A 453,165-nucleotide genomic window follows, 5' to 3' on the forward strand; every position below is an offset into this window, starting at 1 on the left:
CCGACGTTCTGACTTTGAGCGCCCTCGACGGTGCGCTTCAAGGCGTTCACCCCGGCGCGATGGCCCAGGACGCGCGGCATGCCCCGCTGCTTCGCCCAGCGGCCATTGCCATCCATGATAATGGCCACGTGCAGTCGCTGGTCGGGCGCGCCTACCCCGGCGCGCGCCGAAACGTCCTGCAAGCCGGTGGTCGGCGACATCCGCTTCAACCTTCCCTCGTCCTCTCCCCACACAACAGGAAGGGCGATCAGACCTGCATGATCTCTTGCTCTTTGGTTTTCAAGGCCTCGTCGATGCGCTTGATGGCCTCGTCGGTCAGCTTCTGGACCTCGGTTTCCATCTTCTTGCGCTCATCCTCGGCGATGGCGCCGTCCTTCTCGGCCTTCTTCAGGTCGTCGTTGGCGTCGCGACGCACGTTGCGAACCGCGATCTTCTGCTGCTCGGCGTACTTCCCGGCGATCTTCTGAAGATCCCTACGACGCTCTTCGGTGAGCGGCGGGATCGGGATCCGCAGGTTCTGACCTTCGACAACCGGGTTCAGGCCCAGGCCCGAAGCGCGGATCGCCTTCTCGACCGAGACGACGACGCCGCGATCCCAGACGCTGACGTTGATCTGGCGCGGTTCGGGCACGCTGACCGATGCCACGGCGTTCAGCGGCGTGGTCGAGCCGTAGGCCTCGACCATCACTTGATCCAGCAGGCTGGCGGACGCGCGGCCAGTGCGCAGGCTGCCAAACTCTTCTTTCAGAGCGGCGACGGCCTTGTCCATGCGATCGCGATAGCGCGACAGGACGGGTTTTTCGGCGGCGGCCATGACGGGCTCTCCTCGCTTTTTCTGGATTAGGCGGCGGCGCGGTCTTGAGCGACCACGGTGTGGGTCCCCTCGCCTCTCAGGACGCTGAGCAGATTGCCGCGTCCCTTGATCGAGAAGACAATGATGGGAATGTTGCTGTCACGCATGAGGGCGACGGCGGACGCGTCCATGACGCGCAGATCCTTGGCCAAGACATCCATGTAGCTCAGGCGATCATAGCGCTCGGCCTTCGGATCCTTCTTGGGATCGGCGGTATAGACGCCGTCGACGCTGGTGCCCTTGAACAGAGCGTCGCATTGCATCTCGGCGGCGCGCAGGGCGGCGGCCGTGTCCGTCGTGAAGAAGGGGTTGCCGGTGCCGGCCGCGAAGATCACGACGCGGCCCTTCTCCAGGTGGCGCTGGGCGCGGCGGCGGATATAGGGCTCGCAGACGGTCGCCATCGGGATGGCCGACTGGACACGCGTCTCGACGCCGATACGCTCAAGGGCGTCCTGCATGGCCAGGGCGTTCATCACCGTGGCCAGCATGCCCATGTAGTCGGCGCTGGAGCGCTCCATGCCCTTGGCGCGCGCCGGCCATGCCGCGGAAGATGTTGCCCCCGCCGATCACCAGGCAAAGCTCGACGCCCGACTTGACGATCTCGGCGACATCGTCGGCCACGGACTGGACCGTCTTGGTGTCGATGCCATAGGGCGTGTCGCCCATCAGGACCTCGCCCGACACTTTGAGCAGGATGCGGCGATATTTCTGGGGCGCGCTGGTATCGGACATGGACCGCTATTCCTGAGTCGTCGGCACGCACATTACGTGCGTTGTACAGAAGTGAGATGTGTTTTGCCAACCGCCGCGCACGCGCTGGTGGATGGGCGCAAAAAGGGCGCGGCGCGCGTCTAGACGCGCCGCGCCCTGAATGTCTGTCGGGCGCCAAGCGGCGTCCGACGGAAGGCCTTAGGCCTGGCCGGTCATCGAAGCGACTTCGGCGGCGAAGTCGTCTTGCTTCTTTTCCACGCCCTCGCCCAGGGCGAGACGGGTGAAGCCCTTCACGGCGATCGGCGCGCCAAGGGTCTTGGCGGTCTCGGCGACCAGCTGCTCAACCGTCTGGTCCGGGTTCATGACGAAGGCTTGCTTCAGCAGCACGACTTCTTCCAGGAACTTGCGGATGCGGCCTTCGATCATCTTCTCGACAACCGCCGGGGGCTTGCCCGATTCCAGGGCTTGCTCGGTGAACACGGCCTTTTCGCGCTCGATGGCGGCCGGGTCCAGATCGTCCGGCGACAGCGACAGCGGCGAGGTCGCGGCGACGTGCATGGCGATCTTGCGGCCCAGCTCGCGCAGGGCGGCCTTGTCGCCGGTCGACTCGAGGGCGACCAGCACGCCGATGCGGCCGAGGTCCGGCGCGGTGGCGTTGTGGATGTACGAAGCGACGACGCCGTTCGCGACCGTCCACTTGGCGGCGCGACGGACCATCATGTTCTCGCCGATCGTGGCGATCAGGTTGGTCAGGTGGTCCTGCACGGTCTCGCCGCCGGCCAGCTTGGCGGCGGTGATGGCGTCGACCGAACCGTCGGTGGCCAGGGCGGCGCCGGCGATCTGACGGGCCGCGCCTTGGAACAGGTCGTTACGCGACACGAAGTCGGTTTCGGCGTTCACTTCGACGGCCGTGGCGGTTTCGCCGGCGCCCTGGTCGGCGACGGCGATGGCCACCAGACCTTCGGCGGCGGCCCGGTCGGCCTTCTTGGCGGCCTTGGACAGGCCCTTGGCGCGCAGCCAGTCGATGGACGCTTCGATGTCGCCGTTGTTCTCAGCCAGCGCCTTCTTGCAGTCCATCATGCCGACGCCGGACTTTTCGCGCAGTTCCTTGACGAGGGCGGCGGTGATCTCAGCCATCGAAAATCTCCAGATTCAAACGGTTAGCGACCGAGCTTGTTAGCCCGGTCGCATGTCATGGTCGCGACGGTCCCCGCGCTAAGGCGGGGACGCGTGGGAAATCAGCCTTCGGCCGATTCCGGGGCCGCTTCGGCGGCCGGAGCAGCTTCGGCGGCCGGAGCTTCCGGCGCCAGTTCGCGGGCCAGGGCCGGCTCGACCGGAGCGACCGAGGCGCCCAGGTCCACGCCCGAGGCGGCTTGGCCGGCGGCCAGGCCGTCTAGGACGGCGTCGGCGATCAGGTCGCAATACAGCTGCAGGGCGCGGGCGGCGTCGTCGTTACCCGGGATCGGATAGGTGATGCCGTCCGGATCGCAGTTGGTGTCGAGGATGGCGACGACCGGGATGTTCAGCTTGCGGGCTTCCAGGATCGCGATCGCTTCCTTGTTGGTGTCGATCACGAACATGATGTCGGGGATGCCGCCCATGTCCTTGATGCCGCCCAGCGACAGTTCCAGCTTGTCGCGTTCGCGGGTCAGCTGCAGCAGTTCCTTCTTGGAACGGCCTTGAGCTTCGCCGGCCAGGACGCCTTCCAGCTCGCGCAGACGAGCGATCGAGCCCGAGACGGTGCGCCAGTTGGTCAGGGTGCCGCCGAGCCAGCGGTGGTTCACGTAGTACTGGGCGCAGCGCTTGGCGGCCGTGGCGACCGGGTCGCTGGCTTGGCGCTTGGTGCCGACGAACAGCACGCGGCCGCCGGCGGCGGCGACTTCACGGACCTTCACCAGGGCTTGGTGCAGCAGCGGGATCGTCTGCGACAGGTCGATGATGTGGATGTTCGAACGCGAACCGAAGATGTAGCGGTCCATCTTCGGGTTCCAGCGGTGCGTCTGGTGGCCGAAGTGGGCGCCGGCTTCCAGGAGCTGACGCATGGAGAATTCGGGAAGAGCCATCGGGCCTTTATCCTTTTTCCGGTTGAACCTCCGCGGACACCCCCGTTCCAGACCATTCTGGAGCGGGACCGGAACGGCGACGTCGGGATGTCTCCCCGGCGCAACCGAACGTCCACGTGTGGAATGGCCGCGCAGATAGTCGGTGTGGAGCGAAAAAGCAAGCCCGCGCATCGCCTCGGCTCCGGTGAAACATGATCGCGACGGCTTGAGGCGGTCGCTGGCCGACGTCGTCCTAGCAGGCAGGAGCCACCCGAGCGTGAGCGCATCGTCCACAGGAACCCGGGACGTTGTCGCAAATCTTCCACGCGACCGTGGCTCACTGAAGGAAGGCGAGACGAGGCATGACGATGCTCGCGGTGTTCGACATGGACGGCACGCTGCTGAACGGCGACTCCACGGCGCTATGGCTGTGGGCGCGCGTCAAACGCTCGCCGCTGCGCCTTCTGGCCACGCTGATGGTCGCCCCGGTCGCCGGACCGATGGTCGCTCTGCCCTTCACGCGCCGCGCCGGCGCCTCGATCCTCCTCTGGATCGCCACCGCCGGCCTTTCGGAGCAGCAGTTGCTCGCATCCTGCGACGCCTTCGCCCAGGCTTTCGTCGAAAAGCGATGCAAGCTCGCCTGGAAGGCTCAGGCCTTGGCCGCGCTGGACGGCCACGTCGAGGCGGGTGACCGCGTCGTGGTCGTCACCGCCGCGCCCACGTGCCTGGCGAACGCTTTGCTGCGAACGCTGGACCGCCGCGTAGACGTCCTGGGCACCTCGTTGAAACCCGGCTTCGGCGGCTGGATCGCGAACATCCACTGCCGCAACCAGCGCAAGTGCCAAGCCCTCGCCGAGGCCGGCCATGGCGCCCGCTGGGCCTACGCTTATACCGACAGCCTGGATGATCTTCCCATCCTGCGCGCCGCCGACAAGCCCGTCATCGTCAAGGGCGGCAAGGCGGCGGAGCGGCGGCTGTTCCGCGCGGGCCTGCTGAACGGTCGAGCCGCGGCGTGGTGATATCAGCGCCGTCAGACTGACCTGCGCACCGTGATCGTGATCCAGGGCCTTGTCCCGCCCTCGTAGTCGCCACCGACATGCTGCTCGACAGAGAGGAACTCCCAATCCGCAGCGGCGCGGTAGGCGTCCACCAGCGCTCCTGCGGAGAAATAGTTGAAGTAACGACCGAGACCGTCTCGCCCCTCTGCTTCGCCAGCCTTGTAGCTGGCGGCGTGAACTCCACCGGGCTTCAAGGCCTGGTAGATGCGCGCCACCACGCTGGGGAAGGCTGGACGGGGTATGTGGAGCAAGCTGGCGTTCGCCCAGACGCCGTCATAGATCGCCGTACAATCCAGTTCATCGAACCGCATTACCCGCACCGGCCGCCCGAGCCTTGCCTCGGCCTGTCTGGCCATGAGCGCGACGCCATCCGTGGGATCGACATCGAACCCTAGCGCCAGCATGGCTTCGCTATCCCGTCCGTCCCCGCATCCCAGTTCAAGGATGCGCGCCGCGGTAGAAAGGTGTTCCAGGAATGCGCCGAGACGCTGGCTTGGCCCATCGCGTGCGCGCTCGGCGTACGCCCTCGCCTGATCCGCGTAGAATCCAAGCGTCTCAAGATCATGAGCGACGGGTTCGAAAGCATTGTTCGCGGGCGCCGTCATGATCGCTTTCATGGCCCTTACAGCAGAACCTGTGCGTTCAACCCCGCCCGCCGCAACGTCAGCCTGGCGCGTCGTCGGAGCTAGAACGACTTTCCGTCGACCTGCTGCGGTTTCAGGCCGAACAGATCCACATCGTCCAGGCAGCGCACGTTCACCGCGATCATCTCACGACCATCCGGCGCCACACCGCGGCCGAACGCCTGGATGCCGCAGGTCTCGCAGAACAGATGCGAGATCTTGTCGGTGTTGAACTTGAACTCGGTCAAGGCGTCCTGCCCCTTTTCCAGAGCGAAGGCGTCGGCTCCGGTGAAGGCCAGGATCGATCCCAGCTTGCCGCATCGCGAACAGTTGCAGGTGATCAAACCGTCCAGTTCGACATCGACCGCGAACCGGACCCGCCCGCATTGGCAGCCACCTTCACGACGCGCCATGTTGACCTCTCAATGACCACTCAAGCGATTATACGACATCAAGCGAACAACCCCGGTCAGCCGCGACGCCGGCATAGGAATATTTTCCTACACATCCTCTAGAAGGGCCACGCCGGGCGCGGTCTTCAGCGCACCCCGCAGCGACGCGTCGAGGCTGTAGCGGCCCGGCAACCTCAGTTCGATCTCGCGTCCGCCGCTGATCGCGGCGACGAAGGTGACCTCGCCGCCCTTCTGGCTCTGGGCCGGCTCCAGTCGGCGCTTGAGCGCTTCGATCTCGGCCGCTGACGGCGACAGGTGCACGCGAAGGCCCGCCACGACATTCTCGATCGCCTTTTCGATCGGCTCGGCGTCGTCGCCGAAGAAGCGAACCTCGCCGTCCCGAGCCTTGGCGCGCACCTTGATGGCCACGGCCTTGCCGGGCTCCAGCACGTCACGGCATTTGCGCAGCGACTCTGGCGGAAACAGCACTTCGTACTCGCCGGTCGGGTCTGACAGCGAAACGAAGGCGAACTTCTCGCCGCTCTGCGAGGCGCGCTCCTGCCGGCGGCGGACCATGCCGCACATCCGGAAGGCTTCCATGCCGGCTTCCGCCTGGACCATGGCCTCGGCCAGCATGGCCGTGCGTCGACGACGCAGCATGCCGACCATGTCTTCCAGCGGGTGGCCGGTCAGGTAGAAGCCGACGGCCGAGAGCTCTTCGTCCAGCAGATCGACCTGGTTCCAGTTCTCGGTCTTGGCCAGGCGCGGGCGACCGGCGCCTGGGTCCGAGCCGAACAGGCCGCCCTGGCCGCCCTGGCGATCGGCGTGGCAGCTCTGGGCGTGGGCGATCAGGACATCGGCGGAGGCCACGATCTGGGCGCGGTTCTTGTGGAACGAGTCGAAAGCCCCGGCGCGCGCCAGGTTTTCGATCGCTCGCTTGTTGACCTGGCGAGGATCGATGCGCTCGACGAAGTCGAAGATGTCGCGGAACGGGCCGCCTTCCTCGCGCACCGCGACCAGATGCTTCATGGCGTCGAGGCCGACGTTGCGGATGGCGCCGAGAGCGTAAAGCACCTCGCCGTTCTCGACCTCGAAGTCGGCGCCGGAGCGGTTCACGTCCGGAGCGCGGACCGTGATCCCGAAGCGACGCGCGTCCTGATGGAAGACGGCCAGCTTGTCGGTGTTCGACAGGTCGAGGCTCATCGACGCGGCGAAGAACTCGACCGGCGTGTTCGCCTTCAACCAGGCGGTCTGGTACGAGATGAAGGCGTAGGCGGCGGCGTGCGACTTGTTGAAGCCGTAGCCGGCGAACTTAGCCACCAGTTCGAAGATCGAGCCCGATTGCTCCTCGGGAACGTTCTTTTCCTTGGCGCCGGAGACGAAACGGATCTTCTGGAGATCCATCTCCTCCTTCTTCTTCTTACCCATGGCGCGCCGCAGAAGGTCGGCTTCGCCCAGGCTGTAGCCCGCCAGGATCTGGGCGATCTGCATCACCTGCTCCTGGTAGACGATGACGCCGTAGGTCTCTTTCAGCACCCCTTCCAGCGACGGGTGCAGGGTGTCGACGGGTTTGCGGCCGAACTTGCAGTCGACGAAGGTGTCGATGTTGTCCATCGGACCCGGTCGATACAGCGAGATCAGCGCCGTGATCTCCTCGATCGAGCCGCAGCGCATCTTGCGCAGCGTGTCGCGCATGCCCTGGCTTTCAAGCTGGAACACGCCGACCGTCTGGCCGGAGGCGAGCAACTCGTAGGTCTTGGTGTCGTCGAAGGGCAGCTTGCCGAGATCGATCTCGAAGCCGCGCTTCTTCAGATGCTTCACCGCGCGGTCGAGCACCGTCAGGGTCTTCAGACCCAGGAAGTCGAACTTCACCAGCCCGGCGCTTTCGACCCACTTCATGTTGAACTGGGTGGCGGGCAGATCCGAGCGCGGATCCTTGTAGAGCGGCGTCAGTTGGGTCAGGGGCCGGTCGCCGATCACGACACCGGCGGCGTGGGTCGAGGCGTTGCGGAATAGGCCTTCCAGCTGCAGAGCGACGTTCAGACAGTTGGCCACGTTGGCGTCTTCGTCGCGCGCCTGCCGCAGGCGCGGTTCGATGTCGATCGCCTGGGCCAGGGTCACCGGCGCGGCCGGGTTGTTCGGCACCATCTTGCAGAGCCGGTCGACCAGACCCAGCGGCAACTGCATCACCCGGCCGACGTCGCGCAGAACGGCGCGGGCCTGAAGCGAGCCGAAGGTGATGATCTGGGCCACGCGGTCGCGGCCGTACTTCTCCTGCACGTAGGAGATCACCTCTTCGCGTCGCTCCTGGCAGAAGTCGACGTCGAAGTCGGGCATCGAGACCCGTTCGGGATTGAGGAAGCGCTCGAACAGCAGGCCAAAGCGCAGCGGATCCAGGTCGGTGATGGTCAGCACCCAGGCGACCAGCGAGCCGGCGCCGGAGCCCCGGCCAGGGCCTACTGGGATGCCATGCGCCTTACCCCACTTGATGAAGTCCGACACGATCAGGAAGTAGCCCGGGAAACCCATCTTCTCGATGATGTCGAGCTCGAACTCGAGGCGCTTCCAGTACTCCTCCTCGGGAGCCGACAAGGTCAGCCCGTCGAGGCGCATTTTCAGACCTTCGCGCGCCTGGTGGCGAAGCTCCTCGGCTTCGTTGCGACCGTCGCCGGTCGGGAAGCTGGGCAGGATCGGCGCGCGCTTGTGCACCATGAAGGCGCAACGACGGGCGATATCGAGCGTGTTGTCGCAGGCCTCGGGAAGATCCGCGAACAGCTTGCGCATGTCGGCCGGAGGCTTGAACCAGTGCTCGGACGTGACGCGCCGGCGTTCGTCCTGGCCAACGAAGGCGCCGTCGGCGATGCAGAGCAGCGCGTCATGGGCCTCGTAGAATTGCGACTTGGCGAAATAGACGTCGTTGGTGGCCACCAGCGGCACGTCGTTCTCGTAAGCCCAGTTGACGAGGCCCGGCTCGGCCGCCGCCTGCTTGGGCAGGCCATGACGCTGCAGCTCGACATAGAAGCGGTCGCCGAAGACGCGATGCATCTCGGCGAGCGCGGCGGACGCCTCGGCCGCCTTGCCGGCGGCGAACAGAGCGTCGACAGGACCATCGGTTCCGCCCGACAGCAGGATCAAGCCGTCGCTGTATTCAACGACCTTGGCCCAGGGCACGACCGGCTCGGGCAACTCGGCGCTATCGAGATAGGCGATCGACGAGAGTTCGGAGAGATTGAGATAGCCCTGCTCGTTCTGGGCCAGCAGCATCACGGTGGGCGCCCGGGCCCAGCGTTCCGTCGGACCGCCACCGATACCGACCACCGGAAGCGCGCAGCCAATGATCGGCTGAACGCCGGCGTCCTTGGCGTAGGAAGAATATTCCAGCGCCCCGAACAGATTGGCCCGATCCGCTAGGCCCGCCGCGGGCATGCCCGCGGCCGCCGCCAGCTTGCCGATCTGATCGGCCTTGATCGCGCCCTCGAGCAGCGAATAGGCCGATCGGACCCGCAGGTGGACAAAACCGTCTGCCTCCCCGTCCGCCATGACCGATCCTCCGCCTACACGACTCAGGCCACCAGTTGGGCGACCGAGCACATCATCCAGACGAAGCCGACGACGGAAACAAGGGCCAAAGACTCACGCGCCACACGGATCATCGGAACCTCCACAGATTTCTTGTTTTGTTCCATATTCCGGTTTTGTTCTGTTCACAAGATGTTCTTGTCGTGGGCGGCCTATTTTCTGGCGAGCGCCGAGCCCCTGCGCATGACCCTATGGCCAAGCCGCGCGGATCACGCCAAATCGTCGCCATGCGCCTGATCATCGACACCGACACCGCCGGCGACGACGTTTTCTCGCTGATGCTCGCCCTCACCCGCCCTCGCGTGGAGGTCGAGGCGATCACCATCGCCCACGGCAATGTCGGCTTCGTCCAGCACGCCGAGAACGCGCTGGTGACGCTGGAGCGCTGCGGCAAGGCTGGCGTGCCGGTCTATCTCGGCGCCGAGCGGCCGTTCACCCGCGCGCCGCTTGACGCCGCCTATGTGTTTGGCCACGACGGCATGAGCGACAGCCAGTTCGCCAAAGCCGTTCAGCGTCCGGCGGAAGGTCACGCGGTCGACGAGCTGGTCCGGCGGATCATGGCCGCGCCCGGGGAGATCACCCTGATCGCCCAAGCGCCGCTGACCAACATCGCCCTCGCCTATCTGCGCGAGCCGCGCATCGCCAAGGCGCTGAAGCATCTCTGGATCATGGGCGGAACCGACAATGGCGTCGGCAACGTCACGCCGGCCGCCGAATACAACCTCTATGTCGATCCGGAGGCCGCCAAGATCGTCGTCAACGCCGGCTTCGACATGTCGATCGTCACCTGGACCGAGACGCTGCGCGACGGCCTCTTCACCAGCGCGCAGCTCGCGGAGCTCGAAGCGCTGGGCACGCCGAAGGCCAAGTTCTTTACCGACGTGAACCGCGCCTCGCTCGCCTTCGCCAGGGAGACCGAGGGATTGGACGGCAGCTTGCATCCCGACGCCCTGACCTGCGCCGTCGCCCTGGACGAAAGCCTGATCCTGGAGAGCGAACAGTGCGTGGTCGACGTCGAGACCCTAGGCGAACTGACGCGGGGCTATCTCAGCGTCTCGCACTCCATCCTGCCCGACATCGAAGTCGCAGATCCGGCGCTGAAGCGTCGCCCGCCCAACGCGCGTGTGATCAAGCGCATCGATCAGGCGGGATTCTTCGCCGCGATGAAGCAGGCTCTGCTCTAGCCCGTTAGGAGAAGGTGCGGGCCTCGAGGTGCCCGTCCTTCAGCGCCAGGACGCGGTCCATGTAGCGAGCAAGCTCCATGTTGTGCGTGGCGATCAGGGCGGCGACGCCTTCCTGGCGCGCGATCTCGTACAGCGACTGGAACACCGCCGCGGACGTGGCGGGATCGAGGTTCCCCGTCGGCTCGTCGGCCAGCAGCAGCTTGGGCCGGTTGGCCAGCGCCCGGGCGATCGCCACGCGCTGCTGCTCGCCGCCCGACATCTGGGCCGGCTGGTGGTTCAGCCGATGGCCCAATCCGAGCCCTTCCAGCAGTTCCTTGGCCCGCGCATCAGCCTCGCGCTGGCTCTTGCCGGCGATCGAGAGCGGCAGGGCCACGTTCTCGAGCGCGGTGAACTCGGGCAGCAGGTGGTGGAACTGGTAGACGAAGCCGACCGTGCCCAGCCGAATGCGCGTACGGACGCGCTCTGAGAGCTTGGAGCACTCGCGGCCTTCGAGCGTCACCGCGCCGGCGTCGGGATGCTCCAGCAGCCCGGCCGAATGCAGCAGCGACGACTTGCCCGAACCCGAGGGACCGATCAGGCCGACCACTTCGCCGGGATAGACGTCCAGATCGACGCCGCGCAGCACGGGCAGCGCCCCGGCCTCGGTCTTGTAGACGCGCTCGACCCCGCGCAGGGCCAAGATTGGCGAAGACGGTATCGGATTACTCATAGCGGAGCGCCTCCACCGGATCGAGACGCGAGGCCCGCCAAGCGGGCGGCAGGGTCGCCAGCAGGCTCATCAGGGCCGACGCCGTGACGATGCCCGCGACCTCAACCCAGTCGATCTTCGCCGGGATGTGCGAGAGCATGTAGACGTCGGCGCTGAACACGGCCGTGCCGGTCGCCCATTCGACGAAGTTCTGGATCGGCGTGATGTAGGTGCAGAACAGCGCGCCCAACGCGAGGCCGCTCAAGGTGCCGGCGACGCCGATCGAGGCGCCGGCCATCAGGAAGATGCGCAGGATCGCCCCCTGCCCGGCGCCCATGGTGCGCAGGATGGCGATGTCCTTGCCCTTGTTCTTCACCAGCATGACGAGGCTGGAGATGATGTTCAGCGTGGCGATGGCCACGATGCAGAACAGGATCAGCCGCATCACCTTTCGCTCCACCTGCAGGGCGGTGAAGTAGCTGTGGTTTCGATCCTGCCAGTCGCTGACGAGAGCGCCTGGACCACTCGCCACCTCGACGGCGTGCTTGTAGTCCTTGGCCTTGTCGGGATCATCCACCTTGATCTCGACATAGTCGACCGAGGTGTCGCGACCGAAGAACAGTTGGGCCTGCTCCAGCGGCATATAGACGAAAGCCTCGTCGAACTGGCTCATGCCGACGCTGAAGACGCCGCCGACGATGTAGTTCTTTTCGCGCGTCGAGCTGCCGAACGCGGTCGCCGGTCCTGACGGCGAGATCAAGGTGATGGCGTCGCCGGGACGCACGCCCAGGTTCAGGGCCATGCGATCGCCGATCAGCACCATGTCACCGCCGTATTCGCCCTCGCCGAAGCCGGCCAGAGAGCCCTGCTTGATGTTCCCCGCGATCAGGGACATGTGGCGCAGATCCGCGGTCGTGACGCCCCGCACGATCGCGCCTGTGACCTGAGTCGGGCCGATGACCATGGCCTGGGCCTCGACCATCGGCGCGGCCTGGACGACGCCCGGCGCGGCCATGATCCGCCGTATCACCGTGTCGCGATCGGGGCCGTTGATGAGCGGCGACTGCGCATAGAGATGGCCGTTGAAGCCGACGATTCTGCCCAGAAGCTCGGCCCGGAAGCCGTTCATCACGCTCATCACGGTGATGAGGGCGAAGACCGCCAACATCACCGCGCAGAACGAGATGATCGAGATCAGCGCCACGCCGCCGTTCTTGCGCTTGGCGAACAGATACCGGCGAGCGACCGAGCGCTCCCAGCGGCTGAAGGGACCGGCGGCGCGGGTGTCTGGCATCAGGCGGTCTTGCTCTTGGTCAGGCCGTCGAGGACGGAATCCAGCGAGGCGGTGTGACGCTCGCCGGTCTTGCGGTTCTTGATCTCGACCACGCCCTCGGCGATGCCCTTCGGGCCCACGATCAGCTGCCAGGGCAGGCCGATCAGGTCCATGGTGGCGAACTTGGCGCCGCCGCGGGCGTCGGTGTCGTCATACAGCACGTCGCGGCCGGCGGCCTTGAGCGCGTTGTAGGCGGTCTCGCAGGCCGCGTCGCAAGCCGCGTCGCCCTGGCGCATGTTGACGATGCCGACATCGAACGGCGCGACGCTTTCCGGCCAGATGATGCCGCCTTCGTCGTGGCTGGCCTCGATGATCGCGCCCAGCAGGCGCGAGACGCCGACGCCGTAGCTGCCCATCTGCACCGGGACCTGCTGGCCGTCGGGCCCTTGGACCGTCGCCTTCATGGGCTCGGAGTACTTCGTGCCGAACGAGAAGATGTGACCGACCTCGATGCCGCGCGCCGACAGGCGATCGCCTTCCGGCAGGGCGTTGAAGGCCGCTTCGTCGTGCATTTCCTCGGTGGCCGCGTACAGCGCCGTGCGCTGGTTCACGATCGGCTGTAGGTCGCCATTGATCCAGTCGAGGTCCGGACCAGGGGCCGGCATTTCCACCAGGTCCTTGTGGCAGAAGACGGCGCTTTCGCCGGTCTCGGCCAGGACGATGAACTCATGGCTGAGATCGCCACCGATCGGACCTGTGTCGGCTCGCATCGGCACGGCTTTCAGACCCATCCGCGCGAACAGGTTCAGATAGGCCACGAACATGCGATTGTAGGACTTGCGCGCGCCGTCGGCGTCGAGATCGAAGCTGTAGGCGTCTTTCATGAAGAACTCGCGGCCGCGCATCACGCCAAAGCGCGGACGGCGCTCGTCCCGGAACTTCCACTGGATGTTGTAGAGGTTCTTGGGCAGGTCCTTGTAGCTCTTGATCGAGGCGCGGAAGATGTCGGTGACGACTTCCTCGGCCGTCGGGCCAAACAGCAGCTCGCGCTTGTGGCGGTCGGTGATGCGCAGCATCTCGTCGCCGTAGTCGTCGTAGCGACCGCTTTCGCGCCACAGGTCGGCCAGTTGGATGGTCGGCATCAACAGCTCGATGGCGCCGGCGCGATCCATTTCCTCACGGACGATCTGCTCGATCTTGTTCAGGACCCGCAAGCCCAGCGGCAGCCAGGCGTAGATGCCCGCCGCCTCCTGGCGGATCATGCCTGCGCGGAGCATCAGCTGGTGCGAAACGATCTGGGCGTCGGACGGCGCTTCCTTCAGCACCGGCAGGAAATAGCGCGATAAGCGCATCAGCTTGGAAACTCCGGGAATTCAAGAGGGGGTTGAGATACCCCCTCCCCCGACAGCTTGGCAACGCGGTAGAGCCTGTCCGGTTCAGATCTTTGATCTGAACCGGATCAACAGGCTCGTCCCTCCAAGCATGGAAGCGCGACTATCCCAGAAACCGGCTTCCACTTTCTGCGGTCGCGCTTCGGGCTAAAGTAAGGCTCCAGCGAGGCAAAAAGAGAGGCCGCGCGGATCGCCGCGCGGCCTTTCGAGTCATCGTCGGGGAAGACGCCACAGAGCGAGACCGGCAAGGCCGATCTCCTGAAGTCACCCTACCGCTCGAACATCTGTTGGGGCACAGCCATCCATAGGAAGTGCTCACAATGAGCCCATTCGCCCAAGGTTTGAGCGCTTGACGGCAAATTGCTCGCCGCTCGCCCAAGGCTTGTGCAACTGCACGTCACGCGGCCGCCGGCAGGTCCGGTAACGTCACCAGGTGAAAGTGCACGACGAGAAAGAACAGCGTGAAGACAACGGCCGACACCCAGGTCGTGGTGATGAACTTGCGCTTCAGGTTCGGATTGATCGGCGCGCCGGGATCGACGCCCGGCGGCGGCGCGACGCCCGCCTCGTGGAAGCTGCGCGAGCCTAGCGGCAGGACGGCGAACAGCACCGTCCACCAGATGGTCAGATAGATGGCGAACCAGGTGATCGGGCTCATCAGTGATGCGCGTCCTTCGGCGTCTCCATGAGTTCGACCAGCAGGCCGCCCATGTCCTTGGGATGAACGAAGATAATCAGCGTGCCATGCGCGCCGATGCGCGGCTCGCCGAGCACCGTCGCGCCCTTGGCGACCAGAGCGTCACGGGCTTCGTATATGTTCTCGACCTCGAAGCAGATGTGATGCTGACCGCCCTTGGGGTTCTTGGCCAGAAAGCCGTGGATCGGCGACGTCTCGCCATAGGGCTCGATCAGCTCGATCTGGCTGTTGGGCAGGTTGACGAAGCAGACCCAGACCCCCTGCTCCGGCATCGCCCACTTGTCGGTGACCGAGGTGGCGCCGAGCAACTCGCGATACATCTTCACCGACTCGTCGATGGAGGGGGTCGCGACGCCCACGTGGTTGAGCTTGCCGATCATCCTAGAGAACTCCCGCTGCTTTTCTGGTTGTTGGCGAATGGCCTAGCACCAGTGCTGCAGCGCGAAAAGAGCGCGCCGCCGCGACGTTTTCGCGGCGGCGCGTCTTATCAGATGCGCAGGACCGTCGTCTCGACAACGGGCTTGCGCTCCCAGATGCGGAACGCGGCCTTCTTCACCGCGCGCGAGATGGCGCTCTCGATCGTCTCGTCGATCTCGCGGGCGTCGCCGTCGAGCCGCTTGTAGGCGGTCTCGGCCTCTTCGGCGAGATCGTCCAGCGCGTCGTCCAGAGAGTATTCCTCGTCGCCCGTCAGACCGATGCCACGGACCTGCGGCCCCGAGACGATCTTGTTACGGCCGTCCAGGACGATCGAGACCGCCAGCATGCCGTTGAACGCCGCATGCCGACGCTCGCGCAGGGCCTCGCCGTTCTCCGGCGTAACCACACCGCCATCGACATAGAGGCGCCCAGCCGGCACCTCGTCGATGATCTCCGCCCGGCCGGGCGCCAAGCGAACCATGTCGCCGTTGCGCGGGCTGACGGCCTGCGGGACCTGCAGGTCCTTGGCGAAGGCCGCGTGCTCGATCAGGTGGCGACGTTCGCCGTGGGTCGGGACCGCGATCTCCGGACGCACCCACTGGTACATCTGGCGCAGTTCCTCACGGCAAGGGTGGCCCGAGACGTGGATGCCTGGCGTATCGCGCTCGGTGTGCAGGCGCACGCCCCGGTCGGCCAGCTTGTTCTGCAGGTTGCGGATCGGGATCTCGTTCCCCGGGATGACCCGCGAGCTGAAGATCACGTGGTCGCCAGCGCCCAGCTTGACGTGCGGATGGCTGCCGTCGGCGATCCGCGACAAGGCCGCGCGGGCCTCGCCCTGACTGCCGGTGCACAGGAACAGGATTTCGTTCTCGGGCAGATGCTTGGCCTGGTCGTCGTTGATGAAGGGCTCGATGCCCTCGAGCAGACCGACCGAGCGCGCCGCGGCCGCCATCCGGTGCATCGAGCGACCGGCCAGGCAGACCTTGCGGCCGCAAGCCTGGGCCGCGCGGATCACCGTATCCATGCGCGCCACGTTCGAGGCGAAGCAGGCGACGGCGATCTTGCCCTTCAGGCTCTTGATCAGATTGCCGAGCGCCTCGCGAACATCCGCCTCGGAGCCCGCCGTGCCTTCAACAAAAACGTTGGTGCTGTCGCAGACCATGGCCAGCACGCCCTCGTCGCCGAGGCGGCGCAGCGCGGCGTCATCGGTCGGCGCGCCTAGCTGAGGTTCGGGATCGATCTTCCAGTCGCCCGTGTGCAGGATGGTCCCCAGTGGCGTCTTGATCGCCAGGCCGTTCGGCTCGGGGATCGAGTGCGTCAGCGTGATCAGCTCCAGCGAGAACGGACCGAGTTCGAACGTCCCGCCCAAGGGGATCTCGGTGATCGGCACCTCGTCCAGCAGGCTCGCGTCGCGCAGCTTCTCGCGCAGCAGGAAAGCGGTGAACGGCGTTGCGAACACCGGAGCTTTCAGGCGCGGCCACAGCCAGTGCACGGCGCCCAGATGGTCTTCGTGCGCGTGAGTCAGGACGATGCCGAGGATGTCGTCGGCATAGGGCTCGATGAACTCGGGGTCGGGCAGGATGATCTCGACGCCCGGAGTCGTCTGGTCGCCGAACGTCACGCCCAGGTCGACCACGATCCATTTGCGATCGTGCGCCGGCCCGAAGCCGTACAGGTTGAAGTTCATGCCGATCTCGTTCGACCCGCCAAGCGGCAGGAAGACGAGTTCGTCGTCTTTGGATTTTTTCATCAGGTCTCGGAAATGGTGTTTCGGCGGTAGATTTCTAGGAGGCCCCGGATCGTCAGATCGGGGTCAAAGTGGTCGATGCTGTCGGTGGCGCCCTCGAACAGGGAGGCGACGCCACCGGTGGCGATAACGGTCATGGGCTCGCCGCGCTCGGCCTTGATGCGCGAGACAAGGCCCTCGATCAGAGAGATATAGCCCCAGAACACGCCCGATTGCATGGCGGACACAGTATCCGTGCCCACGATCCTGTTACCGGCCGGGCGCTGGATGGCGATCCGAGGCAGCTTCGCCGCCGCTTCGTGCAGCGCCTGCATCGAAAGATTGATGCCGGGCGAAATGATCCCACCCTCGAAGGCGCCGTCGGCGGCCACGATGTCGAAGGTGGTGGCCGTGCCGCTGTCGATCACAATCAGCGGGCCCGGATAGACCATGCCAGCCCCGATCGCGTTGACCAGGCGGTCGGCGCCGGCCTCGGAGGGTTTCTCGATACGGACATCGATTCCGAGGTTGGCGTTCTCGCCGATCACCAACGGCTCGACGTTGAAATAACGGCGCGAGAGGTTGCGCAGATTGAAGATCGACTGCGGCACCACGCTGGAGATGATCACCGCGTCGATGGCCCGGAAGCCCAATCCCTGCATGGACAGCAGTTGCGACAGCCACACGACGTATTCGTCGGCGGTGCGGGTGCTCTCGGTCGCCGAACGCCACTGCGCCACCCACGACTGGCCGTCGTGAATGGCGAACATGGTGTTGGTGTTGCCCTGTTCAATGGCGAGCAGCATCAGACGCCTCCGAAAAACACGTCGCCGGCGGTGATCCGGCGCAGATGGCCGTCGGGAAGACGGAGCCTCAGCGCGCCGTCGGCGTCTAGCCCCTCGGCGATACCTTCGACTGTCTCCGTCCCCAAACGGGCGACGCAGGGCTCGCCCAAGCCGTGCGCCAGAGCGGTCCACGCATCGGCGATAGCGGGGAAACCCAGTGTGCTCCAGACGCCGAACCAGCGCTCGAACGCTTCGGCCAGCACCTCGATGGCTTCGGTCGGGGACGGCGGCAGGGTCTCGCTGTAGGTCGCGATCGAGGTCCCCGGCCGCTCGGAATCAATGGGCTTGCGCCTCAGGTTCACGCCAATCCCGACGGCGAGCCAAAGCCCGCCCAGCGGCGAAGCGCCGGACTCGATCAGGATGCCGCTGACTTTCAGGCCGCCCAGCAGCGGATCATTGGGCCACTTCAAGCTAACCAGAGAGGCCGGCACATACCTGGCCAGCATGTCCGCCACGGCCAAGGCCGCGACGAAGGACACCTGGGCCGCCTCGCCAGGCGGCTTATCCGTTCGGAAGAGCAGAGTGGCGGCGAGGTTGCCCTCGCCCGTCTCCCAAGGGCGGCCGCGACGGCCGCGCCCGGCGGTCTGGCGCAGGCCTACCAGCCAGAAGGGGCCGGCCTCGCCCGCCTCGGCCCGACGACGGGCCTCGGCGTTGGTGGAGTCGATCTCGTCGAGGACGATGACGGGCGCGGCGCCCGTCACGTCACGCGTGACCAAAGGCGGCCGCGGCGGCCTTGGCGGCCGGATCCAGCCACACCAGGGCCACCAGCACGATCGGGAACGAGAAGATCGCGGCGGCGTAGCCGACGGCGCGGGCCGACGGCGACGGAGCGTCGACCGAGCCGGCCGGAGCGTCGAACCACATCGATTTGATCAGGCGCAGGTAGTAGAACGCCGCGACGACCGAGCCGACCAGGCCAAGAACCGCGGCCCACTGCATCATCACGTCGCCCGTGCCCAGGGCCGCCTTGAAGACATAGTACTTCGACCAGAAACCCGAGAACGGCGGCAGGCCCAACGCCGACAGCGAGAACGCGGTCATGGCGATGGCGACGCCCGGACGTTCCTTGATCAGGCCCGCCATGTCCTCGATCGTCTCCATGGGCTTGCCGTCGCGGTTCAAAGCCTGAAGACAAGCAAAGAAGCCCGTGACGTCGACCATGTAGAGGGTCATGAACAGCAGCATCGACTGCAGGCCGACCTCGCCGCCGGTCGCGACGCCCAGCAGGGCGTAGCCGACATTGGCGATCGACGAATAGGCCCACAGGCGCTTCAGGTTGGTCTGAGCCAGGCCCGCGAAGGCGCCGACGAAGACAGACAGCAGGGCCGCGATCACCAGGATCTGGCGCCACTGCTCGACCGCGCCCGGGAAGGCGTCGCCCAGTACGCGGGCGAACATCATCATGGCGGCGAGCTTCGGGGCGGCGGCGAAGAAGCCGACGACCGGGGTCGGCGCGCCTTCGTAGACGTCCGGCGTCCACATGTGGAACGGCGCGGCCGAAACCTTGAACGCCAGGCCGCAGATCAGGAACACCAGGCCGAACAGCAGGCCGACGCCGTGCGAACCGCCATGAGCGGCGGCCAGGGCGATCTGACTGAAGTGGGTCGAGCCGGTGAAGCCGTAGATCAGCGAGCTGCCGTACAGCAGCAGGCCCGACGACAGCGCGCCCAGCACGAAGTACTTGAGGCCCGCTTCCGAAGACTTGGCGTCGTCGCGGCGCATGGCGGCCAGCACGTACAGGGCCAGCGACTGCAGCTCGACGCCGACATAGAGGCTGATCAGGTCGCCGGCCGAGGCGGTGACGCCCATGCCGACGGCGGCCAGGATCACCAGCACGGCGAACTCGAACTTCTGGTCGCCGCGCTGGGCCAGCCAGCGGTCGCCGAGCACGACGGCGACGGCGCTCGACAGATAGATGGCGACCTTGGCGTAGGTCGCCGCGGCGTCGGCCGCGTAGACGCCGCCGAAGGCGCGGCCGTGCGGGCCAAGGACCGCCGTGGCGGCGGCCGCCACCAACGCGGCGACGGCCGCGAGGGTGAAGATCGCGCCGACCTTGCCCCGGAAGGCGCCGGCGACCAGCAGGACAAGCGCCGCGACCGCGAGAACGATCTCAGGCAGCACGAGCGAGAAGTTGGCGAAAAACGTCATAGGCCCCTCACCCGCCCAGGGCGGCGCGCCAGGCGCCGACCAACGCGTCGACGGAAGACGCGGTCAGGTTGAACACAAGATTGGGATAGATGCCCAGCACCAGGGTCATGATGATGAGCGGGACGAACAGCAGGATCTCGCGAGCGTCCAGGTCCGTGATGGTCTTCAGCTCGGGATTGGTGATCTCGCCGTACATCACTCGACGATAAAGCGTCAGGGCGTACATGGCCGACAGGATCACGCCGGTGGCCGCAACGATCGCCGTCCAAGTCGACGCCTTGTAGACGCCGGTCATGGTCAGGATTTCACCGACGAAGCCCGACGTGCCCGGCAGACCGACGTTGCCCATCGTGAACAGCAGGAACACGAAGGCGTAGTGCGGCATGCGGTTGGTCAGGCCGCCGTAGAAGGCGATCTCGCGGGTGTGCATGCGGTCGTAGACCACGCCGACGCAGAGGAAGAGCGCGCCGGAGATCACCCCGTGGCTCAGCATCTGGAACAACGCGCCCTGCTCGCCGGCGGCGTTGCCCGAGAAGATGCCCATGGTCACGAAGCCCATGTGGGCGACCGACGAATAGGCGATCAGCTTCTTGATGTCGGTCTGACGGAACGCGACCAGCGAGGTGTAGACGATAGCGATCGCCGACATCGCGAACACCAGCGGCTGGAACATCTCGGAGGCGTGCGGGAACATCGGCAGGCTGAAGCGCATGAAGCCATAGCCGCCCATCTTCAGCAGGATGCCCGCCAGGATGACCGAACCGGCCGTCGGCGCCTCGACGTGCGCGTCGGGCAGCCAGGTGTGCACCGGCCACATCGGCATTTTCACCGCGAACGAGGCGAAGAAGGCCAGCCAGAGCCAGGTCTGCAGCCACGGCGCGAACTTGAAGGTCATCAGCGCCGGGATCGACGAGGTGCCCGAGATGCTGATCATCGCCAGAATGGCGGCCAGCATCAGCACCGAGCCGAGCAGCGTGTAGAGGAAGAACTTGTAGGCCGCGTACACCCGACGCTTGCCGCCCCAGATGCCGATGATCAAGAACATCGGGACCAGGCCGAACTCGAAGAACAGGTAGAACAGCACTAGGTCCAGCGCGGCGAACACACCGATCACCAGGGTCTCGAGGACCAGGAAGGCGATCAGGTACTCGACGACGCGCTTCTCGACCGACTTCCAACTGGCGATGATGCAGATCGGCAGCAGGAACGCGGTCAGAAGGACGAACAGCACCGAGATGCCGTCGACGCCCATCCGGTAGTGCAGGCCGGCGAACCAGGCGAAGTCTTCCACGAACTGGAAGCCCGGGTTCTTCGGGTCGAACTGGACGGTCAGGACGATCGACAGGCCGAACGTGACCAAGGTGGTCACGAGCGCGATCCACTTGGCCAGGACGTCGGTCTTTTCCCCCGCGCCATGCAGGGCGCGCGCGGCGAGGATCACCGCGACGCCGACGATGGGCGCGAAGGTCGTAAGGCTGAGAAGGCCGCTCATTAGCTCCGTCCCCCTCAACGGAAGGCGTACAGGGCGAAGGTCAGCAGGCCGGCGACGCCGAGCAGCATGACAAACGCGTAGTGGTAGACGTAACCGGTCTGCAGCTTGCCGGTGCGCTTGCCGACCTCATACGAGACCGCGCTGACGCCATCCGGGCCGAGGCCGTCGATGATCTTCTGGTCGCCGCCCTTCCAGAACAGGTCGCCGAGGAACTTGGCCGCGCGCACGAAGGTGGCTTGGTACAGCTCGTCGAAGAACCACTTGTTGTAGAAGAAGACGTACAGCGGGCCCTTGCGCTCGGCCAGTTTCAGGCCCAGGCGCTCGTCGCCCTTGATCAGGTAGACGTAGACCGCGATCAGCAGGCCGACCAGCGAAGCGATCAGCGGGCTCCACTTCACCCAATCGGCGACTTCGTGCGCGTGGTGCAGCACTTGGTTGCTCGGGGCGGTGAAGATCGCGCCGCGCCAGAACTCTTCCTGGTGGTGGCCGACGAAGTAACCGTTGAACACGAAGCCGGCCGCGACGGCGCCGATCGACAGCACGACCAGCGGGAACAGCATCACCCACGGACTCTCGTGCGGCTTGTGGTCGTGACCGTGGCCGTGATCGTCGTGGGCGTGCGCATGGTCGTCATGACCATGAGCGTCGTGGCCGTGCGCGTCGTGAGCGTGGTGGTCGTCATGACCCCAGCGCGCCTTGCCGTTGAAGGTGAAGAAGGCCAGGCGCCACGAGTAGAACGAGGTTAGGCCCGCCACCAGGACGCCGATGACCCAGGCGAACATGGCGATCGAATTGTGACCACCCGCGGCGAACGCCGCCTCGATGATGGTGTCCTTCGAGTAGAAGCCGGCGAAGCCCAGATGCAGCGGCGGGAAGCCGAGGCCCGTGATGGCGATCGTGCCGATCGTCATGGCGATGAAGGTCACCGGCAGCAGCTTGGCCAGCGCGCCGTAGCGACGCATGTCCTGCTCGTGGTGCATGCCGTGGATCACCGAACCGGCGCCCAGGAACAGCAACGCCTTGAAGAAGGCGTGGGTGAACAGGTGGAACATGGCCGCCTGATAGGCGCCGACGCCGGCCGCGAAGAACATGTAGCCCAGCTGCGAACAGGTCGAGTAGGCGATCACGCGCTTGATGTCGTTCTGGGTCAGGCCGACCGTGGCGGCGAACAGGGCCGTCACCGCGCCGATGACCGTGACGATGTTCTTGGCGACGGGCGCGTATTCGAACATCGGCGACAGCAGGCACAGCATGTAGACGCCGGCGGTCACCATGGTGGCCGCGTGGATCAGGGCCGACACCGGGGTGGGGCCTTCCATGGCGTCCGGCAGCCAGGTGTGCAGGAAGAACTGCGCCGACTTGCCCATCGCGCCGATGAACAGCAGGAAGCAGGCGATATCCATCAGCGGCCAGACGTGACCGGCGAATTCCCAGGTCTTGCCGGCGTTGGCCTGGATCATCGGGAACAGCTCGGCGAACTGGATCGTGCCGAACGCCCAGTAGGTCGTCATGATGCCCAGGGCGAAGCCGAAGTCGCCGACGCGGTTGACCACGAAGGCCTTGATGGCGGCGGCGCTGGCCGAGGGCTTCTTGAACCAGAAGCCGATCAGCAGATACGAGGCCAGGCCCACGCCCTCCCAGCCGAAGAACAGCTGCATAAAGTCGGCGGCGGTGACCAGCGACAGCATGGCGAAGGTGAACAGCGACAGGTACGCGAAGAAGCGCGGCCGGCTGTCGTCCTCGGCCATGTAGCCCCAGGAATAGATGTGCACGAGGGCCGAGACCGTCGTGACCACGATCAGCATGGTCGCCGACAGGGCGTCGATGCGGATCGACCAGTTGGCCTGGAAGTCGCCGATGTGGATGAACGGCAGCAGGTTGACCGTGAAGGCCTCCATGTGCCCCCAGGTCCACTGGCTGAACGTGTACCAGGACAGCGCGCAGGACAGGATCAGCGCGCCGGTGGTGACCGACTGCGAAGCCACATCGCCGATGCGGCGGCCGAACAGGCCGGCGATGGCCGCGGCGATGATCGGCGCGAAAACGAGAATGGTGACAAGCGTCTGCATGACGTCGCTTAGCCCTTCATCATGCTGGCGTCGTCAACCGCGATATCGCCGCGGTTGCGGAAGAAGGTGACGAGGATCGCCAGACCCACGGCCGCCTCGGCGGCGGCCACGGTCAGCACGAACATGGCGAAGATCTGCCCCGCCACGTCGTGCAGGTAGGCAGAGAACGCCACGAGATTGATGTTCACCGCCAGCAGGATCAGCTCGATCGACATCAGGATGACGATGATGTTCTTGCGGTTCACGAAGATGCCGAAGACGCCGATCGTGAACAGGATCGCGGCGACGACGAGATAGTGCGGAAGGCCGATCATTCGGAGATCCCCTCACCCGGCTTGATCTGAACCAGCGTCATGCCGGTCTTGGGCGTGCGGGCGACCTGCTTGCCGATGTCCTGGCGCTTGACGCCCGGCTTGTGGCGCAGGGTCAGGACGATGGCGCCGATCATGGCGACCAGCAGCACCAGGCCCGCCAGTTGGAAGAAGAAGATGTAGTCGGTGTAGAGCACGCGACCGATCGCTTCGGTGTTCGGAACACCGCCGGGCGAGGCGTTCGGCAGACCGTTCTTGGCGGCCGCGCCGTTCGTGGCCACCGTCGCGGCGACGAAGATCATCTCCAGCGTCAGGATCCCACCGACCAGGCCGCCGATCGGCAGGTACTGAGCAAAGCCCTGACGAAGCTCGGCGAAGTCCACGTCCAGCATCATGACGACGAACAGGAACAGCACCGCGACCGCGCCCACATAGACGACGATCAGCAGCATCGCCAAGAACTCCGCGCCCAACAGGACGAAGAGGCCGGCGGCCGAAAAGAAGGCGGTGATCAGGAAGAGCACCGAGTGCACCGGGTTCCGGGCCGACACGACGAGAAGACCCGCCGCGATGGTCACGAAAGCCAGCAGATAGAAAGCGATCGCCTGCAAGGCCATTGGCCCAGGTGCTCCCCTGAAAACTTAAAGTCCAATGACGGCTCGCCGGACGACGCGCCGCCTCCTAGGATTCGGCCCCGTCTTTAGCGGTAGGGCGCGTCCAACTCCAGATTCTTCGCGATCAGGCGCTCCCAGCGGTCGCCGTTATCGAGAAGACGTTCCTTGTCGTAGTAGAGCTCTTCGCGGGTCTCGGTCGCGAACTCGATGTTCGGGCCTTCCACGATGGCGTCGACCGGGCAGGCCTCCTGGCACAGGCCGCAGTAGATGCACTTGACCATGTCGATGTCGTAGCGGGTCGTCCGGCGGCTGCCGTCCTCGCGCGGCTCGGCTTCGATCGTGATGGCCTGTGCCGGGCAAACCGCTTCACACAGCTTGCAGGCGATGCAGCGCTCTTCGCCCGACGGATAGCGACGCAGGGCGTGCTCGCCGCGGAAGCGAGGCGACTGCGGGTTGCGCTCGTTCGGATAGATCACGGTCTTCTTCGGCGCGACCATGTACTTCATGGCCAGGCCGAACGCGCCCGCGAAGTCCAAGAGGGCAGCGCCCTTGACCGCCTGAGTGATGCGCTGGAACACCAGAGCTCTCCTAACACTTTTCCTTAGGGAAGGGACGGACGTCCCTGCCCTGCTCTTTCTGCTGCCGCCTCACGGTCTGCTCGAGGACGCACTTCTTGGTCTTGGCGTCTTCCTTGCGACGCGCCTCGACCTTGTCCTCCAGCGTCCGCTGTGGCGGTCGCGGAATATTCGGCCCCCAGGTCGAACAACCGGCCAGAAGGCCGACCATCGCAATCCCGAGGAGACCCCGCGTCATTTCCCGGCCCGGGGAATGACGCAGGTGTAGTTCGACAGCTGGGCCGGATCACCGCCGTCCTGCTTGGACTGGATGATCCCACCGTCGGCCTTGCACTTGTCGCCCGCGCGCCGCAGGTCGTCGTAGCTGACGACCCCGTCGCCCAGGGAGTACGAGCGGTCCGGCGCCGTGACGGCCTGACAGGCCGCCAAGGTCAGGCCGCTCAGGCCCAGGGCGATCAGCGCGCTCCCGCGCATCAGGCGCCCGGACCGAACACGCGCCAGGCGGCGACCGCGGCGACCAGCACCAGCGACGTCGGCAGGAACACCTTCCAGCCCAGACGCATCAGTTGATCGTAGCGGTAGCGGGGCACGATGGCCTTCGCCATGGCGAACATGAAGAACCAGAAGACGATCTTGGCGTAGAACACCAAGGCCAGCAGCAGGTTGACCAGGAACGGCGGCGGCCAGCCGGCGGTGAAGCCGATCGGGAAGCCCGGGTTCCAGCCGCCGAAGAACAGCACGCTGATCATGGCGCACATCAGAACGATGTTCGAATACTCGGCCACCATGAACAGCAGGTACGGGGTCGAGCTGTACTCGACCTGGTAACCGGCCACGAGTTCGGATTCAGCTTCGGGAAGGTCGAACGGCGGACGGTTCGTCTCGGCGAGGCCCGAGATGTAGAACATGCCCATGGCCACGACCATGACCGGCAGCAGGATGATGTTCTGCAGGCCCGCGCCGCCAAAGACGTTCCAGTTCCAGAACCAGCCCGACTGCTTCTCGACGATGGTCGACAGGTTCATCGAACCGGCCAGCAGGATCACCGTGATGATGATCAGGCCGATCGAGACTTCGTACGACACCATCTGCGCCGCCGAGCGCAGCGCGCCCAGGAACGGGTACTTCGAGTTCGAAGCCCAGCCCCCCATGATGATGCCATAGACGCCCAGCGAGCTCATCGCCAGCAGGTAGAGGATGCCGACGTTGAGGTTCGAGACGACCCAGCCCGGCGCGAACGGCACCACGGCCCAACCGACGAAGCCCAGGATCAGGCTGATCAACGGGGCCAGGATGAAGACCACCTTGTCGGCGCCGGCCGGGATCACGATCTCCTTCAGCACAAACTTGAAGAAGTCGGCGAAGGACTGCAGCAGGCCGAAAGGACCAACGACGTTGGGGCCTTTGCGCATCTGGACGCCGGCCCAGATCTTGCGGTCGGCCAGCAGCAGGAAGGCCAGGCTCAGAAGAACCCAGATCACGACCAGCAGGATGCCGCCGGTCGTCAGGCCAAACCAGAGAAGCGGATTGGTCGAGTCCACGATTTACTCCGCGGCGATCTTGGCGGCGCCGGAAGCCACGGCCGCGCATTCGGCCATGGTCACGCTGGCGCGCGCGATGGGATTGGTCAGGTGGAAGGCCTTGATCGGGCTCTCGAACGGCGCGTCCGAGGCCTCGCCGGCGCCGCCCAGGGCCCCGACGTCGAACGACGTGGCGACCGAGCCCGGCGCGTAGTCGATCTGGCCGAAGGTCGGGTGGTCGGCGAAAAGCTTGGCGCGCAGTTGGTCCAGGCTGTCATAGGGCAGCTTGTGGCCGAGAACTTCGGACAGCGCCCGCAGGATCGACCAGTCTTCCTTGGCCTCGCCCTTCGGGAACACCGCGCGCTTGCCCATCTGAACGCGACCTTCGAGGTTCACGTAGAGGCCGTTCTTCTCGGTGTAGGCCGCACCCGGCAGGATCACGTCGGCCTTGTGCGCGCCGGCGTCGCCGTGCGTGCCGAGGTAGATCTTGAAGGCGCCGGTGGCGGCGGTCTCGCACTCGTCGGCGCCCAGCAGGAACAGGACGTCCAGAGCGCCCGGCTTCAGCATGTCGGCGGTCGATAGACCGCCCTCGGCCGGGACGAAGCCCATGTCGAGGCCAGCGACGCGCGCGGCGGCGGTGTGCAGGACGTTCCAGCCGTTCCAACCCTCGCGGACGACCTTCATCGTCTTGGCGAGACCCGCGGCGGCCTTGAGGATCGCCGCGCCGTCGGCGCGGGCGAGAGCGCCCTGGCCGATGATGATGGCGGGACGCTCGGCGGCCTTCAGCGCGGCGACGAAGTCGCTCTTGCTCTTGGCCAGGCCCGACAGCGTCTGAGCGCCGGCGCCCAGATAGTCGTAGCCGAAGGTCAGGTCGGCTTGCTCGCCGATCACGCCGAAGCGGGTCTTGCCGGCGATCCACTGCTTGCGGAAGCGGGCGTTCAGCACCGACGCTTCGACGCGCGGATTGGCGCCGACGAACAGCACCACGTCGGCGTTCTCGATGCCGGCGATCGTGGAGTTGAACAGCCAGCTCTCGCGCGGACCGTAACCCAGAGCCGCGCCGTCTTGGCGGCTGTCGAGGTTCTTCACGCCCAGGGCGGTGAAGAGGTCCTTGGTCGCCTTCAGGCTTTCGGCGTCTTGCAGGTCGCCAGCGATCACGCCGATGCGCTCGGGCTTGGCCGCCTTGATCTTGCCGGCGACGGCCGCGAAGGCCTCGGCCCAGGTGGCCGGCTTCAGCTTGCCGTCGGCGCTACGAACATACGGACGATCCAGGCGCTGGCGCTGCAGGCCATCGACCGCGTAGCGAGTCTTGTCCGAGATCCACTCTTCGTTGACGTCCTCGTTGACGCGCGGCAGCACGCGCAGCACGGCGGCGCCGCGGGCGTCGACCCGGATGGCCGAGCCCAGAGCGTCCATGACGTCGACGCTCTCGGTCTTCTTCAGCTCCCAGGGGCGCGCCTCGAACGCGTAGGGCTTCGAGGTCAGGGCGCCGACCGGGCAGAGGTCGATGACATTGGCGCTGAGCTCCGACGTCACCGCCGCGCCCAGATAGGTCGTGATTTCAACGTCTTCGCCGCGCGAGATCAGGCCGATTTCCGGCGAGCCGGCGACCTCGGTGATGAAGCGGACGCAGCGCGTGCATTGGATGCAGCGCGTCATCACGGTCTTGATCAGCGGGCCCATGGCCTTTTCTTCGACCGCGCGCTTGTTCTCTTCGTAGCGGCTGTCGTCGCGGCCATAGCCCATGGCTTGGTCCTGCAGGTCGCACTCGCCGCCCTGGTCGCAGATCGGGCAATCCAGCGGGTGGTTGATGAGCAGGAACTCCATCACCCCTTCGCGAGCCTTCTTGACCATCGGAGTCTTGGTGAAGATCTCCTGGCCCTCGGCGGCCGGAAGCGCGCAGGAAGCCTGGGGCTTCGGCGGGCCGGGCTTCACCTCGACGAGGCACATCCGGCAGTTGCCGGCGATGGACAGGCGTTCGTGGTAGCAGAAGCGCGGGATTTCCTCACCGGCCAGTTCCGCGACCTGCAGAACCGTCATGCCGGGTTCGAACTCGACTTCGACGCCATTGACCTTGGCGATAGCCATTCTTGTTACTCCGCCGCGATCAGCTTGGCGCCCTGCACGTGCAGGCGACCGCTACGATAGGAAGCGATCCGTTCCTCCACCTCATGGCGGAAGTGACGGAACAGGCCCTGGATCGGCCAGGCGGCCGCGTCGCCCAGGGCGCAGATGGTGTGACCCTCGACCTGGGTCGTGACGTCCAACAGGGTGTCGATCTCTTTCGGATCGGCCTCGCCGGTCGCCATGCGCTCCATGACCCGCCACATCCAGCCGGTGCCCTCGCGGCACGGCGTGCACTGGCCGCAGCTCTCGTGCTTGTAGAAGTACGACAGGCGGGCGATGGCGCGGACGAGGTCGGTCGACTTGTCCATGACGATGACGGCGGCGGTGCCGAGGCCCGAGCGCAGGTTGCGCAGGGCGTCAAAGTCCATGGGCAGGTCTTCGCACTGCTCGGCCGGGATCATCGGCACCGACGAGCCGCCCGGGATGACGGCCTTCAGGTTCCCCCAGCCGCCCCGGATGCCGCCGCAGTGATCCTCAATCAACTGGCGGAACGGGATGCTCATCGCTTCTTCGACGTTGCAGGGCAGGTTCACGTGGCCCGAGACGCAGAAGAGCTTGGTGCCGGCGTTGTTCGGACGGCCAAAGCCCGCAAACCAGGCCGCGCCGCGGCGCAGGATCGTGCCGGCGACGGCGATCGACTCGACGTTGTTGACCGTGGTCGGCATGCCGTAGAGGCCCGCGCCGGCCGGGAACGGCGGCTTCAGGCGCGGTTGGCCCTTCTTGCCTTCCAGGCTCTCCAGCAGGGCCGTCTCTTCGCCGCAGATGTACGCGCCGGCGCCGTGGTGGACGTAGAGATCGAAGTCCCAGCCGTGGACATTGTTCTTGCCGATCAGCTTTGCCTCGTAGGCCTGCTTGATCGCCGCTTCCAGGCGCTCGCGCTCGAAGACATATTCGCCGCGGATGTAGATGTAGCAGGCGTTGGCCAGCATGGCGCGCGAGGCGATCAGGCAGCCTTCGATCAGGAGGTGCGGGTCATGCCGCATGATCTCCCGGTCCTTGCAGGTGCCCGGCTCGGATTCGTCGGCGTTGACGACCAGGTAGTGAGGACGACCTTCCTTCACTTCCTTGGGCATGAACGACCACTTCAGGCCGGTCGAGAAACCGGCGCCGCCCCGGCCGCGCAGGCCGGAGTTTTTCATGTTGTCGATGATCCAGTCGCGCCCGGCGTCCAGGATGTCCTTGGTGCCATTCCAGCAGCCGCGCTTCTTCGCGCCCTCAAGGCCCCAGTCCTGGAGACCGTAGAGGTTCGTGAAGATGCGGTCCTTGTCTTCGAGGATACCGACCATGACTCAGCTTTGCGGATCGAATGGATGGGCGCGCACATAGCGCGTCCGACGAAGGATGACATAGGCGAAAAGCGACCAACCCACGCCAATCGTGACGAGGCCGGCCCAAGCCGCCCAAAACGGTGCGCCCTGAACGGAGCGGCCCCAGATCAAGAGCAGCGCGCCGACGAGGCAGGCCAGGAGACCCAGGCCGCGCTCGCGGCGGCCCACGCTCTTGACCGTGTTGAAATAGGCCGTCCGACGGGCGTCGAGAGCATTGTCGGTCACGACGCGCCCTCCTCGCCCTTGGCCGCGCGCATCCAGCCCAGGATGAACCAGACGTGCGAGCCCAGGCCGGCGACGATCGCGCCCAGGAAGACCAGCCGCAGCCAGTCGATCCGGAGCGACACCGCGCCGTAGATCGAGACGCCGGCCAGCACGAAGCACACCGCGTTGATGACGAGCATCGCGGTCAGGCGCTTCTTCTGGAGGGCGGCGTCAGCGGTCATGTCAGGCTGCCGGCTCCGACTTGGCCTTCGAGGCCTTGGGCTTCTCGGGCAGGTTCGGTATCTTGATCTTCTTGGCGGCCGAGCCGTCGTACAGCTTCGGGTCCGTCAGGGTTTGGATCTTGCCCTTCGGCTCCGAGGCCACGCGGCCGTCATAGCTGCCCGGCTTAGGCGACTTGCCGGCGGCAAAGTCGTCCAGGATCTGGGCTAGGCTCTCCGGCGTCAGGTCTTCGTAATAGTAGTCGTTGATCGCGGCCATCGGGGCGTTGCAGCACGCGCCCAGGCACTCGACCTCTTCCCAGCTGAACTTGCCGTCGGCCGAGACATGGTTGGCCTCGCCGATCTTGTCCTTCAGCACCGCCTTCAGATCCAGCGCGCCGCGCAGCTGGCAGGGCGTGGTGCCGCAAAGCTGCACGAAGGCGACCTTGCCGACCGGCTGCAGCTGGAACATCACGTAGAATGTGGCCACTTCCAGAACGCGGATGACCGGCATCTCGAGCTGCTTGGCGATCTCCTGGATCGCGGGCTCGGAGATCCAGCCTTCCTGCTTCTGGGCCAGCCACAGCATCGGGATCACCGCCGACTGCTTGCGGGCGGCGGGATACTTGGCTTTCCACCAGTCGGCCTTGGCCTGGCTTTCCTTCGAGAAGGTGAAGCTGGCGGGCTGTTCCTTGGCGAGACGACGTACGCTCATCGGGCGAAATCCACGCGGGCGATCTTGTCGCCGTTGAAGGTGTAGATGGCGGCGACCTCGAACACGGGGTCGCCATTGCCGCGGTCGACGCGCTCGTGATCGATCACGTTCGAGCCGACCACGATGCGGTTCAGCAGCTGGGCCTTATTGTTCGGAAAGTCTGAAAAGACCTTTTCGTACCAGGCCCGGTAAGCCTCGATGCCCGTGCGCGCGACGTCGCCGTTCAGGCCGCCCACGACCACGTCGTCGGCGAAGTGGGCGCAGTGCCCGTCCAGGTCCTGGGCGTTGTAGGCGTCGAGCTGCGCCTGGGCGATATCAGCCAGGCTCAACGGTCGATCTCCCCGAACACGATATCCAGCGAGCCCAGGATGGCCGAGACGTCAGCCAGCTGGTGGCCGCGGTTCATCCAGTCCATGGCCGCCAAGTGCGGGAAGCCCGGCGCGCGAATCTTGCAGCGGTATGGCTTGTTGGTGCCGTCCGACACCACGAACACGCCGAACTCGCCCTTCGGGGCCTCGACGCAGGCGTAGACCTCGCCTTCCGGCGTCTTGAAGCCCTCGGTGTAGAGCTTGAAGTGGTGGATCAGCGCTTCCATCGAGCGCTTCATCTCGGCGCGACGCGGCGGCGAGACCTTGTTGTCTTCCGACAGCACCGGACCGTGCGTCTTGCGCAACATCTCACAGGCCTGGCGGATGATCTTGGTCGACTCGCGCATCTCCTGCATCCGGCAGAGATAGCGATCGTAGCAGTCGCCGTTCTTGCCCAGCGGGATGTCGAACTCGAAGTCGTTGTAGTTCTCGTAGGGCTGGCTGCGGCGCAGGTCCCAGGCGATGCCCGAACCGCGCACCATCACGCCCGAGAAGCCCCAGTCGATCGCTTCTTCCTTGGTCACGACGCCGATATCGACGTTGCGCTGCTTGAAGATGCGGTTGTCGGTGATCAGGCCTTCGATGTCGTCGCAGATCTTGGGGAACGCCTTGGCCCAGGCGTCGATGTCCTCGATCAGTTCCGGCGGCAGGTCTTGGTGCACGCCGCCCGGACGGAAGTAGTTGGAGTGCAGGCGAGCGCCGCAGGCGCGCTCGTAGAACACCATCAGCTTCTCGCGCTCCTCGAAGCCCCAGAGCGGCGGCGTCAGGGCGCCGACGTCCATGGCCTGGGTCGTCACGTTCAGCAGGTGGTTCAGGATCCGGCCGATTTCCGAATAGAGCACGCGGATGATCTGGCCGCGGATCGGCACTTCGACGCCGAGCAGCTTCTCGATGGCCAGGCAGAAGGCGTGCTCCTGGTTCATCGGCGCCACGTAGTCGAGGCGGTCGAAGTACGGGATGTTCTGCAGGTAGGTGCGCGCTTCCATCAGCTTCTCGGTGCCGCGATGCAGCAGGCCGATGTGCGGATCGACGCGTTCGACGATTTCGCCGTCCAGCTCCAGCACCAGACGCAGCACGCCGTGCGCGGCCGGGTGTTGCGGGCCGAAGTTGATGTTGAACTTGCGGACAGGCGTCTCCGGAATGGCCGGAGCCGTCGCCTCGTCTCGGAAGTAGTCGGTCGCCGCGGCGGGCGAGTTCGTGCCGGTCATGGCTACGGACCTTCGTTACACTGTTCCATGCCAGAGCTGGCGATCGGCCAATCCCGGCAAGTGATCTTGGAGCCCGACGTCGTCGACGCCGGCTCCAGCCCTACGCGTCTCCCGCCCGCTTCTCGGCTTTCTCGTCGCCGGGCAGCGCATACTTGGCGCCTTCCCACGGGGAGAGGAAATCGAACGCACGGAACTCGGTGATCTTCACGGGCTCGTACACGACACGCTTAAGCTCGTCGTCGTAGCGCACTTCCACATAACCCGTCATGGGGAAGTCCTTCCGCAGCGGATGGCCGTGGAAGCCGTAGTCGGTCAAGATCCGACGCAGGTCCGGGTGTCCTTCGAAGAACACGCCGTACATGTCGAAGGCCTCGCGCTCGAACCAGTCGGCCACCGCGAAAACCGGCGTCACGCTGGGAACAGCGGTGTCCTCGTCGGTCTGCACCTTGAGGCGGATCCGATGGTTCTTCACCAGCGACAGCAGGTGATAGACCACGTCGAAGCGGCGCTCGCGCTGCGGATAGTCGACGGCCGTCAGGTCCACCAGCTGGTGGAAGCGGCAATCAGGGTGATCGCGCAGGAACTCCAGCGCCTGGATGACCCGGTTGGCCGGGCCCAGCACCGTCAGTTCGCCGAACGCCACGTGATAGGCGGTGATCGCGCCGGCGCTGTTGGCGACGATGGCCTGACCCAGCGTTTCCAGCGGCGAGATCGCTGTTTCGGTCGCAACCACGTCGGTCATCGCTCGATCGTCCCCGTGCGGCGGATCTTCTTCTGCAGCTGCAGAACGCCATACACCAGCGCCTCGGCCGTGGGCGGGCAGCCCGGGACATAGATGTCCACCGGCACGACGCGGTCGCAGCCGCGCACGACGCTGTAGCTGTAATAGTAGTAGCCGCCGCCGTTGGCGCAGCTGCCCATCGAGATGACGTAGCGCGGCTCCGGCATCTGGTCGTAGACCTTGCGCAGGGCCGGAGCCATCTTGTTGGTCAGGGTGCCGGCGACGATCATCACGTCAGACTGACGCGGGCTGGCGCGCGGTGCGAAGCCGTAGCGCTCCAGATCGTAGCGCGGCATCGACGCCTGCATCATCTCCACGGCGCAGCAGGCCAGACCGAACGTCATCCACATCAGCGAGCCCGTGCGGGCCCAGGTGATCAGGTCGTCGGCGGCGGCCGTGATGAAGCCCTTGTCGGCCAGTTGCTGCGACACGCCGTCGAAGAACGGGTCGTGCAGCTTGGGGTCATAACCCTCGACCGTGGAACGGCCGCCCGAAAGCGCCGGGACCGGCGAGGTGGCGGGAACGATCACTCCCATTCGAGGGCGCCCTTCTTCCATTCGTAGATAAAGCCGACGGTCAGGACGCCGAGGAAGGCCATCATCGACCAGAAGGCGAACTGGGCCACGTCATGCGGCAGCTTCATCAGCGTAACCGCCCACGGGAACAGGAACGCGACTTCCAGGTCGAAGATGATGAACAGGATCGACACCAGATAGAACCGGACGTCGAACTTCATGCGCGCATCGTCGAAGGCGTTGAAGCCGCATTCGTACGCGGACAGCTTTTCCGGATCCGGCGCCTTGGGCGCGAGCACGGCCGCGGCCAGGAGGAAGACGATCCCGATAGCCGCCGCGATCCCTAGGAAGATCACGATCGGCAGGTACTGAAGAAGGAAGGCGGTCATGACGGGCCTTGGCTTGAATCGAGCGGGTTGTAGCCCACTGTCGCTAACGCTTCAAACACCCCGGAACACATTGAGAAACGATCGCAACTAGAGCCGCTTTACCTAACGTTGGTTCACCAACGCTTTGACGCTCAATCCTTGCCCGCAAAGGCGCGCGCGGGACCGGCGCTCCTCATTTAAAGCAGCGAATGAACACGCTCTCCACACGCGTTTTGTCGCTTCTTTGATATGGCCGTTGACACGAGTCTTCGAGCGACATATCAGACGCGCCTCGCCGATTGGCGGGTCGCACTTTCGCTTCGGCGAAGGGATATGCGGATGTAGCTCAGTTGGTTAGAGCGCCGGCCTGTCACGCCGGAGGTCGCGGGTTCGAGCCCCGTCATTCGCGCCACCCCTTCACTTGGGGTATGCTTCCCTCCTCTCGGTCTACGGACGACCGTCGCGCCTTGGCGCACGACGCGGATGTAGCTCAGTTGGTTAGAGCGCCGGCCTGTCACGCCGGAGGTCGCGGGTTCGAGCCCCGTCATTCGCGCCACCGTCCAGTGGCTCTCAACATCAAGAACCCTTTCGCAACGCCTTGAGTTGCGGACGTGGCGCGCCATCTAGCATTGATGACCGCGTATCCCCCTTTCTCCGTCCTCGACCTTGCTCCCGTTCCGCAAGGAACAGAGGTCGGGCAAGCGCTCCACAACAGCCTCGACCTTGCTCAGCACGCCGAACGCCTCGGCTTTCATCGCTACTGGCTGGCCGAGCATCATAACATGCCGGGCATCGCCAGCGCCGCGACCGCCGTCGTCATCGGCCATGTGGCCGGCGGCACCTCGACGATTCGAGTCGGCTCTGGCGGCGTCATGCTGCCCAATCACGCGCCCCTGATGGTCGCCGAGCAGTTCGGAACGCTCAACGCGCTTTATCCTGGACGCATCGATCTGGGGCTTGGGCGCGCGCCCGGCACTGATCAGGCGACAATGCGGGCGCTGCGGCGCTATGCGGGCGCGGTCGATTCGTTCGCCCAGGACGTGGTGGAATTGCAGCGCTGGTTTCAGCCCGCGACGGCCGATCAGGCCGTACGCGCTGTTCCGGGCGAAGGTCAGGACGTCCCGATCTGGATCCTCGGCTCGTCGACCTGGGGCGCGCAACTCGCCGCGGCGCTCGGCCTCCCCTACGCCTTTGCCGCCCACTTCGCGCCCGACGCCCTTCTGGACGCCCTCCTCCTCTACCGTCGCCACTTCAAGCCGTCGGAGACGTTGGACAAGCCCTACGCCATGGTCTGCATTGGCGTGTGCGCCGCCGACACCGACCACGAGGCCGCGCGTCTGGCGACGTCGACTCAGCAACAGTTCCTGGCCCTGCGCCGCGGTCGACCCGGGTTGTTGCCGTCGCCCGTCGACGATATCCGCGAACATGCTTCGCCGGCGGAGCTGGCGGGCCTGGACCACACCTTCCAGTACTCGGCGATCGGCTCCCCGAAGACGGTGAAGCGCAAGATCGAGCGGATTCTGGAGATGACGGGCGCGGATGAGCTGATGGCCGCCTCGCAGATCTACGACCATGACGCGCGCAAGCGCAGCTACGAGATCCTTGCCAGCCTGCGCGGCTGAACGAAACTCAATGCTCGCGCGCCTGCGACACGCCGCCAAAGGCGGCGCGCCCCGTCAGGCCGCCATAGACGAAGCAGAGCTGCCGGAACACGGCGTCCCAGCCATGCCGCTCGACCGCTCGGCGGCGAGCCGCCGCGCCTACGGCCACGATGTCCCGGGCGAATAAGGCCTCGATCGCTTCGGCGAAGGCTTTGGGCTCGGATCGGGCGGCAAGCTCACCGACCTCGCCATCCACGGATTCGGCCACGCCACCGGCCGCGACGCCGACCACAGGAAGGCCGCAAGCCATCGCTTCCAGGACGATCAGGCCAAAGGGTTCATTGTCGTTGGCGTGCACGAAGGCGTCGCAGCTGGCCAGGATGCCCGCCAACTCCGCGGGATCCCGGACATAGTCCAGGCTGATCGCCCGCTCGCTGATGGGCGCGCCGCCGCCCGCGCCGACAAACAGCAGCTTGTAGGGCGCGCCCAGTCGCTCGACCGCGGCGACCAGGACATCGAGACGCTTTTCACGCGCCGGCCGCCCGGCGAAGACCAAGAGCTTTTCGTGGGAGGACACGCCCAGGCGTCGGCGCAGTCCCTCCCGATCCGCTCGGCCAGGATGGAAGAGCTCGGTATCGACGCCAAGCGGCAGGCCGATCGCGTTGTGCACGCCAGCTTCGATCAAGCGACTGGCGATGAACCGGCTCGGCGCGACGGCCTGATCGAACTGGCGGTAGACCGCCGCCCATCGCTTCTGAACCGGCTTCTCCGCCCATTCGCCGATGTGCAGGGCCGCCAACTTGCCAAGATCTGTGTGGCAGAAGCCGACCACGGGAACGCCCAACGCGTCGCCGGCTCTCAAGGCCGCCAAGCCGGGGGTGTAGGGGTCGCCGGCCTCGATGATATCGGGCCGTTGTCGGATCAACCGCTCCATCCACGCTGCCTTCACCACGGGCCAGCGATAGCCCGCGCCAAACGGGAGCGGCGCGGCGTAGATCGAGACCCGACCGTCGCCGTCGTAGGAGTCCCGCGCGCCAGGCACCACCAGGGTGTGACGCACGCCCGGGCGATTGGCCGCCAACCAGGCGCGTTTCGACGAGAGGTAACGGCGCACCCCGCCGCTTCGCGGCGCGTAGAGCATGGTGGTGTCTACGAGGCGGACTGTATCGAGCGGCGGGTCGATCTCGGCGGAGAAACTACTGAGACCGAACGGCCGATCCGTTCTCGTATCCGTCACGCCGAATCCTCATCGTTACGCCAGGCCTCCCCATTCGGCCTCGGATCGATAAAGCTTTTGCGACAGCTAGGGTTCCTCGCCGTCTCCGGACGATTTGGGGGAGACGCCGCGACGTCCTAGCGCTTCGCGTAGCAATACCTCGACTTGCGCGTTCACGCTACGCAACTCCGACGCAGCCAGCCGCTCGATCGCGGCCAGCACTTCGGGGCGGACGCGCATCAGAAACGCGCGTCTGCCGCCTTTGGCGTCGTTGTGACCGCCCGCCACGTCAGCCGTAGAGCGTGCCGGTGTTGACCACAGGCTGCGCCTCGCGGTCGGCGCACAGCACCACCAGCAGATTGGAGACCATCGACGCCCGGCGCTCGTCGTCGAGGGTGACGACGCCGCGCTGGCTCAACTGATCAAGGGCGCTCTCGACCATGTCGACAGCGCCGGCGACGATCGTCCGCCGGGCCGCCAGGACCGCCTCGGCCTGCTGGCGCTTCAGCATCGAGCCGGCGATCTCGGGCGCGTAGGCCAGGTGCATCAGGTGCGCCTCGTCGATGGCGACGCCAGCCACGGCCGTGCGCTGTTGCAGATCCTTGCGCAACCGATCGCCGACTTCCTCGGCGTCGGCGCGAAGCGTCGGCTCGCCCTCCTCGGCATGATCGTAAGCGTAATGCGAGGCGACCTCGCGAAGCCCCGTCTCGATCTGGATGTTCACGAAGGCGATGTAGTCGTCCACGTCGAACAGGGCTTGGGCGGAGTCCCTCACGCGCCAGACGATGTTCGCCGCGATCTCGATCGGGTTGCCGCGCTTGTCGTTCACCTTCAGCGTCTCGCTGGTCACGTTGCGGACGCGCAGGCTGATCTTCTTGCGACCGTACCAGGGCAGAATCCAGCGCAGCCCCGTCTTGCGGTCCGTGCCGACATACGAGCCGAACAGCGTGATGGCGTAGGCTTCGTTCGGCTGAAGCGCATAGAAGCCGCAACACACTAGCAAGGACAAGACAGTCAGCCCGAGTCCGGAGAAGGCGAAGGGCGCGCCGCCGCCGTTCTTGGCCAGGACGATCATCCAGACCCCAGCGATCAGGATCAGGGGCGCGGCCAGCAGCGCTATGCCCCCGCTCATTCCGGCGTGTGACCGCTCTACGGTCGGATTGATCGTTTGAGTCTCGGTCATGTGTTCCCTCCAACCTGATTTCAAAGTGATATCACTTTGATCGCAGGCTGCAAGGCCAGGCTTGCAGGCCCGTCGGCGGAGCCCGGGATGTAACGGACTCGTTTGTGAGGAGGTGGTGGGCAGTGAGGGGATCGAACCCCCGACCCTCTCGGTGTAAACGAGACGCTCTACCGCTGAGCTAACTGCCCTCTGAGGCCGCCGCTTCTAGCGGGCGGGCGCGTCCGGGCAAAGCCCGAAATACGAAAGGCGGAACGTCAGCCCCCGCGACGCCCCGCCTCCCCTTTAAGCGGAAACTGGATTAGCCGTTCAGCGACGACTTGAGGCCTTCGCCGACCTGGAAACGCGCGGTCTTCGACGCGGGACGGTTGACCGTCTCGCCCGTCCGCGGATTTCGCGCGGTGCCCGCGGCGCGGGTCACGGCCTTGAACGTGCCGAAACCGACCAGGCGCACATCCTGGCCCGACTTGAGAGAGTCGGTGACGGCGTCGATGAAGGCTTCCAGCGCGTCTTTGGCTTGGTTCTTGTTGATGCCCGCCTTCTCGGCGATCGCCGTGACGAGTTCGGCTTTTGTGGTCATGTTTTTCTCCCAGCCTGAGCGGCGACGTGTTTTCGCTTACGGCGCTGCGCTCGCCCGGGATTATGGCGGCATAAAATGCCTCGTCAAACGAGAGCGGCGCGGGAAACTCCCGCGCCGCATAAGTTATCATCAATAAGTTACGCTTAGTGCGTCAGAATGGCGTCGCTGTCGCCGTCATCCTTCTTCGCACCCGCAGCAATCGGCTCCTCGGCCTCGTTCCACTCGACCGGCGTCAGAGGGCCGGTCAGCGCGTGCTTGAGCACTTCGTCGACCGTCGAGACCGGAATGATCTCGAGGCCGTCCTTGACGCTCTGAGGCACGTCCACGAGGTCCTTCTCGTTCTCCTGCGGGATCAGCACGGTCTTCACGCCGGAGCGCAGAGCCGCGAGCAACTTCTCCTTCAGGCCGCCGATGGCGGTGACCCGGCCGCGCAAGGTGATCTCGCCGGTCATGGCGATGTCCTTGCGGATCGGAATGCCGGTCAGCACCGAGACCATGGCCAGGGCCATGGCGATGCCGGCCGACGGGCCGTCCTTGGGGGTGGCGCCGTCCGGCACGTGGATGTGCACGTCCGTCTTCTCGAAGACCGGCGGCTTGATCCCAAACTGCGTCGCCCGCGAGCGGACGTAGCTGTTGGCCGCCGAGATCGACTCCTTCATCACGTCCTTGAGGTTGCCGGTGATCTGCATGCGACCCTTACCCGGCATCTTCACGGCTTCGATGGTCAGGATGTCGCCGCCGAACTCCGTCCAGGCCAGACCGGTGACGATGCCGACCTGGTCGACCTCGTCGGTCTCGCCATAGCGGTACTTCTTGACGCCCGCGTACTTGGCCAGGCGCTCATCATCGATCGTGATCGAGGTCAGCTTCTCGCGGGCCAGGTCACGGACCGTCTTGCGCGCCAGGGCGCCCAGTTCCCGCTCCAGCGACCGCACGCCGGCTTCCCGGGTGTAGTAGCGGATCAGGTCGCGGATCGCCTTGTCCGGCACGATGAATTCGGCCGGCTTCAAGCCGTGATCCTTGGCCAGCTTGGGCAGGATGTGACGCTTGGCGATCTCCAGCTTCTCATCTTCGGTGTAGCCGGGGATCCGGATGATCTCCATGCGGTCCAGCAGCGGCTGGGGCATGTTCAGGCTGTTGGCCGTCGTCACGAACATCACCTGCGACAGGTCGTAGTCGACCTCCAGGTAGTGGTCGCCGAAAGTCGAGTTCTGCGACGGATCGAGCACTTCGAGGAGCGCCGAGGCGGGGTCGCCACGGTAGTCGCTGCCCATCTTGTCGATCTCGTCCAGCAGCACGAAGGCGTTCGTGGTCTTGGCCTTCTTCATCGACTGGATGACCTTGCCGGGCATCGAGCCGATGTAGGTGCGGCGGTGACCGCGGATCTCGGCCTCGTCACGCACGCCGCCGAGGCTCATGCGCACGAACTCGCGTCCCGTGGCCTTGGCCAGCGACTTGCCCAGCGAGGTCTTGCCGACGCCGGGAGGGCCAACGAGGCACAGGATCGGCCCCTTCAGCGAGTTGGTCCTCGCCTGAACAGCCAGGTACTCGAGGATGCGCTCCTTGACCTTCTCCAGGCCGTAGTGATCGGCGTCGAGGATGCCTTCGGCTTCGACCAGGTCGATCTTCTTGGTCTTGGCCTTGCCCCATGGGATCGACAGCAGCCAGTCCAGATAGTTTCGGACGACCGTGCTCTCGGCCGACATCGGGCTCATGTTGCGCAGCTTCTTCAGCTCGCCTTCGGCCTTGGCGCGCGCTTCCTTCGACAGCTTGGTCTTCTTGATGCGCTTTTCGAGGTCGATCAGTTCGTCGCGCGCATCATCCGGATCGCCCAGCTCGCGCTGGATCGCCTTCATCTGCTCGTTCAGATAATACTCGCGCTGCGTCTTCTCCATCTGGCGCTTCACGCGCGAGCGGATCTTCTTCTCGACCTGCAGCACCGAGATCTCGCCTTCCATGAGGGCGAAGACCTTTTCCAGGCGCTTCACGACGTCGAAGATCTCCAGCAGGTTCTGCTTGTCGCCGATCTTGACGGAGAGATGCGCGGCGATGCTGTCGGCCAGCTTGCCCGGCTCGGCGATCTGCGGGATCGACGCCAGGGCCTCCGGCGGTACTTTCTTGTTCAGCTTGACGTAGTTTTCGAACTGCTCGACGACCGCGCGCGACAGCGCCTCGGCCTCGGGGCCCGCGCCCTCGTCCTCGCTGACTTCGCCGATCTGGGCCTCGTAATAGGCCTCCTGATCGGTGAACTTCACTACGGCCGCGCGGCCCTTGCCCTCGACCAGCACCTTCACGGTGCCGTCGGGCAGTTTCAGCAGTTGCAGGACGGTGGCCAGCACGCCGACGTCGAAGATGTCGCCCGGCGCCGGATCATCATCCGCCGAGTTCTTCTGCGTCACGAGCAGGATCTGCTTGTCGCCGCGCATCACTTCCTCAAGGGCGCGCACGGACTTATCGCGGCCCACGAAGAGCGGGACCACCATGTGCGGGAAAACAACGATGTCCCGCAGCGGCAAGACAGGAAGCGTACGTAGTTCGGACATGTGCTCAATACTCCCGGCCGCGGCGAGGGAAGCGCCTTGGCCATGCGGGCCGCCGTCACGTCAGACGATGCGCCTGAGTCGATCGGCCCGTCCGCCCTGGACTGGGCGGAATGTCGTTATTTATGTGGACGTTTTACAACAGGGTTCAAGCGTACTCGCCTCACAGCGGCGAGAGGTCGCGCATGTCCGGTCAAGTTGAAACGCCCATGCCTCCTAGAAGCGTGCGCAAGGCGAGTTCTTCCAAGATCCAGACTTATAAGCGCTTTCACTCACCCGGGGCAGGCGTGGCGCCCAAGCCGCAGCCTTCGAACAAGGCGGCGCCCCAAACCGGGTTATCCACGAAAAAGGGCGCGCCTCCACATGGAAGACGCGCCCTGGATCTCAGGAAGGCGGCGATCAGGCCGAAGCCGCGCCGCCCTTCTTCTCCGCGTAGATGAGCAGCGGCTGCGCCCGGCCTTCGACGACCTCGGCGTTGACCACCACTTCCTCGACGCCCTCGTAGTTGGGCAACTCGAACATGGTCTCCAGCAGGATGCCTTCCATGATGGAGCGCAGACCGCGCGCGCCGGTCTTGCGGGCGATGGCCTTCTTGGCGACCTGGTGCAGGGCGTCGTCGGTGAAGGTCAGGCCGATGTTCTCCATCTCGAACAGGCGCTGGTACTGCTTGACGAAGGCGTTCTTCGGCTCGGTCAGGATCTTGACCAGGGCGGCCTCGTCGAGGTCCTCCAGGGTCGCGACCACCGGCAGGCGGCCGATGAACTCCGGGATCAGGCCGAAGCGCTGCAGATCGTCAGGCTCGACATTCCGCAGGATCTCGCCCGTACGACGCTCTTCCGGATCGGTCACCTTGGCGCCGAAGCCGATCGACTTGGCCGCGCCGCGCGCCGAGATGATCTTCTCGAGCCCGGCGAAAGCGCCGCCGCAGATGAACAGGATGTTCGTGGTGTCGACCTGCAGGAACTCCTGCTGCGGATGCTTGCGCCCGCCTTGCGGCGGCACGGAGGCGACGGTACCTTCCATGATCTTAAGCAGGGCCTGCTGCACGCCCTCGCCCGACACGTCGCGGGTGATCGACGGGTTGTCGGACTTGCGGCTGATCTTGTCGATTTCGTCGATGTAGACGATGCCACGCTGGGCGCGTTCGACATTGTAGTCGGCGGCTTGCAGCAGCTTCAGCACGATGTTCTCGACGTCCTCGCCGACATAACCGGCTTCGGTCAGCGTCGTGGCGTCCGCCATCGTGAACGGCACGTCGATGATTCGAGCCAGGGTCTGAGCCAACAGGGTCTTACCCGTACCGGTCGGACCGACCAGCAGGATGTTCGACTTGGCCAGTTCGACGTCGTTGTTCTTCGACGCGTGGTTGAGGCGCTTGTAGTGGTTGTGGACCGCCACCGCGAGAACCTTCTTCGCGTGGCCTTGCCCGATCACGTAATCGTCCAGGACTTCGCAGATTTCGCGCGGCGTGGGCACGCCGTCCTTGGACTTCACGAAGGCGATCTTGTGCTCTTCGCGGATGATGTCCATGCAGAGCTCGACGCATTCATCACAAATGAACACCGTCGGTCCCGCGATGAGCTTGCGCACCTCATGTTGGCTCTTTCCGCAGAAAGAACAGTAGAGAGTGCTTTTAGTGTCGCCGCTCGCGGCTTTCGTCATGATCGCTTCTCACACTATGGCGACATACGGCTTAACGCCGAGACGCCCCTCCGAGCGCATAAGCCGCCACCGAAGCAGCCAGGATATACGCCGGGAGTTGTCTAATCCTTGACATTCCCCGATCCGGGCGCGCTTCACAAGCCTTGCCGGCGCCTTTCCCGCCTCAAACGCTTCAACGCGCCAGATCGTGTCATGACCTCGCCATCTAAATTGGGCGATTGGCGCTCGGGCGCAAGCGTCGCGCGTGTTGGCCCTTACCGCCACCGGCCGAAGCCCTTATTACGGGAGGTGGAATCGTGTGGAACCGGAGCGCCCCGCGCGACGGCATGGAAGGTTGATGGCCAAGCGTTCGTTGATGTCGAAGGGGTTGAGCGCCTCGCGCCCGATGACCGGCGAAATGGGTCATGAGCGCGCGCTCGTGGCCTTCGATTTCGACGGCACCCTGACGGTCAAGGACAGCTTCAACGCCTTCCTGAAGTGGCGCGCCGGCCGTCGGCGCTGGACGCGCGGCGTGCTGCGCCTGACGCCCGCCTTGCTGACCTACGTGTTCGATCGCAATCGCGGAAAGCTCAAGGCCGCCGCGGTTCGCGAGTTCCTGAAAGGCGCGACCGTCGCCGAGATCGAGGCGGACGCGCGGGCGTTCGCGCAGGCCTTCGCCCCTTCCCTTTTGCGTCCCGACGCGGTGGCCGTCTGGCGCGCCTGGCGGGCCAAGGGCGCGCGGATCGCCATCGTCACGGCGTCGCCGGAAATCACCGTCGCGCCCTTTGCCCGCGGCCTCGGCGCGGACGTCCTGATCGGCACGCGACTGACGTGTTCGGAGGATGGCCGCATCCTCGGCGGGCTCGACGGGGCCAACTGCCGGGCCAAGGAGAAGGTCATCCGGTTGCGCGAGGTCTTTGGGCCGGACGTTCACCTGACCGCCGCCTATGGCGACACCTCCGGCGACACTGAGATGCTCGCGATCGCCGACGAGAAGGGCTACCGGATCTTCCGCGGCAAGCCCGTCACCTGAGCGGATTAGCCGCACCCTCCGGACAACAAAAAAGCCGCCGATCGCTGACCGGCGGCTCTTCTTTTGGCTGACGCCGCGCCCTATTCGGCGCCGGCCTCGGCGGCTTCGCGGCTGTCATAGACGTGATCCACGAGGCCCCAGGCCTTGGCTTCGTCCGCGCTCATGAAGTGGTCGCGGTCGAGGGTGCGCTCGACCTCTTCATAGGTGCGGCCGCAGTGCTTGACGTAGATTTCGTTCAGGCGACGCTTGGTCTTGATGATGTCCTCGGCGTGGCGCTCGATGTCCGAGGCCTGGCCGCGGAAACCGCCCGACGGCTGGTGAACCATGATGCGGGCGTTCGGCAGCGAGATGCGCTGGCCAGCCGCGCCGGCGGCGAGCAGCAGGCTGCCCATCGAGGCGGCCATGCCCATGCACACCGTCGAGACCGGGCTCTTGATATATTGCATGGTGTCGTAGATCGCGAGACCGGCCGTCACCACGCCGCCCGGCGAGTTGATGTACATGGCGATCTCCTTCTTGGGGTTTTCCGACTCCAGGAAGAGAAGCTGCGCGCAGATCAGGCTGGCCATGCCGTCCTCGACGGGGCCGGTCAGGAAGATGATCCGCTCCTTCAGCAGCCGCGAGAAGATGTCGAACGCGCGCTCGCCGCGGCTGGTCTGCTCGACCACCATCGGCACGAGGTTCATCGCCGTCGAAACCGGATCGTACATCATGGGGTATCACCCTTTTCGTGTGTCTTGGCCGCGCGGAACCGAATCAGCTCCCGCGCGCCGTCGACAACGCATATCGCGTGGCGCTTAACAGGTTGCAAGGCGCGGGCGGAAACCTGCGGACATGAAAAAGGCGCGGCCCTTTCGAGCCGCGCCTCGTTTCGTAGCCTCTGACGGCGCTTAGCCGCCGTAGCCTTCCGGCAGGTCGTCTTCTTCCAGGAGCTCGTCCTTGGAGACTTCCTTTTCCTCGACCTTGGCCTTGCCGAAGATCAGGTCCACGACCTTGTCTTCGTAGATCGGGGCGCGCAGGGCGGCCTGAAGGTCGGCGCGCTGACGGTACATGTCGAACACCTGCTGGGCTTGCGCGCCGTACTGGCGAGCTTCGCGCATGATGGCGTCGGTCAGTTCCTGGTCGGTGACAACCACGTCGTTCTTGCGGCCGATCTCGGCGAGCACAAGACCCAGGCGCACGCGGCGCTCGGCGATCTTGCGGTACTCCGATTGCAGTTGGTCTTCCGACTTCTCGGCGTCTTCCGGCGGCAGGCCGCCGCGGGCCTTGTCGGCCTCGACCTGTTGCCAGATGCCGGCGAACTCGGCGTCCACCATGCGCGGCGGCAGCGGGAAGTCGTGCTTGGTGTCGAGGACGTCCAGCAGGGCGCGCTTCAACTTGAAGCGCGAGGAGTTGTCGTAGCGGCCCGACAGGTTCGAGCGCAGCAGCTCCTTCAGGGCGGCCAGGTCCGACAGGCCCAGGCGCTTGGCCAGCTCGTCGTCGGCCTTGCCGTCGACCGGGGCGCGGACTTCCTGAACCTTGGTGGCGAACTCGGCGTCCTTACCGGCCAGTTCCTTGGCTTGGTATTCTTCCGGGAACTTCACCTTCACGACGACATCGTCGCCGGCCTTGGCGCCGACCAGTTGATCTTCGAAGCCCGGGATGAATTGGCCCGAACCCAGGACCAGCTCGGCGCCCTCGGCCTTGCCGCCGGCGAATTCGACACCGTCGATCGTGCCGACGAAGTCGATCAGCAGTTGATCGCCGTCCTTGGCCTTCACGCTCTTGCCAGTGCGCGGCTCGTAGGTGCGGGCCTGCTTGGCCAGCTCGTCCAAGGCCTCGTCGACCTCGGCGTCAGTGACCTTGTAGACCGGCTTCACCAGCTCGATCGAAGCCGGATCGATAGGGTCGAACTCCGGCATCACCTCGACGGCCAGTTCGAAGGCCAGGTCTTCACCGCCGGCGATGACCTTTTCCATGTCCGACGACGGGTTCAGCTCGGGCTGACCAGCCGGACGCAGCTTGTTCTCTTCGAGGACCTTTTGGGTGGTCTCGTTCAGCGCCTGCTCGACGACTTCGCCCATCAGGGCCTTGCCGTACATGCGGCGGACGTGCGCGGTCGGCACCTTACCGGGACGGAAGCCCTTCACGTTCATCTGCGGAGCGACTTCGGCGATCCGCGCATCCAGGCGCGTAGCCAGTTCACTCGCGGGCACCGTGACGCCAAAAACGCGGCTGAGGCCTTCGCCCGACTTTTCAACGATCTGCATCGACATTCTTAATTCTCGGGTCGAGGCGCCAAGCGCCCGATCTCCGCCCTGGGGTCCAAAAGATCGACGCCGCCCGCGAGGCCGGGGCGGCGAAAGAGCGCCCTTATGTCACGACGTGCGCGAGCATCCAAGAGCGCGATAGGTCAAAACTCGCGGGATGCAAGCAGCGTCCCGCAAGATGTCTGGTGCGGATGAGAGGACTCGAACCTCCACGCCTCTCGGCGCTGGAACCTAAATCCAGTGCGTCTACCAGTTTCGCCACATCCGCGTGCGACGGGGATTACGGACTTGGAGCGCGCCGCGCAAGTCCGCTCAACGTTTCGCGTGCAGCTCGGTCAGCACGGAGGGCGCGAGGCCCGGGAGATCCTCGGCGATCAGGCCCGGCCCATGGCGCGCGCCGCAAGCAGCATGGATCCACGCGCCTGCGCACGCGGCCTCGAAGCTCTCCATGCCTTGCGCGATCAGGCCGCCGATGAACCCCGCAAGCACGTCGCCGGAACCGGCGGTCGCCAGCCAAGGCGTCCCGTTCAGCAGCACCGAAGCCCTGCCGTCCGGCGCGGCGACGACGGTGTCGGGCCCCTTGAGCAGCACCACCGCTCCGGCCCGCCGGGCCGCCTCGCGCGCGGCCGTGATCCGCTCGGGGGATTTGGCCAGAAGTCCGGGAAAGACGCGCTCGAACTCGCCGGGATGCGGCGTCAGAACGTCGTCACGGTCGAGACAGGCGAACAGGGCCTCCAAGTCATGACGGAAGCTCGTCAGCGCGTCGGCGTCCACGATCAGGGCCGCGCCTGTGCGGGCCAGGGCCTGGAGGTTCCGCGCCGTCGCCTCGCCCACGCCCGCCGCGGGGCCGATGATCACCGCGTCCGCGTCTTCGGCGGCGATGGCGAGATCGGCGTCGGATTCGAACGGCGCCAGCATCACCGCCTCCAAATGGGCGGCGTTCACGGCCAGCGCGCCCGGGGGAGACAGCACGGTCACGGCCCCCGCGCCCAAGCGCAGGCCCCCCCGCGCCGCCAGCCGGGCGGCGCCGGTGGTCCAGGCTTCGCCGCTGACGACCTTCAACCGTCCACGGCTGTGCTTGTGCGCGTCGAAGGCGGGCCAGGGGAATCGTCCCAGCCAGAGCTCGGGGTCATTCTCGAACAAATCCGCCGCCCCGACCGGTCCAAGCCCAATGTCCGCCACCACCACCTCGCCGCATGCCCCCCGCCCTTCGGACAGGACATGGGCGAGCTTCCGGCGATGGAAGGTCACCGTCATCTCTGCGTGGAAGGCCACGTCCCCGAATGCGCGACCGGTGTCGCCGTGAACGCCGGAGGGCGTGTCGACCGCGACGATGCGCAAGGCGGCCGCCCGCGCGGTCCGCGCAAGCTCCGCGACCTCGGCCTCCAGTGGGCGTGACAGCCCAGCGCCGAACAGCGCGTCTATATAAAGGTGTCCTGGCGCGGGCCGCGAAGACAGAGGCCGAACCTCACCCTTCCAGCGCGAAGCGGCCCAGCGCGCGGCCTCCGTCGTTGGAGAATAGGCCGCTTCGACAACGACGGGCCAACCTCGGCGTTTGAGATGTCGCGCGGCGACATAACCGTCGCCGCCATTGTCGCCCGGACCGCACCAGATCACGACAGGCTGGCGGCCATATCGCGCGCGGACCGCGTTGGCGACCGCCTCGCCGGCCCGCTCCATCAGGACCTGGATCGGCGTCCCGTCAGCCACGGCGGCGCGGTCGGCCGCGGTCATCTGGGCGACAGTCAGGATCTCTCGCGCCACGGCGACTCCTTCAAAGCACTTGGCTCTGAGCTTCGCGCCCTTTCTCCACCAGGATCAAGCGGTCGCCCTCCGCCTGGAAGACCGTGCGCGAACAGTGGTCTGGACGAAAGACGACGACCTGCTCCTGGCCCGTCGCCGTCGCGACAGCGGCGTTCAAGGCGACGAAATGGCTGAACACGGCTGCGCCGTCGTAGCTCAAAAGTGCGTACGCCACGCCTCGCGCCCAAGCCGCATAGTCCAGATCGCCCCTGATCTCGGCCCATCGGCCCGAAAAAGCCCCCCGAAGCCATTCCGGACGTTCGTTGGCTGACAGCGCCTGGGGCGTCGGGATCTCGCCGACGCGGGGATCGATCTCGACCTCCACGCCGAGGGCCTCGGCCAACGGCGCGGCAGTCTCTCGGCAGCGCCGCAGCGGTGACGACACGACACGATCAGGTCTCGATGCGGCGGGCAGCGCCAAGATCTCGCAGGCGACCGCCCTCGCCTGCTCCAATCCGACCGCGTCGAGGCCAGGATCATCGTCGGCCCCGCCCCAGGTGGAGGCGGGCCGCCCGTGACGGATGACGTGAATGCTCTTCATGCGTCAGTCCGGCGTAAAGAGATTGCGGACGCCGTCGGGGTGAGCGCCGACCGTCCCCATGCGGCCGACCCCTTCTCGACTTTCCAGGTCGCGCAAGACCGCCGGATCGTCCGGCGTCTGGGCCACGAAGCGACGATCCTGGGCGTCGCGGCCGATGACGATCCCCAGCCGCACGCCCTCGCGTCCGTGCACGACGGTATAGGTCTCGATCCGCGCCTGGCCTTGCGGCTTTTCGACGATGTCGGGATGAGGCAAGGCGTCGATCTTGGCCTGGAGGACCGACGGCGACTGACGCTCCCAGCGCCCCTCGATCGGCTTGGTCGAATAGATCCCCACCGACTGCTTGGTCAGGAACCATCCGTTGGCGGTCGAAAGCCCGTAGGCGCCCGGCCGCTGGCGCAGGCGCGTCACCATCTCTGCGATGGCGTGGAGCGCATAGTTGTTCCCAGGGCCGCCGAAGTACGGCAAGCCGCCGGTCACGGTCAGACCTCTTGGATCGTCCAGGGCCAGGCCCAGCTCCTCGGCTCCGATCCGCACCGCCGAAGGGAAGCAGGAATAGAGATCGATCAGGGACAGGTCAGCCGCCGTGATCCCGGCCATCTCAAAAGCCCGCTCCCCTGTCAGCCGCATGGCGGGACTGGAATGATAGTCCTGCCGCTCCAGGGGATACCAGAGGTCCGAGGCGTCGGCGCAGCCATGCAGGAAGACCCACCTCTCCTCGGGAATTCCCAGCTCCCGCGCCTTGCGGACGCTGGAGATCAGGACCGCGGCGGACTGGTCCACCTCCATGATGGCGTTCAGGTATTTGGGATATGGAAAGCCGACCATGCGATTGCGGTCGGTGACGGTGACCAGCTCCTCGGCCGAGCGCTCTACCGGAAACCAGGCATAGGGATTGGCGGCCGCAACCTTCGTGAACGGCGCGAAGAACTCGCCCAGCGCCTTTTGGTGCTCCTCGATCGACCGGCCGTCCCGCGCGCGCAGCGCATTCTCGAACAGTGGATAGGTGTTGACCGGATAGCCGAGACCGTGCGCCGCCTCCTGCGGGGTCACTCCAGGACGCGGATCGCCGATCCGTTGCGGCGTGCTGTCAATGTCGTTCGCCCACCCCTCAAAGCCGAGTCCGCCCTTCATCCGCTTCATCAGCGAACCGAGAAACTCCGCGCCGCTCACCAAGGCCAGTTGCGCCTCCCCTTGGGCGATCCGTTCGCAGACGACATTGACCGCCTGCTGAGGGCTGTTGCCTCCGGTTTCGGTGTAAACGCTCCAAGCCGGCTTGGCGGAAAGCGCTCGCGCCAGGGACGCCGGCGGATCGGACAATCGCGGAAGCGGTAGCTTGGACAGCCCTCCTGGAGCGTCGATGCTGAACGCAACGACCGCTAAAGCGTCGAGATCGGCAAGAACGGACCCCTTCAACCCTGCATCCAGAGCGGCGCGTTCCGCCGCAACTTTCAGCAATTCCAGAGGAGACGGCGAATTTCCCGCATCTCCGCGATACGTGAATTGGCCCGCGCCGATCAAAACCGGCGTGTCGTCGCGCATATCCACCCCCATTCAAACGATCGTTGGGGGCGATCCTAGGCGTGAAACCGGGCGTCGCAAGGCCATTTGGCCGACATTCTGTCGATGCACCAAAAAGCGGCGCCAATAGCGTAAATTTTAAACAGGCGCCCGGAAGTCAATCGTTCGGTCAGTTTTGTGGCCGCCGCTCGCTTGCGGGCCAGGGGGCGCCGTGATGGTTGCGCGCTCAGAGAAGGCGGTTCGCCGCCGACGGGCCCGAAAGTGGAACCGATGAAGAAGATCGAAGCCATCATCAAGCCGTTCAAGCTGGATGAGGTGAAGGAGGCCCTGCAGGACATGGGCGTCCAAGGCATGACCGTGCTCGAAGCCAAGGGCTATGGCCGTCAGAAGGGCCACACCGAGCTCTATCGCGGCGCCGAGTACGTCGTGGACTTCCTCCCCAAGATCAAGGTGGAGGTGGTCGTCGAGGACAGCCAGCTCGATCCCGCGCTGGAAGCCATCACCCGCGCCGCCCGTACGGGCCGTATCGGCGACGGCAAGATTTTCGTCTCGGAGATCGCGGAAGTGATCCGCATCCGAACCGGAGAAAACGGTCCGGCCGCTGTCTAGGCCTGACCGACAACACCTACGAGAGTTCTACAAAGGGGATACGGAATGACCACCGCCAAGGATATCCTGAACCTGATCAAGGAAAAGGACGTCAAGTACGTCGACGTCCGCTTCACCGACGTGCGCGGCAAGATGCAACACGTCACGTTCGACATCGACCTGGTCGACGATGACTTCCTGAACGACGGCACCATGTTCGACGGTTCGTCGATCGCCGGCTGGAAGGCCATCAACGAGTCGGACATGAAGCTGCGCCCCGACCTGTCGAGCGCGATCATCGATCCGTTCTATCAGCAGACCACGCTGGCGCTGTTTTGTGACGTCGTGAACCCCGACAGCGGCACCCCCTACAATCGCGACCCGCGCTCGATCGCCAAGGCCGCCCTGAACTACCTGAAGTCGGCCGGCGTGGGCGACACCGTCTACTTCGGCCCGGAAGCCGAGTTCTTCATCTTCGACGACGTGCGCTGGTCGACCTCGCCGAACAACACCGGCTACTCCTACGACTCCACCGAACTGCCGGTGAACTCGGGCAAGGAATATCCGGAAGGCAACATGGGCCACCGCCCGGGCCCGAAGGGCGGCTACTTCCCGGTGAACCCGGTCGACAGCTGCCAGGACCTGCGCGGCGAAATGCTGGCCGTCATGGGCGAGCTGGGCATGAAGCCGGAAAAGCACCACCACGAGGTGGCTCCGGCCCAGCATGAACTCGGCCTGAAGTTCGACACCATGGTCACCATGGCCGACCGGATGCAGCTCTATAAGTACGTCATCCACAACGTCGCGGCCGCCTACGGCAAGACGGCCACCTTCATGGCCAAGCCGATGTTCGCCGACAATGGCTCGGGCATGCACGTGCACCAGTCGATCTGGCAGGACGGCAAGCCGCTGTTCGCCGGCGACAAGTACGCCGGCCTGTCGCAGGAATGCCTGTGGTACATCGGCGGCATCATCAAGCACGCCAAGGCCATCAACGCGTTCTCGAACTCGACGACGAACTCGTACAAGCGCCTCGTGCCCGGCTACGAAGCCCCGGTGAAGCTGGCCTACAGCTCGCGCAACCGCTCGGCGTCGATCCGCATCCCGCACGTCGACAGCCCGAAGGCCAAGCGCCTGGAAGCCCGCTTCCCCGATCCGATGGGCAACCCGTACCTGACCTTCGTCGCCCTGCTGATGGCTGGCCTGGACGGCATCATCAACAAGATCGATCCGGGCGCTCCGGCCGACAAGAACCTCTACGACCTGCCCCCCCGCGAGCAGAAGAAGATCCCGGAAGTCTGCGGCTCGCTGCGCGAAGCCCTGGAGAACCTGGACAAGGACCGCGCCTTCCTGAAGGCCGGCGGCGTCATGGACGACGATTTCATCGACAGCTACATCGAGCTGAAGATGGAAGAAGTGATGCGTCTGCAACTGCACCCGCACCCCGTCGAGTTCGACATGTACTACAAGTGCTAAGCGCGTAAGCCTTAGGACGAACGAAGGGCCGGAGAGCGATCTCCGGCCCTTTTTCGTTGCGCGACGCAAGAAGAGCGCCGACCAAAACTGGGAATGATTTATTACTTACAGGCAGCGACTGAACAAAAATGTCGCAACTTCGCAACATAACGGACGTAATCGGCCCCTTTCAGCCCAAATCGCATAGCGAGAGATATCCGCGAGGCCGAAACTTGGCCTATCGCAGCGCAAACGGAATCGCCGCCAACGCTCCAGTCAGAACGAGCGGCCCGGCGCCCCTAGATCACAACAGGATCTCTCCATGCCCAAGCTCAACAGCTCCCTTCGTCGCGCCCTGACTGTGTCGTGCGGCCTGACGGCCCTGGCCTCGGCGATGGCCGCCGCGCCGGCAGCCTTCGCCCAGGACACCAAGGTCGGCGAAGTGATCATCACCGCTCAGAAACGCAGCGAAAACCTGCAGGACGTTCCGGTGTCTGTGGCCGCGATCGGCGGCGAGAAGCTGCAATCGACCTTCGCCGCCGGCGAGGACATTCTGGCCCTGTCGGCCAAGGCTCCCGGCCTCTACGCCGAATCGTCGAACGGCCGCGCCGCGCCGCGCTTCTATATCCGCGGCCTGGGCAACGCCGATTTCGATCTGGCCGCCTCGCAACCCGTCTCGATCATCCAGGACGAAGTCGTCCTCGAGAACGTCGTTCTGAAGAGCTCGCCGCTCTATGACCTCGACCACGTCGAAGTCCTGCGCGGTCCGCAAGGCACCCTGTTCGGCCGCAACACGACCGCCGGCATCGTCAAGTTCGACACCATCAAGCCGACCGAGGAGATGAAGGGCCGCGCGACGGCCACCTACGGCAGCTTCAACACCTTCACCTTCGACGGCGGCGTCGGCGGCGCCCTTGTCGAGGGCAAGGTCGCGGCCCGCGCCTCGGTCCTGTTCCAGCACCGCGACGACTGGATCGACAACACCTACACCAAGAAGAACAACGCCCTGGGCGGCTTCAATGAAAAGGCCGGCCGCCTGCAGGTGCTGGTCACGCCGACCGAAAAGCTGTCGGCCCTGTTCAATGTCCACGCCCGCGACCTGGACGGCACCGCCGCGGTGTTCCGCGCCAACGTGCTGACCAAGGGCTCGAACAAGCTGAACAGCAACTACGAGCGCGACAAGGTCGCCTTCGACAACACCGCCAACAACCCGCAGAAGTACAAGGGCTACGGCGCTTCGGCCAACATCCAGTACGACTTCGACGGCGCCAAGCTGACCTCGATCACGGCTTACGAGAACACCCACGGTTCCAGCCTGGGCGACATCGACGGCGGCAACCCCACCGGGCCTGGCTTCATCCCGTTCCAGTCGAACACCCGTGACGGCATCAAGAACCTGTTCCAATGGACGCAGGAAATCCGCCTGGCCAGCGACACCGACGGGCCGATGACCTGGCAGGTCGGTGGCTTCTACTTCGACACCAAGTACGACATTCGCACCGACCCGTTCTTCATCCCCGCCACCACCCTGCGCCAGAAGAACAAGGCTTGGGCCGTGTTCGGTCAGGCTTCGTACGCGCTGAACGACCAGCTGACCCTGACGGGCGGCCTGCGCTATACCGATGACGACAAGGACATGAACGTCGTGTCGGGCAACGCCGCGCCGTCGGTGTCGGTCTCTGACTCCAAGGTGACGTGGGACCTGTCGGCCTTCTACAAGATCGATGAAAACGTCAGCGTCTACGCCAAGGCGGCCTCAGGCTTCCGAGGCCCGTCGATCCAGGGTCGCGACATCGCCTTCGGCTCGCCGGCTTCGGCCGCCAAGTCCGAAACGATCATGTCCTACGAGTTGGGTCTGAAAAGCGAGCTGTTCGAGCGTCGCGTCCGCCTCAACGGCGCAGTGTTCACCTACACGATCGATGACCCGCAGTTCAGCGCCGTCGGCGGCGGTTCGAACTCCAACCGCCTGATCAACGCCAAGAAGGGCGAAGCCTACGGCCTGGAACTGGACAGCGAGTTCGTGGTCACCCCGAACTTCGTCGTCACGGCCGGCTACAGCTACGCCCACACCAAGATCAAGGACAGCTCGCTGGCCGTCGCGCCTTGCGCCGCCTGCACCGTCACGGACTCGCTGAACGCCGCTGGCCAGGCCCTGGTGAACGGCAACCCGTTCCCGAACGCGCCGAAGTACACGTTCGACTTCACCGCGCGCTACAGCTACCCGATCGCTTCAGGTGAACTGTTCGCCTACACGGACTGGAAGGTGCAGGGCTACACCAACATCTTCCTGTACCAATCGAAGGAGTTCTACACGAAGGGCGACTTCGAGGGCGGCCTGAAGCTGGGCTACGCCAACAAGCAGGACGGCTGGGAAGTGGCGGCCTTCGCCCGCAACATCACCAACGAAAGCAACATCAAGGGCGCGATCGACTTCAACAACCTGACCGCGTTCGTCAACGAACCGCGCGTGGTCGGCGTCTCGATCGACGCTCACTTCTAAGGTCGAAGACACCTCAGAAGAGGAAGGCCGCGGAGCGATCCGCGGCCTTTTTTCTTGATCAGGCCCCGAGCCCCTGCCCGGTCACCGGCTCGGTTTCGAAGTGCTGAGGAAAGCCCGCGATGATCGGCCGGGCCTTGGTGATCGCCGCTTGCACCGCCGGCAGCTTCAGGGATGCGGCGTGAGCCTCCTTCGTCGTCCAGACCTCGGTGATCCAGAGGGCGTCGGCATTGGCTGGATCCTTCGCGATCACATAGCTCAGACACCCCGGCATTCCGCCCGTCCCCTCGGCGAGGATCGCGAGCAGCTCGTCCCGTTTGCCTGGCGTGGCCAGCATCTGGCCGATCAATCCGTACATGGGCTTCCTTTCCTGCGATTTGGCCGCGCCGGAAAGGGCCGCGGCGGCCAAGCCGCCCGCTAGCGCCCCGCGTCTGGCCATTGTGATCCCCATCGTCAGTCCCCCTTGTCGCTCAATGGATATGGCCCGGCGCGAGCCCTATCCTGTCAGCAGCCAGCATAACGAGCGGCAGCCGCACGGCGCTGCGCGTGTGCACGTTTTTTGCCGAAGACACGCTTCATCGAACACTGTCCGGCTTGATAAGCGGCGCCTTTTCGTTTGTCCTTCCCTCCTCTTCGAGAGTCGGGGTTTTTCATGATCAGATGGCGTTACGCGGCGACCGCCGCGAGCCTGCTCGCGCTGGGGCTTTCGGCCTGCGCGACCACCGGGACTGGCAGTCCCGCAAAGTCCAGCCAAGCCGGCGCCAAGCCCGCTGAGAAGGCTGAGATCAAGCCGCTGCCCAAGGGGCTGGACGGCCAGGCCTCCACCGGCTTCCCCTCGACCTACAAGCCCTTTCCGTCTCGCCCCACCGCCTTCGTCGGCGCGACTGTGCTGACCGCCACCGGCCAGCAGATCGAGAACGGCGTGGTTGTCGCCTCGGGCGGCAAGATCGTCGCCGTCGGCGGACCGGACACGCCGATCCCCGCGGACGTCGTCAAGGTCGACGTGACCGGCAAGTGGATCACGCCAGGCGTCATCGACGCCCACAGCCATCTGGGCGTCTACCCTTCGCCGGGCGTCTCGGCGCGCTCCGACGGCAACGAGGCCACCGACCCGAACACCGCCCAGGTCTGGGCCGAGCACTCGGTCTGGCCGCAGGATCCGGGCTTCAACCGCGCCCGCGCCGGCGGCGTGACGACCCTGCAGATCCTCCCCGGCTCGGCCAACCTGTTCGGCGGTCGCTCTGTGACGCTGAAAAATGTGCCGTCCCTGACCATGCAGGCCATGAAGTTCCCCGACGCGCCCTACGGCCTGAAAATGGCCTGCGGCGAAAATCCGAAGCGTGTCTATGGCGGCAAGGGCCGCTCGCCCTCGACGGCGATGGGCAACGTCTTCGGCTATCGCAAGGCCTGGATCGACGCGGCCGACTACGCCCGTAAGTGGGACGACTTCCGCGCCAAGCAGCAAAAGGGCGAGAAGGCCGATGCGCCCAAGCGCGACCTGCAGATGGAAACCCTGGCCGGCGTGCTCAAGGGTGAAATCCTGGTGCAGAACCACTGCTACCGGGCCGACGAAGAAGCGGTGATGATCGATATCGCCAAGGAGTTTGGCTACAAGATCACGATGTTCCACCACGCGATCGAGAGCTACAAGATCGCGCCCCTGCTGGCCAAGGAAGGCATCTGTTCCGCCACCTGGGCCTCGTGGACCGGCTTCAAGATGGAAAGCCTGGACGGCATCGACGCCAACGCCGCCATCCTGGCCAAGAACGGCGCCTGCGTCGTGATCCACTCGGACGATCCGATCATGACCCAGCGGCTGAACCAGGAAGCCGCCATCGCCATGGCCGCCGGCGCCAAGCTGGGCGTCGACATCCCGCGCGCGGAGGCGATCAAGTGGATCACGGCCAATCCGGCCAAGGCCATGGGCATCGGGGACAAGACGGGCAGCCTTGAGCCCGGCAAGGCCGCCGACATCGTCGTCTGGAGCCGCGACCCGTTCAGCGTCTACGCGCAAGCCGAGAAGGTCTTCATCGACGGCGCGCTGATCTACGACCGCAAGGACGCGCGCTTCCAGCCCAAGTCCGATTTCGAGCTCGGCCAACCCGGCCAAGGAGCGTTCAACTGATGATCCGGTCTCTGCTTCTCGCCAGCGCCGCCTGCGCCCTGGCCCTCCCCGCGGCGGCCCAGACGGTCGCCATCGTCAACGCCCGGATCGAGCCGGTCTCCAGCGCCGCGATCCCGAACGGAACCCTGGTGATCAAGGACGGCAAGATCGCCGCCCTTGGCGCCAGCGTCACGGTCCCCGCCGGCGCCAAGGTGATCGACGCCAAGGGCGGCGTCGTCACCCCAGGCTTCATCGCCCCGTCCTCGAACCTCGCCGCGTCCGAAGTCAGCGGCGTGCGTGAAACCCGTGACGACGGCACCGGCAACGCGCTCTCCGCCGCCTTCGACATCAGCTACGCGATCAACCCGGCCTCGACCTTCATCGGGCTGGCCCGCGACGGGGGGATCACCAGCTCGGCGGTGACGCCGGTGCTGACCGGAACCGGCGGCGGGGCACACGAGCACGCCGACGACGGCGTGGTGGAGGAGATGACCGCCGGCAAGAGCGGCGACGGCGATCCGCCGCTGTTCGGCGGCCAGGCCGCGTTCATCCGCCTGAAGGCCGGCGCGACCGACATCGTCGAGGCTTCAAAGCTCGCCGTCACCGTCTCGCTGGGCGAAAGCGGCGCCCGGGCCGCCGGCGGCTCGCGCGGCGCGGACCTTGTGCTGATCCGCTCGGCCTTGGAAGACGCCCGCGCGTTCGCCGCCCGCCGCGCGGCGTTCGAGCAAGGCGCCACCCGCGACTTCGGCCTCTCGCGCCTGGACCTCCAGGCCCTGATCCCCGTCGTGCAGGGCAAGATCCCGCTGCTGATCCGCGTCTCCCGCGCCGCCGACATCCGTCAGGCGCTGAAGCTGGCGGCCGAGGAGAAGATCAAGATCGTCCTCGAAGGCGTCGAGGAAGGCTGGATGGTCGCGCCCGAGATCGCCAAGGCCAAGGTTCCGGTCATCCTCGATCCTCAGGCCGACCTGCCGGACAGCTTCGAGGCCCTGGGTTCGCGTCTCGACAACGCCGCCCGCCTGCACGCCGCCGGCGTGTCGGTGGCGATCAACGGCTCACGGGACTTCAACAATCTGCGCCAGGAGCGGCTGAACGCCGGCCTCGCGGTCGCCAACGGCCTGCCCTACGCGGCCGCCCTGGCCGGGGTGACCCTGGTTCCGGCCAAGATCTGGGGCCAGGACGGCAAGGTCGGCTCGCTCGAGGTCGGCAAGCTGGCCGACGTCGTGGTCTGGAACGGCGACCCGCTGGAGACCACCAGCTGGCCCACCACGGTTCTGGTCGGCGGCGTCGAGCAGCCCAAGGACGGCCGCCACGAGCAGTTGAAGGCCCGCTACGTCGCCAGCGACCAGAGCGGCTATCCGCCGGCCTATCGCTGAGCCTGGAAATCCTCCCCCTAACGGGGGAGGCGTCCGTGAAACGGACGGAGGGGGAAGTTCGGCAAGGCCTGTCCCTCCCCCTCCGTCGCGTTGCGGCGACACCTCTCCCACGGGGAGAGGATTTCATTTTCTCTTTTCAGGGGAAGCCGGGCCCGCCATACGAGGCCCCCGCGTTCGAATCGCCTAGACTTCCCCCAATGTCCTCCTCCGATAAGACCCCCTCCCTGTTTGGCGACGACGACGCCCTCGCCCCGGTTCCGGCCGCGCCGCTGCTGAGCAGCGTGGAGCCGCGCGTCGAGGCGACGCCGCGTCCGATCCCGCCGCCCCCGCCTTCGTCCAAGCCCGCGCCCGCCGCCAAGCCTTCGGCCCCCGGCGAGTACTCGGCCGCCGACATCGAGGTGCTGGAAGGCCTGGAGCCGGTCCGCAAGCGGCCGGGCATGTACATCGGCGGCACTGACGAGCGGGCCCTGCACCACCTGTTCGCCGAAGTGCTCGACAACTCGATGGACGAGGCCGTGGCCGGCTTCGCCAAGACCATCGAGGTCAAGCTCGACGCCGACGGCTTCCTGTCGGTCAAGGACGACGGCCGCGGCATGCCCGTGGACCCGCACCCGAAGTACCCCGGCAAGTCGGCGCTGGAGGTCATCATGACCGTCCTGCACGCCGGCGGTAAGTTCACGGGCAAGGCCTACGAGACCTCCGGCGGCCTGCACGGCGTCGGCGCCAGCGTCGTCAACGCCCTGTCCGAGCGCGTCGAGGTCACCGTCTGGCGCGACGGCTTCGAGCACCTACAGGTCTTCGCCCGCGGCAAGCCCCTGGGGCCGATCCAGCAGGTCGCGCCGTCGAAGAAGAAGGGCACCATGGTGCGCTTCAAGCCCGACGACGAGATCTTCGGCGAGGGGACCAACTTCAAGCCTGCGCGCCTGTACCGCATGGCGCGGTCGAAGGCGTACCTGTTCCGTGGCGTGCAGATCAAATGGTCCTGCGATCCCTCGCGGATCCACGACCAGACCCCGCCCGAAGCCACGTTCCACTTCCCCAACGGCCTGGCCGACTTCCTGGCCGAGCGGACCAAGGGCCTGACCACGATCACGCCCGAGAGCTTCTCGGGCCGCATCGAGCGTCAGGGCGAGGCCGGCGCCGTCGAGTGGGCCGTCACCTGGACGCCCCAGGGCTTCGGCGAGCACGACGGCTTCATGCAGTCGTACTGCAACACCGTCCCGACGCCCGAGGGCGGCACCCACGAGAGCGGCTTCCGCGCCGCCCTGACCCGGGGCCTCAAGGCCTATGCCGAGCTCAAGGGCGAGAAGCGCGGCGGCATCATCACCGCCGACGACGTCGTCGCCCAGGCCGGGGCGCTGATCTCGGTGTTCATCAAGAACCCCGAGTTCCAGGGCCAGACCAAGGAGAAGCTCTCCACCAGCGAGGCCCAGCGCTTCGTCGAGCAGGCCCTGCGCGACCCGTTCGACCTGTGGCTCAGCTCCAGCCCGAAGAACGCCCAGGCCCTGCTGGAGTTCGTCATCGAGCGGGCCGAGGAGCGCCTCAAGCGCCGCAAGGACAAGGAAGTCTCCCGCGCCTCGGCGACCCGCAAGCTGCGCCTGCCCGGCAAGCTGGCCGACTGCGCCGGGAGCGCGGTCGACGGCGCCGAGCTGTTCATCGTCGAGGGCGACAGCGCCGGCGGCTCGGCCAAGCAGGCCCGCGACCGCAAGTACCAGGCGATCCTGCCCCTGCGCGGCAAGATCCTGAACGTCGCCTCCGCGTCCGGCGAGAAGTTCACCGCCAACAAGGAGCTGTCGGACCTGATGCTGGCCCTGGGGGCCCAGGGCGGATCGAAGTACCGTGAAGAGGATCTGCGCTACGAGCGGATCATCATCATGACCGACGCCGACGTCGACGGCGCCCACATCGCCTCCCTGCTGATCACCTTCTTCTACCGCACCATGCCGGACGTGATCCGCCAGGGGCACCTGTTCCTGGCCCTGCCGCCGCTGTATCGCATCGCCCACGGCGGCAAGTCCGAATACGCCCGCGACGACGCCCACAAGGACGAGCTGCTGGCCACGGTCTTCAAGGGCAAGAAGCCCGAGATCGGCCGCTTCAAGGGCCTGGGCGAGATGATGGCCGCCCAGCTGAAGGAGACCACCATGGACCCCAAGAAGCGCACCCTGGCCCGCGTCACCCTGCCCCGCCACGAGGAAAGCGTCGAGGAACTGGTCGAGACCCTGATGGGCCGCAAGCCGGAGCTGCGGTTCAGGTTCATCCAGGAAAACGCCGAGTTCGCGACGGCGGATCTGGATCTGTAGGGCAGTAAGCGCCCCCTCCGTCACGCGGCTGCGCCGCGCGCCACCTCCCCCGTTTCACGGGTGAGGAGGAAACCGTCATCCTCCCCCGCTTGCGGGGGAGGTGGATCGGCGCGGAACGCGACGAGACGGAGGGGGCGCTCTCTTCCAAGCACGCCCCCGCCGCTTCACGCGGCCGCCCGCTGAAGGGATGGAAAGGGACGCGGAGCGCCGGACATCCGTCCGGAAGAATTTAATAAATACCGTTTCGACGAAGCCCGACGCTCCGCGCGACCGTTATCCGCCAGCGTCCCGTCGGGTGGCCCTGTTCAGGCCTTACCGGGACCCAGGCCTCCCGTTTCCGAGAGACCCAGCGGTCGGAGAGGACGGGCTTTCAGCCAAACACGCCCTTTTGCCTCCAACCACGCCGACGGCGGGCGGGTGAGCCCAGCAAGCTCATCCCCGGACCGTCCCGAGTATCCCCCTCGAACCTGTCCCCGCTCGATCGCCCCCCGTCGCCGCAAATGGTCGCTGGCCATGCGCCCTTTCCTCGCGACGAGGTGGGTAAAGCATAAGGGCGGTTTCAACGCGGATGATGGAGCGGGGTGTAAAAGTGGGAAGTTGTTGAAATCGTTGGGTTCGATTCCGGATACGCGGATGATAGAGCGCCACGAACGCTCGTAAAAGATCCTCCCCCGCGATGCGGGGGAGGTGTCGCGGAGCGACGGAGGGGGCTAGCTGGAAGGCGGCCGCGTTCGCCCCCTCCGGCCCTCTGGGCCACCTCCCCCGCATCGCGGGGGAGGATCTTGAAACTAAGCCCCCTGCTCGGCCCGCATCCGATACGCCATCACCGCCGTATGCCCCAGCCGCTCCACGAGCCGCCAATTGACGATCGCCCCCAGCGGCGCGCCGACCACGGGTAGGAACTGGGCCAGTTTCGCCAGGTCGATGTGGTCGCGGTACTGCTGCTGGAAGGCGCGCCAGTCGAAGTCGTCGAGGTGGGCCGGATGGGTCTTGGCGTCCCAGTCCTGCATCGCCTCCATCACCCGCGCGCGGTGTTCGGCGTCCGAGAACGCCAGCTCGAAGATGTGCAGGATGAACAATCGCTCGCTCAGCGCCCGCCCGTCGTGGCCGAAGATGGCGGCGATCTCGAACAACAGCTTGATCTTGAAGCTCATCAGCAGCGGGAAGTCGGCCGCCGCCGCCAGGAAGCCCCCGGCCCCGGTCACCCCGCCCTCGACGGCCGCCGTCTTCTTCCAGCCGTCGATCGCCTTGGCCGCCCGCGCCCGTCGCTCCTCCAGCGTCAGGCCGATCTGAGGCGCGCCGGTCATGAAGTCCGAGCCCGTCAGCATGCCCCGCGTCATGCCCTCGATCGCCGTGGTGATGGCGGCGTGGACCTTCTCGGGGATCATCCGGTTGATCCGCCGCTGCGTCGCCCGCGCCAGGCCGTTCAGCGCCCCCGGCGGCCGGAGGACCTCGTCGCGCCAGGCCAGGATGTCGGGGGAAAGGGGCATGAGGTTGAGATAACCCTTCTCCCCTTGCGGGAGAAGGTGGCGCGAAGCGCCGGATGAGGGGTCGCGCCGCCGAGAAACCCCTCATCCGTCCCGCTGCGCGGTCCACCTTCTCCCGCGGGGGGAGAAGGGCTTAGTGTTTCCCCATGACCAACGCCCAGCGCCTGACCCTGGTGCGCGCCGCGCACACGGTGATCTATGTGGTGATGGCCGGCGCGTCGCTGGTGGTGCTGGCGGCCGGGATCACCGGCGCGACCGGCCCCTGGCTGTGGGTCGCCGGCGGCCTGGTGGCGGTCGAGAGCGTGGTCTTCGCCGCCTACGGCTTCAAGTGCCCGATGACGGCGATGGCGGTGAAGTACGGCGCGACCCCGGACGGCGCCTGGGACACCTTCTTCCCCGAACGCTGCACCCGCCACACCTTCCGGGTGTTCGGCCCGGTGATCCTGGTGGGGTTCGCGCTGCTGGCGGCGCGGTGGACGTTGGGGTGAGAGGGTCCTTCTCCCTCCCCCAACCAACAAGCCCCGTCATTCCCGCCCTTGTGGCGGGAGCCCCTGGTTCAGCTGACACGTGAAGCGCCAGCGGACCGCCAGCGGTCCGCCCCACTCGCCCTTGCGGCCGATAGAGGGGTTCCCGCCACAAGGGCGGGAATGACGGCGGGTATAGGGATCTGTGTGCCGCCCCCTTCTCGCCCGAGAAGGAGCCATCCTTACATCTCACGGCGAGACGATCGCAGGGCTGTCCAAGTCACTAAAGGCATGCCCTCGGGCCGGCGAAGCCGGTCCCGGGGGACGACGCTCCGCGTCGCCGCCGCGCGGCCGCCCGGAGGGCGGTCCTTGACTGACTTGGTCAGTCCTGCACGCTGCAGCCTCCAAGAGATTTAAGGACGGGACCGCGCGGGGGCACCCGGCGTTCTAGTAAGCTGAACATCTGAACCGACGGCGATGGCTTAAACAGACCTGCGACGCCCTTACTAGGTTAAAATTCCAACGCGTCCCTTGGCTTGAGACGCCTAGGTGGAACTTCCCCCTGCTCTGCTCCCAGATCTGTCAAAATCGCATCTAGCGCATCTTCAGCCCCCGTCGCTCGGCGAGCAACCCGCCTCAGAAGATCCGACATAAGCATATAATAATTCTTATATCCCTCCACCCTCGGAATAGAATCCACAAGATCTACATCAGTAAAAGAGTCGATAGTTTTATCGCTATCGTCAACTATAGACAAAACGATATCGGGGTCACCATTACCCCTATATTCGGACTCTATAGCAACCCTACGGTTCCCAATTTTAGCAACATATCGCCCCCCCGCCTCAGTGACGGACCACTCAACCTTAGAACCCAAAGTTAATTCATATAGCTTCTCAACAAGAAAAGCATACTTGTCGACGGTCGAGGCAGTCATTACACATCCCTTTCCAGCGCAATACTTGTTCTCGCCAGAACTTCCGAGAATCTTCTATTGGAATTTATCATTATGGAAACATTACCCGGACTCTTCTGCTTTTGCAGCGAAAGCTCAATAGTCTCAGAGAACTGCGCAACTTCGGATAGAACATCACTCAGCGCCTGGATGCGATCTGCGGTTAGGTTCGACGGCAATTCGGTCAGACGAACAAGCGCATGTCGAGCATCGCTATAACTCTCAACTGCCTCGGCCCAGCTATGGCGCTTCAAATGCCGGTCCGTCTCGCGGAGCGCAGAGGAGGCCCGGGAAACCTCGAAAACTGCGTCGTAAGTTGCAACGCGGGACTTGATCGCAGCAACTGCGTTCGCTGCGGCCTTGGTGGCGTTTGCCGTGCGCCATAACTGCCAACCGGTAATTGGAAAGCCAATGATAGCGAGGAGCGTGCCTAGAATTCCTGCAAGGAAGCTCCAGCCACTCACCTTAACTGCATTGGCTGGATCCATCGCCCAGCGGAAGAAATCGAACACAGGCCCTCCCAGGTAACCCGCGTAGAGTGTGCGAGTAGTGCTTAGGTAGCAAGATGCATCTCGCAACCCCATCCACACCTCCCGCCCCTCCATCCCCAGCCTCCCGACCCCCGCCACCTCCCCAGCGGGGCCATACCGCCCTATATCCTGGTCCTGACGTTCACCACGCTGGGACCTTGCGTTGTCCACCCAGTTCCGACTGCCGCTGACCGCCGCGCCGACCTATGCTCGCGAGGACTTCGCCGTCTCGCCGAGCAACGCCGACGCCGTGGCGCGGGTCGAGGCCTGGCCGGCCTGGCCCGAGGGGCGGCTGGCGCTGATCGGGCCGGCGGGGGTGGGCAAGACGCATCTGGCCAGGGCCTGGGCGGCGGCGCATGACGCCGTGGTGGTCGAGGCGACCGGCGACGACGCGCCCGACCTCCCCGCCCTGCGCGGCAAGGCGATCCTGGTCGAGGACGCCGACCGGCGCGCCGAGGGGACCGCGCTATCGGACGAGGCGCTGTTCCACATCCTCAACATGGCCGGGGTCGACGGCGGGACCGTGCTGCTGACCGGGCGCGCGGCCCCGGTGGGCTGGGCGGCGAACGTGCCGGACCTGCGCTCGCGGCTCAACGCGCTGTGCGTGGCCTCGATCGAGGCGCCCGACGACGTGGTGCTGGAAGCGGTGCTGCGGCGGGCCTTCGAACACCGGCTGCTGAAGCCCGATCCGGACCTCTATCCCTACCTCCTGCTGCGCCTCCCCCGCTCGGCCGCCGAGGCGATCGCGGCGGCGGACCTGCTGGACGAAGCCGCGGCCCAGATGCGGCGCGAGCTGAACAAGGCGCTGGCCCGCGAGGTGCTGGGGGATTTCGAGGGGGATGAGGAGGGGTAGAAACTCCGCCTCCTCCATAGTTAGCCTCCGTCATTCCCGCCCTTGTGGCGGGAACCCCTCTATCCGCCGCAAGTGCGGGAGGGGCGGACCGCAAGCGGTCCGCTTACGGCTCACGTGTCAGCTGAACCAGGGGTTCCCGCCACAAGGGCGGGAATGACGGGTGTTTATGATGGAAAAGCCGGCGCTCGTTCCCCTGTCTTCTTCCCGTCACTTGCCTCGTTCACCATGGCGGAACAAAGTTCGCCTATAGTGATCTCATGACCGACGCCTCGACGATGACCCTGGCCGCCGCCAATACTCCGCAGACGGACGAAACCGCCAGCCTGGTGCTGGACGGCGAGCTGATGGCCTCGCCCGAGCGGTTCTTCAATCGCGAACTGTCGTGGCTGGCCTTCAACCAGCGGGTGCTGGAGGAGAGCGGCAATCCGCGACATCCGCTGCTGGAGCGGCTGCGGTTCCTGTCGATCTCGGCCAACAACCTCGACGAATTCTACATGGTCCGCGTGGCCGGCCTGAAAGGCCAGGTGCGCGAGGGCGTGCGGGTGGTCAGCCAGGATGGCCTGACCCCCGGCGAGCAGCTGACGCGCATCAACGCCTCGGCCGCCGAGCTGATGGCCGAGCAGCAGAAGATCTGGCGCCAGGTCCGCACCGAGCTGTGGGACGAGGGGCTGAAGCTGCTCGACGCCAAGGACATCGAGGGCGAGGACAAGGAACGGGCCGAGGAGATCTTCACCAACCAGATCTTCCCCGTGCTGACGCCGCTGGCGATCGACCCCGCCCACCCGTTCCCGTTCATCCCGAACCTGGGCTTCTGCCTGGCGCTGAAGCTGCGTCGCATCGCGGACGACAAGCACCTCTACGCCCTGGCGCCGATCCCCCAGCAGGTGCGGCGGTTCTGGGAGCTCTCCTCCGTCGTCTCGCGCGGCAAGAAGCGCCAGCGCAAGATCATGGCGCTGGAAAGCTTCATCATCCTCTTTTTGGACCACCTGTTCCCCGGCTACGAGGTCGAGGGCCGCGGTCTGTTCCGCCTGATCCGCGACAGCGACCTGGAGATCGAGGAAGAGGCCGAAGACCTGGTGCGCGAGTTCGAGGCGCGGCTGAAGAAGCGTCGCCTGGGCCGCGTGGTGCGCGTGAAGATGCAGACCACCATGCCGCCGGACCTGCGCGACTTCATCATCGAGGGCCTGCGCGCCGAGCCCGAGGACGTGATCCTGGTCGACGGCAAGCTGGGCCTGGCCCAGATGAGCGAGCTGATCCCGCCGGACCGGCCGGACCTGAAATTCCCGCCCTTCAACGCCCGCTTCCCCGAGCGCATCCGCGACCACGGCGGCGACTGCTTCGCGGCGATCCGCGAGAAGGACATCCTGGTTCACCACCCGTTCGAGAGCTTCGACGTGGTGGTGCAGTTCCTGCGCCAGGCCGCGCGCGACCCGAACGTGCTGGCGATCAAGCAGACGCTCTATCGCACCTCCAAGGACAGCCCGATCGTGGCGGCCCTGATCGAGGCGGCCGACAACGGCAAGAACGTCACGGCCCTGGTCGAGATCAAGGCGCGCTTCGACGAGGAAAATAACCTCAAGTGGGCGCGCGACCTGGAGCGGGCCGGCGTGCACGTGGTGTTCGGCTTCGTCGACTGGAAGACCCACGCCAAGCTGTCGGTCGTGGTGCGCCGCGAGGCCGACCAGACCCTGCGGACCTACTGCCACTTCGGCACCGGCAACTACCACCCGCAGACGGCGCGGGTTTACACCGACCTTTCCCTCTTCACCTGCGACCCGGCCCTGGGGCGCGACGGGGGCAAGCTGTTCAACTTCATCACCGGCTACGCCCAGCCTGGGCGGCTGGAGAAGCTGTCGTTCTCGCCGATGACGCTGAAGCCCGATCTGCTGCGCATGATCGAGGCCGAGGCGGACGCGGCGCGGGCGGGCAAGCCGGCCGGCATCTGGGCCAAGATGAACTCGGTGGTCGACCCGCAGATCATCGACGCCCTCTACGCCGCCAGCCAGGCGGGCGTGCAGATCGACCTCGTCGTGCGCGGCATCTGCTGCCTGCGGCCGGGCATCAAGGGCCTGTCGGAGAACATCCGGGTCAAGTCGATCGTCGGCCGCTTCCTGGAGCACGCCCGCATCCTGGCCTTCGCCAACGGCGCGGCCATGCCCTCGGCGCAGACGCGGCTCTTCATCAGCTCGGCCGACTGGATGCCGCGCAACCTGGATCGCCGGGTCGAGAGCCTGGTGCCGGTCGAGAACCCGACCGTCCACCAGCAGGTGCTGGACCAGATCATGGTCGCCAACCTCAACGACGAGGCCCAGAGCTGGCGGCTGGACAGCGAGGGCGACTACGCCCGCGATCCGGCCTGGAACAGCAAGGCCGCCTTCTCGGCCCACGACTACTTCATGACCAATCCCAGCCTGTCGGGCCGCGGCCACGGGGCCCGCGACCTGCCGCGCGCCTTCGACCACGTGGGACCCAAGCGGCGGCGATAGCCTTCAACGGGCCGTCCGCGCCGCCTGGTCGAAGGCCCTGCTCTCGATATGGGCGGTGGCCGTCCTCAGCCGCGCCAGGGCGTAGTCGAGCCGCCCGCGAGGCGTCTCCAGCAGCGGCTCGCCCAGGGCCAAGCCTTGGTGGAGCTCATCCAGCTCGGGCCCGTCCAGGCGCTCGGCCCTCGCCGCCCCGCTGACGCCGGCGAGGAACGCCGCGGCGTGAAAGACGTGGCTGACCTGCCGAAACAGGTAGAGCCGCGCCAGCTCGTCCGCGCGCGCCTCCCGCCGGAAATAGGTCGCCAGCAGCAGGGCTTCGCGCTCGGGGTCCGGCGCGAAAACATTGGCCAGGGCCGCCAGATCGACGTAGCGGTCGGCGCGGAACGCGGCCTCCCAGTCGATCAACCAGACCCGGCGACCGTCATAGAGCAGGTTGCGCGGGTTTAGGTCGTTGTGGCTGGCGACCGGCTGGGGCGCGAGATTGGCGCAGACGGCCCGCAGCCGATCCCACGCCTCCAGCGGCCCCGCCAGAGCCTCGAACGCCACCGCTCCGCCGCGGACGGCGCGGCCGACCAGACCATCCAGGGCGTCCAGATAATCGGTCAGCGACGGGAAGGCCTCGAGCGCATGCAGCGCCCGCACGGCCTGGGCCAGCTCGACCACCAGATCGGCGCGCGTGCCGTTGTAGTCCAGAGCCAGCGAGCGATTCTCGACGAAGTCGGTGATCATCACGCCGTCGTCGGGATCGGCGTAACGCACGCGCGGGGCCAGGCAGGCTTGAGCGGCCAGGGCCTGACACCGGTAGGCGCGGCGGGGATCGCGCAGCGCGTCCCGACCGGTCTCGACCCGCAGCAGATAGGCGATCCCGCCCACCCTTATCCGCCACAGCCGCGCGCCCGAGAGGCCGCCGGACAACGGCGTCCAGCCGTCCAGCGCTTCGGTCGCGAACGCGCCGCGCAGCGCCTTTCGAACACCAGGGATTTGAAGGGGTGAAGCGCTCATCGGCGAACCTTTCGGGACGATGCGCGCTTCATTTACCCGGATAAAAATATGAGTCAATATAATCCGGGTAAAAATTACGAACGTTGCGCGACAAGGCGTTCCTCGTCGGAAAATCGCGCACGGCGCTTCCCCCGCCGTGGGAATGCGCTAAACCACGCCCATGCCCTTCCCGGCGCCGCGCGACGCGGCCGTGATCGATATCGGCTCCAACTCGGTCCGCCTGGTGGTGTACCGGCTGGAGGGGCGCGCCATCTGGACGGTCTTCAACGAGAAGGTCCTGGCGGGCCTGGGCCGCGACCTGGCCAAGACCGGCCGGCTGTCGCCAGACGGCGTGGCCCAGACCCTGCAAGCCCTGAAGCGCTTCCGCGCCGTGCTGGAGGCCGTCGGCCCGGCCGAGGTCTTCGCCGTCGCCACCGCCGCCGCCCGCGACGCCGCCGACGGCCCCGACTTCATTCGCCGCATCCATGCGGAGACGGGCTTCACCGTCCGGGTGCTCTCGGGCGAGGAAGAGGCGCACTACGCCGCCGTGGGCGTGCTCGCCGGCGCGCCGGACGCGACGGGCGTCGTGGGCGACCTGGGCGGCGCCAGCCTGGAGCTCGTGCGCCTGTCGGCCACCGGCGCGGGCAAGGGCGTCACCCTGCCGTTGGGCCCGTTCAGTCTGGCCGGGCCCAACGGCGCCGGCTTCGACGCCGAGCGTGTCCGACGCCTGGCCCGCGAGCGCATCGCGGCCGTCGCCGACGATTTCCGCACCGACACCTTCCACGCCGTGGGCGGCGCATGGCGGAACCTGGCCTTGCTGCACATGCGGCTCTCCGGCTACCCGCTGCACGTCGTCCATCAGTACGAGATCGGGGCTGGCGAGGCGCTGGACGCGGCTCGCCTGGTCGCGCACCAGTCGAAGAGCTCGCTGGAACGCATCGAGGGCATGAGCAAGAAGCGCTCGGAGACCCTGCCCTACGCGGCCGTGGTGCTGGAGACGCTGATCCAGGAACTGGGCCTCAAGCGCATCGAGATCTCGGCCTACGGCGTGCGCGAGGGCCTGCTGTTCGAGGCCATGCCGCCGCGCGTCCGCAGCCTGGATCCGCTGATCGAGGGTTGTTCGGCCCTCGGCGCGCGCCAAGGCGTGGCCGACGACCTGGGCGCGGCCCTGGACGCCTGGATCGCCCCGGCCTTCCGCGAACTGCCGCCGCTGTTCGGCGAGCGCGACGGCGTGCTGGTCTCGGCCGCTTGCCGCCTGGCCGATGTCGGCGTGCGCCTGCACCCGGACCATCGCGCCGACCTCGTCTTCGAGCAGGTGCTGCGCGCGCCGATCGCCGGCCAGACCCACGCCGAGCGCTGCTTCCTGGCCGCCGCCGCCCTTGCGCGTCACGCGACCAACTTCCACCCGCCGGAACTGGCCACGCTGGAGCGCCTGCTCAGCCCCGCTCAGCTGAAGCGCGCCCGCGCGCTCGGCGCCACGATCCGCCTGGCCTGCGACCTGTCGGGCCGCAGCCCCAGCCTCTTGGCCCACGCCCGCCTGGACCTGGACAAGAGCAATCTGATCCTCGCCGCCGACCAAGGCTTCGCCGACCTTCTGCTGGGTGAACAGACCAACAAGCGCGCCAACACGGCCGCCCAGCACCTGGGCCTGAAGACAAAGATCGTTTCAGGTTGATCTCAGGTAGAGATCACCAAAACATCGTGTTTAATCGGCTCTTTATTTCCCCAATACGAGGAAGCGGACAACTTGCCGCACCTCTTGCCGGCGTTCTCAGCATGCTTTGTTAGGCATGCCCACCCTAGCCTCCCCTAACAACACAGGGAGGCTCCGGATGTTGAAGCATCGCTCGCACTACCTCGACGCCATCGCCCCGAACCCCAGCGTGTCGCCGGGCTTTGAGCCTCGCGTCGCGCCGCGTCCGGCCAACGACCAGGACACGCCGGTCGCCAGCGCCGCCCGCAGCCTGCAGGCCGATATCGCGCGCGCGTTCGCGGCCAAGAACGGCTGGTCGGTAGGACAGACCGTCGCCGCCGGCGTGATCTTTCATCTGGGGGTCTTCTGCGCCCTGGGGCTGGCGGCCGGCGCCGCCCTCGCCCAGCTGGCGCGCGGATAGAAAAGCCCCGCTACCGGGTCTCGCCGCCGCCGAACAGGGCCATATAGAGATCGCGCGGCTTGACGGGCTTCTCCACCCAACCGGTCATGCCCGCCTCGAGACAGGCGGCGATCTCCTCGGGCGAGGCCGCGCCGGTGACGGCGATGATCGGCGTCTCGCGATTTGCGCCGCCCTCGCGCAGGCGGCGTGACGCCTCCAGCCCGTCCATGCCGGGCATGCGCACATCCATCAGGATCGCGTCGAATCTCAGCTCTTCGGCGGCCGCGAGCGCGCAGAGCGCGTCCTCGGCGGTCTCGACCTCGGCGCCGAACGCCTCCAGCATCCGCGCCAGGGTGCGGCGGTTGATGTCGTGGTCGTCCACCACCAGCACCGAAAGCGCACGGGGCGAGGCTAGGGCCGCGGCGGCGGCGGTGTCGACGGCCGGCGGCGGCGCGCCCTCGGGCGCCGGCAACGTGAGCGTGAAGCAGGCGCCGCAGCTGCCGCCATCCAACGCCCTGAGATCGCCGCCCATCAGTCGCGCCAGATCGCGGCTGATCGCCAGTCCGAGCCCCGTGCCGCCGAACGCCCGCGCGGTTTTCAATCCGAGTTGCTCATAGGGGCTGAACAGGCGCGCGATCTGGTCCTCGGTGAGGCCCGGTCCGGTGTCGCACACCTCGATCGAAACGAAGCGACGATTGTCCCGCGTCAGGGTGGTCACCGTGACGGTGACTTCGCCATCAGCCGTGAACTTGATGGCGTTGCTGATCAGGTTGTTGAGCACCTGACGCACGCGCATCGGGTCGCCCCGGACCCATTGCGGCCCGGCCTGCGCCCCTCGCAGGGTCAGCCGCAAGCCCTTGGCGCGCGCGGTGTTGCGCCAGAACCTGACCGTGTTCGAGATCAAGGCTCGCAGGTCATGATCGACGACCTCGACGCCCATGCGGCCCGCCTCGATCTTCGACAGGTCCAGCAGGTCGTTCAGCTGGGCCCGCATCATCAGCCCGGCGTCGGCGATGAGCGCGGACGCGGCGCGATGGGCCTCACCGCCGCCTTCCAGCGACGCGGCGCCATTGACGATGGCGTTGATCGGCGTGCGCAGCTCGTGGCTGACCATGGCGATGAAGGCCGACTTGGCGGCGGTCTGGGCCTCGGCCGCCTGGCGGGCCGCGCGCTCGGCCAGCAGCGTTCGCCGCGACCACAGGAAGGTCAGGGAGACCGTCAGGCAGAAAAGCCCCACGCCCAGGATGAAGTGCGGCAGGTAGGGGTCACGATGCGCCCCGACCACGAACGGGGTGACGATGAGGTAGGCTAGGTGCGGCGTGACCGCGCAAAGAAAGGCGACGAGGCAGCCCTCCGCGCCCATCAGGGCCGTGAACACCGACCCGGACAGCAGAAGGATCGCGCCCGCCGAGGTCACGGGGGTCCCCGCCTGCCAGAAGGGAATGGCCAGCGCGCCAAAGGCGGCCGCCATCCCGAAATCGACGAGCAGGTTGAACCAGATCCGCCGTTCGGGCCGGGGAGCGCTCAAAAAGCTGCGGATGGCGTAGAGTTCGATCAGCTGCACCGGGCCGTAGACCAGGATCCACGGCGCCAGGAAGGGCATGCCGTGCAACGCCAGGCCGATCAGGCAGAGGCAGACAGCAACGAAGATGCGGAGCGGAATCTGCCGGCGGCGCGAAATCGCGGCGGCGCGATAATCGCCCGCTAGACGCCCCCAGAACTCACGCAACTCAACCCCCACAGGCGCGCCTCGCCTCTCACGGCCGCCGTCATACCGTCAAATTTGGTCACAAGTTCGGTGGCGATTCGAGACGCGGCCCGATTCGGGTACAAATCACCGTTTCCGCCGGCTCAAGACCAGCGAAAATGCACCTCTTGACGCTTTGAAGGGCTTAACTCGCCTTGGGCGCGCGCCGAACCTCGACCACACGCACCTTGGCGCCGTCCAGCACCAAGGCCAGTTCGCCCCGCTTGATCTTCAGGGCGTCAGCCCCGAAGGCGTCACGACGCCAGCCGGCGAGGGCCGGCGTGGCGGCGTTGTCGTCGGCGGCGATCTTCTCGAGGTCCGAGACCGTGGCGATCAGCTTGGAGGCGACGCCCGCCTCTTCCGCCCGCGCCTTCAGCAGGACCTTGAGCAGCTCGACGACCGCGCCGGCGTTTTGCGGCGGCGGCGGGCCGGGCTTGTCGACGATGGGCGCGTAGCCCTCCGGATCGGCCAGGGCGGCCTTGATCGCGGCCAACAGGTCGGGACCGAACTTGCTGCCGCCGAAGCCCTTGGGCACGCCGCGCAGGTTGTTCAGGGCCTCCAGGCTGGTCGGGGCCTGGGTGGCCAGCTCGTCGATGGCCTCGTCCTTGAGGATGCGGCCGCGCGGCTGGTCGCGGTTCTGGGCGGTGCGCTCGCGCCAGGCGGCGACGGCCTTGAACACGGCCAGGTACTTGGCCTGCGTCTTGCGCGGGCGCAGGCGGCGCCAGGCTTTTTCCGGATCCACGTCATAGGCGGCCGGGTCGGAGATGGCGGTCATCTCTTCCTCGACCCAGGCCAGACGGCCCGAGGTCTCAAGACGCTCGCGCAGGATGGGGAACAGCGCGGCCAAGTGTGTCACGTCGGCCAGGGCGTAGGTCAGCTGAGCCTCGGTCAGCGGCCGGCGCGCCCAGTCGGTGAAGCGGCTGGACTTGTCCAGTTCGATCCGCAGCATCTGGCGAACCAGGGCGTCATAGGCGATCTGTTCGCCAAAGCCCGCCGCCATGCCCGCCACCTGGGTGTCGAACAGCGGCTTGGGCATCGCCTTCAGGTTATTGAAGATCTCGACGTCCTGACGGGCGGCGTGGAAGACCTTGAGGATGCGCTCGTCACGCATCACCGCCAGCAGGGGCTCGAGGTCGATATCGTCGGCCAGAGGGTCGATGACGGCTTCGTGCGTGGGCGAGGCGACCTGGATCAGGCACAGCTTGGGCCAGTAAGTCGTCTCGCGCATGAACTCGGTGTCCACCGCGACGAAAGGCTCGCCCGCAAGCTCATTACAAAACGCCGCCAGCTCGGCGGTGGTGGTGATCGGCTTCATCCGCTGCTAATAGCCTCGCGCACCCCCGAGTCTGCAAGCGTCAAGACGCAGGAAGCTGGGCCGGGACGCAAAATTTCCGCGAGTTCGGAGGATGTTCCCGTCCTCCGAGAGACCAAAGAGCGAGCGCCAGAGCGACCATGAGCGATCAGCCCAACGGCCTTACCTATGCCCAGGCGGGCGTCGACATCGACGCGGGCAACGCGCTCGTCGACGCGATCAAGCCCCTGGCCAAGGCCACCCGCCGCCCCGGCGCGGAAGCCAGCCTCGGCGGTTTCGGCGCGCTCTTCGACCTCAAGGCGGCCGGTTACGACGATCCGCTGCTGGTCACCACGACCGACGGCGTCGGCACCAAGCTTCGCATCGCCATCGATTCAGGGATGCACGCCACGGTCGGCATCGACCTCGTCGCCATGTGCGTCAACGACCTGCTGGCGCAGGGCGCCGAGCCGCTGATGTTCCTGGACTACTTCGCCACCGGCAAGCTGGACGTCGAGATCGCCAAGAGCGTCGTCGCCGGCATCGCCGAGGGCTGCAAGCTGTCGGGCTCGGCCCTGGTCGGCGGCGAGACGGCCGAAATGCCGGGCATGTACGGCGACGGCGAGTATGACCTGGCGGGCTTCTCGGTCGGCGCGGTCGAGCGCGACGGCGTCCTGCCCAAGCTGGACAAGCAGCGCGCCGGCGACATCATCATCGGCCTGGGCTCGTCGGGCCCGCACTCCAACGGCTATTCGCTGGTGCGCCGCGTGGTCGAGCGCTCGGGCCTCTCCTGGGACGCTCCCTGCCCGTTTGAAGACGGCAAGACCCTGGCCGAGGCCCTGATGGCCCCGACCCGCATCTATGTGAAGTCGCTGCTGCCGCTCCTTCAGTCAGGGCGCGTGAAAGGTGGGGCGCACATCACCGGCGGCGGCCTGATCGAGAACCCGCCGCGCGCCATCGCCGAGGGCCTGGCCGCCGAGTTCGACTGGAACGCCTGGGCGATGCCGCCCGTGTTCGACTGGCTGGCCCAGACCGGCGGGATTTCCGAGCACGAGATGCGCCGCACGTTCAACTGCGGCGTCGGCTTCATCATCATCGTCGCGCAAGCCGACGCCGAGCCGGTGCTGGCGGCCCTGCTGAACGCCGGCGAGGACGCGTTCATCTGCGGTCAGCTGGTCAAGGCCTGATGGCCTCGAAGACCAAGGTCGCGGTGCTGATCTCGGGCCGGGGCTCCAACATGGAGGCCCTGGTCCGCGCAGCCCAGGCACCGGGCTGCCCCTTCGAGATCGCGCTGGTGCTCGCCAACAAGCCCGACGCCAAGGGCCTGGAGATCGCCTCGGAGGCCGGCGTCGAGGCGCTGTGCGTCGACCAGAAGCCGTTCGGCAAGGACCGCGAAGCGCACGAACGCGCCATTGACGCGGCCCTGCGTGAGCGGGGGATCGAGATCATCGCGCTGGCCGGCTATATGCGGATCCTCACGCCCTTCCTGGTGGACGCCTGGGAAGGTCGGATGCTGAACATTCACCCGTCCCTGCTGCCCAACTATCCGGGGCTCGACACCCACGCCCGCGCGATCGCGGCGGGCGAGGTCGAGGCCGGCTGCACGGTGCACCTGGTCACGGCTGGCGTCGACGAGGGTCCGATCCTGGGCCAAGCCCGCGTGCCGATCCTTCCGGACGACGATGATCACACGCTCGCCGCCCGTGTTCTCGAGCAGGAACACAGACTCTACGCCAAGACCCTGGCCGATTTCGTCAGGACGCTCTAAGGGGCGACGAAGACGTCCGAGGGGGCGTCGAAGTACCGGTTGGACTGCTCGTCCCAAGCGTAGTCGGCGCTGCCGATCTGCGCGCGGTCGTAGCTGGGCGAGCCCTTGAAGCGATCCTTCTCCACATCGGCGTGAAACGTCTTGGCCATGGGGTCGTAGCGGACGATCGACCACGGCACCGGATGGTATCTTCCGGACCCGCCGAGCAAGCCCGGCGCCTCCACCACGACGAACGCGATCCGTCCCGTGTCGAGATCGACGAAGGTCTCGCGAATGTGCCCGAGCTTCGCGCCGCCCTGCCCGATCAATTCCTGGTCCAGGATGTCTTTGCTTTTGGTCAGCGGCATGGCGCCCTCGCGGTTGCGGCTCGTGACGAGCCCTTTCACCAGGAGATAGCGCCTCGACCGGCCACAAGTTTCCTCGCCGGCGCGCTGGGACCGCGTGTCGCACGCCGTAAAGGCTGTTGGGTCAGAACTTCGTCATCTTGTTTGGGCATACCAGCCCCATGGACGCCTGGATCGCCGATCTCTTTCGAGTCGCCGCCGACAACGCCGGTTTCGCCGGCGCGATCCTGTTCGCCTTCACTTTGCTGGAGGCCCTGCTGGTCGTGGGCCTGCTGATCCCCATCCTGGGCGTCATGCTGGCCGCCGGGGCGCTGGTGGCCCAAGGCGTGCTGCATCCGGTCGAGGCCATCCTGTGGTGCAGCGCCGGCGCGGCCGTGGGCGACGCCATCTCCTACCTGATGGGCCGGGGCCTGGGCGGCCGCCGCGCCTCGCGGTTCCTGTTCGCCGGCAAGCGCCGCCTGCTGGCGCGCGCCAAGCTGCTGACCCGCCGTCACGGCGTCCTGGCCATCGCCGCCGCGCGCTATCTGGGTCCGGCGCGTCCCTTCATCCCGATCCTGGCGGGGATGTCGCGCACCCGCGGCTGGAGCTTCCAGATCGCCAATGTTCTGTCCGCGCCCATCTGGGTGGTGTCGCTGCTGGCGCCTGGCTATCTGGCCGCCCGCAATCTGGAGCTGCTGCGCACCGACCCCGCGGTCGCGGTGGCCTGGGCGCTCGCCGCCGCGGCCGTGATCGCCGGCGGCTGGCTGACGGCGCGCCGGATGAACCGCGTCCAGGCCGCTTAGGCTAAACCGACCGCCAACGCCGCTCGGCCCAAAGGGCCGCGCCGGTCACCACGCTCACCGCCACCCACAGCGCCGCCGCGCCGACCGTGACATAGGTCAGGGCGCCCAAGGCCCCGCCGGCCGCCAAGCCGGTCCATAGCAGCACGTAGCGCAGCCAGTCCGACGGCTCGCCGCCCACCAGCGCGCCGGCGATCCTCTGACCCGCCTTGACCAGCGCTCCGGTCATGTAGGTGAGCCCCACCGCCACGTCGCCGTTCTTCTGGAACACCGCGTTCTCGGCCCCCATGGCCATGGCGACGGCGGTGACGCCCGCCGTGTCGTAGCCAAACCCGAGCAGGGTCGCGCCGCTGGCCAGCAGGATCCCCTCCAGGACCAGCACCGGCGAGCGCCGGTTCTCGCCGAAGGCCCGAGCGGTCAGCGCCCCCAGCACCACGCCGGCGACAAATGAGGCCACAAGGGTCAGCACGGTCGCCACCGCCGCCCAATGGGCCGTGGCGAGGCCCACGCCCAGGCGCGTGGAGTTGCCGCTCATGAATGAGACGAAGAAGCCGCCCAGCTTCAGGAAGCCGATCGCGTCGACATAGCCGGCCACGCCCGAAAGCGTCACCGCCAGCATCACCTCGCCTCGCCCGTAGGACTTCATCGCCAGACCTCGCGGCAAAAGAAAACGGCCGGATCGTCACCGATCCGGCCGCTCTTGGTCATCCGAAAAGTCGGACCGAGATCAGCCGACGATTTCGTCTTCGGTGAAGAACTGCTCGATTTCGATCTTGGCGTTGTCCAGGCTGTCCGAGCCGTGGACCGAGTTTTCGCCGATCGACAGGGCGAACTGCTTGCGGATCGTGCCTTCGTCGGCGTTGGCGGGGTTCGTGGCGCCCATGACTTCGCGATACTTGGCAACGGCGTTGTCGCCTTGCAGGACCTGGACGACGACCGGCTCGGCGGTCATCTGGGCGACGAGTTCGCCGTAGAACGGACGCTCGGCGTGGACTTCGTAGAACTTCTTGGCTTGGGCTTCGGTCAGCTTCACGCGACGCTGAGCGACGATGCGCAGGCCGGCGGCCTCGATCACCGCGTTGATGGCGCCGGTCAGGTTACGACGCGTGGCGTCCGGCTTGATGATCGAGAAGGTGCGTTCGGTCACGACAGTGATCTCACAGAAAAGTTGTGAATTGGGAGGTTGCGGGCTTATAGCCGTGCGCCCCGTCCTCGCCAACCCCACCGCGTAACCTTCACAAAAATGCTTCAGATCAACGACCTGACGTTCAACGCCTGGGGACGGAAGTTCTTCGACCACGCCAGCGTCAGCCTGCCGCCCGGCGCCAAGGTCGGCCTGATCGGCCGCAACGGCGTGGGCAAGTCCACCCTGTTCAAGCTGATCCTGGGCCAGCTGCACGCCGGCGACGACGAGATCAGCCTGCCCAAGGCCGCGCGGATCGGTTCGGTGGACCAGGAGCACCCGGCCACGCCCGTCTCCCTGCTGGACACGGTGCTGGAGGCCGACGAGGAGCGCCACGACCTGCTGACGCGTCTGGAAACGGCCGATCCCGAGGAGATGGGCGAGATCTGGGGCCGCCTGATCGAGATCGATTCCGACGCCGCGCCTTCCAAGGCGTCCGAAATCCTGGTGGGCCTGGGCTTCAGCCAGGACGACCTGGCCCGGCCGATGAGCGAGTTCTCCGGCGGCTGGCGCATGCGCGTGGCCCTGGCCGCGGCGCTGTTCGCCGAGCCCGACATGCTGCTGCTGGACGAACCGACCAACTATCTCGACCTGGAAGGCGCGCTCTGGCTGGAGGCCCGGCTGCAAAAGTACCCGCACACCGCGCTGATCGTCAGCCACGACCGCGAGCTGCTCAACAACAGCTGCACCCATATGCTGCACCTGGCTGGGGGCAAGCTGGAACTCTACACCGGCGGCTACGACGACTTCGAAAAGCGCCGCGCCGAAAAGGCCCGCCTGCAACTCTCCGCGAAAGCCAAGCAGGACGCCGAGCGCGCCCACCTGCAGGCCTTCGTCGATCGCTTCAAGGCCAAGGCCTCAAAGGCCGCTCAGGCGCAGTCGCGCATGAAGCGCCTGGCCAAGATGGAGCCGGTGGCCACTACGATCGAAGAGCGCGTCGCCCCCTTCACCCTGCCCTCGCCGCCCCGTCCCCTGCCCCCGCCGCTGATCCGGCTGGAGAAGGCCAGCGTCGGCTACGAGCAAGGCCGCGCGATCCTGAAGAACCTGAACCTGCGGATGGACCTAGACGACCGCATCGGTCTCTTGGGCGTCAACGGCGCGGGCAAGTCGACCTTCGCCAAGATGATCGCCGGGGCCCTGGGCGTGCAGAGCGGCGAATTCCACCGCGACAAGAAGATGAAGGTCGGCTGGTTCCACCAGCACCAGATCGAGGCGATGGACCCCAACGACACCCCGCTGGAGATCATCCGCCGGGCCATGCCGGAAGCCTCCGAGAGCTCGCGCCGCTCAAAGCTGGCGCAGTTCGGCCTGGGGTTCGAGAAACAGGAAACCACCGTCGCCAATCTGTCGGGCGGCGAACGCGCCCGCTTGCTGCTCAACATGGTGGCGATGGACGCGCCGCACATGCTGATCCTGGACGAACCGACCAACCACCTGGACATCGACAGCCGCCGGGCTCTGCTGGATGCGCTGAACGACTATATGGGCGCGGTGATCCTGATCACCCACGACCGATCGCTGATGGAATTGGTCGCCGACCGCCTGTGGCTGGCCGCCGACGGTACGGTTAAGCCGTTCGACGGTGACATGGACGACTACGCCAAGTTCGTGCTGGACCGCGCCAAGCAGGCCGTGAAGCCGACCCAGGTCGCCCGCGAGCCCGACAAGGCCGACGCTCCGGCGACCGCGCAGCCCAGGAAGGCCGCGATCGAACCGCTACGCCGCAAGGTCGACGCCGCCGAGCAGGTCATGACCCGCTGCACGCGCAACCTGGCCGATCTGGACGCCCAGCTGGCCGATCCGGACCTCTATGTGAAGAACCCGGGCAAGGTGGCGGAGCTGACCAAGCGCCGCGACAACGCCAAAGCCAAGCTGGACGAGGCCGAAGAAGCCTGGATGGCCCTGGCCGAGGAACTGGCCGAAGCCGAGGCTTGACATCAGGCAAATCACTCTCTCGAAAAACGAGAGGGTAAACGGCCCTAAACCATGAAGTTTAGTGGTTAAGAGACATCTCGCGTTCATTTTGTGCGACATGACATCGCACCCCGCCCGCAACCACATCGTCGCCAACCCCGAGGGCCTTTCGGCCCAGGTGGTGTTGGAATCGTTCGGCCAATGGGTCAACGACCGGATCGGCGAAGCCATGCGGATCGAGATGGACCTGGCCTTCCGGGACCGTCCTTTCGACATCGAGATCGGCCGCTCGCCAGCGCTGGTCGGCTGGGAGCACAAGTTCATTCCGCCGGGTTCGCCCGCGCCGAAGGGCAAGATGTGGACCGTCTACCGCCTGCACGACCAGGAAGGCCGTCCGGCCCACCTGCCGCGCTCGGGCGACCTGGTCGAAGACCTGACGCCGCTGCTGGGCGAACTGGGCTACCTGGGCGTCTTCGACGACGGCGTGGCGATGTTCCCGGGCGTGGGCAAGCGCTAAGGCGCGCGCCTAGTACGTTCCCTGATACAGCGCCGCGATGCGGCGGATCTCATCGTCGCTGAGCTTGCCGGCCACGTCGCGCATGCGCCGATAGACGTCGTTGCGCCGCGCGCCGTGCTTGTAGTCCAGCAGTTGCCGCTCGAGATAACCCGCGTTCTGTCCCGCGATAACCGGCGTTTCCGGCGGACCGCCGGCGCCGCGCGCGTGGCAGCTCTCGCACGGCGGCATCTGGCGAGAGGGGTCGCCGCGGTGGATCAGTCGGCTGATGGCCGGATCGTCGACGCCCAGATCGCCGGCGCCCAGCCGCACACGCGCCTTCACGTGGCCGAAATACGAGGCCACCTGCGCCAACTGCTCGTCGGTCAGGGCCTGAGCCACCGGGGTCATCTGCGCGTTGTAGCGCGCCCCGGAACGGTAGTCGGACAGCTGCTTGTAGATCGCCTCGGGCGACTGCCCCGCCAGGCGCGGGAACGCGTCGCTGATCGTCGTGCCCTCCTCGCCGTGACAGGCCGAGCAGACATCAGCGGCCAGCGCCGCGCCCGGACGCGGATCGGCGTTGGCCAGGATCGTCAGGGTCTGGGGGCTCCAGCGCACTTGCGAGACCGGCGCGGCCTTGGCGTCGAATGACGGCTGCGGCTGGGCCGGCGTGCCGGGCTTCAGACCCACCGCGCGGCAGATCGCCGTCCAGGCGTCGATATTGGCGTTGGGCGCCTGCAGGACCGGCAGGACGAACAGGCCCACCGCCACCGAGAAGGCCAGCACACCGCCGACCAGCAGGCCGGCGCTCAGCGTCCAGCGGCGATCGTTGGGCTCTTCTGGGGGTTCAGGATGTTCGGGTTCGCTCATCGCATCAACCTCCCGACAGCCTGTGCAGGATCGCTTCCGGCGCATCGCCGATGAAGAACTGGGCGATGGGGTAGCCGTAAGCCACGGCCATCAGCACCGCGACCAGGATGTTCCAGACCCAGAAGCCGTTCAGGACGGCCGGCACGCGCTTGGGCTGATGCACGGCCAAGGCGTAGGCGTAGCCTTCCGGCGCCACGGCCGCGGCGTCCTTGCGCGGCAGCAGATTGGCCACGAACAGCGCCGCGCTGCTCAGCAGCATCAACCCGCCGATCAGCGACACCACGACCCACGGTCCCCACCAGGCGATGCGCGGATCGGAATAGTCGAAGCTGGCGACCCGACGCCATTGGCCCTGCAGGCCCAGGAAGTGCCAGGGAAAGGTCATCACCATCATGCCGATCGCCCACAGCCACAGCTGCAGCCTCTGCCAGCGGGCGTCGACCAGTTGGCGACGGATCAGGCTGGGCCAGATCTCGTAGGCGATGGCGAAGTACATGATCACCACCGTGCCGCCGAAGATCAGGTGGAAGTGCGCGGTGACCCACGCGGTGTTGTGAACCATGGCGTTCATGCCGTAGCTCATGTTGATCAGGCCGCCGCCGCCGCCGAACCACAGCATGAAGAAGGCCAGCCCGGTGGCCAGCATCATCGGCCGGTCCCACGGCAGAGCCTTGATCCAGCCCAGCAATCCCTTGCCGCCGCGCAGGCGTCCGGCCAGCTCCATCGAGGCCGAGATCGTGAACACGGTCAGCAGGGTCGGCGCCGAGACCAGCGCCGTCAGCGACATCTGGATGAACTTGAAGCCCGTCGAGTGTTCGGGGTCCATGAACAGGTGGTGCATGCCGACCGGCAGGCTGTAGAGCAGGAACGCCACGAAGGTCAGGCGGCCCATGGTGTCGCTGAAGAGGCACCCTCCGGCCGCGCGCGGGGCCATGGTGTAGAAGGCCGTATAGGCCGGGATCAGCCAGAAATAGACGATGGCGTGCAGGGTCCACGAGAACAGGGTCCGCGACAGGCCGACGTCGATCGTCTGCTTGAAGCCCAGCACCGCCGGCATGATCAGGAACAGGATCTCGCTGGCCACGCCGACCGTGGTCCACAGCCACATCACCGCATTGGCGACGGTGGCATACATGGCCAAAGGCACCGGGACGCCGGGATTGGCCTTCTTGAAGCCGCCCATGGCCACCAGCATCAGCACGCACCAGACCCACGAGGCCACGACCACCAGCACGAGGCCCAGATAGAACCAGACCGTCGCCGTCAGCGGCGGATAGAAGGTGTAGAGCACCGAGGCCTGGCCCGCGCCGATCGACAGCACGGCCATGACGACGCCGACCACGCCCATCCAGTAGGCGCCCCAGGCCCAAGTCCTTCCGGGCAGTTCGCGCTTCAAGGCGGTCTCGGCGACGTAGTAGCCAAAGCCCATGATGAAGAAGGTGGTCAGCACATAGGCCATCGAGACCCCGTGCGCGGTCACCGACTGGTAGTAGCGCTGGGGGATGTCCTGCGGGGCCGACAGCGGGCTGCGCACCCACATCTGCCAGACGCCCAGGGCGCAGGCGGCGAGGAAGACGACGAAGGCCAGCCACAGGTGGGCCAGGATCAGGCGGTTATTGCGCGGCACAGGCGACCCTCCCGTCCGGACCCGGCTTGAAGTCCGCCTTCGGCACCACGCGCACCGTGGCCACCATCTCGCTGTGGCCCAGGCCGCAGTATTCGTGGCACGGCATCAGGAGGTCGCCGGTCTTGCGGAACACGGTGTGGACCTGGGCGACATAGCCCGGCACCACCATGGTGTTGACGTTGGTGCCCGAGACCAGGATGCCGTGGACCACGTCCGGGCTCGAAAACCGCAAGGTCACCGGCGTCTCGGCCGGCAGGACGACGCAGCGCGGCACGAAGGCGAACTGGGTGGCCACGATGCGCGCGGTGATCTGGCCGTTGGCCTCGACCCGCGTGCCCAGATTGGCCTCGGTGAACTCGGCCGACAGGTGCAGGTCCTGCGGCTTGGTGCGCTCGATATTGCTGGGCGGATTGATGTGCATGACCACGCCGGCCACGATCACCATGACCATGATCAGCGAGACGCAAGCGATCACCACGACCAGCCAGCGCGTCTCGGCGCGAGCGATGTCCTTCTCGGTGGAGGCGTTCATCCCACCGATCCCCGCGGCAGGAAGACGAACAGGTACATCGCCAGCCAGGCCAGCATCAGCGAGCCGACGGTCAGTCCTGCCAGGGCGAAGGCGCCCTTGGGCGTTTCCTTCAGCGCGGCGTCGATCTCGGCCTCGGTGAGACCATCGTCTTCAGGCGGCATGACCCCTCCAGCCGTGGCGCTTGAAACCAGAAGCGCACACTAACTCAGGGGTTGCAAGTCCACCCCGGAACCACCAGAGAGTCCTATCCGTGCAGGATGTCAGTTGCGTGTAGGATCGGCGGCGGTTGACCACGTCTTGAGCGCCGGCGGCAGTAGCGAGGGCGCGCAATAGCGGAAGGTCTCCCCGCCCTGCCCCCGCCGCATCGTGAAAGTCAGGTTGTCCTTAATCTCGATCGTCGCGCGCTCGCTGGAGCGTGGGGCCGGCCCCGAGCCGGCGTCGATGCAGGACTGTTCGATCTCGTAGGCGGCGCCGCGCTTCTGCAGGACGTTGATCCGGCAGTCTCGCGTGTGGGCGCCGTTCAAGCCCAGACCGTCGTAACGGCGGATGGCCGCGTTGGGCGGATCAGAGCAGGCGATATCGCCCGCCACGAAGATCCCGTGCTTCAGCGGCAGGCTCCCGCCGAGGTCTTGCGACGGCTCGATCAGGCCGTCGCGCGAAGCCCGCGGACCGGCGCGAGTCTCCGTTCGCGTGTCGGGCGTGGACGGCCCCTGCTCCGCCGGCGTCGAAGGCTGGGCGGGCGTTTGCCGCTCCTGACAAGCCGCCATGGCGAGTAGCGAAGCCAGCGCGGCCCAGGTGGGTCTCGAGATCATGCGGCATCCTCTTTGGTCGGACCGCCAAGCGCTGGGTCGGGCGCATCGCAGGCTGCACGCCATCAAGGGCCAAAGATGGACAGGGTTCCTTCGCTCGATCCCAAAGTCACCGCTTCAGCGAGCGGATATAGGCGGTGACGTCGGCGATATCGGCCTTGCTCATCGCCTTCGCCGGCATCGAGTAGTGGCCGACCTGGGTGATCGCCTCCAGCTCCCAGTCGAGCCGGGTCTGGACATAGCGGCCGGCGATCTCCTCGAAGGTCGGCGCGCCCGCCTTGGGGCTCACGGAGTCGCCGCGCACCGTGTGGCAGCCGGCGCACTCCCGCCGCGCGAAGTCGCCGCCGCGCGCCGGAGAGCCCGCGACCGTGTCGGCGTCCACCTTTCGGCGTTCGGAGGGCGAAGATTGCGCCAAGGCGCCGCCGACCATGACGGCGGTCGCCAGAACGAGTGTGCCCATCAACGTCGCGTATCGCATGGCCAGCCTCCATCGCTGGCCGGATGGTGAGATCGCCAGACGACTTCGCCAAGTCAGGGCGTTTGCTTAAGGCGCGGCGTGCGCCCTAGCCGCACTTCACCTGCTGGACGACGCCGGTGTCGGCGTTGAACAGGATATTCAGGCGGTCCGGGCGGTAGTCCATCGTCACCGGGCAGGTCGTGCAGGCCACGCGCCAGCGGGAGGGATCGACCGGAGCCGGCAGGCTGGTGCGCGGCTTGCCGATGAAGGCCTGGGCGTCCTTCAGGCCGCACTGGTCCTTTTCCGGTTCGGCGGCCGGCGGCGTCGCCGGAAGGGCGATGGCCGGCGGCGCGGTCGGCGTGCTGGGCGGCGGCGGCGGGGCGGGCTCCGGCGCGCTGGAGCACGACGCCAGCGTCAAGGCCAACCCGACGCTCATACCGGTCACGATCCGCTTCATGCCTGCTTCTCCCAACCGCGCTCGGCGCCCTGCCGCCAATACGACACCGGATGCCCCGCCTTCTTGAACACCGACCACCGCCCCCGCGCCTCGGCGAGGGCCTGATCGTCCCTGCCGTCGAACAGCAGGATGCAGCGAGAAACCCCTGAAAGGTCTCCCGGATCCGCGCCATCGATCAGGAAGATCGCGTCGCCGTGGTTGGGATTGCCCTCCTCGGCCGTCAGCAGCACCGGCTGGCGCTCGGCCATCGGCTCGCTGGCCAGGCCGTGCGGCAGGAAGCTGTCCTCGCGATAGGTCCAGAGCTGCTGGTCCAGCGCCTCGATCCGCTTGAGATCGCCGCCGCGCACCAGCGCCTTCCAGCCCCTGCCCAGCGTCTTTTCCAGAAGCTCGGGCAGCACCGCCTCGAGCGGGCTGCGCTCGAGGTGATAGAACCAGACCTCGCAGGGCGCGGCGTCGGTCATGTTCAGCCTTCGTAGGCGTCGGCGACCAGGCGGTTCAGCAGGCGAACGCCGAAGCCGGCGGCGCCGTCGGGCACGGTGGGGTCGGTCGACGGCTTCTTCCAGGCCACCGAGGCGATGTCGAGGTGGGCCCACGGCACGCCGTTGACGAACTTCTGCAGAAACAGGCCGGCCGTGATCGAACCGGCCGGGCGGCCGCCGATGTTTTTCATGTCGGCGATCGGGCTTTCGATCTGCTTTTCGTAAGACGCCGGCAGCGGCAGACGCCAAAGGCTCTCGCGCTCGGCCTTGCCGGCGGCGAGAAGTTTTTCCGACAAGCCATCGTTATTGCTGAACAAACCGGCGTAGTCATGACCCAGCGAGATGATGATCGCGCCGGTCAGGGTGGCCAGGTCGATCATGAACTGCGGCTTGAAGCGCTCCTGGGTGTACCAGAGCGCGTCGGCCAGGACGAGGCGGCCTTCGGCGTCGGTGTTGATGACCTCGATCGTCTGCCCGGACATCGAGGTGACCACGTCCCCCGGACGCTGAGCGTTGCCGTCGGGCATGTTCTCGACAAGGCCCAGCACGCCGATGGCGTTGACCTTGGCCTTGCGGCCGGCCAGGGCGTGCATGACGCCGGCCACGGCGGCCGCGCCGCCCATGTCCCACTTCATGTCCTCCATGCCGTCGGCCGGCTTGATCGAGATGCCGCCGGTGTCGAAGCAGACGCCCTTGCCCACGAAGGCGATCGGCTGGGCGTTCTTATCCGCCGCGCCCATCCACTTCATAATCACCAGTTGGCTTTCGCGGACGCTGCCTTGGCCGACGCCCAGCAGGCTGCCCATGCCCAGCTTGGCCATCTCGGCCTCGCCCAGGATCTCGACCTCCAGGCCTAGGCTCTCGAGGCTCTTGGCGCGGGCGGCGAATTCTTCCGGATGCAGGATGTTGGCCGGCTCCGAGACCAGATCGCGGCTGAACACGATCGCGTGGGCCAGGGCCGCGAGCGGCTCGTAGGCCTTCTGGGCCTTGACCGGATCGGCGGCGGCGACCTTGACCACCTGGACCGACGGCTTCTTCTCGGCCTTTTCGGTCGTGCGGTATTTGTCAAAGCGATAGGCGGCCAGGCGCGCGCCGAAGGCGGCGCGGGCCGCGCTCTCGGCGTCGGCGCCCATCTTCAGAACGAGTTCGCTGACGCCCGAGGCCTTCACCGCCTGGTAGGCCGCCGCAGCGGCGGTCTCGACCGCCTCCGGTTCGACCGCGCCGGACCCGTCGACGCCGATCAGCACCACGCGAGCGGCCTCCAGGCCATGGGGCGCGACGAGATCGAGCGTCTGGCCCTTGCCGCCGGTGAAGCGACCGCCGGCGATGGCGCGCGCCAGGGCGCCGCTCGTGGCCTCGTTCGCCGCCTTGGCTTCCGGAGAGAGCGCCGCGCCCTCGTGAGCCAGGACCGCCAGAGCGGCCGTGGCGCCGGCTTGGGTGTCGACGGGAACGAACTCGATACGCATTCCGCGCTCCTGCATTTGGGCGACTTGGCGGGCGTCGCGATCACCGCGCGCCCCTTCTTCAACAAGCGGGCATAGTCCAATGCCGCGCCTTAGAAAAGGCTCCGTTCAGCCGCAGTCGGGACGGCCAAGTCAGGTCCCCGGTTGTGCCAACGTTAAGCCCCCGTGTAGAACGGCGCATCTTCGGGGTTCGTCCCACGAATCCATTTCCCCGAACCCGTCTTCATGCGCCTCATTGAACGCTATCTCTTCCGCCAGTTGCTGGGTCCGACGCTTCTGGCGACCGCGGCCCTGGTGGCGCTCGCCTTGCTGGCGCGCAGCCTGTCGGAGTTCGACGTGCTGGTGGAACAGCGCCAAAGCGCGGTGGTGTTCCTGAAGATCATCCTGCTGGCCCTCCCCCAGCTTCTGGCGATCATGATGCCGCTGGCCTTGTTCGTGGCGGCGCTGGTCGCGCTGAACCGGCTGCACACCGAGCAGGAGATCGTCGTCTGCTTCGCTGGCGGCATGAGTCGCTGGGCCGTGATCTCGCCCGCCATGCGCCTAGCGGTGATGGCCGCCCTGATCTCGCTGATCTCGGGACTTTGGCTGCAGCCGTGGAGCGCGCGCCAGATCCGCGAAACCGCTTTCGACATCAAGACCGACGTCGCCTCGACTCTCGTCCAGCCCGGCCAGTTCACCGAGCCGGGCCCCGGCCTGACCGTCTACGCCCAGTCGATCAACCGCGACAACAAGATCCAGAACCTGTTCATCCACCAGGAGATGCCCAACGGCGGGGCCTCGACCTACTCCTCGCGCGAGGCCGAGATCGCCACCCGCAAGGGCCAGCCGGTGCTGATCATGCGTCATGGCAGCAACCAGCAGTTCTCGCGCCAGGGCGTGCTGCAGTACACCTCGTTCGACGAATACACCTTCGACCTGTCCAGCCTGTTCCGCAGCGACGAGCTGCTGCACTACAAGATCGCCGACCGCTATCCGCACGAGCTGTTCTTCCCCGACATGACCCAGGACTGGGAACGGCAGAACCGGGACAAGATGCTGGCCGAGGGGCATTCGCGCTTCGCCGGCCCGCTCTACAACCTGGCCCTGATGGCCATGGCCATCGCGGCCGTGATCGGCGGACCGTTCAGCCGAATGGGCTATGGCAAGCGGATCGCCGCCGTCGGCGCGGCCGCCGGCGTGGTGCGCATCGCCGGCTTTGGCGTTCAGGCGGCCTGCGCCGACAGCCCCGAGCTCAACGTCCTGCAGTATCTGGTGCCGCTGACGGCCATGGCGTGGGGCTTCTCGCAGATCTTCCGCCAGAAGGTCTCCCGCCGTCGCGCGGCCAAGCTGGCCAGGACCTCGCCGGCCTGGACGGGAGCGGCCGGATGATGACCATGGGCATGCTCGAACGCTATGTGCTCAAGCGCAGCATGAGCGCGCTCGTCGGCGCCCTGGCCGTGCTGGGCGCGATGGTGATGTTGATCGCCTTCGTCGACATCGCGCGCAATGTCGGTACGCGCGCCGACGTCAACTTCTTCCAGCTGCTGTACCTGACGGTGCTGCAGGCGCCAGCGACCATTCTGGTGCTGGCGCCGTTCGTCTTCCTGTTCGGCACCATGTGGGCTTTCGTCGAACTGAACCGGCGCAGCGAGCTGATCGCCATGCGCGCGGCCGGGGTCTCGGCGTGGCGCTTCATCATGCCGGCCGCCACCGCATCGTTCGTGATCGGCCTTCTGACGATCACCCTGCTGAACCCGTTGACCACGGCCATGACCGCGCGCTTCGAGACCGAGCGCGACCACATGATGAACGGCTACCTGAACAACGCGCCCCGGGGGACGTGGCTGCGCCAGGGCGACGACAAGACCCAGATCGTCATCCGCGCCCGCGGTCGCGACATGATCGACGGCTCGGTGCGCCTGCGCGGCGTGTCCTTGTTCGTCTACACCCTCAACAAGAAGGGGGTCATGGACTTCACGCGCCGGATCGAAGCCAATGAAGCTCGGCTGGAACCCGGTTTTTGGCGCCTGACGGGCGTGCGCGAGGCCACGCCCGGCGCCGGCGCCATCCGCTCCGACAGCCTGTCGATCCCGTCCAATCTCGACGACCGCACCGCGTCCGAGCGCTTCAACACGCCCCAGGCCGTGGCGCTTTGGCGCCTGCCGGCGACGATCAAGCGCGCGGAAGACGCCGGCTTCTCGGCCGCGCCGTTCAAGCTGCGCCTGCAGCAGGACCTTGCCACGCCCCTGCTCTTCTCGGCCATGTCGGTGCTGGCGGCGGCGTTTTCGCTGCGCCTGATGCGCCTGGGCGGACTGGCGGCGCTCGCCGGCTCGGGCGTTGCGCTGGGCTTCGGATTCTTTTTCTTCAACGAGCTGTGCAGCACCTTGGGTAAGGCCGACGTTCTGGCCCCGTCCATCGCCGCCTGGACGCCGCCCATCGTGGCGATTTTGGCGGGCTTCACTTTGCTTTGCTATACCGAGGATGGGTGAGTCATTGCTTCCAAGGTCGTTCATGACTGAACAGCGTCCCAGCACGCCGTCCGCCGGCCGCGCCCTTCTTCTCGGCGGCGGGGCCTGGCTTGCGCTCGCCTGCGCCGGCGCGGCTCACGCCCAGACCAGTCTGGCGTCGATTCCGCAGGCCCCGCCCGTTCCCGCGCCGCCTTCGGACGGCCTGGGCGATGGGGGGTACTACCTCGAATCCGACCTGCTGATCCGAGACGACCAGGCGCAGAAGATGACGGCGCGCGGCTCGGTCGAGGCGCGCTATCAGGGCCGCACCCTGCGCGCGGACGAGGTGATCTACGACACCAAGACCGGCACGGTCGTCGCCAACGGCCACGTCCAGCTGATCAACCCCGACGGCACCGCCGAATTCGCCGATCACCTGGAGGTCGACGAGGACATGAAGGCCGGCTTCGCCCGGAACTTCTCGGCGCGCCTCGGTGAGAACGTGAAGGTCGCCGCCGCCACGGCGGTGCGACGCAACGCCAACATCCAGGAACTGAACAGCGCCATCTACACCCCGTGCGAGGTGTGCGCCGAGAAGCCGACGCCGACCTGGTCGGTGCAGGCCGATCACATCGTCCAGGATAAGAAGCGGCAGCTGATCTACTACAAGCACGCGGTCATCCGCGTCTGGGGCGCCCCGATCCTTTACCTGCCGCTGTTCTGGCACCCGGATCCCCAGGCCAAGCGCAGCTCGGGCTTCCTCGCGCCCAAGATCATTCCCTATTCCAAGAGCCGGGGCCTCTCCTACGAGCAGCCCTATCTCTATGTGATCTCGCCGTCGTCCGACGTGGTCGTCGCCCCGCAGATCAACAGCAAGGTGAACCCGTTCCTGAACGTGAACTACCGCAAGCGCTTCTATTCGGGGATGCTCGAAGCGCGCGGCGGCTTCACCTACGACAAGGACTTCGACATCCGGGGCGACCGGTTCGGCAAGGCCTCGGCCCGCAGCTACATCCTGGCCAACGGCAAGTTCGACATCGACGCGAAGTGGAAGTGGGGCTTCTCGGCCGAGCGGGCGTCGGACGCCCTGATCTTCGACCGCTACAAGATCAACGACGTCTACCAGCAGCGCGGCCTGTTCACGAGCGACGACCACCGGTTGGTGTCGCAGCTCTACGCCACGCGTCAGGCCCAGCGCTCCTGGTTCTCGGTCTCGGCCGTCTCGGTCCAGGGCCTGCGCGTCGTCGGGACCAGCGAAACGGGCACGGCGAACGCCTTCGAGAACAGCGGCGCCTTCCCGCTGATCGGTCCGATGGTCGAGACCCGCTGGGAGCCCGATTCGCCGATCCTGGGCGGGCGCCTGCGCCTGCAAGGCACCGGCGTGATGCTGAACCGCTCGGAATCGCAATACGGCGAAGCCCCGTACTATCTGGGCGCCTACAAGGGTCAGGACGGCGTCGACTCCAGCCGCGCCAGCGTCAAGGCCGACTGGCGGACCAGCACGATCGTGGGCAATGGCCTCAAGGTCTCGCCCTTCGCCCAGGCCCGCGCCGACGCCTATTCGATCCGGACCTATCTCACCGCCGCGGCGGCCGCCCTGGGCGATGACGACAAGCAGACCTACACCCGCTCGCTGGGCGTGGCGGGCGTCGACTTCAGCCTGCCGCTCTATAAGGCGCTGTCGAACGGCGGCAGCATCGTGCTGGAGCCCCTGGCCCAGGTCGCCGCTGGCTCCGAAAGCTCACGCGTGCCGGTCGTCGTCGCGCGCGACGGGACCAAGACCTACCTCTACAACGAAGACAGCGCGACGCTGGAATTCGACGAGACCAACCTGTTCCAGGCCAACAAGTCGCCGGGCTTCGACCTCTACGAAGGCGGCCAGCGGCTGAACGTCGGCGGCCGGGCCACCTACGCCCTGCCCGACGGGCGTGGCGGCAGCATCCTGGTCGGCCGCAGCTTCCGGACCAAGTTCGACCCGCTGCTGCCCGCTCGCACCGGCTTGCAGAGCAAGTCGTCGGACTGGATCGTCTCGGCGACGGTGACGCCGATCCGCGGGATCACAGCCTTCGCCCGCACGCGCCTCGATTCCGAGACGCAGGAGATCCACCGGATCGAAACCGGCGTCGACGCCTACACCCAGCGCGGCTGGGGCACGATCCGCTATCTGAAGGACGAACTGGACGCCAACGGCAACCAGCAGGAGAACTTCGAGGCTCGCGGCGAGCTCAAGCTGACCAAGCAATGGTCGCTGACGGCGTTCGGCCAGCGCGACATGGTGGCCGACGTCTGGCGTCGTCGCGACCTGGGCGTGGCCTATACCGACGACTGCATCCGCATCGACGTCATCTATCAACAGGAAGACCGCTACGCCTCGACCGCGACCGGTCTTCGGCTGCAGCCGGACCGAACGATCGTCTTCCGCCTAACGCTCGCCACATTGGGTGATACAGGGTACAGCTCGAACTAAGTAACCGCGCTTGGGGGCGTGCGGGTTGGCCCGCATGCCCGCTGGCGTGTCTCGGGGCGACGGCCGAACGGAAAAAACGCCGGCTTCGGCGCGCGCCGCCTTCGAAACCATGATAACCGACCGCGCTCCCCAGGGGGCGGCCTGGGCCTAGAGGAACGACACTATCCATGCGGTCTGCGCGTAGCGTGACGACTTTCGCGGCCGGCGCCGCGTCCATTCTGGCCCTGACGGCGGCGAGCTTCGCCCCGCATGCCCTGGCCCAGGACCAAGCCGGCGCGCCGCCGCAGGTGGAGGCTCCGGCCGCCGCCCCGCAGGCCGCCGCGCCCGCTCCTCTGTCGGAAAGCGTCGCCGCCGTCGTCAATGACGACATCATCTCCAGCTACGACCTGATGCAGCGCATGCGCCTGCTGATGGCCACCTCGGGCATGCAGCCCACCCAGGAGAACCTGCCGCAGATCCAGCAGGAAGCCTTGCGCTCCCTGATCGACGAGCGCCTGCAGATGCAGGAGCTGCGCCGCGTCGAGAAGCAGCAGAAGATCACGATCATCTCGACCGACAAGGAAGTCGACGAGCAGGTCGCCGATATCGCCCAATCCAACAAGATGACCTCCGACCAGCTGAAGCAGTCGCTGGTCCAGCAAGGCATCGGCCTGGACACCTGGCGCGCCCAGCTGCGCGCGGACTCCAGCTGGCAGTCGTGGATTCAAGGCCGCTACGGTTCGCGCCTTCGGATCGGCGAGGACCAGATCAAGGCCTATCAGCGCCGCCTCGCCGAATCGGCGGCCAAGCCGCAGTACCAGATCAGCGAAGTCTTCCTGGACGCCAGCCGCGTGGGCGGCATGGAAGTCGCCGTGAACGGCGCCGCGCAACTGATCGCCCAAATGCAGCAAGGCGCGCCCTTCGCGGCCGTGGCGCGTCAGTTCTCGGGCTCGGCCACCGCGGCCAACGGCGGCGACGTGGGCTGGGTCAATCAGGGCGAGATGCCCACGGAGGTCGACGAAGCCCTCGAGCAGCTGCGTCCCGGCCAGCTGTCGCGCCCGATCCAGGTCAAGGACGGCGTCTACATCATCTATCTGCGCGACAAGCGCGCGGGCTCGAAGACCGCCATTGTCGACCTCAAGCAGGTCGCCGCGCCGCTGCCGGCCGACGCCACCGAGGCCCAGGTTGCGGCCGCCACCAAGCTGCTGACGGACCTCAGGCCCAAGATCAACAGCTGCCAGACGCTGGAAACCGTCGCCGGTAAGGTCGACGGCCTGGTCGCCGGCGACCTCGGCGAGGCCGAGATCACCGACCTCGCCCCCGCGTTCCAGGAAGCGGCCAGCAAGCTGGACATCGGCCAGATCTCCGATCCGATCCGCACGGACGCCGGTCTTCACCTGATCGCCGTCTGCGGCAAGCGTCAGGGCGGAGCCAACGCGCCCACGCACGACCAGATCGAAAACCGCCTGCGTGGCCAGCAGCTGGCGCTGATCTCCAAGCGCTACCTGCGCGACCTGCGCAACCAGGCGACCATCGAGACCCGGTGACGATCCGCCCGCTCGCTCTCAGCGCCGGCGATCCGGCCGGCGTCGGCGGAGAGATCATCGCCAAGGCTTGGCGCACGCTTCGCGAGGCTGGACCGCCCTTCGTCGTGATCGGCGATGCGCAGCTGCTGGCCTCGGCCGGCGCCGGGGTGAAAGTTCAGGCGGTGACGCGCCCGCGCGAAGCGCTGGACGTCTTCGCCGACGCCTTGCCAGTCATCGATATTCCCCTCCTCTCCCCGGTGGTCGCGGGCCAGCCCTCGCCCGCCTACGCGCCGCAGGTGATCCGCTGGATCGAGACCGGCGTGGGGCTGGCGCTGTCGGGCGAAGTCTCTGGTCTCGTCACCGCCCCCATCGCCAAGGCGCCGCTCTACGACGCCGGCTTCAAGTTCCCCGGCCACACCGAGTTCCTCGCCGAACTGACCGCCGCCGAGCGCTTCGAGGGCCCGCGGGGCCCGGTGATGATGTTGACGGCCGGCGACCTGCGCACGACCCTGGCGACCATCCACACGCCAATCGCCAAGGTCCCTGGCGCTCTGACCATTGAGGGGATCGTCAATACTGCGCTGGTGACCGCCGACGCCCTGCGTCGCGACTTTGGCGTAGCCGCGCCGCGCCTGGCGGTCGCGGGCCTCAATCCGCACGCGGGCGAAGGCGGCGCGATCGGGCGCGAGGAGATCGAGATCATCGGGCCGGCCGTGCAGGCCCTCCGCGACCGGGGGGTCGACGCGATCGGCCCCTCGCCCGCCGACACCCTGTTCCACGCCGAGGCCCGGGCCCGCTACGACGGGGTGCTGTGCATGTACCACGATCAGGCCCTGATCCCGGTGAAGATGCTGGACTTCTGGGGCGGCGTGAACGTCACCCTGGGCCTGCCGATCGTGCGGACCTCGCCCGACCACGGCACGGGCTTCGACATCGCTGGACGCGGCCTCGCCCGCCCCGATAGCCTGATCGCCGCCATCCAGCTGGCGGCGCAGATCGCCGCCCGCCGCGGCGGCTAGAGCATGATAGCCGAAAGTGGCTGCCGGTTTCGGCGGCCATCATGCTCTAATTATCCGAATGAGCCTGTTTATCCTTCGGATAACAGGGGGAGACTTAGACGATGAGCCTGGCCGACCTGCCGCCGCTGCGCGAGGCCCTGGAGCGCCACGACCTGATGGCGCGCAAGAGCTTCGGCCAGCACTTCCTGCTGGACCTGAACGTCACGCGGAAGATCGCGCGCCTGGCCCAGATCGGCGAAGGCGACACCGTGGTCGAGGTCGGTCCCGGCCCCGGCGGCCTGACCCGCGCCCTCCTGGAAACCGGCGCCCGCGTCGTGGCGATCGAGAAGGACAGCCGCTTCCTGCCCCTGCTCTCCGAGGTGGCCGAAGTGGCCGACGGCCGGCTTGAACTGGTCGAAGGCGACGCGCTGAAAGTCGACGCCGCGCAGGCGGCCGGAGGACCAGCGCATGTGGTCTCCAACCTTCCCTACAATGTCGGCACCCAGCTTCTGATCAACTGGCTCACGGGGCCCTTCCGGCCGCTGTCGATGACCCTGATGTTCCAGAAGGAAGTCGCCGACCGCATCGTCGCCCAGCCGGACGACGACGCCTACGGCCGCTTGGCGGTGATCGCCCAGACCCTTTGCGAGGCCAAGACGGTCATGGACCTGCCGGCCAAGGCCTTCACGCCGCCGCCCAAGGTCGCTTCGGCCGTGGTTCGCCTGGTCCCGCGCCAGGATCCGCCGCCGGCCGAGATCGTCGCGGCGTTGGAGCGGGTCACGGCCGCCGCCTTCGGCCAGCGCCGCAAGATGCTGCGCTCCAGCCTCAAGGCCCTCGGCGGCGGCGAGCTCTGCGAGAAGGCCGGAATCAGTCCCGACGCCCGCGCGGAGGTCATCGACCTCGCCGGCTTCTTGGCCCTGGCGAAGGCGACCCTCGCCTAGGCCGCTGGAAGGCCTCGATGATCGGGCATGGCCGGATGTCCGAGGCCGCGCAGGCGTCGGCCGACCGCGTTAGCGAAGCCCGCGCCGCCCGCAGCTCATGACGCTCAGGATGCTGGTCACGCAGCACGGGTAAAGTCCCTCAAAAGCCTATTGACGGTGGAGCCGCTGATCTCCAGCTTGCGCCGGGGATTAGCGGGGCGAACGTGACCACAAGACGTGCGTTGAACGCGCCTTCGACAGTCGCGCGAAGACTTCTGTTCATGGCGCTGACGCTGGCCGCGCCGGCCATCCTGCTGATGGGCCTGCTCGTCGCCACGCAATACGCCGAAGGCCAGCGCCGCTTCGCCACCCAACTGACCGCCATGACGCGAGCGCTTTCGCTCGCGACCGATCGCCAGATCGGACAAGGCCAGAGCATCCTGCAGGGCCTGGCGGTGTCGACGGCCTTGGCGGAAGGCGACCTCAAGACCTTCGAGAGGCAGGCGAGAGAGGCCACGCAAGGGCGTGACGGCTGGATCGTGCTGATGACACCGGACCTCCAGTTGATCAATACGCGAATCCCGCCCGGTCAGCCGACACCCGTGGCCCCGATCACGCCCCACTCCTGGCAGGAGATGACCACGGGCAAATCTAACGTCAGCAACCTGATCCCCCGGCCCGGCAAAACGCCCATCCTGGGGGTCAACATGCCTGTGCTGGTCAGGGGACGACTGCTGGTGCTGGGCTACATGCAGAACCCGTCGGCCTTCCACGCTCTCATGGCCGCCCAAGGCTTTCCCGAAAGCTGGACCGCCAGCATCGTCGACCGGAACGCTGCGGTGGTGGCGCGCTCGCGCGACCAGGAGAAGATGCTGGGCAGACAGGCCAGCGCCGAGATGCGCAAGGCGATGGCCCGCGCTAATGACGGTGTCGTCTACACCCACACCCTGGACAGCATCGCCACGCTATCCGCCTTCAGCCGCTCGTCGACCTACGGCTGGACTTTCATCGTCGGCGTGCCGCGCGGAGAGGTCGATCGGGCCGTCCTCGGTTCGCTGGGCCCCGCCCTGGCCGGCGCGGCCCTGATGATCGCCCTGGCGGTGGCCGCCGCCTTCGGCTTCGCCCGTCCCATATCGCGCGACGTCCGCACCCTGGTTGGCGAGGCCGAAACCCTGGCGGCCGGCGCCCCCCTGGACCCGGCGCGCTCCCACCTGTTGGAGATCGCCGAGGTGCGCCGATCGCTCCGGGCCGCCGCCGACGTTCTGCGCCGCCGCGAGGACGAGGCGAGCCAAGCGGCGGAGCGCCAGCAATTGATGATCAACGAGCTGAACCACCGGGTGAAAAACACCCTGGTCGTCGTTCAGTCGCTGGCCCGACACAGCCTGCGGGACGGCGGCCTGCTGGGTCTGCGGCAGTTCAACGACCGTATCCACGCCCTGGCCAGCGCTCATGATCTCCTGACCCGCCGCAGCTGGGAAGGCGCGGATCTTGGTGAAATCCTCGCCGAGACGCTGCAACCCTACGCTTCTCAGGTGACCTTGGAGGGGCCGCCGCTGCCGCTCTCTCCCAATAGCGCCGTGGCTCTCGCGATGATCTTCCACGAGCTGGCCACCAATGCTTCGAAATACGGGGCCCTGACGCGCGAGGCCGGCCGGGTGACCATCGTCTGGCGGCGCGAAGGGCGCGCCCGAGCCGAAATCCGTTGGGAAGAGGTCGGCGGACCGCCGGTGAGCCCGCCCCAGCGCAAGGGTTTCGGCTCGCGTCTCGTCGCCGCCAGCCTCAAGGGCGAGCTCGCGGGCTCGGCGACCTTCGACTACGCGCCGGAAGGCCTGAGTTGTGTGCTCACCATTCTCGCCACGACCAGGGTTTGAGCAGGGCAAGACCGATCGTCGCAGCGCCTCGTTGTCGCCTTGGCTTGGCCATCGACGACCTGCAATAGAGGACACCAGTCGTAGGGGAGTTCTCGCGTGAGCTTGTCTTTTCTGATCGGGGCCATTCTGGGCTCTGGCCTGTTCATCGCCCTGGGCCGTGCGCCCGCCGAGAAGCTGATCGCGATCGTTCAGGAGCGCATGCGCGGGAACTAACGGCGCCGTTGAGCCTTTTTTGGACAAGGTCGCGCAGGGCGGCCGTCCAAGGAGTCCCTACGATGTCCATTCTCGCCTGGCTTCTTCTCGGCCTGATCGCCGGCTTCATCGCCAGCAAGCTCGTCAACCGCTCCGGCAGCGGCCTGCTGCTGGATATCGTGCTCGGCATCGTCGGCGCGTTCGTCGGCGGCTGGCTGTTCAACCAATTCGGCAACAGCGGCGTCTCAGGCTTCAACCTCTACAGCCTGCTGGTCGCCACCGTCGGCGCCATCGTCGTGCTGGCGATCTATCACTTGATCTTCAGCCGTCGCGCCCTCTAGCGCCCCGGCTCGCGGCGGCGGGCCCTTCGCGGCCCGCCGCTGATCCCTCTAGATCTCTTCTTTGAGGAGATCGCCCACCAGATTGCCGATCCACGGGTTGCGCGACCGCTTCAGCCGTTCGGCGTGGTAGATGTGGGCCAGATCCGCGTACGCGCGATCGAAATCATCATTCAGAATGACGTAGTCGAACTGCTCCCAGGCCGCGACCTCGTCCTTGGCGCGCGACAGGCGACGGTGGATGACTTCCTCGCTGTCCTGGCTGCGCGTGTGCAGCCGGCGGCTCATCTCGGCCAGCGACGGCGGCAGGATATAGACCAGCACGCTGTCCTGCTTGGCCTGGGCGTGAACCTTCATCGCGCCCTGGAAGTCGATGTCGAACAGGGCGCTCTCGCCCCGCTCCAGGGCCTGCATGATCGGCGGCTTGGGGCTGCCATAGTAGTTCCCGTAGACCTCGGCCCACTCCAGGAAGGCGTCCTGGTCGATCATCTCCTTGAAGCGCTCCCGCGTCACGAAATGATAGTCACGCCCGTCATGCTCGCCCGGACGCGGTTCGCGGGTCGTGGCGCTGATCGACAGGTGCAGGTCGTTGTGGTCGGAGACCAGGCGACGGGTCAGCGAGGTCTTGCCGACGCCGGACGGCGCGACGACCATCAAGAGCAGGCCGCGCGTGGGGTGATGGGGCTTATTCAACGTTCTGGACCTGCTCACGGAACTGCTCGATCACGGCCTTGAGCTCCAGACCGATCGCGGTCAGGGCGGTCAGGGCCGATTTCGAGCAGAGGGTATTGGATTCTCTCATGAATTCCTGAGAGAGGAAGTCGAGCCGGCGGCCCGACGCGCCCTCGCCCGCCAGGAGCCCACGCGCGGCGGCGACGTGGCTGGCCAGGCGGTCCAGTTCTTCGCGCACGTCGGCCTTCACGGCCTGGGCCGCGGCCTCCTGGACGATGCGCTCCTCGGCCGCGCCCTCGCCGATCAGCTCGGCCATGCGGCGGGCGAAGCGCTCCTTCAGCACCGAAGGCTGACCGGCGGCCTCGCTCTCGGCCTGACGGTTCAGGTCCTCGATCCGGTCGACCAGGCCATGCAGCACCGGCGACAGGGCCGCGCCTTCCTCCAGACGCGCCGACTTGAGCCCGTCCAGCGCCTGGCCGATCGAGGCGGCCATGGCGGCCTCGACGGCGGCGCGGGTCTCGGCGTCATCCTCGTCCTCGCGCGCCTCGATGACGCCCTTCAGGGCCAGCAGGCCGTCCAGCGAGGGCTTGGCGACCATGCCGGTGGCGACATAGGGGCCGCCGGCGGTCAGGTAGCGCTCCAGAACCTGGATGTTGACCTTGGTCTCGCCGCCGCTTTCGGCGCGCTTGGCCTGGACGCCAAGGGTCACCTGGCCGCGCTGGAAGCGCGCCTGCGACCCATCGCGGGCGGCGCGCTCAAGGCCCTCGAAGCCGGGCGGGCCCCGGAAGCGGGTCTCGAGATTGCGGCCGTTGACGCTGCGGGCCTCGACGGACCAGGACCAGGCGCCGTGCGCGCCCTCGACCCGGGAAAAGCCGGTCATTCCGGACAGCGGCATCGGCTCAGCCCCCCGTCTTGGCGGCGCGCTGGCGCTCGATCTGTCGCCACTTGACGACATTGGCGTTGTGCTGCTCCAGCGTCGAGGCGAAGACGTGTCCGCCCGTACCGTCGGCGACGAAGTAGAGATCACCCGTCTTCAGCGGATTGAGCACCGCCGCCAGGGCCGCGCGGCCCGGATTGGCGATGGGGGTCGGCGGCAGGCCGGCGATCAGATAGGTGTTGTAAGGCGTCGGGCGGCGCAGTTCGGACAGCAGGATGCCGCGCCCCAGCGGGCGACCGCGCGAGATGCCGTAGATGATGGTCGGGTCCGAGCCCAGGCGCATGCCGGTGCGCAGGCGGTTGACGAAGACCGCCGCCACGCGGGGGCGCTCTTCCGGCAGGCCGGTTTCCTTCTCGACGATCGAGGCCAGGATCACGGCCTCTTCCTTGGACGAGAACGGCAGCCCAGGCGCTCGGCTCGCCCACAGGGCGTTCAGAACCTTGTCGCGGTCGTCCATCATCCGCTGCAGGACGGCGGCGCGGTCCTCGCCACGCTGGACCTCGTAGGTCTCGGGCAGGATCGCGCCTTCCGGCGGCGTCGCCGCCTCGCCGGTCAGGACGACGGACTTGTTGAGGATATCCATCACCATGTCCGAGGTCAGGCCCTCGGGAACGGTGATCCAATGGCGCACGATGCGGCCGCGACGGATGGCGTCGAGGACCGAGGCCATCGAGGCGCGCGACTTGAACTCGTATTCGCCGGCCTTCAGCGTGCGCGCCGCGCCGGTCAGCTTGGCGGCGGTCATGAAGATCGAGGACGAGCCGATCACCCCGCCTTTTTCCAGGCTGGCGGCGATTTCCGGCAGGCTGGAGCCCTTGCGCAGGACGACGGTGGTGGTCTCGCCCGACGTCGCGGCCGGCCCAGGTCCGTTATAGACCCAAAGGGCGGCCAGAACGGCCAGGACGCCGACCGCCACGAAGGTGGCGACGGCGCCCAGCAGGCCGCGCGTCAGCCGGCTGGCGGCCGACGCGGTCTCCCGGCGGGAGGACTTGCCCCGCGTGGTCTTCTTGCGGGGAGACGGCTTCTTGCTCACGAGACCTTCTTGAACACGACCGTGGCGTTGGTGCCGCCGAAGCCGAAGCTGTTGGACACGGCCACGTCGATCTTGTGCGGCACGGCCTTGTTCGGCGCCAGGTTCATGGCGACGTGGACGTCAGGGTTGTCGAGGTTGATGGTCGGCGGCGCGATCTGATCGCGGATCGCCAGCACCGAGAAGATGCCCTCGATCGCGCCGGCCGCGCCCAGGAGGTGGCCGGTCATCGACTTGGTCGAGGACATGACGACGTTCTTGGCGTGATCGCCCAGAAAGCGCTCGACGGCGCCCGCTTCCAGGCCGTCGGCCATGGTCGAGGTGCCGTGGGCGTTGACGTAGTCGATGTCCGAGGGCTTCAGGCCCGCGTCCTTGACCGCCGCCGACAGGGCGCGGAAGCCGCCTTCGCCGTCTTCCGACGGCGCGGTGATGTGGTGGGCGTCGCCCGACAGGCCGTAGCCGACGACTTCGGCGTAGATCTTGGCCCCGCGCGCCTTGGCGTGCTCGTACTCTTCCAGCACCATCACGCCGGCGCCCTCGCCCATCACGAAGCCGTCGCGGTCCTTGTCATAGGGACGCGAGGCCTTTTCGGGCGTGTCGTTGAACGACGTGGCCATGGCGCGGCAGGCGATGAAGCCGGCGACGCCGACCTTGCAGACAGCCGCCTCGGCGCCGCCGGCGATCATCACGTCCGCGTCGCCGTACTTGATCAGACGCGCGGCGTCGCCGATGGCGTGGGCGCCGGTGGCGCAGGCCGTCACGACCGCGTGGTTGGGGCCCTTGAAGCCGTATTTGATCGAGACCTGGCCCGAGATCAGGTTGATCAGGGCCGAGGAGATGAAGAACGGGCTGACCCGACGGGGCCCCTTGGCCTCCAGCTCCAGGGCGGTGTCAGCGATCGTCGACAGGCCGCCGATGCCCGAGCCCAGGATGACGCCCGTGCGCCACTTCTGTTCGTCGGTTTCCGGAACCCAGCCCGAATCCTTGATGGCCTCGTCGGCGGCGGCGATGCCGTAGAGGATGAAGTCGTCCACGCGCTTCTGGTCGCGCGGGCTCATGGTCTGGTCGGGATCGAAGCTGCCCTCGACATCCGGACCGCCGCCGCCGCGACCGTCGACGCGCGGCACTTCGCACGCGACCTGGCAGGCATACTCGGTCGGATCGAAGGCCGTGATGCGGTTCGCGCCGGACTTGCCGGCCAGAATGTTCTTCCAGGTGATATCAACGCCCTGGCCCAGAGGGGTCAGCAGGCCCAGCCCGGTGACGACGACTCTACGCATGGATCACTCCCAACCTTCGACGCGGAGGGCGGTATGTGGGGAGCTCCCCAAGGCCGCGCCACTCGCGAATCTTGGCCTCAAACGAAAACCGCCGCGCGCACGATGGCAAGAGCCCGTGCGACGCGGCGGAAATGGTCAGGTTCGCTCGCGCGAACTCGACGCCTCTTAGGCGGTCTTTTCCGTGATGAACTTCACGGCGTCGCCAACCGTCTGGATGTGCTCGGCGGCGTCGTCCGGGATTTCGATGTCGAACTCTTCTTCGAACGCCATCACCAGCTCGACGTTGTCGAGGCTGTCGGCGCCCAGGTCGTCGATGAAGGAAGCCTTCTCGGTGACCTTCTCGGGATCGGCATCCAGGTGCTCGATGACGATCTTACGCACGCGCTCGAGAATGTCGGACATTCTGTTCAGTCCCTCGTTATGAAATTTCGGACTGCGGGCAGACAGGCGAAGCGCCCGCTTTCCGCAGGAATTGTCGGGCACCGCCTATCACGTTCCTTTTCGGCTTACTAGCGGGTCGCCGACAAAGGAACGGGGACGGCTTAGATCATCGCCATGCCGCCGTTGACGTGCAGGGTCTGACCGGTGACGTAACCGCCCTCGTCGCTGGCCAGGTAAACACAGGCCGCGGCGATGTCACTCCCCTCGCCCAGCTTGCCGGCGGGAATCGTCGAGAGGATGCCGGCCTTCTGCTGATCGTTCAGGGCGTCGGTCATCGGGCTGGCGATGAAGCCGGGGGCCACGCAGTTGACGGTCACGCCGCGGCTGGCCAGTTCCTGGGCCAAAGCCTTGGAAAACCCAATCATTCCGGCCTTGGAGGCGGCGTAATTGGTCTGGCCGGGGTTACCCGTGACGCCCACGATCGAAGTGATGCCGATGATGCGGCCGGCGCGGCGCTTCATCATGCCCTTTGCGGCGGCGCGCGAGAGGCGGAAATAGCCTTCCAGGTTCACCTTGATCACGGTGTCCCAGTCCTCGTCCTTCATGCGCACGATCAGGCCGTCGCGGGTGATGCCGGCGTTGGCGATCACGATATCGAGCGGCGCGCCGGCGGCTTCCTCGGCCTTGGCGACCAGGCCGTCGACCTGCTCGGCGTCCGAAAGATTGGCAACGACGGTCGAGGCGCGGTCGCCCAGTTCCGCCTTCAGCTCGGCCAGGGCCGATTCGCGGGTGCCGGAGAGCACGACATGCGCGCCCTGGGCGTGCAGGGCGCGGGCGATGGCGCCGCCGATGCCGCCGGTGGCGCCGGTGACGAGGGCGGTCTTGCCGGTGAGGTCGAACATGTTCGGCTTTCCTTGGACTTAGAGCGAGGCCGCGAAGGCTTCGAGATCGGCGGGCGTGTTCAGCGGCGTCGCCTCGGCGTCCGGCGCGATGCGCTTGGCCATGCCCGAGAGAACCTTGCCGGCGCCGGCCTCGGCGAAGCGGGTGACGCCGCCCTGGGTCGCCAGCCAGGTCATGCTCTCGCGCCAGCGGACGCGGCCGGTGACCTGCTCGACCAGCAGCTTGCGGATGACGTCGGGGTCGTGGACCGGGGCGGCGGTGACGTTGGCCACCAGCGGCGCGCGCGGGGCCAGGATCGTCGTCTTGGCCAGCGCCTCGGCCATCTCGTCGGCCGCCGGCTGCATCAGCGGGCAGTGGAAGGGCGCCGAGACGTTCAGCGGAATGGCCCGCGCGCCCAGCTCCTTGGCCTTCTCGATGGCCTTGTCGACGGCGGCCTTGGCGCCCGAGATCACGACATTGCCGTTGTTGTTGTCGTTGGCGACGACGCAGACGCCGACTTCCGAACCCGCCTTGGCGGCTTCCTCGGCCAAGGCCAGGTCGGTCTTGGGACCGATCAGCGAGGCCATAGCGCCCTCGCCCACCGGGACGGCGCGCTGCATGGCCTGGCCGCGCAGCTTCAGGAGGCGCGCGGTGTCGGACAGGCTGATGGCGCCGGCGGCGGCCAGGGCCGAATATTCACCCAGGGAATGGCCCGCGACGAAGGCGGCCTTGTCGATCCCGACGCCGAATTCCTTCTCCAGCGTGCGGGTGACGGCCAGGCTGACCGCCATCAGGGCCGGCTGAGCGTTTTCGGTCAGCGTCAGGTCGCCCTCGGGGCCTTCCTTCATCAGGGCGAAAAGCTTCTGGCCCAGGGCGTCGTCGACCTCCTGGAAGACCTCGCGCGCGGAGGCGAAGGCCTCGGCGAGATCCACGCCCATGCCGACCGACTGGCTGCCTTGGCCGGGAAAAATGAAGGCGATGCTCATCTAAGCCCGCTCCGTTCTTTGTAGATTCAAGGCCGGGAGGGTTAGGGTAAAGCCGGCCGGCGGGCAAGTGCGGCGGCGCGAGGCGACCAGCGCTTGCAATCATCGCGGCCACGTCCAAAGTGCGCACGCCCACGTAGCTGGACCATCATTCCTCGGAGTCGCGCCATGAAGACTGTTCTCGCCGGTGTCGCCGCAGCCGCCCTCGCCTTCGCGTCCCCCGCCCTGGCCGCCCTGAAGGTCGGCGACAAGGCGCCGGACTTCAGCGCCAAAGCGGCCCTGGCCGGCAAGGACTTCGATTTCAGCCTGGCCAAGGCGCTGAAGAAGGGCCCGGTCGTGCTCTACTTCTTCCCGGCCGCCTACACCGCCGGCTGCACCGCCGAGGCGCACGAGTTCGCCGAAGCCACGCCCGAGTTCGAGAAGCTGGGCGCCACGGTGATCGGCGTCACGGCCGGCAATGTCGACCGCATCAAGGACTTCTCCAAGGAGCACTGCCGCGACAAGTTCGCGGTCGCCGCCGCCGACAAGGCTCTGGTGAAAAACTACGACGTCGCCCTGGCGGTGAAGCCGGACTGGTCGAACCGCACCTCGTACGTGATCGCGCCGGACGGCAAGATCCTGCTGTCCTACACCGACGGCAACTTCATGGGCCATGTGACCCAGACCATGGGCGCGGTGAAGGCCTACAACGCCAAGAAATAGCGAGCGTTTTTGGGTTTCAACCAGCCGCGCGGGTTGAAGCTCGCGCGCGCTGGCGGCCATGATCGGCCATGACCGATCTCTCGGAAATCGAAGCGATCATCCGCGGCGTCGCCATCGGAGGCTTCGCCGCCAGCGGGCTCGTGCTGGTCGCGACGCCCCGCCCTTCCCTGACCCGCTGGCTCGGCGCGGCCTTCTTCCTGGGCGTCATCGCTCATGTCGTCACGGCGTGGGGCCCGGAGCTCAAGAGATTTGATCCCGTGTGGGCCGCCTCGGTCATCGGAGCGGGGCTTTTCTGGATGTTCGCGCTGGACTTGCTGGAGGACCGGCCTCGTCCGCCCCTCTGGCGGTTCGCGGCGCCCGCGGCCGCCTTCCTATTCTGGCTCGCGGCCCAGGTCGCGCCGAAGGCTTGGTGCGAGACTATTTGGGGCGGGTATGTCGCCATGCAGATGATGATGGTGACGCACATCCTTGTGGTGGCCTGGCGGGGTTGGCGCGGCGACCTCGTCGCGCAGCGTCGTCGGCTGAGGCCGATTCTCGCCGTGTCGGCCTGCGTCTCTATGTGCTGGAGGTGGCCGCCAGGGACATGGGCTGGCTGAACACCCTCCCCCCCGCCTCGGTGGATGTGGCGCAGGCCGCCCTTCTCGCCGTCCTGGCCCTGGGCACGACGCTGGTCCTCTTGCGCGCCGAACCGCAACTGGTCGCCCAGAGCGAGACGCCCGCGGGGTTGGCTTCGCGCAAGCCGCTCGACCTCACGCCCGCCGACCGCCTGATCCTGGCCCGGCTGGACAAGGCCATGGACGAGACCGAGGTCTGGCGCGGCGAGGACCTGTCGATCGGAAGCCTCTCGGCGCTGGTCGGCGCGCCAGAGCACCGTCTTCGCAAGCTGATCAACGGCGCGCTGGGCCACCGCAACTTCGCCGACTACGTCAACGGCCGGCGGATCGAAGCCGCCAAGGTCGCCTTGGCCGACCCGGAACTGGCCCTGAAGTCGGTCTCGACCATCGCCTATGAGCTGGGCTTCGGTTCGCTGGGGCCGTTCAACCGCGCCTTCCGCGCCGCCGTCGGGGTCACCCCAACCGCCTGGCGCCAGCAGGCGACGCCGGCGATCGCCCATCTGAGACTGGTCGAAACCGGGCAAACCCCGTCGAAAGCCGACAAACGCGCCTGATTTCGCGGGCGGCGAGACCAACTGGACGGCCGACGCTTTCCCTGGCGGGGTTCATCGCCAAGGAGCCCCGCAGATGCTCGACACTCTCATCGCCTTCGCCGGTCACTGGCTGGGCGGCATGCAGATCGACGTGACCCGCTACGTGATCTTCTCGGTCGGCGTCTGGCTGACCCTCTGGGTCGTGCTGGCCGCGCCGTTGGCGAGCCGCAAGATCCGCGACGGCCGCCCGCCCGCCCGCCAGTTGCTCGTGGAATTCGCGGTCTCGATCCGATCGATCATGATCTTCTCGACCGTGGGCCTTCTGACCTTCGGCCTGTTCCGGGCGGGGCTGCTGCCGGGTCCCTACATCGCCCGGAGCTGGGGCCCGGTCTGGTTCTGGACGAGCTTGGTTCTGATGATCGTCGCCCACGACGCCTGGTTCTACTGGACGCATCGGCTGATCCACGATCGGCGCCTGTTCCGGACCTTCCACCGACGGCACCACCGGTCGAACAACCCCTCGCCCTTCACCGCCTACAGCTTCGACCTGGGCGAGGCCTTCATCAACGGCGTCTTCGTGCCGCTGTGGATGATCCTCGTCCCGACCCAGTGGCCGGTCGTAGGCCTGTTCATGCTGCACCAAATCGTCCGCAACACGATCGGTCACTCGGGATACGAGCTGTTTCCGGCCCGCAAGGATGGCCGGCCGCTGATCCCCTGGCTGACGACGGTGACCCACCACGACCTGCACCACGCCCAGGCGGGCTGGAACTACGGCCTCTATTTCACCTGGTGGGACAAGCTGATGGGCACCGAGCACCCGGAGTATCTGAAACGCTTCGCCGAGATCACGCGCCGTAAGTCGCGCAAGCTGGAGGCTACCAGCTCGCCTTCACCAGCTTGACCATGGCGCGGGCGTCCTGCAGGCGCCACTGTTCACGGTCGGTGTTGACGCCGCGCAGGCTGACCGTGAACTCGGCGGGGATGTCGAAGGGGCGCGTGAGGGAGAGATCGACGCCCTCCTCGCCCCGCGAGCCGCCGCCAAAGGCGATCGAGCCGATCGGCCGGCCTTCCAGGGTCAAGGACGATCGGATGTTGGCCCGAGCGACCGGGACCTTGCTGGGCACAGCGACCGCCTGGCTAGCGTCCATGTCCATCGAGACCCGGACATAGTTGGCGCGCGGCAGCAGGCCAAAGCCGAACATCTTCGACATCGACGAGCGGACCTGGGCCTCGCGGTCGTTCCATGTGGCCCCCAGCGCCAAGGATCGCTGACCGATGCGGTCGTCATCGGGCTTTTGGGTCAGGTTGAGATCAAGACCGTAGGTCGGATTCTCGATCGTCCCGGCGCTCTTGACCGTCAGGGCCACCTTCTGGGTGTCGGTGGACAGGTCCAGCGGCAGCGCCGCCGAGTAGCCGGCAAAGCGACCGTCCTTGGCGGAGACCGACATGTTCGGCTTCTGGATAAGTTCGGCGCACGCGGGTCCGCCGACGGCAAACGCCGTCGCGAGCACGATCGTGAAGCGTGACTTCATCCCCATACTCGCCTGCTAGCATACCCGCCCATGAGGTTGAACCCCCTAGGCGGTCATTTGTATGACCGATAAAGCCGGCGCCGACATTCGAGGCAAACCCCGATCCGGCTTGCCTTTCGGCCCCATCTTCTGTAATAGCGCGCGTTCTCACGGAAGAGCGGTCTTGCACGCACCCATCCGGGACCGGGGTTCTCCCCGCTCGGCGTGCCGGATCCATCGTGGTCGACGGACTTCCGTCGTCGTCCGCGCCGCCTTCCACAACGGAAGAAGGAAAACATGGCGTTCTACGAACACGTGGTCATCGCGCGGCAGGATATCTCGCCGCAACAGGCCGAAGCTCTGAACGAGCAACTCAAAGCCCTCATCGAAGAGAATGGCGGTCACATCGCCAAGATCGAGTACTGGGGCCTGCGTAACCTCACCTACCGCATCAAGAAGAACCGCAAGGGTCACTATTCCCTGCTCGCGATCGACGCCCCGGCGCCGGCCGTGAAGGAAATGGAGCGCCAGCTGCTCATCAACGAAGATGTGCTGCGCTTCATGACCATCCGCGTGGAAGAGCTGGACCTCGAGCTGTCGCCCGTGCTGGCCCGTCGCGATCGCGGCGACCGCCCCGAGCGTCCGCGCGAAGATTTCGGCGCTCAGGCGTAAGGGAGAAATAGATCATGACCGATACGACTGCTCCCGAAGTCGGCGCTCCGGCCGCCGCCGCTGGCGGCGCCCGCCGTCCGTTCTTCCGTCGCCGCAAGGTGTGCCCGTTCTCGGGCGCCAACGCGCCGAAGATCGACTACAAGGACGTGAAGCTGCTGCAGCGCTACGTCTCCGAACGCGGCAAGATCGTGCCGTCGCGCATCACCGCGGTGTCGGCCAAGAAGCAACGCGAACTGGCCAAGGCCATCAAGCGCGCCCGCTTCCTGGCTCTGCTCCCCTACGTCGTGAAGTAAGGGAGACGCCACGATGAAAGTCATTCTGCTCGAACGCGTTGAAGGCACCGGCGTCCTCGGCGACGAAGTCACCGTCAAGGACGGCTTCGCCCGGAACTACCTGCTGCCCCGCGGCAAGGCCCTGCGCGCCACCAAGGCGAACCTGGCCACCTTCGAAGCTCAGCGCGCTGAGATCGAAGCCCGCAACGTCAAGAACCGCGAATCCGCCGAAAAGAACGGCGAGTCGCTGGACGGCACGCAATACGTCCTGATCCGTCAGGCTGGCGAAAGCGGCCAGCTGTACGGTTCGGTCGCCGGTCGCGACGTGGCTGACGCCATCCGCGCCGAAGGCGGCAAGGTCGACCGCTCGATGGTCGTCCTGGACAAGCCGATCAAGACGCTCGGCGTCCACGAAGTGAAGGTGAAGCTGCACGCGGAAGTGACCATCACGGTCACCCTGAACATCGCGCGCAGCGCCGACGAAGCCGAGCGCCAAGCGCGCGGCGAGAACGTGATCAACTCGCAGTTCGAGGAAGATCGCGCGGCCGAAGCCGAAGCCGCCCAAGACATGGCGGAAGGCGGCGCCGGTTCGTTCGAAGGCGACCACTACGAAGCCTAAGACCCGTCAGGGTTCTGAACGTTTCAAGAGAACGGCGCGGAGCAATCCGCGCCGTTTTTTTCTGCGCCGAAGCCTAGAAATGCTCAGCTTGTAGGCGCCCAGGCGAAATCCCATGTTCGTTCCGGGGGCGATCAAGACCCCCGCCTCGGGGCGCAAGGACGCATGTCCGCGCCCCGGCTACGAGAGGGGATTTCTCATGCGTTACAGAGTCTTGTTGCTGGCCGCCGCCTCGCTGACGGCCTTCTCCGCCACCGCCCAAGCCCAGACCGCCACGCCGCCCGCCGACGATACCGCCGTCGAGCAGATCGTCGTCACCGGTTCGCGCGTCGCCCGCTCGCGCCTCGACACCATTTCGCCCGTCGACGTCGTCGACAGCAAGGCGCTGACCCGCCAGGGCACGCCCGAGCTGGCCCAAGCCCTCGCCAATCTGGCGCCGTCGATCGACTTCCCTCGCCCGGCCGTGACCGACGGCACCGACTCGGTGCGTCCGGCCACCCTGCGCGGCCTCGCGCCCGACCAGACCCTGGTGCTGCTGAACGGCCGCCGAGCCCACACCTCGGCCCTGGTCAATATCAACGGCTCGATCGGCCGGGGCTCGGCCCCGTTCGACCTGAACACCATCCCGACGGCGGCGCTGTCGAGCGTCGAGATCCTGCGTGAAGGCGCGGCGGCCCAGTACGGCTCGGACGCCATCGCCGGCGTCATCAACCTGCGCCTGCGCGAAGCCAGCAGCGGCGGCGGGGCGAGCGCCAGCTACGGCGTCTACAACACCAAGGTGAAGACGACCCGCGATCCCGACGGCCGGAAGGCCAATGACGGTCCGGTCTACAGCGCCTCGGTCTGGCAGGGCTTCTCGCTGCCCAACGACGGCTTCCTGACCCTGACCGGCGAGTATTCGTACCGCAACCCGACCAACCGCGCCGACCTCGACCCGCGCGTCACGCCCAACAAGGTCACCGGCATCTTCGGCGATCCCCAGGTCGAGACCAAGACGATCTACGCCAACTTCGGGCTGTCGCTGAACGACGCCTGGAAGCTCTATGGCCTGGCTGGCTATCAGAACCGCAAGGGCGAAAGCGCCGCCTTCCCGCGCCTGGCCGACAACGCCAACAACTACGTCTCGGTCTATCCCAACGGCTACGTGCCGAAGATCACCACCGACATCGACGACTACAACCTGGCCTTCGGCGCCAAGGGCGAGGTCGCCGGCTTCACGGTCGACGCCGGCGTGAACTATGGGAACAACAAGGTCGCCTACGGCACCATCAACTCCCTGAACGCCTCGCTCGGCCCGACATCGCCCACGCGGTTCAAGGACGGATCGATGCAGTACGGCCAGTGGGTGGCCAACCTGGACTTCACTCGCCCGCTGGAGCTCTTCAACTTCGCCAAGCCCAGCACCCTGGCCTTCGGCGTCGAATATCGCGACGAGAGCTACAAGATCCGCGCCGGCGAAAACGCCTCGTGGGCCAATGGCGGCAACGGCAAGGGCGCCGGCGCGCAGGGCTTCCCGGGATTCCGTCCGTCCAACGAGGTCGACGTCAGCCGCAACGCCACCAGCCTCTACGCCGATCTCGACAACCAGATCACCGACAAGTTCGCCGTCGATCTGGCCGTGCGTTACGAGGACTATTCGGACTTCGGTTCGACCACGACCGGCAAGATCGCCGCGCGCTATGACCTGACCGACAGCTTCGCGATCCGCGGGGCCTATTCGTCGGGCTTCCGCGCTCCGGCCCTGCAGCAGCAGTACTTCACCACAACCTCGATCAACATCATCGGCGGGGCGGCGGTGGACGTCGGCACCTTCCCGGCCACCAGCGCCACGGCGGCCGTCCTAGGCGCCAAGCCGCTGGAGCCAGAAAAGTCCAAGAACTACTCGTTCGGCGCGGTCTTCCGCAAAGGCCCGTTCGAGCTCACGGTGGACGCCTATCAGATCGACATCGACAACCGGATCGTGCTCTCGGAGAATATCCAGGGCTCGGCCACCGGTACGGCCACGCAGAGAGCGATCTACACCCTGCTGCAGCCGTTCGGGGTCACCACGGCCCGGTTCTTCATCAACGGCGTGGACACCCGCACCAAGGGCGTGGACGTCGTGGGGCGCTATCGTCTGGAGACCGACCAGGCTGGTCGCTTCGACTTCACCCTGGCGGCCAACTTCAACGACACCAAGGTCCAGCGCGTGCCGACCACCAGCACGCTCTCGTCCCTGCCCGTCCCGCCCGCCCTGTTCTCGCGCGTCAACGTCGCGATCTTCGAGGAAGGCACGCCCGACAAGAAGTTCGTGGCGTCCAGCGACTGGTCGAAGGGTCCGTTCAGCGCGACCCTGAAGGGTGCCTACTACGGTTCGGTTCTGGTCCCCAACTCGAACCAGGCGCTAGACTACCGCACCGGCGCCAAGTCGGTCTGGGACCTCGAGGGCCGCTACGCCTTCGCCCAGAACGTCACCTGGGCGGTCGGCGTGAACAACCTGTTCGACACCTATCCGAACAAGGCCCCCGCGGCGGTGAACACGACCGGCGTGACGGCCTTCTCCAGCTTCTCGCCGTTCGGATTCAACGGGCGGTTCCTCTACACCCGCCTCGCCTACAACTGGTGAGCCGAGACTAGACGATAACGCAAACGTTTGGGCGCGGAGAGCGATCTCCGCGCCCTTTGCTTTCGACCTTACGTCAGGAACGGACGCCAGCTTGAGACCGTGCACTTGCACGATCCGTAGCTCAGAACATACACAGAATATCCCCGTTCATCTGACTCGCCGGGCCAACTCCCCCGCGCGTCGAAAGCCGCGTCGCGTTAACTTCCGATGATGTCCCTCGTACCCGCGCTCGACCTGCGTCCGCCGATCGAAGAGCCCACGATCAACGTGGCGCCGCACAACATGGAAGCCGAGCAGGCGCTGCTCGGGATCCTCCTGTACGACAACGCCGCTTACGAGCGGCTGACCGACAACCTGCAAGCCCGCTGCTTCTACGAGCCCTTCCACCAGCGCCTGTTCCAGGCCGTCGAGACTCACGTCCGCAAAGGTCAGCTGGCCGAACCGATCCTGCTGGCCGACGAGTTCAAGAACGACCCGGCGTTCCAGGAGCTGGGCGGCCTGCGCTACCTCGCCGACCTCGTCGACCGCGCCCCGCCCGCGGCCAACGCCGGCGACTACGCCCGGGTGATCTTCGACCTGTCGCTGCGGCGCGAGCTGATCCGCATCGGCGGCGACATCGCCACGGCCGCCCAGGGCGCCGGCGACGAGAAACGCGCCGCGCGCGACCAGATCGAAGCGGCCGAACAACAGCTCTACAGCCTGGCCGAAAGCGGCGCGGCCTCGTCCGGCTTCGTGTCGTTCGGCGACGCGCTGCGCGGCGCGGTCGAGATGACCGCCGAGGCCTACAGCCGCGACGGCGGCATGTCCGGCATCGCCACCGACCTGATCGACCTCGACCAGAAGATCGGCGGCCTGCACCCGTCCGACCTCGTGGTCCTGGCCGGACGCCCGTCGATGGGTAAGACAGCCCTGGCGACCAACATCGCCTTCAACATCGCCAAGAAGTACGCCTACGAGATCCAGCCCGACGGCACCAAGAAGACCGTCCAAGGCGGGGTCGTGGCCTTCTACTCGCTGGAAATGAGCGCCGAGCAGCTCGCCTTGCGTATGCTGGCCGACGCCTCGGGCGTGTCGGGCGACCGCCTCCGCAAGGGCGAGATCGACGCGAGCGAATTCGGCCGGGTCCGCGACGCGGCCATGGAGCTGCAGGAAGCGCCGCTCTACATCGACGCCACCGGCGGCATCTCGATCGCCAAGCTGACCGCCCGCGCCCGCCGCCTGAAGCGCCAAGTGGGCCTTGATCTGATCGTGGTCGACTACCTGCAGCTGGTCACCGGTTCGGACCTTGGGGCCAACGCCAACCGGGTGCAGGAAGTCTCGCAGATCACCATGGGCCTCAAGGCCTTGGCCAAGGAGCTGGCCTGCCCGGTCATCGCGCTCTCACAGCTGTCGCGTCAGGTGGAAGCCCGCGACGACAAACGGCCCCAGCTCTCCGACCTTCGGGAATCGGGCTCGATCGAGCAGGACGCCGACATGGTCTGGTTCGTATACCGCGAGGCCTACTATGTGGGCCGCGCCGAGCCGCGCGAGGGCACGCCCGAGCACCTGACCTGGCAGGAAGAGATGGACCGCCTGCACGGCCTGGCCGAGGTGATCATCGCCAAGCAGCGCCACGGCCCGATCGGCACCGTGCGCCTGTCGTTCAACAGCGACACCACGCGCTTTGGCAATCTGGCCAAGGATCACTACTTCGCCCAGGCGCGGAACATTCCCTCGGACGAATAGCGGCGCAAGACGCCCCCTCCGGCCCTTTGGGCCACCTCCCCGCTTCGCAAGGGAGGAGGAAAACCCATCCTCACCCGTGTAACGGGGGAGGTGGCGCGATGCGTAGCATCGTGACGGAGGGGGCGCTCGCGCGTTTGACTCCGTCCCGCCCCTCAAGCCACCGTCCCCGCCTCGCCCTTTTCCCAGACGAGTCGCATGGACTTCAGCCCCCCTGCCCACCTCCAGCCTCGTCGGCGCGTTCCTGATCGCGTTTCCGGCGCTGTTCTCGATCGTCAATCCGGTGGGAGCGTCGCTGATCTTCCATCAGGCGATGTCGGGCCGCGCCCGCGAAGAGCGGCTGAAGCTGGCGCGGCAGATCGGCTTCTACGCCTTCCTGGTGCTGCTGGGGTCACTGCTGCTGGGCGGCTACATCCTGAACTTCTTCGGCGTCAGCCTGGGCGCCCTGCGAGTGGCCGGCGGTCTCGTCGTGGCGATCCGCGCCTGGGGCCTGCTGATGGACCCGCAGGAGAACGAGGAGCGCAAGACCAGCCAGACCGAGACGGCCCAAAGCCACGAGGACGTGGCGTTCTTCCCGCTCACCATGCCGTTCACGACCGGCCCCGGCTCGATCTCGGTGGCCATCGCCCTCTCCTCCCAGCGCCCCACCGAGGGCGACGCCGTGGCGCCGTTCTTCATCGGCGCGGGCCTGGCCGCCGCCCTGGTCGCGATCATGGTCTGGCTGCTCTACAGCGCCTCCGAACGCGTCATGCGGATGCTGGGCCCGGCAGGCGCTCGGGTGCTCTCGCGACTGGTCGCCTTCCTGCTGCTGTGCATCGGCGTTCAGATCATCGCGTCCGGCGCGGAAAACCTGATGGCCAAGTTCATGGCCGCCCACCACGGCTAAACCGTTGAACCGCTGGCCCGCGTCGGCTACGCCCACCCCGTGACCGACCTCCACGACGCCCGCCTGACCATCGACCTCGACGCCCTCGCCGCCAACCACGCGGCCCTGCAGGCGCGCGCGGGCGATGCGGAGGTCGCACCGGCGGTGAAGGCCAACGCCTATGGGCTGGGCGCGGCGCGCGTCGCCGACCGACTGTGGGCCGAGGGCGTCCGAAGCTTCTATGTCGCTCGCCTGGCCGAGGGCGTGGCCCTGCGCGCGGCGCTGGGCGACCGCGAGGCCGCGATCTACGTCCTGGACGGCGCCACGCCCGGCGCCGGCGACGCCCTGGAAGGCGCGCGCCTGACCCCCGTGCTCAACAGCCTGCCGCAGATCGAGGCTTGGAACGCCCAGGCGCGCGCGGGCCGCCTGAAGGCCGCCCTGCACCTCGACACGGGCATGAACCGGCTGGGCCTGCGCCCCGAGGAATTGAAGGTGCTGCTGGGCGCCACCGATCGGCTCAAGCGCCTGGACCTGGAGCTGGTGATCAGCCACCTGGCCTGCGCTGACGTTCCGGACCACCCGATGAACACTCGGCAGCTGGAGCGCTTCAGCGAGGCGGTCGCGCAGCTTCCGAACGCTCGCAAGAGCTTCGCCAACTCGGCCGGTCTGTTCCTAGGCGAGGCCTATCGCTTCGACCAGGCCCGACCGGGGATCAGCCTCTATGGCGGCGGCCCCGAAGGCCGCCCGCATCCGGAAATCCGCGCCGTCGCCACCGTCGAGGCGCCCATCCTCCAGGTGCGGGTCGTGCCGCGCGGCGAGACCGTCGGCTATGGCGCGACCTGGACCGCGCCCGACACCACGCGCATCGCCATCGTTGGCGCCGGCTATGCCGACGGCGTGCCGCGCGCGAGCCATCCCAAGGGCCAGGTCTGGTTTGACGGCGCCCGCCGGCAAATGCTGGGTCGCGTCTCGATGGACCTGATGGCGGTCGACGTCACCGACTGCGACGCCGCGCGTCCGGGCGCGATGGTCGAACTGCTGGGGTCCAACATGCCCATTGACGACGCCGCGACGGCGGCGGGCACGACGGCCTACGAGCTGCTGACGAACATCGCCCCGCGCGCCCGGCGCATTTACCGCTAAGCCTGCGTCCGGCTTTGGCGCAGCGGCCCGCCAACCTGTAGTCTCCACCTATCCGAGAATCAGGAGACCTCATGGCCCGCGACGGCGCCGTCTACGCCTGCCAGTCCTGCGGCGCAGTCCAGACCAAGTGGTCCGGCCAGTGTCCCGCCTGTCAAAGCTGGAACACCCTGGTCGAGGAGGTCGGCACCAGGCCGCCCGGCGCCCTGTCGACGACCAAGGCGACGCGCGTGCGCGGCCTGCAGTTCACGGGCCTGGAGAGTGAAACGGCGCCTCCGCCGCGCATCCTGACCGGCGTCGACGAGTTCGATCGGGTCTGCGGCGGCGGCGTGGTGCCCGGCTCAGCCATCCTGATCGGCGGGGACCCTGGCGTCGGCAAGTCCACCCTGCTGCTGCAGGTCTGCGCCAGCGCCGCCGCGCGCGGGGTTTCGTGCGCCTACATCTCGGGCGAAGAGGCCGTCGAGCAGATCCGCGGCCGCGCCGACCGCATGGGGCTGTCGAAGTCGAACGTCAGCCTGGCCGCGGAGACCGCGCTGCGCGACATCCTGGACGGCCTCAAGCGCGACAACTTCGATCTCGTGGTCATCGACTCGATCCAGACGATGTGGAGCGACGCCCATGAGGCCGGGCCCGGCACGGTCACCCAGGTCCGCGCCTGCGCCACCGAGCTGGTCCGCCTGGCCAAGAAGAAGGGCGTGGCGATCCTGCTGGTCGGCCACGTCACCAAGGATGGCCAGATCGCCGGGCCCCGCGTCGTCGAGCACCTAGTTGACGCCGTGCTCAGCTTCGAGGGCGAGCGCGGCTATCCGTTCCGCATCCTGCGCGGCGCCAAGAACCGTTTCGGGGCCACCGACGAGATCGGGGTGTTCGAGATGGGCGATGTCGGCCTACGCGAGGTCAAGAACCCCTCGGCCCTGTTCCTGAACGAGGGTGGCGAGCGCGCGGCCGGCGCGGCGGTGTTCGCCGGCATCGAAGGCAGCCGGCCCGTCCTGGTGGAATTTCAGGCCCTGGTCGCGCCTTCCGCGTACGGAACGCCTCGCCGGGCGGTCGTCGGATGGGATTCAGGGCGCCTGGCCATGGTGCTCGCCGTACTCGAGGCCCGATGCGGCCTTGGTTTTGGCGACAAGGACGTCTATCTGAACGTCGCCGGCGGCCTGCGCATTACCGAACCGGCGGCGGATCTCGCGGCGGCGGCGGCCTTGGCCTCTTCCGCCCTGGACGTCGCCCTGCCCCAGGACTGCGTCGTGTTCGGCGAAGTCAGTCTGTCGGGCGAAGTCAGGCCCGTCAGCCGGATGGAGACTCGTTTGAAGGAAGCCGCGAAATTGGGATTTGGCCGGGCGCTGGGACCGCTCGCCGGCCTGCCTGAAGGCGGCGGATCGCTGCCGGTCGCGGGGGTGGCCCGCCTGACCGACGCCGTGCGCCGGATCGGCGACGAGATCTGGACGAGCCTGACGTGACGCCTTTCGACATCATCGCCGGCCTGCTGCTCTTGATCTCGGGCGTGACCGGCTGGCTGCGCGGCGCCTCGCGCGAGCTGACCTCGGCCCTGTCGTTCCTGTTCGCCGCCGCCATCGCCCTCTTTGGCCTGCGGATCACGGGACCGCTGTTCCGCAAGCTCATGGACCCCGACTGGGCCGCAACCGGCGCGGCCGTGCTGGTGGTCTTCGTCGTTTTCTTCCTGATCTTCCGCCTGATCGGCGCGCGGGTCACCGCCAAGCTGCAGGAGAGCTCGGCCGGCGGGACCGCGGACAACGCCATCGGCGCCACGTTCGGTCTGGTCCGCGCCTGCGTGGTCTTGGGCGTCTTCAACCTCTTGCTGCACCTGGCGACGCCGCCGGATCGGATGCCGCACTGGGTCGAGGACTCGATGTTCTACCCGCTGTCGGAAGTCAGCGGCAAAGCCCTCAAGGTCTTCGCCCCCAAGGGTAAGGCCCTGGCCGGCAAGCTGGCCCCCGCGATCAAGGACGCCGTCCACGACGGCGCCGAGGACGGCGGCGACAATACGTCCGGCGAGGAATCGTCGGGAAAAGGCTATGATAAGAACCAGCGTCGGGACCTCGACGATCTGGTGGAGAAATCGCGATGAGCTTCCTGGGCCAGTCGACCGACCGCTATTCGTCCTCGCCCTGGCGGGATCCGGAGGACGATACGCTGCGCCTGGAGTGCGGCGTGTTCGGCGTGTTCGGCGTCCGTGACGCGGCGGCCATCGCGGCCCTTGGTCTCCACGCCCTGCAGCACCGCGGCCAGGAAGCCTGTGGCATCGCCGCCTTCGACGGCAACCGCTTCCACACCGAACGCCACATGGGCCATGTCGGCGACGCCTTCACCGGCGCTGACCTGGTCCAGCGCCTGCCGGGCGCCCTGGCCATCGGCCACACCCGCTATTCGACGGCCGGCGGCGCGGGCATTCGAAACGTCCAGCCGATGTTCGCCGATCTCGAGACCGGCGGCGTCGCGATCGCCCACAACGGCAACCTGACCAACTTCCTGACCCTGCGCGAGCGCCTGGTGCAGGAAGGCGCGATCTTCCAGTCGACCTCGGACAGCGAGGTGATCCTTCACCTGATCGCCCGCTCGCGGAAGGCCAAGATCGTCGACCGCTTCGTCGACGCGGTCAGCCAGATCGAGGGCGGCTACGCTCTCGTGGCCATCACCAACAAGAAGATGATCGGCATGCGCGACCCGCTGGGCATTCGCCCGCTGGTGCTGGGCGACCTGGACGGCAAGCCTGTCCTGGCTTCGGAGACCTGCGCGCTCGACATGATCGGCGCTCGCTTCGTGCGCGACGTCGAGCACGGCGAGATGGTGGTGATCGAGGAGACCGGCGTCACCTCAACCAAGCCGTTCCAGATCAAGGCCGCTCGGCCCTGCGTCTTCGAATATGTCTATTTCGCCCGCCCCGACAGCGTCGTGAACGGCCGCTCGGTCTATGGCGTGCGCAAGCGCATGGGTCATAACCTGGCCAAGGAGACCGGCGTCGAGGCCGACGTCGTGGTCCCCGTGCCCGACAGCGGCGTGCCGGCCGCCCTCGGCTACGCGCAAGAGAGCGGCCTGCCCTTCGAGATGGGCATCATCCGCAACCACTATGTGGGCCGCACCTTCATCCAGCCGACCCAAGGCGTCCGCGAGCTGGGCGTGCGCATGAAGCACAGCCCCAACCGCGCGGTGCTGGCCGGCAAGCGCGTCGTGCTGATCGACGACTCGATCGTTCGCGGCACCACCTCGCTGAAGATCGTCCGCATGGTCCGCGAGGCCGGCGCCGAGGAGGTCCACCTCCGCTCGGCCAGCCCGCCGATCAAGTGGCCGGACTTCTACGGCATCGACATGCCCGAGCGCGAGCAACTGCTGGCGGCCAACAAGTCGCTGGAGGAAATGGCCAAGTTCCTGGAAGTCGACAGCCTGGGCTTCCTGTCGGTCGAGGGCCTCTACGACGCCCTGGAGGCCGGTCCCCGCGATCCGGCCGCGCCACAGTTCACCGACCACTATTTCACCGGCGACTATCCGACCCGCCTGACGGACCGCGAGATCGCCGAGGGCCGCAACGAAGCCAACGACAAGCAGCTGTCGCTGCTGGTCAGCGCCTAAGCCGCCACCCGCATGGGCCTGAAGGATTTGCTCGAGAAGCTGAAGCTCGAGCCTTATGTCATCGCGCTGTTCGGCATGGTCGTGCTGGCCTCTGTCCTGCCGGTGCGGGGCGACGCGGCGCATGGTCTGTCGATCGTCGTCAAGCTGGCGATCGCCCTGCTGTTCTTCCTGCACGGCGCGAAGCTGTCGCGGGAGTCCGTGGTCGCGGGCGTCACCCATTGGCGCCTGCACCTGCTGATCCTGGCCTTCACCTTCGTGATGTTCCCGGTGCTGGGCCTGGCCATCAGTAAGATCGGCGTCCTGCCGCCGACTTTGGCGGCGGGGATCCTGTTCCTCTGCTGCCTGCCCTCGACCGTGCAGTCGTCGATCGCCTTCACCTCGATCGCGCGGGGCAATGTCGCCGCCGCGGTCGTGGCGGCCAGCGCGTCGAACCTGTTCGGCATCTTCATCACCCCCGTGCTCGTCGGCGTGCTGATGCACACCCAAGGCGGCGCGGCGGGCGGTTGGCACTCGGTGCGGGACATCGTCGTCCAGTTGCTGCTGCCCTTCATCGCCGGCCAGCTGGCGCGGCCCCTGGTCAGCGCCTGGATCACCAAGCACAAGGGCCTGATCGGCTACGTCGATCGCGGCTCGATCCTGCTGGTGGTCTATTCGGCGTTCAGCGAGGCCGTGGTCGGCGGCATCTGGCACAAGATCTCGCCGCCGCAGCTGTTGATCCTGCTGGCGGTCTGCGGGGTGCTGCTGGCGGTCGTGCTGGCGGCCACCACCTTCGGCGCGCGCGCCCTGGGCTTCTCCCCCGAGGACGAGAAGGCGATCACCTTCTGCGGCTCCAAGAAGAGCCTCGCCACCGGCGTGCCCATGGCCGGCATCCTGTTCCCCGGCCCGACCGCCGGCATCATCGTGCTGCCGCTGATGATCTTCCATCAGATCCAGCTGATGGCCTGCTCGGTCATCGCCCAGCACTACGCCAAGAAGGCCCAGCAAGCCGAGGCTTAAGGGTTCCTCCCGGTTTCCGTTTCCCCGTCCCTGCTCTAGAACGCGCGCATGACTTCCGACTCCCAAAAGCCGCTGGCCGGCCGTATCGCCCTCGTCACCGGCGCCACGCGCGGCATTGGCGAGGCGGTCGCCCTGGGCCTGGCCAAGGCCGGCGCCCATGTGATCGCCGTAGGCCGCACCCAGGGCGCCCTGGAGGCCCTGGACGACGCCATCATGACCGCAACCGGCGAGCACGCCACCCTGGTCCCGCTGGACCTGCGCGAGGCCGACGGCCTGGACCACCTGGGCGCGGCCATCCACCAGCGCTGGGGCAAGCTCGATATCCTGGTCGGCGCGGCCGCCCTGCTGGGTCCCCTCACCCCGGTCAGCCACCTGGAGCCGAAGGGCTGGGACATGGTGCTGAGCACCAACCTGACCGCCAACTGGCGCCTGATCCGATCGATGGACCCGCTGCTGCGCGCCTCGGACGCCGGCCGGGCCGTGTTCTTCTCCAGCAGCGTCGCGCGCACCCGTCCGGCGTTCTGGGGCGTCTATGCGGCCACCAAGGCGGCGCTGGAGGCCCTGGTCGACGTCTATGCCGACGAGACCGAGAACACCGCCATCCGCGCCCTCTGCGTCGATCCGGGCGCCATGCGCACCAAGATGCGCGCCGGCGCCTTCCCAGGCGAAGATCCCAAGACCGTGCCCGCGCCGGAGACGATCGTGCCGTTCATCGTCGACCTGGTGCGGCCCGATCGTGAGCCGCCGAAGGGCGTCGTCCGCTTCAAGGATCGCGGTCAGGAATCGGCCAGCATCGACGCCTGACACCGATCGTTGGAGCGCTTAACGCGCGAGGTGGTCCACCCACCCCGCGAACGCCATCCAGGCGGCGCTCTGACTGAGGGGGATCACCAGCAATTGCTGGGCCAGCAGCAGCCCTCCGCCAATCCAGTAGACGGGATGCGGGCGGCCACGCGTACGCCAGTCGAAGATCATCGCCGCGACGATCAGCAGATCGACGGCCAGGCCCGGCGGTATGGAAACAAACACCGGCGGCGGCCCGACCATGCCCGGCGGCGCGAACAGCACCATGAACACCCGAGCCGTCGCCGCCTGCATGGGCGGGATCATGGCCAGCAGCATCAGCCGCTTGTGAACCTCCGGCTTTCGCACGTTCAGTAGAGCGGCGACAAAGAAGCCAGCGAACATCACCAGCGACGTCAGGGAGACAACCGAGAACCGGCGCGCCGCGTCGCCAAAGCCGGCCGCATCCGCCACCTTCATGGAATTGATCGCCGCCAGCACGACCGTGAAGGCCATGGCCGTGGCCAGGGAGACCCCCGCCACGCCCCAGCTGCGATGGTCGATCGTCCGACCGCTCGCCACCAGCCAGGTCTGCGCCAGGAACAGCAGCGTCCAGCTGAAGAAGATCAGGCCGTGAAGGTGCAGGATCGGCGCGCCGCCGAACGTGCCGCTGGCCAGCTTGGCCCAGTAGGTCGGAACAAATCCGCCAAACGCGATCAGCGTGAAGATAGCGGCCATTGCCACATAGAAGCGCCGGCCGACCGGCCAAGCCGCACGCTCGGATATGCTGGACATCTCTTCCCCCGGGTCTCAACGACACCCCAGGTTAAGATTACAACGCTATCCGAACGCGTCGAGCGTGGTTTTCAGGGGTGGACCTAACGCCCCTTCGGACGGCCCGGCCCCGCATTGCCGCGCACCGTGCGCGAACCGGCGGCGGGCCGACGCGGAGCGCCCGCCTTCCCGCCAGCGGCCTTGACCCCCACCTTGTAGCTGGGCGTGGTCGAGACCTTCTTCTGGACGCGCGGGCCCTTGGCCTTGACCGACTTGACCGCGGCCTTGCCGGGCTCGGCCGCGACGTCGCCAACCTTGGCGACCGGCTTGGCGACCGCGGGCCCCTTCTTCTTGACGGGTTTGACGGCGGCCTTGCCCGGGTCCGGCAGCCCCGCCTCGGCCGCGGCCTTGGCGGCGGCCTCGTCGGCCAAGCGCTTGGACTTCTTGACCGTGTTGCGCGAGGCGCGGATGCGCTCCTCCTCGCGTTCGCGGCGTTCGAATTCGCGCTTGCCGCGGCCGCTGTGGCCCTTGGCCTCGCCGTCGGCGTAGGGGTTTGCGCCCGACTTGATGGTGATGCGCAGCGGCACGCCCGGCAGGTCGAAGCTTTCACGCAAGGAGTTGATCAGATAGCGCCGGTAGTGATCGGGCATCTGGTCGGCGCGGCTGGAGAACAGCACGAAGGTCGGCGGGCGCGCCTTGGTCTGCGCCATGTACTTGGGCTTCACGCGGCGACCGCTGACGGCGGGCGGCGGGTGGCGCTGCATGGCCATCTGCAGCCAGTCGTTCAGGTCTCGCGTCTTGACCTTGGTCGACCAGTCCTTGTGGATCTTCAGCACGGCCGGCATCAGCTTGTTGACGCCGCTGCCGGTCTCGCCCGACAGCGCCACCACCGGCGCGCCGCGCACCTGGGGCAGCATGCGTTCGGCGTGTTCCCGGAACGCGGCCAAGGTGCCGGCCTGATCCTCGATCAGGTCCCACTTGGCCAGCACGAACACCAGAGCCCGCCCTTCCCGTTCGGTCAGGTCGGCGATCTGCAGGTCCTGGATCTCGAACGGATGGGTGGCGTCCATCACCAGCACCACGACCTCGGCGAAGGTGATGGCGCGGATGGTGTCCTGGGTGGAGAGCTTTTCCAGCTTCTCCTGGACCTTCGCCTTCTTGCGCAGACCCGCGGTGTCGACCAGGCGGACCTTCTTGTCGCCCCAGACCCAGTCGACCGAGATCGAGTCACGGGTGATGCCGGCCTCGGGGCCGGTCAACAGGCGCTGTTCGCCGATCAAGCGGTTGATCAGGGTCGACTTGCCCGCGTTCGGCCGCCCGACGATGGCCAAGCGGATCGGCTTGTCCTCATCCTCGTCGTCGCCCGAGTACATCTCCTCGGGGACGGCTGCGAGCATGGCGGCGTACAGCTCGGCCATGCCTTCGCCGTGCTCGCCCGAGATCGGGATCGGCTCGCCGAGGCCCAGCTTGTAGGCCTCGCCAATGCCCGACTGGCCGGCTTTGCCTTCGGCCTTGTTGGCGGCGATGATCACCGGCTTGCCACGACGCCGCAGCAGGGTGGCGAACACCTCGTCAAGCGGTGTGACGCCTTCACGGGCGTCGTAGATGAACAGCGAGAGATCGGCTTCCTCGATCGCCAGCTCGGTCTGGGCGCGCATGCGCGCTTCCAGGCTCTCGTCGGCGACATCTTCGAAGCCGGCGGTGTCGATCAGCTGAAGGTCCAGGTCGCCCAGGCGGCCGTCGGCGTAACGACGATCGCGGGTCACGCCCGGTTGGTCGTCGACAATGGCCAGCTTCTTGCCGGCAAGACGGTTGAACAGCGTGGACTTGCCCACATTGGGCCGGCCGACGATGGCGAGTTTCAAAGGCATAGGCGTCCAGTAGTCGATTTTGGCCCTCTTCGCAAAAGCGAAGGCCCGGGCCGGCTCTCACCGTCCCGGGCCCGAAGGCGTTTGATTGTCTTTCCGCCCCCTGCGCGGAGGCCGGAGGATCAGCGGATGGCGACCAGTTCGGCGTCGTCCGTGACCACGTAGATCATGTTCCCCACCGCGATCGGGTTGATCAGGACGGGCGAGCCGATCTTCAAGGTCTTTTCCTTGGCGCCGGTCTTGGCGTTCAGCGCCACGGCCTCGCCCTGGCTCGACACCGTGATCAGGCGGCCGTTGGCCAGGATCGGCGTCGACCACAGGATCGGATGCTTGGCGCGCTTCTTCTTCTGCTTCTTCGTCAGGGCCTCGGTGTTGTTGAGGTCCTGGATCCAGTAGACCGAACCGCTCTCGCGCGAGACGCAGATCACCTGGCCGGCCTTGTCGACGACATAGACGACGTCACCGGCGACCCAAGGGCTGGTGATCGCGGTGACCGGCAGGCTCCAACGCGCCTGACCCGTGCGCAGGTCGGTGGCGGCGAAGACGCCCGAGTGGCTGACGGCGAAGACGTCGCCCTTGTAGATGACCGGACGGCCCGGGATGTCCCGGATTTCCGACAGGGCGTTGGTGCGGCTGGCGCGGCTGAGCGCCTCGCTCCACAGGTCGTTGCCGTTCGCCGCGCGCAGGGCCACCAGTTCGCCCGAAGCGAAGCCGGCCACCACGGTGTCGCCGCTGACGGCGGGGGTCGAAGCGGCCAGGATGCGGGCCGGCTCGCTCAGGGCCTGATAGGTCCAGCCCGGCGCGCCGGTGGCCGCGTCGAACGTCAGCAGCTCGTTGTCGGTCGAAACCACGAACACGCGGCCGTCGACGACGGTCGGGGCGGCGTGGATCGGAGTCGAGCTCGGCTGGGTCCAGTTGAGGTTCCCGTTCGTGGCGTCGATCTGAGCCACGAAGCGGAAGCCGGAAGCGACATAGAGCTTATTGTCGGCGCCCAGGGCCAGGCCTCCGCCAAAGCCAAGGCGGTCGTTCTTCTTGGGGATCAACCCCAGGAAGCCCCCCTTCCTGGTCGGACCGGCGGCAGGACGCAGGTCCTTGTGCCAGGCGGTCGAGCCGGTCTTGGCGTCCAGCGCCGACACCGTCGCCGCGCCGTCCATCACGTAGATGCGATCGCCCGCAGAGACCGGCGGCGCGGTGACGTGGAACGTGCGGCCGCCCTTTTTGCCGAAGCCACGCTTCCAGGCGATTTCGAAAGCCTTACCGGCGTCGACATGCTCGACCGACTGCTCGGGGCTGCCGCCCGGCAGGCGCCACTCGGTCTGCGCGACCGGGTCGGGCAGGAAGAAGTCTGCGCCCTTCAGCGACTCGCTGGCCTCGACCTTCTGGTCGAACGCGATGATCGAAATCCGCTGACCTTGGCTGGCGGTGCTCTTGTTCTTGTCGCTCTTATCGAACGGATTGAGCTTCGAGATCGTCGAGCAGCCGGTGACGGCCATCGAGGCCGACATCAGCGCCACCAGGGCGACGGAACGCTTGGACATCATCAGACGGCTCATTGGGCGGCGTTGGGGGCGGCGTTAGGGGTCAGCTGGCCGAGCGGCGGCATGGCCGGCAGGCTAGCGGCGGCCTTCACCGCGGCCGCCAGGTCCTTGGCCGTGCCCGAGTCGATCAGCTGCATCGCCGCCTGGGCGCGCTGGCGAACTTCCTCGGAGGTATTGTCGAGCGAATTGGCGAGAACCACGAAATCACCACGCGCGCCGGCCACATCGCCAGCTTGCAGCTTGGCGAAAGCCAGCGCCTCCTTGGCGTACACGCGGTAAGGGCTCTTTTCCCCCGCCAAAGGCGTCAACCTCGATTCAATGTCCTTGTAGGAGGCGGTGTCCATCAGGGCGAAGGCGGATTTGAGGCGGGCCAGATCGCCAAGAATCGCATCCGGCGCCGCTTTGGCCGCCTCGTCGAAATAGGCGACGGCTTCCTTGGTCTTGTTCTCTTCGATGCGGATGTCGCCCATTTGCAGCAGGGCAAGGGCCTTGTAGCCGCGCGCGCCACCGTCCGCGACGGCCTTGAACTGGCCGAACGCCTTGGCGGGCCCGGCCGTCTGCGCGGTTTCCAGCGCGGCCTGATAAGCTTCGGAAGCCCTGTCGGCCTGGCTGGTCTGGTAGGATTTCCAGCCCCAGTAGCCGCCGACGCCGATCACGGCCGCGGCGACAGCCGCGACGATCCAGGGCAGCGATCTGACGGCGAGCGACTTATAACGCTCCGCCCGGAGTTGTTCTTCGACTTCGTCAAAAACATCGACCACGAAACGAGGCTCCGAAACAGGCGCTAGGACCAAAGGACGTCGCGCTCGAACCCGGCCGACATCGCTGGTGTAAGACAGATTGTGGCGGGCGAAGGGCCGCTCGCCGAGGCGGCGAACCTATAGCGTGCCGCGCCCTGCCGCAACGCCCGCCGCTCGCCGATCGATCCCGAAGGTTCAGGCCTTCTTTGCGTAATAGGTCTCGGCCTCGCCGGGGAAGCTGCGGTCCTGCACGTCGCGGGCGTACTGCGCCGCCGCCCGCTGGATTTCGCCTTTCAAATCAGCGTAGCGACGGACGAACTTCGGGGTCCAGTCGAACAATCCCAGCATGTCGTCCACCACCAGGACCTGGCCGTCGCAGGCGGCCGAGGCGCCGATGCCGATCGTCGGGACGCTGACCGTCTCGGTGACTTCGCGCGCGAGCCCCTCGGCCACGCCCTCGACCACGATCGCGAAGGCGCCGGCCTGCGCGGTCAGACGCGCCTCTTCCAGCACCTTGGCGCGCCCCGCCTCGTCTTTGCCCTTGGCCTTGAAGCCGCCTTCCAGCAGCACGGCCTGGGGACGCAGGCCCACATGGCCCATCACGGGCACACCGCGCTGGGTCAGATAGGCGATGGTCTCGGGCACGGTGGGTCCGCTTTCGACCTTCACCGCCTGGGCGCCGGTCTCCTTCATGATCCGCACGGCGTTGGCGTAGGCTTCCTCGCGGGAGGCCTCGTAGGAGCCGAACGGCATGTCGATGACGACCATGGCCTTGCGCGAGCCCCGCATGACCGCCTGGCCGTGCAGGATCATCATGTCCAGCGTGACGCCCACGGTGTTGGGCAAGCCATGCACGACCATGCCGACCGAGTCCCCGACCAGCAGGACGTCACAGGCCTCATCGAGCGCGGCGGCCACCGGCGCCGTGTAGGCCGTCAGGCAGACAATCGGCTTACCGCCTTTGCGGGCGGCGATATCGGGGGCGGCCAGACGGCGAACAGACTCTTCACGGTGAGCGGACAGAACCAACGCTCCTCAAACAACGCGATTGGGCGCCGTTTGTGGGCCGGATCGCGCCGCGCCGCAACATGAACAATGATAAGCCGGCTAAAGCTCCTCGACGAGGCGCGTCACCGCGAAGGCCAGCGCCACGACCGCGAGAGCGGCCGCCAGCCAGATCGCCTCGGCGCTGGCGGGCGTCGTGAGCACCGAATTGATCTTCGCGACACCCGCACTGTACTCGGTCTCAAGGCTGTGACCGCTGTTGCGCGACAGCTGCGCGATCTCGCCGGAGAAGCGCGTGGACAGGATCTGGAACGCGCCGAACAGCCCGGCCACGGTCCCCGCCCCGCCGATGAACAGGCGACGCATCGCCCATCCGCGATCGAGCTTGGACGCCACCTCGGCGTTGAACAGAGCCGAGTCCTGGAACGACGGCGGCTCGGCGAACAGACGGGTCAATTGGGTTTCGAAATCGGGTTCAGCCATGCGCTTCCCTCCTCGCCCCCTCCTCGGGCCGGGCGAGCTTCGCCCGGAGTTTATCCAGACCACGTTTGACATGGGATTTGACCGTGCCGATCGGAATGTTCAAGGCCTCGGCCGCCTCGCCATGGGACCAGTCGGCCCCGTAGCAGAGCGAGACGCAAAGCCGCTCGCCGCGAGACAACGCTTTGAGCGCGTCATCGAGATCGATGCGGCTGGCGGCGTCTCCCGAGGCGTCCCGGACGCCGAGCTCCTCGACCGGTTCGACGGTGTCGGAGAAGATCAGACGCGCCTCGCGCTTGACCTTCTTCAGATAGAGCCGCGCGGCGATCTTCTTGATCCAACCGGCGAAGGTCCCCTCTCCCCGGAATTCAGCCACCTGCTCAAAGCCGGTGATGAAGGCGTCCTGGGCGAGGTCGTCGGCCGTCGCGGAGTCGGCGCCGAGCCGCCGCAGCAGGCCGCGCACGGCGGAGCCGTGACGCCGGACCAGCTCTCCGTAAGCCTGGCGATCGCCTCCCGCCGCCCTTGCGGCGAGCTCGACGTCGTGACCGGTTGGCGGGCTTTGAGCGCCCATGATTTCAAGCCCCTCCCAAGGCTCCGGGCGCTAGACCCGCGGCTCCTTGTTCGGATTGAAGAAGCTCAGGACGATGTAGGCCACCCCGATCACCGCGGGGATGCTGGCGATGCCGAAGCCGTCGAAATCGTCGCCCCCATGAATGAAGTCGCCGAAGTAGGTGGCCATCGCCACGCCGATGCCGACAGCCAGCCAGATGACGCCAGTGCGCAGGTCGCGCAGGCTGCTGGGCGGCAGCTTGACGCTCTTGGTCAAGGTTTCGATGACCTCGGGCGGAAGGGGCTGGCCCTTATCGATCGCCGCGCGGATCGTGGTCTGCATTTCGCGCCGCTCTTTGCTCTTGAAGTAGAACGGCAGAACCACGATCGCGGCGACCATGGCGAAGGCGCCCAGCGGGACAAAGATTTCAGCACCCATGACTTAATCCTCCAGAATTTCGTGGAGCGACGCCCCCAGCGCCACCTTCACTTGTAAGAGGCGTTCACGGCTCTGTTTGGAGGCGCCCGCCGGCATGAAACTTTCGTAAGGCGATCCTAGCCGCCGGGGAAGCTTAGGCGACGCCAAACGGAAGGTCCCCCACCCACGAGGATGGCGGCCACAAAGGTCAGCAAGGCCGCGACCGGCGCAAACCCTGGCGCGATCATCGCGACAGCGACGTCCAGCGCAGGCGCGCAAGCCCATAGGACAAGGCCCAGCATCGCCGCGGCGCCCGCGGCGAACAGTATGCGCTCGAGAAAGACTTGGCGCTCGACGCGTTTCATCACCTCCAGCGCGAACAGGTTGGCGCGGCCATGCTTGGGAGTCTCCCCCAGGAAGGCCGAGAGTTGATCTTCGGGGCTCATCATCCGCCTCCCAGAACCGACAACAACCGCTCGCGGCCGCGGGTAACATGCGATTTGACCGTGCCCAAGGGAAGCCCCAGGGCTTGGGCGACTTCGACGTGAGACCATCCCTGCCCCAGGCAAAGCGTCACGCAGGCGCGCTGGTCCTCAGGCAAAGTGGCCAGCGCTTTTTCGAGCGCCAGACGATCCTCGGCGCCAACCTCCGGGGCCGCCTTGAGTTCCTGCTCGCCGCGCCAGGCCTCATCCCGGGCGGCCGCGCGCTGGGCGCCCCGCCGTTGGGTGAGAGCCTTCCTCCAAGCCACGCCGTACAACCAGGCGCGAAAGCCATTGTCGTCCCGCAACTTGTGGAGTCCCGACCAGGCCACCACGAAAGCTTCCTGGGCGATGTCGTCGGCGTCGAGCCAGCCGCTCTTGCGCAGGAAACCTCGCAAGGGCTTCTCGTGGATCGCTACGAGCCGGGCGAAGGCGGCCTGGGATCCCGCGCGCGCCTGCCTGACGAGCGCGGCGTCCATCAGACGGTCGGACCGTTCCGATCCAGCATGACCTGGACCAGCGTGGCCGCGCACACCGCGCCCAGAACAAAGGCCGCGATCGTGAAGGCTTCTCCGGCGCCGTAAATGTCCGTGATGGCGGCGAAGGCGAAGCCGCAGCTCAGGAGGCCGAACAGCACCACCTGGTACCAAGTGCGTTCGCGACGGCGGCGATAGCGGGGCCGATCATCCTCGTCATCGTCATGCCAGCGCCTGCTCAACTTGTTCATCAGCTCGGCGGGCGGTTCGCGCCCGGAGGCGGCGTAGGTTTTGATGAGGTCCAGCGTCTCCTGGTTGGCCCTATACGACAGCCAGCTCTGCCAGGCGCCGTAAGCGAAGCCGGCCAATGGGAATAACAACCACCAGAATTGACGGAAAAGGTCTTCGAACATGATCGTTTCCCTTAGCGTCGCAGTTCAGCCAGCAAGGCCGCCGGCGGATCGCGCCCCTCGCTGGCCAGCTGCCGGAGAGTCTGCATCAGGTCCCGCCGAGCGCGATGTTCCAGCCAGGCGCGGAAGGCGCCCAGCAACATGAAGCTCAGCGGAAAGCTGAGCCACCAGAACTCACGAAACAGATCGTCCATCTCTCGATCCTTCGATCAGCAGCGCGATCATCCGCGCTTTCGAAGGTTAGTCGCCGCCGCCTCGGGCGTTGGATGCAGCCACGTACGAAATAATTTCGGACATCGAGTTGAATGACACCGTCGGGCGATGCTGAGCCAGGATCGAAGGCTTGGCGTAGCCCCAGCCGACCGCCCCGCAATCCAGTCCCACGGCTCGAGCGGCCTCGATGTCGCGAGTCTCGTCGCCGATGCAGATGACCCTGTCGCGCGAAACGCCGCGCGCGGTGACCTGCTTGAACTTGCGAGCCTTGCCAAACAGCGATGCGCCGCAGGCGTAGAGGCTGATCAGCTCGGCGAGATCAGGCCCCAGCACCCGGCGGATGACCTCTTCGCTGTTCGAGCTGACCACCGCGATCTTGACGCCGGCGGCGTGGAGGGCGCGCAGCATCTTGGCCGTCTCGGGGAACAGGGGGATCGTATGGGCGTCGGCCGCCATCAGCTTCTTGCCGGCCCGAGCGATCAGCGGGAGCTTCCAGGGCGACACGCCGAGATAGCGGATAACTTCCCGCGTGCTGCGCCCGCGCAGCATCTCGATCTCCTCATCGGTGACGGTCTTGAAGCCGTAACGGCGCGCCATCGGATTGACGGCGCGCATCATCCACGCGGCGCTGTCGGCCAGCGTGCCGTCGAAGTCGAAGATGACCAGTTCGTACCGCGAGACGCCCTTCTCCCTCACCCGTTTCAAAGTCCCCCTGAAAGCCGCGACGTCGCGGCTGGTCCCCCCAAGTGATAGACTGATCCTCGAAAGCTTGTCGTCTTAAACTTGATCAGACCGGCCTCGGCGCGTCGAGGGTCTAGCCCAGAGCGGCCTCGTAGAGATCGGGCTTGAAGCCCACCAAGCGTCGGTCGCCAAGGTCGAGCACGGGCCGCTTGATCATCGAAGGGTTAGCCAGCATCAGCCCGATCGCCTTTTCGCGGTCGATGTTCTGCTTGTCGGCTTCGTCGAGCTTGCGAAAGGTCGTGCCGGCCCGGTTCAGAAGCGGCTCCCAGCCGAGTTCCTCGACCCAGGCCTCCAGGCGCGGACGGTCGATCCCAGCCGCCTTGTAGTCATGGAAGCCGTAGGCCAGACCCCGGTCCTCCAGCCACTTGCGCGCCTTGGCGACCGTGTCGCAGTTCTTGATGCCGTACATCGTCAGGGTCATGGCCGTCGTCCTCGGCGAATCCGTGCTTTGGACTGGCTCTAGATTAGCGGCGACGCCACGCCAACCTCAGGCGGCGAGCGCCCAACTCTTGAGCACGATGTGGCGGGTCTGGCCCAGCTTGCTTTGGACCAGCACGAAACGGTCTACCGTCCAGTCGATCGGCGCGACAGCCTGGGCTGGAACGACCTGGCCGTCGTAGAGCAGCGTAACGTGCGGAACGAAGGCCTTGTCCGGCTTCAGGCCGACCTTGGCCATCTCCAGCCCCAGCGTCTGCTGGAAGCTCACCAGATCCTGCACGCCCTCTCCGCCTTGCAGCGTGAAGGGATTGCTCCCCGGCCGGTTGGCGAAGCTCATGGCGCGGTCGAGCGTCACGCCAAACGCCTTGGCGGCCACCGCCTCGCCCGCCGCCTCGCCTCTGCGGACAACATCGGCCGGCAGGCCGACATAGTCACCCAGATGATGCAGGGTGACGTGGAAACGGTCGGTCTGCAGGATCTGCCCTCTCAAGCCGAAAGCCTCGCGCAACCGCCGCGCCTCGGAGGCGATCCGTTCGGCCGTCACGGCGTCCGGATACAGCAGGAACATCAGCCGGTCGGTCGGCGTCGGCGGGTCGAAACCCGGCAAACCCATCTGCGTCATAACGGCCTTACGAAGCGCGCGCGGCGGCGTCGACGCGGGTCCAGACCTGCGACTTGCAGAGGAAGTTCGGCAGCAGGCAGCCCTTGGCTCGCAGCGAGGCCTTGTCCAGCAACCGGACCTGGCCGGAGAAGGTCATGTTCAGGTCAGGCACGAAGACCCGTCCCTTCCAATCCACAGGGCCGGTTGGCGAGAAGTCTCGAAGCAATTGCATGCCGATCAGTTCGCGATTGCTGCCCTTGCGGACATCGGCCTGCGCTTCTGCGTTAGCCCACACGACATTGCCGCAAGTGTCCTCGCCGCAGGGCTTGATCTCGATGTGAACGCTGCCCTTGGGATTGCGCCAGACGCCGTAGAGATCTCCCGTGCGCGGCGGCGTCGGATCGGCGGCGCGGGCCGCCTGCACGCTCGACAAGGCCACGCCCACGATCGCAAGCCCCAACAACGCTCGATTCATACTGACCCATCCTTCCGCCGCTTGGGCAAAACAAAGACGACGCCGACGTACGCAGTCGGCGGGCAGACAACGCCTATATCGCTCATCCGCGATTTACAGCAGCGAATTGAACGTCCGGGCGTAACGCTTCAGCGGCGATTGGGATCGCCATCGCGCGCAGCCTTCACGATACTGATGAAATTGTCCGTCAGAAGGCCACAGCCCGCTGTGGTTTGGCGGGGAATCATATCGGGTGGGTGTTCATGGATCGTCTGAAGCTGGCCGCGAGCCTTCTGGCCATGCTGTTCGCCTCGCCAGCGCTCGCCCAGAGCTCGCCCAGCGTCGGCGTCTTGCGCGCCACCGCCCCCACGGCGCAGGGGGGCGCCAACGGCGTGGCGCTGCTGCGCGACCCCAAGGATCCGGCCAGAAGCACCATCGCGGCCAGCGGGAAGCTTGGCGGGCTGGAACTCTACGCCTTGAACGGCCAGCGCCTAGACGCTCTGCCCGGCGGCGAAATCTATGCCGTGGACACGCGTGACGACGGGGCGCGAGCCTTGATTGCCGCCCTGGACCGCAAGGCTGGTCGCCTGCGCCTCTTCGCTCGCGACTACGCCAGCGGCGCGACCACGGCCCTCGACGCCCGCCCCTTGTTGCTGGGCTACTCCGGCGAGGGTCTCTGCCTGCATCGCAGCGCCCGCGACAATTCCCTCTACGCCTTCGCGATGGGCCGAGAAGGCCAACTGGATCAGTGGCTGCTTTTCGAAACCGCCGACGGCAAGCTGGACGGTCGCGTGGTGCGTCGCCTGCACCTCTCTTCCGAGGCCAAGTTCTGCGTCGCCGATGACGCCAGCGGCGCGCTCTATGTCGCCCAGAAGGCCGTCGGGATCTGGCGTTATGACGCCGATCCGGAGGCCGAACCGGTTCCCGCCATCGTCGACATCAATCGCCTGGGCCAAATCGCCGGCGAGGTGGAAGGCCTGGCGGTGATCAACGGCGGCAAGGGCGCCGACTACCTAATCGCCGCCAACCCTGGGCGGGGCGACTACAACGTCTATGACCGCTCCGCCGACGACCGCTTCGTGGGCGGCTTCCGGATCGAGGCTAACGGCGCGGCGGCGGTGGCCAAGCCGTCCGGTCTCTTCGGCTTGCGCGCGCCGCTCGGCGACGACCTGTCGGCCGGCGCCTTGCTGGTCGCCGACGATCGCAAGGGCGGCGGCGACAGCAAGATCGTCTCGTGGGCCGCCGTCGCCGCGGCGTTGAAGCTGCCGACAGGCGTGGACGTGCCGTCCGCCACGCCGAGCCGGCTCGCCTTGGTGCGCCCTGTCATGGAGACCGAGCCGGTCGATCATGATGGCGACGCCGCCGACGATCCCGCGATCTGGGTCCATCCGACCGATCCGGCCAAGAGCGCCATCATCGCCACCGACAAGAAGGGCGGCATGCTGGTCTATGACCTGACCGGCAAGCGGCTCCAGTACCTACCCGACGGCAAGATGAACAATGTGGACCTGCGGGGCGGCTTCAAGCTGGGCGGCAAGACCGTGACGCTGGTCGCCGCCAGCGACCGCACCCACAAGGCGATCGCTCTCTACACGATCGATCCCGAGACCCGCCTGCTGACCAGCGTCGCCGACGGCGTGCAGGCCACCAACCTTTCGGATCCGTACGGCCTCTGCATGTACCGGGACCGCAAGGGCGCGACCTTCGTGTTCATCAGCGATCCTGATGGCTTGGTCCGTCAGTGGAGGCTGAGCCCGACCGCTGCAGGCAAGGTCCGCGCCGAGGCCGTGCGCGACATCCGCTTCGACAGTCAGACCGAAGGCTGCGTCGCCGACGACGAGACCGGCGCGCTCTATGTCGCTGAAGAGGACGTCGCGCTGTGGCGACTGGGCGCCGATCCCAAGGCTGGCGGCGCCCGCAAGGCCATCGCTCGCGTGGCCGACAGTCCGGCGTTGAAGGACGATCTTGAGGGTGTCGGCCTTTATGCGCAGCCCAAGGGCAAGGGCTATCTGGTCGTCTCCAGCCAGGGCGACAACAGCTACGCGGTGTTCCGGCGAGACGGCGATAACGCCTATGTCGGCAGCTTCGCCGTGACGGCCAATGGCGACAACGGCGTCGACGGGATTTCCGAGACCGATGGCCTGGACGTGACGAGCGCCTCGCTAGGCGCTGGCCTGGAGGCCGGAGCCTTCGTCGCCCAGGACGGTCGCAACATCGCCCCGCCGGAACACCAGAACTTCAAGCTCGTGCCGTGGTCCGCCATAGCGGCCAAGCTGAAGCTCTAAGGCCGGCTGACGCCGTTCGCGCTCGCTTAGCGCAGCTTGGCCAGCAGGAGGCTGAGCTGATCACGCTCGGCGGCCGTCAGCGCGGCGAACGCTTCCTGGTCGTGCACGGCGGTTTCCTGCTCGATGCGCGCGCGCAGGGCCTCGCCGGCCGCCGTCAGGTGCAATGCGTTGGTTCGCCGATCGCGTCCGGGACGGCGTTCGATGGCGCCGAGGGCCTCCATCTCGTCCACGGCCTTGACCGTGCTGGCGCGATTCACGCCCAGGGCGCGGCCCAGCGTCGTCTGATCGCAGCCTGGATGCAGGCCGATATAGACGATGGCGGTAGCCCGTGCGGGGGTCACGCCCAGCGGCGCGAGCCGTGCGCTGAGTCCGGCCATCACGCGTACGTCGGCGTAGTGAAGTTGCAGTCCCAGGCGGTTCCCCAGGACGCCAAAGGCGGCGATCTCTTCCATATCGGGCAAGGCTTTAGAGAAATTGGTACGCCAAGGAAACTGTATTCGAACAGGTCTATAGCGCCTCAGCGCGTTAACGCAGGCTCGTCGAGGCCGGAAACCTTCAGTCCGCGCGGATGGTTCGAGCGGCCCCCAGCGGCGTTTCCCCGCTCATCGCCGCTTCGAAAACCTTGGCGTTACGGACCGCGGCCAGGGCGTGATCGCGCATGATCTGCTCCGCCGCGAGCGCATCGCCGCGTTCGATCGCCTCCAGCACCGCCTTGTGCTGCCGGTGCGCCGCGATGAGATGCTCGTACTCGGCGGCGAGATCCGTCAGGTCCAGCGCCAGCGCGCCCGCGCCCGCGAAAGGCTCGAAGTTGTTGCGCGCCAAGGCCGTCTCGACCGCGACATTCCCCGCGGCGGCCACCAGGGTGTCGTGGAACGCCAGATTGTAGGCCGCGTAGCGGTCTAGGTCCTCGGCGCACAGTTGGCCGGAGGCGAACAGGGCCTCGCCCTCTTCGATCAGGGCCGCGAGGCGCTGACGCGTTTGCTCGCTCGCGCCCCCCTCGGCCAAGCGCCGCGCCGCGAAACCCTCGAGCACGCCCCGCACCTCGATGGCGTCGCGGATCTGCCCGGTCGAGACGCCCCGCGCCGCGTATCCGCGCGCGCCTAGGCGGACGACCAGCCCCTCCTGCTCCAGGCTTCGCAGCGCCGTGCGCACCGGCATGCGCGAAACGCCCAGCGCCGCCGCCGTCGGAATTTCGGCGATGCGCTCGCCGCTCTTGATCTCGCCCGAGGCGATCATCTTGCGAAGGGCCATCAGCACGCGTTGGCCCGGCTTCATCCTCGGCGTCTCCATGGCGCGACCCTAGCCGACCGCCCGAGCGCCTCACAAGCTGAAGATTGGATCCAATCTTGACGCCGCCGCCGGAGGCGTGACAATTGGATCCAATTGGCGAAGACCAAAGACCGCGTGAGGAAACGATGATGGGCACCGAACTGGCGACTTCCCTCCCCCCTTGGCCGCTCGACGCCTGGTACGTTGCCTGCACGCCAGGAGAGATCGCCGACAAGCCGTTGGGCCGGCGCATCTGCGGCCAGGCCATGGTCATTCACCGCGGCAGAGACGGCCAGGCGGTGGCCTTGGAGGATTTCTGCCCTCACCGCGGCGCGCCTCTCTCCCTGGGCTTCGTACGGGACGGCGAACTCGTCTGCGGCTACCACGGCCTGGCCATGGGGTGCGATGGTCGAGCGGCCTCCATGCCCGGCCAGCGCGTTATCGGCTTTCCGGCGATCCGCGCCTTTCCGGTGCTGGAACGCTACGGCTTCATCTGGGTCTGGCCGGGCGATCCCGCCCAGGCCGATCCGGCCAAGCTGCACCCGCTGTTCTGGGCCGAAAGCCCCGATTGGACCTACGGCGGCGGGCTCTATCACATCGCCTGCGACTATCGGCTGATGGTCGACAACCTGATGGACCTGACCCACGAGACCTACGTCCACGCCACCAGCATCGGTCAGAAGGAGATCGACGAGGCGCCGGTGACCACCAAGCTCGAGGGCGACGAAGTGGTGACCAGCCGCTTCATGGAGGGAATCCACGCCCCGCCGTTCTGGCGCATGGCCCTGCGCGGCGCGGGCCTGCCCGAGGACGCCCTGGTCGACCGTTGGCAGATCTGTCGCTTCTCATTGCCCAGCCACGTCATGATCGAGGTCGGCGTGGCCCTGGCGGGCCATGGCGGCTACCAGGCGCCCGCCGACAAGAAGGTCTCCAGCGTCGTCGTGGACTTCATCACGCCGGAGACCGAGACCTCTCACTGGTATTTCTGGGGCATGGCCCGCAGCTTCGCGGTTTCCGACGCGGCCCTGACCGACACCATCCGCGAAGGCCAGGGCAAGATCTTCTCCGAAGACCTGGAAATGCTGGAACGCCAGCAGAAGAACCTGCTGGCCTGGCCCGACCGCAAGCTGCTCAAGCTGAATATCGACGCCGGCGGCGTGCGCTCGCGCATGGCGATCGACAAGGCCATCGCGCAAGAAGTCGCGGCGCGCGCCGGATGATCAAGGTTCGCGTCGCGTCCCGCGTCCCCGTCGCTGAAGACATCATCGGCCTGGACCTTGTTCACGCCGACGGCGAGGCGCTGCCCCCTTTCAGCGCCGGGGCGCATGTCGATCTGTTCCTCGGCAACGGCATGACGCGGCAATACTCGCTGTGCAACGATCCGGCCGATCAGAGCCGATACCGGATCGCCGTCTTGCGCGAGCCGTCTTCCCGCGGCGGCTCGGCCTTCGTGCACGACGCCCTGCTCAAGGGCGCGGTTCTGACGATCAGCCCGCCCCGGAACCTCTTCGCCCTGGACGAGGACGGACATGAGCACCGGCTGTTCGCGGGCGGTGTCGGAGTGACGCCGATCCTGGCCATGGCCTACCGGCTCCATGCTTTGGGCGCGCGCTTCATCCTGCACTACTGCGCGCGATCGCGGTCGCGCGCGGCGTTCCTGGAGGAGCTGGCGGCCGCGCCGTTCGCCGCGTCGGTGCGTCTGAGCTTCGACGACGAGCCAGACACCCGCCTTGATCTCGATGCGGTGCTGGCCGCGCCCTCGCCTGACCGCCGCATCTATGTATGCGGTCCGGGCGGCTTCATGGCCTTCGTCACCGAAGGCGCCGCCGCCCGCGGCTGGACCTCCGGTCAGATCCGCAGGGAGCATTTCGCCGCCGAGGTTGCGCCGACGGACCAGAACCGCCCATTCGACCTGGTGATCGCCAGCAGTGGCCAGGTCGTGGGGGTGGCCGCGGACCAGACGGCGGCGCAAGCCTTGGAGGCGGCCGGGGTGTTCGTGCCGCTCTCTTGCGAACAAGGCGTCTGCGGGACCTGCCTGACTCCCGTGATCGAGGGCGAAGTGGAGCACCGCGACGCCTTTCAGACCGACGCCGAAAAGGCGGCGGGCCTGGCCTTCACCCCTTGCTGTTCACGCGCCCCGGGGCCAGCGGCTGGTGATCGACCTCTAAATCCGAGGCCAGGCTACGGGCCGCTACCGAGGCGCCGCCGGCGCCGCCGCGGTGTCGTGGCGAAGCTGCAGCCCAAGCGCCCAGCGGTTCTGGAAGCCCGGCCAATAGCCCGCGCTGGCCGTGTCCGATGGTGAGGCGTAGGCGCCCGCCGAGCCCGCGTCCGACCCGGGCCGCCAGACCCCGTCGACGGCCTTGACCGTGGGCACGGCCAGATAGGCGCCGTGCGCCTGGTCGCCCTTCAGTCGCGCGTCCAGGAAGGCGGTGATGAAGTGGCGGTTGATGGCCAGGATGCGGTCGCGACGCCACACGGGCTCCTCGAAGCGCACGACGGATTGGAAATCGCCGACAAGGCTGGGCGGCGTGCCGTCGCGCGCGATGTTGTGACGGGCGTTCTCATAGACCAGCAGGTTCCGATCGGCGCCCGTCATCGCGCCATAGACCCAGGCGACGCCGTCGCCATAGCCGCTCACGTCGTCTTGGTCGCCGACGATGAGCAGACTGGGAACGGTGATCTTGGCGAGGCTTTCGGCGGTCCAAGCGCGCAGCGGCGGCGCGCCGCCCCAGGGTGCGAAAGCCACCATCGCCTTGACGTTCTGGGGCGCGCCCGCCGCGAACGTTGGATTGTCGGTCGTGAATGGCCGCAGCAGGCCGGCGGGCGCCGACTTCGAGAGAGGTCCATTGGGATCCAGCCCCGCGCCCATAGTCGCCAGCGCGCCGAATCCGCCCATCGAATAGCCTATCAAGGCCACGTTTTCGGCGTCGTAGACATCCCGCAAGGGACCTTGCCCACCTTTGCGGGTCAGAGCGTCGATGACGAACCGCTGGTCGGCGACCCGGGTGATCACCGTGGTGGCGAAGGACAGCTGAGGCGCGGCCAGGGTGACCGGCTCCAGATCGTGGTGATCGATCGCCGCCACCACATAGCCCTTGGACGCCAGGTTCTCGGCCAGGTCGCTAAAGCTGGTCGCCCAATTGCGATAGCCGTGTGAGATCACCACCAGCGGAAAGGCTTGGCCACGCACAGGCTTGGCGTCCGGATAGGCGCCGCCGGTCTTGTATGGGACCTCCGCGGGCGGCTTTCCGGCCGCCGGCTTGTCCGGCATCGTGTAGCGCGCCCTCGGCGCGTCGGCCGCCGGCTTGACCGCCGGATGCCAGAACGTCAGCGGCAGCGAGCGGTCGCCGCGGGCCAGCTTGCCGGCCGCCAGGTCGCTGGCGACTAGATCTGGCTGGTCCTTCTGGATCAGGGTCTGGGTGAGCACGCCGACGGGATAGGCCCCCGGCGCGGCCAAAGCCGGCGCGTCGGAGAGAGCTTCCTGAGCCAGACTCGCGCTTGGCGAGGCCAACAGCAAACAAAGCAGCCATCCGATCGGGAATTTCATCGCGGAACCCTTTTTACGCCCAGAAGCGCGGGAGCCCGCCCGACGACAAGACGGGGCGACTCGTGCGCGCTGGGTCAGCGACTTAGCCGAGGCTCAAGACAGGTTTGTCACAAGCGCCCGACACTCCGTGCAAGGACACCAAGCCAAACCGTAGTTAAAAGCAACGCTTTCACGGAGCGGTCACATACCCGTCGCGAATTCGCAGTCGAGCCACCTTAAGCGCACGCCCCAAGGGCTCTCGCCCGCCGAATCCAAGGGGATCAGTGCATGCGTTATCTTCATACGAGAAACTTGATGGTCGCGGTCAGCGGCCTGGCCCTGATGACCGGCGCGGCCCACGCCGCCGAACCCGCCGCTGCTCCCGCCGACACCTCGGCGTCTCAAGTGGAAGAACTTCTGGTCACGGCGCAAAAGCGTGAGCAGAAGACGGTGGATGTCCCTCTGGCCCTGACGGCCTATTCGGGCGCGTTCCTCGACAAACTTGGCGTGCAGGAGTTCGAGGAACTGGGCCAGTTCGTGCCCGGCTTCGACGTTCAAAACCAGTCGCCGAACAACCCCGGCTTCGTGATGCGCGGCATCACCTCGGATTCCGGCGAGGCCACGAACGAGCCGCGCGTCTCGGTCTATCAGGACGGCGTTTCGGTCTCGAAATCACGCGGCTCCTATACCGAACTGTTCGATCTGGAGCGGGTCGAGGTGGCCAAGGGCCCGCAGTCGACCCTCTACGGTCGCGGCGCCCTGATCGGCGCGGTCAACGTCATTCAGGCCAAGGCCAAGCACACTCAGGACTGGAGCGCCAAGGTCGAGGGCGGCAACTACGGCTACTGGCTCGCCGAGGGCATGATCAACATGCCGATCACCGACAGCCTGGCGATCCGCCTGTCGGGCCGCGCCAAGCAACGCGACGGCTATGTGAAGAACCTGCTCGGCGGCGAAGACTTCAACTCGACCGACACCAAGGCCGTGCGCCTGGCGATCAACTACGCCCCGGGCGACCGTTTCAAGCTGGACGTCCTCTACAATTACGAGATCGACAAGCCCTCGGGCACCTCGTTCAAGTCGCTCAGCTACGCGCCCACTAACCCGACCACGGGCGCTGTGATCGGTGACCTTGGCCGCAACTCCGGCGCGGCCCTGACCACGGTGGATGGCTTCGAAAACGGCCAGAAGCTGGGCCTGAACCGTCGCCTGTGGAGCCTCACCAGCCTGGCCAGCTACAAGATCAGCGACAGCCTGACCCTGAACTCGACCTCGGCCTATCGCTACTTCAGCGGCGAGGAAGTGTTCGATCCGGACGGCTTCTCGCTGCCGATGTTCACCTTCGCCGAGGATGCTGAAGGCAAGTCGGCCAGCCAGGAATTCCGCCTGAACTACGATAACGGCGGCAAGATCACCGCCTTTGGCGGCCTCAGCTATTTCTGGGAAGACGGCTCGCAGCGCGTGCCGCTGCTGATCAACGAGAAGGTGACCTATCTCTTCCTGACCGGCCAACTCGCGCGCCCCAACGGTCTGTCGATGACGACGATCAACGCGCTGCCTGGCCTGTCTGTGTTCCCGTCCAACCACTTGGAAGAATACACCAACTACGGCAAGACGAACTCCTACGACGCCTTCGCCGACGTCACCGTCCACGCCACCGACAAGCTCGAGCTGGCCGCGGGGGCCTGCGCTACACCTATGACGACAAGCAGAGCGGCTACAAGGCGGTGCTGAACGGCCCGTCGATCGTCGGCGGCAGCTCGGCCACGGCCGGCGTGCGCGGCCTGTTGGTCCAGTCGACCTTGAACAACGCGGCGCAGTACAAGAGCTTCACCGACTCCGGCGTGACCTATCGCGCTGTGGCCCGCTACGCCGTGACCGACAACGCCAACGTCTACGCCTCGGTTTCGACCGGCCGCCGTCCCAAGGTGCTGTCGGGCTCGAACAGCAAGCCGGGCGCCGCCGCCACCTTCAGGGAAATCCCGGCCGAGAAGGTCACGTCCTACGAAGCCGGCGCCAAGGGCGAGTTCCTGGAGCGCCGTCTGGTCCTGGAAGGCTCGGTCTACCACTACGAATACACCAACTTCCAAACCAGCGTCCGCGACGCCAACGGCCTGGTCACCTCGACCAACGCCGGTTCGGCCAAGTCGACGGGATTCGAGGGCCAGGCCACCTATCAGCCCACCGCGGACGTCAGCCTGTTCGCCACCTACGGCTACAGCCACGCGCGCTTCGCGGTCGGCCTGTTCGACGGCAACCACTTCCGCCTGTCGCCCGACCATTCGGTTTCTGTGGGCGCCAATCTGTCCACGACTATCGCCGGCGGCCGCCTGACCTTCCTGCCGACGTACACCTGGCAGTCGGAGCAATTCTTCGACAACAACAACGACATCGCGTCGCTGCAGAGCACCACGGGCACGATCAAGGACACCGTCCAAGACGAACGTCAGAAGGCCTTCGGCCTGGCAAACCTGCGCCTGACCTACCAACCGGAGGGCCGGAACGTGACCTTCGGAGCCTTCGTCAACAACGTGTTCGACGAGAAGTACATCAAGGACGCCGGCAACACCGGCGACGCCTTCGGCATCGCGACCTTCATCGCCGGCGAACCTCGCTTCTACGGCCTGTCGGTGTCGATCCGCCACTAGACCAAGGCAAGGGATCGGTCGCCACGGGCGGCCGATCCCGCTGCCGACGACGCTGGCGCGCAGCTCCTGGGCTCAGGTCCTTGGCGCCAGCAGCTGCTCCCGCAGCACTGTCTTTTGGATCTTGCCGGACGCGGTGCGCGGCAAGGCGGCGACGAGGGTCAAGCCCTTGGGCAGCTTGTAGCGGGCCAAACGCCGCTCGAGATGGGCCAGAACGCCGGCCAACTCCAACGCCGTCCCCTCGCGGCAGGTCGCCACGAGATGGCCGACCTCACCCCACTGGGGATCTGGCAGACCCACCACCGCGCATTCGACGATCGCCGGGTGATCGGCCAAGGCCGCCTCGATCTCGGCCGGATAGACGTTCTCGCCGCCCGAAATGAACATGTCCTTCTTGCGGTCGACCAGCCAGTGATAGCCCTCGGCGTCCGCCAGCGCGATGTCGCCGGTGCGGAACCAGCCATCCTCGGTGAACGCTCGCGCGGTGTCCTCGGGGCGTCGCCAATAGCCGAGGAAGACGTTGTCGCCCTTCAGCAGCAACTCGCCAGGAACGCCAGCCGGGCAGTCACGGTCCTGGTCGTCGACGATGCGGGTGAACACCGCCGGCATGGGCAGTCCGGCCGAGCCCGCGCGGGCGTCGATCAAGGCCGCATCGGCCGGCATGCCGAACACCGTCCCCGCCTCGCTCATGCCGTAGCCGTCGACCACGGGGATGCCTTGGGCCAGCCAGGCGCGGATGTCGGAGGCCAGATGCGGGGCTCCGCCGGTGAAGACCGCGGTCAGGCGCCGCAAGGCCGAGGCGTCGAATGTCGGCTGCGCGCGCAACATGGCGGCCATCTGCGGTACACAGAAATAATGCGTCACCCCCAACGCCGGGTCGCCGAGCCGCTTCAGGGTTCGGGTCGGCTCGAATCCGTCTGACACTAGGATCGTCCCGCCGTGCATCAGCACGGGGCGGATAGAGGTGATCAGGCCGATGATGTGGAACATCGGCGCGTCGACCAGGAAGACGCTCTCGTGCGTGACCTTGCCCAGGCGTCCGAAATTGATCGCCGTTTGGTCGAGATTGCGCTCCGAGAGCATCGCGCCCTTGGGACGGCCCGAGGTGCCGGAGGTGTAGAGGATCAGCGAGGGCCGCTCGCGATCGGCCGATGCCGTCAGGTCCGGCTCGGCCGCGTCGACCTCGGCCTGCAGCGCGTCGAGATCGAGCCCCTCGAGCCCCGCCGCCGCCAGATGAGCGTCGCCGACGATCAGGGTCGGCGCGCTGTCCTCCACCAAGGCCTCGATCTCGGCGGGGGACAGACGCCAGTTCAGCGGCACGAACATCGCGCCCAGGCGAGCGCAGGCCAGGTGCAGGACCGCCAGCAGCACGCGGTTGCGGGCCAGGGTGGCGAGGCGATCGCCCTGCCCCACGCCGCGCCGGCGCAACACCGTCACGGCGCGGGCCACCGCGCCGTCCAGCTCGGCGTAGGTCCAGGAACGCCCGCCCGCCAGATCAACGGCCGCCGGCCGGTCGGGCTGCAGGCGCGCTTGGAGAGCGACGTGGTCCGTCGGCGTCATCGGCTCTCGCCTTCCTCGTTGTTTCCCCCTGGCCGCCTCTCGCTCTACTTGGCGAGATTGTAGGCCCCAAGCCCTGGCTTGTAGGTCTTGTCGTCGATGAACTGCTTGATGCCTTCCTTACGACCCTCGTTGTCGAACGAGTTGGCCGCCTCCTGGGCCCGGACCAGATAGTCCTCGGCGTTGTCGTAGGTCATCTCCTTGACCCGCCGGATCGCATCCTTGGTCGCCTTCAGGGCCACCGGGTTCTTCTTCAGCAGCACCTCGGCCAGTTCGAGGACGCGCGCCTCGAGCTTGTCGAGGGGCACGCTCTCATTGACGAGACGCCACTCGGCGGCCTTCTTGCCGTCGATCAGCTCGCCGGTCATGGCGTGGTACATGGCGTCGCGCAGCGGCATCAGGTCGACCACGACCTTGGTGGCGCCGCCGCCCGGCAGGATGCCCCAGTTGATCTCGGACAGGGCGAACTGCGCCTCGTCGGCGGCGATCGCCAGGTCGCAGGAATAGAGCGGGCCATAGCCGCCGCCAAAGCACCAGCCGTTGACCATGGCGATCGTCGGCTTCTGGTACCAGCGCAGGCGCCGCCACCAGCCGTAGGACTCACGCTGGGCCTGGCGGGTCGCGCCCAGGCCTTTGGCCTCGGTCTCGCGGAAGTATTCCTTCAGGTCCATGCCAGCGGACCAGGCCGAGCCCTCGCCGGTCAGAACCAGCACGCCGACGTCGTCGCGGAACTCCAGCTCGTCCAGCACCTGCATCATCCGTCGGTTCAGGGTCGGGCTCATGCAGTTGCGCTTGTCCGGGCGATTGAACTTCACCCAGGCGATGCGGTTCTCGACCCGGAAGGTGACGGTGTCGTCGGCGTTCGTCATGTCTGGTCCTTGGATAGGGATGGAAGAGACGCGCGGCGCGTCAGATCGGGAAATGGCCGGGCTGGGTCTCGACCGTGATCCAGCGCAGCTCGGTGAAGGCGTCGATCCCGGCCTTGCCGCCGAAGCGGCCGTAGCCCGAGGCCTTGACCCCGCCGAAGGGCATCTGGGCCTCGTCGTGCACGGTCGGGCCGTTGACGTGGCAAATGCCGGACTGGATCCGGCGCGCGACCTTCAGGCCCCGCGCGATGTCGCGGGTGAAGACCGAGGCCGACAGGCCGTACTCGGTGTCGTTGGCCAGGGCTATGGCGTGTTCCTCGTCGCGGGCGCGGATCACGCCGACCACGGGGCCGAAGCTCTCCTCGCGGAAGAGGCGCATGTCGGGCGTGACCTTGTCGACGACGGTGGCCGGCATCAGCACGCCCTTGGCCTCGCCGCCCGCCACCTGGACCGCGCCGGCGGCGACCGCGTCGGCGACCAGGCCTTGCACGTGAGAGACGGTCTTCAGGTCGACCACCGCGCCAAGCGGCGTCTTGCCCTCGCGCGGATCGCCGACCGCCAGGCTGGCGGCCTTGGCGGCGAACTTCTGGACGAAGGCGTCGGCGACGGCCTCGACGACGATGATCCGTTCGGTCGACATGCAGATCTGGCCCTGGTTCATGAAGGCGCCGAACGCGGCGGCCTTGACCGCCTCGTCGAGGTCGGCGTCCTCTAGGACGATCAGCGGCGCCTTGCCGCCCAGCTCCAGCAGGACGGGCTTCAGATGCTCGGCCGCGCGCTTGGCGATGATCTTGCCGACCGCCGTCGAGCCGGTGAAGTTGATGCGGCGCACCGCCGGGTGATCGATCAGGGCGCCGACCACTTCGGCCGCGTCCTTGGGCGCGTTGGTGACGATCGACAGCGCGCCCTTCGGCAGCCCCGCCGCCTCGAAGGCCTCGGCGATCAGACCGTGGGTGCGCGGGCAGCTCTCGGAGGCCTTCAGAACGACGGTGTTGCCGCAGGCCAGGGGCGTGGCGACCGCGCGGACGCCCAGGATGATCGGCGCATTCCAAGGGGCGACGCCCAGGATCACGCCGACCGGCTCGCGCACCGCCATGGCCAGGCAGCCGGGCTTGTCCGACGGAATGACTTCGCCGTTGATCTGGGTGGTCAGGGAGGCGGCCTCGCGCACCATCGAGGCGGCCAGCATCAGATTGAAGCGGGCCCAGCCTTCGGTCGCGCCGATCTCGCCCATCATCGCCTGCACGAAGGCGTCGGCGCGGGCTTCCAGCGCTTCGGCGGCCTTGTAGAGCAGCGCGCGGCGGGCATTGGGGCCAAGAGCGCTCCAGGCCGGCAGCGCCGCCTGGGCGGCGTCGGCCGCGGCGCGCGCTTGGTAGGGCGTCATCGCGACGGAAGTGGTCGCGACCGCGCCGGTGATCGGGTCGAGGCGCTCAAAGACGGCTTGGGTCGAGCTCATGTTTGTTCCTTCCCTTGGACGGCGCGGCGCGTTGTTTCGCGCGAATTATTCGTATGCTTCTCGCTTTGTATGCCAGGCAAACAATGCTGACAAGTCACAATTCCAGCTCGAGTTCAAACGATTGTCAGGCCGCCAAGGCGGCCGAACGCGCCGCCCGATCCAGCCTGTACCGCTTGGGGGACAGTCCCTCCGCCTTGGCGAAGAACCGCGAGAAATAGGCGGGATCCTCGAAGCCAAGGTGATAACCGACCTCGGCGATCGTCATATTCGAATACAGCAGCGCGCGCTTGGCCTCGAGCATCAGGCGGTCCTGCACCAGGCGCAGCGGCGAAGCGCCGGCGGCGCGCATGCAAGCGGCCCTCAGGCGCGGCAACGCAACCCCCAGCTTGCGGGCGTAGGCCTCCATCGGAAGGCCCTCCCGATAGTGCGCCTCCACCAGTTCGCGGAAGCGCGCGACCAGGGCGATGTGGCCGCCTCGCAAGGCTGGACCAACGGCTTCGTCCTGCACCTGGCGACGCAGCGCCTCCACCAGGATGGTCAGCAGGTGAGCCTCGGCCGCGGCCCCGCCGCCGGGCGCGGTCCAGACCAGCTCGCGCGACAGCTCGGCCAGCGAGGCGGCGACGCGCGAACGCGCGTCCAGAGGCGTCTGCCGCGGCGCGCGGAACAGGCTGGCGAAGGCCGGCTCCCGCGCCGTCAGGTCGCGCAGATAGCTGTCGGCGATGGTCAGGACCGAGCCGGCCGTCTCGACCTCGTAGGCGAAGCCGTGCACCCGGCCGGAGGGAACCAACAGCAGGCACGGCGCGGCGAAGGCGATGGCCTCGTCATCGACATGCATCACCCCCCCGCCGGCCGAGATGTGGAAGACGTGGTTGAGGTCCGTATGCGCGTGCGCGCGTATGTTCCAATTATTGGGCCTTGTTCGATCGTCCAATTCCTCGAGATGGATGAACTTGCCCTGCACCGTCTTCAGGGGCTCGCCGAACAAAAAGAAGCTAGGAATTGTTGAACTATCGGGCACCTGCAACGCTCCTGACTAGCGTTCGCGCGCTGACGTCGCAGATCGAAAAGTCCAACTTTTTGGCAGCTCTGTCCATCCCCAGCGAACCGCCGAGCGCTCAATCTGGCTTCAAGTCGCCCCAGAGCGGCGTCAGGGCGAAACGAGGACCACATGCGCACACAGGTCGCCATTATTGGCGCCGGCCCCGCCGGGCTGCTCCTGGCCCATCTGCTGCGTCGCGCTGGCGTTGAAGCCGTCGTCATCGAGCGCCGCGACCGCGAGTATGTCGAGGGCCGCGTCCGCGCCGGCGTCCTGGAGCAGGTCACGGTCGATCTGATGAACACGCTGGGCCTGGGCGAGCGCATGCGCGCCGAGGGGCTGGTGCACACCGGCACCAACATTGCTTCCGACGGCGATCTCTTCCGCATCGACATGTCCGAACTGACCGGCGGCTCGACGGTGATGGTCTATGGTCAGCAGGAGGTCATGAAGGACCTGTTCGACGCGGCCGAGCCGCGCGGCGTGCGGATCATCTTCGACGCCGAGGATGTCGCCCTGCACGACATCGACGGCTCCAAACCCTACGTCACCTGGCGCAAGGACGGCGCGGAGCACCGCCTGGATTGCGACTTCATCGCCGGCTGCGACGGCTACCACGGCGTCAGCCGCGCCACGATCCCGGCCGATGTGCTGAAGACCTTCGAGCGCGTCTATCCGTTCGGCTGGCTGGGCGTGCTGGCCGACGTGCCGCCGTGCGATCACGAGCTGATCTATTCCAACCACGAGCGCGGCTTCGCCCTGGCGTCGATGCGCTCGCCCACCCGCAGCCGCTACTACATCCAGTGCGGCCTGGACGAGAGGATCGAGGACTGGAGCGACGAGCGCTTCTGGGACGAGCTCTGCCTGCGGCTGGGTCCTGAGGCCGGCGCGCGGGTGACGCGCGGCGCCTCGTTCGAAAAGTCGATCGCGCCGCTGCGCAGCTTCGTCAGCGAGCCCATGCGCCATGGCCGCCTGTTCCTGGCGGGCGACGCCGCTCACATCGTGCCACCGACAGGGGCCAAGGGCCTGAACCTGGCCGCCTCGGACGTGATCATGCTGGGCGAGGCGCTGACCGAGCACTACCTGGAAGGCTCGAACGCCGGCCTCGACGGCTATTCGGCCCGGGCGCTAGCCCGCGTCTGGAAGGCCGAGCGCTTCTCCTGGTGGTTCACCAGCCTGACGCACCGCTTCCCCGACCGGGACGGCTTCGACCGCAAGATGCAGGTCGCCGAGCTGGCCTACATGCGCGGCTCGCGCGCCGCCCAGGTCACCCTCGCCGAGAATTACGTCGGCCTCCCGCTGGTCTAGGAGGCTTCGGAGACCCCATGAAGAGCAAGATTTACGAGAGCGCCGCCGCGGCCCTGGAGGGCGTCGTCTTCGACGGCATGACCCTGATGTCCGGAGGCTTTGGCCTGTCGGGCAATCCCGAGACCTTGATCCCGGCCCTGAAGGACACCGGCGTCAAGGGCCTGACGGTGATCAGCAACAATTGCGGCGCGGACGGCTTCGGCCTCTGGATGCTGCTGAACAACGGCCAAATCCGGAAGATGATCTCGTCCTACGTGGGCGAGAACAAGCTGTTCGAGCAGCTCTACCTGTCGGGCGAGCTGGAGCTGGAGCTGAACCCGCAGGGCACCCTGGCCGAGCGCATCCGCGCCGGCGGCGCCGGCATCCCGGCCTTCTACACCAAGACCGGAGTCGGCACGGTCGTGGCCGAAGGCAAGCCGGTCGAGACCTTCGAGGGCGAACCGTACGTCCGCGAGACCTGGCTGCGCGCCGACCTCGCCATCGTCAAGGCGTGGAAGGCCGATCCGGAAGGCAACCTGATGTTCCGGATGACGGCCCGCAACTTCAATCCGGTCATGGCCACGGCCGGCAAGGTGACGATCGTCGAGGTCGAAGAGATCGTCGAGGCCGGCGAACTCGACGCCAATGCGATCCACACGCCCGGCATCTATGTCGACCGCATCATCCGCTCGACGATCAACGAAAAGCGGATCGAGAAGCTCACCACCCGTCCTCGGGAGACCGTGTAATGGCCTGGACCCGCGACGAGATGGCGGCCCGCGCCGCCCGCGAACTGAAGGACGGCTTCTACGTCAACCTCGGCATCGGCATCCCGACCCTGGTGGCCAACCATATCCCCGAAGGCGTCCACGTCACCCTGCAGAGCGAGAACGGCATGCTGGGCATGGGGCCCTTCCCCTATGAGGGCGAGGCCGATCCGGACCTGATCAACGCTGGCAAGCAGACCATCACCAAGCTGCCGACCTCCAGCTTCTTCGACAGCGCCCAGAGCTTCGCCATGATCCGCGGTGGGCACATCGACCTGACGGTGCTGGGCGCGATGGAGGTGGCCCAGAACGGCGACATCGCCAACTGGACGATCCCGGGCAAGATGGTGAAGGGCATGGGCGGGGCCATGGACCTGGTGGCCGGCGTCAAGCGCGTCATCGTGGTCATGGATCACGCCAACAAGGCCGGCCAGAGCAAGGTCCTCAAGCGCTGCGCCCTCCCCCTGACCGGCGCGGCCTGCGTCGACATGGTCATCACCGATCTCTGTGTCTTCGACCTCGACCGCAAAGGCGGCGGCCTGACGTTGATCGAGCTCGCTCCCGGGGTCACCCTCGACGAGATCAAGGCCAAGACCGAGGCCGATTTCGACGCGGGAGCTTTCGCATGACCACCGCCTATCTCTGTGACGGGATCCGCACGCCGATCGGCCGCTACGGCGGCGCCCTGGCCAAGGTGCGGGCCGATGACCTGGCGGCGATCCCGCTGAAGGCGCTGGCCGCGCGCAATCCCAGCCTCGACCTCTCGGCCCTCGACGAGGTTGTGATGGGCTGCGCCAACCAGGCCGGCGAGGACAATCGCAACGTCGCCCGCATGGCCCTGCTGCTGGCCGGCTATCCGGTCGAGGTCCCCGGCGTCACCGTCAACCGCCTGTGCGCCTCGGGCCTGGAGGCCGTCGGCTACGCCGGCGCGCGCCATCCTGTCGGGCCAGAACGACCTCGTCATCGCCGGCGGCGTCGAGAGCATGAGCCGCGCGCCGTTCGTGATGGGCAAGGCCGACAGCGCCTTCTCGCGCAACGCCGAGATCTACGACACCACCATCGGCTGGCGCTTCGTGAACCCAGCCATGCGCAAGGCCTATGGCGTCGACTCCATGCCCGAGACCGCCGAGAACGTCGCCACCGACTACCAGGTCAGCCGCGAGGACCAGGACGCCTTCGCCCTGCGCAGCCAGCAGCGCGCCGCCGCGGCCCAGGCCAACGGTTTCCTGGCCGGTGAGATCACGCCGGTCGAGATCCTTGGCAAGGCTGGCCCGACGATCGTCGACCGCGACGAGCACCCGCGCGAGACCACGCTGGAGGCGTTGGCCAAGCTGAAGCCCGTCGTCCGCGAAGGCGGCACGGTCACGGCCGGCAACGCCTCGGGCGTCAATGACGGCGCGGTGGCCCTGATCGTCGCCTCGGAAGATGCCGTGAAGCGTCACGGCCTGACGCCGCGCGCTCGGATCACCGGCTACGCCACGGCCGGCGTGCCACCGCGCGTCATGGGCGTCGGCCCGGTCCCGGCGGTTCGCAAGCTGCTGGCCAAGACTGGCCTGTCGATCGGCGACTTCGACGCCGTCGAACTGAACGAGGCCTTCGCCGCCCAGGGCCTAGCGGTCCTGCGCCAACTGGGTCTGCCCGACGACGGCGAGCACGTGAACGCCAACGGCGGCGCCATCGCGCTGGGCCACCCCCTGGGCGCGTCCGGCGCGCGGCTGGTGCTCACCGCCCTGCGGCAGCTCGAGGCGACCGGCGGCAAGCGCGGCCTCGCCACCCTTTGCATCGGCGTCGGCCAGGGCGCCGCCCTCGCCTTCGAGCGCGTCTAGGAGACCCTCATGAGCCTGATCCTGCCTGGTTCCTATCGGCGCGAAGACGCGGGCCAGCCGCCCTCGCTCTATCCGGACTACGGGTCGACCGTCTCGCGCTCGCCCCGCGAACCTCTGGTCAGGATCCCCCACACCCTGACCGAGACCACCGGCCCGGCGAACGCCTGGTCGCGGCTGATGGGCGAGTCGATGGCCGACCTGACGACCCAGCACAAGGGCGAGCCCCTGGGCCAGCGGATCGTCGTCTCGGGCCGCGTCGTCGACGAGGACGGTCGGCCCGTTCCCCACACTGTGGTCGAGGTCTGGCAGGCCAACGCCGCCGGCCGCTACATCCACAAGAAGGACCAGTGGGACGCGCCGCTGGACCCCAACTTCACCGGCGCCGGGCGGGTGATCACCGACGCCGAGGGTCGCTACCGCTTCATCTCGGTGCGGCCGGGCGCCTATCCCTGGCGGAACCACAAGAACGCGTGGCGTCCGTCGCACATCCACCTGTCGCTGCTGGGCCCGGCGTTCGCCACCCGACTGGTGACCCAGATGTACTTCCCGGACGATCCGCTGATCGAGATCGATCCGATCGCCAACGCCGTGCCCATGCCCTTCCGCCAGCGGATGGTCTCGCGCTTCGACCTCGAGACGACCGAACCCAACTGGGCCCTGGGCTACGTCTTCGACATCGTCCTGCGCGGCCGTGACGCCACGCCTTTCGAGAACGGCCAATGACCCCCGAACAAGCCCGCCCCGCCCCGCGCCAGGACAACCAAGATCCGGCGATCTTCGGCCAGACACCCTGGCAGACGGTCGGCCCCTTCTTCCACTACGGCCTGCCCTGGAAGGGCGGCGCCGACCTGGTCGGGACCAGCGAGATCGGCGCGCGCCCGGAGCTTATGCCGCCCGAACACTACGTTCTGGCCTCGCCCAGCCCCAAGGGCGAGATCGCGGGCGAGACGATCATCCTTGAAGGCGCGGTGATCGACGCCGACGGCCAGGTGATCCCGGACGCCATGGTCGAGATCTGGCAGGCCGACGCGGCCGGCCGCTACGCCGAAGGCAACACCGGCTTCATCGGCTTTGGCCGATCCTCGACCAGCGAGGACGGGATCTACCGCTTCCGCACCCTTCGTCCCGGCGCGATCGGCGACGGCCACGCCCCGCACATCGCCATCGGCGTCTTCGGCCGGGGCCTGCTCAAGCGCCTGGTCACCCGGGCCTATTTCGAGGGCGACGACGCCAACGCCAGCGACGCGATCCTCGACCTCGTTCCGGCCCAGCGCCGCGACACGCTGATCGCCCGCCGCGTGGGGGAAGAGGACGGGGCCGCCGTCTGGCGCTTCGACATCATCTTGCAAGGCGAAGGCGAAACGGTCTTCTTCGACATCTGACGCTGAACGGAGTCGTCCGCCCTTGCCTTCCCTGCTGCGCGACCGACCGGCCTCGACGCCGGAGATGCTGGCCGTGTTCGGCGACGAGGCGCTGCTGAAGGCGGCCCTGGCGTTCGAAGCCGAGCTCGCCCTGGCCCAGGCCGAGCTGGGCCTGATCCCGCGAGGCGACGCCGAGGCGATCGCAGCCGCCTGCGCGTCCCCGTTCGACATCGCCGAACTGGCCGAAGCCACCGCCCACGCGGGCACCCTGGCCATTCCGCTGGTCGAGCGCCTCCGGGCCCGCGTGTCGCCGCCGGAGGCCGCCGGGCGCGTCCACAAGGGCGCGACCAGCCAGGACCTCGCGGACACCGCGCTGATGCTGCAGGCGCGGGATGGCGCGGCGCTGATCCGACGCGACGCGGCGCGGCTGGCCGACGCCCTCGCGGTTCTGGCGCGCGCACATCACTCCACCCCGATGCTGGGCCGCACCCTGCTCCAGGCCGCCCTGCCGATCACCTTTGGCCTGAAGGTCTCGACCTGGCTGTCGGGCGTGACCGGCGCGCTGACGCGGTTCGACCGCGAGATCGGCGCGATCCGCCTGCAGTTCGGCGGAGCCACCGGCTCGCGCGCCGGCCTCGACGGACAGGGCGCGGCGCTGGCGGAACGGCTGGCCGTGCGGCTCAACCTTCCACCCGCCCTCCCCTGGCACGCCGAGCGCCAAGGGGTGGCGGGTCTGGCCTCCGCGCTGGCCATCCTGACCGGCGCGATCGGCAAGATCGCCGGCGACGTCGCGCTGATGGCCCAGGTCGAGGTCGGCGAGGCCTTCGAGCCGCGCCAGGCCGGACGGGGCGGCTCCTCGGCCATGGCTCACAAGCGCAATCCGACCGGATGCCAGGTCGCCCTGTCGGCGGCGATCCGCGCGCCGCATCTGGCGGCCACCCTCGTCTCGGCCCTGCCCCAGCAGCATGAGCGCGGCCTGGGCGGCTGGCAGGCCGAGGGGCCCGTCCTGGCCGAACTGTTCCAACTGACCCACGGCGCCCTCGCCGCCATGGTCACGGTCATCGAAGGCCTGGAGGTCGACGAGGGCCGCATGGCCGCCAACCTCGCCGCCGCCCAGGTCGGGACCGACACGGGCGAGAGCGCGGCGCTGGTCGCCCAGGCGCTGGCCGCTTACGAAAAGGACCGCTGATGCCCTTCGCGATCTCGCACGGCGCCCGCCTCTACTGGCGTCAGGACGGCGCGGCCGACAAACCGGCCCTGGTGCTGCTGACCTCGATCGGCACGGATCTGTCGCTCTACGATCCGGTCGTGCCGCTGCTGACCCCGGACTTCCTCGTCATCCGCCTGGACACACGGGGGCACGGGGCGTCGGACGCGCCGGCCGGCGACTACAGCCTGGACCTGCTGGCCGACGACGTGCTGGCGGTGATGGACGCCGCCGGCGTCGACAAGGCCAGCCTGTGCGGGACCTCGCTGGGCGGCATGATCGCCATGACCCTGGCCGCCAAGGCGCCCGAGCGGGTCGAGGCTTTGATCCTGGCCTGCACATCGCCGGCCATGGATCCTTCCACCTGGGACCAGCGTCTGGCTCTGATCCGCGCCGAAGGCATGGGCGCGATCGTCGAGGCGGTGATGGGGCGCTTCTTCTCCGACGCCTTCCGGGCCCAGCATCCTGAGGTCGTCGAGACCGTGCGCGTCGGCATGCGGGCCCAGAGCGTCGACGGCTACGCCGGCTGCGGCGCGGCCATCCGTGACATGGCCCTGCTGGAGCGCCTGCCGGCCATCGTCGCTCCGGCCCTGGTGGTGACCGGAGCCAAGGACCTCGCCACCCCTTACGATGGCCATGGCGAGCGCATCGTCGCCGCCGTCACGGGCGCGCGCCATGTCGAGATCGGCGGCGCCCACCTGCCCAGCCTGGAAGCGCCCACGGCCCTGGCCGGCGCGGTGCGGGACTTCCTGCGCGAGGTCCGGCGCGGGACCGCCGTGCGCGAAGCCAAGGACACGTTGTTTGAGGCGGGCCTGGAAATCCGCCGCAAGGTGCTGGGCGACGCCTGGGTCGACAAGTCCCTGGCCAAGCGCACCGCCTTCACCGCCGACTACCAGGCGATGATCACCCGCTACGCCTGGAACGAGATCTGGGGCCGGCCGGGCCTCGATCACCGCACCCGCCGCCTGCTGGTGCTGGCCATCTGCGCCAGCCTGGCGCGGTGGGAGGAGTTCCGTCTCCACGTCCGCGCCGGCTTGGAGCAAGGCGGCTTCACCCAGGAGGAGCTGAAGGAGGTGCTGATGCAGACGGCGATCTACGCCGGCGTGCCCGCCGCCAACACCGCCTTCACCGAGGCCGCCGAGGTCATCGCCGAATTGGGCTGAGGCCTCTCGGCGCGCCTATTTCAGGCCCTTGCGTTCGACGTGCCAACCCGGTCGCGCGCAGAGGCGGCAGTCTGGACCGACGAACATGGCCCGCCCGGCCTTATCGCCCTTCAGCTGCCAGTTCAGCCATGCGACAGCCACCTCGCCGAACGCGCCGCCGCGCGGCTGGCCATAGGTCCCGCCGTGGCCGACGCCATCCTCGTAGGCCCGAACGACCGGGATGTGGTCGATCCGCGCGAAGTCGTCATTGGCGTTGCCGAAGGCGATGTCGCTGGCGTCGCCGCTGACATAGATCGCCGGACCGTGGAGGGCCTTCAGGCTCGCCTTGGTCACGTTGGCGCCCGGCAAGCCGCCCGTTCCCGTCCCCAGAACGCCGCTGTTCCACACGCCCGTGGTGGTGACGCGCGGGTCGGCCGACGCCTCGATGGCCTGGAGGCCGCCGCAGGACATGCCCATCACCGCGATCTTCTTGACGTCAAGACGCCCCTTGTAACGGCTGTCCGACCGCGCGTTCTCGGCGACCGCCCAATCGATGGCGTCGATCAGTTGCGATGAGGTGGTCTTGGGCGGCGCGTTCATGTCAGGGCGCTGCGGCGGCCCCGCGGTCGGCGGCTTGGGCCCGACGATCGGACCGATGGCCACGACCAGATAACCGTGCCCGGCGATCTCGGTCAGGAACTTGGCGAAGGCGTCGCCCTCGTTGGCGCAGGCGCCGTTGGCCCAGGCCAGGATCGGCAGCTTTGTCGCGCCCACGGCGGCCAGGTCCGCCGGTCGGTAGACCGTATGGGTCGGCAAGCTCGGGTCGCTTTCCATCACGGCCTGATAAAGCGGGGGCGCTGGCTCACGGGCGACGACCGCGCTGGGGAGGACCAGGGCCGCCAGCGTCGCGGCCAAAATCGGAAGCTTCATCGGAACTCTCCAGACGGGGGAATGGGACGGGTCGCGATAGATGGTCAAAGGCTCTCGATGAAGGCCGTGACGGCCGCCTCCAGAGCGTCGCCCTCAAGGCTCATATTGCTCATCGGCAGGCGCAGCACCGGCACGCCGGCGCGCTCCAGGGCGGCCAGGACGAAGGGGTCGGCGTCGTCGATCGCCACCGCCCCGTGCACGCCGTGGGTCTGAGCTTCCTTGACGTGCCAGGCGCCCGCCCAGGTCGGCATGCGCAGCTCGTCGCCCATGGTCACGAAGCGCGCGGCCAGGGCGCGCATGGCGTCCTTCTCGCCCTCGAACGATCGCAGATAGCCGTCGGCGGCTAGGCCCAGATACATCGACCAGACGAACACCGCGCCGTGGCTCTCCTCCCAGCGCTGGTAGAAGCCCATGTCGCTCCAGAGCCCGCGTCCGACCCACATCAGGCGAATCTTCTCGCCCGGGCACGCGGCCTCTCCGGCCTCGACACGCGCGGCGACCTCTTCGTAGAAACGCCTGGCCGCGTCGCGGCCCCAGACCGAGCCGCGATGCCACTGCGGCACCATAGTGGCCGGCATGGTGTCGACGATGCCCGCCGGGGCCGGATGGGTGGCGGCGATCAGGTCGCGCGTGCGGCGGTAGTAGTCCTCCTGCTCGTTGACGAGGTTCATCACCTCGACGAAGCGGGCCGGCTCGAACTTGCGACCGGTGATCGCCTCCAGGCGCGGGATGCTGGCCTCCAGCTGGGCGGTCAGCAGGTCCAGTCGCTCGGCCTCGAGGGTCTCTTCCCACCGCTCGGGCAGATCGGACCACCATTCCAGGGGCAGGTCCCAGCGTCCCTCGATCGAGCGCGCGTAGGCGAAAAGCTCCGCGCCCGTCTCGCGGGCCCAGGCCTCGAACAGCTTGGGTCCGGCGTCAGAGCCCGCCGTCAGGGCCAGGATGTCGGGCTTGGGCAGACCGCCCCACGGCGCGGCCTCGACGTCCGTGTCGAGGGCCGCCGCCAGGCCCTGGGCGCTGTAGGACTCGACGTCGGACGGATAGTCGGCCGCCCGCAGCAGGGCGGCGTAGTCGCGGCCACGCTGCTTGGCCGCCACGATCGAGGCCCACCACTGGTTCACCACATAGGGGATGTCCATGGCCCGCAGGATTTCCTGCGGGGCGTCGGCGTTGACCACCGCGAACGGCCCCTCCGCCGCCTTGCGCCGGACCTCGGCGAACCAGTCGCGTTGCCAGGTCGCGAAATCGGCGGTCGAGGTCAGCGCCTTCTGGCTGCGCCGCCCGACATTGGCGGCGGCGCCGGGACGCTTCGCCCCGTCGGTGACAGGCTTCGGAGCGCGCGGCGCGGGGGCGATCGGGCCGGAGGGATCGGCGAAGAAAGCCGACAGCTTGGCGGCGAGGTCGGCCGTGTCCGGGACCGGATCCAGTCGTAGCGTCGCCAGCGGCTTGCCGACGGCGGCCAGCGCCTTTCGCGTCTCGGCCACGTCCCACGGCGAGGCCTCGTCGCCCGGCAGTCGGACATGGAGAACCGCATCGACGTCCAGCCCCGAGGCTTGGGCCGCGAGAGCCTGGGCGCGGACTTTGCTGGAGCCCGTGGGCGCGGACGACGGCGGCGCCTCCCACCGCGCCGCGAGCGCGTCGAACGGATCCAGGCTTTCGTCCAGCAGGACGACTGCCGACGGCTCGCCCCAGTCATGATCCTCGCCGACGATCACGTAGCCGGCCGCTTCGATCGCGGCGTAGACTGCGGTTGTCTCATGCGGCGAGCCGGTGACCAGCACGCGACGGCCCGAGAGCGGCCGCGCCTGCGCGCGCGCGGCCTCGATGGCGCGGTCGCCGTCCTCGCGCGGGGCCTGGCTGACGTGGCGGATCAGGTCTAGCGCCTGGACGCCGCTCAACTTCGGCGTCTTCTCGGCGCGCAGGGCCAGGACCTCGGCGAGGCTGCGGCGCTGGGCGTTGCTCGCGGCGATCTCGGCGCGCAGGGCGTCGGCGGTGACAGCCCGCCCGCCGAGCGTCTCCAGCCAAGCCTTGAAGCTGGCCAGCCGCGCGCGATTGTAGGCGCGGACCGCCGGCTCAGCGCCGTGCAGGATATCGAGGTGAACGACCGGGGGCGCCGGGAAGCCTCCCACCCGCGACAGCTCGCGCAACACAGAGAACAGCTGCGCGTCCTCAACGCATCCATGGGCGATGGCGACGCCAGCGAAGTCTCTGTTCCTGACCTGAGCCACCAGCCCACTCGTGCGCGGCGTCTGGCCGGCGAGGCCGTCGGTCGTCTGGGCGGTAGCGGCCGACAGGCGCACCGGCGTGAAGCCCGCCGCGGCGACCAGTTCACGCGGAATGTCCGCCCCGACGCAGGCCAAAATCGGCGCGGACATCAGATCGCGCCCGCCTGCGCCAGCGCCTCGACCTGCTCGTCCGAATAGCCCAGCAGTTCGCGATAGATCGTCGCGTTGTGCTGGCCGACCGCCACCGGCAACACCTGATCAAAGCCCGTGCGCCCTTCGGAGAACTGGATCGCGCACGCCGCTGGTCAGCAAGCCGTCGTCGCGCGTGTAGGCGGGATGGGTGATCGGCATGGTCTCGCCCCGCGCCAGGACGCGAGGATCGTGCAGCCCCTCGGCGGGATGGCGGACCGGCGCGGCCGGAACGCCCTGCGCTTCCAGTCGTCGCACGACCTCGTCGGTCGGCAGTTGGCTGGACCAGGCCTCGATCAGGGCTTCCAGGACCTTGGCGTTGGCGACGCGGCGGTCACGCGTGGCGAAGCGCGGATCCTCGCCCAGCGCCTCGTTTTCCATGGCCTTGAACAGGCCGCGCGCCAAGCCCTCATGCACGGCGACGATCGAGACATAGCCGTCCGCGCAGCGGAAGACGCCGAACGGTGACAGGCGCTGCACCGTCAGCCCGGTGCGCGCCTCCATCCCTGCCAGCGCCATAGCCTGCCAGTTCTCGATCGCCACGAACGAGGTCAGGGCGCCCAGCATCGAGACGTCGACCTGCTGCCCTTGCCCCGTGCGGCGACGCTGCTCCAGCGCGGCGAGCACGCCGATGACCCCGAACACCGGGGCCAGCATGTCGGCCATCGGAACGCCGATCCGGACCGGCGGATCGTCCGGCCCGCCGCTGGTGTACATGGCGCCGCTGAGCGCCTGGATCAGCACGTCCATGGCCTTGCTGCCTTCGGACACGCCCGCGCCGAAGCCGCTCAGTGAGCAGTAGATGATCCCCGGATTGGCCGCCTTGGCCGCCGCGTAGCCCACGCCCAGGCGGTCGGCCGTGCCGCTCGTGAAATTCTCGACGACGATGTCGGCGTCGCGCGCCAGGTCCGCGAACACCTCTCTGGCCTTTGGATGCTTGAGGTTCAGGCTGACGCCGTACTTGCCGCGCGCCCGGGTCAGGTGCGAGATCGAAAGATCGTCCTCATGGCGGCGCTCTACACTGACCCCGTCGCGACCGACATAGGGGCTGTTCTCCCGCGCCAGATCACCGCCACGCGGATCTTCCACCTTGATCACCGTCGCGCCCAGGCCCGCCAGCAACAGCGTGGCGTAGGGCCCCGCGAGCGCCCGGGTCAGGTCGATGACCTTCAGGCCCTCGAGCGGGCGAGGACGGGTATCGGCGGGGGCGTCAGTCACGGCGTTGTCCTGGAGAAAGTCGACTTGGAATGCGGAAAGACGCACCGGAATCCAGACGCCCTCCCTTTCGTCCATTCAGGGAGGGTGAGTGCGTCATGTCAATAAATAGTTTGGATTACAAACTATATTCCCAACAGACAGTCTCGGGCTTGAGGCGCCAACCTCCCCGTAGCGAAAGGCGCACAGCCTTCCGTAACGCCGTTCTCGATTTTTCGCAGGCCCACTTGAAATTCAAATTGTTTGTGCAACATACTATTTGACGTCGAACGATTTTTCGCTCGGCCGAAAACAGAACAGCCGACGGCGGGCGCGCCGGACGGCGCACGGGAGGGCCGCCATGAAGACCACCAATTCACGCCACGCCTGCGTCTCGCACCTTGCGATGATCGTCGCCGCCTGGTCGGCCGCGTCGGCCGTGCAGGCGCAGACCGCGCCACAACCCTCGACCATAGAAGATACGGCGGTCTCAGAGATCGTGGTCACGGGGACCAGCATTCGTGGGGTGGCGGCCGCCGGCTCGCCCACGGTCGGCGTAAGCCTTCAGGACCTGAAGGCCTCCGGGGCCGGCACACCCAGCGACGCGCTGCGCATGCTGCCCCAGGTGTTGAACCTGGGCGCCGATGAAAGCCGCAGCAGCTTCAACGGCGGGGCGCAGGACGCCGCGGCCAACTCCACCGCCGTTCGCACCGCCAACCTCCGCGGCGTCGGTCCCGAGGCCACTCTGCTGCTGCTGAACGGCCGCCGGCTGGCGCCAAACGGCATCATCAAGGCGCTGGGCGACCTCGACCAGATCCCGACCTCCGCCGTCGCGCGCATCGAGGTCGTCACGGACGGCGCCTCGGCCATCTACGGTTCGGACGCCGTGGCCGGTGTCGTGAACCTGATTACGCGCCGCTCGCTCGACGGCGGCGAGACCACCTTCCGCTACGGTTTCGCCGACAACGTCTCGCAGAAGCAGTTCAGCCAAACGTTTGGCAAGACCTGGGACACCGGCGAGCTGTTCTTCTCGTTCGAACACAACGAGCGCGGCAATCTGTCGGGCGTGGATCGCGACTTCGCCAGCCAGAACCGCACCACGCGGGGCGGCACGGACGCCCGTCCCTTCACCGCCGCGCCGGGCAACATCGTCATCGGCGGCGTGCGCTACGCCCTGCCCGCCGGCAACGGCGTCGGGATCAATCCGTCGGCCCTGGTGGCTGGCACGGCCAATCGCTACGACGAGGGGGCGGCCGCCGACCTGCTGCCCAAACAGAACCGCAACACGATCCTGTTCAACGTCCACCAGCACATCGGCGACAAGGCCGAGGTCTGGTACGAGGGCTTCTACACCCGCCGCAAATATAACCTCGCCGCGCCGCCCGCCCTCTTCAGCCTGACGGTGCGCAACACCAATCCCTGGTTCGTCTCGCCCGCCGGCCAGACCTCCGAGACGGTCGAATACCGCCTGACCGACGACGCCGATCCGAACTCGACGGGCTTCGAGAACGCCCAGCAGAACGCGATCGGGTTCAACTACGATCTGGGCAAGCAATGGCGGATCGCCGCCTATGCCGACCACAGCATCAGCCGGGGCTTCCAGGACCGCAAGAACGTCCTGAACAACGCCGCCCTCACCGCGGCTCTCGCCAGCAGCAGTCAGGCGACCGCGTTCAATCCGTTCGGCGACGGGACGTTCAACCGCACCAACAACTCCGCCCTGCTCGACATCATCGACGCCAACCGCGCGACGTGGGGCACCAACATCGCCAAGGACTATTCGATCAAGGCCGACGGTCCGATCTTCGACCTGCCCGCGGGCTCGGTCCGCGTCGCGGTGGGCGCCGAGTACCACGACAACAGCTTCAAGCAGACGCTTGAGGCGACCAACGTCCTGGCCAGCGGCGCGGCGACCTACAAGATCGTGCGCAACAGCCGCGACATCAAAACCCTGTACGGCGAGCTGTTCGTGCCGATCGTCGGGCCGTCGAACGCCCTGCCGGGCGTGCAGCGCCTGGAGCTGTCACTGGCCGGCCGGCGCGAGGACTATTCCGACTTCGGCAACACCACCAACCCGAAGATCGGGGTCATCTACGCGCCGATCTCCGACCTGACGCTGCGCGCCACCTATGGCACCTCGTTCCGCGCCCCGTCGCTGATCGACAGCGCCGACCAGATCAAGAACATCTTCATCCAGAACCTGACCGACCCGACGTCTTCCACCGGCGTCACCCGCGGCATCTTCACCAACGGCGGCAACGGCCAGCTGGGTCCGGAGACGGCCAAGACTTGGTCGGCGGGCCTGGACTGGAAGCCGAAGGCGATCAGCGGCCTCAGCGTCTCGGCCACCTGGTACAAGATCCTCTACAACAACCGCATCGACGTGACACCGAACACGGCCCTGGCCAACGGTTCGGTCTATGCGGCCTTCGTCACGCGCCGCCCGGCGGCGTCGGACACGGCGGGGACGGCAGCCTTCAACGCCCTGGTCGCCGCCGCCCTGGCCAGCCCCGACCTGCAGAACCCGGTCGAGCCGGTCGCCAACATCAACGTGCTGATCGACGGCCGCCGCCAGAACCTGGGCCAGCTGGACCAGCGCGGCCTGGACGTCTCGGTCCGCTACGCCTTCAGCACGCCCGTCGGCGACTGGACGGTGTCGACCGAGGTCGCCAAGATCCTGAAACTGGAACGCAAGACCGCCGCGAGCGCGCCTTGGCAGGATGTGCTGGACACCTTCGGCAACCCGATCGACCTGCGCGTGCGCGGCGCAGTCGGCTGGCGCTCGGACGGCTGGTCGGCGAACCTCTTCGCCAACTACACCGACAGCTACCTGAACACCGCCGTCACGCCGAACGTGAAGGTCAAGAGCCAGACGATCTTCGACGCGACGGCGTCCTACGCCTTCGAGCGCGAGGCCGGCTGGGCCAAGGACCTGAGAATCTCGGCCAACGTCATGAACCTGTTCGACAAGGATCCGCCGGTCGTTCTGAACGGCACCCTGTCGTGGGACAGCCAGGCCGCTTCGCCGCTGGGTCGCTTCGTCTCCGTGGAGATCAGCAAGGCCTGGTGATCGACGACTTTCCCCCCGGGAACACCTTTGGCGGGTGAGCCTGGCTCGCCCGCCGCTTCTTTTTCAGTGAGCCTCGTATGAAGTCCTCAGCGATCGCCCTCGCCGCCGCGCTTTCCGCCGCCGCCACCGCCCTGCCCGCGCTCGCCGCGCCGCCGTCCAACTTCGGCGCCTATGCGCCCAAGGCGCTCTATTCGCAGCAGGTGGCGACCTCGTTCTATCTGCCGATGCGCGACGGCACGAAGATCGCGATCTCGCTGCATCGCCCGGCGGTGAACGGCAAGCCAGTGGACACGCGCCTGCCGGTCATCTGGCACCACACGCTGGACATCGAGAAGACGGGCGTGCGCGAAACGGGCGCGGCCCAGTCGCTGACCGACCTTACCCGCGCGGGCTATGTGGTGGCGATCGTGGCGCGACGCGGCAACGGCGCCTCGTTCGGCGTCAGGCGCGGCTATGAAGACTTCACCGAAGGCTTCGACGCCTACGAGATCACCGAGTGGCTGGCCGCCCAGCCCTGGTCTGACGGCAAGATCGGGATGTACGGCTGCTCGAACACCGGCGAGGCGGTGATGCACGCCATGATCGCCCGCCCGCCGCACCTGAAGGCCGCCTTCGCCGGCTGCTTCGCCTGGGAGCGCTACGACGGCCACACGCGCGGCGGGATCATCTCGCAGTACGGCACCGGCCCGACCCGCACGCTCGAGGACGACCTGAAGGCCACGCCCGTGCAGGGCGATGAGGACCGGACGCTGCTACGCCAAGCGGCCGAGGAGCATCAAAAGTCGACCAACCTGCTCGAGCTGATGAAGTCCATGCCCTACCGCGACAGCTGGTCGCCGCTGGTCATGGCCAAGTTCTGGGGCGAGGTCAGCATCGGCGCCTATCTCAGCCAGCTGAAGGCCTCGAACGTTCCGCTCTACATCCAGGGCGGCTGGTACGACGACTTCCGCACCGAGGGCCTGATCGCCCAGGCCAACCTGCCAGACCAGGCGCGCATCGTGATCGGCCCCTGGCGGCACTGCCTGAACAACGGCTTCGACCTGCGCGCCGAGCAGCTGCGCTTCTTCGACCACTATTTGAAGGGAGAGGCGACGGGGATCGAGACCGACGCGCCCATCCACTATTTCACGATCGGCGCGCCGAAGGGCCAGGAGTGGCGCTCGACCGACCGCTGGCCGCGCCCCGACGCGCGCAACGCCCTGTTCCTCGACGCGGGCGCGCTGAAGCCCAAGCCCGCGACCAAGACGGCGGCCACCAGCGTCACGGTCGACTACGCACCGGCCTGCCCGCCCGATCCGGTGCAGCCCAACTGGGGCCCCTTCGCCCAGCCGTGCCATCCGGCCAAGGCCAGCTTCGTCTATAGCGGCCCGGTCCTGAAGGCCGACACCGAGATGACCGGCTCGCCGCTGGCCGACCTCTGGATCTCCTCGACCGCGCCCGAGCAGCCGGTGTTCGCCTATCTGGAGGACGTCGCGCCCGACGGCTCGGTCACGGTGGTCAGCGAGGGCCGCCAGCGCGCCTCGCTGCGCAAGGTCGTGACCGCCCCTTGGGACACGATCGGCACGCCCTGGCGTCGCGCCTGGACCGAGGACCACCACCCCCTGAAGGCCGGCGAGCCCGTGCGGGTGTCGTTCGACATGCTGGCGGTGTCCTATGTCTTCAAGGCCGGGCACCGGGTGCGGATCGCCGTCAGCGGGGCCGAGCCCCGCGAGCGCGCGCGGGTCGAGACCTCGCCGCCGCCGACCCTGACCCTGCACACCGGCGGCGACACGCCGTCCAGCGTCATCCTTCCGGTGCGGAGCGCGCCGTGATGACCGCGCCGTTCAAGCTCTACATGACCGGCGACCTCGTGCTGGACGAGCCGAACGCCGACTTCTTCTTCGACAAGGCGCGGCTTCTGCTGGCGGAGGCCGATCTGCTGATCGGCCACGTCGAGGTGCCGCACACCACGCGAGGCCGGGAGTCGGTCGGCGACATCCCCGCCCCCGCCAGCGATCCGGAGAACTTGAAAGCGGTCGGCCGCGCCGGCTTCCACATGGTCAGCCTGGCGGGCAATCACATCCACGATCGCGGCGGCGAGGGCATCGACGACACGATCGCCAATCTCGCCGGCCAGGGCCTCGTCAGCGCCGGCGCCGGCCTCGACCTGGACCAGGCGCGTCGGCCGGCCGTGGCGGCGCGAGGCGGCGTCCGCGTCGGGCTGCTCAGCTACAATTGCGTGGGCCCCAAGGAAGGCTGGGCGGGACCCAAGCGCGCCGGCTGCGCCTATCTGAAGATCATCACCCATTACGAGCTCGAGAACGCCAATCCGGGCGGGCCACCCAAGGTCTACACCTTCGCCGATCCCGACACGGTCGAGGCCATGCAGGCCGATATCGCGGCCATCCGCGGCCAGGTCGACGTGCTGGTCGTGGCCTTCCACAAGGGCGTGGTCCACACCCCTGCCCACATCGCCATGTACGAGAAGGCCGTAGCGCGCGAAGCGATCGAGGCCGGGGCCGACATCGTGATCGGCCATCACGCCCACATCCTGCGCGGGGTCGAGGTCTGGCGCGGCAAGCCGATCTTCCATGGCCTGGGCAACTTCGTGAGCGTCACCCGCGCCCTGACGGCCGAGGGCAACGAAAATCCGGTTCGCCGCGCCTGGGCCGAGAAGCGCAAGGTGCTGTTCGGCTTCGAGCCCGATCCCGCCTATCCGCTGTACCCTTTCCACCCCGAGGCTAAGAACGGCATGGTCGCGGCCTGCCATATCGGCGCCGACGGCGTGATCAGCCCCGGCTTCCGGCCGATCTGGATGACGCCGACGGGACAGCCCGAGCCGCTGGTCGACGACGCGCGCGGCCGGGCGGTGGCCGACTATGTCGCCGAGATCAGCCGCAAGGCGGGCCTCAAGACCGACTTCGCCTGGGACGGCCAGCGAGTCGCCTTCTCGGCTTCGTAACCCGTCGCCATTGACCGCGACGGTGGAAATCGACGAGGAAGTTGTTCAGCCGCCGGAGAACAAGACAGCCGATGATCGCCAAGGCCGAGTCCATCGCTTCCGTTGAAGACGACGAGCCCCGCGGGGAGATTTCCCTCGGCGTGCTCGACGACCTGGTCGGCTTCCGCATCCGCCGGATCCAGAACCACTTGTCGCGGGCGTTCAACGCCTTGCTGGACCGCGAAGAGATCCGGCCGGGCGCCTTCTCGGCGCTCGCCCTGATCGCCGCCAATCCGGGCCTGTCGCAGAAGACGCTGGCGCGTGAGGTTGGGTTCGACAAGGCCACGATCGTCGCCATTCTCGACAACATGGAGCGTTTGGGCTGGACGATGCGCCAGCGGTCCAAGACCGACCGGCGCCGCCACCTGCTGTTCGTCACGCCCGTCGGCCTCAAGGCCCTGGAGGAGATGCGGGCCCTGGCTCACGTCAACGAAGCGGCGATCAAGACGGCGCTGAGCGACGAGGAGCATCAGATCCTGCACACCCTGCTCGACAAGCTCTACAAGCGCTGTTTCGCCGACAGCGAGCAATAGGGTCTAGGCGGCCGCTGGCTCGTTGGCCTTCAGCCAACGGGCGCCAAGCACCAGGAAGCCCGCGGCGAGCAGGAAGCCCATCGAGACCACCACCAGGGCGGTCTGCAGCCCCGCCGCCGAGGCCTGGGCGCAGGCTTGCGCGACCTCGGTCGCCGCGCCCTTGGCCGCGCGCCCGCCCGGACACGCCGCGTGAAAGGCGCCCAAAGCAGCGGGGAAGGCGCGGCCCGCGACGCTGTCGCTCACGCCGCCCGCGATCAGAGGACCGGTCATGCCGCCGATCACCGTCGCCCCGAACATGAACACCGCCGCCCCCGTAGCGCGCATGGTGCCCGGCACTATGTTCTGGACCGCCGCGTACATCGGGCCGTTCTTGAGATTGTAGGCCACCGAGGCGGCCAGCAGCAGCGGAAGGCCCAACGCCCAGTTCTGTTGGGCGAAGGCTAGGCCGTAGAAGAGGCACGTCAGCACTCCGCCTACCGCCGGCACCAGAACGTAGGAGCGCCCGCGCGCGTCGGCCAGCTTGTCGGCCGCCACGCCGCCCAGGAAGGTGCCGGCCAGGCCGAGCATGCCGCCCAGCCCAACGACGCCGCCCGCCTCGCCCAGGGTCAGTCCATGGGTGCGCATCATGAACGAGACGGTGAACACCGTGACGCCGTTATAGGCCAGGCCGATGAAGGCGCCGCCGATCACCAGCATGACAAAGGCGGGGTTGCGCAGCAGCACGCCCAAGTCGGCTAGGAAGGTCGAATTGGACTTTGCTTCGACCTTGGCCGGCGCGTCCGCCTCGATGCGCTCACGCGGTTCGCGCAGCGTCAGCCAAGCCAGCAGCGCCAGCAACAGTCCTGGCAGGCCCACCACGATGAAGGCCGCGCGCCAACCCCAGTGCTGGGCGATCAGCCCGCCGACGATCGGCGCCAGGATGGTGGCGAAGGACGGCGCGGTGCTGACGATCGACATGACCATGCCGCGCTGGCGCATGCTGAAGTTGTCGGCCAGCAGCGAGTGGCTGACCGGCAGGCAGCCGCCCTCCCCCATGCCCACGCCCACGCGGAAAAGCAGCAACTGGACAAAGCCCTGGGCGACACCGCACAGCGCCGTCATGGTCGACCAGACCGCGACCACCGCCGCCATCAGCCGGGCGCGGTTGGTCCGCTCGGCCAGTCGCGCGACGGGAATGCCGGCCACCGAATAGAACAGCGCGAACGCCGGCCCGCTGAGCAGGCCCAACTGCCAGTCGCTGAGCCCCAGCTCGCGCTTGATGGGCTCCTGCAGCACATTGAGGACAATCCGGTCGAGGTAGTTGCAGATCGTGATCAGCAACAGAAGCCCGACGATATAGACATGGTAGGGTCGCCAGACGATCTTGGTCGTCGCGCCAGCCTCGGCCTTGTCGGCGCCCCCGCGCACGGCGTCAGACATATGGTTTCCTCCAAGGGCCGGCGGCCAGACGCGCCTTTGAATGGCGCTTTTATTTGTTTCTATATTATATTGTTTGCCTTGCAAACCATTTGAGCGCGGCGCGATTATGGCGGCCGGCAAGCCTCCGGATCGCTCCGACTAGATGGCGGCGATCCGCTCAAGGACCGTCAGCATCCGCTCTTTCTCAAGATCCCCCAGGGCCTCCAGAACCTTGCGGTCGTGGGCGGCGTGGGCCGCCTTGGCGCCCCGCAGCAGCGCGGCTCCTTCGGGGGTAATGGACAGGGCGTAGGAGCGTCGATCGCCCGGGACCGGATCGCGGCGCACCAGGCCCCGCGCCTGAAGCTGATCGAGGATGATCACGAGGTTCGGACGCTGAATCCTCAGCATGTCGCCGATCGCGCGCTGCTGAAGTCCTGGCGTGGCTTCGATAACCAGCAGTACGGACAGGTCGGTGACCCGTAGGTCGAAGGGCTTGAGCGCGGCCAGCAGGTCCTTGAACACCGCGACCTGAGCCAGGCGGAGGACAAACCCCACTGTCGTCTCGAGACCGCCCAGCGAGGGGGTGGGCTCTGTCTCCGCCTTACGTTTCGCAGCGCTCGTCATCGACGCGTCTTTCTCGTGTGCGGTGTTGTCTAGCACGGCGACCGGATTCGCGCCGACGGGCCGCGAATAGGGGCGACACTCCATAATAGTTATGACACATATCAAAAATCGCGCCGGAGAGCGCGGCCACAAAACTAGGGGGAAAGTTCATGAAGGATGGGAACGACCCGGCGCGCGCGCGTAACAATCTGGTCGCCGTCGCCATCTGTTGCCTTTTGGCGATCTTCGAAGGCTTCGACCTGCAGTCCGCCGGCGTCGCCGCGCCTCGACTGGCGCCCGATCTGGGCCTGGGCCCCGACGCCCTCGGATGGTTCTTCAGCGTCAGCACGTTCGGGCTGATGCTCGGCGCGGCCATCGGCGGGCGATTGTCAGACCAGCTTGGCCGCAAGACGACCCTGCTCTTTTCCGTCGCTGTGTTCGGCCTGCTGTCGATCGCGACCGGCCTCGCCACCGACCTCAATGGACTGCTGTGGGCCCGTTTCCTGACCGGCGTCGGCCTGGGCGGCGCCCTGCCCAACCTGATCGCCATCGTGGCTGAAAGCGTCGAGCCCCGGCTCCGCGGCCGGGCCGTCGGCTTTCTCTACGCCGGCCTGCCCTGCGGCGGCGCGGTCGCCAGCCTGGTCAGCCTCGCCGGCGCGGATCCGTCCGACTGGCGCGTCATCTTTTATGTCGGGGGCGCGGGCCCCTTGCTGGCCTTGGCGCTGGCCATCCCGCTGCTGCCGAACTCGCCCAGGGCCGCTCCCGTCGCCGCCTCCGACGAGAAATCCGGCTTCGTCGAAGCCGTCGTCGGCGGAGGTCGGGGCCTGACGACCATGCTGTTGTGGCTGGCCTTCTTCCTGGCCCTGCTGATCATGTACCTGCTGCTCAGCTGGCTGCCCTCGCTCCTGATCGGCCAGGGCCTGAGCCGGCCCGACGCCGGGCTGGTGCAAATGGCCTTCAATCTCGCCGGCGCCGTTGGAAGCGTGGTCACGGGATGGCTGATGGACCATCCCAAGGGGCGGCCCGTGACGATCCTGGCGGTCTTCGGCGCCTCCGCCGCCTCGTTGATCGCCGCCGCCATGGCGCCCCCGTCGTTGGTGGTCTTCCTCTTCGTTGGGGCAGCGCTGGGGGCCACGATCTCGGGCGTGCAGTCCACGGTCTACGGCATGGCGCCCAGCTTCTACCCGGCCCGCCTGCGCGGCACCGGCGTGGGGGCGGCGGTGGTGATGGGCCGACTCGGTTCGGCGGCGGGTCCGCTGTTGGCCGCCTCCCTGATTGGAGCCGGTCGCGCCCCCAGCCAGGTGCTGCTGGCGCTGCTGCCCATCCTCGCCGCCGGCGGCGCGGTCTGCCTCTGGCTCAGCGCCCGATCGACCGCGACCGACAACTAGACTCTCGCCTTAGACGGCTTTTAAGACGCGCTTCGGTCCAGCGACCGAGGCGCGTTCGCGCGCGTCCATGGATAAGGCGCGGCCCTTTCGCAACACATCGTTCTTCGAATGCGCGGGCCGTCCGAGACGCTGTTGCACATGGCATACAATCATGCTCTGAAATAGTTAGTACGCATAACAATCAGAACGGCTGGGGGCGCTCGCGCTCGATGGTCATCGACGTACTCAGGGAGGAAAAGAAATGCCCAGGATTGGGAACGTCTCAGGCCGCCTGCGCGCCGGCGGCCTGCTGGTCTGCGCGGTCGCGGGGGTCCAGGCGACCGCGACGCCGGCCTTAGCTCAGGCCACAAGCACGGGCGATATGGCTCAGATCGAGGAAGTCGTCGTCACCGCTCGTCGGCGCGAAGAGCGCCTGCAGGACACGCCTGTCGCCGTCACGGCGCTGGGCGGCGAGGCCTTGCAGAGCCGCGGCGTCGAAAGCGTCGACCAGATCGCCAAGTTCGCGCCCAGCATCCGCTTCGACGGGGCCGCGGCGCTCAGCGGCGGCAACTACAACGCCACGGTCTTCATCCGCGGCGTCGGCCAAAACGACTTCGCCATCTTCAGCGACCCCGGCGTCGGCGTCTATGTCGACGGCGTCTACTACGCCCGCTCCATCGGCGGCACGCTGGACGCGTTCGATGTCAGCCGCATCGAAGTGCTGCGCGGCCCTCAGGGTACGCTGTTCGGCAAGAACACCATCGGCGGCGCGGTGATCATCACCACCGACCAGCCGAAGGACGCGTTCGGCGGCAAGATCGAGGGCGTGATCGGCAGTCTCGACCGCCGCGACATCAAGGGCCATGTCGACATCCCCTTGAGCGACAAGGTCTCCGCCCGCCTCTCGGCCGCGCGCCTCACGCGCGACGGTTACGGCAAGCGCCTGCTGACCGGCGATGACCTGGGCGATCGCAACGCCACCGCGGCCAGGGCGCAACTGCGCTGGGAAGCCTCGGACGCGGTCACGGTCAACCTCTCGGCGGACTACACCCGCGCCCGCGAGCACTCCGCGCCGCAGAAACTTCTGGTGATCGGGTCCGTTCCGGGTTTCGTCGCCGGCCCGTTCATCGCCAACTTCAACACCTATGTCGCGCCGGGCCTGGGCATCACCGCGCCGAACGGCTCGAAGACGCTGAACACCTCGTTCCTGACCGACGATCCCTATACGACCTATGGCACGGGCCCAAACATCAACGACCTGGACCTGTGGGGAACCTCGGCCACGGTGGATTGGGATCTGGGCGCGGTTTCGTTCAAGAGCATCAGCGCGGTCCGGGGCCTGAAGGCGACATTCGCCCGCGACGGCGACAACACGCCCTTCACGTTCCGCGAGACCTTCAACCACGACGTTCAGGCGCAATACAGCCAGGAATTCCAGCTCAGCGGCGAGTCCTTCGACAACCGCCTGACCTGGGTGACCGGCGTCTACGCCTTCCGCGAGCGCGGCACCGACTCCGGCTTCGCCAAGCTGGCGCTGGGCCTGGCGCCGGGCGCGTCGCCCCCGCCCTACAGCCCGTCGGCGGCCGTCTACACCAAGGTCACCAGCACGACCTACGCCGCCTTCGCCCAGGGCAGCCTCACCCTGACCGATCGACTGAGCGCCACGCTCGGGGCGCGCTACAACCGCGATGAGAAGGACTACGTGCTCGACCACCGCCGCATTCGCGACGGCGTCGTCATCGCGCTGCTGTCGCGCAGCGGCTCTTGGAACTCGTTCACGCCGAAGGTCGGGCTGGAGTTCAAGGCGACGCCCGACATCCTGCTCTACGGCTCGATCGGCAAGGGCTTCAAGAGCGGCGGCTTCAACGCCCGCCCGCTCAACGACGCCTCCGAGGTCACCGAGTATCAGCCTGAAACGCTGGTGACCTATGAGGCCGGCGCCAAGACCGCCTGGCTCGACCGCCGGCTGATCCTGAACGTCGCCGGCTATTTCAGCGACTACCAGGACATCCAGGTCACCGTGAACCAGACGCCGCGCAACTTCGTCGCCAACGCGGCGGCGGGCGAGGTCAAGGGCGTCGAGGTCGAGTTGCAGGCCAGGCCGACGACGAACTGGAGCTTTAACTTCGGCGGCGGCTACATGGACGCCAAGTACACCGAGGTCGGCAATGGGCTTGCGGCCGGCCAGGTGCTGCCGATCACCCTGGCGACCCACTTCGTCAAGGCGCCCAAGTGGACGCTGAACGGCGGCGTCGAGTACGGGCGGGACCTGCCGAACGGCGGACGGGTGACCGCGCGGGCCGACTGGACCCACTACAGCACCGTCTACAACGACGTCGCCAACGACCCAGACCTGACCCAGCCCGCCTACGACCTGTTCGGCGCGCGCCTGGCCTACGCCTCCCCGGACCAGCTCTGGCAGGTGGCGCTGTTCGGCTCCAACCTGTCGGACGAGCGCTACAAGGTCTCCGGCAACGCCTCCAGCGGCTTTGGACTGAAGGAAGCCAGCTACGGCCGCCCACGCGAGTGGGGATTGAGCCTCAGCCGGAAATTCTAACCTCGCCTCTGCGGCCTTGCCTGGCGCGAACCTCGCGCCAGGCAAGGCCAAAGGCCTGTCAGCCTCGACGCCCTAAGGCCTCTGGCCTCAAAGCACTTCGAACAGGCCCGCGGCCCCCATGCCGCCGCCGACGCACATCGTCACCACGACGTATTTCACGCCGCGTCGCTTCCCCTCGATCAAGGCGTGTCCCACCATGCGCGCGCCCGACATGCCGTAGGGGTGACCCATGGCGATCGCGCCGCCGTTGACGTTCAGAAGCTCGTCCGGAATGCTGAGCGCGTCGCGGCAGTAGAGCACCTGACAGGCGAAGGCCTCGTTGAGCTCCCAGAGACCGATGTCGTCCATCGACAGATCGAACCGCTTCAACAGCTTGGGAATCGCGAAGACGGGACCGATCCCCATCTCGTCCGGCTTCGTCCCGGCCACGGCCATGCCGACATAGCGACCCAGCGGCGCCAGGCCGCGCTTCTCGGCGAGGCTGGCTTCCATCACCACGCAGGCCGATGCGCCGTCCGACAGCTGGCTGGCGTTGCCCGCCGTGACCACTCCGCCGGGTCGCACGGCCTTCAGGGCCGAGAGACCCTCGAAGGTGGTGTCCGGCCGCACGCCTTCGTCGCGATCCAGGACCACCTCCCGGGCGCCGACCTCGCCGGTCGCCTTATCGGTGACCTTCATGGTCGCGGTGATCGGAACCAGTTCGGCGTCGAAGCGGCCTGCGGTCTGCGCCGCGGCCGCGCGGAACTGCGAGGAGAGGCCGTAAAGGTCGCAAGCCTCCCGCGTCACGCCATAGCGGGCGGCGACCGTTTCGGCGGTGTCCAGCATCGGCATGTAGGCGTCCGGATGCATCGCCACGAGGCCGGGATCCTGATCGACACGCATCTCTGGGGTCTGAACCAGGGAGATCGACTCCACCCCGCCCGCGACGATGACGTCCATGCGGTCGACGATGATCTGCTTGGCGGCCGTGGCGATGGTCATCAGGCCCGAAGAGCACTGACGATCCAGCGTCATGCCCGGAACCTCGACCGGAAGGCCGGCGCGCAGGGCCGCCATCCGGCCGATCGACGCTTGCGCGCCCTGCGGCAGGGAGCAGCCCAGGATGCAGTCCTCGACCTCGTCCGGCGCCGCTTCGGCGCGCGAAACGGCGTGGCGCAGGGCGTGGGCGGCCAGAACGGTCGGCAGGGTGTCATTGAACGCGCCGCGATAGGCGCGCCCGATCGGCGTACGCGCCGTGGAGACGATGACAGCGCTACGCATTTACGCACGCTCCGCGGCGACGCCGGCCATCAAGCCAGCGCTGGCCGTCTCGCGCTCGGCCTGGGTGAAGCCGTAGGCGGGGACGATCTCGTCGGTCCGATCGGTGACGGCGCCCCAATGGCGGATCAGTTGCTCGCCGGCGTCGGCGACAGCGCCGATGCAGCGGCCTTCCGTCAGGGTGATGTTGGCGGTGGCGAAGTGACCGGCGCCGGCGCAAAGGATCGCGCGCGTCGGAGCGTCGTCGCTGACCAAGGCCAGCAGGCCGGGGCTCACGAGGCCCGGATCGAGCAGCCGCAAACTCTCCTCGGACAGCACGCCCTCGGTCATTCCGGTCGCCGCCGTCGGCGCCAGGCAGTTGACCCGGACCCCGTACTTCTCGCCCTCGATCGCCAGGGTCTGCATCAGGCCGACCAGCGCCATCTTCGCCGCGCCGTAGTTGGCCTGGCCGAAGTTGCCGTAGAGCCCGGAGGACGAGGTCGTCATCACGATGCGGCCATAGCCCTGCTCGCGCATCAGGCCCCAGACCGCCTTGGCGCAGACCGCCGCGCCCATCAGGTGGACCTCGACCACGAGCCGGAAGTCGTCGAGGCTCATCTTGGCGAACGTCTTGTCGCGAAGAATGCCGGCGTTGCTGATCAGGATGTCGACCCGGCCCCAGCGGGCGACGACCTGCTCGACCATGGCCGTAACCGCCGTCTCATCGGTGACCGAGGCCGCCACGCCGATCGCCGCGCCGCCGCGCGCCGCGATCTCGGCGGCGACGCGATCGGCGGCCTCCTGCGTCAGGTCATTGACGACCACCTTGGCGCCCTGACTGGCCAAGTAAAGCGCGTGCGCGCGTCCAAGACCGCCGCCCGCCCCGGTGACGATCGCGACCCGTCCATCCAACAACATCGATAATCCCCTTTCGTTCGCGAACCTGGGCTCGCACATTGGTTCACTAACATTCTAGTGAATATCTTTGACAAGGCTACGCCCTGGCTGGAGCTGGCTTCTAGGTCGCCTGCTCCTTGCGCGCGCACACAGACAGGAAGCCGGCGGCCATGAAGCTGGCCATCCGATCCTTCACGGCGCCGAAGTCGTCCGACCGGCACACGCCGCCCGACAGCTTGTCGATCCGTCCCGTCCTCGCCAGGGTCAGCATCAGCGCCCCGGTGACGAAGTGGTAGCCCCAGAAGATGTCGGCCTCGGCGCAACCCGGCAGGGCCCGCTTCAGAAGATCGATCAGCCGCAGTACGACGGGATCGAAATGCTCGTCCATCAGGGCGGCGCCCCACTCGGGGGTGTTGGCCACCTGGGCGCCGAGAGCGGCGTAGTTCTTCCACCCCTCCCCGCCCTCGATGTAGAGGTCGAGGTCCGTATCGAGAAAGGCCCGCAAGGCCCCCTCCACGGTCGGCCTGCCCTGACATTCGGTGTCGTACGCCTCCAGCACCCGCATGCGCCGTTGGCTGGTGACCACCGCGCGCCGAGCGAAGACCGCGTCGAACAGGGCCTTCTTGTCCTCGAAATAGTAGTTCAGCAGCGTGTGATGCGCCCCAACGCGCTGCGCGACATCCTTCAGCGTGACGCCATGGAGCCCATGCTTGGAGAACAGCTCCTCCGCCGCGTCGAGGATCTGCTCCATCTTCTCGGCGCGCTGTTCGGCCTTGGTGACGCGACGGCGGGGGGCGGCAGGTTCGGACACTGGACCTTCCTTGGATATCGGACGGCGCGCCTCAGCCCGCGCCGTATTCCGACCGCAGCCGAATCTTGTCGATCTTCCCGGTCGGAGCGAGAGGCATGCGCGGCAGGCGATAGACGGCGTCGGGGATCCACCAGCTGGCCACGCGGCCGCGCAGCGAAGCCAACAAGACCTCGTCGCTGACCTCCTCTATCGTCTCCACCAGCAGGATGGGCCGCTCGCCCCACTTGGGGTCGGACCGTCCGATCACGGCGGCCATCGACACCTGCGGGAGCGCGCCGACCACCGCCTCGATCTCGGCCGGATTGATCCACTCGCCGCCGGACTTGATCAGGTCCTTGGCGCGTCCCGTGATCAGGAGATTGCCCGCCTCGTCGATGCGCGCCAGATCGCCGGTGGCGAACCACCCGTCGGCGTCGGTGGCCGGCTCGTCCTGGCCAAAGTAGCGGGCGATGACCGACGCGCCGCGCACGCGCAGATGGCCTTCGACCTCCCTCTGGCGCGGGAGGGCCACGCCGTCGGCGTCCGTCAGCAGCAGGTCGACGCCGACCGCAGGGCGGCCCGAAACCGCCGCCTCACCGGGGGCCGACAAGGGCGCCAGCACGCCGCAAGGCGACAGCTCGGTCATGCCCCAGCTGGTCTGGACGCGCGCGCCCAGGCGTTCCTCGATGCGCGCCATCAAGCCGGGCGGCATCGGGGCGCCGCCGACGATGATCCGCTTCAGCGACGGCAGGGCCTGGCCGGTGGCTTCGACATGCTCGATCAGGCCAGCCCAGACCGTGGGCACGCCGACGCCGATCGTGACGCCCTCGGCCGCGATCAGGCGGGCCAAGCTGACGCCGTCGGTGTTTCGCCCCGGCAGGACCAGCTTGGCGCCGACCGCCGGGGCCGCAAACGGCAGCCCCCAGGCGTTGGCGTGGAACATCGGCACGACCGCCAAGACGGCGTCGGCGCCCGAGATCGCCATGCCGTCGGCCTGCAGGATCCTCAAGGTGTGCAGATAGCTGGAGCGATGCGTGTAGGTGACTCCCTTTGGCGCGCCGGTCGTGCCCGAGGTGAAGCAGAGCCCGCACGGCGCGTTTTCGTCGAACCGTCCCCAGGTCCCGCGACGCGTTTCGGCCTCCACCATGGCCGCCAGCGTCTCGCCCTCGCCGGTGTAGCCGTCGATGATCAGCAGCCGCGCCAGAGCTGGCGCTCGGTCCATGATTTGCCGCGCCAGGGAAGCCAGGTCGGCCGAAGCGATCAGGACACGAGCCTCGGATTGGGCCACCATCGCCGCCAATTGCTCGGCGGTCAGGCGCGGATTCAGGGTATGGCAAACCGCTCCCATGCCCATCACCGCGAACCACGCCTCGACATGGTCCTGGGTGTTCCAGGCCAGGGTCGCGACGCGGTCGCCGGCTTGGACGCCGAGCCCGTCGAGCACGGCTGAGACCCGCAACGCCCGGTCGCGCAAAGCGCCGTATCCGATGCGATCGATCCGCCCCTCCTCGCGCGCGGTCACGACCTCCGCTCCGGGCGTCCACTTGGCGGCGTGGTCCAGGAACTTGTCGAGCGTCAGGGAGAACGCCTGCATCTCGCCGTCAATCATCGGCACTTGGGAACTCCAGGGGGTAGCGGGGGCGAGACGACGCCGACATTCCAGTTCCAGGACGTGTCGCCCTGGGCGCGGCGGCGGCACACCACCGCCTCATTCAGTTCGTACATGCCGGGTCGCAGATGAGTTCCGGGCCGCGCGTCCTCCGCGAACGCCAGATAGCCGCGGTCGGTCCCGTAGGGCGTCCACGCCGGCGCGTCGGCCGCGGTCGGGACGCCGTCGCGGGCGAAGCCTGTCCAGTAGCCGATCATCGCCGCCGACAGTTTCGCCTCGACCGGCGTGTCGGGGACCTTGGGCCAGGCCGGCGGCGTGGTCTTCGCCGTGCCGAACACATACGGCAGCTCGGAAGCATGGAAGCCGTGCAGACCCGCGGCGTCGGCGGCGGGATAGCTGTGGTCGAAATAGTAGAGATAGCCGGGCGCGCCGAGCTTGGTCTGCTTGGCGACGAGCCGTTCGGCGGTCCAGCCATAGAGCGCGTCGCGCGGCGCCAGCAGCACGCTCTCGGCGAGGTCGTCGGACGGATAGAGCTTGAGGAAATCGTCGGCGAGATCGCCGTAGCGAGTGCGGATCTCTTTCTCGTAGGTCGCGGCGTCGGCTGGCGGCGGCGGCGCGAGGATCCGCAGCGAGCGGATTTCGCCGCTGTTGAACCCCGCCAGGATCGGGACCCGCGCCTGCTCTCCCGCGTCGAAGGTGTCGACCAGCTGCTTGAGCAGAACCTTGCCGTCGACCGCCGCGAAGGTTTGAAAGCCCGCCATCAGAGCCGATGTCGTGATCGTCTCGGCGTCCATGGCGCGCAGATCGGCCAAGGTCTTGGCGCCCAGCTTGGCGGCCGTCGCCGAGCCGATCGCCTCGGCCGAGGGGTGGCCATGCCTGGGCTCGCTCAGGTGCGGCGTGGAGATCATGTAGGCGCTCTGGGCGATCGCCTTGCTGAACAGCCCCCGGCCCCTGGGCGAGGCCATCAGGTACATCACGCTGAGCGCGCCGGCGGATTCACCGGCGATGGTGACGTTGGCCGGATCCCCGCCGAACGCCGTGATATTGTCCCTCATCCATTCGAGGGCCGCGACCTGGTCCAGCAGACCGTAGTTGCCGGAGACGTGGTCGGGAGACTCGGCGCTGAGCTTCGGATGGGCCAGATAGCCCAGCACGCCTAGACGATAGTTGATCGAGACAACCACGATCCCTTGCCGAGCCAGGGCCGCGCCGTCGTACAGGCCTTCGCTGCTGGAGCCGCCGATCAGCGAGCCGCCATGGATCCAGACCAGCACCGGAGCCTTGCTGGCCGTGGCCGGCGTCCAGATGTTCAACGACAGGCAATCCTCGCTGAACGCCTTCAGCGGCGAGGCGTAGATGCTGCCCGTCCGGGGCTTAGGCTGCCAGCATGCCGGGCCGAAGTCCTGGGCGTCGCGCACGCCGCTCCAGCCGGGCGCCCGCGCCGGCGGTTTCCAGCGCAGCGCGCCCATGGGCGCGGCCGCGTAGGGGATGCCCTTGAACACCCGCAGCCCCTCCGCCTCGACGCCGCGCACAGCGCCGACCGGCGCGTGGACGACGGGCTGGTCGGCCAGCGCGACGGCCGGCGCCCCCGCCAGGGCCGCGAGCGCCAAGGCGAAGACCGATGGAAGGACGCGTCTGCGCATCGCCCCCTCCTAGAACGCGTAGCCCAGGCGCACGCCGGCCGTACGCGGCCGCATGGTCGCGAACCGGCTGGCGAGGAACGCCTCAGGGTGGACATAGGTGATCGAGTGATCGTCGAAGAGGTTCTCGACATAGGCCCCGATCGTGGTCTGGCCCATGGCCACGGCGAAGGTGGCGTTGACGTTCTGGTAGGAGTCCGTGAACCCGTAGGTCGCACTGGTCACGGTCGGCTGCCCCGGCACGCGCGGGAACGACCCCGGGTACGAGCCGACATGCTGCAGCACGACCGACAGATTGGCCTTGGCGCCAGGCGTCAGGTCCCAGCCGTAGTTGACGAATAGCGAGCCCTGGACCTTCGGCGAGGCCAGTCGCGCGCCCACCACCGCACCGGAGATCGCCGCCTCGGCCGGGCTCAGCTCCGTGACCTTGGCTTCGTTCAGCGAACCGTTCAGCCCCACGGTCAGCCCCTTGGCAGGATAGGCCAGGAGCTCCAGCTCGATCCCCTTGCTGCGCGCGGCGCCGATGTTGGTGGCGAACTGGACGCTGTCGGAGACCCGGTTCGCCTGGACCTGGATGTTGCTCCAGTCGATCAGATAGACGGCGACGTTGGCCGCGAGACGCCCGTTCAGGAAGCGTCCCTTGGCGCCGAACTCGTAGTTGACCAGATCGTCCGACGAAGCGCCGTTCGGGATGATCAGGTCGTTGGGGTTGACCAGGCTCGGCCGCCCCGCGAAGCCGTTGACGACCGGCGTGCGGAAGCCCGTCGAGACCGTGGCGTAGGTCGTCAGGGCCGACGACGGCTTGTACGACAGGCTGACCTTGAAAGAGGGCTTGCTGCCCGTCGCCTTGACGCCCGTCGCCGCCGCGATCGGGACCAGGGTCAGCGGTCCTCGGATCCCCAGTAGGGCGTTGGTCAGATAGGCGCTGTTGTAGCCCCCCGCCTCGGTGAAGCCTTGCGAGTCGACCTTGCCGTAACGGATGCCGCCGGTCGCCCAGACCTTGTCGGTGAAGCGGTAGGTCAGCTGCCCGAACGCCGCCTTCTCGTGCGAGAGGAAGTGGGTGTACTGGCGCTGATAATACTCGTCCGGCAGGCCGGTGATGCCTCGCGCCGCCAGGAAGGCCGGGTTGGAGCGATAGAAGTAGTCCACGTCCAGGCGGCGATCGAGATAGAAGCCGCCGATCACCCAATCGACCTTGCCGCCAGGGTCGGAGGCCAGGCGCGCTTCCTCGACGAAGGTTTGCTGGTTGGCGTTCGCGTCGAGGGCGAAGGCGATCGCGCCTCCAAAGGTGCCGGCCAGGTCGACGTAGAACTTCTGGTCGAACTTCGAATAGGTCGACGAGCTAGTCAGGCGCGCCCCGTCGAACTGGTAGTCGACCGTGACGTTGTGGGTGCGCAGCTTGCCGACGAAGAGGTCCGGGCGATCCGAGATCCGCTTCTCGCGGCCGAGGAACGGACTGATCATCGACGAGTCCTTCGGATTGCTGTCCTCGTAGGAGAACAGCGCCTTCACCGACAGACGCTCGTTCGGCTTCCACAGCAGGTTCGCGCGGCCGCCCCAGTTCACCAGGGTGTTGGAGTTGTGGACCTTGGTGCCGACGTTATCGAGATAGCCTTCCTCGTGCCGGTAGAAGCCGACGACGCGCAGCGCCAGCTTGTCCTCGATGATCGGCATGTTGAGCATGCCGTTGTAGCGTTGACGCAACGAGTCCGAGCCCGTCAGGCCGTAGTCGACGAGGGCCGCGCCCTCCCGGCTCGAGAGGTTCGGGGCCTTGGTGAGAATGCGCAGCGCGCCCGACAGCGAGCCCGAGCCAAATAGCGTGCCCTGAGGCCCACGGAGGAACTCGACCCGCTCGACGTCGAACAGGTTGGGATCCAGCACGGTGGTGTTGCCGATGGTCGAGATTGGCAGTTCGTCGATATAGACCGCGACCGTGCTCTGCAGGTTGGCTCCGTAGCCGTTGGTGGCGATGCCGCGCGCTGTGAAGTTGTTGAAGTTGGCGGTGGCGCGGTTCAGCACGACGCCCGGAGTCTGGCGCGCCAGACCCTCGTAGCCGACGATGCCCTTGGCGGTCAGCTCCTTCTGGTCGAAGGCCGTGACGCTGAGCGGCACGTCCTGGAGCTTTTCCGGGCGACGGGTGGCGGTGACGACGACTTCTCCCACCATTTCGGCGTCCCTGCGGTCGCCCCTTCCCTGCTCCGCGGAACTGGCTTCCTGAGCCAGCACCGGCGTTGTCGAAAACGCGACGAGCGCGACGGCGCAAGTCGATGCAAGCAGCCCAACCTTCATGGCTTCACTCCCCAAATAGCGCCGATCGTTCGCCGTCGACGTTGGGGGCCACGGTGGCGACGATCCAAGCCAATGTCAACATTCACTCTCACGAGCGTGAATGTTGACGGGGCGAGACGATTGACGTCATGCTCAGGGCAAGCCAAGCCCATGAAAGGGCGTCCGGGAGGAAACCTTGAACGATCTCGCGCGCACCAGCGACGCGGCCCTGCCCGCGCGCTCAGACCTTCCTCACGCCGCTCCAGGCCCGCAGGCCTGGATTGTCCTGGCGATGCTTTGGTTCGTCTACGTTCTGAACTTCCTGGACCGCCAGCTGATGTCGATCCTGGCCAAGCCGATCCAGGACACCCTGCACATCACCGACGGACAGCTTGGCCTGATCGGAGGCCTCTACTTCGCGATGTTCTACTGCTTCATCGCCATCCCGGTCGGCTGGCTGGCCGACCGCACCAACAGGGTCGCGGTGCTCAGCATAGCCTGCGGGATCTGGAGCGCGGCGACCGTGGCGTGCGGTCTGTCGCGCACCTATGGCGAGTTCGCCTTCGCGCGGATGACGGTCGGTTTCGGCGAGGCCGGCGGCGTGCCGCCCTCCTACGCCATCATTACCGACTACTTTCCGCCGGGCCGGCGTGGCACGGCGCTGGGGATTTACAATCTTGGCCCACCGGTCGGCGCGGCGCTCGGCATCGCCTTTGGCGGCGCGATCGCGGCGGCCTTCAACTGGCGCTACGCCTTCATCGTGCTCGGCGTCGTCGGCGTGGTCGCCGCCGCGGTGCTGCCGCTGATCGTGAAGGAGCCCCCGCGGGGCGGCCTCGACGGCGCGGGGACAAAGCCCGAGAAGGCCGCCTTCTGGCCCACCTTGCGAATGTTCTTCTCGCGACCGACCCTCATGCTGGCCGCGCTGGGCAGCGGCGCGACCCAGTTCGTGACCTATGGCCTGGGCAACTTCACCACGCTGTTCCTGATGCGCGAGAAGGGCATGAGCCTTAGAGAAGTCGCCGTCTGGTATGCCCTGGTCGTCGGCGTCGGCATGAGCGCGGGCATCTACGCCTCTGGGCGCGTGATCGATCACTTCACTCGCAAGTCGAAGGTCGTCTACGCCATGGCTCCGGTGATCTCCCTGACCTTGGCGATTCCGTTCTACATCGGCTTCGTTTGGGCGCCGAGCTGGCCCCTGGCCCTCACCTTCCTGATCGGTCCGACCTTCCTCAACTACTTCTACCTGTCGTCGGCGGTAGCGCTGGTGCAGGAGGAGGTTCGTCCCGAGCAGCGCGTAATGTCCGGCGCTCTCCTGCTGCTGGTGATGAACTTCATCGGCCTGGGCCTTGGCCCCACATACGTTGGCGCGGCCAGCGACTTCTTCCGCGCCAGCCATCCGCACAACTCGCTGCAGATGGCGCTCTTCACGCTGGTGCCGTTCTACGTCCTGGCGATCGGCCTCTTTCTGTGGCTGGCCCGGATCTTCCGCCGGGCGGAGGCGGGCTAGAGCCCCTCCTTCAGTCCTTGAGCGCGATGAAACCCGCCGCCATGAAGCGGGCGATCCGCTTCTTGATGGCCGGAAAGTCGTCGGAGTGGCAAAGGCCGCCGGACAGCCGGTCGATCCGGCCCGTGCGCGCCAGGGTGTTCATCAGCGCGCCCGACACGAAGTGGTAGCCCCAGAAGATCTCCTCGTCGGCGTAGTCCGGCAGCGCGCGCTTCAGGATGCCGACCAGTTTCAGCACGACGGGATCGAAGTGCTCGTCCATCAGGGCCGCGCCCTCGGGCGTGTTGCTGACCCGGGCGCAGAAGGCGGCATAGTTCATCCAGTGCTCGCCGCCCTCGTAGTAGAGATCGAGGTCGGTATCGAGAAACGCGTGAAGCGCGCCCTCCACGGTGGGCTTGTCGCCGACGGCCTGCTCGTACTGCTCCAGAGCAATCATCCTGCGCCCCGAGGTCACGCCGGCGCGCCGGGCGAACACCGCCTCGAACAGGTTGGTCTTGTCCTTGAAGTAATAGTTCAGCAGCGTCGTGTGGATGCCGACCCGCAAGGCGACGTCGCGCAGGGTCACGCCGTACAGACCGTTCTGGGAGAACAGGTACTCGGCCGCGTCCAGGATCTGCTCCAGGCTCTGGGCGCGCTGCTCGGCCTTGGTCCGCCGCGCCTTGGTGTCTCCCGACAAGCCGTCCTCCTCGTCGCTCCGTACCCGGGTAGTAGGGCGCGGCGCGCGCCTGTCAATCGTTCGCATGCCGCCGTCGCTCGCGAGGCTACGACCACGTGACCGAACAATGGTCATTGACGAGACGGTGACGATGCCACAACACTCACTCTTGTGAGAATGAGCGTTATAGACTCGTTCAACGGGAGGGATCGCACCATGAAGATCGGGCTAATGGGCGCGTCGGGTGTCGCGCTGCTGATGGGAATCGCGGGCTTGGGCGCAACAGCCCACGGCCAGGAGCGGGCCGCTCAGGACCAATCCACCCAGGTCGAGGAAATTGTCGTCACCGGCTCGAACATCCGGGGCTCGGCGCTCGACGCCGCCCTCCCCGTCGAGGTCTATTCGCAGGCTGACCTCGAGAAGCAGGGCTCGCCCACGGCGCTGGAATTCGCCAAGAGCCTGACGATCTCGGGTCCCACGACCGGCGAGTCCTATTATTTCGGCGGCCCAGCCTTGGTCGGCTCGGTGAACTACAATCTTCGCGGCCTGGGGGCCGACAAGACGCTGGTCCTTCTGAACGGCCGGCGGATGAACCAGAACACCGCCAATGTCCCGTCTATCGCCCTGGCCCGCACCGAGGTGCTGAAGGACGGCGCGGCGGTGATCTACGGCGCCGACGCCACGGGCGGCGTCGTCAACTTCATCACCCTGGACCGCTTCGTCGGCCTGCAGGCCCAGGCGCAGTACAAACAGATCAAAGGCTCGAAAGGCGACTACTCGGTCGGCGTCATGGGCGGGATTGGCGAGGACCGCGTCAACCTGTTGGTCTCGGCCGAATATGAGCACCGCTCGCGCCTGAACACCATGGAGCGGGACTTCACCAAGGCCTCGCTGACCCCGGGGACGGGCTACAATCCGGCCCCCTGGTCGACCCTGACCAACCTGACCGGCTGGATCCCGCGCGGCGCCCTGCCCGCCACGCCCAGCGCCACGGACGTCGGCGAATGGGGCCCGGCCGTAGGTGGGATCGTCTCGGACTTCACGCCCGCCAGCTGCGCGGCGGTGGGCGGCCGCTACGATAACAATTTCACCTGCGCCTACAATTACATCCCCTACTACCGGCTGGTGGAGAAGCAGGACATCTATCGGCTCTACGCCCAGTTGAAGGCGCAGATCACCGATACGATGAAGTTCCACATGGACGCCTCGTATGGCCGCGTGACCCTGCCGCAGGTGATGGGCTCGCCGGCCCAGCCCGTCTCGCGTGGCCCGGCCCTGGCCACCGGCGCGGTCAATCAGTTCTACGTGCCGATCACCAACCCGTTCGCGGCCGAGTTCGCCGCCAAGAACGGCATTGTCGGCGCCCAGGGCTTCACGCCCATCACCTACCGACTGTTCGGTCACGGCGGCAATCCGTACTACTCGGGCGGCGACGGCTTCGGCGTGGCCGACCGGATCGACAACAAGGTCTGGCGCGTGTCGGCGGGCCTCACGGGCGATCTCGGCGACCTTGCGCCGTTCGCCAAGCAGGTCGGTTACGACTTCGCCCTGACCTATAACGACGCCTACAACTACAACACCCACGCCGATACGATCGGCTATCGCCTGCAGGAAGCGCTGAACGGCTTCGGTGGCCCCAACTGCCGCGCCACGGACCTGGATCCCAGCCGCTTCGGCACGCAGAACGCCGCGGCGGCCGGCAAGAACGGCTGCCAGTACTGGAACCCCTTCTCCAGTTCGTTCAAGGGCCAGCCTGTTCGCGGCCTGGCCAATCCGAACTACGTCGCCGGCAAGGAGAATCCCGAGGACCTGGCGCTGTGGATGTTCGACCCGCGCGCGGTCGAGACCCTAAGCCACAACTTCACGGCCGATCTGGTGTTCAATGGCCGCTCAGGGATCCAGCTTCCCGGCGGCGACATCGGCTGGGCGATCGGCGCCCAGTACCGGTCCCTGGCCAGCCGCGTGAACGTGCCCAGCGCGTTCAACAATGGCTCGATCCAGTGCGAATGGCCCAGCAACACCACCAGCGCCAACGGCGCGGGCTCGGGTAATCTCAGCCCCACGCCGCTGCCCACGACGGATCCGAACTTCCGGGGCTGCACCCCCGATGCGCCGGGGCCCTTCGTCCTGTTCGCGCCGACCCTGCCCAGCCAGGCCGAACAGAGCCAGTACTCGCTGTTCGGCGAGTTGCAGGTTCCGCTGTTCTCGAACGTCGACCTCCAACTGGCGGCGCGGCGCGAGCGCTTCTCGAACGATCTGGGCGCCACGGTCTACAAGGTTTCGGGCAAGTGGAACGTCTGGGGGCCGCTGACCCTGCGCGCCTCGTACGGCACCAACTACCAGACCCCGCCGCTGGGCGTGACGCCGGGCGCGATCACGGTGGCCGCGCGCACCTATACGGTGGCGGCCAGCAACTGGCTGGCGGCGCAGTTCATCACCGACACCGACCTCAAGCCGGAAACCGCCAAGACGGGCAATGTCGGCGCCATCTGGCAGAGCCGCGGCGTCGCCGACGACCACCGATTCCGTCTGATCGTCGACTACTTCGACATCCGCACCAAGGACCAGATCGGCCAGGTCGCGGACCCCAACCAGATCGCCAGCCTGGTCTTCAATGGCGCGGGCGGCACGATCACCACCTGCGACGTCGCCAAGCAGCCGCTATTGGCGCGCATCACCTTCAACAACGGCTGCGCCGTGGGCATGAGCGGCGTCGGCAGCTTCTCGGCCGTCTCGACCCGCTACGGCAACGGCCCGGGCCAGACGACCAAGGGCTTCGATATCCAGGCCAGCTATGGCCTGCCGCTTGGCGAGGGAGACCTGGACATCAGCGTGACCGCCACGCGCGTCACCACGCTGAGGACCGGTCCCACCACGCTGGATGGGGTGACCATTTCGACCGGTGATGATCGGCTGGGAACACTGAACTTCGCCACCTTCGCCCAGGCCGCGCCCAAGCTCAGGGCCAACCTCGGCGTCAACTATGGGCTGGGTCGACAGAACTTCCGCCTGGGCGTCAATTTCGTCTCGGCGGTCCAGGACGAGCGAGCCGGCGTGCAGTATGGCGAGACCGGCGAGGACTGGGTGACGGCCGACTTCACCTATCGTTTGCAGCTGGGCGAGGACATGGCCCTGTCGGCGACCGTGGCCAACATGTTCGACCGCGATCCGCCGCCAGCCCAGGAAGAGTTCGGCTACGACCCATGGACCGGCAACCCGCTGGGCCGGACCTTCGAGATCGGCTTCAAGAAGGCCTTCTGATCCCACCTCGCGCCTGGCGGGCGATCTCGTCGCCCGCCAGCCTTTTTGAAGGCGGCTCCCCCAGGATCAAAGCCCATCATCGTCACTTTGGGAGGCCAACGCCTTGAGCCGTGAGGTTCACGTTAACCTTACAGGGCCGTTGATCTCGTCCATTTACCACGCAACCGCGTCGTTCCGAGAGCAGAACTGGCGCGCCGGCTGCCGGCCGCCGGCTGAGAATAGTCATGTGTTGATTTCGCCCATTCAGAAGGACGTCGTTCGCTATAGACGTCAAACTTCCGCACGGCTCACACTCGACGCGTTCTTACGAATATACCTCGTCCTCTCATGTCGATTGACTGGAACAGGCCGCATAACTTTCAAAAGACTTGAAAAGTCCGATTCACATCTCTCGCCTGCGTCAAAAGACCACAGCACACGCCCAAATTCACCCCGGAAATCCTCCCTTAACGGACCGGGCTCACCTTAACACCCACTGCGGAATGGACAGGTCTGGCGCGCACGAGCGTACCGGTCTTCGCCGCGAGGAAAGATCGGTGGAGCGGATTTGATGCTGAAGAGATTTGCGAAAGCCGGAAACGCCATCGACCGGGCTCAAGTCCTGGAGGCGCTGCGGGCCAATGTCATGGTCGCCGACGCCAAGCTGAACATCACCTATATGAACAGCGCCGTGCGCGCCCTCCTGGAGGAGAGCGAAGCGGACATTCGCAAGGAACTACCGAACTTCAGTGTCGCCAAGCTGGTCGGCAGCAATATCGACGTGTTCCACAAGAACCCCTCCCACCAGCGCGACATGCTGGCCAAGCTCACCAAGCCTCACAGCGCCACGATCCGCGTGGGCAAGCTGGCCTTCGATCTGCTGGTCACGCCCCTGCGCGAGAGCGGTAAGACGACGGGCTTCGTTGTCGAGTGGGCCAACGCCAAGGAACGCCTGCTCAACATGGACTACACGGCGCAAATCGCCGCGATCAGCCGATCTCAGGCGATGATCGAGTTCACTGTGGACGGCACCATCGTCAACGCCAACGAGAACTTCCTCGAGACCATGGGCTATACCCTGGGGGAAGTCGTGGGGCGCAAGCACAGCATGTTCACACAGCCTGACTATCGCGACAGTCAGGACTACGCCGACTTTTGGGCCAGACTGGTGCGCGGCGAGTATCAAGCCGCCGAGTTCACCCGTGTCGGCAAGGGCGGCCATGTCGTTACGATCCAAGGCTCTTACAATCCGATCCTCGATGACAGCGGGAAGGTCGTGAAGGTCGTCAAGTTCGCCACGGACGTCACCAAACGGGTCGAGGCGGTCAACGAAATCGGTGCGGCTCTGACGGCCTTGGCGCAGGGCGATCTCGAACAACGAATCGAGCGGGCCTTCATCCCGGAACTCGATAAACTGCGCTTGGACTTCAATCGGGCGTTGGAGACCCTTCAGGGCACAATGCAATTGGTCGGGCGCACGGCCGCGACCATCCGCGCCGGAACAGACGAGATCAGAAGCTCTTCGGATGATCTGTCCAAGCGCACCGAACAGCAGGCCGCCAGCCTGGAAGAGACGGCCGCCGCGCTCGACGAGATCACCGCCACCGTCAAGCGCGCGGCCGACAACGCCACGCAAGCCTCGTCGGCGGCGTCCAGCACGCGAACCGAAGTCGAACAGTCCGGCGCCGTGATGCGCGAAGCGGTTTCGGCGATGGGCGAGATCGAGCAGAGCTCTGGGCAGATCACCCAGATCATCGGGGTGATCGACGAAATCGCTTTCCAGACCAACCTGCTGGCGCTGAACGCCGGCGTCGAGGCCGCGCGGGCCGGCGAGGCAGGCCGCGGTTTCGCGGTCGTGGCCCAGGAAGTGCGCGCGTTGGCGCAACGCAGCGCTGACGCCGCCAAGGAAATCAAGGCGCTGATCGCCAGCAGCACCGCCCAGGTCGGCCGCGGCGTGAAGCTGGTGGGCGATACGGGTCAAGCCTTGGGCCAGATCGTCGAAAAGGTCGCCCAGATCGACAGCCTTATCTCGGAAATCGCCACTTCGTCGCGCGAGCAGGCCACCGGGCTCAACGAAGTCAACGCGGCGGTGAACCAGATGGATCAGGTCACCCAGCAGAACGCGGCGATGGTCGAACAGGCCACCGCCGCAGCTCACTCGCTGCGGGAGGAGACTCAGTCGCTGACCGAGTTGATCGGGAAGTTCCAATACGGCGATAGCGCTGCGGCGGCTCCGTCGGCCGCACCGCCCAGGTCGCCCGTCCACGCGGCTCAGCAAAAGATCAAGGCCTTCGCCGGCGCCCGCCCAGGCGCTGCGGCCAACGCCGCCCTCAAAACCGAAAACTGGGAAGAGTTCTAATGACCGAGCCCGCAACCGCCGGCCAGCTAGAGTTGATTTCCTTTGAGATCGGCGGCCAAGAGTTTTGCATCGACATCAGTGTCGTGCGGGAAATTCGCGGGTGGACCCCCGCCATGCCGATGCCCCAGATGCCGGAGTACATCCGCGGCGTCATCAATCTGCGTGGGGTGGTGATGGCGGTGCTCGATCTGCGAAACCGCCTGGGCCTTGGCCGTACGGAACCTTCGTCGCGAAACGTCATCGTCGTCGTCCAACTCCACGACCAGATGGTCGGCCTGCTGGTCGACGCGGTTCAGGAGACCTTCATGGTCGACGCCGAGCGTCTGCAATCCCCACCGGCCATGGACGCGACCGTCGATATGTTCATCGACGCGATCATCCCGCTTGAGGGGCGGATGCTCAGCCGCCTGGTGGTGAGCGCGTTGATGCCTGGCGGCGTGGCGCTGGCGGCTTAGCAGGCCTGTGTTGCGGCCAGCCGAGACAACAAGGGCCTGCTAGGCGCGCCTAGCGGGCGATTAAAACAACGATCCGCCGCGGCTCCTCCGCGGCGAAGTTGTCGTCGGCGAAGAGCGCCAGCGTTCGCTTGCCGCCGATGAACGGTCCCCAGGCCATCGCCTCGAAATTCGCCGCGCCGCCGGGCAGCCGGTCGAAGTTGACGATCAGCCGCTTGGCCAAGACCCGAACCGGTTCCTCGACCAGATCGCGACGCCCGACGACATTCTCCCCCGTGGCGACGTCGACCAGATAGAGCCTGCAGTGATAGGCGAAGCGTCCTTCGGCGACCTCGACGCCAGAGCGCTCGAGCACCAGAAGCCGGCGCGCATCGAGCGCCAGGATATCGCTGACGCCATTGTCGCCTCGCCGGGCGGGCGCGGCCTGGATCGGGTCGAGGCGGTAAGCGTACTGAGCCTGGAGGCGTCCGGCGCGATCCAAGCGGGAGATCCGAGTGACGCCGCCGCGCGCGACCGTGCTGACCGCGCCGTCCTCGATCAACGGCGCCTCCATGGCCAGCCACATCCACCGGCCGCCTGGGGAAAAGCTCACGCCCTCGAAGGTCAGGTTCGGCCGCGCGCCCGAGGCCTTGGTCGGATCGAAGCGGAAGGCCGACGGCGCGCTCAGGTCGCCGGCCCAGCGGCCATCGCGATTCATGCGACGCAGAGACGGGTCAAATCCCCTCGCCTCGTCCCCCTCGCTGCTCCAGACGAGCTCTCCGGTCCTAGGATCGATGCGCAGCGCCTCGGCGTCCGCGCGCTCGCCGGATGCGCTCTGCGTGGCGGGAAAGGTCGAGCCATCGGGTCGGCGCAGAGGAACCTGTCGCGTCAGCCGCAAGCCCCTCACCGCGCGCGCGTCATAGTCGAGACGGCCGACGAAGAACCGCGCCGGCGCCTTGTCCGACCGATCGTCGGAGATCATCAGCCAATCGCCGGTTCGCGGGTCGTAGTCGGCGCCCGAAACGCCGCCGAACGGCGCGCCGTCGACGTTCAGGCCATTGGGAAGATCAATCGTTCCGATCAGCTTGAGCGCCAGCGCGAGGCCAAGGACGGCGCCAAGGTTCATTTCAGGACGCGGACCGAAGCGCGCTCGATCAACTCGACATTGAACACGATCCGGCGACGCGGCTCGCCTGGCGCGCCCATGCGACGGACCAGGGTCTCGACGGCGGCGGACGCCATGTCCTCGACCGGCATGTCGATCGTGGTCAAGGGCGGCGTATGCAGTTGGGCCCAAGGGATGTCGTCGAAGCCGATCACCGAGACATCGCCGGGGACGGAAAGACCCAGGGCGCCGATATGGCGCATGGCGCCGATGGTGATCAGGTCCGCGCCCGCGATCACCGCCGTCGCCTCGCGGCTTTCCAAGGCTCTGGCGACCGAGGGTTCAAGATCCAGCGAGAAGGCGTTGTGGACATGCCAGACGAGGTTGGCGCGCTCCCGGACGACGGCGATCGCGCCCTCGGCGCGCTGGCGGGCGCTGGAGGCGGCGTGAGGTCCCGAAATGACCCCGATATTGACGTGCCCAGCGGCGATCAGGTGTTCGGCGGCCAGACGCCCGCCCTCGGCGTAGTCGGCCTGGATCACGTCGTAGCCGGGCAGGTTGCGGTCCAGCACCACGGTGGGCACGCCCTCGATCAGCTTGCCCACGGGACCATCGTCGGCGATCGGGAACCAGATCACCCCGTCCACGCCGTGGTCGATCAGCAGGTTCACCGCCCGCTGCTCGGCCTCGTCGGAACCTTCGGTATCGGTCAGGAACACGCTGTAGCCGTGCGCCCGCGCGGCCTGGATCACGCCCTGCGCCAGGCTTGGGAAGAAGGGATTGGTCAGGTCGGGCAGGATCAGCCCTATCGCGCCGGTCTTGCCCGTCTTCATCGCCTTGGCGCTCTGATTTGGCCGATAGCCCAGCTCGGCGGCGACCTTCAGGACATGCTCGCGGGTGGTCTCGCCGACCGAGCCCGCGCCGTTGATCGCGTAGGAGGCGCTGGCCAGGGAAACCCCGGCCGCCTTGGCCACCTCTTTCAGGGTCGCCCGCCGCCCCAACGCGGACTTGGACGACGGATCGTTAGGCGGCGGATCGGATTTGGCCATGCGTGGATTCCGTGGTGTGGCCACGAGGTGAAAGCTTTCAGGGCGGGCGTCAAGAACGGGATTGGGGCGGGTCGCAACAACCCGCCCCGCGAAGGACGCCGCAAGGGGTGGGAGGCGCCCCGCGTCCGGGTCAGAACCGCGCGCGCACCGACAGGGTGTAGGTGCGCGGCGCGCCGACGAAGTAGCGGTCCAGCGTGCGGTTGTTCGGGGTCGCGGCGGTGTAGCCGAACTCCGGCTGGGTGGCGGTCGAGCCGCTCACCGCGCCGATGTACGCCTCGTCGAACAGGTTATCGACGTTGAACTGGAAGCGCAGATCGGGAAGCCCGCCCCCTGCCCCTTTGGCGCGCTTGAGGTCATAGGTCGCCGTCAGCCCCACCAGGGTATAGCCGTCGATCGTCTCCACGCCGATCTCCTGGAAGGTGGTCGGGACCACGATGTGTCCGCCGACGCGGTCGCCGACATAGCGGACGTTGGCGTCGATCTTCAGCCCTTCCAGCGGCTTCCAGCCGACCTGGGCGAAGGCGCTGTTCTTGGGGATGTCGCGCACGTCCGCGCCGCCGATCACCGCCACGGCGGCCAGCGCCTTGCGCGCCGCGCTGCCTACGGCCGGATTGTCGTGCTTGGCGTCCTGGCGCGAATAGGAGCCGTAGAGATCGAAGGCGCCGAAGTCGTAGTAGCCGGTCAGCTCGACGCCCTTGGTCTTGATCCCGGCGATGTTGACCGCCTTGGTCGCCACGTTGCCGCGGACGACCTCATCTGGGTCCAGCGCGGCGGTCGGATCGCGGGGCACGATGCCGACATTGTTCTTCAGCGACACGTCATAAGCCTGGATCGAGAAGGCCATGTTCGGCTTCACGTAGCGCAGGCCCAGATCGACGTTCTCGGTGGCCACGGGGTCGAGGTCCTTGGGGCTGATCACCGCCGTCGAGCCCAGGAAGGCGTCTTCGGGGATGCCCGCGAAGTTCTTGGCGTAGCCGCCGAACAGCTCCCAAGCGTCGGCCAGCTGGAAGGTCGCGCCGAGCTTGGGGTTGATGTCAGAGTGCTGCGAGAACTTGACGTTGGCCCGGTACTCCAGCGGCGACTTGGCGTCGTATTTGACGTTGTACCAGGTCACGCCCAGATCGACCTTCAGCCGGTCGTCGAAGGCGCGGATCTCGTCCTGGGCGTACAGCATGGTCGTCTCGACGGAGGCCGACCGCTCGTACTCGACATAGTTCAGTTTCGAGCGATCGTAGGCGACGCCCTGGGCGGAGTTGAGGATCGGATAGAAGTTGCGCTTCTCGGTGGAGTCGCCGCCCTCCCACCAGCCGCCGAAGCGCAGGGCGTGGGCGCCGAAGCGGGCCTTCAGCTCACCGGTGACGCCGTAGCGCTCACGGTCGCGCGGCGTGACGCGCATGTCGGCCGGACCGCCCAGGAGGTTGCTGTTGCGCAAGGTGGTCAGGGTCGGCCGCACCGCCCCGCCATTGGCGTTGTAGCCCGTGACCGCGCGCGGATCGCCACCGGTCAGAACGCGCTGGCGATCCTGGTAGCGAAACGACTCACCCTTCAATGACTGGTAGTAGGGATTGACGTCCAGGCTCAGCGCGTCGCTCAGCACCATGTGGCTATTGGCGTAGGTCAGCCAGTCCTTGCGCCAGCCGCCCAGCGCGCCGCCGAAATCGACGTCCTTGGCGGGAATTCCGGTGATCGCGTCCAAGGCTCGGTCGCTGTGCGGCGACGCCTCGAACTCGCCCTTGGTGACGATGTTGAAGTCGTTGTCGGTCTGGTCGTTGTACGAGACCCGGGCCTTCAGGAACGAGCCATTGTCGAAGGCCTTCACGACCTTCAGCTCATAGTGATCGCGTTCCGAACCGCGGCTCTCGCGTCCGGCCCAGACGTCGTTTTCCTGGTGCGAATAGGTCAGGTAGCCCGACAAGCCCGGCGCGATCTCGCCGCTGTCGACGCGGCCATAGATCCGGCGGAAATCGAACGAGCCGACGCCCGCCTCAACCGTCGCGCCGAAATCCTTGCGCGGCGCGTCGGTGACGAAGTCGATGAAGCCGCCCAGGGCGAAGCGGGACGGCGCGCCGATGTCGCCGGCGCTCTGCGAAACGGTGATCTTGCCGACATTGCTGCTTTCGATGAAGCGCTGCGGCGGCGAGCCGCCGTTGAAGCGGCTGTCGCCGGTCGGGATTCCGTCCAGGGTCAGGCCGATCTGCTCGTCGCTGAGGCCGCGCATGTAGATCTCGAACGAGAAGCTGCCGCCGCGCGCGTCGCCGGTCGAGACCTGCACGCCCGGGACCTTGACGAGGGCCTGGGTGATCTCCGCGCCCAGCGGGCGCTCCTGGATATCCTCGGCGCCGATCGTGAAGGTGGCGCGGGTCAGACCCGAGCCGAAGCGCTCGGCGGTGACCACCACCTCATCGATGGTGTCGGCGCCCGCCGACGCCGGGGTCTGGGCCAGGGCGGGCGCGGCCATGATCAGGCTCAGCGCGCTCGAAACCAGCAGGGTGGACATCCTCATACTCAAAGCCCCCTCAAGGCGAACCGCGTCAACGGCGTCGGAACGAATTAGTGAAACGTTTCATATCCAATTTCAATGACAGTTTCATCACGAGCGAAAGCCGCCTTTGGCCTGCTCGTTCTGGCGTCAATCCTTGAGAATATGAACTTTTCTCGCGCAGGTCGGCCTTCGAGAAGGATCTCTGAGGATCTGCCGGACGGAGCATTTATGCCCGACACGGGACTATTTCATTGAAACGTTTCACCCTATAGGATCGCAACGCACCGGTCGGAGGGCACATGGCGGACAACGAAACCGCGCGGGCGCTGTTGGGCGTCGTGGCGTTCCTAGGCCTGGGCTGGCTGCTGTCGGAGAACAAGCGCGCGCCGCCGTGGCGCGCCGTCTTCGTCGGCCTGGCCTGCCAGGTCGGCCTCGCGCTGCTGCTGACCAAGGTTCCCGCCGTCACCGCCGCCTTCGCCGCCGCGACTCGCGCGGTCGACGCGCTGCAGGCCGCGTCCAGGGCCGGCTCCAGCTTCATGTTCGGCTATCTGGGCGGCGGACGGACCCCGTTCAGCATGGCCGACCCCAGCGCCGCCTTCATCTTCGCCTTCCAGGCCCTGCCCGCCATCCTGCTGGTCGGAGCCTTGTCGGCCCTGCTCTGGCACTGGCGGGTGCTGATCGTGATCGTCCGCGCGGCCGCCTGGGCCTTCGGCAAGCTGTTCGGCGTCAGCGCCCGGTCGGCGTCTCGACCTCGGCCTGCGTGTTCCTGGGGATGGTCGAGGCGCCGCTGCTGATCAAGCCGTTCCTGCCGCGCCTGACCCGCGCCGAGATCTTCATCATCATGGTCGATGGCCTGTCGGTGATCGGCGGCTCGATGATGATCGTCCTGGGCTCGCTGATCTCGGCCAAGGTGCCGAACGCCTTCAGCCACCTGCTGATCGCCTCGCTGATCAGCACCCCGATGGCGATCGGCATGGCCCGCCTGATCATTCCGGGCGAAGCCAGCGCGGCGCACGAGCCGATCGTCCTTGCCAGCCCCTATCGCAGCAGTCTGGAGGCCCTGACGTTCGGCACGCTGGACGCGGTGAAGATGGTGCTGAACATCGCCGGCCTGCTGATCGTCTTCGTCGGGCTGATCGCCCTGATCAACATGGGTCTGGCCGCCCTGCCTCATGCCGGCGCGCCCATGACCCTCGGCGCGATCCTGGGCTGGCTGCTGACCCCGATCGTCTGGCTGACCGGCGCGCCCCTGCCCGACCTGCAGACCGTCGGCGCGATCCTGGGGACCAAGGTCGCCGCCAACGAGGTCGTCGCCTACAGCGACATGATGGCCCTTCCGCCGAGGGCGCTCAGCGACAAGAGCCTTCTGATCCTGACCTACGCCTTGGGCAGCTTCGGCAATGTCGGCAGCGTGGCGATCCTGATCGGCAGCCTGTCGGCCATGGCCCCCGACAAGGTCGGCGAAGTGGTCGAGTTGGGCTTCAAGGCTCTGGCGGCGGCCTTCCTCACCATCTGCATGACCGCCACGATCATGGGGCTGATCGGCGCCTGAGCAAGGCTTCGGCCGCCGCGACGCCGGCCTGCGCGGCCTCGCGTGGCGATCCGCCGGCGACGAGGACCGCCAGCGCTCCGCCCGCGAAGGTGTCGCCCGCGCCCGTGGCGTCCGCGACGGCCAGAGGCGCGACCGGAAGGTCGAACGTCTCCCCGCCCGCCTCGACGCGGACGCCCTCCGCGCCGCGCGTCTCGAACAGGACCTGACCGCTGGGTCGCGCGCCCTGGCGGCCGGCTTCCAGTCCCGCGCGCTCCCCGGCGTTGCAGAAGATCACGTCCGCTCGATCCGCTAGGCGCGCCGCCAAGTCCGCTGGGAAACAGGCCGGGTCGTCCTTGATGATCCAGGCCAGTCGGCCCGCGGCCGGGAACGCGTCCAGCAGGCGGCTCAGAATTTCGGGCGGCCCAGCGGCGATCACCAGCCAAGGCGCGGCGGCGGCGAGGCGCGCCTGCGCGGGAGCCAACGCCGCGGGGCCCGGCCGCAGCAGGCATCCATAACTTCCATCGGCCTGGTAGATCAGCAGGCACCGCGTGGACGACGCCGAGTTCAGCCTCGCCACGCCGTCCGAAAGGACGCCCGCCTCGCGGCAAGCGGCCAGATAGGCGTCGCCGTCGGCGTCGTCTCCGACCCAGGTCAAGGGCGCCGCCTCGATCCCCACCAAGGCCAAGGCCGCGCTGGCGTAGAGCGCCGCGCCGCCCGCGCGCGGCCAGGCCGCCTCGCGCATCAGCCGCGTCCCGCGCCCCATGAAGACGCCGTCGACCTGGATCACATAGTCCATCGTCGCGAAGCCCGCGACCACCACCGACGCCATTGCAGACTCCTCTCGCCGCCCGCTTGACTGAAACGTTTCACTTGTTAGTTTGCAAGGAGATTTTGCTTCCGGACGACCTTATGCAGCCGCCTGTCTTCATCGCCTTCACCGGCGTCGATCGTCTCGATCTGCTGCCGGGAATGCGGCGGCTCTCGGCGCGCTATCCGATCGAGTGGGGCGTGCTGGTCGATCCCGAGCAGGAGGATAAGGCGCTATTCCCCGCCGCCCCGGTCCGCGAGGCCCTTCTGGAGGCTCGCGACCTGCGCTGGGCGGCGCATATCTGCGGCGCCGCGGCGCGGGCGATCGTGGCCGATCCGCTGACCGCGCCGCCGCCCCCGGCCGGCGTCCAGCGGGCTCAGGTCAATCACGGCTTCCAAGGCAGCGACGCGGCGCAGATCGCCGCAGCCCGCGACTACGGTCGCCGGCTGGGCGCGCGGACCGTGCTGCAATGTCAGGGCGACTTCCCAGGCGAGGCGGGCGTCGACTGGCTGTTCGACGTCTCGTTCGGCACGGGCGTGAAGCCCGACCGCTGGCCAGCCCCTCCCGCCCCTGAAGGCCCCTTCTGCGGCTATTCGGGCGGCATCGGCCCTGACACGGTCACCGAGATCCTGGCCCGCATCGCCGCGCCCGACGGCGCGCTCTACTGGATCGACATGGAGTCGCGCGTGCGGACCGACGGCGCCTTCGACCTGGCCAAGTGCGAGGCGGTTTGCCGCGCGGTCTACGGATGAGCGCCCCGCCCAGGCTGGTCATCCTCGACACCGATCCCGGCGTCGACGACGCCCTGGCCCTGCTCTATCTGAGCGCCCGCTCCGACCTGAAGCTGCTGGCGATCACCACCGTCTTCGGTAACGCCGACGTCGAGACCACGACCCGCAACGCGCTGTGGCTGCGCGACACGATTGGCTTGTCGGCGCCGGTCCATCGCGGCGCCGAAGCGCCGTTGAACGGCCCGCGCGGCGCTTCGCCCGTCCATGTGCATGGCGAGAACGGACTAGGCGACATCGACCTCTCGGGTCCCTCCTTGCCGGCGCCGGACGCCGGAGCGGCCCACGCGCGCATCATCGAGCTTGTCCACGCCAACCCGGGAGCGGTGACCCTGGTGGCGATCGGTCCGCTCACCAACCTGGCCCTGGCCCTGCGCGACGCCCCCGATATCGCCAGTCTGGTCGCCGGCGTGACGATCATGGGCGGCGCCTTCGCGCAGGGAAACGTCACGCCCTATGCCGAGGCCAATATCCACAACGATGCAGAGGCGGCGGCGGCGGTGCTCGAAGCGCCCTGGCCCGTCACCTTGGTCCCGTTGGACGCCACCCGATCATGCGTGCTGTCGACCTCGGCCGCACGCACGGCCGGCGGCTTCGTGGAGACGATCACACGCGGCTACGCCGCCGCCTACGCCGCGCACGAAGGGCTTGACGGCTGCCCGCTGCACGACGTGGCCGCCCTTGTGAGCCTGACCGTCCCAGAGCTCTTCACCGCCAGGACAACCGCCGTGGGCGTCGGCCAAGGCGGCGAACGCCACGGCCAAACCCTGGCGATCGCCGACGGTCCTCCAGTGCGCATCCATGTCGAAGCCGACGGCGCCGGCTTGGTGGAGCACTTCCTGCGCTCGATCACGCCCCGAAAGCACTCGACAAGCGCAGTTTCGAACTAGCCTGGGCGCAGACGCGCCTTTGCGGACATCAGGCTCGCCACGAGCGGCCATCCGTCGACGGGCTGGAGACCAACTCCCGGCCCATTGGCTGTAACTATGTAACCCGTTCTCAGAGTGGTTCTCAAAAGCTATAGAACCACCATGCCGAAGACGAGGACATGGTGGCGGAACCTGGGTGGCCTGCTGGCCGCCTGTGTCCTGGCGCTGCTTGTCGTCACCCCAATGGTCGCTTCAGCCGCTTGCGTCTGCGACGAGCGCCCGGCCAGCGCCCATCAGACACTCCAAGCCGACCAGGAGCACGACAGCGCGCCCTGCAAGGCCGTCTGTTGCCTAGGCGGCCACTGCCACCATGGCGGATCTCTGCTCGACACGCCGCCTGTCGTCGTCGCGACGCTCGCGCCGGCCGCGACTAAACACATCGTGGCCCCGGCCCGCGCGCTGGCCTCGCGCTCGCCCGCCCCGCTCGACCAACCGCCTCGCGCTTGAGGACCCGCGCGCATCCCGCGCGCCATCGTCCTGTCATCGCGAGGAACCTTCATGTCATCGAACCGATGGCCGCTACGCGCGGCCTTGGCGTCCGCCGTCTGCGGCGCGCTATGTAGCGCCGCCGCGGCCCAGACCGCGCCGCCGCTGGAAATTCTGCTGCGCGAAGCCACGGCGCCGCGCCTGATCGTCGGCGAGGCCGAGACGCGCGCCGCCGAGGGCCGCGCCTCGCAAGCCCAGGCCCGCCTCAACCCAACGCTCGATCTCCAGGTCGAGAACATCGGCGGCGACCGGCCCTATCGCGACTTCCAGAGCGCCGAGACCACGCTGTCGGTCGGCCAGACCCTGGAGCTGGGCGGCAAGCGCGGCGCTCGCGCGGCCGCGGCCCGCGCCGAGGTCGACATCGCCCGGTCGCGCGCCGGCCTCAGCCGCATCACCTTCGCCCGTGACCTGGCTGTAGCCTACGCCGCCGCCGAGGCGGCCAGTGAGCGGCTGGACGTCGCCCGGGAGGGCGTGGAGCTCGCGAGGGCCGACGCCCGCGCTGCGCGGCTGCTGGTCGACACCGGCAAGGAAGCGGAGTTGCGCGCCCTGCAAGCCCAGGCGGCGCTGTCGGCGGCTCAGGCCGACGTCGAGCGCGCCGAGGCGGAAGCCGGCGGCGCTCTGGCGCGGCTGGCGGCGCTGACCGGCGGGGAGCAGACCTATACCGCCGTGACTCCGGGGCTGCTGGACATGCCCTCGTCGCCTGCCGCCTCAGATGATCCCCCCCTGACGGTCGCCGTCGCCGAGGCCGAACAGACCGCCGCCTCGCGCAAGCTGGATCTGGAACGTCGCCGCGCGACGCCGGACGTCACAGTCAACTTCGGCATCCGGCGACTGGCGGGGGACGACGCTACCGCCGCCGTGGCCGGGATCTCGCTGCCGCTCCCCCTATTCGACCGCAATCGCGGCGCGGTGAAGTCGGCCCAGGCCGAGGCTGACGCCGCTCGCGCGCGCCTGGCCATGGCTCGCGCCGATGCGGTCGCGAACCGGCGTGAGGTCGAAGGCGAGGCGCGCGCCGCCGACCGTATCGCCCTCGCCGCCCGTGAGGGCGAGGCCGCGGCGCGCGAGGCCTATCGCCTGGCCCGCTTGGGCTACGAGGCCGGCAAGCTGCCGCTGATCGAACTGCTCGCGGCGCGCCGCGACCTGATCGCCGCACGCCAGCGTCACATCGAGGCGCGCCTGGCGCGCGCCAAGGCCACGGCGGACCTCGCCCAGGCCCACGGACAAATCGCCTTTGGAGGCGCCCAATGACCGACCGCAAGTGGATCCTGGCCGGCGCGGCCACGGCGCTGATCGCGACCGCCGGCCTGGGCTTCGGCCTCGGCCGCCTGACCGGCAAAACGCCTCCCGCCGTGGAGGGACATGCCGAGGAAGAGCCCTCTCACGAAGACGGCTTCGTCGCCCTCTCGGCGGCGGACGCCATCAAGGCCGGCATACTGACCACCACGGTCGGACGCGGCGGCGGGGCGGAGTTGGTTTTGCCCGGCCGCGTGACGCTCGCCATCAACGCCTCGGCCGCTCTGGGCGCGCCTGTGTCGGGCGCGGTCGAGCGCGTCCATGTCGCCGCCGGTGATCGCGTGGCCGCCGGCGCGGTCATCGCCACCTTGCGCAGCGCCGAGGGCGCGAGCGCACGGGCCAATGTCGACGCAGCCTTCGCCGCGGCTCGCGCCGCCCAAGCCGCCGCCGCCCGCGACCGCCGCCTGTTCGAGGCTGGCGTCGTCGCCCGTCAGGATTGGGAAGTCAGCCAGGCCGCCGCCGAAAAGGCCCAGGCCGACCTGCGCGCCGCTCAAGCCCAGGTCGCCGCTCAAGGGACGCCCAGCGCCGGCGGTCTCGCCAGGCTGCGCTCGCCGATCGCCGGGATCGTCACCCGCATCGACGCCCGCGTCGGCGGCTTCCTAACCCAGGGTGGGCTCGTCGCTGAGATCGCCGACCAGAGGGCGGTTGAATACGTTTTCGACGCCCCACCGGCCTCGGCCGACGCGATCAAGGTCGGCGATACGGTCATGGTCCAGCAGCCAGACGGCGGTGAAGCGAGCGCCCGCATCGTCGCCGTCGCGCCCAGCGCGCCGGGGGCCGGCGCGGCGGTGGTCCGCGCAAAGCCGACCACGCCCGCGCCACAGATCGGTTCGATCGTCTCGGCCCGGGTGATCCTGGCCAAAGGAACAGGTGGCCCAACCGTGCCCGCAGACGCCGTCCAGACCCTGGAAGGCCGCACCGTGGTGTTCGTCGCCGAGCCCAAGGGCTTTCGCGCCACGCCGGTCATCACCGGCCGCAGCGCCGGCGGCGCCGTCGAAATCCTGAAAGGCCTGAGCGGCGGCGAGATCATCGCCGGCAAGGGCGCCTTCCGCCTGAAGGCGGAGCTCGGCAAGGGCGAAGCGGGGCACGAGGACTGATCATGTTGGACCGCCTCATCGACCTTTCGGTCCGCTTCAGGTGGATCGTCGTCCTGCTGGCCGTAGCGCTCTTCGCGTTCGGCCTGCAGCAGCTGTCGCGCCTGCCCATCGACGCGGTGCCCGACATCACCAACCGACAGGTGCAGATCAACACCATCGCCCCCGCCCTCGGCCCCGAGGAGGTCGAGCGCCAAGTGACCTTCCCGCTGGAGACGGCCCTGGCCGGCGCGCCGGGCCTGGTCGAGACCCGCTCGCTGTCGCGGCACGGTTTCTCGCAGATCACCGCCGTCTTCACAGAGGACACCGACCTCTATTTCGCGCGCACCCTGATCAACGAGCGCCTGCAGGCCGCTCGCGCCAACCTGCCCGACGGACTGGAGCCAGGCATGGGGCCGCCGGTCACGGGTCTGGGCGAGGTCTATATCTGGACCGTCGAGTTCAAGGACACGGCGGCGCGCAGCGGCGCTCCCTACGTTACGCCCGAAGGTGAGATCCTGCGGACCGACATCGAGAAGGCGACCTATCTGCGCACGGTCCAGGATTGGATCGTCGCCCCCCAGCTGAAGACTATCGACGGCGTCGCCGGGGTCGACGTCCTGGGCGGTTACGTCAAGGAGTACGCCGTCCACCCCGACCCGGCCAAGCTGGCGGCGCGGGGCATCAGCCTTCCGCAGCTGGTGGAGGCGCTGGAACACGCCAACCGCATCGCCGGGGCGGGTTACGTCCAGCGTGGCGGCGAGGCCTATATCGTGCGCACCGACGCCCGGGTGAAAAGCCTGGCCGAGCTGGCCGACACGCCGATCGGTCGTCGAGGCGGCGCGGTGGTCAAGGTCTCGGACGTCGCCACGGTCGCCATCGGCCACGCCCCGCGCCTGGGCTCGGCCAGCGAGAACGGCCGCGAAGTGGTGATCGGCACCGCCCTGATGCTGGTCGGCGAGAACAGCCGCACCATCGCCGCCCGCGTCGACGAACGCTTGAAAGCCATCGCCCCCAGCCTGCCGCCGGAGGTGATCATCAAGCCGGTGCTGGACCGCACCCGGCTGGTCGACGCCACGATCCGTACGGTCGAGCACAACCTGACGGTCGGCGCCCTGCTGGTCATCGCCGTGCTGTTCTTCGCGCTCGGAAATTTCCGCGCCGCCCTGATCACGGCCCTGGTCATCCCCCTCTCCTTCCTGATCGCCGCCATCGCCATGCGTAGGTTCGGGATCAGCGGCAACCTGATGAGCCTGGGAGCGCTAGATTTCGGCCTGATCGTGGACGGCGCGGTGGTGGTGATCGAGAACACCCTGGGGCGCCTTGCGCTGCGGCGTCAGAGCGAAGGCCGCGACCTGACCGCGGCCGAGCGCCTGTCCGTCGCGGTCGAGGCGGCCAAGGAGATGGCTCGTCCCGCCGCCTTCGGCCAGGCGATCATTCTTCTGGTCTACGCCCCGCTGCTGACCTTCGAAGGCGTCGAAGGAAAGATGTTCACGCCAATGGCCGCCACGGTGATGTTCGCCCTGGCCGGCGCCTTCCTGCTCTCCCTGACCCTGGTGCCGACCCTGACCGCCCTGGTGGTGCGCGAGCCCAAGGGTCACGACGAAACGAAAGCCATGAGGGCCGTCCGCACGGGCTTCGAGCCGGTGCTGCGCGCCGCCGTCGCTCGGCCGAAGGCGGTGGCCGGCGGCGCCGTCCTGGCGCTGATCCTTGGGCTCGTCGCCTTCTTCGCCTTGGGTCGTGAGTTCGCTCCGACGCTGGATGAGGGCGACCTCCTGGTCCAGGCCAGCCGGGTGCCCTCGATATCGCTGGAGGAAAGCCAAGCCATGCAGTTCGAGGTCGAAAAGGCGTTGTCGTCCCAGCCCGAAGTAGCCCTGGTCTTCACCCGCACCGGCACGGCCGAGATCGCCTCGGACCCGATGCCGCCCAGCGCCTCGGACACCTTCGTGATCCTCAAGCCCCGCAAGGATTGGCCGGATCCCAGCCTGCCGAAAGCCAAACTGGTCGAACGGATGGAAGGCGACCTGAGCAAGCTGATCGGCAACGCCTACGAGTTCACCCAGCCGATCCAGATGCGCTTCAATGAACTGATCGCCGGCGTGCGTTCGGACGTAGCGGTCAAGGTCTACGGCGACGACTTCGCGGCCATGAGCAAGACCGCCGACCAGGTCGCCGAGACCCTTCGCAAGACGCCCGGGGCGGCGGACGTGAAGGTCGAGCAGATCTCCGGCCAACCGACCATCACCGCCAGCGTCGACCGCACCGCGGCCGCAGCCCTGGGCGTCCATGCCAGCGACGCGGCCGATGCGCTGGAAATCGGCCTGGGCGGCCGCGAGGCCGGCCATATCCTGGAAGGCGACCGACGCTTCGACGTGGTCGTGCGCCTGGACGACGCCAAACGCGCCGACCCGGCCGCCATGGGCCAGCTCCCAGTTGTCTCGGAAAGCAGCGACGGCGCGCCATCGCTGGCCATCCCGCTATCCAGCATCGCCCGCTTCGACACGGCCGAGGGCCCCAACCAAGTCAGCCGCGAGAACGGCAAGCGGCGGATCGTGGTCCAGGCCAATGTGCGGGGCCGCGACCTGGGCGGCTTCGTTAAGGAGGCGCAGGCCGCCGTGGCCAAGGACGTCCCGCTACCGCCCGGCTCCTGGCTCGACTGGGGCGGTCAGTTCGAGAACCTGGAACGGGCCAGTGCGCGCTTAGGCCTCATCGTCCCGGTGGTGTTCCTGGTCATCGCGGTTCTGCTGTTCATGGCTCTGGGCTCCGCGACGGAGGCGGCGCTGGTCTTCGCCTGCGTGCCTCTGGCCCTGGTCGGCGGGGCGCTGGCTTTGCTTCTGCGAGGAATGCCGTTCTCGATCTCGGCGGCGGTCGGTTTTATCGCCGTCTCGGGCGTGGCGACCTTGAACGGTCTAGTCCTGATGCAGAGCATCAAACAGCGGATCGCGGGCGCGAGCGACGTGGCCACCGCCGTGATCGACGGTACGGTCGGCCGCCTCAGGGCGGTGCTGACGACGGCGCTGGTGGCGATCCTGGGCTTCATACCGATGGCGCTGGCCATCGGTCCCGGGGCCGAGGTCCAGAAACCCCTGGCGACGGTAGTGGTCGGCGGCCTGCTGACCTCCACCGCGCTGACGCTGCTGGTGTTGCCCAGCTTTTACGTCTGGCTGGCGAGACGGCGGATGGGGCTACCCCATTAATCGGCGGAAGCTGCCTTTCACGCCACTCCGGTCGCGAAATCGCCGAGAAGGGCAAAGCGGCGTGAAAGGCAGCGGCGCTGTCGCCGCTACTCCCACTCGATCGAGGCTGTAAGGCGCCCTGAACGGACATCTGGCGGGCGCCCGAACAGATATTCGGCTCCATACCGCATCCGAGCCTTACGACCGCTTCGGCACGAACATGCTAATGCAATTGACTCGCAATATTATCTAATATAGCGCCCTCGCCACGTTTCGTTCGGGGGTTTTTCATGCGTCGTTCTCTGCTGGCTGCTTGCTCTTTCGCGATCCTGGGCCTGGCCCACGCGGCCAGGGCCGAGGAGGTCAACGCCGCCGGCCCGCCGGTCGACGAGCAATCCACAGCCGTGGAAGCGGTCGTGGTCACGGGTGAGAAGACCTCGCGCTCGCTGCAGCAGACCGTCACCAGCGTCGCCGTGACGACGGCCGCGCGCATCGAGCGCGAGAACATCCAGACCTTCTACGACGTGGTCGCTCGCACAGCGAACATGAGCGAGACCTACGGCAAGACCGGCTTCACGATCCGGGGCGTCAGCAACATGAACGTCTCGGGCGGCGGCACCGGCGGTCTTGCGACGGTCTATGTCGATGGCGCGGCCCTGCCGCTCGAGGCCGTCTATGGCGGCCCGCTCGAGATGTGGGACATCGGCCAGGTCGAGGTGCTGCGGGGGCCGCAATCGACCCTGCAAGGCCGCAACTCCCTGGCGGGCGCGGTCGTCATCACCTCGGCCAACCCGACCTACACGCCCCAGTTTCGCGCGCGCGTGAACCTGGCCAGCGGGGACGAGCGCACTTTCGCGATCGCGGGCGGCGGGCCGATCGTCGCCGACCAACTGGCCTTCCGCGCCTCGGTCGAGAAGAAGGACAGCGACGGCTTCGTCTACAATCCGACGCTGAAGCGGGACATCGACGCGCTCGACAGCCTCAATATCCGGGGCAAGCTGCTGTTCACCCCGACCGCTCTGCCAGGCCTGAAGGCGACGCTGACCTACGCCCACAGCGATCGCGATGCGGGCTACCAGTTCACCTATGCGCGCATTGACACGCCCGACTACTACAAGCACCGCGTGGACCTGTCGGGCGATCCAAACCGCACCAAGACCAAGACCGATATCCTGACGGCCGACGTCGCTTACAAGTTCAACGACGTGCTGACCTTGAACGCGATCGCCTCGCTGAACACGGTCAAGACCCGGTCCGTCTATGACCTCGATTTCCAGCCGGTCCGGACTTCGTACGGCGCGCGCCGTACGAACACGGATACGGCCTCGCAGGAGTTGCGCCTGAACTATGACGGCGAGCGCCTGAAGGGCCTGATCGGCCTCTATCACGCCAAGCGCGACGCCCAGGACCTGACCGCCAGCCAGGTCAATGTCGCCTTCCCGCGGGCGACCCTCGTCAGCACCCTGACCTCGACCCTGCTGGCCAGCGTGCCCAGCCCGACCGCAGCCCAGCAGGCGGCCGCCGCGGCCCAGGCGAACGCCTTCGCCAATCTCTACATCGCGGCCCTGCCGGTCATCCCGGTGGACTATTCGGGCGATCAGCCCTCGGTGATCGACACCAGCGCCATCTTCGCCGACGCCAGCTTAGCTCTGACCGACAAACTGAGCCTGCTGGGCGGCTTCCGCTACGACCACGAGAAGAACACCAGCAGCAGCAGCCAGGTCGCCAGATTCACGGGGACCTATCCCACGGCCTCGGCCTTCGGCGCGTACGCTCCCTATGTGACCCTGGTGAACGCTTTCGTCGCCAACATGGTGGCCCAGGCGGGGTCCACCGCGCCGCAGGACACCCGCAAGTTCAACGCCTTCCTGCCGAAGGTCGGGGTCAAGTACGAGTGGACGCCGGATATCAACACAAGCCTCGTCGCCCAGCGCGGCTACCGTTCGGGCGGCTCGACGGTGAACATCGCCCGCTCGACCGTCGCGGCCTACGACCCCGAGTACACCTGGAACTACGAAGCCTCGCTGCGCACCGCCTGGCTGGACGGGACGCTGACGGTCAACGCCAACGCCTTCTATGTCGACTGGAAGGACCAGCAGGTGACGGTGAACCTTGGCATCAACAGCTACGACTACGAGGTCCGCAACGCCGGCAAGTCGCACCTCTACGGCTTCGAACTGGAGGTCGCCCAGCGCGTCACCGAGGCGCTGTCGTGGTATGCCTCCCTGGGTCAGACCAAGACCAAGTTCGACGACTTCACGATCACGTCCGGCGTCGACACGCGCGACCTGGCGGGATCGGAGTTCCCCTACGCGCCGCATTGGACGGTGGCGATGGGCGGTGACTATCGCTGGTCCAACGGCCTGATCGCGCACCTGGACGGCGCCTATCGGTCGCGCAGCTATTCGTCGGCGGGCCTGCAGCAGGCCCAGGACGATGTCGTCAAGGACCGCGTCGTGTTCAACGGCCGCTTCGGCTACGAGCGCGCGCATTGGGGCGCCTACATCTATGGCAAGAACCTGCTGAACGCGACCTACGCTCAGTACACCCGCGCGGACGTGGGCGTGGCGATGCTGAGCGAGCCCCGGATCCTGGGCCTGACCCTGGAGACCCGCTGGTGAGCGCGATCTGGGTTCTGGTCCTCACACCGCTGCCCGTCGCCGGCGCGACCTTGCTGAAACGGGCCTGGGAGGGGCCAGGCCCTCGACGCCCCTGGCTGATCCTGGGCGGGTGGAGCCTGCTGGTCCTGGCGATCGGCGCCTCGGTTCCGCTGATGGGCCCCGCGCGCGGCCCCGCCGCCGTCCTGGCGGTCGGCTCCCTGGCGGCGCTCGCCTTCGTGGCGATCGGCGTCGAGCGTCGGAACGCTCGAAAGAAGGCCGCGCGCGAGCTGGCGCCCGAACCTTCGGACCGCCGGCGCGTCGCCTGGCGCGGCTGGCTGCGCGGCTTCCTGGCCGGTCCGCTCGCGGGCGTGGCCGCGCTGGGCTGCGGCCTCGCTGTGGCGATCTGCGCCCCGGGCCAGATCCAGAGCCGGATGGTCATCGGCGGACTGATCGTCCCCTTTCTCTGGGCTGGCGGCATGGCCTGGACGCTTTCCGACGACAAGATCCTACGGGCCTTCGCGGTCCTCGCCAGCGTCGCGACCCTGACCCTGGGCGCGGCCTTCCTGAAGGGCGCGCTGTGATGGACGCTTCCCCCGACAAGATCGCACCTAAGACATCCAAGGCTGTGGGCGCGCCGATCTGGCCGAAGATCCCGGCGGATTTCGTGCGCGCCATGCTGGCCGGTCACTCGGCGCTGGGCCTGGCGTTCGCGGCCTTGATCTATCTCGTCTGCTTCTCGGGATCGGTGGCCGTGTTCACCCAGGAGTTCGGCCGTTGGGAGCAGCCTGCGGGACCAGTCCTAAGCTCGGTTTCGCCGAACGCGGTGGACGCCGCCGTCAAGGCGACACTGGCCGAGATCCCGCAGCCCCACGATCTGCTTGTGCGCCTGCCGACGCCCGACCAGCCTCGCTTGAGCATCCACGGCGAAGACGCCAGCGGTCGCGAGCACACCTATGTCGCCGACCAGGCCGGGCGGCTGGTCGGCGAGGCGCGGACGCCATGGACCGAGTTCCAGGCCGAGCTCCATACGGTGCTGCACCTGCCGCGCGCCTGGGGCGGGTTCGTGGTCGGGCTGACGGGCGTGGCGCTGTTGTCCTCCCTGATCTCGGGCGTGCTGTCCCATCCCCGGGTGTTCAAGGACGCCTTCGCCTTGCGTTGGGGCGGCTCCAAGCGCCTGCAGGAGGCTGATCTCCACAATCGGATTTCGGTCTGGGGCCTGCCGTTCCATCTCGCCGTGTCGTTGACCGGCGCCTTCCTGGGCCTGACGACGATCATTGTCGGCGTCCTAGCCTTGGCCACCTTCAAGGGCGACGCCAGCAAGGCGTACGCACTGTTCCAAGGGCCGACCGTCAAGGACGATCCGCGTCCCGCGGCCAAGGTCATCGACGTCCGTTCGGGCCTCGACGCCGTCGCCGCCCGCTACCCGGACGCGCGACCGACCTACATTTATGTCGAGCATCCCGGCGAGCGCGGTCAGCACGCCATCATCAATCTCGCCACCGACGGACGCCTGTCGCGCGGCGAGACCGTGGTGGTCGACGGCGAAGGTCGAATTCTGGGCGAGGTCGGATATGAGAGCGGCTCATTGGGCTTCCGCGTGCTCTCGGCCATGACCCCGCTACATTTCGGCTGGTTCGGCGGCTGGCCGGTCAAGGTCGCCTACTTCCTGCTGGGCCTGGGCTTGACCGCGGTGACCTCGAGCGGCGTCGCCATCTGGCTGGCGCGGCGTCGCGACAAGGGCCGGCCGGCGCCGCGGTGGGAACGCCTCTGGGTCGCCTTCGCGTGGAGCCAGCCCCTGGCCTATGCCTTCTCGGCTCTGGTCAGCCAGCTGTCCCCCACCCCCGCTCCGGTGGCCGCGTGGGGCCTCGCCACCCTTATGGCATGCGGCTCGGCCGCCATCGGTACGCCAGCCCGCATATCAAAAGGACTTCGCCTGATCAGCGCCGCTCTTCTCGCCTCGGTCGCCATGGCGCATGGGGCGTCGCAAGCTGGCGTGATGGCCGATCCGGCCGGCTGGGGCGTCGACGCGGCGCTAATTGGGACCGCGCTGTTGCTGGCGCTAACAACCCTGCCCCGACGGTCGACCGCTGGCCAACACCAGCGCTGATTGTCGATCGGCCTCGCGCAAGCTTCAGCCCATCTCGACATATATCGCGAGCTCTTCGAGCGCGCCCGTTGAGAGCGCGACCTTGAGGTGATCCAGGAAAGCTGAACCCCGCGCGCCCAACAATCGCCGGGAGGCGACCTCGCTCCAAGAGACCAGGCGGCCCGCCTCCGGACCGTGACTGACCAGCGAGACGCGCGCCGAGTATGCGGCGCCAGGCGCTGCTGGCGCTGAGACACGACCAGCTCGCGGCCATGGTCGCGCTCCACACCGCGCTCGGCGGCGGCGTGGAGCCGACAAAGCGATCGCGAACCGCCGGACTCGAAGCCCCGGAACGACGATCCACACACGCCACCGACGCCCTCACGGGTCCTCGCCGATTTCGCGGGGCGTGGAACCTCGAACCTGTTAGACGGTCGGCACCGTCCCACCATCTATGACGAACTCCGCGCCGTGGATCGCGGCGGCGCGATCCGAGGCCAGATAGGCGATGACATCGGCGACCTCGAAGGGTTCAGCCCCGCGACCGATCGAAATTCCGCCAAGGCCCCGCAAGACGAGCTGACGCGCGTCCTCGATCGTTCCGCCGTTGGCATCCTGGAGACGCTTGAGAAATACCCCCGCCGACTCGGTCATGATCCACCCCGGCGAGACGACGTTGACCCGCACGCCCTTCGGACCCAGTTCCTTGGAAATCGACTTGCTGTAGGTCCTGAGCGCGGCCTTGGCGGCGGCGTAGGCCGTGGTCGCTTCGGGAAGCGGCAGGACCGACTGGATGGAGGTGACGTGCACCACCGCGCCGGCGCCGCGCTCGATCATCTGCGGGATCAGCAGGCGATCGAGACGCACCGCGGCCAGCAGGTTTAGATTCAGCTCGGAGAGCCAGTCGTCGTCCGTCAGGGCGACGAAACCGCCGCCCGGCGCGGTCGAGCCGCCCATGACGTGGGCGAGGATGTCGATGCCGCCCAGACGCTCGAGCGCCGCCTTGGCGAAGCTTTCCCCGCCCTCGGCCGTCGTCAGGTCCGCTTGGACGAACTCGACGCCGTCAATGGGCTCCAGGCTCCCGCGGGCGGCGGTGACCACGCGGGCGCCGCCGGCCAGGAAACGGTCGACGGTGGCGCGGCCCAGGCCCTTCGAGCCGCCGCTGATGAGGACGCGCTTGCCGGCGAATTCGGTCGGATCAGCCCTGAGGGTCATGCCGTGATCTCCAGGGCTTTGATCGCGTCGTCTTCGAGCGTGAAACGGTAGGTGAAGCGGATCGGGCTACCCTTGAAGTCGCCATGAGCGGGGCCTTCGACGACGACCTGGTCGTCCTCGCGCCGGACGGTGTCCGGCGTGAAGATCGCCTTCACGGGGACCACGGCCTCTTCAAACAACCCCTTGATTTCGGCGCGTCCCCGAAAGACGGCGCCATTATCGCGAAGGACAGCGTCGGCCGCGAACGGTTGCAGCATGGCGGCGATGTCCAGGCGGGCGTTCGCCGCCACGTACGCGGCGATCGGGGATGGAAGGTCGAGAGGCATCGCTTCGGTCCTAATTACTGCGGTCGTGGCCGGGATGGCTGCGAGCGCGCTCGCCAACCAAGGTAGCGATGGACAGGCGAACGATAATCAGGACAATCTGGGATGCTTCATCACGAAATACGGGACAATTGCCGTGCACAGTCTGACGGAATTGGACGCCGTTCTAATGGTCGCCCGGCACGGCAAGTTCCGTAAAGCTGCGCTCGAGCTTGGGGTTTCAACGACCGCCCTCAGCAACGCGGTCGGAAAGCTGGAGCGCACGCTCGGCGTACGGCTGTTCAACCGCACGACGCGAAGCGTCTCCCTGACCGAGGCGGGCCGGCGGTTCGTTGCGCAGGTCGCGCCCGCCGTGAGTGACATACGTGAGGCGATGGAGGTCGCGCGCGCTCAACAGGCCACGCCGTCGGGCACATTGCGCATCAACGCCTTCCCGACGGCGGCCCGGGAAATCTTCTCCTGGCTCGTGCTACCGTTTATGCGCTCGCACCCTCAGGTTCACATCGACATCGTCACCGAGGGCCGCTTGGTGGATATCGTCGCGGGCGGCTTCGACCTTGGAGTCCGGAGCGCAGACCTTGTGCCAGCCGACATGATCGCGCTTCCGTTGGGTAGCGGACGGCGCAATGTTGTGGTGGCTTCTCCGAGCTATCTGAAGTCGCATGGGACGCCGATGGTCCCCCAGGACCTCGCCGCTCATTCCTGTCTGCGCGTCCGACTTCCCAATGGCGCGATCTATCGCTGGCCGTTCGAGAAAGACGGGCAATCGGTCCATATCGACGTCGAAGGCGTCATCACCCTGGACGAAGCCAGCCTTGCCCGTACGGCGGCCCTGGCTTCCGTCGGGCTCACCCTGGCGATGGAGTCCGACGTGCGGGGCGACATCGAGGCTGGCCGCCTTGTACGCGTGCTCGAGGATTGGACGCCTACCCTCTCGCCCTTGAGTCTCTACTATCCGAGCCGCCGCAACCCGACCGCCGCCTTCAAGGCGTTTATCGACTTCGCGCGGCGGCACAACGGCGCGGGCGACGCCGTGAGCGCTTCGATAGGTTGAGACGCGCCAGGCGCCCGCTTTACAGGTTACGGCGAGCGGGCTTCCTGTAGATCACGAGGCTTGGAGAAGGCGCACGGTGTTCGCCGGACACAAACGCGAGAGGCGGACGACGGACGAAGATCCGGCGAATATGCTACCGCTACCCCACGCGATCATGATTGTGAGCCCCTCTAGGGCGGGCCCGACAGATCGACGACCTCGCCGTCTTCCTTGGTGAAACTGGATGGGAGGCGATCGAGCAGATCGAACACAACCTCAGACGGCCGGCAGAGCTTGACGCCGCGCTGCGTGACGACCAGCGGCCGATTGACCAGGATCGGATGGGCGACCATCGCGTCGAGGATTTCCGCCTCGCTGACGTCATCGGCCGTCAGGCCAAGCTCTTCGGCGGGCGCGCCGCGCGTGCGCATCAATTGACGGAAGGTCAGGCCGGCCGCGCTGGCCAGGTCGCGCAACTGGTCGTGGGTCCAGCCGGTCTGCAGGTATTCGATGACCGTCGGCTCGTAACCAGCGGCTCGGATCATGGCGAGGACGTTGCGAGACGTGCCGCAGCTGGGGTTGTGGTAGATCACCACCGGGAAATCAGGGGCGCACATGGGTCACCGTCTTAAGCTTTGAAGGCTGTGTCGCCGCGCGCGGCGGCGACCTTGCGTACGGCCTGGCCGCGCTCGTACCAGGGCTTGGAGGCGTTCACGATCGCCACGATCGAGAGCATCACCGGCACCTCGATCAGCACGCCGACCACGGTGGCCAGGGCCGCGCCCGACTGGAAGCCGAATAGGCTGATGGCGGCCGCCACCGCCAACTCGAAGAAGTTGCTGGCGCCGATCAGGGCCGAGGGCCCGGCCACGCAATGGGCCTCGCCGCTCACGCGGTTGAGCAGATAGGCCAGGCCCGAATTGACATAGACCTGGATCAGGATCGGCACGGCCAGCAGGGCGATGACCAGCGGCTGCTTGAGGATCTGCTCGCCCTGGAAGCCAAACAGCATGACCAGGGTCGCCAGCAGCGCCACGATCGACAGCGGCTGCAACACCGACAGGAAGCGGCTCAAGGCCGCCTCACCCTTGGCCAGCAGCGCCTTGCGGATCAGCTGAGCCGCCACGACTGGCGCGACGATGTAGAGCCCGACCGACAGGGTCAGGGTCGACCAGGGCACGGTGATGGCTGAAAGGCCCAGTAGCAGACCGACAATCGGCGCGAAGGCTACGATCATGATGGTGTCGTTCAGAGCAACTTGGCTGAGGGTGAAGTTCGGCTCGCCCTTGGTCAGGTTGCTCCAGACAAAGACCATGGCCGTGCACGGCGCGGCGGCCAGCAGGATCAGGCCGGCGATGTAGCTATCGATCTGATCGGCCGGCAGGTAGGGCCGAAAGAGCTGGCTGATGAAGATCCAGCCCAGCAGCGCCATCCCGAACGGCTTGACCAGCCAGTTGATCAGCAGGGTCACCGAGATCCCGCGCCAATGGCGCGCGACCTGCCCCAAGGCCGCGAAATCGACCTTGATCAGCATAGGGATGATCATCAGCCAGATCAGGGCCGCCATCGGCAGGTTGACCTTGGCGATCTCGGCCGCGGCGATCAGGCGGAAGGCCGGCGCGAAGACATGGCCAAGCGCGACGCCGGCGACGATGCAAAGCCCCACCCACACGGTGAGGTAGCGTTCAAAGATGGACATCCAGGATCCTGATCGGGCGGCGGAGAACTAGGCGGCGCTCTCGTCCGGCGCGATCGACTTGCCGATCTCGTCGAGACGCTTTTGCAGCGACAACCGGTCGAGCGAGGCCATCGGCAAGGCGCAGAAGAGCGTGATGCGGCTATTGAGCTGGCGGTAGGCCTCGGCGAAGGCCAGGGCGATCTCGGCTTCGGAACCGACGGCGTCGCCCGGGTTGGGGATCCCCCAGTGAGCGCTCATCGGCTGGCCCGGCCAGATCGGGCAGACCTCGCCCGCGGCGTTGTCGCAGACGGTGAACACGAAATCGAGGTCGGGGGCGTCCGGGTTGGTCTCCAGCGAGAACTCGTCCCATCCCTTGGAGCGCAGCTCATGGGTCTTGTAGTTGAGGCGCTGCAGGAGGCTGATAGCGTGGGGATTGACCTCGCCGCTCGGCATCGAGCCGGCGGAATAGGCGACGAAGCGCCCCGCCCCGGCCCGGTTCATGATGCACTCAGCCAGGATCGATCGCGCCGAATTGTGGGTGCAGAGAAAAAGCACGTTGTAGGGACGGGTCTGGGCGGTCATGGCGTCGTCTCCAGGGGCGCAAGGCAGGTCCCGTCGCAGTCGGCGGCGCGGGCCAGGATATCGCCGAGCGGTGCGCAAACCTCCGGGGTGCCACCGCAACAGTCGTCCATCAGAAAGGCCAAAAGCTCCGTCATCGCCCCATAGCGGGCGGAGTAGATGATCGAGCGCCCCTCGCGCCGGGAGTCGATCAGCCCGGCGTGGCTGAGGATGTTGAGGCCCGACGACAGAGTGTTGGGCAGGATGCCCGTGGTGCGGGCGATCTCGCCGGCGGCCATACCGCCCCGCCCCGTCCTGACCAGCAGGCGGAAGATGGCCAAGCGTCCTTCGTGAGCCAAGGCGCTGAGCGCGGTGACGGCGGCTTTTGATTCCATATTTCCATCATACTCGAATGATAAGAAAGTTCAATGACGCCCATCTGGATCGAGCCGCAGCTGAGCGGAAGGATCATCCCGGCGCGGGGCTTGGCCTTGACGGCCATGTGGGCCGACCGCGACAGGGCCTGGCCTTTACCTATCGTCCTACGCGCTCGCGCTGCCTGCCGCGCTCCGGCGCCGGTGCTCTTGGACAGCGGGCGCGGCGATCCCCACCGAAAAACGCGGCAGGGCGACCCCATTTTCTGGATTGCGCGGCGGACGGACGTTTACCCGCTCACAGGGCGATCGGCACGGCGGCGGTGAACTTCTTGGGAGATTTGCCCCACCACGCATCTCCGAGATGGAAGTGAGGGGCGAATTCCCGCGACGATATGATCTCATGAACCGCCGTGTCGCTTGGATCCGGCGGAAGTGGAAGCGTGGCTCGAGGAACAACGGCGCGTATCGCCAACAGGCCAGGCGTCTAAGGCCCTAGCCCTAGACGTCCGAAGGCGAATGACCTGACCTGCCCGAAGCCCCGACAACTAAGCGACCTGCACCTTGCCCGGAGAGATCGTTCAAATCATCGCGGCCGTCCATGCCCCAGGACCTCCATCCGCATCACCTGTACGCCGCCTTCGGCGAGCGCCGGCAGTTTATCGAACCAGTCCTTGACGTAGGGCATGGCGTTGTGGGCCTCGAAGTCCGCTTGCGTCGCAAAGACCTCGTAGAAGATAAAGTGGCCCGGCCTGGCCCGATCTTCCTGCAGGAAATAGACGAGATTCTTGGGGTCGCCGCGGACCAGATCGACCAACGGCAGCGTCACCTCGCGCAGCGCCGCCTCCTGGCCGGGCTTGGCCTGAACATGGGCGACGATCGAATAGGCGCCGGCGGGGATTTGTTCGTAGCGCACGCCAAACCGTTCGCGGGCCAGGGTCGGTGCGGCTGAGACGCCTGCGGCCGCAAAGGCGGCCAGGGCCAGCAGGGCGGTGAAGGTCTTACGCATCAGGGTCTCTCCTCTGTAGGGTTCTTGAGCAAGAAGGGGGTGGGCTTGGCTCCGCTCCCTTAACGGGTGGCGCGTTGGCGGGCGGCGAGAGTGTTGGCGAAGCGCTGCTTCACCGGTCCGATCGCTTTGACGAACTCCAGCTGCTCGCCTTCGGGGCCCTTGCAGTAGATGAGCTCCCAGCCGTCCGACGGCGCCACGGTCACCTTGTTGGTGTTGGCGCTCTGCGGGGCCGCGCGGCGCTCGGCCTCGGTGTTGACCCGGATGATGCGGTTGGCCCGCACCTGCATCATGCCCCGGCGCGCGGACTCCGCTTCCAGGTCGGTGATGAACTTGTTGAAGTCGACGTCGTCGCGGATGTGGAAGCAGATGTGCATCATCCGCGGGAAGGCCGGGCTCATGTGCTGCACCGGCTCGGCGAAGGCCCTCGGCCCGCCCATCGGCTGATCGGCGTCGCGGTACTGCAGAAGCTCGATCACCACGTTGTCGAACTGAATGAAGCGGACGTCCAGCCGCTGGGCGCCATCGCGCAGGTCGGGCACGCCGATGGTGCGTGGATTGACGCCCAGTTCGTTGGCTCGGATGTCCTGATCGGCCAGCAAGGTGTTGTGGACTATGTCGCCCTGAAAGTCGCCGTGGCGGAACACCTCCGTGCCGCCCAGAACCTCGGTGTAGAATTCGTAGGCCCGCTCCATGTTTTGGACGGTCAGGCCGAAGTGCTGCACGCCCTGCAGCCGGGCCCCGAGGGGGCCGGCGTTGCGAGCGGCGGGCGACATCCCGTTGACGCCCTGGCCGCTGACGGCTTGGGCTGACGCCGGAGCGGCGAGAGCCGTTCCGGCGGCGGCCATGACGGCGCCGGCTGTTCGCAGCATGTCGCGGCGCCCCGGATCTGCCGCCTCGTTCTCTTGGGATTTACGCATGGTCTTTCTCCTTTTTCGTGGTGTAAGCGCCCGGTTTCGGGACGCGGGGAACCCTCCGGCCGGGACGAGGTCCCGGCCGTCGAGCGGCGACTTGAACTAAAGGGCTGGGGTCAGCGCGGGACGGGCAGCGGAGCGGCCGGGTTGACCAGACCGACCTCACGCAGCTCGCGCCAGAAGTCGGCCGGGACGTGTTCGTTCAAGGCGGCGCGATCCTCGGCGATCCGGCTGGGCTGGCTGGCGCCCGGGATGACCGCCGCAACGGCCGGATTGGCCAGGGCGAACTGCAGGCCCGCCGCCTTCATGCTGACGCCGTATCGGTCGGCGATCGCCTTGATGCGGGCCACCTTGTCGAGGATCGCCGGGGTCGCGGGGGCGTATTCGAAGTTCGGCCCGCCCACCAGCGCGCCGGAGCTGTAGGGGCCGCCCACAATGATGCCCAGCCCGCGTTCGGCGACCTTGGGCGTCAGGCGCTGCAGGGCGCGGTCGTGATCGAGCAGCGTATAGCGGCCTGCCAGCAGGAAGGCGTCCGGCCGGGGTTCGTCCAAGTCGAGCAGCAGCTCGATCGGTTCGACCCGATTGACGCCCAGGCCCCAGGCCTTGATCACGCCCTCGTCGCGCATCCGATCCAGCGCCTTGAACGCGCCCCTGCGGGCCGTCTCGAAGACGCCTAGCCAGGCGTCGCCGTAGAAGTCCTGGGCCACGTCGTGGACGAAGGCGATGTCGATGCGATCGGTCCCGAGGCGCTTGAGGCTGTCCTCGATAGAGCGATAGGCCGCGTCCTCGGAATAATCGTTGACGATCTTGTTCGGGCGACCGTGCTCGAAGACGCCGCCCTTCTCACCCAGGTCGCGGGCGCTGACGTCCTCGACCTCGTCCAGGATCACCCGGCCGACCTTGGTGCTGATCACGTATTCGTCGCGCGGCTTGCCGGCCAGGGCCCGCCCCATGCGGATCTCGGCCAGACCCGCGCCATAGAAAGGGGCGTTGTCGTAGTAGCGAACACCGTCGTTCCAGGCGGCGTCGACCGTGGCCAGGGCCTCGTCTTCGGGGATGTCACGGAACATGTTGCCCAGCGGCGCGGCGCCGAAGCCGAGCTGACCAGGAAGGAGGGTCTTGAGCGTCATCGTCTCAACCTCTCATCTCATGCCGCGCCGGGTGGGGAGCGGCGCCGATCGCTTTGCCTTTTTCCGCTGACCGGATCATCGCCTCCTCGATCACGGAGGCGACGACGCCCGGCTGGGAGACATGGACGGCGTGGCTGGCGGCGACGTCGCGCACGGTCGCCCCGGCTCGCTTGGCCATCATGCGCTGGGCGGGCGGTGGAATGATGTGATCGTCCTTGGCGATCAGGTACCAGCTGGGCTTCACGCGCCAAGCTGGAGCGGTGATCTGGCCCTCCAGGGCCTTCGCGCCCCAGGGTTGCTGCGAGTCGGCCATGAAGCGCGCGACTTCGGGCGCCACGTCAGCGGCGAAGGCGGCGGAGAACTTGGTTCGATCCAGCAGTAGCAGCCCGTCGACCGGCGGCAGGATCGGCAACGCAGGCGTACCCGGCGGCGCATTCGCCACGAGCGAGGAAACGGACTCGCCCCGGTCCGGCGCGAAGGCGGCGACATAGACAAGCGCCGACACCTTGGGATCGGACCCGGCCTCGGTGATGACCACGCCGCCGTAGGAATGGCCGACGAGCACCACCCTCCCCTCGGCCGCCGCGATCGCGCGCCGAGTGGCCGCGACGTCTTCCGCGAGCGAGGTGGTGGGATTTTGGACGACGACGACCTTGTATCCGTCCCGGCTCAGGATCCGATAGACGTCGGCCCAGCCGGAACCATCGACAAAAGCGCCGTGAACCAGGACGATCGTCCCCGGCTTGTCTCCCGGATCGGCGATGGCGGGAACGGCCGCTGCGGTGGCTCCGGCGGCGAGAACCGCGACCAGAAACAACCGATTGATCGGCAGCAAGCGCATCACTGTTCTCCTGAATGCTGATGGCGACGGATTTCAGTTGGCGTCGCGATCCAGTTCCCGTGGAAACCGGGCGGAACGATGTGCGGCAAACGAATGCTGGCGACGGGGTCGCTCGTGAAGCCTCGCGCATCAAGGATCACGAGGTCGGTCGTTCGCGAGCCGGCGTCGATGACGAACCCGATCAGCCAGCCCTCGTCCTCGCCCGCCTGAGGATGAGCCGGCACGAAGATGAATTCGCAGGGGTGTCGGCCTGGCCCGAAGTCGCGCGCTTCGCGGGTCCCTTCCACGAGGTCGTGCTTGAACAGGCCGTTCCCCAGGAAGGGGTCCGTCAGCGCCATAGTGTAGGCGTAACGATAAGGCTGCCCCAGCCGTCGCTCGTCCTGGCGAGGAAATTCCTGCGGCGTGGAATCGATGACGACCCGCTGAACCGTCCCGGTCTCGGGATTGAGGATCCAGCGCTCGAAGGCGCATCGCTCGGAGTCTGGCCCAGAGGTACGTCGCCAGAACATTCTGTCATGAACGATGACGTCCAGGATCACCGCGCCATCCGCCGCCTCGTAGGCGTTGACCGCGTGGAAGATGAAGCAGGGATCGACCACAAGCCAGGTGATGGCCTTGGCCTTTCCCTCTCGCGGCAACAACCCGATCCGGGCGACGTGCGCCTCGTTCCAACGGTACGGGAAATGATGCCCTGTGATCGCAGCAGTCAGCGAAAAGGTGACAGGCAGATCAAGAATGATCGCGAAGCGCTTGGTGAAGGCGAAGTCGTGGATCATCGGCCCTTGCTGAACCGGGATACGCATCTCGCGGCGGAGCTTGCCCTCGGGACTGAGAACGACGAAACGAAGCGTGCGCCACTTGCTGGCGTCGTAGCAGACGCCCAACATCTCGCCCGTCAGGGGGTCGACATGGGGATGGGCGGTGAAGCCGCCTCGGAGCGTGTCGTCGAAGTCGGTGTAGCGCAGCGTCTCGAGCGTATCGCCGATCTCGACCGGCGTGCTGCCCGCCTCCACCAGTCCCAGGGTCTTGCCGGCGAAGGCGACGACGTTGGTGTTCACCGTATCGAAGAGGTGGCGGGGGCCTGGGGTGCGTGGTTCGTCCAGCGCCTTGACCACGGCGTCCGAGCGAATCCACCGGTTGCGATACCAAAGCGCGCGACCGTTCTCCAGACGAACGCCTTGAACCATGCCGTCGCCGGCGAACCAATGGTGCTTCTCCGGATTGGGCGCTATCGGGTTGGGCCCCATGCGCAAGTAGCGGCCCGAGAGCGCCGCGGGGATTGCGCCCGTGACGGGCAGATCCTTCAGCGTCAGCTCCTCCGTCATGGGAGCGTGGAGGCCCGTGAGATACGGATTGACCGGCGCGACCCTGGCCGTGCCGCCGGCTTCGGTGAAAAGCATTTCCGTCTCCCCTTGCCTGGCTGAATTCGGGCGCCCAGCCCGGCCGGAGCCGGGTCATGGGACGCCATGATCCTCAACTGGCCCGTCGCGCCGTTCCTGAGCATGGCCTTATGCGAACGATGCGTCGGGTCCGACGGGCTGGCGAGTTAAATGGGGTTAAGCGCCCGCGCGTCGAGCAGAGGCGGACCGCCTCTTAACCCCACTTAACTTCGGGGCGGCCGCCAATCGCGCTAACCGGCGGGCGACAGCAACTTCACGGGTGTTCGGTGAGATGAACCGCTCTTCGGGTTCGATTTGGGCGATCGGCCTCGCGATCGCCGCCGCGCTAACGGCCTCCACGCTCGCGCATGCCGCCGACGTTGTTTCGACGAGCCAGATCGTGCGCGCTTGCTCGGCCGAGGAAGGTCGCGAACCGCCGGCCGTGTCCGGCATCGACATCCAGACCATGCCCGCCGCCCCTGGCGACCTGCCGTTCATCCAGGTGACCAATCGCCGGAGCGGCGCCACGGTGCGGATCTATCATCAACCGGCATTGCTCGGGGTCGCGCGGGCGCGGGCCGCCTGTTTTGGTGGGCTGACGGCGCTGCTCCAACCTATCATTCCCGATCCACGCCAAGGCGTGCCGTGGGCGCCGATCGTCCTCACCCGCGATCGGAGCTACGTGCCGCCGCGCAGCGAGGCCGAGCATCGCTGGATCGTCCCCGGCTTCAGCGGTTCGTGGGACGCCAATGCGACATCGTTCCTCGTCTTGGTCATGCCGCATGAGGAGACCCACAACAGTCAGATCGCGCTGCGCGCGACGCGGCTGCCACGCTGGTTCCAGGAAGGCCACGCAGAATGGGCGGGCCTGCAGGTCACCGAGGTCGTTCGTCCGGATCTGGCCACGGCCCAGCGTCGGGCGCACGACAAGGCCCGGATCGAACGGCCCGAAGCCCATCTCGGCGCCTGGGGCGGCAGAAAGGTCAAGCCCGAGGCGATTGATCGGCAGATCTCGCCCGCGGACCGGGAACGTCGCCGACGCGAGCCGGATTGGTCCCCGCCCGGCCCGTTCTCGTTCGGCCCCGGCGATTTCATCGAGGACAACGACAATGAGGCGGGCCGCTACGCGGCGGCGCTGGCTCTATTCGACGGACTGGAACAGCGCCACGGCCGCGCGGCGGTTCAGACCTGGGCGACGGCGGTGCTCGAGAACACCGACAACAAGGCCATTGTCCCCCTCGCCAAGAACATTCTGGGCGAAGATATCGCGCCCCTGCTGCGCTGATCGTCTAACGTCGACATCATGAATGATCGGGCGGGCGATCCGACGACCGTTTCGGCGGCGTCGCCAATGTCGACGACGGCGGCATGGTCCGCCGTCGCGCTCCTGTGTGTTGCTTTGCTGCTGTCGTACACCGACCGGCTCATCATCAATCTGGTGGTCGACCCGATCCGCGCGGATCTCGGCCTGACGGATTTGGAGATCAGCCTGCTGCAAGGCGCCGGGTTCGCGGTCATCTTCGCTCTGGCTGGTCTGCCCAGCGGCCGACTGGCGGATCGGGTCAATCGGCGCAATCTGATCACGGCTGGACTATCGCTCTGGTCGGTCGCGACCATCTTCTGCGGCCTCGCGGTCGACTTCTGGACCTTCCTGCTGGCGCGCGTCGCTGTGGGACTGGGCGAAGCCATGTTGGTGCCCGCGGCGTCCTCTCTCATCATCGACAGCTTCTCGCCGAGACGCCGGGGGCTGGCGCTCGGGACGTTTTCGCTCGGAGCCACGTTCGGCGCCGGATCTTCGTTGTTCATCGGCGGGGTTGTGCTGGGGTGGATCGAGGCTGGCCGCTTCGCGGCGACGCCCGGCCTCGCCGCGCTCGAACCCTGGCGCCAGTTGATGGTCCTGGCGGGGCTGCCAGGTCTGGCGCTGGTTCCCCTCCTGCTTCTAGTCCGCGAGCCCGCGCGCCGTCACAGCGCGGGACTGGTCGCGATCTCCGCCGTGCTCGCCCGACTGATCTCCGACAACGCGACGGTGCTGCGCATCTGCCTCGTAAAAGGCGCGCTGGGCGTCGGTGACTATGCGCTTATCGCCTGGCTGCCGACCTTGCTCCAGCGCAGCCACGGCATGACGCCCCTCCAGGCCGGTGGGCTGGTGGGCCTGTCCCTGACCGTCAGCGGCGTTATCGCGTCCGTGGCCGGCGGCGCTCTGTCCGACCGTTTCGCCCAGCACTGGGGCGTCCGGTCGCGCGCGGCGCTGCTGCTGGGCGCCTATCTGCTCGCCCTCATCGGCGCCTTGCTCTTCCTGCTGGCCCAGACCGGCCAGCAGACGGCGCTGGCCTTCGCGATCTGGGCGCTAGGGTCGGTCAGCGGCTATGTGATCGGCCATGTCGTGATGCAGGAGAGCGTTCCGAACGAGATGCGCGCGACGACGGTTGCGCTGTCACTGGCGGTCACCGCCCTGGTCGGCATCAGTCTTGGCCCCACGCTTGTGCCCCTGGTCGCCGAGCATGGCTTCGGCGGCGAAAAGGGGTCGCTTCAGGCGGCGATGGGAACGATTAGCCTCGGCGCCGCTCTACTCGCCCTCGTGGTGATCTGGCGCCCCGCCAGCGCGCGCCTCACCGAGCTCCGAAAGCGATCGAGCGGCTGATCAATCGTGACGGGGTCACACCCGCGGCCTGGTGTCGACCAGAGCTCGGGCGCGACGAAGGTCGCCGCTGTCGAAGCCTTCGGTGAAACGCTCCAGCGCCATGGCCAGCGTCGCTTCGGCTTCGTCATCGCCGCCGCGCGATCGCCAAAACGCCACCAGGGTCGCGGCCGACCGGAGCTCCCATGACAGGGCGCCGTCGCGGCGGGCCAGCGCGATGGAGCGAAGATAACATTCCACCGCCTGGTCCGCCTGAGCCGCGCTGCCTCGGCGGAGGACATTGCCTTTGATACGCAACATCTCCGGGATGCCGACCACTTGGCCGTTGGCTTCCGAAACAGCCATCGCCTCATCGATAGCGGCAAGGCCGCTTCGGAGATCGACCTGCCGGGCCAGCGCCTCGCCGTAGTTGGTCAGGTAGTTCGGATAGCGCATGCGAAACCCGCTCTCGCGAACGACCGCGAGCGTCTGGCGATAGCTTTCGAGGTCTATCGGCCGGTCGAGGTAGAGATCCAGGCGCGCACGCACGCAGGCGGCCATGGCGGACCAGATCACCAGCCCGTGTCGTTCGGCATGTCTTAGAGCACGGCTCAGCACGCTCTGGGCCGCGACGTAGTCCCGCACATAGAGGGCGACGGGAAGCGAACCATGCACCAGCGCATAGCAGAGCGAGACGGCGTAGTTGGACGCCTCGGCCTCCGCCAGTTGGACGCGCGCCGTCTCGACGGCCTGGTCCGGAAACCCCCGCAGCCACAGCACGGTGGCCAGCGCGCCTCGAGCGGTGAGCCGCTGGTCGAAATCGAAGCGCGTGGAGCCTGACCGGGAATCCAGGCCGGCCGACCGGTAGACGATGCTCTCCAGGCGGGCCTGCGAGGCGGCCAGCGCGCCCAGCCAGGACAAGGCCGAGCCGGCCGAGCCGTCGGCGTCCGTACGGGCGGATCCCCCGCTCTTGCCCTCCAGGCACGAGATCTTGTCCGCGATCTGCAGCGCCGAATGCGAGTCCCCGGTCCAAAGCTCGTATTCCGAAAGCCCCCGCAGGCATTCCAGCTGCAGCTCGGTCTCACCGAGCCCTTCGGCGATATCGAGGGCGCGCGTCAGCGCTTCCTTCACGGCCAGGAGCGGCCCCTGGGTATGCAGCAGCGTGGCGCCCAGCGTCAGGTTCAGCACCAGGTCGTCGCGCGCGGCGCGGACCGACGCCAGTCGCGGATCCAGCGCCCGTTCGACCGCCGCACGGCACTCCTCCAACAGCGAAAGCTGCCCCCAGAAGGCGATGGCGGCGATGGTCAGGCTGATGACTAGCCCGGCGTCGTCCGCGCTCGACGCCGCCCATCTCAAAGCCTCTCGAACGTCATCGATCCGCGCGCCGTAGCGTTGCAGCCAGATCGTCCTGGGCAGCTTTCCGACGTCGCGCCTGGCCTGATCGGCCAAGCCGAGAAAATGGCGCGCATGACGCAATCCGGTCGCGTCCGCCTCACCCGACACCAGGAGCTTCTCCAGAGCGTAGGCCCTCGTCGTATCCAGAAGTCGGTACTCCACATCGAGATCGCGGAGCTCGACGACGACCAGGGATTTATCCACAAGCGCCGCGAGGTCCCCCACCACCGCGCCCGAACCGATGGCGTCGTCGGCGACAATGGCGCATGCGGACGCCAGGTTGAATGTCCCGGCCAGGACCGACAGTCGTCGCAGGACCGCCTGCTCGTTCGCCGGTAGCAGATCGTAGCTCCAGTCGATGGCGGCCATCAGAGTACGGTGCCGCTCGGGTCCGGCCCGCTGGGCGATCTGCAGGTGGAAGCGGTCGCGAACCTGATCCAGCACGCCTGCGGCGCCGAACATGTCGATCCGGGTCGCGGCGAGCTCGATGGCCAGGGGCAGCCCGTCCAGCCGCCGGCAAATCTCGGCCACGATGGGCGCATCGGAGTCGCTGAGCGCAAAGGTCTCGAGCCGGTCCGACGCGCGCTCGACGAAGAGACGGACCGCCGCGAAGCTCAAAGCCTCTCTCGCTAAGGGCGTGGTCGAGGCCGGCGGCGCGGCCAGTCCCGGCAACCTGCGCAGGCGCTCTCCCGCCAGCCGCAGCGGCTCCCGACTGGTCGTCAGGATCCGGACACCCGGCGCATCCGTAAGGATCCGTTCGGCGCACATGGCGACGGTGTCGATGATGTGCTCGCACTCGCAGCTGTCGAACAGCAGCAACATCTCCCGATCGCGCAGATATTCGCTTAGGGCCGCGAGCATGTTGGCCGAGTGGGCGGCCAGACCGATGGCCGTGGCGACGGCGCTCGCGACCAGGGTCGGATCCTTGATCGGAGAGAGATCGACGAACCACACCCCGTCACGAACCACCCCGGTCATCCGCTCGGCGACCGCGAGGGCGACGGACGTCTTGCCGATGCCACCAGGCCCCACCACCGAGACGAGCCGAGCTTCGCCCAACTCTTCGCGAATGGCCCCGACGACGTCTTCCCGACCCAGCAGGCGCGCCGCGCCGGCCGGCAGGTTGTGCGCCCGGCGGACCTCAACAGGCCGGTCCACCAACGCTTCGCGACCACTGAGGGTCCGAACCGGCGCCACGAAGCAATAGCCGCGGCCGATCACGGTCGAGATGTATCGTGTTCCAGCCTCCTGGCGCAGGACACGGCGCAGGGCCACCATGTGGACCTTGAGATTACCCTCCTCGACGATGGTGTCGGGCCAGACCTTGGCGAACAGCTCGCGCTTGGTGACGACCTCGCCCGCGCGTTCGACGAGCGCGGTCAACAGCCCCAGCGCCCGATTTCCGATGCGGACCGGCGTCTCGCCCTCAAGGAGCAACTGGCGGCCGGGCAGCAGCAGAAAGGGGCCGAACGCAAACGACCGCATCATCAACTCGGCGTGGTCGTCCGCCAAATTCACCTCCGCTCACCCGCAGACCAGTGTTACTCAAAATCTATCGCAGTCCGCTTCAGAAGCGATACCGAATCCCGCCGCCATAGGTCCGGGGGTCGCTGATGACCTGAAAGGCCGAACTCGAAGACACGCGCGCCGCGAACGAGAGGAAACGTTCGTCGGTCAGATTACGCCCATAGGCGAAGACCTCGGGTCCATTATCGATTTGAAAGGCCAGCTGTCCGCCGAGCATGCTCCAAGCGCCCCCGCGCAGCGCGGCCTCGTTGCCGGCTCCGACATAGAAGACGCTGCTCGATAGGTCATAGGTGATGCTCGCGGAGAGCCGGCCCGTACGCAGACGCCGGGAATAGTCCAGGCCAAGCCCGCCCGACCAACGGGGCGCGAGGTTGAGCCGATTGCCGGAGCGGTCGGCCAGACCGGGCGCGCAGAGCGGATCCGCGCCCTGCGGGTCGCCGGCGCTGAACGGCTGACAAAAGGCCCGATAGCGCGCGTGAAGGAAGACGCCCTGCGCGTGAACCGCAAAGCCAACCGGCAGCTTGGCGACGATACTGGCTTCCACCCCGCCCAGCCGGGCGGAGGCGGCGTTGTCCACACGCGACAGGCCCAGGCCGACCGTACTGCGGATCTGGATATCGCTGTAGTCGTAGAGGAAGGCCGCGGCGTTGAGCGTAACCCGCCGATCGGCGAACTCGGCCTTGGCGCCGGCCTCGTAGGCCCAAAGGGTTTCCGACCGGAAGGTGTTGGCGACGGTCGCCGCCGCTCCGGGCGCGAAGTTGAAACCTGGCGGCTGGTAGCCTCGACCGACCTTCATATAGGTCAGCAAACTGGGACTGGCGCGATAGGCTAAGGTGAGGCTGGGAATGATCGCCGAGGCGCGGATCTTTCCCGACAGGAGCCGTCCGGGCGTCGGCGAGCGCCGATAGTCGATCGTGAAATCGCGGCGCTCACGGTCATAACGCAGGCCGGAGACGAGGGTCAGGCGATCGGCGAGATCGACCTCAAACTGGCCAAACAGAGCGAACGCCGCCAGGTCGCTACGATCGACGAGGTGATCGAAACGAGGCGCCGACACCGGCGCGCTTGTCGACAGCCCGTAACGGGCTCGCTCTGTGAAGAGGCTGGCGCCGCCGGTGGCGCGAAGGCGCTGTCCCTTGAAAACGCCGCGCAGTTCCTGGCTGAAGCTCGCGCTGTGGTTGGTCGCGCCGGTCAACAGAAACGCCGCGGCGGTGGCGTCGGCGTCGTAGGCCAAGGTCGAGTCGAAGTCTCGCCAACTGGTGATCGATACCAGCTCCAGCGTGGCCCTCGGACGATGGGTCAGAGTCAACGCCAGACCCTTGCTCGTGGTGCGGCGCAGCGTCCGCGCCTCGCTGGCCGCATCGCTTGCGAACGCGCTTGGATCACCGATCCCCAAGAACATTCCCGAAGCGTCATAAGCGTTCTTGAAGACGGGGGTCGCGTGATCTCGCATGACGTCAGCCGCGAGCACGGCGTTGAAGCGACCATCGGCCGAGGGGTGTCGAAGCTGGCCGCGAACGGTGTAGGCGTCGCGGTCATTCAGCCGGGCGCCGGTGACAGTATTGCGGATCATGCCGTCGTGGCGGAGGTAACTTCCCGAGAGCCCTCCGAAGACGCGCGCGAACAATGGGCCACTGACAGCGCCCCGCGCCGATATCGCATCCAGATTGCCCACCCGAACCTCGCCCCCGCCCCTAAGCGCGGCGCCAGGCGTCCGGGTGACGATGTTGATCGCGCCCGCTGTGGCGTTGCGCCCGTAGAGCGTTCCCTGAGGCCCGCGCAAAACTTCCACCCGCTCCACATCGTCGAACCCGAAGAAGGCCGCGTCCGGTCGAGACAGATAGACCCCGTCGAGATAGATCGCGACCGGTTGCGCCGACCCGATCGGCAGCACTTGACCAGCGACGCCGCGGATCGCAACGAGGTTGCTGGCGTTGCCGCCCGTGAAACCGGTGATCGATACGCCCGACGCCGCGCCGATCACGTCGGAGAGATCCAAGGCGCCGCGGCGCGCGAGGTCGTCCTGACTGATAACGCTCATTGCGATTGGAACATCCAAGTGGCGTTCATGACGCCGCTGGGCGGTCACGATGACGTCCTCGGTCATGTCCCGCTGGGTCTTGTCGCCCGTCTGAGGCGCGCCGTCAGCCACCGCGAACGACGCGGCGATGGCTTGCAGAAGCGACAGAGTATCCGCGCCCAATGCCACGTCCCTCCCCAGGCGTGGGACGATAACGCCTATATCGCCCATCTGACGACTTGCGGTGACGCCATAATACGGAAGTGACGACTGCTGGGTAGCTCGGCGACGACCTAGTCGCGCCATGAACGGACCTTGGTGCGCCTCCAGAGACCAGACATTGAGCAGCTCATCGACCGGCGCCTCCGATGAAGAGCGCCAGGGTGAGCGCGATCAGCGCGGTGAGCTTGCGGTGCATGGGGCGCAGCGCCGCGGCGCGCCGCCGGGACGACCGGCGGCGGCCTTCGACGGGTTAGATCTGGTTGTCCCAGGCCTTCAGTTGATGATCTTTCAGCATGTCCTCGATGACCTTCGGCACGACATTGCGGAACTTGCCGGTGTCCGCCGGGACGATGTCGATCATCCGATCGATCATCTCCTGGGCGTCCATCTTGCCTTCGGGCGTGGCGAAGAAGTCGTCAAAGCCCTTGCGCAGGTCGGCGCGCTTGGTGAAGTTCTTGGCGTCGTCCAGCCAGCGGAACGGGTTGTCGGCCATGGTTTCGTTGTAGCCGGTGTAATAGGCGCCCGGATTGATGGTCTGAATCTTGATCCCGTAGGGCGTCAGCTCCTGCTGCATGGCCTCGGCCACCGACTCCAGGGCGTGCTTGGTCGAGACATAGGTCCCCCAGTTGGCCGGCGTGAACAGGCCGCCCATCGACGAGGTGAAGACCACCTTCTTGCCTTGGCTCTTGCCTTCGCGAACCCACTTCTGGACGACGCCCTGGGTCAGGGTCAGCGGCAGGAAGACATTGACCTCGAAGTTCTTCCGCACCAGATCGACCGGGATTTCCCAGACCGGACCTGCCTCGCCCATGCCGGCGTTGTTCCAGAGCACGTCGAAGTCGAGACCGATCGCTTGCTGGATGTCATAGGGGTCGTTCAGGTCCAGTCGATAGACGGTGATCTTGTCCGCCAGGCCGAGCGCGGCGACTTCCTCGCGCAGCGGCGTGACCTGCGAGGCCACATGAACGGTGGCGATGATGTCGTGGCCATTGCGGGCCATGCCGATGGCGGCGCCCTTGCCGAAGCCGCCGGCCGCGCCGGTGATCAGGATGGTTTTCTTGGTCATGGTCTTGTTCCTCATGGATTTGGGTTGAGGTCGTCGGGTTTGGAAAATCAGACGGCCGCGGCGGCGGCTTGGGCGATGTCGGCGTCCTGGACGGGACTGCCGCCGGATACGCCGACGGCGCCGAGCAGCCGCCCCTCCGGGTCACGCAGGGGGACGCCGCCGGGGAAGGTCATCAGGCCGCCGTTACTGCGCTCCAGGCCGGGGGCCGGCGCGCCGGGCTTGCAGTAGTCCCAGACCGCTTCGCTGGTGATCCCGAACAGGGCGGCCGTGCGGGCCTTGCCCAAGGCGACGTCGATGGAGCCCAGCACCGCCTCGTCCATTCGGCCGAAGGCCTTCAGGTGGGCGGCCGCGTCCAGGACGGCGATATTGACCGAAACGCCGAGGACGGCGGCGCGGGTTTGGCCGGCGGCGATCGCCGCCTGGGCCTGACTCAGGGAGAGCATGGCGTGTTCCTTTGAGGGAGGAAGTTCAGGCGGCCGGGAAGGTCTGTTCCCAATCGGCGTCCGGGTCGGTCGCCAGGGACCAGAGCGTGTCGGCGACACCGCTGGCCTCGGCCGAGGCCGGGGCCACCAGGGTGGCGACCGTGGCCATGCCGATACGGATGTTCCGTTCGGCCAGCGCCGGAGCCAGACCTTGAACGAGATTACGCAGCGCGGCCTTGCCAAGGCCGAGGCTGGCCCAGTCTGAGTGCGGCGCCACCGCCAGCCCGCCGCCGGTGACCAGGATGGTCCCGCCACGGTCTTCGAACAGGCCGGCGGCGGCGCGGATGGTGTGCAGACCGCCCGTCACGTTGACGGCCAGATCGCTGTCGATCTCGGCGTCGGTCATGCTGAACAGGTCCTGCTGACGAACCTTGGCGGCGTTGTAGAGCACAGCGGTGAGCCCGCCCGACAGCTTGTCCGCGGTCCGCAGTCCGGCGCGCACCGCCTCGGGGTCGGTGGCGTCGATCACCAGGCCGTGGGCGTTGACGCCCTGGCCGATCAGCCGCGCGACCATGGCGTCCAGAGTGCGCGGACCGCGAGCGGCCAGAACGATGGTCCAGCCCTCGCGGCCGAACCGCTCGGCCGCAGCCTCGCCGATCCCGGGACCTGCGCCGACGATCAGCAGCGCGCCGCTCACGACATCACCTCGGCCAGTTCGATCAGATTGCCGAAGGGGTCGCAGAAGAAGGCCAGCTTGCGGCTGATGGCCTCCAGCACGAACGGCTCGGTGACGATGGTCACGCCGCGCTTGCGCAGCGTTTCGACGGTCGCCTCGACGCTGGTCACGTTGAGGCAGAAATGGTGATAGCCGCGATATTTCAGGCTGTCGCCGAGGTCGGTGTAGGGCCGGACCTCGATCGGGGCTGGCTCGCCGCCGCCCAGGACCTCGACGTAGAAATGGTCGTCCGTCGGGGGCGCCAGATAGGCCAGACTCTCGTCGCCATAGGCCCATTCGGCGACGATCCGGAAGTCTAGCAGGCCGACATAGAAGGCCTTGGCCTCGTCGAGGCTGGGGGTGCGTACGGCGACGTGGTGGCCGCGCATGTCGGCGAAGGGCGAGGCGGTGTTGTGGGCGGGCGGCACGAAGTCGGACATCGGGTTTCTCCTTTTCCTGTTGGGACCGGCGTCGCCGCCGCCCCGGTGTGGAAGGAGATTTGCGCTTTTCGACCTCGCAGGATTAGATTGGAAATCTTCCGATCAATGCTGAGCTCAATTCATCAATGAGAACGACTGATCTGTCCGAACTGGCGGCGTTCGACGCGGTGGCGCGGCACAAGAGCTTCCGGCGGGCGGGAGAGGAACGCGGCGTCACCGCGTCGGCCATCAGCCACGCCGTCACCAATCTCGAAGCGCGGGTCGGCATTCGCCTGCTCAACCGCACCACGCGCAGCGTGTCGCTGACCGACGCCGGGGCGATGCTGCTGTCGCGCCTGTCGCCGGCGTTCGGCGACATCGGCTCGGCGATGGATGGCCTGAACCAGTTTCGCGACACGCCCTTCGGCAAGGTGAGGATCAACGCGCCCAGTTCGATCGCCTCGTTCGTGCTGGGTCCGGTGGTCGGACGGCTGGCCGAAGCCAATCCGAACCTGGCGATCGAGATCGTCACCACGGACCGACTGGTCGACATCGTCGAGGAAGGCTTCGACGCCGGGATCCGCCTTGGCGAGAGCCTGCGCGACGGCATGACGGCGGTGCGGATCCAGCCGCGCCTGCGCTTCGCCGTCGTCGGCTCGCCGGCCTATTTCGCCAAGCGGCCCCTGCCCAAGACGCCGGCCGATCTGGCGGGCCATGTCTGCCTTCAGAACCTATACCCGACGGGCGTGCGCTACGCCTGGGAGTTCATCAAGGACGGACGGTCGGTCGAATTTCAGCCTACGGGGCCTTTGGCGTCCGACGATCACGAACTCTTGGTCGAGGCGGCGCTGTCGGGCGCCGGCCTGGCCTATGTGTGGGAGAACCGGGCGGAGCGCGATCTGCGCGACGGCAGGCTGGTGCGCTGTCTAGAGCCTTGGTGTCAGCCCGAGGACTGGCTCTATCTCTACTATCCGACCCGCAAATACATCTCGGCGGGCCTGCGCGCAGTGATTGAGCTCCTGCGAGCCTGAGAGGATCGCTGCAGTCGACTTTGCATCAGGCCGCGACGCCGCTCGGCGGCCAAAAGCCGCCATCAGGCCGCGCGCGGCAAGCTGATATTGTCGAGCCAGCCAAGCCTAACCTGCATTCCGCCTTGGCCGGCTGCAAGATCGTTCAATAGCGGCCCACGTCACGTCCCTAACCGTCACGGCACGCCGCGCACGCGGCCTGTCAAACGGGAGATCTTTATGGTTGGGGCACTCAAGGCGGTTGTTGGTGTCGCCGCGCTCGCGCTTGCGTCCACCGCAGGCGCCGCGCCAAAGGCGTCGCCTGCGGACAAGACAGTTGTGCTTGTTCACGGTGGCTTCGTCGACGGCTCGGGATGGGAAGGCGTTCACCGCATTCTGGTGCGGGACGGCTATAAGGTCGTGGTGGTTCAAAACCCGACGACGTCGCTGGCGGACGATGTCGCCGTCACCAAGCGAGCGATCGCTTCGGCGGCCGGCGATGTGGTGCTTGTCGGGCACTCCTATGGGGGCGTCGTCATCTCCGAAGCCGGCTCCGATCCGAAGGTGACGGCGCTTGTCTACATCGCCGCCTTCGCGCCCGATAAGGGCGAGTCGGTGTCCTCGCTGATCGCCAATCCACCGCCTGGCGCGGCCGTTCCCCCTATCCTCCCACCGGTTGATGGCTACCTCTTCCTGGACAAGACGAAGTTCGCCAACGCGTTCGCGGCTGATGTCGCACCGCAAACAGCGCGTTTCATGGCCGACTCCCAGGTCCCGTGGGGCGTCGCCGCTCTCGAGGGCGCGGTCAGCGAGCCGGCCTGGCGCAAGAAGCCGAGCTGGTACTTGGTGGCTACCGACGACAGAATGATCCCTCCTCCCGCTCAAAGGGCCATGGCCGAGCGTGCGGGAGCGACGAAGGAGGAAGTTCCGGGCAGCCACGCTGTCTATGTGGCGAACCCCGCTTCCGTCGCCGCCCTGATCGAGAAGGCCGCGCGAAGCGCTCCGGGCGCGGCGCCGGCGCGATAGCGCGAGGGATCCGCTTGCGGGAGTAGCGCCCGCAGGCGGATATCGCCCTGACGGGAGAACACATGACTGCCGCCCTGCACCGTTCAGCCCTCGACGCCGTTCCGATCGACTTCGCGGGCGGCCGCGGGTTGACCCTGCGAACCCGGTCGCTTCGGAAGTCCAAGCTTCAGATCATCGAAGTTGACTACGGCGACCATGGCGGCGGCGGTAACGCCAGCTTCCCCCGGCTTGAGGACACCTACCTCGTCGGTGTGCGCTATCGCGCCGAACAGAGTCGGACGTCAGTGCACAACGAGGTGTTCGACTACGGCTCGCCGGCGGGACACAGTCACTTTCTCTATGTCTCTGGTGTCGACTATGTCGAGCTCAACACCCATAGCCACACCCTAGAGCTATTGCTTCCCCGCGCTTTCATGCGCGAAGTCGCCGACGATCTTGAATCCCCCGGACCGCTCAAGCTTGGGGAAACAGCCTGCTTCATCAGACCCGATCCCGTGATCCCGCGGATGGCGAGGCTTGTCCGCCCCTACCTCGACGATCCGACGACGCTGGACCCCTTCTCGGCCGACAGCTTCATGTGGGCGTTCGGTCTCTATGTGATGCAGCGATATGGCGGCTTAAGGGACCATCGGCCTATCGCAGGCGGTCTGACGTCTCGCCAGGAACGAATGGCCAAGGAGTGGATCGAGGCGACCTTGCCCGTTGGCACGACCTTGTCCGAGCTCGCCCAGGGTTGCGGATTGGGCGTCAGCCGTTTCGCCCGCGCTTTCCGGATTTCGACGGGGGTCACGCCCTATGGCTGGGTCATCTCCAGGCGGATCGAACGCGCCAAGATCTTGCTCAAAGCTTCGCTGCCGCTGGCCCACATCGCGCTCGCGTGCGGCTTTGCCGATCAGAGCCATATGTCCCGTACTTTCAAGCGCGCAACCGGCATGGCCCCTCGGACTTGGCAGTTGGCTAGTCAGGTTCGCGTATCCGATTTTGGATGACGGCGAGGCCGCGCCATGGGCTTTCGTTGCCTCAGCCCCAGGAATGGACAGTCAGTCCGTCTCCCGGTGCGAGGGGATAAATACAACCAAAACGAGGTCGCCCACGCGCGCGCCAACAGCCGCCTTCAGCAACCGCCGAATGACGTCCATGATGAGCGCAAAGCGCGCCTTCCCGCTCCCGCGCCGCGGTGGGTCCAGCCGGCCCGCAGGTATCGATGACCGTCGGCTCGTCACCAGCGGCTCGGATCATGGCGAGGACGTCGCCAAGCACTCAAGCTCGGACCATTTGCTCCGAGAGAGCTCTTCACGTCGCGGGTCCCCAACATGGATGCGCGCGCCCAGCGCCATGATCTTGATCGTGCGCGACACGAGCCCAGATCCGGCTCGCTACGCGCCTCGATCAGTAGTCGCGGCGGGCCGGATCGACCATCGGGCGGTCGGCGCGACGGACTTCGTCGTCGACGGTGACATCATCCGTGGCCGAGAAGGAACGCTGCTCACCGTAGAGCGCCCTCTCCCGGCCGATGTCCTCGGCGTTGTAGGGCGTCGCCGCCGGGTCGAAGCCCGTCCAGCCGCTCTGGCGATAGGCCTCGCCGCGCGCCGCGGCATCCACGCCGCGGCGCTCGTTCAGGACGCTCTCGACCGTGGCGATCTCGTCGTCATGCGCCTTGACGCTGACCAAGGCGCCGCCGCGACGGACCCCCTCGGCATAGACATTGGCCTCTTCGTCGGTGTGTCCAGCTTCCTTCAGGGCGCCGAGCAGACCGCCGGTGGCCGCGCCAGCGACCGCGCCGACCGCCGCGCCCACGGCCGTCGCCGCCAGCCACCCGGCCGCCACGACTGGGCCGAGGCCGGGAATGGCCAGCATGCCAAGTCCCGCCAGCAGACCCGCGCCGCCGCCGAACAGCCCGCCGGTGGCGGCGCCCTTGCCGGCGCCGTCGGCGACGTCGTTTTCGCCATCACCGTTGCGGTCGCCCATCGGGCCGTCACGTTCGGAGTCGGCATGCTTGTGACCGTCGTGCCAATTCTCCGTGTTGTTGGAGACCAGGCTGATCTTGTCGTGGTCGATGCCACGCGCTTCCAGATCCGAGATCGCGTCGAGGGCCTGGGTGTAGCTGTCGAACAGCCGGGTGATCGTCTTGCTCATGTGATTGTCCTGGGCGTTATGTGATTTGGGGAGAGGGACGTGCCGAGACCTAGAGCGCGGTGATCGCGCCCTTGTAGTCGATCGAGACGTTGACCTTCTTGCCGTCCTTGGTGGCCTCGCCCTGCCAGAGGCCGTTGGCGTTCTGGTTCAATGGGCCGAGGGCCGAGTAGCCCGCCTTCTCGATGGCGGCACGGGCCTGATCTTCGGTGTAGGAGCTTGCGCCTGGCGTCGGACCGCTCCCCCCGGTGGTCGACTTGGTGTCGACCGCGACATTGCCCGGCGCGGCGGCGGTCGACATGGCCGGTCCATCGACCTTCTCGTTGTCGGCGGTCTTCTGGCCGCACGCAACCAACAGCATCGCGGCCGCCGCGACGCCCATTGTAAATTTAATCATTTCGAAATGCTCCCTAAGGTTCTTAGAGAAGACTTCAGAATGGTCAAAGTTCCTTAATTAAATGAAATAAGTACAAGTCAAATCGACTACTATTTGACATCATCAATTTCGAGCGATCACGTTGCAACATGACCGCTCGACGGGATCTTATGGAACCGCCACGTCAACCGCCGGCGACCAGGAACGAGCCCGGCGCCAGACGGCGACAAACAGGCAGATCAAGCCGCTTCCTTTTCCCACTCTGGCTTGAGGATGACCTTGGTCACCTCGTTCTGGTCTTCCTTGAACATCTTGTAGCCGTCCGGCGCGCGCTCCAGCGGCAGGCGGTGGCTGATCAGGAAGGTCGTGTCGATGACGCCCTCGCCGATCAGGTCCAGCAGCGGCCGCAGATATTTGTGGACGTGGGTCTGGCCAGTACGGATCTGCAGGCCCTTCTCCATCAAGGCGCCGATGGGAATCTTGTCGCCCATGCCCCCATAGACGCCGGGGATTGAGACCCGACCGCCGGTACGGCAGGCCATCAGCACTTCGCGCAGCACGTGAGCGCGATCCGTTCCCAGCCGAGTGGCGACCTTGACCGCGTCGACGACGTTGTCGATCGAAAAGCCGTGGCTTTCCATGCCGACCGCATCGATACAGGCGTCGGGACCGATGCCGCCGGTCATGGACATCAGGGCCTCGCGAACCTTGACGTCATGGTAGTTGATGACCTGCGCGCCCAGCGCCTTGGCCAGCTCCAGGCGGTGCGGGTGATGGTCGATGGCGATCACCTTGTGCGCGCCCTGTAACAGGGCGCTCTGGATCGAGAACAGGCCGACCGGACCACAGCCCCAGACCGCCACGGTGTCGCCAGGCTCGATCTGGCAGTTCTCGGCCGCCATCCAGCCGGTGGGCAGGATGTCGGAGAGGAACAGCACCTTGTCGTCCTCCAGTCCGTCGGGAATGACGATCGGACCGACGTCGCTATAGGGCACGCGGACATATTCGGCCTGGCCGCCAGCGTAGCCGCCGGTCATGTGCGAGTAGCCGAACAGGCCGGTCATCGCCGTGCCGTAGGCGATCTCGCCCAAGTCCTGGGTCTCGGCCGGATTGGAGTTCTCGCAACCGGAGAACTGTTGCTTCTCGCAGTGGAAGCACTTGCCGCAAGCGATCACGAACGGAACGACGACCCGCTGGCCCTTTCGCAGGGTCGAGCCTGGACCGGTCTCGACGACCTCGCCCATGAACTCGTGGCCCAGGATGTCGCCCTTCTCCATCGAGGGGATCATGCTGTCATAGAGATGCAGGTCCGAGCCGCAAATGGCGGTCGAGGTGATCTTGATGATCGCGTCACGAGGATTGACGATCTGGGGATCGGGAACGGTGTCCATGCGGACGTCGTGTTTGCCGTGCCAGGTCAGAGCGCGCATTGGCGTCTCCATCAAATGAGGGTTGGAGGTCAGCCTTGCGGCGCGGCGTCGGGCGTTTTGGCGGTGGAGATTTCGCCGGTCTCCATCAGCTGCTTGAAGCGGCGCAGCTCGCGGCGCGCCTGGATCTTCGGCTCTTTCTGGAAAAGCTTGGCGATCAGCTTGCCGATATCGCCGCCCGGCGGTTCATAAACGATAGTGGCTGTGATCTCGGTCCCCCGCCCTGGCGGGCCGTCCTTGAACTCGATGCGGCCGGCGTTCTTGATGTCGGCGTCCGGGGCGGACTCCCAGGCCAGCAATTCGTTCTCGACTTCCTCGGTCAGCAGGCTGTCCCACTCGACGGTCTTCCCGGCCGGGGCCTTGACCACCCAGCGCGAGCGCTGGCCGTCGATGGGCGTGACGCTCTCGACGTTTTCCATGAACAGGGCCAGGTTCCGGAAGTCGCGCCAGAAGGCATAGAGCTCCGCCCGCGGACGATTGATCGTGACTGTGCGGCCGACCAAGGCCGCCTCGCGCCAGCCGTGCTCGTCGGCGACCTCGTGGCCAATGTCGCGCTGGTGCACGGCGGCGGTTAGCGGCGCGTCGCTTTGCAGCGCGCGGTCGATTGTCTCATCGGACATCGTCGATCTCCTGGGTTCGGCAGATCAACCACTCATCATCGGGCTTGTTCCGAAGATCGCCATCTGACCGACGGCGGTGCCGTCAGACGGGATCAACGCCAGGAACCGCCCCGGCGGGGATAGCGAACACCGTCCAGGTCGCTAGACGACCTACGATGGCCCAGCTGCGGTTATTCTTGGCGCTCGGCTCAGATCTGACGCCTAAAGGCAGTTCGCGCCACTGCCGCTATCTGTCTAGCGGAACAGACGGATCGCGCCCCTAGCGACACGACGATCTACGAGATGGGGGTCGATCGATGGCTTGCGCCTCGAGCCGATAGAGCGGGTTCCGCGTGTCGAACTCGATGACCGGGTCGAACAGGTGCTCCTCATGGTGAGCGCGGGGATTTCTCAAAGCCATGAACGCGCCGACGAAGAGGTTTAGGGGGCCTGACAATTCTCCGGCGTCCTCCACGTCCAGGCCAGCGGCCCGCTTTCAGTCTGCATGGCTTGCAAAAATAGCTTCACCCCATGGCTCTTGAGGCCCGTGCGTTCGCGCAATGCGTGGTCTTGCCTGGTCAACCCATTGAAGTTGTCGTCCAACTGTCATGGGTGGTCGATAAGCAGCCCGAGCTTTCCTTGGGCCATCACGTCGGGCATGTCCGCCTGTTTCCGCATCTGTGCGATCGGGGTCGCCGTGCTCCTGCCGGCCCATGCGGCGATCGCCGGCGCGCCCACCAGCCTCGGCGACAATCTCGTGAAACTGGCGGCGGAACGAGACATCGTGATCCTCTACGCGCCAGAACTGGTTGCCGGCCGGAGCGGCCGGGTCGTGCCGCCAGGCCTGTCGGCGCGGGCGGCGATCGAGGCGCTGCTGGTCGAGACAGGCGCCAGCGTTCGCGAGGTGCGACGGGGCGTCTTCGTGCTCGAGAAACGCGGCGACGCCGCGTCTCCGCGACCTATGGCGGCGCCCGAAGATGCGCGGCCCAGCGAGGTCGAGGCGGTGACCGTCACGGCCGCCTACGCCGCCAGCCTCGGCCGGTCCCTGGCCCTCAAGCGCACCTCGGCCTATGCGCTGGACGCCGTCAGCGCCGAGGACATCGCCCGCCTGCCAGCCGCCAACGCCGCCGAGGCGCTGCAGCTGGCGCCGGGCGTCAGCCTGGAGCGGCACCGAGGCGTGGGCCTCTATGTCAGCGTCCGAGGCCTGGGTCCTCAGTTCCAGAACGTCTTGCTGAACGGCCGCCCGCTGGCCATGAACGACCTCGTCGAGAACGGCGGCTTCCGAGGGCGGCAGTTCCGCTTCGAGGTCCTGCCCGCTGACGTCATCGACCAGATCGAGGTCGCCAAGTCGACCACCGCCGACATGGACGAGGGCGCGCTGGGCGGCAATATCGACGTGCGGACGTTCAAGCCGCTGGATCGCGGGCGGCGCTCGGTCGTCTCGGTGCGCATGTCCGAGGGCCGCGCCGATCGGCACGATCCGTCCGTGTCCGGCGTGTGGAGCTGGGTCGACGACAGCGGACGCTTCGGCCTGCTGGCGGGCGGCGTGGTCGAGCGGCGGCGGATTCGCAACGACCGGCTCTACCAGACCGGCTGGAACCTGAACCGCTTCGCGGCCGTGCTCGGCCCCGGCCTCTACACGCCGACCCGGACGCGGCCGACGATCGAGCTCGAGGACCGCCGCATGGCTTCGGGCGACTTCACCCTGCAGTGGCGGCCTTCGCCGAACTGGCGGCTGGATATCGACCTGCTGGCGACACGCCTGGACGCCCACTACGATGAGTACGGCCTGGACATCTATCCGGACGACGCCTCGATCTCGAGCCCGCGCTTCGTGCGGGGCAGCCAGATGGTCAAGGGCGACACGGTGCAGGCCGGGATCATTCAGGACGCACGCTGGATGGCCTCGCAGGAGACCAGCCTGAACCGCCACGACCTGTTCGCCCTCGGCGTGCACGAGCAGTGGAAGAGCGACGCCTGGACGGTCGACGCCGACTATGCCTTTTCCCGCGCCCGCAGCTACCATCCGGACGGCCGGGGCACGGTCCGCGCCCGCGTCGCCTTCTACGCGCCGCTGGAATACGACTTCGGACACGGCCTGGCCGGCGGCCCTACCCTGCGCACGACACGCGACTACGCCGATCCCGCCAGTTTCGCTGGCCAGACCTTCGACTACACCTGGAAGGACTCGCGCGACACCGACCAGCTCCACCGGTTGGACGCGCGCCGCGACCTCGGCGACAACAAGTTGTCGTTCGGCTGGGAATCGCACATCCGCAAGCGCGACTACCGGCGACGCGACTGGAACCTGGACACCCTGGTCGGCACGCCCCTGACTAGTCTAGGACCCCAGTACTACGGCCGGACGCCGTTCGATGACTTCCTGGCCGGGACGCCGGCCGACCTGCCGCGCCGCTGGGTCGCGCCGAACGCCCGCGCCTTCTACGACCTGCTCTACACGCCCGCGATCGCCGCCCAGGCGCCGTCCCTGACGGACCTGCGCAACTCGTTCGTGGTGCGCGAGGCGATCACCTCCGCCTATGCCCGCTATGACTTCACCGCCGTGCTGGGCCGGCCGGTCAGCGGCGATGTCGGCCTGCGCTACGCCCGCACCCGCCAGACCTCGGTCGGGGTGGTCTCCAGCGGCGACGACCCGCTGCCCGTCCAATGGCGCAAGGACTATGGCGACTGGCTGCCCAGCGCCAACCTGCGGGTCGACTTGACCTCGAACCTCTTGCTGCGCCTGGCCGCCTCGCGGGTGGTCAACCGGCCCAACGTCATCGACAGCGCCCCGCGCATCACCCTGGCGCGCGACACCCCGACCGCCAATGGCGGCAATCCCGAGCTGGCCCCGTTCCTGGCCACCCAGGCGGACGTCTCGCTGGAGTGGTACTTCCCAGGCGGCGGAGCAGTCAGCCTGGCGGCGTTCGACCGGCGGCTGGACAACTACATCACCGCCCAGAACACCTTCATCGACGTTCCCGGGCGCGGCCAGATCCTGCTGTCGACCAACGTCAACGGCGGCGACGCGCGGCTGCAGGGTCTGGAGGCCACCTTCAGTCGGGTGTTCCGCGAACTACCGGCGCCGTTCGACGGCTTGGGCGTGCAGGGCGCGGCCACCCTGGTGCGTAGCCAGGCTAACTACTTCGCTGGCGACCGGGTGATCCGCAATGCGCTGCTGGGCCTCTCGCGCTCAACCTGGAGCGCGCTCGTGTTCTACGAGAAGGGCCGGGGCTCGGTGCGACTCGGCTACAACTGGCGTGGTTCCTACCTGACCTCGATCGGCAGCTCGGTCACGGCGCCCGCCACCACGGCGGCGTTCGGATCGCTGGACGGGGCGGCCTCGTGGCGGCTGAACCGCCATGCCACCCTTTCCCTGGAGGGCGTCAACCTGGCCGACGCCCGCCGCTACGTCTATGGCCAGACCCGCGACCAGCCGATGGAGATTCATCACTGGGGCCGGTACCTGTCCGCGAGGATGAGATGGGCGTTCTGACCTTCCGTGGCGCGGGCACGCGTGCCGATCCGCCCGATGGGCCCAGCGAGTCCGCCCCAGCCAACCCGCCGCTGGCGGCGCCGCGCTTCGAGGCGCTGGTGTCGCGCTATCGTCGTCCGTTGCTGCGTTTCTTCCAGCGCCGGTCGGTCGGGGTCGAGGACGCCGAGGACCTGACGCAGGAGGTCTTCATGCGGCTGTCGCAGCGGTTCTCGCGCCTGCACTGGGGCAATCCGGACGGGCTGGTGTTCACGGTCGCCGCCAACGCCCTAGTCGACCATGAGCGTCACCAGCGCTCGCGCCAGCGCGGACGCCATGTCGAGGTCGACCCCGCCCTCCCCGCCGACGAGCCCACGGCGGAGGCGGCCCTGGCCGGACGCGAGCGGCTGGCCAAGCTGGTGGCGGCTCTGGACGACCTGCATCCGAATGCGCGCGCGGTCTTCGTGCTGTGCCGCTTCGAGAACCTGACCCAAGCCGAGGCGGCCGCGCGGCTGAACCTGTCGCTGAGCGCCGTCGAGAAGCACATGATGAACGCCCTGGCTCGCCTGCGCGAAGCTATCGAGACCGCGCATGACGCCTGACCAAGACCTCGATCCCCGCCGCTTGATGGCGGCCAGCCTGACCCGAGACCTGACCGCCGCCGAGCAGGCCGCCCTGGACGCCTGGTCGACCGCGTCCGCCGAGGCTCGCGAAGAGATCGCCCGCACGCGCGAGGTGTGGCTGGCGATGGGCCTAGCCGCCGACGAACCGACCGTCCGGGTGCTGCGCCGTGACGTTCGCCGTCAGGCGCGTCTGGACCGCCCGGCCACGCCGGACCGTCGCCCGCTGATCGCGGGCCTCACCCTGCTCGCCGCCGCCCTGGTCGTGGGCGTGGTCGTGAAGGTCCAGCCGCAGGTCGACACCTATGCCGCGCCCGCGCACGCCCCGGCCCGCTTGACACTGGCAGATGGCAGCCATGTCGTGCTCAGCCCCGGCGGCCGCCTGACAACCCGCTTCAAGGCCCGCGCCCGCGATGTCTCGCTGGACGCTGGCGACGCCTTCTTCGAGGTCGCCCACGATAAGACGCGACCGTTCGAGGTGGCGACCTCGGGCCGGACGCTGACCGTGCTGGGCACCCGCTTCAACGTGGCCGGCGGTGGTCGCCTGACGGTGTCACTGGTCGAGGGCTCGCTGCGCGTCAGCCAACCAGGCGCGGCCAGCGTGGTTCTGCGCCCCGGCCAGCGCTATGTCGGCGCGGCCGGGGTCGGCGGCGGCGCTCAAGCGGGCGACGTGAAGGCCGACGCGGCCTGGACCGAAGGCCGCGTCGTGCTAGTCGATGTCAGCCTGTCCGAGGCGGCCGAGCGGCTGTCGCGCGCCTCGGGCCGCAAGGTCGCGCTGACCGATCCCGCCCTCGCCCGCCTTCGCCTGTCCGGCTCGCTGGATATCGGCCGGATGGACGACGTCGGCGCGGCGATGGAAGCCCTGCTGCCGGTGCGCGCGCGGCTCACCCCCAGCGGAGACTTGAATCTATCTCCGAACGAGAGATCGTCTCGGCACGGATAAAATCCAAACTTTTCAACAGGATCGTCGCAAATATTTCACCGACGTCGGACTGAGGGCCGGCGTCGGCCCTTCCGTTCTTCTGCCCTGACCCGCGCCTCCCCGCGGGCCCAGCAAAGATCGGGGGATATCATGTCCAGTTCGAAGTTCCTGTCCGCGCCGTGCGCGGGCGCCGTCGCCGTTCTCGCCTTCGCCGCCCTTGGCGCGGGCCAGGCCCGGGCCGCCGACACCGCCGCCCCGGCCACGCCCGCCGCGGAACCGGCTGACGCCGTCGACGCCGTCGTCATCACCTCGTACGGGAAGAGCCTGCAGGCCGCCGCCGCCCTGAAGCGCTCGGCCGACTACGGCCTGGACGCCGTCAACGCCGAGGACATTGGCAAATTCCCCACCCGTAACGCCGCCGAGGCGCTGCAGCTGGTCACCGGCGTCACCATCGATCGCCAGCGCGGCGCCGGCCTCTATGTCAGCGTCCGGGGCCTGGGCCCGCAGTTCCAGTACACGGAGCTGAACGGCCGCTCGATCGCCGTCAACGACCTGATCGAGAACGGCGGCGCCAAGGGCCGTCAGTTCCGCTTCGAGGTGCTGCCCGCAGAGCTGATCTCGCAGATCGAGGTGGTGAAGACCCCGACCGCCGACATGGATGAAGGCGCCCTGGGCGGCAACATCAACATCAAGACCTTCAAGCCGTTCGACCTGGGCAAGAAGGCCGCCTTCTCGGTGCGCGAGACCTATAGCGACGTGCGCAAGAAGGCCGACCCGTCGGTCTCGGGCCTGGGCAGCTGGACCAACGCCGACAAGACCATCGGCGTGCTGGCCTCGGGCCTCTATGACGAGCGCCACGTGCGCAACGACCGCCTGTACATGGTCGGCTGGAACCTCGATAAGTTCAAATCGGTGCTGGGCTCGGGCCTCTACACGCCCACCCGCACGCGTCCGACCGTCGAGACCGAGCATCGCAAGCTCTATTCGGGCGCCCTCTCGGGTCAGTGGAAGCCCAACGGCGACTTCCAGACGGACGTCGACCTGCTGGTGACCCGGCTGGACGTCGACTACGACGAGTTCGGCCTGGACATCTATCCGGACGACGCCACCTTTGCGACGCCGCAGTTCGTGGCGGGCAGCCAGAAGGTCGTCGGCGACACCGTCGTGGCCGGCACGATCAACAACGTGCGCTGGATGGCCTCGCGCGAGACCAGCCTGAACCGCCACGACCTGACGATCTTCGGGATCAAGCAGGCCTGGACGCCGGGCGCCTGGGCGTTCAACGCCGAGTACGGCTATTCGCGCGCCCGCAGCTACCACCCGGACGGCAAGGCCACGACCCGCGATCGCATCGCGTTCTTTGCGCCGCTGAGCTTCGACTTCTCGCGCGGGTCGACGTCGATCCCGCAGCTGACCACCACCGTCGACTACACCAACCCGGCCAACTTCGTCGGCCAAGCCTTCGACTACACCTGGAAGGACTCGCGCGACAGCGACGAGACGTTCCGCCTGGACGGCTCGCGCGTCTTCTCGGGCTGGTTCACCAAGATCGCGTTCGGCGCCGAACAGCACAACATGAACCGCACCTACCTGCGTCGCGACTGGGTGCTGAACGACATCCTGAACGTGCCGCTGACGACCCTGGGCGCCAGCTTCTACGAGACCATGCCCTATACGGGCTTCCTCAAGGACTTCGCCGGCAACACGCCGCGCACCTGGGTCACCCCGACCAGCGACGCCTACTACAAGAAGATGTACACCTCGGCCGTGGCGGCTCAACCGTGGTCGGCGGCCGACCTGCGCAACTCGTTCATCGTCGACCAGAAGATCCACAGCGCCTATGTGCGCGGCGACTTCAAGTTCGACCTGGGCGGCGTGCCGGTCAGCGGCAATCTGGGCGTCCGCTACGCCGAGACCAAGCAACTGGCCAGCGGCACGCTGACCAGCGGCTCGACGCCCGTGCCGGTGGGCTATCTGAAGGAATACAAGAACTGGCTGCCGAGCCTGAACGTCAAGCTCGACCTGCGTGACGACCTGGTCGGCCGCCTGTCAGCCTCGCGCGTCGTCAACCGTCCCAACGTCACCGACAGCGCCCCGCGCATCAGCGTCAGCCGCGACTCGCCGACGGCCTCGGGCGGCAACCCGGACCTGGATCCGTTCCTGGCCGACCAGTACGACGCCTCGCTGGAGTGGTACCCGGCCCCGACCACGGCCGTGACCGCCGCGGTGTTCATCAAGACGATGGACAACTACATCACCGCCCAGAACACCACGATCCAGGTGCCCGGCCGCGGCGACGTGCTGCTGTCGGCCAGCGTCAACGGCGGCGACGCCGAGGTGCGCGGCTTCGAAGCCGCCTACAACCAGTCGCTGTCGTTCCTGCCCGCCCCCTTCGACGGCTTCGGCGTGCAGGCCTCGGTGACCCTGGTGGACAGCAAGGCGAACTATTTCGCCGGCAACCGCCAAATCAAGGACGACCTCGTGGGCCTGTCCAAGCAGAGCTACAACCTGGTCGGCTACTACGAGAAGGGCCCGATCAGCGCCCGCCTCGGCTGGTTCTGGCGCTCGCGGTATCTGCAGTCGATCGGCAGCACCACCACCGCCCAGTCCTATATCGCCCCCTACGGCTCGCTGGACGGCTCGCTCTCCTACCAGATCACCCCGCAGTACGCGGTGACGCTGGAGGGTTCGAACCTGACTGACGAGGTCCGCTTCACCTACGGCAAGACCAAGGACCAGCCGATGGAGATCTATCACTGGGGCCGCACGGTCTCGCTGACGCTCCGCGGCAAGTTCTGACCCCTCCCCTGAACGCCCTCTTCCCCTAGAGGTCGTCACCTCACGCGGACCGGTCGCATACCGACCGGTCCGCGCCTTTCCTTTCCCACGAGGTCGCCATGCGCCCGCTGCTCCTCGCCGCCGCCCTGTCGGTCGTCGCCTTCGCGTCCCAGGCGGCCGAAGCGCCGAAAATCAACAGCCTGCATTGGCTGGGTTCGCACAACAGCTATCGTCCCGAACTCGATCCGGCCGCTCTCGCGCACCAGCGCCAGGTGATGGGCGAGCGCTCCCGCGGCGTCGAATATGGCCATCCGCCGATCACCACACAGCTGGACCTCGGCCTCCGGCAGCTGGAATTCGATCCCTACGCCGACACCCGCGGCGGTCTCTATGCCGCCCCCTACGCCAAAGACCCGGCCAAGCTCGCGATCATGAATGGGCCCGGCGCCAAGGTGCTGCACGCCCCGGTCGTCGACGCCCGCACCTTGTGCCTGCGCCTGTCCGACTGTTTCGCCGAGGTGGCGGCATGGTCCAAGGCGCACCCTGATCACCAGTTGATTGTAATCTTCGTCAACACCAAGGAAGAGCCGTTCAACACCCCGGCCATTCCGAACCCGCCGCTCTGGACGGAGGCCGACTTCGCCGGCCTTGACGCCGACGCGATCAAGGCGTTCGGCCGGGATCGCATCATCACGCCCGACGACGTTCGCGGGACGCGCGCCACCCTGCGCGAAGGCGTCACCGGCGGCGGTTGGCCGACGGTCGACAGCGCGCGCGGCAAGGTGCTGCTGGTGCTGGACGCAAATCCCCGCATCGAGGAGGCCTACCGCGCCGGTCACCCGTCGCTGAAGGGCCGCGTCCTGTTCGGCCTCTATGCCGAGGACCACGCCGAGGCGGCGGTGTTCAATATCCAGGACCCGCGCCCGGAAGAAACCCGTATCAAGGCCCTGGTCGCCCGAGGCTTCCTGGTCCGTACGCGCAGCGACGCCGACACAAGCGAGGCCCGCAACCACGACCTTGGCCGCCTCAAGTCGGCCGAGCAGTCGGGCGCACAGATCATCAGCACCGACTACTATCCAAGCGCGCCCGATCCGCTGGACCTGAAATTCGTGGTGCGCCCATCGTGGTTCGCGCCAGAAGAGGATCTTACCTCGCCCGCTCGATGACGATCACCGAAGGCCTGGGCGGATGGCCCTCGACAAAGTCCGGCCAGCGGGCCGCCGCCTGTGCGAGCAATGCCGGGCTCCCGGCGGGAGACGCGATCAGGAAAGCTCAGCCAAGAGCCTTCGGGCTTTGCGCAGATCCCGCGTCTCGTACTCGCCTGCAAAGCTGTCGCATATTGAAGCCAAGTCACCCAAGCAGCTCTGCGCCAATCCCGTGCCTTGCGATAGCGACGCCAGGTCGCTCACGGCGCGAAGGGTCCAGGCGACAGAGCCGCTCATCCGCGCCGCCTCCACCGCGGAGGAAAGCAAGTCTCGCGCATGGCTCGCGCGACCGTGCATCTGCTCAGCGGCGGCCTTCAGGCGAAGCAGTTCGGACTTACCCCAGGGCTCGGCGCTCGTGTCAAACACGTGCTGGATGATTTCAGCGGCGTCGCCTGCCTGACCGTTGGCCGCCATCGCATCCGCGATCAGTGTGAAGCGCGCATCGTGCCGGATCTGAACCACTCCTGCGCGCACGCCGTAGAATGCGCTGCGGAGGCGCGCCGGATCGGGCTTCTGTCCGAGATAGGCGGCGATGACAGCGGAATAGGTGTCTGCAACCGGGATCCACGCCGCGATGCCGTGACGATAGATGGCGCTTCGAAGCGTCTCGATGTGCGGCAGCACGGCTTCGTACTCGCCGGTCTGGATAAGGGTCCAGATAACACCCTGCGCCAGGCAGTGGACCAAGGTCAGACCATGCTCGACCTGCTGCGCGTCCACAGCCGCCGTCTCCGCAACGCGGATGGCGTCACGCGAGCGACCGGTCAGCCAGTTGAGCGCCGCCAGCTGCACCTGAACATTGATCTTCTGGTGGATCTGAAAGCTCGGGACTGCTCGCTGGGCCTCTCCCTGCATTTCGCTGAAGAGACGTTGGACGCGCGCGAGAGCGGCGTCGAAATCGCAGGTGCGTATCTCGTACTGCGCGCGAAGTTGTTCCTCCTCCCAAAGGGCGGCGGGCTGGTTAGCCCGCGAAGCAGCCGGTCGCATGGCCATAAGAGCGCCCGCCACATTATTCACGCGGCCGCGCATCAGCTCATAAGTTGCGAACGCGCCGAGGGCGCGACACTCCGCTTGCGGATCTTCTGTTGCGCGCGCCAGCTCGATCGCTTTTTGGAAAAGAGCGCTGGCTTGGTCCGGGTCGGTGGCGAGATAGGTGCTGACCGAAGCCAGTCCGATCACCAATCTAAGCTCAAGCGAGGGCTCACAAGGCCCCAGGCGGCGGAGTTCCGAAAGGGCGAGTTCGCAGTTGGCGCGTATCTCGCCGCTGAGCGAGAGGTCGTGGCACAGCGGCAGCCCCGCGGCCACCAACTGCACTCCCAGCAGCCGATCGGCCGACCGGTGCAAGGTCCAGTCGAGCGCCTTGCGCATGTCGTAGATCAGGTTGGCGTACGCCGCGCGCCAAAGACGCGGCGTCATCGCGGACCGGTCGGCCGCCGCCTGATCCAGCATCTTGAGGACCCAGCGCGCGTGAGCCGAATAGGTCGAAGCCGCCGTTTCGTCACGACGCTCGAGCAGAGCCGCGGCGAATGTACGCGTGCTGTCGAGCAGGCGATAGGCCAATCCGCCCTCTCGGTGCTCCACGGCGACCATTGACTTCGACCTGAGACCGGCGAGCGCGTCGATGATTTCGATCGGCGAAAGCGCGACGCTCGCGGCCAGTTCCAGGACCGCCTCGGTCCCAAACACGTCGGCGAAGACGGAGCACGCTTGCAGCGCCGAGGCTTCCTGCGTCGTCAGCAGGGAGTAGCTCCACTTTAGGGTGTCCAGCAGCGTCCGCTGGCGGCGCGGTTCTACGCCGTGACGCCGCCGCAGGACCAACAGGTTGTCCTTGAGTTCAGCGAGCACCGTGGTTGCGCCTCGTGTGGCGACGCGCGCCGCGACAAGTTCGATCGCCAGCGGCGAACCGTCCACCTCGCGGCATATTTGGACGAGCGTTTGCGCGTCGGCGTCGTGAGGAGAATGGCCGCGTTCCTCATAGGCGCGCCGAACCAAGAGTCGCGGCGCGGCGTAGCTCAACACGGGTTCAATCCTGTCGAACTGGTCGTCGGGGGGGACGGCAAGAGCGGCAAGCCACATCACCCGTTCGGATCGCGTGCGCAGCACCTCGCGACTTGTCGTCAGGATGCGCAGGCGCGCGGTTCGCGCGAGCAGAACCTCGCAGATGTGCGAAACGGCGCTGAGGACATGCTCGCAGGTGTCGAGCACAAGCAGCATCCTTTGCCGCGCCAGGATCGAGCACAAACCTTGAAGGCTAGCGCCGCCAGAGCTCACGCCCAGCGCCGCGGCCACCGCGTCGGCGACAAATTCCTCGTGGGTCACCCGCGAGAGATCGACGAACGCGGCGGATCCGCCAGGCTCCGCCGCTAGGTCGTGCGCGACAGCCCTCACCAGGGTCGTCTTGCCGATCCCGCCGGCGCCCACGACCGAGACGAGGCGGCTCACCTCAAGCAGGCCTTTGACGCGAGCGATCTCGGCTTCGCGTCCGATGATGTCGTGAAGTTGCGGGAGGGGCGTGGCGCCGAGCATGGCGTCCTCAAGCGGACGGCCTTCGCCGACCGGGTCATCGGCGCTAAGCCAATAGCCGCGCCCCACGACCGTCTTGATGAATTCGCCTGCGGGCGCGTGGCGACGCAGCGCGCGGCGGAGGTATGCGACGGTCACCTTCAGATTGGCTTCGTGAACGAAGGTGTCCGGCCAGGCCGCCTGCATCAGGTCCTGCTTGCGAACGAGCTGACCTTGCCGTTCGGCTAGCGCCATAAGGACATCCATCCCACGGCCGCCAATGCGAACCTCCTCCGGTCCGCACAGCAGTTTGCGGTGCAGCTTGTGGAGATGGAAGGGGCCGAACCCGACGATCTGGTCTCGTCCGCCGGCCGCCATCTCGAAGGTCGGATCGTGTCCCAAGCGGCAGGAGCCCTCTTCCGCGCACGATGTCGCCTCAAACTATCACGGTTGCTGGCGCGCCGCAGAGCGGAACGCGTGTCGCCCGCAAAGCCGCCTAGACCGACGAAGGCTCTTTACCCCGTTTAACCCCGGCGCCTCGCGACCTCGGGCTAACCTGACCGACGTCGGTTCCCGAGGAGGCTGCGCTCGCCGGCCCGACGGACGAAAAGCGGAGGGAGCAAGATCATGTCGAAAGGCAATGTGCTGGTCGTTGGCTCGAACGCCACGCGGATTGAAATCCAAGGCGGCGGCACCGGGCCGACCGGCCAATACCTGAACGAACTTGTCGTGCCCGTGATGGCGTTGTTGGCCGCCGGCTACGACATCACCTTCGCGACCCCCGACGGGACCAAGCCGTTCATCGATCCGGTCTCTGATCAGACCGTCCACTTCGACAATGACGAGGCAGCGCACAAGCGGGCGCAGGACTTCTTCGCCAACGATCGGGCCATGAACAGTGTGAAGACGCTGCGAGCCGTGCTCGACGGCGGGCTCGACCAATACGTGGCCTTCTTCACCCCCGGCGGTCAGGCGCCGGTCGTCGATCTCATGCAGGATCCTGAGCTGGGCGAAATCCTGCGCCATTTCCACGCGCACAAGAAGCCCTCCGCCTTCCTCTGTCATGGTCCGATCGCGTCGATCTCGGCGATGCAACACGCCCGCGAGTTCCGGGCCGCCCTCATAGCTGGCGACACCCCCAAGGCGGCTAAGCTCGCCCAAGGCTGGCCGTACGCCGGCTACCGGATGACGGTCTATTCGTCGAGCGAGGAGAAGCCGATCGAGGACAATATCCTGCACGGAAAGCTCTACTTCCACATGCCGGAAGCGCTGACCACGGCGGGCGGCGTCGTGGATGTCGGGCCCGATTTCGCTCCGCACGTGGTTGAGGACCGCGAACTGATCACGGGTCAGAACCCACGCTCCGATCACCAGATCGGCAAGGCGCTGGTCGCCGCGCTCAGCCGTGTCTCCGTCGATGCGTGATCGGGACGGCGCTCCGTCCAACGAGTCGTCCACGTCGCGGAATTGGTCTGGCGCCCAAGGCTGCGCCTAGGAATGGAAAACTCCGATGAAACAACTGCTTGCGGGTGTGTTCATGGCCATCGCCACCATTTCGTCGTCTGGGGCCCAGTCGAGGCCGTCGACCCAACCCGTCTCGATCGTGCTTGTGCATGGCGCCTTCGTGGACGCCTCGGGCTGGAGGGCTGTCTACGACATCCTGACTCATGACGGCTACGAAGTGCTGATCGTCCAGAATCCGACGATCACGCTTGAGGGTGATGTCGCGGCGACCCGGAGGGTCATCGCCGCGGCGACAAAGCCGGTCCTGCTCGTCGGCCATTCCTATGGCGGCGCGGTGATCACCGAAGCCGGGACTGATCCGAAGGTCAGGAGCCTTGCCTATATTGCCGCATTCGCCCCCGACGTTGGCGAGTCGGTGTTCGAGCTCGCGACGCGACCCGCGCCGGAGGGCGGCCCACCGCTGCTCCCGCCAAGCAACGGCTTCATCATCGTCGATCCGGCGAAATTCCCGAGCGCCTTCGCGTCCGATGTCGATCCTGGTCTCACGCGCTTCCTCGCCGCGGCGCAGGTTCCGTGGGGGCTTGGCGCCGTCCAGCCCAAGCTCACGGCAGCCGCCTGGAAAGACAAGCCGGTCAGCTACATGCTGACGACCGAAGACCACATGGTTCCGCCGACCATCCAACGCTTCATGGCTACGCGGGCCAAGGCCAACCTCGTCGAGATCAAGAGCAGTCACGCGGTCATGCTTTCGCATCCCCGCGATGTCGCAGCCTTTGTCGAGACGGCGGCGGCAGGGGTCAAGTAGACCTGGTCTGGGCTACGCCGCCCCGTCGACGCGATCGGAGAACACAGGTCATGCCAGGCAAGGTGAAAACCATCGCTGTGCTCACCGCCCGCTCCGGCAAGGCCGACGCGCTGCGGAAGCTACTGGAACAAATGGTCGAACCGAGCCGCGCCGAGCCGGGTAACCTGCGCTACGACCTGTGGGTCGATCCGGCTCATCCAGGCCGGTTCGTGCTCGATGAACTTTATGTCGATCGCACTGCGGTCGAGGCGCACCATGCCACGCCTCACTTCCAGGATTACCTCGCGCAAATTCCCGCCTTGGCGGAGCGCTCCGTCTGGTCGCTTGATGAGGCGGCCGTCGCCTGACGAGACGGCCGTGCAAGTCCGGTGGGTTGCGCCGTCGGTCTTCTCCGCGCCATTTGCTGGCGTCGACATCCCTCCAAGAACACGACGCTCCCAATCCTGCGCGTCATACGAGGAGGCCGCCCCCGTCGACGTGCAGCACCTGGCCCGTCACATAGGTCTGGCGAGTGAGATAGAGATAGCTTTGAGCGATCTCCTCGACGTCTCCAGGGTGACCCACAGGCAGGCGTGCGGCCTCGGAGGCGTAGAAGGCCGCCCGTGCGTCGTCACCCATACCCGCCCACAGGTCGGTCTTCACCACTCCCGGCGCGACACAGTTCACGCGCAACGGCTTGAGCTCCACGGCCAATGCCCGGGTAAGACCCTCGATGGCTCCGCAGATGCTCGACGCCGCCGCCCAACCCGGGCCAAGGGGGCGAGCGCCCGCTGTTCCTGAGGTGAACACCATGGAGCCGCCCTCTCGAATGGATTTGCGTCCGTACTTCGCGGCGGCGAACGCGCCCCAGTATCGGAGTTCGAAAAATCGGCGGACCTCGGCCAGGTCGGCGTCCAATCCAAGCAGGCGCAGCGGTTCCCCCGCCGTGTAGATCAGGTGGTCGAACTCGCCTAAGCCCTCGAAAAACGCGCGTGTCGCCGCCTCGTTCGACAGGTCGATCGACGAGCCTTTTGCACTCGCCCCCAAGGCGGCGACCGCCGCCTCGACGCGCGTTTGAGAACTTGAGGCGACGACGACAGCAGCGCCCTCCTCGGCCGCCGCCCTAGCGATCGCAAAGCCTATGCCGGACGTGCCACCGAGCACGACCATACGCTGCTTGTTCATTTCCATGCCAACTCCTCCGTCTGCCAAACGTAAAATCCACCTTGCCCGACGGCGATTCCAGCGCATCTTTGTCATCACTATGATGACGGAGAGTCAGCCTTGGTGTTCGATGCGCGTTTGCTCTCAGGGGTTGGCGTCATGGCGGCCGTGGTCGAACATGGGGGCTTCGCCCGTGCGGCGGAGGTTGTCGGCTTGACGCCATCCGGGGTCAGCCGAGCTATCGCGCGCCTCGAGTCGCAGGTAGGAGCTCGGCTGTTCGACCGGCACCCGCGTAAGGTGGCGCTGACGCAGGCCGGTGCGCGCTTTCATGCGGAGGTGGCGCCCCTGCTCGCCGCCATCGGCGAGGCTGCGGAGACGGCGGCGGCCGATTCCGCCCAGGTCCGCGGCCGGTTGAAACTGAGCGTCGATCCGTGGTTCGCGCGTATCGTGCTGGCTCCGCGTCTGCCAGAGCTACTTGCGCGCTATCCCGAACTCTCCTTCGACCTTCGCGTCACCAACGCCTTCGAGGACATGCTCGGCGGCGGTGTCGATATCGCCATACGCTTCGGCCCTCCGCTAGGCGCGGGACTGATCGCCCGCAAACTCCTGGAAACGCGGGTGCTTACCGTGGCGGCTCCAGCCTATTTGGAGAGGCGTCCCCGCCCCCGGGAGCCGGCTGATATCGCAGGGCATCACGCCATCCTGTTTCGAGATCCCCAGTCGCGACGCCCGTTCACGTGGGAGTTCCAACGTGGCGGCAAGGCGGTCGAGGTTTCCGTCACCAGCCGACTTATGCTGGACGATCCTTCCGCAGCGCTGGCGGCCTGCGAAGCAGGATCGGGACTTTTCCAGAGCTTTGAACTTGGACTTGAGTCTTGGCTCGAGGGCGGCCGCCTGGTGACCGTGCTCGACGAATGGGCGGAGGAGCGCTTCCCGCTCTATGCCTATTACGCGTCTCGCCACCATTTGCCGGGCAAGGTGCGCGTCTTCCTGGATTTCCTCAGCGCGACACTGGCGCCAGCGTCCTGCAGGTGACCGAAATCCAACTTGGACCGAGTTTGCGCTTTTCACACTTTACGGCGGCGCTGCGCCAATTTGCTGCCGTTGGCGCCCCTCCGGAACACGAAGTTCAGTGGAGGCGCGTCGTACACTCGGACCGCGCTCAGGCTGGCAGGCTTATGCGCTAGAGGTCGATCTGCTCGACGTGGCCCAAGGGTTGACGGTCGATCGAGCCACGCGGCGCGGCGTTGGGCCGGGGCTGACGGTTTAGCCAGTTCTCCCAAACAGGGAAGTCGCCGCCGCCACAATCGCCTCGCGGGGTTCACGCGGGGTCCAGCCGAGCACGCGCCGCGCCTTGTCGTTCGAGGTCTTCTTGGCGTAGCCGAGGTCGTGAAGGAAAGGACGCATCTCGGCGTTGAAGCGCGCGGCGATGCGCACCACGAAATCGGGGAGTGCGCGAGTGGGGACCTGCCTGGCCGCGTCGCCAAGCGCGGCCCTGATGGTGGCGCCGATCTCCTTCAGACTGAGCGCTCGTCCGTTGGAGAGCAGAAATCGCTCACCGGCCGCGGCCGGGTTGGTCATCGCCATGATATGCGCGCTGGCGACGTCGCGGACATCGACCACGGGTATGAAAAGGTTCGGGACCACAGGCATCGCGCCGTCGAGCATGCGCTGGACGATGTGGTTTGCGCCGGAAACGTCCTTGCCCATCACGGGTCCCATGACCGCGACCGGCAACATCGTGGTCAGTTCCAGACCGCCCCCCTCGGCGGCGATAAAATCCCAGGCCGCGCGTTCGGCGAGGGTCTTGCTCTTGCCGTAAGCATCGACGCCGGGGCCATCCAGAATGGTCCAGTCGGCTTCGGTGAACACATGGCCGTCATGCGGATGTCCCCAGCTGACGGCGTGAAATGCGGAGGTAAGAACGACGCGCTTGACACCCGCCTCGCGCGCGGCGCGCAGCACGCGCAGCGTGCCTTCGCGCGCGGGAACGATCACCGCGTCTTCGCTCGCGACCCTTCCGGGCAGGACCGGCGAGGCGACATGCAGGACGACGTCCATACCGGCGACGGCCTCCGCCCAGCCGTCGTCGCGCAGCAGATCGGCCGCGACGAAGCTCAGCCTGTCGGCATGAACCATGCCCGCGCCTTCGAGGACGCCGCGCACGCCCCCTTCCTTGGCCAGCGACCGGATGGTGGAACGGACGAAATGGCCTTGCTCCAAAAGCTGGAGGATGCAGTGCCCTGCGATAAAACCGGAGCCGCCGGTGACCAGAACGCGCTTCGGAATCATAGTGGAGTTCCTTTTTGACACCGATGCTCGTCAACCCGTTGGCACGCGCCAGGTCGGCCAAAGCAACGCCCCGCCATCCGAGGCTTCCGCTACAAGTGCGCTACCCAGGGCCATAGGGTCTGGCCATTCCGATGCGCCGTCGGTCCAAAGGCCCGCGGCGGTCGGGCGTCACGCGAAGGTCACGTTCGTAAGGCGTAAGGACGTCTCCCAAAGACGGGCGGCGACATTGGCGTCCAGCGCCTGCTCGGGCGGCTTCTCCTCGGTCGGGTAACCGCGTGTTCCACTCAGTCGGTCCGGCCCATAGTAGGCGCCGTCCCGCGCCGCGGGGTCGGTCGCCGCGTACAGGGTGGGCAGCGCGCCCTGCCATGCGGGCTGGAACAGGAAGGGCAGGAAGCGTCGCAACATGGCGGAGGGGCTTGATCGGCCCGCGCCATTGAGGATCAGATCGGTGCGCGTGACGCCCGGATGCGCCCCAATACTCGCGACGCCCCACCCCGCGGCCCCGCTCCGTCGGCTGAGCTCCCGGGCGAACAGGATGCAAGCCAGCTTCGACTGGCTGTAGACCGGAAACGGCTTGTAGTCGCGCTCGGCCTGCAGGTCATCGAAGTCGATCGCACCGCCGCGCGCCGCGATGCTGCCGAGCGTCACGACGCGCGGGCTCCGGCCTTTCTTCAGCAGCGGGAGCAGATGAGCCGTGAGTGCGAAGTGGCCGAGATAGTTTGTGCCGAATTGAAGCTCGAAGCCGTCGCGGGTTTGTCGACGTTGCGGCGGGGTCATCACCCCAGCATTGTTGATCAGAAGGTCGAGCTGATCCTGCTCCCCCGAGAGCTTCTCGGCGAAAGCGGCGATCGAGGCGAGATCCGCGAGATCCACTTGACCAAACCGCACCGTCGCTCCCGGAACGGTCTCCCTGATGGCCGCGACGGCCTTGGCGCCCTTCTCCGGATTGCGCCCTGCGATCACGACGCTGGCGCCGGCGCGGGCCAAGGCCAACGCGTCCTCATAGCCCAGTCCGCCCGTACCAGTAACGACGACCAGGCGGCCCTTCTGCGACGGGATTTTCTTCGTCGTCCACTTCGTCATGCCGGTCAGGGCCTCCGCAGGAGTTTGGCTGACGTCGAGCCTGTCGCGCCGCGACGAGCCCGCATCTCATCTTCCGGCCGAGATGCCTTCGGCGCGGCGATTTCGCCATGCCGGAACCCTCAAAAAACCTGCCCAATCCTCCGCCCAGACAACAAGCTCGGTCGCGAGCACCGACGCCGGCATCGGCGGAGGCGGGAAGCCTCACACGACCGCAACCAACTGTTCCGCCCCGATCCGAGGCTCACGCGGTTGCGCGGCGCCCGCATCAACCCCAGACGGGCGCGGAAGTAGGAGGGGGCCTAGTGAGCCTTATTGTCGGAGCGATCCCCTCGACCAGGGCGGCTACGCGGTCTGCGGCCTGCGACCGACATATTCACTGTAGAGGCGCTGCTGGTTCATGACGTCACGCTTCGGGGCGACGCCAAACGTCCGGGAATACTCCCGGCTGAACTGAGACGCGCTTTCGTAGCCGACCTGATAGGCGGCGTCGGCCACGTTCACATCCTCCATCACCATCAGGCGTCGCGCCTCGAGCAGGCGCAACTGCTTCTGGAACTGCAGCGGCGTCATGGAGGTCATGGCCTTGAAGTGCTGATGGAAGGACGAAAGGCTCATTCGCGCCACTTGCGCCAATTCCTCCATGCGCAGCGTCCGGGCGATATCCTCATGCATGAGGTGGAGGGCTTTTGCGACCCGGGCGGCGTTCGACTCAGGCTCGGCCAGCTTGCAGAGTTCGCCGCCATTCGGGCCGCTCAGAAGCCAGTAGCAGATCTCGCGCATGATGGACGGAAAGAGGATCGGGATCGCCTTTGGCGTCTCGCACATCCGCAGCAGGCGAAGGACGCACTCGGCCAAAGGCTCATCGACCCGGCGCACGAACAGGCAAGGCCCGGATGTGACAGGCGGCGCCGGCGGGGTATCGAGCTGCTCTAGCACGTCGCGGATCATCGCCACGTCGAGCTCGAGGTTCACACCGATATAGGGCGCGTCGGGACTTGCCTCGATGATGCACCCTGTCGCCGGCAGCGTCATGCCGACCGCCAGACACTCCATCGTCCCGTAACGCAGGGTCTCCTCACCCAAGGTGATTTCCTTGGCGCCCTGGAGCACAACACAGAGCGAAGGCTTGTAGACCTGCCGCATCCGCATTCGCGCCTTGAACGAGCTGACGATGTTGAAGCTGTCGATGGGGGTCGGGAAAACACCCTGACCACCGCCTTGGCCCGCGATATGGGCGTTGACCGCCTCAAACAGCGATAACGGCATGCGGACCTCCGGCGGGTTCCGAGGCCAGCGCAACACGCGGCCCTCCGCCGTCTTATCCCCCGTCGCAGGATTAGGCAAGTTTTTTGAGACTTCCGGCATTCTGATCATCAGGCGCTCCATCTAGCTTGAAGATGCGAACAAGCGAGGAGTGCGTCGAACATGACAGAAGCTGCCGCGCAGTCAACGGATATTCGAATAATACTACCAGTTACTTCAAAACAATGCAGCAATGAGTATGTGCAAGGCTGGCGCATATTCGTGATACTTATCACGCTCCTTCTCATAAACGCATTTTCACAAATCGACAGAATACTTCCATTCATTTTGTCAGAGGCGATAAAATCCGACTTAGGTCTGAGCGACACCGAAATGGGCCTGCTCACCGGCCTCGCCTTCGCGGTGTGCTATTCGCTGCTGTCCTTGCCTCTGGCTCGGGCCTCGGATCGAGGATCGCCTCGCTTCGTCCTGGTTTCGTGCATCCTGCTCTGGAGCGCGATGACGGCGCTCGGCGGCCTCGCGGCCAGCTTTCTCTTGCTGGGGCTCACGCGTTTCGGCGTCGCGTTTGGAGAGGCCGGCGCGGTGCCCGCCGGCCATGCGCTGATCGCCCGCAGAATCCCTCCCGAGCACCGCGGCCTGGCGATCGGCCTTTTCGCCATGGGCATCCCGCTCGGCACCATGGTCGGCTTCGCCGCCGGCGGAGCGATCGGCGAGACGGTCGGGTGGCGCACCGCCCTGGTCGGCGCCGGGGCCATCGGTGGGCTGATCGCTTTGTTGACCCTTCTCGCCGCCGGCCCAACCCCGACGCTCCGGCGCGCGGCCGCCGACGGTGAACCTTTCCTGCGATCCAGTCGGCGGTTGCTGGCGTCCCCGGCATTCCGCTGGCTGTTTATCGGCGCGATCTTCCTCGGCTTCGCCGCGGCGCCCTTCTACGCTTTCTCCGCGCCGTTCCTCATCCGCACGCACGGTTTCAGCACGAGCCAGGTGGGGCTGGCCTTTGGTCTCCTGCAGGGCCTGATGGGGATCGTCGGCACCCTTCTGGGCGGACGCTGGTTCGACCGCGCGGTCGGTTCGGGGACCGGGAGAGTGCTCGGCCCGCCAGCCGTTCTCTTCCTGATCGCCAGCATGACCACGAGCGCGGCTTTGTTCGCCCCGGTCGGGTGGCTGTCGATAGCCCTGCTAGTACCCGGGATGCTGTCCTTCTCGTTCATGCTGCCATGGGCGTTTGGCGCGGCGCATCTCGTGGCCGGCGAGGGCAAGCAAGCACAGGCGTCAAGCCTCGTGATGATCGGCTCCGGCCTCCTTGGGCCAGCACTCGCCCCCTTGATCGTCGGGATGGTCAGCGACGCGGTGACCGCTGCGCAGGGATCCAATGGCCTTGGCTTCGGACTGCTGATCGTCCCGATCGCGAGCGTCCTGACCGGCGTCACCCTGCTGATCGCGAACCGGCGCATCGCCCCTTTGCTGGCGCGACGGTGACTTTCGCCGCCTCTGATCCGCCCACGACGAGACCTTGCCCGCCGACCTAGAGGCGCGGCCGCACCCATCGCAAGCAAACGACCCATATCGAGAAAGGAACCATCGGAATGTCCGATGCCGATACCTCACGCCGCACGTTCATGACTCTCGCGGCCGCCGCTCCTGCGGCGTTCGCCACGGGAAGCGCGGCTTCGGCCCAGACGGCCCCGTTCGGACCGACCGCTCTTCCCGGCGTCGGCAGGGCGGCTGTCATCACCGGCTCCTCGCGCGGCATCGGCGCCGCCACCGCCAAGCGCCTGGCGCGCGATGGCTTTGCGGTGACCGTGAACTACCTCACCAACCGCGATCTCGCCGACCGTGTCGTGGCCGACATCAAGGCGGCTGGGGGCCGCGCCATCGTTCGCCAGGCCGATGTCGCCGATCCCGCGGCGGTCAAGGCTCTGTTCGACGCCCATGACCAGGCGTTCGGTGGCGTTGACGTGGTGGTCAACAACGCTGGGATCATGAACGTCGGCCCCTTCGCCCAGATGACGGACGCGGCCTTCGATCGCATGATGGCCACCAATGTCAAAGGCAGCTTCAACGTGCTGCGCGAGGCGGCGCGACGTACACGTGACGGCGGCCGGATCATCAGCCTGTCCTCGAGCATCATCAAGACGCCGCCCCCGGCCACGGGCGCGTACGCCGCCACCAAGAGCGCCCAGATGCTCTTTTCCAGCGTCCTGGCCAAGGAACTGGCCGGTCGCAACATCTCGGTTAACGCCGTGGCGCCTGGCGCCGTCGACACGCAGCTTCTCCGCCAGCACGGCGAAGCGGCGCTCCGCGGCATTCCCGAACAAACACCCCTTGGTCGCCTGGGCTTGCCGGAAGACATCGCCGGCGTCATCGCGCTTCTCTGCTCGCGGGACGGCGCCTGGATCGACGCTCAAACCGTATTCGCGAACGGCGGATTGGGGTGAGGGATAACGGCCAGCCTGCCGACGGCGCCGAGGCGCCGCGCGCCCCTGTCTGAAATCGGATCAGGGAATCCTCCTCCCCCTTCCCTCCCCGATTTCAGAGGGAGATCACCGGCCCCCACCCCGGGCGATCTCCAAGGCCACCGAAGGCGCGCCGCGCGAGACGAACGCCTTCGGTGGCCCCATCCCCTGTCCCGAAAGGAACCACTATGCGTGTATTTCGCCCGACCATGTTCGCCTGCGCGTTCGCCGCCTTGAACGTCTGCGCCGCCCAGGCGCAGGAGATCGAGGCAAGCACATCGGCGCACGGCGTCGTCGCGATCGGGGCGGGCGTCGCTCCCGAGTTTGACGGATCAATGGACGCGCGAGTCCTTCCCGCCGTGCTCGCCGACATTCGCTGGCGCGGCGTCAACTTCCAGGTCGGCGGACAAGGCCTTCGCGCCGACATCGCCTCGGGTTCGCGCCTCGGGTTCGGTCCGGTCATCGGCGTGCGGCTTCCGCGCAACGACGCCGACGGACGCGTCGGCTTGCTGCCGGAGATCGATACGGCGATCGAGGCTGGCGCGTTCGTCGGATACCGGTTCGGCGGAAACGAAAGAGGACAAGGCTCCCTGGAGACGGAACTCTCCGTTGTCCACGATGTCTCGGGCGCGCACGACGGTCTGCTCGCGACGGCGCGCGCCAGCTACGCCGCGATCCGCAGCGACACATTTTCGTTGTCGCTGGACGCGCGGACGACCTGGGTGAACCAGGACTACGCGCGCACCTATTTCGGCGTCACCCCCGCCGAGGCCGCCACCAGCGGGCTGGCGGCCTACCGCCCAGGTTCCGGGATCCGAGATGTCGGCGTGAGCCTGACGGCGGGATACTGGTTCAGCCCCAGGTTCGGCGTCATGGGCGCGCTTGGCGCAAATTACCTCGTCGGCGATTTCGCCGACAGCCCGATCACCGCAGAAGGACGTCGCTGGCAGCCTACCGGCGCTCTCACGGTCGCCTACCGCTTCTGAGACCGCCAGTCCAAAGGTCCTCAAGACTACGACGCCAAAGCTGTGCTCCCATTCCCCATCACATTGGGCCGCTTAACACTCTGCGAGCCAGTCATCCGTCCATAGGGAAGTTCACGCGCCGCAGGCGGCCTCGTAAACGCCGGCAAGGCTTCGCATATGCGCCACGCCTGGTGAGCGTCGACAACGACCATCATCATCGCGTGGTCGCCTCCACCAGATCGAGGCGCGCCCGGAGCGGATCGGCTTCCGCCTTCGGCCCTTGCGCGGCGAAGTCCAGGATCTGGTCGGTGGCGGCCTCGTAGCGCGGCCAAGCCGGCTGGCCCGAGGCGCTGGGGACGCCGCTCTTGGCGAACCCAACCCAATAGGCGTGGGCCGCTTTGGCCGCGGCCGCGTCGGCCTGGGTCAGCGCCGCGCCATAGCGGGCGTCGACCGTGTCGAACACAAAGGGGATCTCGGTGGCGTGCGGCGCGCCCCACCACTGGCTCCTCATGCTCTCGGCCACGTACGAGAAGCGGAACTGATAGACGGGCGCGCCCTGCTCCGCCATCACGCGCGCCACCGCGCGAGCAGGCTCGATGAACATGCGATCGCCGGCGGCGGCCCAGCCATAGACCTTGATGTCGCCATCGCTCTTGGGATCGTACAGCGCCTCGGCCTCGGCCCGGCGCGGGCCAAATGGCGCGAAGACCTGGTCGCGACTTCCGCCGAAGAAGAAGCCGTCGGCGCTGGTCGCCCCGACCATCACCGGCATCTTCGTCCAGGCTCCGGCCCTGTAGGCCGCCAGCGGCTCCCGGGTCATGATCTTGCCGTCCAGCATCGGCCCGCCGCCCCAGGTTGGGGTATTCGAGGTCGCCATGTTGAGGCCGTCGACCACCGTCTCGGCCGGCAAGGCCCGAAGCGCGTCCAGCGCCGCGGCGTCGGTCCCGGAGACGCCCGCCTTGGCCGCGAAGGCCAGGCCCGACGCCTCGGCCGAGCGCTGCCCCGCCGGCGCGGTCAGCGGCAAGGTCGGAAGCAGGCGCGGGCGTCCACCGCCAGACTGGATGATGGCCTTTTGGAACAGGCCCTTGGCTTGGGGCGCGGTCAGCAGGGCGTGAACCGACATGCCACCGGCCGACTCGCCGAAGACCGTGATGTTGTTGGGATCGCCTCCGAAGACGGCGATATTGTCGCGCACCCATGTCAGGGCGGCGATCTGATCCATCAGACCGTAGTTGCCGAGCATCCCGCCATCGGCTCCCGCCGCCGTCAGGGCCGGGTGGGCGAAGAAGCCGAAACGGCCGACACGGTAGTTGAAGCTGACCAGCACCACCCCGTCGCGGGCGAAGCGGTCGCCGCTGTAGACGGCCGGCGAGCTGCCGCCATTGACGAAGCCGCCGCCATAGATCCAGACCATCACCGGTCGCTTGATCTTGTCCTTAAGCGCCGCCTCGGGCGTCCAGACATTGGCGTAGAGGCAGTCCTCAGCCGGCTTCACGCCCAGCGGCGCGGCGTCGCCGGGGAACGGATTCTGCATGCAGTCGGCGCCGTAGGCCTTGGCGTCTCGCGGCGCGGTCCAGACCTTGGGCGGCTGGGGTGCGCGCCAGCGCAGCGGGCCGACCGGCGGCGCCGCGAACGGCAAGCCCTTGAAGGCGGCGACGCCCGAAGAAGTTTCCCCGACGACGGGACCGAAGGTGGTGGTCGCGGTCGGGTCGGCCGCCAGGGCCTGCCCGGCGTGGAGCGCCGCCAGGATCGCGGCGGTGGCGATGGTGCGGATGATCATCTGTATCCTCCCGTTACGGCTTCAGCGTCCGCGCCTTGACCTTGGCCGCGCCCCGCAAGGCTAGGTCGGCCGAGGAGGCGCCCACGGCGACCTGATAGTCGCCGCCCGTCAAGCTCCAGCGGTTGGCCTTTGCGTCAAAGCTGGCCAGCACGCGGGGGTCGGCGGTCAGCGTAACGCGGCGCGTCTCGCCGGGCGCCAGCGTGATCTTGTCGAAGCCGATCAGACGCTGGAGCGTCTTGCCCGAGACGCCCGTCAGATAGACTTGCGGAGCGTCCTTGCCGGCCCGCTGGCCGACATTGGCGACGTCGAAGCTGACCGTCAGCGTGTCGCCGCCGGTCACTTTCAGGTTCGAATAGGCGAACTTCGTATAGGACAGGCCATGGCCAAACGGGAACAGCGGCTTGTGGCCGGTCGTGGCGAAGCGGCGGTAGCCGACGTCCGCGCCCTCGGAATAGACGACATCGAACCGGGTTTTGTCCGGAACGGTCAGGCCCGGCAGTTGCGCGCGCGGATACTGGTCGATCGAGGCGGGGAAGGTCATCGGCAGGCGGCCCGACGGATTGACCGTCCCCAGCAGCAAGTCGGTGATCGCCTCGCCGCCCTTCGCGCCCGAGTACCAGGCCTCGACCACCGCGCCGGCCTGGTCGAGCCAGGGCATCGACACCGGACCGCCGGTCTGCAGCACGACGATCGCGTTCGGATTGGCGGCGGTGACAGCGGCGATCAGAGCGTCCTGGCCGTCGGGCAGCGACAGGTCGGGCGCGTCCTCGCCCTCGCCCATCCACTGGTTGCCAAACACCATGACCACGTCGGCGGCCTTGGCGGCCGCGACGGCGGAGGCGACATAGCGGCCATCGTCGAAGGTCACCTTGGCCTCCGGCAGGGCCTTGCGCAGCGCCGCCAACGGCGAGGAGCCGTTGAAGTACTGGCTGCGGAACGGGCCCATCATCCCCTCCCCGCCCAGGGGCACAACGCGCTTGGCGCCGCCAGGCGGCACGACCTGGGACGAGCCGCCGCCCGACAGGACGCCGGCGTCGGCGTGACCGCCGATCACGGCGATGGTCTTGGCGGTCTTGGCCAGCGGCAGCAGGCCATCGCGGTTCTTCAGCAGCACGATCCCCTCGGCCGCCGCGGCCTGGGCGACGGCGGCGCCGGCTTCGTAGTCCACCGCGCCGCCCGGCTCGACCGGCTTGTCGAACAGGCCCGCGGCGAACATCGAGCGCAGGATCCGACGACTGGCGTCCGACAAGCGCGCGGCCGGAACCTCGCCCTTCTCGACGGCGGCCTTCAGCGGCGCGCCAAACCAGACCTTGGCGTCCAGCTGTTCGCCCGACTGCTGGTCCAGGCCTTTGAGGATGTAGTCGGTGGCGTGGACCGCGCCCCAGTCCGACATCACCCAGCCCTTGTAGCCCCAATCGCGCTTGAGGACGTCGTTGAGCAGGTGGTTGTTGCCGCAGCTGTAGTCGCCGTTGACCAGGTTATAGGCGCACATCACCGAGCCCGGCCGCCCCTTCTCGATGGCGATCTGGAAGGCCAGCAGGTCGCTCTCGCGATGGGCCGCCTCGTCGATCACCGAGTTGGCGAAGTGCCGCTTGGTCTCCTGGCCGTTCAGCGAGAAGTGCTTAACCGTCGAGACGATCCCCTGGTCCTGCACGCCCTTGATCGCCGCGCCGGCCAGGCTGCCCGCCAGCCAGGGATCCTCGCCGAGATATTCGAAATTGCGGCCGTTGCGCGGATCGCGGGCCAGGTTCACGCCGCCGGCCAGTTGGACGTTGAAGCCCTTGGCCCGCGCCTCGCGGCCAACCACCGCCCCACCGTCATAGGCGAGCTTGGTGTTGAAGGTCGACGCCAGCGACAGGCCCGACGGCAGCGCCGTGGCCCCGTCACCTTGGCGCACGCCCAGTGGGTTCGTCACGCCCAGGCTGGCGTCGCTCTCGTTGACCGCCGGCACGCCCAGCCGAGGGATGCCAGGGATATAGCCGGCCGAGCCGATCGCGCCCTCGGGCTTCTTGATGCCGAAGATCGGCATCGACATCGGCCCGTGCAGCAGGCCGATGCGCTCGTCCAGCGTCATCTCTTTTTCCAGCAGGGCGGCCCGTTCGTCCGGTGACAACTTGGCGTTCATCCAGGGCCGCGACGCCTGGGCGTGGCCGGCGGAGGCGACAGCGAGCACCGCGAGGCTGGCGGCGGCGGTCAGGGAGCGGTTCATGGCGGTCGTCCTTAGTAGGTCAGGCCGAAATGGATCGGATAGAGCGGAGCCTTGGAGTCATGCGGCGCGTCCTCGGCCTGGGCTTCGACGGCGGCCATCGACGAAGGCAGCTCGAATGGCAGCCTGCCGCGCGGCGGAGCGGCGCCGGTCAGGGCGTCGAGGAACGCCTCGTCGCCGGCCCCGAAGTCGCCGATTAGCGCGGCGGCCTTGTCCCGTACATTGGTCAGGATCGCCGGCCGGTCCAGGTAGACGGCGACGATGGTCGCGACCTTGGCCGAGGCCGCCTTGATCGCCTCGTAGTCAGCCGCGCCGTCCTTGAACGACAGGTCACCCTCATGCTGCATGGCGCCGAACACGAAGTTGGGGTGCAAGGTCTGGAACGGCGTCGCCGTCCGGATGATCGCCAGCTCGGCCTGGGCCAGGTCGTCGACCGGAACGAAGCCGCGGGCGCGAGCGGCGTCGGCGGACACGCCCTTGAGCCAGACCTTCTTTCCGCTCGGCTTTAGCGGCAGCAAACCGTTCTTGTTCTCCAGCAACGTCAGCGCCGCGCTCTGCGCCGCCCGTCCCTCGGCGACAAACGCCTTGGAGCCGACGATGGCGGCCGCCGCCTTGGCGTCGACATAGGGGTTCTCGAACAGACCCTGCTCGAACTTGATCGCCAGAACGCGCCGCGCCGCGTCGTCGATGCGGGCCGAAGGGATCTTGCTGGCCCTCACCGCCGCGACGAGCTCGGCCGTGTCCTCGACGCCGCCGAACTGGTCGAGTCCCGCGTTCACGCCCTTGGCGTAGCGGTCGACCTTGGAAAGATCCTCGACGCCCCAGGCGGTCGAGAAGCCCGCGAAACTCGGCTTCTGGCCTTCGGGAAAGCCGTCGCGGCAGGTCTCGGGGCAATCGTTGGTGATCGCCCAGTCGGACAGGACGATCCCCTTGAAGCCGTGCTTGCCGCGCAGTTGATCATTCAACAACCCCTTGGAGAAGCCGGCCCCGACCTGTTCGAGCGGATGGCCATCTAGGGCGAGATCCTTGAGGATCGCGTAGGTGGGCATCACCCCGACGACGCCAGCGGCGAACGCCTGGTCGAACGGCTTGACGTGCAGATCAAACTGGCCGGCCGGGAAGACGGCGTAGCGGCCATAGCTGTTGTGGCCGTCGAAACCCTTGGCCGAGGCGCCGTAGCCGACCCAATGCTTGACCACCGCCGAGACGCCGCCTGGCGCGAGGTTCGTTTCGCCGCCCTGGAAGCCCTGGATGTAGGCCTTGACCATGCGGCCAGCGAGGTCGGGGTCCTCGCCGAACGTGCCGCTGATCCGCGACCAGCGGGGCTCGGTCGCGAGATCGGCCATCGGGGACAGGGCCTGATGGATGCCGACGGCGCGATACTCCTGGCGAGCGATGTCGCCGAAGCGGCGGACCAGCTTGTCGTCGCCGATCGCCGCGAGGCCCGTCGCCTCGGGCCATTGCGAAAAGCCGCCTGGAGCGACGCTGGCGCCGGCCACGAACTGGAAATGGTGACGCGGATCGGTGCTGATCGTGACCGGCACGCCCAGCCTTCCCTGCTCGGCGATCGCCTGGACGGCGTTGTTCTGCTCGGCCAGCCACGTTGGATCGCCGGAGAGGCGGGTAATGAATGTGGTGACGTGCCGATCAAGGATCAGCGGCTTCAGCTTGGCCAGGTCATAGCCCTGCCCTCGCCCCGGAACCATGCCGCCCACGGCCGGCAGGGTGCCGTGCATCATCTCGCCGGCCCTTTCCTCCAGCGTCATGTGCGCGACGAGATCGATGGCCCGTTGGTCCGGCGTCAGACGCCAGTCCTCGAACGGCGAGAGCTTGCCATCGCGGTCTAGGTCCCGGAAGCGCAGCCCATCGACGGTGAGCACCTTGCCGTCGCGCACGCCAAGGAGCGGCTGGGTGGCGGCCAGGGCCGACGAACCGGTCGCGACCAGGATCGCGGTCGAGATCAGAAGACGTTGAAGAACGCGCACATTGAACTCCGGATACGAACCAAAGAAGGCGCCCTCGGCGCGCAGGAGACGCCGAGGGCGGTAAGTCGTCGGGAAGCTAGAAGTTGACCGCCAGACGCAGGCCGTAGGTGCGCGGCGGGGCGTAGAACTCGCCATTGCCGTTGGTCGCCAGGCCGGTCGTCGAGTTCGGGGACGAGGCGGTGCGCACGTCGTCATCCTCGAGGTTGCGGACATAGCCCTGCAGGTTCCAGCGATCGTCGGCGCTGGTGTAGGTCAGGCTAACGTCGGTCTTTGTGAAGCTGTCCTGCCGGTTCTGGGCGAAGCCGTGGTATTCGAGGTTCTTGCCGCTCTCGTAATGGGTCTGGACGCGGCCCACGACCTTGGCGCCCGAGGCGATATCCCACGTGTGTTGGTAGCCGACGTTGACGCTCCAGGTCGGGGTGCGGGCCATGCGGCAACCGGAGAAGTCAGTCGACCGCGGCGCGGCGGCGGCGAAGTTGGTCTTGAAGCAGCCCGTACCGCCGGCGTTGGCGTTGTTGTTAGCGAAGGCGTCGCCCAGCGGCAGCACGAAGTCGGTGTAGCGGGCATGCAGCCAGCCCAGAGTGGCGTCGATGCGATCGTGCTCGGTGACGACCAGATTGCTCTCGAGCTCAAAGCCGTACACCCGGGCCTTGTCGGCGTTTAGCGTGACCGACGCGTTCTGACCGGCGATGGTCCCGACCGCCGTGACCTGGAAGTCGCGATAGTCGTAGAGGAAGCCGGTGGCGTTCAACTGCAGGCGGTTGTCGAAGAAGCGGTTCTTCACGCCGGCTTCGTACGAGGTGATTTTCTCGGGCTCGTAGACGTTGTTCTCGACCCCGTCGTAGTAGCCGCCGGCCTTATAGCCCGTGGCCACGTTGGCGTAGACCATCGAGCTGCTGGTCAGGTCGAAGTCGGCGCCTAGCTTCCAGTTGGTGGCGTCCCACTTGGCGTCGGCCAGGTTCTTGATCACGGTCGAGGTGATCGCGCCGGCCGAATTGGTCAGGAAGGTGCCGCCGTCACGCGCCTTGCGGTCCTCAGTGTAGCGCAGGCCGCCGGTGATCCGGAACCGGTCCGTCACCTCGTAGGTGCCCTGACCGAAGGCGGCGATCGACTTTGCGGTCACTTCGGGCTGAATGAACGACAGGTATGAATTGGGCGCCAGCAACACCCGGAAGTCGACATTGTTGTCTTCCGTGAAGCGGTACAGCCCCACGACCCACTTGAGCTTGCCGGTGTCGCCGCCCAGGCGCAGCTCATGCGACCAGGTCGTGTCCTTGCCCTTGAAGTAGTTGGGCGCGCCGGTGCTTGCGTTCTCGCCGCTGCGGTCCAGGCGCGAGAAGTTGTAGCCGGTCAGGTAGGTCAGCGTGGCGAAGCCCAGGTCCAGGTCGGCCTGGCTATGGGCGCCGAAGAACTTGTTGTTGCGATAGAGATTGGTGGCGCAGTTGCAGGTCCACGGATCGCTGTTGGACAGCGCCGCGCCATAGCTCTTGTCGCCGCCACCGGCGCCGCCCTGGTGCAGGTAGTCGCCGCCAACCCGCAGCGAGAACGTGTCGCTGGGCTTCCACAGCAACTGGACGCGGGCCGACTTGTCGTCCTGGTCGTAGCGATCGTTGCCGCCGGTGCCGGGGCCCTTGTTCAGCGCTTTCACATAGCCGTCGTGGCGCGCGGTCTGGAACGCGGCGCGCACGGCGAGGGTGTCGCTGACAGGCAGGTTGACCATGCCCGAGGTGGTGATGGCGCCGTAGTTGCCAATATCGACCGAGCCATTGCCCTCGTAGTCGAACTTGGGCTGCTTGGTGATCACGTTGATCGCGCCGGCCGTGGCGTTACGGCCATACAGCGTGCCCTGAGGACCACGCAGAACCTCGACACGATCGACGTCGTAGAACAGCGCCCCAACCGACGTGGATCGGGCGATGTAGATGCCATCCATGTGATAGGCGACCGCCGGATCGCCGACCTCGGTGACGTTGGTGCTGCCGATGCCGCGCAGGAAGACCACGGCCGCGCCCGAGCCACTGGAGCTGATCTGCAGCGCCGGCACCTGCGCCGACAGGTCGACCACCGTCTTGATGCCTTGCGACTCCAGCTTGTCACCCGTCACCGCCGACACGGTGAGCGGGGTCTTCTGGAGGTTTTCACTGCGGCGTTGAGCGGTCACGACCACTTCGTCGAGCTTCACGGCGCCGGCGTCCTGAGCCACCGCGCCAGGCGCGTGCAAGCTCACGGCCGCCACGGCGGCCGATGCGAACAGGAGATTACGCATCTCTTTCCCTTTGTCCTGCCTGGACTCGGAGCGCGCCGACGCGAACGCCGGACGCCACGATCCCCAGCGGCGCCATCGGCGCCTGTTTGCGTTTCCTTGGGCCCCTTGTTCCGAGGCCTTTTCCCGACGCGGTCGTCGTCACCGCAATGGCTACGACAACGTTGTCTTAAACTAGACAGCATGATTACGACAACGTTGTCTACAGGCGGCATTATTGACACCGCTGTCGGAAATATCGGCCAACGGACGGAATTCGCCTCCGGCAAAGGCCCATGGCGAAGCTTTGTTCGCCGGCCTAACGCCAACGCCGAAAATTGATCGCGTCGGGCGTGATCCTGGGCCGATCCGGCCTAGGCCAGCGGCGGGGCCGCCGAGTCCCTCTGGACGAGGCTATAGTCCAATTGGCGCGCCGCGACCCGGGCGCGAAGCCGCTCATCGCCGAATCCGTCGATCAGCATCTCGACGGCGGCCTCGGCCATTTCGGCGGTCGGCTGATGGACCGTGGTCAGGCGCGGCCAAGCCGCTTCGGCCGTCGGCGTGTCGTCGAAACCGACCACGGAGAGATCGCGCGGCACCGACAGTCCGTGCTTGGCGGCGGCGGCCAAGGCGCCCACCGCCATCTCGTCATTAGCCGCGAAGATCGCTGTCGGACGCTCGGGCAAGGCTAGCAGGCGCTCCGTCGCGTCAAAGCCGGACAGACTGAGAAACTCGCCCTTGGCGATCCACTCGGGCCGGGGCTCGACGCCTCGGTCCCGCAGAGCCTCGATATAGCCTTGCCGCCGACGCGTCGCCGAGCCGTGATCGGCGGGACCATCGATAAAGGCGATCCGTCGATGGCCCATGTTCCACAGCCGCAGGGTCTGCTCCCGCGCCGCCTTGCGATCGTCCATGAAGACGTACGGCGAGCGCTCGAACTCGCGGTGCGGCGCGATGCGCACATAGGGCAGACCCGCCGTCTCGACCGCCGCCAGAACCTCGGGATCATCGCAGGTCGGGGGGGTCAGCACCACGCCGTCGAACCGGGCGTCGCGCAAACCTTCGGCGAACCCCTGGACGCCACCTACAGCCTCGGGCGGCAGAACTTGCTCGACCACCAGATGGTAGCCCGCCCGCCGACAGGCGCGCATGGCGCCCACCTGCACCTCGCCCACATAGTGATAGGCCCCGACGCGCATGAAGATCACGCCGATGAGATAGCTGCGGCGGCTGGACAGCGAGCGGGCCGAGACGTTCGGGCGATAGCCCATCGTCGTGACGATCTCCAGGACCCGCGCCCGGGTCTCGTCCCCCACGCCCTCTTCCTGGTTGATGACGCGCGAGACCGTCTTGATGGACACGCCCGCGGCTCGGGCGATATCGACGATCGTGATTTTCCCGGTTGGCGGATCGCGCTGCATACGGCGACACCTATCGAAATCGATAGCGTGAAGCGAGGATTTCAAGGCCAGGATGTCGCGACTTGTCGATCGACAACAGAACTCCACCAAGTCCGCGACATCAATATGCGCCGATATGGACCTACGGCCATTCGCCCAAAGCGTTTGCGAACGTCAGCGATGAGCCAAAAGCGGACCTTGGCGCCTGGCCGGAATATGGACGCGCCAAAAGCGATCTAGAAGACGTAGGACCTGCCGTCCCTCGCGCAAAGCGTGCGACTGAAAGCTCCATGTAAGCTTGAGCTCGCATAGCCTGACCGCCGCACGAAAGCGGACTTGTCGGACCTGAGTAAGATGAAGCTCCCCCTTCTGACCCTTTGCCTGATCCTTCCGGCGGCCAGCGCCGCGCGCGCCCAGGATGGCGATGGCTTGCGCCTGTCCCTGGGCGCGGCCGGCGTCTATCGCCCCGAGTTCAAGGGCTCAAAGGACTATGAGTTCAAGCCCCTGCCCTTCGTCGCCCTGCGCTATGGCCGGGGCGACTACTACGTGGCCCTCGAAGGCCCCTCGCTGCGCGTCAATCTCGTACCGGGCGGTTTCGTGGAAGCCGGCCCGATGATCACCTATGATCGCGGCCGCGACGATGACATCAAGAACCTGACCGTGCGCCGTCTGGGCGAGATCGACGCCGCCGTGAACGCCGGCGTGTTCATCCGCAAGCGCTTCGACGTCGGGCAGGACGCCTTGTCGGTCGGGATCGAGGCTCTGACCGACACCGGCAAGGTCCACGAAGGCAAGCTGGCGCGCTTCGAGGTCGCTTACGACCGTCAATTGACCGACCGCTGGAGCCTGGGTGTGGACGCTTCGGCGACCTGGGCCGACCGCAAGTACATGCGGACCTACTATGGCGTCTCGGCGGCTGGGGCCGCGGCCAGCGGCCTGACGCCGTACACCGCCAAGGCCGGGGTTGAGTCCGTGGATGTCGGCGCCAGCCTGCGTTACAAGATCAGCGATCGCTGGAGCGCCTTGGCGCGGGGCGGTTATAGCCGGCTCGTTGACAGTGCGGCCGACAGCCCCATAGTCGCCCGCGAAGGCTCCGCCAATCAGGGCCAACTCGTCTTCGCCCTGATGTACAGCTTCTGACCCCCATGCGCGCCCTGCTGATCGAGGACAATGTTCGGCTCGGCGAAGCGACCACCCGGTCGCTGGTCAAGGCCGGCTTCACGGTCGACCTCTTCGACACGCTGGAAGACGGCTGGCACGCCTGGCGTAGCGTGACCTACGACGTGGTGATCCTCGACATCATGCTGGGTCGCGAAAACGGGCTGGACCTGTTGGCCCAGGCTCGCGCCGCCGGCCTGCGCACGCAGGTCCTGATGCTGACCGCCCTGGGCAGCGTCGACCAGCGAGTTCAGGGGCTGGAGCGCGGCGCCGACGACTATCTGGTCAAACCCTTCGCGATCGAAGAACTGGTGGCGCGTCTGCGGGCGCTGGGACGTCGACCGGACCTGACGGCCGACGTCCTGCGCTACGGCGATATTGAGTACGACCAGGGCGCGCGGGAGATCTGCGTCGGCGAAGCGCGCCTGCCGCTGTCACGAGGCGAGAGCATTGTGCTGGAACGCTTCCTGCGCCATCCCGACCGTGTTGTGACCAAGGCTCAGTTGGGCGACAGCCTGCACAGCCTGGACCAGGACTACACCGACAACTCCATCCAGGTGCACGTCCATCGCGTGCGCCGGAAGATGGCCGAACTGGGCGCCGACGTGACGATCCGCGCCCTTCGGGGCCTGGGCTACATGGCCGTCCGGTTACCGCCCGCAGGAACCGGCGCGACCGACTGATCGCAGCGATGGCCTTGCGGCCGGAAGTCGAGCTCGAAACACGCGCCACGCTCGACGGAAGCCAACCGCGCCGCGCCGCCGTGCCGCTCCATGATCTGGCGCACGATCGACAGGCCCAGGCCAGCGCCAGCCCCGCTCGGATTCCCGCGATTGAAGCGTTCGAACACCCGGTCCCGGATCTGGGTCGACACGCCGGGCCCATCGTCGCTGACCCGCACCACGCCGTCGGCGGTGACCGCCACGAGGATCTCGGCGCCGGGGGGCGTATGGCGGACGGCGTTCTCAAGCAGATTGCGCAGAGCCGTCTCCACAAGCCCTGCCTGGCCGTCGAGCGAGAGCGCCTGGACCGCGCTGTCGAAGCTGAGCGTCCGACCGCTGGACAGGATGAAGCTGGCCATATCGCTGGCTACGTCTTGCGACAGCGCGACCAGGTCGAAGCGCGTATCGGCGCCCAAGGCGCCGCCCTCGGCCTCGGCCAATGCGAGGAGCTGGGCGATCAGTCGACCCAGCCGCTCGAACTCCTCGCTGGCCGCCTGGCGCTCGCCCGGCTCCAGAAGGCTCTCGACCTGGGCCCGCAGCGTCGCCAGCGGCGTGCGGAGCTCGTGCGCGGCGTTGGCCGAGAAATCCCGCTGCGCGCGCAGACCCGTCTCCAGCCGATCGAGAGCGGCGTTAAAGGCCTCGACCAGCGGGGCGACCTCGCGCGGCGCACTCTCGACCGGCAGGCGGGCGTCTATGGTCGCGGGACCGATGTCGCCGGCCAGCCTCGACAGCCGCCGCAGGGGTCGCAGGCCGATGTGCAGGGTCAAATAGACGCCGACCATCATCAGGCTCACCAGCAGCAGGATCTCCGTCGCGCTGTTGGTGATCTCGGCCAAGAGGCGCGCTGGTTGCATGCGCTGAAGCAGCGACATGGCGTGCTCTTCTGGCGTGTCGCCGTTGGCCATGGCGAACAGAATCGTGGCGGCGACCGCCAGCAGGACCAGCGGCGCGAGCATCCGCATCAGCGACGGGCCGCCCAGTGTTCGAGACAGACGCATCAAGGCCCGGCGCGTCATCGACATGTTTCTCCCTTGCGCTGGCGTCCCCTCGACCGGTGCGCGTCGACCAGCCAGATTCCGCGATATTCCATGTCGATCAGCCGCCATCCGCCCACCGATCGAAAGACGCGCCAGGACATCTGGATCGGCGCGAAGGCGCGGCGGTCCCGGACCGTGAAACGGACGACGACCTCATCAAGCTTGGGAGCCGTCGATCCCAGCAGGGTGAAATCGTCGGCGGACCCGCACCAGAGCCGTCCGTCATAGGCATGTCCGACATGGGAGGCGAGCGTCGCCGCGAAGCGCTGTCGCCGCGCCGGAGTCAGCCCGGAGGCGCGAGCGCCTAGGATCAAGTCCGCGATACCTCCGACGTCCGCGACCCGGACCATGGCCGAAGCGAAGGCGCCCGCCCGGCTGGACGGGGTCAGGGTCGCGTCGGCCACGATGCGCAGAAGATCCCGCACGGTCTCGGCCACGAAGGCTTCGGCTTCCGGCTGGCCGACGAGGACCGGCCATGGCCCGGGCAGCGCGCATTCCATGAGAACGCGCCAAGGACTGAAGCGATAGGTCATGCGCGATCAGGGCTCGATCTTGGCCGCATCGAAGTCTGGCAGCACTTGGGCGCCGCCGCGAGCCTGGCGAACCATGTCCGCTCGATTCTGCAGGTAGACGGACCGCATCATCGCATAGGGATCCGCCGCGTCGTCCAGGGCGCGAAGAAAGCCGTCGGCGTTGGCGCGCCCGTCGAGCATGGTGGCGCTAGAGCGGATGGCGCCGAACATTTTCGGACCGCCAGCCGTGGCCATGGCGACGGGATCAGTCATCATATCGACCAACTGGCCGATGCCGTCTCGCAAGGTGGTCGGCCCCATCAGCGGCAGGACCAGATAGCGCCCCGAACCGGCGCCGTAACGTCCCAGGGTCTGGCCGAAATCACCCCGGTGGCCTTCCAGGCCCAGCTTGCCGCCAACGTCGAACAGGCCAAGCCCCCCAACCGTCGTGTTGATCAGAAAGCGCGAGGCCGTCACGCTGGCCGCGCGCGGGCGACCCTGAGCCAGATCGTTGATGGCGGTGCGCGGCTCGGCCAAGTTGGCCACGAACGAGGACACCCGGCCGCGAACGACGCGCGGCGTCACCTTCATGTACCCCCGTCCGATCGGTCCGATGAGGACGCGGTCGAGGCCCTGATTGAATTTGAAGGTCTTTCGATTGAGCCCCTCCCATGGATCGTGTGCGAGGGGACCGACTTCCCGCGTCAATTCAAGCGGGAGTTCGGGGAGGGCTTTTGCCAGGGCGTGGTGCGGCGCGGCGTATGCCAAGGTCAGGCTGGTGATCAGCCCGAGGCGACGGGCGGCGGAGAACGACTTGGTCATGACGTTGGGCTCCAGGAAGGATGCCCCGCCCTATGGCCGCCGTAGCTTGCTTGAAGCTTTCTGTGTGAGACGTCCCATCCGCAGGGGGCGGGATGGCGCCAGAAGCAGCCGTTGCGCGCCTCTATGACCCGATGCTTTGCACCCCTCCCCAAAGTCCGCCCCGTTGGGAAGGGCAGCGCCATCCAACTCGCCGTCCAAGGCCTGCCTCCATAGTTTCGGGTCTTGAACGTCATTTTGGGCTGCGGTCGGATAGTCGCGGCGCCGTCTAAGTGGTGTACCCGAGACGGCGCCCAACATTTGAAGCGCAACGCCTTGCGTGGACATCATTCACGGACCGGGCGCTCGACCGAGCACCCGGTCCGATTTTCTATGGCTTGAGGCGCTCCCTCTGGGGCGACGGGGTTGGTTTCGACATGTGGTTGATGGCGCGTCGCGAGCGGCGCCGAGCAATGTCTCCGGCACTTGGCTTCCTGGCTTTGGCCATCATCCTCCCCCTGACAAGCGGCGCGGCGATGGCCGAGTCGCGCGTCGAGCGGCTTCAGGCGCTCGGCGACCAGATCCGCGCGCATCACGGACGGCTCTCATCAGCCGATATCGAGACGGCCGGCGCGGCCGCGATGGGCTCCTCCGGCCGCAAGCGCTTCTACGGCCTGTGGCGCACTCTCAGTTACTACCGCGACAACGCCGAACACGCCGATTTCGAGCGTTGGGCCGCGCGCACCCGCGCGCTCGCCGCGCGCGATCATGACCAACCTCTCGCGGCGATGGTCATGGTGCTGAGCAGCTCGAAGACCGCGACCGACGCCCCGGGGCGCAAGGCCGACTTCGCGGCATGGACGCGCGCCGCCCAAGGCAACGCCGATGTCGGCCACGTCGTCGAGCTGGAGCGGTTGCGGATCGCAGCGGCCCAGGATCAATGGGCGGCGGCGACCCGTACGGGCGCGCGACTAATCGACACGACCCAGGAGGATCCCCTCACCCAGCCCATCGCGGCCGAGGCGCATACGCTGATGTCGCGGGTCGCGGCCGAACTTGGCGACGACGGCGGGGCGCTCGATCATCTGGCCGACGCGGCCGCGCTCGATCGCAAGATCGGATCGAAAACCCATGACGCTGAACGGGTTTATAATCTAGCGCTTCTCGCGGTGAAGGCGCGCGAATTCGCCTCGGCCGAGATGTTGTGGCGGTTACACGGCGACCTGATCACCACGTCTGGCGGTCCCCGGGCTTGGTTTTTCCACGCCTACCTGTGCGCGGCGATCGCCGACGCGCAAGGAGAACCGCGCCGCGTCCTCGACTGCTTGCGGCCGGTTACGCTGGCCCTAGATCAGGCCGACGACAGCTGGACGGTTTCGGCCCTGCGCCTGCGTCTGAAGGCCCGCGCCCGCCTGGGGGATGTGGCTGACGCGCGCTCGGACCTTGCCCGCATGCGCGCCGCGCCAGCAGCGCTCAGAGGCGAGGACGAGTTCGAGCAGTTGAGCAGCGCCTATATCCTCCGGGCCGAGGGCAAGAGCATGGCGGCGTTCGACGCCTTGGAAAAATCCCGCCAGCGGACGCTTGAGCGTCTTCATGATGATCATCAACGCAAGGTGTCGGATATCACCGCGGCCCTGCGCACCGCGCTGGACGCCGAGCGCGTGAAGGGCGAGCGGGCAGAACGCGAAGCCCATTTCCAACGCCGCCTGTCGCTCGCCTGGGGCGTTGTCGCCGCCCTGCTCGCGATCGTCACGCTCGGCGCGGCGGCCTTCGTGCTTGAGCAGCGCCGGACAGCCAAAGCGCTCGCGCGGGCCCAAGCCCGGGCCGAAGCCGCCAGCGAGGCCAAGTCGACCTTTCTCGCCACGATGAGCCACGAATTGCGCACGCCGCTCAATGGCGTGCTCGGGCTGGCCCAAGCCTTGAAGCTGGAGCCTCTCGAACCTGGAGAGCGAGAGCAGGTCGACCTGATCGAGGACGCCGGGCGCAATCTTCTGACCTTGCTCAACGATGTGCTGGACCTGTCCAAGATCGAGGCCGGCAAGCTGCAGATTGCGCCGCTGCGCGCCGACCTGAGGCGCAAATGCGAGCGCCTGGGCAAGATCCACGGCGTGCTGGCCGCGGAGAAGGGCATAGGCCTGACTCTCGACATCGACGACACGCCCCCAAGCCTGATCTTCGATCCGGTCCGTGTGCGCCAGTGCGTGTCCAACCTGCTGTCGAACGCCATCAAGTTCACCGAGACGGGCGGCGTGGTGCTGAGTGTGCGGTGCGAGCCTACTGGCGACCACGAGATGATGGCCTATATCGCGGTGAGCGACACGGGCATTGGCATGTCGCCCGAGACCTGCGCGCGCTTGTTCGGCGCGTTCGAGCAGGCCGACGCGACCACAGCGCGTAGGTTCGGCGGCACGGGGCTTGGTCTCAACATCACACGCCGCCTCGCCAAGCTGATGGGCGGCGACGTCACGGTCGAGAGCCGGGAGGGAGAAGGCTCGACCTTCACCTTGAGCTTCCGTTGCCAGGTCCCCCTGGCGGAGCCGTCGAGCCAGCCGCAGATGGACGACCTCTCCGCCTCCCCGCCAGCCAGGTTGAAGATCCTGCTGGTCGAGGATCATCCGGTGAACCGCAAGGTGATCGCGCTGATGCTGGCCCCGTTGGGCTGCGCGCTGATCGAGGCCGAAAACGGCCAGATCGCGCTCGACCTTTTGGCCACCGAGCCTGTCGATCTGATCCTTATGGACGTGAACATGCCCGTGCTCGGCGGCCTTGAGGCCACGCGCCGCGTACGCTCCGATCTTGGCCTCGACGAAATCCCGATCATCGGCCTGACCGCCGACGCCATGGACCACCAACGCCAGGCTTGCCTGGACGCCGGCATGAACGATGTTCTGACCAAGCCCCTGGAGATGACCGCGCTGCACTCGTCGATCGCCCAGGCGATGGAGGGAGAAGGGTCGCCCCAGTGACCAACAGCACCGGCCGGTGCGACCCGCTAGCCTGGCCTCCGCCGCGGCACGGGAGCGCCGCGGGTCATTCGGCTAGCGCCTGGGGCGAGGATGCCAATCCATGCGGAAGCGCGCTCTAATCGCCACCCATCTCGCGATCGGCGCCTCGGCCGACAGAGGTCGCCGCACAGGCGCCCGTCCGCCGATCCAAATTCGCAGACGACACTCTGCGTTTCACCAACGACACTCATCAATCTCCTCCCATGCGCGGACTCGCAAACGCAGCCCTCCGTTTGCCTGGGATGTACCGTTCGTAGTCCGTCACGGCTCTGTTTGCTGAGGTGCGCATCTCGGCTCCCGTCTCGCCTGAAACCCCCGAAGCCGATCGGATCTAGAGGACGCCGTCCCGCGCCGCCTGATGAACGGTGCTGACCTTCGGCTGAAAGCCAAGGCTGCGGGCCAAAGAAGCGTCGACGTGCAGGAACCAGGGATCCGCGGTCGGATCGGCCGACGGCGTCATCGCGCCGCCCGCAAGTTCGACCAGCTCGTAGATCGAAAGGGGCGCATCGTCGGCGATATTGACGATGCGCCGATCGAAGGCGCCGGCCAGCGCCATCTCCATGGCCGTGGCGATATCGCGATGATGTATCGTGCTCATCCGGTGCGCGGGATGAAAACCGAAGCCTTCCACATGATGCGGCAGCGTCTCCAGATGCCCATCGGCGTCGCCATAGACGAACGGAAGCCGGATGATCGACCAGTTCAGCCCGCTCCGCCTCAAAGCCTCTTCAGCCGCGACCTTGCTGGCCGGATAGGCCTGCCGTGGCGCGACGACATCGCTCTCGCGCGCCGGGCGGGCGCCTTGGCGGTCATAGACGTTGCTCGTGCTGGCCAGGATGAACCGCGCTGCTCCGGCATGCGCCTGCGCCGCCGCGATCAGGTTTTGCGCGCCCTCCAGATTGCTCTTCCAGATAAGATCTACGTCTTGGGTCCGGAACACAGCGGCCAGATGGATGATCGCCTCGACGCCCTCGACCGCCCTGGCCAGAGATGCCCGATCGAAGAGATCGCCCTGGATGGCCACGACGCCCGGCGGAACCTTGCCGCCCTGGCGGACAAGGGCGCGACACTCCAAACCGGCCGCCACGAGGCGGGGCGCCAAGCGTTCGCCGACGAGTCCGGTCGCTCCCGTCAGAAGAACCCTCATGTCTTTGCTCTCTTGGCGTACTGTTGGAGCCGCTCGGTCGCCTGCTTCAGGACCCGCGCCGCGACTTCGATGTCGTTGTTCGAAAAATCGCCAAACGCGACGTCCTGGATGAAGCCCAAATCAGGAAGTTCGCCCCAAAGCGATCGGCCGGCGGGCGTCAGGCGCAGCTGCTTCTGACGCAGATCAACCGCGTCCTCAGCCTGTTCCACGAGGCCCTTCCGAACGAGGGCGGCGATCACAATGCTCAAGGTCGCGCGCTCAATCTGAAGCAAGCGCACCAGATCGCGTTGCATGGTCGGGCCGACTTCAGCCAACTGATGCAGGACGTACCATTGGGTCGCGCCTAGCCCATGCGGGCGCAGCATGCTGTCCATCAGCGACCGCCCCGCCAAATAGCAGCGCTTGGCCCAAGCGCCGACCGAGGCGTACCGTGCTGAATCATTCTTGTTAGCCATCTAACAATAGATGTTAGCTAGCAAATAGAATGTCAAGGCGGACGCGCGGCATACGCGTGATGCGAAAAAGCCGCGCTAGGACCTGACTAGGCATCGGCGCTAGGCTGGAGAAGCTGCTACGGCGGATGAAAAGGCGCCGGCCCTGGTGAGCACCAATTCCAAGGCTCCCCTGTGCGCGCCATGGACTGCACAAATTGGTCAGGGCGCGGCGATCTGGACGATGATTGGGAAATGGTCAGAGATCGCCACGCCTCCTTCAGTGTCGGTTAGGGTGGCGAAACGCAGAACCTGCAACGCGCGGTCGACAAAGACATAGTCGATGGGTCCCACCGGCGGCGCGCCCGGCGAGAAGTCGTTGAAGGTGCCCGCAGGCCCAAAGACGATGGGACTGGCGGCGCGCGCGTCCCGCAGCCCGTCGCCGCCGGATGTCAGGACGTCGTGGGGCGGCTCGCCGGGCGCGCTGTTGAAATCGCCGAGCACGACCAGGCGCGCGCCCGGCCAAGTGGGCTGATCGCGTAGCTGCCGGGCGCAAAGCCGCCGCGACTCCGCGCCCACATGGTCGAGATGGGCGTTGCGTACGTCCAGCAGCACGCCGCTGGCGCGATCGCGCAACACAACCCGCGCATAGGTGCGCGGCAGCGCCGCATCGTACGCCTTACCGGGCCGCTCGGGCGTCGGCGAGCACCATCGGGTCTGCGCGAGCAGCCGCTCGAACCGGGCGCTGCGATAGAAGATGGTGGTGGTTTCGCCAGCCTTGTCGCCATCGTCGCGTCCGACACCGTAGTGCGCGTAACCCGGCAGCGCGGCCGACAGGTCCGCCACCATCGGAACCAGCGCTTCCTGCACGCCCAGAATGTCCGGGGAGAAAAAGCTGATCTGGCGCGCCATCGGTTCGCGACGCATGCGCCAATCGGGCCGGTCTTCGGGATTGTCGTAGCGGATGTTGTAGCTCATCACCCAGAACGAAGGTGATTGAGCCTGAACGGCGGCAGGGAGCGCGCCCGCGAGCGCGACGGCGGCCGCGGCGAGTCTGAGGAAGCGTATGATCATCGCGCGCGACGCTAGGGGGCGATGACGACGGTAGCGCGACGAAAGGGCTGAACATAGGCGTCGTCCAGCGGCTGGTCGGTCACCAGGATGTCGACCTCTTCGGGCGAAGCCGTGCGGATCAGGCCCAGCCGCCCGAACTTGGAGCGGTCGGCGGCCAGCAGCACACGGTCGGCGCGGTCGTATATGATCCGACTTATCGCCGCCTCCCGCGCGTGCCGGTCCATCAACCCGTGATCGGGATGCACGCCGCCGACCGTCAGGATCGCTAGATGCGGCGTGAACTGGGCGACATAGGCCTGGGCCACGTGATCCGAGAACGCCTTGTAGTCGTAGTCCAGCTCGCCGCCGGCCAGGAACAGGCTGTTGCCGTCGCGCCCGCCTAGGATCTGGGCCACGACCAGCGAGTTGGTGATCACCTTCAGCTCGCGACGCACGCCGGCCAGCGCCCGCGCCACGTAGCAGGCGGTCGTTCCAGCGTCGATGAAGAGGGTGTCGCCATCGCGGACGAACGGCGCAGCGGCGGCGGCGATGCGGGTCTTCTCCGCCAGGTTCTCCTGCATGCGCCGGTCGTGCGGTCCCTCGCCAGAGGTGGCCGCCAACTGGACGACGCCATGCGTCCAGACCACCTCGCCACGCGCCTCGAGCACCCGCAGTTCGCGACGGACCGTCTCCTCGGACACCCCCAGCTCCTGGGCCAGACGGCCGATGGCGTGGCCCTCCCCCGGCTTCAGCTTGCGGAGGATCTCGCGCTGACGGTCCTGGCGTCTGAGCATGACCGTTCACCTCCGCTGCCCATTCGATAATTGTGGGAATCCTGATGAATTTATGCGTCTTTGTCGAGGCCTCTATGTGGCAACGCGACAAATTGCGCCTAAAACGTCACAACCCTGTCTCAACCCACACGTATGAGCGCCGCCGTCGCGAACAGCGAACCGATTCAGGGGTGTGATCATGGAAGAGTGGAACGGCGAAGACGCGAAGCGTCGGCGCGGGCAGACGGGCAAGTCGATCAAGGCCGCCCTCCTGGCGGGGGTGTTCGGCCTCGCGTGGGCGAGCGGCGCACACGCCGAGACGGCCGCGCCGCCGGCCGAGCCTTCCGACACGATCGACTCGCTGGTGATCGTCGCCAAACGCAACGACGCGGCCAAGACGCAGATGCGCGCGGCCAACGCCATCGCCGTGCTGTCGGCGGAGGACCTCGAACACACCGCCGTGCACAACGTCGCCGAGGCGCTGGGCATGATGCCCAGCGTCAACGTGATGAACACCGGCTCGTCGTTCTTCGGCGGCATCGACGGCGCCTCGCGCGGCGAAGGCATGTTCGTCTCGATCCGCGGCCTCAACGCCGAGTTCAACGTCAACATGATCAACGGCGTGACCGTGGCGCAGGGCATGCCTTACAGCCGCCAGGTGCAACTGAGCCTGCTGCCGCCGTCGGGCCTGCACACCATCGTGCTGAACAAGACTTCGACCGCCGACATGGACGGCGATGCGATCGGGGGCACGGTCGATTTCCGCACGCCGTCGGCCTTCGACTACCGTGAAGACTTCTCCGGCTCGATCACCGCTTCGGGCCGCGTCGAGAGCCGCGCGCGCGACTATGGCGACCAAGGCTTGGGTGGCGGCCTGTCGGCGGAGCTCGCCAGGAAGTTCGGCCCCGAACAGAGCTTCGGCGTCTACGCCAGCGCGTTCTACGACAAGCGCAACTTCGCCAACAGCGAGATGGCCGGTGTCATGGCCGCGCAGAACGACGGCGGCTGGAGCTATCTGGTCCGCAACGCCGCGGGCGTCAGCTATCCGGGCCTGGATCCCGAAAAGAACGTCACCCAGACGGGCGTGAACTTCGGCGTCTCGAACGGTTATACCGAACGCTGGGGCGGCAATTTCACGCTGAACTGGCGCCCGGACGCCACGCTGGAGGCCTATCTGCGTGGCTCCTACGCCTACGCCAAGACCCAGCAGAACTCGACGCTCAGCCAGTTCGTCAGCACCAGCAAGAGCTACAAGGAAGCCGTCGCCGGCAGCGGTCGCTACGCCCTCAGCGTCGACCAGATCTCGACCCGTGTCTGGTACGAGACCAACCCGGAAGAGGCCGATCTCGCGACCCTGCAAGCCGGGCTCGACAAGACGCTGGGCGCCTGGACGCTGTCGCCGCAGGTTTTCTTCAGTGAAGGGAACAACGACCGCCCGAACCACATCGAAGCCTCGGTGCGGATCAATCAGAGCGACAAGTACAACAACGGCTCCAACCGTCCCCTGGGCGGCCTGTCGATCGGCTACGCCGACAACCTGCCCTACCCGCTGTTCACCAGCACGATCTACGACGACCTGAACAACGCCAACACCGCCCTGCTGGCGCGGCGCGCGGGCCAGCTTACCGAGCAGTACAGCGGCCAGCAGAAGTACGGCTTCAAGTTCGACGCCAAGCGCGTGTTCGAAGGCGGCGCGCTGCAGTGGGTCAAGCTGGGCGGCAAATATGTCGATAGCCACCGGCGCGTGACCAACCGCGACTGGACCAACGACCACTTCGCCAATCTGATCGGCCAAGGCGGCCTGACCTGGCAGAGCCTGGGCATCGCCACTAGCTACTATGACGCTGTTTTCCCGGGCAAGTACACGTGGCGCGCGCCCAAGGTGAACCAGGACAAGCTGCTGGAGTACTTCTACAAGTACAAGACCGCCGCCTCCTTCGACACCTGCGGCTCCAACGAAGTCAACAACTACAACTGCAACACCCAGAAGGGCGACGAGGCCGTGGCCTCGGTCTACGCCGTGGCCGACTACCAGTTCGGCGACGTCGAGGTCTCGCCCGGCATCCGCTACGAGCACACCAAGATCGATAACCTCTATTGGGCGATCCCGACCACCAGCACGGGCCAGCAGACGGGGGCCTGGGCCACCAGCAGCACCGAATACAACGAGGTGCTGCCCAGCGTGTTCGTGACCTGGCGCCCCAGCGACGCGGCGGTCTATCGCGGCTCGGTCTGGACCTCCTATACGCGCCCGGCCTTCATCCAGCTGGCCGGCGGCGAGCGCCGCTCGATCAGCGATGACGGCAGCGTCTCGATCACGCGCGGCAATCCCGACCTGAAGCCGATCAAGGCGATCAACTTCGACCTGTCGGGCGAATGGAGCAACACCAAGGGCGGCTACGCCATGATCGGCGGCTTCTACAAGCGCCTGTCGGACTACATGTACGACAACGGCTCCAGCTCGGTGAACACCGACACCTACGCCGAGGGCAAGACCACGATCAGCCAGCCCAACAACGGCGGCGACGGCGACGTCTATGGCGTGGAGCTGCAACTGCGCCAGAAGTTCTCGGACTTGCCCGGCCTGCTGAGCGGCCTTGGCGCCGGCTTCAACGTCACGCGCCAGTGGACCAGCGTCGACCTGGGCGACGGCGTCGACAACCGCATCCAGAACGCGCCCGACTGGCTGGCCAACGCCCAGCTATTCTACCAGAAGGGCGGCTTTAGCTTCGACGTGATGTACCGCTACACGGGCGCCTACGTGGCCGGCTACGACGTGCTGGACCAGCCCGGCGAGTGGGACAATCTCTGGGTCCGCCCGATGCGTCGCGTCGACCTGCACGTCGGCTACGCGTTCGACAACGGCTTCAAGCTCGACCTGTCGGTCTCCAACTTGCTGAAGAACTACAGCTACTGGTCACACATCGGCAAAAACAGCTTGGCCCTATCGGACGTCGTCGACTCCGGCCGGACCACGCTTCTGACGCTCAAGAAGAGCTTCTGACGGCGCCACGATCCCCGGCGCGACGAAGACGCGATGCGCTCCTCCCGCGAGGAGCGCATCGCCGCATTTGGACCAGAACCCACGGAAAATTGCCCATGCTCGGCCTTCGCTCCCGCCACCTGACGGCGCAAGCGCTGCTCACCTGCGCGGTCCTGGCCTGCGCCAGCAGCGGCCAGGCCGCCTCTCCACGCGTGGAGCGCGTCGTCATGATCATGCGCCACGGCGTGCGCGCGCCGATCGTCGGGGAGGCGCCGCTGGACACCAAGACTGGCGCGCCCTGGCCGACTTGGCCGGTTCCGCCCGAACATCTGACGACGCGGGGCGCCAAGGCGCTCGAGATCCTGGGGCGTTCAGACCGCCGCTGGCTGGCCGGCCTGGGGGTCCTGCCCGCGCGCGGATGCCCCGCCGAGGGCAAAGTGCGGATCTGGACCAACACCGCCCAGCGCACGATCGCCAGCGGCGAAGCCTTCGGCCGGGGCCTGACGCCCGGATGTGGGACCCCCGTCGGCCATCGCCCGCAAGGCGACGTCGATCCGTTGTTCGAGCCTCTGCGCGCGGGCGTCGCCCCGTTCGATCCGACAGCCGCCATCGCCTCGATCCAGGCCTATACGGGCGGCGTCGATCGCCTGGCCGCTCGCCTCAAGCCGGCGCTCGACGAACTGGACCGAGTGCTGGACTGCGGCCCGGCCAAGGCCTGTTCGCCACGCCGTGTCTCCGGCGTCACGCCGTCGGCGGACGGGCGCGGAATCGACCTGACCGGCCCCCTCCGCGACGCTTCCGGCACGGCGCAGGTGTTGCTCCTGCAATATGTTGAAGGGCTCTCGCCCGGCCCAAAAAGCTGGCGCGCCGTCAAGCCCAGCGCCTTGAAGCGCCTCGGCGCGCTGCACGCCGCGCTGTTCGATGTCTTCACGCGCCCGCCTTACATGACGGCGCGCCAGGCCGGACCGCTGAGTCACCGCGTGCTGGAGGTCTTCGACGAGCCAGGAGCCGGCGTCGACGTTTTCATGGGCCACGACACCAACGTCACAGCCATGGCGGCGGCGCTGGGCGTCCCCCTCGACGCGCCTAGCTACGCCACGGGCGACGTTCCGCCCGGCGGCGCGCTCATCTTCATGAGCCTCGTGGACGACACGGGAAACCGATCGGTCCGCGTCTACTACCAGACGCAGTCGCCAAAGACGCTGAGGCGACTGGGAGCGCGCGTTTCGAGGCCCGCGATCGCCGTACCAGGCCATGAACGCGACTCTATCCCGTTGGAAGAATTCCGCCGCCGTCTCGCTGCCGGCGCACCATCGATGATGCCGATTAAGTAATTGATATCGTTGAGGCGACGGATGCACATCCGGCGAATGCGGTGCTATATTACCGCTACTCCCACTCGATCATCAACGAGCCGGTTAAATATTTGATTTTAAATCACTTTCTAGGATGCGTTAGGCGACGTTACCGTCAAAAGTACCGTCACAACGCGCTCCACTTAACCCATTGTTTTTATTGAATAAAGAAATCGCTCAAAAAACCGTGATTTTCGCCCATTTTGGCGCGAATTGACCTTTGAGACTGAGGCGCACGCAGACAATACCGTCAGCTTGACCATAGGCCTAGATTAGCGGCCATTGCAGCGCGCCCACGCCGTCTGGCGGGCTGGATTTTCACCGTAACACCAGCCGAGTTCATCGATCTTGCCAGCGATCGTCTCGCGATCATCGCAGGCCAGCGCTGTCGACGGATCATCACCCGAGCCACCGCGGCAACGATCGTTTTGCGCATACCATCGGCGGATCAAGGCCGCGACCGGCGGCGGCGCTCCCTCGACGGCGTTGGAACTGGTCGCGACGCTCGCCGCGACCGGGACCTCCGGCTCCGGCTCCGGAGACTGCGCAACCTGCGGCTCCGCGGGTTGAGGCGGCTCAGAGGCCGGCGCGGCTGAAGGCGTCGCGCCCTCCTCCGTGGAAAGCACGTCCTTGGGCAATTCGATGCGCGTCACCGTCCAATGGAAAAGACCCTTGCGGCGCAGGATGAGATTGATCTTCGACGCTTTGTCATGTCCCGCCGGCGCGCTGACCCGGAAGCGATCGAGCGTCATGTAGCCCGCGTCCTTAGGCAGCCCGAAAACCGGTCCGCGATCGGCCTCCTTTTCCGGCGCCAGGAGACGCGTCAAACCCTCCGGAGTGACGAGCGCATCAACGGCCTTGTCGGCCATCATCGGAACCAGCGCCAAGCCCAAGCCCGCGAACGGGTTCGATTGCAGCTCAGGATCACTCTGGAATTTGGCCACGAAGCTGGCGGTGATCTCGGCCTTCAGGTGCTCGCGCACGGCCGGAAAGTCCACGCGCTCTTCCAGGCCATCCTTGTCGCCGGCTCTCAGCGCGTTGACGAGGCCGACAAGCGCCACATAGGGCGAGGCGAAGTAAGCGCCAATGGCGATCAAGACCGCTAAGGCAATCGTGGCCGCGACGAACTTCCCCCCATGGCGCATCGTTTGACCTCCCCAACCCCATATCCCGTCAGGCTAGACGCCCCAGGCGGCGCGAGTCCATATGAACTCCAGCTGTCTCGGCGTCGCCTCCAGAGGGCCGGCAAAAGCGGTTCTCGTGCAGATCCCTCACCGTCGAGCCTGGATGACCCCTTCCAGCTTGGTGGCGAGCGCGACTGTATTGGAGATGGTGCCGTACTTGCGCACGTTCTTATGAAGCAGCTCCAGCCGCTGGTCGCTCTCATCGGTGTCGACGATCAGAACGTAGTCCACCGAAACGATCAGTGGCGGGCTGTCCTGGCGCACGGCGTGCAGCCGCACCTCGACCCCGCGAAGATCGAAGTCGAGCATGGGCGTGACCCGCTCGATGCCCTTGATCATGCAGGCGGCGATCGCGGCGAGAAAGAGTTCGGCGGGATTGAAGGCGTCCTGGCGACCCGCCAGATCGGTGTCGAGCACCACCTCGGCCGCCTTGGCTTCCGCCACGGAGCCGTGCTGATCCACGCGTCGGGCCGTAACGCGATACTCAAGCATGGGCGTCCTCCTCGTTTGCGCGGAGACTAGCCCCGCGCCGAACCACGTCCATGATCGAGCGCAAAACGCGCCCTCCCCGCTCCTGGGTCGCCTTTAGGGCCGCGCCGACAGGTCGACGACCTCGCCATCTTCCTTGGTGAAACTGTCGGGGTGACGATCGAGGAGATCGAACACCACCTCCGACGGCCGGCAGAGCTTGACGCCGCGCGGCGTGACCACCAGCGGACGGTTGACCAGGATCGGGTGAGCGATCATGGCCTCGAGGATCTTCGCCTCGCTGACGCCCTCGGCCGTCAATCCAAGCTCTTCGGCCGGCGTGCCGCGCGTGCGCATGAGCTGGTGGAACGACAGGCCCGCCTCCTTGGCGAGGTCTTGCAGCTGATCGTGGGTCCAGCCGGTCCGCAGGTATTCGATGACCTTAGGCTCGTAGCCGGCGGCGCGGATCATCGCCAGGACGTTACGCGACGTGCCGCAGTTGGGGTTGTGGTAGATCACCACCGGGAAATCAGAGTCGCTCACGGGTCACGGTCCTACGCTTTGAAGGGGGTGTCGCCGCGCGCGGCGGCGACCTTGCGCACGGCCTGGCCGCGCTCGTACCAGGGCTTGGAGGCGTTCACGATCGCCACGATCGAGAGCATCACCGGCACCTCGATCAGCACGCCGACCACCGTCGCCAGCGCCGCGCCCGACTGGAAGCCAAAGAGACTGATGGCGGCGGCGACCGCCAGTTCGAAGAAGTTGCTGGCCCCGATCAGGGCCGAAGGCCCGGCCACGCAATGGGCCTCGCCGCTCAAGCGGTTGAGCAGATAAGCCAGGCCTGAATTGACATAGACCTGGATCAGGATCGGCACGGCCAGCAGGGCAATGACCAGCGGCTGCTTGAGGATCTGCTCGCCCTGGAAGCCAAACAGCATGACCAGGGTCGCCAGCAGCGCCACGATCGACAGCGGCTGCATCACCGCCATGAAGCGACTTAAGGCCGCCTCGCCCTTGGCCAGCAGCGCCTTGCGGATCAACTGCGCGGCCAGGACCGGCACGATGATGTAGAGCCCGACCGATAGGGTCAGGGTCGACCAAGGCACCGTGATCGCCGAGAGCCCGAGCAGCAGGCCGACGATCGGCGCGAAGGCCACGACCATGATGCTGTCGTTCAGCGCCACTTGGCTGAGGGTGAAGTTCGGCTCGCCCTTGGTCAGGTTGCTCCAGACAAAGACCATGGCCGTGCAGGGCGCGGCGGCCAGCAGGATCAGGCCGGCGATGTAGCTGTCGATCTGGTCGGCCGGCAGATAGGGCCTAAAGAGCTGGCTGATGAAGATCCAGCCCAGCAACGCCATCCCGAACGGCTTAACCAGCCAGTTGATCAGCAGGGTCACCGAGATCCCGCGCCAATGGCGGGCGACCTGGCCCAGGGCCGCGAAGTCGACCTTGATCAGCATCGGGATGATCATCAGCCAGATCAGGGCCGCCATCGGCAGGTTGACCTTAGCGATCTCGGCCGCGGCGATCAGATGGAAGACCGGCGCGAAGACATGCCCCAGCGCGACGCCGGCGACGATGCAAAGCCCCACCCACACGGTGAGGTAACGTTCAAAGATGGACATCCAGGATCCTGGTCGGGCGGCGGAAGACTAGGCGGCGCTCTCGTCGGGGGCGACCGACTTGCCGATCTCGTCGAGGCGCTTTTGCAGCGACAGGCGGTCGAGCGAAGCCATCGGCAAGGCGCAAAAGAGCGTGATGCGGCTGTTGAGCTGGCGATAGGCCTCGGCGAAGGCCAGGGCGATCTCGGCCTCCGAACCGCCGGCGTCGCCGGGGTTGGGGATCCCCCAATGGGCGCTCATCGGCTGGCCGGGCCAGATCGGGCAGACCTCGCCGGCGGCGTTGTCGCAGACGGTGAACACGAAATCGAGCTCGGGGGCGCCCGGATTGCTCTCCAGCGAGAACTCTTCCCAGCCCTTGGAGCGCAAGTCATCGGTCTTGTAGTTCAGGCGCTTAAGGAGGCTGATGGCGTGCGGATTGACCTCGCCACTGGCCATGGAGCCGGCGGAATAGGCGACGAAGCGCCCGGCCCCGACCCGGTTCATGATGCACTCAGCCATAATCGATCGCGCCGAATTATGGGTGCAGAGGAAGAGCACATTGTAGGGGCGGGTCTGGGCGGTCATGGCGTCGTCTCCAGGGGCGCAAGGCAGGTCCCGTCGCAGTCGGCGGCGCGGGCCAGGATGTCGCTGAGCGGGGCGCAGACCTCCGGGGCGCCGCCGCAGCAGTCGTCCATCAGGAAGGCCAGAAGCTGCGTCATCGCGCCATAGCGGGCGGTGTAGATGATCGAGCGGCCCTCGCGCCGCGAGTCGATCAAGCCGGCGTGGCTGAGGATATTGAGCCCCGAGGACAGGGTGTTGGGGATGATGCCGGTGGTGCGGGCGATCTCGCCGGCGGCCATGCCGCCCTGCCCGGTTTTGACCAGCAGGCGGAAGATGGCCAGGCGCCCTTCGTGGGCCAGGGCGCTGAGCGCGGTGACGGCGGCTTTCGATTCCATAATTCGAACATACTCGAATAATAAGAAAGTTCAATGACACGCCCGCCTTAGTCGGAGCGATCAAACGGTCTTAGACGGTCTCTGCCCAACGGGTCGACAGCGGCGCCATCAGCGCCAGGGCCGTGAGGCAGGCCAGGCAGGCGGCGGTCAGGGCGACGATTGGCGAGATCCCCATCACCAGGGCGAAGGCGAACGGGGCCAGCGCCTGGGTCAGCCGCCCCGGCATGGCGATCAGCCCCAGGCGCGCGCCGTAACCGCCCGGCCCAAACAGCGCCAGCGGCGCGCTGCCACGGGCGATCGTGAAGAGCCCGTTGCCCGCCCCATAGAGCGCGGCCAGCGCCATCAGGCCCACGGGGCCGCCCACCAGGGTCAGGCCCGCGCCGATCGGCAAAAGCAGGACGGCGATGCGGGCGGCGTTCAGCGGGTGCAGCCGCCGGGCCAGGCCCCATTCGGCCAGTCGCGCCAAGACCTGGGCCGGCCCGACCAGGGCGGCCGCGGCGAGCGCCTGGCCTGGCGTGGCGCCCAGCCCCTTCAGCAGCAGCGGCAGCTGAGCGCCCAGCGCCGCGCCGACCGCGCTCATCGCCGCGAAGGCGCTGGCCAGCAGCAGCACCGCTACAAGGGGCGGATTGGCGGGGGCCAGCGGCGGGCGATCGGTCGGCTCGCCGACGTCTCCAGGTCCCGAGGGCAAGGTAAGGTGCAGCGGCAGGGCCAGGGCCAACTGAGCGCCTGCCCACAGCAGACACGCCGCGCGCCAGCCGTGATGGTCGGCGACAGAGGCGGTCAACGGCCAGCCGATGGTGCTGGCGAAGCCGGCGATCAGGGTCACGCCGGTGATCGGCCCGCGCGCGGCCGCGCCAAACCAGCCCACCAGACCGGCGAAGGCGACGTCGTAGTGACCCAGCGCCATGCCAAGACCCATCAGCGCCCAGGCGGCAAACAGCATCCACGGCCCTTGGGCTAGGGCCAGACTGATCAAACCGGCGGCCAAGACGAGGTTGGAGAGGACGAGCACGCCACGCGCGCCGTGGCGATCAACGCGCCGGCCGATCGCCGGCCCAAGCACCACCGTCGCCAGGAGCGCGCCGGCATAGGCGGCGAACACCGTCGGCGTCGCCAGGCCCAGGGTCTTGGCCATGGGCGCGGCCAGCACCGCCGGCAGATAGGCGCTGGAGGCGTAGCCCACGGTCTGGGTGACCCCCAGCTGGAGGACCGCGCGGCGCGGGGTGATCACGCCTCGATCAGGCGCTCGACGGCGACCACGTCGCGCCAGACGCCATCGAGCTGGCCATGGCGCTGATGGACCCCGACCTCACGGAATCCCTGCCTGCGCAGAAGGCCAAGGCTGGCGCTGTTTTCGACGAAGACGCGCGAGAGAAGCTTATGCAGGCCCTGAGCCTTGGCCGCTTCGATCAGGGCGGCCAGGGCGTGCTTGCCCACTCCCGTCCCGCGATGGCCACGGTCGACATAGACCGAGAACTCGGCGATGCCGGCGTAGCAGCAGCGATCCGAATAGGCGAAGGTCGCCGCGTAGCCGACGACGTTCTGCGCCGCGTCGACGACCACCACCACCGGCAGGCCGCTGGCGAGCCACGCCTCGACCGCCTCGACGCCGCGCGGGCTGGTCTCGAAGGTGGCGATGCGGTCCTCGATGCCCTGGTTATAGATCCTGGCCATGGCCGGGGCGTCAGCCAAGGTCGCCGGCCGCGCGACAAGCTCGCTCACGCGACGACCTTCGCGGCTTCGTGCTCCATGGCCTTGGCGCCGAGCAGATGCTCGTGCGTTTCCCGCCCCGCCGCCTTGCGCTCGCTATAGCGGTCGACCAGGTAGTCGGACCGGTCGCGGGTCAGCAGGGTGAATTTGTAAAGCTCCTCCATGACGTCGACGACCCGGTCGTAATAGCTCGACGGCTTCATGCGATCGTTCTCGTCGAACTCCTTGTAGGCCATCGCCACCGAGGACTGATTGGGGATGGTGATCATCCGCATCCAGCGGCCCAGCAGGCGCAGGGTGTTGACGGCGTTGAACGATTGCGAGCCGCCGCTGACCTGCATGACCGCCAGGGTCTTGCCCTGGGTTGGCCGCACGCTGCCTATCTCCAGCGGAATCCAGTCGATCTGGGCCTTCATGATCCCGGTGATCGCCCCGTGGCGCTCGGGACTGCACCAGACCTGCCCCTCGGACCACTCCGAAAGCGCCCGCAGTTCCTGGACCTTGGGATGATCGGCGGGGGTGGCGTCGGGCAGCGGCAGGCCGGCCGGATCGAAGACCCGGGTCTCGGCGCCCATCGCCTCGAGCAGGCGCTGGGCCTCGAGCACCAGAAGCTTGCTAAACGAGCGCTCGCGCAGCGACCCATAGAGCAGCAGGATGCGCGGCGGATGGGTCGAGACCTTGGCCGGCTCGAGCTTGGCGATACTGGGCCGATCGGCGAAGGCCGGGCTCAGGGCGGGAAAGTCGGTCAAACGGCGGGTCCCTTCATCACGAAATCTCTAGAGAGGTGGTGGCGTCAGGCCAAAAAACTCAGGCGGCGCTGTCTTGCGCGCAACCCAAGCCCAGGCCCGCGCAACAGTTTTCGGTCAGGTAGGCGGCCAGAGCGTTTACCCGCCCATAGTCGGCCGTGCAGATCAGCTCCCGGCCGCGCTTCTCCTGCCGCACCAGGCCGGCGCGCGACAGGGCCGCCAGGTGATGGGCCAGGGTCGAGGGCGGGATTTGGCTCAGCCGCACGAGGTCGGTGACATTGGCCCCCTCGTCGCCGGCCCGCACCAGCAGCCGAAAGACGCGCAGGCGAACGGGACTTCCCAGGGCCGACAGGCCGGCGGCGGCGCCATCTTCAGTAAGCGACGACATGACATCACGATATTTCTAGGAATATCGTGATGTCAAGCCGCGCGACGGCCCGGAGACCGTGCGGCGACGGCAACGGCGCGGCCAATTCAACACGGCGCGGGAACGTCGTACCGCGGCGCGCGTCCTCTAAGGCGTGATCGATCTCAACACCCAGCCCTGGCCGGACCTGCTCGCCGTCGGCCTGACCGCCGAGGAGGCCCACCTCGTGCTGCAATGGCGCCCACTCAGCTCCTGGGACGTCCTCCTCCAGGTTCTGGAGATCGACGCCACGCGCATCGCGGCGCTGCGCGCGGCGGGCGCGGACCTGACCGACGCGGGCGCCTGCCTGTGGCCCGCGCCGCGGCCGTTCAGCTTGAGCGAACAGTCCACGCCGCCAGACCCCCTGTCCCGCGGCTAGAGCGCCCGCCAGCCGAGCAGCTCGACCTCGGGGGTCAGGTAGCCCTCGCGCACCGGCTCTTCCTGAGCCAGGGCCGTGGAGAGATAGCGGGCGTGGTTGTCGCACAGCACGGTGGCGACGCGCGCGTCGGGCCGCTCTTGCAGCACCTTGATGGCGGCCAGCAGATTGGCGCCGCTGGAGATGCCCACGCCCAGGCCTAGCTGCTGGGCGACCTTCTGGGCCATCAGGATCGCGTCGCCGTCGTGGACGGCGATCACCGGGGCCAGTTCGTTCAGCTTGACAATGTCGGGAATGAATTCGTCGGAGACGCCCTGGATGCGGTGATGGCCGACCTTGTGGCCGGTCGACAGGGTCGGCGACTCGGCCGGCTCGACCGGATGGACGGCGGCGGCCAGGCCCCGGTCGCGGAACAGACGGCCAAAGCCCATCACCGTGCCGCCGGTCCCGACCCCGGCGACGAAGGCGTCGGGCGCCAGGCGATGGGCGGCCATCTGGGTCAGCAGTTCCTCGGCGGTGCCGTGATAGTGGGCCCGCCAGTTGTCGTCATTGGCGAACTGGCGCGACAGGAACGCGCCCTTGGCGCGGGCATAGGCCTCGGCCATCGCCACCGAGCCGACGAAGCCGCCCTCGGCCTTGGAGACCAGACGGATGGTCGCCCCGTGGCTGGTCAGGAGCGCGCGGCGCTCCAGGCTCATCCAGTCGGGCATGAAGATGGTCACCGGGTGACCCAAGGCCCGGCCCAGCGCGGCCAGGGCGATGCCGGCGTTGCCGCTGGTGGCCTCGACGATCTCCTGGCCTGGCGCCAGTTCCCGCCGCTCATAGGCCGCGCCGATAATGCTGCAGGCCATGCGGTCCTTGATGCTGCCGGTCAGGTTATAGAGCTCGGCCTTGGCGTAGACCGTGGCCGCCCGCCCGCGCCAGGTCAGGTCGATGGCCAGGAGCGGCGTGCGGCCGACCAGCCCCGCCATGGCGCCCAGCGCGGCCAGGGCCTGGTCGCAGCCGCGGCCCGGCGAGGCCTGCGGCGGGGTGGCGAAACGGTGGGAGGCGGCCAGGCCGATCGAACCCGCGAGCATGACAAGAACCCTGCTTAGGACATGACCAGGGCGCGGCGGCGGGTCGGCGCGCGCGCCTTCCGCGCTCTTCGCGCCAAGGCCGCCAAACCTGCCGATCGCGCCATCAAAAGTCTTCACCGATTTTCCCACGAAATGGCGCTCACACGGTGTCTTTCTCCCAATACGTCGACGCTTGATAGATCGCCACTGAGCAATCAGTCGCTAGGACACCCGGTTTCGGCGAAGGGCTCACGCCACTCAGATTCTCACTCCAAACGCCGCGCTTCGCAGAAAAACCCACGCATCCGCGCGATCGCCAAATTTTCTCCACCAGACGGGTGATCACCCGGACCAGTTTGGGAAGACATCACAGCCGGGGCTATGGAACAGTTTCATGACGGTGAGGCGTGGCTGGAACCTTGAGACGACCGCAGATCAGGGGGCAGCGCGCAACAGACGACAACGACAACTTTGAGATTAGTTACACGATCGACGAGCGTACTGGGGGCGTTTGAAATTGTCGCAGACCGCAGCACCGGCTCACGAGTACATGGCCAATGCCGCCGCACTCGACAGCCTTTTGACCACAAGTCCGGCCGATTACTTCTGGCGCTTCGCGCCTGAACTGAGGAGCTATCTGGCGCGGCGGCTCGACAGCAGCGAGATCGACGACGTCATCCAGGACGTGATGTTGAAGCTGCACACCCGCGACGGCCGCTGGGACATCCGCTTTCCCAAGCGCTATTTCTACCAGGTGGTCCGCACGACCCTGGTGGATCTCTATCGCCGCAACCGCTCGCGCTGCGTCCAGCACCACTGCGAGCTGTCGCCCGAGACCCATCCGCGCGACGAGCTCTCGCCGATCCGCATCCTGCAGGCGCGCCAGGAGATGGCCGCGGCCCGCGAGGCCCTCGCCCAGCTGCCCGACCGCACCCGCGAGATCCTGCTGGCCGTGCGGGTCGAGGGCCAGAGCCTCAAGGCCGTGGCCGCCCGCCATGGCATCTCCACGAGCGCCGTCGAAAAGCACATCACCCGCGGCCTCAACGCGCTGTCGGCCCAGCTCCATGACGAGGACGAGGCGTTCGGCGAGGCCTGGGGCGCCGGCGCGCGCCAGCGCCGCCTGGCGATCGCCTCGGCCCCGCGCCTCAGCTAGCGCGGGTCCCGCGCTCAGGCCCTAAGCTGGCCCAGGAAGGCGCGGGTGCGCGCCTCGCGCGGGTCTTCGAAGAAACGGGCCGGCGGGCCGGCCTCGAGGATCTTGCCCTCGTCCATGAAGATCACCCGGTCGGCGACGTCGCGGGCAAAGCCCATCTCATGGGTGACGACGATCATGGTCATGCCCGAGGCGGCCAGACCCCGCATGACCTCCAGCACCTCGCCGACCATTTCCGGATCGAGCGCCGAGGTCGGCTCGTCGAACAGCATGACCTTGGGGGCCATGGCCAGGGCCCGGGCGATGGCGGCGCGCTGCTGCTGGCCGCCCGAGAGCTGAACCGGGTACTTGTCGGCATGACCGGCGATGCGCACCCGCTCCAGCAGGGTCATGGCCCGATCCCTGGCCTCGGCGCGCGAGAGGCCCAGGACCCGCATCGGGGCCAGGACGCAGTTTTCGAGCACGGTCAGATGCGGAAAGAGATTGAAAGCCTGGAAGACCATGCCACTGGCGCGGCGGGCGCCGGCCCCTTCCCGCCCGCTGGCCGAGAGGTCCTGGCCATCGACGCGGATGGTCCCGGCCTGATGCGGCTCCAGGCCATTGATCGCGCGGATCAGGGTCGACTTGCCCGAGCCGGAGGGCCCCAGGACCACGACCTTCTCGCCGGCGGCGACGCTCAGATTAAGGCCCCGCAGCACCGGCTGGTCGCCGTACCACTTCTGGAGATTTTCGATCTCGATCATCGCCTGGCTCATGCGGGACTCCGGGGAGCGGTTTGAAGGCGGCGCTCCAAGGCGGCGGCCGCGCGCGACAGGCCAAAGCACAGGAGCCAGAACGACAGGCCCACGAAGATGTAGGCCTCTGGCTCGAGCCCCTGCCAGGCAAAGTCGCTGACGGCGTTGCGCAGCACGCCGGTGATGTCGAGGACGCCGATCACATAGAGCAGGCTGGTGTCCTTCAGCAGGCCGATGAAGCTGTTGACCAGGGCCGGGGTCGCCGTGCGCAGGGCCTGGGGGAGAACGACGTCGACCAGGGCCCGCAGCGGGCCAAGGCCCAAGGCCCGGGCCGCCTCGCGCTGGCCCTGGGGCACGGCCATCAGGCCGCCGCGCACGGCCTCGGCCATGTAGGCGGCCTCGAACAGGGTGATGGCGACCATGGCCCGGCCAAGCTTGTCGAGCGGCAGGGCCGACGGCAGCAGCAGCGGTCCCAGCACCGCGGCGGCGAACAGCACCACGATCAGCGGCGCGGCGCGCGCGGTCTCGACATAGGCGCTGGCCAGCAGGCGGATGAGCGGCAACCGGCTCTGGCGGGCCAGACCCAGCAGCACGCCGAGCGGCAGGGCGAAGATGGCGCAGACGGCGCCGACGATCAGGTTGAGGGCGAGGCCTCCCCAATAGGCGCTGGGCACGCTGGGCAGCAGCCGCGCCCCGCCCATGAGGACGAGACATACCACGGCCCCCAGCGGGGCGGTGACGAGGACCAATCCAGCGCGGCGCGGCAGGGCGAGCGGCGAAAGCCCGGCCGCCAGGGCCAGCACGGCGAGCAGGACGCGGCCCCCGTGGCCCGGCGGATAGAAGCCGATCAGGATCTGCGGGGCGCGGGCGGTGATCATCGCCCAGCACGCCCCGGCCGGATCGCAGGCCGCGCGACTGTCGCCGGTCCATGTGGCGTCGAGGATCAACCAGCGCAGGGCCGGTCCGGCCAGCACCACGGCGAGCGCGGCGACCAGCGCCCAGACCGCCCAGCGGCGCCAGGGATGCCCGCGGCCGACGCGGCTCATCGCACCGCCCAGCGCGCCTGGCGCGCGGCCCACAGGTTGATCAGGCCGCTGATCGACAGGCTGAGCGCCAGGTAGAAGACCAGGATCAGGCCCAGGGTCTCGATCGCCTGGCCGGTCTGGTTGAGCACCGTGCCGCCCAGCAGGGCGACGAGATCGGGATAGCCGACGATGATGGCGAGGGAGGCGTTCTTGGCGAGATTCAGATACTGGCTGGCCAGCGGCGGGGCGGCCACCCGCAGGGCCTGCGGCAAGGTGATCAGCATCAGGGTCTGGATCGGCGAGAGCCCCAGCGCCTGGGCGGCCTCGGCCTGGCCAGGAGCGATCGCCGCCAGGGCCCCGCGCACGACCTCGGCGATATAGCCGCCGGTATAGAGACCAAGGCCCCCGACCAGGGCGAGCAGCGGCGGCGAGACGACCTGGCCACCGACGAAACCAAAGCCCTGGGCGCGAGGAACCTCCAGGCCCGAGACCGACAGGACGAGGCCCAGTCCACAAAAGCCCAGCCAGCCAAAGCTCAGCACCTGGGCCGCGCGGCGGCTGGGGGCCCGGCGCCAGATGGCGACCAGGGCCGCCAGCGCCAGGGCCGCTCCGGCCAGCGCCCCGCCCCCTCCCCACCGCCAGTCGAGGCGCGGCAGGTAGAGACCGCGATTGCTGACAAAGCCAAGCCCGAAGAGATCGAGCGCGGCGCGGGGCGGCGGGGCCATGGCCAGCAGGCTGTAGAGCACCAGGAGCAGCACCGGCAGCGGGATGTTGCGAAAGAGCTCGACATAGCCCTGGGCCAGGATCCGCACCGGTCCGGACCTGGCCCGCAGGGCCACGCCAAAGGCCAGGCCCAGCAGGCTGGCCAGGGTCGCGCCCAGCCCCGTGACCTTCAGGGTGTTCAGCGCTCCGACCAGCAAGACCTTGGCGTTGCTGTCGCGCGGCGAATAGGCGATCGGCGTCTCGGCGATGTCGAAACCGGCGGCCCGGCCCAGGAAGTCAAAGCCCGAGGCCAGGCCGCTGGCGCGCAGATTGGCCGCGCCGTTGCGGGCCAGCAGCGCCAAGAGGGCGAGGACGGCGGCCAGGGCCAGGCCCTGCCAGGCGAGGCTGGCCAGGCGCTGGCGGGTGAGCGGGACGGCGGGCGGGCGGCTCATCGCATCGGCGGGGCGTAGAGGAGGCCCGGCGGGCTGGCGTTCCACAGGGCGTTGAGGCCGCGCTCGATCTTCAGGGGCGTCGCGGGCCCCAGGTTGCGGGCGAAGACCTCGCCATAGTTGCCGACCTGTCTGATGATCTGGAAAGCAAAGTCGTCGGAGAGGCCGATCATCGCCCCATAGCCGGGCTCGGCCCCGAGCAGGCGGCGGATCTCGGGATTGTCGCTGCGGGCGCGCAGGGCCTCGACATTGGCCGAGGTCACCCCCAGCTCCTCGGCCAGGATCATGGCGTTCAGCGTCCAGCGCACGACATTGCCCCAGGCGTCGTCGCCCTGGCGCACCACCGGCCCCAGCGGCTCCTTGGAGATCACCTCGGGCAGGATCAGGTGGTCGCCAGGCCGGGCCAGGGTGGCGCGGGCGGCGGCGAGGTTGGAGAGGTCGGCGGTATAGACGTCGCACTGCTCGCGGCCATAGGCGGCGCGGGCCTTGTCCTCGGTGTCGAACACCACCGGCTCGTAGGTGAGCTTGTGGGCCCTAAAATAGTCGGTGAGATTCATCTCGCTGGTCGAGCCGGTCTGGATGCAGATCCGCGCCCCGTTCAGCTGCGCCGCGTGGGCCACGCCCAGCGCCTTGCGAACCAGGAAGGCCTGGCCGTCGTAATAGTTGACCCCCGAAAAATCGAACTTGGCGTCGCGCGAGAAGGTCGCCGAGGTGTTGCGCCACAGGACGTCGACCTCGCCGGCCTGCAGCACGGTCAGGCGCTCGGTCGAGGAGGTCGGCGTAAAGCGCGCGGCCTCGGCGCGGCCGAAGATCGCCGCGGCGGTGGCCCGGCAAAAATCGGTGTCGAAGCCGCGCCAGCGGCCGGTGTTGTCGGCATAGGCAAAGCCGATCAGCCCCTGCTGGACGCCGCAGACCAGATAGCCGCGGGCGCGGACGGCGGCCAGGGTCCGTCCCTGCCCGGCCCCGGCGGCGGCCAGCGCCACCGGCGCGCCCTCGACCCCGACCGCCTTGGGCGGCGGGCCGTCGACGGCGCTGCCCGGATCACCGCAACCGGCCAGAAGGCCGACGAGCGGGCCGGCGAGCAGGCCGGCGGCGACCCGCGCCGCCAGCCCCTTAGCGCGGCGCGCCATCGCCGCTCTCGTAGCGATCGCGCAGATCGAGCGCTCGCGAGCGCAGCGGCTGGGCGATCCCATCGACATAGATGGCGGTCGGCAGGCTGCGCGGCGCGAGCGGGTCGCCGTCCCAGATCACCAGGTCGCCGGCCTTGCCCGGCGCCAGCGAGCCCAGCTGATCGGCCAGGCCGAAGATCCGGGCCGGGGCGATGGTGATCGCCTCCAGGGCCGCGGCGTAGGGCAGGCCCTGGGCCACGGCCGAGCCGGCCTCGTAACGCAGCTCGCGAACCCGGTGGGCCGGATCGGGGCTGACGATGGCGATCTCGACGCCGGCGGCGCGCAGCTTGGCGGCGTTCTGCAGGCTGGCCCCGACGATCTCGAAGCTGCGTGGCAGGTCGGCGGTGGCGTTGAGGATCACCGGGACCTTGGCCGCGGCGATCTCGCCGGCCACCCGCCAGCCCTCCTCGGCGCCGTTGAGGATCACCTTCAGGCGCTGCTCGCGGGCGAAGGCCAGCACCTGGCGGATGTCGGCGGCGCGGTGGACGGTGACCAACAGCGGCTCGCGCCCCTCGACGACCGGGATCAGGGCTTCGAGATCCTGGCGCGACAGCTTCAGATCGCGCAGCTCGCCGCGATCATAGGCGGCGCGGTTTTGCTTGTAGAGGCGCACTTCCTCGAGGCGGGCGCGCAGCAGGCCGATCTCGGCCCCGCGCGAGCCGCCCGCGCCGTTCTCGCCAAAGCGCATGGCCACGGCCAGGCGCGGCTTGACCAGCAGATCGCCGGCCAGGCGGATGGCCAGGACCTGGCCGTCGAACAGCGCCCCATCGCCGTCGTCGGCGCCGCCGCCCTCGCCGTCGCCGCCCGGGGCCGGCACGACGATGGCGCGGGTGACGCCGCCCAGCCGCGCGACGGGCACGAGGGTGGTGTCGGGGTTGAGGCCATATTGCGGATCGAAGGCCGCGCCGAGGTCGGAGGACGAACTCTTGGCGTCATCGGTCCCCTTGACCGAATTGACCTCGCGCACGCCCAGGACCGTGTTGGGCGCGAAAAGGCCGGGGGTGACGATCGCGCCCTTGGCGTCGATGACCTGGGACCCGGCCGGTGGGGCCAGGCCCTTGCCGACCGCGAGGATCTTGCCGTCGCGGAGGATCACCGTGCCATCGGCGATCTCGCCGACCGGCCCCATGGTCAAGAGGCGCGCGTGGATGATGGCCGTGGCGGGCTCGGCCAAGGCCGACGTGGAGAGCGCGGAGGCGGCGAAGAGGCCGGCCAGCAGGGGAACGATCGGCTTCATTGGGCGAGGTCTCCGCGGTTTTGGCCGAGCTCGAAGTCGGAAGGACGGCGCGGGGCCTGGCGGTCGAATTCGACGGCGCCGTCGATGAACACGAGATCCGCGAGCGCGTAGATGCTCAAGGGATCGGCGCTCCACAGCACGATGTCGGCCATCTTGCCGGGCTCGAGAGACCCCGTGCGGTCGGCCACGCCCATGATCTTGGCGGAGTTGAGCGTGATCCACTGGATGGCGACGGCGTCGGGGATGTCGATGCCGGCGCGGCGGCCGGCGGCCTGGGCGACGGCGGCCTCGCGGTTGAGGCGCTGGATGATGTTGGGATCGTCCGAGTGCAGCGAGACGCAGACCCCGGCCTTGGTCAGGAGGGCGGCGTTTTCCTCGATGCCGTCATAGGCCTCCATCTTAAAGCCCCAGCGGCCCGACCAGACGGCCGCGCAGATGCCCTCGCGGGCCAGCAGCGGGGCGATCTTGTAGGCCTCGACCGCGTGGTGGAAGGCGGTGATGTGGTAGCCGAACTCGTGGGAGACATCGATCAGGTTGGCCATCTCGTCGGCCCGGTAGCAGTGGTTCTGCACCAGGAGCTCGCCGGTCAGGGCCCCCGACAGGGTGTCGAGCGTCAGGTCGCGCTTGGGCGGCTCGCCCCCTTCCCCCTTGGCGGCCTTCTTATCGTAGGCGGCCCAGCGCTTGCCGTAGTCGGCCGCCTCGATCCAGCCGCGGCGATAGCCGGCGACATTGCCCATGCGGGTGGCCGGGGTGCGGCCGCGCGCGCCGTAGCGGCCCTTGGGGTTTTCGCCGCAGGCCATCTTCAGGCCGTAGGGCGCGCCGGGGAACTTCATGGCCTGGACGGTGACGGCCGGGACGTTCTTCAGGGCCACGGTGCGGCCGCCGAAGAGATTGGCCGAGCCGGGCAGGATCAGCAGGCTGGTGACGCCGCCGGCCCGGGCCCGCTCGAACCCCGCGTCCTGGGGCCAGACGCTGTGCTCGGCCCAGACATAGCCGGTGTTGGGGTCGATGTTCTCGTTGACGTCGACCTGGCCGGTCACGGCCGGGGCCGGAAACACCCCAAGGTGGGAGTGGGCGTCGATCAGGCCGGGGGTGACCCAGCGGCCCTTGGCGTCGATCAGCTTGGCCCCGGCCGGCGGCGCGGCGGCGGGCCCGACCGAGACGATCTTGCCGGCGTCGAACACCACCATGCCGCCGAGGATCTTCTGGCCCGTCCCGGTGTAGATGTTGGCGTTGACGATGGCCGTCAGACCCGAGGCCGCGACCTTGTAGGTGCTCGGATAGGCATCGCGGGCCGGGACCAGGCCCTTGGGCGGCGGGGCGGCCGGGCGCGGGGCGGCTTCGGCCTGGGGCTTGGGCGGCGGGGTCGTGGCGCAGGCGGCCAGCAGCAGGGTGGCGCTCAGCGCCAGCCAGGGCACGCGGCGGGGCCGCGCCGCCGCGCTGGCCAGTCTCGACGGGTTTGACACGGGGTCTCCTGACGCCGCCGACGCGGGCGGTCCTTGATCAAAAGAGAGAGGCGAAACGGTGGGCGCCCGCCGGGCGCCCTGGGCAGAGGGCGTCCGGCGGGCCGAGGCGAAGGGTCCAAGACGCCCCTGGGGAGGTTCGTCCGGATCCGCTCGCCGCGTGGCTAGAAGGACTTGCTGAGGCTCAGGTACCAGTAGCGGGCGTAGGGCTGGTAGACGGCCCCCAGATAGCCGTAGGTCCCCGACGAAAGCGGCGGGTCTTCGTTGGTGATGTTGTTGACGCCCAGGCGGATCCTGGAGCCGTCCAGGCGCCCCTTGCCGACCGTCCACTGGCCATAGAGGTTGCCGGTCACCTGGCTTTCGACCTGCCAGGGCGTGCCGTCCGTCGCCAGAAGCGAGGTGTCGTCCATCGAGGAGATGTACTTGGTGAACGCCCCCACGGTCAGCTGCTCGTAGCGCCAGGTCAGCGAGGCCGAGACCTTGGTCTTGGGCGTGCCGTTCTGGCGCAGGAGGTCCCCGCCGCCGGTGATCGACGTGCCGGCGTTGATCTTGCCGGCCTGGCGGGCGGCGAGCAGTTCGGCGATCTCGGCCGAGGGCTGGCGGTAGAACTTGTTGAAGTGGGCGACATTGATGTCGGCGTCGAAATCGCCAAACCGCGTGCCGTGCAGGCGCCAGTTGAGGCTGACGTCGAGGCCGCGGACGTCCTGCGGATTGAGGTTCTGGTACTGGTCCTTGACGTAGGTGACCTGGCCGACGGCGGCCAGACCCGTGCCGGCGGTGCGGGCGATGTCGTCGGCGGTCGGGGCCAGGCGGATGACGTTGGGGTTGCTCGAGCCCTGGACGCGCAGCAGGTAGTCGAGGATCAGGGCGTTGCCTTCGCCGAACACCCCGATGATGCCGTTCTGCTTGGTGTCCCAGACATCGACGGTCAGGGTAAAGCGCCCCAGTTCACTGGGAATGAACTTCGGCTGCAGGACAAGACCGATCGACTGGCTCTCGGAGGTCTCGGCCTTCAGGTCGGGATTGCCGGCCCGCTGGGCGGTGGCGACGATCGAAGCCGAGCAGGCGCTGAAGCTCGAGATCCGGCCGGCCCGCAGGTCGGCCTCGCAGAAGATGTAGTCGGTGCGAGTGTTGCCCCGCGTCACGATGGCCGAATTGACCTGCAGCAGGTTGGGGGCGCGGAAGCCCTTGGAGTAAGAACCGCGGACCCGCACGCCGTCGAAGAGGTCCCAGGCCAGGGCGACCTTGGGTTTGGCGACATCGCCAAAGTCGCTGTAGTGCTCATAGCGTCCGGCCAGCTGCACCTCGACATTGCGCACCAGGGGCACGTTCATGTCGGGCGAGACGACGGGCACGGCCAGTTCGGCATAGGCCGAGGCGACCTTGCGCGAGCCCTTGGAGTCGGGGGTCGGGCTGACGCCGAAGAGGTCCGAGGTCTGGACTTCGCCGGTCACCGCGTCGGTGAACTTGATCGTGCCATCGACGCGAGCGTCGCGGTTGTCGCTGATCGTCTCGCGGCGCAGCTCGACGCCGGCGGCCAGGCCAAGGTCACCGGCCGGCAGGGCCAGGAGGTCGGCCTTGGAGACCTTGAAATCCCATTGGGCCAGGGTCGAGCGGCCCTTGAGGTAGGTCTTGACGCGGATGGCGTCGAGGGCGGCCTTGGAGCTGGGCGTGCCGTCGACCCCGGTCGGGTTGCTGGCGCTGCCGCCGTTGAACGGGTTGTAGGCGTCGGGGGTCGACAGGGCGAGTTGCTTTTGCAGGGCCGTGGAGCTGACGCCGTCCTGGACGTCGGTGACGCCGGCCTCGGTGTAGAGCAGCGCGCTATCCCAGCGGAAGCCGTAGGCATTGCCCTTCAGCCCGCCGAGCACCCGCACCTGCTTGCCCTTGACGTCGACATTGGTCGGGCCAAGGTCGCCGAACCGGTAGTTGGTCAGGCTGACGGCGCGGCCCGCGGCGGGGATGTTGAGGTTGGCCAGGCGATTGGGGTTGACCGTGCCGTCGGCGAAGGTCACCGGGCCGAACGGGTTCCAGTAGTTGGACGCGGGGATGGCGATCTTGGTCGAGCCGATCGTGAACACCCCGTCCTGCACGCTGTGGGTGTCGGAGATGTAGTAGCCAAGCTCCCCATAGGCGGTGACGTCGTCGGTCAGGTCATAGCGCCAGGTCGAAAAGAGGTTGGTGCGGCGCATCTTGGGCATGACCGACAGGCCATAGACCGACTGGGCGTCCGAGCGGGTGTCGCGGGCCGCGCCGGAGGTGGCGCGCGTACCCGTGCCGATGCAGATGCCGCCGGCCAGCACCGAGCCGCACGAGCCGTCGGCGGTCGGCTGGATGTGGAAGACGCCCGCGGCGGTGGTCAGGTTGGTCGTGCCCTGGCGCACCGCGCCAGTCTGGCCGATCACCGTCAGGTCGGCCCAGGGGCTGAGCGTGCTGCGGCGATCGAGCGTATTGGAGCCGGCGAAGCTGGTGTCGGCGAATAGCGGGCGCTTGTCGCCGCTGGCGGTGTAGTCGAGGTCGGTGGATTTGAGCGCGCTGCGATAGGCGTAGTCGGCCGACAGGGTGACGTTGCCGCGCCCTTCCTTGAAGTTCTGGCCGACGGCGAAGTTGAGATTGAAGTCACGCATCGACGTGCCTTCGGCCCCGCCGTAGCGCACGGTGACCGTCCCGCCGTCGAGGTCATCGCGCAGCACGGTGTTGAGCACGCCGGCCACGGCGTCGGCGCCATAGAGGGCCGCGGCCCCGTCGCGCAGCACTTCCAGGCGCTGGATGCCCGAGACCGGCAGGGTGTTGGAGTTGGTGGTCAGCACCGGGGCGAGGTTGGAATCGGCCTGGGTGCCCGGCCAGGTGACGACCCGGCGGCCATTGAGCAGCACCAGGGTGTTACCCACGCCCAGGTCGCGCAGGTTGATCGAGCCAACATCGCCGCGGGCGAAGTTGCTGCTGGTCGCGCCATTGGTGCTGTTGAAGGTGACATTGCCCATCTGCGGCACCGCGCGCAGCAGGTCATCGCCCGAGACCGCGCCGGTGGTGGCGATCTGGGCGGCGTCGACGACCGTGACCGGCACGGCGGCGGTGACCTTGGAGCCGGCGATCTGGGTGCCGACGACGATCACCTCCTCGACGGTGGCGGCGTCCTGCGGCGGCGCGCTGGCCGTTGCTTGAGCTTGGGCGTGGGCCAGGCCCGCGCCCAGGAGGCTGGCCGTGCTGGCCAGCAGCAGCGCCCGGCTGGCGCGTTGGAAGCGATGGTTCATGATAACCCCCTCAGGTCTAGCGTGCGCCGCCGGCAGGCTTTCGCCGTTCTCGATCGACAGCTTCTGAGACGGATGGGCGGGGCGTTGCCCCACCTGAGCCCGGCCAGAAAATCGCCGTTTTTGTCGTTGCCTGGCGGCTGGGCGCCGATCGCCCACGAAGCGGGCGCCGCCCGCTATCGAAGCCCCACTAAACTTGTAGAGTTTGCAAGGCGCGGCAGTTTTTGGCGCAGCGGCGCCAGGGAAACTCAATCGCGCGGCGGGAGGCCTGCCCCGCCGCGCGCTCCACGGACGCTCTTGGCTGGCGCTAGTAGAAGCTGACGTTGTCGATCTCGAGCCACAGGGTCTCGCCGGCTGAGCGGCCGCCCATCAGTTCGACCTCGGTCAGATCCTTGGCGGTCCACTCGCCCTTGCCGCGCAAGGCCTTGAGGGCGGTGAACGGGATCTCGACCACGCGCCAGTCGGCCCCGGCGCTGAACGGCGCCGACCAGCGCCCGCTGGTCGTGGTGACGCCCAGCGCATAGGCGCCGTCGCCGCGCGCCTCGAAGCGCACGCCCTTGAAGGCGCTGGCGTCGACCGGCGTGATCGAGCCCCGGCTCAGCGGAATGATCACTCCGGCGCTGGGCTTGGCCTTGATCGCCATGCGGGCCGACAGCGACAGGGCCCGGCCTTGCGTCCCCCGGGCGATGGTCTGGCTGATCTCGACGGTGCGGTCCATGCCGCCGTCCGGATCGTCGGTGCGCAGGGTGTCGAGGCTGGATCGGCGGTCGCTCCGCTCGAAGTCGTCGATCAGGGCCTTGGCCGCGATGGCCGGCGGACTGGTCGCCTGGTTGGCGCTCATCGGCGGGGCGCCGGGCCCATAGACCAGCTTGCCGTCGATCAGCACCCGGTCGGTGTTGCGCACGTCGGCGATGCTCGTCCACGGCGCGCCCTTGATCAAAACCAGATCGGCGCGCTGACCCGGCGCGATGGTCCCGCGATCAGCGGCGAGGTTCATCAGCTTGGCGCTGTCGGCGGTGGCGGCGATCAGGGCCTGGCTGGGCGTCAGGCCCGCGCGGACCAGGAGCTCCATCTCGTGCAGGGTCGAGACGCCGTGCGGCGTGCCGGGCATGCCTGCGTCGGTGCCCAGGCCCAGGGTCACGCCCGCGCCATGCAGGCGCTTGGCGTTGGCCAGGGCGATGTCGAACTTGCGAAAGCTCTGGCGGTTCTTGGGATCGGCCGGATCGCGGGCTGGCTCGCCGGGCTTGACCGGCTCGTAGACGGCCAGGGTCGGGGTGTCGGCCGTGCCGCCGGCCTTGATCGCCGCCAGGGCCTCGTCGTCGAGCGGGCGGTCCTGCAGGCTGTGGGTGATGACATCGACGCCGGCCTTGCCGGCCACCGCGCCGCGCTCGACGGTGACGGTGTGGGTGAAGACCTTGAGGTTTTGCTTGTGGGCTTCGTCGACCAGGGCCGAAAGGGTCCAGCCGTCCATGCTGGTGTTGTCGGGCGAGGCCCCATAGCGCCAGCCGTCGGTGAAGGCCTTGATCAGGTCGGGCTTGTAGGGGGCCAGGGCCTGGATGGCGGCGCGGGCCGCCTCGGGGGTGTTGACCCACTTGGTGGTGGCCGTGTCGGCCCAGTCGGCTCCGTGGCCGCCGGGGGTGCTGACCCGGGCGGCGAAATTGACGTGCGGCGCGACCAGGGTCGAAAGCCACTGGCGGCGCGGGGCGAAGGATTCGGGCGCGGCGTTGAAGTCGTTGACCGTGGTCACCCCGGCGGCGACGTAGGCGCTGGCGATCTGCGGGGTGGTGGCCGGGACGCCGCCGCCGGTCCAGTGGGTGTGAAGGTCAAAAAAGCCCGGCAGCAGGGCCTGGCCCTTGGCGTCGATGACCTGGGCCCCGCGCGGGATCTTGACCTTCAGCCCGACGGCGGTGATGCGGCCGCTTTCGATGACCACGGTGGCCGGGCGCGGCGGCGCGCCGGTGGCGTCGAAGACAATGGCCCCGACAATGGCGACCGGGCGGGAGGCCGGCGCCTCAGCATGGGCCGCGCTGACCAGCAGTCCCGCGCCCGCCGCCAGGGCCAGGGCCGAAGCCGCCGCTGTCATCGATCCCGTCCAACCGTGCTTGGTCTCGCCCATCGCCCTACTCGCCTTTGATGCCTGGCGCGCCCCGGCGCCGGTGCTCTTAGACGGCGAGCGCGGCGATCGCCCCACTGAAAAAGGCGGCGGGGCGACCCCATTTTTTCTGCATTGCGCGGGGCGCGGGCGTTTGCCCGCTCAAAGGGCGATCGGCACGGCGGTGGTGAACTTCATCTCCTCCATGGCGAAGGCGGAGCTGATGTCGAGCAGGCGCACGGCCTTGATCAGCCGGCGATAGACCCCGTCATAGGCGGCGATGTCCTTGACGCGCAGTTTCAGGAGATAGTCGACCTCGCCGCTCATCCGGTAGAATTCGACGACCTCGGGGATGGTGCGCACGGCCCCGGCGAAGGCGGCCAGCCATTCGTCGCTGTGCTCGGCGGCGCGGACGGTGACGAAGACCACCATGGCCGAGCCGAGCTTGACCGGATCGACCAGGGCCACGCGCTTGAGGATATAGCCCTCGTCCTCGAGGCGCTTGAGGCGTCGCCAGCAGGCGTTTTGCGACAGGGCCACGGCCTCGGCCAGCTCGTTGACCGTCAGGGAGGCGTCTTCCTGGACGATCTCCAGAATGCGCCGATCGATACGATCCAGCCCGCCATCCGCCATAGTTCATCCCTCCCAAGCCCCAGTCCGTGGAGCGGAGAGTTTCGCGCGGATCGGGCCCCGTAAAGGATTTTTACCACCAAAGGCGAGATTTCTTGGGAGATTGCCACAAGGGCGGCGCAAGCGCGGCGGTCCTCGCAAAACAGCCAAGCCTAGCGTCAGCGCGCCTGGCGCCTTACCTTCGGACCATGGCCGCCCGTCTTCGCCCCACCGCCCGCCTGCTCTCCCCGTCCGGTTGGACGGCGCTGGGGATCCTGGTCATGGGACTGTCGATCGGCCTGGCCGCGGGCCTCACGCTATGGGCGCGCGGCCTGCCGCACGGCTAGGCCCCGCCCCGGCGTCTCCCGTCTCCTCGGGGCTCAGCGGCTCCAGAACACATGCACCGCGCCCGGCGCGGTCTCGACGGTGAACACCTCGCCGTTGAGCCGCGCGTCGCGGGCCATGGCCTCGTAATCGATATAGAGCCGCAGCGGCGCGGGGATATCGACGGTTTCCTCGGTCAGGGCCTGAAAGCAGTCGGCGAGGCTGTCGAAGACGCCGTGATATTGCGCGTCGAGCGCGGCGGCGGCCGCGCCCAGATCCCCGCCAAGCTCGGCCAGCACCAGGGCGCCCAGAGCGCCCCGCGCCCGCAGGAAGGCGGCGATCTCGACCACCCGGCCGATGCTGGCGTGTTCGCCGATCTCCACCCCGCCAAACCCTTCATGATCATGGATGGCGAATTCCTCGGCCCCAGCCACGGGCGAAGCCTTCAGCATGGCGCCGATCGCCGACCACACGGCGGCTTCGTCGCCCTCGACCTCGATCCAGGCCCCGTGCAGCCAGCCGCTGTTGTAGGCGGCGAGACACGCGACATAGATGCGCGGTTCAAGCCTCTCGAACGCTGAAGTCATGGTCCCTCTCCTCAAGGCAGGGGTTCGTCGTCACGAACCCTTGCCCGTCGGCGAGACCGGGGGTGCAAGCGGCGGCGCCCGCTTCGCGGGGACCCGGCTGCAGGCCGCCTTCAGGCGGCCGAAGCTGGGCGGAAGCGGGTCCAAAGCGCGCCGGGGGCGGCGCCCCAAGCCGCAAGGGCCGCGGCGAGCGGCCCAGAAGACCGCCCCCGCGCCCCGAGCGAAGCCCGCGCCCCTAGGCGATCGGCTTGGCCCCGGGGGTTCCGCACTTGGCGAACTTGCCCTTGGCGTCCTTGCACTTGACCGGCTTGGCGGGCGCGGCGGCCGGACACTTGATGAACTTGCCCTTGGCGTCGCGGCAAGGCGCGGCGGCGAAGCTGGCGCCGGCGGCCGACAAGGCGAAGGCCAGGGTGGCGGCCAGGGCGATGGTCTTGCGCATGAGAGTCCCTCCAAAGACCTGGGGATGATCTCAAACTTCCTGTGACGCTTTGATGGCGCACCGCCCCTCGCCTCCCAAGAATCGCGTAGCCGGCGGCCATGACCCGAGACGAGATCGACGCGATGCTGGACGCCATGGCCGCAGAGGCGACGCAAAGCGGCGACGGGACCCTTCTCCCCGGGGCGATCAACTTCCATTCGGGGACCTGGGTGAAGATGTCTTCGGCCGACCTGCCGACCACCTGCGTCAACACGATCGTCGGCATCCGCTATCGCGGGGTTTCGGTGCTGGTCAGCAGCCTGCGCGAGGACCGGGTGCAAAACCGCCGCGAGGACGAGGGTCAGGGCGCGCCTTACATGGATCTGGAGCCGCGCGCTTAAGGCCGGCGCGGCCGGTCAAGGTCGGCCGGCGGCCGCGGAAACGGATTGATCGGGTCCGGCTCGCCGCGCGCGGCGAAGCCGCCCTGGTCGATCAAGGCCTGGACGGCCAACCACCGGCGGAGGTCCTGTTCGAACGCCCGCCAGGCGGGCCGGTTGAAGTGGCCATGGTAGCTGGCGCTGGCCATCCAGCCCTCGCGCCAACCGACCACGTCGTCGGCGAAGACGCTGCGCGGGTCCTCACGCTTGTAGGGATTATCGGCGCGGGCCTTGCCGGCCAGGTGATCGCGCGCGCCGCGGCGGACAAAGACATTGGTCCAGTCGACCTCGGGATCATCGCGCAGGAACTCCAGGCGATCATCATCCGGCTCGCCCCACGGCGCGACATCGGCCACGCCAAAGGCGGCCGGCGACAGGCGCTCTTCGGGCGGATCCTGGCTCATGGCCAAGCCTAGCCGAAAAGGTCGGGCGGCGGAAAGTCCCGCGCCACGGCGAGGGTTCCGGCCGGCGCGGCCCGCAGGATCTCCGCCTGCGGCCGGGTCAGGTCCAGCCAGTCACGGCCCTGGTCGGCGGGCAAGACCACGATCTGACGATCATGATAGGGCGCGATGTCGGGGCCTGGCGCGGTGGTCAGCATCGTCCAGCAGCCCTGCTTGACGATCCCGGCGATCCAGAACACCGGATTGCCCGGCATGGTGAACTTCCAGCGCGTCTTGCGCTTTTGCCCCGGCAGCGGATCGGTGAACTCGTAGAAGCCGTCGGCCGGGATCAGCACCCGGTCGCTGCGGCCAAAGTCGTGTCGTTCGCTGACATAGTTGAACACCGGCTTGCCGCTGGGCGCGCGCCAGGCCCACGGGGTCATCGACACGACGGCCCGCCCCTCGACGTGACGCAAGATCGGCGCGATCTCGGTCATCCTGATCTCGGGACGCGGCTCGAAGTTGGAGGCCTGGCCCTCCCAGACCACCGGCAGGCGCAACACCTTTTGCCAGAGGCTGAAGAGATCGCCGGTCTCAAGACTATAGAGATTGCACATGCCCGCGCCGTCCAGCGTTCAGGGCTTGAGCCAGAGGCGGGCCCACCAGTGGGACCCATCGTCCTCGTCGTACTCGACCTCGTAGGCTTCGAGCCGCGGATGGACATGCCAGAAGACCGTCGGCGGGGCGTGACCCTGGTTGTAGGCCTCCAGGTCATGGGGCCGGTCGGGCACGGCCGGGGCGATCGACGAGACGACCTCGGGATTGGCCTCGCGCCGGAACCACAGGCGCACGAGCTTCTCGCCCTCGGGGCCACCTTCGGCCGGCGCCACATCGGCCCGCGCCACCCAGGGCAGCGACCACAGCGACGGGTCATGGTCGAGGATGAAGAAGGCGGCGTCGGGCTGGCTGTCGGTCATGGTCCAAACCTAGTCGCGGGTTGCACGGGCCGCTAGTCTCGCGGCCATGTCCGGCCCCAGCAATGACGACCTGCCGCCGACCCTCTCCAGCGATGCGGCCTTCGCCGTGGCGGAGATCCTCGAGGAGTATGCGCCGGCGAGCGCCGAGGACTACGCGCGCCTCGCTAACGAGGCCGAGTCCGGCGCGGCGCGCTTCGACGGCGGCCCGGGACTGGCCCAAGAGGTGGCCGGCGAACTGCGCCGGCGCGCCCAAGCCTTGCGCGACGCTGGCCCCTAGCGATTGTCGCCGGAGATCCCCGCCCTGCCCTTGGCGCCGCACACCGTGCAGCGCAGGGCGCGGGCCAGCTCGGCCGGGCGCCGCCAGGGGCCGGCCCTGGCAAGGATGGCCTGCTTGGTCCAGGTGACGGTGTAGCCGCAGGCGCAGCGGATCGTCAGGCGCTCAAGCTTTCCGGTGCGCGGATCCATCTCGGCCATGGTCAGCGCCTGGCCCCTGGCGCGCGCCAGCCAAAGCCCAGCGCTTGCGGGTCGACACCGGCCTCACGCAGGGCGTCGATCGCCTCCCAGCGGAAGCGCTCGGCGAGCTCTGCCGGCTCCCAGACGCCGCTAACCGTCAATTGCGCCAGATGCGCGCCACAGCGCGGACAGGGCGTGCGGCGCTGTATTTCGGCCAGGCTAAGACCGAGCAGCGGACGGGCCCGGCCCAGCATGGTGTCACGCCGCCAGGTCTTGCTGGTCCCGCAGGCCAGGCAGCGGAACGACAGCTCGCACTTGCGCTCGAAGAGATCGACGAGGCGAACCTGCGCATAATGCGGCTCCAGCGCCATCAGCTTGCGGCGCTGCTGGTCGCTGAGCTCAGGCATCGGGCGGCTCGACCTGACGCACGGCCCGCCAGAACGGCCAGGGCTTGGCGCTGACCTCCTCGACCTCGAACCAGGCTTCCTCGCCGTCGAATGCGGGCACGCGATCGGCGCTGACGAAACTACAGAGGCTGCGTTGGGCGCGGCGCGTACCGCCGGCGAAGCTGAAAGTCAGGGTCCTGCCGTGCTCGGCGCCGCCATACTGGCGCACCCGTCTTAGCTTCACGACCATGCGCTGGAGGATGCGTTCTGGTTTGGGGGCGTGCGGCGTCGCGCGCTGTCTTGCGCGTGGGGTGGGCATGGCGATCTCCGAGTTCTTATTTTGTTCTCTCGCTGGAGCGAGGAAGAGTCAACGTCCCGCGTCCCCAAAAGGCCGGCGACGCGACGTCGCAGGCGCGTTAGGCCCGGTCGGAGAACCGCTCGAAGGCGGTGATGCGCCGGGTCGGCAGATGGACTTCGCCGCGATAGATCTCGGCCTGGAGGAAGGCGAGCTCGGCATCCTTGTCGGCCTCGTCGACATCGATCCACCAGGCGCGCGGGCTGGGCCCCGGATCGCCGCTCCAGCGATAGCCGCGCGCCTTGAGCACGTCCTTCAAGTCAAAGGGCGAATTCTCGGCCCAGATCCGCACCGAGGCCCTGCGGGCCGTCGCCAGCAGTGTCTGGAACGCCGAGCCGTCGGTGGCGCCCAGGGGCGAGGCCAGGATCTCCAGGGTCGCCAGGCAATCGTGATGAGCGCGATGGCCGTCATGGAAGAAGCCGTAGGCGCAGGCCAGGAAGGCGAGCTTGCCGCTCTCGTGGCCATGGGCCTGCCAGTCGATCTGGGTGTAGGAGCAGGCCCAGGGCTTCTGCGCGAAGGCCGGACAGAAGGCCTCGGCGAAGCGCCGGTCGAAGCCAGCGTTATGGGCGATGATCAGCGCCGCGCCGTCGATGAAGGTCGCGACCTCGGCCGGATCGACGACCTGGCCCGCGACCATGGCGTCGGTCAGGCCGGTGAGCTTGGTCACGTCCGGCGGGATCGGCCCCGATGGCTGTCGAAGCCGCGAGAAAGGCTCGCCGACCGCGACGATCCGCCCGCCCGCGTCGTAGGTGAACGGCACGAGGCCAAACTCGATGATCTCGTCCTTAGCGGGATCCAGGCCCGTGGTCTCCAGATCAAGGACGATCCCCTGCCGCGTCTGGCCGACGACCTCGCCGGCCACCAGGCGCGGGGCGTCGAGGCGGCGCAGCACGCGGTAGCGGCCGCTGGCCTCGAGCGCCGCGGCCATGGCCTCCAGATCCTGGTCGGGGGTCCTCACTTCAGCCGCGCGAGCACCGGACAGTGGTCGGAGCCGCGCTCGCCGGCCGCGTAGGTCAGCTCCTCGAAGCCTTCGAGGTCGCGGGCGGCGCGGGCGTCGAGCACGATGTGGTCGATGAACTCCGAATAGCGCGGGTCGCACTTCGGACCCGCGCTCCCCTCGGCCAGGGACAGATCGGCGTTGGGCGGGTCGGCGTCGTCGATCTCGCGCCAGACCACATCGTCGGCGCGCGCCAGGCGGCGGTTGAAATCGCCCAGCACCGCGAAGCGAACGCCCTCGGCCGCGCGCGCGTCGATCCAGCGCTCAAGGATCGGAACCTGGCGCATCAGGGTCGCGCAGGCCTTGGCGGCGTCGCCGGCGAAGCACCCGGACTTCAGGTGCACGGCCAAGAGCCGCAGCGGCGCGTGGCCCGGCGCGCGGATCGTCACGTCGACGCCGCCGCGCAGGTTGGGATCGCCCAGTTGCAGGTCGGTCAGATCGGGCGCGCGCTCGACCGTGATGCCCTTGCGGATCGCAAAGCCGACCGCCTGCCGGGTCAGGGTGCGCCCCTCCCCGCACGGGAACGGATTACCAGCGGGACGCGCCTCGATCAGCAGCTGGTACTTGGCCGGATCAAAGACCCTGGCAGCGGCCTTGACCGACTCCACCTCCTCGAAGGCGACGACATCGGCGTTCAGGCGCTCGGCGTAACGCCGCATCGTTTCATAGTCGGCGTCGGTGCGTGGCTTACAGCCCTTGGCCCCGTCTTCGGACAGATGCTCCATGTTCCAGGTCGCCACGCGCAACGGCGCGGTCAAGGCCGCGGACGGCGACAAAGCCAGGCCGAAAAGAGCAACAACGAGGGCGGCGAAACGAGCGAGCATGGCCTTTTCCTAACCGGCCACGCCGAGTCGCGCCAAGGCGGCTAGCGCAGGCTCCAGGGCCGGATCAGCAGCACCATCAGCGTGAACACCCCGAGATAGATCAGCGGTGTAAAGCCTGGCCATACGGCGCGATCGACAGCCTGGACGAGGCTGGTCAAGACGGCGGTGGGCAGGACAGCGGCCATCAGGCAGCCGATCCAGGCGATGGGCTCGCCCCAGCGGCCTTTGCCACCCGGCTCTAGCTCGTCGTTTAGTCGCATCGCACCCACATATACAAGTTTACCGCGACTCGCGCCACCTGGACTAGCGGCCTCATGAACCCTTCCTCCCGCGCTCTACCGGGCTATCGCCCGCACAGCCTCTTGCCGCCCCTCACCCGCCGCGCGGCTTGCGGCCGCGCACGAAGGCCCGATCGGTGGCCATGAACCGGGCCAGCATCGGAGCGACCAGGCGCGCGGGCTCGGCCGGCTTGCCGCCGGTTTCGGCGGCCAGGGCCTGGGCGTAGGCGAGAAGATCGCGATGCAGGCCGGCCGGCACCTCAAGGTTCAGCTTGACGGGGGTTTCGTCTTCGAGGGGACCAAGCTTCAGCTTGTTCATGGGCGGATTCCGGGGTTGTAGGGCTCAAGGACGAGGTCCTTGGTCAGGAGGACGCGCAGCGGCGTCCCGGGGCGAAGGGTCAGGGTCGGGCCGCGGTCGAGACTTCGTCCGACCGCCTGGCGGCCGACGTCGCTTACCGCCTCGGCCGCGCCGCGACGGATGGCGCGGGCCAGATCGGACGCCTCGCTGGAGGTCCCGCTTTCGGCGCCGATCGCCAGAAGGGTGCTCAAGGCCGCCGCCGCCAGGACCTGGCCGCCGTGGCGATCGACGCCATCCTGAAGTCCCGCCAGACCTTGCGGGTCGGCGGCCGGCAGCTTGTCGAGCACGATCGAGCGGCCCGAGGGCAGGATCAGCCGCGTCCAGGCCACCCGCAGCCGGCTTTGGCCGCTCTTGACCTCGGCCTCATAGTCGCCGACCAGCCGCGCCCCGGCCGGGATCAGCAAGACGCCGCCGCCCAGGCTGTCAAAGACGTCCTGAGTGACCTGGGCGATGGCCAGACCGGGCGCGTCGGCGCGCACGCCGGTGACCAGGGCGGCGGGGATCACCGCCCCGGCCTGCAGCAGGTAGGGCGAGGCCGGATCGCGCAGGCGCTCGAGGCTGGTGGTGCGCGGATCGGGCCCCTCCAACACCGCCGCGGTGGGTGAAACCACGGGAGTCGCGTCCGGCTCGCCGCGCCCCCCCGCGAAGAGACCGCTCCGCACGGCCGCGCGCCGCGCCGCCGCCCGCGCCTGGCGCGCGTCATCGGCCGGCCCGGTGACAGCGGGTGTGGCCAAGGCCGGATCGACCGCGGACAAGCCGACAGGGTCTCCCGGCGCCGCCTCCCCGCCCCGCGCCACGCGCGCCGCCAGCATCGGCCGGCCAAGATCGCCCGGCAGCGGCGGGCCGAGCGCCGGAACCCCGGCCGGCCCGGTATAGCCCTTGGGCAAGGCCGTCACCCGCTCGGACGGGGTGGCGACCGGCGGGGCGTCATCGACCTTCGGCGCGGCCCGGCGATGGTCGAGCATCGACCAGCCGACCGCGCCAAAAAGGCCAAGGGCGATGAGAGCGCTGGCGATGACCAGGGCCCGGCGCGAAATCCTGGCCACCGGCGCGGGACTGGCGCGCAGGCGCAGGGACTTGGCGATGGCCTCCTCGGCCGGGGTGCGCTCGCCGCTCATCGCCGAGCCTCGATCGCGCCGGCGACACGCACGATCACCACCCGCCGGGCCTGACGCTTGATCCCCAAGCGCAGCTCGACCCGGTCGAACAGGCGATCGAGCACGATCCGCCGCCCCTCGACGCGGTAGTTGACGAGCTCGCTGGCCTTGCCGTCCTGGCTCAGCCGATAGAGCGGCGGCAGGTCGTCCAGCGTGACGCCGGGGCCAAACTCGATATAGGCCCGCTGGCCGTCGTCGAACACGGCGACCGGCCGCCAGGCCGGATGATCCCCCTCGATCCGGTAGGCTCGGTTGACGCGCGAGAGATCAAGGCCCGGCCTGGCCGGCGGCGCGGCCACCAGAACCGGCGTCGCCCTTTGCGGATAGCGCCACGAGACCCGCGCCTGCCAGGTCCGGTCCGAGGCGCGAAGCTCCAGATGGTAGGCGCGCCGGTCGGTGTTGATCAGCAGGTTGGTCGCCAGCCCGACCTCTGTCGGCTTGACCAGCACGTGGACCCGCCGCGCCTCGCCCGCGCCGCTCACCGTATCGCCGATGATCCAGCGGGCGGTGTCGCCCGCCGCGATGGCCCCTTCCCCCACCAGACGCTCGCCGGGCTCGAGCACGATGTCGCTGATGCGGCCCGGCGTGGCGATCAGCGGATAGACGGCGTCCTCGGCCCAGAGATAGGCGCTCATCCCGGCCGGCGCGGCCAGACGAGGATCGCCCCCGGGGTCAGCCAAGACGCTGGAGGACATCAGGGCCCAGGCCAGGCCCGCGCGGGCGACAAGGCCGCTCATGCGCCAAACTCCTGGGACCAGGCGATCGCGGTGACAAAGACGCCCAGCGGATTGGCGCGCAGGCCCTCGGCGGTGCGCGGCGGCTTGATCGTCACCGTCAGGATGGCGGTCCAGCGCTCGGTGGCGACCAGCCGCCCCGCCTCGAACCGCTGCTCGGTCCAAGCCAGGCGGAAGCTCGCGGGCGAGGCGCGCACCACGCTGGTCACCGCCACGGTGGTTTGGGCGCGTCCGACCTGGCTGAACGGATCGGCCCGCCGGGCGTGGTCGGAGAGCGCCGCCGCGCCCTCGGCCGTCGTGAAGTCGTAGGCCCGCAGCCAGGCCTGGCGCATCAACACCGGATCGGAGCCGATGGTGCGCACGTCGGTGATGAACCGCGCCAGGGTCCAGGCGATCATCGGATCGGTGGCCCGCGCGCCCTGGACGGCGGGCGCGGCGACCCCGGGCTCGCCCAGCCTGTCGACCTCGACGACCCAGGGGGTGATCCCGCCGCGCAGCGACAGGGTGACGAGACCGGCCGAAAGGCCGCCGCTGAGCGCCAGGAGGCCCAAGGCCATCAGTCGCCAATGGAAGGCCTGGACGCGGGCCGATCCCAGCCGCTCGTCCCAGGCCTGGCCGGCGCGTTGGTGGGGCGTCTCGGGCGTTGGTGTCGCGCCATAGCGCGCGGGTCCCTTGAGCGGGCTCATCCTCGATCCTCCGAAAGGCTGGGCGCGGCGCCCGCGCCGGGGTCATCGCCGCTGCCGGCGGCGTGGACGGCCATGGCCGCGCCATGGGTCAGGGCTTGGCGGTGTTCGAGCTCCCGGGCCCAGGCCGGCTGGGCCGACGGATCCTCCGGCTTGCCCGGCGCGGCGGGTCCGCTTGCGCCGCCCTGGCCGCTCGGACCGGCGCTCGACGGCGAAGCTTGGCCGCGCGACGCGGCGGCGCCGGCCCCGCCATCCCCGGGCGGGGGATGAGACGGCCCGCCGCCCGACGGCGCGGGCCCCGCCGGCGGCGCGCGTCCAGCGCCCGCCGCCGCGGCGGCCCCGGCCCCCGAGAGACCGCCGGCGGCCATCTGGGCGGCCGCCGCGCCGGCCATGGCCATGCCGCCGACCACCAGGCCCGTGCCGACCGCGGCCCCGGCCCCCAGGTGCGGCGCGCCCGACACCAGGCCCGAGGCCACGCCGGGCCCAAAGATCGAAAGCCCCAGCAAGGTCAGGGCGGCCAGGGCCATGGCCAGCACCTCTTCTAGGGTCGGTTGGCCGCCGGCCTCGCGAGTGAATTCGGAGAACAGCGACGCGCCGATGCCGACGACGATGGCCAGCACCATGACCTTGACGCCACTGGCGATGACATTGCCCAGCACCTTCTCGGCCAGGAAGGCGGTGCGGCCAAAGAGACCGAACGGCACGAGGACGAAGCCGGCCAGGGTGACGAGCTTGAACTCGATCAAAACCACGAAGACCTGCACGGCGATAATGAAGAAGGCGACGATCACGAAGAGCGCCACCAGGAGCAGGACGACGATCTGGACGATGTTCTCGAAGAAGCCTGGAAAGCCGCCCAGCTCGGCGGCCGCCTCCAAGAGCGGCTTGCAGGACGTCACGCCCAGCGCCGCCAGCCTTCCGGGCCGCAGGAAATCCTCGGCCGAGACCCCCGCCCCCGAGGCCTTGAGGCCAAGCCCCGAAAAGCTCTTCAGCACGATAAAGGACAGGCTCTGGAAGTTGCCGATCAGGAAGGCGAAGAACCCGACATAGAGGGTCTTCTTGATCAGCCGGGCCAGGACGTCCTCGCTCGAGGCCCAGGCCCAAAACAGCGCGGCCAAGGTGACGTCGATGGCCACCAGGGTGGTGGAGAGAAACGCCACCTCCCCGCCCAAGAGGCCAAAGCCGCTGTCGAGATAGCGGTTGAAGGTGTCGAAGAAGCGATCGATGACGCCGACGTCGCTCATGACGCGGCTCCGCCGAAGAACCGGGCCCGGGCCAAGGCCCAGGCGGCCCGGCAGCGCGGGTCCTGTCCCCCGGCCTCGCCTAGAGCTTGGCAACGCGCCAGCTCCGGATCGCGCGGGCCAAGGGCCGGCGCCATGACCGATGACGACGGGGCCGCTCCTCCGGCCAGGACCGCCGCGCCCAGCAGGATGACCAGCGCCGCGCCCCAGGCGAGGGCGCGGCTCATGGCTTGCCGCTCCCCATGAACCTGGAGAAGCGGGCCTTGGCGTCGGCGCGGGCGGCGGCGCGGTCGGCCGCCTCCAGCGCCTGGGCGCGGCCTTGCGCGGCGCTGAGCGCCAGAAGGTCGGCCAGCTGTGCGGCTTGCAGGGCCAGGAGCTGATTGCCGGCTTGGGCGGCTTGCAGGCCGCCGACCGCGCCCTGGCTCTGGCCGACGAGGGCCGCCATCTGGTCACGGCTGGTTTCCAGGCCGCCGACCACGCCGGCCTGGACCTTCAGGGCGTCCTGGAAACCCGCCACCGCCGCGCCCCACCGCGCGTCGGCGCGCTGGGTCAGCGCCGCGTCGCTCACCGACAGGTCGACGGCGCCGTACTGGACGCGGAAGGCTTCGCGGATCTGGCTGACGTCGTAGGCCAGGCCCTGGGCCTGCCCCAAAAGCGCGCGGGTGCGATCGACCTGCGCCTGCAAGGCCGCCAAGGACGAGTACGGGAGGCTGGCCAGGCTCTTGCCCTGGCCGATCAGCATCTGAGCCTGGTTCTGCAGCGAGGTGATCTGGTTGTTGATGGTCTGCAGAGCCCGGGCCGCCTGCAGGACGTTCTGGGCGTAGTTGGTCGGGTCGAAGACGGTGAACTGAGCCCGGGCGAGGGACGGCGCGGCGACGAGCAGGCTGGCGGCCACGAGACGCGCCAGGCGGCGACGGTTGAGGATCATGACGACGTCTCCGGGGCGAGGCTTGCGGGGGCGGCCGATCCGCCCGGCAGGAGGTCGGCGGCCCAGGCCAGGCGCTTGGCGCGCAGCCAGGCGGCGGCGAAGCCCGCCTGGCCGTGGCGGGACAGCAGCGCGCCGATCAGGGCCTGGTCGGCCTTGGCGGACGCGGCGCAGAAGGCCAGGGCCACGGGCCCAAGCCCCAGATCGAACAGGCGGTTCCCGACCCTGGACTGCAGGTAGTAGTCGCGGGCCGGGGTGGCGCGGGCCAGGATCTCGATCTGGCGGTCGTTGAGGCCAAACCGAGCGTAAGCGGCCGCGCCCTGCGGCTCCAGGGCGCGCGGATTGGGCAGGAAGATCCGGGTCGGACAGCTTTCGATGATCGTCGCGGCGATGGCGCTCTGGGTGACATCCGCCAGCGACTGGGTGGCGAAGACGACCGAGGCTTTCTTCTTGCGCAGGGTTTTCAGCCATTCGCGCAGCTGGGCGCCAAAGGCAGGATCATCGAGCGCCAACCAACCCTCGTCGATCAGGATCAGGGTCGGCCGACCATCCAGGCGCCGTTCGATGCGATGGAAGAGATAGGACAGCACCGCCGGCGCGGCCGCCAGGCGGGCCAGGCCCTCGGTCTCGAAGACCTGGAGGTCGCCCTCCCTCAACCGTTCGCTCGCGCCATCCAGCAGACGGCCGTGCGGCCCCCCCAGCACGAACGGCGCGAGCGCGGCCTTCAAGGGCGGGCTGGCCAGCAGCGCCACCAGCCCCGTCAAGGTGCGCTCGGCCACCGGCGCGCCGGAGAGACTGCCCAGCGCCGCCCACAGGTGCTGGCGCACGGCCGGGGTCATGACGACGCCTTCGCGGGCCAGGATCGCCGCCAGCCATTCGCTGGCCCAGGCGCGCTCCTCGGCTAGGTCGATGCGCGCCAGCGGCTGCAGGCTGAGCGCGGCGGCGGCTTCGCCCGAGAGATCATGGACCGCGCCGCCCATGGCCAGAACGGCCGCGCGGCTGGATGCGCCGTGATCAAAAGCAAACAGCTGGGCCTTGGGATAGCGCCGGAACGACAGGGCCAGCATGGCCAGAAGGACGCTCTTGCCCGCGCCCGTGGGCCCCACGACCAGGGTGTGGCCGACATCGTCGACATGCAGGCTGAGGCGAAAGGGCGTGGAGCCGGCCGTGCGGGCGATCAAGAGCGGCGGGCCATCGAGATGGGCGTTGCGCGCCGGTCCGGCCCAGACCGCCGACAGCGGCGCCAGGTGGGCCAGGTTGAGGGTCGAGAGCGGCGGCTGGCGGACATTGGCGTAGACGTGTCCAGGCAGCGTGCCCAGCCAGCCCTCGACGGCGTTGACGCTCTCGCGGATCACCGTCAGCTCGCGGCCCTGGATGACCTTTTCGGCCAGGGCGAGCTTGGCGTCGGCCTGGGCGGGGTCGTCATCCCAGACCACGAGGCTGGTGGTGACATAGGCGTAGGCGACGGCGTCGCCGCCGAGGTCCTGCAAGGCCAGATCCGCCTCGCCAGCCTTGTTGGCCGCGTCGTTGTCGACCAGGGCCGAGGGCTCCTGGGTCAGGGCCTCGCGCAGCAGCGCCAGCACCGACTTGCGCTTGGCAAACCACTGGCGGCGGATCTTGCTCAGAGCCCCGACGGCCTGCGTCTTATCCAGGCACAGCGCCCGGGTCGACCAGCGATAGGCGAAGGCCAGCCGGTTGAGCTCGTCGAGCAGGCCCGGCGTCGTGGCCGGCGGAAAGCCGATGATCGTCAGGACCCGCAGGTGGGCGCCGCCAAGCCTTGGTTCGAGACCGCCGGCCAGGGGCTGGCTGGCCAGCAGGCTGTCGAGATAGATCGGGATCTCGGGGACCGCCACGCGCTGGCGGCCCGTCGAGACCGCCCCGTGCAGCAGGCCCAAGGTCTCCCCGTCGCCCAGCCACGAGCAGCTTGGCATCAGGCCGTCGAGCAAGGCCAGGAACCGGTCGGTGCGATCGATGAAGGCGGCCAGTTCCGCCCGCCAGTCGAGCGCGTCGCCGGCCCGGCCTTCGACGAACAATCGCTCAAGCCGGCCGCGCCGCTCGGCCGGCGGCAAATAGCTGAGGGTCAGGAAGAAGCGGCTCTCATAGTGCTCGCCGCTGTCGACAAAGTCGGCGCGCCGCTCCGCGTCGACCAGGGCCGAGACCGGATCGGGAAAGACGCTGGCCGGATAGGCGGCCGCCGGATCGCGCCTTGCCTCGACGAAGATCGCCCAGCCCGAGCCCAGGCGCCGCAAGGCCCCGTTCAGCCGGGCGGCGATGGCGGCGACCTCGGCGTTGGTGGCGCTGTCGAGATCGGGCCCCCGAAACTCCGCGCTGCGCTGAAAGCCGCCGTCCTTGTTCAAGACCACGCCCGGCGCGACCAAGGCGACCCAGGGCAGATAGTCGGCCAAGAGGCTCGGCCGGCGGCGATACTCGCGAAGGTCAAACACCGCCTAGACCTCGAGATAGGCCGGCAGGCGCACATGGCGGCGGCCAACCTCGACGATCTGGGGATCATGACGCGCGGCCCAGACGGCCAGGCCATGGCCGACCAGCCAGACCAAAAGTCCGACGATCCACAGCCGCAGGCCAAGGCCCAGGGCCGCGGCCAGCGTGCCGTTGACCAGGGCGATGGCGCGCGGCGCCCCGGCCAGCAGCATCGGCTCGGTTAGGGCGCGATGGACGGGCGCGGCGAAGCCGATGGCTCGATCGGCGCCCATCAGACCAGGGCTCCGCCGCCGAACGAAAAGAACGACAGGAAGAACGAGCTGGCGGCGAAGGCGATCGACAGGCCAAAGACGATCTGGATCAGCTTGCGCGAGCCGCCGGAGGTCTCGCCGAAGGCTAGGGTGAGGCCCGTGACGATGATGATGATCACCGCGATGATCTTGGCCACCGGCCCTTCGACGGAGTCGAGGATGCGCTGCAGCGGCTCCTCCCAGGGCATGGACGAGCCGGCCGCCCGCGCGCCCGAGCCGGCCAGGGCGGCGGCCAGGCCCAGGGCGCCGAGGCGGCCAAGATGACCGAGCCGGTCGCGCAGGAAGCCGGCCAGGAGGCGAGCGCGATAGGATGAGGTTTTGGGCATAGGTATCTGAAGTCTCCGGATAAAGGGGATGAGGCTTGAGGGATCAGGCCGGGCTCAGCCGGTAGTCGCCGCCGGGCGAGAGGCCTTCGAGGCGGACGAGTTCGACGAGGCGCCGCTGCTGGCCGCGCCCGAGCAGCACGGCGATCAGGTCGAGGGTTTCGGCGATCAGGCCGCGGGGTGCGGCGACCACCGCCTCCTGGATCAGCTGCTCCAGGCGCATGAGCCCGCCCAGGGCCGAGCCGGCGTGCAGGGTGCTGACCCCGCCCGGATGGCCCGTGCCCCAGGCCTTGACGAGATCGAGGGCCTCGCCGCCGCGCACCTCGCCGATGACGATGCGGTCGGGCCGAAGACGTAAGGCGGCGCGGACAAGGTCGGCCAGACTCGCCAGGCCCTCGGCGGTGCGCAGGGCCAGCCGGTTGGCGGCCGCGCACTGAAGCTCGGGCAGGTCCTCGATCAGCACCACGCGGTCGCCGCTGGCGGCGATTTCGGCCAGGAGCGCGTTGACCAGGGTGGTCTTGCCGCTGGAGGTTGGCCCCACCACCAGGATGTTGCGGCGCGCGACCACCGCCTCGGCCAGCACCTGCGCCTGCCGCGCGTCCATCACCCCGGCGCGGACATAGTCGTCCAACGTGAAGACCAGGCTCGCGGGCTTGCGGATGGCGAAGGCCGGAGCGGCGACCAGCGGCGGGACCAGCCCCTCGAACCGCTCGCCCGAGCCGGGCAGCTCGGCCGACAGCCTCGGACGCCCGGCGTGGATCTCGGCCCCGACATGGTGGGCGACCAGCCGCAGGATCCGCTCGGCGTCGGCGGCCTCGATCCTCAGCCCCGCGTCGACCAGCCCGACGTCAAAGCGGTCGAGCCAGACGCGGCCATCGGGATTGAGCATGACCTCGGCGACGCCGGGATCTTCCAGCCTGGCCAGCAGCAGCGGGCCAAGGGCGGTGCGCAGCATCTGGCGGCTGCGGGCAAGACCGGTCTGGGCGGCTGAGAGGTCCACGAAACATCCCCGTGCTGACGGGGATGACTAAAAGGACCGCGAATGCGCCCGGCTCAACAGCCAAATCGGCCGATCGCGCCCTGGCGTGGAAAGACAGGCGATCGGCGGCGCGCTCCAGAAAAGCGCCAGGACGAAAGCGCGCTGGGACGAAGCCGCCCTAGACGGAGAGAACCTGGGCCGAGGCCGAACGCTCGCCAGCGCGACCGCCGCGGCGGGCCGGCCCGTGGGCGTGCGACCAGGCCGCCGCCAAGAGCTCGGCCGCGGCGCCGTCGTCGAGGCCGGAAAGCCGGGCCAGGATGATCCCCGCCTTGCGTCGGCGGCCCGGCTCGGGCGCGAGGCCATCGCTCAGCGCCAGGGCCCAGGCTTGGCGCGCGGGCGCGATCTTGACCACCGCCCAGCCGGCGGCGGGCCAGCCCAGGGTGGCGAACGCCTGGCCGCCGACCCGAAACTGCACGGCTTCGAGGATGGCGCGCGGGTGAACGCCAGGGCCCACGGCCAGGGCCAGGGCGGAAAATCGGTCTGGGGTCATGGCCTCCTCGTCGGCGGCGGATCAAAAGCCGAGTCGCCGCGCCAAGGCAAAGTCGTCCCGCGCCACGTCAATTCCGGTCGCGCCAGGAGATCGCCCCACGCGCGACGCCCCACGCTCAACCCTCAAGGTCGCCGCTCGAAAGTTTCACGGAACAATGGTATCTAGACTTAAGCGCTTTCCGGGGGGATGCGAATGAAGACGATGATGCTGGTGATCGGCCTTGGCGCCACGGTGCTGGCCAGTGGCCCGGCCCAGGCCTGGAATGGCCGTGGCCACATGATGGTGGCGGCGGTGGCCTGGGAGGAGATGACGCCCAAGGCCAAGGCCCGGGCCGCGGCGCTGCTGCGCAAGAACCCCAACTACGGCGACTGGGTGAAGGGCGTGCCCGTCGAGCTCGCCGACAAGGTGGCGTTCATGAACGCGGCGACCTGGCCCGACGATATCCGTAGCACCCACCAGGACGACGGCTACGATCCGACCGTGCCGCAGGCCGACGACAATGTCGGCTATAGCGATCCCTATGTTCACGCCTATTGGCACTTCACCAACATCGCCTTCTCGATCGACGCGACCCCGGTCCCGCCGCCGCCGGCGGTCAACGCCATCGAGCGGATCAAGCTCTTTAGCGCGACCCTGGCGCCCAGCGGCGACGATGACGTCCAGTCCTACGATCTGGTCTGGGTCGCCCACCTGGTCGGCGACATGCACCAGCCGATGCACGCGACCTCGCGCTATTCGCAGGCCAAGAAGCGCGGCGACAACGGCGGCAACGGCGTCTTCGTCTGCAAGACCGGCCAATGCGACAAGGGCCAGAAGCTGCATCAGTTCTGGGACTACGGGGTCGGCTCGAGCCAGGACTACGCCTCGGTGATCGCCGCCGCCGACAAACTGCCCAAGGCCCCCGCCGCCCAGCGGGCGATCGGCGATCCGGACGCCTGGCTGCAAGAGAGCTATCAGCTGGCCCGGACCAAGGCCTATGTCGATCCGATCGGACCGGCCAAGGGCCCCTATGTCCTGACCACACGCTACCGCGTCGAGGCTGGCCAAACCTGCGAGGCCCAGGTCGCCCTGGCCGGGGCCCGGCTCGCGGACCTCCTCAACGCTCGCCTCGGCTGACCGCAAGCCTCGGACCCGGGCCGCGCGGCCGCGCCCCTCGCCTCACCACCGCTCGTCCTTCAGCAAACGCCGCGATGGACTCGCCGGCGCGGTCGGCCGATGATCGAGCGTCCGCGACCAGGAGGAACGAGTTTGAGCGCCGAGCCGGAATTCGCCCAGATGGCGGCCGATTTCGCGGCGGGCAAGACCGAAGCGATCCTGATGCACATCGACACCACCAAGCTCCTGACCCGCGAGGAATGGGAGCTCCTCAAGGCGTCCGGGGCCACCGTGGTCGTGATCCAAAAGTCCCCGCCCGACGACAAGCCATAGCCCTCGCCGCCTCGCCCTAGACCGAGGCAGGCGGGATGTGGAACGACTTGAAGCTGACGTGCGCGACCGGAGCCCCGGGCGTGGCGATGCGGCGGATGTCGGCCCAGGTCTGCTTGTAGTTGGGGATCAAAAGCTCGTTGACGCCGCCCGAGACGACATTGCCCTGAACGCCCAGGGGCTGGCCAAACACCATGAAGGCCTCCTTGCGCCGCGCGGTCGGGGTCGGATAGGCCATGGCCTGGGTCGAGCCGCTGTCGTTGTGGATTTCCACGAGATCGCCGGCCGCCGCGCCCAGCTCGGCCAGGTCGTCGGGATGCAGCTCGACATAGGGATAGGGCGTGCGATCGCTCACCAGCGCGCTGGCCTGATCGAGATAGGCGCTCTGCCAGATGTGGTTGGCGCGGCCATTGTTGATCAGATAGGCGAACTTCGCCTTCTGCTCCGCCTTGCCCGCCGCCTGCAGCCCGCGCCAGGGCGTTCCCAGGAACTGGGCCCGGCCATTGGGACGATCGAACTTGCCGTCGGCGTAGAGGCGCTTGGTGCCGACGATCCGGCCCGCCTCCACCCCGACCGCCGGTTCCTGGAAGCCATTGGTCCCCAAGGCCCGCAAGGCCGCGTAGGTGACGTGCTGACCGCCCTTGGCGTGGCGATGATAGCCATCGAGGAAGGCGTCCTCCTCGCTGGCCCAGTCAAACCCCTCGAAGGCCTTGGCGCGCGCGCCCAGGCCAAGCGCCGTAAAGCTGCGCGCCATCGCCTGGGCCAGGCCGGCGGCGATCAGGCAATCGGGCCTGGCCTGGCCGGGCGGGTCCATATAGCGCTCGCTCAGCCGCATGCGCCGCTCGCCGTTCATCGAGGTCAGGTTCATCTCGCCGGCGGTGGCGGCCGGCAGGATCACATGGGCGGCCTCGCCGATCTTGCTGGGCACGATATCGACGTCGACCGCGAAGAGACCGCCGCGATGGATGGCCTCCACGATGACGTCGACCAGCGCCTTGCGGTCGCCATAGGCCACGCCGTTGATGGCGTCCTTGACGATGTCGGTGCGGCGCTTGTAGGCGCGCTTGAAGGCCATGGCGTTGAGGGTGGTCTTGTAGTGATCGCAGCCCCAGACGTGATGCACGCCCCCACCGCCCTCCATCAGCAGCTTGTCCACGTAAACCGCGGGTCGGCTCCCCGGATAGTCGGGCCGCACATAGCCTTCCTGGTGGCCGCCCAGCCGCACGCAGCCGCCGCCGGGCCGCCCGACATTGCCGGTGGCGAGGGCCAGGTTCACGAGAGCGGCGTTGGTGCGGTAGTTGTCATTGCCCCAGATCAGCCCCTTCTCGTAGGCGAACATCGTGCGCCGGCGCGCCCCGCCGGCCTTGGGCCGCGCGATCCAGGCGGCGGCCTTGATCAGAGCCGCCTCGGGCACGCCGGTGATGGCGGCGGTCTCGGCCAGCGATAGCCGGCTCTCGGCGCGCGCGGTCTCGAAGTCCTCGGTCGAGGCGGCGATGAACGGCCGGTCGATCCAGCCGCGCTCGGCGATATAGGTCAAAAGGCCGTTGAACAGCGCCAGATCCGTCCCCGACTGGATCGCCAAGTGCAGCACGCGATCGGGACCGGCCTCGAACTCGCAGGCGCTGAGCGTCACGGTGCGGCGCGGATCGACGATGATGATCCGCGAAGGCTCGGACCTTTCGCCGTTGAAGGCGGAAGCCTTCTTGTCGTCGGTCATCCCCCGCAGGTTCGGGATCCAGTGGTTGAGGAAATAGTTGGTCTGGGTCTCGAGCGGATTGGCGCCGACCACGAACAGAGTGTCGGCGAGCTCGGCGTCCTCGTAGCAATTGTTGAGCTCGCCCACGCCCATGTCGCGGGTGGCGTGGACCTCGGAGTTGTAGGCCGGCCGGTTGTGGATGCGGATGTTCTTGACCTTGAGCGCCCCGAAATAGAGCTTTCCGGTCGCCCAGGTGTTCTCGTAGCCGCCGCCGGCCCCGCCGTGGTCGAAGGCCGAGACCACGAGGCCATCATCCCCCTGCTCGGCGATCACCCGGGCGGTGACGTCGGCCACCAGCGACAGGGCGTCGTCCCAGCTCGTCGGCTGTAGCTGGCCATAGCGCCAGACCAGCGGATCAGTCAGACGCTGTCGCTGGGTTCCGCGCTCGGCCGAATAGCTGAGCTCGGCCATCCGCGCCCCGCGGATCGACCCCAGCCCCGAATTGACCACGCAGTCGGCGTCGGGCTTGAGCACCAGGTGAACGTCCTGACCGTTCTGCTTGACCAGATTGTACATCGAGGCCGGATACCAGGCCGGCGACTCCGCCCCCTGCTGGACGCCAAGATCCTGGCCAAACTTGTTCTGCGACGCCGCCCGCCCGCCTTCCCGCCGCGCGGGCCAAGTGTAGGCCTTGTAGCCGCAGCCGACGATGCAGAAGTGGCAGACGACATGGCGCTCGGCCGCGTCGGCCGGAACGATCGGCAGCCGGTCCACCTGGCGCTTGAACGACATCGTCGCCTCCCCTGTTAGAGAACGTTCGAGACCCGGCCGTAGAGCAACTCGTCGACGCTTTCGGCATAGATGTCGCCGGCTTCGTCGACCCGCAGGCGATATTGCGGAAGGTTCTGGGTGGCGTGGCCCCAGATCTGCTGGCCGGCCTTTTCGCAGTCGAAGCGCGAATAGTGGCCGAGGCAGGTCAGGGTCCGGTCCGAGGGCTCGTAGCGCAGCGGATAGCCCCGGTGAGGACACAGACTGGAGAAGGCGACGATGTCCCCGTCCGGCCCGACGCCGCCCGGAACCGGCCGACCCAGCTTGACCAAGATGCCGAGCGCGTCCGGGTCGGGATAGGCCACATCCACAGGCGCGTTAATCTTGAGGTCTCGAACATTGGCCAGCCGCGCACCGGGATAGCTGACCAGCGCTGGCCCCGAGCCACCCGTCCCGGGCTTGGCCTCGACGGCGACCGCGCTCGCGCCTACCGCCGCCCCGGCCGCGGCGCCCGCCGCCGCCAGACCGGCGCCGGACAGGAACTGGCGCCGCGCCAGGGCGCGCCGATCCATCTCTGACATGCCACCCCCACACCCTCAAAGATGCGGCGACGTTAACATCTCAATTCACAGCAGACTACCGGTATAGTAGAATATTTCCGACATACACGTCACTTTCCAGCCACCGATCGCGCCGTCCCCCGCTCCCGCCCAGCCAAGCGTCGCGGCCTGTCGCGAAATCGCCGCCGCGCAAGCGCGAAGTCCACGGACGGTTCGCGCGCTTGACGCGCGAGCCTCCAACCGCTTCAAAATCACGATCGCCTCAGGAGAGCCGCCATGTCCCTCATGTCGCTGACCGCCGACGAGCGCGCCACCCTCATCGAAATCCGCGACGCCGGCAGTCTCGTGCTGCTGCCCGAAGCCCGAAGCTTCGCCAGCGCCGAAAGCCTGACGCGCAAGGGCCTGGCGCGCGCGGTCAGCCTTCGCGGCGTCAAGACCTCGACGTTCCTGCTTTCCGGCGAAGGCCATGCGGCGGCCGGCAAACCCTCACCTATCACTGAGGCCTAGTCGCCCCGATTCAGGGCTCGACCGCAGCGCGCCAACCGCGGAACTTGGCGCGCTTCCGGACATGAGACTTTGAAAATTGGCGGTGGAGCGCGGAACATTGTGCTGTGATTATGTAACGCGTTTTCAGAGTCGTTCGCAAAAGCTATAGAGCCGGCATGGACGGGATGACGACATGGCGGCGGAACCTGGGAGGCCTTCTGGCCGCCTGCGTCCTGGCGCTGCTCGTCCTGATCCCAACCCTCGCCTCGGCCAGCTGCATCTGCGACGAGCGGCCGGCCAGCGTCGCCGAGCAGACCATCCAGGCCGACCAGAAGCACGACAGCGCGCCCTGCAGGGCCGCCTGCTGCCTGGGCGGTCACTGCCATCATGGCGGTTCACTGATCGAAACCCCTGTCGAGGTGATCTCAGCACCGGCGCCCAAGACCGCCGAGCACATTCTGGTCCCCGCCCTGGCGCCGGCCTCGCACATCTCCTCCCCGCTCGACCACCCGCCTCGCGCCTGACGGCTTGCGCGCCTTTCGCGCGCCACCGTGTTGTCATTGCGAGGAATCTCCATGTCATCGAACCGATGGCCGCTGCGTGCGGCCTTGGCGTCCGCAACCTGCGGCGTGCTGTATGGCGCGGCCCAGGCCCAGACCGCGCCGCCGCTCGAAAGCCTGCTGCGCGACGCCTCCGCCCCGCGCCTGAGCGTCGGCGAAGCCGAGACGCACGCCGCCGAGGGCCGCGCCCACCAGGCCCGCGCCTGGCCCAATCCCGTCCTGGACCTGCAGGTCGAAAACGTCGGGGGCGACGGCCCCTATCGCGACTTCCAGAGCGCGGAGACCACCCTGTCGCTCGGCCAGACCCTAGAGCTGGGCGGCAAGCGCGGCGCGCGGGTCGCCGCCGCCCTCGCCGAACTGGATACGGCCCGCTCGCGCGCCAGCCAGAACCGGGTCACCTTCGCCCGCGACCTCTTCGTAGCCTACGCCACCGCCGAGGCAGCGGGCGAGCGGCTGGTCCTGGCCAAGGACGGTGTCGAGCTAGCCCAGGCCGACGCCCGCGCCGCGCGGCTGCTGGTCGACAACGGCAAGGAAGCCGAGCTGCGCGTCCTGCAAGCCCAGGCGGCGGTGTCGGCAGCCCAGGCCGAGCAGTCCCGCGCCGAGGCCGAGGCCGACGCCGCCCTGGCGCGGCTGTCAGCCCTGATCGGCGGGGAGCAGACCTATGCGGCCGTAACGCCGGGCGTGCTGGACCGCGCCTGGACTGTCTCGGCCGCCACGGCCCAGCCTCCAGCCGTCGCGGTGGCGCAAGCCGAGCAGATCGCCACCGCGCGCAAGCTGGACCTGGAGCGCCGTCGCGCCGCGCCCGATGTCACGATCAGCTTCGGCATCCGGCGGCTAGCGGGCGACGACGCCACCGCCGCCGTGGCCGGGGTCTCGCTGCCCCTGCCGTTGTTCGACCGCAACCGCGGCGCGGTGAAGGCCGCCCAGGCCGAGGCCGACGCCGCCCGCGCGCGCCTGCTGATCGCCCAGGCCGACGCCACGGCCGACCGGCGCGGGGCCGAGGGCGAGGCCCGCGCGGCCGAACGCTCGGCCGCCGCCGCCCGCGAGGGCGAGGCCGCCGCGCGCGAGGCCTATCGCCTGGCCAAGCTGGGCTACGAGGCCGGCAAGCTGCCGCTGCTGGAACTGCTCTCGACGCGCCGCGACCTGGTCGCCGCCCGCCAACGCCACATCGAGACGCGCCTGGCGCGCGCCAAGGCCTGCGCCGACCTCGCCCAGGCCAACGGACAGATCGCCTTCGGAGGCGCCCAATGACCAACCGCAACTGGATGCTGGCCGGGACGGCCATAGCCTTGATCGCCACGGCGGGTCTGGGCTTTGGCCTGGGTCGAATGACCGACAAGGCCCCGGTCGCCGCCGAAGAACACGCCGAGGAAGACGGCCGTCACGAGGAGGGCTTCGTCGCCCTTTCCCCCGCCGACGCCGCCAAGGCCGGCGTGCTGACCACCACGATCGGACGCGGCGGCGGGGCGGAGCTCGTCCTGCCCGGTCGCGTCGCTCTCGCCGCCAACGCCTCGGCTGCGCTGGGCGCGCCGGTATCGGGGACGGTCGAGCGTGTCCACGTCGCCGCCGGCGACCGCGTGGCCGCCGGCGCGGCCATCGTCACCCTGCGCAGCGCCGAGGGCGCCGGCGCGCGGGCCAGCGTCGACGCCGCGGCGGCTGGCGCTCGCGCCGCTCAAGCCGCCGCCGCTCGCGATCGCCGCCTGTTCGAGGCCGGCGTCGTCGCTCGCCAGGACTGGGAAGCCAGCCAGGCCAATGCCGACAAGGCCCAGGCCGAGCTGCGCGCCGCCCGCGCCCAAGTGGCCGCGCAAGGCGGCCCCAGCGCCGGCGGTGTCGCCACCCTGCGCGCGCCGATCGCCGGGATCGTCACCCGCATCGACGCCCGCGTCGGCGGCTTCCTGACCCAAGGCGGCCTGGTCGCCGAGATCGCCAATCAGAGCGCGGTCGAATATGTCTTTGACGCCCCGCCCGCCTCGGCCGGCGCGATCAAGGTCGGCGACGACGTGCTGGTCCAGCGGCCCGAGGGCGGCGAGGCCGGCGCGCGCATCGTCGCCGTCGCCCCCAGCGCCCTGGGCGCTGGCGCGGCCGTGGTCCGCGCCAAGCCGACGGCCCCCGCGCCGCAGATCGGCTCGATCGTTTCGGCGCGCGTGATCCTGGCCAAGGGTGCGGGCGGCCTGACCGTCCCTGCCGACGCCGTCCAGACCCTGGAGGGCCGCACCGTGGTGTTCGTCGCCGGGCCTAGGGGCTTTCGCGCCACGCCGGTCGTCACCGGCCGCACCGCCGCCGGCTCGGTCGAGATCCTGAAAGGCCTCACCGGCGGCGAGACCATCGCCGGCAAGGGCGCCTTCCGCCTGAAGGCTGAACTCGGCAAGGGCGAGGCGGGGCACGAGGACTGATCATGCTCAATCGCCTCATCGATCTCTCGGTCCGCTTCCGCTGGATCGTCGTCCTGCTGGCCGTGGCGCTGTTCGTTTTAGGCCTGCAGCAACTGTCGCGCCTTCCCATCGACGCCGTGCCCGACATCACTAACCGCCAGGTGCAGATCAACACCGTCGCCCCGGCCCTCGGTCCCGAGGAGGTCGAGCGCCAGGTCACCTTCCCGCTGGAGACGGCGCTGGCCGGCACGCCGGGCCTGGTTGAGACCCGCTCGCTGTCGCGGCACGGCTTCTCGCAGATCACCGCCGTCTTTACCGAAGCGACCGACCTCTATTTCGCCCGCACCCTGGTCAATGAGCGCCTGCAAGCCGCCCGCGCCAGCCTGCCCGACGGCCTGGAGCCCGGCATGGGTCCGCCCGTAACGGGCCTGGGCGAGGTCTATATCTGGACCGTAGAGTTCAAGGGCGCGGCCGCTCGCACCGGCGCGCCTTACGTCACGCCCGAAGGCGAGACCCTGCGGACCGACGTCGAGAAAGCCACCTATCTGCGCACGGTCCAGGACTGGATCGTCGCCCCGCAGTTGAAGACCCTGGACGGCGTGGCCGGCGTCGACGTGCTGGGCGGCTACGTCAAGGAATATGCCGTCCATCCCGACCCGGCCAAGCTGGCGGCGCGCGGCATCAGCCTGCCGCAGTTGGTCGAGGCGCTTGAGCACGCCAACCGCATCGCCGGAGCCGGCTATGTCCAGCGCGGCGGCGAGGCCTATATCGTCCGCACGGACGCGCGGGTGAAGAGCCTGGCCGAGCTGGCCGACACGCCGATCGGTCGCCGCAACGGCGCCGTGGTCAAGGTCTCGGACGTCGCCACGGTCGCCCTGGGCCACGCCCCGCGCCTGGGCTCGGCCAGCGAGAACGGCCGCGAAGTGGTGATCGGCACGGCCCTGATGCTGGTCGGCGAGAACAGCCGCACCGTGGCCGCGCGGGTCGACGAGCGCCTCAAGACCATCGCCCCCAGCCTGCCGCCAGAGGTGATCATCAAGCCGGTGCTGGACCGCACCCGCCTGGTCGACGCCACCATCCGCACGGTCGAGCACAATCTGACGGTCGGCGCCCTGCTGGTCATCGCGGTGCTGTTCTTTGCGCTCGGCAACTTCCGCGCCGCCCTGATCACGGCGCTGGTCATTCCCTTGTCGTTCCTGATCGCCGCCATCGCCATGCGCCGGTTCGGGATCAGCGGCAACCTGATGAGCCTGGGGGCGCTGGACTTCGGTCTGATCGTCGACGGGGCCGTGGTGGTGATCGAGAACACCCTGGGCCGCCTGGCGCTGCGGCGTCAGAGCGAGGGCCGCGACCTGACCGCCGGCGAGCGCCTGTCGGTCGCGGTCGAGGCCGCCAAGGAGATGGCCCGGCCCGCCGCCTTCGGCCAGGCGATCATCCTGCTGGTCTATGCCCCCCTGCTGACCTTCGAGGGGGTCGAGGGCAAGATGTTCACGCCGATGGCCGCCACGGTGATGTTCGCCCTGGCCGGCGCCTTCGTGCTGTCCCTGACCCTGGTCCCCGCGCTCACCGCCCTGGCGGTGCGCGAGCCGAAAGGTCACGGCGAGACCAAGGCAATGAAGGCTGTCCGTACGCGCTTCGAGCCCGTGCTGCGCGCCGCCGTCGCCCGGCCCAAAGCGGTGGCGATCGGCGCGGTGGCTGCTCTGCTGATTGGCGTCGTCGCCTTTTTCGCCCTGGGTCGCGAGTTCGCCCCGACGCTGGATGAAGGCGACCTGTTGGTCCAGGCCAGCCGCGTGCCTTCGATCTCACTGGAAGAGAGCCAGGCCATGCAGTTCGAGGTCGAGAAGGTCCTCTCAGCCCAGCCCGAGGTCGCCCTGGTCTTCACCCGCACCGGCACGGCCGAGATCGCCTCGGACCCGATGCCCCCCAGCGCCTCCGACACCTTCGTGATCCTCAAACCCCGCAAGGACTGGCCGAATCCAAGTCTGCCCAAGGCCAAGTTGATCGAGCGCATGGAGGGCGAGCTCTCCAGGCTGATCGGCAACGCCTACGAATTCACCCAGCCGATCCAGATGCGCTTCAACGAGCTGATCGCCGGGGTGCGTTCGGACGTGGCGGTCAAGGTCTATGGCGACGACTTCGCAGCCATGAGCCGGACCGCCGACCAGGTGGCCGTAACCCTGCGCAAGATCACTGGCGCGGCGGACGTGAAGGTCGAGCAGATCTCGGGTCAGCCGACCATCACCGCCAGCGTCGACCGTACGGCCGCCGCCGCCCTGGGCGTCCACGCCAGCGATGCGGCCGACGCCCTGGAGATCGGCCTGGGCGGACGCGAGGCCGGCCACATCCTGGAGGGCGACCGCCGCTTCGACGTCGTGGTGCGGCTGGACGACGCCAAGCGCGCCGATCCGGCCGCCATGGGCCAGCTGCCCGTGGTCTCGGAGAGCGAGGGCGGCAGCGCCATTCCGCTCTCCAGCATCGCCCAATTCGACATCGCAGAAGGTCCCAACCAGGTCAGCCGCGAGAACGGCAAGCGCCGCATCGTGGTGCAGGCCAATGTGCGCGGCCGCGATCTGGGCGGCTTCGTCACGGACGCCCAAGCCGCCGTGACTCGGGACGTCAAGCCGACGCCCGGCTCATGGCTGGACTGGGGCGGTCAGTTCGAGAACCTGGACCGGGCCAGTGCGCGCCTCGGCGTCATTGTGCCCATGGTGTTCCTGGTGATCGCGATGTTGCTGTTCTTCGCCCTGGGCTCAGCGGCCGAGGCGATGCTGGTCTTCGCCTGCGTGCCCCTGGCCCTGGTCGGCGGGGCCCTGGCGCTGCTGCTGCGGGGGATGCCGTTCTCGATCTCGGCGGCCGTTGGCTTCATCGCCGTCTCGGGCGTCGCGACCTTGAATGGCCTCGTGCTGATGCAGAGCATCAAGCAACGCATCGAGGGCGAGACAGACCTCGCCGCCGCCGTCATCGACGGCGCGATCGGCCGCCTGCGGGCGGTGCTGACCACGGCGCTCGTGGCGATCCTGGGCTTCATCCCGATGGCCCTAGCCATAGGCCCGGGCGCCGAGGTCCAGAAGCCGCTGGCGACGGTGGTGGTCGGCGGCCTGCTGACCTCGACGGCGCTGACCCTGCTGGTGCTGCCGACCCTCTACGTCTGGCTGCGACTGCAACAACGGCAGACATCCCGATAGCGCCAGTAGCGGCCATTGGCGTCGCTCCGGGAACACGACATCTATGCCCTCAGGTCGTGCAGGCAAGACACGCTCATTCCAATAGCCTCCGAGAAACAGGCTTCGCGTCGGGTTGATCCGTCGCAATGAGGGAAAGCCTTCCCGGATGCGTAATACCCGGCGTGTTGTAGCGCGCGGAAGGCAAACGGATGAGCGGTTCGGACTCGCACCAAGGGCATCATCACGGCCATGACGCCTCGGTAGGCCAGGATCGCGATCCCGTCTGCGGCATGAGCGTGGATCCGGCCACCGCCCCCGAACAGCGCCTCCGCGACGGACGCCAGTTCCACTTCTGCTCGGCCGGCTGTGCGCGCAAGTTCGACGCGGACCCGGCGCGCTACCTTGAATTGCCTCCGGCGACGGAGACCGCGCCCTCCAAGGCCCCGCTCGGCGCGATGTACACCTGCCCGATGCACCCGGAGATCCGGCGTTCCGGACCAGGCAGTTGTCCGATCTGCGGCATGGCGCTGGAGCCCCTCACGGTGTCAGCCGACAGCGGGCCCAATCCCGAGCTGCGCGACATGACCATCCGGTTCTGGATCGGCCTTGTCCTGGCCTTGCCGGTGTTCATGCTGGAAATGGGCGGCCACGTCGGACTGATGGCGCTGCACCTGTCACCAGGCGTGTCGAGCTGGGTCCAGCTGATCTTGGCCACGCCCGTGGTGCTGGGCTGCGGCTGGCCCTTCTTCGAGCGCGGCGCCCGCTCACTGGTCACGCGCCAGCTCAACATGTTCACCCTGATCGCCATGGGCATCGGCGTGGCCTGGATCTACAGCATCGTGGCCACCCTGGCGCCGCAGCTCTTCCCGCCAGCCTTCCGCCGCCCCGACGGTTCGACCCCGATCTACTTCGAGGCCGCCGCGGTGATCACGGTCCTGGTGCTCCTGGGCCAGGTGTTAGAGCTGAGGGCGCGCGAGAACACCTCCGGCGCGATCAAGGCCTTGCTTGACCTGTCGCCCAAGACCGCGCGACGGATGTTCGACGGCGAGGACTTCGAGATCCCCGTCGAGGACATCCAGGTCGGGTTCAACCTGCGGGTGCGCCCCGGCGAGAAGGTTCCCGTCGACGGCCGGGTGTTGATGGGCGAGGCCTCGGTCGACGAGTCCCTGGTCACTGGCGAGTCGATGCCCGTACACAAAAAGCCCGGAGACAAGGTGATCGGCGGGGCCCTAAACAAGACCGGCTCCTTCCTGATGATCGCCGACAAGGTCGGCGCCGACACCTTGCTCTCCCAGATCGTGACCATGGTGGCTGAGGCCCAACGCAGCCGCGCGCCGATCCAGCGCATGGCCGATCAGGTGTCGGGCTGGTTCGTGCCCGCCGTCATGCTCGCCGCCTTGGCCGCCTTCGGCGCGTGGGCCGTGTTCGGCCCTCCGCCCAGCATGGCCTTCGCCCTGGTGGCGGCGGTGTCGGTGCTGATCATCGCCTGCCCCTGCGCCCTGGGATTGGCCACGCCGATCTCCATCATGGTCGGGGTGGGCAGCGGCGCGGTCGCGGGCGTGCTGATCAAGAACGCCGAGGCGCTGGAGCGCTTCGAGAAGATCGACACCCTCGTCGTCGACAAGACCGGTACGCTGACAGAGGGGCGGCCGGCAGTGACGGCCGTTCGCCCCGCTCAAGGCTTCGTCGAGAACGATGTCCTACGATTGGCCGCCAGTCTGGAAAGGGCAAGCGAGCACCCGCTGGCCGACGCTATCGTTCGGGCCGCTGTCGAGCGGGAACTGCCGCTTTCGCATCCCCAGGACTTCGACTCCCCGGTGGGCAAGGGCGTGCTCGGCAAGGTCGAGGGCCGCGCCGTGGCGATCGGCTCTACCCGGTTCCTGGACGAACAGGGCGTGCGTGCAGAACCGCTCGCCGAGCAGGCCGAGGCGTTGCGCCAAGACGGCGCCACCGCGATCTACGTCGCGATCGACGGCACGCTCGCCGCCGTGCTCGCGATCGCCGATCCCATCAAGCCGACCACCCAGAAGGCCGTCGAGACCCTGAAGGCCGACGGCGTGCGCGTCGTCATGCTGACCGGCGACAATCGCACGAGCGCCCAGGCCGTGGCCAACCGGCTGGGGATCGACGAGGTCGAGGCCGACGTTCTGCCCGATCAGAAGGCGGCTGTGGTCAAGCGCTTGCGGGCGGAGGGCCGCAAGGTCGCCATGGCTGGCGACGGGGTCAACGACGCGCCGGCCCTTGCCGCCGCCGAAGTCGGCGTCGCCATGGGCGCGGGCTCGGATGTCGCCATCGAAAGCGCGGGTGTGACGCTGCTGCACGGGGACCTGGAGGGCCTGGTCAAGGCCCGGCGGCTATCGCGGGCGGTGATGGGCAATATCCGGCAGAACCTCTTCTTCGCGTTCGCCTACAATGTCGCGGGCGTGCCGATCGCGGCCGGCGTGCTCTATCCGGTTTTCGGCTGGCTGCTGTCGCCGGCCATCGCCGCGGCCGCCATGGCCCTTTCCTCGGTCAGCGTGGTGGGCAATGCGCTGCGCTTGAGGGCGGTGCGTCTCTAGGGAATGCAGCGCTTGTCGAGAGTGTGAGGGGGCGGGCAGCGTCCTGCGTAGGAAGTTACGACAACCTTGCTTCCAACAGGATGCCCCCATGAACTATCGCGCCCTCATCGCCACCACGGTCCTTTCCGCGTCGATCCTGGCCAGCGGCCAGGCCAGCGCTCACGCCAAGCTCGTGGCGTCCGATCCGGCGGCCAACGCCACGGTCGCCGCGCCCAAGACCATCAGCTTGACCTTCAACGAAAAGCTGGCTCCAGCCTTCTCGACCTTCGAGCTGGCGATGGCCGACGGCATGAAGACGCCGGTGAAGACCACCGTCTCGCCCGACCGCAAGACCATCAGGGGCGCGCCCAAGGGCCGCCTGATGCCGGGCGCCTACAAGCTCACCTGGTACGCGGCCGCGGCCGATGACGGCCACCGCATGGACGGAACACTCACCTTCACGGTGAAATAGCCGATGGAGACCGCGGTCGTCCTGCTGCGCTGGATGCAGTACGTGACGAGCTTCGTCCTGACGGGCGGGGCTCTCTTCGTGCTCTACGCCCTGCCGGCCGCTGGCGCGTCGAGCGCCGTGGCCCTGGGCTGGCCCCGCCGGCTCCTGGCCGGCTCGGCCGCGCTCCTCGTTCCGGCCAGCCTGCTTGGCCTTTTGCTGCAAACCGCCGTGGTCGCCGGATCCTTTGCCGCGGCGCTCGATCCGTCGACCCTGGTGTCGATGGTCACGGAGATGGCGATGGGCGCGGCCTCGCTGGCGCGCGCCCTGGCCGCGATCCTGGCGTTGCTCGTTCTTGTCTTCGTGCGTCCCGGCCGCCTTGTCTGGATCGCTACAGCAGCGCTCGGCGCCGTCACGGCGGCGAGCATGGCCTGGATGGGTCACGGCGCGGCCACCGAAGGTCCGGGCGGCGGTTTGCACTTGGCGGCGGATCTGGCTCACTTGGCCGCGGCGGCGGTTTGGATCGGCGCCTTGGCGTTTTTCCTGCGTCTGGCCGCCGATGGTGGGCGCGATGCGCGCAAGCCGTCGATCTTCCATGCCGCCTTGGCCGGGTTTTCGAGCGTCGGATCGGGTGTCGTGGCGGTCCTGGTCGCCAGCGGCCTGATCAACAGCTGGTTCCTGATCGGTCCTGCTGGTGTTTCAGCGCTGCTGAGCACGCCCTACGGCCTTCTGCTCGTTCTCAAGCTCGCGCTCTTTGGCGCCATGCTCGCGCTGGCGGCCGCCAATCGTTTTCGCCTGACCTCGGCGCTGCGGGAGGCCCTGGCCGAGCCGACGGATACCAGCGCGGCGGTCAGAGCCCTGCGCCGCAGCCTTGTGCTGGAACTTGGCGCGGCGATGATGCTCGTCGCCGTGGTCGCCTGGCTTGGACGCCTGGCGCCGATCAGCGCGCAATAGTCGAGACCCCGGCTTGGCGCCGGGGTCCTATCAAAGCACCGGTTCGTGCGCGGGCTCGAGCGCGGGGCGACGCGAGAAGGGATCGCGCCGTCGCAGCCAGTTGCGGGCCGGCCGTTCGACGAGATGGTAGGCGAGCACGGCCGCCAGCAGACAGGCCACGAAGGCGCCGGCCCAGGCCGCGGCGCTCGCCGCGCCCGATAGGCCTGGCGCAAGCCGGTCCAAGGCGTGGAAGTAGACGATGTCGACCGGCAGGTGGACCATATAGAGGCTATAGGAGACTTCACCGAGATAGACGGGCGCTGCCGTCGACATGACCCCGGCCTTCGCGGCCTTGGACGTCTCGGCCAGACAGAAGATCAGCAGCGCCAAGGCCGGCCAAATATAGAGATCGCTTAAGCGCAGGCTGGCGGCGAGAGCCACCCAGGCCGTTGCGGCCAGGGCTCCAGGCCCGCCCAGTCCAGCGGGCAAGCTGAAGCTGGATCCCAGGCGATGCAGGGCCGCGCCCATCAGGAAGGCCGGAATGATCCGCAAGGCGCCGATCTGGGCGCTCATGTCGGTGAAGAGCACGCCACGCGCCTGGGCGGCCAGAAACATGGCGGCGAACAAGGTGAGCACGGCCAAGACGAACAGGCGCGGTCGGCCGCGCAATGCTACCGACGCGATGGCGGCCACCGGAAAGCCCAGATAAGCAAACCACTCGGCCGAGATCGACCAGGAAGGAAAGTTCCACCGGACGGTGGGGGTCGTGCCCCAGGCGTGAACCAGCAGCAGGTGTTGGGGGAGCATTCGCGGGTCGAACGCCTGAGGATCGAAGCGAACCCCCAGCTTCAAGGCCCCCAGCCAGATGGCCACCGTCGCGGCCAGCGTAACCAGATGAACCGGATAGACCCGCGCCAAACGCGCACAGAGGAACGAATCATAGTTGAAACGGCGCTCGGCCCAGGCGCAGGTGTAGACGTGGCTGAGAATGAATCCGGACAGGATGAAGAACAGGTCGACGCCGAGATAGCCCTTGGCGACCAGTCCGAAACGATCGAGGCCAAGATCCAGGTGGTTGCGGAAATGTTAGATCAGCACCCACAACGCCGCGCAGATGCGCAGCGACGTGAGCGGACGGATGTCCGACGGATGCATGGCCCCTCCCCGAGGTTGTGGTTGGGGCCGGCGATGGCCGGCCCTTTCGATGACTAGAGCGCGGTCAGGCCGATGATCGTCTGGCCCTGAAGCTTGAAGCGCACCTTGGTCCCGACGCTCACCCCCTTCAGAAGGCTGGCGTCGGCGACCTTGAAGGCCATGGTCATCGCCGGCCACTTCAGCGCCGGGATGGCTTCATGGGCCAAGGTGATCTTGGCGGCCTTGGCGTCGATGGCGCGCACGACGCCGACCGCCTCGACCGATGCGTTCGCCGCGGCGGCATGGCCAGCGTGGCCGGCGTGCTCATCCATCCCGGCCATCTGCGCGGCGGCGGGCTGGACAAGGATCGCGAGGGTCGCGACCGCGACGGTGGAGCAAAACAACTTCATCTGGTGTCTCCTTGGAAATCGGCCGGCTAGAACCAAGCGCGCAGCCCGACCACGACGCTGGTGTCCGAGACGTCCCGCCCCGCCGCGCGGGCGTAGTCCGCGGTTCGGCCAAAGCGTCTGGACCAGGTCAGGCCGACGTAGGGGGCAAACTCGCGGCGCACCTCGTAGCGCAACCGAAGTCCCAGCTCCCCGTCGGACAGGCCCGACCCAGTCGCCGTCTCCGGCACGTTCTGGGCGGCGAAGTTGAGTTCGGCGCGCGGCTGCAGGATCAAGCGTTGGGTCACGCGCCAATCGATGGCGCCTTCGGCCCGTCCGAGCAGGTCGCCCTTGTCGGACAGGAAGAGGGCTCCGCCGGCCTCGATCCAGTAAGGCAGCAGAGTTTCGAAGCCGACCGTGGCGTAGGTACGCGATTTGGGTTCGACATCCTGGCGCACGCCGACCTGGAGGTCGGTGTAGAGGCCGACGGCCCGGGAATAGAGGGCCTGGACCTCGCCGGCCTCGACGCCGTGGCGGTCGCCTTCACCCTCGGACTTCAGGACCAGGCGGTTGAGGTCGCCGCCGAACCAGGCCTCGCCATCCCAGTGGTAGCCGTCGCCACCCGAGCGCGCCTGGTATTCCAGAAGATTGGCCATGACCTTTGAGGCCTGCGCTCCGCCATGCTCCTTGCGCAGCTGGGCCCGCGCGCGATCCATGGCGAGCGGATCGAAGAGCTTGTCGGCCAAGTGGTCGGTGGGCGCGGCCGGCGGGGCGGTCTCGTGATCGGGCAGAGGCGGCGGCCCCATCGCTTCGGCCGCCCCCTCGGCCGAACCAGACGCGCTCATGTCAGGCATGGCGCCCATGTCATGGCCCGCGTGCGGGTCGGCGGGCGTCGCCTGCGGCTGCGACGGCGGCGGCATGGCCATCCCAGGCATGGCGCTCATGTCGTGTCCGGCGTGGGGATCGGCGGCCGGCGCCGGGCTCGTCGCGACGGGCTTGGCGCTGGGGCTCGCCGGGACGGGCGTGCTGGCGTGCCCGGCGTGCTGGGCCAAGGCCGGGGCCGACCACAGGGCTGGCAGAAGGGCGATCAGCGAGGCCTTCATCGCGCGCCCTCCGGTTGGGTGTCGCGCACGCTGAAGACCTGAAACATCCCGGCGTGCATGTGGTAGAGCATGTGACAGTGGAAGGCCCAGTCGCCGGTCTCGGCCGTGAAGTCGAAGCTCGCGCGACCGCCCGGCAAGACGATGACGGTGTGCTTTCGTGGCAGGTGGCCGGCCGGTCCGAAGGTCAGCTCGAAAAAGTGGCCGTGCAGGTGGATGGGGTGGGCCATCATGGTGTCGTTGACCAGGGTGACCCGGACCCGTTCGCCATGGCGGAACGCATAGGGCGGCGGTCGCTCGCTGAACTTGCGCCCGTCGAACCCCCACATGAACCGCTCCATGTTGCCGGTCAGGTGGATTTCGAGGGATCGTTCCGGGGCGCGGGTGTCGGCGTTCGGTTCGAGCGCCACCAGATCGCGATAGACAAGCACCCGGTGGCCGACGCTTTCCAGGCCCTGGCCGGGCTCGCCAGTGCGATCCATCGGCATGGGGGCGATCGTCTGCACGCCGGGACCAAGCCTGACTTGCGGCGCGTTGTCGGAGTTGCGCATGGACATGTCCATGCCGCCCATGTCCATCTTGCCCATCACGTCGCCGCCGCGCTGGCGCGGCGGCGCCATGCCGGGGGCGGGACTAGCGGTCATCGCGCCGTGCCCCATGGCCGCGTGGTCCATTGCGGGCATGTCCATGGACCCGTGATCCATGGCGCCCATCTGCATGCCGCTCATGTCCATGCCCATGTCGCGCATGGTGGTCAGGGGCCGTTCCCGCAGCGGCGGAACCTCCGCGCTCATGCCTAGGCGCGGCGCCAGCGTGGCCCGGCCCAAACCTGAGCGGTCGACCGACTCCGAGACGATCGTGAAAGCCTTGTCCTCGGTGGGCTGGACGATGACGTCGTAGGTTTCGGCGTTGCCGATCTGGAACTCGTCGATCTCGACGGGTCGCACGTGCTGGCCGTCGGCGGCGACCACGGTCATCCGCAGCCCCGGAATGCGGACATTGAAGACCGACTGGGCCGCGGCGTTGATGAACCTCAGGCGCACGCGCTCGCCCGGCGAGAACAGGGCCGTCCAGTTGTCCTGGGGTCCGTGGCCGTTGACCAGGAAGGTGTAGGCCGCGCCGGTCACATCGGAGATGTCGGTCGGGTCCATCAGAATCTTGGCCCAGTCCAGCCGTTCGGCCAGCGTCTGGTCCTTGCCCGCCAGGAGCCCGGCGATCGTCTGGCGCTGGTAGTTGAAGGCCCCGCTCTGCTGCTTGAGCTTGGTGAAGATCTGGTGCGGGTGCAGCTGGCTGAAATCCGACAGCACCACGACATGCTCCCGGTCAAAGGCCACCGGATCGGCGCCGGCGGGATCGATGATGATCGGGCCGTAGTGGCCCATCTGCTCCTGCAGGCCCGAGTGGCTGTGGTACCAGTAGGTGCCCGACTGGCGGACCTGGAATTCGTAGACGAAGGTCTCGCCGGGCTTGATGCCGGGGAAGCTGACGCCCGGGACGCCGTCCATCTGGAAGGGCACCAGCAGACCATGCCAGTGGATCGAGGTCTCCTCGTCCAGGCCGTTGGTCACCGACAGGCGGACGTGCTGGCCTTCCTTCAACCGGATCAGGGGACCTGGCACCGTCCCATTGATGGTCACGGCATGGGCGCTCTTGCCGTCCACCGTGATTGGCGTATGGCCGATGGTCAGCTTGATGTCTTCGCCGGAGAGCGCTGGCGGCGCGCGGCCAGGAGCGTCAGCTGCGCGCGCCCACCCGGGCAGGAGACCCGCAAGCGTGGCGCCGCCGCCGAGCACGGTGAGGGATTGCAGGAAACGACGGCGATCGAAAGTCGCGCTGGATCGACGCATGACAGCCCTTTTGACGATGGCGCGCTGGCAGGAGGCCGTGACGGCCGCAACGCGATCTCAACGCTGGCTACGCACCGCGCGTTCTGCCCCCTCAAACGGACGGCAAAAAATCAGGGATGAACCAGCCAGTCGGCCAGACGCTTGCGGGCGCGATAGGCGCGCGTCTCGATCGTCTTGACGCTGACGCCCAGGAACGAGGCCGCCTCCTGTTGGGAGTAGCCTTCGAGGTAGGTAAGGATCAGCGGCTCCTTGAGCTGGTCGGGAAGGCGCGCGATGGCTGCTTCCAGGCGCGACAGCTGTTCGGTGCGCAAGCTCTGGGCCTCCGGCCCCGGCGCGGAATCGGCATAGTCCGGCGAGCCTGGCGCATCGATGGAGCGCTCGCCCAGGATTAGCCGGCGCACCAGGAGCCGCCGCCCACGATCGCGGCACTTGTTGAGGACGATCGCCCGCATCCAGGCGCCGAACGGCCGGGCGGGATCGTATCGGTCGAGCGCCTTCCAGGCGGCCACGAAACTTTCCTGAACGACCTCGTGCGCCGCCTCAGGATCACCGACGTGGCGTCGTGCGAAGGTGTGCAGCGGACCCTTGTGGCGTCGCATCAGAATGCTGAACGCGCGCTCGTCGCCCCGCGCCACCCTATGGGCTAGAGCGCTTTCGTCCTCGTCTGAAGGACCGGAGGTCACGGCGTCTCGTTGGTGAGCGCCTCACTGACGCGACGATCGAACTTGGCCGCCTGCTCGGGGGTCAGCACCTTGCGCATCGCCAGGACGTGCTGGACGGTCTCCAGTTGCAGCGCGCCCATGGCGGCGTGGAAGCGCTCGACAGCAGCCTCGACCTCCGGACTGTACTCATGGCGAGCCTGGATGGCCGCGGCCAGCTGGGCGTTGGCCGCGCGCAGTTCGGCCTCGCGCGCTCGCCGGCGCACGGCGAAATCCTGTTCGAGAGCATCCAGCTGGCGATCCTGCGCCGCGGTCAGCTTCAGCTCGTGGTGGACCATCTCGTGGAGGGATTGGGTGTGGCGCGCGGGCAAAAAGCGACCGGAGCCGAGCCAGCCTCCCGCCACGCCGGCCAAGAGCGCCAGGACCACGGTCAGGACGGCGCCGCGGGAGATCCGGCGCATGTCAGCGCCCGCCCAGCAGGGTGGAAGGCGCCAGATGCGCGTCGACGGAAAACGCGGAAATCTCCGGCGGCGTGCGCGCCGCGGCATTAGCCGCCAGGCTTCCCCCCACCATGCCCAGGCCAAGGGCCGCCACCACGGAAGCCGCACGGAGAGGAACGAGAGCCGTGGAAGCGCGCCGGCTCTCACGCCAAACGTCAATCCTGGCCCACACTTGGCCTTCCAGGCCAGGCAAGCCGGCGTCAGGCTGTTGGCGCAACGCCTCGAAAAGTTGGTCGAGCTTGTCGCTCATGACAGAAATCCCTGACTCCACACGTCTGCATACGCAGCGCGCTGTCCAATCCCTCATGCGAGGGATGTCGCGCCCCGGCGCGTAGTGTGAACGACGGACAGCGTACGGGGGAAGTCATATGCCGAAGACGGCCTTGCAAAGCCACGACGCCCTCCGGGATGGCCCGTAGATGACGCGCCCATACAGTTGGGCTAGGATTTAGCACGATGCTGAGACACGTGCTCGCCCTTCTGGCCGTCCTGGCCCTGCTGATCAGCCCGATGAGTGTCGCGGCCGCGCAGGTCGAGTGCGCCAAGGCCGGACCGGAGGCCATGGCCAACATGGATGCGCCGGCAACTAAGTCGATGGACGCCGCCAAGGCCACCCATGACCCTTGCTGCGACGAAAACCAGAAGGCGCCGCACGACGGCAAGTCCTGCGCCCAGGTCTGCGCCGCCATGTGCGCGACGATCGCCCCGATGCCGGTCTCGGACATCCAGCTGCCGGCCATCGAACCGATGCGCCTGATGGCGGCGGCTTCCAATCCGCTGCGCTCTCACGCGCCGCCGCGCGACGAACGACCACCCAAACGGATCGCCTGAACCTGACCTGCGTCTGACGCGGGTCCCTCCCGCGCTGTGTCGGCGCGGTCGCGCCTACGCGCGTCCGCCCGTCGTCACGTCCGGGATCCGAGCGCCGCCTTCGCGCGGCTCTTCGAACCCTTTCTGGACGATCAAAATGCAAATCTCCAAGACCCTGGCCGCCGCCTTCGCCGTGGCCGCTCTAACCACGATCGCCGGTTCGCCGGCCCTGGCCTCTGCGTCGGACGACGCGGGCTTTACCTATCGGGCCTCGGCGCCGCCGGCCAACCCGCACGACCTCTTCCGCCACAACATCAAGGTCCCAGCCCCCGAGGCGAAGACCGACATGGCGATGAAGGATTGCGGCTGCCCGATGATGAAGGCGGTCGCGACCAAGTCCGGTCACGGCGGCTAAGGCGGCCGGAGCCCGGCGGGACACCTCCCGCCGGGCTCCACGCCCCCGTCGTCTGCTCTTCCCCCTCTCTGTGATCGGAACCCCGATGCGCATCGCCATCACCCTGGCCGCGACGCTGCTGGCCAGCGCCGCCCAGGCCGCGCCCCTGACCTACGCCCAGACCCTCGACGCGGCCGCCGCCAACGCGCCGGCCCTGCGCGCCGCCGCCCTGCAGGTCGAAGCCGCCAAGGCCTCAGCCAAGGCCGCCGGCGCCTTGCCCGACCCCAAACTCGCCTTGGGCCTCGACAACTTCCCGGTCTCCGGCCCGCCCGCCGGTCGGTTCGGGGTCGATGAGATGACCATGGGCCGGGTCGGCTTCAGCCAGGACATGCCCAGCGCCGCCAAGCGCCAGGCGCGGATCGGCCGGGCCCAGGCCGACATCGTCGCGGCCGGCGCCGAGGGCGCGGTCGAGGCCCGCCAGGTCCGTGTCGCCGCCGCCCTGGCCTGGATCGAACTGCTCTACGCCCAACGCAAGCTCGCGGCGCTGGACGGGGTGGTCGCCCAGCTTGCCCCACTGTGGGACGCCGCGCCGTCCGGCGTCGCCTCGGGACGCTCCCGGCCCGCCCAGGCGCTGGAGGCCGCGCAGATGCGCGCCGCCCTGGAGGACCGCCGCAGCGAGGCGGTCTCCGAGCTGGGGCGCGCCCGCGCCATGCTGACCCGTTGGACGGGCGACACCGATCCCCAGGCGGTGGGCGAAGCGCCCGATCTCGATCTCGCCCCCGCCCGTCTCAGGGCGGCGATCGACCGCAATCCCGCCCTGCTGGCGAAAGACGCGGCCGCCCGGCAGGCCCAGGCCGACGTCGCCCTGGCCAAGGCCGACAAGCGTCCCGACTGGAGCTGGGAAGTGGCCTATCAGCGCCGCGACCCGATGTTCGGCGACATGGTCTCGGCCGGCGTCAGCGTCAGCCTGCCGCTGTGGGGCAAGAGCCGCCAGGACCCGATGATCGCCGCGCGCGCCGCCAGCGCTGGCCGCGCGGACGCCCAACGCGAAGACACCCGTCGGGCGCTGAGCGCCCAGCTCGAAGCCGACCTCGCCGACCACGTCATGCATCACGAGCAATGGCTGCGGGCTCGCGACACCCTCCTGCCGCTGGCCAAGCAAAGGGCCCAGTTGGAGACCGCCGCCTACGGCGCTGGCACGGCCGGCCTGCCCGACGTTCTGGCCGCCTTCTCCGGCCTGGCCGACGCCCAGCTCGCCACTCTCGATCGCGAGGCCGCCGTCGCCCTCGACGCCGCCCGCCTGACCCTGACCTACGGAAGCGACGACCAATGAACCCGTCCCCCTCGATGAAGGTCCTGCTCGGGGCCGGCGCCGCCCTGGTCGTCCTGGCCGGCGCCGGCGGCTATGGCCTGGCCCGCCTGACCGCCAAGCCGGCGATGTCTCAGGCCCCGGCCGACGGTCGCAAGGCGCTCTACTGGTATGACCCGATGGTCCCGGCCCAGCACTTCGACAAGCCGGGCAAGTCGCCGTTCATGGACATGCAGCTGGTCCCCAAATACGCCGGCGAGGCCGAGACCAGCGGTCCGGCGGCCGGGGTCCGCATCGATCCATCGGCCGCCCAAAACCTCGGCTTCCGGCTGGCGACCGTGGAGGAAGGCGTGCTTTCCAGCGGCCTGACCGCCACCGGCATCGTCGACTTCAACCAGCGCGACGTCGCCGTCGTCCAGGCCCGCAGCGGCGGGTTTGTGCAGCGGGTCTATGGCCGCGCGCCCGGCGACGTGATCGCCGCCGGCGCGCCGCTGGCCGACCTGTTGGTTCCCGAATGGGGCGGCGCCCAGGCCGAATACCTGGCCGTCCGGCGCACCGGTGATGCGGCCCTGGTCGCCGCCGCCCGCCAGCGCCTGCGGCTGCTGGGCATGCCCGACGGCGCCATCGCGTCGCTCGACCGCGATGGCCGGCCGCGCACGACCATCACCGTCACCGCGCCCTTAGGTGGGGTGATCTCCAAGCTCGATGTGCGGGCCGGCATGACCGTGGCGATGGGCCAGACCCTGGCCGAGATCAACGGTCTCTCGAAGGTCTGGGTCACGGCCGCCGTGCCTGAAGCCCAGGCCGGTCAGCTGCGGCCGGGCCAGGGCGTCGGCGTCACCCTGGCGGCCTATCCCGGCGAGGCCCTGCGCGGGACGGTCCAGGCCGTGCTCCCGCAGGCCCAGGGCGACAGCCGCACCTTGCAAGCGCGGATCGAACTGGCCAACCGCGACGGTCGCCTCAAACCCGGCATGTTCGCCACTATCGCCTTCGATGCGGCGGCCCGAACAGCGCTGCTCGTCCCGTCCGAGGCGGTGATACGCACAGGTACGCGCAACGTGGTGATGCTGGCCGCCGATGGCGGGCGCTACCGGGCCGTCGAGGTCAGGACCGGCCGCGAGGCTGGCGGCCGAACAGAGATCCTGGCGGGATTGTCTTCGGGCCAGCGGATCATCGCGTCGGGCCAGTTCCTGATCGACTCCGAGGCCAGCCTGGCCGGCCTGCAGGTCCAGCCGCTTCCATCGTCCAGCTCTCAAATGTCGCCGGACGGCATGACCATGGCCAAGCCGATGGCGCCGGCCAGACCGGCCCTGGCTGAAGCCACCGGCCGCATCGAGCAGGTGGCCAAGGACGGCGTCACCCTATCCCACGGCCCGGTGCCGGCGATCGGCTGGCCCGCCATGACGATGACCTTCCGGGCCGATCCGATGCTGCTGAGGGGTCTGAAGGTCGGCGATCAGGTCCAGTTCGCCTTTGACCCGCCGCCCGCCGATCCGGTCATCCGGCGCATCGCCAAGATCGGCGGTGGCGCATGATCGCCGCCCTGATCCGCTGGTCGGTCGCCAACCGCTTCTTTGTGCTGCTCGGGGCCCTGGCCCTGATCGTGGCCGGGAGCCTCTCCGTACGCTCGACCTCGATCGACGCCTTGCCCGACCTCTCCGACACCCAGGTGATCATCCGCACCAGTTATCCGGGCCAAGCCCCGCAGCTGGTCGAGAACCAGGTCACCTATCCGCTGGCCACCACCATGCTGTCGGTGCCAGGGGCCAAGACCGTGCGCGGCTATTCGTTCTTCGGCGACAGCTTCGTCTATGTGATCTTCGACGACAAGACCGACCTCTACTGGGCCCGCTCGCGGGTGCTGGAGTATCTGAACCAGGTCCAGTCACGCCTGCCCGAAAGCGCTCGCCCAGCCTTGGGTCCCGACGCCACCGGGGTCGGCTGGGTCTACGAGTACGCCCTGGTGGACAAGACCGGCGCTCACGATCTGAGCCAGCTGCGGTCCTTGCAGGACTGGTTCTTGCGCTATGAGCTGAAGACCCTGCCGGGCGTCGCCGAGGTCTCGGCGATCGGCGGCATGGTGCGCCAGTACCAGGTCGTGCTCGACCCGATGAAGCTGGCCAGCTTCGGCGTCACTCACCAGCAAGTGGTCGCCGCCCTGAAAGGCGCCAACGCCGAGACCGGCGGTTCGGTGCTGGAGCTGGGCGAGGCCGAATACATGGTCCGCGCCACCGGCTATCTGAAGACCTTCGAGGACTTCCAGGCCGTGCCGCTGAGGACGGCGGCCGGCGGCGTGCCGGTGCGTCTCGGCGACGTGGCGACGATCCAGGTCGGCCCCGAGATGCGGCGCGGCATCGCCGAGCTCAACGGCCAGGGCGAGGTGGCCGGCGGCGTCGTGATCCTGCGCTCCGGCGAGAACGCCCGCACGACGATCGCGGCGGTGAAGGCCAAGTTAGTCGAGCTGAAGAAGAGCCTGCCGCCGGGCGTCGAGGTGGTCACCACCTATGACCGCTCGGGCCTGATCGACCGCGCCGTCCACAACCTGACGGGCAAGCTCCTGGAGGAGTTCCTGGTCGTGGCCCTGGTCTGCGCCCTGTTCCTGGGCCATCTGCGCTCGGCCCTGGTGGCGATCCTCTCCCTGCCGCTGGGCGTGCTGGCCGCCTTCCTGGTGATGAAGAGCCAGGGCGTGGACGCCAACATCATGTCGCTGGGCGGCATCGCCATCGCCATCGGGGCCATGGTCGACGCCGCCGTGGTGATGATCGAGAACGCCCACAAGAAACTGGAGCGCTGGGCGCACAAGCACCCCGGCGAGACCCTGGCCGGCGAGACCCGCTGGGCGGTGATCACCGAGGCCGCCGCCGAGGTTGGGCCGGCGCTGTTCTTCAGCCTCCTGATCATCACACTGTCGTTCATCCCGGTCTTCACCCTGCAAGCCCAGGAAGGGCGCCTCTTCCGGCCGCTGGCCTTCACCAAAACCTACGCCATGGCGGCGGCGGCCATCCTGTCGGTGACCCTGATCCCGGTGCTGATGGGCTATCTGATCCGCGGCCGCATCCCCGACGAGGCCGCCAATCCGATCAACCGCGTGCTATCGGCGGCCTATCGTCCGCTGCTCGATCGGGTCATGCGCCGCCCCAGGACCACCCTGCTGGTCGCGCTGCTGGCGTTCGCGACCACGGCCTGGCCGCTGGCCCATCTGGGCGGTGAGTTCATGCCCAGCATGGACGAGGGCGACCTGCTCTACATGCCCTCGGCCCTGCCGGGGCTGTCGGCGGCCAAGGCCGGCCAGCTGCTCCAGCAGACCGACCGGATGATCAAGACCGTGCCGGAGGTCGACAGCGTGTTCGGCAAGGCCGGCCGTGCCGAAAGCGCCACCGATCCGGCGCCGCTGGAGATGTTCGAGACCACCATCCGCTTCAAGCCGCGCGACCAGTGGCGGCCGGGTATGACGCCCGACAAGCTGGTGGCCGAACTGGACCAGCGCGTTCGCGTCCCCGGCCTGACCAATGTCTGGGTCCCGCCGATCCGCAACCGCATCGACATGCTGGCCACGGGCATCAAGAGCCCGATCGGGGTCAAGGTGTCGGGGGCGAACCTCACCGAACTCGACCGTATCGCCCGTGAGGTCGAGGGCGTGGCCAAGGGTGTGCCCGGGGTCAGCTCGGCCCTGGCCGAGCGTCTGACCGGCGGGCGCTATGTCGATGTCCGCATCGACCGGGCCGCCGCCGCGCGGTTCGGCCTCAATATCGACGACGTCCAGTCGATCGTCTCCGGCGCGATCGGCGGCGAGACCATCGGCCAGACGGTCGAGGGTCTGGCCCGCTATCCGATCAGCGTCCGCTATCCGCGCGAGCTGCGCGGCAGCCTGGAGGGGCTGCGAGCCCTGCCGGTGCTGACGCCGGGCGGGGCGCAGATCACCTTGGGCACGGTCGCGGAGATTCAGATCGCCGACGGGCCGCCGATGCTCAAGAGCGAGAACGGCCGGCCCACCACATGGGTCTATGTCGACGTGCGGGGCCGGGATCTGGCTTCGGTCGTCGGCGACCTGCGCCAGGCGGTCGACCAGAAGGTGCGGCTCTCGCCCGGCGTCAGCCTCTCCTATTCGGGCCAATTCGAATATCTCCAGCGGGCCGCCGACCGGTTGAAGATCGTCGTGCCGGCCACCCTGCTGATCATCTTCGTGCTGCTCTACGTGATCTTCCGGCGCTTCGACGAGGCGGGGCTGATCATGGCCACCCTGCCTTTCGCCCTGACCGGCGGGATCTGGACGCTGTATCTGGCGGGCTTCCACCAATCGGTGGCTACCGGCGTCGGGTTCATCGCCCTGGCCGGGGTCTCGGCCGAGTTCGGGGTGGTGATGCTGATCTATCTCAAGCACGCCATGGACACGCTAGGACCGGACCCGACGCCCGATCAGGTCGAGGCCGCCGTGCGGGAAGGCGCCCTGCTGCGGGTACGGCCCAAGGCCATGACCGTGGCCGTGATCCTGGCCGGTTTGGCTCCGATCCTGTGGGGCCATGGCACCGGCTCCGAAGTGATGAGTCGCATCGCCGCCCCGATGATCGGCGGCATGCTGACCGCGCCCCTGCTGTCGATGTTCGTGATCCCGGCCGGCTATCTGCTGCTGCGCCGAAGGAAAGAATTGTAAGGATTGCGCTGCCCCGCTTAGCCGCGGGGCAGTCGCGCCATCACCGGACGTTGGCTCGCCTCCAAGAACGCGACATTCGCAAGAGGAGCGTTAAGCGCATTCGCTGTCAGGCAAAGCCGCGCCCACCCTCACAGCACTTCGAACAGTCCCGCCGCGCCCATGCCGCCGCCGACACACATGGTGACCACGACATACTTCGCGCCCCGCCGTTTGCCTTCGATCAGGGCGTGGCCGGTCATGCGGGCGCCCGACATGCCATAAGGATGGCCCATGGCGATGGCGCCGCCGTTTACGTTCAGCAGTTCGTCCGGGATCCCCAGCGTGTCGCGGCAGTAGAGGACCTGGCAGGCGAAGGCCTCGTTCAACTCCCAGAGGCCGATGTCGTCGATCGAGAGCTCGAAGCGCTCCAGCAGCTTGGGGATCGCGAAGACCGGCCCGATGCCCATCTCGTCCGGTTTGGTCCCGGCGACAGCCATGCCGACATAGCGACCCAAGGGGGCCAGCCCGCGCTTCTCGGCGAGTCCGGCCTCCATGACGACACAGGCTGACGCGCCGTCCGAAAGCTGGCTGGCGTTGCCGGCGGTGACCACGCCGCCGGGCCGCACCACCTTCAGGGCCGACAGGCCTTCGTACGTGGTGTCGGGGCGGACGCCCTCGTCGCGGTCGAGCGTGACGTCCCGCCTGGAGAGCTCGCCCGTCACCTTGTCGCTGACCTGCATGGTGGCGGTCATCGGGACGAGCTCGGCATCGAACCGTCCGGCGCTCTGGGCCGCCGCGGCGCGGAACTGCGAGGACAGGCCATAGAGGTCGCAAGCCTCGCGCGTAACGCCGTACCGCGCGGCCACGGTCTCGGCGGTGTCCAGCATCGGCATGTAGGCGTCCAGATGCATGGCCACGAGGCCAGGGTCCTGATCAACGCGCATCTGCGGGGTCTGAACGAGCGAGATCGACTCCACGCCGCCCGCGACGATGACGTCCATGCGATCGACGATGATCTGCTTGGCCGCGGTGGCGATGGTCATCAGACCCGACGAGCATTGGCGGTCCAGGGTCATGCCCGGAACCTCGACGGGAAGGCCGGCGCGCAGGGCCGCCATTCGGCCGATCGTCGCCTGGCCGCCCTGTGGCAGCGAACAGCCGAGAAGGCAGTCGTCGATCTCGTCCGGCGCGACGCCGGCGCGCGAGACCGCGTGGCTGAGCGCATGGGCGGCCAGGACGGTCGGCGGCGTATCGTTGAAGGCGCCGCGATAGGCGCGGCCGATCGGCGTGCGCGCCGTGGAGACGATGACGGCGTGACGCATCAGGCGCGCTCCGCCACGCGATCGGCGAACTGCTCGGCGCTGGCGATCTCCCGCTCGGACTGGAAGAAGCCGTAGGCCGGAACCGTCTCGCCGGCGCGGTCGGTCACCGCGCCCCACTGCCGGATCAACTGCTCGCCGGCGTCGCGGCCACCACCGATGTAACTTCCCTCGGTCAGGGTGATGTTGGCGGTCGCGAAGTGACCGGCGCCCGCGCACAGGATCGTGCGGGTCGGCGCATCGTCGGCGACGAGCGCCAGCAGGCCCGGGCTGACGAAGGCGGGGTCCAGCCGCTTCAGGGTCTCGGGCGACAGCACCCCCTCGGTCATGCCCGTCGCGGCCGTCGGCGCCAGGCAGTTGACCCGGACGCCGTATTTCTCGCCTTCGATCGCCAGCGTCTGCATCAGGCCGACCAGCGCCATCTTGGCCGCGCCGTAGTTGGCCTGGCCGAAATTGCCGTAGAGGCCCGAGGACGAGGTGGTCATCACGATGCGGCCGTGGCCCTGATGGCGCATCGTCTCCCAGACCGCCTTGGCGCAGACCGCCGCGCCCATCAGGTGCACGTCCACCACCAAGCGGAAATCGTCCAGGCTCATCTTGGCGAAGGACTTGTCGCGGAGGATGCCTGCGTTGCTGACCAGGATGTCGACGCGTCCCCAGCGCGCGATGACCTGCTCGACCATAGCGGCCACCGCGGCCTCGTCGGTGACCGAGGCGGCGACGCCAATCGCCGCGCCGCCGAGCGCGCCGATCTCCGCTGCGACCCGATCCGCCGCCGCTTGCGTGAGATCGTTGACGACGACCTTGGCGCCCTGGCTGGCCAGATACAACGCGTGGGCGCGACCAAGGCCGCCGCCCGCTCCGGTGACGATCGCGATCCGTCCGTCGAGCAACATCGATAACTCCTTTGGTTCGCGAGCCAGCGCCCGCCATTGTTCTCGGGTTCGTCGGGGCGCGTTTTGCCTAAGGAGCGCCCTCACCGTCCTTCAGCCGACGCCGTACTCGGATCGGAGCCGGAGCTTGTCGATCTTCCCAGTCGCGGCCAGGGGCATGCGCGGCAAGCGATAGACGGCGTCGGGCAGCCACCAGTTGGCCACTCGCCCTCGCAAGGCCCCCAACAGTGTCTCGTCGCTGATATCGCCCTGAGCCTCCACCAAGAGGATCGGGCGCTCGCCCCACTTGGGATGCGACCGGCCGATCACCGCCGCCTGGGAGACCTCCGGCAGAGCGCAGACCAGGGCTTCGATCTCGGCCGGATTGATCCACTCGCCGCCGGACTTGATCAGGTCCTTGGACCGGCCCGTGATGATCAGGACGCCGTCGTCAGCGATGCGCGCCAGATCGCCCGTGGCGAACCACCCCTGGGCGTCGGTCGCGGGCCCCTCCTGCCCGAAATAGCGAGCGACGACCGAGGCGCCGCGCACCCGAAGATGCCCCTCGACGCCACGCTGTTGCGTCAGGGCCACGCCGTCGGCGTCGGTGAGCAGCAGGTCCACCCCGACCGCCGGACGCCCCGCCACCGCGGCGTCGCCCGGCGACGACAATGGCGCCAGGACGCCGCAAGGCGAAAGTTCGGTCATGCCCCAGCTGGTCTGGACGCGCACGCCCAGCCGCTGCTCGAGCCGCGCCATCAGCGCGGGCGGCATCGGCGCGCCGCCGACGATGATCCGCTTCAGCGAGGGGAGCGCCAGGCCCGTCGCCTCGATATGATCCATCAGTCCGGACCAGACCGTAGGGACGCCGACGCCGATCGTGACGTCTTCGGCCGCGATCAACCGCGCCAAGCTCGCCCCATCGGTGTTCCGGCCAGGCAAGACCAGCTTGGCGCCGACGGCCGGCGCCGCGAATGGCAGCCCCCACGCATTGGCGTGGAACATCGGCACCACGGCCAGCACCGCGTCGGCGCCCGAGATCGCCATGCCGTCCGCCTGCAAGATCCTCAGGGTGTGCAGGTAGCTGGAGCGGTGGGTGTAGGTCACGCCCTTGGGCGCGCCCGTGGTGCCGGAGGTGAAGCAGAGACCGCAGGGCGCCGTCTCCTCGAAGCGGCCCCAGACCGCGCGTCTCGCCTCGGCGTCGATCATCGGCGCCAGCGCCTCGCCGCCCTCCGCCTCGCCGTCGATGATCAGCAGGCGCGCTATGTGTGGCGCGAGCTCCCTGATGTTCCGAGCCAGCGGCGCCAGGTCGGCCGAGGCGATCACGATCCTGGCTTCGGATTGGACGACCATCGCCGCCAACTGCTCGGCCGTCAGTCGCGGATTCAGGGTGTGGCAGACCGCGCCGATGCCCATGATCGCGAACCAGGCCTCCACATGGGCCTGGCTGTTCCAGGCCAAGGTCGCGACACGGTCGCCGCCGCGCACGCCGAGCGCCTCGAGCACCGCCGAGACCCGCCGCGCGCGATCCTGCAGATCGGCATAGCCCGCACGGTCGATGCGTCCATCCTCATGCGCCGTCGCCACTTGCGCGTTCGGCGTCCACTTGGCGGCGTGGTCCAGAAACTTGTCGAGCGTCAGGGAAAAGGCCTGCATCTCGCCGTCGATTATCGGCACTGAGGAACTCCAGGGGGCAGCGGGGGCGAGATGACGCCGACATTGAGGAACCAGGGCGTGTCGCCCTGGGCCCGACGGCGGCACACCACGGCTTCGTTCAGGGCGTACATGCCCGGCCGGAGGCGCTCTCCGGGGCGAGGCTGGTCGACGAAGGCCATGTAGGCGTGATCGGCGCCGTATGGCTTCCAGGCCGGCGCGTCGGCGGCCGTCGGGACGCCGCTTCTGGCGAAGGCGGTCCAGTAGCCGATCATCGCCGTGGAGAGCCTGGCTTCTCCGGGCGTATCCGGAATCTTCGGCCAAGCCGGCGGCGTACTCGCCGCCGTGCCGAAGACATAGGGCAGTTCGGAAGCGTGGAAGCCGTGAAGGTCGGCGGCGTCGGCGGCCGGATAGCCGTGATCGAAGTAGTAGAGGTACCCAGGCGCGCCAGCAGCCGTCTGCTTGGCGACCAGTCGCTCCGCCGTCCAGCCGTAGAGGGCGTCGCGCGGCGCCAGCAGCACGCTCTCGGGTACGTTGTCGGACGGATAGAGCTCGAGGAAATCGTCGGCCAGGTCGCCGTAGCGCGCCCGGATCTCCTTTTCGTAGCTCGCCGCATCGGGGGGCGGCGGCGGGGCCAGGACCCGCAACGATCGGATCTCGCCGCTGTTGAAGCCGGCCAGGATCGGCACGCGCGCCTGCTCTCCAGCGTCGAACGTCTCGACGAGCTGCTTGGGCAAGACCTTGCCGTCGACAGCGCCGAACGTTTGGAACCCGGCCATCAGGGCCGAGGTGGTGATCGTCTCGGCGTCCATGGCGCGCAGATCGGCCAGGCTCTTGGCGCCCAGCTTCGCCGCGGTCGCCTCGCCCCCAGCCTCGGCCGGAACGTGGCCCAACTTCGGCTCGCGCAGCGGCGGCGTGGAGACCATGTAGGCGCTCTGGGCGATCGCTTTGTGGAACAGTCCGCGCGCGAGCGGCGAGGCCATCAGGTACATGACGCTAAGGCCGCCGGCGGACTCCCCCGCGATCGTCACATTGGCCGGATCGCCGCCGAACGCCGCGATGTTGCGCTGGACCCACTTGAGCGCAGCGATCTGATCCAGGAGACCATAGTTGCCCGAAACGTGGTCTGGAGACTCCGCGCTCAGCTCGGGATGGGCCAGATACCCCAGCACGCCCAGACGATAGTTGATCGACACCACCAGGACGCCCCGCTCGGCCAGGGCGGCCCCGTCATAGAGGCTCTCGCTGCTGGAGCCGCCGATCAGCGAGCCGCCGTGGATCCAGACCAGCACGGGCGCTTTCTTGGCGTTGTCCGGCGTCCAGATGTTCAGCGACAGGCAGTCCTCGCTGAACGCCTTCAGCGGCGAGGCGTAGATGCTGCCGGCGCGCGGCTTGGGCTGCCAGCAGGCGGGGCCGAAATCGACGGCCTCTCGCACGCCCGGCCAGGTCGGAGGCTCGACCGGCGGCTTCCAGCGCAGCGGCCCCACGGGCGCCGCCGCATAGGGAATACCCTTGAACACGCGCAGACCGTTCGCCTCGACGCCGCGAACAGCGCCGGCCGGCGCGCGGACGACGGGCTGGTCGGCCCGAACGACGGCCGGCGCTCCCGCCAGGACCGCGAGGGCCAGGGCGAAGACCGATCCCAGGGCGCGCTTGCTCATCGCTCCCTCCTAGAACGCATAGCCAAGGCGCACGCCCGCCGTGCGCGGTCGCATGGTGGCGAAGCGGCTGGCGAGGAAGGCCTCGGGATGGACGTAGGTGATCGAGTGATCGTCGAAGAGGTTCTCGACATAGGCCCCGAAGGTCGTCTGGCCCATGGCCACGGCGAAGGTGGCGTTGACGTTCTGGTACGAGTCCGTGAACCCGTAGGTCGCGCTGGTGACCGTGGGCTGTCCGGGCACGTGCGGGAACGACCCTGGATACGAGCCGACATGCTGCAGCACGACCGACAGATTGGCCTTGGCCTTCGGCGTGAGATCCCAGCCATAGTTGACGAACAGCGAGCCCTGCACCTTGGGCGAGGCAAGCCGCGCGCCCAGCACGGCGCCCGAGATCGCCGCCTCGGCCGGGCTGAGCTCGGTGACCTTGGCGTCGTTCAGGGAACCGTTGAGGCCCACGGTCAGGCCCTTGGTGGGATAGGCCAGCAGCTCCAGTTCGATCCCGTTGCTACGCGCGGCGCCGATATTGGTGGCGAACTGGACGCTGTCGGAGACCCGGTTGGCCTGGACCTGGATGTTGCTCCAGTCGATCAGATAGACCGCGACATTGGCCGCCAGACGGCCGTTCAGGAAGCGCCCCTTGGCCCCGACCTCGTAGTTGACCAGATCGTCGGAAGACGCGCCGTTGGGGATGACGAGATCGCTGGGATTGACGAGGCTCGGCCGGCCCGCGAAGGCGTTGACCACGGGTGTCCTGAAGCCGGTCGAGACGGTGGCGTAGGTCGTCAGGGTCGATGACGGCTTATAGGACAGGCTGACCTTGAACGACGGCTTGCTGCCGGTCGCCTTGACCCCCGTGGCCGCCGCGATCGGGATCAGGGCGAGCGGCCCTCGGATCCCCAGAAGGGCGTTGGTCAGATAGGCGCTGTTATAACCGCCCGCCTCGGTGAAGCCCTGGGAGTCGACCTTGCCGTAGCGCACGCCGCCCGTCGCCCAGACCTTGTCCGTGAAGTGGTAGGTCAGCTGCCCGAACGCCGCCTTCTCGTGCGACAGGAAGTGGGTGTACTGGCGCTGGTAGTATTCGTCCGGCAGGCCGGTGATGCCCCGCGCGGCGAGGAAGGCCGGGTTGGAGCGGTAGAAGTAGTCCACGTCCAGGCGGCGATCGAGATAGAAGCCGCCGACCACCCAGTCGACCTTGCCGCCGGGATCGGACGCCAGGCGCGCCTCCTCGACGAAGGTCTTCTGGAAGCCGCCCGCGTCCAGGGCGAAGGCAATCGCGCCGCCGAACGTGCCGGCCAGATCGACGAAGAACTTCTGGTCGAACTTGGAATAGGTCGACGAGCTGGTCAGGCGGGCCCCGTCGAACTGATAGTCGATCGTGAGGTTGTGGGTCCGCAGCTTGCCGACGAACAGGTCCGGCCGATCGGAGATCCGCTTTTCGCGGCCGAGGGCCGGGCTGATCATCGACGAGTCCTTGGGGTTGCTGTCCTCGTAGGAGAACAGCGCCTTCACCGACAGGCGCTCGTTCGGCTTCCAGAGGAGGTTCGCGCGACCGCCCCAGTCGACCAGCGTATTCGAGTTGTGGACCCCGGTGCCGACGTTATCGAGATAGCCTTCCTCGTGGCGGTAGAAGCCGACGACGCGCAGGGCCAGCTTGTCCTCGACGATCGGCAGGTTGAGCATGCCGTTGTAGCGCTGGCGCAGGGAGTCTGAGCCCGTGAGGCCGTAATCGACCAGGGCCGCGCCCTCGCGGCTGGAGAGGTTCGGCGCCTTGGTCAGGATGCGCAGCGCGCCCGACAGCGAGCCCGAACCGAACAACGTGCCCTGGGGACCGCGCAGGAACTCGACCCGCTCGACGTCGAACAGGTTGGGATCCAGCACGGTGGTGTTGCCGATGGTCGAGATCGGCAGCTCGTCGATATAGACAGCGACCGTGCTCTGCAGGTTGGCGCCGTAGCCGTTGGTGGCGATCCCCCGCGCCGTGAAGTTGTTGAAGTTGGCGGTGGCGCGGTTCAGAACCACACCGGGCGTCTGGCGGGCCAGGCCCTCATAGCCGACGATGCCCTTGGCGGTCAGCTCCTTCTGGTCGAAGGCGGTGACGCTGAGCGGCACGTCCTGGAGCTTCTCCGGACGACGGGTGGCGGTGACGACGACTTCTCCCACCAGTTCGGCGTCCTTGCGGTCGCCCCTCCCCTGCTCTCCCGCGCCAGCCACCTGAGCCAGCGTCGGCGTTGTCGAAAACGCGACGAGCGCGACGGCGCAAGCCGACGCCAACAGCCCTGCCTTCATGGCGTTCACTCCCCAGGCGCGTCGATCGTTCCGTCGTCGACGTCGCGGCGACACGGTGGCGACGAACCGTCCGACTGTCAACACTCACTCTCGCGAGTGTGAATGTTGACGAACGAGGACGATTGACGTCATCCTCAAGGCGAGCCAAGCCCGAGAACGGGCGTCCGGGAGGAAACCTTGAACGATCTCGCGCGCACCAGCGACGCGGCCGCGGCCGCGCGCTCAGACCGTCCCCTCCCCGTCCCGGACCGTAGGGCCTGGGTGGTCCTGGCCATGCTGTGGTTCGTCTACGTCCTGAACTTCCTGGACCGTCAGCTGATGTCGATCCTGGCCAAACCGATCCAGGACACGCTGAACGTCACCGACGGCCAGCTTGGGCTGATCGGCGGCCTCTACTTCGCGATGTTCTACTGTTTCATCGCCATACCGGTCGGCTGGCTGGCCGATCGCACCAATCGCGTCGCGGTGCTTAGCCTAGCCTGCGGGATCTGGAGCGCGGCGACCGTGGCCTGCGGCCTGTCACGCAGCTATGGCGAATTCGCCTTCGCGCGCATGACGGTGGGTTTCGGCGAAGCCGGCGGCGTGCCGCCGTCCTATGCGATCATCACCGACTACTTCCCGCCGGGCCGTCGCGGCACGGCGCTGGGAATCTACAATCTGGGGCCGCCAGTGGGCGCGGCTCTGGGCATCGCCTTTGGCGGCGCGATCGCGGCGGCGTTCAACTGGCGCTATGCGTTCATCGTCCTGGGCCTTGTCGGCCTGGTCGCCGCGGCGGTCCTGCCCATGATCGTGAAGGAACCCCGCCGCGGAGCGCTGGATGGGGTCGGCGCCAAGCCGGAGAAGGCCGCGTTCTGGCCGACATTGCGCATGTTCTTCTCGCGTCCGACCCTGATGCTGGCGGCCCTGGGCAGCGGCGCGACCCAGTTCGTGACCTACGGACTGGGGAACTTCACGACGCTGTTCCTGATGCGCGAGAAGGGCATGACGCTCAGCGAGGTGGCCGTCTGGTACGCGCTGGTCGTCGGCGTCGGCATGAGCGCGGGCATCTACGTCTCGGGCCGGGTGATCGACCACTTCACGCGCAAGTCCAAGCTGGTCTACGCCATGGCGCCGGTGATCTCCCTGAGCCTGGCGATCCCCTTCTACATCGGCTTCGTCTGGGCGCCGACCTGGCCGTTGGCCCTGGCCTTCCTGATCGGCCCGACCTTCCTCAACTACTTCTACCTTTCGTCGGCGGTGGCGCTGGTGCAGGAGGAGGTGCGTCCCGAACAGCGCGTGATGTCCGGAGCGCTGTTGCTGCTGGTGATGAACTTCATCGGCCTGGGCCTTGGCCCAACCTATGTCGGCGCGGCCAGCGACTTCTTCCGCGCCAGCCATCCGCACAATTCACTGCAGATGGCGCTGTTCACCCTGGTTCCGATCTACGTCGTGGCGATCGGCCTGTTCCTCTGGCTGGCGAGAATCTTCCGCAGGACGGAGGCGCGCCAGGCCGCCTGACACCCTACCCCTTCAGGGCGATGAAGCCCGCGGCCATGAAGCGGGCGATCCGCTTCTTGACCGCCGGGAAGTCGTCGGAGTGGCAGAGGCCGCCCGACAGCCGGTCGATCCGGCCGGTCCGCGCCAGGGTGTTCATCAGCGCGCCCGACACGAAGTGATAGCCCCAGAAGATCTCCTCGTCGGCGTAGTCCGGCAGGGCGCGCTTGAGAATGCCGACCAGCTTCAGGACCACCGGGTCGAAGTGCTCGTCCATCAGCGCCGCGCCCTCGGGCGTATTGCTGACCCGCGCGCAGAACGCGGCGTAGTTCATCCAGTGCTCGCCGCCCTCGTAGTAGAGATCGAGGTCGGTATCGAGGAAGGCGTGCAGCGCGCCCTCGACCGTGGGCTTGTCGCCGGCCGCCTGCTCGTACTGCTCCAGGGCGATCATGCGTCGGCCTGACGTCACGCCAGCGCGGCGAGCGAACACCGCCTCGAACAGGTTGGTCTTGTCCTTGAAGTAGTAGTTGAGAAGCGTGGTGTGGATGCCGACCCGCTGGGCGACATCGCGCAGGGTCACGCCATAAAGGCCATTCTGCGAGAACAGATATTCGGCCGCGTCCAGGATCTGCTCCAGGCTCTGGGCGCGCTGCTCGGCCTTGGTCCGCCTCGCCTTGCTCTCTCCCGCCAAGCCATCCTCCTCGTCGCTCCCATACGCTGGGTAGTAGGGCGCGGCGCGCGCCTGTCAATCATTCGCGTCACAGCCGGCGTCGCGCGGCTACGACCCCATGACCGAACAATGGTCATTGACGTACCGGCAGCGATAACACAACACTCACTCTTGTAAGAATGAGCGTTACAGACTCATTCAACGGGAGGGAACGCATCATGAAAATCGGGCTTATGGGCGCGTCGGGTGCCGCGCTGTTGATGGGACTGGCGGGTCTAGGCGCGCCCGCCCTGGCCCAGGAACGGTCGGGCCAGGAGCCATCCACGCAGGTCGAGGAGATCGTCGTCACCGGGTCGAACATCCGAGGCTCGGCCTTGGACGCCGCCCTGCCCGTCGAGGTCTATTCGCAAGCCGAGCTTGAGAAGCAGGGTTCACCCACCGCTCTGGAATTCGCCAAGAGCCTGACCATCTCGGGCCCGACGACCGGCGAGTCCTACTACTTCGGCGGACCAGCCCTGGTCGGTTCGGTGAACTACAATCTGCGCGGCCTAGGGGCCGACAAGACGCTAGTCCTCCTGAACGGCCGGCGGATGAACCAGAACACCGCCAACGTCCCGTCCATCGCCCTGGCGCGCACCGAGGTGCTGAAGGACGGCGCGGCGGTGATCTATGGGGCCGACGCCACCGGCGGCGTCGTCAACTTCATTACCCGCGACAAGTTCGTTGGCCTGGAGGCTCAGGGCCAGTACAAGCATATCCGGGGCTCGAAGGGCGACTATTCGGTCGGCGTGATGGGCGGCGTCGGCGAGGACCGGGTCAACCTTCTGGTCTCCGCCGAGTACGAGCATCGCTCGCGCCTCAACACGATGGAGCGGGACTTCACCAAGGCGTCGCTGAACCCGGTCACGGGCTACAACCCCGCGCCGTGGTCGACGCTGACCAACCTGACCGGCTGGATCCCGCGCGGCGCTCTTCCAGCCACGCCCAGCGCCACCGATGTCGGCGAGTGGGGGCCGGCCGTCGGCGGCATCGTTTCGGACTTCACGCCCGCCAGCTGCGCGGCGGTCGGCGGCCGCTACGACAACGCCTATACCTGCGCCTACAACTACATTCCGTACTACCGACTGGTGGAGAACCAGGACACCTATCGGCTCTACGCCCAGCTGAAGGCGCAAATCACCGATACGATGAAGTTCCATACGGACGCCTCGTACGGCAAGGTGACCTTGCCGCAAGTGATGGGCTCGCCCGCCCAGCCCGTCTCGCGCGGGCCGGCGCTGGCCACCGGCGCGGTGAACCAGTTCTACGTGCCGATCACCAACCCGTTCGCGGCCGAGTTCGCGGCCAAGAACGGCATCGTCGGCGCCCAGGGCTTCACGCCAGTGACCTATCGGCTGTTCGGCCACGGCGGCAATCCCTACTACTCGGGCGGCGACGGCTTTGGCGTGGCCGACCGTATCGACAACAAGGTCTGGCGCGTGTCGGCCGGCCTCACGGGCGAGCTCGGCGATCTCGCCCCCTTCGCCAAGCAGGTCGGCTACGACTTCGCCCTAACCTATAACGACGCCTACAACTACAATACCCACGCCGACACCATCGGCTATCGCCTCCAGGAGGCGTTAAACGGTTTCGGCGGCCCCAACTGCCACGCCACGGACCTGGACCCCAGCCGCTTCGGCACGCAGAACGCCGCGGCCGCCGGCAAGAACGGCTGCCAGTACTGGAACCCCTTCTCCAGTTCGTTCAAGGGCCAGCCGGTTCGCGGCTTGGCCAATCCCAACTACGTCGCCGGCAAGGAAAACCCCGAGGACCTGGCGCTGTGGATGTTCGACCCGCGCGCGGTCGAGACGCTCAGCCACAACTTCACGGCTGATCTCGTGTTCGATGGTCGCTCCGGCATTGAGCTTCCTGGCGGCGAGATCGGCTGGGCGCTCGGCGCGCAGTATCGTTCGCTCGCCAACCGGGTGAACGTGCCCAGCGCGTTCAACAACGGCTCGATCCAGTGCGAGTGGCCCAGCAACACCACCAGCGCCAACGGCGCCGGATCGGGCAATCTGAGCCCGACGCCTCTGCCGACCGCCGATCCGAACTTCCGGGGCTGTACCCCCGACGCGCCTGGGCCATTCGTCCTCTTCGCCCCAACCCTGCCCAGCCGGGCCGAGCAGAGCCAGTACTCGCTGTTCGGCGAGCTGCAGGTTCCGCTCTTCTCGAACGTCGACATCCAGCTGGCGGCCCGCCGCGAGCGTTTCTCCAACGACCTGGGCGCGACGGTCTACAAGGTCTCGGGCAAGTGGAACGTCTGGGGTCCGCTCACCGTGCGCGCCTCGTACGGCACCAACTACCAGACCCCGCCCCTGGGCGTGACGCCCGGCGCCATCACGGTCGCGGCCCGCACCTATACGGTGGCGGCGAGCAACTGGCTGGCGGCGCAGTTCATCACCGACGCCAACCTCAAGCCCGAAACCGCCAAGAGCGGCAATGTCGGCGCGATCTGGCAGAGCCGCGGCCTGGCCGACGGTCACGACTTCCGTCTGATCGTCGACTATTTCGACATCCGCACCAAGGACCAGATCGGCCAGGTCGCCGACCCGAACCAGATCGCCAGCCTGGTTTTCAACGGCGCCGGCGGCACGATCACCACTTGCGATGTCGCCAAGCAGCCGCTGCTGGCGCGCATCAGCTTCAACAATGGCTGCGCGGTCGGCATGAGCGGCGTCGGGACCTTCAACGCCGTCTCCACCCGCTATGGCAACGGCCCGGGCCAGACGACCAAGGGCTTCGACATCCAGGCCAAGTATGGCCTGCCCTTGGGCGACGGTGATCTCGACATCGACGTCACCGCCACGCGGGTCACCGCCCTGCGGACCGGTCCGACGACCCTGGACGGCGTGACCATATCGACCGGCGACGACCGTCTGGGCACGCTGAACTTCGCCACCTTCGCCCAGGCCGCGCCGAAGTGGCGCGCCAACCTCGGCGTCAACTACGCCCTCGGCCGGCAGAACTTCCGCCTCGGCGTCAACTTCGTCTCGGCCGTCCAGGACGAGCGGGCCGGCGCCCAGTACGGCGAGAACGGCAAGGACTGGGTGACCGCCGACTTCACCTATCGCCTGCAGCTGGGCGACGACATGGCGCTGACGCTGACGGCGGCCAACATCTTCGACAAGGATCCGCCGCCGGCCCAGGAAGAGTTCGGCTACGACCCGTGGACCGGAAACCCGCTGGGCCGGACCTTCGAGATCGGCGTCAAGAAGTCCTTCTAACCTCCCCACCTCGCGCCTGGCGGATGGCTCCGGTCATCCGCCATTTCTTTTTGGAAAATGCCCAATGCCGTTCGATCCTGGGCTTTGTTAATCGGCGCGGGCTCGGCGCTCGCGCCTCTGCTCCGCGCGATCGCGACCACGCCGAGATCCGGCCCGCCATTCCGAACACGACCACCCGCGACGGCGCCAGGATCGGCTCGTTCATTCCATCCGATCATCAGTCTGGTGGGGCGGCCGCGGCGCCTTTTATGCCTTTCTCGCATCGAAAACCGTCCGTGCAGCCTCGATGCGTTCGATGTTCTTCTCGGCCCACATCCAGACGCCACAGAAGGCCTCGGCAAGGCTGAGGCCTAGATCTGTCAGGCGATACTCGACCTTTGGCGGGATCACGGGATGCACTGTTCGAACGACAAGCCCGTCCCGCTCCATCTGACGCAAGGTTTGGGTCAGCATCTTCTGGCTGATGTTTCCGACCAGTTCGCCAACACGGGTGAAACGGGTCTCGCCGTGCTCGGCCAGGATCTCCAGGACCAGCATGGTCCATTTGTCCGCCACCCTGCCGATGACCTCATTGACGAGGGCCTCGACGCGCGGATCGGCATACTCGCCGGTTGCGGGGTCGGAAATTCTCGCTGGCGGAAGCGTTGCCATTCCAATTCTTTCTATTCGGTAAGTATGGCGACTTTTGGTGCCTACTTTCCAATGGAGAGTGAGATCAGTACCTGATTTGCAACCGCTCAGCCACGCGTCGGAGGCAACAATGAACATCACCGGCAACACCATATTGATCACCGGCGGCGGCAGCGGCATCGGCCGCGCCCTGGCCGAGGCTCTGCATGCTCGAGGCAATCAGATCATCATCACGGGGCGTCGCGAGAGCCTGCTGAAGGAAACCGCCGCCGCCAATCCGGGCATGGCCTGGTCCACGCTGGACGTAGAGGACCCCGCCGCCATCGCCGCCTTCGGCGCTGGCGTCGTCAAGAGCCATCCGGGCCTGAACGCCGTGATCCTCAACGCCGGTATCATGAAGGCCGAAGATCTCACGGCGCCCGCCCTCGATCTCTCGACCGTGGAAGCGACGATCTTCACCAACCTCCTAGGCCCTATACGGCTGACGGCGGCCCTGCTTCCGCACTTGAAGGCGCAGCCGAAGGCGACGGTGATCACCGTGACCTCAGGCCTGGCATTCATTCCGCTCGCGGCGACCCCGACCTACAACGCGACCAAGGCAGCCATGCATTCGTGGACGCAGTCGCTTCGTCACCAGTTGCGCGACACGGCCGTGGAGGTTTTGGAGCTGGCGCCGCCCGCCGTCGCCACCGATCTGATGCCCGGCCATGCCGAGAACCCCAGCTCCATGCCGCTGGCGGATTTTACGACGGAGGTTATCGACCTGATCGAAAGAGGCGAGACGCCGCGCGGCGAGATCCTGGTCGAGCGGGTCAAGCCGCTGCGCTTCGCCGAGGTCGGCGGCTATGAGGCCATGTTCCAGCGGCTGAACGGGGGCCACTGAACGCGTCGAGGCGGTGAGAAGCCGCCGACAAAAAGCGGCTTCCCTCTTTTCTCGTTCGTGGCCAGTAGTCATAGCAGCGCCACGAGCGGACATTGCGCTCGGCTCCAAAAGCCGACCTGCTACTCGGCACCGGAGTGATTGATCCTCTTTCCACAAGCTTCAGCCTATCTCGACGTACCTCGCGAGCTCTTCAGGCGCGCCTGTGGGAAACGCGGCCTTGAGATGATCCAGGAAGGCGGAGACACGCGCACTGAGCAGCCGACGGGAAGGATAGAGCGCCCATAGCGCGATCTCCGACCCAGCGACGTCGCCCCAGGAGACCAGTCGGCCGGCGTCCAGGTCGTGACTAACCAACGAAATCGGCAGGCGGGCGATCCCGACGCTGGCCCGCACCGCGTCGCGGACCATGATCAGCGACGACAGGCGCAAGACGGGCTCGACCGCGATCCTGGAAGGACCGTTCAAGGTCGTTACATCCCAGGTCTCGGCGTCAGCTCCCGCGCCACGGACCACGGCCCGTATGGATGAACTGTCCTTCGGTCGCGCCAGGTCCGGGCTAGCCACAACGACCAGGCGGTCGCGCAGGAAGATGCGGCCGATCAGGCCCGCGTCCGGGTTCGGGTTCACCCGGATCACCAAGTCATAGCCCTCCTCGACCATGTCCACCGCGCGGTCGTCGGTCGTCACTTCCAGTCGCACCTCGGGGAACGCCAGGGCGAATTCAGCGGCCAGGCGGCCCATTGCGGTTTGGGAGAACAGCAGCGGCGCGCTGATTCGCAGGCGGCCGCGCGGCGTCCCGCCGCCGGAAGCGATCGCGGCGGCGGCTTCGTCCAACTCGGCCAGCAGAGCGCCGGTGCGAGCGAACAGCGCCCGGCCCTCTTCGGTGAGCTTCAATGTCCGCCCACCGCGCTCGAACAAGCGCAAGTCCAGGCTGGCCTCCAGCTCAGAGACCCGCCGTGACAGCGTGGCCTTGGGGCGGCCGGTTTCGCGGGCGGCGCGGCCGAAGCCACCATGCCGGGCGACGAGATTGAAATCGGCGAGAGCCAGGAGATCCATCTGTTCCACCATTGAGACGGTTCGTCCAAATCTAGCGACTATTGGTCTTAATGTGGATCGATCATTTTCCGGGTGTCCACCCACTCCAACCCGGAGATTTCCCTATGACCATCCTCGTTACCGGCGCGACCGGCCGTGTCGGCCGCCAAGTCGTTCAGCAATTGATCCGGCGCGACGCCAAGGTCCGCGTCCTGGTCCGCGATCCCGCCAAGGCCGACTTCCCGACCCGCGTCGAGATCGCCAAGGGCGACCTGCTCGACATCGACGCCCTGAGGTCCGCCTTCAAGGGCGTGAGCACGCTGTTCCTGATCAACGCCGTGGCGGGCGACGAATTCACCCAGGCGCTGATCACCCTGAACATCGCCCGCCAGTGCGGCGTCGAACGGGTGGTCTACCTGTCGGTGCTGCATGCCGATCGCTTCGTGGACGTACCGCATTTCGCCGTGAAGTTCGGCGCCGAGCGGATGATCCAGCAGATGGGCTTTTCCGCCACGATCCTGCGCCCGGCCTACTTCATCGACAACGACCTGACGATCAAGGACGTGGTCCTGAACCACGGCGTCTATCCGATGCCGATCGGAGCCAAGGGCATCGCCATGATCGACGCGCGCGACATTGCAGAGGTCGCTGCGATCGAGCTGATCCGCCAAGACCAGGCATCGAGCAAGCTGCCGGTCGAGACGCTCAACCTGGTCGGTCCCGACACGCTGACGGGGGCGGCCGTGGCGGCGATCTGGTCGGACGTACTGGGCCGCCCGGTCCTCTATGGCGGCGACGATCCCAGCGGCTTCGAGCAGAACGCGGCCGCGTTCATGCCCAAGTGGATGGCCTACGAGATGCGCCTAATGGCCGAACGCTTCGTCAGCGACGGCATGGTTCCGGAGGCCGGCGATGTCGCGCGCCTAACCGCGATCCTGGGCCGCCCGCTGTACAGCTATCGCGACTTCGCCGGCGAATTCGCGGCCGAGATGAAGCAGGCTTAGTTGCAGCTGGGAATTGGGGGTGGCCAGCGCTGGCCGCCCTCTGCTCGCTTGGCGCCAAGAGCCGCCCTTGATGCGCCTCCAGGAATCGGACGTTCGCTCCAAGGAAGCGGAGGCGGCTTTCCACCCTTCTCGGCCGCTGCCGGCGTCAGCTTCTGCGGCGGCGCTGCGCCATGAGCCGACCTTGATGTTCCTCCAGGAAGACGACATTCAGCCGGCTGGGCTTAGGAAGTCGTTGACAGGTCCTTACTGGGGCTGGAAGATCTGGATCACCGGTGGGGATAGTCGCCTTCCCCTTGATCCGTAATCGGACGAAGCGATCAGGACAGCTCGGTCAGGAACCTTCGGGCTCTGCGCAGGTCTCGCGTCTCGTATTCGCCCGCGAAGCTTTCGCAGATTGCAGTCAAGTCGCTCAGGCTTTCCCGCCCCCACTCCATGCCTTGCGATAGCGACGTCAAGTCGCTCACGGCGCGAAGGGTCCAGGCGATCGAGCCGCTGGCCCGCGCCGCCTCCACCGCCGAGAAAAGCAAGTCTCGCGCATGGCCCGCGCGGCCGTTCATCTGCTCAACAGCGGCCTTCAGGCGAAGAAGTTCGCACTTCCCCCAGGGTTCGGCGCTGGTGTCGAATACATGCTGAAGGACTTCAGCGGCGTCGTCCGCCTGGCCATTGGCGATCATCGCATCGGCGATGAGCGTGAAGCGGGCATCGTGCCGGATTTGAGCCACCCCCGCGCGCACGCCGTAGAAGGCGCTGCGGAGTCGCGCCGGATCGGGCTTCTGTCCGAGATAGGCGGCGATCACCGCGGAATAGGTGTCCGCAACGGGGACCCACGCCGCAATGCCGTGGCGATAGACGGCGCTTCGAAGCGTCTCGATATGCGGCAGCACGGCTTCGTATTCGCCAGCCTGTATGAGGGTCCAGACAACGCCCTGAGCCAGGCAATGGACCAAGGTCAGGCCATGCTGGACCTGCTGCGCGTCCACGGCCGCCATCTCCGCGACGCCAATGGCGTCACGCGACCGACCGATCAGCCAGTTGAGCGCCGCTAGCTGGACCTGAACGTTCATTTTCTGATGGATCTGGAAGCTCGGGACAGCGCGCTGAGCCTCCCCCTGCATCTCCCTGAAGAGACGCTGGACGCGCGCGTGAGCGGCTTCGAAATCGCAGATGCGGATCTCGTACTGCGCGCGAAGTTGCTCTTCCTCCCAGAGCGCGGCGGGTTGGTTCGCACGCGCTGCGGCCGGTCTCATGGCCATGAGGGCGCCCGCCACATTATCCACGCGGCCGCGCATCAGCTCATAGGTCGCGAACGCGCCGAGGGCGCGACACTCCGCCCGAGGATCTCCTGTCGCGTGCGCCAGTTCGGTCGCTTTCTGGAACAGAGCGCTGGCTTGGTTAGGGTCGGTGGCGAGATAGGTACTGACCGAAGCCAATCCGACCACCAGTCTCAGCTCAAGCGAGGGCTCCCGAACGCCCATGCGCCGGAGTTCCGAAAGGGCGAGTTCGCAGTTGGCGCGTATCTCGCTGCTGAGTGAGAGGTCGTGGCACAGCGGTAGCCCAGCAGCCACCAACTGGACTCCCAGCAGCCGATCGGCCGACCGATGTAATGTCCAGTCGAGCGCCTTCCGCATATCGTAGATCAGGTTGGCGTAGACCGCGCGCCAAAGGCGCGGCGACATCGCAGGCTGGTCGGCCGCCGCCTGCCCAAGCATCTTGAGAACCCAGCGCGCGTGAGCGGAATAGGCAGATGCCGCCTCGTCACGGCGCTCGAGCAGAGCCGCGGCGAATGCGCGCGTGCTGTCGAGCAGACGATAGGCCAATCCGCCTTCGCGGTGCTCCATGGCGACCATCGACTTCGACCTGAGGCCAGTCAGTGCGTCGATTATTTCGATCGGCGAAAGCGCGACGCTCTCGGCCAGCTCCAGGACGGCCTCGTGCCCAAACACACCGGCGAAGACCGAGCATGCCCGCAGCGCCGAGGCCTCCTGCGGCGTGAGCAGGGAGTAGCTCCATTTCAGGGTGTCCAGTAGCGTCCGATGGCGGCGCGGCTCCGCGCCGGGGCGCCGCCGCAAGACCAACAGGTTGTCCTTGAGTTCAGCCAAAGCCGTTGCAGCGCCGCGTGCGGCGACACGCGCGGCGACAAGCTCGATCGCCAGCGGCGAGCCGTCCACCTCGCGGCATATTTGGACAAGCGCCCGCGCGTCGGCGTCGTGAGGAGAATGGCTGCGTTCCTCATAAGCCCGTCGAACCAAGAGCCGCGGTGCGGCGTAGCTCAGCAAGGGTCCGATCTTGTCGAATTGGTCGTCAGGGGGGACAGCCAGAGCGGTCAGCCACAGCACCTGCTCGGCACGAGCGTGCAGCACCTCGCGACTTGTCGTCAGGATCCGCAGATGCGCGGTTCGCGCGAGCAGAACCTCGCAGATGTGCGAGACGGCGCTGAGCACGTGCTCGCAGGTATCCAGCACGAGCAGCATCCTCTGACGCGCCAGGATCGAGCACAGACCTTGAAGACTGGCGCCGCCCGAACTCACGCCAAGCGCCGTGGCCAGCGCGTCGGCGACGAATTCCTCGCGGATCACCCGCGAGAGGTCGACAAACGCGACCGCCCGGCCGGGCTCCGCCGCCAGATCGTGTGCGACCGCCGCCGCCAGGGTCGTCTTGCCGATCCCGCCGGCGCCCACGACCGACACCAGGCGGCTCGCCTCGAGCAGGCCTTTGACGCGGGCGATCTCGGCTTCGCGTCCGATGACGTCGTGGAGCTGCGGGAGCGGCGTGGCGGCAAGTGCGGCATCCCCGACCGAACGGTCCTCGCCGGGCGGACCATCGGCGCTGAGCCAGTAACCTCGCCCTACGACCGTATTGATGAATTCGCCCGCGGGCGCGTGGCGACGCAGCGCGCGGCGGAGGTATGCGATCGTCACCTTCAGATTGGCTTCGTGAACGAAGGTGTGCGGCCAGGCCGCCCGCATAAGCTCCTGCTTGGGAACGACCTGGCCCTGCCGTTCGGCGAGCGCCACAAGGACATCCATCCCGCGGCCGCCGATGTGAACCTCCTCAGGTCCGCACCGCAGTTTGCGGTGCAGCTTGTGGAGATGAAAGGGGCCGAACTCGACAATCTCGTCTCGTCGGCCCGCAGCTATCTCGAAGGCTGGATCGTGTTTCAAGCGCAGGAGCCTTTTCCGCGCACGATGTCGGCTCTCGTTATCACGGCCTTAGGCCGCCTGGCGAACAGAACGAACTTCGCCTGCGAGACGCCCAGGACAATGCCCGTTCTTTACCCCGTTTTACCCCGGCGCCGCGCGCCCCAGGGCTAACCTCGCCGACGTCAGTTCCCAAAACCGGCGGCGCCACCCCAACGGGAAGTCCCGCGAACGGAGGAAGACCATGTCGAAGGGCAAGGTGCTCGTCGTAGGCTCGAACGCCACGCGGATCGAAATCCAGGGAGGCGGCACTGGGCCGACCGGCCAATATCTGAACGAACTCGTCGTGCCCGTGATGGCGCTGTTGGCGGCCGGCTACGACATCACCTTCGCGACTCCCAACGGGAACAAGCCGTTCATCGATCCGGTCTCCGATCAGGCCGTCCACTTCGACAATGACCCGGTCGCGCACAAGCGGGCCCAGAACTTCTTCGCCAACGACCCGGCCATGAACAGCGTGAAGACGCTGCGCGCCGTGCTCGACGGCGGGCTCGACCAATATGCGGCCTTCTTCACCCCTGGCGGTCAGGCGCCGGTCGTGGACCTCATGCAGGATCCCGAGCTGGGCGAGATTCTGCGCCACTTCCACGCGCACAAGAAGCCCACCGCCTATCTCTGCCATGGCCCGATGGCGTCGATCGCGGCGATGCAACACGCTCGGGAGTTCCGGGCCGCCCTCATCGCCGGCGACAAGCCCAAGGCGGCGGAACTCGCCCAGGGCTGGCCGTACGCCGGCTATCGGATGACGGTCTATTCGTCGAGCGAGGAAAAGCCGATCGAGGACAACATCCTGCACGGCAAGCTCTACTTCCACATGCCCGAAGCGCTGACCACGGCGGGCGGCGTCGTGGACGTCGGGCCCGATTTCGCGCCGCACGTGGTCGAGGACCGCGAACTGATCACAGGTCAGAACCCGCGCTCCGATCACCCGATCGGCGAGGCGCTGATCGCCGCGCTCAGCCGTGCCTCGATCGATGCGTGATCGTGGCGCGAGGACCGCGCCCGACCCGCAAGCTCCCGCATAGGAAGGAAAACTCCGATGAAACATTTGCTCATAGGTGCACTCATGGCCATTGCCGCCGTTTCCGCGTCCGAGGCGCAGGCGAAGCCGCCGACCCAACCCGTCTCGATCGTACTGGTGCATGGCGCCTTCGTGGACGCCTCGGGCTGGAAGGCTGTCTATGACATCCTGACCCAGGACGGCTACGAGGTGCTGGTCGTCCAGAATCCGACGATCACGCTGGACGGCGACGTCGCGGCGACCCGCAGGATCATCGCGACGGCGACGAAGCCGGTCCTGCTCGTCGGCCATTCCTACGGTGGGGCGGTGATCACCGAGGCCGGGGCGGATCCGAAGGTCGGGGGCCTTGTCTATATCGCCGCCCTCGCCCCCGACGTCGGCGAGTCAGTGTTCGAACTCGCGACGCGGCCCGCGCCGGAAGGCGGCCCGCCACTGCTTCCACCGAGCGACGGCTTCATCATCGTCGATCCGGTGAAGTTCCCGAGCGCCTTCGCGCCCGACGCCGATCCCAGCCTCGCGCGCTTCATGGCCGCCGCACAGATTCCGTGGGGACTGGCCGCCGTCCAGACCAAACTCACGACGGCCGCCTGGAAGGACAAGCCGGTCAGTTGGATGCTGACGACCGAAGACCACATGGTTCCGCCTTCCATCCAGCGCTTCATGGCTGCGCGGACCAAGGCGAACATCGTCGAGATCAAGAGCAGCCACGCCGTCATGCTTTCGCATCCCCGCGAGGTCGCCGCCTTCGTCGAGAAGGCGGCGGCAGGGGTCAAATAGGCCCAGTCGACGCCCGGCTGGCCGGTCGGAGAGCGCCCATATGACAGGCAAGGTGAAGACCATCGCGGTGCTCACCGCCCGGCCCGGCAAGCTCGATATGCTGCGGGACCTGCTGGAAGAGCTGATCGAACCGAGCCGCGCCGAGCCGGGCAACCTAGCCTACGACTTGTGGGTGGACCCGGCTGAACCCGGCCGGTTCGTGCTCGATGAGCTCTACGTAGATTTCCCCGCAGTCGAGGCGCACCACGCCACGCCTCATTTCCAGATCTACCTCGCACGAATTCCGAGCCTAGCGGAGCGCTGCGTCTGGACGCTGGATGAGGTCGTCGTCGCCTGACGCGACGAGCGCGGGCTCCCGGCAGCAGCGCCTTTCGATCGGGTTCGCGGCAGACGTCGCCGTGAAGGAGGATCCAGATGGTCGATATTTCACACACGCCGAAGTCATTGACACGCCGCCAGGCGGTGACCGTGGGCGCAGGCGCGCTGCTTCCGTTGGCGCTGCTCGCCGCAAGCGGCTCGGCCGGCGCCGCCGCCCAGCGTGAGACGCGAAGCGCCAGCCTAACCCAGGTGCGTAATGCGACCCTGCGCATCGACTATGGCGGCGCCCGCTTCCTCGTGGACCCGGTGCTGGCCGACAAGGACGCCTATCCTGGCTTCGAAGGCACGGCCAACAGCCAGCGGCGCAACCCCCTGGTGCCACTGCCCATGCCGCTCGCCTCGATCGTCGAGGTCGACGCCGTCATCGTGACGCACCTGCACCCCGACCACTGGGATGAGGCCGCGAAAGCCAAGCTGCGCAAGTCACTGCCGATCTTCGCCCAAAATGCCGACGACGCCGCCCAGCTGCGGTCGGCCGGTTTCTCTGACGTGCGATTGCTGACCGAAAACACCGGGTTTCAAGGCGTTCGTTTAAGCCGCACCGGCGGGCAGCATGGTTCCGACGCGACGGTGAAGGCGCTGCCGCAGATCCTCGGTCCGGTCAGCGGCTTCGTCATGAGCCACCCCGCCCACAAGACTCTTTATGTCGCCGGCGATACGATCTGGAACGTCGAGGTGGAGCGCGCCATCGCCCACCACTCACCGGACGTGATCGTCCTCAACGCCGGAATGGCGACGGTGATCGGACTTGATCCGATCATCATGGGCCCCGCCGACGTCCTCGCCGTCCACCGCGCCGCGCCAAACGCGGTGCTAATCGCCAGCCATATGGAAGCGTTCAATCACTGCATCCTTAGCCGGGCCGATCTACGCGCCTTTTCGAAACGGGATGGGTACGAACAGCGCCTGCTCATCCCAGCCGATGGCGAAACGCTGGCGATCTGACGAGACGCCGCCCTCCCCAGCAGATCCGAAAGTCTCCATCGCGGCTAGGTCGCGCCAAAACCTGACCTTGGTCCGCCGCCAAAAACAAGACGCTCAATCCCCATCCTCGCTTTGCGGAGATATTGACCAACCGACTCAAGACTTGAGCACCTGCCCGCCTCCCCCCATAGTTGAGCCGAGCCGGGGACCAGAGAATGGTTGAGAATGTAAAATCCATCAGCAATCCGCTGACGATCATCGCAATTTTCGCCGCCCTTGCAGAGGTGGCAGGCGCAGTTACGCTGCCGCTCGTAGCGCAGCCGATCCAGGCTACCTACATCTGGTTTGTGATGGGATTTCCGGTTGTCTTAGTTTTGGCGTTCTTCATAACGCTGAACTTCAATTCAACTGTATTGTATGCTCCAAGCGATTACAGAAATGAAGATAACTTTCTAAATGTCGCGCGACGCGGGCGCGACTTCGAGCGCAGTCTTGATCAGCTGAACGAGCAACTGGAGAAGACGAAAAACGCGCTGTTTGATGAGATCAAGCAGGAAGCAGACAATGCAGGAGGTGCAGAGCGTGCAAGACTTAGCCAAGTCGCCAGTGAGCAGATAAAGCTTATACAAGGTTATGTTGATAGTGCGAGAGTGATCGGTGAGGATTTCGCCGCCACGGCGGAACAGCCGCTTCCTCAATCCGCCCTACAAGCCGACATACTCAAATATCTCGCTCGGTCTCGAAACCCCGAACCCGTGGAGGCGATTGCGGGCGCTCTTAGAATGAGTGTTGCAGCAACAGATCGAGCTTTAGCCAAGCTAACTAAGCGCGGGCTAATTGAAATCGCGCCGGGAGATCCTAACGTCTACTTCCGTCGAGCTGCCTAGCAGCCAACAGCTGAAGCTGGCCCTGCTGCAATCTCCGGATGTTGAGGTGCTGCTACAGAGCCAATCAGCTCCCGTATACCGCGCGCGCTATTCCACACTACACGTGATATGCATGCGACGGGGAGGCGCCATGCACGTAGTCGATCTGCGCATCGAAAACTTCCGAGGCATTCGAAGTGGACGCGTCCGATTCGGGCAACACACCGTCCTTGTCGGCCCCAACAACAGCGGCAAGACGACCATCATTGAGGCTCTTGCCTTGTTGTTCGGCCGCGATCGGATGGTCCGAATGCTTACGGAGCACGACTTCTATGGTGGCGACCCTCAACCAGCCGACCGAATCCGCCTTGTCGCGACCGTGGCGGGTTTCGACGATGACAACTTCGCCAATCATCCAGACTGGTTCAGAGATGATCGCGCGATCCCCAAGTGGTGGTCTCCGGACACGGGCCAGGTGACAGCGGTCCGGCCGGCTGGTGACGTGAAGCTTGCCTGCCAAATCGGGTTTCAAGCGCGCTTCGATCGGGCGGAATTAGAAGTCGAAACGCTCCGCTACTTCCACGACGACGACGCCGTCGGCGACCTTTTTGTCGATGAGTCCCCGCCCCTTGTTCCATCACGTCTCATTCGAGACGTCGGTTACTTCCTTGTCCCAGCAAGCCGAACTTGGGATCGCGTCGTCTCCTTTGGGTCAGAATTGTTCCGGCGGGTCATCGCTTCGGCGGATGGCCAGCCTTCGGAGTCAGTGCTCGCTGAACGCGACCGTCTTCGGCGGCCGAACCAGCCTCTGGAAAGTGATCCTCATCTCCAGCCGATCATTGCACGCCTCAACGCAGAATTATCCGGCTTCTTCCGCACCAGTCCCGCCTTGCAGCTTCGTCTAACCGCAACCGACAGTGAGGGACTGCTCGATGCCGTCATGCCCCACTATGCAACAGGTGAAGGTATCGGCGTTCCAGCCCGACGGCACGGGAGCGGGCTGCTTTCGCTCCAGCACCTTCTACTGCTGCTGCAGTTCGGGCGGCAGCGCGCCGCCGCTGGTGAAGGATTTTGGATGGCGCTCGAAGAGCCGGAATTGCACGTCCCGCCGCCGTTGCAGCGCCGGTTGGTCCATCGAATCCAAGCGCTCTCGTCGCAGACTTTCGTATCCACTCACTCGCCGATGGTGGCAGCGATCGCTCATCCGGCGTCAGTCATTCTGTTGCGCAATGAAGGCGGCGTGCTGAGTGCAAACCCGCTTCTTCCTAGTCGGCTCCCAGCAGCGGCGCCAAACGCTGTGCGAAAGCTATTCCAGCTCAACCGCGTCGACACGATCTCCGCCCTAATGCACGACGCGGTTCTGATCCCTGAGGGCCGCTTGGATTTTGAATGGCTTCGCTTGCTCGTTCAGGCGGTCGACCTTGGGCAGGGCTGGGCCGCCGATGAAAGTCGGTTCAGCGCCCGCATAGGCCTCATCCCGACGCACGACGCTTCTGTCGTCGCAACAATCACCGCGCTGGCGCGACTGCACCCGCGCCTCTGCGCGGTGGTCGATGGCGACGTCGCTGGGCAAGGATATATCGATGCGCTCTGCCAGCTAGAAAGAGGACCACAGATCATAGTCCAGTGGCCCGACGGGTGGGCGATTGAGGATGTGGTCGGGTGGGTTCTTCAGGCAGACGCCGCACGGTCTATGGATGCTCTAAATGCCATCTTGCCGGCGAGACAAGCAGATATCCTCGCGCTGACGAGGAACCTGAAGTCCGAGGTTCGCGAAGCCGGCGGACTTAAAGGCGATATCGCGGTCTATGAGGCCGTGGCCGACACCGTGAGCGTTGTCGAACTCTGTCGGCGGCGGGCTCAAGAGCTCCTAAACGGGCTCAGTGACGCGCTCCTTGGATTGCCATCGGCGCGCTTCACATCCGAGCCGGAGGCCGATGTGCGGGTGAAGCACTTCCGCCCATGACGCTGTTCGCTGTGGAAGGTGCAGCTGGTTGCGGCAAGACCGTACGGTTGATGAGAGAGGTCGAGGCAGCCCTCCAGGAAACGCCTTTGGACGAAGGGCAGCGGGTGCTCGCTGTCACGTTCATGCACGGGGCACGACGGCGCCTGCAGCAGAAGCTCAGTAGTATTGCCACCCTGCGCGGACGCCTTCATTGCGTGACGATCGACAGTTTTGCTCAGCGACTCGTGGCACGTTGGCGGGGTCGCGCGCACGCACTCGGGTTCCCCCGGCCGCAAGCGGAGCAGTGGGATGCGTGCTGCGATCTTGCCGGCCTCCTACTTGAGCAAGCTGACGTTGCCCGCTGGGTCGCCGCGAGTTTCCCGATTATTCTGGTCGACGAGGCGCAAGATCTGAAGCCCCAGCGGCTGCGAATGATCACGGCGCTGACGCCTGCAGTCCGGCTGTTTATCGCGGCTGACGACTTCCAATGCCTCGATCAAACCCTAAGGCCAAACCCGACGGTCGCGTGGCTACGCAGTATATGCGAGCCGGTGGTGCTCGACCGAGTGCATAGGACGAACGTCAACTCGCTGCTTGCCGCCGCTCGAGCCCTTCGAGCTGGTGAAGCGCCGGTAGCCGCAGGAGATTTTCGCATTTTCGCAGCGCGCGGTGCGCCCCTCGCTGCCGCGTCATTGGCAAACGCCATCGCTTGGCGACGTGGCGGTGGCGTGGCGGTGATTACGCCGGCGACAGCGGGTGGGTTTGCGAATGAGGTGATCCAACGGGTTTGCGCGGGCCCGATCGGACAGCGGCAAAACGGTCCCTATCGAATTGTCTGGGAACGATCCGAAGGTGACGCCTCCGACGCCATCCTGGCTGGTCTTCACCTCAACGGCGCTACCGATCTTGCGGAAACCGTCGCCGCGCTCCGCGCTCTTCCAGATGCGGGTATCGGCCGCGCGGTCATAAATCGCGTGCGGCGGCAGGCGGCAGCTGGCGGCGTAACACAGTTTGATCCGGCCGACGTCGCTCAACTCATTAGAAGGCAGGTGGCGCTCCAACGTCAGCATGGACATTTCGACGAACCGACGTTCGCGGCCATGACGGTTCAGCAAGCCAAAAACCGGGAGTTCGATGGCGTGGTGGTACTTTGGCCGTTTCAGGTCGGTGGCGACGCAGAGCACAAGCGTCGCCTACTTTACAATGCCATCACTCGCGCGCGCCGCTGGTGTACGGTGATCTTGCAGAATGAGGCGCTACTCGCTAGCGCGCCATTCAGCACGCCGGAAGTCTAGGGCTCCGCGCTTCAGGGAAGCTCAGGAGCAACCGGACAATCCAAGCAGAGCCGTTGATGCGCGACAGGCGCGAGTTTGACGGTATAGTCAACGTCAGCGACCAAGGGGCGGGCGAAACGCATGGCGGTGGACGGTGAGCCGGAGCTTTTCGACGAACGTTTTCTCGACAAGCACGCGGGCGCGATCATCAGCGACCTGACCGTCGCGCTTGTGGAATTGGTGGCCAACGCCTGGGACGCCTACGCCACTGAAGTCCATATCCAGTGGCCCGACGGCACACAGGATCGGCCATTTTCCATCAGAGATAACGGCAAGGGCCTGACCGGCGAGCAATTCGCTCAGCGTTGGCGCACGCTCAACTACAACCGCGTAGCGGCTGAAGGGGAGTTGTCCTTACCGCCGCCCGAACTGGGCAGCAGCAAGCCGCGTCGGCCGTATGGTCGAAATGGCCAGGGCAGGCTGGCGGGCTTTGCCTTTTCGGACCCCTATGACGTCGTCACCAGGGCTGGCGGCGAGGAAGTGACTTTCCAGGTCAAGCGCAGCAGCGGTTCGCTGCCGTTCAATTGGCGAGAGATTTCCCGCCGTTCGTCGCGAGGCCATGGGCTGGAGGTTCGCGCGACTCAAGCGACCCGAACGCGCCTGAGCGCTGCAGCGGTGCGCGAAATTCTCGGAACCCGCTTTCTGACCGATCCAGATTTCACCGTAGTGGTCGATGGCGTGGCCGTCACCTTTGACGACATCCCCGATGGTTTCCTTAGGGAAAGCTTCGTCGATGTGCCGGACTATGGCCAGGCGCGCATCGTGATGATCGACGCCCAACGCGCCGATCGGACAACCCGCCAGCACGGCATCGCCTGGCACGTTAACAACCGGCTGGTGGGCGAATGCAAATGGGTCGGCAGTGACTACACCAGAATCCTGGACGGCCGAACGAGCGAGGCGAAGCGCTTCACCTTCATCGTTACTGCCGACTTCTTGGCCGGGGCCGATGCCGTGAAGCCTGACTGGACCGGTTTCATTTCGGCGAACGAAGTCTGGCAAGTGACACAGTCTCTCGTTCAGGACCGTATCGGCGAGGAAATCTTCGCTCACGGCGCACAGCGGCGCAGCGACACCAAAAAAGCCGTTCGCGATAGTCTTTCTGACACCATTCGGCACGCACCGCCGCTCGCGCGCGAGCGTTGGAACGCGTTCGTCGACACCGTCGTCGACAAGTGTCCGGGGATCACCAACGACCAGGTCGAGCAGGTGGCCGGCATCTTGGCGAGCCTCGAAGTTTCAAATTCGCGCTACGGCCTGATCGACAAGCTGCATCGATTAAAGCCAAACGAACTGGATCAGCTGGATGCTATTCTCGGCGATTGGAGCGTGATCGCGGCGAAGGTCGCCCTCGACGAAATCCAGAACCGCCTGAAGATCATCGCCGAACTTCACGACAAGCTGCGCGACGAACGGGCAGATGAGGTTCGCGAGCTGCAGCCGCTTATCGAACGGAGCCTTTGGGCCTTCGGTGCGGAGTTCGAAAGCATCGAGTTCACGTCCAATCGCGGTATGTCTGCGGTGATACGGCAGCTTCTCGGCGGCGAGGTCCGCGGTAGCTTGAATCGCCCCGACTTTGTTATCCTGGATAATGCGAGCGTTGGCCTCTTTTCGCGACCCAAGTACGGCGAGGGCTACGAAATCGAAGGTGTTGAGCATCTCGTGATCGTCGAGCTCAAGCGGCCTGGGATCCCCATCGGCATGGATCAGAAGAACCAAGCCTGGAAATACGTGGCGGAGCTGCTCGAACACGGACTAATCGAAGAGTCCACCCAGGTGACCTGCTTTGTGATGGGGTCCAAGTTGGCCCCTCGCGAACGCGTCCGGGATGAAGGTTCGACCCGAATTATTCCTCTGGCGTACGACACCTTCATCCGTCGCGCGGAGTCACGGATGTTGAACCTCTACGCGCGTTTGAAAGACGCACCATTTCTTCAGGCCCACGGTGTCGACGCCGACCAGTTTTCCGAGCCGCCCCCCGCCCAAAGCCTGGATCTCCACCCGGTGTAGGCGGGCGCCAAGAAGCAGTCCGGCTCGGAGGCCGCTCGCCCGAGCCTCACGGCCAGCTACATGTTTGCCGAGTTGATCTAGGAGAACGCCAATGTCTCTAAGGCTGCTGAAGCTCAACCGACCGGTGGCGGAACGTCAGGCCGTCTGGATCAATTCGGCGGATGTGACCCATGTTCAGGAAGCAACGGGCGATGCGGACTACGCCGAGGTGCACCTGCGTAATGGGGCGATAATCCAGGCGGTCGAGTCTGCGTCGTCTATTGCTGAGGCGCTCCAGACAGGTGCCGTTGAAATCAATGATGACGGGAAGCCGCGAGGCGACGAGCCAATGCCAATCGCTTAGCCGCGATATAGAGTTTTGAACAAAGGGGCCTGTGAATCGGGCCGGAAGCCTACGTTAGGCCGACCACGTCGTTGCACATGTGCCGCATGCCCCACGGCGGGGATGGGTCAGGTCCGGGTCCGCATTGGCGGCCTTGCCACCGGGCCCCACAGCGGACGTTGCGAAGGTCGGGGAAGAGTCAGTTTTCCCCGTCGCCCGAATTCTCGTGAAGCACCTCGGTGCGCAAGAGGCGGCCTGCCGCGAGCCGACGCGACAGGGCGTCGAGAAAGCCGACATAGCGTTCCTGCCCCTTGGCGTTCTGCGCTTTCTGATCTCCTGCCGCCAAACTTGGCGTGGCGGTCAGCCAGGCTTTCACAAAGAGCGCGACGGCCTCATTCGATATCGTCACATCGCGCTCCAGCCGCTCGATTGCGCGACCGATCCGATCAAGCCGGCGCGTGACCGCCGCCTCCGACGCCTCCTCACCATCGGGCGACAGATAGGCCGCCACCGCAGCCTGCACGATCTCGGATTTCGACCGCCGCATACGGCGTGAGGCCACGTCCAGGGCCAGTGAAAGTTCTCTAGCCAGGAACACCTTCGTCTGGACCTTCACAGCGGGATGCCATCGTCTGGGTCTAGCGCCGCCAGCCGCGCCGCTGTCCTGAACCGCCGCGACTGTACAACTTGGACCGCGTCGTCGGTATCGAGATCAGGATCCAGGCCAAGTTCGACCTCTTCCACTGACGGTGTCGGGTCTCCCGGCGCGCCGAGCTCCGGCTCAAGCCTAAGTCCTCCCTCATCCTCGTCGCCGGATTTGGTGGCCTCCTGCACGGCCGACGTTGGCGCCGACGCCCATTTGGAGACTTCGCTAGACGACAGGGTCGCGGGCTTCGCTGGCGGCGACGCGGCTCGCGAGGCGAGCTCCCGGTCGGCGTAGAAGCGCACCTTTTTCGCCCGAATGGGCGGCGCCCCCGACACCTGGACCAGCGCCTCGTCAGCCGGAAGCTGCATGACCTCACCGGGCGTTAGCAGCGGTCTGGCCGTCTCCTGCCGGCTGACCATCAAGTGTCCCAGCCACGGCGAAAGCCTGTGCCCCGCGTAGTTCTTCATCGCCCTCATTTCCGTGGCGGTGCCGAGGCTGTCGCTGATCCGGCGCGCGGTCCGCTCGTCGTTGGTCGAAAACGCGACCCGGACGTGGCAGTTGTCGAGGATGGAGTTGTTCTCGCCGTAGGCCTTGGCGATCTGATTCAAGCTCTGTGCGATCAGGAAGGCCTTGATCCGGTATCCGGCCATGAAGGCCATGGCCTGCTCGAAAAAGTCGAGCCGGCCGAGCGCTGGAAACTCGTCCAGCATCAGCAGTAACCGTGGTCGATGGCGCGCCGTCTCGAGACCTTCCGTCAGGCGCCGTCCGATCTGGTTCAGGATCAGGCGGATCAGCGGCCGCGTTCGGCTGATGTCCGACGGCGGCACGACGAGGTAGAGTGTCACCGGCCGGCCCGGCGTCACGAGATCGTCGATGCGCCAGTCGCAGCGCGACGTCACGGCCGAGGCGATCGGATCGCGGTAAAGCCCCAAGAAGCTCATGGCCGTGGACAAGACTCCCGACCGTTCGTTCTCGCTTTTATTCAGCAGCTCCCGGGCGGCGCTGGCCACGACGGGATGGACGCGATCGCCCAGGTGCGCGGTCGCCATCATCGCCCGCAGTGTCGCCTCGATCGTGCGCTGGGGATCGGCCAGGAAGTTGGCGACGCCGGCGAGGGTCTTGTCGGGTTCAGCGTAGAGAACGTGTAGGATCGCCCCGACCAACAGGCTGTGGCTGGTCTTATCCCAGTGCGACCGACGCTCGAGCGCACCATCCGGGTCCACGAGAATATCGGCGATGTTTTGAACATCGCGCACCTCGCTCGGACCGCGCCGCACCTCGAGTAGCGGATTGTAGGCGCTGGACGACGGGTTGGTCGGGTCGAACAGCAGCACCGGGCCGATGCCCGAACGGCAGCCCGCGGTCAGCTGCCAGTTCTCACCCTTGATGTCATGAACCACGGCCGAGCCGGCCCAGGTCAGTAGCGTCGGTACGACGAGCCCCACACCCTTGCCCGAGCGGGTCGGCGCAAAGCAAAGGACGTGTTCAGGCCCATCGTGGCGAAGATAGTGCTGCTCTAGCCGGCCAAGGACAACGCCGTCCGGTCCAAGCAAGCCGGCCGCCCTCGCCTCGCCTTCCGTGGCCCATCGCGCCGAGCCATAGGTGGTCACCTTCTTGGCTTCGCGCGCGCGCCAGATCGACATCCCGATAGCCACGAGGACGGCGGTCAGCGCGCCGCCGCCCGCTAGGAATGCGCCGCGCGCGAACACATTTGGCGCATAGGCCTCGTAGATGAACCACCAAACGAAAAAGGCCGGCGGCGGATAGACGGGCCAACGCCCGAGGTGAAACCAGGGTGGCCCCAGCTGCGGCTGGAAGCCCAGCCGCCAGGCGGTCCATTCAGTTGCTAGCCAGACACCGGCCAAGGCCAAGAGGCCGACGACCAGGAGCTGGCCCCAGAGGATCTTCGTTCCACTCATGGAGGGGACTCGCTTTCAAAGCCCTCTCCCCCGCTTGCGTCCGAGCGTCCAATCGATCCCTCCTCCCGGGATCGCCGTCCCTTTCACCGCCTGCCCGAGGCGGTCATCCAAGGCCTTGGTCCAGGGCGCTAGCTGGAACCCGAGGCCGTCGTCGATCAGCGCGAACCGCCCCGACGCCAGGTCGAGGCGGCGCGCATAAACGCCTTCCACAAGCTCGCCGGACTTGGCCTTCCGCAAGGCGCCACTGGTCGCGCTGATGTTGGCGGCCACGCGGTCAAGTTCCTGGGCGCGCAGCGCGGCCAGGAGTCCGGGTCTGGGCCGTCCAGCGCCATCGACTAGGCCCTGTTGCCCAAGATGAGCCCTGCGCTGATTGAGCGCGTCGCGGACCTCTCGGCCAAAGCCGTGGGTCGCCAGCGGTGTCGGATCTTGGACCACCAGTTGCCGGTCCAACCAGGTCGCGCCTGAGGCGCCGACCTGCTGGCGGATCGTCAAATCGGACCGATGCAGCAGCTCGACGACGGGCTTGCCGCCATCCCTCTGTCGCGGCCGGATTTCGACCAGGCCGCCGACGGGCGTATCTCCCGCCGCGCCAAGGTCGCGCAGGCGGACGTGGTGAAGTCGTCCGTCTACGCCATCGACGACGACATAGGCCTGTCCTGTCAGTTCATCGTGCAGGCCCCGATCAACCAGCCGCCCGACAAGCGAGCCATCAAGGTCGGGTTCGTGAATGCGCAGATCGGCCAGATCGCGCTCGCCCTGGCAGGCCTTGTGTAGCGTCTTGATGATGTCGCCGCGTTCGCCGAGGGCCCGAAGGCGGGCCTCCAAGTCTTCATCCAGGCGCCATAGACCGCCATGCTCACTGGCCAAGCCCAACTTCTGCAGAGCCCGAGCCCTGCCAATCAGACGCGACGGCGCCGAGGCAGAATTCGCCAAGTCCGGCCGCAGGTCGACCAACCCCTCCTCGCTCGTGCGGTCGCGCAGCTGTCGATCCAGGCTGGTCCAGCGCTCGGCCTCGACTTCTCGATCGAGACTGGCGGCGATCTCGGCGGCGGTTCTTGGGCCCAATTCCAGGCCGACGATCGCCTCGGCGCGCTGGCGCAGTCCTCTGCTGATGTAGTCGCGGTCGATCACCAGGTCGTCGCCGCGCTCGTCCACGCCACGGACCAGCACGTGGACATGCGGGTGCTCGGTGTTCCAGTGGTCGACGGCGATCCAGTCGAGACGTGTCCGCAGATCCTTCTCGGCCTGGGCCATCAAGTCTCGCGTCGAGGCTCGCAGGTCCTCAAGATCCGCCGCATCCTCCGGCGAGACGATGAAGCGGAAATGGTGCCGGTCCCCTTCGCAGCGTTCCGCGAAGGCCTCGGGGTCAGACTCACCGTCGCGATCGAACATCACGGCCGGCGCGCCATCCTTGGTCACGCCCTCGCGTTTCAAGTAGCACATGTGTTGGGCTAGTGGCGCTGCGCGGTGGCGACCGCCAGCGTGGCGAACGATCCGCGCCTTGACCGTCACTCGTCGATTGGAAGCAGCCGAGCGCCGGGCAACATCGCGCCCCTGCCCGGACCGTCGGAAACGTGGCCCCTTGAGATCGGCAATCCCAAGACCAGCCTTGCGCGTCCGTGCGAGCACGTCACCCACGAAGCTGCGCCCCCGGGCAATGTTGCCGGCGCCGCGATCGCCGATCCGGCCGAGCAGCAGGAAAAACGCCTCGTCGTCAGACATGACGACCGCCCGGCGAAAAGGTCCCGGATAAGCCGCTGAAAAGATGAAAGAACGTCCAAAGACCGGGACCAGAGCTTCTCGATAGGTCCCGGAAATTTCTCAACACCATCAACACCATGGACCCAAAAGGTCCCGGTGCTTTTATCTTGCCGTCGTCCCCGAGCATCCAAACGGCCCCGATCGCGCCCCTCCTCCTCCCCATGGTCGTGCTCAGCATGAGCCGGCTCATCGCGTCGCCTCCTCGGCGACACCAGAAAAGAGTGGTGCCTTAGCCGCGCTGAATTCGGACTCTTGAGCCTCACCTCCGCTACTGACGAAGAGATCCGATCCGCGCCAATCTGGACTGATCCGTCCCCCAAGTGTCTGCTTCCGCGACGCGGACTTGGGCAACCTCGCGCGCACGCGCGCGACATAGGCGATGGTTTCGGCAGGCAGCTTTTGTTTGCCGTCCAAATACGCCTGATAGCGCGAAGGACCGGCATTGTAGGCGCCCAGAAAACCCTCCGCGCCGAAGCGATCCAACATCCGACGCAGATAGACCGCGCCGGCCAAGAGATTGTCGCGCGGGTCGAACGGGTCGTCTCCAAGTCCAAGATCGGCCCGCAAGTCGCGCCAGGTGGCGGGCATGATCTGCATCAGGCCCATCGCGCCTTTTGGCGAGATTGCATGAACCGCTCCGCCGCTTTCGGCCTCCGCCACCGCGCGTATCAGAGCTTGCGGTAATCCCGATCTAAGCGATGCGTCGGCCAGATGCTGGCCCATCAAAGCTGGCTTCGCCGAGAGCGCACAAACCTGAGCAAGTCCCTCCCCGCTAGCCTCCGAGCACACCGTCAGCGCACTGGCGATGGTAGCCACGCGCAGACCGCGCCAAACGCTTGCTCTCGACCCAGCCACAATCACCGTGCGGCCGTGCTCGTCGCCGTCAAGGAAAGCGCGCTGAGCGCGCCGGCCTAACGGCCGCCCTTGACCGCGTCTGCGCGCGACCGCCGACGCGGTCTTGGCCGGGACGAGGAAAGGCCACGCAAGACGGCCGAACAAGGAAAGGAGGGGGATGGGCGCCATGTCAGCCATCCCACGTCCAGAGCGGAACAAGGCGTCCGACGATCGTTTGGCGCGTGAGCGGCCCAAAATATCGGCCGTCGAAACTGTCAGGGGCGCGGGCGTTGAGGAGCAGCACCTCGCCCCTCTTAAGGCGTCGACAGCCGTTGAATGGCGTCAAGCGCCGGCCAAGTCGGTCGTGGTCGCGCATCTTGGCGACAGCCTGTCCGTCGATCAGCAACCGCTGACGATCACCACAGACCGTTCGCCCGTCGGTGGCCGCGACATGCTTGATCAAAGGAACGTTCAGCGGAAGATAGCGGCGTCGCGCCATCCATCTCGCCAAGTCCGTCGGCGGCCGGACCAGCGCCAAGTCGCCTTCAACGACGCCGGGGCCCGCGAGCCAATAGAAGCCAATGGGCGCGCTGGCCGTCGTGTTGAGGACCAGTCGTTTGGTGGGAGGATAAAGGCCAGACAGCGCCAGAAGCGCGCAGCCGAACCCGCCCAAGCTCAGATAGCGCCAAGTTGCGGCGCTCATCTTCCCAACCTACGCCGCATGAGCCATGCGCGATGGCGGGCCTTGTCGTAGGCGCGGGGCGGCAGGCCAGTCCCCAGTCGAGCGGCGACATGGCGCCAGTGGTCTGGCGCAACGTCCGTCGCATGTATCTGCATGGCCTCGATGCGATCGATGACCTCAAGGACGGCTTGCACCCTTGTCCAGCCGCTAAGGTCGAGCAGGATCTCCGCGCCCGGCGCGACGAAGGGATAGGTCGTGAAGGCCTGTCCATGAGCGATGGCGCGCAGGATCGCGATCCGTGATTCGACCGTGCCATGATCGCCGGACCGCCACCGAACCACGGCGAAGATCGCGCCTGGCGAAAAGATGACGACCCTGCGACGCCGATCGATGATGCGTTCGCCGGTCGCCCGGCCAAACCGGATCCACCGCTCGATCTGGCCTTCAAGCCAAAGCAACTCGACTTCAGTCAGCATCGCGTCACGCGTCCCGATCGCGCTTCGCGGGCTGCCCGCCCGCGCCGATGGGCTTTGCGGCGGACACCAGTTCAGCGTCCGGATCCGTCGTCGAACAGCGGGCGCCGCGCGCCGACCAGGCGTTGAGGTCCTCTATCGTGTAGACGACCCGGCCGCCGATCTTCCGGTAGATTGGCCCCGTGCCATAGGTGCGATGTTTCTCCAGGGTGCGGCTGGAAAGGTTGAGGAATCGGCCAGCTTGCGGGGTGCTAAGGTGCCCAACGAGATCTTCGGGTAGAGCGCCGGGCTTGGACGTGGACATGACGGGTCTCCAGGCGATCGCCGCGTGGTTGGTCGTGGCCGCGGCAGCTCCAGGTCACCTTGGCGAACGACTGTCAGTCCGTGGGATGACGAAGATCGGGGGCGCCCTCTTCGTCACCCCTAAAGCCCGCCTTTCAGCAGCTTCAGATAGCCGCCATTCATCAGCGCCCTCCCCGCCCCGACCAAACGGATCGTTGTTGCCCGCAGGGCGGCTGTCTTCCACGGCACGGACTCCGTCGCGGCCGGACCGAAGACTGTTGAGGCGATCGCGCGATAGCTGAGCCCCGCCAGCGCGGCGTCGAGCGCTTGGAGACACCTGCCCAATCGGACGAACTGGGCCTGGGTCAGGTGCGATTTCGGTGGCGGCCGGCCGGCCGAAAGTCGCTCGAACGCATCGACAGCGCGCACGCGCAGACCCAGGTTCGCGTCAAAAGCTAGCGAGATCACCAGCGGTCCTCCGACCTCGGCGCCCTTGCGGAGCAGCACCTGAAGTCCGCAAGACGTGCGCAGATATAGGCCGTCTTCGGCGCGGATCACCTGACCATCGGGCAGCGTTCGCGCGGCCCCCACCGCGTCGGCCGGGTTCTCAGCGTCCAGATGCAGAACAAGCCCTGGCGCGACCTCGGGAAGCCAGAACACCGGGGCTTGATCGGCGCTTAGGCTGGGATCGGCCGCGAAGCGGAGCCCCCAGCGGCGATCAATCGGCGCGAGCAGGTTTCTGCTTTGGCGTCGCCACCGCGCAAAACTCGCTCGGTAATCGGGATTACGCCGTAAGAATTCCCAGGCCAGGCCCGACGCGCTGAACCACGCCCCCGCACCACCACCACGGCGCTCGCCAGGCGGCTGCCCTGATCCCGGCGCGGCGACGGACGAAGCCATTCGCCCATGGCGCCAGACCTAAGAGCGGCAGGCACAGCTTAGCAGGACCATATTCCGCGATCTGATAGCGCGAAGGGTCCGTTTTCGGAGAGGCCGCTATGTGAGAGCCGATTTGGCGCACGTGCGGCACCATTTCACCGCGCGAAAACCGGCAGGAGTTTTAGCTGGGTCTGAACCGCAGTGTCACCGCGAGCAGTTCGTCCACCCATTGCAGTTCTTCTGCGGATAGGCCCGACAGACGTTGGACGATCGAGACGAGCGGATCGCTTCGTCCCTCCTCAATTGCGTAATCACCAATGCCGAAGAGGTCGCGCAGGTGGATGTCAAACACCGACGCCAATCGAACGAGCGTCTCGAAAGTTGGAGCGTTGCCGGCCTCAAGACTCTGGACGGTGCCCGGTTGGCGATCGATACGCTCGGCAAGTTGTGATTGGGTCAGCCCGAGACGCTTGCGGTGATGCTTCACCACAGCTCCGAGCTGTTCCTCCACCTTCGCCATCAGATCTGACGCTCACCCGTTACGTGTATCGGATGTTCTGCTAGGGCGGCGAAAGCACACAGACGCTCAAAACATATCTTTTCGGATTTTCCATCTTTCAAACATTGTTTTTCCATACGAATCTGTGGGCGATCGCTGTTCGGACCTCGCCCGTGGACGCAACCTCACCGCCCGCCCCGCCGCGCCAAACCCTGGCCGACTCGCTGGAACAGCTGTTCCGGCGGCATGACCGGTGGTTTCGTCCCTTGATGCGCCGCCGCCATGGCGACGCAGCCGAGGACCTCGTGCATGAAAGCTATCTGCGGGCCGCGCCCTACGCGGCCGCCGGGGCCATACGCCACCCCGAGGCGCTGCTGGTGCGCATCGCCGAGAACCTGGCCTCCAACATGCGGCGCGACCATCACCGCGAGATCGCCCAGGACCCGGAAACGACGCCCCCCGAGGCGCGATCGCTGATCGCCACCCAGGAGCACGCCGTCACCTTCAAACAGATCGTGCTAGCCCTGCCGCCGGAGTTGCGCGATGTTTTCGTGCTGAACCACGTCGAGGGCATGACCTACGAGGAGATCGCCGTCCATTTGGGGATTCCGCGGACGACGGTTCACCACAGGATGCGCAAGGCCTTGGAGAAGACGTCTAAAGCGATGCGGGACTAGGGCGGACGCTCGAGATGATCGATGACCGACAAAAGACCCTGCGCCAGGACAAGGAAGCGGCGGCCTGGTTCACGCTGTTGAGCGACACCGAGGTCGAGACCGAGGCGCTCGAACGCTTCGACAAGTGGATACAGCGCGACGGCAATCGCGCCGCCTATCGGCGGATCGAGGACATCAGCACCGCCGCGGGCGACTTGCGCGACGATCCAGAAATGCGCGCGGCGGCGCGCGAAGCGCTCGGCCGGCGCAAACCCAGGGCCAGCGCTTCCTCGTTGTTCAGGCTCGGGCCGCCGCGCCTTTGGGGCGGGCTGGCGCTGGCGGGCGTCATCGCCTCGGCCGTGTTGTTCGCCACGCTCACCCGGCCCAAGACATATGAGACCGCGGTGGGCGGGCGGATGACCGCGCAGCTGAGCGACGGCTCGACCGTGCAGCTCAACACCGACACGGCCCTGCGGGTGAAGTTCAGCCATGGCGAGCGGCGGCTCGAACTGGTCAGGGGCCAGGCCTTCTTCAACGTCGCCCATGACCCCGCCCGGCCCTTCCTCGTCAGGGCCGGCGCCATGGAAGTCCGCGCGCTCGGCACCCGTTTCGACGTCCGCCACGACAGCGCCGACGCCTCGGTGGCGCTCGCCCAGGGCCAGGTGCGGGTCCGTCAGCGGACCGGCCAGCGGCAAGCTTGGACCTTGTCGCCCGGCCAGGGGCTGACCGTCCTGTCCGACGGGCGCTCGACGGGTCCCGCGCGCATCGACGTCGCGGCCCTCACCGGGTGGACGCGCAACATCATCACCTTCCACGACATCGCGCTTGGCGACGCGGTGGCGGAAATGAACCGCTACGACCGCGCCAAGATCACCCTGGCCCCAGGGGTCCCAGCGCACGCCAAGCTCAGCGGCGTGTTCACGACCGGCGATCAGGAGGAGTTCCTCGACGCCGCCAAGGCGAGCTTTGATCTGGAAAGCCGCCGCAGACCCGACGGCGGCGTGGAACTACGGCCCCGCTCGAACGGTTGATGACAGAATAATTTCACAGGGGCGCTACCAACCCGCGCCGCCTGGCGTGTCTCCACCCGCAAAGCCGCTGGCTTCAAGCGCGTCATGTTGATCGCGCCCGGCGGCCCGGGGGGCCTGTATGAGTCCGTTTTCCAAGCGTTTCTGGGTCAGTTCCGCGTTGAGCGTCCTCACGTTCGGGCCTGTCTGGACCGCATCGGCGGCCGCCGCGCCGCAAGTCGAAGAGCAGCGTGTCAGCATCACGCTGGCGGCCGGGCCGCTGGATCAGTCGCTGCTCCGTCTGGCTCAGCTGACCCATGTGCGGATCATGTTTCAGAGCCAGATGGTCGCGGGGCTGAAGGCGCCCGCGGTGCAGGGCCAGATGTCGCCGCGCGAAGCGCTCGACCAGCTTCTGGTCGGCACCGGCCTTGAGCCGCAACAGGCCCGGCCAGGCGTCCTGGTGCTGCGCCGCGCGCCCACGCCGATCGCCACGGCGCGCCCGGTGGCCCAACCGGCGCGCGCCGCCGCGCCTGTCCAGGCCCCAACCCGGCGTCACGAAGCGCTGGACGATACGGTCACCCAGGTCGATGAGATCGTGGTCGGCAGCCACATCCGCGGCGTCAAGGACGGCCCTTCGCCGGTGATCGTCCTGGGCCGTGACGACATCGACCGGGCCGGCTACGCGACCGTCGCCGACGCCTTGACCAGCCTGCCGCAGATGTTCGGCGGCACGACCGCCGACGACGTAACCATGGTCGGTTCGGACCCGACCAACACCAACAGCGCCTTTTCGACGGCGGTCAATCTGCGCGGGCTTGGACCGGACGCCACCTTGGTGCTGATCAATGGCCGGCGCATGGCCGGCGCCGGCTTGATGGGCGATTTCGCCGACGTGTCGATGATCCCGTTGAGCGCGGTGGCGCGCATCGAGGTGCTGACCGACGGCGCGTCGGCCCTCTACGGCTCGGACGCCGTTGGCGGGGTGGTCAATGTCGTGATGCGCGATCGCTACGAGGGCGGCGAGACGCGGCTGCGCTACGGCGGCTCGACGCGCGGCGATCTTGGCCAGTACCAGATCGCCCAGACCTTCGGCAAAATCTGGGGCAGCGGCTCGGTGTTGGTCTCGGCGGAGTTCCAGCGCCGCGACAGCTTGGCGGCGGGCCGACGCGATTTGACCGAAAGCGTTGATCTGCGACGGTTTGGCGGCCTCGACCACCGGCTCTTCTACAGCCAGCCGGGGACGGTGCTGATCGCCGATCCGGTGACCTTCGCCTTGAAGCCGGGCTACGCGATCCCCGCCGGCCAAGATGGGACGCATCTGCGGCCGAGCGACTTCCTGGCTGGCCAGCAGAACCTCTTCAACTACCGCCAGGGCACCGACATCCTGCCGATGCAGGAGCGCGGCAGCCTCTATGTCGCCGCGTCCCAGGCGCTTGGCGCGCGGGTCACGCTGAACGCCGAGGCGCGCTATAGCGACCGGCGCTTCGCGACCTTCGGCTATGCGCCGATGACGGTGATGACCGTCTCGGCCAACAATCCCTACTTCGTCTCGCCCAATGGCGCGCCGAGCCTAGCCATCGCCTATTCGCTGGCTAACGAGACCGGCGGATCGAAGTCCGCCGGCGAGGTGCAGAGCCGCAGCCTGACCCTGGGCGCCAAGATCGACCTGCCGGCCACTTGGCGGCTCGACCTCTACGCGCTGCACGCCGAGGAGCTGGGCTCCTACCGCGCGTCGGGGATGCTCAACTCGACCTTCCTCAACGAAGCCCTGGGCAATACCCCCGACAACCCCGCCACAGCCTACAGCGCCGCGCGCGATGGCTATTTCAACCCGTTCATCGGGACGGGGCGCAACAACGCCGCCGTGCTGGGCTTCATTACCCAAGGCTACCAGCTGACTCAGACCGTGGGGCGGTTGGACACGGTCAGCGCTTCGGCCGACGGCCCGCTCTGGCGCTTGCCGGCGGGCGCGCTGCGCCTGGCGGTGGGCGCGCAAATCCGCACCGAGCGCCTGAAGAACACCGGCTCGGCCTGGGCCTCGGGCCTCGTTCCCTACCCGACCGCCCCACGCCAGGGCGAGCGAACCGTCAGCGCGGTCTATGCCGAACTGCGCGCGCCGCTGTTTGGCGACAGCTATCGTCGTCCCGGCGTCGAGCGGCTGGAGCTGTCGGCGGCGGTGCGGTCCGAGCACTATGATGGCGGACCGACGAGCACCGTGCCCAAGCTCGGGGTCGTCTGGTCGCCGATCGCCGACTGGACCTTGAAGGGCACCTATGGACGCTCGTTCCGCGCCCCCTCGCTCGGCGAGCTGACCGACGCCCAGAAGGCCACCCCCGTCAACCTGACCGTCAACGGCGCCAATGTGCTCACCCTGCTGCTTTATGGCGGCAATCCTGGCCTTCGCCCCGAGACCGCGACGTCCTGGTCGGCGGGCCTTGAATTTGCGCCGGCCGCCCATCCCGAGATCCGCCTGGCCGCGACCCTGTTCGACACGGAGTTCCGGCAGCGGATCGGTCAGCCGGCGATCAACAACCTCTCGACCGTGCTGACGGCTAGCGATCTTGCCCCCTTCCGCCAGTTCATCAGCCCGGCCAGCAATGGCGCGGACCTGGCGCTGGTGCAGTCCTACCTGCGGCTTGCGAGCTCGGCCGCCGCCTCGCTCTACCAACCGCAGGCCTACCAGGCGATCGCCGACGCCCGCTATGTCAACACCGGCACGCTCGCGGTGCGCGGCCTTGACCTGACCGGCAGCTACCGCCTGACCACGCACAACGACCCGGTGGTGGTGAGCGGCAACCTGTCGTGGCTGCTGTCATCGTCGCGGCGGATCACCGCGGCGGCCCGCAAGACCGAACTGGTCGGCACGGTCGAAAACCCGGCCGACCTGCGCGCGCGCCTCTCGGCGGCCTGGACCCACGGGCCTTTCACGACCACCGTCACGCTCAACCATGTCGGCGACCTGCACACCCCGGCTGGCGCGCGGCTCGCCAGCCAGACCACCGCCGACCTGCAGCTGCAGTTCGCCGCGCCGGCCCGGCGCGGGCCCTTGCGTGGCCTCAACCTGGCCCTGACCGTCCAGAACCTCTTCGACAAGGACCCGCCGTTCTATGACTCGCCGCAGGGCGTGGGGTTCGATGCGGCCAACTATGATGTCCTGGGCCGCGTGGTCGCCCTGCAGCTGACCAAGGCCTGGTAGCGCGCCATTCCCCCTTCAGCAGAGGATTTCACCATGCGACTTTTCGCAGGGGTGGCGCTGGCTTGCGCGCTCGCCGCGGCGCCGGCTCAGGCCGCCCGTCCCTTCACGATCGAGGACCAGCTTTCGGTCCAGAACTTCGGGCGGGTCGCCTTCTCGCCCGCCGGCCGCTGGCTGATCGCCGAGCGCTATGGGCGCTGGGGCGACGCGCCCAGCTTCGACCACGAGTTCCTGACCCATCAGACCACCAGTCAGATCTTCGTCACCGATCTGCGTGCCAACAGTCCGCCGCGCCCGCTCCTGCCCCAGGCCGCCAAGGCGGGCGACACCTTCGGAGCCTTCTCGCCGGACGGGACACGGGTCTTGGTCTTCCGGCAGGTGGGGCATCGGCGGAAGATGGGCGTGGCCACGCTGGCGACCGGGGCGACGCGATGGTCGGGCCTGACCGCCGATCCCGAGGTGTGGACCGCCCAGGCCCGCTGGCGGGACGATACGCGCGTCGTCGTCATCGCGCGCGCGCCCGACGCCCCGTCGATCCTGCTCGGCGCGGGCTGGCAGACCCAGGCGCGCACCGCGGCGGCCTGGAGCGCCAACAGCCGCGGCGAGGCGTCAGGCGTCGCGCTCGGCGCGGGCCGCTACGCCGGGCTCAATCCGCCGCCGCCCGACTACGACCTGGCGGAATTCGACGCCCACAGCGGCCAGACGCGCGTGCTGGCGCACGGCCCCTTCTTCGAGATCTTGCTGTCGCCCGACGGCCGAACCGTCGCGGCGAGCGAAGAGGGCGAGCTCGTCACGCCCAGCGCCGCGACGGCGATGGTTCGCCTGTCGAGCCCCCATCGCCGTCGGCGCCTGTCCCTCATCGACCTCGACACCGGTGAAATCCGCCGCCCCTGCCCGGCCTGCGATCTTGCCCCGGGGACCTGGGCCTGGTCGCCGGACGGCCAGGCGCTGGTGGCCGCGGCGCGCGATCAGCCGGCGTTCGACGCCGGCTATGGCTACTGGCGGTTCGATCGGCTTGGCGCATCGGTCGCCCTGGCCCCGCGGCTGCGCGTCAATCTCGTCACCGGCGGCGGGATCGCGAACCTGACCGGCCAGGCGGCCTGGCTGGGCGGCGATCCGGTCGTCCTGGCCAAGCCCGAGGGCGCGGCGCGGCCTGACTGGTGGCGCCTCGCGCGCCAGGGCGAAGTCAACCTGACGGCGGCCTTCGCCCCGCCGCAAGGTCGGGCGCTGGCGGTCGGCCCCAAAGGCCTGCTGGTCAATACGGCGGCGGGGCTCGTCCGGCTGCCGCCGAAAGGCCAAGCTCGGGTCATCGCGGCCGGCGCCTGGCAAGGCGCCGGCGCCCTGCCCGGGCTGCCCATAGAGCGCCTCGTCGGAACCGTGGATCATGCCGCGCGGCTGCTGACGCCCGAGGGTCACACCCGGCCGGCCGCCGATCTGCCGAGCCGCGCCCGGCTGGTGGCGACCTCGCCCAGCGGCGATCTCGCGGCCATAGACACCGACGACCATGGGGTCCGCACGCTCAGCCTCTATCGCCCAAACTCGCCGCCGCGCCCGCTGCTGACCATCAACCAGGCCCTTGCCGATGTCGCCTTCAGCCGGCCGGTGGCGATCCCCCACCGTGGGCCAAGCGGCGAGCCTCTGACCAGCTGGCTCTACCTCCCGCCGGGCGGCGCGCTGGGGGACCAGCGCCCGCTGATCATCGTGCCCTATGCCGGCGATCGCTATGATCGGCCGCCCGCCTGGTTCGAGCCGGGCGCGGTCACGCCTCTGACCAATGTCCAGTTGATGGTGGCCCAGGGCTATGCGGTCCTGGTTCCCAGCCTGCCGATCGGCTTGACGGACGAGCCCGCGCCGGGTCTCGCCGCCGCGATCCTGCGGGCGGTCGACGCCGCGCATGTGCAGCATCCCGTCTTCTCGGCCGATCGCCTGGCCGTCTGGGGCCACAGTTTCGGGGGCTGGTCGGCCCTGATGGCCGGCGCGCAATCGCCGCGGTTCAAGGCGCTGATCGCCTCGGCCCCGCCGACCGATCTGATTACCCTGCATGGCAACCTTCGTCTCGCCAGCTTCGCGGTCCCGGAGGTCTATATGACGCTCACCGGGCTGCAGGGCTGGGCCGAGGGCGGCCAGGCCAGGATGGGCGCCCCGCCCTGGAAAGACCTCGATCGGTATGCTCGCAACAGCCCGCTGTTGCAGGTCGACCGGCTCACGGCGCCGGTGATGCTGATCTATGGCGACATGGATTATGACCCAAGCCAGGTCGCGGCCCTGTTCATGGCGCTATCACGACAGGGCAAAGATGCGCAGCTGCTCCTCTATCGCGGCGAGGGCCATGTGATCGGCAATCCGGCCAACCTGCGCGACCTGCATCAACGGGTGTTCGCCTTCCTCGCCGACGTCCTGGGACCGGTCGCCGCCGTCCCGCGCCCCGCGGCCCTCTCGCCCTCGGCGGCTTCCCCCTCGCCGATCCGCGCCTCCCAATGACGGACCCAGGCCTCCAGGGCCGCGGCGGTGAGGAGATCGCGGGAGGCGTCCTTCCAGACGATGGCCTCGGGCTCGAGCGCGGCCGCCAGTTCGTCGCGGTCGATCAGGCCCCGCGCCGCCAGACGGCCTTCCAGCAGAAAGCCGCGCAGAAACGGCGCGCTAGCCGCGAGGCTGCGATTGAGGAAGACGCTGATTTCACCCTTCGAGCGCCGCCCGACGATCGATGGAGGCAACCGGTCGGCGAACGCCTCGCGGGCGAAACTACGCTCGCCTTCCCCCGCGCTGAGTATGGGCGCGGGGATCGCCAGGCAGGCCTCGACCACCGGCTGGGCCAGCAAGGGGTGGACGATACGGGCGCGCTCGGCCCGACCGGTGGCGCCATGGGCGTTGAGGTTCGAGACCAGCGCCCGGATCTGCTGTCGCTTGGCCGGGGTGACGCTGCTTAGCCCGCCCACCCAAGGATGGGTCAGGCCCACCCGCCGGATCCGTTCGGCTTCCTGGCGCAAGAGTTGGCCTTCGATCGACACCGTCGAGGGACGGCCGCTGAACGCCTCCCAGGCCAGGCTCCAAATCGACCGCCTCGTTCGCCGCGCGACCTCCTCCAGCCGCGCGCGTCGCGATCCCTCGCAAGGCGCGCCGCCGAGCAGGTCCGCGGCCAGGGCGCTGGCCGCCACCTGATAAAACACCGTGTCGCCGCCGTGGCCGGTGAACAGCGCCCGAGCGTCGATTGCCTCCAGCGCCCCGACCAGCCCCGCGTCGTAGCCAGGATCAAGGGCGTTGAAGTTTGGTCGCGCCGCCTGGCCGGCGGCGGCCAGCACCGTCTCGTCGAACGCGAACGGTTCGCGCCGGAGCGTGCGCAGGGGCGCGCCGATGCGCTCGGCCACCGCCTGGGCGTAACCGCGCTCATCGGCTTCTGGCTGGTCGCCGTAGAAATTCACGGTCAGCTGTGGGCCAAGACCGCTGGCCGCCAGGCTGGTGGCGACGATCGCCGAGTCGAGGCCGCCGGAAATCTCGCAGACAATCGGGCCCGCGTCGCTGGCCAGGGCCGCCACCGTGGCGTCGATCGTCCGGCGCAGGTCCTGGCGGCTCGGCCAGGGCCGATGGCGCGCGCCGCGAACGACCGCCGCGGGGGTCCAGAGCACCGAGCGCTCCTGCCCGTCCGCGCCATGAACGGCGGCGCCGGGATCGATCGTGGCCAGGCCCGTCAGGGGCGGAGGACCGAGGGCCGCGCTGATTGGGTCCGCCAGGATCTGGACGATCCGCGGCCAGTCGATCGCCAAGTCCGCCGGACCGGCGCGACCGGTGAGCGGACGAGCGCTCATCACCGTGACGCCGTCGCGCCGCCAGGCCAGCGCCTCCAGGGCCCCTGACGGATCGCGCAGCAAGGTTGGCCCCGCTTCGGCGCGACCGATCCACATCCCGACATAGCCGCCCCAAGCGGTCTCGATCAGGTGACGACCGGCCTCGAGCGGATCGATGTCGGCAAGACCGTCGAGCGCCGCGCGCGCGACCGCGCCGCCCAGGGTCGCCCGTCGGTCAAAGGCTTCACCGATCAACACCCCCGCCACGCCGCCCCGTCCCATCAGCGGCGAAACGGCCGGCGCCTGGCCATCGGTCAGGACCGCCAGCCGAAACGCCCGCAGCGCCAGGGTCCAGCCGGCGTCGATCAGCGCCTCGACCATCTCGTCGAACGCGGCGGCGGCCAGACCGCCCGGATAGGTCAAGGCCGCGTAGCCCATGGCTAGCGCACCATGATCGGGTGATAGGCGATGAGCCGTTCGGCCTCGTCATCAAGCACCAGATCGCCCGCCTGCAGCCAGCAGTGCGCCCCAAACGGCCAGGTGCGCACGCCGAAGATCCAGTCGACGCGGTGGCCCAGGGCGAGGAGATAGTCGCGCAGCATCTGGCTGCGAAACAGACAGGCGCCGTCGAAGGGCAACCAGGGCTGGAGTCGCCGAAAGGCGTCGAGGTCCGCCAGCAGCCCTTCGCTGGCGGGCGGAGAGACCCCGGTGGACGGCGGCGGCAGGCGCTGGGCGAAGGGACGCCGCTCGGCGGCCCGGCTGGCGAGCCCCGCCATGATGGCTTGCCGCCAATGGGCCAGGCGTGGGCGCGGGCGTTCGCGGGCCGGCAGCGCCTCCAGCACGGCCCGCGCCGTGCGGACGGGCGCTGGCGTGCTCGGCGGCGGCTCGATCGCGGCGGCGGCGCTGGCCAGGCCCGCCTGGATCAGGTCTTCGGCCAGCTCACGCGCCGCGACGCGCAAGGACCGTCCCTCTAGGGCCAGCACCGACCCGACCGCGGGCAGACAGAAATAGGCGTTGGTCGCGACATCGAGGAAGACGACATCGTCATCGATCATGACCGCGTACACGCCGGCGCTGAGCCACAGGTCCATGGCCTGCTCCTTGTCTGGAAGAAAGGCTTGGGCGCCCGGCGCTCGGGGCCAAGGCCGCCGTCTCACATCGGGTCGTAGCGGGCCACGGTGATGTCCTCGAGCAGCAGGCCCACCAGCGCGCCCCGCGTCAGCCTGTCGGCCTTGCCCAATCGCAGCAGTTGAAACCTAGACGTCATCGGCCGGCTCCCTTTCGCGTCCGCCGCGACGGGGCGGCGCGAACAAGGAGGCGGCGCGCCGGTCGTATATTCAAACCTATATTCGAAACGCGTCGCGCCGCCCCTTGTGGGTCAGCCCGGCATGTAGTGGCCAGGCAGGAAATCCTCCGGCAGGCCCGGAGTGAGCGTGCCTTGGGTCAGACGCTGGGCGTCGCCCAGGCGGATCAGGCGATGGGTCTTGGTCACGGGATGGCCCTTTCAGGTGATGGGCCGCGCGGCGGCCCGGTTGCGGAGAAGAACGGCGGCGCGGCGGGGACGGCCCCTCGCGCGCCGCCGCCGTCGGCGGCTCAGCCTTGGATTTCGCGGCCGAGCGGATTGACCGCTTCGGGCTGGCCGACGAACGCGCCTTGCGTCAGGCGATGGGCGTCGCCGACGCGCACGAGACGCGGGGCTTGGGTGGCGTTCTTCTTGGTCATGGTCGTCTCCTTTTCGAGAAGCTGCCAAATGCAGCCTCTCAATCACGCGACCGTCAGGCCCTATATTCAAATCTATATTCGGGGAGATTTGAGCAGGCCCAGAGCCACGGCGAGGATGCGGCCGCTCTGGGCCGCGCGGCGGGCGTAGTGGCGACGCACGGCGCGCAGCAAGGCCTTGCGATCGGCCCAATCATCGCCCGCGACGCCGCCGCTCCCCGCGCCGAAGACTTCGGCCTCGGCCCGGGCCAGCGGGGCCAACTGGGCCTGGACGCGCGCGCAGGCTTGCGCCAGGGCGCGATTGGGCGCGGCCTGGGCGCTAGACAATGGATCGGCCAGATCAAAGCCGTCGCCAGCCTGGGCGCCAGACTGCACGGCCGCGGCGACCAGGACGCTGGCCAGGTCATAGAGCTCGGCGAGACCGGCCGGATCAAGCAGCAGCGCCGCGTAGCCCTGCGGCGTGCGCGCGATCAGCCCCTCCCCGGCCAGGCGCGCCAAGACCTCGCGAACCGGGGTTGGGCTCACGCCCAGTTCCTCGGCCAGGCCGCTGATCGGCAGGGCCGCGCCCTGCAAGGGACCGGCCCGCGTCAAGCGCTGGCGCAGCGTCTCTAGGGTTCGGTCGAATGGATCGCGATCTCGCACCAGCGCGGGCTCCCAGCCGTGGGCGGTCATGCTGGCCGCAACAGGATCGGCGCGTCGAGCTTGGCTGGGCGGTTGACGCCTCGCCCGGCCTTGGAAATGAGCCTCGACGAGTCAGCGCGTGCGATCCTCTCCAGACAAGGCGCGATTGCTGCCGTCCCAACGCCGGATCATTGCCGGTTTTCAGGCAGGACCAACCGCGACGCCGCGGGCGTCGCGCGGCGTCGCGGCGCCGCTCGGGCCCTCCGGCGAGATTTCGGGGGTATGACGTGCACGGACGGTTGCGCTGCCTTGGCCTCCCCGGCGATCATCTCAAAGTTGATTAGTGCGGAGCTTCGCATGCTTGGCTCGCCATCGGCGCCGCTGGCGCGTCAGGCTCGATTGCTCTCGCGCACCCTGCGGGCGATCAAGAAGGAACGGCGCATGACCTCAATCGAGGTCGCCCTGTCGATGGGCGTGGCGCTGCGCACCTATCAGGACTTCGAGAAGGGCAAGGGCGACTTCGACCTCTGGAAGATCCGGCGCTTCGCCAAGGCCACGCGAAGCGACGCCATCGGCATCGTCCTGGCGGTAATGTACGGCAACCCGGCCATCGCGCTCATCACCATGCGCAGCAAGCTCTTGATGACCGGATGGATCGGTTTTCGCGAACTTTGGCGAACCCTGGGCGACCGGCTGCATCTGATCCCGGCCGCCCAGATCCTGCTGGGCCTTCGCAAGATGGGCGAGCACTTGCAGGAGTATTTGGATCGGCGCGCCGCGTCGCTCGACAGCTGGCTGGAGACCTCTCTTGACGAGCTCTACGAGGACCCGGGGGAGGCCGAGGACGAGCGCTGAGGGTCAGGTGCCTAAGCTGGCGATGGCGGCGCTTGAGCCGGCGGCGGGTCGGTCCGGCGGATCCAGACCAGCGGCAGGGCGCCGTCCTCGGCGGCCATCAGCCGACCGCTGACCGGTTCAGGCCAGGTCGGGTCGTCGAGCTTGAGGCTGAGCACCGCGCCGCTGGCGTCAGTGACCCGCCAGGCCGCGCCGCATTCGCGTCCGCCGACCTCGGCGATGTAATCGGGGGCCTTGGCGGAGAATTTCTCGGCCGCGACGAGCGTGACGGCGACGTCGAGGCTCAAGGTGGCGATCCGGCCGCTGAAGCCTTCGCCCTCGCGGCGGAAGTGTCCGATGGTGGTCATGGCGTTGTCCTTGCTGGCCCGCCCGCGGCGGCGAAGGCCCGTCTGGCGGCGGCTCGATGACCGGCGGGGGAGCGTTGAGCCGGTCGGTCGAGCCGCCGCCTCGCCGCGCTTCGGGGGGACGAGAGGCGGCGACGGCGCGGGGTGCGAAGGAACGCCTGGGCGGGCGGTTGGAAGCGTCCTCGCAAGGTCCGCCAGACGGTTCTGAGCCGGCCCTGGCCAGCACTCAAGACGGCGCGACGGGCCGTCGTGCAACGACAGGCGATAGCGTGGAATCGGCGGTTTCAGCCGACGAGGCTCGCCCCATCGCGCCCGCCCTTTCGCCCCTTCAACCCAGCCAAGCCCGCCCCGCCAAGACGGCGGGGCGGGCGGCTGGCTAGTCCTCCTTGGCGCTGGTGCTGCGCGACCAGACCAGGGTGTGGACGCCCTCGATCACCACCAGGGCGGCGTTGATCGCCGCGCCGAACGAGGGATCGTCCAGCTTGACCGACAGATAGTCGTTATTGTCCTTGCTGGTCTTCTTCCAGGCCGCGCCGAGATTGGCCTTGCCGGCCGTGATCCGGAAATCCGGGCTCTTGTCGCTGACCTTGTCGGCCGGACGGATCTGCACGGTCTTAAGGTTGAGGGCCAAGGTGTTGATGGCGCCGGTGAACGAGCCGTCGGCGTTGGCGATGAAGGTGCCGATGGTGGCCATGGGGGTCTCTCCAATCTTTGGTCCGGGCCGCGCCGATCGCGGCCTCGATGGCGATCGAAGGACCGGGTCCTGTCCCGTCTCGCAGAGCGCGCCCCTGCCCGCCGACATAGATTTGCGGGCGCGCTCCCGAAGCCTGGCGGAGGACCAAAGCGGCCAAGTTTCTTGCTTCGCGAGGAATGGGCAGCGCCAGCCCGGCCCAGGGGAAGAAAGGCGGCCGTGCGGTTGCGGGACCGGCGGCGCCCGGTCAGATCCGGCCAGAAGAGGACGCGCTCGACGCGCCCGGCCTTGATGTCCTGGAGAGACGCTCAAAGGCCGCCATCGGGGGTTTCACCGCCAATGCAGACGCTCCGTTCGCCGACGCGTCACGCCTCGCCATCAGTTGCAAGACCGCGCCGGTCCGCCCGGCCGACAAGGTCAGCGACAAGAGCCCGGATTTCAGGATCACGGCCGGCAGGGCCAATCTCGTCACGGCCTCGATGAGGGCGGACCTGGACAACGAAGACTATCCATCGGTCAAGCTGGACGATCCCTCGTTCGGCGCGGCGATCAACGCCGCCCTGGTGGTGATCGCCGGGGTCCACACCCTGGCCTGATCACGCAGCGCCAGGTTTAGGGAGACTCAGGCAGCCACCTATCCGCCGTTTCGGCGCGGAGCTTGGGCGCCGGTGACGGGCGTGGTTGCGCTGTCCGGACGCGGGCACGCGGCCGGTCGTTTTCGCGGCGCGGCTTTGGCGGTCCGAGGCGGAAACGAGGACTCGTAGAATTGCCGGAAAGTGGGCTTCTCCAGCAGCCAAGCCTTGAAGTGGAGGAGCATTGGCGGCGGCGCGGGATTAGGCCATTCACGGCAGTCCCGGATGATCCTTAGGTCTTGCGGCGCATAGAGCACCTGCACGTCATGGGCGGGAAACTCGCCGCAGTCGATGACGACAGCGCGTTCACCAGTCCAAACCACCCGGCCCGCGCACTGCGGAGGTGTCTGGGTCGGATGAAGCCGAACCTGGCCGGAAGAATAGCCGGCCTCCGAGGTCAGCCAGACAGTAACGCCGCAGAAGATCAGATAGGCAGCGAGAAGAACGCCATCCTGGCCCTTGCGCCACAGCCGCTTGAATAGGCTAACCAAACGGCGCCAGAGGCCGCTTTTCACCACGTCTTGATTGGCGTGGCGGTCAGTCCAGGCACCCAACGCGACCAGCGCGCCCGTAAACCAACCCACCACCGTCACCGCCCACCAGAGGCGCAGGATGGCGGGCCCATAGCCCACGGGCCCCGCGATCACCATGCCGAGCACGATCACGCTTGAGAGAAAGAAGAAGTTCGCGCCGAACCAGGTCCGGCGCGATAAGATCCCAGCATAAGCGCAGGCGTAGGCAAGACCCATCATCGCGGGCGTGATCGCCAGTCGGAGTCCCGACATCAGCACGTCGGTTGGTGTCGCTATGGCCAGGAACGTCTGGCCCCACTGATCGAAGATCAAACTGTTGACTAGGGTCGAGGCCAAGAAGCCCAACGCCGTCATGACCGTGAGGCGTTCGGCCTTTCTCCAGACATCTCTCAAGGCGCCCATCCAGCCCGCCTCGGCCACCGTCTCTTGGTCGTCCGCCATCGCGATTTCCCCCTTTTGACTTCGGGATTTGGCAGACAACCCTGAATTGATCGTTAGCCTTCCACCGTGATCAGCTTGATCGCGCGCGCGAACGCGGCCGATCGCCGGTGATCGGCCGCGCCCGGCGAGCCCTTTGGACGGGGCGGCCCGCGCGGGTCGCCCCGTCCTGACCTTACGCCGCCGCCTCGGCGAGCATCGCGGCGACCTCGGCCTCGTCACCGGGACCCGGGTCGAAGTCATCGGCCATGGTCTCGGGATCGAGGGCTGGCGCCTCCCCGGCCTCGTCCGCCGCCAGGGCCTCGACCTCGTCGATCGCCTCGGTCCGGGGCGCGGCGTCCTCGGCGGCCTCCCCCTCCGGCCGCGCGGTGCGCAGCACGCTCGGCAGCCATCCGGCCTCGACCAGCAGCGGCTCGGCCGCCTCGACCATCTCAGCCTTGCGCAGGCCGGAAAGCCGGGCGGCGGCGTCCGGCGACACCGCGTCGGCGACGGCGGCGAGCACCTGGGCCTTGGTCACCCGGTCGAGATAGCGACGGCCGGTCGGGCGCCAATAGGCCCGCATGTCCAGCGCCAGGGCGGTCGCCAGGGTCTCGACGTGGGCGAGGACTGGAACCGGCCGCCGCTCCCAGGCCCGCAGCCCGTCGAGGGTCAGGCTGACGCAGTGAGCCAGGAGGCTGGCGCGGCTGTCGCCGTCAAGCCCGATCACGAAGTCCCAAAAGTCCTCGGGCTGGGTCGGCGTCTGGCGCGCCCATTGCCGATGGCGCTCGGCGATCGCCAGCGCGGCCGGGCTTTCCGCGATGCCCTCGGCATAAACGCCAAGCTCGCGCGAGCCCCAGCGGATGTCGAGGCAGGAGGCCGCCCCGCCCATGCCAAACACCCGGCTGACCAAGGCGTGGACCAGGGCCAGCTGGGCAAGGTCGGGGTCTTGCGCCAGGGCGTCGCGCAGGGCGGCGGTGCGGTGGGCGGTCAGGTCGGCGACCACCCGCTCGGGCAAGGGCGCGGCCGGGTCTCCGGCGGGCTCGGCGCCGGCTTCATCGCCCCCGTCGGCCTCATCGTCGCCATCCCAAGGCGCGTCCGCCTCGCCCTCCTCGCCTTCACCTTCGCCCGAGGCCAAGCCATCGGCGTCGTCCGCGCCGACTTCGGCCGCGTCGTCCGGTTCCGGCGCGGGTTGATCCTCGGGCCGCACGAAACCTCGGTCGATGCGCGCTTCGCCATAGGGGGCCAGCACCACCAGCACCCCGGCCCGGGCCTTCTCATCGGCGTCAAAACCGTAACCGTCGCCGATCGCCTCGCGCGCGTCCTCGATCGCCGTCAGGCGCGCCTCGACCTCGGGCGGCAGCGGATCGACATCGGCCCATTGGTCGATGAGCTCGCGCGCCTCGGCGTCCAGAGCCTCGAGTGTGGCGATGTCCTCGGCGCCGCGGGGCAACAGATGCTCCCAGATGCGCGCGCAACCATGGCCGTGCGGGAACTCCAGATGCGCCGAGGCCCATTTCCAGCCCTCGCGGTCGCGGACCGCCTCGGCTAGGGCGGCGAGCTTTTCGCCGACCAGCCGGTCGAGCAGCGCCACGTCCTCGACCCATCCTTCGTTGTCGGGGGTGAAGAGGTCGCGCAGCACCGCCCCGCCCGCCGCGACGTAGGCCTCGAAGCCCAGGAACCGCACCCGGCGGTCGTCGGCCGCGACCTTCATCTCGGTCATCGCCCGGCGGATGGCGTAGGGCTGGCGGCCCTGCGCGCAAAGCTGGGCGTAGACCTGCATCTGGCGCTCGGGATCGGGATTGACCGCAAACGCGGTCACCTGTTCGAGCGTCAGGGCCTCCTCGCGATAGAGGTCGAGCAGCGCCGGGGCCACCGCCCCCAGCCGCAGACGCTGGCGGACGATGTCGGGTTTGACCCCAAAGCGAGCCGCGATCTCCTCGGCCCCGTAGCCCTTGCGCTCGGCCAGGTCCTTGAAAGCTTCGAACTGGTCGGCCGGGTGCATCGGTTCGCGACTGAGGTTCTCGTCCATCGACACCTCGGCCGGGTCGTTGGTCGTATCGACCACGCAGCGCACGGCCGCGCCCTTGGCCAGGGCCTTGCGCTTGGCCAGCAGGCGCAAGGCCTGACGCCGCCCCTCGCCCGCGCTGACCAGATAGTAGCCGGTCTCGCGGCCGTCCTTAATCTCCGGCTCGACGACGAGCGGCTGCAGGACGCCCTTGTGGGTGATCGAGGCGGCGCGCGCGGCGATCACCTCGGCGCTGTGGCCCACGCGCCGGGCGTTCTTGGGCGAGGCTTTGAGGCGATTGAGCGGAATGTCGCGCACCTCGCCGTACTGAACGACGAGACCGCCGGACGGTCGAGCGTCCGCCGAAGCGGCGGGCGCGACTGGAGCGGCGGGTGTGGCGGCGTCGGCCGCTGGGCTGTGAGACAGGGACATGAGGGCCTCCTTGGGGGCTCGGGGTCAGGCGCAAAAAGCGCGCCTGACCCCGACGCCCGTCGGCGAGACCGGGTGTGCAAGCGGAGGGGCGGCTTCGCGGGGACCCGGCTGCAGGGGCCTTCCGCTCCGATCTCGCCGCCTTGGCCGCCAAGGCCCCGAAGCTGGGCGGAAGCCGATCCGCAGCGCGCCGAGGGCGGAGCCCTAAGCCCCGGCGGGCGCCAGCCCGCCCAGGCAAACATGAAGCCTGCACAGGAGCCCGCGCATCGCGCGGGCGGGAGGCGGCGTCGAGCGGCCGGCGGCGCCCCAAAGGCGCCCGTCAGGCGGCGCGCCCGAGGGAGCGGCGAAAGCCGCGGGACCGAGCATGACCGCCGGCCGCTCTCCGTCTGGGGTGAAGCCGGACGCGAAAGCGGTCGGCGAGAACCCCGCCGTTCGCCTGTCTTTGCACGCCAGGGCTCGCCCACCGCCGGCCCGCCCTTGCCACCTTGCGCGATGACCGCGTTGCTGACGACAAAGGAGACCCGACATGCCGCAACCGCCCGCGCCGCCGCGTCCGATCGGCGCCCTGCCCGCCACCCGCGCCATCCGCCGCCCGGAACTGCGCAAGCTCGTGCCGCTGGCCGACACCACGATCTATGAGATGGAAAAGCGCGGCGAATTTCCCCGCCGCTTTCCACTGACCCGGCGCTGCGTCGTCTGGGATCTGGCCGAGATCGAGGCCTGGCTCGCCGCCCGCAAGCTCTCAGCAACCGTCCCCGTCGAAGGTCCGGATGTGCGGGTCCGCAAGACCCGGCCGGTGCGATCGCCGGCCGCCACCGCGCACCCGAAAAGAGAGTAACGATCATTTTCCGATCGTGAGTTGCATTTTCGCTAGGCGGATTTTCGCTTCATGCTAGTGTCATGAAAGTGTCACGACCAGGCGGCGAGCCGCCGGGTCGCGCCAGCGCCGCCATGGGCCGCGCCCAGTTCCCGTATCCAGTTGCTCAGCGTCCGTTCCCGTTCCAGCACTTGGGGGCCGTGCATGATCCTGTTGGGTTTTCTGCTGATTTCGACGCTGTTCCTGGCCTATGCCAACGGCGCGAACGACAACTTCAAGGGCGTCGCCACGCTCTATGGCAGCTATAGCCTTGGCTATCGGAGCGCGCTCTGGCTCGGCACCGGCGCGACCTTCCTCGGGGGTCTGACCTCGATCCTGGTGGCCACGGGCCTGATCAAGATGTTCTCCGGCGCCGGCGTGGTTCCGGCCGAGGTCGCCACCTTGCCGACCTTCCTGGCCTCGATCTCGGCGGCGGCGGGCGGCACGGTGATCCTGGCGACCATCTTCGGCCTGCCGGTCTCGACCACCCATAGCCTGACCGGCGCGATCATCGGCACCGGGCTGGTGTTCGTCGGGCCGCACTTGAACCTGGCCTTGCTGGGCAAGAGCTTCGCCCTGCCCCTCCTCGTCAGTCCGGTCGTGGCCGTGCTGCTGACCATGCTGTTCTACGGACTGATGCACCAGATCGCCAAGCGCACCGGCCTCAAGCGCGAGACCTGCGTGTGCGTGGACGGCGGTCGCCTGATGCAGGTGGCCAATCTGCAGCCGGTCCCGGCCGGGGCCGAGGGCTTCGCCACGGCCTACAGCCACGAGGAAGGCCAGATCATCACGGTCGCCTCGGCCCAGCACTGCGTCGAGAAATACGGCGGCAAGGTTCTGGGCCTGCAGGTCCAGCAGGTCACCGACGCGGCCCACATCGCCAGCGCCGCGGCCGTCAGCTTCGCGCGCGGCCTCAACGACACCCCCAAGATGCTGGCCCTGCTGCTGGCGGCCAAGGTGATGAATCTCAGCTATGGCGCGGTGGCCATCGTCGTGGCCATGGCCATCGGCGGCCTGCTCAACGCCCGCAAGGTCGCCCACACCATGGGCCGGGGCATTTCAAAGATGAACGATGGCCAGGCGCTGTCGGCCAATCTCGTGACCGCCTTCCTGGTCATCGTCGCCAGTCGCCTGGGCATGCCGGTCTCCACCACCCAGGTCAGTGTCGGGGCGATCGCCGGGGTTGGGCTGATCAACGGCACGGCCAACGGCAAGATGATCTCCGGCATCCTGGCCTCCTGGCTGATGACCCTACCGATCGCCGCGGTCCTGGGGGCGAGCATCGCCCTGGCGCTGCGGACGTTCGGCTAGGTCCCATCCCGCTGCGCACCTTGCCAAGAAGGGGCTGGGCAAGCCCGGCGAGTTCGGTTAGCGTTCCCTTCTGCGTTGTGTTTCGTGGGTGTGCAACCGCGCTTCAGGTTCGCGCGCCCCTCACCATCGAGAGCCAGGGGGCGATCGTGTTGGCGCGCGTGACCGATCAGACGTTCTGGCTCAACAGCGCCAGGCCCACGGCATGAGCCTGGCCGCCGAGGACACGCCCTATCGCCGTCGCCGCCCGCCCCCCGCGGGCGAGCCGGCCGCGCGTGAGCGGCCCTCCGAAGCGGACTATCGCAAGCGTTCGACAAGCGCGCGCTCGCCCGCCCGCGGCGCCTCCTACGCGGCGGGCTTTGCCCTGTCGTTCGCCACCGGCCTGATCCGCAACCTCGCCGCGCCGCGCGCGGCCGCCCCCGCCCCCTCGGCAAGGCCGTCCCGCACGACCCGCCCCTCGCGGCCGGCCATGCGCGCGCACCCGCCCGTCCGTCGCCGCCCCGGCGCGCCGCCGCCCCGCCCGCAAGCCAAGGGCCCCCAAGCCAAGGGTCAGGCCAAACTCGCCGCTCCGCCCGCCGCCGGCCCGTTTGGCGCGGTGCTGAACTGGCTCAGGCGCAAGCGCGACGCCTGGCGTGCGTGGCTGGAGGGCCTGATCGCCACCTTCTCCAAACGCGGCGACGGGGTGTTCGAATACGCCCTGGTGACCCTGGCCTATTGGGGCCTGACGATCACCGACGGCGCCATCCGGATGCTGATCCTCTTCCAGGTCTATCTGATGGGCTATTCGGCCATGCAGATCGCCTCGCTCTTCCTGTTCTATGAAGTGTTCGGGGTGCTGACCAACCTGTTCGGCGGCTGGATCGGGGCCAATTTCGGGCTGCGGGTGACGCTGTTTGGCGGCCTCGGCATCCAGGTCGCGGCCCTGGGCATGCTGGCCTTGCTCAACCCGGCTTGGCCGACCTGGCTGGTGATCGGCTACGTGATGGTCAGCCAGGCCTTGTCGGGCATCGCCAAGGACCTGACCAAGATGAGCTCCAAGAGCGCCATCAAGGCCGTGGTCCCCAAGGACGCCGACGCGACCATGTATCGCTGGGTCTCGCTGCTGACCGGCTCGAAGAACGCGCTGAAGGGCGTGGGCTTCTTCGTCGGGGCGCTGTTGCTGACCGTGGCCGGCTTCAACCTTTCGCTACTGATCATGGCCGCCGGCCTTCTGTTCACCCTGACGGCGCTTTGGCGCCACCTTCCCGACGATCTGGGCCGCACCAAGCAGAAGGCCAAGTTCACCTCGATGTTCTCGATGGACCGCCGGATCAACATCCTCTCGGCGGCGCGCTTCTTCCTGTTTGGGGCCCGCGACGTCTGGTTCGTGGTCGCCCTGCCGGTCTATCTGGCCGCGGTGTTTGGCTGGTCGCCGATGGTGGTCGGGGCGTATCTGGCGCTGTGGACCATCGGTTACGGCATCGTCCAGTCGCTGGCGCCGAAGTTCATCGCCGCCAAGCCGGGCGAGGCCCCCAAGGGCTACACCGTCTTCCTGTGGTCGGCGATCCTGACTGCGGTGCCGGTCGCCATCGCCATCGCGCTCGGGGCCGGCGTCTTCCCCGGCTTCTCGCTGGTCGCGGGTCTGGCGGCGTTCGGCGTGGTCTTCGCGATCAACTCGGCCGTCCACTCCTACATGATCGTCCACTACGCCGAGTCCGAGAAGGTCGCGATGACCATCGGCTTCTACTACATGGCCAACGCCGGCGGACGGCTGGCCGGTACGGTGCTGTCGGGCCTGGTCTATCAATACGCCGGCGGCATCGTCGCCTGCCTGTGGCTGTCGGCGGTGTTCGTCGGCTCGGCCGCCCTGATCTCGACTGGCCTGACCCTGCCCGAAGAGCGCCGCGCGCTCGGCCCGCCCAAGGCCAACCAGGGCGCGCTCGCGCCCCTGCCCGCCTAGTCCCTGCTTTTGTTGCAATCCGCCTCCAGACCGCAAGGAGCTCCCGATGACCGACACGCCTGAAACCCCCGGCCCCGCCGCCGCCCCCGAGGAACCGCCGGCCAAGCCCAAGCGCGCCGCCGCGCCCAAGGCCAGCGCCCCGCCGCTGGGCGACAGCCTCAAGAACGAGGCCGAGCCAGCCACCGAGACGGTGAGCGAAAAGGTCGGCGAGAAGGTCGAGGACGTCTTCCGCGCCTTCGAGAAGGGCCGCGAGGACGCCATCGAGGCCGCCGCCAAGGTCGCGCCGGGCCTCAAGCGGGCCGCGGCCAAGAGCGCGTACATGTTCTGCTACTACCTGGCGTTCGGCGCGGTCTATTCGGCCGAGCTCGTCATGAGCGCCGTGCCGCAGGACTCGCCGATCCGCCATGGCTTCAGCGACGGCGCCGACGCGGCCAAGGCGGCCCACGCCCACCACAAGCGCTCTGGCGGCCTGCCCCAAGCCGCCTAAGCGCTGGCGGCGGCGCCGTCCCCCACCGGCGCCGCCGCCTCGCCTCACGTTTCCAAGCGCCTCCGAGCGCCAAGCCCAAGAGGACCCAGTCATGCCTTACCTGATCGCATTGGCGGCCGGCTTCATCCTCGGCAAGGAGTGGCGCCGGTTCAAACGGGTCATGGACCCGGTCTCGGGCGCGGCGGCCGCGCGCTTTGACGCCCTCTATTCGGGGGTGGCGCGCGATGTCGGCCAGAAGGTCGAATACCTCGAGGACCGCATCGCCCTGCGGCAGGCCCGCGGCGTTCATAGCCGCTGACCGGACCAGACCATGCAGGTGACCTATCCCCGCGACGGCGCGCTGCGGATCGCTGATCTCGGCTTTCTGGCCATGCCCGAAAGCCAGGACGCCAAGCGCTTCTTGGCCACGCTCTTCAAGATCCCCGAGGTCACACGGGTCGAGATCGCGCCCGAGCGCCAAATCGCCGAAATCCACTTCGACCGGCCGCTGGCCCCACGGGAGATGGCCCGGCGGATGGGGGCCCAGACCGTGGTGGCCGCCGCGGACGAGGAGACGCGCCTGCCGGTGCTGGCGACCGACCCGAGCGGTCTCGTGCGGCTGCATCGCTACGGCGAAGTGATCTCCAGCTGGTCGATCGTCAGCGAGATGCCGGGCCGCGTGCGCTTTCGCAACGCCCACCTCTATCGCAAGAAGCAGCTGTGCCAGGACATCGAGCGCGAGCTGATGACCGTGTTCGGCGTCGACCGCTTCAAGGTCAATCCGCAGACCTGCTCGGCGCTCATCCATTTCGATCCCGCCGCGCTCGACCGTTGGCAACTGCTCGAGTGTCTGGAGATGGCCCTGCGCCATGCGCAGGAAGACCCCTCCCCGGCCAAGAACAATCATGAGCTCCTGGTCTGCACGGCCGCGGCGGGTCTGGCGGCGGTCGCTCAGTTCGCCGCCCCGGCCCTGCTCGTCCCGGCCGCCGCCCTCTTCGTCTATTGCGCCGTGCCGACCATGATCGGGGCCTGGGACACCCTCTTCAAGGAACGCCGGATCGGGGTCGACGTGCTCGACGCCATCGTGGTGATCGCCTGCCTCTTCACCCTGGAGATCTTCGCCGGGGCGGTGCTGGCCTGGTGCCTGAGCTTTGGCCGAATGCTGCTCGAGCGCGCCCAGGAAGACTCCCGCCGCCGGCTGATCAACGTGTTCGGCAAGCAGCCGCGCACCGCCTACCTCTATCGCGACGGCGTCGAGATCCTGGTCCCGCTCGACCAGGTGCGTCCGGGCGACATCATCGCCGCCCACACCGGCGAGGTGATCGCCGCCGACGGCGTGGTCTTCGAGGGCGACGCCCTGGTCGACCAACACGTCCTGACCGGCGAGGCCGTGCCGGTGGAAAAGCAGGCCGGCGACAAGGTCTACGCCTCGACCCTGGTGATTGGCGGGCGCCTCCTTATCACCGTCGAGAGCGCCGGGCGCGAGACCGCCACCGCCAAGATCAGCGCCATCCTAAACGACACCGCCGCGTTCCGCCTGACCTCGCAGTCCAAGGGCGAGGCCCTGGCCGACAAGGCGGTGCTGCCGACCTTGGGGTTGGCGTCGCTGGGCTTGGCGGCCGTCGGCGTCCCCGGCGCGACGGCGATCGTCAACTGCGACTTTGGCACCGGCATCCGCATGGCCGCGCCGCTGGCGCTTTTGAGCTCGCTGTCGGTGTGCGCGGGCCGGGGCATGCTGATCAAGGACGGCCGGGCGCTGGAGCAGATGGACGAGGTCGACACGGTCCTGTTCGACAAGACCGGCACCCTGACCCACGAGCGACCGCAGCTCCACCGCGTCCATTGCTTCACCGACCTCGACCAAGATGCGGTGCTGACCTACGCCGCCGCCGCCGAGCAGCGGCTGGAGCACCCGATCGCCGCGGCCATCGTCGAAAGCTTCCGCGCGCTGGGGCGGCCCTTCCTGAAGACCGACCAGTCCTCGTTCAAGATCGGCTACGGCATCAGCGTCCACATCGACGGCGATCCCGTCCTGGTCGGCAGCAGCCGGTTCATGGCCCTGGAGGACGCCAAAGCCCCGCCTTCGGTCGCGACGATCGAGCAGGAGGCCCATGGCGAGGGTCATTCGATCGTGTTCGTGGCGGTCGCCGGCCAGGTGGTCGGCGCCATCGAGCTGGCCCCCAAGCTGCGCGAGGGGGTGCGCGAGGTGATCGCGGGCCTGCGCGAACGTGGCGTGCGCCAGATCGTGATCATCTCCGGCGACCACGACAAGCCCACCCGCAAGCTCGCCGAAACGCTGGGCGTGGATCGCTACTTCGCCGAGGTCCTGCCCCAGGACAAGGCCCGCTACGTCGAGCTCTTGCAGGCCGAAGGCCGCAAGGTCTGCTTCGTGGGCGATGGCATCAACGACTCCATCGCCCTCAAGCGCGCCAATGTCTCGGTCTCGCTGCGCGGGGCCTCGACCGTCGCCACAGACACCGCCCAGCTGGTGTTCATGGAGAGCGACCTTTGGAAGCTCTGCGAGTTCCGCGACATCGCCCGCGAACTCGACAAGAACGTGAACCTCAGCTGGCAGATCATCCTGGTCCCCAACCTCCTCTGCATCGGCGGGGCCTTCTTCCTGGGCTTTGGGGTGATGGCCTCGGTGCTGGCCAACAATGTCGCGGCGATCGCGGCCCTGGCCAACGGCCTGCGCCCGCGCGGCATGTACGCCAGCGAGACCGGAAGCGCCAAGGCCGCCGCCGGCTCTATCCTCACCGCCGCCAAGGGCTTGCTGCGCGGCCCGGGCGCTTCGGACCAGGCCTCGGCGCCCGCGTCCGAGGACGATCCAGACAGTCTGATGAGCCACGTGGCGCTCCGGCGCGGCCGCGGCTTTTTCATCTGGGCGGGGCTGGCTGGGCTGGCGCTGCCGGGCATTCCGGGCTGGCCGCTGCTGATCGTCGCCGTCGCCCTGGGCGCGGGCGGCAAGTTTGGCGGGGCGCGTCTCGATCGCTGGGTGCGGTCCCGCTTCCCGCAGGTCCGGGCCGAGGCGCTGCGCTTCGCTCACATGCTGATGGACGACCTGGATCGTCGCTTTCCCGACCCGCCGGCGCTCGCCGGCCTTTCACCCACGCTGAGGATCGAGGCGCGCGCATGAAGACGAGAGTTGGCATCAACGGCTTTGGCCGCATGGGACGGCTGGCGCTGCGCCAGGGCTTTGATCATCCCGACCTTGAGTTCACCCACATCAATGAGCCCAAGGGCGGCGCGGCGGTGTCGGCCCACCTTCTGAAGTTCGACTCCGTGCATGGCCGCTGGCCCCACGCGGTCGAAGCCAGGGACGACGCCATCGTCATCAATGGCATGCCGGTGAGGTTCAGCACATCGGCCACGGTCGAGGGCATCGGCTGGCAAGACGTCGATGTCGTGCTCGAATGCAGCGGCAAGTTCCGCACGCAGGCGTTGCTGGAGCCGCATTTCGCAGGCGGGGTGCGCAAGGTGATCGTCTCGGCTCCGGTCAAGGACGATGTCCTCAACATCGTCATGGGCATCAACGACCATCGCTATGACCCGGCCAACGACCACATCGTCACGGCCGCGTCCTGCACGACCAACTGCCTGGCCCCGATCGTCAAGGTGATCCACGAGAACCTCGGCATCCGCCACGGGGTGGTGACGACCATTCACGACATGACCAACACCCAGGCCGTCACCGACACCCCGCTGTCGGACCTGCGCCGGGCCCGGGCCGCCAGCCTGTCGCTGATCCCCACCACCACCGGCTCGGCCACGGCGATCTCGCTGATCTATCCGGAACTGAAAGGTCGGCTGAACGGCCTGGCCGTCCGGGTGCCACTGCTCAACGCCTCGCTGACCGACGCGGTGTTCGAGGTCGAAAAGCCGACCTCGGTCGCCGAGGTCAACGCCCTCTTCAAAGCCGCCGCCGACGGCCCGCTCCACGGCGTGCTGGGCTATGAGGATCTGCCGTTGGTCTCGGTCGACTTCAAGGGCGATCCGCGCTCGGCGATCATCGACGCCGACTCGACCATGGTCGTGGCCGGCACCCAGGTGAAGGTCCTGGGCTGGTACGACAACGAGACCGGCTATGTCGCCCGGATGATCGACCTGACCCGCAAGATCGGCGCGGCCCTGGCGCTCGACCAGATGGCGGCCGAATAGGTCCGCGAGGCGGTCAGGCGCTCGCCGCGCCGCTCTTGCCGACCGCGCCGCGCTCGGCTGGTCGGGCACTGGCCTTGACCGCATCGTAGCGCGCGCGCACAGCCGCCTCGCCATACTGGCGTTCGAGGCGGCGGACGATGAAGTGTCCCCGCCCCTTGCGCTCGAAATGGTCGGCGAAGGCGGAATTGACGATCAGACCGGCGACCGCGCCCACCACCGCCACGCCTTGGGTTCCGATCTTAGCGCTGACCAGCGGCGCGAAGCGCCCCGAGACCCGGGCCGCCAGCGCCGGCACGATGCTGGCCAGGGACTGCTCGGCCAGACGCGGCAAGCCGGTGGCTAGGGCGATGCGGGTGGCGAAGTAGCCTTCGTTCTCCTCGTCATCGCGCAGGCCTGGACCGCCGAAGGCCAGCACCTTCAGGCACTCGAGCTTGGCCTCGGGCAAGGACAGGTCCTCGCCCTCGCGCGCGGCCACCTGGGCGATGCCGCGCATCAAGAGCGCCGTCGTCACCGGCAGCTCGACGAGGGTGCCCGGCAGGCCGGCCAGGCCGCCGCCGCCGCCGCTCAGGGCCACGCTCAGGCGAGCAAACCAGCTCGACGCGGTCAGACCCGCGCCGTCGCGATCGACGGTCAACAGCACCTTGTCGAAGGTGTACTCCAGCACCTGAGCGAGAACGTCGGCGAGGTTCTCGCCGATCTTGGCCGGCACCAGGGCGTTGAGGCCCTTGAGGCCCGCGCCCGCCGCCGCCCCAGCGATGCTCAGCAGGGTGTCGGTCAGGGTTTCCTTCTCGAGCAGCCCCACCGCCAACGCCAGGGCCGCCTCGTCGTCAGGGCTCCAGTCGACATCGCTCATGGCGCCGTCCTCCGCTCCCCTGACCATCGCAGACAACCTGAGAAAAGGCGAAGGCTTAGGCGCGCGCGTTCGCCCCCGGGGGGAGTTAGTCGCGTCCGCGCGATCGGCCCTTGCCCGAGGCTTTCTCGGTGACGGTCGGCTTGCCGCCAAGGACGCCCGACACCGGGTCACGTGCGATGACCAGGTTGCGCGACGCGACCACTCCGCCGGCAAAGTACACTGGCCGCTTATCGGCCTGGACATAGTCGAGGGACTTGTGGACTTCACACCGCAGCGAGTAGCCATCGAAGACCGACGTGTCGCCGCCATAGAAATGGATGGAATGGGTGGTCGGCTCGTAGGTCGCGATTTGGTGCCCGTGGTCTTTGACGAGTCGCTTGACGTCCTTGAGCACGCTCTCGACAGACCGCCCGACCAGGGCCGCCCCCACGGGCTTGATTTGGGAAAGCAGGCCGAACCGTTCAGCCGCCAGGCGTGCGCCCTCCTCCGTCAGGCCGATCGTGCGTTCCTTGCGCCTGTCACGCAGGATCAAGCCCACGGCCTCAAGGGCGCCGAGAATGCGGGAGAAATTGGCGTCGCCGATCCCGAGCTGCCTGGCGAGATCCGCGCGCTTGGCCCTGCCGCCTGCTTCATGCAGCGCCTGCAAGATCGACAGCACGTGCGGCCGCTCCAGCAAACTCTTGATGTCGTGAACCTTGCAAGTGCGCGCCCAATCGGCGGCCATGTCCGAAAGGACCAACAGACGCTCACCGACCAACGTCTCGCCCCGCGCCTTGAGCAGAGCGGAGGATTGGCGAATGACATCGATCCAGGCGCTAGCGTCGTCGGCGCGTCGCGAGGTCAGCCGCCGCACCGTGACCGCCTTCAGGGCGATATAGACGCGCTGGCCATATGCCTTGCCCGCCATGTCACCGGCTTCGCGGATAACCGCCAGCGCTTCCGCGGGCGAGGCGTCGCCCGAAGCGATGTAGTCGAAGGCGCGCGCGGCTTCACGAGTCATATCGTCCTCATATCCGAAGACACTTTACAACGTTTTACATAGGGATGCGTTCACGAAGTCAAACCCTTAGTCGCTCGGATGGACGCTGAAGACGTCGTGGACGCGGGTATTGTTCGGATCGGCGCTCGGGTCATCGCGCGGCGGCAAAACGTAGCCAATCGGCTGCGTAGCGCCCGGCGGCGTGAACGGCGGATAGCGGTGTTGGACGACGAAGGCGCGTGACCGAAAGCGGGTGATCATGTCGCGGGCCGTGGCGATATGTCCAAGCATGGTCTTGTCTTCGCCGCAGGAGGTGACCAGCGCGTAGTCGATGTCGAACTCTGGAAAGTAAGCCCCTTCCAGCCGCTCGCAGAAATCGAGGCAGACGCCAAAGCCGATCAGGCGGTCTTCGGTCACCAGCACGTGCAAGCGGTCGCCAGCGACGATCCGCTCGGGCGCGCCGCCGGCATTGTAGGCCAAGAGCTTGGTGTGGTGCAGGATGGGTTCGCCATAGGCGTCGAAGACGGGCGCGACATTGCCCATCCTGCCCGCCTCATCGACAGGCACGTGCCACGACCCGGCGACGATCAGGGCCGGCGCGCTGATCGGCTGAGCGCTCGCCCAGCGTATCCGCTGGCGAAGGTGCTCTTGCAGAACGTCCACCTGCTCGGGAGGCATGGTGAGCTCTGGCAAGATGAGGGCAACGCACTGGGCGTCGTGCGCGGCCTCCAAACGGTCCCTGACCTGGCCGTTGTGATTGGCGCACGTGACGCCAGTCACCACGAAGTCCTTGCCGGGCAGATCGTCCTCAAACGCCACACCGGTGAAAAAGCCTGCTCCGAATGGGGCGCTCGCGGGCCAGGCGCTGGCCATGTCGCGCCAGTGAAGCTCAATGGCCACGCCATTCAATTCGACTGGCAGAAGCCTGTGATGCGGCATCAGATCGCGCCAACGCAGGGTAATCTGCCACGGCGCATCCTCCCGACGCGCGGACGTTCGATGGAGCCCGCCGCGCGGGATCAGAAACGCCTCGCCGTCGGGATAGGCGACGCGCCAGTCCTCGTTGGGCTCTGCCGGCGCTAAGTCCCCCTCCAGCTCATGGTGGAGCGCGTCCAGCGCGTTGAGTTGCACCGACAGGGCCACGAACAGGGTCTCAACCGCCTCGTCGGCGCGTGGGATCGCGTGATCGTCGTCCATCAGGCGCGCATTCGCGGCGAGCACCTGCAGCTCAAAGAAGCCCGCATCGGCATAGCCGTAGCGGCGTGAGATGGTCAGTGGGCAGGACTTCAAAAGCATCGCCACCGTGACGAGGGCCCGCGCGTGTCCTCCCGGCCCCGAAAGGCCCTCCTTCGCGAGGTCATCGACAGTGCGCCAGGCGCTTGAGCGCCATTCTTCTTCAGTCATCGCTCTTCTTCGCCTGCTGCTTGGCCGCGCGCAACGGGAGCGATTGCGATCGACACGACTCTACCGCTCGATCCGGGGACGACGCTCATGCGCCTGGGTCCAGGATGACGCCGTGGCTCACCGAAGGCTGCAGGGTCGGCGTGTGCTTACGACCAGCGGCCCAGGCGTCGACCATATCGGCCCACTCCTGCAGCATGTGCGTCCGTGCGTGGGCGTATTCGGCGACGTTGTAGACCCGCCGCGACGTCCGGCGATCCACGTGGGCCAGGCACTTTTCGATCCAATCGGCCTCGAACCCGACTTCGTTGAGCAGGGTCGAGCCGGTCCGGCGCAGGTCGTGGACCGTGAACGGCGCCAGGGCCTGCTGGTTTTCCTCGGCGCGCTCGGCGATCGCGGTCGTCACCCGGTTGAAGGTGGCGCGCGACATCGGCTGATCGGCTTCGTAGCGCGACGGCAAGATGTAGGGCGAATTGCCCGCGCAGGTTCTCAGGGCGATCAGGATGTCGAGCGCCTGGCGCGACAGATAGACGTTATGCGGCCGGCCGCACTTCATCCGGGCGGCGGGGATGCACCAGATGGCGTTGACGAAGTCGACCTCGTCCCAGGTGGCGAACACCAGCTCGCTCTTGCGCACCAGGGTCAGCAGGATGAGCTTCATGCCCAGGCGAATGGTCGGCAGGGTCGGGACCATCTCCAGCAGGCTGTAGAAGATCCGGATCTCCTTGGGCGTCAGAGACCGTTCTCGCGGCTGGAACTTGGCGATCGAGGATGGACTGACGTCGGTGGCGGGATTGTCGACCTTGGCGCCGTGCAGGCGGGCGAAGGCATAGACCTGCTTGACCAGCTCCCGGACGTGAATGGCGGTCGCCGGCGCCCCGCGTGCCACGATCGCCTCGCACGCCAGGCGAATATCCATCGCCTCGATCTCATGCAGGCGCCGGTTTTGGAACACCTTGGCCACATCGCGCAGATAGATCGACCGGCGCATGTCGCGGGTGCTCTGGGCCATGGTGGCCTTCTCGAACCAGCGCTCGGCCCATTCGCCGAACGTCCCGCAATCGCGCTGCGCGGCCTTGGCGCGACGGCGCTCGATCATCGGCGATTGACCATCGCGGACGGCCTTGCGGGCCTCCATGGCCAGCTCCCGGGCGCGCACCAGGGTAATGCCGCCAACCCCATACCGGCCAAGGGTTAGCGTCTCTCGGCGGCCGTTGATCCGGTAGTCCAGGCGGAACGACACCGTCCCGCTCGGAGCGACCGCGACGAAAATACCGTCACGATCCGCCACCTTGTACATTTTCGCCTGTGGTTTCAGGGACTTGAGCTTACTGTCCGTGAGCATTGACGGTCTCCGAATGGCCCCAAATCGCCGCTCGGACGCGCAAAAATACCGTCAGACCACTTCAGGCCGACTTTCGCGCAATTTCCGCTGGATTTTCAGGGACTTGAGTTCGAAAAAAATACCGTCATGACGTAATCCGGGACGGTATATCGCCTAAGATCAATCCCGCAAGCCTTTGGGGAGTACCGTCACTCGTACCGTCAAAGCAAAAGAGCGCTGGCGATTGCCAGCGCTCCTTGATGAAAGAAAACACGATTTATTTCAGGCGCTTACAGCATTTTTCGATAGTCGCTGAACGCCCTAAAATGACGCCCCGTCACTCCCACTCGATCGTGCCGGGCGGTTTGCTGGTCACGTCGTAGACCACGCGGTTGACGCCGCGAACCTCGTTGATGATCCGCGTGGCGGTCTTGCCCAGCACGGGCCAGGGGAACTCGAAGAAGTCGGCGGTCATGCCGTCGGTCGAGGTCACAGCGCGCAGGGCCAAGACGTTCTCGTAGGTGCGGGCGTCGCCCATCACGCCCACTGTCTTCACGGGGAGCAGCACGGCGAAGGCCTGCCAGATCTGGTCATAGAGGCCGGCGTTGCGGATCTCCTCCAGATAGATGGCGTCGGCTTCCTGCAGCACCTTGACCTTCTCGGGCGTGATCTCGCCGGGGATACGAATGGCCAGGCCCGGGCCGGGGAACGGGTGACGGCCGACGAAGGCCGGGGCCAAGCCCAGCTCGACGCCCAGGGCGCGGACCTCGTCCTTGAAGAGCTCCCGCAGCGGCTCGACCAGCTTCAGCTTCATGTAGTCCGGCAGGCCGCCGACATTGTGGTGGCTCTTGATCACCGCCGAGGGGCCACCGCGCGCCGAAACGCTCTCGACGACGTCGGGATAGAGCGTCCCTTGGGCCAGGAACTGCGCGCCGTCGATCTTGGCCGCTTCCTTGTCGAACACGTCGATGAACAGGCGGCCGATGGTCTTGCGCTTGGTCTCCGGATCGCTGACCCCCGCCAGTTCGCCGAGGAACAGGTCGCCGGCGTCCACGTGGACCAGCGGGATGTTGTAGTGGTCGCGGAACAGGGTCACGACCTGCTCGGCCTCGTTCTTGCGCAGCAGGCCCGTGTCGACGAACACGCAGGTCAGCTGGTCGCCGATGGCCTCGTGGATCAGCACGGCGGCCACCGAGCTGTCGACGCCGCCCGACAGGCCGCAGATCACCTTGCCGGTCCCCACTTGGTCGCGGATCTTCTGAACCATCTCCTGACGGAAGGCCGCCATGGTCCAGTCGCCCTTCAGGCCGGCGATGTTGAACAGGAAGTTCCGGTACATCTTGGCCCCGTTGACGGTGTGGTACACCTCGGGGTGGAACTGCAGGGCGTAGATCTTCTTGGCGTCATTGGCGATGGCCGCGAACGGCGCGCCGGTCGAGGTGGCGATGACCTCAAAGCCGTCCGGAATGGCGGTGACGCGATCGCCGTGGCTCATCCAGACGGTCTCAACGCCGCCGACGCCGGCCAGACCCTGGAACATCGGGCTGTCCTTGCCAACGGTCAGTTCGGCGCGGCCGAACTCGCCGGCGTGGCCGCCCTCGACCTTGCCGCCTAGAACGTCGCACAGCAGTTGCTGGCCGTAGCAGATGGCCAGCAGCGGCAGACCCAGGTCGAACAGCTTGCGGCCGATGCGGGGGCTGTCGGCCTCCAGCACGCTGGCCGGACCGCCCGACAGGATGATGGCGCTGGGCTTGTATTCGTCGACGACGGCCTCGGCCTTGTCGAACGGATGGATCTCGCAATAGACGCCGGCCTCGCGCACGCGGCGGGCGATGAGTTGGGTCACCTGGCTGCCGAAGTCGACGATCAGGACGCGCTGGTGGTTCGGTTCAGGGGTCATCGGCGGGTCTCCAGCGGTCTGGCGTTCAGGTCAGGGCGTATAGGTGGATCGTTCCAGCACGGCGGCGAAGAAGCCGTCCGTCCCGGCGCGGTAAGGGGTCAGGCGCAGATAGCCTTCGGGGGTCACGTGCTGCTCGACGCCCGCCAGGGCGATCGGCTTCACGGTGAATTCGGGGTGGCGTTCGAGGAAGCCGGCGACGCGGTCCTCGTTCTCGTCGGTCAGCAGCGAGCAGGTGACATAGACCATGCGGCCGCCGGCCTTCACGAAGGTCGCGGCGTCCTCCAGCACGCTGTCCTGCTCGATCTGGCGCTTGGCCAGTTGGTCGGGCGACAGACGCCACTTGGCGTCGGGGTGGCGGCGCCAGGTGCCGGCGCCGGTGCAGGGGGCGTCGACGAAGACGACGTCGATCTTGCCCTCCAGGCCCTTCAGCGGGGTCGCCTCGATCGGCGAGCGGATCTGCAGGTTGCGGACCCCTGCCCTCTGACCCCGACGGATCGTGTCGGCGAGGCGGCGGGCGTCGGCGTCGTGGGCGAAGATCTGGCCGCTGTTGCCCATGGCGGCGGCGAGCGCGAGCGTCTTGCCGCCCCCGCCGGCGCAGAAGTCCAGCACCTGCTTGCCCTTGACCTCGCCCGCCACGGCGGCGGCGATCTGCGAGCCCAGATCCTGGACCTCGAACCAGCCCTTGGAAAAGGCCGGCACGGCCTCGACGGACGGGGTGCGGTCAGCGGCCGCCGGCGCCGGAATGCGGAAGGCGTTCGGCAGGATGCCCGCCGGCGCGGCGTGGATCGGCGCCAACGCCTTGGCGGCGCGCTCGGCGTCGGTCTTCAAGGTGTTGACCCGCAGGTCCACCGGCGCGCGCTCGGACAGGGCCCGCATCTCGACGGTCTGGTCGGCGCCCAACGTGCGGATCAGCCGCTCTTCCAGCCAATCTGGATAGTCGCCGACGACCGGGGCGGGTGCGTTGCCCAACGCGATCGGGCTGGCCAGACGCTCACGCTCGGCGTCGGTCAGGGCGCCAAAGCCATGTTCCTCGGCCGTGGCTTCGGCGATCCGCTCGGGCGTCCAAGCCCAGGTGAAGGCCAGCACGCCCAGAACGACGCCGCGCGGGCTGGCGTCGCCCATCATCCACCCCAGCGAACGCTTGCGACGCAGGGCGTCCAGCACGAGGCCGGAGACGAAGGCCCGATCCTTGGAGCCTGCGTAGCGGGCCGCCTCGCCCCAGCGCTTCAGCGCCATCTTTACTGGAAAATGCCGCGTCTCGATCTCGGTGAGAACCTCGATCGCCGCTGAAACCCGTCCTCCGTCGCGCATCAGACGACCAGGGCCAGAAGGGTCAGGAAAATCCCCGTGAAGGAGACGGCCCACGCGATGCTGCGCACCCAGGGCGCGCCCAGCGCGTAGAGCGGCAGGAAGGCGATGCGGCCGCCGACATAGAGGCCCGAGCCCACCAAAGTCAGCGTCCCGAACCGGCCGCCCAGATAGGCGACCAGCACGGCGGCGGCGAAGAACGGGAAGCTTTCGCGGTAGTTGGCGAAGGCCCGCTCCAGTCGCGCGGCCACGCCGCTGACCGGAAAGGGCTCGTCGCGCGGACCGGCGCTCCACTTCAGGCCCCGCTGTGACACGCCCGCCAAGGCCGCCGCCAGCAGGTGGACGAGGCCGATCAGGACCGCCACGCCCAGCATCTGAAGTTCGAACGCCATCCGCATCGTCTAGACCGCGCTCGGGTAGTTCGGCGCCTCGCGGGTGATCATCACGTCGTGGACGTGGCTTTCCCGCAGGCCCGCGCCCGTGATCCGGACGAACTTGGCGCGCTTCTGCAGCTCGGGGATGGTCGGCGCGCCGACATAGCCCATGGCCGCCCGCAGACCGCCGACCAGTTGGTGCAGCACCGGCGAGATCGGCCCCTTGAACGGCGTCTGGCCTTCGATGCCTTCCGGCACCAGCTTGAAGCTGTCGGTTACTTCCTTCTGGAAGTAGCGGTCGGCCGAGCCGCGGGCCATGGCGCCCACCGAGCCCATGCCGCGATAGCTCTTGTACGAGCGGCCTTGGTACAGGAACACCTCGCCCGGCGCCTCTTCGGTGCCGGCGAACATCGAACCCATCATGGCGGTCGAGGCTCCGGCGGCGATGGCCTTGGCCAGGTCGCCCGAGTACTTGATGCCGCCGTCGGCGATGATCGGCACGCCAGCCTCGCGGCCCGCGCGCACGGCTTCCATGATCGCGGTCAGTTGCGGCACGCCCACGCCCGCGACGATGCGGGTGGTGCAGATCGAGCCCGGACCGATGCCGACCTTCACCGCGTCGGCGCCGGCGTCGATCAGGGCGCGGGCGGCGTCGTAGGTGGCGATGTTGCCGGCCACGATCTGGACGCGGTTGGCTTCACGCTTCAGACGGCTGACAGCCTGAGCGACCTGGCTGGAGTGGCCGTGGGCGGTGTCGATGACGACGACGTCGACGCCGGCGTCCACCAGGCCCATCGAACGCTCGAAACCGGCGTCGCCGACGGTCGAGGCCGCGCCAACCAGCAGGCGGCCCTTGTCGTCCTTGGCGGCCAGGGGGTGAGCCTGGGCCTTCTCGATGTCCTTCACCGTGATCAGGCCGACGGCGCGGTAGGCGTCGTCGACGACGATCAGGCGCTCGATCTTGTGCTTGCGCAGCAGCTCGCGCGCCTCGCGGTGATCGATCCCCTCGCCCACCGTGATCAGGTTCTCGCGGGTCATCAGCGCCGAGGCCGGGACCTTGTCGTCGCCCTCGAAGCGCATGTCGCGGTTGGTCAGGATGCCGACCAGCTTGCCCGAGCCGCGCTCGACCACCGGGAAGCCCGAGATCTTGCGGCGGGCCTTGATCTCGCGGATCTCGGCCAGGGTGGTGTCGGGGTGGATGGTCAGCGGGTTGATGACCATGCCGCTTTCGTAGCGCTTGACCTCGCGGACCTGGTCGGCCTGCTCCTCGTTGGTGAGGTTGCGGTGCAGGATGCCCAGACCACCGGCCTGCGCCATGGCGATGGCGAGGCGGCTTTCGGTCACCGTGTCCATGGCGGCGGACACGAGCGGTATGTTCAGACTGATTTCACGCGTGAACCGGGTCTCGGTCGTCACCTGAGTGGGCATGACGTCGGACGGGCCGGGTTCGAGCAAAACGTCGTCGAAGGTGAGCCCTTCGCGAATCTCCATCGGAGTCTCCATTTTGCGGCGCGGATATAGCCGTGAGGCCGACCGTTGTCGACCCGGAGTCGGCGCGAAATGGAGAGGAATTTTTCTAGACGGGCGCCAGGCGGCGGCGACCAAGACGGCCGACGCCGCTCATCCGCCTAGACGGGCTTGGCTCCGGGGGTCCCGCACTTGGCGAACTTGCCCTTGGCGTCCTTGCACTTGGTCGGCTTGGTGGGCGCGGCGGCGGCCGGACACTTGACGAACTTGCCCTTGGCGTCGCGGCACGGCGCGGCGGCGTAGGCGGCGCTGGCGCTCGACAGGGCGACGGCGAACGCGAGAGCGAGACGGAGGATCTTGGACATAGCGGGTCTCTCGTAAGCGCGGATGCTCCGCAAGGGCCCGCGCGGGCGAGCCGCGCGAGGCCAGCAATGAGAAACACAGATTTTCAAGAAAATTCAGCGACTTGAAGATGATCGCCCCCGCCGCGACAACCCCTGCGTCAGTCGGCGAGGCTGCCCAGGCTTGAGCGACCGGACTTTGACACCACCGCAAGCGCGTCGCCCGTGCGGATGATCTCATCGGACGACGGGCTTTCGATCACGGCTCCGTCGGCGCGTTCGATCCTAACCACCAGCACGCCGCCGCTCCGCCGTTCGAGTTCCCCAACGGTGGCCTTGCGAGCGCCGAGGTTCGGGGGCGCGGTGATCACGCGCAGGTCAAGGCCCAGCTTGGCCAGCCCCTCGTCCGTGCCGTCGCCCTTGGGCTCTTCTCCGCGCAGGAAATTCACGAGCCGCGGATACAGGATCATCTCGGCGATACGCTCGGCGCCGATATGGGCCGGCATCACCACGCGATCGGCGCCGGCCTGCACCAGCTTGCGTTCGGTGGTGGGGCGCTCGCCGCGGGCGATGATCTCGAGCTTGGGATTGAGGCTGCGGGCCGACAGCGTGATGAAGACGTTGGCGGCGTCGTCGGGGAGCACCGTGGCCAGCACCTTGGCGCGTTCGACATGCAGCATCCGCAACACGTCCTCGTCGGTGGCGTCGGCATGACGGCAGAGATAGCCGAGCGCCCTCGCCTCCTGGCAGCGCGCCTCGTCGCGCTCGGCGATCACGAAGGTCTCGCCGACCGACGCCAGCTCTCCGGCCAGCATGAGTCCGATGCGCCCAAAGCCGCAGATGATGGTGTGGCCGTCCAGCCGGTCGATGTCGCGTTCCACGCGCTTTCCAAAGAACTGTTCGAGTTGAGACTGGGTGAGCGCCTGCACCAGCGAGCCGGTGACGATGATGACGCCCGTGCACCCGAACACCATCGTGGCCATGGTGACGCCGTGCAAGTAGTGGCTGTCGATCGGCCGGACTTCGCCATAGCCGACCGTGAAGATGGTCAAGGTGACCATGTACAGCGCGTCGCCGAACGACCATCCGTCCGCCATATAGGCGACGATCGCGCAGGCGGCGACGAACAATACGAAGGCGATAGAGATCGCCAGGTTCCTGAAGGGCCTGGCGACCAATCCTCCGATGACGCCCCCCTGGTCGCTCACCGCCCCTTGAACCCCGTCGCGACGAGGAAGACCTCCGAACTGTCCTGCCGGCTGGCCTTGGGCTTGAAATGCTGGACCTTGGTGAAATGGCGCTTGAGCTTGCCGATGACCTCGGCCGTCTCGCCGCCTTGGAACGCCTTGGCGACGAAGGCGCCGCCGGGCTTGAGCACATCCACGGCGAACTCGGCGGCGATCTCGATCAGACCGACGATCCGCAGGTGGTCGGTCTCGCGATGGCCCACGGTGTTAGGCGCCATGTCGGACATGACCAGATCCGGCTCGCCGCCCAGAATCTCCATCAGCTTCTCGGGCGCGCCGTCGGCCGTGAAGTCCATCTCCAGGATGTGGGCCGGCGCGACAGGATCGACCGGCAGGAGGTCGATGCCCGCAAGATCGGTAACCCCGCGCTCGACCGCGATTTGCAGCCAGCCGCCTGGGGCGCAACCCAGGTCGATGACCCTCGCGCCCTTGCGGAAGAAGTGAAACTTTTCGTCGATCTCGCTGATCTTGAACGCGGCCCGGCTGCGATAGCCCAGGGCCCGCGCCTTGGCCGAGAACGGATCGTTGATCTGCCGCTCCAGCCAGGCCTGCTGGCTAGGCGTGCGGCCGTAGGCGGTCTTCAGGCGCGCCGGCTTGCCGCGCCCGCCCTCGGAGCCGCCCGTGGGCGGCTTCACCATGCGGCGACGGGGAGGATCTTCGCTCATGCGGACACCGGCTTCTTGGATGCGCCACCGCGACGGCGCCGGCGCGGGCGCTTCTGCTGGTCGGACATCAGGGACATCAGAAGCCCCTCTCTAAGCCCTCGATCGGCGACACGCACGCGCGAACATGGCCAGAGCTCCTGCACCGCCTGAAGGATCGCCGCGCCAGCCAGCACCAGATCGGCGCGATCGGCCCCGATGCACGGTTCCTGCGCTCGCTCGGCCGACGTCAAAGATAGAAGGCGAGCGGCAGCCACATCGCAGTCGTCGCGCCGCATCCACAGTCCGTCGACGACGTTACGATCGTAGCGCGGCAGTCCAAGATGCAGACCCGCCAGGCTGGTGATCGCCCCTGAGGTTCCGACCAGATGCGCCCGCCCTTCCGCGAAGATCGGGCGCATCGGCTCAGCGTGCGGAAAGCCTTCGATGCGTGCTTTGACGTCGTCGACCATGGCGCGGAACCAGGCCTCCGTGGCGACTTCGCCTTCCGGGAAGCGCTCCGCCAGCGTGACCACGCCGACCGGGATCGACAGCCACGCCTTTATAGGCAACTTCCAGGCGGCGAACTGGCGAGGCCTGGCGTCGAGACCGCCGCCTTTCAGATCCACCCAGGACAGCTCGGTCGAACCGCCGCCGACGTCGACAACCAGCGCCGCGTCCTGCTCGCGATCGAACAGGCTCATGCAGCCGGCGACGGAGAGTTGAGCTTCCTCCCGAGGGCTGATGATTTGAAGCTTCAGTCCGGTCTCTTCGTGAACGCGCCGCACGAAGTCAGGACCATTGGTCGCGCCGCGGCAAGCCTGGGTGGCCACCGCCTTGACCCGCACCGCCTTGCGGCGGCGGATCTTCTCGGCGCACACTTTCAGGGCCGCCAGCGAGCGATCCATGGCCGCCTCGGAGAGCATGCCGCTCTGCGACAGTCCCTCTCCCAGCCGAACGATGCGGGAATAGGCCTCAACAACGCGGAATCCTCGCGGTGAGGGTGTGGCCACCAGGAGGCGGCAGTTGTTGGTCCCCAGATCGAGCGCCGCGTAGCACGACGACTCTTCCGGCGACCGCCGACGCCGCCCTGACGGGGCGCCGGGCGCGCGCGGCGCCTCCGACATGGTTCAAACCACCTGTCTCGCAGGCGTCGCGAACGGTTGCGACGCCTCACTTCGACTCGACCATAGCACGTGGCTCGTCCTTCGGAAGGGCGTCGCCTTGTCTTCAGGGTTCGGAAGCTCCTACGTTCAGCTTTCAGTCAGGTAGCCGTGCTATTCTCCAAACCATGAATTCGAGACTCGCCAAATTTGCGATCGGACAGGTCGTCAGGCACCGCATCTTCCCGTTCCGGGGCGTGGTGTTCGACGTCGACCCTGTGTTCGCCAATACGGAAGAGTGGTGGGAGTCGATTCCTGAAGAGATCCGCCCCACCAAGGATCAGCCGTTCTATCACCTGCTGGCCGAGAACGAGGACAACAGCTACGTCGCTTACGTGTCCGAGCAGAACCTGCTGCCCGACGACAGCGGCGAGCCGGTCGGCCACCCGCAAACGGCGGTGATCTTCGAGTCCTTCGACCACGGCCAATACAAGCTTCGGCCTCGAATCTCGCACTAGGCGGCAAACCTATCCGCCCAATCGCGCTATTTGCGCAAACTCCGAACAGCTTTTGCGAAAATCGGGGCGTAGCGTCGTCGAATGAGCGGAGAAGGCATCAGTAGCGCGCCCCCGCCGGGAGCGAACCAGGATTGGACGATCGATCAGGGCTGGGAAGCCTATTCCCAGGCCGACCATGACGTCTGGATCACGTTGTACGAACGCCAGACCCAAATGCTGAATGGCCGGGCCTGCGACGAATTCCTGCGAGGTCTGGACGCGCTGGACCTTCATCGCGCGGGCATTCCCGACTTCAAACGCATCAACGAGGAGCTCCAGCGGCTGACGGGCTGGAGCGTGGTGGCCGTGCCGGGCTTGGTGCCCGACGACGTCTTCTTCGACCACCTCGCCAACCGTCGCTTCCCCGCCGGCCAGTTCATCCGCACGCCGCATGAGCTGGACTACCTGCAAGAGCCGGACATCTTCCACGATGTCTTCGGCCACGTTCCGATGCTGACCGACCCGACCTTCGCCGACTACATGCAGGCCTATGGCGAAGGGGGGCGCCGCGCCCTGGGGCTGGGACGCCTGGCCAACTTGGCGCGGCTCTACTGGTACACGGTGGAGTTCGGCCTGATGAACACGCCGGAGGGGCTCAGGATCTACGGCGCGGGCATCGTCTCGTCGCGCGCCGAGTCCATCTTCGCCCTGGACGATCCCTCCCCTAACCGGATCGGCTTCGAGTTGGAGCGGGTGATGCGCACCCTCTATCGGATCGATGACTTCCAGCAGGTCTATTTCGTGATCGACTCGATCCAGACCCTGCAGGAGGTGACGCTCCGCGACTTCGGCGCGCTCTACGAGCGCCTGTCGGGGGCCAGCGACATCGGCGTCGCCGAGATCGTCCCCGGCGACGCCATGATCACCCGCGGAACCCAGGCCTACGCCAGGGCCGGCGGTCGACTGGCCCGCGCCCCGGCTGGCTGACCTTTCAGACCGAACAGAATCCGAACGCCGGGGATCCGCCGCACGATCTCGTAGGTCGCGAAGCATCCGGCGAAGGTCGCGGCCACGAGGATCGTCCCCTCCAGCGCCTGCGGCAGGCCGAGCTTGGCCAAGTGATACGCCATCACCACGATCAGGGTCTGGTGGACCAGGTAGAACGGGAACACACCCAGCGTCAGATAGCGCAGCGCGGGGCCGCCGCGGGTCAGATGCTTGGCGCCGAAGCCTAGGATGGCGACGATCGCGCACCAAGTGTCCGTGGCGAAGACGAAGCGCATGGCCAGCTTCAACTGAGGCGATGGGACGGGCGTATCGTGACGGTAGGTCCAGACATAGACGCTCCACACAGCCCATGCAGCGACCGCCAAGACCAGCGCCGGCCAGCGCACGGCGATCAGGCGATCGCGCAGCACCTCCGACTTGGCGAGGCCAAAGCCTAGCAGGAAGGCGCTGAAGGAGACCGCGTGGACGTAGTGGTCGCCCACGAGGGCGTGGGTCTCGCCATACTTGGCGTACAGCATGGCGCGCAGCAGGCCCAGCAGCAGGATCGGCCAGACGAAGAGACCAACGCCCTTCAGCACGCGCTCCGCACCGGACTGTATGCGCTCGCCAGCCGCTCTCCAGACCAGCAGTATCAGGGCCAGCACCAGCGTGTAGAACAGCAGGTAGGCGACGAACCACATGTGGTTCCAGGTCGGGGTGGTCAAACACTCGCCGTCCGAGCCGCACCAGTGACCGGATGAGGTGACATAGCGGACCCAGAAGTTGTCGACGGAGAGCCCGCTGCCTGGGTGCGAGGCCATGTGCTCGACCACCTGGTAGTAGGACTGCGGCGGCACGATCACGAACATGGCGAAGAGCAGCGGCGGCAGCAGGCGTGCGATGCGGGCGCCGGTCAGCTTGCCGACGCTGGTCTTGTCGGCCATGAACCGCGTCGCCGCGCCCGAGACCAGAAACAATAGCGTCAGCCGCCAGGGATTGGTCAGCAGCATGAAGGGCATCAGACCCTCCACGACGTGCGGCGTCTTCACGTGCCATTCCCAGGGCACGTAGAACATGCCGGTATGGTAGAGGATCAGCAGGAAGAACGCGCCGACGCGAATCCAGTCCAGGTCGTAGCGTCGGTCGATCGAAGGGGCGGTCGTGGTCATCAGGAAAGATCCGGCGTGAAAAGCAACGCCAAGCATCTGCTCCGCGCCGTTCCGGAAGGCCAAGCGTCGGGGGATCAGCGGCCGGCGACGGGGACAACCGGAAAAGGATCCGGGACGACCGGCGGCTTTTTCGGGATGACCGGTGAAGAACGCCTGTGGCTCAGCCGCGCGTGGCTATTGGGCGCTTGTCTGATCATCTTCATATGCGTCGTCAACGTCCTGACCATCCAGCACGACGCGCCAGACCTGGGCCTCCTAAGGCCCGCGATCTGGGAGGTCAGACAGCGCCCTGGTCACATTACTTATCTTCTCAATACCGGCGGCCATGGCGTTCTGGATGGTGCGCGTCCGCCCCCGCTGGTGGATCGCCCTGCCCGCGCATTTGGCGGCGGTGTTCGCGTATTCGGTTCTCCACGTCGCGGGCTTCATCGCGTTGCGTGAACTGAGCTACGTCGTGATCCTGGACAGCCACTACAGGTTCGGTCCCCTGGCGACGGAGTTCCCTTACGAGTTCCGTAAGGACATGATGGCCTACGGCCTGGCCTCGATCATTTACTGGCTGGCCATGCAGCGTGGCGGCTACCGGCCGCCAATGGCCGAGTCCGCCCCACCCGCTGTTTTCGATATCCAAGACGGCGCCCGGCTGATCCGTGTTCCGGTGGCGGAGATCACCGCCGTCCGCTCGGCCGGCAACTATGTCGAGTTCATTCTCGCCGACGGTCGACGCCCCCTGACGCGATCCTCGCTCGGCGCGGCGCTGGAAAGCCTCGCCCACCATGGCTTTGTGAGGACCCACAAGTCGTGGATCGTCAATAAGGCCCGGGTCACGGGCCTTAAGCCCGAAGGCTCCGGCGACTACGCCGTCGAAATGGGCGAGTTGGAGGCGCCCCTCTCCCGCCGCTTTCCCGACGCCCTGGCGGCCCTGCGCGGCTAGAGCAGCAACATTCCCATGAGGATGTCGTCCTCGAAGCGGCCATCCGGTAGCCGCCCCCGCGCGACCTGCCGGCCTTCATGCTTGAAGCCCAGCCGCTCGTACAGCCGGATCGCGCCCGGATTACCCGCTCCGGCCGCAAGCTCGAGACGTAGGATTGGCGGCTGCGCGGCTTTGGCCCAGGCGATCAGAGCCTCGAACAGCTTCGAGCCGATTCCGCGCCCCTGCCGTTCTGGATGAACCGCCACCGTGAGGCTTCCCAGCACGTGTGCGAACAGCGCGACCGTCTCGCGCTTGGCGTGGATCTCACCGCAGACGAAACCGTCGGCCTCGACCGCCACAAGACAGACGTCACTCCCGATCGCGCCCTCGACATAGGCCGGCGTCACCTCCTCGGGCGCGCGCGCCAGAGCGCCGGGCGTCACGGCGGCGGCCTTGTGCAGGGCGACGATAGCCTCTCTGTCCGCCAGCGTGGCGGCGCGGATCGTGACGCTCAAGAGACCCTCTGAAACGGATAGAAGTCGCCGCCCAGATCCAAAATCTGAGTCAGCTCGTCGAGCGCCTCGCGGCTCTCGGTCAGCAGCAGCGGGTCAGCGAGGTCATTGGGCGCCAGGCGGTCGCGATAGCGGCGCTCCACCCAGGCAGCCAAGGTCGTGTGCAGACCTGGCATGAAACGCTGGGCGGGATTGGCCGCGGCCAGCTCATCCTCCGTCAGGACCACGCGCAACCGCAGGCAGGCGGGCCCGCCACCGTTGCGCATGCTCTGGCGGACATCGACGTACTCGACGCGACCGATCGGTCCGTTCGACGCCGCAAGCCCTTCGGCCACGGCGTGGGCCCGCGGGTTGTCGCGCGTCTCGACGGGCGCGAGCAGCAACAGACGATCCTCGCCCGGAACGACCAGCAGCTGCGAATTGAACAGATAGCTCGCGACGAGGTCGGCCATCGGCAAGTCGGCTTCGGAAACCTCGACGAAGGTCGGCTCGAACAGACCCTCGGCGGCCGCCCTGACTTCGCGCTCCATCAGCCCCCGATCCTCGAAGGCCCGCTCGTGGAAGAACAGGCACTCGCGCGTGCCGACGCAGACGACGTCATTGTGGAAAGCGCCGCCCGCGATCGCGGCCTTGGCCTGGCGCGGGAAGATCGAGCGCGCGGCGCCGTGACGGCGCTGGATCGCCTCGAACGCCTCGCGTGTCTGGCGGGCCGGAAACGCTCCGTTCCAATGCTCCCAGGCTTCGCGCCCCCAGACAAACAGGTTGACCCCCGGCGCGCCCTGCTTGGCGCAGAGCCGCACATGATTGGCCGCGCCCTCGTCGGCGAAATGCGGTTGGGCCGGCAGCGGGTCGTGGACGGCGAACCGTTGCTCGTCAGGGAACAGCCGCCGCAGGGCGCGGGTCGTCTGCTCGCCCTCGAGGCTGCGATGCAGGTTGGTTAGTAGATTGGCCGGCGAGAGATGAACCCGACCGTCTGCGGCGTCGGCGCTGGGCGTCACGGTGGCGGCGTTGGCGGCCCACATCGAGGAGGCCGAGCAGGCCGCGGCCGCCAGGGCTGGAGCGACCTTCCACGCGTCTTCGAGCACCACCTCGTCCGCGCCGGAAAAACCGATCGACTTCAGGAAGCCAACGGCAGGCCGCTCATGCGGTGGGAGAACGAACTGCGGCAGGCCCAGATCGTAGAGCCGGCGCATCTTCGCCAGCCCCTCCAACGCGGCCCCGCGCGGGTTCGAGACCTCACCGGCGTTGCGTGTGCTGGCGAGGTTGCCCGGGGAAAGGCCGACATAGGAGTGGGTGGGGCCGACCAGACCGTCGCAATTGGCCTCGCAGGCGGAGATCATGGGCGCAAACCCTTGATATCCTTTATTGTATTGGCGACACCCTCCGCCTCGAAACTCGCGACTGGATAGGCGCAATAGTCGGCGGCGTAGTAGGCGCTGGGCCGATGATTGCCTGAGGCGCCCAAGCCGCCGAACGGCATCGAGCCGGCCGCGCCAGTCGTCGGCCGGTTCCAGTTCACTACTCCCGCTCGAATGCGGTTGAGAAATTTGTCCCAATGCTTTGACTCATTGGAAATAAGCCCCGCCGAAAGGCCATAGCGCGTGGCGTTGGCGGCCTTCAGAGCATCGTCGAAATTGGACACCCGGCGCACCTGAAGCCACGGCGCGAACAGCTCCTCGTCGGGCGTCTCGAGACCGGTGACGTCAACTAGGCCGGGCGTGACGAACGCGCCGCTTAGTCCCTCCGCAGGTCCGAGGACCCGGATGTGATCGCCGCCCATCCTCTGGGCTGCGGCGCGAGCGGACTCGGCCGCGCGGGAGGAGATCAATGGTCCCATAAAGGGCTCGTTCTCACTGCTCCAGGGACCGATTGTCAGGCGATCGGCCATCGCCGCCGTCGCTTCGATCACGGCCTTCCCGAAAGCGCCGTCCGGCACGATCAGGCGACGGGCGCACGAGCAGCGCTGGCCGGTGGTGATATAGGCCGACTGCACGACCAGGGCCGCGACCGCCTCGGCGTCGTCGGCGTCCCAGACCACGAGAGGATTGTTGCCGCCCAGCTCCAGCGCCAGGATGACGTCGGGCCGATCGGCGAAGTGTCGACGGAAGAAGGCCCCGGCCGCCGCGGAGCCGGTGAACAGCAGGCCATCGATCTCCTGGTTGATAAGCGCCTGCCCCGTCTCGCGACCGCCTTGCACGAGGTTCACGACGCCGGCCGGAACGCCGGCCGCCTCCAACGCCTCGACCATCAGCCGTCCAGCCAGAGGCGTCTCTTCGGACGGCTTGAACACCACCGTGTCGCCAGCCAACAGCGCCGGCACGATATGACCATTGGGCAGATGGCCCGGGAAGTTGAACGGTCCCAGCACCGCCATGACGCCATGGGCTCGGTGACGGAGCACGGCGCGGCCGAATGGCATGGCGTTCTCGGTGACGCCGGTCCGCTCATCGTAGGCCTTGATCGACAGGTCCACCTTGCCGGCCATCGAGCCCAGCTCGGCCTTGGTTTCCCACAGCGCCTTACCGGTCTCGCGGCTCAAGGCCTCGGCGAAGGCGGCGGCGCGCTCGACCAGCACCTCCTTGTAGCGACGGAGAACCGCGATCCGCTCTTCGCGAGGGCGGTCGGCCCAGTCGGAAAAGGCGCGCCGAGCGGCCTGGACGGCTTGGCCGACGTCCGCCTCGGTCGCGGTCGCGCCGCGCCAGACCGCGTCCCCCGTCGCCGGGTCGGTCGAGATCAGCTCCGGACCTTGCCCGGAGCGCCACTTGCCGTCGATGAACCCGCTCATGCCTTCACCCGCACCACTTCGCCTTCGCAGACGCCGAGCGCGTCCAAAGCCTCGCGCCCGAGGATGGCCGCATCGCCGTCGATCAGCACCGGCGCCCGGATCGCCCGGAACCGCGCCACGTCGCCCGTCGAGATCAGCGCCTCTTCGCCGAATGCATCCTCGCCAAGCTTGACCCGCAGCCGCTTTGAGTCACGCACGGTGCGGATGTCGTCGCGCGGACAGGCCACGGTCGGCCCGGCGTCGAACAGGTCGACCAGCCCCTGGTAGCGGAAACCCTCGCGCTCCAGCATGGCCCGGGCCGCCTCGCCGTCGCGGTGGACACGGCCGATCACGTCACGCGCCTCCTCGGGCAAAAGCTCGGTGTAAATCGGGTGGCGCGGCGCCAGGTCCAGGATGAACTGCCCGTCGGTGGAAGCGCTCATCAGGTCGGCCTGGTCAAAGCCGAGGCGGAAGAACTTGTGCGCGACATGCTCCCAGAAGGGGCAGCGACCGTCCTCGTCGAACCAGCCGCGCAGTTCGGCCAGCACCATTTCAGCGAAGCGCTGCGGCTCGATGCCGATAAGCATGTACCGCGACTGCGCCAAGAGCCGCCCCGCCCCGCCCTTGCGCTTCTCGGGGCGCAGAAACAGCGAACCGACCTCGGACCAGCCGGCGCACTCGTTCACCAGCACCAGGGCCTTGTGGTCGAAGCGCATCTCCAGCGTTGGCGAAGACTGCGCCAGCGTCACGACACGGAATGAGAAGAACGGTCGCTTCACGCCCACCCCCGCCTTGACCCCGGCCACGCCTTCGACGGAGCCGGTGTCGAGGTCCTCCAGCATCAGGGTGTACCAGGCCTCGGGCGGCGCGACCCCGGACTGGAAGCTGGCCTCCGAGAGCGCCAGGCGCGCGCGCAGCGTCGGCTCGTCCTCCGGCAAGCTGGTGAAACCGCGGCCCGAGAGCACGGCCAGTTCCATCAGGGAGTCGAAGTCGGCGAGTCCTGCGGGACGAACAACGAGCATTCAGTGGGTCTCCCCCATGATGGTCATGGCGGCGTGGATCGCCCGTGCGTCGATTTCGCCGTCGGCTAGCTTCGCCAGGATCAAGGCCGAAAGCTGCGCCCGCTCGACAAAGCTCTCGGGCCAGGCGTGTTCGGCCTCGCTGTGGATGTCGCCACCCCGTACGCCCAAGGTGTCGACGTTCGGCAGCCCGGAGGCGAATAGGTTGTTGCCTTCACAGACGCCGCCGGAAGGCTTCCAGGCGACCTCCTGTCCCAGGAGCGCGCCCACATCCTTGATCGCCCCGAACAGGCGCTGCTGGGCGACGTTGAACGGCTTGGCGCCGCGGGTGATCCCGCCGTGCAGATGAGCCTGCAGATCATCGCCGGTTTCGGCGACGATGCGAGCGACTTCGCTCTCGAACCACGCCGCCGCCTGCGCCTCCGGGAAACGGACGTTGAAGCGCACCACCGCCACGTCCGGCACCATGTTCAGCGGCGCGCCGCCGTCGATACGGGCGACGTTGACGGTCACGCCATCGCGCTGGCCATTCAGCCCGTGCAGCGACTCCGCGATCCGGGCCGCGCCGATCACCGCGTTGCGTCCGGCGGCGAAGTCGCGACCGGCATGCGCGGCGCGGCCATGGACGACGATGTGGAAGTTGCCCGACCCCTTGCGCGCAGAGGCCAACGCCCCGTCGGCCAGCGCCGGCTCGTAAGTCAGGCCGACATGGCCTCGGCGGGCGAAGTCGGAGAGCACGGGCGCCGAAGCGATGGAGCCGATCTCCTCGTCGGGTGAAAGCAGGACTCGGTAGCCGAGGTTGGCGGCCGCGGGGTGGCGCTCGAACGCCTCCAGCGCCGCCAGCATCACCGATATGCCGCCCTTCATGTCGGCGATCCCGGGCCCGTGGAGCGCGCCATCGGGGCGCGTGCGCACCTGCTGGAAAGCGCTCGTTTCGGGATAGACGGTGTCGTAGTGCCCAGTCAGCACAACCTGGATAGGCGCTTCTGGGCGGACGATCACCGCGAGGGAAGGCGGATGGACGAGTTCGGTCTCGCGACCATCGGCGGCCACCTCGCGCGAAGGGCTCAAGGGGATTTCGACCGGGGCCGAGGGCAGGCTCGCGGCCGCGTCCAGCAGCGCCTGCCTCTGGCGTTCCAGACCCGCGAGATGCCGACTGCCGGAATTGATGGCACACCAGCCGACGGCGCGGTCGACGATGTGGCCGCCGTTCTGCGCGATATGGTCCAGAACGGCGCGGTCTTCTGAATCGAGACGCATGAAAAGCCTGTCCTCCCTCAGTCACAATAACCAAGGGCCGCGGGCAAATCGTGCTTACCTCGAGCGAGGTAACCGAGGGCCCGCGCAACAGCCTTGCTGGAGCGCGCCTATTTCGAACCGAGTTCGAAACGTCGCGCAAGCCCCACGCCTATTCAGTAGTCCTTTCGCCAGCGCACCGACAGCTGGGCGTCATTTTGGCCGCCAATCCGCGAAACCAGCGACAGTGTCCGCCGAATACGCCATTCGACCTGGGCGGCGGGACCTTCACGGCCGCCGCCGATGATCTCGAGATAGACGTCGTCGGTGAGGTACTTGCCGCCGGCCACGGTCATGCCCGTGGCGCCTTCGGCGAAGGCCAGGCGGTCGAGCCGCGCGAAACTGCGCAGGTTGCCGATCACGTCAAAGCCGCCGCCGCCGGCCAGGGACGCTAGCGCCGACGCCAGCTGCGCGGCCTCGATCGGCGACAGCTGGGCGGCCGACGAACCGAACAGCACCTGGCTCAGCACCTCGTCGCTCGGCAGTTCGGGCTTCGATGTCAGGGTGATCTCGGGCTTGGCGGCCGTTCCCTTGATCTGGACGACGGCCGTCAGCGAGGTGTCTTCGCGCGTCGCCGAGAGGTCCAGACGGATGCGGTCGAGCTGGCTCGATAGATACACTGTTCCGTCGTCGTCGAATTCGAAGCGCTTGCCGGCGAAGTCGTACTCGCCCCCCGGACGACGCGAGCGACGCCGCTCAGCGCCGGCGCCAGGGATGTGCCGCCAACATGGGCGTCCAGGGAGAGCTCGACGTCCAGGCCTCTTCCCCGAACGAAGACGCGGCGCGGCGCCTTCAGATCGAGATCCAGGATCATCCCGCCGGTGGTCGGGCGGCGCTGAAGCCCCTGATCCAGATCCTGCGGTCTGTTGCGTTCGACCACGTCCATCGCCACCACGCCCGCCGGCGTCTTGGTCTGCGCCGAAACATCGGCGCGATCGAGGGTCACCGCCCCCGCCAGCTTGATCTTGCCGTCCGCCGAGCGGTTGACCGTCGCCGAGCCGGTCGCCACCGCCGACGCCAGATCGTTGTCGATCAGGCGGAAGCTTTTCATGTCGAGCTTGAAGCTGCCGACGCCGTCGCGCGCCAGGCTGATGCGCCCGGCGCCGGAGATCGAACCGCCCTGCCCGTCCTCGCCGATCGCTTGTAGGACGTCGATGGCGTTATCGGCCATGGATGAGCGGAGGGTCACATTCCGCAGGCGAAGGCCCGTCTGGCCGTCCTCGAAACCGCCGTTGTCGAGCGTCGCCGTGCCCAGCAGGCGCGGGTCGGCGAGCGTGCCCCCCAGGCTGGCCTGCAGGTTGATGCGTCCCGACAGCGAGCGGTCCGCCCCCATCAGCAGGTTCCACAATGGCTTGAGCTCGCCCTGGGCGGAGAACCGGCCCTGCACGCCGCGCTTCTTGTTGATCACCAGCCGCAGCGGCTTGGCGGAGGCCTCGACCGGCAGGACGAGATTGGCCTCGGCCTTGAGCCCCTGCCGGTTGTCGCCGTCGGCGACGATGGTCAGCTGGCTGTCGGTCAGGTCGCCATGGATCTTGGCGTCCAGAGACTGCTCGACCTTGGCGCCACGTTCACGAGCATTGGACAGGCGCATGGTGAAATCGCCGCCCAGGTTGTCGCCCTGCCCGCGCAGATTGAAAGCGCCGTCGATGTCGCCGTCCAAGTCCGGATTGAAGGCGGTCAGAGTCACGCCCGCCAGTTCGGCCTTCAGCATGGCCGTCGCGCCGCCGAGGTCCGCATCGATGTCCGCTCGGCCCTTGTCGATCGCCAGCCTCAGGCGCGCTTGGGTGGGGCCATCGCCAAACCGGAGCTTGGCTGGCTCGTTGGTCTTGATCTCGGTTCTCCCGAGACGCCCGGAGGCGTTCAGGGTCAGGTCGTAGACGCGGCCCGTTTGCGCCAATTCGCCCGAACCGCCCAAGCGCCAGCGGCCGTTAGGGGCGTCACCCCGCGCGTCGATCGACAGAGGCAGGCGGGAAAGCGGTCCGTCCGCCTTGATCGCCGCCGTCCGAACTTTCCAGCCGCCAAAACTGATTTCCTGCGCGGTAAGGTCCAGCGTCGCGTTGGCCGCGCCGCCGCCCGGCGCATCGACGAGGCGGGCGGAGCCCCTGACCTGTCCCTGCGGCAGGAAAGCGCCCGGCCCAATGGCCACTGTCAGATCCGCCGTCGCCGGCAAGCCGCTCCGGAGCGACATCGCGCCGCGCGCCTTGGCCCCGCCCGCGTCGACATCGAGGTCGGTCAGCTCGATTCCGCCAGGCGAGAACCGGAAGGCCGTTCGCCCCCGCGCCGGCCCATAGGCGCTTTGGGCTTGAAGCGCCGCCGTGCCGTCCGTGGCGTTGGTCCCGCGCGCGAAGACGAGGCTTAGTCGCGCCTTGGTCAGTTGCAGGTTCGGCAGGTCTATGGAGTCGAAATCGGCGTTCAACTCAGCCTTGGGGGCCGAGAGCACGCCGCCGATCTTGCCATCGCCGCTGGCCTTGCCAGCCACTTCGACCGGCCCGGCGCGGAACGGGCCTGTCGCGGTCCAATCCAGATCGAAGTCGAGCGAGAGCCCCTTACCGAGCTTGCCCGAAGTTCTGGCGTTGGCGGCCGCCCCCTCCAGGCGGGCCTCGGCGACCGTCAGCACGCCTTGGTTCCAGCTGGCCTTGCCGTCCAGGCGCGGCGTCGCGCCCAGGAGACGGTCGATCTCCGCGTAACCGGTCGCGAAGTTCGCGGCGCGGCTGTCGACGCTGAAGGTCCACGGGCGACCGGCGAAGCTGGAGGCCGTCCATTTGGCGTTGAGCGACCCCATCGCCCCTGATCGCACCGGACCCAGGCTGGCCACCTTCATCTCGCCGTCAAAGGATAGGCCGCCGAGCACGCCGCGCTCGCCCTTGCCCGTCACGATCAGGTTCGGCGCGTCGATGCGGGCCGAGCGGATCAGGAAGCGACCGCCCTTGACCCGGGCGCCTTCGAACGTCGCCTTCGGACTCGCCCCCAGCACGGCCAGCAGGCCCGTGCCACCGCCGCCCGAGGAGGTGGCCTGGGCCTTGATCTCCAGCTCCCCCTTGGCCCAACGCACCACCGCAGGGCCCTTCGCGCGCTTCAGGCGGTAGCCCAGCAACTCCAGGTCCGCGACGTCCGCGGTCCCCTCCACCGAGAAGCCGCCCTGCTCCAGTCGGAACACCCCTTCGGCCAGCCCCTGCCCCATCTGCGGGATCGAGACGATCCTCTTCAGCGCGCCGATGCGGGCGGTGAAGGCCAAGCCGTCTGGTCCGGTGCGACGCTTGGCGAGGTCGGCCAAGCCACGCGCTTGAAGCGTCAGGTTGTCAGCGCGAACGTCCAGGGTCAGGGCCGAGAGCCCGTCGTCGGTCGCCTTCTTGCCGTCGATCGTAAAGTTGGCCTGCGTCCCGAACATCCGCTCGAGCCGCTGGGTGAGACGCGAGGCGCCGAGATCGAGCCGACCTCGCGCCGAACCGCCGTCGGGCGTCCAGGCGCCGCTGGCGTCGAGCGGCGTGTCGTCGCCTGACTTCGCCAAAACGGTGAAAGCCGCTTGGCTGACGGTCCCGTCGGCCTTGGCCTTCAGGTCGAACGGACGGTCGGCGGGCAAGCCGAGCGCGCCCGCGATGGCGCCGCCGTTGGCCTCCATCGCGTCGGCGGTCAGGTGCAGGGTCTTGGAGCGTCCCAGATCGAAATCGAGGGTCAGATGGTCGCCAGCGTGCAGGCGTGAAGCCACCGCCATCTTGCCCTTCTGGCCGCCACGACGCGCCATTTCGTAGTCGCCGGCCACGTCGAAATCGCCGGCGCGCCCGCTGAACGCGGGCCTGGTCACCAAGCGGAAAGCGAAGGCGTCGAGGTCCACCGAGACCGGCGCCGCGCTCGACTTGCCTTTGGGGCCCAGGGTCGGGCGGCGCAGCACGATCACGTCGCGGGCGTCGATCCGCTCGGCGTGGAAGCGACGGCCGAACAGCTCCGTGGCTCGCCAGGCCACGCGCAGGTCATGCGCCTCCAGCCAGACGCCCTTCTCGTCGGAAATGGTCAGCCGCCGAACACCGAAGTCTTTCCAGATATCGCCGGACAGCCCTTCGATGTGGAGCTTGCCGATCCGCCCCAGCTTAAGCCCAGAGGCGCGGGCCTCCAGGAACATTCTCCCCTGAGGCGTGATCGGCGCCAGGCGCAGACCGCCCGCCATCACCACGAGGATGGTCGCCAGGATCGCCGCGGCGATCAGAACCGCGCCGCCCCAGCCAAGTTTCTTGGCCGCCTTGACGGCGGTCTCGCTGGCGACTTCCGCCGCCTGCGCGACCGTGTCCGCTAGATCAGGCTTGTCGTGCTCGCCGCTCAAAAGCTTTGCCCGATGCTGAGATAGACCTGGAATGCAGGGTCGCCGGCCCGCCTCCCTAGCGGAACGGCGACGTCGGCGCGGATCGGTCCGAAGCCCAGATCATATCGAACGCCAAGGCCAGCCCCCGCCCGGAAATCCTCGCGCTGCGGCGTCTCATGAGTACCGATCGCCCCAGCGTCGATAAAGGCCACGCCGCTCCAGCGCTGGGTGATCTTCTGACGAAGCTCGAACGACGTTTCGACCAGGGAGACGCCGCCCTGCGGGGTGTTGTCGGACAGACGTGGTCCGATGGCTTGATAGGCGTAGCCCCGTACGGAGCCGCCGCCGCCCGCATAGAAGCGCCGAGCCGCCGGCACTTCGGGAATGCCGCCGCCGAGAATGGCGCCGAGTTTCAGGCGGCCAGCCAGCACCGTGCTCGCTTGTTTTCCGATCGGGATATAAGCCGAGCCCTGCGTCGTCAGCTTCAGGTATGGCAAGGACGTGTCGCCCAAGACGTAGGTGGGCTCGCCTCGAGCCTCGAGCCTCCAACCGCGCTTCGGGTCGAGGATGTTGTCGGAAAAATCCCAGGCGTAGGCGGCGAGGCCCGCCACCGTCGCCAGGTTGAGCTTGCGGCCGGCCACGGAGCCGTTTTGGCTTACCTGCTCCTTGGTCTGAGACAGATCCAGCGACACCCCGAAGGTTCGATAGGCGGTCGTCTGCCGGCGCTTCGTCAGATCAACGCCCACCCGCGCGCCGGTTTCGTTATAGGCGTCGGTGTCGTTGCGGAAGAGCGAGCTGCTCAGCTTCAAGGTCTGCTGCGGACGACGCCAATGCGGCAGTGAGACCTCCGCGCCGACACTCTGTTCCAGCTTGGCGAAGCGGAGCGAATAGGTCGTCGTGTCCGCGCGTTTCAGCCGATTGTAGCGGATCCACTTTGCGTCCACGCCGGCGCCTTCGCTGGTCGAGTAGCCCGCGCTCAATTCGAGCGTCCGGGCGCGGCGATCCGCCAAGGTGACGACCACAGGGCGGAACCCCTCGGCGGTCGCCTTATCCGGCCCAGCCAGCGCGACAGAGATCGAGTCGTAGACGCTGGTGTCCCGAAGACGACGCTCCAGTTCAGCGACGTCTTCGGGGTCGTAGACATCGCCCACCACCCATGGCGCGAGCCGCCCCACCCACGCGGGGTTGGTGCGCCCCTTGGTCACGACCTCGACGCCATCCAGATGGACGAGTTCCCCCGCGACAATCTTGTAGGACGGGCGGACGGTGTGATCGGCATGGTCGACGATGACCTCGCGCGGTTGCGCCTCGGCGTCGGCGTAGCCGAGCTTGGCCACCTGGGCGACGACGCGTCCCTCGGCGCCGACGACATCGGCGGCTCGGCCGGGCTCGCCGGCCGTCAAGCGCATGGCCGCCGCCGCCCGCTGCCGCGTGCCCTCGTCCGGCGGCTCACCCGCCCAGTCGATCTTGGGATCGGCGAGCACGAAGACAGGTCCCGGCGTGACCTTGACCACAGCGCGCGGCGGCTCGCCGTCCAGGACGTCGGGCTCGACGGTGTAGGCGTAGTAGCCTTCGGCGCGTAGGACGGCGATGACGTCCTCGCCCGCCTGACGCGCCCTGCGACGCGCTTCGGCGCGGCTCTGGGCGGGATTCTTGGATTGAGTCAGCGCCCGCTGGATGGTTTCGCGAAGGGTTTTGTCTTCAACACCCTGAATCTGGGCCATCGGTTCGTCGGCCCAAGCCGCCGACGCCGTGAGCCAGGCCATTGCCGTCAAGGCCAGGGAAGTTCGCCCAAGCACTAGTTATCATTCCCCGCGCGATGCGCCCCCAACCCTGCTGTAGTCTCGGGTAGCGCTCGTGTCACGATCGGAAATGCACTAGATCGTCCGCGAACGCCGCTTCCCAAAGCGACCACGAGGCGCCCAAATGCTAGGCAGTCGTGCGCAAAGGCTCGGCGCGCGCTGAATCCCTCGACCTTCATGGCCGCGACGCTCTAGAGTCCCTCCACGGACGCCTCGGCGCCACGAGCAAGACGAAGACGGTCTCAAGGCGAAAAATGGGCCTGGAAAAGAGCATGGCGGGGATGACCCAGACCTTGGCGGAAGCCCCAACCCTGCCGATGACGGAGGCCGCCTATCTTCCCGGCGTCGCCTACGACGAGATGTTCACCGCCGAAGGCGACGTTCGGACGCACTACGATCCGCTGCACGCCCGGATGTCGACTCTGGGCGCCGAAGAGTTGGCCGGACGTCAGCGCACGCTGGAACGGTCGTTCCTGCTGCAGGGCATCACCTTCACGGTCTACGGCGCTGAGAACACGACCGAACGGATCATCCCGACCGACCTTTTCCCCCGCATCATCCCCGCCGCCGAATGGGCAAGGATCGAAGCAGGCCTCACACAGCGCCTGCGCGCGCTGAACCTGTTCCTGGACGATATCTACGGCGACCAGCAGATCCTGATGGACGGGGTCGTGCCGCGCGAACTCGTGCTGGGCGCGCCCTCGTATCGCCGCGAGATGCAGCACCTCTATGTGCCGCACAAGGCCTACGCCAATGTCTGCGGCAGCGACCTGATCCGCTGCCAGGACGGCCAGTTCGCGGTGCTTGAGGACAATCTACGAGTCCCCTCCGGCGTGTCCTACATGCTGGCCAACCGGGACGCGGCCAAGCGGACCTTCCCGGGCACCTATCGCGCCGCCGGGGTGCGGCCGGTCGAGCGCTATCCCGACCTGCTGCTGGCCACGCTGAAGAGCATGACCGCCGACTGGCGCTCGAACCCGCAGGTCGTGGTGCTGACGCCCGGCGTCTACAACAGCGCCTATTACGAGCACGCCTATCTGGCCCGCCTGATGGGCGTGCCGCTGGTCGAGGGCCGCGACCTCGTGGTGCACGAGAACATGGTCTACATGCGCACCACGACCGGCCTGCGCCGCGTGGATGTGATCTATCGCCGGGTCGACGACGACTTCATCGATCCGCTGACCTTCCGGCGCGACTCCTCGCTCGGCGCTGCTGGCCTGTTCAACGCCTACCGCGCGGGCAACGTGGTGATCTGCAACGCGCCGGGCACCGGCGTCGCGGACGACAAGGCCGTCTATGCCTATGTCCCCGACATCATTCGATACTACCTGGGCGAGGACGCCATCCTGCCCAACATCGAGACCTTCCTGTGCCGCGAGCCGCGCCAGCTGCAGCACGTGCTGGCCAACCTCGACAAGCTGGTGGTCAAGGCGGTGGGCGCGTCGGGCGGCTACGGCATGCTGGTCGGTCCGCACGCCAGCCAAGCCGAGCGCGAGGCCTTCGCCGAGGCGATCAAGGCCGACCCGGAGAACTACATCGCCCAGCCGACCATCCAGCTATCGACCGCGCCGTGCCTGGTCGACGGCCGCATCGAGCCTCGCCACGTCGATCTTCGCCCTTTCATCCTGTCGGGTGAGAAGACGATCGTCACGCCGGGCGCCCTCACCCGCGTGGCGCTGAAGCGCGGCTCGCTGGTGGTCAATTCCAGCCAGGGCGGCGGCTCCAAGGACACCTGGGTGCTCGCCGACGATCAAGGCCCCGCCAACGGGAGCGCCCGTCCATGATGCTCGCGAGGGTGGCCGACAGCCTCTACTGGCTGGGCCGATACATCGAACGCGCCGAGCATCTTTCGCGCTTGTCCAGCGTGATGCTGAACGCGACGCTCGATCAGACCGACGCCGGCGCGCACGCGGTCTGGATCGCCATGGCCGCCGTCGGAGAACCGGGCGACGGCGCGGGCGTCGCGTCGTTCGAGGCGGCTCGGACGTTGGTGTTGGATCGCCAGGACCAGAACTCCGTCGTCTCGTCTCTGGCCCGCGCGCGCGAGAACGCCCGCCAGGTGCGCGACCAGATCACGACCGAGACATGGGAGCGGCTGAACCTGCTCTACCTGAAGGTCACCGACCCACGCGCGGGCAAGGAATTCTCGGACAGCTCGTCCACCTTCCTGCACGACGTGATCGCCGACCTGCACCTTTTCAAAGGCGCGGCAGACACCACGATGAGCCATGGCGAAAGCTGGCGGTTCATGATGCTGGGCATCTACATGGAGCGCGCCCAGCTGGTCTCGCGCCTCCTGGAGGTGTGCTTCGCTGACTCGCCGCGCCACGGACGGCTGGACGACCACGTGGCGCTGGTCAGCGTGCTGCGCATGGCCTGCGCGCTCGAGCCTTATCTGCGGGTCTACACGGCCGAGATCGAGCCCAGGCACATCCTGGAGTTCCTGGTCTTCGACGAGGACTTCCCCCGCTCCATCCGCTTCGCGACAGCCCAGATCGAGCAGCACCTGACGGCCCTGACCCGCAGCGTGTCCGCCGGTGAACGGGCCGGCCCCGAACGCCTGGCCGGCCGCCTGAAGGCGCGCCTGCAATATGCCGATGTCGACGAGCTGAAGGCCGTCGGCGCCGGACCGCTACTGACCACCGTGGTCAACGAGTGCGCCAGCATCCACGAAGCGATCTACGAAACGTTCGTGGCCTATCCGCTCGAAATGCGTCTGCCGGCCTAGGGGTTCACCGCCTTGTTGCTCGAAATCCGCCACGTCACCCAATACCACTACGAGCGCCCGGTGCGGGAAAGCCTGATGGAGCTGTGGATGCAGCCCCAGAAGACCGCGCGTCAGCGGCTGGTCAGCTTCGAGCTGGACCTTGAGCCCGCCGCCCAGGTGTTCTCCTACGCCGACAGCTTCGGCAACGCGGTCTATCACTTCGACGTCCCCCAACCCCACGACAAGCTGACCATCGTGGCGCGCTCGGCGGTCGAGACCGAACCGCCGGCCGAGCGCCCGGACCGCCTCGACATGGGCGAATGGGACCGGATGCGCAGCGAATTCGTGCGCGGCGAGTGCTTCGACTTCCTGCGGCCGCACGGCTTTGTCCAGACCACGGAAGCGCTACAGACGTTCGTCGACGAGCATGACCTCGAGGCCCTCAGGCGCAAGGATCCGTTGACCGCCGTGCGCACGCTGTCGGAGACCATCTACAACGCGTTCGAGTACCAGCCGGGCGTCACCGACGCCGACAGCCCCATTGATCTGGCGCTCAGCGCTGGCCGCGGGGTTTGCCAGGACTTCGCCCACATCATGCTGGCGGTGTGCCGCAACTGGGGCGTGCCGGCGCGCTATGTCTCGGGCTATCTGTTCACTGACCGAGACGCTGGCGATCGATCCGATCCCGACGCCACCCACGCCTGGGTGGAGGTGTTCCTGCCCAGCCTACGCTGGGTCGGCTTCGACCCGACCAACAACATGATGGCCGGCGAGCGGCACGTCGCGGTCGCCGTGGGCCGCGACTACGCCGATGTGACGCCCTCGCGCGGGGTCTACAAGGGTGATGCGGAAAGCCAGCTGGCGGTGGGGGTCAGTGTTCGCCGCGCCCGTGCGGCCATGGCCGAGCCGGAATTCCTGCGCATGGCGCGCCCGAACTTCGCCGGCGGCCGTCGTCGGCCGACCGCTGTCCGCGAGGACACCCACCAACAGCAGCAGCAACAGCAGCAATAGGCGCGGCGGCGTTTCGGCCGCCGCTGAGCGTCAGGCTGGAAGCGTGGCCGCAAAGCGCCTGGCGATGTCCAGCGCGCCCGCGGCGCCGCCAGCGCGCGGACCGATGCGGCCAGTTTCCAGGAACTGCACACCCGCCTCGACGGACGAGCGCCAGACGACCTCGGCCAGGTGCACGCGCCGACCACCGGCGTCCACGAAGATGAACCGGTCCGGAGGCGGCGTGATTCCGGCCGTCGACAGGCGCGCGCCGCGCTCGGCGATATCGAGCAGCGAGCACTTCCACGAGCGCGGATCATCGACGATGTAGATTTTGCGCGCCGCTGGCATCCGAGGATGCGCGCGACGCTCCGCGCCCGAGGGCTCGACCATGGACATACGACCTTCAAACTCCTGCCGAGTCGGCGAGAGATTGTACCGTAAGCCTTGATAATTCGTCTGCCGCCAGCGGAGCGTTCACCAAACCGGGTTTTGCAGCGATCAGCTGACCTAGGCGGCGTAGACGTGGGCCTTGCGAGCGGCGACACGCACAGCGCCCTGGAAACGCGCGGCCTCGGCGCGCGAGGCGCTGATCTCGATCCGGCGACCGTCGAGGGTCGTCGCGTTCACGGTCGTCAGAGCGCCTTGGATGTGAGCGCGGTCCACACGCACCTCGAAACCGGCGTCGTCGAGCACGAAGTCGTGCGGGCGAACATAGGCCGTCGCCGCGCCATCGGGGACGCCCGACGCCGGCAGCGCCAATGCGCCTGCGCTGAACCGGCCGCTGCTGACCTCTCCCGCGAAGCTGTTGGCTTCGCCCACGAAGCCGCAGACGAAGGCCGAGGCCGGTTGATCGTGCACCTGGTCGGGCGTCCCGATCTGCTCGATACTTCCCCGATTCAGGATCGCGACCCGGTCGGCCAGTTCAAGGGCCTCTTCCTGGTCGTGGGTGACGAAAATGGTGGTTACGCCCGTGGCGTCGTGCACGCGGCGCAGCTCGCGGCGCAGCGACTTTCGGACCGTGGCGTCCAAGGCGCCGAACGGCTCGTCGAGCAGCAGCACGCTAGGCTGGACCGCCAGGGCGCGGGACAGAGCAACGCGCTGGCGCTGGCCTCCCGACAACTGAGACGGATAGCGTTGGCCCAGGCCCTCGAGTTCGACCAGCTTCAAGAGGTCCTCAACTCGCTTGGCGATCTCGATCTTGGAGGGCTTGTCCTTGCCCTTCCGCACGTCCAGGCCGAACGCGATGTTCTTGGCCACCGTCATGTGCTTGAACAGCGCGTACTGCTGAAACACGAAGCCCACGCGGCGCGCCGCGGCCGAGGCGTAGGTGACATCCTCGCCATGGAACAGCACCTGGCCTTCGTCAGGAAACTCCAGGCCCGCGATCGTGCGCAGCAGCGTCGTCTTGCCCGAGCCCGACGGCCCCAGCAGCGCCAGCAGTTCGCCATCGGCGATCTCGAGGTCGACCTTGTTCAGCGCCGGATACCGACCGAACTTCTTTTCGACGGAGCGGATGGAAATGGTCATGAGCCGTTCAGTCCGTTCAGTGTCCGCCACGCCCGGCGCGAACGTCGGGCTGGGCGACTTCGAGCGCCGTCTTCAAAACGAGGGTCACCACCGCCAGCAGGCAGAGAAGAGCCGCGACCGCGAAGGCGCCGACGAAGTCGTATTCGTTGTAGAGGATCTCGACGTGCAGCGGCATGGTGTTGGTCAGGCCCCGGATGTGGCCGCTGACGACCGACACCGCGCCGAACTCGCCCATGGCGCGGGCGTTGCACAGCAGAACGCCGTACAGCAGGCCCCAGCGAACGTTCGGGGCGGTGACCCGCCAGAAGGTATAGAGGCCGCCCGCTCCCATCGAGACCGCAGCCTCTTCCTCGCTGTTCCCCTGCTCCTGCATCAGCGGGATCAGTTCGCGGGCCACGAAGGGGAACGTTACGAAAATGGTGGCCAGCACGATACCCGGCACGGCGAAAATGATCTTCAGGTCGTTGTCGAGCAGCCACTCGCCCATCCAGCCCTGCAGACCGAAGACCAGCACGTAGATCAGACCCGCGACGACCGGCGAGACCGAGAACGGCAGGTCGATCAGGGTGATCAGGAACGGCTTGCCCCAGAAGTCATGTTTGGCGACGGCCCAAGATGCGCACAGGCCGAAGATTGCGTTGAACGGCACGGCGATGGCGGCGGTGATCAGGGTCAGCTTCACGGCCGCCAGGGCGTCGGCGTTGGTGACCGCTGCCAGGGCCGCATCCAGGCCTTTGCGCAGAGCCTCCGCGAACACCGCGATCAGGGGCAGGATCAAGACGAGCGCCAGGAACGCCATCACGGTCCCGATAACCAGGGCCTTGGCCCAGGCCGGATCTTCGGTGGCGCCGCGATGGCGCCGAGCAACGGCGCTCATCAGGCGAACCTCCGCGACCAGGCTTGAATGGCGTTGATGATCAGCAGCATCGTGAACGAGACCGCCAGCATGACGACGGCGATCGTGGCGGCCCGGGCGTACTCGAACTGCTCCAGCTGGATGATGATCAGCAGCGGCGCGATCTCGGACTTGTAGGGCATGTTGCCGGCGATGAAGATCACCGAGCCGTATTCGCCGACCCCCCGCGCGAAGGCCAGGGCGAAGCCCGTGAGCCACGCGGGCGCCAGGGCCGGCAGGACGATGCGGAGAATGGTGTCGAACCGGCTCGCGCCAAGGCTGGCGGCGGCTTCCTCGACGTCCTCGGCGGCGTCACGCAGCACCGGCTCGATCGTGCGGACAACAAACGGCAGGCCGATAAAGATCAGCGCGATGGTCACACCGATCGGGTTGTAGGCGGCCTTGATGCCCAGCGGCGTCAGGAACTGCCCGACCCACCCGTTGGGCGAATAGAGCGTGGCCAGGGCGATGCCGGCCACGGCGGTGGGAAGGGCGAAGGGCAGATCGACCAGGGCGTTGACGACCGTCTTGCCGGGGAAGTCGTAGCGGACCAAGGCCCAGGCGGTCAGCACGCCAAAAATTCCATTGACCAGCGCCGCTACGAACGCCGCGCCGAATGTCAGGCGATAAGCCGCCATGGCGCGCTGAGACGTCGCGACCGTCCAGAACTCCGCAGGAGATTGCTGAGCGGCCTTCAGTACGACGGCCGAGAGCGGGATCAGCACGATCAGCGACAGGACCGTCAGCGTCACGCCCATGGTGAGGCCAAAGCCTGGGATAGCCGAGCGGCGGCGAAACAGCGGTCGCTTGGCCGGCGGCCGGCGCTCGGCGGTGTCGGCGGTCATCGTCTGATCGTCGTCCAGGGTCCGGGCTCGCCACATGGCTCTAGGTTACGGCTGAACGCGCCAGGTCCGCACACGGTCCCGGCGGCGTCGTGAAAACTGAGCCGCTTAAATCTCTACCACGACCATGGGGCAAACGAGAAAAGGCGGATGGGGTGTGGAGAAAAACTGGCTTCGCCTATGCGAGCGCCCAGCAATCAGCAAGCCAGTAGGAACTCGTCGCCCCGAAGGCCTGAGCGATATAGCTATGGACTGCGGGTGGCGCTTGATCGATCGGCCTGACGGCGTCGCCGTCTAAGAACCCCTGGATCGTTATAGAATTCCCTTCATTCCGCAGCACGAACCTGGGCCGGAGCTGGCGATAGACATGCGGCCGCGCGTCGTCGGCGGCAATCTCCTGCAACCGCTCCTTGTTCGCCATCAGATAGGCTATGTCGAAATCCCACCATCGTGCGAAGGGCCTTCGAGAACGCAGTTTGCGGGCAGGAACGCCTGCATAAACGCCCAGCGCCTCGGCGTCGCGCGTCAGAACGGCAGACGCGCCGAGCACGACCCCGTCACCAACCGTTCTGCCACTGAGAACTTGTGCGTAGGCCGACAGTACGACGCCGCTTCCAATCGAGAACGGCGTCAGGACCTCCAGACCTTGGTTTTCAAAGACGCCGTCCAATATCGGCATGCCCGTGAAAGAGATGTTCACCGGCTGATCGTTGGCGTGCTCGCCGCGCATTTGAATGAACGCCGACGCGTGCATCTCACAGAACCTGCCGATCTCACCGAGTTTGCCAACTTCGCCGGAGGGAACGAGCTTGATATTCTGGATGCAGGCTAACGAACCGGCGCCGACATCAACATAGGCGCCGGGCGAAAGGTAGAAGCGTATATCATAGTGACCCAAGAAGGTCTTGATACGCATCCAGGCCGACGCATCGGCAGGAATGTCGAGTACAATGGGGGCTGACCAGTTCATCGACTAACCATTCAATCTGGATGCGGGACAATACCGCTCCAGCGAATGCGCCGCTAGCAACTAGTCTATTAGAAATAAATCTCGAGATGTTTCGAGAGTGGTAGGCCGGCTGGGACTCGAACCCAGGACCATTCGATTAAAAGTCGAATGCTCTACCACTGAGCTACCGGCCCGCTCACGATCCGGCGGGGACCGGTGGAAGCGGCGCGGACCATAGTCGGGGGTCGTCCCACCCGCAAGCACGGTTTCGCCGTTTTTCCCGCCCAGAGTGGTAAAGCTGTGAGCGGGTTAGGGTGAGTCATGCGTAAAACCTTGCTTTTAGTGGCCTTTCTGGCTGTGGCGGCGGCTGGCGGCGCTTCGGCGGCTCAGCAGAATACGCCCGCCCCTGACGCGGACCAGCGCGTCAAATCCACGTCAGAAGCCAACAAGGACGGAATCACCGGCGCCATGACCGCGCCTCTCCGGGACGTGAACGTCATCCGCACAAAAATCCCCCGCGTCCTGCTGGAAGCAATGGATGATCCGTACAGGCGGCCGGGCTTGGCCGATTGCGCGACCCTGGTCGCACAGGTCAATTTGCTGGATGCGGCTCTCGGCGATGACCTCGACCGTGTTCCCGCCGACGAAAATGAGGACCTGATGGATCGTGGCCGCAAGGCCGCCGGCTCGGCGGCCCTCGGCGCCATGGCCAGCGCCGCGCAGGACATCATTCCGTTCCGAGGCTGGGTGCGCAAGCTGACGGGCGCCGAACGGCACGACAGGCTCGTGCAGAGCGCCGTGGCCTCAGGCGCCGTTCGCCGGGCCTATCTGAAGGGGCTGGGAGAGTCGCGAGGCTGCAATCCGCCGGCGACGCCGCAGCACCGGCCGCCGGCTCCGCCGCCCGTCGTCGATCCCGGCATGCCGCCGCCGCCCGATCCCTATGGCCCGCGCAAGCCGCGCTTCCCGATCCACAAGGAGGAAGCGCCGACCGTGCCGAAGGGGCCCGCATCCTAGGTCCTGCTACTGGGCCAGGTGTCGGGCGGCGAAGTCTCGGCGGAACTGCTCGAAGCGACCTTGGGCGATGGCCTCACGCATCGCGGCCGTGAGCGCCTGGAAGAAGGCGATGTTATGCCAGGACAGCAGCACCTGGCCCAGGATCTCCTCGGCCTTGAAGAGGTGGCGCAGATAGGCTTTGGAGTAGTCACGGCTAGCCGGGCAGTCGCTGGTCGGGTCCAGCGGCGTGTCATCCTCGGCGTACTTGGCGTTCTTCAGATTGATCGGCCCGTCCCAGGTCCAGGCCTGGCCATGACGGCCCGAGCGAGTCGGCAGGACGCAGTCGAACATATCGACGCCCCGCGCCACCGCCTCGACCAGGTCGATCGGCTTGCCTACGCCCATCAGATAGCGCGGTCGATCTTCGGGCAGCAGGCCCGGCGCGTAGTCCAGGACCTCGCACATCGCCGTGTGCCCCTCGCCGACAGCGAGGCCGCCGATCGCGTAGCCGTCGAAGCCGATTTCCCGCAGCTTCTCGGAGGATTCTCGGCGCAGGTTCTCGAAGGTCGAGCCCTGCTGGATGCCGAACAGGGCCTGGCTATCCCGCGTCCCAAAAGCGTCCTTGGATCGCTTGGCCCAACGGGCGGAGAGCTCCATGCCTTTGCGCGCCCTCGCCTCCTCGGCCGGCCAGGCGACGCACTCGTCCAGTTGCATGACGATGTCGCTGCCCAGGAGGTCGGCCTGGATCTCGATTGAGCGCTCGGGCGTCAGCACGTGCTTGGAGCCGTCGACGTGGCTGGAGAAGGTCACCGCGTCCTCAGTCAGCTTGCTGATCCCCGATAGCGACATGACCTGGAAGCCGCCGCTGTCGGTCAGGATCGGCTTGTCCCAGCGCATAAACTTGTGCAGCCCGCCCAGCCGCGCCACTCGCTCCGCGGAAGGCCGCAGCATCAGGTGATAGGTGTTGCCCAGGATGATGTCCGCGCCGGTGTCCTTGACCTGGTCGACGGTCATCGCCTTGACCGTCGCGGCCGTGCCCACAGGCATGAACGCTGGCGTGCGGATGTCGCCGCGCGGCGTCTTGAGCACGCCGGTGCGGGCCTTGCCGTCTGTGGCCTTGATCTCAAAAGGAAACGCGGCCATCAGCGGCTCTCGGGCTCGGCGCGGAACAGCAGGCTGCCGTCGCCATAGGAATAAAAGCGATAGCCCGTCGATATGGCGTGCTCATAGGCCGCGCGCATCGTCTCGCGTCCGGCGAAAGCGCTGACCAGCATGAACAGCGTCGACTTGGGCAGGTGGAAGTTGGTCATCAGAATGTCGGCCGCGCGGAAGCGGTAGCCGGGCGTGATGAAGATCGCGGTCTCGTCGGCGAAGGGCTTCACAACGCCATCCTCGCCGGTGGCGCTCTCCAGCAGGCGCAGGCTGGTGGTGCCGACGCAGATGATCCGGCCGCCGGCGGCGCGAGCGGCGTTGAGCGCGTCGGCGACTTCGCGCGTCACCTGGCCATACTCGGCGTGCATCTTGTGCTCGGAGACGTCGTCCGTCTTGACCGGCAGGAAGGTCCCGGCTCCGACATGCAGGGTCACGAAGTGGGTGGAAACCCCCTTGGCCTTCAAAGCCTCCAGCAGCGATGGCGTGAAGTGCAGCCCGGCGGTCGGGGCGGCGACCGATCCGTCCTCTCGCGCGTAGACGGTCTGGTAGTCGGCGCGATCGCGCTCGTCCTCGCCCCGCTTGGCGGCGATGTAGGGCGGCAGCGGCATGTCGCCGTGCCGAGCGATGCCAACATCCAGATCCGGCCCCGAGAGATCGAAAGCGAGGACCACTTCGCCGCCCTCATGCTTCTCCGCCACCGTGGCGTCCAAGCGATCGAGCGCGCAGGCGCGATCGTCGCGGCCGCCGAACGCGACGCGGTCGCCGACCTTCAGCCGCTTGCCTGGGCGCATGAAGGCGCTCCAGCGATCTGGCGTGAGACGGCGGTGCAGGGTCGCCTCGACCGCGACGGGCGTGCCGTCCGCGCCGCCCGTCGTGCGCCCCTCGCGTAGGCCAGACAGGCGAGCGGGGATCACGCGGGTGTCGTTGAAGACCATGGCGTCGCCCGGTTGCAGGAAGTCGGGCAGTTCGCGGACGACGTGGTCGGCCAGAGGCTGGCCTGGGCGCACGACCAGCAGACGCGCGGCGTCCCGCGGCTCGGCCGGGCGCAGGGCGATGCGGTCCTCGGGGAGGTCGAAGTCGAAATCGGAAAGGTGCATGGGCGCGCTTCAAGCGCACGATGGGCCGCGAAGGTCAAGAGTCGGGCGTCCGGCGGGCAAGACGCCGCGCGGCGTCAGCGCCCCCAAACACACACGCGCCAACCGTGATTTCTCCATGCTAACAGCGACGCATGCGCTTGATCGTTCACCTTCTGAGTCTTCTGGTCCGCGGCACCGCCCTGATGCTGGGCCTGGTGGGCTCCATGCTCGCCTTGGCGAGCCTAGGGGGGGCGATCAGCCCTAAGCTCGACGCCCTCACCCATATCACGCCCGTTTGGTTGGCTATGGGCGTCGGCGCCGTTGCTTTGGGAGGTCTCTTCGCTCGCGAGACCGAACGATGGGTCATGGTCGCGTTGGGCGTCCTGGCGATCAGCGCCAGCGGCGTTATTATGCTTCCCGAATTGCGGCAGGCTTGGCGCTTCAAGCCCGAAGCCGTGGCGGCAGGCGATCTGAAAGTCATTCAGTTCAACGCCTGGCACGAGAACTACGCCCCCGAACAGAGCTTGAAATGGCTGCTGGCGCAGCAAGCCGACATCATTGTCATGGCGGAAGGTGGGGGCGCGGCTTGGCGGATCAATAGAGGCCTGCGGGCCGCCTATCCCTTCGTGTCCTGCAAGTCCGGGCGTTGCGAGCCTTGGATCTTCTCCCGGAAGAAGGTGATCGCCTCGGGCGCGGTTCAGAAGGGCCTGCCGGGCGCGTGGGCGACCATCGAGGATCGTGAGGGCCCCTTTACAGTCCTTGGGGCCCACTATGTCTGGCCTGTGCCGGCGGGACGCCAGCAAGCGCAGTCGGCGATGCTGGTGAAGGCCGCGTCGCAGTTCGACCGGCGCACTCTCATCGTAACCGGCGACTTCAACTCGACGCCCTGGTCCTTCACTCTAAAACACCAGGACAAGGCGTTAGGCCTCGAGCGATGGAGTCGGGCGCTGCCGTCCTGGCCCTCGGGCCAGTTCTCACGCGTCGCGGCGGCGCCCGCCCCGTTCCTGCCGATCGATCATGTCTATGCCGGCTCAGCCTGGCGCGCGGTCAAGGTCGAGCGCGGCCCGGCCATCGGCTCTGACCACCGCCCCATCATCGTGACCTTCCGGCGTCAGCCGAAATGAAAACGGCTCCGGACGCGTGGTCCGGAGCCGCAAACCGCGCCATGGCGCAAAAGGATCAGGCGTCGGCGGCGATCTTGGCGCTGACGATCTTGCCCGGCTCCTTCGGCGGCTCGCCCTTCGGCAAGGCGTCAACGTTCTCCATGCCCTCGGTCACCTGGCCCCAAACCGTGTACTGACCGTCCAGGAAGGTGGCGTCGTCGAACACGATGAAGAACTGGCTGTTGGCCGAGTTCGGGTCGGGCGTGCGGGCCATCGAGCAGACGCCGCGCACGTGCGGCTCCTTGTTGAATTCGGCCTTCAGGTCCGGCTTGTCCGAACCGCCGCGGCCCGTGCCCGACGGATCGCCGCCCTGGGCCATGAAGCCCGGGATCACGCGGTGGAAGACAACGCCGTCGTAGAAGCCCTCGCGAACCAGCTCCTTGATCCGCTCGACGTGGCCAGGCGCCAGGTCGGGACGCAGCTGGATGGTGACCGGACCGGTCTCAAGCGTCAGGATCAGGGTGTTTTCGAGGTCGGCCGACATGGTCTTCCCTTGTGTGGCGAGTGATGCGACCGCGCTTCTAGCGCGGTTCAGGGCGCCCTGTGAACCAAGTCTTCGCGTGAAAACCGCTGAAGCTCAGCGAACTTCGGCCGGCAAATCGATGTCGCAGACGGAAAAGTCCGCGCCTTTCAACGCTCGAAGACGCTGGGTTTCAGCGGCGAGCCACGGTCCTTTTGGGTCAATAAGCCGCACCTTGGGGCGCTCGTTCTCGGGAATATCGGACAGCAGCCGAACCTTCAGCATCTGATCTTGCGGCGCCGGAACCGGCTCGCCGGTCTTGATCGCACGCACGACGTCCAGTCCGCTTACGACGCGACCAAAGGCGGTGTAGCGCTTGTCCAGCGACGGATAGGGCTGGCGCATCAGGAAGAACTGGCTGTTGGCCGAGTTGTTGTCGTCGTCGCGCGCCATGCCGACCACGCCAGGACAATAGGTCCCCCAGGCCGCGACCTTGTGGTCGCTGGTCATCTCGCTCCAGCTCCAGGCCTGACTGACGACGGGCAGAGACTTCAAATAGCCGACCTCCAGGCCGGCCGGCGCGGCCATCGTGACGAACGGCGTATCGGCGGCGCGGCGAAAGGTGAACTCGGCCTTGAGGTTAGGCTTGTCGGTTCCGCCCTCGCCCGTGTTGGTCGGATCCCCTGTCTGAGCCATGAACCGGTCAATGACTCGAAAGAAGGTGCGCCCGTCATAGACGCCGGCGCGGGTCAGCTCCTGCAGGCGGGCGACATGGTTGGGCGCGACCTCGGGGGTCAACTCCACAAACACCCGCCCCTTGTTGGTGTCGATCACCAGGACCGTGTCGGCGGCCGGCGTGCGCCAGTCCTGTTCTGACGGCTTGCTCGCCGCCGCCATCGCGGCGCTCGCGGTGACCGAGATAACCAGACAGGGCAGCAGCGCACGAGACAGCGTCATGTCATTTCACCTGAACGGGGACGTCGAGATCGCAATTGGTGAAGCCGCCGCCCATCTCCGCCTGACGCTTGGTCACCAAAGCCTTGAAGGCGGCTGACCGAGTGTCCATCACCCGAACGGTCGGACGCTTGTCCGCCGGCAGGTCGGCCAGAAGCTTGACGCTCAGCATCTTGTCCTGCGGGTCAGGGACAGGCTCGCCCGTCTTGATGGCGCGGACGACGTCGAGGCCCTGCAACACGCGGCCGAAGGCGGTGTAGGTCTTGTCCAGCGAGGCGTTGGCCTGCCGCATGAAGAAGAACTGACTGTTGGCGCTGTCGGGATCACCGGCGCGCGCCATGCCCAACACGCCGGGACAGAAGTTGCCCCAGGTCGAGACCTTGCGGTCAGCGGTCATCACGGCAAGGGCCGAGTTCTGGCTCGTCACCGGCAAGGCGTCGACCCAGCCAGATTCGTTGCTGCCGACCTTGAAGCCGGCGCCCAGCGGCAGGTCGCCCCCACGACGAAAGTTGAACTCGGCGGTGAGGTTAGGCTGGTCGGAACCGCCTATGCCAGTGTTCTGCGGGTCGCCCGTCTGCGCCATGAAGTCGCTGATCACGCGGAAGAAGGTCAGGCCGTCGTAGAAGCCGCTCTTCACCAGCCCACGCACGCGCTCG

The 453,165-nt window shown here is 67.5% G+C and carries 410 protein-coding genes, 5 tRNA genes and 9 pseudogenes (2 of these 424 cut by a window edge); 160 read left to right on the forward strand and 264 right to left on the reverse strand.

The genetic code is table 11. The annotated features are described in order from the left end of the window. The 5 genes and pseudogenes from uppS to rpsB all read right to left on the reverse strand — a co-directional run. On the reverse strand, positions 1–200 hold the start of the coding sequence (uppS, locus tag CSEG_RS11075; protein ID WP_013079324.1) for a polyprenyl diphosphate synthase. It extends 580 nt beyond the left edge of the window; only the first 200 of its 780 coding nucleotides appear in the window; the start codon lies at positions 198–200; the stop codon falls past the left edge of the window. A gap of 47 nt (positions 201–247) precedes the next feature. Next, positions 248–814, reverse strand: coding sequence for a ribosome recycling factor (frr, locus tag CSEG_RS11080; protein WP_013079325.1), 567 nt, complete (start codon positions 812–814; stop codon positions 248–250). A 26-nt stretch (positions 815–840) separates the two neighbouring features. Continuing rightward, positions 841–1,585, reverse strand: a pseudogene (gene pyrH, locus CSEG_RS11085) (UMP kinase). Positions 1,586–1,762: 177 nt separating this feature from the next. Next, positions 1,763–2,701: a translation elongation factor Ts gene (gene tsf / locus CSEG_RS11090; protein WP_013079326.1), complete on the reverse strand. Its 939-nt coding sequence runs from the start codon at positions 2,699–2,701 to the stop codon at positions 1,763–1,765. Positions 2,702–2,802: 101 nt separating this feature from the next. Continuing rightward, entirely contained in the window at positions 2,803–3,627 is an 825-nt protein-coding gene (rpsB, locus tag CSEG_RS11095; RefSeq protein WP_013079327.1) for a 30S ribosomal protein S2, read from the reverse strand. Between the two features lie 347 nt (positions 3,628–3,974). Between rpsB and CSEG_RS11100 the strand changes: the two genes are divergently transcribed. Next, positions 3,975–4,625 carry a haloacid dehalogenase-like hydrolase gene (locus CSEG_RS11100; RefSeq protein ID WP_013079328.1) on the forward strand — a complete coding sequence of 217 codons (651 nt, stop codon included), beginning with the start codon at positions 3,975–3,977 and terminating at the stop codon, positions 4,623–4,625. An 11-nt stretch (positions 4,626–4,636) separates the two neighbouring features. Here CSEG_RS11100 and CSEG_RS11105 read toward each other — a convergent pair whose 3' ends face one another. The 4 genes from CSEG_RS11105 to sidA form a co-directional block, all read right to left on the reverse strand. Beyond that, positions 4,637–5,281 (reverse strand): class I SAM-dependent methyltransferase, encoded by a 645-nt coding sequence (locus CSEG_RS11105; protein WP_227878825.1) that lies wholly within the window; start codon positions 5,279–5,281, stop codon positions 4,637–4,639. A 68-nt stretch (positions 5,282–5,349) separates the two neighbouring features. Next, positions 5,350–5,700 (reverse strand): GFA family protein, encoded by a 351-nt coding sequence (locus CSEG_RS11110; protein WP_013079330.1) that lies wholly within the window; start codon positions 5,698–5,700, stop codon positions 5,350–5,352. 87 nt (positions 5,701–5,787) lie between these two features. After that, complete coding sequence (gene dnaE, locus CSEG_RS11115) at positions 5,788–9,219, reverse strand: DNA polymerase III subunit alpha (RefSeq protein WP_013079331.1); 3,432 nt, start codon at positions 9,217–9,219, stop codon at positions 5,788–5,790. A 23-nt stretch (positions 9,220–9,242) separates the two neighbouring features. Continuing rightward, entirely contained in the window at positions 9,243–9,332 is a 90-nt protein-coding gene (gene sidA / locus CSEG_RS11120) for a cell division inhibitor SidA (protein WP_085954005.1), read from the reverse strand. 153 nt (positions 9,333–9,485) lie between these two features. Between sidA and CSEG_RS11125 the strand changes: the two genes are divergently transcribed. Then, positions 9,486–10,442, forward strand: coding sequence for a nucleoside hydrolase (locus tag CSEG_RS11125; protein ID WP_013079332.1), 957 nt, complete (start codon positions 9,486–9,488; stop codon positions 10,440–10,442). 4 nt (positions 10,443–10,446) lie between these two features. Here CSEG_RS11125 and CSEG_RS11130 read toward each other — a convergent pair whose 3' ends face one another. From CSEG_RS11130 to CSEG_RS11260, 27 genes are all read right to left on the reverse strand, one after another. Continuing rightward, positions 10,447–11,151: an ABC transporter ATP-binding protein gene (locus CSEG_RS11130; RefSeq protein WP_013079333.1), complete on the reverse strand. Its 705-nt coding sequence runs from the start codon at positions 11,149–11,151 to the stop codon at positions 10,447–10,449. Continuing rightward, a complete protein-coding gene (locus CSEG_RS11135; RefSeq protein ID WP_013079334.1) occupies positions 11,144–12,424 on the reverse strand; it encodes a lipoprotein-releasing ABC transporter permease subunit in 1,281 nt (426 codons plus the stop codon). The genes CSEG_RS11130 and CSEG_RS11135 overlap by 8 nt, the downstream gene beginning before the upstream one ends. After that, positions 12,424–13,755 (reverse strand): proline--tRNA ligase, encoded by a 1,332-nt coding sequence (proS, locus tag CSEG_RS11140; protein ID WP_013079335.1) that lies wholly within the window; start codon positions 13,753–13,755, stop codon positions 12,424–12,426. The genes CSEG_RS11135 and proS overlap by 1 nt, the downstream gene beginning before the upstream one ends. Before the next feature lie 436 nt (positions 13,756–14,191). Continuing rightward, positions 14,192–14,452, reverse strand: coding sequence for a DUF1467 family protein (locus CSEG_RS11145; protein WP_013079336.1), 261 nt, complete (start codon positions 14,450–14,452; stop codon positions 14,192–14,194). After that, positions 14,452–14,871, reverse strand: a complete 420-nt coding sequence (mce, locus tag CSEG_RS11150; RefSeq protein WP_013079337.1) for a methylmalonyl-CoA epimerase — start codon at positions 14,869–14,871, stop codon at positions 14,452–14,454. The genes CSEG_RS11145 and mce overlap by 1 nt, the downstream gene beginning before the upstream one ends. 107 nt (positions 14,872–14,978) lie before the next feature. Then, complete coding sequence (locus CSEG_RS11155) at positions 14,979–16,658, reverse strand: ribonuclease J (protein ID WP_013079338.1); 1,680 nt, start codon at positions 16,656–16,658, stop codon at positions 14,979–14,981. Beyond that, on the reverse strand, positions 16,658–17,443 hold the full coding sequence (locus CSEG_RS11160) for a type III pantothenate kinase (protein ID WP_041538589.1): 786 nt from the start codon (positions 17,441–17,443) through the stop codon (positions 16,658–16,660). The genes CSEG_RS11155 and CSEG_RS11160 overlap by 1 nt, the downstream gene beginning before the upstream one ends. Then, entirely contained in the window at positions 17,440–18,195 is a 756-nt protein-coding gene (locus CSEG_RS11165) for a biotin--[acetyl-CoA-carboxylase] ligase (RefSeq protein WP_013079340.1), read from the reverse strand. The genes CSEG_RS11160 and CSEG_RS11165 overlap by 4 nt, the downstream gene beginning before the upstream one ends. Next, a complete protein-coding gene (gene nuoN, locus CSEG_RS11170) occupies positions 18,182–19,627 on the reverse strand; it encodes an NADH-quinone oxidoreductase subunit NuoN (RefSeq protein ID WP_013079341.1) in 1,446 nt (481 codons plus the stop codon). Before nuoN ends, CSEG_RS11165 begins: the two co-directional genes overlap by 14 nt. A gap of 7 nt (positions 19,628–19,634) precedes the next feature. Next, positions 19,635–21,137, reverse strand: a complete 1,503-nt coding sequence (locus CSEG_RS11175; protein WP_167535123.1) for an NADH-quinone oxidoreductase subunit M — start codon at positions 21,135–21,137, stop codon at positions 19,635–19,637. Beyond that, a complete protein-coding gene (gene nuoL / locus CSEG_RS11180) occupies positions 21,134–23,188 on the reverse strand; it encodes an NADH-quinone oxidoreductase subunit L (protein WP_013079343.1) in 2,055 nt (684 codons plus the stop codon). The genes CSEG_RS11175 and nuoL overlap by 4 nt, the downstream gene beginning before the upstream one ends. Positions 23,189–23,196: 8 nt before the next feature. Beyond that, entirely contained in the window at positions 23,197–23,502 is a 306-nt protein-coding gene (gene nuoK / locus CSEG_RS11185) for an NADH-quinone oxidoreductase subunit NuoK (RefSeq protein ID WP_013079344.1), read from the reverse strand. Then, complete coding sequence (locus tag CSEG_RS11190) at positions 23,499–24,116, reverse strand: NADH-quinone oxidoreductase subunit J (RefSeq protein ID WP_013079345.1); 618 nt, start codon at positions 24,114–24,116, stop codon at positions 23,499–23,501. Before CSEG_RS11190 ends, nuoK begins: the two co-directional genes overlap by 4 nt. Before the next feature lie 83 nt (positions 24,117–24,199). Then, positions 24,200–24,691 (reverse strand): NADH-quinone oxidoreductase subunit NuoI, encoded by a 492-nt coding sequence (gene nuoI / locus CSEG_RS11195; protein WP_013079346.1) that lies wholly within the window; start codon positions 24,689–24,691, stop codon positions 24,200–24,202. 10 nt (positions 24,692–24,701) lie between these two features. After that, complete coding sequence (locus CSEG_RS11200; RefSeq protein ID WP_083778385.1) at positions 24,702–24,926, reverse strand: hypothetical protein; 225 nt, start codon at positions 24,924–24,926, stop codon at positions 24,702–24,704. Next, on the reverse strand, positions 24,923–25,162 hold the full coding sequence (locus CSEG_RS11205) for a hypothetical protein (RefSeq protein ID WP_013079348.1): 240 nt from the start codon (positions 25,160–25,162) through the stop codon (positions 24,923–24,925). The genes CSEG_RS11200 and CSEG_RS11205 overlap by 4 nt, the downstream gene beginning before the upstream one ends. Then, positions 25,162–26,229, reverse strand: a complete 1,068-nt coding sequence (gene nuoH, locus CSEG_RS11210; protein ID WP_013079349.1) for an NADH-quinone oxidoreductase subunit NuoH — start codon at positions 26,227–26,229, stop codon at positions 25,162–25,164. The genes CSEG_RS11205 and nuoH overlap by 1 nt, the downstream gene beginning before the upstream one ends. A 3-nt stretch (positions 26,230–26,232) precedes the next feature. Beyond that, complete coding sequence (gene nuoG, locus CSEG_RS11215) at positions 26,233–28,296, reverse strand: NADH-quinone oxidoreductase subunit NuoG (RefSeq protein WP_013079350.1); 2,064 nt, start codon at positions 28,294–28,296, stop codon at positions 26,233–26,235. Positions 28,297–28,301: 5 nt separating this feature from the next. Then, the gene (nuoF, locus tag CSEG_RS11220) at positions 28,302–29,621 is read right to left on the reverse strand and encodes an NADH-quinone oxidoreductase subunit NuoF (RefSeq protein ID WP_013079351.1); all 1,320 of its coding nucleotides are present in this window, start codon (positions 29,619–29,621) and stop codon (positions 28,302–28,304) included. Between the two features lie 3 nt (positions 29,622–29,624). After that, complete coding sequence (locus CSEG_RS11225) at positions 29,625–29,888, reverse strand: hypothetical protein (protein WP_013079352.1); 264 nt, start codon at positions 29,886–29,888, stop codon at positions 29,625–29,627. Continuing rightward, positions 29,885–30,109 carry a hypothetical protein gene (locus CSEG_RS11230; protein WP_013079353.1) on the reverse strand — a complete coding sequence of 75 codons (225 nt, stop codon included), beginning with the start codon at positions 30,107–30,109 and terminating at the stop codon, positions 29,885–29,887. The genes CSEG_RS11225 and CSEG_RS11230 overlap by 4 nt, the downstream gene beginning before the upstream one ends. A gap of 1 nt (position 30,110) precedes the next feature. Continuing rightward, entirely contained in the window at positions 30,111–30,800 is a 690-nt protein-coding gene (gene nuoE, locus CSEG_RS11235) for an NADH-quinone oxidoreductase subunit NuoE (RefSeq protein WP_013079354.1), read from the reverse strand. Then, on the reverse strand, positions 30,797–31,129 hold the full coding sequence (locus CSEG_RS11240; protein ID WP_013079355.1) for a nuclear transport factor 2 family protein: 333 nt from the start codon (positions 31,127–31,129) through the stop codon (positions 30,797–30,799). The genes nuoE and CSEG_RS11240 overlap by 4 nt, the downstream gene beginning before the upstream one ends. Continuing rightward, positions 31,126–32,376 (reverse strand): NADH-quinone oxidoreductase subunit D, encoded by a 1,251-nt coding sequence (locus tag CSEG_RS11245; RefSeq protein ID WP_013079356.1) that lies wholly within the window; start codon positions 32,374–32,376, stop codon positions 31,126–31,128. Before CSEG_RS11245 ends, CSEG_RS11240 begins: the two co-directional genes overlap by 4 nt. 100 nt (positions 32,377–32,476) lie before the next feature. After that, positions 32,477–33,118 (reverse strand): NADH-quinone oxidoreductase subunit C, encoded by a 642-nt coding sequence (locus CSEG_RS11250; RefSeq protein ID WP_013079357.1) that lies wholly within the window; start codon positions 33,116–33,118, stop codon positions 32,477–32,479. After that, a complete protein-coding gene (locus CSEG_RS11255; RefSeq protein WP_083778387.1) occupies positions 33,115–33,714 on the reverse strand; it encodes a NuoB/complex I 20 kDa subunit family protein in 600 nt (199 codons plus the stop codon). Before CSEG_RS11255 ends, CSEG_RS11250 begins: the two co-directional genes overlap by 4 nt. Then, positions 33,684–34,061, reverse strand: coding sequence for an NADH-quinone oxidoreductase subunit A (locus CSEG_RS11260; RefSeq protein ID WP_013079359.1), 378 nt, complete (start codon positions 34,059–34,061; stop codon positions 33,684–33,686). The genes CSEG_RS11255 and CSEG_RS11260 overlap by 31 nt, the downstream gene beginning before the upstream one ends. A gap of 314 nt (positions 34,062–34,375) precedes the next feature. Here CSEG_RS11260 and CSEG_RS11265 point away from each other — a divergent pair. The 3 genes from CSEG_RS11265 to CSEG_RS11275 all read left to right on the forward strand — a co-directional run bounded on the left by CSEG_RS11265 (position 34,376) and on the right by CSEG_RS11275 (position 35,662). Further along, positions 34,376–34,452: transfer RNA gene (locus CSEG_RS11265), tRNA-Asp, on the forward strand. A gap of 67 nt (positions 34,453–34,519) precedes the next feature. Further along, positions 34,520–34,596 (forward strand) — tRNA-Asp (locus CSEG_RS11270). Positions 34,597–34,672: 76 nt separating this feature from the next. Then, entirely contained in the window at positions 34,673–35,662 is a 990-nt protein-coding gene (locus CSEG_RS11275) for an LLM class flavin-dependent oxidoreductase (protein ID WP_013079360.1), read from the forward strand. Positions 35,663–35,669: 7 nt separating this feature from the next. Here CSEG_RS11275 and CSEG_RS11280 read toward each other — a convergent pair whose 3' ends face one another. The 6 genes from CSEG_RS11280 to clpX form a co-directional block, all read right to left on the reverse strand. Continuing rightward, positions 35,670–36,824: a glycosyltransferase family 4 protein gene (locus CSEG_RS11280; protein WP_053463813.1), complete on the reverse strand. Its 1,155-nt coding sequence runs from the start codon at positions 36,822–36,824 to the stop codon at positions 35,670–35,672. 322 nt (positions 36,825–37,146) lie between these two features. Continuing rightward, the gene (locus CSEG_RS11285) at positions 37,147–38,040 is read right to left on the reverse strand and encodes an SPFH domain-containing protein (RefSeq protein WP_013079363.1); all 894 of its coding nucleotides are present in this window, start codon (positions 38,038–38,040) and stop codon (positions 37,147–37,149) included. Between the two features lie 113 nt (positions 38,041–38,153). After that, positions 38,154–38,228, reverse strand: a tRNA-Val gene (locus CSEG_RS11290). Between the two features lie 110 nt (positions 38,229–38,338). Beyond that, entirely contained in the window at positions 38,339–38,617 is a 279-nt protein-coding gene (locus tag CSEG_RS11295; protein WP_013079364.1) for an HU family DNA-binding protein, read from the reverse strand. A 143-nt stretch (positions 38,618–38,760) separates the two neighbouring features. Continuing rightward, the gene (lon, locus tag CSEG_RS11300) at positions 38,761–41,160 is read right to left on the reverse strand and encodes an endopeptidase La (RefSeq protein WP_013079365.1); all 2,400 of its coding nucleotides are present in this window, start codon (positions 41,158–41,160) and stop codon (positions 38,761–38,763) included. 396 nt (positions 41,161–41,556) lie between these two features. Further along, complete coding sequence (gene clpX, locus CSEG_RS11305) at positions 41,557–42,819, reverse strand: ATP-dependent Clp protease ATP-binding subunit ClpX (protein ID WP_004615159.1); 1,263 nt, start codon at positions 42,817–42,819, stop codon at positions 41,557–41,559. A gap of 337 nt (positions 42,820–43,156) precedes the next feature. Between clpX and CSEG_RS11310 the strand changes: the two genes are divergently transcribed. Beyond that, positions 43,157–43,831: an HAD-IB family hydrolase gene (locus CSEG_RS11310; protein WP_013079366.1), complete on the forward strand. Its 675-nt coding sequence runs from the start codon at positions 43,157–43,159 to the stop codon at positions 43,829–43,831. 80 nt (positions 43,832–43,911) lie between these two features. Here the strand turns inward: CSEG_RS11310 and CSEG_RS11315 are convergent, their stop codons facing one another. The 6 genes from CSEG_RS11315 to CSEG_RS11340 all read right to left on the reverse strand — a co-directional run bounded on the left by CSEG_RS11315 (position 43,912) and on the right by CSEG_RS11340 (position 49,978). After that, positions 43,912–44,544, reverse strand: a complete 633-nt coding sequence (locus tag CSEG_RS11315) for an ATP-dependent Clp protease proteolytic subunit (RefSeq protein WP_013079367.1) — start codon at positions 44,542–44,544, stop codon at positions 43,912–43,914. A gap of 177 nt (positions 44,545–44,721) precedes the next feature. Then, a complete protein-coding gene (tig, locus tag CSEG_RS11320; RefSeq protein WP_265416130.1) occupies positions 44,722–46,080 on the reverse strand; it encodes a trigger factor in 1,359 nt (452 codons plus the stop codon). 183 nt (positions 46,081–46,263) lie between these two features. Continuing rightward, positions 46,264–46,348: transfer RNA gene (locus tag CSEG_RS11325), tRNA-Leu, on the reverse strand. A 44-nt stretch (positions 46,349–46,392) separates the two neighbouring features. Beyond that, on the reverse strand, positions 46,393–47,844 hold the full coding sequence (locus tag CSEG_RS11330; protein WP_013079369.1) for an NAD(P)H-hydrate dehydratase: 1,452 nt from the start codon (positions 47,842–47,844) through the stop codon (positions 46,393–46,395). Positions 47,845–47,854: 10 nt separating this feature from the next. Continuing rightward, on the reverse strand, positions 47,855–48,424 hold the full coding sequence (locus CSEG_RS11335) for a histidine phosphatase family protein (RefSeq protein WP_013079370.1): 570 nt from the start codon (positions 48,422–48,424) through the stop codon (positions 47,855–47,857). A gap of 3 nt (positions 48,425–48,427) precedes the next feature. Continuing rightward, positions 48,428–49,978, reverse strand: a complete 1,551-nt coding sequence (locus CSEG_RS11340) for an acetyl-CoA acetyltransferase (protein ID WP_083778389.1) — start codon at positions 49,976–49,978, stop codon at positions 48,428–48,430. A gap of 237 nt (positions 49,979–50,215) precedes the next feature. On the opposite strand from CSEG_RS11340, the gene CSEG_RS11345 reads away from it, so the two are divergent. The 3 genes from CSEG_RS11345 to CSEG_RS11355 all read left to right on the forward strand — a co-directional run bounded on the left by CSEG_RS11345 (position 50,216) and on the right by CSEG_RS11355 (position 54,488). Then, the gene (locus CSEG_RS11345) at positions 50,216–50,554 is read left to right on the forward strand and encodes a P-II family nitrogen regulator (protein ID WP_013079372.1); all 339 of its coding nucleotides are present in this window, start codon (positions 50,216–50,218) and stop codon (positions 50,552–50,554) included. A gap of 45 nt (positions 50,555–50,599) precedes the next feature. Continuing rightward, complete coding sequence (gene glnA / locus CSEG_RS11350) at positions 50,600–52,009, forward strand: type I glutamate--ammonia ligase (protein ID WP_013079373.1); 1,410 nt, start codon at positions 50,600–50,602, stop codon at positions 52,007–52,009. Positions 52,010–52,310: 301 nt separating this feature from the next. Next, a complete protein-coding gene (locus CSEG_RS11355) occupies positions 52,311–54,488 on the forward strand; it encodes a TonB-dependent receptor (protein ID WP_013079374.1) in 2,178 nt (725 codons plus the stop codon). 58 nt (positions 54,489–54,546) lie between these two features. Here the strand turns inward: CSEG_RS11355 and CSEG_RS11360 are convergent, their stop codons facing one another. Beyond that, positions 54,547–54,936, reverse strand: coding sequence for a putative quinol monooxygenase (locus CSEG_RS11360; protein WP_083778390.1), 390 nt, complete (start codon positions 54,934–54,936; stop codon positions 54,547–54,549). A gap of 201 nt (positions 54,937–55,137) precedes the next feature. On the opposite strand from CSEG_RS11360, the gene CSEG_RS11365 reads away from it, so the two are divergent. The 5 genes and pseudogenes from CSEG_RS11365 to CSEG_RS23760 form a co-directional block, all read left to right on the forward strand. After that, on the forward strand, positions 55,138–56,610 hold the full coding sequence (locus CSEG_RS11365) for an amidohydrolase (RefSeq protein ID WP_013079376.1): 1,473 nt from the start codon (positions 55,138–55,140) through the stop codon (positions 56,608–56,610). Next, entirely contained in the window at positions 56,610–57,962 is a 1,353-nt protein-coding gene (locus CSEG_RS11370) for an amidohydrolase family protein (protein WP_013079377.1), read from the forward strand. The genes CSEG_RS11365 and CSEG_RS11370 overlap by 1 nt, the downstream gene beginning before the upstream one ends. Before the next feature lie 197 nt (positions 57,963–58,159). Continuing rightward, positions 58,160–60,265: a DNA topoisomerase IV subunit B gene (parE, locus tag CSEG_RS11375; RefSeq protein WP_041538280.1), complete on the forward strand. Its 2,106-nt coding sequence runs from the start codon at positions 58,160–58,162 to the stop codon at positions 60,263–60,265. 100 nt (positions 60,266–60,365) lie between these two features. Next, a pseudogene (locus CSEG_RS23755) lies at positions 60,366–60,593 on the forward strand (hypothetical protein); the annotation flags it as partial. A 68-nt stretch (positions 60,594–60,661) separates the two neighbouring features. Then, positions 60,662–60,816: pseudogene (locus CSEG_RS23760) on the forward strand (hypothetical protein); the annotation flags it as partial. Between the two features lie 237 nt (positions 60,817–61,053). Here the strand turns inward: CSEG_RS23760 and CSEG_RS11385 are convergent. Beyond that, a complete protein-coding gene (locus CSEG_RS11385; protein ID WP_013079379.1) occupies positions 61,054–61,755 on the reverse strand; it encodes an EcsC family protein in 702 nt (233 codons plus the stop codon). Positions 61,756–61,898: 143 nt separating this feature from the next. Here CSEG_RS11385 and CSEG_RS11390 point away from each other — a divergent pair, with 143 nt between their 5' ends. Next, positions 61,899–62,240: a hypothetical protein gene (locus CSEG_RS11390; protein ID WP_013079380.1), complete on the forward strand. Its 342-nt coding sequence runs from the start codon at positions 61,899–61,901 to the stop codon at positions 62,238–62,240. 16 nt (positions 62,241–62,256) lie between these two features. Here CSEG_RS11390 and CSEG_RS23765 read toward each other — a convergent pair. From CSEG_RS23765 to CSEG_RS22565, 3 genes and pseudogenes are all read right to left on the reverse strand, one after another. Next, positions 62,257–62,469 (reverse strand): annotated as a pseudogene (locus CSEG_RS23765) (hypothetical protein); the annotation flags it as partial. A gap of 258 nt (positions 62,470–62,727) precedes the next feature. Continuing rightward, the gene (locus CSEG_RS22560; RefSeq protein ID WP_157038987.1) at positions 62,728–63,153 is read right to left on the reverse strand and encodes a hypothetical protein; all 426 of its coding nucleotides are present in this window, start codon (positions 63,151–63,153) and stop codon (positions 62,728–62,730) included. After that, positions 63,153–63,683, reverse strand: a complete 531-nt coding sequence (locus tag CSEG_RS22565; RefSeq protein ID WP_157038988.1) for a hypothetical protein — start codon at positions 63,681–63,683, stop codon at positions 63,153–63,155. The genes CSEG_RS22560 and CSEG_RS22565 overlap by 1 nt, the downstream gene beginning before the upstream one ends. Positions 63,684–63,864: 181 nt before the next feature. Here CSEG_RS22565 and hdaA point away from each other — a divergent pair, with 181 nt between their 5' ends. From hdaA to CSEG_RS11400, 3 genes and pseudogenes are all read left to right on the forward strand, one after another. Then, positions 63,865–64,554, forward strand: a complete 690-nt coding sequence (hdaA, locus tag CSEG_RS11395; protein WP_013079381.1) for a DnaA regulatory inactivator HdaA — start codon at positions 63,865–63,867, stop codon at positions 64,552–64,554. A gap of 27 nt (positions 64,555–64,581) precedes the next feature. Then, positions 64,582–64,716 (forward strand): annotated as a pseudogene (locus CSEG_RS23325) (hypothetical protein); the annotation flags it as partial. 95 nt (positions 64,717–64,811) lie between these two features. After that, entirely contained in the window at positions 64,812–67,040 is a 2,229-nt protein-coding gene (locus CSEG_RS11400; protein ID WP_013079382.1) for an RNA degradosome polyphosphate kinase, read from the forward strand. Between the two features lie 3 nt (positions 67,041–67,043). Here the strand turns inward: CSEG_RS11400 and CSEG_RS11405 are convergent, their stop codons facing one another. Continuing rightward, positions 67,044–68,036, reverse strand: coding sequence for a phosphotransferase (locus CSEG_RS11405; RefSeq protein ID WP_013079383.1), 993 nt, complete (start codon positions 68,034–68,036; stop codon positions 67,044–67,046). A gap of 160 nt (positions 68,037–68,196) precedes the next feature. On the opposite strand from CSEG_RS11405, the gene CSEG_RS11410 reads away from it, so the two are divergent. Together CSEG_RS11410 and CSEG_RS11415 are read left to right on the forward strand one after the other, a co-directional pair. Further along, positions 68,197–69,690, forward strand: coding sequence for a Ppx/GppA phosphatase family protein (locus CSEG_RS11410; protein WP_013079384.1), 1,494 nt, complete (start codon positions 68,197–68,199; stop codon positions 69,688–69,690). 157 nt (positions 69,691–69,847) lie between these two features. Continuing rightward, complete coding sequence (locus CSEG_RS11415) at positions 69,848–70,129, forward strand: hypothetical protein (RefSeq protein WP_013079385.1); 282 nt, start codon at positions 69,848–69,850, stop codon at positions 70,127–70,129. Between the two features lie 10 nt (positions 70,130–70,139). Here the strand turns inward: CSEG_RS11415 and CSEG_RS11420 are convergent, their stop codons facing one another. Beyond that, positions 70,140–71,849 carry a response regulator gene (locus tag CSEG_RS11420; RefSeq protein WP_013079386.1) on the reverse strand — a complete coding sequence of 570 codons (1,710 nt, stop codon included), beginning with the start codon at positions 71,847–71,849 and terminating at the stop codon, positions 70,140–70,142. A gap of 151 nt (positions 71,850–72,000) precedes the next feature. After that, positions 72,001–73,170, reverse strand: a complete 1,170-nt coding sequence (gene rnd, locus CSEG_RS11425) for a ribonuclease D (RefSeq protein WP_013079387.1) — start codon at positions 73,168–73,170, stop codon at positions 72,001–72,003. Between the two features lie 137 nt (positions 73,171–73,307). Between rnd and purM the strand changes: the two genes are divergently transcribed. Both purM and purN read left to right on the forward strand, forming a co-directional pair. Further along, entirely contained in the window at positions 73,308–74,333 is a 1,026-nt protein-coding gene (gene purM, locus CSEG_RS11430) for a phosphoribosylformylglycinamidine cyclo-ligase (RefSeq protein ID WP_013079388.1), read from the forward strand. After that, positions 74,333–74,914 carry a phosphoribosylglycinamide formyltransferase gene (purN, locus tag CSEG_RS11435; RefSeq protein WP_013079389.1) on the forward strand — a complete coding sequence of 194 codons (582 nt, stop codon included), beginning with the start codon at positions 74,333–74,335 and terminating at the stop codon, positions 74,912–74,914. The genes purM and purN overlap by 1 nt, the downstream gene beginning before the upstream one ends. Here the strand turns inward: purN and CSEG_RS11440 are convergent. Beyond that, positions 74,911–75,261, reverse strand: a complete 351-nt coding sequence (locus tag CSEG_RS11440) for a PRC-barrel domain-containing protein (RefSeq protein WP_157038990.1) — start codon at positions 75,259–75,261, stop codon at positions 74,911–74,913. The genes purN and CSEG_RS11440 overlap by 4 nt on opposite strands. Before the next feature lie 158 nt (positions 75,262–75,419). Between CSEG_RS11440 and CSEG_RS11445 the strand changes: the two genes are divergently transcribed. After that, the gene (locus CSEG_RS11445) at positions 75,420–76,040 is read left to right on the forward strand and encodes a DedA family protein (protein ID WP_013079391.1); all 621 of its coding nucleotides are present in this window, start codon (positions 75,420–75,422) and stop codon (positions 76,038–76,040) included. Position 76,041: 1 nt separating this feature from the next. Here the strand turns inward: CSEG_RS11445 and CSEG_RS11450 are convergent, their stop codons facing one another. Both CSEG_RS11450 and ndk read right to left on the reverse strand, forming a co-directional pair. Next, a complete protein-coding gene (locus CSEG_RS11450) occupies positions 76,042–76,683 on the reverse strand; it encodes a YoaK family protein (protein ID WP_013079392.1) in 642 nt (213 codons plus the stop codon). Positions 76,684–76,764: 81 nt separating this feature from the next. Further along, a complete protein-coding gene (ndk, locus tag CSEG_RS11455) occupies positions 76,765–77,184 on the reverse strand; it encodes a nucleoside-diphosphate kinase (protein WP_013079393.1) in 420 nt (139 codons plus the stop codon). Positions 77,185–77,280: 96 nt separating this feature from the next. Here ndk and CSEG_RS11460 point away from each other — a divergent pair, with 96 nt between their 5' ends. Together CSEG_RS11460 and CSEG_RS11465 are read left to right on the forward strand one after the other, a co-directional pair. Continuing rightward, a complete protein-coding gene (locus CSEG_RS11460) occupies positions 77,281–79,155 on the forward strand; it encodes an ABC-F family ATP-binding cassette domain-containing protein (protein WP_013079394.1) in 1,875 nt (624 codons plus the stop codon). Positions 79,156–79,252: 97 nt separating this feature from the next. Then, the gene (locus tag CSEG_RS11465; protein WP_013079395.1) at positions 79,253–79,651 is read left to right on the forward strand and encodes a hypothetical protein; all 399 of its coding nucleotides are present in this window, start codon (positions 79,253–79,255) and stop codon (positions 79,649–79,651) included. A 9-nt stretch (positions 79,652–79,660) separates the two neighbouring features. Here the strand turns inward: CSEG_RS11465 and CSEG_RS21575 are convergent, their stop codons facing one another. The 9 genes from CSEG_RS21575 to CSEG_RS11505 all read right to left on the reverse strand — a co-directional run bounded on the left by CSEG_RS21575 (position 79,661) and on the right by CSEG_RS11505 (position 86,324). After that, entirely contained in the window at positions 79,661–80,497 is an 837-nt protein-coding gene (locus tag CSEG_RS21575; RefSeq protein WP_013079396.1) for a c-type cytochrome, read from the reverse strand. Between the two features lie 4 nt (positions 80,498–80,501). Continuing rightward, complete coding sequence (locus CSEG_RS11475; RefSeq protein WP_013079397.1) at positions 80,502–82,124, reverse strand: cbb3-type cytochrome c oxidase subunit I; 1,623 nt, start codon at positions 82,122–82,124, stop codon at positions 80,502–80,504. Beyond that, on the reverse strand, positions 82,111–82,656 hold the full coding sequence (locus tag CSEG_RS11480; protein WP_013079398.1) for a cupredoxin domain-containing protein: 546 nt from the start codon (positions 82,654–82,656) through the stop codon (positions 82,111–82,113). Before CSEG_RS11480 ends, CSEG_RS11475 begins: the two co-directional genes overlap by 14 nt. Beyond that, positions 82,653–82,817, reverse strand: coding sequence for a hypothetical protein (locus CSEG_RS22875; protein ID WP_013079399.1), 165 nt, complete (start codon positions 82,815–82,817; stop codon positions 82,653–82,655). The genes CSEG_RS11480 and CSEG_RS22875 overlap by 4 nt, the downstream gene beginning before the upstream one ends. A 99-nt stretch (positions 82,818–82,916) precedes the next feature. Further along, positions 82,917–83,468, reverse strand: coding sequence for a hypothetical protein (locus tag CSEG_RS11485; RefSeq protein WP_013079400.1), 552 nt, complete (start codon positions 83,466–83,468; stop codon positions 82,917–82,919). A 106-nt stretch (positions 83,469–83,574) separates the two neighbouring features. Continuing rightward, positions 83,575–83,925 carry a c-type cytochrome gene (locus CSEG_RS11490; RefSeq protein WP_167535124.1) on the reverse strand — a complete coding sequence of 117 codons (351 nt, stop codon included), beginning with the start codon at positions 83,923–83,925 and terminating at the stop codon, positions 83,575–83,577. A gap of 103 nt (positions 83,926–84,028) precedes the next feature. Further along, positions 84,029–84,379, reverse strand: coding sequence for a hypothetical protein (locus CSEG_RS11495; protein ID WP_013079402.1), 351 nt, complete (start codon positions 84,377–84,379; stop codon positions 84,029–84,031). Next, positions 84,376–84,840: a DNA polymerase III subunit chi gene (locus tag CSEG_RS11500; protein WP_013079403.1), complete on the reverse strand. Its 465-nt coding sequence runs from the start codon at positions 84,838–84,840 to the stop codon at positions 84,376–84,378. Before CSEG_RS11500 ends, CSEG_RS11495 begins: the two co-directional genes overlap by 4 nt. 2 nt (positions 84,841–84,842) lie before the next feature. Then, positions 84,843–86,324 carry a leucyl aminopeptidase gene (locus CSEG_RS11505; protein ID WP_013079404.1) on the reverse strand — a complete coding sequence of 494 codons (1,482 nt, stop codon included), beginning with the start codon at positions 86,322–86,324 and terminating at the stop codon, positions 84,843–84,845. A 222-nt stretch (positions 86,325–86,546) separates the two neighbouring features. Between CSEG_RS11505 and lptF the strand changes: the two genes are divergently transcribed. The 8 genes from lptF to CSEG_RS11545 all read left to right on the forward strand — a co-directional run bounded on the left by lptF (position 86,547) and on the right by CSEG_RS11545 (position 97,041). Beyond that, positions 86,547–87,689 (forward strand): LPS export ABC transporter permease LptF, encoded by a 1,143-nt coding sequence (lptF, locus tag CSEG_RS11510; protein ID WP_013079405.1) that lies wholly within the window; start codon positions 86,547–86,549, stop codon positions 87,687–87,689. Next, entirely contained in the window at positions 87,686–88,789 is a 1,104-nt protein-coding gene (gene lptG, locus CSEG_RS11515; protein WP_013079406.1) for an LPS export ABC transporter permease LptG, read from the forward strand. Before lptF ends, lptG begins: the two co-directional genes overlap by 4 nt. Next, a complete protein-coding gene (locus CSEG_RS11520) occupies positions 88,782–91,214 on the forward strand; it encodes an LPS-assembly protein LptD (RefSeq protein WP_041538281.1) in 2,433 nt (810 codons plus the stop codon). The genes lptG and CSEG_RS11520 overlap by 8 nt, the downstream gene beginning before the upstream one ends. A gap of 167 nt (positions 91,215–91,381) precedes the next feature. Then, positions 91,382–92,740, forward strand: coding sequence for a peptidylprolyl isomerase (locus CSEG_RS11525; protein WP_013079408.1), 1,359 nt, complete (start codon positions 91,382–91,384; stop codon positions 92,738–92,740). Beyond that, positions 92,737–93,738 carry a 4-hydroxythreonine-4-phosphate dehydrogenase PdxA gene (gene pdxA, locus CSEG_RS11530; RefSeq protein ID WP_013079409.1) on the forward strand — a complete coding sequence of 334 codons (1,002 nt, stop codon included), beginning with the start codon at positions 92,737–92,739 and terminating at the stop codon, positions 93,736–93,738. Before CSEG_RS11525 ends, pdxA begins: the two co-directional genes overlap by 4 nt. Positions 93,739–93,839: 101 nt before the next feature. Beyond that, positions 93,840–94,658, forward strand: a complete 819-nt coding sequence (rsmA, locus tag CSEG_RS11535; RefSeq protein ID WP_013079410.1) for a 16S rRNA (adenine(1518)-N(6)/adenine(1519)-N(6))-dimethyltransferase RsmA — start codon at positions 93,840–93,842, stop codon at positions 94,656–94,658. Positions 94,659–94,918: 260 nt separating this feature from the next. Further along, complete coding sequence (locus tag CSEG_RS11540) at positions 94,919–96,508, forward strand: sensor histidine kinase (protein ID WP_013079411.1); 1,590 nt, start codon at positions 94,919–94,921, stop codon at positions 96,506–96,508. Between the two features lie 275 nt (positions 96,509–96,783). After that, positions 96,784–97,041 (forward strand): GlsB/YeaQ/YmgE family stress response membrane protein, encoded by a 258-nt coding sequence (locus CSEG_RS11545; protein WP_013079413.1) that lies wholly within the window; start codon positions 96,784–96,786, stop codon positions 97,039–97,041. Between the two features lie 48 nt (positions 97,042–97,089). On the opposite strand, the gene gmk is transcribed toward CSEG_RS11545, so the two are convergent. The 7 genes from gmk to fabD form a co-directional block, all read right to left on the reverse strand. Then, positions 97,090–97,731: a guanylate kinase gene (gene gmk, locus CSEG_RS11550; RefSeq protein ID WP_013079414.1), complete on the reverse strand. Its 642-nt coding sequence runs from the start codon at positions 97,729–97,731 to the stop codon at positions 97,090–97,092. Next, entirely contained in the window at positions 97,724–98,605 is an 882-nt protein-coding gene (locus CSEG_RS11555) for a YicC/YloC family endoribonuclease (RefSeq protein WP_013079415.1), read from the reverse strand. The genes gmk and CSEG_RS11555 overlap by 8 nt, the downstream gene beginning before the upstream one ends. Positions 98,606–98,609: 4 nt before the next feature. Continuing rightward, positions 98,610–99,680, reverse strand: a complete 1,071-nt coding sequence (gene mltG, locus CSEG_RS11560; RefSeq protein WP_013079416.1) for an endolytic transglycosylase MltG — start codon at positions 99,678–99,680, stop codon at positions 98,610–98,612. Beyond that, on the reverse strand, positions 99,677–100,957 hold the full coding sequence (fabF, locus tag CSEG_RS11565) for a beta-ketoacyl-ACP synthase II (protein ID WP_013079417.1): 1,281 nt from the start codon (positions 100,955–100,957) through the stop codon (positions 99,677–99,679). The genes mltG and fabF overlap by 4 nt, the downstream gene beginning before the upstream one ends. Before the next feature lie 165 nt (positions 100,958–101,122). Then, entirely contained in the window at positions 101,123–101,359 is a 237-nt protein-coding gene (locus CSEG_RS11570; RefSeq protein WP_004615098.1) for an acyl carrier protein, read from the reverse strand. Positions 101,360–101,499: 140 nt separating this feature from the next. Further along, positions 101,500–102,240 (reverse strand): 3-oxoacyl-[acyl-carrier-protein] reductase, encoded by a 741-nt coding sequence (fabG, locus tag CSEG_RS11575; RefSeq protein ID WP_013079418.1) that lies wholly within the window; start codon positions 102,238–102,240, stop codon positions 101,500–101,502. 18 nt (positions 102,241–102,258) lie between these two features. Beyond that, the gene (fabD, locus tag CSEG_RS11580; RefSeq protein ID WP_013079419.1) at positions 102,259–103,203 is read right to left on the reverse strand and encodes an ACP S-malonyltransferase; all 945 of its coding nucleotides are present in this window, start codon (positions 103,201–103,203) and stop codon (positions 102,259–102,261) included. 165 nt (positions 103,204–103,368) lie between these two features. Here fabD and CSEG_RS11585 point away from each other — a divergent pair, with 165 nt between their 5' ends. The 4 genes from CSEG_RS11585 to CSEG_RS11595 all read left to right on the forward strand — a co-directional run bounded on the left by CSEG_RS11585 (position 103,369) and on the right by CSEG_RS11595 (position 105,953). Continuing rightward, on the forward strand, positions 103,369–103,902 hold the full coding sequence (locus CSEG_RS11585) for a peroxiredoxin (RefSeq protein ID WP_013079420.1): 534 nt from the start codon (positions 103,369–103,371) through the stop codon (positions 103,900–103,902). Between the two features lie 68 nt (positions 103,903–103,970). Further along, on the forward strand, positions 103,971–104,498 hold the full coding sequence (locus CSEG_RS23330) for a hypothetical protein (RefSeq protein WP_244264900.1): 528 nt from the start codon (positions 103,971–103,973) through the stop codon (positions 104,496–104,498). Then, complete coding sequence (locus tag CSEG_RS23335; RefSeq protein ID WP_244264901.1) at positions 104,486–105,070, forward strand: helix-turn-helix domain-containing protein; 585 nt, start codon at positions 104,486–104,488, stop codon at positions 105,068–105,070. The genes CSEG_RS23330 and CSEG_RS23335 overlap by 13 nt, the downstream gene beginning before the upstream one ends. A 73-nt stretch (positions 105,071–105,143) precedes the next feature. Further along, positions 105,144–105,953: a sterol desaturase family protein gene (locus tag CSEG_RS11595; RefSeq protein ID WP_013079421.1), complete on the forward strand. Its 810-nt coding sequence runs from the start codon at positions 105,144–105,146 to the stop codon at positions 105,951–105,953. On the opposite strand, the gene CSEG_RS11600 is transcribed toward CSEG_RS11595, so the two are convergent. Next, entirely contained in the window at positions 105,928–106,590 is a 663-nt protein-coding gene (locus CSEG_RS11600) for a hypothetical protein (RefSeq protein ID WP_013079422.1), read from the reverse strand. The two genes, CSEG_RS11595 and CSEG_RS11600, sit on opposite strands and share 26 nt — an antisense overlap. Positions 106,591–106,860: 270 nt before the next feature. On the opposite strand from CSEG_RS11600, the gene rpsF reads away from it, so the two are divergent. The 12 genes and pseudogenes from rpsF to CSEG_RS11660 all read left to right on the forward strand — a co-directional run bounded on the left by rpsF (position 106,861) and on the right by CSEG_RS11660 (position 119,840). Continuing rightward, positions 106,861–107,235 (forward strand): 30S ribosomal protein S6, encoded by a 375-nt coding sequence (rpsF, locus tag CSEG_RS11605; protein ID WP_013079423.1) that lies wholly within the window; start codon positions 106,861–106,863, stop codon positions 107,233–107,235. Between the two features lie 14 nt (positions 107,236–107,249). Continuing rightward, positions 107,250–107,528, forward strand: a complete 279-nt coding sequence (rpsR, locus tag CSEG_RS11610; RefSeq protein ID WP_013079424.1) for a 30S ribosomal protein S18 — start codon at positions 107,250–107,252, stop codon at positions 107,526–107,528. A 13-nt stretch (positions 107,529–107,541) separates the two neighbouring features. After that, entirely contained in the window at positions 107,542–108,126 is a 585-nt protein-coding gene (rplI, locus tag CSEG_RS11615) for a 50S ribosomal protein L9 (protein ID WP_013079425.1), read from the forward strand. A gap of 196 nt (positions 108,127–108,322) precedes the next feature. Then, positions 108,323–110,728: a TonB-dependent receptor plug domain-containing protein gene (locus CSEG_RS11620; protein WP_041538283.1), complete on the forward strand. Its 2,406-nt coding sequence runs from the start codon at positions 108,323–108,325 to the stop codon at positions 110,726–110,728. A gap of 207 nt (positions 110,729–110,935) precedes the next feature. After that, the gene (locus CSEG_RS11625) at positions 110,936–112,453 is read left to right on the forward strand and encodes a replicative DNA helicase (RefSeq protein ID WP_013079427.1); all 1,518 of its coding nucleotides are present in this window, start codon (positions 110,936–110,938) and stop codon (positions 112,451–112,453) included. Between the two features lie 195 nt (positions 112,454–112,648). Next, a pseudogene (locus CSEG_RS11630) lies at positions 112,649–113,336 on the forward strand (MarC family protein). A gap of 39 nt (positions 113,337–113,375) precedes the next feature. Continuing rightward, positions 113,376–114,458: an alanine racemase gene (alr, locus tag CSEG_RS11635; RefSeq protein WP_013079428.1), complete on the forward strand. Its 1,083-nt coding sequence runs from the start codon at positions 113,376–113,378 to the stop codon at positions 114,456–114,458. Between the two features lie 71 nt (positions 114,459–114,529). Continuing rightward, positions 114,530–115,912, forward strand: coding sequence for a DNA repair protein RadA (gene radA / locus CSEG_RS11640; RefSeq protein ID WP_013079429.1), 1,383 nt, complete (start codon positions 114,530–114,532; stop codon positions 115,910–115,912). Then, entirely contained in the window at positions 115,909–116,541 is a 633-nt protein-coding gene (locus tag CSEG_RS11645) for a CvpA family protein (protein WP_013079430.1), read from the forward strand. Before radA ends, CSEG_RS11645 begins: the two co-directional genes overlap by 4 nt. Then, a complete protein-coding gene (gene purF, locus CSEG_RS11650; protein WP_013079431.1) occupies positions 116,538–118,040 on the forward strand; it encodes an amidophosphoribosyltransferase in 1,503 nt (500 codons plus the stop codon). Before CSEG_RS11645 ends, purF begins: the two co-directional genes overlap by 4 nt. Positions 118,041–118,052: 12 nt before the next feature. Next, positions 118,053–119,036, forward strand: a complete 984-nt coding sequence (locus tag CSEG_RS11655; RefSeq protein ID WP_013079432.1) for a bile acid:sodium symporter family protein — start codon at positions 118,053–118,055, stop codon at positions 119,034–119,036. Positions 119,037–119,084: 48 nt separating this feature from the next. Beyond that, the gene (locus CSEG_RS11660) at positions 119,085–119,840 is read left to right on the forward strand and encodes an SDR family NAD(P)-dependent oxidoreductase (RefSeq protein WP_013079433.1); all 756 of its coding nucleotides are present in this window, start codon (positions 119,085–119,087) and stop codon (positions 119,838–119,840) included. 18 nt (positions 119,841–119,858) lie between these two features. On the opposite strand, the gene CSEG_RS11665 is transcribed toward CSEG_RS11660, so the two are convergent. From CSEG_RS11665 to CSEG_RS11740, 16 genes are all read right to left on the reverse strand, one after another. Next, positions 119,859–120,614, reverse strand: a complete 756-nt coding sequence (locus CSEG_RS11665) for a hypothetical protein (protein ID WP_013079434.1) — start codon at positions 120,612–120,614, stop codon at positions 119,859–119,861. 83 nt (positions 120,615–120,697) lie between these two features. Beyond that, entirely contained in the window at positions 120,698–122,464 is a 1,767-nt protein-coding gene (gene der / locus CSEG_RS11670; RefSeq protein ID WP_013079435.1) for a ribosome biogenesis GTPase Der, read from the reverse strand. Between the two features lie 119 nt (positions 122,465–122,583). Continuing rightward, positions 122,584–124,014 (reverse strand): PQQ-like beta-propeller repeat protein, encoded by a 1,431-nt coding sequence (locus CSEG_RS11675; RefSeq protein ID WP_041538285.1) that lies wholly within the window; start codon positions 124,012–124,014, stop codon positions 122,584–122,586. Beyond that, positions 124,011–124,760 carry a tetratricopeptide repeat protein gene (locus tag CSEG_RS11680; RefSeq protein WP_013079437.1) on the reverse strand — a complete coding sequence of 250 codons (750 nt, stop codon included), beginning with the start codon at positions 124,758–124,760 and terminating at the stop codon, positions 124,011–124,013. Before CSEG_RS11680 ends, CSEG_RS11675 begins: the two co-directional genes overlap by 4 nt. A gap of 174 nt (positions 124,761–124,934) precedes the next feature. Further along, a complete protein-coding gene (gene panB / locus CSEG_RS11685; protein WP_041538594.1) occupies positions 124,935–125,762 on the reverse strand; it encodes a 3-methyl-2-oxobutanoate hydroxymethyltransferase in 828 nt (275 codons plus the stop codon). Between the two features lie 84 nt (positions 125,763–125,846). Continuing rightward, positions 125,847–126,227, reverse strand: coding sequence for a hypothetical protein (locus CSEG_RS11690; protein WP_013079439.1), 381 nt, complete (start codon positions 126,225–126,227; stop codon positions 125,847–125,849). Then, positions 126,220–126,795 (reverse strand): RNA polymerase sigma factor, encoded by a 576-nt coding sequence (locus CSEG_RS11695; RefSeq protein ID WP_013079440.1) that lies wholly within the window; start codon positions 126,793–126,795, stop codon positions 126,220–126,222. The genes CSEG_RS11690 and CSEG_RS11695 overlap by 8 nt, the downstream gene beginning before the upstream one ends. A 30-nt stretch (positions 126,796–126,825) precedes the next feature. Then, on the reverse strand, positions 126,826–127,212 hold the full coding sequence (locus CSEG_RS22030; protein ID WP_013079441.1) for a DUF6249 domain-containing protein: 387 nt from the start codon (positions 127,210–127,212) through the stop codon (positions 126,826–126,828). A gap of 116 nt (positions 127,213–127,328) precedes the next feature. Next, a complete protein-coding gene (locus CSEG_RS11705) occupies positions 127,329–127,637 on the reverse strand; it encodes a hypothetical protein (RefSeq protein ID WP_013079442.1) in 309 nt (102 codons plus the stop codon). After that, positions 127,637–128,149, reverse strand: coding sequence for an RNA polymerase sigma factor (locus CSEG_RS11710; protein ID WP_013079443.1), 513 nt, complete (start codon positions 128,147–128,149; stop codon positions 127,637–127,639). The genes CSEG_RS11705 and CSEG_RS11710 overlap by 1 nt, the downstream gene beginning before the upstream one ends. Further along, entirely contained in the window at positions 128,149–128,559 is a 411-nt protein-coding gene (locus tag CSEG_RS11715) for a hypothetical protein (protein ID WP_013079444.1), read from the reverse strand. Before CSEG_RS11715 ends, CSEG_RS11710 begins: the two co-directional genes overlap by 1 nt. Before the next feature lie 11 nt (positions 128,560–128,570). Continuing rightward, complete coding sequence (locus tag CSEG_RS11720) at positions 128,571–128,750, reverse strand: hypothetical protein (protein ID WP_013079445.1); 180 nt, start codon at positions 128,748–128,750, stop codon at positions 128,571–128,573. Between the two features lie 46 nt (positions 128,751–128,796). Beyond that, a complete protein-coding gene (locus tag CSEG_RS11725; protein ID WP_013079446.1) occupies positions 128,797–129,474 on the reverse strand; it encodes an HAD family hydrolase in 678 nt (225 codons plus the stop codon). A gap of 109 nt (positions 129,475–129,583) precedes the next feature. After that, entirely contained in the window at positions 129,584–129,931 is a 348-nt protein-coding gene (locus CSEG_RS11730; RefSeq protein ID WP_013079447.1) for an ArsC family reductase, read from the reverse strand. A gap of 66 nt (positions 129,932–129,997) precedes the next feature. Next, entirely contained in the window at positions 129,998–130,570 is a 573-nt protein-coding gene (locus tag CSEG_RS11735; RefSeq protein WP_013079448.1) for a 2'-5' RNA ligase family protein, read from the reverse strand. Between the two features lie 7 nt (positions 130,571–130,577). Further along, positions 130,578–131,024 (reverse strand): DUF2147 domain-containing protein, encoded by a 447-nt coding sequence (locus CSEG_RS11740; protein ID WP_013079449.1) that lies wholly within the window; start codon positions 131,022–131,024, stop codon positions 130,578–130,580. A 242-nt stretch (positions 131,025–131,266) separates the two neighbouring features. On the opposite strand from CSEG_RS11740, the gene CSEG_RS11745 reads away from it, so the two are divergent. Beyond that, positions 131,267–133,288: a phytase gene (locus CSEG_RS11745; protein ID WP_013079450.1), complete on the forward strand. Its 2,022-nt coding sequence runs from the start codon at positions 131,267–131,269 to the stop codon at positions 133,286–133,288. A gap of 26 nt (positions 133,289–133,314) precedes the next feature. On the opposite strand, the gene CSEG_RS11750 is transcribed toward CSEG_RS11745, so the two are convergent. Together CSEG_RS11750 and CSEG_RS11755 are read right to left on the reverse strand one after the other, a co-directional pair. Next, on the reverse strand, positions 133,315–133,740 hold the full coding sequence (locus tag CSEG_RS11750; RefSeq protein WP_013079451.1) for a MarR family winged helix-turn-helix transcriptional regulator: 426 nt from the start codon (positions 133,738–133,740) through the stop codon (positions 133,315–133,317). A 103-nt stretch (positions 133,741–133,843) separates the two neighbouring features. Beyond that, positions 133,844–134,578, reverse strand: coding sequence for a GntR family transcriptional regulator (locus CSEG_RS11755; RefSeq protein WP_041538287.1), 735 nt, complete (start codon positions 134,576–134,578; stop codon positions 133,844–133,846). 128 nt (positions 134,579–134,706) lie between these two features. Between CSEG_RS11755 and CSEG_RS11760 the strand changes: the two genes are divergently transcribed. Both CSEG_RS11760 and CSEG_RS11765 read left to right on the forward strand, forming a co-directional pair. Beyond that, positions 134,707–135,777, forward strand: a complete 1,071-nt coding sequence (locus tag CSEG_RS11760; RefSeq protein WP_041538595.1) for an aromatic ring-hydroxylating oxygenase subunit alpha — start codon at positions 134,707–134,709, stop codon at positions 135,775–135,777. After that, positions 135,774–136,859 carry a PDR/VanB family oxidoreductase gene (locus CSEG_RS11765; protein WP_013079454.1) on the forward strand — a complete coding sequence of 362 codons (1,086 nt, stop codon included), beginning with the start codon at positions 135,774–135,776 and terminating at the stop codon, positions 136,857–136,859. The genes CSEG_RS11760 and CSEG_RS11765 overlap by 4 nt, the downstream gene beginning before the upstream one ends. Here CSEG_RS11765 and CSEG_RS11770 read toward each other — a convergent pair. Then, positions 136,749–138,104, reverse strand: a complete 1,356-nt coding sequence (locus CSEG_RS11770) for an alpha/beta hydrolase family protein (RefSeq protein ID WP_013079455.1) — start codon at positions 138,102–138,104, stop codon at positions 136,749–136,751. The genes CSEG_RS11765 and CSEG_RS11770 overlap by 111 nt on opposite strands. A gap of 294 nt (positions 138,105–138,398) precedes the next feature. Between CSEG_RS11770 and CSEG_RS23630 the strand changes: the two genes are divergently transcribed. Both CSEG_RS23630 and CSEG_RS23635 read left to right on the forward strand, forming a co-directional pair. Beyond that, positions 138,399–139,817 carry a TonB-dependent receptor gene (locus tag CSEG_RS23630; RefSeq protein WP_322786019.1) on the forward strand — a complete coding sequence of 473 codons (1,419 nt, stop codon included), beginning with the start codon at positions 138,399–138,401 and terminating at the stop codon, positions 139,815–139,817. Continuing rightward, positions 139,811–140,731, forward strand: coding sequence for a TonB-dependent receptor domain-containing protein (locus CSEG_RS23635; protein WP_322786020.1), 921 nt, complete (start codon positions 139,811–139,813; stop codon positions 140,729–140,731). Before CSEG_RS23630 ends, CSEG_RS23635 begins: the two co-directional genes overlap by 7 nt. A gap of 72 nt (positions 140,732–140,803) precedes the next feature. Here the strand turns inward: CSEG_RS23635 and CSEG_RS11780 are convergent, their stop codons facing one another. From CSEG_RS11780 to CSEG_RS11795, 4 genes are all read right to left on the reverse strand, one after another. Next, positions 140,804–142,288: an AMP-binding protein gene (locus tag CSEG_RS11780; protein WP_013079456.1), complete on the reverse strand. Its 1,485-nt coding sequence runs from the start codon at positions 142,286–142,288 to the stop codon at positions 140,804–140,806. A gap of 44 nt (positions 142,289–142,332) precedes the next feature. Further along, positions 142,333–143,154, reverse strand: a complete 822-nt coding sequence (locus CSEG_RS11785) for a p-hydroxycinnamoyl CoA hydratase/lyase (RefSeq protein WP_013079457.1) — start codon at positions 143,152–143,154, stop codon at positions 142,333–142,335. A gap of 40 nt (positions 143,155–143,194) precedes the next feature. Beyond that, positions 143,195–144,607 (reverse strand): aldehyde dehydrogenase, encoded by a 1,413-nt coding sequence (locus tag CSEG_RS11790; RefSeq protein WP_013079458.1) that lies wholly within the window; start codon positions 144,605–144,607, stop codon positions 143,195–143,197. A 124-nt stretch (positions 144,608–144,731) separates the two neighbouring features. Beyond that, a complete protein-coding gene (locus CSEG_RS11795) occupies positions 144,732–145,625 on the reverse strand; it encodes a helix-turn-helix domain-containing protein (RefSeq protein WP_013079459.1) in 894 nt (297 codons plus the stop codon). 150 nt (positions 145,626–145,775) lie between these two features. Between CSEG_RS11795 and pobA the strand changes: the two genes are divergently transcribed. The 8 genes and pseudogenes from pobA to pcaDC all read left to right on the forward strand — a co-directional run bounded on the left by pobA (position 145,776) and on the right by pcaDC (position 153,254). Further along, on the forward strand, positions 145,776–146,951 hold the full coding sequence (pobA, locus tag CSEG_RS11800) for a 4-hydroxybenzoate 3-monooxygenase (RefSeq protein ID WP_013079460.1): 1,176 nt from the start codon (positions 145,776–145,778) through the stop codon (positions 146,949–146,951). A 17-nt stretch (positions 146,952–146,968) separates the two neighbouring features. After that, positions 146,969–147,679 carry a CoA transferase subunit A gene (locus tag CSEG_RS11805; RefSeq protein ID WP_013079461.1) on the forward strand — a complete coding sequence of 237 codons (711 nt, stop codon included), beginning with the start codon at positions 146,969–146,971 and terminating at the stop codon, positions 147,677–147,679. Next, positions 147,679–148,326: a CoA transferase subunit B gene (locus CSEG_RS11810; RefSeq protein ID WP_013079462.1), complete on the forward strand. Its 648-nt coding sequence runs from the start codon at positions 147,679–147,681 to the stop codon at positions 148,324–148,326. Before CSEG_RS11805 ends, CSEG_RS11810 begins: the two co-directional genes overlap by 1 nt. Further along, a pseudogene (gene pcaF, locus CSEG_RS11815) lies at positions 148,323–149,523 on the forward strand (3-oxoadipyl-CoA thiolase). Before CSEG_RS11810 ends, pcaF begins: the two are co-directional and overlap by 4 nt. Positions 149,524–149,532: 9 nt before the next feature. Then, positions 149,533–150,246 carry a protocatechuate 3,4-dioxygenase subunit beta gene (gene pcaH / locus CSEG_RS11820; RefSeq protein WP_013079463.1) on the forward strand — a complete coding sequence of 238 codons (714 nt, stop codon included), beginning with the start codon at positions 149,533–149,535 and terminating at the stop codon, positions 150,244–150,246. Then, entirely contained in the window at positions 150,243–150,905 is a 663-nt protein-coding gene (gene pcaG / locus CSEG_RS11825; protein WP_013079464.1) for a protocatechuate 3,4-dioxygenase subunit alpha, read from the forward strand. The genes pcaH and pcaG overlap by 4 nt, the downstream gene beginning before the upstream one ends. A gap of 22 nt (positions 150,906–150,927) precedes the next feature. Continuing rightward, a complete protein-coding gene (gene pcaB / locus CSEG_RS11830; protein ID WP_013079465.1) occupies positions 150,928–152,073 on the forward strand; it encodes a 3-carboxy-cis,cis-muconate cycloisomerase in 1,146 nt (381 codons plus the stop codon). After that, positions 152,073–153,254: a bifunctional 3-oxoadipate enol-lactonase/4-carboxymuconolactone decarboxylase PcaDC gene (pcaDC, locus tag CSEG_RS11835; protein ID WP_013079466.1), complete on the forward strand. Its 1,182-nt coding sequence runs from the start codon at positions 152,073–152,075 to the stop codon at positions 153,252–153,254. Before pcaB ends, pcaDC begins: the two co-directional genes overlap by 1 nt. 15 nt (positions 153,255–153,269) lie before the next feature. On the opposite strand, the gene CSEG_RS11840 is transcribed toward pcaDC, so the two are convergent. The 3 genes from CSEG_RS11840 to CSEG_RS11850 all read right to left on the reverse strand — a co-directional run bounded on the left by CSEG_RS11840 (position 153,270) and on the right by CSEG_RS11850 (position 157,792). Continuing rightward, positions 153,270–154,163, reverse strand: coding sequence for an alpha/beta hydrolase family protein (locus tag CSEG_RS11840; protein WP_013079467.1), 894 nt, complete (start codon positions 154,161–154,163; stop codon positions 153,270–153,272). A 44-nt stretch (positions 154,164–154,207) separates the two neighbouring features. Then, positions 154,208–156,535 (reverse strand): 2-hydroxyacyl-CoA dehydratase family protein, encoded by a 2,328-nt coding sequence (locus tag CSEG_RS21580; RefSeq protein ID WP_013079468.1) that lies wholly within the window; start codon positions 156,533–156,535, stop codon positions 154,208–154,210. A 108-nt stretch (positions 156,536–156,643) separates the two neighbouring features. Next, positions 156,644–157,792, reverse strand: coding sequence for a CaiB/BaiF CoA transferase family protein (locus CSEG_RS11850; RefSeq protein ID WP_208854783.1), 1,149 nt, complete (start codon positions 157,790–157,792; stop codon positions 156,644–156,646). 337 nt (positions 157,793–158,129) lie between these two features. On the opposite strand from CSEG_RS11850, the gene CSEG_RS11855 reads away from it, so the two are divergent. The 4 genes from CSEG_RS11855 (at position 158,130) to CSEG_RS11870 (ending at position 164,351) form a co-directional block, all read left to right on the forward strand. Further along, positions 158,130–160,838, forward strand: a complete 2,709-nt coding sequence (locus tag CSEG_RS11855; RefSeq protein WP_013079471.1) for a TonB-dependent receptor plug domain-containing protein — start codon at positions 158,130–158,132, stop codon at positions 160,836–160,838. 77 nt (positions 160,839–160,915) lie between these two features. Further along, positions 160,916–162,649, forward strand: a complete 1,734-nt coding sequence (locus CSEG_RS11860; RefSeq protein ID WP_013079472.1) for a CocE/NonD family hydrolase — start codon at positions 160,916–160,918, stop codon at positions 162,647–162,649. Next, positions 162,649–163,779 carry a CapA family protein gene (locus CSEG_RS11865; RefSeq protein WP_013079473.1) on the forward strand — a complete coding sequence of 377 codons (1,131 nt, stop codon included), beginning with the start codon at positions 162,649–162,651 and terminating at the stop codon, positions 163,777–163,779. The genes CSEG_RS11860 and CSEG_RS11865 overlap by 1 nt, the downstream gene beginning before the upstream one ends. A gap of 71 nt (positions 163,780–163,850) precedes the next feature. Next, positions 163,851–164,351 carry a MarR family winged helix-turn-helix transcriptional regulator gene (locus tag CSEG_RS11870; protein ID WP_013079474.1) on the forward strand — a complete coding sequence of 167 codons (501 nt, stop codon included), beginning with the start codon at positions 163,851–163,853 and terminating at the stop codon, positions 164,349–164,351. A 3-nt stretch (positions 164,352–164,354) separates the two neighbouring features. Here the strand turns inward: CSEG_RS11870 and CSEG_RS11875 are convergent, their stop codons facing one another. Both CSEG_RS11875 and CSEG_RS11880 read right to left on the reverse strand, forming a co-directional pair. Beyond that, the gene (locus CSEG_RS11875; protein WP_013079475.1) at positions 164,355–165,770 is read right to left on the reverse strand and encodes a spinster family MFS transporter; all 1,416 of its coding nucleotides are present in this window, start codon (positions 165,768–165,770) and stop codon (positions 164,355–164,357) included. Positions 165,771–165,908: 138 nt separating this feature from the next. Beyond that, a complete protein-coding gene (locus tag CSEG_RS11880; RefSeq protein WP_227878829.1) occupies positions 165,909–166,304 on the reverse strand; it encodes a MarR family winged helix-turn-helix transcriptional regulator in 396 nt (131 codons plus the stop codon). Positions 166,305–166,522: 218 nt separating this feature from the next. Between CSEG_RS11880 and mhpT the strand changes: the two genes are divergently transcribed. Further along, positions 166,523–167,740, forward strand: a complete 1,218-nt coding sequence (mhpT, locus tag CSEG_RS11885; protein ID WP_013079477.1) for a 3-(3-hydroxy-phenyl)propionate transporter MhpT — start codon at positions 166,523–166,525, stop codon at positions 167,738–167,740. Between the two features lie 241 nt (positions 167,741–167,981). Further along, positions 167,982–170,276, forward strand: a complete 2,295-nt coding sequence (locus CSEG_RS11890; protein WP_013079478.1) for a TonB-dependent receptor — start codon at positions 167,982–167,984, stop codon at positions 170,274–170,276. Between the two features lie 87 nt (positions 170,277–170,363). Here CSEG_RS11890 and CSEG_RS11895 read toward each other — a convergent pair whose 3' ends face one another. The 6 genes from CSEG_RS11895 to CSEG_RS11920 form a co-directional block, all read right to left on the reverse strand. After that, entirely contained in the window at positions 170,364–171,536 is a 1,173-nt protein-coding gene (locus tag CSEG_RS11895) for an acetyl-CoA C-acyltransferase (protein ID WP_013079479.1), read from the reverse strand. Beyond that, a complete protein-coding gene (locus CSEG_RS11900) occupies positions 171,537–172,430 on the reverse strand; it encodes an SDR family NAD(P)-dependent oxidoreductase (protein WP_013079480.1) in 894 nt (297 codons plus the stop codon). A 100-nt stretch (positions 172,431–172,530) separates the two neighbouring features. Next, the gene (locus CSEG_RS11905; protein ID WP_013079481.1) at positions 172,531–173,220 is read right to left on the reverse strand and encodes a TetR/AcrR family transcriptional regulator; all 690 of its coding nucleotides are present in this window, start codon (positions 173,218–173,220) and stop codon (positions 172,531–172,533) included. A gap of 31 nt (positions 173,221–173,251) precedes the next feature. Further along, positions 173,252–174,808 (reverse strand): AMP-binding protein, encoded by a 1,557-nt coding sequence (locus tag CSEG_RS11910; RefSeq protein ID WP_041538598.1) that lies wholly within the window; start codon positions 174,806–174,808, stop codon positions 173,252–173,254. Further along, positions 174,805–176,451 carry a carboxylesterase/lipase family protein gene (locus tag CSEG_RS11915; protein WP_013079483.1) on the reverse strand — a complete coding sequence of 549 codons (1,647 nt, stop codon included), beginning with the start codon at positions 176,449–176,451 and terminating at the stop codon, positions 174,805–174,807. The genes CSEG_RS11910 and CSEG_RS11915 overlap by 4 nt, the downstream gene beginning before the upstream one ends. A gap of 9 nt (positions 176,452–176,460) precedes the next feature. Next, a complete protein-coding gene (locus tag CSEG_RS11920; protein ID WP_227878830.1) occupies positions 176,461–178,614 on the reverse strand; it encodes a TonB-dependent receptor in 2,154 nt (717 codons plus the stop codon). A gap of 298 nt (positions 178,615–178,912) precedes the next feature. Here CSEG_RS11920 and CSEG_RS11925 point away from each other — a divergent pair, with 298 nt between their 5' ends. Next, positions 178,913–180,223: a spinster family MFS transporter gene (locus CSEG_RS11925; RefSeq protein WP_013079485.1), complete on the forward strand. Its 1,311-nt coding sequence runs from the start codon at positions 178,913–178,915 to the stop codon at positions 180,221–180,223. A gap of 10 nt (positions 180,224–180,233) precedes the next feature. On the opposite strand, the gene CSEG_RS11930 is transcribed toward CSEG_RS11925, so the two are convergent. Further along, the gene (locus tag CSEG_RS11930; RefSeq protein WP_013079486.1) at positions 180,234–180,896 is read right to left on the reverse strand and encodes a TetR/AcrR family transcriptional regulator; all 663 of its coding nucleotides are present in this window, start codon (positions 180,894–180,896) and stop codon (positions 180,234–180,236) included. A gap of 195 nt (positions 180,897–181,091) precedes the next feature. Here CSEG_RS11930 and CSEG_RS11935 point away from each other — a divergent pair, with 195 nt between their 5' ends. From CSEG_RS11935 to CSEG_RS11945, 3 genes are all read left to right on the forward strand, one after another. Continuing rightward, the gene (locus CSEG_RS11935) at positions 181,092–184,136 is read left to right on the forward strand and encodes a TonB-dependent receptor domain-containing protein (protein ID WP_013079487.1); all 3,045 of its coding nucleotides are present in this window, start codon (positions 181,092–181,094) and stop codon (positions 184,134–184,136) included. A 550-nt stretch (positions 184,137–184,686) separates the two neighbouring features. After that, entirely contained in the window at positions 184,687–186,474 is a 1,788-nt protein-coding gene (locus tag CSEG_RS11940) for a methyl-accepting chemotaxis protein (protein ID WP_013079488.1), read from the forward strand. After that, positions 186,474–186,929: a chemotaxis protein CheW gene (locus tag CSEG_RS11945; RefSeq protein WP_013079489.1), complete on the forward strand. Its 456-nt coding sequence runs from the start codon at positions 186,474–186,476 to the stop codon at positions 186,927–186,929. The genes CSEG_RS11940 and CSEG_RS11945 overlap by 1 nt, the downstream gene beginning before the upstream one ends. 49 nt (positions 186,930–186,978) lie before the next feature. Here CSEG_RS11945 and CSEG_RS11950 read toward each other — a convergent pair whose 3' ends face one another. From CSEG_RS11950 to CSEG_RS11960, 3 genes are all read right to left on the reverse strand, one after another. After that, the gene (locus CSEG_RS11950) at positions 186,979–188,031 is read right to left on the reverse strand and encodes an esterase-like activity of phytase family protein (RefSeq protein WP_013079490.1); all 1,053 of its coding nucleotides are present in this window, start codon (positions 188,029–188,031) and stop codon (positions 186,979–186,981) included. Further along, entirely contained in the window at positions 188,028–189,059 is a 1,032-nt protein-coding gene (locus CSEG_RS11955) for a LacI family DNA-binding transcriptional regulator (protein ID WP_013079491.1), read from the reverse strand. Before CSEG_RS11955 ends, CSEG_RS11950 begins: the two co-directional genes overlap by 4 nt. A gap of 130 nt (positions 189,060–189,189) precedes the next feature. After that, positions 189,190–191,556: a TonB-dependent receptor gene (locus tag CSEG_RS11960; RefSeq protein ID WP_227878831.1), complete on the reverse strand. Its 2,367-nt coding sequence runs from the start codon at positions 191,554–191,556 to the stop codon at positions 189,190–189,192. A 284-nt stretch (positions 191,557–191,840) separates the two neighbouring features. Here CSEG_RS11960 and CSEG_RS21585 point away from each other — a divergent pair, with 284 nt between their 5' ends. Both CSEG_RS21585 and CSEG_RS21590 read left to right on the forward strand, forming a co-directional pair. Continuing rightward, the gene (locus CSEG_RS21585; protein WP_053463751.1) at positions 191,841–192,335 is read left to right on the forward strand and encodes a Na+ dependent nucleoside transporter N-terminal domain-containing protein; all 495 of its coding nucleotides are present in this window, start codon (positions 191,841–191,843) and stop codon (positions 192,333–192,335) included. Beyond that, positions 192,302–193,093 carry a nucleoside transporter C-terminal domain-containing protein gene (locus CSEG_RS21590; protein WP_157038991.1) on the forward strand — a complete coding sequence of 264 codons (792 nt, stop codon included), beginning with the start codon at positions 192,302–192,304 and terminating at the stop codon, positions 193,091–193,093. The genes CSEG_RS21585 and CSEG_RS21590 overlap by 34 nt, the downstream gene beginning before the upstream one ends. Here the strand turns inward: CSEG_RS21590 and CSEG_RS11970 are convergent. Then, the gene (locus tag CSEG_RS11970) at positions 193,071–193,901 is read right to left on the reverse strand and encodes a carbohydrate kinase family protein (RefSeq protein ID WP_013079493.1); all 831 of its coding nucleotides are present in this window, start codon (positions 193,899–193,901) and stop codon (positions 193,071–193,073) included. The two genes, CSEG_RS21590 and CSEG_RS11970, sit on opposite strands and share 23 nt — an antisense overlap. A gap of 80 nt (positions 193,902–193,981) precedes the next feature. Between CSEG_RS11970 and CSEG_RS11975 the strand changes: the two genes are divergently transcribed. The 9 genes from CSEG_RS11975 (at position 193,982) to CSEG_RS12015 (ending at position 206,332) form a co-directional block, all read left to right on the forward strand. After that, positions 193,982–194,632, forward strand: a complete 651-nt coding sequence (locus CSEG_RS11975) for a beta/alpha barrel domain-containing protein (RefSeq protein WP_013079494.1) — start codon at positions 193,982–193,984, stop codon at positions 194,630–194,632. Beyond that, positions 194,629–195,558: a nucleoside hydrolase gene (locus CSEG_RS11980; protein ID WP_013079495.1), complete on the forward strand. Its 930-nt coding sequence runs from the start codon at positions 194,629–194,631 to the stop codon at positions 195,556–195,558. Before CSEG_RS11975 ends, CSEG_RS11980 begins: the two co-directional genes overlap by 4 nt. Before the next feature lie 141 nt (positions 195,559–195,699). Further along, positions 195,700–196,044 (forward strand): hypothetical protein, encoded by a 345-nt coding sequence (locus tag CSEG_RS11985; protein ID WP_013079496.1) that lies wholly within the window; start codon positions 195,700–195,702, stop codon positions 196,042–196,044. 51 nt (positions 196,045–196,095) lie between these two features. Then, positions 196,096–197,331 (forward strand): TolC family protein, encoded by a 1,236-nt coding sequence (locus CSEG_RS11990; RefSeq protein ID WP_013079497.1) that lies wholly within the window; start codon positions 196,096–196,098, stop codon positions 197,329–197,331. Continuing rightward, on the forward strand, positions 197,328–198,473 hold the full coding sequence (locus CSEG_RS11995) for an efflux RND transporter periplasmic adaptor subunit (protein WP_013079498.1): 1,146 nt from the start codon (positions 197,328–197,330) through the stop codon (positions 198,471–198,473). The genes CSEG_RS11990 and CSEG_RS11995 overlap by 4 nt, the downstream gene beginning before the upstream one ends. Positions 198,474–198,475: 2 nt before the next feature. Further along, positions 198,476–201,646: an efflux RND transporter permease subunit gene (locus CSEG_RS12000; RefSeq protein WP_013079499.1), complete on the forward strand. Its 3,171-nt coding sequence runs from the start codon at positions 198,476–198,478 to the stop codon at positions 201,644–201,646. A gap of 269 nt (positions 201,647–201,915) precedes the next feature. Next, on the forward strand, positions 201,916–204,246 hold the full coding sequence (locus tag CSEG_RS12005; RefSeq protein WP_013079500.1) for a TonB-dependent receptor: 2,331 nt from the start codon (positions 201,916–201,918) through the stop codon (positions 204,244–204,246). Then, positions 204,243–204,806: a hypothetical protein gene (locus CSEG_RS12010; protein WP_013079501.1), complete on the forward strand. Its 564-nt coding sequence runs from the start codon at positions 204,243–204,245 to the stop codon at positions 204,804–204,806. Before CSEG_RS12005 ends, CSEG_RS12010 begins: the two co-directional genes overlap by 4 nt. Next, complete coding sequence (locus CSEG_RS12015) at positions 204,806–206,332, forward strand: PepSY-associated TM helix domain-containing protein (RefSeq protein ID WP_013079502.1); 1,527 nt, start codon at positions 204,806–204,808, stop codon at positions 206,330–206,332. The genes CSEG_RS12010 and CSEG_RS12015 overlap by 1 nt, the downstream gene beginning before the upstream one ends. Before the next feature lie 405 nt (positions 206,333–206,737). Here the strand turns inward: CSEG_RS12015 and CSEG_RS12020 are convergent, their stop codons facing one another. Both CSEG_RS12020 and CSEG_RS12025 read right to left on the reverse strand, forming a co-directional pair. Next, on the reverse strand, positions 206,738–207,526 hold the full coding sequence (locus CSEG_RS12020) for an SDR family oxidoreductase (RefSeq protein WP_013079503.1): 789 nt from the start codon (positions 207,524–207,526) through the stop codon (positions 206,738–206,740). Beyond that, positions 207,523–207,816, reverse strand: a complete 294-nt coding sequence (locus tag CSEG_RS12025) for a nuclear transport factor 2 family protein (protein ID WP_244264902.1) — start codon at positions 207,814–207,816, stop codon at positions 207,523–207,525. Before CSEG_RS12025 ends, CSEG_RS12020 begins: the two co-directional genes overlap by 4 nt. A 70-nt stretch (positions 207,817–207,886) precedes the next feature. Between CSEG_RS12025 and CSEG_RS12030 the strand changes: the two genes are divergently transcribed. Next, a complete protein-coding gene (locus tag CSEG_RS12030; protein WP_013079505.1) occupies positions 207,887–208,903 on the forward strand; it encodes a LysR family transcriptional regulator in 1,017 nt (338 codons plus the stop codon). A gap of 170 nt (positions 208,904–209,073) precedes the next feature. Here the strand turns inward: CSEG_RS12030 and arsC (CSEG_RS12035) are convergent, their stop codons facing one another. From arsC (CSEG_RS12035) to CSEG_RS12080, 9 genes are all read right to left on the reverse strand, one after another. Further along, positions 209,074–209,499, reverse strand: a complete 426-nt coding sequence (arsC, locus tag CSEG_RS12035; protein WP_013079506.1) for an arsenate reductase (glutaredoxin) — start codon at positions 209,497–209,499, stop codon at positions 209,074–209,076. 11 nt (positions 209,500–209,510) lie between these two features. Next, positions 209,511–210,581, reverse strand: a complete 1,071-nt coding sequence (arsB, locus tag CSEG_RS12040; protein ID WP_013079507.1) for an ACR3 family arsenite efflux transporter — start codon at positions 210,579–210,581, stop codon at positions 209,511–209,513. A gap of 27 nt (positions 210,582–210,608) precedes the next feature. After that, complete coding sequence (locus CSEG_RS12045; protein ID WP_013079508.1) at positions 210,609–211,142, reverse strand: arsenate reductase ArsC; 534 nt, start codon at positions 211,140–211,142, stop codon at positions 210,609–210,611. Further along, positions 211,139–211,513, reverse strand: a complete 375-nt coding sequence (locus tag CSEG_RS12050; RefSeq protein WP_013079509.1) for an ArsR/SmtB family transcription factor — start codon at positions 211,511–211,513, stop codon at positions 211,139–211,141. Before CSEG_RS12050 ends, CSEG_RS12045 begins: the two co-directional genes overlap by 4 nt. A 565-nt stretch (positions 211,514–212,078) precedes the next feature. Next, positions 212,079–212,501, reverse strand: coding sequence for a putative quinol monooxygenase (locus CSEG_RS12060; RefSeq protein ID WP_013079510.1), 423 nt, complete (start codon positions 212,499–212,501; stop codon positions 212,079–212,081). 59 nt (positions 212,502–212,560) lie between these two features. Then, on the reverse strand, positions 212,561–213,418 hold the full coding sequence (locus CSEG_RS12065; RefSeq protein ID WP_013079511.1) for a VOC family protein: 858 nt from the start codon (positions 213,416–213,418) through the stop codon (positions 212,561–212,563). A gap of 110 nt (positions 213,419–213,528) precedes the next feature. Continuing rightward, positions 213,529–214,542, reverse strand: a complete 1,014-nt coding sequence (locus tag CSEG_RS12070; protein WP_013079512.1) for an aldo/keto reductase — start codon at positions 214,540–214,542, stop codon at positions 213,529–213,531. A 4-nt stretch (positions 214,543–214,546) separates the two neighbouring features. Beyond that, on the reverse strand, positions 214,547–215,383 hold the full coding sequence (locus CSEG_RS12075; RefSeq protein ID WP_013079513.1) for an alpha/beta fold hydrolase: 837 nt from the start codon (positions 215,381–215,383) through the stop codon (positions 214,547–214,549). Continuing rightward, the gene (locus CSEG_RS12080; RefSeq protein ID WP_013079514.1) at positions 215,383–216,783 is read right to left on the reverse strand and encodes an 8'-apo-carotenoid 13,14-cleaving dioxygenase; all 1,401 of its coding nucleotides are present in this window, start codon (positions 216,781–216,783) and stop codon (positions 215,383–215,385) included. Before CSEG_RS12080 ends, CSEG_RS12075 begins: the two co-directional genes overlap by 1 nt. A 271-nt stretch (positions 216,784–217,054) precedes the next feature. On the opposite strand from CSEG_RS12080, the gene CSEG_RS12085 reads away from it, so the two are divergent. Then, complete coding sequence (locus CSEG_RS12085; protein WP_013079515.1) at positions 217,055–218,047, forward strand: hypothetical protein; 993 nt, start codon at positions 217,055–217,057, stop codon at positions 218,045–218,047. A 66-nt stretch (positions 218,048–218,113) separates the two neighbouring features. Beyond that, on the forward strand, positions 218,114–219,403 hold the full coding sequence (locus CSEG_RS12090) for an MFS transporter (RefSeq protein ID WP_013079516.1): 1,290 nt from the start codon (positions 218,114–218,116) through the stop codon (positions 219,401–219,403). A gap of 15 nt (positions 219,404–219,418) precedes the next feature. On the opposite strand, the gene CSEG_RS12095 is transcribed toward CSEG_RS12090, so the two are convergent. From CSEG_RS12095 to CSEG_RS12120, 6 genes are all read right to left on the reverse strand, one after another. Further along, a complete protein-coding gene (locus CSEG_RS12095) occupies positions 219,419–222,286 on the reverse strand; it encodes an ATP-binding protein (RefSeq protein ID WP_013079517.1) in 2,868 nt (955 codons plus the stop codon). A gap of 55 nt (positions 222,287–222,341) precedes the next feature. Next, complete coding sequence (locus CSEG_RS12100; RefSeq protein WP_083778393.1) at positions 222,342–224,627, reverse strand: TonB-dependent receptor; 2,286 nt, start codon at positions 224,625–224,627, stop codon at positions 222,342–222,344. 166 nt (positions 224,628–224,793) lie between these two features. Further along, positions 224,794–225,609 (reverse strand): SDR family oxidoreductase, encoded by an 816-nt coding sequence (locus CSEG_RS12105; protein ID WP_013079519.1) that lies wholly within the window; start codon positions 225,607–225,609, stop codon positions 224,794–224,796. A gap of 47 nt (positions 225,610–225,656) precedes the next feature. Next, entirely contained in the window at positions 225,657–226,052 is a 396-nt protein-coding gene (locus CSEG_RS12110) for a GlcG/HbpS family heme-binding protein (RefSeq protein ID WP_013079520.1), read from the reverse strand. A gap of 25 nt (positions 226,053–226,077) precedes the next feature. After that, positions 226,078–226,728 (reverse strand): SDR family NAD(P)-dependent oxidoreductase, encoded by a 651-nt coding sequence (locus CSEG_RS12115; protein WP_013079521.1) that lies wholly within the window; start codon positions 226,726–226,728, stop codon positions 226,078–226,080. Beyond that, positions 226,725–227,186: a VOC family protein gene (locus tag CSEG_RS12120; RefSeq protein ID WP_013079522.1), complete on the reverse strand. Its 462-nt coding sequence runs from the start codon at positions 227,184–227,186 to the stop codon at positions 226,725–226,727. The genes CSEG_RS12115 and CSEG_RS12120 overlap by 4 nt, the downstream gene beginning before the upstream one ends. A gap of 125 nt (positions 227,187–227,311) precedes the next feature. On the opposite strand from CSEG_RS12120, the gene CSEG_RS12125 reads away from it, so the two are divergent. From CSEG_RS12125 to CSEG_RS21595, 3 genes are all read left to right on the forward strand, one after another. After that, the gene (locus CSEG_RS12125) at positions 227,312–228,196 is read left to right on the forward strand and encodes a LysR family transcriptional regulator (RefSeq protein WP_013079523.1); all 885 of its coding nucleotides are present in this window, start codon (positions 227,312–227,314) and stop codon (positions 228,194–228,196) included. Positions 228,197–228,412: 216 nt separating this feature from the next. Then, positions 228,413–229,198 (forward strand): alpha/beta fold hydrolase, encoded by a 786-nt coding sequence (locus tag CSEG_RS12130; RefSeq protein ID WP_013079524.1) that lies wholly within the window; start codon positions 228,413–228,415, stop codon positions 229,196–229,198. Positions 229,199–229,260: 62 nt separating this feature from the next. Further along, entirely contained in the window at positions 229,261–230,187 is a 927-nt protein-coding gene (locus CSEG_RS21595) for a helix-turn-helix domain-containing protein (RefSeq protein WP_013079525.1), read from the forward strand. A 400-nt stretch (positions 230,188–230,587) separates the two neighbouring features. Here CSEG_RS21595 and CSEG_RS12140 read toward each other — a convergent pair whose 3' ends face one another. The 4 genes from CSEG_RS12140 to CSEG_RS12155 all read right to left on the reverse strand — a co-directional run bounded on the left by CSEG_RS12140 (position 230,588) and on the right by CSEG_RS12155 (position 233,754). Further along, positions 230,588–231,334: a hypothetical protein gene (locus CSEG_RS12140; protein WP_013079527.1), complete on the reverse strand. Its 747-nt coding sequence runs from the start codon at positions 231,332–231,334 to the stop codon at positions 230,588–230,590. A gap of 49 nt (positions 231,335–231,383) precedes the next feature. Beyond that, the gene (locus tag CSEG_RS12145) at positions 231,384–231,728 is read right to left on the reverse strand and encodes a hypothetical protein (protein ID WP_013079528.1); all 345 of its coding nucleotides are present in this window, start codon (positions 231,726–231,728) and stop codon (positions 231,384–231,386) included. A gap of 218 nt (positions 231,729–231,946) precedes the next feature. After that, complete coding sequence (locus CSEG_RS12150; RefSeq protein ID WP_013079529.1) at positions 231,947–233,137, reverse strand: zinc-dependent alcohol dehydrogenase; 1,191 nt, start codon at positions 233,135–233,137, stop codon at positions 231,947–231,949. 29 nt (positions 233,138–233,166) lie between these two features. Beyond that, positions 233,167–233,754 carry an SRPBCC family protein gene (locus CSEG_RS12155; RefSeq protein WP_013079530.1) on the reverse strand — a complete coding sequence of 196 codons (588 nt, stop codon included), beginning with the start codon at positions 233,752–233,754 and terminating at the stop codon, positions 233,167–233,169. A 637-nt stretch (positions 233,755–234,391) separates the two neighbouring features. Between CSEG_RS12155 and CSEG_RS12160 the strand changes: the two genes are divergently transcribed. The 5 genes from CSEG_RS12160 (at position 234,392) to CSEG_RS12180 (ending at position 242,691) form a co-directional block, all read left to right on the forward strand. Further along, a complete protein-coding gene (locus tag CSEG_RS12160; protein ID WP_013079531.1) occupies positions 234,392–237,229 on the forward strand; it encodes a TonB-dependent receptor in 2,838 nt (945 codons plus the stop codon). Further along, positions 237,217–237,807, forward strand: coding sequence for an RNA polymerase sigma factor (locus CSEG_RS12165; RefSeq protein ID WP_013079532.1), 591 nt, complete (start codon positions 237,217–237,219; stop codon positions 237,805–237,807). The genes CSEG_RS12160 and CSEG_RS12165 overlap by 13 nt, the downstream gene beginning before the upstream one ends. After that, positions 237,797–238,768 carry a FecR family protein gene (locus CSEG_RS12170; protein ID WP_013079533.1) on the forward strand — a complete coding sequence of 324 codons (972 nt, stop codon included), beginning with the start codon at positions 237,797–237,799 and terminating at the stop codon, positions 238,766–238,768. The genes CSEG_RS12165 and CSEG_RS12170 overlap by 11 nt, the downstream gene beginning before the upstream one ends. A gap of 129 nt (positions 238,769–238,897) precedes the next feature. Continuing rightward, a complete protein-coding gene (locus CSEG_RS12175; RefSeq protein WP_013079534.1) occupies positions 238,898–241,546 on the forward strand; it encodes a TonB-dependent receptor in 2,649 nt (882 codons plus the stop codon). A 98-nt stretch (positions 241,547–241,644) separates the two neighbouring features. Continuing rightward, on the forward strand, positions 241,645–242,691 hold the full coding sequence (locus tag CSEG_RS12180) for a phosphatidylinositol-specific phospholipase C domain-containing protein (protein ID WP_013079535.1): 1,047 nt from the start codon (positions 241,645–241,647) through the stop codon (positions 242,689–242,691). A gap of 96 nt (positions 242,692–242,787) precedes the next feature. On the opposite strand, the gene CSEG_RS12185 is transcribed toward CSEG_RS12180, so the two are convergent. Beyond that, positions 242,788–245,634: an ATP-binding protein gene (locus tag CSEG_RS12185; RefSeq protein WP_013079536.1), complete on the reverse strand. Its 2,847-nt coding sequence runs from the start codon at positions 245,632–245,634 to the stop codon at positions 242,788–242,790. A gap of 225 nt (positions 245,635–245,859) precedes the next feature. On the opposite strand from CSEG_RS12185, the gene CSEG_RS12190 reads away from it, so the two are divergent. From CSEG_RS12190 to CSEG_RS12200, 3 genes are all read left to right on the forward strand, one after another. Beyond that, positions 245,860–246,657: a type 1 glutamine amidotransferase domain-containing protein gene (locus tag CSEG_RS12190; RefSeq protein ID WP_013079537.1), complete on the forward strand. Its 798-nt coding sequence runs from the start codon at positions 245,860–245,862 to the stop codon at positions 246,655–246,657. A 112-nt stretch (positions 246,658–246,769) separates the two neighbouring features. Beyond that, positions 246,770–247,501: an alpha/beta hydrolase gene (locus CSEG_RS12195; protein ID WP_041538609.1), complete on the forward strand. Its 732-nt coding sequence runs from the start codon at positions 246,770–246,772 to the stop codon at positions 247,499–247,501. 50 nt (positions 247,502–247,551) lie between these two features. Next, the gene (locus tag CSEG_RS12200) at positions 247,552–247,848 is read left to right on the forward strand and encodes a putative quinol monooxygenase (RefSeq protein WP_013079539.1); all 297 of its coding nucleotides are present in this window, start codon (positions 247,552–247,554) and stop codon (positions 247,846–247,848) included. Positions 247,849–247,951: 103 nt separating this feature from the next. Here the strand turns inward: CSEG_RS12200 and CSEG_RS12205 are convergent, their stop codons facing one another. After that, positions 247,952–248,671: an SDR family oxidoreductase gene (locus tag CSEG_RS12205; protein ID WP_013079540.1), complete on the reverse strand. Its 720-nt coding sequence runs from the start codon at positions 248,669–248,671 to the stop codon at positions 247,952–247,954. 96 nt (positions 248,672–248,767) lie between these two features. On the opposite strand from CSEG_RS12205, the gene CSEG_RS12210 reads away from it, so the two are divergent. Further along, positions 248,768–249,679, forward strand: coding sequence for a LysR family transcriptional regulator (locus tag CSEG_RS12210; RefSeq protein ID WP_053463817.1), 912 nt, complete (start codon positions 248,768–248,770; stop codon positions 249,677–249,679). Between the two features lie 231 nt (positions 249,680–249,910). On the opposite strand, the gene CSEG_RS12215 is transcribed toward CSEG_RS12210, so the two are convergent. From CSEG_RS12215 to CSEG_RS12225, 3 genes are all read right to left on the reverse strand, one after another. Then, positions 249,911–250,936: an SDR family oxidoreductase gene (locus CSEG_RS12215; protein ID WP_013079542.1), complete on the reverse strand. Its 1,026-nt coding sequence runs from the start codon at positions 250,934–250,936 to the stop codon at positions 249,911–249,913. A 168-nt stretch (positions 250,937–251,104) separates the two neighbouring features. Beyond that, positions 251,105–252,019 (reverse strand): SDR family oxidoreductase, encoded by a 915-nt coding sequence (locus CSEG_RS12220; protein WP_013079543.1) that lies wholly within the window; start codon positions 252,017–252,019, stop codon positions 251,105–251,107. 342 nt (positions 252,020–252,361) lie between these two features. After that, on the reverse strand, positions 252,362–253,393 hold the full coding sequence (locus CSEG_RS12225) for an AraC family transcriptional regulator (protein ID WP_208854784.1): 1,032 nt from the start codon (positions 253,391–253,393) through the stop codon (positions 252,362–252,364). A gap of 51 nt (positions 253,394–253,444) precedes the next feature. Here CSEG_RS12225 and CSEG_RS12230 point away from each other — a divergent pair, with 51 nt between their 5' ends. From CSEG_RS12230 to CSEG_RS12240, 3 genes are all read left to right on the forward strand, one after another. Further along, on the forward strand, positions 253,445–254,761 hold the full coding sequence (locus tag CSEG_RS12230) for an MFS transporter (protein WP_013079545.1): 1,317 nt from the start codon (positions 253,445–253,447) through the stop codon (positions 254,759–254,761). A 107-nt stretch (positions 254,762–254,868) separates the two neighbouring features. Further along, on the forward strand, positions 254,869–255,720 hold the full coding sequence (locus tag CSEG_RS12235; RefSeq protein ID WP_013079546.1) for an SDR family oxidoreductase: 852 nt from the start codon (positions 254,869–254,871) through the stop codon (positions 255,718–255,720). A gap of 206 nt (positions 255,721–255,926) precedes the next feature. Further along, positions 255,927–256,724 carry a MipA/OmpV family protein gene (locus CSEG_RS12240; protein ID WP_013079547.1) on the forward strand — a complete coding sequence of 266 codons (798 nt, stop codon included), beginning with the start codon at positions 255,927–255,929 and terminating at the stop codon, positions 256,722–256,724. A 193-nt stretch (positions 256,725–256,917) separates the two neighbouring features. On the opposite strand, the gene CSEG_RS12245 is transcribed toward CSEG_RS12240, so the two are convergent. The 5 genes from CSEG_RS12245 to CSEG_RS12265 all read right to left on the reverse strand — a co-directional run bounded on the left by CSEG_RS12245 (position 256,918) and on the right by CSEG_RS12265 (position 266,337). Then, complete coding sequence (locus CSEG_RS12245; protein WP_013079548.1) at positions 256,918–258,483, reverse strand: carboxylesterase/lipase family protein; 1,566 nt, start codon at positions 258,481–258,483, stop codon at positions 256,918–256,920. 13 nt (positions 258,484–258,496) lie between these two features. Then, positions 258,497–260,692, reverse strand: a complete 2,196-nt coding sequence (locus tag CSEG_RS12250) for a beta-glucosidase family protein (protein WP_013079549.1) — start codon at positions 260,690–260,692, stop codon at positions 258,497–258,499. Positions 260,693–260,703: 11 nt separating this feature from the next. Then, positions 260,704–262,674, reverse strand: coding sequence for a glycoside hydrolase family 3 protein (locus CSEG_RS12255; RefSeq protein WP_013079550.1), 1,971 nt, complete (start codon positions 262,672–262,674; stop codon positions 260,704–260,706). A 76-nt stretch (positions 262,675–262,750) separates the two neighbouring features. After that, positions 262,751–264,940 (reverse strand): TonB-dependent receptor, encoded by a 2,190-nt coding sequence (locus tag CSEG_RS12260; RefSeq protein ID WP_013079551.1) that lies wholly within the window; start codon positions 264,938–264,940, stop codon positions 262,751–262,753. Positions 264,941–265,290: 350 nt separating this feature from the next. Beyond that, positions 265,291–266,337, reverse strand: a complete 1,047-nt coding sequence (locus CSEG_RS12265) for a LacI family DNA-binding transcriptional regulator (RefSeq protein ID WP_013079552.1) — start codon at positions 266,335–266,337, stop codon at positions 265,291–265,293. A gap of 333 nt (positions 266,338–266,670) precedes the next feature. Here CSEG_RS12265 and CSEG_RS12270 point away from each other — a divergent pair, with 333 nt between their 5' ends. Both CSEG_RS12270 and CSEG_RS12275 read left to right on the forward strand, forming a co-directional pair. Then, complete coding sequence (locus CSEG_RS12270) at positions 266,671–267,456, forward strand: MipA/OmpV family protein (protein ID WP_013079553.1); 786 nt, start codon at positions 266,671–266,673, stop codon at positions 267,454–267,456. 5 nt (positions 267,457–267,461) lie between these two features. Continuing rightward, positions 267,462–268,157 carry a response regulator transcription factor gene (locus CSEG_RS12275; protein WP_013079554.1) on the forward strand — a complete coding sequence of 232 codons (696 nt, stop codon included), beginning with the start codon at positions 267,462–267,464 and terminating at the stop codon, positions 268,155–268,157. On the opposite strand, the gene CSEG_RS12280 is transcribed toward CSEG_RS12275, so the two are convergent. Genes CSEG_RS12280 through CSEG_RS12290 form a run of 3 tightly spaced genes read right to left on the reverse strand, consistent with a single transcriptional unit; the run spans position 268,109 to position 270,567 of the window. Beyond that, positions 268,109–269,218 carry a sensor histidine kinase gene (locus CSEG_RS12280; RefSeq protein ID WP_053463753.1) on the reverse strand — a complete coding sequence of 370 codons (1,110 nt, stop codon included), beginning with the start codon at positions 269,216–269,218 and terminating at the stop codon, positions 268,109–268,111. The two genes, CSEG_RS12275 and CSEG_RS12280, sit on opposite strands and share 49 nt — an antisense overlap. Continuing rightward, complete coding sequence (locus CSEG_RS12285) at positions 269,209–269,733, reverse strand: Tgt2/MlaC family protein (RefSeq protein WP_167535125.1); 525 nt, start codon at positions 269,731–269,733, stop codon at positions 269,209–269,211. Before CSEG_RS12285 ends, CSEG_RS12280 begins: the two co-directional genes overlap by 10 nt. 39 nt (positions 269,734–269,772) lie before the next feature. After that, positions 269,773–270,567 (reverse strand): MlaA family lipoprotein, encoded by a 795-nt coding sequence (locus tag CSEG_RS12290; protein WP_013079557.1) that lies wholly within the window; start codon positions 270,565–270,567, stop codon positions 269,773–269,775. Positions 270,568–271,016: 449 nt separating this feature from the next. On the opposite strand from CSEG_RS12290, the gene CSEG_RS12295 reads away from it, so the two are divergent. Next, complete coding sequence (locus tag CSEG_RS12295) at positions 271,017–273,509, forward strand: hybrid sensor histidine kinase/response regulator (RefSeq protein WP_013079558.1); 2,493 nt, start codon at positions 271,017–271,019, stop codon at positions 273,507–273,509. A 370-nt stretch (positions 273,510–273,879) separates the two neighbouring features. Here CSEG_RS12295 and CSEG_RS12300 read toward each other — a convergent pair whose 3' ends face one another. The 4 genes from CSEG_RS12300 to CSEG_RS12315 all read right to left on the reverse strand — a co-directional run bounded on the left by CSEG_RS12300 (position 273,880) and on the right by CSEG_RS12315 (position 276,973). Continuing rightward, a complete protein-coding gene (locus CSEG_RS12300; RefSeq protein ID WP_013079559.1) occupies positions 273,880–274,695 on the reverse strand; it encodes an NAD-dependent epimerase/dehydratase family protein in 816 nt (271 codons plus the stop codon). Then, positions 274,692–275,069 (reverse strand): MarR family winged helix-turn-helix transcriptional regulator, encoded by a 378-nt coding sequence (locus tag CSEG_RS12305; protein ID WP_227878832.1) that lies wholly within the window; start codon positions 275,067–275,069, stop codon positions 274,692–274,694. Before CSEG_RS12305 ends, CSEG_RS12300 begins: the two co-directional genes overlap by 4 nt. Positions 275,070–275,348: 279 nt before the next feature. Next, entirely contained in the window at positions 275,349–276,200 is an 852-nt protein-coding gene (locus tag CSEG_RS12310) for an endonuclease/exonuclease/phosphatase family protein (protein WP_013079561.1), read from the reverse strand. A gap of 11 nt (positions 276,201–276,211) precedes the next feature. Continuing rightward, positions 276,212–276,973, reverse strand: a complete 762-nt coding sequence (locus CSEG_RS12315; RefSeq protein ID WP_013079562.1) for a DeoR/GlpR family DNA-binding transcription regulator — start codon at positions 276,971–276,973, stop codon at positions 276,212–276,214. A gap of 178 nt (positions 276,974–277,151) precedes the next feature. Between CSEG_RS12315 and CSEG_RS12320 the strand changes: the two genes are divergently transcribed. Both CSEG_RS12320 and CSEG_RS12325 read left to right on the forward strand, forming a co-directional pair. After that, positions 277,152–279,956 carry a TonB-dependent receptor gene (locus CSEG_RS12320; RefSeq protein WP_013079563.1) on the forward strand — a complete coding sequence of 935 codons (2,805 nt, stop codon included), beginning with the start codon at positions 277,152–277,154 and terminating at the stop codon, positions 279,954–279,956. A gap of 95 nt (positions 279,957–280,051) precedes the next feature. Beyond that, positions 280,052–281,269 carry a histidine-type phosphatase gene (locus CSEG_RS12325; protein ID WP_013079564.1) on the forward strand — a complete coding sequence of 406 codons (1,218 nt, stop codon included), beginning with the start codon at positions 280,052–280,054 and terminating at the stop codon, positions 281,267–281,269. 293 nt (positions 281,270–281,562) lie between these two features. Here CSEG_RS12325 and CSEG_RS21600 read toward each other — a convergent pair whose 3' ends face one another. From CSEG_RS21600 to CSEG_RS12375, 10 genes are all read right to left on the reverse strand, one after another. After that, a complete protein-coding gene (locus tag CSEG_RS21600) occupies positions 281,563–282,435 on the reverse strand; it encodes a DUF2939 domain-containing protein (protein ID WP_013079565.1) in 873 nt (290 codons plus the stop codon). A 126-nt stretch (positions 282,436–282,561) separates the two neighbouring features. Next, positions 282,562–282,966: an OsmC family protein gene (locus tag CSEG_RS12335; protein WP_013079566.1), complete on the reverse strand. Its 405-nt coding sequence runs from the start codon at positions 282,964–282,966 to the stop codon at positions 282,562–282,564. A 93-nt stretch (positions 282,967–283,059) separates the two neighbouring features. Continuing rightward, complete coding sequence (gene arsC, locus CSEG_RS12340) at positions 283,060–283,485, reverse strand: arsenate reductase (glutaredoxin) (RefSeq protein ID WP_013079567.1); 426 nt, start codon at positions 283,483–283,485, stop codon at positions 283,060–283,062. A gap of 11 nt (positions 283,486–283,496) precedes the next feature. Beyond that, complete coding sequence (arsB, locus tag CSEG_RS12345; RefSeq protein ID WP_013079568.1) at positions 283,497–284,567, reverse strand: ACR3 family arsenite efflux transporter; 1,071 nt, start codon at positions 284,565–284,567, stop codon at positions 283,497–283,499. Positions 284,568–284,594: 27 nt separating this feature from the next. Beyond that, the gene (locus CSEG_RS12350) at positions 284,595–285,128 is read right to left on the reverse strand and encodes an arsenate reductase ArsC (RefSeq protein WP_013079569.1); all 534 of its coding nucleotides are present in this window, start codon (positions 285,126–285,128) and stop codon (positions 284,595–284,597) included. Continuing rightward, the gene (locus CSEG_RS12355; RefSeq protein WP_013079570.1) at positions 285,125–285,499 is read right to left on the reverse strand and encodes an ArsR/SmtB family transcription factor; all 375 of its coding nucleotides are present in this window, start codon (positions 285,497–285,499) and stop codon (positions 285,125–285,127) included. Before CSEG_RS12355 ends, CSEG_RS12350 begins: the two co-directional genes overlap by 4 nt. A gap of 70 nt (positions 285,500–285,569) precedes the next feature. Continuing rightward, positions 285,570–286,730, reverse strand: coding sequence for an MFS transporter (locus CSEG_RS12360; RefSeq protein WP_013079571.1), 1,161 nt, complete (start codon positions 286,728–286,730; stop codon positions 285,570–285,572). Then, positions 286,727–287,221 (reverse strand): arsinothricin resistance N-acetyltransferase ArsN1 family A, encoded by a 495-nt coding sequence (locus CSEG_RS12365; RefSeq protein WP_013079572.1) that lies wholly within the window; start codon positions 287,219–287,221, stop codon positions 286,727–286,729. Before CSEG_RS12365 ends, CSEG_RS12360 begins: the two co-directional genes overlap by 4 nt. Further along, positions 287,218–287,958 carry an arsenical resistance protein ArsH gene (gene arsH, locus CSEG_RS12370; RefSeq protein WP_013079573.1) on the reverse strand — a complete coding sequence of 247 codons (741 nt, stop codon included), beginning with the start codon at positions 287,956–287,958 and terminating at the stop codon, positions 287,218–287,220. The genes CSEG_RS12365 and arsH overlap by 4 nt, the downstream gene beginning before the upstream one ends. A gap of 58 nt (positions 287,959–288,016) precedes the next feature. After that, positions 288,017–288,343, reverse strand: a complete 327-nt coding sequence (locus CSEG_RS12375) for an ArsR/SmtB family transcription factor (RefSeq protein WP_013079574.1) — start codon at positions 288,341–288,343, stop codon at positions 288,017–288,019. Positions 288,344–288,476: 133 nt separating this feature from the next. Between CSEG_RS12375 and CSEG_RS12380 the strand changes: the two genes are divergently transcribed. Further along, the gene (locus CSEG_RS12380) at positions 288,477–288,740 is read left to right on the forward strand and encodes a hypothetical protein (RefSeq protein WP_013079575.1); all 264 of its coding nucleotides are present in this window, start codon (positions 288,477–288,479) and stop codon (positions 288,738–288,740) included. On the opposite strand, the gene CSEG_RS12385 is transcribed toward CSEG_RS12380, so the two are convergent. Continuing rightward, entirely contained in the window at positions 288,737–289,813 is a 1,077-nt protein-coding gene (locus tag CSEG_RS12385) for a PLP-dependent cysteine synthase family protein (protein WP_013079576.1), read from the reverse strand. The two genes, CSEG_RS12380 and CSEG_RS12385, sit on opposite strands and share 4 nt — an antisense overlap. 496 nt (positions 289,814–290,309) lie before the next feature. On the opposite strand from CSEG_RS12385, the gene CSEG_RS12390 reads away from it, so the two are divergent. After that, positions 290,310–290,945: an RNA polymerase sigma factor gene (locus CSEG_RS12390; protein ID WP_157038992.1), complete on the forward strand. Its 636-nt coding sequence runs from the start codon at positions 290,310–290,312 to the stop codon at positions 290,943–290,945. Positions 290,946–290,959: 14 nt separating this feature from the next. On the opposite strand, the gene CSEG_RS12395 is transcribed toward CSEG_RS12390, so the two are convergent. The 9 genes from CSEG_RS12395 to CSEG_RS12435 all read right to left on the reverse strand — a co-directional run bounded on the left by CSEG_RS12395 (position 290,960) and on the right by CSEG_RS12435 (position 303,694). Further along, on the reverse strand, positions 290,960–291,697 hold the full coding sequence (locus tag CSEG_RS12395) for an amino acid ABC transporter ATP-binding protein (protein ID WP_013079578.1): 738 nt from the start codon (positions 291,695–291,697) through the stop codon (positions 290,960–290,962). Further along, positions 291,694–292,722: an amino acid ABC transporter permease gene (locus tag CSEG_RS12400; protein WP_013079579.1), complete on the reverse strand. Its 1,029-nt coding sequence runs from the start codon at positions 292,720–292,722 to the stop codon at positions 291,694–291,696. The genes CSEG_RS12395 and CSEG_RS12400 overlap by 4 nt, the downstream gene beginning before the upstream one ends. Then, the gene (locus CSEG_RS12405; protein WP_013079580.1) at positions 292,719–293,855 is read right to left on the reverse strand and encodes an ABC transporter permease subunit; all 1,137 of its coding nucleotides are present in this window, start codon (positions 293,853–293,855) and stop codon (positions 292,719–292,721) included. The genes CSEG_RS12400 and CSEG_RS12405 overlap by 4 nt, the downstream gene beginning before the upstream one ends. Next, a complete protein-coding gene (locus CSEG_RS12410; RefSeq protein ID WP_013079581.1) occupies positions 293,852–294,982 on the reverse strand; it encodes an amino acid ABC transporter substrate-binding protein in 1,131 nt (376 codons plus the stop codon). Before CSEG_RS12410 ends, CSEG_RS12405 begins: the two co-directional genes overlap by 4 nt. After that, complete coding sequence (locus CSEG_RS12415) at positions 294,966–296,258, reverse strand: amidohydrolase family protein (protein WP_013079582.1); 1,293 nt, start codon at positions 296,256–296,258, stop codon at positions 294,966–294,968. Before CSEG_RS12415 ends, CSEG_RS12410 begins: the two co-directional genes overlap by 17 nt. Then, a complete protein-coding gene (locus CSEG_RS12420) occupies positions 296,255–297,724 on the reverse strand; it encodes an amidohydrolase (RefSeq protein WP_013079583.1) in 1,470 nt (489 codons plus the stop codon). The genes CSEG_RS12415 and CSEG_RS12420 overlap by 4 nt, the downstream gene beginning before the upstream one ends. Before the next feature lie 161 nt (positions 297,725–297,885). Beyond that, the gene (locus CSEG_RS12425; protein WP_013079584.1) at positions 297,886–300,972 is read right to left on the reverse strand and encodes a TonB-dependent receptor domain-containing protein; all 3,087 of its coding nucleotides are present in this window, start codon (positions 300,970–300,972) and stop codon (positions 297,886–297,888) included. A 304-nt stretch (positions 300,973–301,276) separates the two neighbouring features. Further along, the gene (locus CSEG_RS12430) at positions 301,277–303,085 is read right to left on the reverse strand and encodes an amidohydrolase family protein (protein WP_013079585.1); all 1,809 of its coding nucleotides are present in this window, start codon (positions 303,083–303,085) and stop codon (positions 301,277–301,279) included. 138 nt (positions 303,086–303,223) lie between these two features. Then, a complete protein-coding gene (locus CSEG_RS12435; RefSeq protein WP_013079586.1) occupies positions 303,224–303,694 on the reverse strand; it encodes an Lrp/AsnC family transcriptional regulator in 471 nt (156 codons plus the stop codon). 185 nt (positions 303,695–303,879) lie between these two features. On the opposite strand from CSEG_RS12435, the gene CSEG_RS22575 reads away from it, so the two are divergent. Continuing rightward, positions 303,880–304,017, forward strand: coding sequence for a hypothetical protein (locus CSEG_RS22575; protein ID WP_013079587.1), 138 nt, complete (start codon positions 303,880–303,882; stop codon positions 304,015–304,017). Between the two features lie 33 nt (positions 304,018–304,050). On the opposite strand, the gene CSEG_RS12440 is transcribed toward CSEG_RS22575, so the two are convergent. Continuing rightward, positions 304,051–304,581 (reverse strand): antirestriction protein ArdA, encoded by a 531-nt coding sequence (locus CSEG_RS12440; RefSeq protein ID WP_013079588.1) that lies wholly within the window; start codon positions 304,579–304,581, stop codon positions 304,051–304,053. 232 nt (positions 304,582–304,813) lie between these two features. Beyond that, entirely contained in the window at positions 304,814–305,017 is a 204-nt protein-coding gene (locus CSEG_RS12445) for a hypothetical protein (protein ID WP_013079589.1), read from the reverse strand. 98 nt (positions 305,018–305,115) lie between these two features. On the opposite strand from CSEG_RS12445, the gene CSEG_RS12450 reads away from it, so the two are divergent. Then, on the forward strand, positions 305,116–305,397 hold the full coding sequence (locus tag CSEG_RS12450; protein WP_013079590.1) for a hypothetical protein: 282 nt from the start codon (positions 305,116–305,118) through the stop codon (positions 305,395–305,397). On the opposite strand, the gene CSEG_RS12455 is transcribed toward CSEG_RS12450, so the two are convergent. Genes CSEG_RS12455 through CSEG_RS12465 form a run of 3 tightly spaced genes read right to left on the reverse strand, consistent with a single transcriptional unit; the run spans position 305,394 to position 306,790 of the window. Beyond that, entirely contained in the window at positions 305,394–305,837 is a 444-nt protein-coding gene (locus CSEG_RS12455; protein ID WP_013079591.1) for a hypothetical protein, read from the reverse strand. The genes CSEG_RS12450 and CSEG_RS12455 overlap by 4 nt on opposite strands. An 8-nt stretch (positions 305,838–305,845) precedes the next feature. Beyond that, entirely contained in the window at positions 305,846–306,430 is a 585-nt protein-coding gene (locus tag CSEG_RS12460) for an SOS response-associated peptidase family protein (protein WP_013079592.1), read from the reverse strand. Positions 306,431–306,448: 18 nt separating this feature from the next. Then, a complete protein-coding gene (locus tag CSEG_RS12465) occupies positions 306,449–306,790 on the reverse strand; it encodes a hypothetical protein (protein ID WP_013079593.1) in 342 nt (113 codons plus the stop codon). A gap of 46 nt (positions 306,791–306,836) precedes the next feature. On the opposite strand from CSEG_RS12465, the gene CSEG_RS12470 reads away from it, so the two are divergent. Beyond that, positions 306,837–307,067, forward strand: coding sequence for a hypothetical protein (locus CSEG_RS12470; protein ID WP_013079594.1), 231 nt, complete (start codon positions 306,837–306,839; stop codon positions 307,065–307,067). Here CSEG_RS12470 and CSEG_RS12475 read toward each other — a convergent pair. The 18 genes from CSEG_RS12475 to CSEG_RS21610 all read right to left on the reverse strand — a co-directional run bounded on the left by CSEG_RS12475 (position 307,064) and on the right by CSEG_RS21610 (position 319,786). Next, on the reverse strand, positions 307,064–307,264 hold the full coding sequence (locus tag CSEG_RS12475) for a hypothetical protein (protein ID WP_013079595.1): 201 nt from the start codon (positions 307,262–307,264) through the stop codon (positions 307,064–307,066). The two genes, CSEG_RS12470 and CSEG_RS12475, sit on opposite strands and share 4 nt — an antisense overlap. A gap of 2 nt (positions 307,265–307,266) precedes the next feature. After that, positions 307,267–307,650: a hypothetical protein gene (locus CSEG_RS21605; protein ID WP_013079596.1), complete on the reverse strand. Its 384-nt coding sequence runs from the start codon at positions 307,648–307,650 to the stop codon at positions 307,267–307,269. After that, entirely contained in the window at positions 307,643–307,948 is a 306-nt protein-coding gene (locus tag CSEG_RS12485) for a hypothetical protein (protein WP_013079597.1), read from the reverse strand. Before CSEG_RS12485 ends, CSEG_RS21605 begins: the two co-directional genes overlap by 8 nt. Before the next feature lie 97 nt (positions 307,949–308,045). Continuing rightward, positions 308,046–308,942, reverse strand: a complete 897-nt coding sequence (locus tag CSEG_RS12490; RefSeq protein WP_013079598.1) for a 3'-5' exonuclease — start codon at positions 308,940–308,942, stop codon at positions 308,046–308,048. Next, a complete protein-coding gene (locus CSEG_RS12495) occupies positions 308,939–309,805 on the reverse strand; it encodes an endonuclease/exonuclease/phosphatase family protein (protein ID WP_013079599.1) in 867 nt (288 codons plus the stop codon). The genes CSEG_RS12490 and CSEG_RS12495 overlap by 4 nt, the downstream gene beginning before the upstream one ends. 41 nt (positions 309,806–309,846) lie before the next feature. Next, positions 309,847–310,065 (reverse strand): hypothetical protein, encoded by a 219-nt coding sequence (locus tag CSEG_RS12500; protein WP_013079600.1) that lies wholly within the window; start codon positions 310,063–310,065, stop codon positions 309,847–309,849. A 112-nt stretch (positions 310,066–310,177) separates the two neighbouring features. Next, the gene (locus CSEG_RS12505) at positions 310,178–310,402 is read right to left on the reverse strand and encodes a DUF2274 domain-containing protein (RefSeq protein ID WP_013079601.1); all 225 of its coding nucleotides are present in this window, start codon (positions 310,400–310,402) and stop codon (positions 310,178–310,180) included. Beyond that, positions 310,399–311,559: a TraB/TrbI/VirB10 family type IV secretion system protein gene (locus CSEG_RS12510; RefSeq protein WP_013079602.1), complete on the reverse strand. Its 1,161-nt coding sequence runs from the start codon at positions 311,557–311,559 to the stop codon at positions 310,399–310,401. The genes CSEG_RS12505 and CSEG_RS12510 overlap by 4 nt, the downstream gene beginning before the upstream one ends. Next, on the reverse strand, positions 311,556–312,335 hold the full coding sequence (gene trbG, locus CSEG_RS12515; protein ID WP_013079603.1) for a P-type conjugative transfer protein TrbG: 780 nt from the start codon (positions 312,333–312,335) through the stop codon (positions 311,556–311,558). Before trbG ends, CSEG_RS12510 begins: the two co-directional genes overlap by 4 nt. Beyond that, the gene (gene trbF, locus CSEG_RS12520; protein WP_013079604.1) at positions 312,332–313,018 is read right to left on the reverse strand and encodes a conjugal transfer protein TrbF; all 687 of its coding nucleotides are present in this window, start codon (positions 313,016–313,018) and stop codon (positions 312,332–312,334) included. Before trbF ends, trbG begins: the two co-directional genes overlap by 4 nt. Beyond that, a complete protein-coding gene (trbL, locus tag CSEG_RS12525) occupies positions 313,015–314,259 on the reverse strand; it encodes a P-type conjugative transfer protein TrbL (protein ID WP_013079605.1) in 1,245 nt (414 codons plus the stop codon). Before trbL ends, trbF begins: the two co-directional genes overlap by 4 nt. Further along, positions 314,256–314,483, reverse strand: coding sequence for a putative entry exclusion protein TrbK-alt (gene trbK-alt / locus CSEG_RS12530; RefSeq protein ID WP_013079606.1), 228 nt, complete (start codon positions 314,481–314,483; stop codon positions 314,256–314,258). The genes trbL and trbK-alt overlap by 4 nt, the downstream gene beginning before the upstream one ends. Further along, on the reverse strand, positions 314,480–315,184 hold the full coding sequence (gene trbJ, locus CSEG_RS12535; protein WP_013079607.1) for a P-type conjugative transfer protein TrbJ: 705 nt from the start codon (positions 315,182–315,184) through the stop codon (positions 314,480–314,482). Before trbJ ends, trbK-alt begins: the two co-directional genes overlap by 4 nt. Continuing rightward, entirely contained in the window at positions 315,181–317,625 is a 2,445-nt protein-coding gene (gene trbE / locus CSEG_RS12540) for a conjugal transfer protein TrbE (RefSeq protein ID WP_013079608.1), read from the reverse strand. Before trbE ends, trbJ begins: the two co-directional genes overlap by 4 nt. Before the next feature lie 3 nt (positions 317,626–317,628). Beyond that, on the reverse strand, positions 317,629–317,895 hold the full coding sequence (locus tag CSEG_RS12545; protein WP_013079609.1) for a VirB3 family type IV secretion system protein: 267 nt from the start codon (positions 317,893–317,895) through the stop codon (positions 317,629–317,631). After that, a complete protein-coding gene (locus tag CSEG_RS12550; RefSeq protein WP_013079610.1) occupies positions 317,895–318,260 on the reverse strand; it encodes a TrbC/VirB2 family type IV secretion system protein in 366 nt (121 codons plus the stop codon). The genes CSEG_RS12545 and CSEG_RS12550 overlap by 1 nt, the downstream gene beginning before the upstream one ends. A gap of 43 nt (positions 318,261–318,303) precedes the next feature. After that, positions 318,304–319,212 (reverse strand): P-type conjugative transfer ATPase TrbB, encoded by a 909-nt coding sequence (trbB, locus tag CSEG_RS12555; protein WP_041538293.1) that lies wholly within the window; start codon positions 319,210–319,212, stop codon positions 318,304–318,306. 202 nt (positions 319,213–319,414) lie between these two features. Then, a complete protein-coding gene (locus CSEG_RS21610; RefSeq protein WP_013079612.1) occupies positions 319,415–319,786 on the reverse strand; it encodes an MmcQ/YjbR family DNA-binding protein in 372 nt (123 codons plus the stop codon). Between the two features lie 192 nt (positions 319,787–319,978). Between CSEG_RS21610 and CSEG_RS12565 the strand changes: the two genes are divergently transcribed. Together CSEG_RS12565 and CSEG_RS12570 are read left to right on the forward strand one after the other, a co-directional pair. Beyond that, positions 319,979–320,902 carry a S1/P1 nuclease gene (locus CSEG_RS12565; RefSeq protein ID WP_013079613.1) on the forward strand — a complete coding sequence of 308 codons (924 nt, stop codon included), beginning with the start codon at positions 319,979–319,981 and terminating at the stop codon, positions 320,900–320,902. A gap of 132 nt (positions 320,903–321,034) precedes the next feature. Next, positions 321,035–321,214, forward strand: coding sequence for a hypothetical protein (locus CSEG_RS12570; protein WP_013079614.1), 180 nt, complete (start codon positions 321,035–321,037; stop codon positions 321,212–321,214). Between the two features lie 16 nt (positions 321,215–321,230). On the opposite strand, the gene CSEG_RS12575 is transcribed toward CSEG_RS12570, so the two are convergent. Together CSEG_RS12575 and CSEG_RS12580 are read right to left on the reverse strand one after the other, a co-directional pair. After that, positions 321,231–323,699, reverse strand: coding sequence for an arsenate reductase (azurin) large subunit (locus tag CSEG_RS12575; RefSeq protein WP_013079615.1), 2,469 nt, complete (start codon positions 323,697–323,699; stop codon positions 321,231–321,233). Positions 323,700–323,713: 14 nt separating this feature from the next. After that, a complete protein-coding gene (locus CSEG_RS12580) occupies positions 323,714–324,256 on the reverse strand; it encodes an arsenate reductase (azurin) small subunit (protein WP_041538295.1) in 543 nt (180 codons plus the stop codon). A 255-nt stretch (positions 324,257–324,511) separates the two neighbouring features. Between CSEG_RS12580 and CSEG_RS12585 the strand changes: the two genes are divergently transcribed. The 8 genes from CSEG_RS12585 (at position 324,512) to copD (ending at position 334,756) form a co-directional block, all read left to right on the forward strand. Beyond that, complete coding sequence (locus CSEG_RS12585; RefSeq protein ID WP_013079617.1) at positions 324,512–324,742, forward strand: hypothetical protein; 231 nt, start codon at positions 324,512–324,514, stop codon at positions 324,740–324,742. Positions 324,743–324,897: 155 nt separating this feature from the next. Beyond that, on the forward strand, positions 324,898–325,245 hold the full coding sequence (locus tag CSEG_RS12590; RefSeq protein WP_013079618.1) for a hypothetical protein: 348 nt from the start codon (positions 324,898–324,900) through the stop codon (positions 325,243–325,245). A gap of 51 nt (positions 325,246–325,296) precedes the next feature. Beyond that, positions 325,297–326,532 (forward strand): TolC family protein, encoded by a 1,236-nt coding sequence (locus CSEG_RS12595; protein WP_013079619.1) that lies wholly within the window; start codon positions 325,297–325,299, stop codon positions 326,530–326,532. Further along, positions 326,529–327,674 (forward strand): efflux RND transporter periplasmic adaptor subunit, encoded by a 1,146-nt coding sequence (locus CSEG_RS12600; RefSeq protein WP_013079620.1) that lies wholly within the window; start codon positions 326,529–326,531, stop codon positions 327,672–327,674. Before CSEG_RS12595 ends, CSEG_RS12600 begins: the two co-directional genes overlap by 4 nt. A gap of 2 nt (positions 327,675–327,676) precedes the next feature. Next, entirely contained in the window at positions 327,677–330,838 is a 3,162-nt protein-coding gene (locus CSEG_RS12605) for an efflux RND transporter permease subunit (RefSeq protein ID WP_013079621.1), read from the forward strand. A gap of 188 nt (positions 330,839–331,026) precedes the next feature. Beyond that, complete coding sequence (locus tag CSEG_RS12610) at positions 331,027–333,375, forward strand: heavy metal translocating P-type ATPase (protein ID WP_013079622.1); 2,349 nt, start codon at positions 331,027–331,029, stop codon at positions 333,373–333,375. Positions 333,376–333,463: 88 nt separating this feature from the next. Next, a complete protein-coding gene (gene copC, locus CSEG_RS12615) occupies positions 333,464–333,826 on the forward strand; it encodes a copper homeostasis periplasmic binding protein CopC (protein WP_013079623.1) in 363 nt (120 codons plus the stop codon). Positions 333,827–333,829: 3 nt separating this feature from the next. Next, positions 333,830–334,756 carry a copper homeostasis membrane protein CopD gene (gene copD / locus CSEG_RS12620; RefSeq protein ID WP_013079624.1) on the forward strand — a complete coding sequence of 309 codons (927 nt, stop codon included), beginning with the start codon at positions 333,830–333,832 and terminating at the stop codon, positions 334,754–334,756. Positions 334,757–334,786: 30 nt separating this feature from the next. Here the strand turns inward: copD and CSEG_RS12625 are convergent, their stop codons facing one another. From CSEG_RS12625 to CSEG_RS12655, 7 genes are all read right to left on the reverse strand, one after another. After that, positions 334,787–335,806, reverse strand: a complete 1,020-nt coding sequence (locus CSEG_RS12625) for an acyltransferase family protein (RefSeq protein ID WP_083778395.1) — start codon at positions 335,804–335,806, stop codon at positions 334,787–334,789. 137 nt (positions 335,807–335,943) lie between these two features. Beyond that, positions 335,944–336,279, reverse strand: coding sequence for a copper-binding protein (locus CSEG_RS12630; protein WP_013079625.1), 336 nt, complete (start codon positions 336,277–336,279; stop codon positions 335,944–335,946). Positions 336,280–336,305: 26 nt separating this feature from the next. After that, entirely contained in the window at positions 336,306–337,358 is a 1,053-nt protein-coding gene (locus CSEG_RS12635; protein WP_013079626.1) for a copper resistance protein B, read from the reverse strand. Next, positions 337,355–339,202 (reverse strand): copper resistance system multicopper oxidase, encoded by a 1,848-nt coding sequence (locus CSEG_RS12640; RefSeq protein ID WP_013079627.1) that lies wholly within the window; start codon positions 339,200–339,202, stop codon positions 337,355–337,357. Before CSEG_RS12640 ends, CSEG_RS12635 begins: the two co-directional genes overlap by 4 nt. 110 nt (positions 339,203–339,312) lie before the next feature. Then, entirely contained in the window at positions 339,313–339,885 is a 573-nt protein-coding gene (locus CSEG_RS12645; protein WP_013079628.1) for an RNA polymerase sigma factor, read from the reverse strand. Further along, entirely contained in the window at positions 339,882–340,322 is a 441-nt protein-coding gene (locus CSEG_RS12650) for a periplasmic heavy metal sensor (RefSeq protein ID WP_013079629.1), read from the reverse strand. Before CSEG_RS12650 ends, CSEG_RS12645 begins: the two co-directional genes overlap by 4 nt. Position 340,323: 1 nt before the next feature. Further along, entirely contained in the window at positions 340,324–340,611 is a 288-nt protein-coding gene (locus CSEG_RS12655) for a hypothetical protein (protein ID WP_013079630.1), read from the reverse strand. Positions 340,612–340,817: 206 nt separating this feature from the next. On the opposite strand from CSEG_RS12655, the gene CSEG_RS12660 reads away from it, so the two are divergent. From CSEG_RS12660 to CSEG_RS12680, 5 genes are all read left to right on the forward strand, one after another. Then, positions 340,818–341,192 (forward strand): hypothetical protein, encoded by a 375-nt coding sequence (locus tag CSEG_RS12660; RefSeq protein ID WP_013079631.1) that lies wholly within the window; start codon positions 340,818–340,820, stop codon positions 341,190–341,192. Between the two features lie 136 nt (positions 341,193–341,328). After that, complete coding sequence (locus CSEG_RS12665; RefSeq protein ID WP_013079632.1) at positions 341,329–341,586, forward strand: hypothetical protein; 258 nt, start codon at positions 341,329–341,331, stop codon at positions 341,584–341,586. Positions 341,587–341,671: 85 nt separating this feature from the next. Then, positions 341,672–342,898, forward strand: coding sequence for a TolC family protein (locus CSEG_RS12670; protein WP_013079633.1), 1,227 nt, complete (start codon positions 341,672–341,674; stop codon positions 342,896–342,898). Next, on the forward strand, positions 342,895–344,409 hold the full coding sequence (locus tag CSEG_RS12675; protein WP_013079634.1) for an efflux RND transporter periplasmic adaptor subunit: 1,515 nt from the start codon (positions 342,895–342,897) through the stop codon (positions 344,407–344,409). The genes CSEG_RS12670 and CSEG_RS12675 overlap by 4 nt, the downstream gene beginning before the upstream one ends. Continuing rightward, the gene (locus tag CSEG_RS12680) at positions 344,406–347,525 is read left to right on the forward strand and encodes an efflux RND transporter permease subunit (protein WP_013079635.1); all 3,120 of its coding nucleotides are present in this window, start codon (positions 344,406–344,408) and stop codon (positions 347,523–347,525) included. The genes CSEG_RS12675 and CSEG_RS12680 overlap by 4 nt, the downstream gene beginning before the upstream one ends. A gap of 128 nt (positions 347,526–347,653) precedes the next feature. On the opposite strand, the gene CSEG_RS12685 is transcribed toward CSEG_RS12680, so the two are convergent. The 5 genes from CSEG_RS12685 to CSEG_RS12705 all read right to left on the reverse strand — a co-directional run bounded on the left by CSEG_RS12685 (position 347,654) and on the right by CSEG_RS12705 (position 355,295). Continuing rightward, positions 347,654–348,826, reverse strand: coding sequence for an acetyl-CoA C-acyltransferase (locus tag CSEG_RS12685; RefSeq protein WP_013079636.1), 1,173 nt, complete (start codon positions 348,824–348,826; stop codon positions 347,654–347,656). Then, positions 348,826–349,719 (reverse strand): SDR family NAD(P)-dependent oxidoreductase, encoded by an 894-nt coding sequence (locus CSEG_RS12690; RefSeq protein WP_013079637.1) that lies wholly within the window; start codon positions 349,717–349,719, stop codon positions 348,826–348,828. Before CSEG_RS12690 ends, CSEG_RS12685 begins: the two co-directional genes overlap by 1 nt. 90 nt (positions 349,720–349,809) lie before the next feature. Beyond that, positions 349,810–351,372 carry an AMP-binding protein gene (locus CSEG_RS12695; RefSeq protein WP_013079638.1) on the reverse strand — a complete coding sequence of 521 codons (1,563 nt, stop codon included), beginning with the start codon at positions 351,370–351,372 and terminating at the stop codon, positions 349,810–349,812. Then, on the reverse strand, positions 351,363–353,009 hold the full coding sequence (locus tag CSEG_RS12700) for a carboxylesterase/lipase family protein (protein WP_013079639.1): 1,647 nt from the start codon (positions 353,007–353,009) through the stop codon (positions 351,363–351,365). Before CSEG_RS12700 ends, CSEG_RS12695 begins: the two co-directional genes overlap by 10 nt. Before the next feature lie 9 nt (positions 353,010–353,018). Further along, positions 353,019–355,295, reverse strand: coding sequence for a TonB-dependent receptor (locus CSEG_RS12705; protein WP_013079640.1), 2,277 nt, complete (start codon positions 355,293–355,295; stop codon positions 353,019–353,021). 177 nt (positions 355,296–355,472) lie between these two features. Here CSEG_RS12705 and CSEG_RS12710 point away from each other — a divergent pair, with 177 nt between their 5' ends. Continuing rightward, positions 355,473–356,792, forward strand: a complete 1,320-nt coding sequence (locus CSEG_RS12710) for a spinster family MFS transporter (RefSeq protein WP_013079641.1) — start codon at positions 355,473–355,475, stop codon at positions 356,790–356,792. Positions 356,793–356,796: 4 nt separating this feature from the next. Here the strand turns inward: CSEG_RS12710 and CSEG_RS12715 are convergent, their stop codons facing one another. Further along, a complete protein-coding gene (locus tag CSEG_RS12715; RefSeq protein ID WP_013079642.1) occupies positions 356,797–357,459 on the reverse strand; it encodes a TetR/AcrR family transcriptional regulator in 663 nt (220 codons plus the stop codon). Between the two features lie 197 nt (positions 357,460–357,656). Between CSEG_RS12715 and CSEG_RS12720 the strand changes: the two genes are divergently transcribed. Further along, positions 357,657–360,701 carry a TonB-dependent receptor domain-containing protein gene (locus CSEG_RS12720; RefSeq protein ID WP_013079643.1) on the forward strand — a complete coding sequence of 1,015 codons (3,045 nt, stop codon included), beginning with the start codon at positions 357,657–357,659 and terminating at the stop codon, positions 360,699–360,701. 246 nt (positions 360,702–360,947) lie between these two features. Here the strand turns inward: CSEG_RS12720 and CSEG_RS12725 are convergent, their stop codons facing one another. Beyond that, positions 360,948–361,511 carry a winged helix-turn-helix transcriptional regulator gene (locus CSEG_RS12725; RefSeq protein ID WP_227878833.1) on the reverse strand — a complete coding sequence of 188 codons (564 nt, stop codon included), beginning with the start codon at positions 361,509–361,511 and terminating at the stop codon, positions 360,948–360,950. Between CSEG_RS12725 and CSEG_RS12730 the strand changes: the two genes are divergently transcribed. After that, complete coding sequence (locus CSEG_RS12730) at positions 361,462–362,214, forward strand: SDR family oxidoreductase (protein WP_013079645.1); 753 nt, start codon at positions 361,462–361,464, stop codon at positions 362,212–362,214. The genes CSEG_RS12725 and CSEG_RS12730 overlap by 50 nt on opposite strands. Before the next feature lie 159 nt (positions 362,215–362,373). Here CSEG_RS12730 and CSEG_RS12735 read toward each other — a convergent pair whose 3' ends face one another. Continuing rightward, on the reverse strand, positions 362,374–363,270 hold the full coding sequence (locus CSEG_RS12735; RefSeq protein WP_013079646.1) for a LysR family transcriptional regulator: 897 nt from the start codon (positions 363,268–363,270) through the stop codon (positions 362,374–362,376). A gap of 104 nt (positions 363,271–363,374) precedes the next feature. Between CSEG_RS12735 and CSEG_RS12740 the strand changes: the two genes are divergently transcribed. Next, the gene (locus tag CSEG_RS12740) at positions 363,375–364,253 is read left to right on the forward strand and encodes an SDR family oxidoreductase (protein ID WP_013079647.1); all 879 of its coding nucleotides are present in this window, start codon (positions 363,375–363,377) and stop codon (positions 364,251–364,253) included. Between the two features lie 317 nt (positions 364,254–364,570). Here CSEG_RS12740 and CSEG_RS12750 read toward each other — a convergent pair whose 3' ends face one another. Then, the gene (locus tag CSEG_RS12750; protein WP_013079648.1) at positions 364,571–367,414 is read right to left on the reverse strand and encodes an ATP-binding protein; all 2,844 of its coding nucleotides are present in this window, start codon (positions 367,412–367,414) and stop codon (positions 364,571–364,573) included. A 220-nt stretch (positions 367,415–367,634) separates the two neighbouring features. Here CSEG_RS12750 and CSEG_RS12755 point away from each other — a divergent pair, with 220 nt between their 5' ends. From CSEG_RS12755 to CSEG_RS12795, 9 genes are all read left to right on the forward strand, one after another. Further along, on the forward strand, positions 367,635–368,432 hold the full coding sequence (locus CSEG_RS12755) for a type 1 glutamine amidotransferase domain-containing protein (protein ID WP_013079649.1): 798 nt from the start codon (positions 367,635–367,637) through the stop codon (positions 368,430–368,432). Positions 368,433–368,516: 84 nt separating this feature from the next. Further along, positions 368,517–369,248, forward strand: a complete 732-nt coding sequence (locus CSEG_RS12760) for an alpha/beta hydrolase (protein ID WP_013079650.1) — start codon at positions 368,517–368,519, stop codon at positions 369,246–369,248. Positions 369,249–369,288: 40 nt separating this feature from the next. Beyond that, a complete protein-coding gene (locus CSEG_RS12765; protein ID WP_013079651.1) occupies positions 369,289–369,585 on the forward strand; it encodes a putative quinol monooxygenase in 297 nt (98 codons plus the stop codon). 77 nt (positions 369,586–369,662) lie between these two features. After that, positions 369,663–370,571 carry an MBL fold metallo-hydrolase gene (locus tag CSEG_RS12770; protein ID WP_013079652.1) on the forward strand — a complete coding sequence of 303 codons (909 nt, stop codon included), beginning with the start codon at positions 369,663–369,665 and terminating at the stop codon, positions 370,569–370,571. A 194-nt stretch (positions 370,572–370,765) separates the two neighbouring features. Next, on the forward strand, positions 370,766–371,437 hold the full coding sequence (locus CSEG_RS22580; RefSeq protein WP_013079653.1) for a MarR family transcriptional regulator: 672 nt from the start codon (positions 370,766–370,768) through the stop codon (positions 371,435–371,437). A gap of 130 nt (positions 371,438–371,567) precedes the next feature. After that, positions 371,568–373,382, forward strand: a complete 1,815-nt coding sequence (locus CSEG_RS12780; protein ID WP_013079654.1) for an ATP-dependent nuclease — start codon at positions 371,568–371,570, stop codon at positions 373,380–373,382. Next, the gene (locus tag CSEG_RS22035; protein ID WP_013079655.1) at positions 373,379–374,656 is read left to right on the forward strand and encodes an ATP-binding domain-containing protein; all 1,278 of its coding nucleotides are present in this window, start codon (positions 373,379–373,381) and stop codon (positions 374,654–374,656) included. Before CSEG_RS12780 ends, CSEG_RS22035 begins: the two co-directional genes overlap by 4 nt. A 120-nt stretch (positions 374,657–374,776) precedes the next feature. Beyond that, positions 374,777–376,705 carry an ATP-binding protein gene (locus tag CSEG_RS12790; RefSeq protein ID WP_013079656.1) on the forward strand — a complete coding sequence of 643 codons (1,929 nt, stop codon included), beginning with the start codon at positions 374,777–374,779 and terminating at the stop codon, positions 376,703–376,705. Positions 376,706–376,796: 91 nt separating this feature from the next. Further along, positions 376,797–377,048, forward strand: coding sequence for a hypothetical protein (locus CSEG_RS12795; RefSeq protein WP_013079657.1), 252 nt, complete (start codon positions 376,797–376,799; stop codon positions 377,046–377,048). Positions 377,049–377,226: 178 nt separating this feature from the next. Here CSEG_RS12795 and CSEG_RS12800 read toward each other — a convergent pair whose 3' ends face one another. From CSEG_RS12800 to CSEG_RS12840, 10 genes and pseudogenes are all read right to left on the reverse strand, one after another. Next, positions 377,227–377,643 (reverse strand): hypothetical protein, encoded by a 417-nt coding sequence (locus CSEG_RS12800; protein ID WP_013079658.1) that lies wholly within the window; start codon positions 377,641–377,643, stop codon positions 377,227–377,229. Beyond that, positions 377,640–379,592: a conjugal transfer protein TraG gene (locus CSEG_RS12805; RefSeq protein ID WP_013079659.1), complete on the reverse strand. Its 1,953-nt coding sequence runs from the start codon at positions 379,590–379,592 to the stop codon at positions 377,640–377,642. Before CSEG_RS12805 ends, CSEG_RS12800 begins: the two co-directional genes overlap by 4 nt. 15 nt (positions 379,593–379,607) lie before the next feature. Next, a complete protein-coding gene (locus CSEG_RS12810; protein WP_013079660.1) occupies positions 379,608–381,314 on the reverse strand; it encodes a relaxase/mobilization nuclease domain-containing protein in 1,707 nt (568 codons plus the stop codon). Positions 381,315–381,539: 225 nt separating this feature from the next. Further along, positions 381,540–382,076, reverse strand: coding sequence for a lytic transglycosylase domain-containing protein (locus CSEG_RS12815; protein ID WP_083778473.1), 537 nt, complete (start codon positions 382,074–382,076; stop codon positions 381,540–381,542). 301 nt (positions 382,077–382,377) lie between these two features. Further along, positions 382,378–382,860 (reverse strand): S26 family signal peptidase, encoded by a 483-nt coding sequence (locus tag CSEG_RS12820; protein ID WP_244264904.1) that lies wholly within the window; start codon positions 382,858–382,860, stop codon positions 382,378–382,380. Positions 382,861–382,886: 26 nt separating this feature from the next. Then, positions 382,887–383,345, reverse strand: coding sequence for a DUF2840 domain-containing protein (locus tag CSEG_RS12825; protein ID WP_013079663.1), 459 nt, complete (start codon positions 383,343–383,345; stop codon positions 382,887–382,889). Between the two features lie 4 nt (positions 383,346–383,349). Further along, the gene (locus tag CSEG_RS12830) at positions 383,350–383,646 is read right to left on the reverse strand and encodes a MerR family transcriptional regulator (protein WP_013079664.1); all 297 of its coding nucleotides are present in this window, start codon (positions 383,644–383,646) and stop codon (positions 383,350–383,352) included. 119 nt (positions 383,647–383,765) lie between these two features. Beyond that, positions 383,766–384,284: a DUF2285 domain-containing protein gene (locus tag CSEG_RS12835; protein ID WP_013079665.1), complete on the reverse strand. Its 519-nt coding sequence runs from the start codon at positions 384,282–384,284 to the stop codon at positions 383,766–383,768. A 48-nt stretch (positions 384,285–384,332) separates the two neighbouring features. Continuing rightward, positions 384,333–384,524: pseudogene (locus CSEG_RS23770) on the reverse strand (transcriptional regulator domain-containing protein); the annotation flags it as partial. 160 nt (positions 384,525–384,684) lie between these two features. After that, positions 384,685–385,023 carry a helix-turn-helix domain-containing protein gene (locus CSEG_RS12840; protein ID WP_013079666.1) on the reverse strand — a complete coding sequence of 113 codons (339 nt, stop codon included), beginning with the start codon at positions 385,021–385,023 and terminating at the stop codon, positions 384,685–384,687. A gap of 152 nt (positions 385,024–385,175) precedes the next feature. Here CSEG_RS12840 and CSEG_RS12845 point away from each other — a divergent pair, with 152 nt between their 5' ends. The 4 genes from CSEG_RS12845 (at position 385,176) to CSEG_RS12860 (ending at position 392,339) form a co-directional block, all read left to right on the forward strand. Then, the gene (locus CSEG_RS12845) at positions 385,176–385,679 is read left to right on the forward strand and encodes an RNA polymerase sigma factor (protein ID WP_013079667.1); all 504 of its coding nucleotides are present in this window, start codon (positions 385,176–385,178) and stop codon (positions 385,677–385,679) included. Positions 385,680–385,693: 14 nt separating this feature from the next. Beyond that, positions 385,694–386,689: a FecR family protein gene (locus CSEG_RS12850; RefSeq protein WP_013079668.1), complete on the forward strand. Its 996-nt coding sequence runs from the start codon at positions 385,694–385,696 to the stop codon at positions 386,687–386,689. A 118-nt stretch (positions 386,690–386,807) separates the two neighbouring features. Continuing rightward, a complete protein-coding gene (locus CSEG_RS12855; RefSeq protein ID WP_013079669.1) occupies positions 386,808–389,861 on the forward strand; it encodes a TonB-dependent receptor in 3,054 nt (1,017 codons plus the stop codon). A gap of 33 nt (positions 389,862–389,894) precedes the next feature. After that, positions 389,895–392,339 carry a S9 family peptidase gene (locus CSEG_RS12860; RefSeq protein ID WP_013079670.1) on the forward strand — a complete coding sequence of 815 codons (2,445 nt, stop codon included), beginning with the start codon at positions 389,895–389,897 and terminating at the stop codon, positions 392,337–392,339. Here the strand turns inward: CSEG_RS12860 and CSEG_RS22040 are convergent. The 5 genes from CSEG_RS22040 to CSEG_RS21625 form a co-directional block, all read right to left on the reverse strand. Continuing rightward, positions 392,225–394,078, reverse strand: coding sequence for a lasso peptide isopeptide bond-forming cyclase (locus tag CSEG_RS22040; protein WP_013079671.1), 1,854 nt, complete (start codon positions 394,076–394,078; stop codon positions 392,225–392,227). The genes CSEG_RS12860 and CSEG_RS22040 overlap by 115 nt on opposite strands. 2 nt (positions 394,079–394,080) lie before the next feature. Next, positions 394,081–394,731: a lasso peptide biosynthesis B2 protein gene (locus CSEG_RS12870; protein ID WP_013079672.1), complete on the reverse strand. Its 651-nt coding sequence runs from the start codon at positions 394,729–394,731 to the stop codon at positions 394,081–394,083. A gap of 287 nt (positions 394,732–395,018) precedes the next feature. Continuing rightward, the gene (locus CSEG_RS22585; protein WP_013079674.1) at positions 395,019–395,132 is read right to left on the reverse strand and encodes a lasso peptide caulosegnin 2; all 114 of its coding nucleotides are present in this window, start codon (positions 395,130–395,132) and stop codon (positions 395,019–395,021) included. A 101-nt stretch (positions 395,133–395,233) separates the two neighbouring features. Beyond that, positions 395,234–395,362: a lasso peptide caulosegnin 1 gene (locus tag CSEG_RS22590; protein ID WP_013079675.1), complete on the reverse strand. Its 129-nt coding sequence runs from the start codon at positions 395,360–395,362 to the stop codon at positions 395,234–395,236. A 72-nt stretch (positions 395,363–395,434) separates the two neighbouring features. Next, a complete protein-coding gene (locus CSEG_RS21625; protein ID WP_013079676.1) occupies positions 395,435–396,031 on the reverse strand; it encodes a GntR family transcriptional regulator in 597 nt (198 codons plus the stop codon). A gap of 306 nt (positions 396,032–396,337) precedes the next feature. Here CSEG_RS21625 and CSEG_RS21630 point away from each other — a divergent pair, with 306 nt between their 5' ends. After that, a complete protein-coding gene (locus CSEG_RS21630) occupies positions 396,338–396,835 on the forward strand; it encodes a helix-turn-helix domain-containing protein (RefSeq protein ID WP_013079677.1) in 498 nt (165 codons plus the stop codon). 11 nt (positions 396,836–396,846) lie between these two features. Here CSEG_RS21630 and CSEG_RS12885 read toward each other — a convergent pair whose 3' ends face one another. Both CSEG_RS12885 and CSEG_RS12890 read right to left on the reverse strand, forming a co-directional pair. Next, positions 396,847–397,179, reverse strand: a complete 333-nt coding sequence (locus CSEG_RS12885) for a DUF736 domain-containing protein (protein WP_013079678.1) — start codon at positions 397,177–397,179, stop codon at positions 396,847–396,849. 373 nt (positions 397,180–397,552) lie between these two features. Beyond that, the gene (locus tag CSEG_RS12890) at positions 397,553–397,870 is read right to left on the reverse strand and encodes a DUF736 domain-containing protein (protein WP_013079679.1); all 318 of its coding nucleotides are present in this window, start codon (positions 397,868–397,870) and stop codon (positions 397,553–397,555) included. Between the two features lie 176 nt (positions 397,871–398,046). On the opposite strand from CSEG_RS12890, the gene CSEG_RS12895 reads away from it, so the two are divergent. Continuing rightward, positions 398,047–398,463 carry a DUF736 family protein gene (locus tag CSEG_RS12895; protein ID WP_013079680.1) on the forward strand — a complete coding sequence of 139 codons (417 nt, stop codon included), beginning with the start codon at positions 398,047–398,049 and terminating at the stop codon, positions 398,461–398,463. A 38-nt stretch (positions 398,464–398,501) separates the two neighbouring features. Here the strand turns inward: CSEG_RS12895 and CSEG_RS12900 are convergent, their stop codons facing one another. Together CSEG_RS12900 and CSEG_RS12905 are read right to left on the reverse strand one after the other, a co-directional pair. Continuing rightward, complete coding sequence (locus CSEG_RS12900; RefSeq protein ID WP_013079681.1) at positions 398,502–399,473, reverse strand: hypothetical protein; 972 nt, start codon at positions 399,471–399,473, stop codon at positions 398,502–398,504. A 172-nt stretch (positions 399,474–399,645) separates the two neighbouring features. Next, on the reverse strand, positions 399,646–401,886 hold the full coding sequence (locus CSEG_RS12905; protein ID WP_013079682.1) for a ParB/RepB/Spo0J family partition protein: 2,241 nt from the start codon (positions 401,884–401,886) through the stop codon (positions 399,646–399,648). A gap of 523 nt (positions 401,887–402,409) precedes the next feature. Between CSEG_RS12905 and CSEG_RS12910 the strand changes: the two genes are divergently transcribed. The 7 genes from CSEG_RS12910 (at position 402,410) to CSEG_RS12940 (ending at position 410,610) form a co-directional block, all read left to right on the forward strand. Further along, complete coding sequence (locus tag CSEG_RS12910) at positions 402,410–402,721, forward strand: helix-turn-helix transcriptional regulator (RefSeq protein ID WP_013079683.1); 312 nt, start codon at positions 402,410–402,412, stop codon at positions 402,719–402,721. A gap of 183 nt (positions 402,722–402,904) precedes the next feature. Next, on the forward strand, positions 402,905–404,050 hold the full coding sequence (locus tag CSEG_RS12915) for an inorganic phosphate transporter (protein ID WP_013079684.1): 1,146 nt from the start codon (positions 402,905–402,907) through the stop codon (positions 404,048–404,050). A gap of 202 nt (positions 404,051–404,252) precedes the next feature. After that, a complete protein-coding gene (gene arsJ / locus CSEG_RS12920) occupies positions 404,253–405,986 on the forward strand; it encodes an organoarsenical effux MFS transporter ArsJ (RefSeq protein ID WP_013079685.1) in 1,734 nt (577 codons plus the stop codon). 46 nt (positions 405,987–406,032) lie between these two features. Continuing rightward, on the forward strand, positions 406,033–406,473 hold the full coding sequence (locus CSEG_RS12925; protein ID WP_013079686.1) for a hypothetical protein: 441 nt from the start codon (positions 406,033–406,035) through the stop codon (positions 406,471–406,473). A gap of 91 nt (positions 406,474–406,564) precedes the next feature. After that, complete coding sequence (locus CSEG_RS12930) at positions 406,565–406,771, forward strand: hypothetical protein (protein ID WP_013079687.1); 207 nt, start codon at positions 406,565–406,567, stop codon at positions 406,769–406,771. Positions 406,772–406,783: 12 nt separating this feature from the next. Beyond that, a complete protein-coding gene (locus CSEG_RS12935; RefSeq protein ID WP_013079688.1) occupies positions 406,784–409,588 on the forward strand; it encodes a heavy metal translocating P-type ATPase in 2,805 nt (934 codons plus the stop codon). Then, a complete protein-coding gene (locus CSEG_RS12940) occupies positions 409,585–410,610 on the forward strand; it encodes an ArsJ-associated glyceraldehyde-3-phosphate dehydrogenase (protein WP_013079689.1) in 1,026 nt (341 codons plus the stop codon). Before CSEG_RS12935 ends, CSEG_RS12940 begins: the two co-directional genes overlap by 4 nt. 13 nt (positions 410,611–410,623) lie before the next feature. On the opposite strand, the gene CSEG_RS12945 is transcribed toward CSEG_RS12940, so the two are convergent. From CSEG_RS12945 to CSEG_RS13000, 12 genes are all read right to left on the reverse strand, one after another. Next, on the reverse strand, positions 410,624–411,463 hold the full coding sequence (locus CSEG_RS12945) for an EcsC family protein (RefSeq protein ID WP_013079690.1): 840 nt from the start codon (positions 411,461–411,463) through the stop codon (positions 410,624–410,626). 85 nt (positions 411,464–411,548) lie between these two features. Then, positions 411,549–412,463: a helix-turn-helix domain-containing protein gene (locus CSEG_RS22595; RefSeq protein ID WP_013079691.1), complete on the reverse strand. Its 915-nt coding sequence runs from the start codon at positions 412,461–412,463 to the stop codon at positions 411,549–411,551. A gap of 66 nt (positions 412,464–412,529) precedes the next feature. Further along, positions 412,530–413,846 (reverse strand): hypothetical protein, encoded by a 1,317-nt coding sequence (locus CSEG_RS12955; protein WP_013079692.1) that lies wholly within the window; start codon positions 413,844–413,846, stop codon positions 412,530–412,532. An 85-nt stretch (positions 413,847–413,931) separates the two neighbouring features. Further along, complete coding sequence (locus CSEG_RS12960; protein WP_013079693.1) at positions 413,932–415,188, reverse strand: tyrosine-type recombinase/integrase; 1,257 nt, start codon at positions 415,186–415,188, stop codon at positions 413,932–413,934. A gap of 316 nt (positions 415,189–415,504) precedes the next feature. Continuing rightward, complete coding sequence (guaA, locus tag CSEG_RS12965) at positions 415,505–417,067, reverse strand: glutamine-hydrolyzing GMP synthase (RefSeq protein WP_013079694.1); 1,563 nt, start codon at positions 417,065–417,067, stop codon at positions 415,505–415,507. 30 nt (positions 417,068–417,097) lie between these two features. Next, on the reverse strand, positions 417,098–418,378 hold the full coding sequence (locus CSEG_RS12970) for an RsmB/NOP family class I SAM-dependent RNA methyltransferase (protein ID WP_013079695.1): 1,281 nt from the start codon (positions 418,376–418,378) through the stop codon (positions 417,098–417,100). Then, complete coding sequence (locus CSEG_RS12975; protein ID WP_227878835.1) at positions 418,378–418,767, reverse strand: MAPEG family protein; 390 nt, start codon at positions 418,765–418,767, stop codon at positions 418,378–418,380. Before CSEG_RS12975 ends, CSEG_RS12970 begins: the two co-directional genes overlap by 1 nt. A gap of 9 nt (positions 418,768–418,776) precedes the next feature. Further along, positions 418,777–420,240, reverse strand: coding sequence for an IMP dehydrogenase (guaB, locus tag CSEG_RS12980; protein ID WP_013079697.1), 1,464 nt, complete (start codon positions 420,238–420,240; stop codon positions 418,777–418,779). A 137-nt stretch (positions 420,241–420,377) separates the two neighbouring features. Beyond that, on the reverse strand, positions 420,378–420,581 hold the full coding sequence (locus CSEG_RS12985; protein WP_013079698.1) for a hypothetical protein: 204 nt from the start codon (positions 420,579–420,581) through the stop codon (positions 420,378–420,380). A gap of 137 nt (positions 420,582–420,718) precedes the next feature. Continuing rightward, positions 420,719–421,765: a potassium channel family protein gene (locus CSEG_RS12990; RefSeq protein ID WP_013079699.1), complete on the reverse strand. Its 1,047-nt coding sequence runs from the start codon at positions 421,763–421,765 to the stop codon at positions 420,719–420,721. Then, positions 421,762–422,469: an RlmE family RNA methyltransferase gene (locus CSEG_RS12995; RefSeq protein ID WP_013079700.1), complete on the reverse strand. Its 708-nt coding sequence runs from the start codon at positions 422,467–422,469 to the stop codon at positions 421,762–421,764. The genes CSEG_RS12990 and CSEG_RS12995 overlap by 4 nt, the downstream gene beginning before the upstream one ends. Then, a complete protein-coding gene (locus CSEG_RS13000; protein ID WP_041538300.1) occupies positions 422,466–423,572 on the reverse strand; it encodes a Ppx/GppA phosphatase family protein in 1,107 nt (368 codons plus the stop codon). The genes CSEG_RS12995 and CSEG_RS13000 overlap by 4 nt, the downstream gene beginning before the upstream one ends. A gap of 164 nt (positions 423,573–423,736) precedes the next feature. Here CSEG_RS13000 and hspQ point away from each other — a divergent pair, with 164 nt between their 5' ends. Together hspQ and phhA are read left to right on the forward strand one after the other, a co-directional pair. Continuing rightward, positions 423,737–424,066, forward strand: coding sequence for a heat shock protein HspQ (gene hspQ / locus CSEG_RS13005; RefSeq protein WP_013079701.1), 330 nt, complete (start codon positions 423,737–423,739; stop codon positions 424,064–424,066). A gap of 81 nt (positions 424,067–424,147) precedes the next feature. Beyond that, positions 424,148–425,032, forward strand: coding sequence for a phenylalanine 4-monooxygenase (phhA, locus tag CSEG_RS13010; RefSeq protein ID WP_013079702.1), 885 nt, complete (start codon positions 424,148–424,150; stop codon positions 425,030–425,032). Here the strand turns inward: phhA and CSEG_RS13015 are convergent. Next, a complete protein-coding gene (locus CSEG_RS13015; protein ID WP_013079703.1) occupies positions 424,987–426,201 on the reverse strand; it encodes an acyltransferase family protein in 1,215 nt (404 codons plus the stop codon). The two genes, phhA and CSEG_RS13015, sit on opposite strands and share 46 nt — an antisense overlap. Positions 426,202–426,526: 325 nt before the next feature. Here CSEG_RS13015 and CSEG_RS23340 point away from each other — a divergent pair, with 325 nt between their 5' ends. Further along, on the forward strand, positions 426,527–427,135 hold the full coding sequence (locus tag CSEG_RS23340) for a LytTR family DNA-binding domain-containing protein (protein ID WP_244264905.1): 609 nt from the start codon (positions 426,527–426,529) through the stop codon (positions 427,133–427,135). Here the strand turns inward: CSEG_RS23340 and CSEG_RS13025 are convergent. The 7 genes and pseudogenes from CSEG_RS13025 to CSEG_RS13055 all read right to left on the reverse strand — a co-directional run bounded on the left by CSEG_RS13025 (position 427,132) and on the right by CSEG_RS13055 (position 438,765). Beyond that, positions 427,132–427,629, reverse strand: coding sequence for a GNAT family N-acetyltransferase (locus tag CSEG_RS13025; RefSeq protein ID WP_013079704.1), 498 nt, complete (start codon positions 427,627–427,629; stop codon positions 427,132–427,134). The genes CSEG_RS23340 and CSEG_RS13025 overlap by 4 nt on opposite strands. After that, positions 427,626–428,966, reverse strand: a complete 1,341-nt coding sequence (locus CSEG_RS13030; RefSeq protein WP_013079705.1) for an N-succinylarginine dihydrolase — start codon at positions 428,964–428,966, stop codon at positions 427,626–427,628. Before CSEG_RS13030 ends, CSEG_RS13025 begins: the two co-directional genes overlap by 4 nt. Further along, complete coding sequence (astD, locus tag CSEG_RS13035) at positions 428,963–430,411, reverse strand: succinylglutamate-semialdehyde dehydrogenase (protein ID WP_013079706.1); 1,449 nt, start codon at positions 430,409–430,411, stop codon at positions 428,963–428,965. The genes CSEG_RS13030 and astD overlap by 4 nt, the downstream gene beginning before the upstream one ends. Further along, positions 430,408–431,412 carry an arginine N-succinyltransferase gene (locus CSEG_RS13040; protein WP_013079707.1) on the reverse strand — a complete coding sequence of 335 codons (1,005 nt, stop codon included), beginning with the start codon at positions 431,410–431,412 and terminating at the stop codon, positions 430,408–430,410. Before CSEG_RS13040 ends, astD begins: the two co-directional genes overlap by 4 nt. Beyond that, positions 431,413–432,669 (reverse strand): hydrolase, encoded by a 1,257-nt coding sequence (locus tag CSEG_RS13045; RefSeq protein ID WP_013079708.1) that lies wholly within the window; start codon positions 432,667–432,669, stop codon positions 431,413–431,415. It abuts the gene before it with no gap. Positions 432,670–432,821: 152 nt separating this feature from the next. After that, a pseudogene (locus CSEG_RS13050) lies at positions 432,822–436,906 on the reverse strand (translocation/assembly module TamB domain-containing protein). A 110-nt stretch (positions 436,907–437,016) separates the two neighbouring features. Continuing rightward, entirely contained in the window at positions 437,017–438,765 is a 1,749-nt protein-coding gene (locus CSEG_RS13055) for an autotransporter assembly complex protein TamA (RefSeq protein WP_013079709.1), read from the reverse strand. A 308-nt stretch (positions 438,766–439,073) separates the two neighbouring features. Between CSEG_RS13055 and CSEG_RS13060 the strand changes: the two genes are divergently transcribed. The 3 genes from CSEG_RS13060 to CSEG_RS13070 are packed head-to-tail and all read left to right on the forward strand — an operon-like array spanning position 439,074 to position 442,519. Further along, positions 439,074–440,585, forward strand: coding sequence for a circularly permuted type 2 ATP-grasp protein (locus tag CSEG_RS13060; RefSeq protein WP_083778474.1), 1,512 nt, complete (start codon positions 439,074–439,076; stop codon positions 440,583–440,585). Further along, positions 440,582–441,529 (forward strand): alpha-E domain-containing protein, encoded by a 948-nt coding sequence (locus CSEG_RS13065; protein WP_013079711.1) that lies wholly within the window; start codon positions 440,582–440,584, stop codon positions 441,527–441,529. The genes CSEG_RS13060 and CSEG_RS13065 overlap by 4 nt, the downstream gene beginning before the upstream one ends. Before the next feature lie 12 nt (positions 441,530–441,541). Next, positions 441,542–442,519: a transglutaminase family protein gene (locus tag CSEG_RS13070; protein ID WP_013079712.1), complete on the forward strand. Its 978-nt coding sequence runs from the start codon at positions 441,542–441,544 to the stop codon at positions 442,517–442,519. Between the two features lie 30 nt (positions 442,520–442,549). Here the strand turns inward: CSEG_RS13070 and CSEG_RS13075 are convergent, their stop codons facing one another. From CSEG_RS13075 to CSEG_RS13100, 6 genes are all read right to left on the reverse strand, one after another. Continuing rightward, on the reverse strand, positions 442,550–442,894 hold the full coding sequence (locus CSEG_RS13075; RefSeq protein ID WP_013079713.1) for a PilZ domain-containing protein: 345 nt from the start codon (positions 442,892–442,894) through the stop codon (positions 442,550–442,552). Positions 442,895–443,005: 111 nt separating this feature from the next. Beyond that, positions 443,006–444,025, reverse strand: coding sequence for a sulfate/molybdate ABC transporter ATP-binding protein (locus CSEG_RS13080; protein ID WP_013079714.1), 1,020 nt, complete (start codon positions 444,023–444,025; stop codon positions 443,006–443,008). Between the two features lie 16 nt (positions 444,026–444,041). Then, on the reverse strand, positions 444,042–444,902 hold the full coding sequence (gene cysW, locus CSEG_RS13085) for a sulfate ABC transporter permease subunit CysW (RefSeq protein WP_013079715.1): 861 nt from the start codon (positions 444,900–444,902) through the stop codon (positions 444,042–444,044). Next, positions 444,902–445,765, reverse strand: coding sequence for a sulfate ABC transporter permease subunit CysT (cysT, locus tag CSEG_RS13090; protein WP_053463822.1), 864 nt, complete (start codon positions 445,763–445,765; stop codon positions 444,902–444,904). The genes cysW and cysT overlap by 1 nt, the downstream gene beginning before the upstream one ends. Before the next feature lie 175 nt (positions 445,766–445,940). After that, the gene (locus CSEG_RS13095; RefSeq protein WP_041538302.1) at positions 445,941–446,732 is read right to left on the reverse strand and encodes an LbetaH domain-containing protein; all 792 of its coding nucleotides are present in this window, start codon (positions 446,730–446,732) and stop codon (positions 445,941–445,943) included. Positions 446,733–446,830: 98 nt separating this feature from the next. Then, positions 446,831–446,905, reverse strand: a tRNA-Lys gene (locus tag CSEG_RS13100). A gap of 127 nt (positions 446,906–447,032) precedes the next feature. Between CSEG_RS13100 and CSEG_RS13105 the strand changes: the two genes are divergently transcribed. Continuing rightward, the gene (locus CSEG_RS13105) at positions 447,033–447,725 is read left to right on the forward strand and encodes a hypothetical protein (protein WP_013079718.1); all 693 of its coding nucleotides are present in this window, start codon (positions 447,033–447,035) and stop codon (positions 447,723–447,725) included. 6 nt (positions 447,726–447,731) lie between these two features. On the opposite strand, the gene tgt is transcribed toward CSEG_RS13105, so the two are convergent. Together tgt and queA are read right to left on the reverse strand one after the other, a co-directional pair. Beyond that, positions 447,732–448,847, reverse strand: coding sequence for a tRNA guanosine(34) transglycosylase Tgt (gene tgt, locus CSEG_RS13110; protein WP_013079719.1), 1,116 nt, complete (start codon positions 448,845–448,847; stop codon positions 447,732–447,734). After that, positions 448,847–449,953: a tRNA preQ1(34) S-adenosylmethionine ribosyltransferase-isomerase QueA gene (gene queA, locus CSEG_RS13115; protein ID WP_013079720.1), complete on the reverse strand. Its 1,107-nt coding sequence runs from the start codon at positions 449,951–449,953 to the stop codon at positions 448,847–448,849. Before queA ends, tgt begins: the two co-directional genes overlap by 1 nt. A gap of 131 nt (positions 449,954–450,084) precedes the next feature. Between queA and CSEG_RS13120 the strand changes: the two genes are divergently transcribed. Further along, positions 450,085–451,056 carry an endonuclease/exonuclease/phosphatase family protein gene (locus CSEG_RS13120; protein ID WP_013079721.1) on the forward strand — a complete coding sequence of 324 codons (972 nt, stop codon included), beginning with the start codon at positions 450,085–450,087 and terminating at the stop codon, positions 451,054–451,056. A 55-nt stretch (positions 451,057–451,111) separates the two neighbouring features. Here the strand turns inward: CSEG_RS13120 and CSEG_RS13125 are convergent, their stop codons facing one another. The 3 genes from CSEG_RS13125 to CSEG_RS13135 all read right to left on the reverse strand — a co-directional run. Then, a complete protein-coding gene (locus tag CSEG_RS13125; protein WP_013079722.1) occupies positions 451,112–451,579 on the reverse strand; it encodes a peptidylprolyl isomerase in 468 nt (155 codons plus the stop codon). Between the two features lie 93 nt (positions 451,580–451,672). Continuing rightward, on the reverse strand, positions 451,673–452,512 hold the full coding sequence (locus tag CSEG_RS13130) for a peptidylprolyl isomerase (RefSeq protein WP_013079723.1): 840 nt from the start codon (positions 452,510–452,512) through the stop codon (positions 451,673–451,675). A gap of 1 nt (position 452,513) precedes the next feature. Next, positions 452,514–453,165 carry the 3' portion of a peptidylprolyl isomerase gene (locus CSEG_RS13135; RefSeq protein ID WP_013079724.1) on the reverse strand. The gene runs 182 nt beyond the window's last position, so 652 of the gene's 834 nt are visible here — the last part of the coding sequence; its start codon lies beyond the right edge, outside the window; the stop codon is at positions 452,514–452,516.

It is taken from the genome of Caulobacter segnis ATCC 21756 (assembly GCF_000092285.1).
Taxonomy (GTDB): domain Bacteria; phylum Pseudomonadota; class Alphaproteobacteria; order Caulobacterales; family Caulobacteraceae; genus Caulobacter; species Caulobacter segnis.

What these genes read in the sequence shown, in the direction of transcription:
- CSEG_RS11660 (WP_013079433.1), top strand. Translation starts at nt 119,085, where the DNA reads ATGACTTCCGACTCCCAAAAGCCGCTGGCCGGCCGTATCGCCCTCGTC.
- parE (WP_041538280.1), top strand. Translation starts at nt 58,160, where the DNA reads ATGTCCTCCTCCGATAAGACCCCCTCCCTGTTTGGCGACGACGACGCC.
- CSEG_RS23330 (WP_244264900.1), top strand. Translation starts at nt 103,971, where the DNA reads ATGACCGATCTCTCGGAAATCGAAGCGATCATCCGCGGCGTCGCCATC.
- nuoE (WP_013079354.1), bottom strand. Translation starts at nt 30,800, where the DNA reads ATGAGCGTACGTCGTCTCGCCAAGGAACAGCCCGCCAGCTTCACCTTC.
- CSEG_RS11970 (WP_013079493.1), bottom strand. Translation starts at nt 193,901, where the DNA reads ATGGCGTCGGTGGTGGTCGCGGGCTTCGCGACGATGGACTATGTGATC.
- CSEG_RS11890 (WP_013079478.1), top strand. Translation starts at nt 167,982, where the DNA reads ATGCCCAGGATTGGGAACGTCTCAGGCCGCCTGCGCGCCGGCGGCCTG.
- CSEG_RS12910 (WP_013079683.1), top strand. Translation starts at nt 402,410, where the DNA reads ATGCCGCAACCGCCCGCGCCGCCGCGTCCGATCGGCGCCCTGCCCGCC.
- CSEG_RS11690 (WP_013079439.1), bottom strand. Translation starts at nt 126,227, where the DNA reads ATGGCTGAACCCGATTTCGAAACCCAATTGACCCGTCTGTTCGCCGAG.
- CSEG_RS12050 (WP_013079509.1), bottom strand. Translation starts at nt 211,513, where the DNA reads ATGGAATCAAAAGCCGCCGTCACCGCGCTCAGCGCCTTGGCTCACGAA.
- CSEG_RS11440 (WP_157038990.1), bottom strand. Translation starts at nt 75,261, where the DNA reads ATGCCGCTGACCAAAAGCAAAGACATCCTGGACCAGGAATTGATCGGG.
- frr (WP_013079325.1), bottom strand. Translation starts at nt 814, where the DNA reads ATGGCCGCCGCCGAAAAACCCGTCCTGTCGCGCTATCGCGATCGCATG.
- trbB (WP_041538293.1), bottom strand. Translation starts at nt 319,212, where the DNA reads ATGCTGCGCACCGCCCTTGGCCCGCTGCTGCTGGCCAGGCTGGAAGAT.
- CSEG_RS12230 (WP_013079545.1), top strand. Translation starts at nt 253,445, where the DNA reads ATGACAGAAGCTGCCGCGCAGTCAACGGATATTCGAATAATACTACCA.
- CSEG_RS11155 (WP_013079338.1), bottom strand. Translation starts at nt 16,658, where the DNA reads ATGAAAAAATCCAAAGACGACGAACTCGTCTTCCTGCCGCTTGGCGGG.
- CSEG_RS12440 (WP_013079588.1), bottom strand. Translation starts at nt 304,581, where the DNA reads ATGACTTCAGCGTTCGAGAGGCTTGAACCGCGCATCTATGTCGCGTGT.
- CSEG_RS11755 (WP_041538287.1), bottom strand. Translation starts at nt 134,578, where the DNA reads ATGGAGACGCCGAGGATGAAGCCGGGCCAACGCGTGCTGATGGCCCTT.
- CSEG_RS13095 (WP_041538302.1), bottom strand. Translation starts at nt 446,732, where the DNA reads ATGAACTGGTCAGCCCCCATTGTACTCGACATTCCTGCCGATGCGTCG.
- CSEG_RS12930 (WP_013079687.1), top strand. Translation starts at nt 406,565, where the DNA reads ATGCCTTACCTGATCGCATTGGCGGCCGGCTTCATCCTCGGCAAGGAG.
- CSEG_RS12170 (WP_013079533.1), top strand. Translation starts at nt 237,797, where the DNA reads ATGACGCCTGACCAAGACCTCGATCCCCGCCGCTTGATGGCGGCCAGC.
- CSEG_RS11980 (WP_013079495.1), top strand. Translation starts at nt 194,629, where the DNA reads ATGAGCGCCCCGCCCAGGCTGGTCATCCTCGACACCGATCCCGGCGTC.
- CSEG_RS13130 (WP_013079723.1), bottom strand. Translation starts at nt 452,512, where the DNA reads ATGACGCTGTCTCGTGCGCTGCTGCCCTGTCTGGTTATCTCGGTCACC.
- CSEG_RS12295 (WP_013079558.1), top strand. Translation starts at nt 271,017, where the DNA reads ATGTCTCCGGCACTTGGCTTCCTGGCTTTGGCCATCATCCTCCCCCTG.
- CSEG_RS23630 (WP_322786019.1), top strand. Translation starts at nt 138,399, where the DNA reads ATGGTCGCGGTCAGCGGCCTGGCCCTGATGACCGGCGCGGCCCACGCC.
- CSEG_RS12585 (WP_013079617.1), top strand. Translation starts at nt 324,512, where the DNA reads ATGTCCCTCATGTCGCTGACCGCCGACGAGCGCGCCACCCTCATCGAA.
- CSEG_RS12235 (WP_013079546.1), top strand. Translation starts at nt 254,869, where the DNA reads ATGTCCGATGCCGATACCTCACGCCGCACGTTCATGACTCTCGCGGCC.
- pcaDC (WP_013079466.1), top strand. Translation starts at nt 152,073, where the DNA reads ATGCCCTTCGCGATCTCGCACGGCGCCCGCCTCTACTGGCGTCAGGAC.
- CSEG_RS12815 (WP_083778473.1), bottom strand. Translation starts at nt 382,076, where the DNA reads ATGGGCCAGCATCTGGCCGACGCATCGCTTAGATCGGGATTACCGCAA.
- CSEG_RS21580 (WP_013079468.1), bottom strand. Translation starts at nt 156,535, where the DNA reads ATGTCCGCGCCGATTTTGGCCTGCGTCGGGGCGGACATTCCGCGTGAA.
- CSEG_RS12660 (WP_013079631.1), top strand. Translation starts at nt 340,818, where the DNA reads ATGCTGAGACACGTGCTCGCCCTTCTGGCCGTCCTGGCCCTGCTGATC.
- CSEG_RS11655 (WP_013079432.1), top strand. Translation starts at nt 118,053, where the DNA reads ATGGGCCTGAAGGATTTGCTCGAGAAGCTGAAGCTCGAGCCTTATGTC.
- CSEG_RS11250 (WP_013079357.1), bottom strand. Translation starts at nt 33,118, where the DNA reads ATGACCGACGTGGTTGCGACCGAAACAGCGATCTCGCCGCTGGAAACG.
- CSEG_RS21630 (WP_013079677.1), top strand. Translation starts at nt 396,338, where the DNA reads ATGCTTGGCTCGCCATCGGCGCCGCTGGCGCGTCAGGCTCGATTGCTC.
- CSEG_RS12280 (WP_053463753.1), bottom strand. Translation starts at nt 269,218, where the DNA reads ATGTCGATGACGCGCCGGGCCTTGATGCGTCTGTCTCGAACACTGGGC.
- CSEG_RS12250 (WP_013079549.1), bottom strand. Translation starts at nt 260,692, where the DNA reads ATGAACCGCTCCCTGACCGCCGCCGCCAGCCTCGCGGTGCTCGCTGTC.
- CSEG_RS13125 (WP_013079722.1), bottom strand. Translation starts at nt 451,579, where the DNA reads ATGTCGGCCGACCTCGAAAACACCCTGATCCTGACGCTTGAGACCGGT.
- CSEG_RS12195 (WP_041538609.1), top strand. Translation starts at nt 246,770, where the DNA reads ATGGCCATCGCCACCATTTCGTCGTCTGGGGCCCAGTCGAGGCCGTCG.
- guaB (WP_013079697.1), bottom strand. Translation starts at nt 420,240, where the DNA reads ATGGAGATTCGCGAAGGGCTCACCTTCGACGACGTTTTGCTCGAACCC.
- CSEG_RS13030 (WP_013079705.1), bottom strand. Translation starts at nt 428,966, where the DNA reads ATGATCTCCGCCTGCGAGGCCAATTGCGACGGTCTGGTCGGCCCCACC.
- CSEG_RS11135 (WP_013079334.1), bottom strand. Translation starts at nt 12,424, where the DNA reads ATGCCAGACACCCGCGCCGCCGGTCCCTTCAGCCGCTGGGAGCGCTCG.
- CSEG_RS11765 (WP_013079454.1), top strand. Translation starts at nt 135,774, where the DNA reads ATGATCAAGGTTCGCGTCGCGTCCCGCGTCCCCGTCGCTGAAGACATC.
- CSEG_RS12355 (WP_013079570.1), bottom strand. Translation starts at nt 285,499, where the DNA reads ATGGAATCGAAAGCCGCCGTCACCGCGCTCAGCGCCCTGGCCCACGAA.
- CSEG_RS11745 (WP_013079450.1), top strand. Translation starts at nt 131,267, where the DNA reads ATGGATCGTCTGAAGCTGGCCGCGAGCCTTCTGGCCATGCTGTTCGCC.
- CSEG_RS12495 (WP_013079599.1), bottom strand. Translation starts at nt 309,805, where the DNA reads ATGCTCGCTCGTTTCGCCGCCCTCGTTGTTGCTCTTTTCGGCCTGGCT.
- CSEG_RS12640 (WP_013079627.1), bottom strand. Translation starts at nt 339,202, where the DNA reads ATGCGTCGATCCAGCGCGACTTTCGATCGCCGTCGTTTCCTGCAATCC.
- CSEG_RS11365 (WP_013079376.1), top strand. Translation starts at nt 55,138, where the DNA reads ATGATCAGATGGCGTTACGCGGCGACCGCCGCGAGCCTGCTCGCGCTG.
- CSEG_RS12685 (WP_013079636.1), bottom strand. Translation starts at nt 348,826, where the DNA reads ATGCGTCACGCCGTCATCGTCTCCACGGCGCGCACGCCGATCGGCCGC.
- CSEG_RS11855 (WP_013079471.1), top strand. Translation starts at nt 158,130, where the DNA reads ATGAAGACCACCAATTCACGCCACGCCTGCGTCTCGCACCTTGCGATG.
- CSEG_RS11695 (WP_013079440.1), bottom strand. Translation starts at nt 126,795, where the DNA reads ATGGGCGCTCAAAGCCCGCCAACCGGTCACGACGTCGAGCTCGCCGCA.
- arsB (WP_013079568.1), bottom strand. Translation starts at nt 284,567, where the DNA reads ATGTCCATCTTTGAACGTTACCTCACCGTGTGGGTGGGGCTTTGCATC.
- rpsF (WP_013079423.1), top strand. Translation starts at nt 106,861, where the DNA reads ATGGCGTTCTACGAACACGTGGTCATCGCGCGGCAGGATATCTCGCCG.
- CSEG_RS12080 (WP_013079514.1), bottom strand. Translation starts at nt 216,783, where the DNA reads ATGCTTTTCACCGAAGCCGGCGGCACGGCCAGGGTCGCGCCGGTCAAT.
- CSEG_RS12450 (WP_013079590.1), top strand. Translation starts at nt 305,116, where the DNA reads ATGACCCGAGACGAGATCGACGCGATGCTGGACGCCATGGCCGCAGAG.
- CSEG_RS12430 (WP_013079585.1), bottom strand. Translation starts at nt 303,085, where the DNA reads ATGGGCGAGACCAAGCACGGTTGGACGGGATCGATGACAGCGGCGGCT.
- CSEG_RS12410 (WP_013079581.1), bottom strand. Translation starts at nt 294,982, where the DNA reads ATGGCGCGCCGCGCTAAGGGGCTGGCGGCGCGGGTCGCCGCCGGCCTG.
- CSEG_RS11230 (WP_013079353.1), bottom strand. Translation starts at nt 30,109, where the DNA reads ATGACCGCTGACGCCGCCCTCCAGAAGAAGCGCCTGACCGCGATGCTC.
- CSEG_RS21575 (WP_013079396.1), bottom strand. Translation starts at nt 80,497, where the DNA reads ATGAGCGAACCCGAACATCCTGAACCCCCAGAAGAGCCCAACGATCGC.
- CSEG_RS12915 (WP_013079684.1), top strand. Translation starts at nt 402,905, where the DNA reads ATGATCCTGTTGGGTTTTCTGCTGATTTCGACGCTGTTCCTGGCCTAT.
- CSEG_RS12205 (WP_013079540.1), bottom strand. Translation starts at nt 248,671, where the DNA reads ATGGAAATGAACAAGCAGCGTATGGTCGTGCTCGGTGGCACGTCCGGC.
- nuoL (WP_013079343.1), bottom strand. Translation starts at nt 23,188, where the DNA reads ATGCAGACGCTTGTCACCATTCTCGTTTTCGCGCCGATCATCGCCGCG.
- CSEG_RS12885 (WP_013079678.1), bottom strand. Translation starts at nt 397,179, where the DNA reads ATGACCACCATCGGACACTTCCGCCGCGAGGGCGAAGGCTTCAGCGGC.
- trbG (WP_013079603.1), bottom strand. Translation starts at nt 312,335, where the DNA reads ATGAGCGGCCTTGTCGCCCGCGCGGGCCTGGCCTGGGCCCTGATGTCC.
- CSEG_RS11275 (WP_013079360.1), top strand. Translation starts at nt 34,673, where the DNA reads ATGACCGCGTATCCCCCTTTCTCCGTCCTCGACCTTGCTCCCGTTCCG.
- radA (WP_013079429.1), top strand. Translation starts at nt 114,530, where the DNA reads ATGGCCCGCGACGGCGCCGTCTACGCCTGCCAGTCCTGCGGCGCAGTC.
- CSEG_RS11860 (WP_013079472.1), top strand. Translation starts at nt 160,916, where the DNA reads ATGAAGTCCTCAGCGATCGCCCTCGCCGCCGCGCTTTCCGCCGCCGCC.
- CSEG_RS11995 (WP_013079498.1), top strand. Translation starts at nt 197,328, where the DNA reads ATGACCGACCGCAAGTGGATCCTGGCCGGCGCGGCCACGGCGCTGATC.
- CSEG_RS12455 (WP_013079591.1), bottom strand. Translation starts at nt 305,837, where the DNA reads ATGAGCCAGGATCCGCCCGAAGAGCGCCTGTCGCCGGCCGCCTTTGGC.
- CSEG_RS12240 (WP_013079547.1), top strand. Translation starts at nt 255,927, where the DNA reads ATGCGTGTATTTCGCCCGACCATGTTCGCCTGCGCGTTCGCCGCCTTG.
- CSEG_RS11750 (WP_013079451.1), bottom strand. Translation starts at nt 133,740, where the DNA reads ATGGAAGAGATCGCCGCCTTTGGCGTCCTGGGGAACCGCCTGGGACTG.
- CSEG_RS12975 (WP_227878835.1), bottom strand. Translation starts at nt 418,767, where the DNA reads ATGGCGTTCGAACTTCAGATGCTGGGCGTGGCGGTCCTGATCGGCCTC.
- CSEG_RS12225 (WP_208854784.1), bottom strand. Translation starts at nt 253,393, where the DNA reads ATGATCAGAATGCCGGAAGTCTCAAAAAACTTGCCTAATCCTGCGACG.
- CSEG_RS12160 (WP_013079531.1), top strand. Translation starts at nt 234,392, where the DNA reads ATGTCCGCCTGTTTCCGCATCTGTGCGATCGGGGTCGCCGTGCTCCTG.
- CSEG_RS12085 (WP_013079515.1), top strand. Translation starts at nt 217,055, where the DNA reads ATGAACCGCTCTTCGGGTTCGATTTGGGCGATCGGCCTCGCGATCGCC.
- mce (WP_013079337.1), bottom strand. Translation starts at nt 14,871, where the DNA reads ATGATCGGCAAGCTCAACCACGTGGGCGTCGCGACCCCCTCCATCGAC.
- CSEG_RS22035 (WP_013079655.1), top strand. Translation starts at nt 373,379, where the DNA reads ATGACGCTGTTCGCTGTGGAAGGTGCAGCTGGTTGCGGCAAGACCGTA.
- CSEG_RS11205 (WP_013079348.1), bottom strand. Translation starts at nt 25,162, where the DNA reads ATGCGCGGGAGCGCGCTGATCGCCCTGGGCCTGAGCGGCCTGACCTTG.
- CSEG_RS12350 (WP_013079569.1), bottom strand. Translation starts at nt 285,128, where the DNA reads ATGACCGCCCAGACCCGCCCCTACAATGTGCTCTTCCTCTGCACCCAT.
- arsJ (WP_013079685.1), top strand. Translation starts at nt 404,253, where the DNA reads ATGAGCCTGGCCGCCGAGGACACGCCCTATCGCCGTCGCCGCCCGCCC.
- CSEG_RS12650 (WP_013079629.1), bottom strand. Translation starts at nt 340,322, where the DNA reads ATGCGCCGGATCTCCCGCGGCGCCGTCCTGACCGTGGTCCTGGCGCTC.
- CSEG_RS11715 (WP_013079444.1), bottom strand. Translation starts at nt 128,559, where the DNA reads ATGTTCGAAGACCTTTTCCGTCAATTCTGGTGGTTGTTATTCCCATTG.
- CSEG_RS12070 (WP_013079512.1), bottom strand. Translation starts at nt 214,542, where the DNA reads ATGACGCTCAAGACCCTCCTTCCTGGTCAGCTCGGCTTCGGCGCCGCG.
- CSEG_RS22560 (WP_157038987.1), bottom strand. Translation starts at nt 63,153, where the DNA reads ATGACTGCCTCGACCGTCGACAAGTATGCTTTTCTTGTTGAGAAGCTA.
- CSEG_RS11190 (WP_013079345.1), bottom strand. Translation starts at nt 24,116, where the DNA reads ATGGCCTTGCAGGCGATCGCTTTCTATCTGCTGGCTTTCGTGACCATC.
- cysT (WP_053463822.1), bottom strand. Translation starts at nt 445,765, where the DNA reads ATGACCGCCGACACCGCCGAGCGCCGGCCGCCGGCCAAGCGACCGCTG.
- CSEG_RS12335 (WP_013079566.1), bottom strand. Translation starts at nt 282,966, where the DNA reads ATGCTTGAGTATCGCGTTACGGCCCGACGCGTGGATCAGCACGGCTCC.
- CSEG_RS13000 (WP_041538300.1), bottom strand. Translation starts at nt 423,572, where the DNA reads ATGTCGGAGGCGCCGCGCGCGCCCGGCGCCCCGTCAGGGCGGCGTCGG.
- fabD (WP_013079419.1), bottom strand. Translation starts at nt 103,203, where the DNA reads ATGAGCATCGCCTTCATTTTTCCCGGCCAAGGCAGCCAGTCGGTCGGC.
- CSEG_RS12090 (WP_013079516.1), top strand. Translation starts at nt 218,114, where the DNA reads ATGTCGACGACGGCGGCATGGTCCGCCGTCGCGCTCCTGTGTGTTGCT.
- CSEG_RS11520 (WP_041538281.1), top strand. Translation starts at nt 88,782, where the DNA reads ATGGGTGAGTCATTGCTTCCAAGGTCGTTCATGACTGAACAGCGTCCC.
- CSEG_RS21585 (WP_053463751.1), top strand. Translation starts at nt 191,841, where the DNA reads ATGGCGGACAACGAAACCGCGCGGGCGCTGTTGGGCGTCGTGGCGTTC.
- CSEG_RS11620 (WP_041538283.1), top strand. Translation starts at nt 108,323, where the DNA reads ATGCGTTACAGAGTCTTGTTGCTGGCCGCCGCCTCGCTGACGGCCTTC.
- CSEG_RS13055 (WP_013079709.1), bottom strand. Translation starts at nt 438,765, where the DNA reads ATGGCCTGGCTCACGGCGTCGGCGGCTTGGGCCGACGAACCGATGGCC.
- CSEG_RS21600 (WP_013079565.1), bottom strand. Translation starts at nt 282,435, where the DNA reads ATGCGCCATGGGGGGAAGTTCGTCGCGGCCACGATTGCCTTAGCGGTC.
- CSEG_RS11920 (WP_227878830.1), bottom strand. Translation starts at nt 178,614, where the DNA reads ATGGTGGGAGAAGTCGTCGTCACCGCCACCCGTCGCCCGGAAAAGCTC.
- pobA (WP_013079460.1), top strand. Translation starts at nt 145,776, where the DNA reads ATGCGCACACAGGTCGCCATTATTGGCGCCGGCCCCGCCGGGCTGCTC.
- CSEG_RS11370 (WP_013079377.1), top strand. Translation starts at nt 56,610, where the DNA reads ATGATCCGGTCTCTGCTTCTCGCCAGCGCCGCCTGCGCCCTGGCCCTC.
- purF (WP_013079431.1), top strand. Translation starts at nt 116,538, where the DNA reads ATGAGCTTCCTGGGCCAGTCGACCGACCGCTATTCGTCCTCGCCCTGG.
- hspQ (WP_013079701.1), top strand. Translation starts at nt 423,737, where the DNA reads ATGAATTCGAGACTCGCCAAATTTGCGATCGGACAGGTCGTCAGGCAC.
- phhA (WP_013079702.1), top strand. Translation starts at nt 424,148, where the DNA reads ATGAGCGGAGAAGGCATCAGTAGCGCGCCCCCGCCGGGAGCGAACCAG.
- CSEG_RS12290 (WP_013079557.1), bottom strand. Translation starts at nt 270,567, where the DNA reads ATGACCAAGTCGTTCTCCGCCGCCCGTCGCCTCGGGCTGATCACCAGC.
- CSEG_RS12610 (WP_013079622.1), top strand. Translation starts at nt 331,027, where the DNA reads ATGAGCGGTTCGGACTCGCACCAAGGGCATCATCACGGCCATGACGCC.
- CSEG_RS12870 (WP_013079672.1), bottom strand. Translation starts at nt 394,731, where the DNA reads ATGGACCTGTGGCTCAGCGCCGGCGTGTACGCGGTCATGATCGATGAC.
- CSEG_RS12270 (WP_013079553.1), top strand. Translation starts at nt 266,671, where the DNA reads ATGAAGCTCCCCCTTCTGACCCTTTGCCTGATCCTTCCGGCGGCCAGC.
- purN (WP_013079389.1), top strand. Translation starts at nt 74,333, where the DNA reads ATGGCCTCGAAGACCAAGGTCGCGGTGCTGATCTCGGGCCGGGGCTCC.
- CSEG_RS23335 (WP_244264901.1), top strand. Translation starts at nt 104,486, where the DNA reads ATGGGCTGGCTGAACACCCTCCCCCCCGCCTCGGTGGATGTGGCGCAG.
- proS (WP_013079335.1), bottom strand. Translation starts at nt 13,755, where the DNA reads ATGCGCTTATCGCGCTATTTCCTGCCGGTGCTGAAGGAAGCGCCGTCC.
- CSEG_RS12265 (WP_013079552.1), bottom strand. Translation starts at nt 266,337, where the DNA reads ATGCAGCGCGATCCGCCAACCGGGAAAATCACGATCGTCGATATCGCC.
- CSEG_RS22575 (WP_013079587.1), top strand. Translation starts at nt 303,880, where the DNA reads ATGGCCGCCCGTCTTCGCCCCACCGCCCGCCTGCTCTCCCCGTCCGGT.
- CSEG_RS12575 (WP_013079615.1), bottom strand. Translation starts at nt 323,699, where the DNA reads ATGTCGTTCAAGCGCCAGGTGGACCGGCTGCCGATCGTTCCGGCCGAC.
- CSEG_RS22040 (WP_013079671.1), bottom strand. Translation starts at nt 394,078, where the DNA reads ATGGGCTACGCGGCCTTGACCTATCCGGGCGGTCTGGCCGCCGCCGCG.
- CSEG_RS12310 (WP_013079561.1), bottom strand. Translation starts at nt 276,200, where the DNA reads ATGATCATACGCTTCCTCAGACTCGCCGCGGCCGCCGTCGCGCTCGCG.
- CSEG_RS12285 (WP_167535125.1), bottom strand. Translation starts at nt 269,733, where the DNA reads ATGGAATGCGCGCTGCCCGGGCCATGGCCGGTCCTCGTCGGCCAGCCG.
- CSEG_RS11665 (WP_013079434.1), bottom strand. Translation starts at nt 120,614, where the DNA reads ATGTCCAGCATATCCGAGCGTGCGGCTTGGCCGGTCGGCCGGCGCTTC.
- der (WP_013079435.1), bottom strand. Translation starts at nt 122,464, where the DNA reads ATGCCTTTGAAACTCGCCATCGTCGGCCGGCCCAATGTGGGCAAGTCC.
- CSEG_RS11360 (WP_083778390.1), bottom strand. Translation starts at nt 54,936, where the DNA reads ATGGGGATCACAATGGCCAGACGCGGGGCGCTAGCGGGCGGCTTGGCC.
- CSEG_RS11790 (WP_013079458.1), bottom strand. Translation starts at nt 144,607, where the DNA reads ATGAGCTCGACCCAAGCCGTCTTTGAGCGCCTCGACCCGATCACCGGC.
- CSEG_RS12105 (WP_013079519.1), bottom strand. Translation starts at nt 225,609, where the DNA reads ATGACCAAGAAAACCATCCTGATCACCGGCGCGGCCGGCGGCTTCGGC.
- CSEG_RS11295 (WP_013079364.1), bottom strand. Translation starts at nt 38,617, where the DNA reads ATGACCACAAAAGCCGAACTCGTCACGGCGATCGCCGAGAAGGCGGGC.
- CSEG_RS12905 (WP_013079682.1), bottom strand. Translation starts at nt 401,886, where the DNA reads ATGTCCCTGTCTCACAGCCCAGCGGCCGACGCCGCCACACCCGCCGCT.
- CSEG_RS12550 (WP_013079610.1), bottom strand. Translation starts at nt 318,260, where the DNA reads ATGCCCAAAACCTCATCCTATCGCGCTCGCCTCCTGGCCGGCTTCCTG.
- CSEG_RS12125 (WP_013079523.1), top strand. Translation starts at nt 227,312, where the DNA reads ATGAGAACGACTGATCTGTCCGAACTGGCGGCGTTCGACGCGGTGGCG.
- CSEG_RS12445 (WP_013079589.1), bottom strand. Translation starts at nt 305,017, where the DNA reads ATGCGCAAGACCATCGCCCTGGCCGCCACCCTGGCCTTCGCCTTGTCG.
- CSEG_RS11345 (WP_013079372.1), top strand. Translation starts at nt 50,216, where the DNA reads ATGAAGAAGATCGAAGCCATCATCAAGCCGTTCAAGCTGGATGAGGTG.
- trbL (WP_013079605.1), bottom strand. Translation starts at nt 314,259, where the DNA reads ATGAGCGACGTCGGCGTCATCGATCGCTTCTTCGACACCTTCAACCGC.
- rpsR (WP_013079424.1), top strand. Translation starts at nt 107,250, where the DNA reads ATGACCGATACGACTGCTCCCGAAGTCGGCGCTCCGGCCGCCGCCGCT.
- CSEG_RS12385 (WP_013079576.1), bottom strand. Translation starts at nt 289,813, where the DNA reads ATGCTCGCGGGTTCGATCGGCCTGGCCGCCTCCCACCGTTTCGCCACC.
- CSEG_RS11200 (WP_083778385.1), bottom strand. Translation starts at nt 24,926, where the DNA reads ATGACGCGGGGTCTCCTCGGGATTGCGATGGTCGGCCTTCTGGCCGGT.
- rnd (WP_013079387.1), bottom strand. Translation starts at nt 73,170, where the DNA reads ATGAAGCCGATCACCACCACCGCCGAGCTGGCGGCGTTTTGTAATGAG.
- CSEG_RS12900 (WP_013079681.1), bottom strand. Translation starts at nt 399,473, where the DNA reads ATGGCGGACGACCAAGAGACGGTGGCCGAGGCGGGCTGGATGGGCGCC.
- CSEG_RS12940 (WP_013079689.1), top strand. Translation starts at nt 409,585, where the DNA reads ATGAAGACGAGAGTTGGCATCAACGGCTTTGGCCGCATGGGACGGCTG.
- CSEG_RS13040 (WP_013079707.1), bottom strand. Translation starts at nt 431,412, where the DNA reads ATGCTCGTTGTTCGTCCCGCAGGACTCGCCGACTTCGACTCCCTGATG.
- CSEG_RS13060 (WP_083778474.1), top strand. Translation starts at nt 439,074, where the DNA reads ATGGCGGGGATGACCCAGACCTTGGCGGAAGCCCCAACCCTGCCGATG.
- CSEG_RS12460 (WP_013079592.1), bottom strand. Translation starts at nt 306,430, where the DNA reads ATGTGCAATCTCTATAGTCTTGAGACCGGCGATCTCTTCAGCCTCTGG.
- arsC (WP_013079506.1), bottom strand. Translation starts at nt 209,499, where the DNA reads ATGTGCGCCCCTGATTTCCCGGTGGTGATCTACCACAACCCCAGCTGC.
- CSEG_RS12580 (WP_041538295.1), bottom strand. Translation starts at nt 324,256, where the DNA reads ATGTCAGAGATGGATCGGCGCGCCCTGGCGCGGCGCCAGTTCCTGTCC.
- CSEG_RS12150 (WP_013079529.1), bottom strand. Translation starts at nt 233,137, where the DNA reads ATGCGCGCTCTGACCTGGCACGGCAAACACGACGTCCGCATGGACACC.
- rpsB (WP_013079327.1), bottom strand. Translation starts at nt 3,627, where the DNA reads ATGGCTCTTCCCGAATTCTCCATGCGTCAGCTCCTGGAAGCCGGCGCC.
- CSEG_RS11545 (WP_013079413.1), top strand. Translation starts at nt 96,784, where the DNA reads ATGTCCATTCTCGCCTGGCTTCTTCTCGGCCTGATCGCCGGCTTCATC.
- CSEG_RS11945 (WP_013079489.1), top strand. Translation starts at nt 186,474, where the DNA reads ATGACCGAGCCCGCAACCGCCGGCCAGCTAGAGTTGATTTCCTTTGAG.
- CSEG_RS12565 (WP_013079613.1), top strand. Translation starts at nt 319,979, where the DNA reads ATGAAGACGATGATGCTGGTGATCGGCCTTGGCGCCACGGTGCTGGCC.
- CSEG_RS12730 (WP_013079645.1), top strand. Translation starts at nt 361,462, where the DNA reads ATGAACATCACCGGCAACACCATATTGATCACCGGCGGCGGCAGCGGC.
- copC (WP_013079623.1), top strand. Translation starts at nt 333,464, where the DNA reads ATGAACTATCGCGCCCTCATCGCCACCACGGTCCTTTCCGCGTCGATC.
- CSEG_RS11405 (WP_013079383.1), bottom strand. Translation starts at nt 68,036, where the DNA reads ATGAGCGCTTCACCCCTTCAAATCCCTGGTGTTCGAAAGGCGCTGCGC.
- CSEG_RS11985 (WP_013079496.1), top strand. Translation starts at nt 195,700, where the DNA reads ATGCCGAAGACGAGGACATGGTGGCGGAACCTGGGTGGCCTGCTGGCC.
- trbF (WP_013079604.1), bottom strand. Translation starts at nt 313,018, where the DNA reads ATGAGCCCGCTCAAGGGACCCGCGCGCTATGGCGCGACACCAACGCCC.
- CSEG_RS11110 (WP_013079330.1), bottom strand. Translation starts at nt 5,700, where the DNA reads ATGGCGCGTCGTGAAGGTGGCTGCCAATGCGGGCGGGTCCGGTTCGCG.
- tgt (WP_013079719.1), bottom strand. Translation starts at nt 448,847, where the DNA reads ATGGCCGCGTTTCCTTTTGAGATCAAGGCCACAGACGGCAAGGCCCGC.
- CSEG_RS12075 (WP_013079513.1), bottom strand. Translation starts at nt 215,383, where the DNA reads ATGCGCTTGCTGCCGATCAATCGGTTGTTTCTGGTCGCGGTTCTCGCC.
- CSEG_RS12200 (WP_013079539.1), top strand. Translation starts at nt 247,552, where the DNA reads ATGCCAGGCAAGGTGAAAACCATCGCTGTGCTCACCGCCCGCTCCGGC.
- CSEG_RS11335 (WP_013079370.1), bottom strand. Translation starts at nt 48,424, where the DNA reads ATGAAGAGCATTCACGTCATCCGTCACGGGCGGCCCGCCTCCACCTGG.
- CSEG_RS12825 (WP_013079663.1), bottom strand. Translation starts at nt 383,345, where the DNA reads ATGCTGACTGAAGTCGAGTTGCTTTGGCTTGAAGGCCAGATCGAGCGG.
- tsf (WP_013079326.1), bottom strand. Translation starts at nt 2,701, where the DNA reads ATGGCTGAGATCACCGCCGCCCTCGTCAAGGAACTGCGCGAAAAGTCC.
- CSEG_RS11810 (WP_013079462.1), top strand. Translation starts at nt 147,679, where the DNA reads ATGGCCTGGACCCGCGACGAGATGGCGGCCCGCGCCGCCCGCGAACTG.
- CSEG_RS12985 (WP_013079698.1), bottom strand. Translation starts at nt 420,581, where the DNA reads ATGTCCAAGATCCTCCGTCTCGCTCTCGCGTTCGCCGTCGCCCTGTCG.
- CSEG_RS11555 (WP_013079415.1), bottom strand. Translation starts at nt 98,605, where the DNA reads ATGCCGCTGTCCGGAATGACCGGCTTTTCCCGGGTCGAGGGCGCGCAC.
- CSEG_RS12765 (WP_013079651.1), top strand. Translation starts at nt 369,289, where the DNA reads ATGACAGGCAAGGTGAAGACCATCGCGGTGCTCACCGCCCGGCCCGGC.
- CSEG_RS12860 (WP_013079670.1), top strand. Translation starts at nt 389,895, where the DNA reads ATGCGACTTTTCGCAGGGGTGGCGCTGGCTTGCGCGCTCGCCGCGGCG.
- CSEG_RS11785 (WP_013079457.1), bottom strand. Translation starts at nt 143,154, where the DNA reads ATGACGAACGCCGACGACACCGTCACCTTCCGGGTCGAGAACCGCATC.
- trbK-alt (WP_013079606.1), bottom strand. Translation starts at nt 314,483, where the DNA reads ATGAGCCGCGCCCTCGCCTGGGGCGCGGCGCTGGTCATCCTGCTGGGC.
- CSEG_RS12100 (WP_083778393.1), bottom strand. Translation starts at nt 224,627, where the DNA reads ATGGCGCGACTAGGTCGTCGCCGAGCTACCCAGCAGTCGTCACTTCCG.
- CSEG_RS21605 (WP_013079596.1), bottom strand. Translation starts at nt 307,650, where the DNA reads ATGCCTGAGCTCAGCGACCAGCAGCGCCGCAAGCTGATGGCGCTGGAG.
- CSEG_RS12300 (WP_013079559.1), bottom strand. Translation starts at nt 274,695, where the DNA reads ATGAGGGTTCTTCTGACGGGAGCGACCGGACTCGTCGGCGAACGCTTG.
- CSEG_RS12400 (WP_013079579.1), bottom strand. Translation starts at nt 292,722, where the DNA reads ATGAGCCGCGTCGGCCGCGGGCATCCCTGGCGCCGCTGGGCGGTCTGG.
- CSEG_RS12215 (WP_013079542.1), bottom strand. Translation starts at nt 250,936, where the DNA reads ATGATTCCGAAGCGCGTTCTGGTCACCGGCGGCTCCGGTTTTATCGCA.
- CSEG_RS13080 (WP_013079714.1), bottom strand. Translation starts at nt 444,025, where the DNA reads ATGACCATTTCCATCCGCTCCGTCGAAAAGAAGTTCGGTCGGTATCCG.
- lptF (WP_013079405.1), top strand. Translation starts at nt 86,547, where the DNA reads ATGCGCCTCATTGAACGCTATCTCTTCCGCCAGTTGCTGGGTCCGACG.
- CSEG_RS12770 (WP_013079652.1), top strand. Translation starts at nt 369,663, where the DNA reads ATGGTCGATATTTCACACACGCCGAAGTCATTGACACGCCGCCAGGCG.
- CSEG_RS11780 (WP_013079456.1), bottom strand. Translation starts at nt 142,288, where the DNA reads ATGACGCCGACGGACCACGTCGCTCTCCAAGCGCGCCTGCAGCCCGAC.
- CSEG_RS12700 (WP_013079639.1), bottom strand. Translation starts at nt 353,009, where the DNA reads ATGAGCAAGCGCGCCCTGGGATCGGTCTTCGCCCTGGCCCTCGCGGTC.
- mhpT (WP_013079477.1), top strand. Translation starts at nt 166,523, where the DNA reads ATGAAGGATGGGAACGACCCGGCGCGCGCGCGTAACAATCTGGTCGCC.
- CSEG_RS12405 (WP_013079580.1), bottom strand. Translation starts at nt 293,855, where the DNA reads ATGAGCCGCCCGCCCGCCGTCCCGCTCACCCGCCAGCGCCTGGCCAGC.
- trbJ (WP_013079607.1), bottom strand. Translation starts at nt 315,184, where the DNA reads ATGATCCTCAACCGTCGCCGCCTGGCGCGTCTCGTGGCCGCCAGCCTG.
- CSEG_RS12655 (WP_013079630.1), bottom strand. Translation starts at nt 340,611, where the DNA reads ATGAGCGACAAGCTCGACCAACTTTTCGAGGCGTTGCGCCAACAGCCT.
- CSEG_RS11100 (WP_013079328.1), top strand. Translation starts at nt 3,975, where the DNA reads ATGCTCGCGGTGTTCGACATGGACGGCACGCTGCTGAACGGCGACTCC.
- rsmA (WP_013079410.1), top strand. Translation starts at nt 93,840, where the DNA reads ATGAGCCTGGCCGACCTGCCGCCGCTGCGCGAGGCCCTGGAGCGCCAC.
- CSEG_RS12725 (WP_227878833.1), bottom strand. Translation starts at nt 361,511, where the DNA reads ATGCCGCTGCCGCCGCCGGTGATCAATATGGTGTTGCCGGTGATGTTC.
- CSEG_RS11900 (WP_013079480.1), bottom strand. Translation starts at nt 172,430, where the DNA reads ATGTTGTTGGATGGACGGGTCGCGATCGTCACCGGGGCGGGCGGCGGT.
- CSEG_RS12110 (WP_013079520.1), bottom strand. Translation starts at nt 226,052, where the DNA reads ATGCTCTCCCTGAGTCAGGCCCAGGCGGCGATCGCCGCCGGCCAAACC.
- CSEG_RS12630 (WP_013079625.1), bottom strand. Translation starts at nt 336,279, where the DNA reads ATGAAGTTGTTTTGCTCCACCGTCGCGGTCGCGACCCTCGCGATCCTT.
- CSEG_RS11450 (WP_013079392.1), bottom strand. Translation starts at nt 76,683, where the DNA reads ATGAAGTCCTACGGGCGAGGCGAGGTGATGCTGGCGGTGACGCTTTCG.
- CSEG_RS12000 (WP_013079499.1), top strand. Translation starts at nt 198,476, where the DNA reads ATGTTGGACCGCCTCATCGACCTTTCGGTCCGCTTCAGGTGGATCGTC.
- CSEG_RS12120 (WP_013079522.1), bottom strand. Translation starts at nt 227,186, where the DNA reads ATGTCCGACTTCGTGCCGCCCGCCCACAACACCGCCTCGCCCTTCGCC.
- cysW (WP_013079715.1), bottom strand. Translation starts at nt 444,902, where the DNA reads ATGAGCGCCGTTGCTCGGCGCCATCGCGGCGCCACCGAAGATCCGGCC.
- CSEG_RS11485 (WP_013079400.1), bottom strand. Translation starts at nt 83,468, where the DNA reads ATGATCTCGAGACCCACCTGGGCCGCGCTGGCTTCGCTACTCGCCATG.
- CSEG_RS12140 (WP_013079527.1), bottom strand. Translation starts at nt 231,334, where the DNA reads ATGAGCAAGACGATCACCCGGCTGTTCGACAGCTACACCCAGGCCCTC.
- CSEG_RS23340 (WP_244264905.1), top strand. Translation starts at nt 426,527, where the DNA reads ATGGCGTTCTGGATGGTGCGCGTCCGCCCCCGCTGGTGGATCGCCCTG.
- CSEG_RS22590 (WP_013079675.1), bottom strand. Translation starts at nt 395,362, where the DNA reads ATGACCAAGAAGAACGCCACCCAAGCCCCGCGTCTCGTGCGCGTCGGC.
- CSEG_RS12220 (WP_013079543.1), bottom strand. Translation starts at nt 252,019, where the DNA reads ATGACGAAGTGGACGACGAAGAAAATCCCGTCGCAGAAGGGCCGCCTG.
- nuoK (WP_013079344.1), bottom strand. Translation starts at nt 23,502, where the DNA reads ATGATCGGCCTTCCGCACTATCTCGTCGTCGCCGCGATCCTGTTCACG.
- CSEG_RS11910 (WP_041538598.1), bottom strand. Translation starts at nt 174,808, where the DNA reads ATGATTGACGGCGAGATGCAGGCGTTCTCCCTGACGCTCGACAAGTTC.
- CSEG_RS11840 (WP_013079467.1), bottom strand. Translation starts at nt 154,163, where the DNA reads ATGAAGCTTCCGATTTTGGCCGCGACGCTGGCGGCCCTGGTCCTCCCC.
- CSEG_RS11740 (WP_013079449.1), bottom strand. Translation starts at nt 131,024, where the DNA reads ATGAATCGAGCGTTGTTGGGGCTTGCGATCGTGGGCGTGGCCTTGTCG.
- CSEG_RS11315 (WP_013079367.1), bottom strand. Translation starts at nt 44,544, where the DNA reads ATGATGTACGATCCGGTTTCGACGGCGATGAACCTCGTGCCGATGGTG.
- CSEG_RS12045 (WP_013079508.1), bottom strand. Translation starts at nt 211,142, where the DNA reads ATGACCGCCCAGACCCGTCCCTACAACGTGCTTTTTCTCTGCACCCAC.
- lptG (WP_013079406.1), top strand. Translation starts at nt 87,686, where the DNA reads ATGATGACCATGGGCATGCTCGAACGCTATGTGCTCAAGCGCAGCATG.
- CSEG_RS11960 (WP_227878831.1), bottom strand. Translation starts at nt 191,556, where the DNA reads ATGTCCACCCTGCTGGTTTCGAGCGCGCTGAGCCTGATCATGGCCGCG.
- CSEG_RS11500 (WP_013079403.1), bottom strand. Translation starts at nt 84,840, where the DNA reads ATGACCGACGCCGCGCCCTGCGAGGTCTGGTTCTATCACCTCGAGCGC.
- CSEG_RS13105 (WP_013079718.1), top strand. Translation starts at nt 447,033, where the DNA reads ATGCGTAAAACCTTGCTTTTAGTGGCCTTTCTGGCTGTGGCGGCGGCT.
- CSEG_RS11585 (WP_013079420.1), top strand. Translation starts at nt 103,369, where the DNA reads ATGAAGACTGTTCTCGCCGGTGTCGCCGCAGCCGCCCTCGCCTTCGCG.
- CSEG_RS11595 (WP_013079421.1), top strand. Translation starts at nt 105,144, where the DNA reads ATGCTCGACACTCTCATCGCCTTCGCCGGTCACTGGCTGGGCGGCATG.
- CSEG_RS11625 (WP_013079427.1), top strand. Translation starts at nt 110,936, where the DNA reads ATGATGTCCCTCGTACCCGCGCTCGACCTGCGTCCGCCGATCGAAGAG.
- CSEG_RS11480 (WP_013079398.1), bottom strand. Translation starts at nt 82,656, where the DNA reads ATGAACGCCTCCACCGAGAAGGACATCGCTCGCGCCGAGACGCGCTGG.
- CSEG_RS11505 (WP_013079404.1), bottom strand. Translation starts at nt 86,324, where the DNA reads ATGCGTATCGAGTTCGTTCCCGTCGACACCCAAGCCGGCGCCACGGCC.
- CSEG_RS13065 (WP_013079711.1), top strand. Translation starts at nt 440,582, where the DNA reads ATGATGCTCGCGAGGGTGGCCGACAGCCTCTACTGGCTGGGCCGATAC.
- CSEG_RS11540 (WP_013079411.1), top strand. Translation starts at nt 94,919, where the DNA reads ATGGCGCTGACGCTGGCCGCGCCGGCCATCCTGCTGATGGGCCTGCTC.
- CSEG_RS11385 (WP_013079379.1), bottom strand. Translation starts at nt 61,755, where the DNA reads ATGCCCCTTTCCCCCGACATCCTGGCCTGGCGCGACGAGGTCCTCCGG.
- CSEG_RS13075 (WP_013079713.1), bottom strand. Translation starts at nt 442,894, where the DNA reads ATGTCCATGGTCGAGCCCTCGGGCGCGGAGCGTCGCGCGCATCCTCGG.
- CSEG_RS12415 (WP_013079582.1), bottom strand. Translation starts at nt 296,258, where the DNA reads ATGAAGCCGATCGTTCCCCTGCTGGCCGGCCTCTTCGCCGCCTCCGCG.
- CSEG_RS12545 (WP_013079609.1), bottom strand. Translation starts at nt 317,895, where the DNA reads ATGGGCGCCGATCGAGCCATCGGCTTCGCCGCGCCCGTCCATCGCGCC.
- CSEG_RS11950 (WP_013079490.1), bottom strand. Translation starts at nt 188,031, where the DNA reads ATGAACCTTGGCGCCGTCCTTGGCCTCGCGCTGGCGCTCAAGCTGATC.
- CSEG_RS12690 (WP_013079637.1), bottom strand. Translation starts at nt 349,719, where the DNA reads ATGTTGCTCGACGGACGGATCGCGATCGTCACCGGAGCGGGCGGCGGC.
- CSEG_RS11570 (WP_004615098.1), bottom strand. Translation starts at nt 101,359, where the DNA reads ATGTCCGACATTCTCGAGCGCGTGCGTAAGATCGTCATCGAGCACCTG.
- CSEG_RS12605 (WP_013079621.1), top strand. Translation starts at nt 327,677, where the DNA reads ATGCTCAATCGCCTCATCGATCTCTCGGTCCGCTTCCGCTGGATCGTC.
- CSEG_RS11805 (WP_013079461.1), top strand. Translation starts at nt 146,969, where the DNA reads ATGAAGAGCAAGATTTACGAGAGCGCCGCCGCGGCCCTGGAGGGCGTC.
- CSEG_RS12840 (WP_013079666.1), bottom strand. Translation starts at nt 385,023, where the DNA reads ATGGCGAAGGTGGAGGAACAGCTCGGAGCTGTGGTGAAGCATCACCGC.
- queA (WP_013079720.1), bottom strand. Translation starts at nt 449,953, where the DNA reads ATGCACCTTTCCGATTTCGACTTCGACCTCCCCGAGGACCGCATCGCC.
- CSEG_RS11895 (WP_013079479.1), bottom strand. Translation starts at nt 171,536, where the DNA reads ATGCGTAGCGCTGTCATCGTCTCCACGGCGCGTACGCCGATCGGGCGC.
- nuoG (WP_013079350.1), bottom strand. Translation starts at nt 28,296, where the DNA reads ATGGCTATCGCCAAGGTCAATGGCGTCGAAGTCGAGTTCGAACCCGGC.
- CSEG_RS13120 (WP_013079721.1), top strand. Translation starts at nt 450,085, where the DNA reads ATGCGCTTGATCGTTCACCTTCTGAGTCTTCTGGTCCGCGGCACCGCC.
- CSEG_RS11285 (WP_013079363.1), bottom strand. Translation starts at nt 38,040, where the DNA reads ATGACCGAGACTCAAACGATCAATCCGACCGTAGAGCGGTCACACGCC.
- CSEG_RS11915 (WP_013079483.1), bottom strand. Translation starts at nt 176,451, where the DNA reads ATGCGCAGACGCGTCCTTCCATCGGTCTTCGCCTTGGCGCTCGCGGCC.
- CSEG_RS11255 (WP_083778387.1), bottom strand. Translation starts at nt 33,714, where the DNA reads ATGGAAGAAGGGCGCCCTCGAATGGGAGTGATCGTTCCCGCCACCTCG.
- CSEG_RS12275 (WP_013079554.1), top strand. Translation starts at nt 267,462, where the DNA reads ATGCGCGCCCTGCTGATCGAGGACAATGTTCGGCTCGGCGAAGCGACC.
- rplI (WP_013079425.1), top strand. Translation starts at nt 107,542, where the DNA reads ATGAAAGTCATTCTGCTCGAACGCGTTGAAGGCACCGGCGTCCTCGGC.
- CSEG_RS11760 (WP_041538595.1), top strand. Translation starts at nt 134,707, where the DNA reads ATGGGCACCGAACTGGCGACTTCCCTCCCCCCTTGGCCGCTCGACGCC.
- CSEG_RS12780 (WP_013079654.1), top strand. Translation starts at nt 371,568, where the DNA reads ATGCACGTAGTCGATCTGCGCATCGAAAACTTCCGAGGCATTCGAAGT.
- CSEG_RS12595 (WP_013079619.1), top strand. Translation starts at nt 325,297, where the DNA reads ATGTCATCGAACCGATGGCCGCTGCGTGCGGCCTTGGCGTCCGCAACC.
- CSEG_RS11105 (WP_227878825.1), bottom strand. Translation starts at nt 5,281, where the DNA reads ATGAAAGCGATCATGACGGCGCCCGCGAACAATGCTTTCGAACCCGTC.
- CSEG_RS13015 (WP_013079703.1), bottom strand. Translation starts at nt 426,201, where the DNA reads ATGACCACGACCGCCCCTTCGATCGACCGACGCTACGACCTGGACTGG.
- nuoN (WP_013079341.1), bottom strand. Translation starts at nt 19,627, where the DNA reads ATGACGTTTTTCGCCAACTTCTCGCTCGTGCTGCCTGAGATCGTTCTC.
- arsB (WP_013079507.1), bottom strand. Translation starts at nt 210,581, where the DNA reads ATGTCCATCTTTGAACGCTACCTCACCGTGTGGGTGGGGCTTTGCATC.
- CSEG_RS11340 (WP_083778389.1), bottom strand. Translation starts at nt 49,978, where the DNA reads ATGGGGGTGGATATGCGCGACGACACGCCGGTTTTGATCGGCGCGGGC.
- CSEG_RS11990 (WP_013079497.1), top strand. Translation starts at nt 196,096, where the DNA reads ATGTCATCGAACCGATGGCCGCTACGCGCGGCCTTGGCGTCCGCCGTC.
- CSEG_RS12755 (WP_013079649.1), top strand. Translation starts at nt 367,635, where the DNA reads ATGTCGAAGGGCAAGGTGCTCGTCGTAGGCTCGAACGCCACGCGGATC.
- CSEG_RS12675 (WP_013079634.1), top strand. Translation starts at nt 342,895, where the DNA reads ATGAACCCGTCCCCCTCGATGAAGGTCCTGCTCGGGGCCGGCGCCGCC.
- CSEG_RS12740 (WP_013079647.1), top strand. Translation starts at nt 363,375, where the DNA reads ATGACCATCCTCGTTACCGGCGCGACCGGCCGTGTCGGCCGCCAAGTC.
- guaA (WP_013079694.1), bottom strand. Translation starts at nt 417,067, where the DNA reads ATGACCCCTGAACCGAACCACCAGCGCGTCCTGATCGTCGACTTCGGC.
- CSEG_RS12935 (WP_013079688.1), top strand. Translation starts at nt 406,784, where the DNA reads ATGCAGGTGACCTATCCCCGCGACGGCGCGCTGCGGATCGCTGATCTC.
- CSEG_RS12590 (WP_013079618.1), top strand. Translation starts at nt 324,898, where the DNA reads ATGGACGGGATGACGACATGGCGGCGGAACCTGGGAGGCCTTCTGGCC.
- CSEG_RS11770 (WP_013079455.1), bottom strand. Translation starts at nt 138,104, where the DNA reads ATGAAATTCCCGATCGGATGGCTGCTTTGTTTGCTGTTGGCCTCGCCA.
- CSEG_RS11460 (WP_013079394.1), top strand. Translation starts at nt 77,281, where the DNA reads ATGCTTCAGATCAACGACCTGACGTTCAACGCCTGGGGACGGAAGTTC.
- CSEG_RS12500 (WP_013079600.1), bottom strand. Translation starts at nt 310,065, where the DNA reads ATGCGACTAAACGACGAGCTAGAGCCGGGTGGCAAAGGCCGCTGGGGC.
- fabF (WP_013079417.1), bottom strand. Translation starts at nt 100,957, where the DNA reads ATGCGTAGAGTCGTCGTCACCGGGCTGGGCCTGCTGACCCCTCTGGGC.
- CSEG_RS12805 (WP_013079659.1), bottom strand. Translation starts at nt 379,592, where the DNA reads ATGAGTGGAACGAAGATCCTCTGGGGCCAGCTCCTGGTCGTCGGCCTC.
- CSEG_RS11870 (WP_013079474.1), top strand. Translation starts at nt 163,851, where the DNA reads ATGATCGCCAAGGCCGAGTCCATCGCTTCCGTTGAAGACGACGAGCCC.
- CSEG_RS11355 (WP_013079374.1), top strand. Translation starts at nt 52,311, where the DNA reads ATGCCCAAGCTCAACAGCTCCCTTCGTCGCGCCCTGACTGTGTCGTGC.
- CSEG_RS13045 (WP_013079708.1), bottom strand. Translation starts at nt 432,669, where the DNA reads ATGCGTCTCGATTCAGAAGACCGCGCCGTTCTGGACCATATCGCGCAG.
- CSEG_RS12245 (WP_013079548.1), bottom strand. Translation starts at nt 258,483, where the DNA reads ATGATCATCCGCACCATCGCCACCGCCGCGATCCTGGCGGCGCTCCAC.
- CSEG_RS11935 (WP_013079487.1), top strand. Translation starts at nt 181,092, where the DNA reads ATGAAGATCGGGCTAATGGGCGCGTCGGGTGTCGCGCTGCTGATGGGA.
- CSEG_RS12970 (WP_013079695.1), bottom strand. Translation starts at nt 418,378, where the DNA reads ATGCGCGACGGAGGACGGGTTTCAGCGGCGATCGAGGTTCTCACCGAG.
- CSEG_RS12465 (WP_013079593.1), bottom strand. Translation starts at nt 306,790, where the DNA reads ATGACCGACAGCCAGCCCGACGCCGCCTTCTTCATCCTCGACCATGAC.
- CSEG_RS12180 (WP_013079535.1), top strand. Translation starts at nt 241,645, where the DNA reads ATGCGCCCGCTGCTCCTCGCCGCCGCCCTGTCGGTCGTCGCCTTCGCG.
- CSEG_RS11735 (WP_013079448.1), bottom strand. Translation starts at nt 130,570, where the DNA reads ATGACGCAGATGGGTTTGCCGGGTTTCGACCCGCCGACGCCGACCGAC.
- CSEG_RS22595 (WP_013079691.1), bottom strand. Translation starts at nt 412,463, where the DNA reads ATGACTCGTGAAGCCGCGCGCGCCTTCGACTACATCGCTTCGGGCGAC.
- CSEG_RS12165 (WP_013079532.1), top strand. Translation starts at nt 237,217, where the DNA reads ATGGGCGTTCTGACCTTCCGTGGCGCGGGCACGCGTGCCGATCCGCCC.
- CSEG_RS11390 (WP_013079380.1), top strand. Translation starts at nt 61,899, where the DNA reads ATGACCAACGCCCAGCGCCTGACCCTGGTGCGCGCCGCGCACACGGTG.
- CSEG_RS11125 (WP_013079332.1), top strand. Translation starts at nt 9,486, where the DNA reads ATGCGCCTGATCATCGACACCGACACCGCCGGCGACGACGTTTTCTCG.
- CSEG_RS12065 (WP_013079511.1), bottom strand. Translation starts at nt 213,418, where the DNA reads ATGCGTAAATCCCAAGAGAACGAGGCGGCAGATCCGGGGCGCCGCGAC.
- lon (WP_013079365.1), bottom strand. Translation starts at nt 41,160, where the DNA reads ATGTCCGAACTACGTACGCTTCCTGTCTTGCCGCTGCGGGACATCGTT.
- CSEG_RS11705 (WP_013079442.1), bottom strand. Translation starts at nt 127,637, where the DNA reads ATGAGCCCCGAAGATCAACTCTCGGCCTTCCTGGGGGAGACTCCCAAG.
- CSEG_RS12015 (WP_013079502.1), top strand. Translation starts at nt 204,806, where the DNA reads ATGGACGCTTCCCCCGACAAGATCGCACCTAAGACATCCAAGGCTGTG.
- CSEG_RS12790 (WP_013079656.1), top strand. Translation starts at nt 374,777, where the DNA reads ATGGCGGTGGACGGTGAGCCGGAGCTTTTCGACGAACGTTTTCTCGAC.
- CSEG_RS11525 (WP_013079408.1), top strand. Translation starts at nt 91,382, where the DNA reads ATGCGGTCTGCGCGTAGCGTGACGACTTTCGCGGCCGGCGCCGCGTCC.
- CSEG_RS12670 (WP_013079633.1), top strand. Translation starts at nt 341,672, where the DNA reads ATGCGCATCGCCATCACCCTGGCCGCGACGCTGCTGGCCAGCGCCGCC.
- CSEG_RS12470 (WP_013079594.1), top strand. Translation starts at nt 306,837, where the DNA reads ATGTCCGGCCCCAGCAATGACGACCTGCCGCCGACCCTCTCCAGCGAT.
- clpX (WP_004615159.1), bottom strand. Translation starts at nt 42,819, where the DNA reads ATGACGAAAGCCGCGAGCGGCGACACTAAAAGCACTCTCTACTGTTCT.
- CSEG_RS11445 (WP_013079391.1), top strand. Translation starts at nt 75,420, where the DNA reads ATGGACGCCTGGATCGCCGATCTCTTTCGAGTCGCCGCCGACAACGCC.
- CSEG_RS12510 (WP_013079602.1), bottom strand. Translation starts at nt 311,559, where the DNA reads ATGAGCGGCGAGCGCACCCCGGCCGAGGAGGCCATCGCCAAGTCCCTG.
- glnA (WP_013079373.1), top strand. Translation starts at nt 50,600, where the DNA reads ATGACCACCGCCAAGGATATCCTGAACCTGATCAAGGAAAAGGACGTC.
- CSEG_RS12260 (WP_013079551.1), bottom strand. Translation starts at nt 264,940, where the DNA reads ATGCGTAATCTCCTGTTCGCATCGGCCGCCGTGGCGGCCGTGAGCTTG.
- CSEG_RS12760 (WP_013079650.1), top strand. Translation starts at nt 368,517, where the DNA reads ATGGCCATTGCCGCCGTTTCCGCGTCCGAGGCGCAGGCGAAGCCGCCG.
- CSEG_RS12665 (WP_013079632.1), top strand. Translation starts at nt 341,329, where the DNA reads ATGCAAATCTCCAAGACCCTGGCCGCCGCCTTCGCCGTGGCCGCTCTA.
- CSEG_RS12955 (WP_013079692.1), bottom strand. Translation starts at nt 413,846, where the DNA reads ATGACTGAAGAAGAATGGCGCTCAAGCGCCTGGCGCACTGTCGATGAC.
- CSEG_RS12600 (WP_013079620.1), top strand. Translation starts at nt 326,529, where the DNA reads ATGACCAACCGCAACTGGATGCTGGCCGGGACGGCCATAGCCTTGATC.
- CSEG_RS11600 (WP_013079422.1), bottom strand. Translation starts at nt 106,590, where the DNA reads ATGGGGATGAAGTCACGCTTCACGATCGTGCTCGCGACGGCGTTTGCC.
- pcaH (WP_013079463.1), top strand. Translation starts at nt 149,533, where the DNA reads ATGAGCCTGATCCTGCCTGGTTCCTATCGGCGCGAAGACGCGGGCCAG.
- astD (WP_013079706.1), bottom strand. Translation starts at nt 430,411, where the DNA reads ATGAGCGGGTTCATCGACGGCAAGTGGCGCTCCGGGCAAGGTCCGGAG.
- CSEG_RS12190 (WP_013079537.1), top strand. Translation starts at nt 245,860, where the DNA reads ATGTCGAAAGGCAATGTGCTGGTCGTTGGCTCGAACGCCACGCGGATT.
- CSEG_RS12705 (WP_013079640.1), bottom strand. Translation starts at nt 355,295, where the DNA reads ATGAAGGCAGGGCTGTTGGCGTCGGCTTGCGCCGTCGCGCTCGTCGCG.
- CSEG_RS11465 (WP_013079395.1), top strand. Translation starts at nt 79,253, where the DNA reads ATGACATCGCACCCCGCCCGCAACCACATCGTCGCCAACCCCGAGGGC.
- nuoF (WP_013079351.1), bottom strand. Translation starts at nt 29,621, where the DNA reads ATGGTCGGTATCCTCGAAGACAAGGACCGCATCTTCACGAACCTCTAC.
- sidA (WP_085954005.1), bottom strand. Translation starts at nt 9,332, where the DNA reads ATGATCCGTGTGGCGCGTGAGTCTTTGGCCCTTGTTTCCGTCGTCGGC.
- CSEG_RS21625 (WP_013079676.1), bottom strand. Translation starts at nt 396,031, where the DNA reads ATGACCGCCCACGGCTGGGAGCCCGCGCTGGTGCGAGATCGCGATCCA.
- CSEG_RS11720 (WP_013079445.1), bottom strand. Translation starts at nt 128,750, where the DNA reads ATGGACGATCTGTTTCGTGAGTTCTGGTGGCTCAGCTTTCCGCTGAGC.
- CSEG_RS12030 (WP_013079505.1), top strand. Translation starts at nt 207,887, where the DNA reads ATGGCTGCGAGCGCGCTCGCCAACCAAGGTAGCGATGGACAGGCGAAC.
- CSEG_RS12155 (WP_013079530.1), bottom strand. Translation starts at nt 233,754, where the DNA reads ATGTCCGATGAGACAATCGACCGCGCGCTGCAAAGCGACGCGCCGCTA.
- CSEG_RS11400 (WP_013079382.1), top strand. Translation starts at nt 64,812, where the DNA reads ATGACCGACGCCTCGACGATGACCCTGGCCGCCGCCAATACTCCGCAG.
- CSEG_RS12735 (WP_013079646.1), bottom strand. Translation starts at nt 363,270, where the DNA reads ATGGATCTCCTGGCTCTCGCCGATTTCAATCTCGTCGCCCGGCATGGT.
- CSEG_RS12850 (WP_013079668.1), top strand. Translation starts at nt 385,694, where the DNA reads ATGATCGATGACCGACAAAAGACCCTGCGCCAGGACAAGGAAGCGGCG.
- tig (WP_265416130.1), bottom strand. Translation starts at nt 46,080, where the DNA reads ATGCAGATCGTTGAAAAGTCGGGCGAAGGCCTCAGCCGCGTTTTTGGC.
- CSEG_RS11710 (WP_013079443.1), bottom strand. Translation starts at nt 128,149, where the DNA reads ATGGACGCCGCGCTCGTCAGGCAGGCGCGCGCGGGATCCCAGGCCGCC.
- CSEG_RS11865 (WP_013079473.1), top strand. Translation starts at nt 162,649, where the DNA reads ATGACCGCGCCGTTCAAGCTCTACATGACCGGCGACCTCGTGCTGGAC.
- CSEG_RS12315 (WP_013079562.1), bottom strand. Translation starts at nt 276,973, where the DNA reads ATGCTCAGACGCCAGGACCGTCAGCGCGAGATCCTCCGCAAGCTGAAG.
- CSEG_RS12060 (WP_013079510.1), bottom strand. Translation starts at nt 212,501, where the DNA reads ATGCGTAAGACCTTCACCGCCCTGCTGGCCCTGGCCGCCTTTGCGGCC.
- CSEG_RS11415 (WP_013079385.1), top strand. Translation starts at nt 69,848, where the DNA reads ATGTTGAAGCATCGCTCGCACTACCTCGACGCCATCGCCCCGAACCCC.
- CSEG_RS12320 (WP_013079563.1), top strand. Translation starts at nt 277,152, where the DNA reads ATGGAAGAGTGGAACGGCGAAGACGCGAAGCGTCGGCGCGGGCAGACG.
- CSEG_RS12635 (WP_013079626.1), bottom strand. Translation starts at nt 337,358, where the DNA reads ATGAAGGCCTCGCTGATCGCCCTTCTGCCAGCCCTGTGGTCGGCCCCG.
- CSEG_RS12830 (WP_013079664.1), bottom strand. Translation starts at nt 383,646, where the DNA reads ATGTCCACGTCCAAGCCCGGCGCTCTACCCGAAGATCTCGTTGGGCAC.
- CSEG_RS12505 (WP_013079601.1), bottom strand. Translation starts at nt 310,402, where the DNA reads ATGAACAAGCTGAAGCTTGGTCCCCTCGAAGACGAAACCCCCGTCAAG.
- CSEG_RS12130 (WP_013079524.1), top strand. Translation starts at nt 228,413, where the DNA reads ATGGTTGGGGCACTCAAGGCGGTTGTTGGTGTCGCCGCGCTCGCGCTT.
- CSEG_RS22875 (WP_013079399.1), bottom strand. Translation starts at nt 82,817, where the DNA reads ATGCCGCCTGAAGACGATGGTCTCACCGAGGCCGAGATCGACGCCGCG.
- copD (WP_013079624.1), top strand. Translation starts at nt 333,830, where the DNA reads ATGGAGACCGCGGTCGTCCTGCTGCGCTGGATGCAGTACGTGACGAGC.
- CSEG_RS12475 (WP_013079595.1), bottom strand. Translation starts at nt 307,264, where the DNA reads ATGGCCGAGATGGATCCGCGCACCGGAAAGCTTGAGCGCCTGACGATC.
- CSEG_RS21595 (WP_013079525.1), top strand. Translation starts at nt 229,261, where the DNA reads ATGACTGCCGCCCTGCACCGTTCAGCCCTCGACGCCGTTCCGATCGAC.
- CSEG_RS11130 (WP_013079333.1), bottom strand. Translation starts at nt 11,151, where the DNA reads ATGAGTAATCCGATACCGTCTTCGCCAATCTTGGCCCTGCGCGGGGTC.
- CSEG_RS12925 (WP_013079686.1), top strand. Translation starts at nt 406,033, where the DNA reads ATGACCGACACGCCTGAAACCCCCGGCCCCGCCGCCGCCCCCGAGGAA.
- CSEG_RS11245 (WP_013079356.1), bottom strand. Translation starts at nt 32,376, where the DNA reads ATGACCGGCACGAACTCGCCCGCCGCGGCGACCGACTACTTCCGAGAC.
- CSEG_RS22580 (WP_013079653.1), top strand. Translation starts at nt 370,766, where the DNA reads ATGGTTGAGAATGTAAAATCCATCAGCAATCCGCTGACGATCATCGCA.
- CSEG_RS11955 (WP_013079491.1), bottom strand. Translation starts at nt 189,059, where the DNA reads ATGGCCAAATCCGATCCGCCGCCTAACGATCCGTCGTCCAAGTCCGCG.
- CSEG_RS12945 (WP_013079690.1), bottom strand. Translation starts at nt 411,463, where the DNA reads ATGAGCGATGTCGACTGGAGCCCTGACGACGAGGCGGCCCTGGCGTTG.
- CSEG_RS12020 (WP_013079503.1), bottom strand. Translation starts at nt 207,526, where the DNA reads ATGACCCTCAGGGCTGATCCGACCGAATTCGCCGGCAAGCGCGTCCTC.
- CSEG_RS11145 (WP_013079336.1), bottom strand. Translation starts at nt 14,452, where the DNA reads ATGAGCCCGATCACCTGGTTCGCCATCTATCTGACCATCTGGTGGACG.
- CSEG_RS12810 (WP_013079660.1), bottom strand. Translation starts at nt 381,314, where the DNA reads ATGTCTGACGACGAGGCGTTTTTCCTGCTGCTCGGCCGGATCGGCGAT.
- CSEG_RS12175 (WP_013079534.1), top strand. Translation starts at nt 238,898, where the DNA reads ATGTCCAGTTCGAAGTTCCTGTCCGCGCCGTGCGCGGGCGCCGTCGCC.
- CSEG_RS12005 (WP_013079500.1), top strand. Translation starts at nt 201,916, where the DNA reads ATGCGTCGTTCTCTGCTGGCTGCTTGCTCTTTCGCGATCCTGGGCCTG.
- CSEG_RS12855 (WP_013079669.1), top strand. Translation starts at nt 386,808, where the DNA reads ATGAGTCCGTTTTCCAAGCGTTTCTGGGTCAGTTCCGCGTTGAGCGTC.
- CSEG_RS11490 (WP_167535124.1), bottom strand. Translation starts at nt 83,925, where the DNA reads ATGGGCACACTCGTTCTGGCGACCGCCGTCATGGTCGGCGGCGCCTTG.
- CSEG_RS12425 (WP_013079584.1), bottom strand. Translation starts at nt 300,972, where the DNA reads ATGAACCATCGCTTCCAACGCGCCAGCCGGGCGCTGCTGCTGGCCAGC.
- dnaE (WP_013079331.1), bottom strand. Translation starts at nt 9,219, where the DNA reads ATGGCGGACGGGGAGGCAGACGGTTTTGTCCACCTGCGGGTCCGATCG.
- CSEG_RS12720 (WP_013079643.1), top strand. Translation starts at nt 357,657, where the DNA reads ATGAAAATCGGGCTTATGGGCGCGTCGGGTGCCGCGCTGTTGATGGGA.
- CSEG_RS21610 (WP_013079612.1), bottom strand. Translation starts at nt 319,786, where the DNA reads ATGACCCCAGACCGATTTTCCGCCCTGGCCCTGGCCGTGGGCCCTGGC.
- CSEG_RS11730 (WP_013079447.1), bottom strand. Translation starts at nt 129,931, where the DNA reads ATGACCCTGACGATGTACGGCATCAAGAACTGCGACACGGTCGCCAAG.
- pcaG (WP_013079464.1), top strand. Translation starts at nt 150,243, where the DNA reads ATGACCCCCGAACAAGCCCGCCCCGCCCCGCGCCAGGACAACCAAGAT.
- CSEG_RS12435 (WP_013079586.1), bottom strand. Translation starts at nt 303,694, where the DNA reads ATGGCGGATGGCGGGCTGGATCGTATCGATCGGCGCATTCTGGAGATC.
- fabG (WP_013079418.1), bottom strand. Translation starts at nt 102,240, where the DNA reads ATGTTCGACCTCACCGGCAAGACCGCCCTCGTCACCGGCGCCACCGGC.
- CSEG_RS11310 (WP_013079366.1), top strand. Translation starts at nt 43,157, where the DNA reads ATGGCCAAGCGTTCGTTGATGTCGAAGGGGTTGAGCGCCTCGCGCCCG.
- CSEG_RS11260 (WP_013079359.1), bottom strand. Translation starts at nt 34,061, where the DNA reads ATGACCGCCTTCCTTCTTCAGTACCTGCCGATCGTGATCTTCCTAGGG.
- CSEG_RS12305 (WP_227878832.1), bottom strand. Translation starts at nt 275,069, where the DNA reads ATGGACAGCATGCTGCGCCCGCATGGGCTAGGCGCGACCCAATGGTAC.
- CSEG_RS12395 (WP_013079578.1), bottom strand. Translation starts at nt 291,697, where the DNA reads ATGAGCCAGGCGATGATCGAGATCGAAAATCTCCAGAAGTGGTACGGC.
- CSEG_RS12680 (WP_013079635.1), top strand. Translation starts at nt 344,406, where the DNA reads ATGATCGCCGCCCTGATCCGCTGGTCGGTCGCCAACCGCTTCTTTGTG.
- CSEG_RS12375 (WP_013079574.1), bottom strand. Translation starts at nt 288,343, where the DNA reads ATGTCGTCGCTTACTGAAGATGGCGCCGCCGCCGGCCTGTCGGCCCTG.
- CSEG_RS12995 (WP_013079700.1), bottom strand. Translation starts at nt 422,469, where the DNA reads ATGAGCGAAGATCCTCCCCGTCGCCGCATGGTGAAGCCGCCCACGGGC.
- CSEG_RS12890 (WP_013079679.1), bottom strand. Translation starts at nt 397,870, where the DNA reads ATGGCCACCATCGGCACCTTCATCGCCAACGCCGACGGCTCGTTCACC.
- CSEG_RS11675 (WP_041538285.1), bottom strand. Translation starts at nt 124,014, where the DNA reads ATGAGCCGTCTGATGATGTCCAAGCGTTCCGTCGCCCTGGTGGCGCTG.
- CSEG_RS12145 (WP_013079528.1), bottom strand. Translation starts at nt 231,728, where the DNA reads ATGATTAAATTTACAATGGGCGTCGCGGCGGCCGCGATGCTGTTGGTT.
- CSEG_RS11875 (WP_013079475.1), bottom strand. Translation starts at nt 165,770, where the DNA reads ATGTCTGACGCCGTGCGCGGGGGCGCCGACAAGGCCGAGGCTGGCGCG.
- CSEG_RS12960 (WP_013079693.1), bottom strand. Translation starts at nt 415,188, where the DNA reads ATGCTCACGGACAGTAAGCTCAAGTCCCTGAAACCACAGGCGAAAATG.
- CSEG_RS11940 (WP_013079488.1), top strand. Translation starts at nt 184,687, where the DNA reads ATGCTGAAGAGATTTGCGAAAGCCGGAAACGCCATCGACCGGGCTCAA.
- CSEG_RS11410 (WP_013079384.1), top strand. Translation starts at nt 68,197, where the DNA reads ATGCCCTTCCCGGCGCCGCGCGACGCGGCCGTGATCGATATCGGCTCC.
- purM (WP_013079388.1), top strand. Translation starts at nt 73,308, where the DNA reads ATGAGCGATCAGCCCAACGGCCTTACCTATGCCCAGGCGGGCGTCGAC.
- CSEG_RS11495 (WP_013079402.1), bottom strand. Translation starts at nt 84,379, where the DNA reads ATGAAGCGGATCGTGACCGGTATGAGCGTCGGGTTGGCCTTGACGCTG.
- CSEG_RS22030 (WP_013079441.1), bottom strand. Translation starts at nt 127,212, where the DNA reads ATGGGTGCTGAAATCTTTGTCCCGCTGGGCGCCTTCGCCATGGTCGCC.
- CSEG_RS12485 (WP_013079597.1), bottom strand. Translation starts at nt 307,948, where the DNA reads ATGCCCACCCCACGCGCAAGACAGCGCGCGACGCCGCACGCCCCCAAA.
- CSEG_RS12325 (WP_013079564.1), top strand. Translation starts at nt 280,052, where the DNA reads ATGCTCGGCCTTCGCTCCCGCCACCTGACGGCGCAAGCGCTGCTCACC.
- CSEG_RS11975 (WP_013079494.1), top strand. Translation starts at nt 193,982, where the DNA reads ATGCAGCCGCCTGTCTTCATCGCCTTCACCGGCGTCGATCGTCTCGAT.
- CSEG_RS12895 (WP_013079680.1), top strand. Translation starts at nt 398,047, where the DNA reads ATGGGCAGCGCCAGCCCGGCCCAGGGGAAGAAAGGCGGCCGTGCGGTT.
- CSEG_RS12795 (WP_013079657.1), top strand. Translation starts at nt 376,797, where the DNA reads ATGTCTCTAAGGCTGCTGAAGCTCAACCGACCGGTGGCGGAACGTCAG.